General features: G+C 71.7%; 400 protein-coding genes, 3 tRNA genes, 5 pseudogenes and 2 riboswitches (2 of these 410 only partly in view). Of the genes and pseudogenes, 216 read left to right on the top strand and 192 right to left on the bottom strand.

Annotated features, from left to right (window positions below; genetic code table 11):
• The 3 genes from CPH93_RS11975 to CPH93_RS11965 all read right to left on the bottom strand — a co-directional run.
• On the bottom strand, positions 1-414 hold the 5' portion of the coding sequence (locus CPH93_RS11975; RefSeq protein WP_093489107.1) for a PadR family transcriptional regulator. It extends 111 nt beyond the left edge of the window; 414 of the gene's 525 nt are visible here — the first part of the coding sequence; the start codon lies at positions 412-414; its stop codon lies off the left edge, out of view.
• 136 nt (positions 415-550) lie between these two features.
• Positions 551-814 (bottom strand): hypothetical protein, encoded by a 264-nt coding sequence (locus tag CPH93_RS11970; protein ID WP_096212802.1) that lies wholly within the window; start codon positions 812-814, stop codon positions 551-553.
• A gap of 73 nt (positions 815-887) precedes the next feature.
• Entirely contained in the window at positions 888-1,859 is a 972-nt protein-coding gene (locus CPH93_RS11965) for an SPFH domain-containing protein (RefSeq protein ID WP_096212800.1), read from the bottom strand.
• Between the two features lie 309 nt (positions 1,860-2,168).
• Between CPH93_RS11965 and CPH93_RS11960 the strand changes: the two genes are divergently transcribed.
• Positions 2,169-4,454, top strand: a complete 2,286-nt coding sequence (locus tag CPH93_RS11960; protein WP_096212798.1) for a transglycosylase domain-containing protein — start codon at positions 2,169-2,171, stop codon at positions 4,452-4,454.
• Between the two features lie 52 nt (positions 4,455-4,506).
• Here the strand turns inward: CPH93_RS11960 and CPH93_RS11955 are convergent, their stop codons facing one another.
• A complete protein-coding gene (locus tag CPH93_RS11955; RefSeq protein WP_096212796.1) occupies positions 4,507-5,616 on the bottom strand; it encodes an FAD-dependent monooxygenase in 1,110 nt (369 codons plus the stop codon).
• Between the two features lie 187 nt (positions 5,617-5,803).
• On the opposite strand from CPH93_RS11955, the gene CPH93_RS11950 reads away from it, so the two are divergent.
• Entirely contained in the window at positions 5,804-6,787 is a 984-nt protein-coding gene (locus tag CPH93_RS11950) for a GntR family transcriptional regulator (RefSeq protein WP_093484921.1), read from the top strand.
• Between the two features lie 58 nt (positions 6,788-6,845).
• Here the strand turns inward: CPH93_RS11950 and CPH93_RS11945 are convergent, their stop codons facing one another.
• From CPH93_RS11945 to CPH93_RS11895, 10 genes and pseudogenes are all read right to left on the bottom strand, one after another.
• Positions 6,846-8,306: a catalase gene (locus CPH93_RS11945; RefSeq protein WP_093484922.1), complete on the bottom strand. Its 1,461-nt coding sequence runs from the start codon at positions 8,304-8,306 to the stop codon at positions 6,846-6,848.
• A 184-nt stretch (positions 8,307-8,490) separates the two neighbouring features.
• Entirely contained in the window at positions 8,491-10,614 is a 2,124-nt protein-coding gene (locus tag CPH93_RS11940; RefSeq protein ID WP_231977414.1) for a SpoIIE family protein phosphatase, read from the bottom strand.
• A 534-nt stretch (positions 10,615-11,148) separates the two neighbouring features.
• The gene (locus tag CPH93_RS11935) at positions 11,149-11,832 is read right to left on the bottom strand and encodes a class I SAM-dependent DNA methyltransferase (RefSeq protein WP_093484924.1); all 684 of its coding nucleotides are present in this window, start codon (positions 11,830-11,832) and stop codon (positions 11,149-11,151) included.
• A gap of 211 nt (positions 11,833-12,043) precedes the next feature.
• Positions 12,044-12,787 (bottom strand): cytidylyl-2-hydroxypropylphosphonate hydrolase, encoded by a 744-nt coding sequence (gene fomD, locus CPH93_RS11930; protein WP_173909786.1) that lies wholly within the window; start codon positions 12,785-12,787, stop codon positions 12,044-12,046.
• Between the two features lie 79 nt (positions 12,788-12,866).
• Positions 12,867-14,288, bottom strand: a complete 1,422-nt coding sequence (locus CPH93_RS11925; protein WP_093484926.1) for a class II fumarate hydratase — start codon at positions 14,286-14,288, stop codon at positions 12,867-12,869.
• Between the two features lie 138 nt (positions 14,289-14,426).
• On the bottom strand, positions 14,427-14,612 hold the full coding sequence (locus tag CPH93_RS11920; RefSeq protein WP_096212793.1) for a hypothetical protein: 186 nt from the start codon (positions 14,610-14,612) through the stop codon (positions 14,427-14,429).
• A 341-nt stretch (positions 14,613-14,953) separates the two neighbouring features.
• Positions 14,954-15,805: a helix-turn-helix domain-containing protein gene (locus CPH93_RS11910; protein WP_173909785.1), complete on the bottom strand. Its 852-nt coding sequence runs from the start codon at positions 15,803-15,805 to the stop codon at positions 14,954-14,956.
• Complete coding sequence (locus tag CPH93_RS11905) at positions 15,781-16,299, bottom strand: DUF6879 family protein (RefSeq protein WP_093484930.1); 519 nt, start codon at positions 16,297-16,299, stop codon at positions 15,781-15,783. The genes CPH93_RS11910 and CPH93_RS11905 overlap by 25 nt, the downstream gene beginning before the upstream one ends.
• A pseudogene (locus tag CPH93_RS36715) lies at positions 16,289-16,485 on the bottom strand (hypothetical protein). The gene CPH93_RS11905 and the pseudogene CPH93_RS36715 overlap by 11 nt, the downstream one beginning before the upstream one ends.
• A gap of 198 nt (positions 16,486-16,683) precedes the next feature.
• Positions 16,684-18,357 carry a fumarate hydratase gene (locus CPH93_RS11895; protein ID WP_093484932.1) on the bottom strand — a complete coding sequence of 558 codons (1,674 nt, stop codon included), beginning with the start codon at positions 18,355-18,357 and terminating at the stop codon, positions 16,684-16,686.
• 167 nt (positions 18,358-18,524) lie between these two features.
• Between CPH93_RS11895 and CPH93_RS11890 the strand changes: the two genes are divergently transcribed.
• Together CPH93_RS11890 and CPH93_RS11885 are read left to right on the top strand one after the other, a co-directional pair.
• Entirely contained in the window at positions 18,525-19,388 is an 864-nt protein-coding gene (locus CPH93_RS11890) for a DUF1707 domain-containing protein (RefSeq protein ID WP_231977280.1), read from the top strand.
• A 240-nt stretch (positions 19,389-19,628) separates the two neighbouring features.
• Positions 19,629-19,988, top strand: coding sequence for a WhiB family transcriptional regulator (locus CPH93_RS11885; RefSeq protein WP_040898418.1), 360 nt, complete (start codon positions 19,629-19,631; stop codon positions 19,986-19,988).
• A 120-nt stretch (positions 19,989-20,108) separates the two neighbouring features.
• On the opposite strand, the gene glpX is transcribed toward CPH93_RS11885, so the two are convergent.
• Complete coding sequence (glpX, locus tag CPH93_RS11880) at positions 20,109-21,140, bottom strand: class II fructose-bisphosphatase (protein ID WP_093484934.1); 1,032 nt, start codon at positions 21,138-21,140, stop codon at positions 20,109-20,111.
• 240 nt (positions 21,141-21,380) lie between these two features.
• Between glpX and CPH93_RS11875 the strand changes: the two genes are divergently transcribed.
• A complete protein-coding gene (locus tag CPH93_RS11875) occupies positions 21,381-21,917 on the top strand; it encodes a DUF4245 domain-containing protein (protein WP_096212788.1) in 537 nt (178 codons plus the stop codon).
• A gap of 96 nt (positions 21,918-22,013) precedes the next feature.
• Here the strand turns inward: CPH93_RS11875 and CPH93_RS11870 are convergent, their stop codons facing one another.
• The 4 genes from CPH93_RS11870 to CPH93_RS11855 all read right to left on the bottom strand — a co-directional run bounded on the left by CPH93_RS11870 (position 22,014) and on the right by CPH93_RS11855 (position 26,107).
• Positions 22,014-22,607, bottom strand: coding sequence for a malonic semialdehyde reductase (locus CPH93_RS11870; RefSeq protein ID WP_093484936.1), 594 nt, complete (start codon positions 22,605-22,607; stop codon positions 22,014-22,016).
• Between the two features lie 335 nt (positions 22,608-22,942).
• The gene (locus CPH93_RS11865) at positions 22,943-23,245 is read right to left on the bottom strand and encodes an exodeoxyribonuclease VII small subunit (protein WP_096212786.1); all 303 of its coding nucleotides are present in this window, start codon (positions 23,243-23,245) and stop codon (positions 22,943-22,945) included.
• Between the two features lie 38 nt (positions 23,246-23,283).
• Positions 23,284-24,519: an exodeoxyribonuclease VII large subunit gene (gene xseA, locus CPH93_RS11860; RefSeq protein WP_173909784.1), complete on the bottom strand. Its 1,236-nt coding sequence runs from the start codon at positions 24,517-24,519 to the stop codon at positions 23,284-23,286.
• Between the two features lie 127 nt (positions 24,520-24,646).
• Positions 24,647-26,107, bottom strand: a complete 1,461-nt coding sequence (locus tag CPH93_RS11855) for an APC family permease (protein ID WP_096212784.1) — start codon at positions 26,105-26,107, stop codon at positions 24,647-24,649.
• An 83-nt stretch (positions 26,108-26,190) separates the two neighbouring features.
• Between CPH93_RS11855 and CPH93_RS11850 the strand changes: the two genes are divergently transcribed.
• Positions 26,191-27,222 carry a 4-hydroxy-3-methylbut-2-enyl diphosphate reductase gene (locus CPH93_RS11850; protein WP_093484939.1) on the top strand — a complete coding sequence of 344 codons (1,032 nt, stop codon included), beginning with the start codon at positions 26,191-26,193 and terminating at the stop codon, positions 27,220-27,222.
• An 85-nt stretch (positions 27,223-27,307) separates the two neighbouring features.
• The gene (gene ppgK, locus CPH93_RS11845; RefSeq protein WP_096212782.1) at positions 27,308-28,201 is read left to right on the top strand and encodes a polyphosphate--glucose phosphotransferase; all 894 of its coding nucleotides are present in this window, start codon (positions 27,308-27,310) and stop codon (positions 28,199-28,201) included.
• Positions 28,202-28,262: 61 nt separating this feature from the next.
• Here ppgK and CPH93_RS37415 read toward each other — a convergent pair.
• A pseudogene (locus tag CPH93_RS37415) lies at positions 28,263-28,763 on the bottom strand (DUF6542 domain-containing protein); the annotation flags it as partial.
• Positions 28,764-29,125: 362 nt separating this feature from the next.
• On the opposite strand from CPH93_RS37415, the gene ychF reads away from it, so the two are divergent.
• Positions 29,126-30,214: a redox-regulated ATPase YchF gene (gene ychF / locus CPH93_RS11830; protein WP_093484941.1), complete on the top strand. Its 1,089-nt coding sequence runs from the start codon at positions 29,126-29,128 to the stop codon at positions 30,212-30,214.
• A gap of 291 nt (positions 30,215-30,505) precedes the next feature.
• On the opposite strand, the gene CPH93_RS11825 is transcribed toward ychF, so the two are convergent.
• The 4 genes from CPH93_RS11825 to CPH93_RS11810 all read right to left on the bottom strand — a co-directional run bounded on the left by CPH93_RS11825 (position 30,506) and on the right by CPH93_RS11810 (position 33,549).
• On the bottom strand, positions 30,506-31,084 hold the full coding sequence (locus CPH93_RS11825) for an HAD domain-containing protein (protein ID WP_096212779.1): 579 nt from the start codon (positions 31,082-31,084) through the stop codon (positions 30,506-30,508).
• A 34-nt stretch (positions 31,085-31,118) separates the two neighbouring features.
• Positions 31,119-31,811, bottom strand: coding sequence for a class I SAM-dependent methyltransferase (locus CPH93_RS11820; protein WP_096212778.1), 693 nt, complete (start codon positions 31,809-31,811; stop codon positions 31,119-31,121).
• A 1-nt stretch (position 31,812) separates the two neighbouring features.
• The gene (locus CPH93_RS11815) at positions 31,813-32,724 is read right to left on the bottom strand and encodes a phosphotransferase family protein (protein ID WP_096212768.1); all 912 of its coding nucleotides are present in this window, start codon (positions 32,722-32,724) and stop codon (positions 31,813-31,815) included.
• Positions 32,725-32,799: 75 nt separating this feature from the next.
• Positions 32,800-33,549, bottom strand: a complete 750-nt coding sequence (locus CPH93_RS11810; protein ID WP_096212766.1) for a hypothetical protein — start codon at positions 33,547-33,549, stop codon at positions 32,800-32,802.
• 223 nt (positions 33,550-33,772) lie between these two features.
• On the opposite strand from CPH93_RS11810, the gene CPH93_RS11805 reads away from it, so the two are divergent.
• Positions 33,773-35,128 carry a transcriptional regulator gene (locus CPH93_RS11805; RefSeq protein ID WP_096215397.1) on the top strand — a complete coding sequence of 452 codons (1,356 nt, stop codon included), beginning with the start codon at positions 33,773-33,775 and terminating at the stop codon, positions 35,126-35,128.
• A gap of 1 nt (position 35,129) precedes the next feature.
• Entirely contained in the window at positions 35,130-35,660 is a 531-nt protein-coding gene (locus CPH93_RS11800) for an NUDIX domain-containing protein (RefSeq protein ID WP_096212765.1), read from the top strand.
• A 149-nt stretch (positions 35,661-35,809) separates the two neighbouring features.
• Here CPH93_RS11800 and CPH93_RS11795 read toward each other — a convergent pair whose 3' ends face one another.
• The 4 genes from CPH93_RS11795 to CPH93_RS11780 all read right to left on the bottom strand — a co-directional run bounded on the left by CPH93_RS11795 (position 35,810) and on the right by CPH93_RS11780 (position 40,241).
• Complete coding sequence (locus tag CPH93_RS11795) at positions 35,810-36,520, bottom strand: PaeR7I family type II restriction endonuclease (RefSeq protein WP_096212763.1); 711 nt, start codon at positions 36,518-36,520, stop codon at positions 35,810-35,812.
• Complete coding sequence (locus CPH93_RS11790) at positions 36,517-38,196, bottom strand: Eco57I restriction-modification methylase domain-containing protein (protein WP_096212761.1); 1,680 nt, start codon at positions 38,194-38,196, stop codon at positions 36,517-36,519. Before CPH93_RS11790 ends, CPH93_RS11795 begins: the two co-directional genes overlap by 4 nt.
• A 266-nt stretch (positions 38,197-38,462) precedes the next feature.
• Positions 38,463-38,624 (bottom strand): CPCC family cysteine-rich protein, encoded by a 162-nt coding sequence (locus CPH93_RS11785; protein ID WP_096212759.1) that lies wholly within the window; start codon positions 38,622-38,624, stop codon positions 38,463-38,465.
• A 468-nt stretch (positions 38,625-39,092) separates the two neighbouring features.
• Complete coding sequence (locus CPH93_RS11780) at positions 39,093-40,241, bottom strand: Dyp-type peroxidase (RefSeq protein ID WP_096215396.1); 1,149 nt, start codon at positions 40,239-40,241, stop codon at positions 39,093-39,095.
• Positions 40,242-40,493: 252 nt separating this feature from the next.
• Between CPH93_RS11780 and CPH93_RS11775 the strand changes: the two genes are divergently transcribed.
• The gene (locus CPH93_RS11775; protein ID WP_096212758.1) at positions 40,494-41,705 is read left to right on the top strand and encodes a right-handed parallel beta-helix repeat-containing protein; all 1,212 of its coding nucleotides are present in this window, start codon (positions 40,494-40,496) and stop codon (positions 41,703-41,705) included.
• A 7-nt stretch (positions 41,706-41,712) separates the two neighbouring features.
• Here the strand turns inward: CPH93_RS11775 and CPH93_RS11770 are convergent, their stop codons facing one another.
• The 3 genes from CPH93_RS11770 to CPH93_RS11755 form a co-directional block, all read right to left on the bottom strand.
• Complete coding sequence (locus CPH93_RS11770; RefSeq protein ID WP_096212757.1) at positions 41,713-42,393, bottom strand: hypothetical protein; 681 nt, start codon at positions 42,391-42,393, stop codon at positions 41,713-41,715.
• 302 nt (positions 42,394-42,695) lie between these two features.
• A complete protein-coding gene (locus CPH93_RS11760; protein ID WP_096215395.1) occupies positions 42,696-45,158 on the bottom strand; it encodes an SdrD B-like domain-containing protein in 2,463 nt (820 codons plus the stop codon).
• A gap of 644 nt (positions 45,159-45,802) precedes the next feature.
• Entirely contained in the window at positions 45,803-47,032 is a 1,230-nt protein-coding gene (locus CPH93_RS11755) for an MFS transporter (protein ID WP_096212756.1), read from the bottom strand.
• 267 nt (positions 47,033-47,299) lie between these two features.
• On the opposite strand from CPH93_RS11755, the gene CPH93_RS11750 reads away from it, so the two are divergent.
• Positions 47,300-47,989 (top strand): FadR/GntR family transcriptional regulator, encoded by a 690-nt coding sequence (locus CPH93_RS11750; RefSeq protein WP_096212755.1) that lies wholly within the window; start codon positions 47,300-47,302, stop codon positions 47,987-47,989.
• A 51-nt stretch (positions 47,990-48,040) separates the two neighbouring features.
• Here the strand turns inward: CPH93_RS11750 and glpK are convergent, their stop codons facing one another.
• Entirely contained in the window at positions 48,041-49,555 is a 1,515-nt protein-coding gene (gene glpK / locus CPH93_RS11745) for a glycerol kinase GlpK (RefSeq protein ID WP_096212754.1), read from the bottom strand.
• A gap of 39 nt (positions 49,556-49,594) precedes the next feature.
• Positions 49,595-50,362 carry an IclR family transcriptional regulator gene (locus CPH93_RS11740; RefSeq protein ID WP_093485002.1) on the bottom strand — a complete coding sequence of 256 codons (768 nt, stop codon included), beginning with the start codon at positions 50,360-50,362 and terminating at the stop codon, positions 49,595-49,597.
• Between the two features lie 177 nt (positions 50,363-50,539).
• Between CPH93_RS11740 and CPH93_RS11735 the strand changes: the two genes are divergently transcribed.
• A complete protein-coding gene (locus CPH93_RS11735) occupies positions 50,540-50,965 on the top strand; it encodes an ATP-binding protein (RefSeq protein WP_096212752.1) in 426 nt (141 codons plus the stop codon).
• Between the two features lie 67 nt (positions 50,966-51,032).
• Here CPH93_RS11735 and CPH93_RS11730 read toward each other — a convergent pair whose 3' ends face one another.
• The 3 genes from CPH93_RS11730 to CPH93_RS11720 form a co-directional block, all read right to left on the bottom strand.
• A complete protein-coding gene (locus CPH93_RS11730; RefSeq protein WP_093485004.1) occupies positions 51,033-51,614 on the bottom strand; it encodes a Uma2 family endonuclease in 582 nt (193 codons plus the stop codon).
• A gap of 195 nt (positions 51,615-51,809) precedes the next feature.
• A complete protein-coding gene (locus CPH93_RS11725; RefSeq protein WP_173909783.1) occupies positions 51,810-52,544 on the bottom strand; it encodes a carbonic anhydrase in 735 nt (244 codons plus the stop codon).
• 450 nt (positions 52,545-52,994) lie between these two features.
• Positions 52,995-53,741: a PIG-L deacetylase family protein gene (locus CPH93_RS11720; RefSeq protein WP_093485006.1), complete on the bottom strand. Its 747-nt coding sequence runs from the start codon at positions 53,739-53,741 to the stop codon at positions 52,995-52,997.
• Positions 53,742-54,074: 333 nt separating this feature from the next.
• On the opposite strand from CPH93_RS11720, the gene CPH93_RS11715 reads away from it, so the two are divergent.
• From CPH93_RS11715 to CPH93_RS11690, 6 genes are all read left to right on the top strand, one after another.
• Positions 54,075-54,827 carry a GntR family transcriptional regulator gene (locus tag CPH93_RS11715; RefSeq protein ID WP_006603337.1) on the top strand — a complete coding sequence of 251 codons (753 nt, stop codon included), beginning with the start codon at positions 54,075-54,077 and terminating at the stop codon, positions 54,825-54,827.
• Positions 54,828-55,037: 210 nt separating this feature from the next.
• Entirely contained in the window at positions 55,038-56,786 is a 1,749-nt protein-coding gene (locus CPH93_RS11710) for an APC family permease (protein ID WP_231977278.1), read from the top strand.
• A 235-nt stretch (positions 56,787-57,021) separates the two neighbouring features.
• Positions 57,022-57,201 (top strand): SPOR domain-containing protein, encoded by a 180-nt coding sequence (locus CPH93_RS11705; protein WP_006603335.1) that lies wholly within the window; start codon positions 57,022-57,024, stop codon positions 57,199-57,201.
• A gap of 51 nt (positions 57,202-57,252) precedes the next feature.
• Positions 57,253-57,693 carry a (deoxy)nucleoside triphosphate pyrophosphohydrolase gene (locus CPH93_RS11700; protein WP_197708749.1) on the top strand — a complete coding sequence of 147 codons (441 nt, stop codon included), beginning with the start codon at positions 57,253-57,255 and terminating at the stop codon, positions 57,691-57,693.
• Positions 57,694-58,007: 314 nt separating this feature from the next.
• Positions 58,008-58,469: an ATP-binding protein gene (locus CPH93_RS11695; protein WP_093485007.1), complete on the top strand. Its 462-nt coding sequence runs from the start codon at positions 58,008-58,010 to the stop codon at positions 58,467-58,469.
• A gap of 279 nt (positions 58,470-58,748) precedes the next feature.
• A complete protein-coding gene (locus CPH93_RS11690) occupies positions 58,749-61,313 on the top strand; it encodes a SpoIIE family protein phosphatase (RefSeq protein ID WP_093489140.1) in 2,565 nt (854 codons plus the stop codon).
• A 48-nt stretch (positions 61,314-61,361) separates the two neighbouring features.
• Here CPH93_RS11690 and CPH93_RS11685 read toward each other — a convergent pair whose 3' ends face one another.
• The 4 genes from CPH93_RS11685 to CPH93_RS11670 form a co-directional block, all read right to left on the bottom strand.
• Positions 61,362-62,159, bottom strand: coding sequence for a succinate dehydrogenase/fumarate reductase iron-sulfur subunit (locus tag CPH93_RS11685; protein ID WP_096212750.1), 798 nt, complete (start codon positions 62,157-62,159; stop codon positions 61,362-61,364).
• Positions 62,156-64,099, bottom strand: a complete 1,944-nt coding sequence (locus CPH93_RS11680; protein WP_093485009.1) for a fumarate reductase/succinate dehydrogenase flavoprotein subunit — start codon at positions 64,097-64,099, stop codon at positions 62,156-62,158. The genes CPH93_RS11685 and CPH93_RS11680 overlap by 4 nt, the downstream gene beginning before the upstream one ends.
• A gap of 73 nt (positions 64,100-64,172) precedes the next feature.
• On the bottom strand, positions 64,173-65,000 hold the full coding sequence (locus CPH93_RS11675) for a hypothetical protein (protein ID WP_093485010.1): 828 nt from the start codon (positions 64,998-65,000) through the stop codon (positions 64,173-64,175).
• A gap of 114 nt (positions 65,001-65,114) precedes the next feature.
• On the bottom strand, positions 65,115-65,414 hold the full coding sequence (locus CPH93_RS11670) for a hypothetical protein (RefSeq protein ID WP_096212749.1): 300 nt from the start codon (positions 65,412-65,414) through the stop codon (positions 65,115-65,117).
• A 407-nt stretch (positions 65,415-65,821) separates the two neighbouring features.
• Between CPH93_RS11670 and CPH93_RS11665 the strand changes: the two genes are divergently transcribed.
• From CPH93_RS11665 to CPH93_RS11630, 8 genes are all read left to right on the top strand, one after another.
• The gene (locus tag CPH93_RS11665) at positions 65,822-68,257 is read left to right on the top strand and encodes an ABC transporter family substrate-binding protein (protein ID WP_096212748.1); all 2,436 of its coding nucleotides are present in this window, start codon (positions 65,822-65,824) and stop codon (positions 68,255-68,257) included.
• A gap of 187 nt (positions 68,258-68,444) precedes the next feature.
• Entirely contained in the window at positions 68,445-70,349 is a 1,905-nt protein-coding gene (gene typA / locus CPH93_RS11660; protein WP_096212746.1) for a translational GTPase TypA, read from the top strand.
• 133 nt (positions 70,350-70,482) lie between these two features.
• Positions 70,483-70,815, top strand: coding sequence for an antibiotic biosynthesis monooxygenase family protein (locus CPH93_RS11655; protein ID WP_093485014.1), 333 nt, complete (start codon positions 70,483-70,485; stop codon positions 70,813-70,815).
• 181 nt (positions 70,816-70,996) lie between these two features.
• Positions 70,997-72,613: a peptide ABC transporter substrate-binding protein gene (locus CPH93_RS11650; RefSeq protein WP_093485015.1), complete on the top strand. Its 1,617-nt coding sequence runs from the start codon at positions 70,997-70,999 to the stop codon at positions 72,611-72,613.
• A 27-nt stretch (positions 72,614-72,640) separates the two neighbouring features.
• On the top strand, positions 72,641-73,564 hold the full coding sequence (locus CPH93_RS11645) for an ABC transporter permease (RefSeq protein ID WP_006603323.1): 924 nt from the start codon (positions 72,641-72,643) through the stop codon (positions 73,562-73,564).
• Positions 73,557-74,549, top strand: a complete 993-nt coding sequence (locus CPH93_RS11640) for an ABC transporter permease (protein ID WP_006603322.1) — start codon at positions 73,557-73,559, stop codon at positions 74,547-74,549. The genes CPH93_RS11645 and CPH93_RS11640 overlap by 8 nt, the downstream gene beginning before the upstream one ends.
• 11 nt (positions 74,550-74,560) lie before the next feature.
• Positions 74,561-75,601: an ABC transporter ATP-binding protein gene (locus CPH93_RS11635; RefSeq protein WP_231977276.1), complete on the top strand. Its 1,041-nt coding sequence runs from the start codon at positions 74,561-74,563 to the stop codon at positions 75,599-75,601.
• Positions 75,588-76,679: an ABC transporter ATP-binding protein gene (locus tag CPH93_RS11630; RefSeq protein WP_096212744.1), complete on the top strand. Its 1,092-nt coding sequence runs from the start codon at positions 75,588-75,590 to the stop codon at positions 76,677-76,679. Before CPH93_RS11635 ends, CPH93_RS11630 begins: the two co-directional genes overlap by 14 nt.
• Positions 76,680-76,756: 77 nt before the next feature.
• Here CPH93_RS11630 and CPH93_RS11625 read toward each other — a convergent pair whose 3' ends face one another.
• The 5 genes from CPH93_RS11625 to CPH93_RS11605 all read right to left on the bottom strand — a co-directional run bounded on the left by CPH93_RS11625 (position 76,757) and on the right by CPH93_RS11605 (position 83,032).
• Entirely contained in the window at positions 76,757-77,905 is a 1,149-nt protein-coding gene (locus CPH93_RS11625; protein ID WP_096212742.1) for an ABC transporter ATP-binding protein, read from the bottom strand.
• A gap of 12 nt (positions 77,906-77,917) precedes the next feature.
• Positions 77,918-78,979, bottom strand: coding sequence for an ABC transporter ATP-binding protein (locus CPH93_RS11620; RefSeq protein WP_096212741.1), 1,062 nt, complete (start codon positions 78,977-78,979; stop codon positions 77,918-77,920).
• Positions 78,980-78,990: 11 nt separating this feature from the next.
• Positions 78,991-79,962, bottom strand: coding sequence for an ABC transporter permease (locus CPH93_RS11615; protein WP_096212739.1), 972 nt, complete (start codon positions 79,960-79,962; stop codon positions 78,991-78,993).
• A 131-nt stretch (positions 79,963-80,093) separates the two neighbouring features.
• Positions 80,094-81,893, bottom strand: a complete 1,800-nt coding sequence (locus tag CPH93_RS11610) for an ABC transporter substrate-binding protein (protein ID WP_096212737.1) — start codon at positions 81,891-81,893, stop codon at positions 80,094-80,096.
• Positions 81,894-81,997: 104 nt separating this feature from the next.
• On the bottom strand, positions 81,998-83,032 hold the full coding sequence (locus CPH93_RS11605) for an ABC transporter permease (RefSeq protein ID WP_096212735.1): 1,035 nt from the start codon (positions 83,030-83,032) through the stop codon (positions 81,998-82,000).
• A 486-nt stretch (positions 83,033-83,518) separates the two neighbouring features.
• On the opposite strand from CPH93_RS11605, the gene CPH93_RS11600 reads away from it, so the two are divergent.
• Complete coding sequence (locus CPH93_RS11600; protein WP_231977274.1) at positions 83,519-84,646, top strand: hypothetical protein; 1,128 nt, start codon at positions 83,519-83,521, stop codon at positions 84,644-84,646.
• 45 nt (positions 84,647-84,691) lie between these two features.
• On the opposite strand, the gene CPH93_RS11595 is transcribed toward CPH93_RS11600, so the two are convergent.
• A complete protein-coding gene (locus CPH93_RS11595; protein ID WP_096212733.1) occupies positions 84,692-86,878 on the bottom strand; it encodes a prolyl oligopeptidase family serine peptidase in 2,187 nt (728 codons plus the stop codon).
• Between the two features lie 224 nt (positions 86,879-87,102).
• Between CPH93_RS11595 and CPH93_RS11590 the strand changes: the two genes are divergently transcribed.
• From CPH93_RS11590 to CPH93_RS11550, 9 genes are all read left to right on the top strand, one after another.
• A complete protein-coding gene (locus tag CPH93_RS11590; protein ID WP_006603310.1) occupies positions 87,103-87,297 on the top strand; it encodes a hypothetical protein in 195 nt (64 codons plus the stop codon).
• Positions 87,298-87,407: 110 nt separating this feature from the next.
• On the top strand, positions 87,408-88,382 hold the full coding sequence (gene mshB, locus CPH93_RS11585) for an N-acetyl-1-D-myo-inositol-2-amino-2-deoxy-alpha-D-glucopyranoside deacetylase (RefSeq protein WP_096212732.1): 975 nt from the start codon (positions 87,408-87,410) through the stop codon (positions 88,380-88,382).
• On the top strand, positions 88,379-88,933 hold the full coding sequence (locus CPH93_RS11580) for a DUF6113 family protein (RefSeq protein ID WP_096212731.1): 555 nt from the start codon (positions 88,379-88,381) through the stop codon (positions 88,931-88,933). The genes mshB and CPH93_RS11580 overlap by 4 nt, the downstream gene beginning before the upstream one ends.
• Before the next feature lie 216 nt (positions 88,934-89,149).
• Positions 89,150-91,318 carry a hypothetical protein gene (locus CPH93_RS11575; protein WP_173909782.1) on the top strand — a complete coding sequence of 723 codons (2,169 nt, stop codon included), beginning with the start codon at positions 89,150-89,152 and terminating at the stop codon, positions 91,316-91,318.
• A gap of 163 nt (positions 91,319-91,481) precedes the next feature.
• The gene (locus CPH93_RS11570; RefSeq protein WP_096212728.1) at positions 91,482-92,453 is read left to right on the top strand and encodes an ABC transporter ATP-binding protein; all 972 of its coding nucleotides are present in this window, start codon (positions 91,482-91,484) and stop codon (positions 92,451-92,453) included.
• Positions 92,450-93,187 (top strand): ABC transporter permease, encoded by a 738-nt coding sequence (locus tag CPH93_RS11565; protein ID WP_093485027.1) that lies wholly within the window; start codon positions 92,450-92,452, stop codon positions 93,185-93,187. Before CPH93_RS11570 ends, CPH93_RS11565 begins: the two co-directional genes overlap by 4 nt.
• Before the next feature lie 11 nt (positions 93,188-93,198).
• The gene (locus CPH93_RS11560; protein WP_231977273.1) at positions 93,199-94,521 is read left to right on the top strand and encodes a sensor histidine kinase; all 1,323 of its coding nucleotides are present in this window, start codon (positions 93,199-93,201) and stop codon (positions 94,519-94,521) included.
• Between the two features lie 10 nt (positions 94,522-94,531).
• Positions 94,532-95,137: a response regulator transcription factor gene (locus tag CPH93_RS11555; protein ID WP_093485028.1), complete on the top strand. Its 606-nt coding sequence runs from the start codon at positions 94,532-94,534 to the stop codon at positions 95,135-95,137.
• Positions 95,138-95,442: 305 nt separating this feature from the next.
• Positions 95,443-96,573, top strand: coding sequence for a PP2C family protein-serine/threonine phosphatase (locus CPH93_RS11550; protein ID WP_096212727.1), 1,131 nt, complete (start codon positions 95,443-95,445; stop codon positions 96,571-96,573).
• On the opposite strand, the gene CPH93_RS11545 is transcribed toward CPH93_RS11550, so the two are convergent.
• Both CPH93_RS11545 and CPH93_RS11540 read right to left on the bottom strand, forming a co-directional pair.
• Entirely contained in the window at positions 96,540-97,451 is a 912-nt protein-coding gene (locus CPH93_RS11545; protein ID WP_093485030.1) for a transglutaminase-like domain-containing protein, read from the bottom strand. The two genes, CPH93_RS11550 and CPH93_RS11545, sit on opposite strands and share 34 nt — an antisense overlap.
• Positions 97,452-97,465: 14 nt before the next feature.
• Positions 97,466-98,494, bottom strand: a complete 1,029-nt coding sequence (locus CPH93_RS11540; protein ID WP_096212725.1) for a GNAT family N-acetyltransferase — start codon at positions 98,492-98,494, stop codon at positions 97,466-97,468.
• 140 nt (positions 98,495-98,634) lie between these two features.
• On the opposite strand from CPH93_RS11540, the gene fdxA reads away from it, so the two are divergent.
• Together fdxA and dapC are read left to right on the top strand one after the other, a co-directional pair.
• A complete protein-coding gene (gene fdxA / locus CPH93_RS11535) occupies positions 98,635-98,955 on the top strand; it encodes a ferredoxin (RefSeq protein WP_006603298.1) in 321 nt (106 codons plus the stop codon).
• Positions 98,956-99,102: 147 nt separating this feature from the next.
• Positions 99,103-100,236, top strand: coding sequence for a succinyldiaminopimelate transaminase (gene dapC / locus CPH93_RS11530; RefSeq protein ID WP_096212723.1), 1,134 nt, complete (start codon positions 99,103-99,105; stop codon positions 100,234-100,236).
• An 84-nt stretch (positions 100,237-100,320) separates the two neighbouring features.
• On the opposite strand, the gene CPH93_RS11525 is transcribed toward dapC, so the two are convergent.
• Positions 100,321-100,785 (bottom strand): ATP-binding protein, encoded by a 465-nt coding sequence (locus CPH93_RS11525; protein WP_231977271.1) that lies wholly within the window; start codon positions 100,783-100,785, stop codon positions 100,321-100,323.
• A 302-nt stretch (positions 100,786-101,087) separates the two neighbouring features.
• On the bottom strand, positions 101,088-102,014 hold the full coding sequence (locus tag CPH93_RS11520; protein ID WP_093485034.1) for a heavy metal transporter: 927 nt from the start codon (positions 102,012-102,014) through the stop codon (positions 101,088-101,090).
• Between the two features lie 40 nt (positions 102,015-102,054).
• Here CPH93_RS11520 and dapE point away from each other — a divergent pair, with 40 nt between their 5' ends.
• Together dapE and CPH93_RS11510 are read left to right on the top strand one after the other, a co-directional pair.
• On the top strand, positions 102,055-103,146 hold the full coding sequence (dapE, locus tag CPH93_RS11515) for a succinyl-diaminopimelate desuccinylase (RefSeq protein ID WP_093485035.1): 1,092 nt from the start codon (positions 102,055-102,057) through the stop codon (positions 103,144-103,146).
• A 112-nt stretch (positions 103,147-103,258) separates the two neighbouring features.
• Positions 103,259-104,008, top strand: coding sequence for a TIGR00730 family Rossman fold protein (locus CPH93_RS11510; protein ID WP_006603293.1), 750 nt, complete (start codon positions 103,259-103,261; stop codon positions 104,006-104,008).
• A 254-nt stretch (positions 104,009-104,262) separates the two neighbouring features.
• Here CPH93_RS11510 and folP read toward each other — a convergent pair whose 3' ends face one another.
• The gene (folP, locus tag CPH93_RS11505; RefSeq protein ID WP_093485037.1) at positions 104,263-105,162 is read right to left on the bottom strand and encodes a dihydropteroate synthase; all 900 of its coding nucleotides are present in this window, start codon (positions 105,160-105,162) and stop codon (positions 104,263-104,265) included.
• Positions 105,163-105,254: 92 nt separating this feature from the next.
• On the opposite strand from folP, the gene CPH93_RS11500 reads away from it, so the two are divergent.
• Both CPH93_RS11500 and CPH93_RS11495 read left to right on the top strand, forming a co-directional pair.
• A complete protein-coding gene (locus tag CPH93_RS11500) occupies positions 105,255-105,695 on the top strand; it encodes a DivIVA domain-containing protein (protein WP_096212722.1) in 441 nt (146 codons plus the stop codon).
• The gene (locus CPH93_RS11495) at positions 105,692-106,297 is read left to right on the top strand and encodes a DNA-3-methyladenine glycosylase I (RefSeq protein WP_093485039.1); all 606 of its coding nucleotides are present in this window, start codon (positions 105,692-105,694) and stop codon (positions 106,295-106,297) included. Before CPH93_RS11500 ends, CPH93_RS11495 begins: the two co-directional genes overlap by 4 nt.
• Before the next feature lie 150 nt (positions 106,298-106,447).
• Here CPH93_RS11495 and CPH93_RS11490 read toward each other — a convergent pair whose 3' ends face one another.
• Positions 106,448-107,248 (bottom strand): enoyl-CoA hydratase/isomerase family protein, encoded by an 801-nt coding sequence (locus CPH93_RS11490; protein ID WP_096212720.1) that lies wholly within the window; start codon positions 107,246-107,248, stop codon positions 106,448-106,450.
• 323 nt (positions 107,249-107,571) lie between these two features.
• Between CPH93_RS11490 and CPH93_RS11485 the strand changes: the two genes are divergently transcribed.
• Positions 107,572-107,739 (top strand): DUF3117 domain-containing protein, encoded by a 168-nt coding sequence (locus tag CPH93_RS11485; RefSeq protein ID WP_006603288.1) that lies wholly within the window; start codon positions 107,572-107,574, stop codon positions 107,737-107,739.
• Between the two features lie 136 nt (positions 107,740-107,875).
• On the opposite strand, the gene CPH93_RS11480 is transcribed toward CPH93_RS11485, so the two are convergent.
• Positions 107,876-108,505 carry an O-methyltransferase gene (locus tag CPH93_RS11480; protein ID WP_093485041.1) on the bottom strand — a complete coding sequence of 210 codons (630 nt, stop codon included), beginning with the start codon at positions 108,503-108,505 and terminating at the stop codon, positions 107,876-107,878.
• A 340-nt stretch (positions 108,506-108,845) separates the two neighbouring features.
• On the opposite strand from CPH93_RS11480, the gene sigE reads away from it, so the two are divergent.
• The 5 genes from sigE (at position 108,846) to CPH93_RS11455 (ending at position 113,945) form a co-directional block, all read left to right on the top strand.
• On the top strand, positions 108,846-109,535 hold the full coding sequence (gene sigE / locus CPH93_RS11475) for an RNA polymerase sigma factor SigE (RefSeq protein WP_006603286.1): 690 nt from the start codon (positions 108,846-108,848) through the stop codon (positions 109,533-109,535).
• Positions 109,532-110,473: an anti-sigma factor family protein gene (locus CPH93_RS11470; protein WP_096212719.1), complete on the top strand. Its 942-nt coding sequence runs from the start codon at positions 109,532-109,534 to the stop codon at positions 110,471-110,473. The genes sigE and CPH93_RS11470 overlap by 4 nt, the downstream gene beginning before the upstream one ends.
• Positions 110,474-110,596: 123 nt before the next feature.
• On the top strand, positions 110,597-112,582 hold the full coding sequence (locus tag CPH93_RS11465; RefSeq protein WP_096212717.1) for a trypsin-like peptidase domain-containing protein: 1,986 nt from the start codon (positions 110,597-110,599) through the stop codon (positions 112,580-112,582).
• Positions 112,583-112,697: 115 nt separating this feature from the next.
• On the top strand, positions 112,698-113,183 hold the full coding sequence (locus tag CPH93_RS11460) for a sec-independent translocase (RefSeq protein WP_093485044.1): 486 nt from the start codon (positions 112,698-112,700) through the stop codon (positions 113,181-113,183).
• A gap of 117 nt (positions 113,184-113,300) precedes the next feature.
• Positions 113,301-113,945: a hypothetical protein gene (locus CPH93_RS11455; RefSeq protein WP_096212716.1), complete on the top strand. Its 645-nt coding sequence runs from the start codon at positions 113,301-113,303 to the stop codon at positions 113,943-113,945.
• A gap of 101 nt (positions 113,946-114,046) precedes the next feature.
• Here the strand turns inward: CPH93_RS11455 and CPH93_RS11450 are convergent, their stop codons facing one another.
• The 3 genes from CPH93_RS11450 to CPH93_RS11440 are packed head-to-tail and all read right to left on the bottom strand — an operon-like array spanning position 114,047 to position 117,128.
• On the bottom strand, positions 114,047-115,207 hold the full coding sequence (locus CPH93_RS11450; protein ID WP_096212714.1) for an Mrp/NBP35 family ATP-binding protein: 1,161 nt from the start codon (positions 115,205-115,207) through the stop codon (positions 114,047-114,049).
• A gap of 42 nt (positions 115,208-115,249) precedes the next feature.
• Positions 115,250-115,831: a DUF1003 domain-containing protein gene (locus CPH93_RS11445; RefSeq protein ID WP_093485047.1), complete on the bottom strand. Its 582-nt coding sequence runs from the start codon at positions 115,829-115,831 to the stop codon at positions 115,250-115,252.
• Complete coding sequence (locus CPH93_RS11440) at positions 115,821-117,128, bottom strand: magnesium transporter MgtE N-terminal domain-containing protein (RefSeq protein ID WP_096212713.1); 1,308 nt, start codon at positions 117,126-117,128, stop codon at positions 115,821-115,823. The genes CPH93_RS11445 and CPH93_RS11440 overlap by 11 nt, the downstream gene beginning before the upstream one ends.
• Before the next feature lie 195 nt (positions 117,129-117,323).
• On the opposite strand from CPH93_RS11440, the gene CPH93_RS11435 reads away from it, so the two are divergent.
• On the top strand, positions 117,324-118,094 hold the full coding sequence (locus CPH93_RS11435) for a hypothetical protein (RefSeq protein ID WP_096212711.1): 771 nt from the start codon (positions 117,324-117,326) through the stop codon (positions 118,092-118,094).
• A gap of 18 nt (positions 118,095-118,112) precedes the next feature.
• Here the strand turns inward: CPH93_RS11435 and CPH93_RS11430 are convergent, their stop codons facing one another.
• Positions 118,113-118,652, bottom strand: coding sequence for a hypothetical protein (locus tag CPH93_RS11430; protein ID WP_096212710.1), 540 nt, complete (start codon positions 118,650-118,652; stop codon positions 118,113-118,115).
• Between the two features lie 69 nt (positions 118,653-118,721).
• Complete coding sequence (locus tag CPH93_RS11425) at positions 118,722-119,834, bottom strand: magnesium and cobalt transport protein CorA (RefSeq protein WP_093485051.1); 1,113 nt, start codon at positions 119,832-119,834, stop codon at positions 118,722-118,724.
• Between the two features lie 502 nt (positions 119,835-120,336).
• Between CPH93_RS11425 and CPH93_RS11420 the strand changes: the two genes are divergently transcribed.
• Complete coding sequence (locus CPH93_RS11420) at positions 120,337-120,921, top strand: suppressor of fused domain protein (RefSeq protein WP_006603274.1); 585 nt, start codon at positions 120,337-120,339, stop codon at positions 120,919-120,921.
• 122 nt (positions 120,922-121,043) lie between these two features.
• On the opposite strand, the gene CPH93_RS11415 is transcribed toward CPH93_RS11420, so the two are convergent.
• Complete coding sequence (locus CPH93_RS11415; protein WP_096215393.1) at positions 121,044-122,297, bottom strand: MFS transporter; 1,254 nt, start codon at positions 122,295-122,297, stop codon at positions 121,044-121,046.
• 257 nt (positions 122,298-122,554) lie between these two features.
• Between CPH93_RS11415 and CPH93_RS11410 the strand changes: the two genes are divergently transcribed.
• The 3 genes from CPH93_RS11410 to CPH93_RS11400 all read left to right on the top strand — a co-directional run bounded on the left by CPH93_RS11410 (position 122,555) and on the right by CPH93_RS11400 (position 124,990).
• Positions 122,555-123,193, top strand: coding sequence for a DUF6758 family protein (locus tag CPH93_RS11410; protein WP_006603273.1), 639 nt, complete (start codon positions 122,555-122,557; stop codon positions 123,191-123,193).
• 148 nt (positions 123,194-123,341) lie between these two features.
• Positions 123,342-124,196 (top strand): PHP domain-containing protein, encoded by an 855-nt coding sequence (locus CPH93_RS11405; RefSeq protein ID WP_096212709.1) that lies wholly within the window; start codon positions 123,342-123,344, stop codon positions 124,194-124,196.
• Between the two features lie 188 nt (positions 124,197-124,384).
• On the top strand, positions 124,385-124,990 hold the full coding sequence (locus tag CPH93_RS11400) for a MarC family protein (protein WP_040900059.1): 606 nt from the start codon (positions 124,385-124,387) through the stop codon (positions 124,988-124,990).
• 135 nt (positions 124,991-125,125) lie between these two features.
• Here CPH93_RS11400 and CPH93_RS36140 read toward each other — a convergent pair whose 3' ends face one another.
• Complete coding sequence (locus tag CPH93_RS36140; protein WP_093485054.1) at positions 125,126-125,278, bottom strand: hypothetical protein; 153 nt, start codon at positions 125,276-125,278, stop codon at positions 125,126-125,128.
• A 205-nt stretch (positions 125,279-125,483) separates the two neighbouring features.
• Between CPH93_RS36140 and CPH93_RS11390 the strand changes: the two genes are divergently transcribed.
• Positions 125,484-126,410 carry an NYN domain-containing protein gene (locus tag CPH93_RS11390; RefSeq protein ID WP_006603269.1) on the top strand — a complete coding sequence of 309 codons (927 nt, stop codon included), beginning with the start codon at positions 125,484-125,486 and terminating at the stop codon, positions 126,408-126,410.
• 31 nt (positions 126,411-126,441) lie between these two features.
• Here the strand turns inward: CPH93_RS11390 and CPH93_RS11385 are convergent, their stop codons facing one another.
• From CPH93_RS11385 to CPH93_RS11375, 3 genes are all read right to left on the bottom strand, one after another.
• A complete protein-coding gene (locus CPH93_RS11385; protein ID WP_096212708.1) occupies positions 126,442-126,924 on the bottom strand; it encodes an SRPBCC family protein in 483 nt (160 codons plus the stop codon).
• A gap of 139 nt (positions 126,925-127,063) precedes the next feature.
• Entirely contained in the window at positions 127,064-127,930 is an 867-nt protein-coding gene (locus CPH93_RS11380; protein ID WP_093485056.1) for an alpha/beta fold hydrolase, read from the bottom strand.
• Positions 127,931-128,049: 119 nt separating this feature from the next.
• Complete coding sequence (locus CPH93_RS11375) at positions 128,050-130,548, bottom strand: DEAD/DEAH box helicase (RefSeq protein WP_443031438.1); 2,499 nt, start codon at positions 130,546-130,548, stop codon at positions 128,050-128,052.
• A 165-nt stretch (positions 130,549-130,713) separates the two neighbouring features.
• Between CPH93_RS11375 and CPH93_RS11370 the strand changes: the two genes are divergently transcribed.
• Positions 130,714-131,451 (top strand): ferritin-like fold-containing protein, encoded by a 738-nt coding sequence (locus CPH93_RS11370; RefSeq protein ID WP_040898389.1) that lies wholly within the window; start codon positions 130,714-130,716, stop codon positions 131,449-131,451.
• Between the two features lie 24 nt (positions 131,452-131,475).
• Here CPH93_RS11370 and CPH93_RS11365 read toward each other — a convergent pair whose 3' ends face one another.
• The 4 genes from CPH93_RS11365 to CPH93_RS11350 form a co-directional block, all read right to left on the bottom strand.
• A complete protein-coding gene (locus CPH93_RS11365; RefSeq protein ID WP_093485058.1) occupies positions 131,476-131,766 on the bottom strand; it encodes a hypothetical protein in 291 nt (96 codons plus the stop codon).
• Between the two features lie 294 nt (positions 131,767-132,060).
• Positions 132,061-132,288 carry a DUF3107 domain-containing protein gene (locus CPH93_RS11360; RefSeq protein ID WP_006603262.1) on the bottom strand — a complete coding sequence of 76 codons (228 nt, stop codon included), beginning with the start codon at positions 132,286-132,288 and terminating at the stop codon, positions 132,061-132,063.
• Between the two features lie 117 nt (positions 132,289-132,405).
• Entirely contained in the window at positions 132,406-133,047 is a 642-nt protein-coding gene (locus CPH93_RS11355; RefSeq protein WP_093485059.1) for a TetR/AcrR family transcriptional regulator, read from the bottom strand.
• 148 nt (positions 133,048-133,195) lie between these two features.
• On the bottom strand, positions 133,196-133,414 hold the full coding sequence (locus CPH93_RS11350; RefSeq protein ID WP_093485060.1) for a hypothetical protein: 219 nt from the start codon (positions 133,412-133,414) through the stop codon (positions 133,196-133,198).
• 169 nt (positions 133,415-133,583) lie between these two features.
• On the opposite strand from CPH93_RS11350, the gene CPH93_RS11345 reads away from it, so the two are divergent.
• From CPH93_RS11345 to moeZ, 8 genes are all read left to right on the top strand, one after another.
• Entirely contained in the window at positions 133,584-134,618 is a 1,035-nt protein-coding gene (locus CPH93_RS11345; protein WP_096212706.1) for an alpha/beta fold hydrolase, read from the top strand.
• A gap of 155 nt (positions 134,619-134,773) precedes the next feature.
• Entirely contained in the window at positions 134,774-136,057 is a 1,284-nt protein-coding gene (locus CPH93_RS11340; protein ID WP_096212704.1) for a DUF3152 domain-containing protein, read from the top strand.
• A 243-nt stretch (positions 136,058-136,300) separates the two neighbouring features.
• On the top strand, positions 136,301-138,211 hold the full coding sequence (locus CPH93_RS11335) for a DUF3492 domain-containing protein (RefSeq protein ID WP_096212702.1): 1,911 nt from the start codon (positions 136,301-136,303) through the stop codon (positions 138,209-138,211).
• A complete protein-coding gene (locus CPH93_RS11330) occupies positions 138,205-138,444 on the top strand; it encodes a hypothetical protein (RefSeq protein WP_093485064.1) in 240 nt (79 codons plus the stop codon). The genes CPH93_RS11335 and CPH93_RS11330 overlap by 7 nt, the downstream gene beginning before the upstream one ends.
• The gene (locus CPH93_RS11325; protein ID WP_096212701.1) at positions 138,441-139,640 is read left to right on the top strand and encodes a hypothetical protein; all 1,200 of its coding nucleotides are present in this window, start codon (positions 138,441-138,443) and stop codon (positions 139,638-139,640) included. The genes CPH93_RS11330 and CPH93_RS11325 overlap by 4 nt, the downstream gene beginning before the upstream one ends.
• Before the next feature lie 253 nt (positions 139,641-139,893).
• Positions 139,894-140,850: an NAD-dependent epimerase/dehydratase family protein gene (locus CPH93_RS11320; protein ID WP_006603254.1), complete on the top strand. Its 957-nt coding sequence runs from the start codon at positions 139,894-139,896 to the stop codon at positions 140,848-140,850.
• On the top strand, positions 140,838-141,656 hold the full coding sequence (locus tag CPH93_RS11315) for a spherulation-specific family 4 protein (protein ID WP_096212699.1): 819 nt from the start codon (positions 140,838-140,840) through the stop codon (positions 141,654-141,656). Before CPH93_RS11320 ends, CPH93_RS11315 begins: the two co-directional genes overlap by 13 nt.
• Positions 141,657-141,753: 97 nt before the next feature.
• Complete coding sequence (moeZ, locus tag CPH93_RS11310; RefSeq protein ID WP_006603252.1) at positions 141,754-142,932, top strand: adenylyltransferase/sulfurtransferase MoeZ; 1,179 nt, start codon at positions 141,754-141,756, stop codon at positions 142,930-142,932.
• 124 nt (positions 142,933-143,056) lie between these two features.
• Here the strand turns inward: moeZ and CPH93_RS11305 are convergent, their stop codons facing one another.
• Positions 143,057-146,083 (bottom strand): lysylphosphatidylglycerol synthase transmembrane domain-containing protein, encoded by a 3,027-nt coding sequence (locus tag CPH93_RS11305; protein ID WP_096212697.1) that lies wholly within the window; start codon positions 146,081-146,083, stop codon positions 143,057-143,059.
• A gap of 188 nt (positions 146,084-146,271) precedes the next feature.
• Here CPH93_RS11305 and CPH93_RS11300 point away from each other — a divergent pair, with 188 nt between their 5' ends.
• The 5 genes from CPH93_RS11300 (at position 146,272) to nudC (ending at position 157,116) form a co-directional block, all read left to right on the top strand.
• On the top strand, positions 146,272-146,676 hold the full coding sequence (locus CPH93_RS11300) for an MGMT family protein (protein WP_096212696.1): 405 nt from the start codon (positions 146,272-146,274) through the stop codon (positions 146,674-146,676).
• Positions 146,677-146,882: 206 nt separating this feature from the next.
• Positions 146,883-150,407, top strand: coding sequence for an ATP-dependent helicase (locus CPH93_RS11295; protein WP_096212695.1), 3,525 nt, complete (start codon positions 146,883-146,885; stop codon positions 150,405-150,407).
• A gap of 686 nt (positions 150,408-151,093) precedes the next feature.
• Positions 151,094-154,693 carry an ATP-dependent DNA helicase gene (locus tag CPH93_RS11290; protein ID WP_096212693.1) on the top strand — a complete coding sequence of 1,200 codons (3,600 nt, stop codon included), beginning with the start codon at positions 151,094-151,096 and terminating at the stop codon, positions 154,691-154,693.
• A gap of 10 nt (positions 154,694-154,703) precedes the next feature.
• On the top strand, positions 154,704-156,104 hold the full coding sequence (locus CPH93_RS11285) for a dipeptidase (RefSeq protein WP_096212691.1): 1,401 nt from the start codon (positions 154,704-154,706) through the stop codon (positions 156,102-156,104).
• A 76-nt stretch (positions 156,105-156,180) separates the two neighbouring features.
• Entirely contained in the window at positions 156,181-157,116 is a 936-nt protein-coding gene (nudC, locus tag CPH93_RS11280) for an NAD(+) diphosphatase (RefSeq protein ID WP_096212689.1), read from the top strand.
• Positions 157,117-157,301: 185 nt separating this feature from the next.
• Here nudC and CPH93_RS11275 read toward each other — a convergent pair whose 3' ends face one another.
• Complete coding sequence (locus CPH93_RS11275) at positions 157,302-157,544, bottom strand: mycoredoxin (RefSeq protein WP_093485073.1); 243 nt, start codon at positions 157,542-157,544, stop codon at positions 157,302-157,304.
• A 657-nt stretch (positions 157,545-158,201) separates the two neighbouring features.
• On the opposite strand from CPH93_RS11275, the gene CPH93_RS11270 reads away from it, so the two are divergent.
• The 5 genes from CPH93_RS11270 (at position 158,202) to CPH93_RS11250 (ending at position 161,992) form a co-directional block, all read left to right on the top strand.
• Positions 158,202-160,430: an ATP-dependent DNA helicase UvrD2 gene (locus CPH93_RS11270; protein ID WP_331716987.1), complete on the top strand. Its 2,229-nt coding sequence runs from the start codon at positions 158,202-158,204 to the stop codon at positions 160,428-160,430.
• A 144-nt stretch (positions 160,431-160,574) separates the two neighbouring features.
• Positions 160,575-160,898, top strand: a complete 324-nt coding sequence (locus tag CPH93_RS11265) for a hypothetical protein (RefSeq protein ID WP_096212687.1) — start codon at positions 160,575-160,577, stop codon at positions 160,896-160,898.
• A 118-nt stretch (positions 160,899-161,016) separates the two neighbouring features.
• The gene (locus tag CPH93_RS11260) at positions 161,017-161,370 is read left to right on the top strand and encodes a WhiB family transcriptional regulator (RefSeq protein ID WP_006603241.1); all 354 of its coding nucleotides are present in this window, start codon (positions 161,017-161,019) and stop codon (positions 161,368-161,370) included.
• Positions 161,367-161,684 (top strand): hypothetical protein, encoded by a 318-nt coding sequence (locus tag CPH93_RS11255; protein ID WP_093485075.1) that lies wholly within the window; start codon positions 161,367-161,369, stop codon positions 161,682-161,684. The genes CPH93_RS11260 and CPH93_RS11255 overlap by 4 nt, the downstream gene beginning before the upstream one ends.
• Positions 161,685-161,794: 110 nt before the next feature.
• The gene (locus tag CPH93_RS11250) at positions 161,795-161,992 is read left to right on the top strand and encodes a hypothetical protein (protein WP_006603239.1); all 198 of its coding nucleotides are present in this window, start codon (positions 161,795-161,797) and stop codon (positions 161,990-161,992) included.
• 129 nt (positions 161,993-162,121) lie between these two features.
• Here the strand turns inward: CPH93_RS11250 and CPH93_RS11245 are convergent, their stop codons facing one another.
• Complete coding sequence (locus CPH93_RS11245) at positions 162,122-163,594, bottom strand: ABC1 kinase family protein (protein WP_096212686.1); 1,473 nt, start codon at positions 163,592-163,594, stop codon at positions 162,122-162,124.
• A 56-nt stretch (positions 163,595-163,650) separates the two neighbouring features.
• Positions 163,651-164,778 carry a ThiF family adenylyltransferase gene (locus CPH93_RS11240; protein WP_096212684.1) on the bottom strand — a complete coding sequence of 376 codons (1,128 nt, stop codon included), beginning with the start codon at positions 164,776-164,778 and terminating at the stop codon, positions 163,651-163,653.
• A gap of 178 nt (positions 164,779-164,956) precedes the next feature.
• On the opposite strand from CPH93_RS11240, the gene CPH93_RS11235 reads away from it, so the two are divergent.
• The 4 genes from CPH93_RS11235 to CPH93_RS11220 all read left to right on the top strand — a co-directional run bounded on the left by CPH93_RS11235 (position 164,957) and on the right by CPH93_RS11220 (position 168,865).
• Entirely contained in the window at positions 164,957-165,583 is a 627-nt protein-coding gene (locus CPH93_RS11235; RefSeq protein ID WP_173909780.1) for a M48 metallopeptidase family protein, read from the top strand.
• 112 nt (positions 165,584-165,695) lie between these two features.
• Entirely contained in the window at positions 165,696-167,387 is a 1,692-nt protein-coding gene (locus CPH93_RS11230; RefSeq protein WP_096212683.1) for a TerD family protein, read from the top strand.
• 15 nt (positions 167,388-167,402) lie between these two features.
• Complete coding sequence (locus CPH93_RS11225; protein WP_006603234.1) at positions 167,403-168,086, top strand: AIM24 family protein; 684 nt, start codon at positions 167,403-167,405, stop codon at positions 168,084-168,086.
• A gap of 20 nt (positions 168,087-168,106) precedes the next feature.
• Positions 168,107-168,865 carry an AIM24 family protein gene (locus tag CPH93_RS11220; protein WP_093485080.1) on the top strand — a complete coding sequence of 253 codons (759 nt, stop codon included), beginning with the start codon at positions 168,107-168,109 and terminating at the stop codon, positions 168,863-168,865.
• A gap of 76 nt (positions 168,866-168,941) precedes the next feature.
• Here CPH93_RS11220 and CPH93_RS11215 read toward each other — a convergent pair whose 3' ends face one another.
• Together CPH93_RS11215 and CPH93_RS11210 are read right to left on the bottom strand one after the other, a co-directional pair.
• On the bottom strand, positions 168,942-169,472 hold the full coding sequence (locus tag CPH93_RS11215) for an NUDIX hydrolase (RefSeq protein WP_096212682.1): 531 nt from the start codon (positions 169,470-169,472) through the stop codon (positions 168,942-168,944).
• A complete protein-coding gene (locus CPH93_RS11210) occupies positions 169,469-170,932 on the bottom strand; it encodes a zinc-dependent metalloprotease (RefSeq protein ID WP_096212680.1) in 1,464 nt (487 codons plus the stop codon). Before CPH93_RS11210 ends, CPH93_RS11215 begins: the two co-directional genes overlap by 4 nt.
• Before the next feature lie 192 nt (positions 170,933-171,124).
• Between CPH93_RS11210 and CPH93_RS11205 the strand changes: the two genes are divergently transcribed.
• The 4 genes from CPH93_RS11205 (at position 171,125) to CPH93_RS11190 (ending at position 174,514) form a co-directional block, all read left to right on the top strand.
• Positions 171,125-172,276, top strand: coding sequence for an SDR family oxidoreductase (locus CPH93_RS11205; protein ID WP_006603230.1), 1,152 nt, complete (start codon positions 171,125-171,127; stop codon positions 172,274-172,276).
• A 104-nt stretch (positions 172,277-172,380) separates the two neighbouring features.
• Positions 172,381-172,860: a molybdenum cofactor biosynthesis protein MoaE gene (locus CPH93_RS11200; protein WP_096212678.1), complete on the top strand. Its 480-nt coding sequence runs from the start codon at positions 172,381-172,383 to the stop codon at positions 172,858-172,860.
• A gap of 249 nt (positions 172,861-173,109) precedes the next feature.
• Complete coding sequence (locus CPH93_RS11195) at positions 173,110-173,292, top strand: hypothetical protein (protein ID WP_006603228.1); 183 nt, start codon at positions 173,110-173,112, stop codon at positions 173,290-173,292.
• Between the two features lie 121 nt (positions 173,293-173,413).
• Entirely contained in the window at positions 173,414-174,514 is a 1,101-nt protein-coding gene (locus CPH93_RS11190) for a YlbL family protein (protein ID WP_093485084.1), read from the top strand.
• 42 nt (positions 174,515-174,556) lie between these two features.
• On the opposite strand, the gene CPH93_RS11185 is transcribed toward CPH93_RS11190, so the two are convergent.
• Positions 174,557-175,111 carry a PPA1309 family protein gene (locus CPH93_RS11185; protein ID WP_093485085.1) on the bottom strand — a complete coding sequence of 185 codons (555 nt, stop codon included), beginning with the start codon at positions 175,109-175,111 and terminating at the stop codon, positions 174,557-174,559.
• Between the two features lie 214 nt (positions 175,112-175,325).
• Between CPH93_RS11185 and CPH93_RS11180 the strand changes: the two genes are divergently transcribed.
• From CPH93_RS11180 to CPH93_RS11165, 4 genes are all read left to right on the top strand, one after another.
• A complete protein-coding gene (locus CPH93_RS11180) occupies positions 175,326-178,133 on the top strand; it encodes a UPF0182 family protein (RefSeq protein ID WP_096212677.1) in 2,808 nt (935 codons plus the stop codon).
• 108 nt (positions 178,134-178,241) lie between these two features.
• Positions 178,242-178,315, top strand: a tRNA-Met gene (locus CPH93_RS11175).
• A gap of 208 nt (positions 178,316-178,523) precedes the next feature.
• Positions 178,524-180,374 carry a tetratricopeptide repeat protein gene (locus tag CPH93_RS11170; protein WP_173909778.1) on the top strand — a complete coding sequence of 617 codons (1,851 nt, stop codon included), beginning with the start codon at positions 178,524-178,526 and terminating at the stop codon, positions 180,372-180,374.
• A gap of 165 nt (positions 180,375-180,539) precedes the next feature.
• Positions 180,540-180,613 (top strand) — tRNA-Met (locus tag CPH93_RS11165).
• A 196-nt stretch (positions 180,614-180,809) separates the two neighbouring features.
• Here the strand turns inward: CPH93_RS11165 and CPH93_RS11160 are convergent.
• Positions 180,810-181,229, bottom strand: coding sequence for a Fur family transcriptional regulator (locus CPH93_RS11160; protein WP_093485087.1), 420 nt, complete (start codon positions 181,227-181,229; stop codon positions 180,810-180,812).
• A gap of 161 nt (positions 181,230-181,390) precedes the next feature.
• Between CPH93_RS11160 and CPH93_RS11155 the strand changes: the two genes are divergently transcribed.
• Positions 181,391-182,854 (top strand): catalase, encoded by a 1,464-nt coding sequence (locus tag CPH93_RS11155; protein ID WP_093485088.1) that lies wholly within the window; start codon positions 181,391-181,393, stop codon positions 182,852-182,854.
• Between the two features lie 153 nt (positions 182,855-183,007).
• On the opposite strand, the gene CPH93_RS11150 is transcribed toward CPH93_RS11155, so the two are convergent.
• Positions 183,008-183,409 carry a CBS domain-containing protein gene (locus tag CPH93_RS11150; protein ID WP_006603221.1) on the bottom strand — a complete coding sequence of 134 codons (402 nt, stop codon included), beginning with the start codon at positions 183,407-183,409 and terminating at the stop codon, positions 183,008-183,010.
• Positions 183,410-183,560: 151 nt separating this feature from the next.
• The gene (gene hisN / locus CPH93_RS11145) at positions 183,561-184,364 is read right to left on the bottom strand and encodes a histidinol-phosphatase (RefSeq protein WP_093485089.1); all 804 of its coding nucleotides are present in this window, start codon (positions 184,362-184,364) and stop codon (positions 183,561-183,563) included.
• A 174-nt stretch (positions 184,365-184,538) separates the two neighbouring features.
• Here hisN and CPH93_RS11140 point away from each other — a divergent pair, with 174 nt between their 5' ends.
• Positions 184,539-185,273, top strand: coding sequence for a TetR/AcrR family transcriptional regulator (locus CPH93_RS11140; protein ID WP_096212675.1), 735 nt, complete (start codon positions 184,539-184,541; stop codon positions 185,271-185,273).
• A 36-nt stretch (positions 185,274-185,309) separates the two neighbouring features.
• On the opposite strand, the gene CPH93_RS11135 is transcribed toward CPH93_RS11140, so the two are convergent.
• The 4 genes from CPH93_RS11135 to CPH93_RS11120 form a co-directional block, all read right to left on the bottom strand.
• Entirely contained in the window at positions 185,310-185,633 is a 324-nt protein-coding gene (locus tag CPH93_RS11135) for a DMT family transporter (RefSeq protein ID WP_093485091.1), read from the bottom strand.
• 157 nt (positions 185,634-185,790) lie between these two features.
• Entirely contained in the window at positions 185,791-186,798 is a 1,008-nt protein-coding gene (gene rsgA, locus CPH93_RS11130; RefSeq protein WP_096212674.1) for a ribosome small subunit-dependent GTPase A, read from the bottom strand.
• Between the two features lie 14 nt (positions 186,799-186,812).
• Complete coding sequence (gene aroA / locus CPH93_RS11125) at positions 186,813-188,177, bottom strand: 3-phosphoshikimate 1-carboxyvinyltransferase (protein WP_093485093.1); 1,365 nt, start codon at positions 188,175-188,177, stop codon at positions 186,813-186,815.
• Positions 188,178-188,332: 155 nt separating this feature from the next.
• Positions 188,333-189,046: a M50 family metallopeptidase gene (locus tag CPH93_RS11120; protein WP_096212672.1), complete on the bottom strand. Its 714-nt coding sequence runs from the start codon at positions 189,044-189,046 to the stop codon at positions 188,333-188,335.
• A gap of 35 nt (positions 189,047-189,081) precedes the next feature.
• On the opposite strand from CPH93_RS11120, the gene CPH93_RS11115 reads away from it, so the two are divergent.
• Both CPH93_RS11115 and CPH93_RS11110 read left to right on the top strand, forming a co-directional pair.
• Positions 189,082-189,915, top strand: coding sequence for an SOS response-associated peptidase (locus CPH93_RS11115; protein ID WP_173909777.1), 834 nt, complete (start codon positions 189,082-189,084; stop codon positions 189,913-189,915).
• 148 nt (positions 189,916-190,063) lie between these two features.
• Positions 190,064-190,696 carry an alpha/beta hydrolase family protein gene (locus tag CPH93_RS11110; protein WP_093485095.1) on the top strand — a complete coding sequence of 211 codons (633 nt, stop codon included), beginning with the start codon at positions 190,064-190,066 and terminating at the stop codon, positions 190,694-190,696.
• Between the two features lie 51 nt (positions 190,697-190,747).
• Here the strand turns inward: CPH93_RS11110 and CPH93_RS11105 are convergent, their stop codons facing one another.
• Entirely contained in the window at positions 190,748-191,338 is a 591-nt protein-coding gene (locus CPH93_RS11105) for a helix-turn-helix domain-containing protein (protein WP_093485096.1), read from the bottom strand.
• 352 nt (positions 191,339-191,690) lie between these two features.
• Between CPH93_RS11105 and CPH93_RS11100 the strand changes: the two genes are divergently transcribed.
• The 6 genes from CPH93_RS11100 (at position 191,691) to def (ending at position 197,984) form a co-directional block, all read left to right on the top strand.
• A complete protein-coding gene (locus CPH93_RS11100) occupies positions 191,691-192,386 on the top strand; it encodes a sigma-70 family RNA polymerase sigma factor (protein WP_006603211.1) in 696 nt (231 codons plus the stop codon).
• Positions 192,383-192,790 carry a mycothiol system anti-sigma-R factor gene (gene rsrA, locus CPH93_RS11095; protein ID WP_093485097.1) on the top strand — a complete coding sequence of 136 codons (408 nt, stop codon included), beginning with the start codon at positions 192,383-192,385 and terminating at the stop codon, positions 192,788-192,790. The genes CPH93_RS11100 and rsrA overlap by 4 nt, the downstream gene beginning before the upstream one ends.
• Before the next feature lie 186 nt (positions 192,791-192,976).
• Positions 192,977-194,488: an HD-GYP domain-containing protein gene (locus tag CPH93_RS11090; RefSeq protein WP_096215391.1), complete on the top strand. Its 1,512-nt coding sequence runs from the start codon at positions 192,977-192,979 to the stop codon at positions 194,486-194,488.
• Positions 194,485-195,846 (top strand): HD-GYP domain-containing protein, encoded by a 1,362-nt coding sequence (locus CPH93_RS11085; protein ID WP_173909776.1) that lies wholly within the window; start codon positions 194,485-194,487, stop codon positions 195,844-195,846. Before CPH93_RS11090 ends, CPH93_RS11085 begins: the two co-directional genes overlap by 4 nt.
• 426 nt (positions 195,847-196,272) lie before the next feature.
• Entirely contained in the window at positions 196,273-197,271 is a 999-nt protein-coding gene (locus CPH93_RS11080; protein ID WP_096212670.1) for a tetratricopeptide repeat protein, read from the top strand.
• 68 nt (positions 197,272-197,339) lie between these two features.
• Positions 197,340-197,984, top strand: coding sequence for a peptide deformylase (def, locus tag CPH93_RS11075; RefSeq protein ID WP_093485099.1), 645 nt, complete (start codon positions 197,340-197,342; stop codon positions 197,982-197,984).
• A 59-nt stretch (positions 197,985-198,043) separates the two neighbouring features.
• Here def and CPH93_RS11070 read toward each other — a convergent pair whose 3' ends face one another.
• The 3 genes from CPH93_RS11070 to CPH93_RS11060 all read right to left on the bottom strand — a co-directional run bounded on the left by CPH93_RS11070 (position 198,044) and on the right by CPH93_RS11060 (position 203,622).
• A complete protein-coding gene (locus CPH93_RS11070; RefSeq protein ID WP_173909775.1) occupies positions 198,044-200,050 on the bottom strand; it encodes a transglycosylase domain-containing protein in 2,007 nt (668 codons plus the stop codon).
• Between the two features lie 99 nt (positions 200,051-200,149).
• Positions 200,150-201,205 (bottom strand): ribonucleotide-diphosphate reductase subunit beta, encoded by a 1,056-nt coding sequence (locus tag CPH93_RS11065; RefSeq protein WP_093485101.1) that lies wholly within the window; start codon positions 201,203-201,205, stop codon positions 200,150-200,152.
• Positions 201,205-203,622 carry a ribonucleoside-diphosphate reductase subunit alpha gene (locus tag CPH93_RS11060; protein ID WP_173909774.1) on the bottom strand — a complete coding sequence of 806 codons (2,418 nt, stop codon included), beginning with the start codon at positions 203,620-203,622 and terminating at the stop codon, positions 201,205-201,207. Before CPH93_RS11060 ends, CPH93_RS11065 begins: the two co-directional genes overlap by 1 nt.
• 160 nt (positions 203,623-203,782) lie before the next feature.
• Positions 203,783-203,930, bottom strand: a riboswitch (cobalamin riboswitch).
• Positions 203,931-204,060: 130 nt separating this feature from the next.
• Here CPH93_RS11060 and CPH93_RS11055 point away from each other — a divergent pair.
• Complete coding sequence (locus tag CPH93_RS11055; protein WP_093485102.1) at positions 204,061-204,648, top strand: Uma2 family endonuclease; 588 nt, start codon at positions 204,061-204,063, stop codon at positions 204,646-204,648.
• A gap of 79 nt (positions 204,649-204,727) precedes the next feature.
• Here CPH93_RS11055 and mctP read toward each other — a convergent pair whose 3' ends face one another.
• The 3 genes from mctP to CPH93_RS11040 all read right to left on the bottom strand — a co-directional run bounded on the left by mctP (position 204,728) and on the right by CPH93_RS11040 (position 207,642).
• Positions 204,728-206,416 carry a monocarboxylate uptake permease MctP gene (mctP, locus tag CPH93_RS11050; protein WP_096212669.1) on the bottom strand — a complete coding sequence of 563 codons (1,689 nt, stop codon included), beginning with the start codon at positions 206,414-206,416 and terminating at the stop codon, positions 204,728-204,730.
• A complete protein-coding gene (locus CPH93_RS11045; RefSeq protein WP_040898368.1) occupies positions 206,413-206,673 on the bottom strand; it encodes a DUF3311 domain-containing protein in 261 nt (86 codons plus the stop codon). The genes mctP and CPH93_RS11045 overlap by 4 nt, the downstream gene beginning before the upstream one ends.
• A 213-nt stretch (positions 206,674-206,886) precedes the next feature.
• A complete protein-coding gene (locus CPH93_RS11040; protein ID WP_006603199.1) occupies positions 206,887-207,642 on the bottom strand; it encodes a GntR family transcriptional regulator in 756 nt (251 codons plus the stop codon).
• A 265-nt stretch (positions 207,643-207,907) separates the two neighbouring features.
• On the opposite strand from CPH93_RS11040, the pseudogene CPH93_RS37585 reads away from it, so the two are divergent.
• A pseudogene (locus CPH93_RS37585) lies at positions 207,908-208,132 on the top strand (hypothetical protein); the annotation flags it as partial.
• Between the two features lie 8 nt (positions 208,133-208,140).
• A complete protein-coding gene (locus CPH93_RS11030; protein ID WP_096212667.1) occupies positions 208,141-209,694 on the top strand; it encodes a glycoside hydrolase family 3 protein in 1,554 nt (517 codons plus the stop codon).
• A gap of 27 nt (positions 209,695-209,721) precedes the next feature.
• Here the strand turns inward: CPH93_RS11030 and nagB are convergent, their stop codons facing one another.
• Both nagB and CPH93_RS11020 read right to left on the bottom strand, forming a co-directional pair.
• Positions 209,722-210,504 carry a glucosamine-6-phosphate deaminase gene (gene nagB, locus CPH93_RS11025; protein WP_093485106.1) on the bottom strand — a complete coding sequence of 261 codons (783 nt, stop codon included), beginning with the start codon at positions 210,502-210,504 and terminating at the stop codon, positions 209,722-209,724.
• Positions 210,505-210,671: 167 nt separating this feature from the next.
• Positions 210,672-211,445 (bottom strand): SDR family oxidoreductase, encoded by a 774-nt coding sequence (locus tag CPH93_RS11020; RefSeq protein ID WP_096212665.1) that lies wholly within the window; start codon positions 211,443-211,445, stop codon positions 210,672-210,674.
• 119 nt (positions 211,446-211,564) lie between these two features.
• Between CPH93_RS11020 and CPH93_RS11015 the strand changes: the two genes are divergently transcribed.
• Together CPH93_RS11015 and CPH93_RS11010 are read left to right on the top strand one after the other, a co-directional pair.
• Positions 211,565-212,236, top strand: a complete 672-nt coding sequence (locus tag CPH93_RS11015) for a TetR/AcrR family transcriptional regulator (RefSeq protein WP_096212664.1) — start codon at positions 211,565-211,567, stop codon at positions 212,234-212,236.
• Positions 212,237-212,593: 357 nt separating this feature from the next.
• Positions 212,594-214,066, top strand: coding sequence for a sensor histidine kinase (locus CPH93_RS11010; RefSeq protein WP_093485109.1), 1,473 nt, complete (start codon positions 212,594-212,596; stop codon positions 214,064-214,066).
• A gap of 176 nt (positions 214,067-214,242) precedes the next feature.
• Here CPH93_RS11010 and CPH93_RS11005 read toward each other — a convergent pair whose 3' ends face one another.
• Positions 214,243-214,500, bottom strand: coding sequence for a WhiB family transcriptional regulator (locus tag CPH93_RS11005; protein WP_003983230.1), 258 nt, complete (start codon positions 214,498-214,500; stop codon positions 214,243-214,245).
• A 320-nt stretch (positions 214,501-214,820) separates the two neighbouring features.
• Positions 214,821-215,804, bottom strand: coding sequence for a diacylglycerol/lipid kinase family protein (locus CPH93_RS11000; RefSeq protein ID WP_093485110.1), 984 nt, complete (start codon positions 215,802-215,804; stop codon positions 214,821-214,823).
• A 96-nt stretch (positions 215,805-215,900) separates the two neighbouring features.
• On the opposite strand from CPH93_RS11000, the gene CPH93_RS10995 reads away from it, so the two are divergent.
• Entirely contained in the window at positions 215,901-216,362 is a 462-nt protein-coding gene (locus CPH93_RS10995; protein WP_096215389.1) for a hypothetical protein, read from the top strand.
• Positions 216,363-216,453: 91 nt separating this feature from the next.
• On the opposite strand, the gene CPH93_RS10990 is transcribed toward CPH93_RS10995, so the two are convergent.
• The 4 genes from CPH93_RS10990 to CPH93_RS10975 form a co-directional block, all read right to left on the bottom strand.
• Entirely contained in the window at positions 216,454-217,422 is a 969-nt protein-coding gene (locus CPH93_RS10990) for an RNA polymerase sigma factor SigF (RefSeq protein WP_006603192.1), read from the bottom strand.
• Between the two features lie 43 nt (positions 217,423-217,465).
• Positions 217,466-217,879, bottom strand: a complete 414-nt coding sequence (locus CPH93_RS10985; protein WP_006603191.1) for an anti-sigma regulatory factor — start codon at positions 217,877-217,879, stop codon at positions 217,466-217,468.
• A 290-nt stretch (positions 217,880-218,169) separates the two neighbouring features.
• Positions 218,170-218,658 carry a GNAT family N-acetyltransferase gene (locus CPH93_RS10980; protein WP_096212663.1) on the bottom strand — a complete coding sequence of 163 codons (489 nt, stop codon included), beginning with the start codon at positions 218,656-218,658 and terminating at the stop codon, positions 218,170-218,172.
• Between the two features lie 32 nt (positions 218,659-218,690).
• Positions 218,691-218,951 carry a UBP-type zinc finger domain-containing protein gene (locus CPH93_RS10975; protein ID WP_093485112.1) on the bottom strand — a complete coding sequence of 87 codons (261 nt, stop codon included), beginning with the start codon at positions 218,949-218,951 and terminating at the stop codon, positions 218,691-218,693.
• A gap of 64 nt (positions 218,952-219,015) precedes the next feature.
• Here CPH93_RS10975 and CPH93_RS10970 point away from each other — a divergent pair, with 64 nt between their 5' ends.
• The gene (locus CPH93_RS10970) at positions 219,016-220,617 is read left to right on the top strand and encodes a Na+/H+ antiporter (protein ID WP_096212661.1); all 1,602 of its coding nucleotides are present in this window, start codon (positions 219,016-219,018) and stop codon (positions 220,615-220,617) included.
• A gap of 63 nt (positions 220,618-220,680) precedes the next feature.
• On the opposite strand, the gene CPH93_RS10965 is transcribed toward CPH93_RS10970, so the two are convergent.
• From CPH93_RS10965 to CPH93_RS10955, 3 genes are all read right to left on the bottom strand, one after another.
• A complete protein-coding gene (locus CPH93_RS10965; protein ID WP_093485114.1) occupies positions 220,681-221,613 on the bottom strand; it encodes a 1-aminocyclopropane-1-carboxylate deaminase/D-cysteine desulfhydrase in 933 nt (310 codons plus the stop codon).
• 46 nt (positions 221,614-221,659) lie between these two features.
• Positions 221,660-222,250, bottom strand: coding sequence for an N-acetylmuramoyl-L-alanine amidase (locus CPH93_RS10960; protein WP_096212659.1), 591 nt, complete (start codon positions 222,248-222,250; stop codon positions 221,660-221,662).
• Between the two features lie 166 nt (positions 222,251-222,416).
• Positions 222,417-222,650: a hypothetical protein gene (locus CPH93_RS10955; RefSeq protein ID WP_006603185.1), complete on the bottom strand. Its 234-nt coding sequence runs from the start codon at positions 222,648-222,650 to the stop codon at positions 222,417-222,419.
• A 309-nt stretch (positions 222,651-222,959) separates the two neighbouring features.
• Here CPH93_RS10955 and CPH93_RS10950 point away from each other — a divergent pair, with 309 nt between their 5' ends.
• A complete protein-coding gene (locus CPH93_RS10950) occupies positions 222,960-223,886 on the top strand; it encodes a glutaminase (protein WP_006603184.1) in 927 nt (308 codons plus the stop codon).
• Positions 223,887-223,966: 80 nt separating this feature from the next.
• A complete protein-coding gene (locus CPH93_RS10945; protein WP_093485118.1) occupies positions 223,967-224,200 on the top strand; it encodes a hypothetical protein in 234 nt (77 codons plus the stop codon).
• Positions 224,201-224,236: 36 nt separating this feature from the next.
• Here CPH93_RS10945 and CPH93_RS10940 read toward each other — a convergent pair whose 3' ends face one another.
• Together CPH93_RS10940 and CPH93_RS10935 are read right to left on the bottom strand one after the other, a co-directional pair.
• Positions 224,237-225,175, bottom strand: coding sequence for a beta-ketoacyl-ACP synthase III (locus CPH93_RS10940; protein ID WP_093485119.1), 939 nt, complete (start codon positions 225,173-225,175; stop codon positions 224,237-224,239).
• Positions 225,176-225,464: 289 nt separating this feature from the next.
• Positions 225,465-227,771: a heavy metal translocating P-type ATPase gene (locus tag CPH93_RS10935; protein ID WP_096212658.1), complete on the bottom strand. Its 2,307-nt coding sequence runs from the start codon at positions 227,769-227,771 to the stop codon at positions 225,465-225,467.
• A gap of 396 nt (positions 227,772-228,167) precedes the next feature.
• Between CPH93_RS10935 and CPH93_RS10930 the strand changes: the two genes are divergently transcribed.
• The 4 genes from CPH93_RS10930 to crcB all read left to right on the top strand — a co-directional run bounded on the left by CPH93_RS10930 (position 228,168) and on the right by crcB (position 230,730).
• On the top strand, positions 228,168-229,253 hold the full coding sequence (locus tag CPH93_RS10930; RefSeq protein ID WP_093485121.1) for a magnesium and cobalt transport protein CorA: 1,086 nt from the start codon (positions 228,168-228,170) through the stop codon (positions 229,251-229,253).
• A gap of 285 nt (positions 229,254-229,538) precedes the next feature.
• Positions 229,539-229,976 carry a fluoride efflux transporter FluC gene (locus CPH93_RS10925; RefSeq protein ID WP_096212656.1) on the top strand — a complete coding sequence of 146 codons (438 nt, stop codon included), beginning with the start codon at positions 229,539-229,541 and terminating at the stop codon, positions 229,974-229,976.
• Positions 229,973-230,359 carry a DUF190 domain-containing protein gene (locus CPH93_RS10920; RefSeq protein WP_093485123.1) on the top strand — a complete coding sequence of 129 codons (387 nt, stop codon included), beginning with the start codon at positions 229,973-229,975 and terminating at the stop codon, positions 230,357-230,359. The genes CPH93_RS10925 and CPH93_RS10920 overlap by 4 nt, the downstream gene beginning before the upstream one ends.
• Positions 230,356-230,730 carry a fluoride efflux transporter CrcB gene (gene crcB, locus CPH93_RS10915; RefSeq protein WP_006603176.1) on the top strand — a complete coding sequence of 125 codons (375 nt, stop codon included), beginning with the start codon at positions 230,356-230,358 and terminating at the stop codon, positions 230,728-230,730. The genes CPH93_RS10920 and crcB overlap by 4 nt, the downstream gene beginning before the upstream one ends.
• A gap of 218 nt (positions 230,731-230,948) precedes the next feature.
• Here the strand turns inward: crcB and snpA are convergent, their stop codons facing one another.
• Entirely contained in the window at positions 230,949-231,617 is a 669-nt protein-coding gene (gene snpA / locus CPH93_RS10910; protein ID WP_096212655.1) for a snapalysin, read from the bottom strand.
• A 218-nt stretch (positions 231,618-231,835) separates the two neighbouring features.
• Between snpA and CPH93_RS10905 the strand changes: the two genes are divergently transcribed.
• Complete coding sequence (locus CPH93_RS10905) at positions 231,836-232,795, top strand: LysR family transcriptional regulator (protein WP_040898360.1); 960 nt, start codon at positions 231,836-231,838, stop codon at positions 232,793-232,795.
• A gap of 56 nt (positions 232,796-232,851) precedes the next feature.
• Here CPH93_RS10905 and CPH93_RS10900 read toward each other — a convergent pair whose 3' ends face one another.
• A complete protein-coding gene (locus CPH93_RS10900) occupies positions 232,852-233,541 on the bottom strand; it encodes a hypothetical protein (protein WP_093489160.1) in 690 nt (229 codons plus the stop codon).
• Positions 233,542-233,677: 136 nt separating this feature from the next.
• Positions 233,678-234,985, bottom strand: coding sequence for an RNA polymerase sigma factor (locus CPH93_RS10895; protein WP_197708748.1), 1,308 nt, complete (start codon positions 234,983-234,985; stop codon positions 233,678-233,680).
• A gap of 265 nt (positions 234,986-235,250) precedes the next feature.
• On the opposite strand from CPH93_RS10895, the gene CPH93_RS10890 reads away from it, so the two are divergent.
• Positions 235,251-236,591 (top strand): cation:proton antiporter, encoded by a 1,341-nt coding sequence (locus CPH93_RS10890; RefSeq protein ID WP_231977266.1) that lies wholly within the window; start codon positions 235,251-235,253, stop codon positions 236,589-236,591.
• A 176-nt stretch (positions 236,592-236,767) separates the two neighbouring features.
• Here CPH93_RS10890 and sodN read toward each other — a convergent pair whose 3' ends face one another.
• Positions 236,768-237,163: a superoxide dismutase, Ni gene (gene sodN, locus CPH93_RS10885; protein ID WP_006603170.1), complete on the bottom strand. Its 396-nt coding sequence runs from the start codon at positions 237,161-237,163 to the stop codon at positions 236,768-236,770.
• 207 nt (positions 237,164-237,370) lie between these two features.
• On the opposite strand from sodN, the gene sodX reads away from it, so the two are divergent.
• On the top strand, positions 237,371-237,841 hold the full coding sequence (gene sodX / locus CPH93_RS10880; protein WP_093485127.1) for a nickel-type superoxide dismutase maturation protease: 471 nt from the start codon (positions 237,371-237,373) through the stop codon (positions 237,839-237,841).
• Here sodX and CPH93_RS10875 read toward each other — a convergent pair.
• Positions 237,745-238,377 (bottom strand): CGNR zinc finger domain-containing protein, encoded by a 633-nt coding sequence (locus CPH93_RS10875; RefSeq protein WP_093485128.1) that lies wholly within the window; start codon positions 238,375-238,377, stop codon positions 237,745-237,747. The two genes, sodX and CPH93_RS10875, sit on opposite strands and share 97 nt — an antisense overlap.
• Positions 238,378-238,483: 106 nt before the next feature.
• Between CPH93_RS10875 and CPH93_RS10870 the strand changes: the two genes are divergently transcribed.
• On the top strand, positions 238,484-239,245 hold the full coding sequence (locus CPH93_RS10870) for a class I SAM-dependent methyltransferase (RefSeq protein WP_093485129.1): 762 nt from the start codon (positions 238,484-238,486) through the stop codon (positions 239,243-239,245).
• A 93-nt stretch (positions 239,246-239,338) separates the two neighbouring features.
• Here the strand turns inward: CPH93_RS10870 and CPH93_RS10865 are convergent, their stop codons facing one another.
• From CPH93_RS10865 to CPH93_RS10855, 3 genes are all read right to left on the bottom strand, one after another.
• A complete protein-coding gene (locus tag CPH93_RS10865; protein ID WP_006603166.1) occupies positions 239,339-240,091 on the bottom strand; it encodes an amino acid ABC transporter ATP-binding protein in 753 nt (250 codons plus the stop codon).
• 47 nt (positions 240,092-240,138) lie between these two features.
• Positions 240,139-241,083 carry an amino acid ABC transporter permease gene (locus CPH93_RS10860; protein WP_093485130.1) on the bottom strand — a complete coding sequence of 315 codons (945 nt, stop codon included), beginning with the start codon at positions 241,081-241,083 and terminating at the stop codon, positions 240,139-240,141.
• A gap of 62 nt (positions 241,084-241,145) precedes the next feature.
• Positions 241,146-242,120, bottom strand: coding sequence for an ABC transporter substrate-binding protein (locus CPH93_RS10855; protein ID WP_096212654.1), 975 nt, complete (start codon positions 242,118-242,120; stop codon positions 241,146-241,148).
• Positions 242,121-242,666: 546 nt separating this feature from the next.
• On the opposite strand from CPH93_RS10855, the gene CPH93_RS10850 reads away from it, so the two are divergent.
• The 5 genes from CPH93_RS10850 (at position 242,667) to CPH93_RS10830 (ending at position 246,755) form a co-directional block, all read left to right on the top strand.
• A complete protein-coding gene (locus tag CPH93_RS10850) occupies positions 242,667-243,890 on the top strand; it encodes an NAD(P)-dependent malic enzyme (protein ID WP_093485132.1) in 1,224 nt (407 codons plus the stop codon).
• Positions 243,891-244,041: 151 nt separating this feature from the next.
• On the top strand, positions 244,042-245,004 hold the full coding sequence (locus CPH93_RS10845; RefSeq protein WP_096212653.1) for a zinc-binding dehydrogenase: 963 nt from the start codon (positions 244,042-244,044) through the stop codon (positions 245,002-245,004).
• 32 nt (positions 245,005-245,036) lie between these two features.
• Positions 245,037-245,705 carry a HutD/Ves family protein gene (locus CPH93_RS10840; protein ID WP_096212652.1) on the top strand — a complete coding sequence of 223 codons (669 nt, stop codon included), beginning with the start codon at positions 245,037-245,039 and terminating at the stop codon, positions 245,703-245,705.
• A 277-nt stretch (positions 245,706-245,982) separates the two neighbouring features.
• Positions 245,983-246,192: a helix-turn-helix domain-containing protein gene (locus CPH93_RS10835; protein WP_093485135.1), complete on the top strand. Its 210-nt coding sequence runs from the start codon at positions 245,983-245,985 to the stop codon at positions 246,190-246,192.
• The gene (locus tag CPH93_RS10830; RefSeq protein ID WP_096212651.1) at positions 246,192-246,755 is read left to right on the top strand and encodes a Clp protease N-terminal domain-containing protein; all 564 of its coding nucleotides are present in this window, start codon (positions 246,192-246,194) and stop codon (positions 246,753-246,755) included. Before CPH93_RS10835 ends, CPH93_RS10830 begins: the two co-directional genes overlap by 1 nt.
• An 88-nt stretch (positions 246,756-246,843) precedes the next feature.
• Here the strand turns inward: CPH93_RS10830 and CPH93_RS10825 are convergent, their stop codons facing one another.
• Entirely contained in the window at positions 246,844-247,725 is an 882-nt protein-coding gene (locus CPH93_RS10825; RefSeq protein WP_006603158.1) for an SCO6745 family protein, read from the bottom strand.
• Between the two features lie 359 nt (positions 247,726-248,084).
• Between CPH93_RS10825 and CPH93_RS10820 the strand changes: the two genes are divergently transcribed.
• Positions 248,085-249,248, top strand: coding sequence for a serine hydrolase domain-containing protein (locus tag CPH93_RS10820; protein WP_096212650.1), 1,164 nt, complete (start codon positions 248,085-248,087; stop codon positions 249,246-249,248).
• 32 nt (positions 249,249-249,280) lie between these two features.
• On the opposite strand, the gene CPH93_RS10815 is transcribed toward CPH93_RS10820, so the two are convergent.
• From CPH93_RS10815 to CPH93_RS10805, 3 genes are all read right to left on the bottom strand, one after another.
• Positions 249,281-250,432, bottom strand: coding sequence for a PadR family transcriptional regulator (locus CPH93_RS10815; RefSeq protein WP_093485137.1), 1,152 nt, complete (start codon positions 250,430-250,432; stop codon positions 249,281-249,283).
• A gap of 2 nt (positions 250,433-250,434) precedes the next feature.
• Positions 250,435-251,364 carry a DUF4097 family beta strand repeat-containing protein gene (locus CPH93_RS10810; protein ID WP_093485138.1) on the bottom strand — a complete coding sequence of 310 codons (930 nt, stop codon included), beginning with the start codon at positions 251,362-251,364 and terminating at the stop codon, positions 250,435-250,437.
• A 139-nt stretch (positions 251,365-251,503) separates the two neighbouring features.
• On the bottom strand, positions 251,504-251,683 hold the full coding sequence (locus CPH93_RS10805) for a DUF6104 family protein (RefSeq protein WP_006603154.1): 180 nt from the start codon (positions 251,681-251,683) through the stop codon (positions 251,504-251,506).
• Between the two features lie 153 nt (positions 251,684-251,836).
• Between CPH93_RS10805 and CPH93_RS10800 the strand changes: the two genes are divergently transcribed.
• From CPH93_RS10800 to CPH93_RS10765, 8 genes are all read left to right on the top strand, one after another.
• Positions 251,837-252,238 (top strand): CU044_2847 family protein, encoded by a 402-nt coding sequence (locus tag CPH93_RS10800; protein WP_096212648.1) that lies wholly within the window; start codon positions 251,837-251,839, stop codon positions 252,236-252,238.
• Positions 252,238-254,457 carry a VMAP-C domain-containing protein gene (locus CPH93_RS10795; RefSeq protein ID WP_096212647.1) on the top strand — a complete coding sequence of 740 codons (2,220 nt, stop codon included), beginning with the start codon at positions 252,238-252,240 and terminating at the stop codon, positions 254,455-254,457. Before CPH93_RS10800 ends, CPH93_RS10795 begins: the two co-directional genes overlap by 1 nt.
• 336 nt (positions 254,458-254,793) lie before the next feature.
• Positions 254,794-255,849: an AAA family ATPase gene (locus CPH93_RS10790; protein WP_006603151.1), complete on the top strand. Its 1,056-nt coding sequence runs from the start codon at positions 254,794-254,796 to the stop codon at positions 255,847-255,849.
• Positions 255,850-255,854: 5 nt separating this feature from the next.
• Entirely contained in the window at positions 255,855-259,295 is a 3,441-nt protein-coding gene (locus CPH93_RS10785) for an SAV_2336 N-terminal domain-related protein (protein WP_096212646.1), read from the top strand.
• A 107-nt stretch (positions 259,296-259,402) separates the two neighbouring features.
• On the top strand, positions 259,403-259,621 hold the full coding sequence (locus CPH93_RS10780; RefSeq protein ID WP_096212645.1) for a YxD-tail cyclophane-containing RiPP peptide: 219 nt from the start codon (positions 259,403-259,405) through the stop codon (positions 259,619-259,621).
• A 165-nt stretch (positions 259,622-259,786) separates the two neighbouring features.
• Complete coding sequence (locus tag CPH93_RS10775) at positions 259,787-260,962, top strand: FxsB family cyclophane-forming radical SAM/SPASM peptide maturase (RefSeq protein ID WP_173909773.1); 1,176 nt, start codon at positions 259,787-259,789, stop codon at positions 260,960-260,962.
• Positions 260,963-261,074: 112 nt separating this feature from the next.
• Positions 261,075-264,104 (top strand): FxSxx-COOH system tetratricopeptide repeat protein, encoded by a 3,030-nt coding sequence (gene fxsT, locus CPH93_RS10770; RefSeq protein WP_173909772.1) that lies wholly within the window; start codon positions 261,075-261,077, stop codon positions 264,102-264,104.
• Between the two features lie 60 nt (positions 264,105-264,164).
• Entirely contained in the window at positions 264,165-264,677 is a 513-nt protein-coding gene (locus CPH93_RS10765; RefSeq protein ID WP_231977265.1) for a hypothetical protein, read from the top strand.
• Positions 264,678-264,794: 117 nt separating this feature from the next.
• On the opposite strand, the gene CPH93_RS10760 is transcribed toward CPH93_RS10765, so the two are convergent.
• From CPH93_RS10760 to CPH93_RS10745, 4 genes are all read right to left on the bottom strand, one after another.
• Complete coding sequence (locus tag CPH93_RS10760; RefSeq protein ID WP_159032254.1) at positions 264,795-268,607, bottom strand: multifunctional oxoglutarate decarboxylase/oxoglutarate dehydrogenase thiamine pyrophosphate-binding subunit/dihydrolipoyllysine-residue succinyltransferase subunit; 3,813 nt, start codon at positions 268,605-268,607, stop codon at positions 264,795-264,797.
• Between the two features lie 237 nt (positions 268,608-268,844).
• Positions 268,845-269,969, bottom strand: coding sequence for a sensor histidine kinase (locus CPH93_RS10755; protein WP_093485145.1), 1,125 nt, complete (start codon positions 269,967-269,969; stop codon positions 268,845-268,847).
• Positions 269,966-270,706: a response regulator transcription factor gene (locus CPH93_RS10750; RefSeq protein WP_006603143.1), complete on the bottom strand. Its 741-nt coding sequence runs from the start codon at positions 270,704-270,706 to the stop codon at positions 269,966-269,968. Before CPH93_RS10750 ends, CPH93_RS10755 begins: the two co-directional genes overlap by 4 nt.
• Positions 270,707-270,781: 75 nt before the next feature.
• On the bottom strand, positions 270,782-271,546 hold the full coding sequence (locus CPH93_RS10745; protein WP_096215385.1) for a spermidine synthase: 765 nt from the start codon (positions 271,544-271,546) through the stop codon (positions 270,782-270,784).
• A 270-nt stretch (positions 271,547-271,816) separates the two neighbouring features.
• On the opposite strand from CPH93_RS10745, the gene CPH93_RS10740 reads away from it, so the two are divergent.
• A complete protein-coding gene (locus tag CPH93_RS10740) occupies positions 271,817-272,707 on the top strand; it encodes a rhomboid-like protein (protein WP_093485146.1) in 891 nt (296 codons plus the stop codon).
• Positions 272,708-272,869: 162 nt separating this feature from the next.
• On the opposite strand, the gene CPH93_RS10735 is transcribed toward CPH93_RS10740, so the two are convergent.
• Together CPH93_RS10735 and CPH93_RS10730 are read right to left on the bottom strand one after the other, a co-directional pair.
• Positions 272,870-273,472 (bottom strand): hypothetical protein, encoded by a 603-nt coding sequence (locus CPH93_RS10735; protein ID WP_162501009.1) that lies wholly within the window; start codon positions 273,470-273,472, stop codon positions 272,870-272,872.
• Positions 273,473-273,557: 85 nt separating this feature from the next.
• Positions 273,558-274,054, bottom strand: a pseudogene (locus CPH93_RS10730) (YfbM family protein).
• Positions 274,055-274,859: 805 nt separating this feature from the next.
• Here CPH93_RS10730 and CPH93_RS37580 point away from each other — a divergent pair.
• From CPH93_RS37580 to lon, 3 genes and pseudogenes are all read left to right on the top strand, one after another.
• Positions 274,860-274,976, top strand: a pseudogene (locus CPH93_RS37580) (pentapeptide repeat-containing protein); the annotation flags it as partial.
• The gene (locus CPH93_RS37575; protein ID WP_443031460.1) at positions 274,965-275,162 is read left to right on the top strand and encodes a pentapeptide repeat-containing protein; all 198 of its coding nucleotides are present in this window, start codon (positions 274,965-274,967) and stop codon (positions 275,160-275,162) included. The pseudogene CPH93_RS37580 and the gene CPH93_RS37575, both read left to right, overlap by 12 nt.
• 89 nt (positions 275,163-275,251) lie before the next feature.
• The gene (lon, locus tag CPH93_RS10720; RefSeq protein ID WP_096212644.1) at positions 275,252-277,711 is read left to right on the top strand and encodes an endopeptidase La; all 2,460 of its coding nucleotides are present in this window, start codon (positions 275,252-275,254) and stop codon (positions 277,709-277,711) included.
• 60 nt (positions 277,712-277,771) lie between these two features.
• On the opposite strand, the gene CPH93_RS10715 is transcribed toward lon, so the two are convergent.
• Positions 277,772-278,632, bottom strand: a complete 861-nt coding sequence (locus CPH93_RS10715) for a lysozyme (protein WP_096212642.1) — start codon at positions 278,630-278,632, stop codon at positions 277,772-277,774.
• Positions 278,633-278,932: 300 nt separating this feature from the next.
• On the opposite strand from CPH93_RS10715, the gene CPH93_RS10710 reads away from it, so the two are divergent.
• A complete protein-coding gene (locus CPH93_RS10710) occupies positions 278,933-279,484 on the top strand; it encodes a MarR family winged helix-turn-helix transcriptional regulator (RefSeq protein ID WP_096212641.1) in 552 nt (183 codons plus the stop codon).
• A gap of 103 nt (positions 279,485-279,587) precedes the next feature.
• Here CPH93_RS10710 and CPH93_RS10705 read toward each other — a convergent pair whose 3' ends face one another.
• Positions 279,588-280,433 carry a protein phosphatase 2C domain-containing protein gene (locus tag CPH93_RS10705; protein ID WP_096212640.1) on the bottom strand — a complete coding sequence of 282 codons (846 nt, stop codon included), beginning with the start codon at positions 280,431-280,433 and terminating at the stop codon, positions 279,588-279,590.
• A gap of 574 nt (positions 280,434-281,007) precedes the next feature.
• Here CPH93_RS10705 and CPH93_RS10700 point away from each other — a divergent pair.
• From CPH93_RS10700 to CPH93_RS10680, 5 genes are all read left to right on the top strand, one after another.
• Positions 281,008-283,995 (top strand): sensor histidine kinase, encoded by a 2,988-nt coding sequence (locus CPH93_RS10700; RefSeq protein WP_231977264.1) that lies wholly within the window; start codon positions 281,008-281,010, stop codon positions 283,993-283,995.
• Entirely contained in the window at positions 283,992-284,486 is a 495-nt protein-coding gene (locus CPH93_RS10695) for a roadblock/LC7 domain-containing protein (RefSeq protein WP_093485152.1), read from the top strand. The genes CPH93_RS10700 and CPH93_RS10695 overlap by 4 nt, the downstream gene beginning before the upstream one ends.
• Positions 284,483-284,881, top strand: coding sequence for a DUF742 domain-containing protein (locus CPH93_RS10690; RefSeq protein WP_040898351.1), 399 nt, complete (start codon positions 284,483-284,485; stop codon positions 284,879-284,881). The genes CPH93_RS10695 and CPH93_RS10690 overlap by 4 nt, the downstream gene beginning before the upstream one ends.
• Before the next feature lie 37 nt (positions 284,882-284,918).
• Complete coding sequence (locus CPH93_RS10685) at positions 284,919-285,533, top strand: GTP-binding protein (protein WP_093485153.1); 615 nt, start codon at positions 284,919-284,921, stop codon at positions 285,531-285,533.
• An 89-nt stretch (positions 285,534-285,622) separates the two neighbouring features.
• Positions 285,623-286,876 carry a styrene monooxygenase/indole monooxygenase family protein gene (locus CPH93_RS10680; RefSeq protein ID WP_006603129.1) on the top strand — a complete coding sequence of 418 codons (1,254 nt, stop codon included), beginning with the start codon at positions 285,623-285,625 and terminating at the stop codon, positions 286,874-286,876.
• Positions 286,877-286,994: 118 nt separating this feature from the next.
• On the opposite strand, the gene CPH93_RS10675 is transcribed toward CPH93_RS10680, so the two are convergent.
• The 3 genes from CPH93_RS10675 to CPH93_RS10665 all read right to left on the bottom strand — a co-directional run bounded on the left by CPH93_RS10675 (position 286,995) and on the right by CPH93_RS10665 (position 289,058).
• Positions 286,995-287,261, bottom strand: coding sequence for a hypothetical protein (locus CPH93_RS10675; protein ID WP_093485155.1), 267 nt, complete (start codon positions 287,259-287,261; stop codon positions 286,995-286,997).
• A gap of 36 nt (positions 287,262-287,297) precedes the next feature.
• Positions 287,298-288,038: a TetR/AcrR family transcriptional regulator gene (locus CPH93_RS10670; RefSeq protein ID WP_051006962.1), complete on the bottom strand. Its 741-nt coding sequence runs from the start codon at positions 288,036-288,038 to the stop codon at positions 287,298-287,300.
• 72 nt (positions 288,039-288,110) lie between these two features.
• A complete protein-coding gene (locus CPH93_RS10665) occupies positions 288,111-289,058 on the bottom strand; it encodes an AurF N-oxygenase family protein (protein ID WP_096212639.1) in 948 nt (315 codons plus the stop codon).
• A gap of 166 nt (positions 289,059-289,224) precedes the next feature.
• Here CPH93_RS10665 and CPH93_RS10660 point away from each other — a divergent pair, with 166 nt between their 5' ends.
• On the top strand, positions 289,225-290,334 hold the full coding sequence (locus CPH93_RS10660) for a ferritin-like domain-containing protein (protein WP_093485157.1): 1,110 nt from the start codon (positions 289,225-289,227) through the stop codon (positions 290,332-290,334).
• Between the two features lie 89 nt (positions 290,335-290,423).
• On the opposite strand, the gene CPH93_RS10655 is transcribed toward CPH93_RS10660, so the two are convergent.
• The gene (locus CPH93_RS10655; RefSeq protein WP_096212638.1) at positions 290,424-291,101 is read right to left on the bottom strand and encodes a type III effector protein; all 678 of its coding nucleotides are present in this window, start codon (positions 291,099-291,101) and stop codon (positions 290,424-290,426) included.
• Between the two features lie 126 nt (positions 291,102-291,227).
• On the opposite strand from CPH93_RS10655, the gene CPH93_RS10650 reads away from it, so the two are divergent.
• The 3 genes from CPH93_RS10650 to CPH93_RS10640 all read left to right on the top strand — a co-directional run bounded on the left by CPH93_RS10650 (position 291,228) and on the right by CPH93_RS10640 (position 292,666).
• Positions 291,228-291,659 carry an Hsp20/alpha crystallin family protein gene (locus CPH93_RS10650; RefSeq protein WP_096212637.1) on the top strand — a complete coding sequence of 144 codons (432 nt, stop codon included), beginning with the start codon at positions 291,228-291,230 and terminating at the stop codon, positions 291,657-291,659.
• A gap of 93 nt (positions 291,660-291,752) precedes the next feature.
• Positions 291,753-292,148, top strand: coding sequence for a DUF2267 domain-containing protein (locus CPH93_RS10645; RefSeq protein ID WP_093485160.1), 396 nt, complete (start codon positions 291,753-291,755; stop codon positions 292,146-292,148).
• Between the two features lie 83 nt (positions 292,149-292,231).
• Positions 292,232-292,666, top strand: coding sequence for a DUF2267 domain-containing protein (locus tag CPH93_RS10640; protein ID WP_093485161.1), 435 nt, complete (start codon positions 292,232-292,234; stop codon positions 292,664-292,666).
• Positions 292,667-292,778: 112 nt separating this feature from the next.
• Here the strand turns inward: CPH93_RS10640 and CPH93_RS10635 are convergent, their stop codons facing one another.
• The 5 genes from CPH93_RS10635 to CPH93_RS10615 all read right to left on the bottom strand — a co-directional run bounded on the left by CPH93_RS10635 (position 292,779) and on the right by CPH93_RS10615 (position 298,147).
• A complete protein-coding gene (locus CPH93_RS10635) occupies positions 292,779-293,561 on the bottom strand; it encodes an ABC transporter ATP-binding protein (protein ID WP_093485162.1) in 783 nt (260 codons plus the stop codon).
• 360 nt (positions 293,562-293,921) lie between these two features.
• Complete coding sequence (locus tag CPH93_RS10630; RefSeq protein WP_231977263.1) at positions 293,922-294,407, bottom strand: HD domain-containing protein; 486 nt, start codon at positions 294,405-294,407, stop codon at positions 293,922-293,924.
• 137 nt (positions 294,408-294,544) lie between these two features.
• Entirely contained in the window at positions 294,545-295,999 is a 1,455-nt protein-coding gene (locus tag CPH93_RS10625; RefSeq protein ID WP_096212635.1) for a penicillin-binding transpeptidase domain-containing protein, read from the bottom strand.
• Complete coding sequence (locus CPH93_RS10620) at positions 295,996-297,642, bottom strand: FtsW/RodA/SpoVE family cell cycle protein (protein WP_443031437.1); 1,647 nt, start codon at positions 297,640-297,642, stop codon at positions 295,996-295,998. The genes CPH93_RS10625 and CPH93_RS10620 overlap by 4 nt, the downstream gene beginning before the upstream one ends.
• Before the next feature lie 148 nt (positions 297,643-297,790).
• The gene (locus tag CPH93_RS10615) at positions 297,791-298,147 is read right to left on the bottom strand and encodes a hypothetical protein (protein ID WP_096212633.1); all 357 of its coding nucleotides are present in this window, start codon (positions 298,145-298,147) and stop codon (positions 297,791-297,793) included.
• A 1,000-nt stretch (positions 298,148-299,147) separates the two neighbouring features.
• Here CPH93_RS10615 and CPH93_RS10610 point away from each other — a divergent pair.
• The 8 genes from CPH93_RS10610 to CPH93_RS10575 all read left to right on the top strand — a co-directional run bounded on the left by CPH93_RS10610 (position 299,148) and on the right by CPH93_RS10575 (position 307,584).
• Positions 299,148-300,434 (top strand): cytochrome P450, encoded by a 1,287-nt coding sequence (locus tag CPH93_RS10610; RefSeq protein WP_093485169.1) that lies wholly within the window; start codon positions 299,148-299,150, stop codon positions 300,432-300,434.
• 484 nt (positions 300,435-300,918) lie between these two features.
• A complete protein-coding gene (locus tag CPH93_RS10605) occupies positions 300,919-301,218 on the top strand; it encodes a Dabb family protein (protein WP_096212632.1) in 300 nt (99 codons plus the stop codon).
• Between the two features lie 46 nt (positions 301,219-301,264).
• Positions 301,265-302,290, top strand: a complete 1,026-nt coding sequence (locus CPH93_RS10600) for a DMT family transporter (RefSeq protein WP_197708747.1) — start codon at positions 301,265-301,267, stop codon at positions 302,288-302,290.
• 103 nt (positions 302,291-302,393) lie between these two features.
• Positions 302,394-302,816 carry a DUF2000 domain-containing protein gene (locus CPH93_RS10595; RefSeq protein ID WP_093485171.1) on the top strand — a complete coding sequence of 141 codons (423 nt, stop codon included), beginning with the start codon at positions 302,394-302,396 and terminating at the stop codon, positions 302,814-302,816.
• Positions 302,817-303,262: 446 nt separating this feature from the next.
• Positions 303,263-304,687: a phenylacetate--CoA ligase family protein gene (locus tag CPH93_RS10590; RefSeq protein ID WP_093485172.1), complete on the top strand. Its 1,425-nt coding sequence runs from the start codon at positions 303,263-303,265 to the stop codon at positions 304,685-304,687.
• The gene (locus tag CPH93_RS10585) at positions 304,684-305,802 is read left to right on the top strand and encodes an aminotransferase class IV (protein ID WP_096212631.1); all 1,119 of its coding nucleotides are present in this window, start codon (positions 304,684-304,686) and stop codon (positions 305,800-305,802) included. The genes CPH93_RS10590 and CPH93_RS10585 overlap by 4 nt, the downstream gene beginning before the upstream one ends.
• Positions 305,803-305,878: 76 nt before the next feature.
• The gene (locus CPH93_RS10580) at positions 305,879-306,574 is read left to right on the top strand and encodes a hypothetical protein (RefSeq protein ID WP_231977262.1); all 696 of its coding nucleotides are present in this window, start codon (positions 305,879-305,881) and stop codon (positions 306,572-306,574) included.
• Positions 306,575-306,579: 5 nt separating this feature from the next.
• Complete coding sequence (locus tag CPH93_RS10575) at positions 306,580-307,584, top strand: ornithine cyclodeaminase family protein (protein WP_096212630.1); 1,005 nt, start codon at positions 306,580-306,582, stop codon at positions 307,582-307,584.
• A 518-nt stretch (positions 307,585-308,102) separates the two neighbouring features.
• Here CPH93_RS10575 and CPH93_RS10570 read toward each other — a convergent pair.
• Positions 308,103-308,174: transfer RNA gene (locus CPH93_RS10570), tRNA-Arg, on the bottom strand.
• A gap of 231 nt (positions 308,175-308,405) precedes the next feature.
• Between CPH93_RS10570 and CPH93_RS10565 the strand changes: the two genes are divergently transcribed.
• The 25 genes from CPH93_RS10565 (at position 308,406) to CPH93_RS10445 (ending at position 335,148) form a co-directional block, all read left to right on the top strand.
• Positions 308,406-308,918, top strand: a complete 513-nt coding sequence (locus CPH93_RS10565) for a response regulator (protein ID WP_040900021.1) — start codon at positions 308,406-308,408, stop codon at positions 308,916-308,918.
• 123 nt (positions 308,919-309,041) lie between these two features.
• The gene (nrtL, locus tag CPH93_RS10560; protein WP_096212629.1) at positions 309,042-310,157 is read left to right on the top strand and encodes an ArgS-related anticodon-binding protein NrtL; all 1,116 of its coding nucleotides are present in this window, start codon (positions 309,042-309,044) and stop codon (positions 310,155-310,157) included.
• Positions 310,158-310,182: 25 nt separating this feature from the next.
• Positions 310,183-311,574: a diaminopimelate decarboxylase gene (lysA, locus tag CPH93_RS10555; protein WP_093485176.1), complete on the top strand. Its 1,392-nt coding sequence runs from the start codon at positions 310,183-310,185 to the stop codon at positions 311,572-311,574.
• A gap of 138 nt (positions 311,575-311,712) precedes the next feature.
• A complete protein-coding gene (locus CPH93_RS10550; protein WP_040898338.1) occupies positions 311,713-313,005 on the top strand; it encodes a homoserine dehydrogenase in 1,293 nt (430 codons plus the stop codon).
• An 8-nt stretch (positions 313,006-313,013) separates the two neighbouring features.
• Positions 313,014-314,099, top strand: a complete 1,086-nt coding sequence (thrC, locus tag CPH93_RS10545) for a threonine synthase (RefSeq protein WP_093485177.1) — start codon at positions 313,014-313,016, stop codon at positions 314,097-314,099.
• A 340-nt stretch (positions 314,100-314,439) separates the two neighbouring features.
• On the top strand, positions 314,440-315,357 hold the full coding sequence (gene thrB / locus CPH93_RS10540) for a homoserine kinase (protein WP_093485178.1): 918 nt from the start codon (positions 314,440-314,442) through the stop codon (positions 315,355-315,357).
• A gap of 386 nt (positions 315,358-315,743) precedes the next feature.
• A complete protein-coding gene (rho, locus tag CPH93_RS10535; protein WP_096212628.1) occupies positions 315,744-317,792 on the top strand; it encodes a transcription termination factor Rho in 2,049 nt (682 codons plus the stop codon).
• 400 nt (positions 317,793-318,192) lie between these two features.
• Complete coding sequence (locus tag CPH93_RS10530; protein ID WP_096212627.1) at positions 318,193-319,317, top strand: LCP family protein; 1,125 nt, start codon at positions 318,193-318,195, stop codon at positions 319,315-319,317.
• A gap of 175 nt (positions 319,318-319,492) precedes the next feature.
• Positions 319,493-319,714 (top strand): 50S ribosomal protein L31, encoded by a 222-nt coding sequence (gene rpmE, locus CPH93_RS10525; protein WP_006603102.1) that lies wholly within the window; start codon positions 319,493-319,495, stop codon positions 319,712-319,714.
• A 111-nt stretch (positions 319,715-319,825) separates the two neighbouring features.
• On the top strand, positions 319,826-320,905 hold the full coding sequence (gene prfA / locus CPH93_RS10520) for a peptide chain release factor 1 (protein WP_006603101.1): 1,080 nt from the start codon (positions 319,826-319,828) through the stop codon (positions 320,903-320,905).
• 95 nt (positions 320,906-321,000) lie between these two features.
• Positions 321,001-321,846, top strand: coding sequence for a peptide chain release factor N(5)-glutamine methyltransferase (gene prmC, locus CPH93_RS10515; protein WP_093485181.1), 846 nt, complete (start codon positions 321,001-321,003; stop codon positions 321,844-321,846).
• Between the two features lie 202 nt (positions 321,847-322,048).
• Positions 322,049-322,696: an L-threonylcarbamoyladenylate synthase gene (locus CPH93_RS10510; RefSeq protein ID WP_093485182.1), complete on the top strand. Its 648-nt coding sequence runs from the start codon at positions 322,049-322,051 to the stop codon at positions 322,694-322,696.
• Positions 322,693-323,367 (top strand): arsenate reductase/protein-tyrosine-phosphatase family protein, encoded by a 675-nt coding sequence (locus CPH93_RS10505; RefSeq protein WP_371126833.1) that lies wholly within the window; start codon positions 322,693-322,695, stop codon positions 323,365-323,367. The genes CPH93_RS10510 and CPH93_RS10505 overlap by 4 nt, the downstream gene beginning before the upstream one ends.
• 106 nt (positions 323,368-323,473) lie before the next feature.
• Positions 323,474-324,853 (top strand): serine hydroxymethyltransferase, encoded by a 1,380-nt coding sequence (glyA, locus tag CPH93_RS10500; protein WP_093485183.1) that lies wholly within the window; start codon positions 323,474-323,476, stop codon positions 324,851-324,853.
• Positions 324,854-324,952: 99 nt separating this feature from the next.
• Positions 324,953-326,302, top strand: coding sequence for an MraY family glycosyltransferase (locus CPH93_RS10495; protein ID WP_173909770.1), 1,350 nt, complete (start codon positions 324,953-324,955; stop codon positions 326,300-326,302).
• Between the two features lie 289 nt (positions 326,303-326,591).
• Positions 326,592-327,029, top strand: coding sequence for a hypothetical protein (locus CPH93_RS10490; RefSeq protein WP_093485184.1), 438 nt, complete (start codon positions 326,592-326,594; stop codon positions 327,027-327,029).
• A 279-nt stretch (positions 327,030-327,308) separates the two neighbouring features.
• A complete protein-coding gene (gene atpB / locus CPH93_RS10485) occupies positions 327,309-328,106 on the top strand; it encodes a F0F1 ATP synthase subunit A (RefSeq protein WP_093485185.1) in 798 nt (265 codons plus the stop codon).
• Between the two features lie 75 nt (positions 328,107-328,181).
• The gene (atpE, locus tag CPH93_RS10480; protein ID WP_173909769.1) at positions 328,182-328,451 is read left to right on the top strand and encodes an ATP synthase F0 subunit C; all 270 of its coding nucleotides are present in this window, start codon (positions 328,182-328,184) and stop codon (positions 328,449-328,451) included.
• A 41-nt stretch (positions 328,452-328,492) separates the two neighbouring features.
• Positions 328,493-329,056, top strand: a complete 564-nt coding sequence (locus CPH93_RS10475; protein WP_006603092.1) for a F0F1 ATP synthase subunit B — start codon at positions 328,493-328,495, stop codon at positions 329,054-329,056.
• Complete coding sequence (locus tag CPH93_RS10470; RefSeq protein WP_093485187.1) at positions 329,053-329,868, top strand: F0F1 ATP synthase subunit delta; 816 nt, start codon at positions 329,053-329,055, stop codon at positions 329,866-329,868. The genes CPH93_RS10475 and CPH93_RS10470 overlap by 4 nt, the downstream gene beginning before the upstream one ends.
• A gap of 214 nt (positions 329,869-330,082) precedes the next feature.
• Positions 330,083-331,675, top strand: a complete 1,593-nt coding sequence (gene atpA / locus CPH93_RS10465; protein ID WP_093485188.1) for a F0F1 ATP synthase subunit alpha — start codon at positions 330,083-330,085, stop codon at positions 331,673-331,675.
• A gap of 20 nt (positions 331,676-331,695) precedes the next feature.
• Positions 331,696-332,616 (top strand): F0F1 ATP synthase subunit gamma, encoded by a 921-nt coding sequence (locus CPH93_RS10460; RefSeq protein WP_093485189.1) that lies wholly within the window; start codon positions 331,696-331,698, stop codon positions 332,614-332,616.
• A gap of 5 nt (positions 332,617-332,621) precedes the next feature.
• Positions 332,622-334,064 (top strand): F0F1 ATP synthase subunit beta, encoded by a 1,443-nt coding sequence (gene atpD / locus CPH93_RS10455; protein ID WP_093485190.1) that lies wholly within the window; start codon positions 332,622-332,624, stop codon positions 334,062-334,064.
• A gap of 108 nt (positions 334,065-334,172) precedes the next feature.
• Positions 334,173-334,556: a F0F1 ATP synthase subunit epsilon gene (locus CPH93_RS10450; RefSeq protein WP_006603087.1), complete on the top strand. Its 384-nt coding sequence runs from the start codon at positions 334,173-334,175 to the stop codon at positions 334,554-334,556.
• A gap of 145 nt (positions 334,557-334,701) precedes the next feature.
• The gene (locus CPH93_RS10445; RefSeq protein WP_093485191.1) at positions 334,702-335,148 is read left to right on the top strand and encodes a DUF2550 domain-containing protein; all 447 of its coding nucleotides are present in this window, start codon (positions 334,702-334,704) and stop codon (positions 335,146-335,148) included.
• A gap of 130 nt (positions 335,149-335,278) precedes the next feature.
• Here the strand turns inward: CPH93_RS10445 and CPH93_RS10440 are convergent, their stop codons facing one another.
• Both CPH93_RS10440 and CPH93_RS10435 read right to left on the bottom strand, forming a co-directional pair.
• Positions 335,279-335,971 (bottom strand): response regulator, encoded by a 693-nt coding sequence (locus CPH93_RS10440; RefSeq protein ID WP_173909768.1) that lies wholly within the window; start codon positions 335,969-335,971, stop codon positions 335,279-335,281.
• Positions 335,968-337,200: a sensor histidine kinase gene (locus CPH93_RS10435; protein ID WP_096212626.1), complete on the bottom strand. Its 1,233-nt coding sequence runs from the start codon at positions 337,198-337,200 to the stop codon at positions 335,968-335,970. Before CPH93_RS10435 ends, CPH93_RS10440 begins: the two co-directional genes overlap by 4 nt.
• A gap of 173 nt (positions 337,201-337,373) precedes the next feature.
• Between CPH93_RS10435 and CPH93_RS10430 the strand changes: the two genes are divergently transcribed.
• Positions 337,374-337,961, top strand: a complete 588-nt coding sequence (locus tag CPH93_RS10430) for a hypothetical protein (RefSeq protein ID WP_093485193.1) — start codon at positions 337,374-337,376, stop codon at positions 337,959-337,961.
• 46 nt (positions 337,962-338,007) lie between these two features.
• Here CPH93_RS10430 and CPH93_RS10425 read toward each other — a convergent pair whose 3' ends face one another.
• Genes CPH93_RS10425 through CPH93_RS10415 form a run of 3 tightly spaced genes read right to left on the bottom strand, consistent with a single transcriptional unit; the run spans position 338,008 to position 340,134 of the window.
• Positions 338,008-338,580, bottom strand: a complete 573-nt coding sequence (locus tag CPH93_RS10425) for a cob(I)yrinic acid a,c-diamide adenosyltransferase (RefSeq protein ID WP_042148781.1) — start codon at positions 338,578-338,580, stop codon at positions 338,008-338,010.
• A 10-nt stretch (positions 338,581-338,590) separates the two neighbouring features.
• Positions 338,591-339,346, bottom strand: a complete 756-nt coding sequence (locus CPH93_RS10420) for an ABC transporter permease (RefSeq protein ID WP_096212625.1) — start codon at positions 339,344-339,346, stop codon at positions 338,591-338,593.
• An 8-nt stretch (positions 339,347-339,354) separates the two neighbouring features.
• Positions 339,355-340,134 (bottom strand): ABC transporter ATP-binding protein, encoded by a 780-nt coding sequence (locus CPH93_RS10415; RefSeq protein ID WP_096212624.1) that lies wholly within the window; start codon positions 340,132-340,134, stop codon positions 339,355-339,357.
• Between the two features lie 80 nt (positions 340,135-340,214).
• Here CPH93_RS10415 and CPH93_RS10410 point away from each other — a divergent pair, with 80 nt between their 5' ends.
• The 4 genes from CPH93_RS10410 to CPH93_RS10395 all read left to right on the top strand — a co-directional run bounded on the left by CPH93_RS10410 (position 340,215) and on the right by CPH93_RS10395 (position 345,326).
• Positions 340,215-340,856, top strand: coding sequence for a TetR/AcrR family transcriptional regulator (locus CPH93_RS10410; RefSeq protein ID WP_093485195.1), 642 nt, complete (start codon positions 340,215-340,217; stop codon positions 340,854-340,856).
• 212 nt (positions 340,857-341,068) lie between these two features.
• The gene (locus tag CPH93_RS10405; protein WP_096212623.1) at positions 341,069-341,917 is read left to right on the top strand and encodes a 3-hydroxyacyl-CoA dehydrogenase family protein; all 849 of its coding nucleotides are present in this window, start codon (positions 341,069-341,071) and stop codon (positions 341,915-341,917) included.
• 146 nt (positions 341,918-342,063) lie between these two features.
• On the top strand, positions 342,064-342,387 hold the full coding sequence (locus CPH93_RS10400) for an STAS domain-containing protein (RefSeq protein WP_093485197.1): 324 nt from the start codon (positions 342,064-342,066) through the stop codon (positions 342,385-342,387).
• A gap of 377 nt (positions 342,388-342,764) precedes the next feature.
• Positions 342,765-345,326: an ATP-binding protein gene (locus tag CPH93_RS10395; protein WP_096212622.1), complete on the top strand. Its 2,562-nt coding sequence runs from the start codon at positions 342,765-342,767 to the stop codon at positions 345,324-345,326.
• A 116-nt stretch (positions 345,327-345,442) separates the two neighbouring features.
• Here the strand turns inward: CPH93_RS10395 and nucS are convergent, their stop codons facing one another.
• Positions 345,443-346,105: an endonuclease NucS gene (nucS, locus tag CPH93_RS10390; RefSeq protein WP_006603075.1), complete on the bottom strand. Its 663-nt coding sequence runs from the start codon at positions 346,103-346,105 to the stop codon at positions 345,443-345,445.
• Between the two features lie 249 nt (positions 346,106-346,354).
• Here nucS and CPH93_RS10385 point away from each other — a divergent pair, with 249 nt between their 5' ends.
• On the top strand, positions 346,355-346,747 hold the full coding sequence (locus CPH93_RS10385) for an SCO5389 family protein (RefSeq protein WP_006603074.1): 393 nt from the start codon (positions 346,355-346,357) through the stop codon (positions 346,745-346,747).
• Positions 346,748-346,904: 157 nt separating this feature from the next.
• On the opposite strand, the gene CPH93_RS10380 is transcribed toward CPH93_RS10385, so the two are convergent.
• Entirely contained in the window at positions 346,905-347,954 is a 1,050-nt protein-coding gene (locus CPH93_RS10380) for an LLM class flavin-dependent oxidoreductase (protein WP_093485199.1), read from the bottom strand.
• Between the two features lie 186 nt (positions 347,955-348,140).
• Here CPH93_RS10380 and CPH93_RS10375 point away from each other — a divergent pair, with 186 nt between their 5' ends.
• Positions 348,141-348,458 (top strand): hypothetical protein, encoded by a 318-nt coding sequence (locus CPH93_RS10375; protein WP_006603072.1) that lies wholly within the window; start codon positions 348,141-348,143, stop codon positions 348,456-348,458.
• A gap of 23 nt (positions 348,459-348,481) precedes the next feature.
• On the opposite strand, the gene CPH93_RS36135 is transcribed toward CPH93_RS10375, so the two are convergent.
• The 7 genes from CPH93_RS36135 to mce form a co-directional block, all read right to left on the bottom strand.
• Positions 348,482-349,828, bottom strand: coding sequence for an ABC transporter permease subunit (locus CPH93_RS36135; RefSeq protein ID WP_173909767.1), 1,347 nt, complete (start codon positions 349,826-349,828; stop codon positions 348,482-348,484).
• Positions 349,825-351,132, bottom strand: coding sequence for an ABC transporter ATP-binding protein (locus tag CPH93_RS10365; RefSeq protein WP_096212621.1), 1,308 nt, complete (start codon positions 351,130-351,132; stop codon positions 349,825-349,827). Before CPH93_RS10365 ends, CPH93_RS36135 begins: the two co-directional genes overlap by 4 nt.
• A gap of 150 nt (positions 351,133-351,282) precedes the next feature.
• Entirely contained in the window at positions 351,283-352,056 is a 774-nt protein-coding gene (locus tag CPH93_RS10360) for an ABC transporter permease (RefSeq protein WP_093485202.1), read from the bottom strand.
• Positions 352,057-352,059: 3 nt separating this feature from the next.
• The gene (locus CPH93_RS10355) at positions 352,060-353,097 is read right to left on the bottom strand and encodes an ABC transporter ATP-binding protein (RefSeq protein ID WP_093485203.1); all 1,038 of its coding nucleotides are present in this window, start codon (positions 353,095-353,097) and stop codon (positions 352,060-352,062) included.
• 172 nt (positions 353,098-353,269) lie between these two features.
• Positions 353,270-354,208: a cellulose-binding protein gene (locus CPH93_RS10350; protein ID WP_093485204.1), complete on the bottom strand. Its 939-nt coding sequence runs from the start codon at positions 354,206-354,208 to the stop codon at positions 353,270-353,272.
• A 113-nt stretch (positions 354,209-354,321) separates the two neighbouring features.
• Entirely contained in the window at positions 354,322-358,572 is a 4,251-nt protein-coding gene (scy, locus tag CPH93_RS10345; RefSeq protein ID WP_096212620.1) for a polarized growth protein Scy, read from the bottom strand.
• Between the two features lie 208 nt (positions 358,573-358,780).
• Positions 358,781-359,221, bottom strand: coding sequence for a methylmalonyl-CoA epimerase (gene mce, locus CPH93_RS10340; RefSeq protein WP_006603065.1), 441 nt, complete (start codon positions 359,219-359,221; stop codon positions 358,781-358,783).
• Positions 359,222-359,394: 173 nt separating this feature from the next.
• Between mce and CPH93_RS10335 the strand changes: the two genes are divergently transcribed.
• Complete coding sequence (locus CPH93_RS10335; protein ID WP_096215379.1) at positions 359,395-360,570, top strand: acetyl-CoA C-acetyltransferase; 1,176 nt, start codon at positions 359,395-359,397, stop codon at positions 360,568-360,570.
• A 74-nt stretch (positions 360,571-360,644) separates the two neighbouring features.
• Positions 360,645-361,604, top strand: a complete 960-nt coding sequence (gene meaB / locus CPH93_RS10330) for a methylmalonyl Co-A mutase-associated GTPase MeaB (protein WP_006603063.1) — start codon at positions 360,645-360,647, stop codon at positions 361,602-361,604.
• A gap of 476 nt (positions 361,605-362,080) precedes the next feature.
• Here the strand turns inward: meaB and CPH93_RS10325 are convergent, their stop codons facing one another.
• On the bottom strand, positions 362,081-362,767 hold the full coding sequence (locus CPH93_RS10325) for a PepSY domain-containing protein (protein WP_096212619.1): 687 nt from the start codon (positions 362,765-362,767) through the stop codon (positions 362,081-362,083).
• A gap of 111 nt (positions 362,768-362,878) precedes the next feature.
• On the opposite strand from CPH93_RS10325, the gene CPH93_RS10320 reads away from it, so the two are divergent.
• Together CPH93_RS10320 and CPH93_RS10315 are read left to right on the top strand one after the other, a co-directional pair.
• Entirely contained in the window at positions 362,879-363,592 is a 714-nt protein-coding gene (locus CPH93_RS10320; protein WP_093485208.1) for a response regulator transcription factor, read from the top strand.
• Positions 363,585-364,997 carry a sensor histidine kinase gene (locus tag CPH93_RS10315; RefSeq protein ID WP_443031436.1) on the top strand — a complete coding sequence of 471 codons (1,413 nt, stop codon included), beginning with the start codon at positions 363,585-363,587 and terminating at the stop codon, positions 364,995-364,997. The genes CPH93_RS10320 and CPH93_RS10315 overlap by 8 nt, the downstream gene beginning before the upstream one ends.
• 52 nt (positions 364,998-365,049) lie before the next feature.
• Here the strand turns inward: CPH93_RS10315 and CPH93_RS10310 are convergent, their stop codons facing one another.
• The 4 genes from CPH93_RS10310 to CPH93_RS10295 all read right to left on the bottom strand — a co-directional run bounded on the left by CPH93_RS10310 (position 365,050) and on the right by CPH93_RS10295 (position 367,736).
• A complete protein-coding gene (locus CPH93_RS10310; RefSeq protein WP_006603059.1) occupies positions 365,050-365,526 on the bottom strand; it encodes a MarR family winged helix-turn-helix transcriptional regulator in 477 nt (158 codons plus the stop codon).
• 118 nt (positions 365,527-365,644) lie between these two features.
• Positions 365,645-366,418, bottom strand: a complete 774-nt coding sequence (locus CPH93_RS10305; protein WP_096212618.1) for an AIM24 family protein — start codon at positions 366,416-366,418, stop codon at positions 365,645-365,647.
• A complete protein-coding gene (locus CPH93_RS10300) occupies positions 366,415-367,098 on the bottom strand; it encodes an AIM24 family protein (RefSeq protein ID WP_093485210.1) in 684 nt (227 codons plus the stop codon). Before CPH93_RS10300 ends, CPH93_RS10305 begins: the two co-directional genes overlap by 4 nt.
• Complete coding sequence (locus CPH93_RS10295) at positions 367,098-367,736, bottom strand: AIM24 family protein (RefSeq protein WP_093485211.1); 639 nt, start codon at positions 367,734-367,736, stop codon at positions 367,098-367,100. Before CPH93_RS10295 ends, CPH93_RS10300 begins: the two co-directional genes overlap by 1 nt.
• Positions 367,737-367,945: 209 nt before the next feature.
• On the opposite strand from CPH93_RS10295, the gene CPH93_RS10290 reads away from it, so the two are divergent.
• Positions 367,946-368,296: a DUF3817 domain-containing protein gene (locus CPH93_RS10290; RefSeq protein ID WP_093485212.1), complete on the top strand. Its 351-nt coding sequence runs from the start codon at positions 367,946-367,948 to the stop codon at positions 368,294-368,296.
• On the top strand, positions 368,293-368,592 hold the full coding sequence (locus tag CPH93_RS10285; protein ID WP_093485213.1) for an MTH1187 family thiamine-binding protein: 300 nt from the start codon (positions 368,293-368,295) through the stop codon (positions 368,590-368,592). Before CPH93_RS10290 ends, CPH93_RS10285 begins: the two co-directional genes overlap by 4 nt.
• A 21-nt stretch (positions 368,593-368,613) precedes the next feature.
• Here CPH93_RS10285 and CPH93_RS10280 read toward each other — a convergent pair whose 3' ends face one another.
• Positions 368,614-369,600 (bottom strand): ArsR/SmtB family transcription factor, encoded by a 987-nt coding sequence (locus tag CPH93_RS10280; RefSeq protein ID WP_096212617.1) that lies wholly within the window; start codon positions 369,598-369,600, stop codon positions 368,614-368,616.
• A gap of 86 nt (positions 369,601-369,686) precedes the next feature.
• Here CPH93_RS10280 and CPH93_RS10275 point away from each other — a divergent pair, with 86 nt between their 5' ends.
• The 4 genes from CPH93_RS10275 to CPH93_RS10260 all read left to right on the top strand — a co-directional run bounded on the left by CPH93_RS10275 (position 369,687) and on the right by CPH93_RS10260 (position 373,930).
• A complete protein-coding gene (locus CPH93_RS10275; protein ID WP_096212616.1) occupies positions 369,687-371,075 on the top strand; it encodes an MFS transporter in 1,389 nt (462 codons plus the stop codon).
• A gap of 43 nt (positions 371,076-371,118) precedes the next feature.
• On the top strand, positions 371,119-371,628 hold the full coding sequence (locus CPH93_RS10270) for a MarR family winged helix-turn-helix transcriptional regulator (protein WP_093485216.1): 510 nt from the start codon (positions 371,119-371,121) through the stop codon (positions 371,626-371,628).
• Between the two features lie 63 nt (positions 371,629-371,691).
• The gene (locus tag CPH93_RS10265; RefSeq protein WP_093485217.1) at positions 371,692-372,024 is read left to right on the top strand and encodes a DUF3817 domain-containing protein; all 333 of its coding nucleotides are present in this window, start codon (positions 371,692-371,694) and stop codon (positions 372,022-372,024) included.
• A gap of 205 nt (positions 372,025-372,229) precedes the next feature.
• On the top strand, positions 372,230-373,930 hold the full coding sequence (locus CPH93_RS10260) for an acyl-CoA mutase large subunit family protein (RefSeq protein WP_096212615.1): 1,701 nt from the start codon (positions 372,230-372,232) through the stop codon (positions 373,928-373,930).
• Positions 373,931-374,065: 135 nt separating this feature from the next.
• Here CPH93_RS10260 and CPH93_RS10255 read toward each other — a convergent pair whose 3' ends face one another.
• Entirely contained in the window at positions 374,066-374,668 is a 603-nt protein-coding gene (locus tag CPH93_RS10255) for a hypothetical protein (RefSeq protein WP_096212614.1), read from the bottom strand.
• 219 nt (positions 374,669-374,887) lie between these two features.
• On the opposite strand from CPH93_RS10255, the gene CPH93_RS10250 reads away from it, so the two are divergent.
• From CPH93_RS10250 to CPH93_RS10240, 3 genes are all read left to right on the top strand, one after another.
• Positions 374,888-375,226: a hypothetical protein gene (locus CPH93_RS10250; RefSeq protein WP_096212613.1), complete on the top strand. Its 339-nt coding sequence runs from the start codon at positions 374,888-374,890 to the stop codon at positions 375,224-375,226.
• 90 nt (positions 375,227-375,316) lie between these two features.
• Positions 375,317-376,525, top strand: coding sequence for a WXG100 family type VII secretion target (locus CPH93_RS35730; RefSeq protein ID WP_159394988.1), 1,209 nt, complete (start codon positions 375,317-375,319; stop codon positions 376,523-376,525).
• A gap of 35 nt (positions 376,526-376,560) precedes the next feature.
• A complete protein-coding gene (locus CPH93_RS10240) occupies positions 376,561-376,926 on the top strand; it encodes a hypothetical protein (RefSeq protein WP_096212611.1) in 366 nt (121 codons plus the stop codon).
• Between the two features lie 11 nt (positions 376,927-376,937).
• Here the strand turns inward: CPH93_RS10240 and CPH93_RS10235 are convergent, their stop codons facing one another.
• A complete protein-coding gene (locus CPH93_RS10235; protein WP_096212610.1) occupies positions 376,938-378,341 on the bottom strand; it encodes a sensor histidine kinase in 1,404 nt (467 codons plus the stop codon).
• A complete protein-coding gene (locus tag CPH93_RS10230) occupies positions 378,338-379,060 on the bottom strand; it encodes a response regulator transcription factor (RefSeq protein ID WP_096212609.1) in 723 nt (240 codons plus the stop codon). Before CPH93_RS10230 ends, CPH93_RS10235 begins: the two co-directional genes overlap by 4 nt.
• Positions 379,061-379,117: 57 nt before the next feature.
• Between CPH93_RS10230 and CPH93_RS10225 the strand changes: the two genes are divergently transcribed.
• Together CPH93_RS10225 and CPH93_RS10220 are read left to right on the top strand one after the other, a co-directional pair.
• Complete coding sequence (locus tag CPH93_RS10225) at positions 379,118-380,287, top strand: UDP-N-acetylglucosamine--N-acetylmuramyl-(pentapeptide) pyrophosphoryl-undecaprenol N-acetylglucosamine transferase (protein ID WP_093485224.1); 1,170 nt, start codon at positions 379,118-379,120, stop codon at positions 380,285-380,287.
• A complete protein-coding gene (locus CPH93_RS10220; RefSeq protein ID WP_096212608.1) occupies positions 380,284-381,291 on the top strand; it encodes an SDR family NAD(P)-dependent oxidoreductase in 1,008 nt (335 codons plus the stop codon). Before CPH93_RS10225 ends, CPH93_RS10220 begins: the two co-directional genes overlap by 4 nt.
• A 67-nt stretch (positions 381,292-381,358) precedes the next feature.
• Here the strand turns inward: CPH93_RS10220 and CPH93_RS10215 are convergent, their stop codons facing one another.
• Positions 381,359-382,012: a TetR/AcrR family transcriptional regulator gene (locus CPH93_RS10215; protein WP_231977261.1), complete on the bottom strand. Its 654-nt coding sequence runs from the start codon at positions 382,010-382,012 to the stop codon at positions 381,359-381,361.
• 358 nt (positions 382,013-382,370) lie between these two features.
• On the opposite strand from CPH93_RS10215, the gene CPH93_RS10210 reads away from it, so the two are divergent.
• The 4 genes from CPH93_RS10210 (at position 382,371) to CPH93_RS10190 (ending at position 386,559) form a co-directional block, all read left to right on the top strand.
• Complete coding sequence (locus CPH93_RS10210; RefSeq protein WP_096212607.1) at positions 382,371-383,342, top strand: tetratricopeptide repeat protein; 972 nt, start codon at positions 382,371-382,373, stop codon at positions 383,340-383,342.
• 611 nt (positions 383,343-383,953) lie between these two features.
• A complete protein-coding gene (locus CPH93_RS10200) occupies positions 383,954-384,571 on the top strand; it encodes a DUF6230 family protein (RefSeq protein ID WP_093485228.1) in 618 nt (205 codons plus the stop codon).
• Between the two features lie 130 nt (positions 384,572-384,701).
• The gene (locus CPH93_RS10195; RefSeq protein WP_093485229.1) at positions 384,702-385,265 is read left to right on the top strand and encodes a DUF6114 domain-containing protein; all 564 of its coding nucleotides are present in this window, start codon (positions 384,702-384,704) and stop codon (positions 385,263-385,265) included.
• A 70-nt stretch (positions 385,266-385,335) separates the two neighbouring features.
• Positions 385,336-386,559, top strand: a complete 1,224-nt coding sequence (locus CPH93_RS10190) for a hypothetical protein (RefSeq protein ID WP_096212606.1) — start codon at positions 385,336-385,338, stop codon at positions 386,557-386,559.
• A 103-nt stretch (positions 386,560-386,662) separates the two neighbouring features.
• On the opposite strand, the gene pyk is transcribed toward CPH93_RS10190, so the two are convergent.
• The 3 genes from pyk to pta all read right to left on the bottom strand — a co-directional run bounded on the left by pyk (position 386,663) and on the right by pta (position 391,509).
• The gene (gene pyk, locus CPH93_RS10185) at positions 386,663-388,090 is read right to left on the bottom strand and encodes a pyruvate kinase (RefSeq protein ID WP_006603035.1); all 1,428 of its coding nucleotides are present in this window, start codon (positions 388,088-388,090) and stop codon (positions 386,663-386,665) included.
• Positions 388,091-388,151: 61 nt separating this feature from the next.
• A complete protein-coding gene (locus tag CPH93_RS10180; protein ID WP_096212605.1) occupies positions 388,152-389,363 on the bottom strand; it encodes an acetate kinase in 1,212 nt (403 codons plus the stop codon).
• A gap of 49 nt (positions 389,364-389,412) precedes the next feature.
• Positions 389,413-391,509: a phosphate acetyltransferase gene (gene pta, locus CPH93_RS10175; protein WP_096212604.1), complete on the bottom strand. Its 2,097-nt coding sequence runs from the start codon at positions 391,507-391,509 to the stop codon at positions 389,413-389,415.
• A 234-nt stretch (positions 391,510-391,743) separates the two neighbouring features.
• Here pta and CPH93_RS10170 point away from each other — a divergent pair, with 234 nt between their 5' ends.
• Entirely contained in the window at positions 391,744-392,769 is a 1,026-nt protein-coding gene (locus CPH93_RS10170; RefSeq protein WP_096212603.1) for an ATP-dependent 6-phosphofructokinase, read from the top strand.
• Positions 392,770-392,855: 86 nt separating this feature from the next.
• Here the strand turns inward: CPH93_RS10170 and CPH93_RS10165 are convergent, their stop codons facing one another.
• From CPH93_RS10165 to CPH93_RS10130, 8 genes are all read right to left on the bottom strand, one after another.
• Positions 392,856-395,420, bottom strand: coding sequence for an ABC transporter permease (locus tag CPH93_RS10165; RefSeq protein ID WP_096212602.1), 2,565 nt, complete (start codon positions 395,418-395,420; stop codon positions 392,856-392,858).
• 67 nt (positions 395,421-395,487) lie between these two features.
• Positions 395,488-396,285, bottom strand: coding sequence for an ABC transporter ATP-binding protein (locus CPH93_RS10160; RefSeq protein ID WP_093485236.1), 798 nt, complete (start codon positions 396,283-396,285; stop codon positions 395,488-395,490).
• Positions 396,286-396,509: 224 nt separating this feature from the next.
• Positions 396,510-397,220 (bottom strand): helix-turn-helix domain-containing protein, encoded by a 711-nt coding sequence (locus CPH93_RS10155; RefSeq protein ID WP_096212601.1) that lies wholly within the window; start codon positions 397,218-397,220, stop codon positions 396,510-396,512.
• Between the two features lie 149 nt (positions 397,221-397,369).
• Positions 397,370-398,233: a carbohydrate ABC transporter permease gene (locus tag CPH93_RS10150; RefSeq protein WP_096212600.1), complete on the bottom strand. Its 864-nt coding sequence runs from the start codon at positions 398,231-398,233 to the stop codon at positions 397,370-397,372.
• A 3-nt stretch (positions 398,234-398,236) separates the two neighbouring features.
• Entirely contained in the window at positions 398,237-399,169 is a 933-nt protein-coding gene (locus CPH93_RS10145) for a carbohydrate ABC transporter permease (protein WP_173909765.1), read from the bottom strand.
• Positions 399,166-400,530: an extracellular solute-binding protein gene (locus tag CPH93_RS10140; RefSeq protein ID WP_096212599.1), complete on the bottom strand. Its 1,365-nt coding sequence runs from the start codon at positions 400,528-400,530 to the stop codon at positions 399,166-399,168. Before CPH93_RS10140 ends, CPH93_RS10145 begins: the two co-directional genes overlap by 4 nt.
• Before the next feature lie 63 nt (positions 400,531-400,593).
• Positions 400,594-401,274 (bottom strand): response regulator, encoded by a 681-nt coding sequence (locus tag CPH93_RS10135; protein ID WP_096212598.1) that lies wholly within the window; start codon positions 401,272-401,274, stop codon positions 400,594-400,596.
• Positions 401,275-401,311: 37 nt separating this feature from the next.
• A complete protein-coding gene (locus CPH93_RS10130; RefSeq protein ID WP_173909764.1) occupies positions 401,312-402,961 on the bottom strand; it encodes a sensor histidine kinase in 1,650 nt (549 codons plus the stop codon).
• A 166-nt stretch (positions 402,962-403,127) separates the two neighbouring features.
• Here CPH93_RS10130 and CPH93_RS10125 point away from each other — a divergent pair, with 166 nt between their 5' ends.
• On the top strand, positions 403,128-404,534 hold the full coding sequence (locus CPH93_RS10125; RefSeq protein WP_096212596.1) for a cation:dicarboxylate symporter family transporter: 1,407 nt from the start codon (positions 403,128-403,130) through the stop codon (positions 404,532-404,534).
• Between the two features lie 320 nt (positions 404,535-404,854).
• On the opposite strand, the gene glgB is transcribed toward CPH93_RS10125, so the two are convergent.
• The 15 genes from glgB to glgX form a co-directional block, all read right to left on the bottom strand.
• A complete protein-coding gene (glgB, locus tag CPH93_RS10120) occupies positions 404,855-407,356 on the bottom strand; it encodes a 1,4-alpha-glucan branching enzyme (RefSeq protein ID WP_231977260.1) in 2,502 nt (833 codons plus the stop codon).
• A gap of 99 nt (positions 407,357-407,455) precedes the next feature.
• Complete coding sequence (locus tag CPH93_RS10115) at positions 407,456-408,964, bottom strand: maltokinase N-terminal cap-like domain-containing protein (RefSeq protein WP_096212595.1); 1,509 nt, start codon at positions 408,962-408,964, stop codon at positions 407,456-407,458.
• 330 nt (positions 408,965-409,294) lie between these two features.
• The gene (gene treS / locus CPH93_RS10110) at positions 409,295-411,013 is read right to left on the bottom strand and encodes a maltose alpha-D-glucosyltransferase (protein ID WP_093485244.1); all 1,719 of its coding nucleotides are present in this window, start codon (positions 411,011-411,013) and stop codon (positions 409,295-409,297) included.
• Positions 411,010-413,013, bottom strand: coding sequence for an alpha-1,4-glucan--maltose-1-phosphate maltosyltransferase (locus tag CPH93_RS10105; RefSeq protein WP_096212594.1), 2,004 nt, complete (start codon positions 413,011-413,013; stop codon positions 411,010-411,012). The genes treS and CPH93_RS10105 overlap by 4 nt, the downstream gene beginning before the upstream one ends.
• Positions 413,014-413,808: 795 nt before the next feature.
• Positions 413,809-415,437, bottom strand: coding sequence for a M4 family metallopeptidase (locus CPH93_RS10100; protein WP_096212593.1), 1,629 nt, complete (start codon positions 415,435-415,437; stop codon positions 413,809-413,811).
• A gap of 286 nt (positions 415,438-415,723) precedes the next feature.
• Positions 415,724-418,003, bottom strand: coding sequence for a M4 family metallopeptidase (locus CPH93_RS10095; protein WP_096212592.1), 2,280 nt, complete (start codon positions 418,001-418,003; stop codon positions 415,724-415,726).
• Positions 418,004-418,393: 390 nt separating this feature from the next.
• On the bottom strand, positions 418,394-420,295 hold the full coding sequence (locus tag CPH93_RS10090; protein WP_096212591.1) for an ABC transporter ATP-binding protein: 1,902 nt from the start codon (positions 420,293-420,295) through the stop codon (positions 418,394-418,396).
• Positions 420,292-422,085: an ABC transporter transmembrane domain-containing protein gene (locus tag CPH93_RS10085; protein WP_096212590.1), complete on the bottom strand. Its 1,794-nt coding sequence runs from the start codon at positions 422,083-422,085 to the stop codon at positions 420,292-420,294. Before CPH93_RS10085 ends, CPH93_RS10090 begins: the two co-directional genes overlap by 4 nt.
• 257 nt (positions 422,086-422,342) lie before the next feature.
• Entirely contained in the window at positions 422,343-422,873 is a 531-nt protein-coding gene (locus CPH93_RS10080; protein WP_096212589.1) for a DinB family protein, read from the bottom strand.
• Positions 422,874-423,713: 840 nt separating this feature from the next.
• Positions 423,714-424,718 (bottom strand): hypothetical protein, encoded by a 1,005-nt coding sequence (locus tag CPH93_RS10070; RefSeq protein ID WP_159394987.1) that lies wholly within the window; start codon positions 424,716-424,718, stop codon positions 423,714-423,716.
• 95 nt (positions 424,719-424,813) lie between these two features.
• The gene (locus CPH93_RS10065) at positions 424,814-425,404 is read right to left on the bottom strand and encodes a hypothetical protein (RefSeq protein ID WP_096212587.1); all 591 of its coding nucleotides are present in this window, start codon (positions 425,402-425,404) and stop codon (positions 424,814-424,816) included.
• Positions 425,405-425,763: 359 nt separating this feature from the next.
• Positions 425,764-426,216 carry a TnsA-like heteromeric transposase endonuclease subunit gene (locus tag CPH93_RS10060; RefSeq protein ID WP_231977259.1) on the bottom strand — a complete coding sequence of 151 codons (453 nt, stop codon included), beginning with the start codon at positions 426,214-426,216 and terminating at the stop codon, positions 425,764-425,766.
• A 332-nt stretch (positions 426,217-426,548) separates the two neighbouring features.
• Positions 426,549-428,558, bottom strand: coding sequence for an ABC transporter ATP-binding protein (locus CPH93_RS10055; protein ID WP_096212586.1), 2,010 nt, complete (start codon positions 428,556-428,558; stop codon positions 426,549-426,551).
• The gene (locus tag CPH93_RS10050) at positions 428,555-430,492 is read right to left on the bottom strand and encodes an ABC transporter ATP-binding protein (RefSeq protein ID WP_096212585.1); all 1,938 of its coding nucleotides are present in this window, start codon (positions 430,490-430,492) and stop codon (positions 428,555-428,557) included. The genes CPH93_RS10055 and CPH93_RS10050 overlap by 4 nt, the downstream gene beginning before the upstream one ends.
• Positions 430,493-430,646: 154 nt before the next feature.
• Positions 430,647-432,905, bottom strand: a complete 2,259-nt coding sequence (glgX, locus tag CPH93_RS10045) for a glycogen debranching protein GlgX (RefSeq protein WP_096212584.1) — start codon at positions 432,903-432,905, stop codon at positions 430,647-430,649.
• 242 nt (positions 432,906-433,147) lie between these two features.
• Here glgX and CPH93_RS10040 point away from each other — a divergent pair, with 242 nt between their 5' ends.
• The 7 genes from CPH93_RS10040 (at position 433,148) to CPH93_RS10010 (ending at position 439,883) form a co-directional block, all read left to right on the top strand.
• Positions 433,148-434,452: a L,D-transpeptidase gene (locus tag CPH93_RS10040; RefSeq protein ID WP_231977258.1), complete on the top strand. Its 1,305-nt coding sequence runs from the start codon at positions 433,148-433,150 to the stop codon at positions 434,450-434,452.
• A 177-nt stretch (positions 434,453-434,629) separates the two neighbouring features.
• The gene (locus CPH93_RS10035; protein WP_371126835.1) at positions 434,630-435,868 is read left to right on the top strand and encodes a L,D-transpeptidase; all 1,239 of its coding nucleotides are present in this window, start codon (positions 434,630-434,632) and stop codon (positions 435,866-435,868) included.
• An 81-nt stretch (positions 435,869-435,949) separates the two neighbouring features.
• A complete protein-coding gene (locus CPH93_RS10030) occupies positions 435,950-436,717 on the top strand; it encodes an enoyl-CoA hydratase/isomerase family protein (RefSeq protein ID WP_096212582.1) in 768 nt (255 codons plus the stop codon).
• A gap of 274 nt (positions 436,718-436,991) precedes the next feature.
• On the top strand, positions 436,992-437,519 hold the full coding sequence (locus tag CPH93_RS10025) for an ATP-binding protein (RefSeq protein ID WP_096212581.1): 528 nt from the start codon (positions 436,992-436,994) through the stop codon (positions 437,517-437,519).
• 113 nt (positions 437,520-437,632) lie between these two features.
• Positions 437,633-438,172, top strand: coding sequence for a hypothetical protein (locus tag CPH93_RS10020; protein WP_096212580.1), 540 nt, complete (start codon positions 437,633-437,635; stop codon positions 438,170-438,172).
• A gap of 56 nt (positions 438,173-438,228) precedes the next feature.
• Complete coding sequence (locus tag CPH93_RS10015) at positions 438,229-439,005, top strand: DsbA family protein (RefSeq protein ID WP_096212579.1); 777 nt, start codon at positions 438,229-438,231, stop codon at positions 439,003-439,005.
• Positions 439,002-439,883 carry a cytochrome c biogenesis CcdA family protein gene (locus CPH93_RS10010; RefSeq protein ID WP_096212578.1) on the top strand — a complete coding sequence of 294 codons (882 nt, stop codon included), beginning with the start codon at positions 439,002-439,004 and terminating at the stop codon, positions 439,881-439,883. Before CPH93_RS10015 ends, CPH93_RS10010 begins: the two co-directional genes overlap by 4 nt.
• Before the next feature lie 166 nt (positions 439,884-440,049).
• Here CPH93_RS10010 and dgt read toward each other — a convergent pair whose 3' ends face one another.
• The 5 genes from dgt to CPH93_RS09980 form a co-directional block, all read right to left on the bottom strand.
• Positions 440,050-441,375, bottom strand: coding sequence for a dGTP triphosphohydrolase (gene dgt / locus CPH93_RS10005; RefSeq protein ID WP_231977257.1), 1,326 nt, complete (start codon positions 441,373-441,375; stop codon positions 440,050-440,052).
• A 49-nt stretch (positions 441,376-441,424) separates the two neighbouring features.
• Positions 441,425-441,778, bottom strand: a complete 354-nt coding sequence (locus CPH93_RS10000) for a hypothetical protein (protein ID WP_093485265.1) — start codon at positions 441,776-441,778, stop codon at positions 441,425-441,427.
• A gap of 410 nt (positions 441,779-442,188) precedes the next feature.
• Positions 442,189-443,019: an ammonia-dependent NAD(+) synthetase gene (gene nadE / locus CPH93_RS09990; protein WP_096212575.1), complete on the bottom strand. Its 831-nt coding sequence runs from the start codon at positions 443,017-443,019 to the stop codon at positions 442,189-442,191.
• A gap of 164 nt (positions 443,020-443,183) precedes the next feature.
• On the bottom strand, positions 443,184-443,738 hold the full coding sequence (locus tag CPH93_RS09985; RefSeq protein ID WP_096212574.1) for a GH25 family lysozyme: 555 nt from the start codon (positions 443,736-443,738) through the stop codon (positions 443,184-443,186).
• Between the two features lie 381 nt (positions 443,739-444,119).
• Positions 444,120-445,340, bottom strand: a complete 1,221-nt coding sequence (locus CPH93_RS09980; protein ID WP_093485268.1) for a glycosyltransferase family 4 protein — start codon at positions 445,338-445,340, stop codon at positions 444,120-444,122.
• Between the two features lie 234 nt (positions 445,341-445,574).
• Here CPH93_RS09980 and CPH93_RS09975 point away from each other — a divergent pair, with 234 nt between their 5' ends.
• Together CPH93_RS09975 and CPH93_RS09970 are read left to right on the top strand one after the other, a co-directional pair.
• Positions 445,575-446,330: a response regulator transcription factor gene (locus CPH93_RS09975; protein WP_173909763.1), complete on the top strand. Its 756-nt coding sequence runs from the start codon at positions 445,575-445,577 to the stop codon at positions 446,328-446,330.
• 1 nt (position 446,331) lies between these two features.
• Positions 446,332-447,870, top strand: coding sequence for a HAMP domain-containing sensor histidine kinase (locus CPH93_RS09970; protein WP_096212573.1), 1,539 nt, complete (start codon positions 446,332-446,334; stop codon positions 447,868-447,870).
• A gap of 43 nt (positions 447,871-447,913) precedes the next feature.
• Here the strand turns inward: CPH93_RS09970 and CPH93_RS09965 are convergent, their stop codons facing one another.
• Together CPH93_RS09965 and CPH93_RS09960 are read right to left on the bottom strand one after the other, a co-directional pair.
• Entirely contained in the window at positions 447,914-448,879 is a 966-nt protein-coding gene (locus CPH93_RS09965; protein WP_096212572.1) for a M56 family metallopeptidase, read from the bottom strand.
• Positions 448,876-449,301, bottom strand: a complete 426-nt coding sequence (locus CPH93_RS09960; RefSeq protein WP_096212571.1) for a BlaI/MecI/CopY family transcriptional regulator — start codon at positions 449,299-449,301, stop codon at positions 448,876-448,878. The genes CPH93_RS09965 and CPH93_RS09960 overlap by 4 nt, the downstream gene beginning before the upstream one ends.
• 262 nt (positions 449,302-449,563) lie before the next feature.
• On the opposite strand from CPH93_RS09960, the gene CPH93_RS09955 reads away from it, so the two are divergent.
• From CPH93_RS09955 to CPH93_RS09945, 3 genes are all read left to right on the top strand, one after another.
• Positions 449,564-450,169, top strand: a complete 606-nt coding sequence (locus CPH93_RS09955) for a phosphatase PAP2 family protein (RefSeq protein ID WP_096212570.1) — start codon at positions 449,564-449,566, stop codon at positions 450,167-450,169.
• The gene (locus CPH93_RS09950) at positions 450,166-450,888 is read left to right on the top strand and encodes a phosphatase PAP2 family protein (RefSeq protein WP_096212569.1); all 723 of its coding nucleotides are present in this window, start codon (positions 450,166-450,168) and stop codon (positions 450,886-450,888) included. The genes CPH93_RS09955 and CPH93_RS09950 overlap by 4 nt, the downstream gene beginning before the upstream one ends.
• Before the next feature lie 151 nt (positions 450,889-451,039).
• Positions 451,040-451,339, top strand: a complete 300-nt coding sequence (locus CPH93_RS09945; protein ID WP_093485274.1) for a hypothetical protein — start codon at positions 451,040-451,042, stop codon at positions 451,337-451,339.
• 130 nt (positions 451,340-451,469) lie between these two features.
• Here CPH93_RS09945 and CPH93_RS09940 read toward each other — a convergent pair whose 3' ends face one another.
• The 4 genes from CPH93_RS09940 to gcvT form a co-directional block, all read right to left on the bottom strand.
• A complete protein-coding gene (locus tag CPH93_RS09940) occupies positions 451,470-452,855 on the bottom strand; it encodes an L-serine ammonia-lyase (RefSeq protein ID WP_096212568.1) in 1,386 nt (461 codons plus the stop codon).
• A 455-nt stretch (positions 452,856-453,310) separates the two neighbouring features.
• Entirely contained in the window at positions 453,311-454,570 is a 1,260-nt protein-coding gene (glyA, locus tag CPH93_RS09935; RefSeq protein WP_096212567.1) for a serine hydroxymethyltransferase, read from the bottom strand.
• Positions 454,571-454,662: 92 nt separating this feature from the next.
• Positions 454,663-455,040, bottom strand: coding sequence for a glycine cleavage system protein GcvH (gcvH, locus tag CPH93_RS09930; protein WP_006602987.1), 378 nt, complete (start codon positions 455,038-455,040; stop codon positions 454,663-454,665).
• 128 nt (positions 455,041-455,168) lie between these two features.
• Entirely contained in the window at positions 455,169-456,296 is a 1,128-nt protein-coding gene (gcvT, locus tag CPH93_RS09925; protein WP_093485276.1) for a glycine cleavage system aminomethyltransferase GcvT, read from the bottom strand.
• A 151-nt stretch (positions 456,297-456,447) separates the two neighbouring features.
• Positions 456,448-456,543: riboswitch (glycine riboswitch) on the bottom strand.
• A 260-nt stretch (positions 456,544-456,803) separates the two neighbouring features.
• Between gcvT and CPH93_RS09920 the strand changes: the two genes are divergently transcribed.
• Positions 456,804-457,502, top strand: coding sequence for an AAA family ATPase (locus CPH93_RS09920; protein WP_231977256.1), 699 nt, complete (start codon positions 456,804-456,806; stop codon positions 457,500-457,502).
• 102 nt (positions 457,503-457,604) lie between these two features.
• On the top strand, positions 457,605-457,950 hold the beginning of the coding sequence (locus CPH93_RS09915) for an enhanced serine sensitivity protein SseB (protein ID WP_096212566.1). It continues 452 nt past the right edge of the window; the window shows 346 of its 798 coding nt (coding positions 1-346); it begins with the start codon at positions 457,605-457,607; its stop codon lies beyond the right edge, outside the window.

Here is a 457,950-nt window from a genome sequence, read left to right as displayed (position 1 = left end):
GAGGTCGCCGGTGCGCTTGCGCTCGGTCAGTCCGCGCATCAGCCGCAGATGCTCGGCGCGCTGGGAGTCCAGGAGTTCGCCGGCGTCGCGCCCGGTCATCAGCGCCAGGACGACCTTGGTGTAGAGCGTCGACTGGAGGTAGGGCTCCGGCTTCTCGGGGCGGGCCAGCCACTGGGCGACATCGGTGATCCCGGCGTCCGTGATCGCATACCGCTTGCGCTCCGGGCCCGCGCCGGCCTCCACCGCGTCCACCTCGACCAGGCCGTTCTTCAGCAGCCGCGACATCGTGGAGTAGACCTGCCCGTAGTGGAGCGGACGGTCCTGGCCGAAGTGCGCGTCGAAGGCCCGCTTGAGGTCGTAGCCATGGCGGGGGCCGGACTCCAGGAGACCCAGCAGCGTATGACCAATTGACATGCCGACCACCATACTCGGCGGTGTATCGCTGGTGTATACGTGCGTTGTATAGGGGTCGGCCGGGCCCGCAGCGCCGACCGCGGCCGCCGGCGCTCGCGCGGCCGCTCCGGCCTCATCACCGGCGGACCGACGGCGCTCAGTCCCCCGGCTCCTTGGGCGGACGCCCCCGCCGCGGGATCGCCCCCGCCCCCCGGGGCAGCCGCCCCGCGTCCGACAGCGCCTTGCGCAGCAGGAACTCGATCTGCGCATTGGCGCTGCGCAGTTCGTCGCCGGCCCACCGCGTCAGCGCGTCATGGATCAGCGGGTCCAGCCGCAGCAGCACCTGCTTGCGCTGCTGCGGCCTCGCGCGGGGAGCCGGCTCGCTCCCGGCGCCGGACTCCTCGGGGGTGGGGGTGGTCATGCACCAGCCTCGTTTCGCTCGGCCTCGCATCCGCTCGGCGGGCACCTCTCCATGGTGCGCTCGCCGAACCGGCTCACTGGTACAGGGAGCCCGTGTTCAGGACCGGCTGGGCGGCCCGGTCGCCGCACAGCACCACCATCAGATTGCTCACCATGGCCGCCTTCCGCTCCTCGTCCAGCTCCACGATGCCCTGCTGGCTGATCCGGTCCAGCGCCTGCTCGACCATGCCCACCGCACCCTCGACGATCTGCTGGCGGGCCGCGACCACCGCACCGGCCTGCTGCCGCTGGAGCATCGCGGAGGCGATCTCGGGGGCGTAGGCGAGGTGGCTGAAGCGGGCCTCGATGATCCGCACGCCGGCGGCCTGGACCCGGGCGGTCAGTTCGAGGGCGAGCTTCTCGGTGATCTCCTCGGCGTTGCCGCGCAGGGAGAGGGCGTCCTCGTCGTGCGCGTCATAGGGGTACTCGATCGCGATGTGCCGCACGGCCGACTCGGCCTGGGTGGCGACGAACTCCAGGAAGTCGTCGACCTCGAAGAGCGCCTGGGCGGTGTCCTCGACGTGCCAGACGACGATCGACGCCAGCTCGATCGGGTTGCCGTAGGCGTCGTTGACCTTCAGGACCGCGGTCTCGTGGTTGCGCACCCGGGTGGAGATCGCCCGGGCGGTGGTCAGCGGGTTGACCCAGCGCAGTCCGTCGGTGCGGATGGTGCCCGCGTACCGCCCGAAGAGCTGGATGACCCGGGCCTCGCCGGGCGCGACCATCTTCACGCCGGTCATGCAGAAGAGCGAGCCGAGCAGCAGCAGGACGCCGGCGATGACCGTCGGCGCGGCGGCGTTGTCGTGGCCGCCGGAGCCGAGGATCCCGCCGACGCAGATCACGGCGATGCCCAGCGCGACCCCGAGCACGGTCAGCAGCAGGGCGACCCCGCCCGGGATGCTGTGCGCCGTGACCTCGCGGACCTGCGGGCGGGGCATCTCGGGAGCGTCGACGGCGAGCTCGCCGTCGGGGCCGGCGGTCTGGCCGACCGCGGTGTGATCGGACATGAGAATCCCCGTTTCTCCAGGTGCGGTACGTGATGTCTGCCGCAATAGGCGATGTCGCCGTTCTAGCAAAGTGATAGCACTTTAGCGCGTGGGCAGCCTGGGCGTCCAGGGGTCGTACGAGGCCAGATCGAGGGCAAGACCCCAGGTGAGAGAGCGACGACGCAGAACACCCACCCCGAGGTTCCGTCCTTCCGGGTGCTGTTTGTCACGTCTGGAAAAGCCTAGATCGATGAGTATTTGTTGAGAGATGCGGTGTTAGCTTCAACAGCTGAATTAGCTGGGGGCGGAACGACTGGAGTTGCTGAAGCGATGGGCCGAGCGGAAGCGAGACGGGCGCGACAGGGGAGCGCCCGCCGGGCCAAACGTACGGAGAAGAAGTCCGGCATACGCCGCCTCTTCACCTGGAAGAAGATCCTCGGAGCGTTTCTCGGGGTGTGCCTGCTGGGCATCCTCGGCTTCGTCGGGCTGTACCTGTACGTGGACGTGCCGACCGACGGCAATGCGGACGCCAAGCTCCAGAGCAACGTCTACAAGTACTCTGACGGCAAGGTGCTGGCCCGCGTCGGCCGCCTCAACCGTGAGAACGTCGCGCTCAACCGCATACCCAAGGACGTCCAGCGCACCTTCGTCGCCGCCGAGAACAAGACGTTCTACCAGGACTCCGGCGTCGACCTGAAGGGCACCCTGCGCGGCATCTTCAACACGCTGCGCGGGCAGGGCAAGCAGGGTGGCTCGACGATCACCCAGCAGTACGTCAAGAACTACTACCTGAGCCAGGAGCAGACGGTCAGCCGTAAGCTCCAGGAGATCGTCATCTCGCTCAAGGTGGACAACAAGCTGGGCAAGGACAAGATCCTCGCCGGCTACATCAACACCAGCTACTACGGCCGCGGCGCCTACGGCATCCAGGCCGCCGCCCAGGCGTACTTCCGCAAGGACGTCGAGAAGCTCACCGTCTCGGAAGGCGCCTACCTCGCCTCGCTGCTCCAGGCGCCGAACCAGTACGACTGGACCCTGGCGAGCCCGGCCGGCAGGAAGCGGGTCCAGGAGCGCTGGGCGTACACCCTGAACAACATGGTCGAGATGCACTGGCTCTCGCCGCAGGAGCGCGCCAAGCAGAAGTTCGAGATACCCAAGGACCCCAAGCCGCTGCCCGGTCTGACGGGTCAGTCCAGCTACCTCGTGACCGAGGCCAAGAAGGAACTCTTCGCCCAGGGCGTCGACGAGAAGCAGTTCGAGGCCGGCGGCTGGACGGTCACCCTCGGCATCGACCGCAAGAAGCAGAAGGACCTGGAGAAGGCCGTCCAGCGCAAGCTCACCGACGACCTCGACCCCAAGACCCGCAAGGTCGACGCGGACGCCCAGCTCGGCGCCACCTCGGTGGACCCCAAGTCCGGCCACATCGTGGCGATGTACGGCGGCGCGGGCTACCCGAAGCACTACACGAACAACGCCACGCGCGCCGACTACCAGCCGGCGTCGACGTTCAAGCCGCTGATCCTCGCCTCCGCGATGGAGAACAACGCGACCACCACGAACGGCGTGCCGATCACCCCCAACACGGTCTATGACGGCCACAACCGCCGTCCGGTCGTCGGCGGCGACATCCCCTTCGCCCCGCCCAACGAGGACGAGGCGCAGTACGGCAACATCTCCGTCCAGACGGCGACCAACAACTCCGTCAACGCCGTCTTCGCGCAGATGGGCGCCGACGTCGGGCTGGACAAGGTCAAGCAGACCGCGGTCAGCCTGGGCATGGACGGCTCCCGGATGGACGTCAAGCCGGCCATGACGCTGGGCACCATGGGCGCCAGCCCGCTCCAGATGGCCGGTGCCTACGCCACCCTCGACAACCACGGCAAGAAGGTCACCCCGACGCTGGTCACCGAGGCCACGCACAGCGTCAACGGTGCCGAGGTCAAGCTCCCGCTCAAGGACCCGGTCGGCGACCAGGTCCTCTCGCGGAAGACCGCCGACACCCTCACCTCCGTGCTGACGGGCGTGGTCAACGACGGCACCGCCTCCCAGGCCGTGAAGAACACCGCCTACAGCGCGGCCGGCAAGACCGGTACCTCCGACGACAACAAGTCGGCCTGGTTCGTGGGCTACACGCCCAAGCTGGTCACCGCGGTCGGCATGTTCGGCGAGTCGCCCAAGGGCGGCGCTCAGGTCACCCTCAAGGGCACCGGAGGCGGCGGCCGGGTCAACGGCGGCGGCTACCCGGCCCGGGTGTGGGCGGACTACACCGAGGCCGCCCTGAACGGCAGCCCGGGCCCGGAATTCGACCTGGACACGAACCTCGGCGCCGCGGTGCCCCCGACGCCCACGCCGACGCCGAGCGAGACCCCGTCGACCAGCCCGTCGCCGAGCGAGAAGCCGAGCAAGTCGCCCTCGCCCACCCCGTCGAAGCCGAGCACCCCGCCGAGCACCCCGCCGAGCGGACGTCCCTCGGACCCGTCCACCCCGACCGGCGGCACCAGTTCGGATCCGCCGAACGGCGGGACGCAGGGCGGTGACACCGGCGGCGACACCACGGGCGGCACCACCGCCGGCCCGGGCGGCAACAAGGTCAACAGCATGCCCGGCTTCAACTAGCGGGCAAGCAGAACGAAGCGAAGGGGCGTCCGGATCACCGGGCGCCCCTTCGTCAACCGTCGAGGCGAACGGCGTTCTTGGCCCGCTCGATCGACTCCTCGGCGGCCCCCTGGCCCGGATTCTCGGTGGCGAGCGCCTGGTTGAGCCCGACGAACGGGCGCAGCCGCTCCTCGTAGCGGCGCAGCGCGGTGCGGTGGTCGCCCGCGGCCCTGCCGAGCTCGTCGGCCAGGACGTAGGCGCCCACCAGGGCCAGGCTGGTGCCCTGCCCGGACAGCGGGGACGGGCAGTGGCCCGCATCGCCGACGAGCCCCACCCGGCCGTCCGACCAGCGGTCCAGGTGTATCTGGGCCATCGCGTCGAAGTAGAAGTCGGGCGCCTGCCACATCGCCTTCAGCAGCCGCGGGGTATCGCCGCCCAGCGCGGACATCCGCTCGGCGAGCACCGTCTTCTGCGCCTCGGTGTCGCGGTGGTCGAGCGCGAAGGGCTCCGAGGTGAAGCCGAGGGTGACCCGCAACTCGGTGTTGTGGCGCACCGGGTAGACGCAGTAACTGGCGCCGCCGCCCTGCAGCCAGACCTGCCAGTCGTCCAGGCCCAGGAAGTTCTCGGTGCTGAAGACGGCCACATATCCGCCCAGCGGGCGGAAGAACGGGCCCTCGGCCCCGAAGGTCAGCCGCCGCACCGTCGAGCGCAGCCCGTCCGCCCCCACCACCAGGTCGAACGTCCGGCTCCGGCTGCGCTCGAAGCTGACGCGGACGCCGTGCGGCTCCTGGACCAGGGCGGTGACGGAGTCGTCGAAGAGGTACTCCACGCCGTCGCGGGCCCGCCCGTACAGCAGCTGGGCGAGGTCCTCGCGCAGCAGCTCGATGTCGCCGCTGTCGAGCCGGCCGCCGCTGAGCGTCATCTCGGTGCTGCGCCAGAGTTCGTTGCCGTCGCCGTCGAGCATCGACATCCCGCGCATCCGGGTGCGCGCCTCCCGGGCCGGGGCCAGCAGGTCCATCCGGTCGAGGACGTCGAGCGCCACCCCGCGGACGTCGATCGCCTGGCCGCCGGGGCGCACACCGGGGGCCCGCTCGACGACGGTCGGTGCGAAGCCGCGGCGGCGCAGCCAGTGGGCGAGGGTGAGCCCGGCGACGCTCGCGCCGGAGATGAGTACGGTCTTCACGACAGCCCCTTCGTACGGTGTACACGCGTGGTGTGGAGCTCTGAATGTACGCCGTACACGCAGGATCGCCAAGCGCTTTCCGTGGGATTTCTTCGCAGCTCAGAGCGGTCTGCACTAGCACAGAAGGGCGCCACGGCAGGGTCTTCGCTGGTAGCCTCTGTCCTAGTACAGGTCAAAGGAGAGCGCCGTGACTGACCCCTCCCTCCCGCCGTATCTGCGCATCGTCGCCGAGCTGCGGCGCCGGATCACCGACGGCGAACTCGCCCCCGGCGACCGGATCCCCTCGACGCGTCAGCTCGCCAAGGAGTGGAACGTCGCCCTGGCCACCGCCACGAAGGCGCTGACCGCCCTGCGCCAGGAGGGGTTGGTGCAGCCCCGGGCCCGCGTGGGGACCGTGGTGGCGGCCCCGCACCGCAGCGCCGCCGGGGCCCGGCAGCCCCGCCCGGCCCCCGCCGCGGAGCGCGAGCTGACCCGGGAACGCATCGTGCGCACCGCCATCGGCATCGCCGACGCGGAAGGGCTGTCCGCGCTGTCCATGCGGGCGGTCGCGGCGCGGCTGGGCGCCGCCACCATGTCGCCCTACCGCTATGTGACCGGCAAGGACGACCTGGTCCTGCTGATGGCCGACGCCGTGTTCGCGGAGGCCGCCCTCCCGTCCGAGGTCCCCGGCCACTGGCGGGCCCGCCTGGAGGCAGGGGCCCGGGCGCTCTGGGCCGTCCACCGCGCACACCCCTGGCTGGCCCAGCTCGGCCCGCTCACCCGACCGCTGATGCTGCCCCACCTGATGGCCTACTCCGAATGGATGCTGAGCGCCCTCGACGGCCATGGCCTCGCCCCGGCGGCCATGCTCAACCAGAACGTGCTCCTCTACAGCCATGTGCAGGGCCTCGCCGCCCAGCTGGAACGGGAGGCCCAGGCCGAGAGCGCCACCGGCCTCTCCTCGGACCAGTGGCTGGACGCCCAGGCACCCACGCTCGCGGCGCTCACCGGCTCCCGGGACTATCCGACGTTCACCCGCGTCATCGAGGCGCTCGGGGAGGGCGGCTACGACCTGCACCTGGACGAGCTGTTCGAGATCGGGCTGACCTCGCTGCTCGACGGCCTGGCCGTGCTCATCGACGCACACCGCGCGGAGGCGGCCGGGCCTCCCGCCCCGCCCCGGACACGATGAGGCGCCCGGAGCCCCCACGCTCCGGGCGCCTGCCCGCCCTCCAGGGTGGTGCGGTGCCTCAGCCGCCGTTGAACTTCTTGACGATCCGGTCGCCGAGGTTCTTGTCGACGTTGCGCCAGTACTGGAACGCGCGCTCCAGCACCGGCTTGGTGACGTCCTCGGCGAGGTGCCCGGCGATGTTGTTCACCAGCCGGTCGCGGGCCGCGTCGTCGAGGACCTGGCGGACCATCGTCCCGGGCTGGATGAAGTCGTCGTCGTCGCGCCGCGGCCGGGTGGCCTCGCGCACCATCTCGCCGGCCGTCTGCCAGCCCGCCGGGTCCCCGTAGTGCTCGGTGTCCGCCGCCGGCCCGCCGTAGGAGTTGGGCGCGTACGGCCGGGCCACCCGGGCCGGGTCGAACCGCATCGGGCCGTCCTTGGCGTACGAGTGGACGGGGACGTGCGGCCGGTTGGGCGGCAGCTGCAGATAGTTCGGGCCGATGCGGTACCGGTGGGTGTCCGGGTAGGAGAACAGCCGGCCCAGCAGCATCTTGTCGGGGGACGGGCCGATGCCCGGCACCATGTTGGACGGCTCGAAGGCCGCCTGCTCGATGTGGATGAAGTAATCTTCCGGGTTCTTGTTGAGCGTCATCCGCCCGACCTCGATCAGCGGGTAGTCGCCGTGCGGCCACACCTTGGTCAGGTCGAACGGGTTGAAGCGGTAGTCCGGCGCGTCGTCGAACGGCATCACCTGGACATACAGCGTCCACGACGGTGCGTCGCCGGTGTCGATGGCGCGGTAGAGGTCGCGGCGGTGGAAGTCGGCGTCCTCGCCGGCGATCCGGTCCGCGTCCTCCTGGGTGAGGAAGTCGATGCCCTGGTCCGTCTTGAAGTGGTACTTGATCCAGAACTTCTCGCCGCCGGCATTGATCCACATATAGGTGTGGGAGCCGTAGCCGTTCATGTGGCGGTAGGTCTTGGGGATACCGCGGTCGCCCATCAGCCAGGTGACCTGGTGGGCCGACTCCGGCGACAGCGTCCAGAAGTCCCACTGCATGTCGTGGTCGCGCAGACCGCTGCCGGGCTGGCGCTTCTGGGAGCGGATGAAGTCCTGGAACTTGATCGTGTCACGGACGAAGAAGACCGGGGTGTTGTTGCCGACCAGGTCGTAGTTGCCGTACTCGGTGTAGAACTTCAGGGCGAAGCCACGGGGGTCGCGCCAGGTGTCGGGGGAGCCCTGCTCGCCCGCGACGGTCGAGAAGCGGGCCAGCATCTCGGTCGTCTTGCCCGGCTGGAAGAGATCCGCCTTGGTGAACTGGCTGACGTCGTTGGTGACCTGGAAGGAGCCGTACGCGCCGCTGCCCTTGGCGTGTACCACCCGCTCGGGGACCCGTTCGCGGTTGAACTGGGCCATCTTCTCGATCAGGTAGTGGTCCTGCAGCAGGATGGGGCCGTCCGGACCCACGGTCAGCGAATGCTCGTCGCTCTCGACCGGAATGCCGGCGTTGTTCGTCGTGTGCGGGACGTGGTGCGTGCTGGTCATGGAGGAGTGCCTCCTGGTTCGACGAGTGGGAGTAGAGGGTCGGTCAGTCCCGTATTGGGTCAGTCAGCCCCTTACGTCCACCCAAGCAGTCAACTCCCCGGACGGCATGTCGGCAAGAGTTGGACCCCGTCCGGTCTCAGACGGGGTCCAACATGTGGGATGCGGGCCGGGCGCCCGCGCGGCGTCAGCGCCGCTGCACCCCCGGCGGCATGCTCAGCTCGAACCAGACGACCTTTCCCATGCTCAGACGCGTCGCACCCCAGCGCCGCGCCATCCGGTTGACGAGGTAGAGGCCCCGCCCGCCCTCGTCCGACGGCCGGGCCTGGCGCAGCCGCGGCAGCTGCGGGACGTCGTCTCCGACCTCGCAGCGCAGTACGTCCGTTCGCAGCAACCGCAGCGTGATCGGCCGCTCCGCATACCGCACCGCATTGGTCACCACCTCGCTGACCAGCAGCTCCAGCTGGTCGGTCAGCTCGTCCAGGCCCCAGCGCGCCAGCGCCCGCCGGGCCAGCCGACGGGCCTGCCCGGCCGTCTGTGCCTTGGGGTCCAAATACCAGTACGCGACATCGCTCGGCGCGATCCCGTCGAACCGGGCTGCCAGCAGCGCGATGTCGTCATCGCGGTCGCCGGGGCCCAGCATGTCCAGCACCTCGTCGCACATCGGCTCCAGCGGCGGCGGATTGGGACCCGTCAGCCGGGCCGTCTCCGCCAGCCGCTCCCGCAGCTGCTCGATACCGGTCCACACGTCCCGGATCCGCGACTCGACCAGACCGTCCGTATAGAGGACGAGCGTGGCGCCCGCCGGGGCGTCCAGCTCCACCGCCTCGAAGTCCACCCCGCCGACGCCGATCGGCGCACCCGACGGCACCCGCAGCACCTCGGCGCGCCCGCCGCGGTGCAGCATCACCGGCGGCGGATGGCCCGCGTTGGCGATGGTGATCCGGTGCGCGACCGGGTCGTAGACCGCGTACATGCAGGTCGCCATCCGGTCCGTGCCCAGCCGCTGGGCCTGCTCGTCGAGGTGGTGCAGCACCTCCTGCGGCGGCAGATCCAGCCCCGCCAGGGTCTGCGCGGTGGTCCGCAGCTGGCCCATGATCGCCGCCGAGGTCATCGAGTGCCCCATGACGTCGCCGACCACCAGCGCCACCCGGCTGCCCGGCAGCGGGATCGCGTCGTACCAGTCACCGCCCACCCGGGCCGTCTCGGCGGCCGGCAGATAGCGGCTGGCCAGCCGGACGCCGGTCGGCTGCGGCAGCGAATCCGGCAGCATCGTGCGCTGGAGCGCGTCGGCGATGTAGGCCTCCCGGCCGTAGAGCACCGCCTTGTCCACGCCCAGCGCGGTGTGCGTCGCCAGCTGCGCCGCCACCAGCAGATCGTCCGGCTCGAACGCCGGGCGGTCCGGGCGGCGCAGGAACACCGCCGCACCGATCACCCGGCGGCGGCCGCGCAGCGGCGCCAGGATCACCCGGTGCCCGCCGGGCAGCCGCGGATCCGGACCCAGCAGCTCCGGCAGCGCCGTCCGCGCCGCCTGCGCCTCGCCGAACAGCGGCCGGACGCCCCGCAGCACCTCGGCCAGCGGCCCGCCGGGCTGCACCTCGGCCAGCTCCGCCGCACTGCCGCCCATCGCCGGGCCCAGATCGGGCTGGGCCGGCAGCATCGGCAGCCGGCCGCCGTTGGTGTCCGGCTCCTCCGGAATCCGGTCGGTACGGCGCAGCCGCAGCACCACCGGGCCGGTCGGGCGCTCGTCGCCGACCGGCAGCGGATCCCGCAGATAGACGAGGATCGCGTCGGCGAACGTCGGGACGGTCGCCCGGCACAGGCCGAGCACGATCTCGTCGAGATCTATGCCACGGGCGATCCGCCGGGTCGCCGCCCCGATGAACCGCAGCCGGTCCCCACCCGCCTGCCGGGCCGCCGCCACGTCACCGCTCTCGCCCGGATGCGCCGAGCGGGCCGGCGGCGGTCCCGCCGGTGCGGGCACCTGGGCCCCGGCCGTGTCCCCGGCCGCGGCCCGCGACACCTCGGCGTGCGAAGCATCCGGGACCGCGGAGCGCCCCTCGTGCGGCGGCGACTGCTCCGGCACCGTCCCGCCCGGCTCGCCGCCGCGCGGCCACGACCGCCCGCCGCCGCCCTCCCGCGGCCGCCCGATGCGCTCGCCGCCGTGCCGCGGATGCGGCTCGTGCTGCGGCTCCTCGCCCGGCCCGGGCGCCTCGGCGCGGCCCGTCGCGCCCTGCGCCACCCGCTGCCCGGCGCGGGTCGCCTTCCGGCCCCCGTCCGCCGCGCCGCCCGGCCGTCCGCTCGCCGCCATGGGCCCCTCCCCGTACGCGTCGCCATACGCCTCCCCGTACCGGATCGAGGCGTCCGGTGCGACGGCGTGGCCGTCGCGGTGTCCGGTGGTGTGCTCGCCGGCACGCCCGCCGGTGTGGCCGGCGGCGCCGTCCGCGTCCGCCGACGGGTCCCGCCGTGCCGCGCCGTGGTCCGCGGCCGGTTCGTCGTCGAAGCGGCCGCCCGGCGCGCCCGCCGACGCCGTGACGGCGGCACCGGCGAGGCCTATGTCGTCACCGCCGCGCACCGCGAACCCGCTGCCGGGCACCGGGGCGAACCCCGGCGCGGCCGGCTGCTGCAGGGCGCTGCGCGGGTCGGGGACCGCGCCGAGCGGCGCCGCCTGGGCCTGCCCGCGGGCAGGGGACAGCGAGGGCGCGGCGGCCGGGGCCGACTGCCGTGATTCGTGGGAGGTGGGATGCTCCGTCACGCGTGGGATTCCATCCGTCCGGGGCTGTGCGCCAAACGCGCCGCGGTGCGGGCGTGCCGCTGGTGCGGCCGGCGCCCGACGCGCTGCGTCTCAGGCACGTCGCAGGTGCAGAAAGAGCTGGATCTCGGGTGGTACGTCCGTACTCGCCGGGGCGTATGCGTAGGCGTCTTCCCCGACGACGTCGAAACCCGCGTCGTGCACGACCCGGCGCAGGTCGTCCCGCAGGTAACCCGATACCCGGATCGAGTTGCCCAGGAACGGAATCGTGAAGTCGTCCACATCCGCCTCGACCATCGACAGGGCCAGCAGCCCCTCGGGACGTAGCAGATCATGCAGCAGGCCCAGTGCGTAAGGGATTTCCGCACGGGGCAGCATCAGAAGCGAGAAATAAGCGGCGATACCGTCGAAAGAGCCGGGGCCGCCGAGCCGGCCGCCGCGCAGATCGGCGATGTCCAGCCGGTGGAATTCGGCGTCCGGGACGTGCTCCCGGGCCAGGGTGACCATCGAGGGAGAGAGATCGATACCCACCACGCGGTGCCCGGCCGCCGAGAGCTGACGGGCGGTCGGCAGACCCGTACCGCACCCCAGGTCCAGGACGCGCGAGCCGGCCGGCAGCGCCTCGGACAGCCAGGCGCCCGAGGCGAGCTGACCCTCCTTGTGCGGGAAGGCGTCGTCGTACCGGTCGCCGATCGCGTCGAACGCCTCGGCCTGGCCGGCCCGGTCCAGTGCTAACCGGTTCAGACCCTCGTATCCGTCGTAGCTAGTCGCGCTCACGACCTCGCCCCTCCTGCGACCGCGGTCAAGTTCGTTTTCCAGTTCTGGAGTTGCGCCTGTGCAGTCTTGCGGAGGACGATCCTACGTTTGAAGGCCGGGGGCGCAGCAAGGGGGCTCGGCCCCGCTCCGCGCCCCGCGAGGAACAGCTTTGCCCATAGGCGCACCTTTCCACGGTTCGCCCCCTTCACTCCCGTCGATTCACTTCGCGCCCTTACGACCGCAAACGATCCGGCGCGCGGTCCCAGTCCTGCGGGAGCCGGGGAATCCGCCAGGACGGATCGGGCCGCCAGTCCTCCCAGCCGTCGGCGAACGGCCCCCGCCAGGCCGTGATCTGCGCGATTGCGGCCCGGCCCGCCGATCTGACCTCGGCGGCCCGGGCATCCGTCATCAGCCCGTCCCGCTGCGCCTGCGCGAACTCGTCCTCGTCCCGCCACTCCCAGTGCCGGTCCGGATAGACACAGATGTCGAGGAAGTGGTCCTCGGAGTCCATGCCGCCCGACCAACGGCGGCGCGGCTCCTCCAGATTGACGTACCAGTTCTTGAACTGCCAGCCGCGCTCCCAGAACAGCCACACCGACCAGGGGTCGCCGGGCCGGGCCAGCTTCAGCACTCCGGTGCCGAACCACTGGTCGCGGGCGGTCCGGCGCGGCTTGGTGTAGCGGGTGGACAGCGGCTCGCGGTGCACCGGAGTGCCGTCGGCGAGCACCGGCTTGATGCACGCGGTACCGGGCGCCATCCACACCGCCAGCAGTTCCTCGGTGTTCTGAACGACGGTCATCGGACGGCAGATGTGGAACCGCCCGGCGTCGGCGTTGTCGCGATAACGCCACAGGATGTGGTCCCCGGGCGCCCAGCGCTGCCCGCCCGGGGTGTCATCCGTAGCCCGCCGCGCCCGGGGCGTCCCGCATCCGCCGGCCGTCCCGCCCTTCGTCGTGTCCACCGTGTCCGCTGTCATGCGCAGATCTTAGAGGCGCCGCATGACGCGCGCCGTGACATGAGCCGCACCATGCGTGACGGACGGGTAACGTCTGCCGCTACGGCTGTGCCGGGCGGGTCATCCGCAGCACGTCCAGCGCCTCGTCCAGCTGCTCCTCGCTCAGCAGCCCCCGCTCGACATACCCGCCCTCCAGGACGACCTGACGGATGGTCTTCCGCTCGGCCAGGGACCGCTTGGCGACCTTGGCGGCCTCCTCGTAGCCCAGGTACCTGTTGAGCGGGGTGACGACCGACGGCGACGACTCGGCGTATTCCCGGGCCCGTTCGGCGTGCGCGGTGATGCCGTCGATGGTCCGGTCCGCGAGCAGCCGCGCCACATTGGCGAGCAGCCGGATCGATTCGAGCACATTCTTCGCGATCACCGGCAGCATCACGTTCAGTTCGAAATTGCCGGCCGCCCCCGCCGCCGCCACCGTCGCGTCATTGCCGGTGACCTGCGCTGCGACCATCAGCACCGCTTCCGGGATCACCGGGTTGACCTTCCCCGGCATGATCGACGAGCCCGGCTGGAGATCCGGCAGCGCGATCTCCGCGAGCCCGGTCCGCGGCCCGGACGCCATCCACCGCAGATCGTTGGCGATCTTCGTCAGCCCGACGCCGATGGTCCGCAGCTGCCCGCTGGTCTCCACGATCCCGTCGCGCGCCCCCTGCGCCTCGAAGTGGTTGCGCGCTTCGGTCAGCGGCAGCCCGGTCACCCGCGCCACCTCGGCGATCACCGCCGCCGGGAAGCCGGGCGGGGTGTTGATCCCGGTGCCCACCGCCGTACCGCCCAGCGGCAGTTCCGCCAGCCGCGGCAACGAGGCCCGCAGCCGCTCGACGCCGTACCGCACCTGCGCGGCATAACCGCCGAACTCCTGCCCCAGCGTCACCGGCGTGGCATCCATCAGATGCGTCCGCCCCGACTTCACGACCTCCGCGAACTCCTCCGCCTTACGCTCCAGCGCCTCCGCCAGATGCTCCAGCGCCGGAATCAGCTCATTGAGCACCGCCGACGCCGCAGCGATGTGAATGGACGACGGAAAGACATCATTCGACGACTGACTGGCATTGACGTGGTCGTTCGGATGCACCTCCCGGCCCAGCCGCTCGCTCGCCAGCGTCGCGATGACCTCGTTGGCGTTCATGTTCGACGACGTCCCGGACCCGGTCTGGAACACATCGACGGGGAAGTGGTCGTCCCACTGCCCCTCGGCGACGGCCGCCGCGGCCTCCTGGACGGCCGCCGCGATGTCCTTGTCCAGTACGCCCAGCTCGCCGTTGACCATGGCGGCCGCGCCCTTGATCCGGGCCAGCGCCTCGATGTGCGCCCGCTCCAGCCGCTGCCCGGAAAGCGGGAAGTTCTCCACCGCCCGCTGCGTCTGCGCCCGCCACTTGGCGTGCGCCGGGACCCGCACCTCACCCATCGAGTCGTGCTCGGTCCGGAAGCCGTCGGAGTCGCCGCATGCGCTGTTGTCACTCATACCTATGTCAGTGCCCGGGAACGGCGATCTGTTCCCGGGCACCGCCGGATGTCACCTGGCTGCGGGGTGGGCGTCCTTCGGCCCCCGCGATGAACGCACGGCCAGGCCGATTCAGTCAGCCGCAGGGGCTGTCAGAGTTCACTTGTCGTCGCCGCCCTCCGGGGCCGGGTCGCGTGGCGCCTCCGGGGGCATCGGCCCTCCGTCGTGCTTTCCTCCGTCGTCCTCGGCGGTCACCAGGTCGCGGGGGCGCCGGAAGGGCACTCCGCGCCATCCTTCGGCGTCGGGCGTGCGTGTCCCGTACGTATCGACTGCTGCCACGCTCATCTGCCAACCTCCTCTTTTGTGAGGGCCATGCCGCCGCATCCACCCATCAATTCCCCGCGTGCCAGCGGGATTTCCGGTCCGTCGCCCTCCGGTGGGGGTGCGCCGCCAGCTCCACGTTGCAATCTGACGCCGAGGAAAGGTCGCCCCTGGCTTGTGCCTCTGCGCGCTGCTTTGCCAGTGCGGCACAGACGTCGCATCCCGTGGCCGGTTCGGGGGCGTCGGGAGGATGCGACCGGCGAACTGGCCGTGCCGGCGTCGTCCTTGCGTCGCTCATTCGTGGTTGCCTCCCCGGTTGAATTGCTGCCGCGGAAAGCAATGGTGCTCGGGCGAGTGGGTTTCGCCTAGTCGGTTTCCTGTTCGCGCAAGAAGTCGTCCCGGATGCGCGTCAGCACGGCCCGCATGTCTTCGCCGGACACCGCCGTGGAGGCGAATCCCTCGAACTTGCGCACGTACGTGGAAACGTCCCTCGGGTCCGTGACGACAACTTCCGCGTGAATCGTTTCGACCGTGACGGTCCTGTCGTCCCGGATCACGAAGGCATGGTTGGCTATGTCCCGTTGCCGCGCTGACAGCGGAACGACACGAATGTCGATATGGGACAGTCGTGAAAGGGAGACCAGCCGGTCTATTTGTTCCGCCATCCTGGCGGCTGACACGATTCGCCACCGCATTACAGGCTCAGTGATGACGAAGTGAAATTCCTTGGCCGCATCGTAGAGAGATTGTTGGCGTTCCATTCGGGCGCTGATCGTTTTGGTCAGAACGTCGGTGCCGAGGTCGTGCCGAGAAAGAATGGCCCTCATGTATTCGGGTGTCTGCAGCAGGCCGGGAATCAAAGCCGGCTGGAAGAGTCGCAGTGACTTCATGTGCGCTTCCAGTGACCTTGTCTGCTGCTGTGCCTTGTCCACCCCCATCCGGCGAATGAGGCGCCATGCCGTGGCCTCGGTCGCTGATGCCCGGACCGCCCCCAGATACTCTGCCTTGACCTCGTCGGAAACACCGATGGCGGTCAGGATGCGCTCAACGTCCGCGACGGACGGCGCGACCTTCGCAGTTTCGATCTTGCTCAGCTTGCTGGCAGACATGACGGCGCTGCGGGCGACGGTTTTGGCCTCCTTCCCGGATGCCTGCCGAAGCGCCCGCAGCGCGGCGCCCAGCTCTCCTTTGTTCACTCGCCGTGCTTCGCCCACCATTCCGGGAACGGCACCGCGTGAGCCATGGCCGTATCCCGGTACGTGCGGAATTCTGCTGCCCGTTCATCGGGAAGCACGTCCGCCCCGAGGAACGATCCATCCTCCGCGTAATTCATGACCGCCGGCGTCGAGTCGTCGAACCACCAGAAATCGGGAACCCCTTCCAGGGGGTTCGGCTGTCCGGTGATGTCGAGAATGAAGAACTCTTCACCACCCGTCGCGTTCTTTTGGTAGCCCCAGCCCAGCTCGAACCGAAGATAGGGAGTAAGGGGGCGAGTGAGGACGTGAACGCGATAGACACGCTTCCCTCTGCTCGTGTGTGAACGGAGTTCCGACACCCAGGCTTCGTTGTACCCGGCCGGCTGCAGCTGGCCGGCCAGGAACGCCTGAAAGGCTTCCGTGTTTCCCGACCTGCTGTAGTCGTCCAGGGTCTCCAGCCGGAACGCCTCGCGCTGGAAAGCGTCGAACAGTTCACCGAGACTCTTAGGCGCCACGAAGACCCTTTCGGATGAGGTCGAGCACCAGCTCTTCCGGTACTTCCACGACGGTTTCGTGTGCGGGAATGGTCAGCCCGTGGTCGGCGGGGGCTTCCCCTGTACCAGCAGAGTGCCCCTGTCGGTGGCGTAGATGGTCGGGCAATCCTTGAGGTCGCAGGTACTCACAAGCTTGGTCACCTTCATGGGGTTCCCTTCCGGGCCTGCTTCGTCGCGTCGTGGTTGATGCTCGCGAGCAACGCACCTGAGACGCAAGGGATTCGAGTTTCCAATACAGGAAAGCAGGCCCGGCTCGGGCAGGGTGTCGCCCGGTGGAGTCCCGGGAGGCAGCAACAGAGCCCCTGACGAAACGCCAGGGGCTCTGCGTGGGGTCCTGCCAGCAGGTCAGCTCCCCGACCGCACCGGAATGCTCGTGAACGTCGGGGCCGGCGCCGGGTCCTGGAAGAAGTCGTTGCCCTTGTCGTCGACGACGATGAAGGCCGGGAAGTCCTCGACCTCGATCTTCCAGACGGCTTCCATGCCGAGTTCCTCGTACTCCAGGACCTCGACCTTCTTGATGCAGTCCTGGGCGAGGCGGGCGGCCGGGCCGCCGATGGAGCCGAGGTAGAAGCCGCCGTGGGCGTGGCAGGCGTCGGTGACCTGCTGGGAGCGGTTGCCCTTGGCCAGCATCACCTTGGAGCCGCCGGCCGCCTGGAACTGCTCGACGTAGGCGTCCATCCGGCCGGCCGTGGTCGGGCCGAAGGAGCCGGAGGCGTAGCCCTCGGGGGTCTTGGCGGGGCCGGCGTAGTAGACGGGGTGGTTCTTGAGGTACTCCGGCATCTCCTCGCCGGCGTCCAGGCGTTCCTTGATCTTCGCGTGGGCGATGTCGCGGGCGACGACCAGGGTGCCGGTGAGCGAGAGGCGGGTCTTGACCGGGTGCTTGGTCAGCTCGGCGAGGACGTCGTCCATCGGGCGGTTGAGGTCGATGGCGACCGCGTCGAGGTCGGGGCCCGCGCCCTCGGTCAGCTCCTCGTCCGTCGTCTCCGGGAGGAAGCGCGCCGGGTCGGTCTCCAGCTGCTCCAGGAAGACGCCCTCGGCGGTGATCTTCGCGACGGCCTGGCGGTCCGCGGAGCAGGACACCGCGATGGCGACCGGGCAGGACGCGCCGTGGCGGGGGAGGCGGACGACGCGGACGTCGTGGCAAAAGTACTTGCCGCCGAACTGCGCCCCGATGCCGATCTTCTGCGTCAGCTCGAAGACCTTGTCCTCCAGCTCCTTGTCGCGGAAGCCGTGGCCGGTGGGCGAGCCCTCGGCGGGCAGCTCGTCGAGGTAGTGCGCGGAGGCGTACTTGGCGGTCTTGAGCGCGTACTCGGCGCTGGTGCCGCCCACGACGATGGCGAGGTGGTACGGCGGGCAGGCCGCGGTGCCCAGCGAACGGATCTTCTGCTCCAGGAACTTCATCATGGAGGCCTCGTTGAGGACCGCCTTGGTCTCCTGGAAGAGGAAGGACTTGTTGGCGCTGCCGCCGCCCTTGGCCATGAAGAGGAACTTGTAGGCGCCGCCGTCGGTCGCGTACAGCTCGATCTGCGCCGGGAGGTTGGAGCCGGTGTTCTTCTCGTCCCACATCGTCAGCGGGGCCATCTGCGAGTACCGCAGGTTCAGCTGCGTGTAGGCGTCGTAGATGCCGCGGGAGAGGGCCGCCTCGTCGCCGCCCCCGGTCAGCACGTTCTGGCCGCGCTTGCCCATGACGATCGCGGTGCCGGTGTCCTGGCACATGGGCAGCACGCCCGCGGCGGCGATGTTGGCGTTCTTGAGGAGGTCGAGCGCGACGAAGCGGTCGTTGGCGCTGGCCTCGGGGTCGTCCAGGATCTTGCGGAGCTGGGCGAGGTGGGCCGGGCGCAGATAGTGCGAAATGTCGTGCATCGCCTCGGCGGCCAGCTTGCGCAGCGCCTCCGGCTCGACCTTGAGGAACGTCCGGCCGTCGGCCTCGAAGGTGCTGACGCCCTCCGAGGTGACGAGGCGGTACGGGGTGGTGTCCTCACCTACGGGGAGAAGGTCGGTGTAGGCGAATTCCGGCATCGAAGGTCATTCCTTACTCGGAGAGGTCCGGCTGGCATCTACGGCAGCGCCTGAACAGCGTAGAACCCCGGCGGCCCGGCACGGCTGTGAGGTAAGGCTCAGTCGGCGCGAACCTCACTCCGGCTTTTCCCTAGTCGCGATCTATCGCGTTTCGGTACGCTGGCGTGGTGGATGCAGACAACGGGGGACGACCGGGCCCTGACACCCCGCCCGGACCGCTACAGAAGCAGGACCCGCGGCAGGACGGGCAGCCGGTGAAGCTGACCAAGACGGCACCCGCCGCGGTGGCCGAGGGCGACATCCGCGCGTCCGACGCGGACCGCGACCGGGTCGCCGAGATCCTCCGCGAGGCCCTCGCGGAGGGCCGGCTGGACCCGGAGGAGCACGCCGAGCGGATCGACACGGTCTACCGCGCCAAGACCATGGGCGAACTGGAGCCCGTCCTGCGGGATCTGCCCGCGGCGCGCGGCAGCCGTCCGCAGCCGGACCCCGGCGGTGAGGCCTACGGGCCCGGCGCCCCGGTCCCGGACCAGAATCTCGTCGCGATCTTCAGCGCCTCGGTCCGCAAGGGCCGTTGGCGGGCTCCCGCGCGGATCAACGCCTTCGCGCTCTTCGGGGCCATCGAAATCGATCTGACCGAGGCGGTCTTCGCGCAGCAGCAGGTCCAGATCAATGCCACGTCGATCTTCGGCAGTGTGGAGATCCGGGTCCCGGAGAACATCACCCTGCGCAGCAACGGCTCCGGCGTGCTGGGCAGCTTTGAGGTCGAGTCCAACGACGCGGAGGACGCCAACGCCCCGCAGGTCCTGGTCAACGGCTATGCCGTACTGGGCAGCGTGGAGGCCCGGCCCAAGCGGGGCGCCTGGATACGCGACCTGCGCGACCGGCTGCGCGACGGGCGCCGCGAGCTGCGGCACCAGCTGCGCGAGGAGCACCGCGAGCGGCATGAGCAACTGCGTCAGGAGGCGTGGGAAGGACACCTCCGGCTGCGCGCCGAACGCCGCGAACGCCGGGACCGCTTCCGCAAGTGACGCGGCGTGGGCCGGGGGCGGACACCGTTCCCCGGGCCCGGGGGCAACTCGGCGCCGCGGAAAGGCCGTCAGCGGCGGTTTTCTTGTTGTCGCACGATCGCCACGGTGTGCATAAGCGTGCGCACAGCGGGTAGGGCTGGTGCATCGTCTCTCGTGCGGCTGCGGGGTGCGAAAAAAGGCCGTGCGCAGCGAGACGGGCAAGGGTGATTCTCTCGCCGAAGCCGTCGTCAGGAGTAGACCGTGCTGCTACCGCACCAGACCCTGCAGGATGCCGCTGTCGTTCCGCCCCCGCAAGTGCCTGATCGTGACGAAGCCGGTCCCTGGCATTCGGAGGCGGTGTGCCGCCGGGATGAGGCCGGGTTGTTCTTCGCGCCGTCGAAGGAGCCGACCGCCGCGCGGCTGGCCAGGGAGGAGGCCGCGAAGCGGGTGTGCGCCCGCTGTCCGGTGATGGTCGAGTGCCGGGAGCATGCGCTGCTCCAGCCCGAGCCGTACGGCGTCTGGGGCGGGCTGACCGCGGCCGAGCGCCGGGTCGTGCTGACCCGGCGGCGGCGCCGGGAGTCCGAACTCCAGCGTGCGGCCCATTTGCCCGCGGCAGGCTGACCACCGCGACATCGGCTTCGGCTCGTCAGACACCACAGGGCGTATGGGCCACTTCGCCCCCGCCGGAGACTCTCCGGCGGGGGCGAAGTGTGTGGTCGCCGGCAGGGGCGCCGGGCGCCGTCAGCTGGGGCGCTCGAAGTCCACCGAGCTGTACGCACGCAGCTTGGACAGCCGGTGCTGGGAGTCGATCTGGCGGATCGTGCCGGACTTGGAACGCATCACCAGGGACTGGGTATAGGCGTTCTCGGCGCGGTAGCGCACGCCGCGCAGCAGTTCGCCGTCGGTGATGCCGGTGGCGACGAAGAAGACGTTGTCACCGCGGACCAGGTCATCGATCTCCAGCACCTTGTCCAGGTCGTGCCCGGCCGCCAGCGCGCGCTCGCGCTCCTCGTCGTCCTTGGGCCACAGCTTGCCCTGGAAGGAGCCGCCCAGACACTTCAGCGCACAGGCCGCGATGATGCCCTCGGGCGTACCGCCGATGCCCAGCAGCAGGTCGACGCCGGTGCCCTCGCGGGCCGCCATGATCGCGCCGGCGACGTCGCCGTCGGCGATGAACTTGATCCGGGCCCCGGCCTCCCGGACCTCCTTGACCAGGCCCTCGTGGCGGGGCCGGTCCAGGATGACCACGGTGACGTCCTCGACCGCGGACTTCTTCGCCTTGGCGATCCGCTTGATGTTCACCGACACCGGCGCCGTGATGTCGACGAAGTCGGCGGCCTCCGGGCCCGTGGCGAGCTTGTCCATGTAGAAGACCGCGGACGGGTCGAACATCGAGCCGCGCTCGGCCACCGCCATTACGGACACGGCGTTCGCCATGCCCTTGGCGGTCAGCGTCGTACCGTCCACCGGGTCCACGGCCACGTCGCACTCCGGGCCGGTCCCGTCTCCCACCCGCTCGCCGTTGTAGAGCATCGGGGCGTTGTCCTTCTCGCCCTCCCCGATGACCACGACGCCGTTCATCGACACGGTGTGGATCAGGGCGCGCATGGCCTTCACCGCCGCGCCGTCCGCGCCGTTCTTGTCACCTCGCCCCACCCAGCGGCCCGATGCCATGGCACCGGCCTCGGTGACCCGGACGAGTTCCAGGGCGAGGTTGCGGTCCGGGGCCTCGGGGCTGACCTCGAGTTGGGACGGGAGATGATGCTCGGTCATCGAGCGACCTTTCTGTACGGCGACGGCCGTGAAGGACGAGGGTGGCTGTGCGGGGTGCGGGGGCACGGGGCTTCCCCCAGAGGCTCACAGTATCTTCCGGCCGCCAAAATGAGCAGTGGGCCCTACGCATGAGCGGCCGCCGCAGGGCCGGGATCCAGGGCGTTTGCGCAGGTGGCGGGCTTTGCCGGGGGGTGTGTCGGAGTCGTCGCGGGGATGGGGGACGATAGGGGCGTGGCAGGTATGCGAGGCAGGCAGACGGTGCGGGACATGGTCCTGTCACTGGCGGTGATCGGCATTCTCGTCGGGGTGATCTACGTCTTCATCCCGCACGACGAGAGCGCCGACGCGGAGAAGGCAGCGGTCAAGACGGTCGACTACCGCGTCGAGCTGATCACGGCCCGGCGGGCGGCGCCGTACCCGGTCGCCGCACCCCAGGGACTGCCCAAGACCTGGCGCGCCACCTCCGTCTCCTACCGGGCGAGCGAGGACGGCAAGGGCGGCGCCTGGCATCTGGGCATGCTCGACCCGGAGCGGCAGTACGCGTCCATCGAGCAGAGCGACGCGGCGCCGCGCCAGTTCATCAAGGACGTCACGCTCGGCGCGACCAAGGTCGAGGGCAAGCAGGCCGTCGGCAGCAAGAAGTGGGACCGCTACCAGGGGGACAAGTACCGGGCGCTGGTCCGCCAGGAGCCCGGCGTGACCACGGTCGTCACGGGCACCGCGCCGTACGGGCGGCTCGCCGATCTGGCCGCGGCGCTGGTTGCGAAGAAGACCTGAGGTCCCGCGCCGGTAACGCCGGACGGGCAATGTCACGACGAGGCCGCCGCACCCTGGCTGGGTGCGGCGGCCTCGTCGTGTGCGGTCGCGGGGGACTCAGACGGCGGTGACGGCCTCGTCGAAGGTGAGCCGCGGGCCGCGCGGGGAGAAGGCGTCGGTGCCCGGCTTGCCGATGTTGATCACGAGGAACGACTTCTGCTTGCCGTCGCCGAAGAACTCCTTGTCGACGCCGGTGAAGTCGAAGCCGGTCATCGGGCCGGCGGCCAGACCGGCGGCGCGGACGCCGACGATGAAGTAACCGGCCTGGAGGGTGGCGTTCTGGGTGCCGGCGGTCTCGCGGGCCGCGGCCTGGGAGAAGAACGCGTCCTTGATGCCCGGGGCGTGCGGGAAGAGCTGCGGCAGCTTCTCGTGGAACTCCAGGTCCACGGAGAGGATCGCGGTCAGCGGCGCGCTGAGGGTCTTCGGGCCGTTGGCGCCCATGGCGTGCGTGACCAGGCGCTGACGGGCCTCCTGCGAACGGACCAGGGTTATCCGCAGCGGCGACTGGTTGAAGGCGGTCGGGCCGAACTTCACCAGGTCATAGATGGCCTGGACCTGCTCGTCCGTCACCGGCTCGTCCGTGAACGTGTTGGCGGTCTGGGCCTCCCGGAAGAGAAGGTCCTGCGCGGCGGCGTCAAGGGCGAGAGACATATGGGCACCTCGTGGTCAGCTGGGGCAAGGATCGGTGGCACACAGCAGACCGTGTGGTTGCTGCAGCCACTTCAGGGTTCTACCGGAATGAGATCACTATAGGCCAGGTAGATTAAGTTTCAACTAAAAGTGGGTGCTTGTGTGCCGGTTCACATGGGTGGGGGATGGTTGGTTGCCGGGTCGGCCGGGCCAGGGGGCCGTGCAGCCGTGGCCGGGTGGCTGAGCGAGGGCGGTGCGCGTGTGCGATCGCGTACGTCCGCGTGCATTCCACGTGCGTTCGCGTGGCCGTACGGCGGGGGGACTGCTCCCCAGGTGCAGGTGTCGCCGGGCCCCGGCTAGGCGCGCTCCGTCTCCGTCTCCGGCTCCTCCGACGACTCCGCCAGCGCCGCGTCCAGACGTGCCCGGGCGCCGTCCAGCCAGCGGCGGCAGACCTTCGCCAGCGCCTCGCCGCGCTCCCACAGCGCGAGCGACTCCTCCAGCGTCGTGCCGCCCGCCTCCAGGCTGCGGACGACCTCGATCAGTTCGTCCCGCGCCTGCTCGTAACCGAGCGTGGAGTCCAGCGGCTCCACTCCGCTCTCCGCTCCGGCCGCCGCGCCCTGCTCCGCGTCCGCCGCGCCGTCCGTCTTCGCCTTCGCCATGTGTCCCACCCTAAGAGTCCGTAAGAGCCGTCTTCGTCCTATGCGGGGGGTGCGACGGTGCCCGGGGGGCCGTCCACCCGCACCCGGAATTCGCCCTCGGCCACCCTGGCCCGCAGTTCCTCGTCCGCGCCGACCTCGGCGGGGCTGCGCACGGCCGTCCCGTCCGGCTTCTGCAGCACCGCATAGCCGCGCTCCAGCGTCGCCTTCGGGGAGAGCGCGACCACCCGCGCCAGGGTGTGCGTCAGCTCCGAGTCGGCGCGGTCCAGCAGATGCCCCAGGGTCCGCCGGCCGCGCTCCAGCAGCGCCGTGACCTGCTCCTCGCGGTCCTCGACCATCCGCTGCGGCCGCTGTATGCACGGCCGCTGCAGCGCGGCGTGCAGCCCCCGCTCCTCGCGCTGGACGAAGCCGTCGATCGCGCGCCACGCCCGCTCCCGCAGCTGCCCGATCCGGGCCAGCTCCTCGCCCACGTCCGGCACGACCTTCTTCGCCGCGTCCGTCGGTGTCGAGGCGCGCAGATCGGCGACCAGGTCGAGCAGCGGGGTGTCCGGCTCATGACCGATCGCCGAGACGACCGGGGTCACGGCCGCGCCCACCGCGCGGATGAGCTGCTCGTCGGAGAACGGCAGCAGATCCTCCACGCTGCCGCCGCCGCGCGCCACGATGATCACGTCCACCTCGGGCAGTGCGTCCAGCTCCTGAACCGCGCCGATCACCTGGGGGACCGCATGGACCCCCTGCACGGGCACATTGCGCACCGCGAAGCGGACGGCCGGCCAGCGGTGCCGGGCGTTCTCCAGGACGTCCCGCTCCGCGGCGCTCGCCCGGCCGCAGACCAGCCCGATCAGCTGCGGAAGGAACGGCAGCGGCTTCTTGCGGTCCGCCGCGAACAGCCCCTCCGCCGCCAGCGACTTCTTCAACTGCTCCAGCCGGGCGAGGAGTTCACCGACCCCGACCGGTTTGATCTCGGCGGCCCGCAGCGAGAGCTGGCCACGCGGGGCGTACCACTCCGGTTTGGCGTGCACCACCACCCGGGCGCCCTCGCTCACCACATCGGCGACCTTGTCGAAGACCTGGCGGTAGCACGTCACGCTCACCGAGATGTCGTACGAGGGGTCGCGCAGCGTCAGGAAGACCACGCCCGCGCCGGGCCGCCGGGAGAGCTGGGTGATCTGCCCCTCGACCCACACCGCGCCGAGCCGGTCGATCCAACCGCCGATGAGCCGGGACACCTCGCCGACCGGGATCGGCGTTTCCGGGGACGTAGAAACAGCCATACGAGCGAGAGTAGCGGCGGCCACTGACAGTGGCGGCGCCCGCGCGAGGCGTGGCCGGGCACGGAGCCGGCCGGCGGCCGCGTCATCGGGCCCGGCGGCAGCGCTGCGCACACCAGCCCGGCCACGCTCAGCCCTGATCCGCCCCGCCCCCCGCCCGCCCACGGCGCTGCACCGCCAGCACCACCAGCCCCACCACCAGCCAGCACCCGCCCACGACCTGCGCGGTCGCGGACGCCTTGGCGAGCACCGCGATCACCACCGCCAGGCCCAGCGACGGCACCACCACATGCCGCAGCACGCCCGGCACCCCGGCCCGTTCGCGGGCCCGGAACCGGAACCAGCTGATCACCGACGCGTGCAGCAGCGCGAACGCGGACAGCGCCCCCACGCTCACGACCGACGACAGCTCGGCGAGCCCGTCGTCCCGGCGTGCCGCCCCCACCGCCGCCACCAGCGTCACCAGGGCCGCACCCAGCAGCGCCCGGCGCGGCACCCCGCTGCCCGTGGCCACCTTCGCCATCGCCCCCGGCAGCCGCCGGTCCCGGGCCATCGCGAACAGCAGCCGGCCGGCCGCCGCCTGCCCCGCCAGCGCCGCGAACGCCGCACCGATCGCCTTGCTCACCGCCACCAGGTTGTGCAGCCCGGTGCCCAGCGCCGCATCGACCGTCGCGTAGAACGCATTGCCCTGCTCCGCCGGCCGGGCCGCCAGCTCCGCCGCGCTCATCGGCATCAGCAGCGCGGCCAGATACGTCTGCGCGGCGAACAGCACCCCGGCCACCACCAGACACGTGAGCACCGCCCGCGCCACCCGTTGTGGCCCGTCGCGCCCCCGGCCGCCCTCCTTTCCCGCCGACGGGCCCGCCGCCTCCTCCGCGAACGACGCGATCGCATCGAAGCCCAGATACGACAGCACCGCCACCGACACCGCGGACAGCACCGCAGCGGGCGCGAAGCCGCCCGCACCGGTCAGCGGCTCCGCCCAGCCCCGCCGCGCCCCGTGCGCCAGCAGCTCGACGAGGGCCGACGCCACGAACACCCCGAGCACCACGATCTCCATCGCCAGCACCGCGAAGCCGACCCGGGCCGCGGTCCGTACGCCCCACAGATTCAGCAGCGTCGTCACGACCACCGCCAGCGCCGTCCACACCCACGGGTGCACGGACGGCACCAGCGCATGCAACGCGATCCCGGAGAACAGGTACGCCACCGCCGGGACCAGTAGATAGTCCAGCAGCGCCAGCCACCCGGCGAGGAACCCGGCGCCCTCGCTCAGCCCCGCCCGGGCGTACGCATAGACCGACCCGGCCTGCGGGACGACCCGCACCATCTGGGCGTAGGAGTACGCGGTGCACGCCATCGCGGCGGTCGCGACGGCATAGACGGCGGTGACCGCGCCGTGCGAGGTGGCCTGCAGGGTGCCGAAGATCCCGACCGGCGCCATCGGGGCGATGAACAGCAGCCCGTAGACGATCAGATCCCGGAACGACAGCGTCCGCCGCAGTGCCCCCGGCGCGCCGTCGCACCCGCCGGCTTCTCGCGCGTCATGGCCCGCGGCCTCGCCCGCCCCGCCACCGTCCGTGCCCGGCATCGCGCCTCCTCGCTGCGTCCGCCCTCAGTCTGCGGCCACGGCGCGATCTTCCGGGGCGGTGGCACGCCTTTACGATGGGACGCATGACTTCCTCGCCCAGCCCGACGCCCGCCGCCAACCCGGGCGAAGACGCAGCGCGCCGCAGCGACGGCCGCAAGGTCCTGCTCGCCGCCCCCCGTGGCTACTGTGCGGGCGTGGACCGCGCCGTGATCGCCGTGGAGAAGGCCCTGGAGCAGTACGGCGCCCCCGTTTACGTACGCCACGAGATCGTGCACAACAAGTACGTCGTCAAGACCCTCGAAAAGAAGGGTGCGATCTTCGTCGAGGAGACCGAAGAGGTACCCGAGGGCAACATCGTCATCTTCTCCGCACACGGCGTGGCACCCGTCGTCCACGAAGAGGCCAAGCGCGGCAAGCTCGCCTCCATCGACGCCACCTGCCCGCTCGTCACCAAGGTCCACAAGGAAGCCGTCCGCTACGCCAAGGAGGACTACGACATCCTCCTGATCGGCCACGAAGGCCACGAAGAGGTCATCGGCACGAGCGGTGAGGCCCCCGAGCACATCACCCTCGTCGACGGCCCCGAGGACGTCGCCAACGTCGAGGTCCGCGACCCGGACCGGGTCGTCTGGCTCTCCCAGACCACCCTCTCGGTCGACGAGACCATGGAGACCGTGGACGCCCTCAAGGGCCGTTACCCCAACCTCCTCTCGCCGCCCAGCGACGACATCTGCTACGCCACCCAGAACCGGCAGACCGCGGTGAAGCAGATGGGCGCCGAGGCCGATCTCGTCATCGTCGTCGGCTCCAAGAACTCCTCGAACTCCGTGCGCCTGGTCGAGGTGGCACTGGGCGCGGGCGCCCGCGCCGCCCATCTGGTCGACTACGCCGAGGAGATCGACGAGGCCTGGCTGGAGGGCGTCGGCACGGTCGGGGTCACCTCCGGTGCCTCCGTCCCCGAGATCCTCGTCCACGGCGTCCTGGACTGGCTCGCCCAGCGCGGTTACGAGGACGTCTCGACCATCACCGCCGCCGAGGAGTCCATCGCCTTCTCGCTGCCCAAGGAGCTGCGCCGCGACCTGCGCGCCGAGGCGAAGGCCGCCACCGAGGACTGACCCCGCCCGTCCCCGCCGCGCTTCCGGGACCGGGTATCCGCCCATCCCGGGGGCGCGCCGCCCCGCTGACGCCTAGCCTTTTCCCATGAAGGTCTTCGGTGTGGACATCGGCGGATCGGGCATCAAAGGTGCCCCGGTGGATCTGGAGCGCGGCGATCTCGCCGACGAGCGCTACAAGGTACTGACCCCGCATCCGGCCACCCCGGATGCGGTCGCGGACGGCGTCAAACAGGTCGTGGACCACTTCGAGTGGTCGGGGCCGGTCGGCGCGACCTTCCCCGGCGTGGTCACCGAGGGGACGACCCGTACCGCGGCAAATGTCGACAAGGCCTGGATCGGCACCGACGCCGGCACGCTGCTGACCAGCAGGCTGGGCGGCGAGGCCGGCGGCAGCCCGGTCACCCTGCTCAATGACGCGGACGCCGCCGGCCTGGCCGAAATGCGCTACGGCGCGGGCCGCGGCCGGGCCGGCACCGTCATCGTGCTCACCCTCGGCACCGGCATCGGCAGCGCCGTCTTCACCGACGGCCGCCTCGTCCCCAACACCGAGCTCGGCCATCTGGAGCTGCACGGCCACGACGCCGAGAAGCGCGCCTCCACCAAGGCCAAGGAGGACGAGGCGCTGAGCTGGCAGCACTGGGCGCACCGGGTCCAGAAGTACCTCGCCCATGTGGAGATGCTCTTCTCGCCCGAGCTGTTCGTGATCGGCGGCGGGGTGAGCCGCAAGGCGGAGAAGTTCCTGCCGCTGATCGAGGGCATCAGGGCCGAGATCGTGCCGGCTCAGCTTCAGAACAACGCGGGGATTGTGGGGGCCGCGATGGCTGCGCACGCCGTTCGGGCTGGCGAGCCACCTGCCGCGGACGGTTCCCGGGCCGCGGGCGCCCCCGGTCCGCAGGCCGCGCCGTCGGCCGGCCCGGCTGCCCGGGCGGTGCGCTCTGCGGTCGATTCGCCGGTCGGCCGGCCCGACGACGGGCGATGATCAGCACCCGGCGGACCAGTGCGAGCAGCGCGCAGATCAGCGTGCCCGCATAGAGCCAGCCCGCGCTCAGCGCCAGGACGGTGAACAGGCCCATCAGCAGGCCGTCGAACCCGTCCCCGCCGCGCTGGATCGGCAGCGCGCCGAGCGTGAACGCGATCGGCAGCGTGACGGGCGCACAGACCAGGTCGTACGGCCTGACCCACACCGCCGCGGCGACGGCCACCAGCAGGTAGCAGACGCCGTACGCGCTCGGCGCGCCGCCCAGCAGCAACTGGTCCAGGAAGGCGAACACCAGCAGCGCCAGCGTTGCCAGGAGCCAGCAGCCGAGGCCGGTGAGCCGGGCCGCCGGCACCCGGCGCGGCCGGCCCGGCGGCGGGGCGGGCAGCCGCTGCGGCCGCGCCCGGTAGACGGTCGAGGATTCGGGCGGTAACGGGGCGGGGGCCGCGGCGACGGCCGCCCGGGTGGGTGCCCGCGCGGCCCCGGCCGGTGCGGGACCACGCGCCGCGGCATGGACGGCCGCCGGCGCGGAGGCGGGCACGGACGTGAACCCGGAGGCCCGCATCGCGGAGAGAAAGGCGTCGTCGGGGTCGGGTGCCACGGCCTCCGCGGGGCGCGGGAGCCGGGCGTCGGGGCCCGCGGGCGGGTAGGCGGACCGCGGCGGACTGTCCTGGTGCGTGCGCGCTTCGTGTTGCTCCACCCGGCCACGGTAGGCCGCTAAGTGGGATTAACCGGTTACGGGACACGCGCTTTGGCCGAGCTTGGGCCGAGTTCGCTCCCCGTGGGGGCACAGCGGGGGCGCGGCCGGTCCCGGTGGCGGCGGCGCGCCGTCGCCCGCCCCGTAGACTGGTGGATCGGCCGTCCAGGGTTCCGTCCCGGAGCGGCTGCCCACCCCACCACCTCCCCTTCGGAAGTCGAGTCGCCACCGTGTCGCTCACGATCGGAATCGTCGGTCTGCCGAATGTCGGCAAGTCGACCATGTTCAACGCCCTGACCAAGAACGACGTGCTGGCGGCCAACTACCCGTTCGCCACCATCGAGCCGAACGTCGGTGTCGTCGGCGTACCCGACCCGCGCCTGGCCACGCTGGCCGAGATCTTCTCCTCCCAGAAGATCCTCCCGGCCACGGTCGACTTCGTCGACATCGCGGGCATCGTCCGCGGCGCCTCCGAGGGCGAGGGCCTGGGCAACAAGTTCCTCGCGAACATCCGCGAGTCCGACGCGATCTGCCAGGTCATCCGCGCCTTCAAGGACGAGAACGTCGTGCACGTCGACGGCAAGGTCTCGCCCAAGGACGACATCGAGACGATCAACACCGAGCTGATCCTCGCCGACCTCCAGACGATCGAGAAGGTCCTGCCGCGCCTCCAGAAGGAGTCGCGCATCAAGAAGGACGTGGCGGCGAAGGTCAAGGCGGTCGAGGCGGCCAAGGAGATCCTGGAGAAGGGCGACACCCTCTTCTCCGCGGGCATCGCCCAGGGCTCCGGCAAGGAGGAGCTCCTCCACGACCTCCACCTCCTCACCACCAAGCCCTTCCTCTACGTCTTCAACGTCGACGAGGACGAGCTGACCGACGAGGACTTCAAGAACGAGCAGCGCGCCCTGGTCGCCCCCGCCGAGGCGATCTTCCTCAACGCCAAGCTGGAGGCCGACCTCGCCGAGCTCGACGAGGACGAGGCCCTGGAGCTCCTGCAGTCCGTCGGCCAGGACGAGCCCGGCCTCGCCACCCTCGCCCACGTCGGCTTCAACACCCTCGGCCTGCAGACCTACCTGACGGCCGGCCCCAAGGAAACCCGCGCCTGGACCATCAAGAAGGGCGCCACCGCCCCCGAGGCTGCCGGTGTCATCCACACCGACTTCCAAAAGGGCTTCATCAAGGCCGAGGTCATCTCCTTCGCCGACCTCGTGGAAACCGGCTCGGTGACCGAGGCCCGCGCGGCCGGCAAGGCCCGCATGGAGGGCAAGGAGTATGTGATGCAGGACGGGGATGTGGTGGAGTTCCGGTTCAACGTCTGAGACGTCCGGCGAATGGCCGTCTGACCTGCGGCGGAGCGGGTGGGGCGGCCTTTGCTGTCCGCGCAGAGTCCGCAGCGCGCTGGATGAGTCCGGCACGCGGGGGAGCGGCTACGCCGCTTCGTCGCCCTGTGACTGGGCATCGGCGGACTGGTCCGCGTACGCCCGACGCACCACCAGCGGCGCCTCGTCCGCGGCTGCCACGTTGCACCCTCCGGCCACGTCACCAATGGCCATGAGGCCCGAAGAACGCGGTCGGCACCGCTGACCCGGCCAGATACCCCCAGGTTCGCGTCAGGCTGCTTCGGTTTGGTTCGGAGAAGCGTGTGCAGCAGTCCCCGCAGTGAGCAGCCGCCCTGCCCACTTCCGGGCCTCGGCCAGGTGCTCTGCTTGGAGCCCGGTACGGGGGTCAGGTTGGATCAGGAGGGTCGCCGCGCCGCGGGCCGTGCGCTCTGCGGCCCAGGTGTGGTCGAGGCCGGTGAAGTCGTCGTCGATCCAGACAGCGGGGGCATCGTCCAGCCAGGCGTCGACGTGGTCGCGTTTCCACAGGTAGCCGTTGGGGTGGCTGGTGGTGATCTGCGGATGCGGCAGGTCGACGTGCGGCAGAGGCGGGAGGTCGAGAAGCGGTCCGATCAGGGTGGTGGCGTCCTGGCGCCAGCTGGTGCACCAGACGGGGGTGACCAGGCCGATACGGATCACGTCCATGAGCATGGGGCCGTGGGCGGGGTCGAGCCAGACGGTGACCGGGTTGTCGGCGCTCCAGCCAGTAGGAACGAGGTCGTGGCGGGCGTGGGTGGCCGGGGTCGAGCCGTCTGCGTCGGGGAAGGGGATGAGGACGCCGTCGATATCGAGGAGCAGGTAGGGCGGGCGCATGGGTTCCTCCAGGGGAAGCCGGGGCGAATGGCTGTCAGAGCCTGCGAGCGCGGATCAGCAAGGTGGTGGGCCAGTGGCCCATGCGGGGGTCGTGGAACTCCTGGGACGCGGTGAGCCAGAAGCCCGCCCGGCTGAGGTGCTTATCCCAGTAGTCGGTGGCGAACTCCCAGCGAGCGATGGGGAGCCGGGTTCGGTCAGGGAGGGTGAGGTGGTCGCGGCGGGGCCGGTCGTCGGCGGCGGGGCTTCGGCCGCCGCGTTGCGGGTGGGGGACGGAGAAGGCGAGTACCCGGCCGGGCTTGAGGCGCTGGGCGATGGCCGGGAGAAGGAGTTCGGGGGCGACGAGCCCGACGGCGCCGAAGACGGAGTAGATCGCGTCGAATTGCTCGTCGGAGGCGTGCAGGTAGTGCAGGGCATGGCCGGCGACGAAGGTGAGGTTGTTCAGCCGTCCGTAGTGGGAGCGGGCGCGGCGCACCTGGAGGCCGACCAAGTCGACGCCGGTGACGTGGGCGCCGTGGCGGGTGGCGAGGTGGGCAGCGTTGTGACCGGGACCGCAGCCGAGTTCGAGGAGTCGCTTGCCGTGCAGGTCGGGGCCGAGGGGCTCGGCGCCGGGCCCCTGTCCGGGTCTCGTGGTCCACTCCATCCGGGCGGGTACGGCGAGGGGTTCGGCGAGTCCGGCGGCGGTGCGCTGAAGGGCGTGGGCGTGCCACGGGGAAGCCTGGGCGAGCACGTCAGATCTCAAAGAGGTGGAGGACGTCGCTGAGGTGGCGGCGGACGGCCTTGATGTAGGCGGGGTCGGTTGTCGGGTCGTCGATCCAGCGGATGGCCTGCTCCATGAACCACTCGACGGCCCACATGCGATGCCAGCCCAGGGCCCAGTTCTCGGCGGTGAGCCCGCCGCGCGGGGTGAGGGCGTCGGGGGTGCCGCCGGCGCTGACGTACTGCTCCAGGAAGACGCGTAGGCGCACGGGGTGCGGGGGCTCGATGGTGCCGTGCCAGCTGGCGAGGTCGAGCAGGCCGGGGCCGGTGAAGGCGCGGGCGAAGTCGAGCAGTCGCCACCCGTGCTTGCCGATGTGGAGGCTGGTGGGGTGGAACTCGGAGTGCACCCAGCCGAAGGGCTCCATTGTTGCTCCGGCCGAGCGGGCCTCGGCGGCCTGGGCGATCCGGTCGAGCGTGTCCTCGACGTCGTCGGCGTCCTGCCACCGGTTGGCCTTTCGTAGCCGTCCGAGGTGCTCCAGGGCCCGGACCGGCAGCGTGCGCAGCCGCTCCTGGTCCAGGACGGGCAAGGGAGGAGCCGTACGGGTGCCGTGCAGGACCACGGCTGCGGCGACGCCGTCCAGGTCGTCGGCCTCGCGGACGGACGGCCCGAGGTCCTCCATGAGCATGCCGAGCCAGCCGTCCAGAACGGCGGAGGTGTGGACCTGGGGGACGGGTACCCCGAGAGTGCGGGCCAGGCGGAGGGCCTGATCCTCGCTGTCGAACGGCTTCTTGGCGTACTTGAAGACGGCCGTGGAGCCGTCGGGGAAGGCCACACGCTCGACTCCGGACATGGACCACACACGCACCTCCTCCCGTACAGCGGTGGCCTGACCGGTCACGGTGAGCAGGTTGTCGAGGAGTTCGGCGCTGGGGTTCGGGCTCATTGGGGGCTCCGGTCGGTTGGAGGCATCCGGGGCGGGCAAGGGGGCTGGCCCGCCCCGGAGCCTGCTCGTGTGGGGCTATGCGGCGGGGTTCACGCCGTGGGCGTAGACTTGCTCGATCCAGCCCGCCTTGAACGCGGCGAGGTCGTCACGGAAGTTCGCCATCGAGGCGCCGTAGGGAGCGACGACACCACCGGTCTGGTCCGGCACGGACTGGCAGCCGTGCACGAGCCGGCCACCGAGCGCGGCGTGAGCCTTGATGGACTCGATCCGGCGGTGCTCGTTGAACCAGCCGCCGTGGTAGACCTCGTCGAGCATCCCGCCCATTTCGTCGTCCAGGTCGAAGACGACGGAGGTGGCGGCGGGGAAGAACCAGCACGGGCCGACGTTGGAGATGTGCCCGTCCAGCTCGACCTTGTTGAGCGCCATGAGCGTGGCCGCCTCGCGGAGCATCCGCAGGTGGTCGGCCGTGATCTGCGGGAGTCCGAGGCCGGCGAGGTGCTCGTCGCGGAAGAGGTAGGCGTACACCTCGTACGCGGTGGCCAGAACACAGGCGGCGTCAGAGGTGGACTCGCCGTGGTTCTTGATGAAGTCGAGTGCCAGTTGCTCGACCGTGCTCTCGGTCGTCTCGTCCACTTCCAGGAGCTGGGACTTGACCAGCTCCCAGTCGGCGACGAGCCACGTGTTCGACTCGAAGCGGAAGAAGTACTCGGCCGGGTCGATCGTGATGCGTCGGCCGTCGACCTGGATGCCGGGCAGGCGGCTCCAGCGCGGGTCGAACGCCTCGGGCAGCTCGACCGTGATGGCCTTGGTGTCGATGGTGGGCACCGTGTCTCCGTCTCTGATCGTCCGGGACGGGCACAGGAATGCCCGAACCCGGTGTGGGCGTACGGAACTTCGGGGAGCCGCCCGGACCAAGGGGGAGCCCTGGATCACGGTCGCGCCGTTCCGGGCGGCTGCTGATAAGTGAACCGGTGGTCACGCTCAGTGGGTACGGTGGAAGGCAGTTGAAGCGGTATACGCGGTTTACAGCTCCGGAGTGGAGGCGATCGTGGCGGCGCAGAGAGCCCCCAACTTCCGTCTGCGCGACGGCATCGACGCGGTCGACTGCACCTACGAGGCCCTCGCCAGAGATGTGCGGCGCATCGCCGCCGAGAACGGCGAAATCCTCCAGACCAACAAGTCGGCCATCTCGCACTGGGTGAACGACACCCGTTCTCCTTCGGGCCGGGTAGGCCAATACCTTGCCGAAGCACTGTCCCGCCGAGCCGGACGCACGATCACCCGGACCGAGATCGGCCTCCAGACCAGCGGGGCCGAAGAGCCGGCGGAATCGGACCCCGTCCACGCTGTCACCGACCTGGGCCGGGCCGACGTCGAGCGCCGACGTTTCCTCACCATCGCGGCCTTCACCACCGCTGGCGTAGCCATGCCGCTCGGCTACGACCACGAGGCCGCCGCCCGCATGCTCCGTGCCCGCACCGGCACGTCCGTGGTCGGCGCGGAGGACGTAGACGTCGTACGCCAGATCACCGCGGCCTTCAGTGCCGCCGACGAGCGCCTCGGCGGCGGGCACGGCCTGACCACCGTCACCGCGTACCTCGCCGACACCGCCGCCCCGATGCTCCGCGGACGCTTCCCCTCGGAGCCGTTACGCCGCGCCGCCTTCGGCGCCGTCGCCGAACTCGCCTACCTCGCCGGGTGGAAGCACCACGACCTGGGCCACGAAGGCGCGGCCCAGCGCTACTACCAAGTCGGCTACCAGCTCGCCTGCGAAGCCGACCCCCACGGTCACGCGGCCTGGATGATGCGCGCCCTGGCCCACCAGGCCCTGAGCCTCAAGCTGCCCCACCACTGCGTCGACCTCGTCGAAGGCGCCCTGCGACGCGGCCTCGGCCACATCGACGGCCAGACCGAGGCCCTCCTCCACATCACTCACGCCCGCGCATACGCCGCGACTGACGAGAACCCGTCGGCCGCACGTGCTCTCCTGGCCGCCGAAGATGCCCTCCTACGGGACGACGGCTCCCAGCCCAGCTACTCCCGTGTCAGCGGTCCCGCCGCCGGCACCGTGGCCAGCCACACCGCCCGCACCCTGACCGACCTCGCCGACCACATCGGCACCGAACAGCAGCACCGCGACGCCCTCACCCGCTGGGACCCGGACCATTACAAGCGCGTCCACGCCCTCACCCACGCCGACCTCGGCGACAGCCTCGCCGCCCAGGCCCGAGCTGACGAAGCGGTTGCCGCCTGGGCGCAAGCCTTGGTCCTCATGGAGGGTATGACCTCCGACCGCACCCGCAAAGCGATCATCTCGATCCGCTCCACCCTCGCGGTCTATCAGCGCCGCCGCGTCCCCGGCGCCGCTGATCTCGCCCGCCGCGCCCGCGAGGCCCTCGCCTAACATGCCCAACAACCCGCCCGACGAAGGGAACACCGTGGCCCAGCAGACCAACGACCAGCCGAAGACCCTGAAGCCGGCGCTCGAATCGATGACCCTGCTGGTCGCCGCCGTCATCGTCCACGACACGGCCACCAACCGCGTTGTCCTCCTCCAGCGCAGTGAGAACGCCAAGTTCGCCCAGGGCATGTGGGACCTCCCTGTCGGCAAGAGCGAACCGGGCGAGCCGATCACCGAGACGGCCGTACGCGAGCTCTACGAGGAGACCGGCCTCACGGTGAAGGCCGAGTCCCTCACGGTCGCCCACATCATCCACGGAGCCTGGGGCGTCGAGGCGCCCAACGGCTTCCTTACGGTGGTCTTCGCCGCCCACGAATGGAGCGGCGAACCGGAGAACCGCGAACCGCGCAAGCACTCCCAGGTCCGCTGGGTCGATGCCGACCTCATCCCCGACGCCTTTGTCGACACAACTGCCAGTGCTCTCCACCACTATCTGAGCGGCAGTTCGCAAGTGTCGCTTGATGGGTGGCGTTAGCTTCCAATCCCTGCTGAGCCTCCACCGCTCGCGGGGGTTCTGCGCTTTTAGTCGCACGAGGGTGTCGCTGCACTGGAGCCGTCACGGGACCAGCCCACCCCGTAGTCGGACCGAAGCTTCACGCTTCCTAGACCAGCAGACAGCCGTGATTACGCGAGCCCCTTGATGTACTCGACACGGCCCGCGATGGCGGCCGTCAGGTTCTTCGTCGACACTTCGTCCAACGGCTCCGAATGGATGCCCTGCCCCTTCTTGGTCGAGATCAGGCACGCGGCGTCGTAGAGCCGCTCCTTCACGAGCCTGTCAAAAAGGATTGTGTAACGGTCGGTGTACGAGGTGTCGTGGAAACGCTGATCCACCGGGTAGATGGGGGTGCCCCGGTCGTTCACGGGCCCCGTCGAGTCTTTTGCTCGCTCCAGCACCATGACGAACCCGAGCCATGGCCGGACACGGCCGAGGTGGCCGGCCTCGTACGCACGCCACAGGTCCACGGCGTTGCCTATGGCCTCTTCTGTCCGGTTGTTGAAGTTGTTGCCGAACGAGCCGGACTGGGACTTGCACTCGATGGCCGCGACGAGCGAGTCACCGAAAGTGACGACGATATCCCAGTTCTTCGCGCGTCGGTACCAGCCGGGCAGCGTGAGCAGACCGGTGGAGCGGACCTCCGCACCGAGCTGCTTGAGCGGTTCGAACTGGGCGGCGACTAGCTCCTGGAGCGGATCGAGGTGCTTGCCGCCGGTGGTGGACCCGCGTGTGCCGGCGTCAATCTTCCCGGACTCGATCTGCTTCTGGGTCTGGAGGTCGCGCCCGCTCCAGAAGGCACGGACCGCGGCATCGTAGTCGTCAAAGGTCGGAGTCATGCCACGACACCCTGCCGCAACGGAGCGGAGGAGAGATCGTATTTGGTCAGATCGATCCCGTAGGCATCCGCGGCAGCGGCCGTGGCCGCGTCGACGTCCCTCTCGGCGAAGGCAGTGCGAAGCCGTCGCGCCACGTCCTCGGCGATCGCGTCGGGAGCAGGGACGCGGATCTTCTTGAGGTACTGCGCTTGGAAGCGCAGCGTGCCGCCTCTCATGCGGACGCAGTACGCCTCGATGAACGCCTGCGCCACCCGGGACAACAACAATCCACCGAGCACCTCCATGTCCCAGGCGTCGGAGACGACGTAGTAGAGGTTGTGGTGCGGGTAGTACCCTCCGGGTTCGAGGACGGGGTGAATGTGCGCCTTCATGTCCTGCAGCAGTAGCTTCGGCCTGTCGATCAGGTCGGAATGGACCTTGTCGATGGTGCGGTGCCAGCGATCGGGGGTCTTCTTCGCGACGAAGCGCCTCTTCACGTTCGGGTGCTGAGCCAGGTGCGCTGACAAGCGAGGGTAGTCGTCGAGGTTGACCAAAGATCCGTCCGCAGCCCACGGGTTCACCAGGTAGTTCCCCTGCCAGAGGAACCTGCCCGTCGCCAGGTCGCGCTGCATGGCCAGCGGCAGCAGCCGGTCGGCCTCAATCGCGTTCGCATCCTTGGTGACGTATGCATGGTCGGCACCGGTGGCGATTCCGATGGACACCTTCGTGCCGGTGTCAGGATCGTGCAGCGGGCCGAACCGGTCGGTGAGGTGCTCGATGAGAGCCAGCCGCGCAGGGGACCCGGTTGGCCACAGCTCGCCGCCGGGGAACCAGTGCGGGAGCCGGTGCGCCTGCACCCCGGCATCGGTGAATTCGGTCAGCGTGTCGTCGGTCGACCACTTCGCCAGCGCTTGGGCTGCAGTCTCCCCGAACTCTGCGGAGGTGTCGGCGACGACGGCAGAGCCTTGGGGACGGTTGGCCAGCACGGTGATTGCCGGGTATGCAGAGACTTCGGACTCGAAGGCGTCGACGTCGTGCATGCTCCACACGTGCTCAACGGCGTAGCGCTTGGCGACCAGGCCGCGCAGCTCCGCCCCGTACTGGTTCCGCATCCAGCGATCGGCGCAGATGAAACCGACCCGTCCGCCCTGCTTGAGCATCGCCAGGCTGCGCTCGATGAAGCCGACGTAGATGTCGCCGCGCCCCTTCATGGAGGACCAAGTGGAGCGATAAGCCGCGGCGGTGTCCTCGTCGAGGTCGTCGTAGCGGATGTACGGAGGGTTACCGATCGCGACATCGACGGGCCGTTCTTCCACGCTGGCCAGCAGGAAGTCGGCCTGTCGAACCCACATGCTCGCAATCGTTCCGGCTTGCGAGGCCGACACGCCAGCAGAAGTGAGGAGCTCACAACAGTGCTGCCGCGCGGTGTCCACATGCTCCTGCTGAAGGTCGTACGCGCGAACGGCGTCACTGAGCGTGGCGAGGTCACGACCGTGCTTCTGTGCCGAGGCGATCAACCGCTCGACCGCTGGCCTGAGGAAAGCACCGGACCCGCACGACGGCTCAAGGAGATGCAGCGCGCCAAGATCGCGGTCGCTTGTGTATCCGGTGAGATCAAGCAGCGCATCAACGACCCAACGGCGAGTGAATACCTCTCCGTAGTTGGTTGTCACAGGCGAGGGTTCGGTCAAGGTCACTCCCTCACTCTACGGGCCCGCCCATAGCGCCCTGGCCGTTGAGGTTGCCGGCGTCACGGCACTGCCGGCTCTTGCGGAACCATGACGACCGCGCGCTGTGGCGGCGTCCTCCAAGGCCGCCCGACGAGCCGAATGACAGCACTCCGGCGATCATGGTGGTCGCGGGGGTTCGGCCGAATCTACCCGTCGAACAGAGGCGTCATATGGCCAGCGCCACAACGAGAGGCACGACGAGACCCGCACCGAGCGAGAGCATCTTGTGGTGGTCACTGTCTGTCGTGCTGGTCGCAGGCCACGGTGTACTGGTAGCTGCGTTGGGCCTCGATTAGGGAAACCTTGTTCGCGCCGCCGGTGATGGTCGCCCAGCGGAACTGGACCCCGTCGTCCTCCCAGAAGCAGACGGGGCAGATCTCGTACGAGCCGGGCATCGCGCGATCTCGTACGAGCCGGGCATCGCGCCCAGCAAGCGGTGCCCGCAGCACGGGCAGGAGGAGGAGTCGCTCACCCGTGCAGTTTCGTTGCAGGCTCCGCCGGGGTGCCATGGGTTTCTCTGCCTCCGGCGTAGCCGGGCAGTCCGCAGCCAGTCCGCAGGACACCCATAAACCGCCGTCGGGAGCCAACGCGCCAACCAGGAAATCCCAAGTCAGAGCCCTGGACGAAGCTCCGCCGCAGGTCAGGGACAGCCCGCAGACGTTCCGGTTCAACGTCTGACCAGTGACTTGGCAGCACGTCGCTGATCTGGCAAATATGCAGGTCAACAGAGGTCCATCTCTTCGGAGGTGGGCCCCTTTCCCGTGCCCGTGCTGCCCTTGACTGAACGGGCCGTGGGCTCGGCCGGCTTGCCGCAGCCGGCAGCGGACCAGGTGGGAGAGGCCGGTAATCCGGCTTCGACCTGTTCAGCGGAACATCCTGGCGCCCAGCGGGTGCTGCTGGTCGAAGCCGGGGAGGATGAGGAAGGTTGCGCTGGCGGTGGTGGTGGTGAAGCGCAGCAGTGCGTCGGAAGCGTCCATACGGGCAAGGGTGTGGGTGAAGGTGCGCAGGTCGTTCTGGAAGCTGATGAAGAGCAGGCCGAGGGGCTCGTCGGTGCTGTAGGAGCGGCGGAGCATGTGGCCGACGCCGACCACGGTGGGGTTGGCCCGGCGGACGTGGGCGTCGGCCGGGATGAGGTAGCGCCCGTCCGGTGTTTTGGCGCCGAGGTCCGGGTCCCAGGCTGCGGTCCCGCCGGAGAGGGGCGCGCCGGTGGCTCTGCGCCGGCCGAAGACCGCCTCCTGGTCGGCGACGGAGAGTGCGGCGAACCGCGGCAGGTCGAGTTCCATGCGCCGTACTACGGCGATCGTGCCGCCGGCGACGGGAGCCGGGCCGGCCAGCCACAGATGGCGTCGGTGTTCGGCCGCCGTGTGCGGGCCCACGATGCCGTCGATGAAACCGAGCAGGTTCCGTGGCGCGGAGATGTCCTTGTCCACGGGGATGTTCGGACCGCGGCGTCCGGACTGCCGCCAGCGTTCACGTATCCGGTGGCCGGCCTGCTCCAGAAGCGCGGCGGCGACGACCGGTAACAGCAAGGGGTCGCTGGCGCAGATCTGTATCAACAGGTCCCCGCCGCGTGCCTGCGGGGCGATCTGCTCGCGGGAGAACCGGGGGAGGTCTGCCGCGCCGGGCAGGGAGGGATCGGCCCTGCGCACCAGCGGTGGGCCCACCCCGATCGTCACGGTGAGATCGCCCGGCGGCAGGCCCAGCAGTCGTGGATCGGTCCCCGCGGTGAGAGTGTGAACGGCTCGGCCGAGTTCGGCCAGCAGCGGGCCGACGGCCACGGCGTCGCCGAGGTCGGCCACCACCGCCAGGAGGTTCGGCTGGGCCGGTTGCGGGAGCGTGATGCCTGCCTGATGGCGGCCGGTTGGCGAGACCTGTGGAGTCGACGCGGGGGAACGGTGCCGGCTCGGCTTCGGTGCAGGCGATTCGCATCCGGTGGTGAGCCCGGTGGCCGCCACGGCCCCGGTGGCTCCGATGAACGCGCGGCGGGATGGACGGGAGTCAGCTCGGCTCACGGTGTGGAGAATGCCATAGCTCTTCCGTCGGCGGGCGAGTTCGTCGAATGCCAAATCCGTTCTGGCGAAGGTGAGTTGGTTCGCCTCCGTGCAGGCATGACCTCATGCCAGGATGCGGCCATGCCTCGTCTCCGTCGTCGCGTGATGGTCGCGTTACTGAGCACACTGACATGCGTACTGGTGGGCTGCGGGCCCGGCGAGGACGGGTCGAGCCACGGCCGGCGACCACCCGGGGCGCACGTGACGATCAGAGTGCCGGCGGATGCCCCGACGATCTCGGATGCGGTGTCGCTCGCTCACCCTGGTGACCTGGTGTTGGTCGCATCGGGCGGGTACCACGAGTCGGTGAAGGTCTCCACGCCTCGGGTCACTCTTCGTGGCGAGTCCCGGGACAAGGTCGTCATCGACGGGCGGTTGCAGCAACCGAACGGCATCGTCGTGTCCGCGCCCGGGGTGGCGGTGGAGAACCTGACCGTGCAGAACAACACGCAGAACGGGGTCCTGGTCACCGGTTCGGCGAAAGCGGCCGCCGGGCTACCGGGGCGTTCGGGGGGCTACGACACCGGCCAAGAGCCTGTCACCTTCCTGAAGTCGTTCCTGGTCTCCCACGTGACCGCGACCCGCAACGGTCTGTACGGCATCTACGCGTTCTCCGCGCAGAACGGGGTCATCGAGCATTCGTATACCTCGGGCGGGGCCGACTCGGGGATCTACGTCGGGCAGTGCAAGCCCTGCCACATCGTGGTGCGGGACAACATCGCCGAACTCAACGCGATCGGTTACGAAGGCACCAACGCCAGTGGCGACATGTACGTGGTCGGCAACCGCCTGGTCGGCAACCGGGTCGGTCTGACCACCAACTCCGACCACCAGGAGAAGCTGCTCCCGCAGCAGGGCGCCGTCATCGCGGGCAATCTGATCGCCGCCAACCAGCAGAAGGCCACCCCGGAGCAGGCCGACGGCGGGTGGGGCACCGGCATCGGCATCGACGGCGGCAGCGACAACCGGTTCCTTCGCAACCGCGTCGCCGACAACCGCAACGCCGGGCTGGTGATCAGCGCAACCGCCGACCTACCTCCGGTCGGCAACCAGATCGTGGACAACACGTTCACCGGCAACGGCGTCGACGTCGGCTGGACGTTCCCCACCGCCACGCGCGGACGGGGCAACTGCCTGCGTGGCAACGCTCTGCGGACCACGGTGCCCGCCCGGCTCGCGACAACCGTGTCCTGCCCGCTTCCGGCCCGGTCGCCCTCGCCGGCCGGCAGCTGGGCGATGCCGACGGCGCCCGGTGGCATCCCGTTCACCGAGGTCGCGGCGCCGGGGCCACAGCCGCAGTTCCCCCACGCCACCACTACGGGCGCCACCGCTGTCCCGGCCGTTCCGGCCCTGCCGAAGACGGCAGGCATCCCGCTGCCGTCAGCGTCCCTGCTCGCCGCGAACGCGCGGGTGCAGACGTCCTGAACAGCGGCTACCGGGCCGGGGTGACTCCGGGTACCGGCTTGACCGGAACGTACTTCTGGGTGTCGAAATCGATGACCACCGGCTGCGACTCGGAACCCACACTGAGGCGGACCCGGTACATGGTGGCGTCCGAGCCGACCCAGTAGCGCACGTTGCCCGCCGTACCGGGGTGGTCGCGGGAGGACGGCCCGGTCATGACCTCCACCCGATGTCCGTCCACCTCGTCCCGTCCCCACCAGGCGGCGCCGTTCTGCGGCAGCAGTTCGGCGTTGTCCGGCCGGTCGATGCCGAGCCTGAGCGCGATGGCCAGCGAACTGTCCAGCGCGCTGCCGGACGACTGCAGCGGACGGCTGTACCAGGCCGAGCGGGGCGGCGACGCGGGTGTGTGAGCCGGGGCGTTCCTCATGGGGTGAACGAACACCGCGGTGGCGCTCCACTCGATCAGCCCGTCGCTGGAGGTGTCGCGCCCGGTGCCGTGCACCACGCCGTAACCGAGCTTGCCTTGGTAGTCGACGGACCCGGTGACGATCAGCCCACCGGCGGCGCCCGGCACAGTGATCCTCACCGCGCGGCCGTGCGCCTCGTAGTTGCGGAACCGTGTGAGCGCCAGCCGGTTCGCCTCCTCCGACGTCAGTGCGCGCGGACCGCTGGAACCGGAACCGCCGCCGGCGACCAGGAACGCGGCCACCGCGACGGCCGCTGTGCCGATGACGGCTGCCGCCCGGCGTGGCCGCAGCCATCGGCGCCGGCCGGCCGCACGGCCCGGTGGAGCTTGCCGGTTTCTCCCGCTCCGCACGCGGCGCGACGCTGACATTCTTCCGATTCACCCTCTCGACCACCACACTGCTCGGCCGCCGTGCGGTCGCGGCGACACTCGGCAGTCCGGTGACGGACGACGCCAGGGCCGGCCCTCGTGGACCGGCCGGGACGTGATCTGCCCGACCGCGCCCTCCGGGCCGCGGGCAGGCAGATCACTGTTGTGCGGTTCGATCAGTGTTTCCGGGCGCGACGCTTCCGGCTCATGAACGTGATGACCAGGCCCGCACCCACCAGCAGGCCGACCAGGGCGATCATCTCCGGCAGTCCGGACGTGCCGGTGTGCGCCAGTGAACCCGTGCTCCCACCGGCCGGCGCCGGGTTGGCAGGCGGCGCGGGTGGTGACGGCGGCCTGGCGTCCGGCGGCGTAGCGGCCGGCGGTGAGGTCGGGCTCGGCGTCGGGCTCGGGCTCCCCGTCGGCGTCGGGCTCGTGCTCGCCGTCGGGGTCGCCGTCGGTGTCGGGGTCGGCGTTGCCTTGGGGATGTACACCCCGGCGTCGATCGTGTGATCGACCCCGCCCGGCTTGGCCGGCGCCGTGACAGGCGCGTAGCCGTTGCACAACTGCCCGGTGTCCGGCGGGGTCACATTGGAGTCATGCGCACGGGTGGCACCGGCGCGCGGGAGCGTGAACCGCAGCTCGCTCGCCGGGGGTTGGTCGGGCACCTTGCCGGTGTCCGCGGTACACACGTCGAACTGCACCGTGTACTTCGCACCCGGCGTGAGCTCGTACGCGGCGCCGACACCACCGAAGTAGTACTCGCCGGCGGCATCGGTCCTGGTCGTGGCGACCTGCTTGCCGCCCGCGTCCAGCAGGTTGACCGTGGCTCCCGGCAGCAGCACGTCCGCCGGGTCCTGGATCCCGTTGTGGTCGCCGTCGAACCACACGAGGTTACCGATCTGGACCGGCGCGTTCGCCGCGGCGTACGCGATGTCACCGAGCCCGCCGGCCTTGCCGAACCCGCCTTGGACCCCGCTGACGAACTGGAACCCGTTGGCGGTCGGGTTGTTGCCCGGGCCCTGACCGGTCGTGATGTCGTGGTACCCGGTCCCTGAGGTTGCGACGTTGACGACCGGGTCGAACTCCGTACTGACGACCCACTGCTGCTGCGGGATATAGGCCACCGACCCCAGCGCGGTCTCCTGGTGCGCGTTGGCGAAAAAGTCGCCCGGGAAGTATTCGACGACATCGGCGGCCTGGCCGCCACTGTTCGCGGGGGTGGCGTGGTGGGGGCAGCTCCCCGTGCCTTCCCACTGGTATTCACCGGTGGGAGTGGCGCACACCATGGTGATGTCACCACCGGACATTCCGCTTTCCGCCGTGCCGTTCCCCGGCCGGGGGTCCAGCCCTCCCCAACTGAGCACGTCCATGAACCGGTCGCGGAAACCCAGGATCATCGAGCCGTCGCGGGCGAAGGCGAGGGAGGCCAACTCCGGCTGCGGATCGATGAATACGCCGCCCGACTTCCGGTCGTCCCACGTGTCCAGGCTGGTGTTCCACGGGTTCCAGTGGGTGGCCTTGTCGCCGGAACCGAAGACGCTGCCGCGCTTGTCGGTGAGCGAGTGGGTCAGCACCGTGCTGAACCGCTTGCCGTCGTAGGTGTAGACGACGGCTTTCAGGTCCGCGCGCTGCTGCGTGCTCTCCGCGTTGCACACGCCGCCGACGTACAGCGTGTTGTTGTGGGTGGCGAGCCCGAACGGCCGCCAGTCGCCGGGGCTCGCGCACCCCGGGTCCGGGATCCGCACCGTCGCCTCGGGCGCCGAAGCCGTGGCCCCTGTCGCGTCGAAGCTCACCAGGCTGCGGGTCAGCAGGTTCACCGCGTACAGCGTGGAGCCGTCCTCCGACAGAGTCAGGCCACCGATGCTCTCCTTGCCCGGTGCGTCGGTGAACCCGGGATCCTTGATCACGTTGGCGGTGTCGTGCGGCGTCACCGCAGCGCCCGGCACCTGCGCGAACAGCTCCGGCGCACCCGAGCCGCTGACCGGCACCGTATAGATCGCGCCCTCGCCCTTCGGCCCGTACGGGGCGTACCGCCGGGCGAACGCGCTCTGGAACAGCCGGCTCCGGTGTTTGTCGTACGCCAACCCGAATGTCGTGCCCACCTGGGCCTGCGTGGCCAGCGTGGTCGGGCACGACACATCGGCAGGACATGTGCCGCGGACCTTCGTCCCGAACGCCACCAATGCGCGGGTGTCGGTTCCGTTGGCGCCATTGTGGACCGGCACGAAATACCGCGAGTCCGGGAGCGTGTAGTCGGCCGGATCCCACACCCCCGTCACCACCGAGGCGTTCTTTCCGTCCGACACCTCCACGAACGACGTGAAGCTGTCGAAGTGGTTCTCCGCCGTCGACGCGGGCGCCGCCCGCAGATAGCCGTTGTACGGTGCCGGGACGCTGACGTCGACGCGGTATCGGCCGCCGCTCAGCACGGTCGACCCCGACACCACGACCTTTCCCGTGGCATCCGTGACGCCGGTGACTTCGTGCCCGGCGGGGTCGGAGATCTCCACCTTCATGCCCCGCTGTGGGACGTCCATCGTCGCGTTGAGCACGCCGGTGCCGAAGAAATCGCGCAGCACCTCAACCGTCAGCGTGCCGTCGGCGGTCGAAGCGGCGGCCGGTCCGGCCGTCACTCCCACGGCACCGCCTGCCAGCAATAGAACGGATAACCCCACGCGCGCCAGCGGCTCCACGAGCCACCAGCCCGACCGGCGAGATCCTCTGCCGACTCGGTTCATGGCATCACACTCCACACTTCTCTTGTCCGGAAAACGAAGCACCCGCTTCTCGCTGCACGTCAACTTCGTGGCCCCGGACGCAAACGCCGGCGCGAGCGCCACGAAAAAGAAAAAGGCCCACGCTGTTGCGTGGACCTCTTTGTGGTGATCGCTTGAGGATATTCCGGGCGAGCGGTAAGCATCGCAGGCCAGGAAAAACGAACGCACGTTCAGAGTCTCGGGCAAGCCGACCTTGGGCTGTGTGTTCTTGCAACTCCATCACGATGCCCTCGCCCCCCACCGCCGACCGCCATCGCGAGCAGCGCGCGATATTCTATCCGCAGAATTCTCGCCGTCACCCCCAGAACCCTGAAATCCATCGGGATCCGCGATAGTCCCCAAGTGCCCGGAGAATGGTTTCCGGAAGAATGTGCGACAGCGACATGATGGCTGGATCCGGTGCCGTTGGGTGTGGCTTCGTTTACTTACAGCCTGCGTACTGGGGGGAATTTCTGACGTAGGAGCTGTCGAGGTACGGGCCCCGTGGGCCCGGACATTGCCATGCCCTACCGCGCCTCGTGCGGATGCGCCGCTTCGACCAGCGCCGGCGAGGGCGCGTCAGGCACCTTCCGGGTGCGGTCGGGAAGCCGGATGGCCATGACGACAGGAACGACGAAGACCGCGAGCAGCGCGTAGAAGACGGCGGGCAGGCCGCTCGTATCGGCGAGTCCGCCGAAGGCGGGGGAGCACAGGCCGCCCGCTGCCATCGCCAGTCCCAGGGACAACCCGCTGGCCGTACCGGGACGATTCGGCAAGTAGTCCTGAGCAAGGGTGACTTGGGCGGCGAACGGCAGGAACATCGCCATGCCGAACACCGCCGCACTCAGTACCAGGACCGGGAACGCCGGGGCCCACGCGATGCCGAACAGGGCCGGAAGCGCCACGAGGTAGCCGACCCGCACCGAGGTCATCCGGCCGTACCGGTCACCCACCCAGCCGCCCAGCAACGTACCGACCGCCCCGGCCGCGGTGTACGTGCTGAGAACGGCGGCGCCCGCCGCAGTGGACTGGTCCAGATCGCGCTGCGCGTGCAGCGACACCATCGACGTCACCGTGACGTACGGAATGGACCATCCGACGATGACGGCCACAAGGCGGGCGAAGGACCGCCAGTCATCCGCCCGTTCGGTAGCGCCCGTCCCGGCCTTGGTCGATACGCCGGTGACCAACGGGGCCGCCGCCGTGTGCCCCCGCGACCGCATCCAGGGCCCCTTGAGGAACCACAGGATGGCCATGACCAGGGCAGGGATCGCCAGCAGATAGCTTCCGGCGAACCCCGCCGCTCCGATGACGAGGGTGACCAGCGTCGGAGCGAGGGCGCCGCCGAGCGTTCCGCCGACCGAGAAGACGCTCATCGCCTTCTGCGAGGATCCGCCGGCGGCACGGGCCTGACTGGTCGCCGGCGGGTGGAAGGCCGCGATGCCGACCCCTGCCAGCGCGACGCACCACCAGGTGACCACGTAGTTCACGGACAGCCCGGCCGCCATCACGCCTAAGGCCGCGGTACCGAACCCGGTCGGCACCAGCCAGGACCGTGGCCTGCGGTCGGCGAGCGCACCGAACAGGGGCTGGAACAGGCTGGATATGCCGCTCGCCGCGAACGCCAGCCCGGAGACCGCCGCGTAGCTGTAGTGCCGCTGGGACATCAGGAACGGCAGCATCGCGGGGATCGCGCCCTGGTAGAGGTCGTTGACCATGTGCGTACCGGCCAGAAAGCCGAGTTGACCCTTTTTCATGCTGAAACGTCTGCCTCTTTCTCCGCGGTGTGGCCCAGGACCTCAACTACTCAGGTCCTCAGAGGAGTTTCACCCTAGCGACGACCAAGGGGCAAGCGAAATCCTTACGTGGCCAGCGGGTTGGGCATCGGCCGGAACCAGCAGGGGGGTGCGCCGGCTTCCGGTGGAGCGTCCCCAACTTCCTTGAAGGGGACCTGCCGCAGTGTGCTGCCGAGTACACTCAGCACGCCCCAAAAAACATCAGACGACCTGAGAGGTGACAGCGGGATGCCGCTCGGTGCCCTCCGCCCCAGCCCCCTGGTCGAACAGGCCACCCAGCAGCTACGCGAGCAGATCACCGAGGGGCAGTGGCCGGTCGGGACCAAGCTCCCCGCCGAAACCGCCCTGGCCAAGACGCTCGGCGTGGGCCGCTCCACCGTGCGCGAAGCCTTGCGTGCCCTGGCCGGTGCCGGCCTGCTGCAGGCGCGCCAGGGTGCCGGGGTCTTCGTGATCGCCACCGAGCCCGCGGAGGACTGGACCACGCGGCTGCGCCGCGCCGCCGTCACCGATATCTACGAGGTGCGCATGCTGATCGAGGTGCAAGCCGCGCGCCTGGCCGCACTGCGCCGCACCAAGGTTGATCTCACCGCCATGCGGACGGCTCTGGACGGCCGCCGCGCCGCGGCCGCCAGCGATGACGCGGCCTTCGTCGACGCGGACATCGCCCTGCATGCGGCAGTCGTCGGCGCCGCCCACAACCCGGTTCTCGCCGACCTCTTCGTCGAATTCACCCCGGCGCTGCGGAAGGGGCTGATCGATATGCTCGACATCCTCGGTCTGCGGACGCACGAGCCCAATCACGCGGACGAAGCCCATGAGGCCCTGGTACGGGCCATCGAGCGCGGTGACGCCGATACCGCCAGCAGCATCCTTCAGACCGAGCTGGAACAGACCCTCGCACGCCTTCACCGCCTCTGAATCACGACGGCGGCCCGCGGGCTCCGTCTGCGCCGACACGTACCTGACGCCTCAGCTTGGGTCCGGTGGCCGGATCCAGCCCAGCGAACGTTCGACCGCCCGCTTCCAGTTCTCGTACTCCGACTGCCGCCGCTCGGGGTCCATGTCCGGCAGCCACTGGGCGGCCCGGTGCCAGTTGCGGCGCAGGACCTCCAGGTCGGGCCAGTAGCCGGCGGCGAGGCCGGCGGCGTAGGCGGCGCCCAGGGAGACCGTCTCGACGGCCATGGGGCGCACCACGGGCACATCGAGCACGTCGGCCAGGAACTGCATGAGCAGGTTGTCGGACGTCATGCCGCCGTCCACCTTGAGCACCTTCAGGGCGAGCGAGGAGTCGGCGTTCATGGCGTCGACCACCTCCCGGGTCTGCCAGCCGGTGGCCTCCAGTACGGCGCGGGCCAGGTGCTCCTTGGTGATGTACGAGGTGAGGCCGACGATGACCCCGCGGGCGTCGCTGCGCCAATGCGGTGCGTACAGGCCGGAGAACGCCGGGACGATGTAGCAGCCGCCGTTGTCCTCGACGGCGCGCGCGAGCGTCTCGATCTCGGGGGCGGTGCTGATCAGCCCCAGCCGGTCGCGGAACCACTGGACCAGCGCGCCGGTGACGGCGATCGGGCCTTCGAGCGCGTAGACCGCGGGCTGGTCCGCGATCTTGTAGGCGACGGTGGTGAGCAGTCCGTGCCGGGACCGTACGAGCTCGGTGCCGGTGTTGAGCAGCAGGAAACTGCCGGTTCCGTAGGTGCACTTCGCCTCGCCGCGGGCGAAGCAGGTCTGTCCGAACAGCGCCGCCTGCTGGTCACCGAGTGCCGCGGTGATACGGACGCCCGGCAGGACGGAACGGGCGGTTCCGTAGGTCTCGGCCGAGGAGTGGATCTCCGGGAGCATCGGGCGGGGGACCCCGAAGAAGTCCAGCAGCTCCTCGTCCCAGTCGAGGGTGCCGATGTTCATGAGCATGGTGCGGCTGGCGTTGGTCACGTCGGTGAGGTGCCGGCCGCCGGCCGGCCCGCCGGTGAGGTTCCAGATCAGCCAGCTCTCCATCGTGCCGAACAGCACCTCGCCGTCCTCGGCGCGCTGCCGCAGCCCGTCGACATGGTCGAACAGCCAGCGGATCCGGGGGGCGGAGAAGTACGTGGAGGGGGACAGGCCGCAGCGCCGGACGAAGAACTCGTCCCCGGGCCGGCTGCCGAGCTCCTCGACCAGCGGCGCCGTACGGGTGTCCTGCCAGACGATCGCCCTGCCCACCGGGGTGCCCGTACGCCGGTCCCACAGCACGGTCGTCTCGCGCTGGTTGGCGATCCCGATGGCGGCGACCTCCTCGGGGCGGATGTCGGCATCGGAGAGCGCGTGCGGCACCACGCGCTGCAGGGTGTGCCAGATCTCGACGGCGTCGTGCTCGACCCACCCGGGCCGGGGGAAGTGCTGCTGGTGCTCCCGCTGGGCGACCGACACCAGCCGCCCCTGGTGGTCGAACAGGATGCATCGGGTGGAGGTGGTGCCCTGATCGATGGACATCACATACCGCTCAACCATGATCAGCCTTCCGTTGCGGGTGCACGAGGGCGGCGGGGCTCACCAACGGGCGGCTCCCAGATCCCGGGAGATCGCCCGGGCGGCGTGGCGGACCTGGGTGACCAGGGCCGGCTGCGGGACCCCTTTGGCGTCGCAGATCCGCTCGACTGTGCCGGAGGCGCCGATGGCGCCCACCACGAGGCCGCCGTGGCCCCGGATCGGCGCGGCGACGCCGGCCTCGCCCGTGATCATCTCTTGTACTTCGACGGCCCACCCGAGCTCTCGGACCTCGGTGAGCGCCCGGGCCAGGCGCTCCGGAGTGATCAGGGTGTGCCGGGTGTACGCCTCCAGCCCGGCCTCCACGGCCGGCTCCAGGGGCACGCTCCCGAAGGCCAGCAGCACCTTGCCGAGCGAGGAGGCGTGCAGCGGCAGCAGTGCGCCCACGTCCAGGGTCTGGAGGGTGTCGTCGGGGCGGAAGACGTGGTGGACGATGAGCACCTTGCCCTCCAGGGGGGCGCCCAGGCGGACCGCCTCCCCACTGCGGGCGGCGAGGGCGTCGGCCCAGTTGATGGAGCGCGACCGCAGCTCGTTCACGTCGAGGTAGCTGGTGCCCAGGTGCAGCAGCGCGGCCCCGAGCTGGTACTTCCCGGTCGCCGGGTCCTGCTCGACGAAGTCGATGTTCTGCAGGGTGCGCAGAATGCCGTGGGTGGTGCCCTTCGCCAGTCCGAGCGACCCGGCCACCTCACCCAGCCCGAGCCGACGGGGCCCGCTGGCGAGCAGACGCAGAATCGCCGCCGCCCGTTCGATCGACTGGACCGGGCCGGCCATGCGGCAATTTTAGTCCCGCCGTGGTCCCGCGGTCGGCATCAGCGGGAAGAGATGGCCCTCCACAGCAGGCGTTCGGTAATGCCGACCGCTGTTCATTGACCGCCCCCATCGTCCGCCATAGCGTCCTTCTCAAGCCCGGCCCCCAGCCGACTGGGGGCCTGCCTCCGAGGAGGAGACATGACGGCACAGCTTGACGCGGTGGTTCGGGAGGCGGCCGAACATGTCTGTCCGCTGCCCCACATCCCCGAGGCCGTCTCGGTCGTACGCCGGCGGATGCGTACGGTCCTGGCCGACTGGAACCTGGCCCCGGACCTCGCCGAGGACGCGCTCCTCGTGATCTCGGAGCTGATCACCAACGCGGTCGTCCACGCCCTGCCGCCGGCAGCGCTGCGACTGTCCCGGGCCGGGACCGACGGACGCCACACCCTGCGCGTCGAGGTCACCGACGCGGGCCCTGCGGCGCACGGGCGGCCGGCCGTCGAGCCCTGCGAGGCGGACGAGCACGGCCGCGGCATCGGCATCGTCACCGCCCTGTCGGCCGAGTGCGGCACGCAGGTCCACGCGGGCGGGACCACACGGTGGGCGGAACTCCTCGCGGTGTGAACCGGTAAGCCTTCACCGGGTGCGGCCCGCCCCTTCTGCGTGCGCGTGCTGACCTGGATCCGTGGTGTCACCCGGCCCGGCCCGGCGCGAGCTTGTCCAGGTCAAGGCTGATCTCGAAGGGCAGGGACCGCTTGAGCGTGTGGCGAAAGATTCCGGCCGGCGCGTAGGTGCCGGTCGGCCCGTCGAGCTCGTAGACGTGCACGGCGGGGACGGTGCCCTCGTCCTCGATGCACCAGTAGTGCCGGATGCCGGCCTCGGCGTACTTGCGCAGCTTGACGGTCCGGTCGCGGTGGGCGGACTCCGGCGAGACGACCTCGACGACGAGCTGGACGTCCTCCGGGGCGAACCAGGTGCGGTCGGCGTCGTACGGGGCGGTGGTCACAAGCAGGTCCGGCTCTGGGCGATTGCGGGCGTCGAGGCGGATGGTCATCTCCCGCTCGACTTCAACGCCGTCGGGGGCCTGAGCCATGAGCGCCACTGTGAGAGCAGTGACGAGGCGGCCGTGCCACGACCGTTGCGGGGACATCATGAAGACGAGGGCTCCGTCGATGAGCTCGGTGTGGCGAGGCGCCTCGGGGAGGCGGTCCAGGTCCTCCGCGAACCAGCCTTCCGCGCGCGGCGGGCGCATCCAGTCGGGCAGTGCGGTCATGTCATCACGGTAGCGGCCCTGGCTCAGGCTGAAGAGCCAACATTCTCGGCCGGAGGATTTTCGGCACCATGCCGCGCCGTGACCAGGCACCCCTCTGGCACCCGGCCATGAGCGACTCGTCGGTCCAGATCGTCACGGTGATCGTCTCTGTATTCCCGTGCGGGCTTCCACCGCTCCGGGCGTCCACTCCGACGGTCAGGAAGGCGCACCGGCAAGGACCTGCACTTTGCCGGTGTCGAGCGAGTAGTAGGCGCCGACCACGGCAAGGGCGCCCTTTTTCACCAGGGGGGCCAGGTCCTGGTTGGAGCGCAGGTTGGCCGCGGTCAGCGTGACCTGGGCGCGGGCCATGGTGTCGACCGGGTCGGCACCGCCTTCCCGCCTTGCCTGCTCGTACGCCGGCCGCAGGGCCCTGGCGATCGCCTCCAGGTTGCCGGGCAGCGGTTTGCCGTCCCGGAAGGACTTGTACGCCGCCTCGACGGCGCCGCAACGCTGATGCCCGAGGACCACGATGAGCGGAGTGCCACTCGTCATGGGCCCGTACTCCACGGAACCCGTGACCACCGGGCCGACCGCCTCCCCGCCCGTGCGCATCACGTAGAGGTCACCCAGGCCGGTGTCGAAGAGGAGTTCCGGCGGCACCCGGGAGTCGATGCAGGAGAGGACCGCCCCGAAGGGCTTCTGCTTCCCGGCCACGAACTGGCGCCGGTTCGGATCCCGGTCGGGGTGTTGAAGGTCTCCGCTCACCCAGCGCGCATTGCCGTCCATCAGTCTCGCGAAGGCCGCGGCGGGCGTGGTCGGCCGCGCTGTCGGTGAAGCGCTGGGCGCCAACGGGGCGGCGCTCGTCGAGGAGCACCCCGCGAGCGCGGCCGTGGCGATCGCGAGTCCACCGGCGAGCAGAGTTCTGCGATCCGGTTGTCCCGTTCTGTCCATCTGCTGTTCCCCTCAGTCCGCTGGGACACGTCCCTACGACGTGACCAGGGCGATTGTTCAGCGCAGTGCGGAAGCCCTGCGGCAGGCGCAAGCGGGCGTGGGCTGCTTTGCCACCGACGGCCCACAGAAACCGGCGCGGGCGGGTCCGAGCGTGCCGTCGCGGCCTCGGGCCTCCCGTGGGTCCGGCCCCCGCACGCAGGCCGGAGCCCGGGCTCGGCGTCCGTCCGCACAGGAAGCGGGGGCCACGCCTCCCGTCTGAGCGACGGGGGAGCAGCCAACAGGGGCCGGCGGAACCGGGGTTCATCCAGTCTGCATGGCACGGGAGTTGGGGATTCCTGGTGAGCTGATGGCGGCCGGGGTGCGGCGGGATCCGGAGGAGCTGGCATCGGCGCAGCTGTGCCCGGGGGCGCGCCCTGGCCGGAGAGCGTCGCGGCCCCGGGGCGGTCCGCCTCAGCGGGGGAAGACCTCGAAGAGCGTGGCGGGGTGGCCCCGGTAGCGTTCGCCGCCGTTGCGCAGCATCTGCTCGATGAAGGTGCGGGCGTAGGTGTGCGGATCCTGCTCGGGGCCGCGCAGGCCCTTGATGTACGTGGCGTGCGCCGCCAGGGAGGCGACCGCACGGTCGATGCCGGGGCCGACATCGGCGGCGTGCGTGGGGTGCGGGGAGCCCGCCACGGCCACCCAGCGGACGCCGTTCCAGGGCGCCAGGCCCTTCGCGCCGGTGAGGTCGCGGAAGATCCAGCGGTTGCCGGCGTCGCCCGCCGCGTCGAGGACCGCCCGGCCGACCACCCGGTGGTCCGGGGAATTCCAGTGGCCGCCGCCCCAGGTGTCGTGGTGATTGAGGGTGATCAGGAGCTCGGGGCGGTGGCGCCGGATGGCCGCGGACAGGTCGCGGCGCAGCGTCCGGCCGGGCTCGATGACGCCGTCGTGGTGGTGGTCGAGGAATTCGACGGTGTGGACGCCGACGAGCGCGGCGCCGGCCCGCTGCTCCTTCACGCGGACCGCGGCGCACTCGGCCGGTGCCAGCCCGTCGATACCGGCCTCGCCGCGGGTGACCAGGAGGTAGCTGACCTCGCGCCCCGCGGCGGTCCATTCGGCGATCGCGGCCGCGGCACCGTATTCGAGGTCGTCGGGGTGGGCGACGACGGCGAGCGCACGCTGCCAGTCCTTGGGCATCGGGGAGAGGTGTTCGGCGGGCATCGGGTCCCTTCCTTCCCGTCCTGGTGGCGCGTCCGGCCCGCGTGCGGTGTGCCGTGCTCCGTATGCCGTGTCGCGGGTGGTCTCCGGTCGCGGTCCCGTGTGCGGGTGGCCCCGCTTCGATCGTGACACGCCTGGGAGGCGGCCACCGGGTGGGTGGGGAGAAGGGGAGGGGTGGCGCGGGGTGGGGGTGCCGGGGTCTGTGGCCCCCGATCTCAGGTTTTACACGGGCTGAGCTGGGATTCATTACATCAGGCGAATATCTGGCCCAAGCTTGCGGTCGGCAACGCGCGGTTGCCACGCTGTTGCTGACTGTCAAGCTGTTGGGAGGGGCATGTGCCTTTCGGTGAGCAGCCCGCGTACCTCCGCGTGGCCGGCGACCTGCGCCAGAAAATCGTCGACGGCCTACTGCCGCCGCACACCCGCCTCCCTTCCCAGGCGCGCATCCGCGAGGAGTACGGCGTCTCGGACACCGTCGCGCTGGAGGCCCGGAAGGTCCTGATGGCCGAGGGGCTGGTCGAGGGCCGCTCGGGGTCGGGCACCTATGTGCGCGAGCAGCCCGTGCCGCGCCGTATCGCCCGCGTCGGCTTCCACTCCTCGGGCGGCTGCACGCCGTTCCGGCAGGAGCAGACGGACGAACGGGTACGGGGCACCTGGGAGTCCAGCAGTGAGCAGGAGGCGGCCGGTCCGGCGGTCGCGGGCCGGCTGCGGATCGCGCAGGGGGCCAAGGTGATGCGGACGCGCTATGTCTTCCGGGCCGAGGGGGAGCCGGCGATGCTCTCGACGTCCTGGGAGCCCTTGGAGGTGACCGGGCGGACGCCGGTGATGCTGCCGGAGGAGGGGCCGCTGGCGGGGCGCGGAGTGGTCGAGCGGATGGCAGCCATCGACGTGGTGGTGGACAACGTCGTCGAGGAGGTTGGGGCCCGGCCCGCGCTGGCGGAGGAGGCCATGACGCTGGGCGGGGTGCCGGGGCACGCGGTGCTGGTCGTGTCGCGGACGTACTTCGCGGGCGGCCGGCCGGTGGAGACGGCCGATGTCGTGACCCTCGCCGACCGGCACCGGGTCACCTACCACCTGCCAGTGAAGTAGCCGCAGAGCCCTCCTGAATCGGGCCCGGTTCGCCCTGCGCGCGTGCGCGAGACGCCCTCTGCCCGGCTCTGGTTCTCGGACAGGGGTCCGCTTTGTGCCGGTTCGTGGGCAAAATTTGGCCGAAACCTTGTGTTGGATAACTCACAGAGCCTCAACTGAGCGGCTGTTTTGGGCAGCTGTGGGAATCCGCTGTCTCGATTCGCTCTTACGATGGCGAAGTTTGTGCACGGCACGGGGGAAGACCAGGAGACCAAGCACGTGAGCACGACGAAGACACCGAGCGCGGAGCAGGGCTCGCACTCGAATTACCGTCGGTCCCTCGGGACCATTGCCCTGACCGCCACTGGTCTCGGGTCCATCATCGGCTCCGGCTGGCTCTTCGGAGCCGAGCGGGCCGCCGCCATCGCCGGCCCGGCCGCGATCGTCGCCTGGATCATCGGCGCGCTCGTTGCGCTCACCATCGCGCTCACCTACAGCGAGCTGGGCGCGATGTTCCCGAAGGCCGGCGGCATGGTCCGCTACGGCCAGTACTCCCACGGCTCGCTCGCCGGCTACCTCGCGGCCTGGGCGAACTGGATCGCGATCGTCTCGGTCATCCCGGGAGAGGCCACCGCCTCGGTCCAGTACATGAGTTCCTGGGACTTCGCCTGGACGCATGCGCTCTACGACGGCACGGAGCTGACCGGCACCGGTGTCGGGCTGGCCAGCATCCTGCTGATCTTCTACTTCTTCCTCAACTGGTTCGCGATCTCGCTGTTCGCGAAGACCAACACCGCGATCACGGTCTTCAAGGTCGTCGTCCCGGCGCTGACCGCGAGCGCGCTGATGCTGGCGCACTTCGACACCGGCAACATCGTCCACCACGGCGGCTTCACGCCCAACGGCTGGAGCTCGGTCTTCACCGCCGTCGCCGTCTCCGGCATCGTCTGGGCCTACAACGGCTTCCAGTCCCCGCTGAACCTCGCCGGTGAGGCCCGTAACCCCGGCAAGTCGCTGCCGAAGGCCGTCGTCTGGTCGATCCTGATCGCGCTGGTCATCTATGTCGCGCTGCAGGTCGCGTTCCTGATGGCGGTGCCCGGGGACAAGCTGTCCGCCGGCGGCGGCTGGGCCTCGCTCGGCTTCAACTCGCCGCTCGCCGACCTCGCGGTGGCCTGGGGCCTGAACTGGCTGGCGCTGCTGCTGTACGCGGACGCCTTTGTCTCGCCGTCCGGTACCGGCATGATCTACGCGGCCACCACCTCGCGCATGATCCACGGTGTGCAGGAGAACGGTCATCTGCCCGGCGTCTTCGGCAAGGTGGACAAGAAGACCGGTGTGCCGCGCCCGGCGCTGCTGCTCAACCTCGTGATCGCGTTCCTGTTCCTCGCGGTCTTCCGCGGCTGGGGCTCGCTCGCCGAGATCGTCTCGGTCGCCACGGTCATCTCGTACATCACCGGGCCGGTCGCGGTGATGTCGCTGCGCCGCATCTCGCCGGACCTCAAGCGCCCGGTCAAGCTGCGGGCCATGCCGCTGGTCGCACCGATCGCCATGATCTTCGGCTCGCTGGTGCTGTACTGGGGCCGCTGGCCGCTGACCGGCAAGGTCATCCTGATCATGGCCGTCGGACTGCCGGTCTGGGCCTGGTACGAGATCGGCAAGCCGCTGACCCAGGGCCGCAAGCCGTGGGCCGAGCTGCGCCCGCACCTCAAGGCCGGTGCCTGGATGGTGGCGTATCTGCTGGTCATGGCCGCGGTGTCGTATCTGGGCGGCAAGGACTTCGGCGGCAAGGGCTATCTGCCGGAGGGCTGGGACATCCTCCTGGTCGCCGTGATCGGTCTCGCCTTCTACTACTGGGGCGTGCGCAGCTCCTGGCGCAACCCGTCGCTGGTCTCGGTCGAGGCCGAGCTCCTCGCCGAGGAGGAGGCCGCGGCGGCCAAGGCCGCCGAGACCGAAGGCGCCAAGGACTCCGTCAGGGTCTGAGCCCGCCCGCGCCGTCGCATTCCGCCCGCCCGAGCGCATCGGGCCCCACCGGCCACTCGCAGGCCGTCTCCGGTACGCCGGAGGCCCGCGGGTGGCCGGTTCGGTATCTCTTTGTGTAAATCCATATCCGGTGAGTGAAGGTCGGGCGTAGGCTCGGGCATATGCGGATTGCGATTTCGGCATCAGCGGACCAGGGGCGCGTAAGGGCGCGTCACGCGGCGGATGGAGGGGCGCAATGACCGAGGGTGGAGCCGTGCTCCCCTGGCTCGTCATCCGCCAGGACGAAGGCGGCAACCGCTATCGCGTGGGCCGATATGCCACCCGAGCGGAGGCGGAGCGGGTGGCCGACCGGCTCGGAACCCGCGGTCACCAGCAGCTTTACGTGGTCGAGAAGGCCGACCGGGCGGTGACCTGAGGGGCCGCGGGCGGCAAGCGGGACGAGGGCGGGGGACGTAGGCTGCCGCGCATGACGACCGTGCGCGTAGTGGTGGGCGGAGCGGTGTGCGAGCGCGGGCGGCTGCTGGCTGCACGGCGCAGCGCACCGCCCGCGCTGGCCGGCCGCTGGGAGCTGCCCGGCGGCAAGGTGGAGGACGACGAGACCCCCGAGCGGGCGCTGGAGCGCGAGCTGCGCGAGGAGCTGGGGGTCGAGGCGGCGGCCCTGGACCGGATCCCGGGCGAATGGGTGCTGCGACCGGGCTACGTCCTCCAGGTGTGGACGGCCCGGCTGGTGTCCGGCGTGCCGCAGCCCCTGCAGGACCATGACGAGCTGCGCTGGCTGCGGCCCGGTGAGGAGAGCCAGGTCGACTGGCTGGACCAGGACCGCCCGGCGGTCGCCGAGGTGATGCGCAGACTGGCGGCGAAGAACGGGGTGCCGCCGGCGGCCGGTGCCTCGCCGGCACGGCCGTAGCGGCCCCGTCGCAGCCTGCCGGGGGGGCACAGCAGCCCGGCTCCGGCCGCCCGGTCGCAGCCCTTCTCCGGGCCCCAGCCGCCCGCCTCCGGGCCGCCCGGCCCGCGCCGCGCGCATCCCTCGCGCCCCGCTCGCCCCGGCTGCTCCCGCGCACGTCGCCGCCCCGCCTGGCCGTCCGGCCGTACCGCGCGCCGATATGTTTCATTTGTGCCACAGTGCACCCCCGCATGCGGTACTTCGCGTTGGATACCGGGTATGTCCTGAATGACCCCTTCAATGCGTGTGAGGTGAGGGGGGAGTCATCGGGCTGGGATGTGATCGGCGTGAGCGACAGCGCAGCGGCAGGAGTCCCGGAGCCGGTCTCCGGCAACGCCCGCAGGCGCCCCAAGGCCACCGGTTCCCCCTCTGCCGAATGGAGTTTCCCCGCCGACCCCGGTGCCGTGCGCACCGCCCGCACCGTGGTCCGCCGGGTGCTGGACGACTGGGGTTTGAACGGCGCCGCCGACATGGCCGTACTACTCGTGAGCGAGCTCGTCACCAACTCCCTGCGCCACGCGAGCGGGCCGATCGGGGTCCGCATGGTGCTGCTGAGTACCGGCGGGCTGCTCGTCGAGGTCTCCGATCCGCTGCCCGACCCGCCGCGGGAGCGTGATGCCGCGCCCGACGACGAGGGGGGTCGCGGACTGCAGCTGGTCGCGTGCAGTTCGCGGCGCTGGGGGACCCGGCGTGGAAAGAGTGGCAAGACTGTGTGGTTCGAGCTGTCGGTGGCTGGTTAGGAGACAGATGAAGTCCTGATCGTTGCCATTTCATCGACATTCTGTCGATGGCCTGCGATCGAGACTGTGCTGTGATCGTGAAGACCGTGTTCCGGATTGCCGAGGTGCTGGATACTCAGGCTGGTCCGGTCCGGGCACGATGAGCTGGAGGGGACGGGGCTCGTGAGCGAGATGTCATCTGGCGGGGCAGAACCCGCACAGGGCGATGGTCAGGGTGGTGCGGACTGCCCCGGGGACCCAGGCGGCCGCCCTCGGGCGGGCGAGCTGGTGGGCCCGCCCGTGTGGCAGAGCAGCCGGCCCGGATCGATCTATGACTACATCCGCGTGGCCTCCTTCTCGCTCGGCCCCGACGGCCGGATCGACCAGTGGAGCGAGCGGGCCGCGCAGATGCTCGGCATCCCCGCCCGCTACGCCCTCGGCAAGGACCCCGTCGAGGCGTTCGTACCAGGCGAGTTGCGCGACACCGGCCGCCGCAAGGTGTCCGAGATACTCGACGGCCGGGAGTGGACCGGCCTGGTGCCCTACCGCAGGGAAGAGGGCGGCGCGACCGACGGGCTCGCCGAGATCTATGTGATGCCCTCGCGCAACGAGGAGGGTGAGCGCGCCGCGGTCTGTCTCGTCGTCGACGTCCGGGCGCTGCGCGGCATCGAGACCGATCTCGCCGCCTCGCAGGCCGTTTTCGGTCAATCTCCCATGGGATTCACCCTGTTCGGCACGGACCTGAAGCTGCTGCGGGTCAACGAACGGTTCGCCACGGTCTTCGGCGGGCCGGCGAGCAAGTACCGCGGCTGCGGGCCGCACGACTTCCTGCCGCGCAGCGAGGCCGAGCGGATGACCGCCGCACTGCGCCGCGTACTGGACACCGGCGAGCCGGTCGCCGAGATGCAACTGGTCGGCCTGGGAACCGGCGAGGGCGAGCGGCGCCGCTGGTCGGTCTCGCTCTACCGGCTGCACGGCGCCAGCGGCCGGCCGATCGGCGTCGCGGCGCTGGCCGCCGATGTGACCGGCCGGCGCCGGGCCGAGCGCGAGGCCGCCAACGCCCGCCGCAACCTCGCCCTGCTCAACGAAGCCGGCGCCCGGATAGGCAACTCCCTGGATCTGGAGACCACCGCCCGCACCCTGCTGGACGTGGCCGTACCGCAGTTCTGCGATCTGGCCTCGGTGGACCTCTACCAGGGACTGCTCGCCGGCGACGAGGCCCCGCCCGGCATGAGCGACGGCAGCGCGGAGCTGCGCCGGGTCGCCTTCGCCAGCGCCGTCTCGGACGTTCGGCTCGCCACCGCCCCCGCCGCCCCCGGCGACGCATCGGACCCGGTCGCGGTCGGCGCCGTCCACCGCTACCCCTTCAACTCCCCCTGCGCGGGCGCCCTGCGGACCGGCCACGCGCAGATCATCCCCGGCCGGGAGAGCGATGACGGGGGGCCGGAGTTCGGCGCGGTGGTGCAGTCCACCCTCGCCGTCCCGATGGTCGCCCGGGACACCGTCGTCGGACTGGTGCAGTTCTCCCGTACGAAGGGCAGCGAGCCGTTCGGTGAGCGCGACACGGCGCTGGCCGTGGAGCTGGCCGCGCGCGCCGCCGTCTGTATCGACAACGCCCGCCTCTACCGCCGCGAGCACGAACGCGCGCTGATATTGCAGCGCAGCCTGCTGCCGCCCGGTGACCCCGAGGCGGCCGGTCTGGACATCGCCTGCCGCTATCTGCCCGGCACCACCGCCACCGAGGTCGGCGGCGACTGGTTCGACGTCATCGAACTCCCGGGCCACCGGACCGCGTTGGTGGTCGGCGACGTGATGGGCCGCGGACTGCGCGCCGCGGTCGCCATGGGGGAGTTGCGCACCGCCGTGCGGACGCTGGCGCTGCTGGACCTGGAGCCCGCCGAGGTGCTCTCCGCGCTGGACGAGATCGCCCGCGGGCTCGGCGGCAGCGGCGACGACCGGCCCACCGCGCGGTCCGTCCGCGGCCGGTCCGGGTCCCCGGAGGGCCCCGAGCAGAAGCGCTCGGCCCGTACCGCCGATCTCTCCGAGGTCTACCTCGCCACCTGCGTCTACGCCGTCTACGACCCGATCACCCGGCGCTGTACGTTCGCCAACGCCGGACATCTGCCGCCGGTGCTGGTCGAGGACGGCGAGGACGCGCTGCTGCTCGACGTACCGCCGGGGATGCCGCTCGGCGTCGGCGGCGAGCCCTTCGAGGAGATCGAGGTCGACCTGCCGGACGGTGCGCTGCTGGCGCTCTACACCGACGGCCTGGTGGAGTCCCGCGACCATCCGCTGGACGAGGGGCTGCAGGCGTTCCGCAGGGCCCTCTCGGACGCCGACCGGCCGCTGGAGGACGCCTGCGACCACGTGCTGAGCGCCATGAACACTTCGCACGGCGAGGACGACATCGCCCTGCTGATGGCGCGGGTGCAGGGGCTGCCCAAGGACGCGGTGGGCGACTGGAGCCTGGCGCCGGAGGCGCGTTCGGTGGCCCGCGCCCGGGAGCTGGCCCGCGACCAGCTCACCGACTGGGGCCTGCAGGGCCTGGTCGACACCACCGAGCTGCTGGTCAGCGAGCTGGTGACCAATGCGCTGCGGCACGGTCACGGCGAGATCCGGCTGCGGCTGCTGCTGGACCGCACGCTGGTCTGCGAGGTGTGGGACGCCGATCTCGCCCAGCCGCGCCGGCGCCGCGCCCGGGACACCGACGAGGGCGGCCGCGGGCTGCAGCTGGTCGGGCTGCTCAGCGAGGGCTGGGGCAGCCGCCGTACCCCGCGCGGCAAGACCGTGTGGTTCGAACTCGCCCTGCCGGACGGGGAGTCGCCGGCGGTGGACCCGACCGAAGCGCTGCTGAGCCTGTTCTGAGGAGACGGGCGGGACCGGGGGCGGCGCCCGGGGTCCCGCCCCGCCCGGTCATTCGCCGCGGCGCCGGATCTTGTTGCCGAGCCACACCAGCGGGTCGTACTTGCGGTCCGCGGCGCGCTCCTTGAGCGGGATCAGCGCATTGTCGGTGATCTTGATGTGCTCGGGGCAGACCTCGGTGCAGCACTTGGTGATGTTGCAGTAGCCCAGCCCGTGCTCGTCCTGCGCGGTGGCCTTGCGGTCGATACCGGAGTCCGGCGCCGCGTCCAGCGGATGCATGTCGAGCTCGGCGATCCGCATCAGGAAACGCGGACCGGCGAAGGCGGCCTTGTTCTCCTCGTGGTCGCGCACCACATGACAGGTGTCCTGGCACAGGAAGCACTCGATGCACTTGCGGAACTCCTGGGACCGCCCCACGTCCTCCTGCTGCATGCGGTACTCGCCGGGGGCCAGCTCCGCGGGCGGCACGAACGCCGGGATCTCCCGGGCCTTGGTGTAGTTGAACGACACATCGGTGACCAGATCGCGGACGACCGGGAAGGCGCGCATCGGCGTGATCGTGATCGTCTCCGTACGGTCGAAGACCGACATCCGGGTCATGCACATCAGCCGCGGCCGCCCGTTGATCTCCGCGCTGCACGAACCGCACTTGCCCGCCTTGCAGTTCCAGCGCACCGCGAGATCGGGGGCCTGGGTCGCCTGGAGGCGGTGGACGATGTCGAGCACCACCTCGCCCTCGTGCACCTCGACCGTGTAGTCCGCCAGGTCGCCGGCGTGCTCATCGCCCCGCCACACCCGGAAGTGCGCCTGGTAGACGCCGGACCGCTGCTCTTCCTGCTCCACGCTCACCGGCTCAGCTCCTCGTCCGTCAGATACTTCGCCAGCTCGTCCTTCTCGAACAGTTCCAGCAGATCGCGGCGGATCGGCGGGGTCTCGCGGCGGGAGAGCCGGATCTGGCCCAGCGCCGGGTCGGCCGTCCGGGCCTCGCCCTGGGGATGGGCGACCTCGCAGACCAGATTGATGTTGCGCCAGCCGCGGTCCATCGCCGGATGGTCGTCGCGGGTGTGCCCGCCGCGGCTCTCCTCGCGCTCCAGTGCCGCCCGCGCCACACACTCGCTGACCAGCAGCATGTTCCGCAGATCGAGGGAGAGATGCCAGCCCGGGTTGTACTGCCGGTGCCCCTCGACGCCCGCGCGCCGGGCCCGCACCCGCAGCTCGGCCAGCCGCTTGAGCGCCTCGAACATCTCGCTCTCCTTGCGGATGATGCCGACCAGGTCGTTCATCGCCTGCTGGAGCTCCTGGTGCAGGGTGTACGGGTTCTCCGCCGGGCCCGCCTCGTGGCCGGCCTCCTGCCCGGCGTCCTCGGCGCTGAAGGGGCGCAGCGCCTCCGCCTCCGCCGCGTCGATCTGCACCGGGTCGACCGCCGGCCGCCGGTCGAGCGATGCCGCGTACTCGGCCGCGTGCAGCCCCGCCCTGCGGCCGAAGACCAGCAGGTCGGACAGCGAGTTGCCGCCGAGGCGGTTGGAGCCGTGCATGCCGCCGGCCACCTCACCGGCCGCGAACAGCCCGGGTACGCCGGTCGCCGCCGCGGTGTCCGGGTCGACCTCCACCCCGCCCATCACGTAGTGGCAGGTCGGGCCGACCTCCATCGGCTCGGCGGTGATGTCCACATCCGCCAGCTCCTTGAACTGGTGGTGCATCGAGGGCAGCCGGCGGGTGATCACCTCGGCCGGCATCCGGGTCGAGACATCCAGATAGACGCCGCCGTGCGGGGAGCCGCGGCCCGCCTTGACCTCGGCGTTGATGGCGCGGGCGACCTCGTCGCGGGGGAGGAGTTCGGGCGGGCGCCGGTGGCGTTCCGGATCCTCGTACCAGCCGTCGCCCTCCTCCTCGGTCTCCGCGTACTTCTCCTTGAAGACGTCCGGGATGTAGTCGAACATGAAGCGCTTGCCGTCGCTGTTGCGCAGCACCCCGCCGTCGCCGCGGACGGACTCGGTGACGAGGATCCCCTTGACGGACGGCGGCCAGACCATGCCGGTGGGATGGAACTGCACGAACTCCATGTTGATCAGCGGCGCCCCGGCCAGCAGCGCCAGCGCATGGCCGTCACCGGTGTACTCCCAGGAGTTCGAGGTCACCTTGAAGGACTTGCCGATGCCGCCGGTGGCCAGCACCACCGCCGGGGCCTCCAGCACGAAGAAGCGGCCGGACTCCCGCTCGTAACAGAACGCGCCGGAGACCCGGTCCCCGTCCTTGAGCACGCGGGTGACCGTGCACTCCTGGAAGACCTTCAGCCGGGCGTCGTACGCGCCCAGCTCCCGCTCGTCCTCCTGCTGGAGCGCGACGATCTTCTGCTGGAGGGTGCGGATCAGCTCCAGGCCCGTACGGTCGCCGACATGCGCCAGGCGCGGGTACTCGTGGCCGCCGAAGTTCCGCTGGGAGATCCGGCCGTCCGCGGTGCGGTCGAAGAGCGCGCCCCAGGTCTCCAGCTCCCACACCCGGTCCGGGGCCTCACGGGCGTGCAGTTCGGCCATCCGCCAGTGGTTGAGGAACTTGCCGCCGCGCATGGTGTCCCGGAAGTGGACCTGCCAGTTGTCGTGCTCGTTGGCATTTCCCATGCTGGCCGCGATGCCGCCCTCGGCCATCACCGTATGGGCCTTGCCGAACAGGGACTTGCAGATCACGGCCGTGCGCATACCGGCCTCGCGGGCCTCGATGGCGGCGCGCAGTCCGGCGCCGCCCGCGCCCACCACGACCACGTCCCATGCCTGCCGGTCCACATGCGCCATCAGAAGGCACACCTTTCCTTAGAGAACTGTCGTAGGAGTTGCTTGTCGTAGGGGAGGGGGAGAGGGGCTGTCGTCAGAAGAAGCGCGGGTCGGGGAAGGCGCCGCTGGCCAGCAGGAAGACGTAGAAGTCCGCGACGGCGACGCTGACCAGCGAGGACCACGCCAGCAGCATGTGCCGCTCGTTGAGCTTGCCGACCCAGCCCCACAGCCGGTAGCGCACCGGGTGCTTGGAGAAGTGCTTCAGCCGGCCGCCGACGATGTGCCGGCAGGAGTGGCAGGAGACGGTGTACGCCCAGATCAGCACGATGTTGGCGAGGAAGATCAGGGTGCCCAGGCCCATGTGGCCCCAGGCGTAGTGCTCGTCGCGGAAGGTCAGCGCCGTGTCGTAGGTCAGTACGCCGGCGACCAGCACCGCGAAGTAGAAGAAGTAGCGGTGGATGTTCTGCAGGATCAGCGGGAAGCGGGTCTCACCGGTGTACTTCTTGTGCGGCTCGGCGACCGCGCAGGCCGGCGGCGAGGCCCAGAAGCCGCGGTAGTAGGCCTTGCGGTAGTAGTAGCAGGTCAGCCGGAAGCCCAGCGGAAAGATCAGGATGAGCAGCGCGGGGGACAGGCCCCACCAGCTGCCGAAGATCTCCCAGTTGGGGCCGCCGCGCATGGTGTGGCAGTTCTCCGCCAGACACGGCGAGTAGAACGGCGAGACATAGGGCGCGTGGTAGTAGTCGGCGTTCGCGAACGCCCGCCAGGTCGAGTAGACGATGAACGCGAGCAGCCCGGCGGCGGTGCAGGCCGGGGCCAGCCACCAGCGGTCGGTGCGCAGATGGCGGGCGGGGATCGCGGCGCGCGAGGTGGTGTGCACGCCGGTTGTGCCGGTGTGCGAGGAGGGTTCGGTGCCAGTGGCCAACGTCGGTCTCCGTGACGGGCGCTCCGGCCGGAAGGCTTCCACCGGGGCGGCAACGGGGTAGGGGCTGAGTGGGGCGAAGCCACCCCCTAGGGGGCCTCCACCAGGGGTTTCCCCCTAGGGCGCGTGGCCGTTCCTGGAGCCGAGGCCCTCGTCCTGGGCGTCGGTCCACAGCGCGGAGTTGTAGGGGGCGTCGGAGATCGACACCATTTCCTGGGTGGCCGCACCCGGACGCGGGGGCCGGCCGGCCGCCGCGCTCTGCTTGAGCAGGCCGAGGCTCTCGCGCAGATGGTCCGTGTCGCTGCGGACCCGGCGGATGTCCAGGCTCTTGCCGAGTTGCGCCTCCAGCTTCCCCACCGTCCGGGCGAGGTCGTCCAGGCTGCGTTCAACCGCCGTCAGATCATCCTTAAGGGACATATGACGTGCCCTCACTTCTGAAGGTGTGGTGGGCGATCTCATGCGCCCGAGAGTGTCGCGCGTCACAGTAGGCGTTGGGAAGGGGGTGAGCGGGATTACGACTCGAACCGGTGCGTTTCGGCAACCGCGCGCCGCGGCACCCCTCGAACGCCGACACGAAACCGGGCGCGCCGCGGGCTGCTGCGGTCCGCCCTGCGGTGGTCCCGTGACCCCGTCGGGGCCCGGGATGTTGGGCCGGGCGGGTGGCCTTGCGGCGGCGGCCGACGTGTCGGGCGGCCGGGCCGGGTGCGGTCGCTTTCAGTAGGGGGGCCATAGATGTGATGAGCCGCAAACTCGGCCGAACGTGGTGCGCCGGTCAGGCCCAGGCGGTGCTCGGCGCGGCGCGGGCGAGCCCGGAGGTAACCGTCATGACCGACCACGACCACCCCTCAGGCCGCCGCGCGGCGGGCCGCAGACGCCGCTGTGCCGCGTTCATCGCGGCGGGGGCGCTGCTCCCGCTGCCGGCCCTGTCCGGATGCAGCAGCGATGAACGGGAGGCGTCGGTCTCGGCGTCCCAGGACATCGCCCCGGCGCCGCGCGGCGAGCTGAAGAACGGCGGCACCCTGCGCTGGGCCGTCGATGCGATGCCCGGCACGCTCAACGCCTTCCAGTCCGACGCCGACGCGACCACCGCGCGGATCACCGGCGCGGTGCTGCCCAGCATGTTCACCCTCGACGGGAACGGCCGGCCGCAGCGCAACGCCGACTATCTCGACGCCGCGGACGTCACCGCCCGCGACCCCAAGCAGATCGTCACGTACAAGATCAACCCCAAGGCGCGGTGGAGCGACGGATCGGCGCTCACCGCCGCCGACTTCATCGCCCAGTGGAATGCGCTGCGCGGCAAGAACAACGCGTTCTGGACCGCCCGCAACGCCGGCTACGACCGGATCGGCAAGGTCGAACAGGGCGCGGGCGCCCACGAGGTGAAGGTGACCTTCGCCCGGCCCTATGCCGACTGGCGGTCCCTGTTCACCCCGCTCTATCCCAGGAGCGTGATGGGCAGCCCCGACGCCTTCAACGAGGACGCACGCGAGCAACTCAAGGTCGGTGCGGGCCCGTTCCTCGTCCGGAAGCGGGACACCGAGGAGGGGCGGGTCGTCCTCGTCCGCAACCCGAAGTGGTGGGGTGACCGCGCCAAGCTCAAGCAGATCGTGCTGGAGTCGCTGCCCGGCGACAAGCGGGCCGCGGCGCTGGCCGACGGGAGCATCGACGTCGCCGCGGTCGACCAGCTCGCCGCGAAGCGGGTCGCCTCCGCCCGGCGCCCGGCCGGCTCCGCCGCGTCCAGGAAGCCCGGCGACGGCAACGCGGGCCCGCAGGGCGACGGAGCCAAGGCCGACGCCAAGGCCGTCGCCGCGGAGAACGCCGTGCTGCGCGGCTACACCATCCGCAAGGCGCTGGAGCCCGCCTACACCCAGCTCGCCCTCAACGGCGCGAGCGGGCCGCTGGCGGACGACCGGGTGCGTCGGGCGGTGGCCCGCGCCCTCGACCGGCAGGCGCTCGCGGACACCGTCCTCAAGCCGCTCGATCTCCCCTCCCGGGCGCTCGGCAACCATCTGCTGATGGCCGGGCAGGGCGGCTACGAGGACCACAGCGACGCCCTCGGCGGCCAGGACACCGGGGCGGCCCAGGCGCTGCTCGCGGATGCCGGCTGGAAGAGCGACGGCAGCGACCGGCAGCAGGCCGGCCAGAACGCGGGCGCACCGGCGCCCGGCGCGGGCCGCGCCGCCTACGGATACCGCGACGGCGACGACCCGTCGGACGACCGCTACGACGGCGGCCCGTACGGGGACGAGTCCGCGGAGGACGGGTCCGAGGGCCGGGGCGGATACGACGAGGGCGCCGACGACCGCAACCCGGCACGCTCCGGCCGCGGCCACGCCGGCGCGTCCGGCGGACACGGCGCGGGCGCCCGGCCGGCCGCCGCCGAGGCCCCGCTGTCCTTCACCGGCGCGGTCGGCTCGGAGGTCCAGCAGGCCGCCCTGCTGCGGCAGAGCGCCGCGTTCTACAAGCAGGCGGCCGCCGGCGAGAAGGACGAGGCGCACGGCGACACCTCCTCCGCGGCGTACGCCAAGTACAAGCGGTACAAGAAGCGCGCCGCACGGGCGCTGAGCGCCGCCGAGCGGATCGAGACCGGCCAGGCCCCGCATCTGCCGGGCTCCGGCGGCCACCCCGGCTCCGGCGGCCACCCCGGCGCCCGGCACGTCGCCGCCGAGCGTTCCGCGGCCGCCGCGCCGCAGCCGGCCGGTGACCGGGCGGGCCACATCGCCGTCGTCAAGAAGAACGGCAAGCCGCTGACCTTGCGCTTCGTGGTCCCCGACGGCGCGGGCTCGGTGCAGCTGCGCACCGTCGGGCGGCGGATCTCCGAGATGCTCGGCAAGATCGGCATCCAGACCTCCGTCCAGCGGGTCTCCGACGCCAGCTACTTCCAGGACCACATCGCCTCCGGCGACTACGACCTGGCGCTGTACTCCTGGCCCGGCACCGCCTACCCGGCGACCGACGCCCGCCCGATTTACGCCAAGCCGCAGCCCGCGCCCGACGGCTCGCTGACCGTCGAGCAGAACTACACCCGGGTCGGCACCGACCACATCGACCAGCTCTTCGACCAGGCCGCCTCCGAGCTGGACGAGGGCGCCGCACGCACCCTGGTGGCGCAGGCCGACGCCCGGATCTGGGCCGCCGCCGGGTCGATTCCGCTCTACCAGCGGCCCGAGCTGGTGGCCACGAAGAAGACGCTCGCCAACGTCGGCGCCTTCGGCTTCGCCACACCCCGCTTCCAGGACATCGGCTACACGAAGTAAGGGCCTCCCCAGCGCCCCTCAAAGGGAAGGAAATTGCAGGTCAGAGGGTGTATGGACGGGCTGCGGCGGCTGCTGCCGCCGCAGCCACGTACCATGGGGTGAGGCCGTGGCGTGCTGAGATGCCCGGCGGGCGCGCGTACCGGATGGACGCGTCGCCATCCACGATTCCGGGAGAAGCGCCGCCAGTATGCCCACCCGTCACGACATTCGTAACGTAGCCATCGTCGCCCACGTCGACCACGGAAAGACCACTCTCGTCGACGGCATGCTCAAGCAGGCCGGTTCCTTCGCCGAGCACGCCGCCGAGAAGCTCGACGACCGGATGATGGACTCCAACGACCTGGAGCGTGAGAAGGGCATCACGATCCTCGCCAAGAACACGGCGGTGAAGTATCACCCCAAGGACGGCGGGGACCCGATCACGATCAACATCATCGACACCCCCGGCCACGCCGACTTCGGTGGCGAGGTCGAGCGCGGTCTGTCGATGGTCGACGCGGTCGTCCTGCTGGTCGACGCCTCCGAGGGTCCGCTGCCGCAGACCCGCTTCGTGCTCCGCAAGGCCCTCGCGGCCCGGATGCCGGTCATCCTGTGCATCAACAAGACCGACCGCCCCGACTCCCGGATCGACGAGGTCGTCAACGAGACCTACGACCTGTTCCTGGACCTGGACGCGGACGAGGACCAGATCGAGTTCCCGATCGTCTACGCCTGTGCCCGTGACGGCGTCGCCTCGCTGACCAAGCCGGAGGACGGCACCGTCCCGTCCGACTCCACCAACCTGGAGCCGTTCTTCAGCACGCTGCTGGAGCACGTCCCGGCCCCCGAGTACGAGGAGGGCGGCCCGCTGCAGGCGCACGTCACCAACCTCGACGCGGACAACTTCCTCGGCCGTATCGCGCTGCTCCGCGTCGAGCAGGGCGAGCTGGCCAAGGGCCAGTCCGTCGCCTGGATCAAGCGGGACGGCAGCATCGCCAACGTCCGCATCACCGAGCTGATGATGACCGAGGCGCTCACCCGCAAGCCCGCCGAGAAGGCCGGGCCGGGCGACATCTGCGCGGTCGCGGGTATCCCCGACATCATGATCGGCGAGACCCTCGCCGACCCGGAGAACCCGATCGCGCTGCCGCTGATCACGGTCGACGAGCCGGCGATCTCCATGACCATCGGCACCAACACCTCCCCGCTGGTCGGCCGCGGCGGCACCGGCAAGGGCGCGGACGCCAAGGCCGCGGTCAAGGACCGCAAGGTCACCGCCCGCCAGGTCAAGGACCGCCTGGAGCGCGAGCTGATCGGTAACGTCTCGCTGCGCGTCCTGGAGACCGAGCGCCCCGACGCCTGGGAGGTGCAGGGCCGTGGTGAGCTGGCGCTGGCCATCCTGGTCGAGCAGATGCGCCGTGAGGGCTTCGAGATGACCATCGGCAAGCCGCAGGTGGTCACCAAGCAGGTCGACGGCAAGACGTACGAGCCCGTCGAGCGCATGACCATCGACGTGCCCGAGGAGCACATGGGCGCCGTCACGCAGCTGATGGGCGTCCGCAAGGGCCGGATGGACAACATGTCCAACCACGGCTCCGGCTGGGTCCGCATGGAGTTCGTCGTCCCGTCCCGCGGCCTGATCGGCTTCCGTACGGAGTTCCTGACCAACACCCGCGGCACCGGTATCGCGCACTCGATCCACGAGGGCCACGAGCCGTGGTTCGGCACGCTCACCACCCGTAACAACGGCTCCCTGGTCGCCGACCGCGCCGGTGCCGTCACCGCCTTCGCGATGACGAACCTCCAGGAGCGCGGCGTGCTCTTCACCGAGCCCGGCACCGAGGTGTACGAGGGCATGATCGTCGGTGAGAACTCCCGCGCCGACGACATGGACGTGAACATCACCAAGGAGAAGAAGCTCACCAACATGCGCTCCTCCTCGGCCGACTCGTTCGAGGCGATCGTGCCGCCGCGCAAGCTGTCGCTGGAGCAGTCCCTGGAGTTCTGCCGCGACGACGAGTGCGTCGAGGTGACCCCGGAGTCCGTGCGCATCCGCAAGGTCGTCCTGGACCAGAAGGAGCGCGGCCGCACGGCTTCCCGCGCGAAGCGCTGAAGGACCGCGCCAAGCGGTAACGGCTGCCGCCGGTATCCCTGGCCCGATGCGATGGGGCGCCCCTCTGTGTGAGGGGCGCCCTTCGTCGTCGGTGGCCGGCCGCGTTGTCAGTGGTCGGCGGCAGACTGTCGGTATGGCAGTGACAACGAAGATCGAAGCCGGGCGCCCGGTCGCGACGCTGATCAATGTGTTCACCGTGGTGCCGGAGCGGCAGGCGGAGCTGGTGGCATTGCTGAGCCGGGCCACCGAGGAGACGATGAAGGACCGGCCGGGATTCGTCTCGGCGAACATCCACGCGAGCGCGGACGGCGAACGGGTCGTCAATTATGCGCAGTGGGAGAGCGAGGAGCACTTCCGGGCGATGCTGGCCGATCCGGCCGCGCGGGAGCACATGACGCGGGCCGCCGAGCTCGCGGAGCATTTCGATCCGCGGATGTACGCGGTGGAGTCCATACATCACGCGTAGGGGTGGCGGCCCGGGCCGCTGCGCCGCGCGGCGGCCCGGGCCCGTCCCCGTTCCGTCCCCGATCGGGCATCCGGGGGTTTTCTCAGGTTTCCGGAGCAGTGGCGGTCGCCGTCGAAGTGCGCTACGTCCCGCTTTGCGATCTTATGTGGGCTGGGCAGGAGTCCGGACCTGAGGAGGCATCATGCGGGGAGCCACCCTCGCGAAGTGGGCCCTCTGTGCCGCCGCCACCGGTCTGACGGCCACGGCGTGCGGGGGCGGCGGCGGGGCGAGCGCCGGGGTGGTCAGTGCCTCCTGGGGAGATCCGCAGAATCCGCTGGAGCCGGCGAACACCAATGAGGTCCAGGGCGGCAAGGTCCTGGAGATGCTCTTCCGCGGCCTCAAGCGGTACAACCCGAAAACGGGCGCCGCGGAGAATGTGATCGCGGACCGGATCGAGACCACGGATTCCCAGCATTTCACCGTCACCCTGAAGGACGGCTGGACCTTCAGCAATGGCGAAAAGGTCACCGCCCATTCCTTCGTGGACGCCTGGAATTACGGGGCGCTGCTGACCAACAAGCAGAAGAACGCGCCGTTCTTCCAGTACATCGACGGCTTCGCGAAGGTGCACCCCGATTCCGGAACCCCCACGGCCAAGACGCTGTCGGGGCTGGCGGTGAAGGACGCGCGGACCTTTACCGTCACGCTCAACCAGAAGTTTTCCAGCTGGCCGGACACCCTGGGGTACACGGCCTTCATGCCGCTGCCGCAGGCCTTCTACCAGGACCATGCCGGATGGCTGCGAAAGCCGGTAGGCAACGGGCCGTACCGCGTGGACTCCTATGAGAAGGGGTCCGTGCTGCGGATGCGGAAATGGGGGAAGTACCCGGGGTCGGACCCGGCGCAGAATGCCGGCATCGATCTGCGGGTCTACACCGACAACAACACCGCCTACACCGATCTGCAGGCCGGCAACCTCGATCTCGTCGACGATGTGCCGGCCGCACAGCTCAAGAGCGTGCGAGCGGACCTCGGCAACCGGTACATCAATCAGCCGGCCGGGATCATCCAGACCCTCACCTTCCCCATGTACGACAAGGCGTGGGGCGGGCCGGGAAAGGACAAGGTCCGGCGCGGTCTGTCGATGGCGATCGACCGGAACCAGATCACCCGGGAGATCTTCCGGCGGACACGGACCCCCGCCACGGACTGGACCTCGCCGGTGCTGGGCGCGGACGGCGGCTACAAGGCGGGGCTCTGCGGCGAGGCCTGTGTGTTCAACCCGGCCCGGGCGCGGCAGCTGATCAAGGAAGGCGGCGGACTCCCCGGCGGCCGGATGACGCTGGCGTACAACGCCGACACCGGCTCTCACAAGGACTGGATCGACGCCCTCTGCAACAGCATCAACACCTCGCTGGGCAGCGACAACGCCTGCACCGGGGCGCCGGTCGGGACCTTCGGCGACTTCCGGAACAAGATCGCGGCCAAGCGGATGAGCGGCCCCTTCCGGGCCGGCTGGCAGATGGACTACCCCCTGATCCAGAACTTCCTCCAGCCGCTCTACTACACCAACGGCTCGGCGAACGACGGGAAGTTCAGCAACCACGGCTTCGACGCGCTGGTGAACAAGGCCAATGCGCAGACCGACACCGGCCGGGCCGTCGCCACATTCCAGGACGCGGAGAAGGTCCTCGCCGCGCAGATGCCGTCCATTCCGCTGTGGTACCAGAACGGCAGCGGCGGCTATTCGGAACGCATCAGCAATGTCTCGCTGAATCCGTTCAGCGTGCCCGTCTACAACGAGATCAAGGTCAACTGACCGTGGTGTGAGGGAGGTTGACGCTTCGTGGGACGGTATGTGATCCGGCGGCTGCTCCAGATGATCCCGGTGTTCATCGGCAGCACATTCCTGATCTTCTTCATGGTCTACGCACTGGGCGACCCGGTGGCCGCGATGTTCGGCGAGCGCGCGCCCGACCCCGCCACCGCCGCCCAGATCCGCCGCGAGCTCTACCTCGATGCGCCGCTGTGGAAGCAGTATCTGCACTACATGGGGCAGATCTTCCAGGGGAACTTCGGTACCGCGTTCAACGGACAGTCCGTCACCGAGCTGATGGCCTCCGCCTTCCCCGTCACCCTGCGGCTCACGGTGGTCGCCATCGTGATCGAGATGGCGGTGGGCATCGTGCTGGGGGTGTTCAGCGGGCTGCGGCGCGGCCGGGGCATCGACACCTCGGTGCTGGTCCTCACCCTCGTCGTGGTGTCCATCCCGACCTTCGTCAGCGGCTATCTGCTCCAGTTCCTGTTCGGAGTCCAGTGGGGCTGGGCCGCGCCGTCGGTCTCCCCGGACGTACCGCTGAACGAACTCCTGCTGCCCGGGCTGGTGCTGGCGCTGGTCTCGCTCGCCTATGTGACCCGGCTGACCCGGACCTCGATCGCGGAGAACGTCCGCGCCGACTACGTCCGTACGGCCCTCGCCAAGGGCCTGCCCCGCCACCGGGTCATCACCCGCCATCTGCTGCGCAATTCGCTGATCCCGGTCGTCACCTTCATCGGCACCGACATCGGCGCCCTGATGGGCGGCGCGATCGTCACCGAGCGCATCTTCAACATCCACGGCGTCGGATACCAGCTCTACCAGGGCATCCTGCGGCAGAACTCACCGACCGTGGTGGGCTTCGTGACGATCCTGGTGCTGGTCTTCCTCCTCGCGAACCTGCTCGTCGACCTGCTGTACGCCGTCCTCGACCCGAGGATCCGCTATGCCTGAGCCCACTGTCCCCAAGGAAGCCATCGGCCACGGCGACGGCGGCTCCGCCGCGCTGGCCATCGGCGAGGCGGAGTCGCTGGAGCGGCGGCCCGGTGCGGCCCCGCCGGGCGCCGGTCCGCCCGGCGGGGTGCCCGCCGGCAAGCCCCGCAGCCTGTGGAGCGACGCCTGGCACGATCTGTGCCGCAACCCCGTCTTCGTGCTCTCCGCGCTGGTCATCCTCTTCCTGGTGCTCATCGCGATCTGGCCGCAGCTGATCGCCACCGGCAACCCCTACCGCGCGGACCTCGCCAAGGCACAGCAGGGCTCCCAGCCCGGCCACCCCTTCGGCTTCGACACCCAGGGCCGGGACGTCTACACCCGGGTGGTCTACGGGGCCCGCGCCTCCATCACCGTCGGGGTCTGCGCCACGACCGGCGCCGCGCTGCTCGGCAGCCTGCTGGGCGGGCTGGCCGGCTTCTTCGGCGGCTGGTGGGACACCCTGCTCTCCCGTGTCGCCGATATCTTCTTCGGCATCCCGGTGATCCTGGGCGGTCTGGTCTTCCTCTCCATGATCACCAGCACCACGGTCTGGCCGGTGGTCGGCTTCATCGTGCTGCTCGGCTGGCCGCAGGTCTCCCGGATCGCCCGCGGCTCGGTGGTCACCGCCAAGCACAACGACTACGTCCAGGCCGCACGGGCGCTGGGCGCCGGCAACGGGCGGATGCTGCTGCGGCACATCGCACCGAACGCCGTCGCGCCGGTCATCGTCGTCGCCACCATCGCACTCGGCACGTTCATCGCGCTGGAGGCGACGCTCTCCTACCTGGGCGCGGGGCTGAAGCCGCCCACCATCTCCTGGGGCATCGACATCTCCACCGCCTCCCCGTACATCCGCAGCGCGCCGCACATGCTGCTGTGGCCGGCCGGCGCGCTGAGCATCACGGTGCTGGCGTTCATCATGCTCGGCGACGCGGTGCGCGACGCCCTCGACCCCAAGTTGCGCTGAGGAGCGGGACGATGACGAACCAGGAAGCCGCCCCGGGGCCCGCGGGCGCCACGGCGGCCGTCGCCGCACCGCCGCTGCTCGACGTCCGCGATCTGCGGGTCGAGTTCCGTACCCGCGACGGGGTGGCGAAGGCCGTCAACGGCGTCAGCTTCCGCGTGGCGCGGGGGCAGACGCTGGCGGTGCTCGGGGAGTCCGGCTCGGGCAAGTCCGTCACCGCCCAGGCCGTGATGGGCATCCTCGACTCCCCGCCGGGGTTCGTCACCGGCGGCGAGATCGTCTTCCAGGGGCGCGATCTGCTGTCCCTGCGCCCGGAGGAGCGGCGCCGGGTCCGCGGCGCGAAGATGGCGATGATCTTCCAGGACGCGCTGTCCGCCCTGAACCCGGTCCTCAGCGTCGGGGCCCAGCTGGGGGAGATGTTCCAGGTCCATGAGGGGATGTCCCGTAAGGAGGCGCGTGGCCGGGCCGTGGAGCTGATGGAGCGCGTCGGGATCCCCGCGGCCAGGGAGCGGGTGGGCGACTATCCGCACCAGTTCTCCGGGGGGATGCGCCAGCGCATCATGATCGCGATGGCGCTGGCCCTGGGCCCGGACCTGATCATCGCGGACGAGCCGACCACGGCGCTGGACGTCACCGTCCAGGCGCAGGTGATGGACCTGCTCGCGGAGCTCCAGCGGGAGCTGACCATGGGGCTGATTCTGATCACCCATGACCTGGGGGTGGTCGCGGACGTCGCCGACACCATCGCGGTGATGTACGCGGGCCGGATCGTCGAGACCGCGCCCGTCCACCAGCTCTACAAGGCGCCCGCGCACCCCTACACCCGCGGGCTGCTGGACTCCATCCCGCGGCTGGACCAGAAGGGCCGGCGGCTCTACGCGATCAAGGGCATGCCGCCCAACCTGACGGCCATTCCGCCCGGTTGCCCCTTCCACCCGCGCTGCCCGCTGGCCCAGGACATCTGCCGTACCGACCCACCGCCGCTGTACGAGGCCGGGCCCGGCCGGGCCAGCGCCTGCCACTTCTGGAAGGAGACCCTCGATGGCGCACGGTGACACCGGCGCCCCGGCTCCCGGCGCCGCGGCCCGCCCCCCGACGGCCGGCCCCCCGGAACCGGTCCTGGAGGTCCGCGATCTGGTCAAGCACTTCCCGCTCACCCGGGGCGTGCTGGTCAAGAAGCAGGTCGGCGCGGTCCAGGCCGTCGACGGGGTCTCCTTCGACCTGCACCGGGGCGAAACCCTCGGCATCGTCGGCGAATCGGGCTGCGGGAAGTCCACGGTCGCCAGGCTGCTGGTCGGCCTCGAACGGCCGACGGCGGGTCAGATCCGTTACCGGGGCGAGGACATCAACACCCTCTCCGGCCGCGCGCTGAAGGCAGTACGGCGCAACATCCAGATGGTGTTCCAGGACCCCTACACCTCCCTGAACCCCCGGATGACCGTCGGCGACATCATCGGGGAGCCGTACGAGATCCACCCCGAGGTGGCCCCTAAGGGAGCGCGCCGCCGGAAGGTCCAGGAACTCCTGGAGGTGGTCGGGCTCGACCCCGAGTACGTCAACCGCTATCCGCACCAGTTCTCCGGCGGCCAGCGCCAGCGCATCGGGATCGCCCGCGGGCTGGCACTGCGCCCGGAGATCATCGTCGCCGATGAGCCGGTCTCCGCGCTGGACGTCTCCGTCCAGTCCCAAGTGGTCAATCTGCTGGAGCAGTTGCAGGACGAGTTCGACCTGTCGTACGTCTTCATCGCCCACGATCTGTCGGTCGTGCGGCACATCTCCGACCGCATCGCGGTGATGTACCTGGGGCGGCTCGCCGAGCTCGGCACCGACGAGCAGATCTACGAGCACCCGACCCACCCGTACACCCAGGCCCTGCTGTCCGCCGTGCCCGTCCCCGACCCGGACGCCCGCACCCACCGGGACCGTATCCTGCTGGCCGGCGACGTCCCCTCGCCCGCCGCCCCGCCCTCCGGCTGCCGCTTCCGCACCCGCTGCTGGAAGGCGCAGGAGCTGTGCGCCGAGGTCGTCCCGCCGCTGGAGGTCCCGGCGGAGTTCCGGGAGACGCCGGGCCCGGCGCGGCACGCGTCGGCGTGTCATTTCGCGGAGGAGCGCACGGTGGTGCCGAGCGAGTAGCCGCGAGCCGCCCGGGCCCACGCGCAACGGAGCCCGCCTCCCCCAGGGGAAGCGGGCTCCGGCGGGGGACGGCCCGGTCAGCCGGTCGTGCCGGTCTCGTCGGCGGAGCCGGCCGGGGCCGCGTCCTCGATCGCGGCCAGTGCCGGGTCGAGGATGATGTCCTCGTCCCGGGCCGCGGTCGTGGGCTCCTCGGGGAAGTGGCAGGCCGTCAGGTGGCCGCCGGCGTTGCCGGTGATCTGGACCAGCGGCGGCTCCTCGGTCGCGCACTTGTCCTGCGCCTTCCAGCAGCGCGTACGGAACCGGCAGCCGGAGGGCGGATTGACGGGGGAGGGGACGTCACCGGCGAGGCGGATGCGCTCGCGGTCCTCCTCCTCGTTCTCCACCAGCTTGGCCTCCGGCACCGCCGAGAGCAGCGCATGGGTGTACGGGTGGCGCGGCCGGTTGTAGATCTCGTCGCGCGAGCCGACCTCGACGATCTTGCCGAGGTACATCACCGCGACCCGCTCGCTGAAGTGCCGCACGATCGCCAGGTCGTGGGCGATGAACAGGAACGCGATGCCCAGCTCGCGCTGGAGCTTCTGGAGCAGGTTGACGACCTGCGCCTGGATGGAGACGTCGAGCGCGGAGACCGGCTCGTCGGCGACGATCAGCTTCGGCTCCAGGGCGAGCGCCCGGGCCACCCCGATGCGCTGGCGCTGACCGCCGGAGAACTCGTGCGGGAAGCGGTTGTAGTGCTCCGGGTTGAGACCCACGGTCTCCAGGAGCTCCCGGATCCGCTTCTCCCGGCCGCCGGCCGGATTGATCCCGTTGATCTCCATCGGGCCGCCGATGATGGTGCCCACCGTCTGCCGCGGGTTCAGCGAGGCATACGGGTCCTGGAAGATCATCTGGATCTCGGAGCGGACCGGCGCCAGTTCCTTGCGGTTGGCGCGCGTGATGTCCTGGCCCGCGTACGTGATCTTGCCGGAGGTCGGCTCCATCAGCCGGGTGAGCAGCCGTCCGGTGGTGGACTTGCCGCAGCCCGACTCGCCGACCAGGCCGAAGCTCTCGCCCGCGTGCACGGTCAGGTCGACGCCGTCGACCGCCTGCACCGCGCCGACCTTCCGCTTGAACGGAAAGCCGCCGTAGATGGGGAAGTGCTTGGTCAGGCCCTCGGCGGTGAGCAGCGGCTCGCCCGGCGTGGGCGCGGCGTCGCGCGGCGCCGGGAGGGTGACGTGGTCTGTCATGGTGGTCGCTCCCTAGCCCAGCCGGGGCTTGATCTGCTCGGTGAAGAGGGTCTGCTTCTGCTCGGCGCTCAGATGGCACGCGGCCGCGCGCCCCGCCTCCAGCAGCGGCCGCTCGTCGGTGCAACGCGCCCCGCCGACCTCGGCCGTGAAGCCGCAGCGGGGGTGGAAGGCGCAGCCCGAGGGCGGGTTGAGCAGGCTCGGCGGGGAACCCGGGATCGGGTGCAGCGCCTCGCTGACGTCCGAGGAGAGTCGCGGCATCGAGCTGAGCAGGCCCCAGGTGTAAGGGTGGCGGGGCTGGGTGAGGATCTCCTTGACGGAGCCCCGCTCCACGGCCCGGCCCGCGTACATCACCAGCAGCTTGTCCGCCGTGTTGGCGACCACGCCGAGGTCATGGGTGATCAGGATGATCGCGGAGCCGAACTCCTGCTGGAGGTCCTTGAGCAGGTCGAGGATCTGCGCCTGGACGGTGACGTCCAGGGCGGTGGTGGGCTCGTCGGCGATCAAGAGCTGGGGGTTGCAGACCAGCGCCATGGCGATCATCGCGCGCTGGCGCATACCGCCGGAGAACTGGTGCGGATAGTCGTCCACCCGCAGGCTGGGCTGCGGGATGCCGACCTTGGTCAGCATCTCGATGGCCCGCTGCCGGCCCTCGCGCTTGCTGGCGCCGGTGTGCTTCATGAACGGCTCGGCGATCTGCCGGCCGACCGTGTAGTACGGCGACAGCGCGGTCAGCGCGTCCTGGAAGATCATCGCCATCTTGTTGCCGCGGAGCTTTTCCAGGCTCTTCTCCCGGGCCCCGGTCAGCTCGTCCCCGTCCAGGACGATTTCGCCGCCGATCTCGGTGGCCTTCGGGTTGTGCAGCCCCAGGATCGCGAGGTTGGTCACCGACTTGCCGGAGCCCGATTCACCGACGATGCCGAGCGTTTCGCCGCGTTCCAGATCGAAGGAGAGACCGTCGACCGCCTTGACGATGCCGTCCTCGGTGGAGAACCGCACATGCAGATCACGGACGGACAGGAAGGGGTCGGACCCGGCCGGCACCTCGGTGCCTTCGGTCTTGGTGAGTGTGGTCACTTCAGGCTCTCCTAGGACAGGCGCACGCGCGGGTCGATGAAGGCGTACGTCGCATCCACGATGATGTTGAACACCAGGATCAGGGCGGCGCTGAAGATCAGCACGCCCATGACCATGGGCAGATCGAGGGTGGTGACGGAGTCGATCGCCAGGCGGCCGATGCCCGCCAGCTGGAAGGTGAACTCGGTGATCATCGCGCCGCCGAACAGCGAGCTCAGGTCCATGCCGAGGATGGTCACGATGGGGATCAGCGACCCGCGCCAGGCGTAGCGCAGGAAGACGTACGAGCTGGCCATGCCCTTGGCCTTGGCCGTCCGGACGTGTTCCTCCTGCAGCTGCTCGATCATCGTCGAGCGGGACATACGGGTGTACTGCGCGGTGAAGATCGTCGACATCACGAGCCAGGGGAGCAGCAGCCCCATGAACCAGCCCGCGGGGTCGGAGGTGAAGTCCACGTACTTGGGGGACTCCAGGATGCCGCTGTAGACGAACAGACCGAGCGCGATCGGACCGAGGATGTAGATCTGCGCCGAGCTCAGCACCATCGAGACCGAGGTGAGCGCCTTGTCCAGGAACGAGCCGCGCTTGTAGGCGGCGATCAGGCCGGTGCCCAGGCCCACGGTCAGGAACACCGCGGCGCCGCCGATGGCCAGCGAGGCGGTGGTGGGCAGCCGGTCCATCATCGTCGACCAGACGTCCTGCTTGGTCGCGAAGGAGTAGCCGAAGCACGGGGCGCTGCAGTGGCCGATGGAGTAGTCGCGGCCGGCGAAGATGCCGACGATGAAGTCCCAGAACTGGGTCGTCAGGGGCTTGTCGAGGCCGAGGTTCTGGTGGATCAGCGCGATGTTGTCCGCGGTGCAGTTCTTGCCGCAGGACATCGCGGCCGGGTCACCGGCACCGAAGAAGACGAAGAAGGTGAAGGCACTGAGCAGAACAAGGATGACAACAGCGCCGAACGTCCGGCGAAGTAGGAATTGAAGCATGGCAGTTCGCTGCTCTCAGGACGGCGGCGGCAGTGGGTGTGAGGGGTGGCTGGGAAGGCCCCGGAGGGCGCGCGTTCCGCCGTGTGCGCGCTCTCCGGAGTGCCTTCGTCAGACGAGGCGGTGCGCGCTCGTCACTTCTTCAGGAACAGCGTGTTCGGGTCGACGTAGCTGACGTCCAGGTTGTAGCGGGCGCCGCCGATGTTCGAGCCGTACAGCTGGAGCACCTTGGTGTAGAAGACCGGCGCGGCCGGGTTGACCTTCTCCACGATGTACTGGTGCAGCTTCTGCCACTCGGCGGTGGCCTTCGCGACGTCCGTGATCTTCGTGATGCGGGCGATCTCGGAGTTCACGTGCTTGTCGTTGATGTGCGAGTAGTTCGACGCGCCGTCCTGGATGGTGGTGCCGTCGTAGGACGGCGGGATGACGGTCGAGGCGTCCGGCCAGTCCTGGCCCCAGCCGGTCATGTAGATGTCGAAGCCGTTCTTGACCTTGCCCATCTGCTCGTACCAGGAGGCGGCGTCGACCTCCTTCTTCTGCACGTTGAAGCCGGCCTTGGTCAGCGCGTCCTCGATGACGACGGCTTCCTTCTGGCGCGCCTCGGTGTTGGAGTAGGCGTAGACGAGCTTCATGCCCGACTTGCCGGCTTCCTTGAGGAGCTTCTTGGCCTTCTCCGGCTCACCGTTGGGGTGCGAGAGCTTGCCGTAGGGGTCGTAGCCCTTCTTGTAGCCCGCGACGGTCGGGGCGAGCAGACCGCCCGCGATCTCGCCGCCGTAGCTGCCGCCGTTGACCCGGACGATCTGCTGGTTCGGCAGGGCGTAGGTGATCGCGTCGCGGATCTTCTTGTCCTTGAGGCGGTCCATGTTGAAGTTCATCTGCCAGACGTAGGGCTGGTAGCCCTGGACCAGGCGCTTGCTGGCGCTGGCGTTGTCCAGCACGTTCTTGGTCAGCGTGGGGTCGACCGAGTTGGTGAAGCTGATCGCGTTCTTGGCCTCACCCTGGTCGGCCATCAGGCGCTTGGTGGAGTCCGAGGCCTGGTGGTTGAAGGTGATGTTGTACCCGTCCGGGTACTGGTGGCGCATCGGGTCCGTCTTCGGGTCCCAGTTCTTGTTCCGGACCAGCTGCATGGCCTTGCCGGACTTGAACGAGGCGATCTTGTACGGACCGGAGCACACCGGGGCGACGTCGTAGGCGTCCTTGGTGTCCTTCGCGCTGTCCGGGACCGCGCTGTAGCCGGGCATCGTCAGCGCGTACGGCAGCTGCGAGTTCGGCTGCTTGAAGTGGAAGATGATGGTCTTCGCGTCCGGGGTGTCCAGCACGTTCTTGGGCAGGTGGTCGCCCTTGTACGGACCGTCCGGCAGCGCCTTGCGGTACGCGGTGCCGGCGCCGGACAGCCAGGTCTGCACATAGGTCGGGCCGTCGGTGATGAACTTGGAGTACAGCCGCTCGATGCTGTGGCGGATGTCCTTCGAGGTGATCGGCGTGCCGTCCTCGAACTTGATGCCGTCCTTGAGCGTGTACTTCCAGGTCTTGCCGCCGTCGGACATCTGGCCGGCGTCGGTGGCGAGGTCGCCCACGACCTTGGCGTTGCCCTTGTCGTCCTGCTTGAAGCTGGTCAGGCCGCGGAAGATCAGCTGCGACAGCGCCTTCATGTCGCTGACGTACATCTGGCCCGGGTCCAGGTGGTTGTAGCTGTCACGCTGGTAGACCCGGATGGTGCCGCCGGAGTGGGCGCCCTTGACGGCGACCGCGGGGCCGACGGAGTCGGCGGCGGTGCCCATCGGGATCGCCTTCGCCTGGGCCGCGGCGTCCTTGTCGGTCTGCGACTTGTCCTGGTTGGAGCCGCTGCCGCCGCTGCAACCGGTGAGCGCGAGCGATCCGGCCGCGAGGGCCACTATCGCCGCGCGTGCTCTGCGCGTAGAAAGTGCGTTCATGGGATTCCAAGCACCTGCCTGTCAGTTGGTGACGAGATGTGCTGTCTGACGCATCCCGGGCAGACCCGGCAGGGGTGACAGCAAGCCCCCCTTCAAGTGGACGATCAGCGCCCGGACTTGGGATCGAAGGCGTCGCGTACCGAGTCTCCGAGGAGGTTGAAGCAGAGCACGAAGATCAGCATGGCCACGGCGGGGAAGAGCAAGAAGGTGGGGTCGTTCTCGTAGTACCGGGCGCCCGCCTGGAACAGCCGGCCCCAGTCGGGGGTCGGCTCCACGATGCCGACACCGAGGAAGGACAGGCCCGCCTCGGAGGTCACGAAGAGGGGAAGCATGTAGGTGCTCTGCACCAGGACCGGGGTGACGACGTTCGGCAGCAGTTCCTTGCGGATGATCCGCCAGGGCGAGGCGCCGGTGATCTTGGCCGCCTCGACGAACTCCCGCTCGCGCAGGGACAGCACCTGACCGCGCAGCAGTCGCGCCAGACCCATCCAGCCGAGGAACCACTGCACGATGACCAGGGCGCAGACCCGCACGTACGTGGGTGTCTCGTCGCCCGGCGGCACGAAGAGGGCCACGACGACCGGCATGAACGCCACGAACGTCAGCTGGCTGGGGAACGCCAGCAGGAAGTCGATCACCCGGCTGAGGAAGTAGTCCGTCCGGCCGCCGACGTACCCGGCCGTCACGCCGATGAGGATGCCGGTGACCACGGTCAGCAGGGTCACCGCGACGGAGATGCCGAGCGACATCCGCATCCCGTAGATCAACTGCATGAACACATCGCGGCCCAGGGACGGTTCGACGCCGAACCAGTGCTCGGGCGAGATGCCGCCGTTGGCGCCCGCGGGGTAGCCGAACTCGTCGAGGAGGTTGGGGTCGTTGTTCCCGTAGAGCGTGTACGGGTCCTTGCCGTACAGCGAACCGATCACCGGGGCCAGCGCCGCAATGACGAAGAAGGCCAGCACGACGATCGCGCAGACGACGCCCGTGCGGTCGCGCTTGAAGCGCATCCACATCAATTGGCCGGGGGATCGGCCGACGAGCTCACCGCCCTTGCTCTTCTTTTCCTTCTTCAGACCCTGGGGCCCAAGTCCTGGGGTGTCGGACTCTGAAGCCGCGGTCTGGGATGGACTAGTCATCGCGAAGTGCCCCCGCGCCGAGTTCTCTTGGAACGTGAAGCGGCGCCGATTCGCACCGCTGGATGAGCGGACTTTCGCAAGTTATTTACGGCGGAGTCAAGGGGATCGGGTGCGCTCATGCGCAGGTCGTCTGCTTCTTGAGCGAAGATTGCGCATATCGACGCCCGGGCGTGCTTGACAAGTGGGCGGGATATGCGTCATGAGCGGACATATCGCACCAAACCGCTTTAACAAGCTGGCAACTTCCCTGTCGCAACTCCGATATACGGACGCGCCATGATGAACAACGTACGGCCGTGCGGGTGCCGTAGACCGGCCGGGACGCCAGGTGGGCGACCCGGCCGGTCGTCGTATGACGTTTTCGTCCGTTGCTCCATTCGGGTCAGTTGTCCCGGCGCCGAGACTGCAGTAGACCTGCGGTAGGCGCCGCCGGGACGGTGGCGTTGTGAACGAACCGAGGACAACGACGTGGACAGGGGGCAGGCCGTGTCCACAGTGCGGGACGGCGTTCTCACCCGCGGTGCGCGCGGAGCCGGTGCCCTGATCTGCCTGCTGCTCGCGCTGCTCAGCGCGGGCTGGATCATCCGGGACCTGGCCGTCGCCGAGCACAGCGCGGATGTGTGGTGGGCCTGGCTGGGCGAGACCCGCAGGCCGCGGGAGTTCACCGCCTGGGCCACCTCGGCGCTCGACCCGCTGCTGGTGCTCGGCGCGCTCGCCGCCGCGGTGGCCCAGAGGCGTACCGCCGTCACCTCGTCCGTCGCCGCGGGCGCCCTGCTGTCCCTGGCGGCCGCCGTCGCGCTGCTGCGGATCCCGCTGGTGTGGGTGCTGGGCGCGGACTGGCTCCAGGGGCTGGACGGCGGTCTCACCGGGTGGGCACGGCTGACCGTCCTCGCTCAACTCGCCCTGGCGGCCGCACTGCTCGTGGTGGTCGCGGCGGGCCGACGGCGGTCGCCCGGAAGGCCGGGCCGGCACACGGCGGGGGCTGCGCACGGGGCGGCGGGGGCGATGGCCCCGGTGTACGGCGTGGTCCGAGCGGTGCCCTCCGCAGTGGGGCCCGGGCGCCCCGGCAGCCCGTACCGGGGGGCGGCCGGCACCGCCGCCGTCCTCCTGGGCGCCGCCGGCATCGTCCTCGCCGGCTGGGAGATCCACTGGCGGCAGCAGCTCGGCTGGTACCTCTACCGCAAGGGGCTGCTGGGCGACGCCTCCGTCTTTCGGGCCCTGTTGCAGCCCCCGGTGCACTGGCAGGGGGCGGCGCTCGCCGTCCTGGCCCTGGGGGCCGCGGCCGCCGCACTGCGCCGTGCGGCCCTGAGCCGGCCCGCCGCCCTGACGGCCGCGGCGCTGCTGCTGGCGCACGGGGCCGTGGCGCTCGTCCATACCGCCCGTGCCGGGGCGTTCGGACGCCTGGCCGCGCTGTCCGTCCGCTCCCAACTGGAGGCGGGCACCGCCGTGTTCGTGGCGGCCGCCGCGCTCGTCGTGCTGCTCGCGGCGGCCCGGCCCGGCCTGCCGGACACCTCCCGGGACGTCGACGCCGTACGGGCCTACGGCTCGGCCCCCGGTGAGGCGCGGCCGCCGCACGCCCCGCCGCCGCCGTCCAGGCTCCCGCCCGGCTGGTGAGACCGCGTCCCGCCGGACCCTGGAGCCCGGCGGGGCCGTACCGCGTCAGGCGTACATCCCCAACGACCGCTTGAGGAAGTCGACTTGGAGCAGCAGCAGGTTTTCGGCCACCTGCTCCTGCGAGGCCATGTGGGTCACCCCGGTCAGCGGCAGCATCTCGTGCGGCCGGCCCGCGGCCAGCAGCGCCGCGGACAGCCGCAGCGCATGCGCCACGACCACGTTGTCGTCCGCGAGGCCGTGCACCAGCAGCAGCGGGCGGTGCGGCTCCACCGCTCCGGACAACCCCTCGTCCGTGACCAGCGAGTTCGCGGCGTAGACGGCCGGCTCCTCGTCCGGGTGCCCCAGATACCGCTCCTGGTAGTGGGTGTCGTACAGCCGCAGGTCGGACACCGGTGCACCCACCACCGCCGCATGGAAGACATCCGGGCGGCGCAGCGCCGCCAGCCCCGCGAGGTAGCCGCCGAAGGACCAGCCGCGGATCGCCACCCGCGTCAGGTCGAGGGGAAAGGATTCGGCCAGCGCGTGCAGGGCGTGGATCTGGTCGTCCAGGGCGACGTCGGCGACGTCGCGGAACATCGCCTTCTCCCAGGCGGGGGAGCGGCCCGGGGTGCCCCGGCCGTCCGCGACGATCACCGCGAAACCCTGGTCGGCGAACCACTGCGAGGTCAGATGGGCATGGTGCGCGGCGACCACCCGCTGGCCGTGCGGACCGCCGTACGGGTCCATCAGCACCGGCAGCGGACCATCGCCTTCCGTATATCCGGCGGGCAGCAGCACCGCGCACGGAATCTCCCGCTCCCCGGCACGGACCAGGCGGGGACGGGCGGTCAGCACCGGCTCCTCGGCGCACGAGCCGATCGTGGCAAGGGTCTTCTCCCCGCCGTCCGGATCCAGCCGCACCACCTCCACCCGGGTGCCGGGCCACTCCAGCGACGTCTGGGACAGCACGGTCAGCGCACCGCCGCGCACCGCGGAGGACACCGTCGGATACGGCCGCTCGCCCACCCGCTCCCAGCCGCCCTGGTCACCGCTGCCGCGGAACCAGGCGCGATAGACCCCGATGTCGTGCATGTCGGTGCCGCTCGCGGAGAAGAGGACGTCGTCCTCGCCGATGTCCAGGACGGCCCGGACGTGCAGCGGTGCCCCGGTCAGCGGGCGGGCGCCGACGAACAGCTTGCGGGCGCCGCCCTCGTCCGCGATCCGCACCAGCCGGCCGTCCGGGGTCCAGGCCGGCACCCCGGGGAACGGCTCGACCCATGCCTCGTCCTCGTCGTCGTGCACCGTCCGGGTCGCGCCGGTCGTGGTGTCGACGGTCAGATAGCGCTGGTCGCGCTGGTCGCGGGCCTGGACGAGCAGCAGCGGCGGCCCGGCCGCGGACCAGTGGACGCGCGCGAGATAGGGGTAGCGCTCGGTGTCCCAGACGACGTCCGTGCGCGAGCCGTCCAGCCCGAAGAGCGTCAGGGTGACCTCGGCGTTGCGGGTGCCCGCCGCCGGGTACGCGATCCGGACGGGCTCCTGGTCCGGATGGGCGGGGTCGGAGATCCACCAGCGCTGCACCGGCGCTTCGTCGACCCGCGCGGCCAGCACGGCGTCGCTGTCCGGGGACCACCAGAAGCCCCGGTAGCGGCCCATCTCCTCGGCCGCGATGAACTCCGCGAGCCCCCAGGTCACCTCGGGCCCGTCGGGCTCCGCCAGCACCCGGTCGGCCGGCCCGGCGGCGGGGTCGGCGTCGCCCGCGTCCGAGGTCGTGGCGCCGTCCACCGCGACCACCCGCAGCCGGCCCTCCGCCACGAAGGCCACCTGGCGGCCGTCCGGCGACGGGCGGGGGTCCACCACCGGCCCCTGAACCGGGAGTTCACGGGTGGTGCCGGCCCGCAGCTCGGAGACGAACAGCCGGCCGGAAAGGGAGAAAGCGGCCAATTCCACCGCGGAATCCGTGGCGTAGCCGACGATGCCCGCCGAGCTCTCCCGGCTGCGCTCGCGGCGGGCCCGCTCCTGCGGCGGAAGCTGCTCCTCCGCGCCGGCCAGGAGGGCCTCGGGATCGGCGGCGGTGAACTCCCGTCCCTGCGCCAGGTCGAGCACCCACAGATGCTGCCGGCGATCGGTGCCCGAGGGGGAGCGGAGGAAGGCGACGCGGGCACCGTCGGGGGAGAGCGCATAGCTGCGCGGTGCACCCAGAGTGAAGCGCTGCGTACGGGCGTATTGCCGCGGGAACGAAGGCTGTCCGGTCATGGTGCCGAGCCTACGGGCTCACCGCGGTCGCATTCGTGAAGATCATGTGCGCCCCCGCTCTGCTTCCGTGCTCCGACTTATGCGCTAGCGCGGAAAGTTATGATCCCTTGCGCGTAGTGGGTACGGGGTAAAGAGCCCTTGGCATACCCGGGTGTGCGGGTCGTGGAGTCGGTCCGGACACCCTCAACTCTGTCCGGACCATGAGTACTTGGAGGTGAGCCGCCGTGGCACTCTCGATTTCGGCGGTGGTGCTGCTGGCGATCATCGTCTTCTTGCTTGTCAAGAAGTCTGGACTGAAGGCCCCGCATGCCCTTGTCTGCATGCTGCTGGGCTTCTATCTGGCCAGCTCGTCCATCGCCCCGACGATCAAGCAGCTGACGACGAACGTCGCCGGCATGCTCGGCAACATCAAGTTCTGACGCGTTCCGGTCCCGGCCCGTCCGTCCGGCGTCCGCCCTCGGGCGGGGCGCACGGGCGGCGGCCGGGCTCGCCTGCGGGCGGCGGACCGGGCGGCTCGTAGGCTGTCGGCATGACCGACCGGCCCGCTTCCCTCACGCCACCGTCCGCCACGGGACCCGTCCCGTCGCGCCGGCTGCTGCTCGTGCATGCCCACCCCGACGACGAGTCGATCAACAATGGCGTGACCATGGCCAGGTACGCGGCCGAGGGCGCCCAGGTCACCCTGGTGACCTGTACGCGCGGCGAGGAGGGCGAGGTCATCCCGCCCGAACTCGCCCACCTCGCGCCGGACCGCGACGACACCCTCGGTCCGTACCGCGTCGGCGAGCTGGCCGCCGCGATGGCGGCCCTGGGCGTCACGGACCACCGCTTCCTCGGCGGGCCGGGCCGCTACCGCGACTCCGGCATGATGGGCGCCCCGCAGAACGAGCGGCCCGACTGTTTCTGGCAGGCCCCGCTCGACGAGGCGGCCGCCGAACTGGTCGCCGTGATCCGTGAGGTCCGGCCGCAGGTCATGGTCACCTACGACCCGCATGGCGGATACGGCCACCCCGACCACATCCAGGCGCACCGGGTGGCGATGCGCGGCGCCGAGCTCGCCGCGGCCGCGGATTTCCGGCCCGAGCTGGGCGGCTCCCATGCGATCGGGAAGATTTACTGGAACTGCAACCCCCGCTCCGCGGTCGAGGAGGGCTTCGCGCGGCTGCGCGCGGCCGGTCACACCTTCCCCGGCATCGCCTCCGCCGACGACGTGCCCGGAGTGGTGCCGGATGCCGAGGTCACGGCGTCCGTCACCGGCGGCCGCGCCGCCGCGGACGCCAAGACGGCGGCGATGCGCGCGCACTACACCCAGATCGCGGTCGACGGACCGTTCTTCGCGCTCTCCAACGACCTGGGCCAGCCGCTGTTCGCCACCGAGCACTATCGGCTGGTGCACGGCGTTCCGGGCGCGGCGGACGGCGCACGCGAGGACGATCTCTTCGCCGGCATCGGTGGCAGGGTGGGGACGCAGGAGAGCACCCGGATCGAGGAGGCGGCGGAATGAGCACGTCCAAGGGCGGCGGAGCCGCCGACAAGGGGAAGGGCGGAGCCACCGGCAGTGGGAAGGGCCGAGCTGCCGACAAGGAGAACGGCGCAGCGGGCGCCGGCAAGGGGCAGCGGTCCAGGGCGGGCTCGGGCGCGTCCGCGGTCGGGCCGCCGGTGGTGGACGCCGGCGTCCCTCCGCTCACCGGGGGCAGGGCCGGCACCTATGTGCTGCTGCTGGTCGCCGGTGTACTGGTCGCGTTCGCCGGGACGCTGGTGCAAGCGGCCTGGTTCCCCGGCGGGTTGCTGCTGGCGCTCGCCGGCGTCGGCGGGCTCTTCTACGGGGGCGGCAGGGCGACCGGCACCCCCGCGGGCGTGCTGGTACCCGGCGCGGCCTGGCTGGTGACCGTGTTCGTCCTGCTCGGCGATGTCCGGCCGGAAGGTGACTTTCTTTTCGGCGCCGGGCTCGGCTCGTACATCTTCCTCCTCGGCGGGATCCTGGTCGCTGTGATCTGTGCCACCGCCGCCCAGATGCGTGTGGCGGGCGTCCGGTACGGCCGAGTTGGCGGATGACGTGGTGGATACCGGGACGGATGCCACGCGGGTCGGGGTGAACGGACCGGGTCCCGGGGGTTCGCCCATGGCGGCGGTGTTCGTACGCTCCCCGGGTGCCCGCCCGCGGCGGACAGTATGGTGGTGCGCGCCGTCGCGCCGCCCTGGGGGCACCTCCCGGTCTGTGGGCCGGGAAACATCTCTGACGAGCGGCGGAGCCAACCGGGAGAACCTGCTTTGAGTCGTGAATCTGACAGTTCGTCCTCCGGCCCCCAGGGCCGTGGCGGAGCCGCGTACCCGTCAGGGACGCCGCCGTACGGCTCGCCCAGGGGAGATGCCGACGAGGCGCCGGCGCCCGGTGCCGCGGCGCGGCCGGAGGAGCCCAAAACCGAGACCACGCTGACGACGCGGATCAAGATCAACATTCCGGGGTCGCGCCCCATCCCGCCGGTCGTCGTGCGCAAGCCCGTCGGTGAGGAGTCCGGCATGAACGCATCGGCTGGATCCGGCGGTTCCGCCGGCTCCCGGGGAACGCCCCGCCCAGGCGGCGAGCGGAACGCGGAGCGTACGGCGAACACGCCGCGGCCCGAGGCTCCGGCGGAGGAGGCCCCCGCGGCCGGCCGCCCCGAGAAGACCAGCGACTGGTTCGCGCCGCGCAAGCCGCAGGCCGGCGCCGGCGGTGCGTCCTCCACGACCGGCTCGCACCCGGCGCCGCCCGCCCCGGGCGGTGCGACCCCGCCGCGCGGCACCTCGGGCGCCACGCCGCAGCAGCGCCCCGACCTGCCGTACTTCTCCGACAGCCCGGCCCCGCAGGACGGCCCGGCCCCGCAGGAGGGCGTGTCGCCGTACGACAGCGGTGCCCGTCCCGGCGGCGGTGCCCGTCCCGGCGGTTCGCCGTTCGACGGCGGCCCGGCCGGTGCCCCGTCGCCGTTCGACGGTGCGGTCGGCGGCCCCTCGCCGTTCGACGCCCCCGCGGGGCCCGCCCGCGACCACAGCCCGTTCGACTCCCCGGCGGCCGGCCCCAGCGGACCGACGACCGGGCCGGCGCGCGGCAGTTCCGCGCTCAACCTCCCGCCCGGCTTCAGTGACGCCGGCACCGGCGCCACGCCCCGGATCGACGACACCGCCGAGCTCACCCCGCAGCCGCCGGCGCCGCTCGCCGGGCCGGGCAGCGGCCTCGGCGCCGGCGGCGGGATCTCGGGCGGGCTGCCCGGCGGCCCCCAGGGCTCCGCGCCCGGCGGCCCGAAGGGCAGGCGCGGGAAGAGCGGCCCGCAGGGCGGACCGGCCGGGGGCCACAGCCGGGTGTCCGGCGACACGCTGGTCAGCGGCATCCCGAAGACCCCCGGCGCGGACGGCCCGTCGTCCCCGTCGCCGTTCCCGGCCGGCCCGGCCGGCGAGGGCGAGGGCGCCGCCCCCAAGCCGCGGCCCAAGATCCCCGAGCCGATCAACCCGCCCAAAAAGGGCCGTAACAAGCTCGTTCTCCTGGGTGTGGCCGTCGTGGTCCTGGCCGGCGTCGCCTACGGCGCGGGGCTGCTGCTCGACCACGCCGACGTGCCCAACGGCACCACCGCGCTCGGTGTGGACATCGGCGGCTCCAGCAAGGAAGACGCCGTCAAGAAGCTGGAGGCGGAGCTCAAGGGCCGCCGCAGCGAGCCCCTCAAGCTCACCGTCGACGGCAAGTCCGAGACCCTCCAGCCCGCCAAGGCGGGCCTGGACATCGACCCGCAGGCCACCGTCCGCAAGGCGGCCGGCCGGGACTACAACCCCGTCTCCGTCATCGGCTCGCTGTTCGGCGTGAGCCGCACGGCCGAGCCGGCGGTGCTCGTCGACGACGAGAAGCTGCAGATCGCGCTGGAGAACGCCGCCGGACCCGGAGGCGCCACCGCGGACGGCGGGATCACCTTCGAGAACGGCAAGGCGGTGCCGCACTACGGGAGACCGCACAAGGCCATCGACGTGCAGGCGTCCAAGAAGAAGGTCGCCGACGCCTACCGCCGGCGCGCCACGACCGGCTCCGACGCCCCGGTGGTGCTGGCCGCCAGCACCCAGCAGCCGCAGGTCAGCAAGGCCGCGGTGGACAAGGCGTTGAAGCAGTTCGCCGAGCCCGCGATGTCCGGCCTGGTGACGGTCCGTACGGACGCGGCGCACACGGTCTCCTTCAGCCCGCAGAAGTCCATCCCGAAGTTCCTGTCCTTCAAGATCGTCAACGGCGCGCTGGTGCCGTACTACGACCGTCCGGCGCTCAAGGCGCTCTACGGCGACACCTTCAACGGCGTGCTGGTGACCAAGGGAGACGGCTCCAAGCACCCCGTCAGCGTCGAGGAAGTGGCGAGCGCGGTCGGCAGGGCACTGCTCGGCACCACCCCGTCCGAGCGGATCCAGACCATCGCCACCAACGGCAACTGACCGCCACGCGGCGGCGGATCCGCAGGCAGGAGGCCCCCCAGGGCGCATTCCCGGCGCACACCGGGAACGTCCCCTAGGGGGCCTTCCCCATGACAGATGTCATGGCACAGTGCGGACACTCGACACTGCCGCACACGGTGCCCCCTCGCGGATGCTGAGGGACATGACGACCACAGCGACCACCCCAGCCGGTACCGCCCAGGAGGCGGCCCGGGCCCCCGTGGTCAGCTTCCGGCAGGTCAGCAAGGCTTACGGCGCGGTGCGCGCGGTGGCCGACCTCGATCTGGAGCTGTACCCGGGCGAGACCGTCGCCCTCCTCGGCCCCAACGGCGCGGGCAAGTCCTCCACCCTTGATCTGCTCCTCGGGCTGCGCACCGCCGACGCCGGCCGCGTGACGCTGTTCGGTACGACCCCGCAGCGCGCCATCGAGCAGGGCAGGGTCGGCGCGATGCTGCAGAGCGGCGGCCTGATGGAAGGCGTCAAGGTCAGGGAGTTGGTCAAGCTCGCCTGCGATCTGCATCCGCGCGGCCATCCGCTCGACGAGGTTCTGACCGCGGCCGGCCTCACCGACATCGCCGACCGCACGGTCGACAAGCTCTCCGGCGGCCAGGAACAGCGGGTCCGCTTCGCGATGGCCACCGCCGGCGCGGGCGACCTGATCGTGCTGGACGAGCCGACCACCGGTATGGACGTCTCCGCCCGCCAGACCTTCTGGGGCGCGATGCGCCAACAGGCCGACCAGGGCCGGACGGTCCTCTTCGCGACCCACTACCTCGAAGAGGCCGACGCGATCGCCGACCGGGTCATCGTGCTGCACCGCGGCCGGGTGCTGGCCGACGGCACCGCCGCCGAGATCAAGGCCCGGGCCGGCGCCCGCCGGATCGCCTTCGACCTCGACGGGCCGATCGACCGCGAAGCGCTGCTCGGCCTGCCGTCCCTGACATCCCTGGAGATCTCGGGCCGTACGGTCCGCATCCAGTCCCAGGACGCCGACGCCACCGTCCACGCCCTCTACGGCCTCGGCTGCTACCCGCACCACCTCGAAGTCTCCGGCCTCGGCCTGGAGCAGGCCTTCCTCGCCCTCACCACGGCGTCCGACGCGAGCTCTGCCACCGCCGAGGAGGCGGCCCGATGACCACCCTGATCAAGCTGGAAATCATCCGCGCCCTGCGCAACAAGAAGTTCATGTTCTTCTCGGTGATCTATCCGCCGGCGCTGTACCTGATCATCGCGGGCGGCGCGGACAGCAAGCCGATCCCCGGTATGCAGCTGAACATGGGGCTGTACTTCATGGTCTCCATGGCAGCATTCGGTGCCATGACCGCCGTCCTGCTGGGCAACAGCGAGCGCATCGCCAAGGAGCGCGAGAACGGCTGGGTGCGCCAACTGCGGCTGACCGCGCTGCCCGGACGTGGCTATGTCGCCGCGAAGATAGCCGCCGCCGCGACCGTCAGCCTGCCCTCGATCCTGCTGGTCCTGCTGGTCGGCGCGGTGGTCAAGGGCGTACGGCTGGAGGCCTGGCAGTGGCTCGCCATCGCGGCCGGCACCTGGCTCGGCAGTTTCGTCTTCGCCGCCCTGGGCGTGGCCATCGGCTATCTGGCCACCGGCGACGCGGTGCGCCCGATCGCGATGCTGTGCTACTTCGGCCTGGCGTTCCTCGGTGGCCTGTGGATGCCGCTGACGTTCCTGCCGCAGTGGGCGCAGAATGTCGCCGAGTGGCTCCCGACGCATGCGTACGCGGCGCTCGGCACCGCCGTCGAGGCTGGCGGCGCACCGCATGGGAAGGACATCGCCCTCCTGGCCGGTTACCTGCTGGTCTTCGCCGGCGGCGCGGCCTGGCTGTACCGCAAGGACACCAGAAAGGCGTGAGAGGCGGGGAGATGACGAGTGAGCCCGGGGTCGAGAACCCCATGATGATGGGGCAGGCGGCCCGCACCCGCCGCCAGGCGCTCGGCAAGACGGCCTGGATCGCCGTCTGGCTGCTGTATCTCGCCGGCCCGGTGGGCCGGATGCTGGAGCCCGGCATCTCCCTGGCCGAGCGGATCTGGGGCAGCCTGGGGCTCACGCTCTTCGTTCTCGCCTACTTCCTGCTGATCTTCCGTCATCTGTGGCGCAAGACCACCCCCCTGCCGATGTACGGCCTGCTGGCCGTCATGCTGGCGCTGTCCGTCACCCTGTCCTGGATCCTGGACGCCTCCTGGCTGGTGCTGTTCATCTTCACCAGCGTCGGCTCGGCGGTGGTGCTGCCCTGGCAGCAGTCCCGGTGGTCCATTCCGCTGATCACCGCGGTCCTGCTCACCATCGGGGCGAGCTATCCGCAGATCCACGGCTATTACCTCTTCTCCTACGGCCTGCCCGCGCTGGGCAGCGGCTTCATGATGGTCGGGGTGCAGTATCTGATCCGGACGACCACGGAGCTGCGCGCCGCCCGCCAGGAGGTCGCCCGCCTGGCCGCCAACGACGAGCGGCTGCGGCTCGCCCGCGATCTGCACGACCTCCTCGGCCACTCCCTCTCCCTGATAACGCTCAAGAGCGAGCTGGCCGGCCGGATGTTGCCCGACCGGCCCGAGGACGCCGCCCGGCAGGTCGCCGACATAGAGCAGGTCAGCAGACAGGCGCTGGTCGACGTGCGGGAGGCGGTCACCGGCTACCGCAGGCCCCGGCTCGCCGTGGAGCTGGCCGGCGCCCGGGCCGCGCTGCGCACCGCGGGGATCACGGTCACCGCCGACCCGGCGCTGGAGGGCGAATACCGCGGGCTCGCCGCCGATGAGGAGGGCGTGCTGGCCTGGGCGCTGCGCGAGGCCGTCACCAACGTCCTGCGGCACAGCGGGGCGCACCGCTGCGAACTGCTGCTCTCCGAGGAGTGGGAGGCCGATGAGCGCCGCTTTCTGTGTCTGACGGTGCTCGACGACGGCGCGGGCCCGCCCCGCGCCCAGCACGACGGCAACGGCCTCAGCGGTCTGCGCGAACGCCTCGGGCCGGTCGGCGGCCGGCTGGAGACCGGACCCGCCCCGCGCGGGCGCGGCTTCGCCCTGCGCGCCTATGTCCCGCTGGGCGCCGCCGCCCCGCCGGGCGCCCCGGCCCCCGCCCTGGACAGCTCTCCCGAGTCGGGCACCGGCCGGGCCCCGGACGGGCCGGTGGAGCACGGCCCTCCGTTTCCCGTCGCGTATCCGGCGCCGCGGCACCCCACCCGTACGGCTTAGGCTGGCCCGCATGATCAGAGTGCTGCTGGCGGAGGACCAGTCGATGGTCCGCGAGGCGCTGGCCGCGCTGTTGTCGCTGGAGGCCGATCTCGACGTCGTCGCCCAGGCGGCCCGCGGGGACGAGGTGGTCCCGGCCGCACGGGACCACGCCGTGGACGTAGCGCTGCTGGACATCGAGATGCCCGGCCTCAGCGGACTGGACGCCGCCGCCGCGCTGCGCGACGCGCTGCCCGGCGTCAAGATCGTCATTCTGACCACCTTCGGCCGCCCCGGCTATCTGCGCCGCGCCATGGAGGCCGGCGCCGACGCCTTCCTCGTCAAGGACGCCCCGGCGGCCCGGCTCGCCGACGCGGTGCGGTGCGTTCTGCGCGGTGAGCGGGTCATCGACCCGGTGCTGGCGGCGGCCGCGCTCGCCGACGGCGCCAGCCCGCTGACCGAGCGGGAGCGGGAGGTCCTGGGGGCCGCCGCCGACGGCTCCACCAACGCCGAGATCGCCCACGCCCTCCATCTCTCCCAGGGCACGGTCCGCAACTACCTCTCCCTCGCCATCCAGAAGACCGCCGCCCGCAACCGCGCCGAGGCGGTCCGCACGGCCCGCGACAAGGGCTGGCTCTAGGGTGTGTCGTTTGGATCATGGCGGGCTCGCGGGGTCTGGCACGCACTCCCCCACGCCTGAACGGCGCGGGGGGACCCCCATCGCCCCGCGTCGACTCCCTCCTCCGCCTTGCGATCGCGCTCGGCATCCGGTGGCTCTTGTGGAGCCGAGACGGAGAGAGCGCAGCGAACGAAGTGCACCAGACCCCGCTCCCTGATCCGCCCTGATCCAAACGACACACCCTAGGCGTGGTGCCCCGTCGGATCCCGGAGGACCGGCGCCGCCGTCCCGGTGCGCTGCCGGGCGGCATATCGCAGGCTTGAAGGGTGAAGGCTGACGACCGAGGCACGGACAGCGGCCGCTGGACGCCGGTGTTCCTGATCATCGTGATCGTCGTCGTCGCCGTGCTGGATGCGACGACCGGCCCGGAGCTGCACATCTCGGCCTTCGTGGGCTTCGTCCCGCTGTACGCCGCGCTGCGGTGTTCGTTCCGCCGGACGCTGGTGGTCTCCGCCGTCTTCGTCGTGTGCCTGACCTATGTCGACATCTTCACCGTGCCCGACTGGATTCCGGCCACCCGGGTGGTGGGCGTCTTCGGCTCCTTCCTGGTGGCCGCGTTCTCCCTGGTGCTGTGCCGCATCCGGCTCCAGCGCGAGGCGCTGCACGCCCGGACGTCCCTGGTGGCCGACACGGTGCAGCGGGCGGTGCTGCGCGAGCTGCCGCTGCGGGCAGGCCCGGCCGAGGTGTACGGCTTCTATGTCTCCGCCCAGGAGGGGGCCCGGGTCGGCGGCGACATCTACGAGGCCATCGACACCCCGCACGGGCTGCGGCTGATGATCGGCGACGTCCAGGGCAAGGGCATGCCGGCCATCGGCGCGGGCATCGACGTGCTGGCGTCGTTCCGCGAGGCCGCGCAGTACCAGGACTCACTGGAGTCGGTGGCCGGGCGGATGGAGCAGGCGCTGGCCCGCTACAACGCCCGCTCGGCCGAGCCGGGCACCGAAGGGCGCTTCGTCACCGCGCTGCTGATGGAGGTGCGCAGCATGCCCGGCCGGTCGCAGGGCCACGTGCTGTCCTGCGGCCACATCCCGTACTACCTGGTGCGCGACGGCCAGGTCCACGAGCGCCGCGACGGTGAGGGCGGCCTGCCCCTCGGCCTGGGCGCGCTCAGCGCGGAGCCCCTGCACAGCGTGCGGATCCACCCCGCGCCCGACGACTGGATCGTGCTGTGCACGGACGGGGTGACCGAGGCGCGCTGCACGGACGGCGAGTTCTACCCGCTGGCCGAGCGGCTGGCCGGGTGGACGCATCTGGAGCCGGCCGAACTGGCCCGTACGCTCCGCGCCGACCTGGAAACCTTCACCGACGGCGACCTCAAGGACGATGCCACGGTGCTGGTCGTCCGCCGCACCCCCGCCGCCGCTCAGTTGAGCATGGCGCGCGCCGCCGCGGCCTGACGCCGGATCGCCTTCGCCCCGGCGGGCTCGACCGGCTCCACCACCCGCGCGTACTCCTCCAGCTCGGCCGCGCCCGCGAGGAAGGCACCGCGCTCGACGAGCAGTTGGGCCCGCTCCAGGCGCAGCCGCGCCGGATGGCTCGGCAGCAGCAGCGACAGCTCCAGCGCCCACAGCTGCACCGCGCTGTGCTCGGGCCGCGCCCGTGCCCAGGCCCGGATGTTGTTGAGCACCCGCAGCACGATCTCCAGGGGGTCGGCGGGCGCCGTCATCCGCCGGCTCAGCCGCTCGCCGGTCGCGCCCGCGACCAGCAGCTCGGTGTCCTCCTCGGTCAGCAGCCGGCCGCCGCCGAACGGATCGGCCAGCACATGCGCGCCCAGGGGGTCGCCGAAGCCGACGACGAAATGGCCGGGCAGCGCCACCCCGTACACGGGGGCGCCGGCCCGCCGGGCGACCTCCATCCACACCACCGACAGCAGGATCGGCAGGCCGCGGCGCCGCCGCAGCACCTCGTGCAGCAGCGAGGACTCCAGCCGCCGGTAGTCGGCGGGCGAGCCACCGAAGCCGTACCGGGTGCCGAGCAGTTCGGCGAGGTGACGGGCCCAGGCGGCGGGACCGCTGTCGGAGGGGGTGCGCGCGGCGCTGTCGGGCGGGGCGGTGGCCGGGCGGCGGTCGGGCGCGTACGGGAGCAGTCCGGCCAGCCGGTCCAGTTCGATCTGCGCCGCGTCGAGGCCCGCCTCGTCCAGCGCGGGATCGGCCTCGGCGCAGATCAGCAGGCACAGCAGCGCCAGATCGGGCCGCTCGGCGCGCGCGGCCTCGGCGAACTGCTGACGGCGTGCCGCGCGGGCGTCGTCCGCTTCGTGCCCGGGTTCCTGAGGCATGGGGGGCACACCCTTCAGCGCCGGGCGTCCGGCAGGGGCCGCCGGTAGTGATAGCCGTGGTGGTCGGTGAAGCCGAGCCGGTCGTAGAACCCGAGGGCGTCGTTGTTGTCCGCCTCGACCTGCAGATACGCCGCCGAGGCGCCCTCCGCGAGGGCCCGTTCGGCGAGCGCCGCCATCACCAGGGTGGCCAGCCCCTGCCGCCGCGCGTCCGGGGCCACCTCGACCGCCGCGAACCCCGCCCAGCGCCCGTCGACCGCCAGCCGTCCGATCGCCGCGGTCCGGCCGTCCGCGCCGTGCACCGTCGCGCACCACACCGAGGGCCCGCCGGTCAGCACCTTCCAGGCGTCCTCGCCGACCTCCTGGCCCCCGCCGCCCCCGCCGGTCCGGTTGTACAGGGCCAGCCAGTCCGCGTCCGGCTCCCGGGACAGCGCGACCCGTGAGGTGTCCGCCCCGGTGTCGGCGAGTGGCGCCAGCGCCGCGATCCGGACCGTGGTGTGTGCCTCGTCGGCCCAGCCGCGCTCCGCCAGCCGCGCGGCCAGCTCGGCGTCGGTGTCCGCCCGGCCGGTGGCGACCGCGATCACCGGCGGCAGCCCCCGGGCGCCGTACCACCGGCCGATGTGCTCCAGCGCCGCCTCCAGCGGGAGGCCGGGGTCGCCGAGGGGCAGTACGGAATTGGCGCGGCGGGTGAAGCCCCCCGAAGCACGCAGCGTCCACTGGCCGAGACGCTCCGTCTCGACGGCGGGCCAGCCGCGGGCCGCGACCTCCTGGAGCTCCCGGGGGGTGGCCGCCGGGACCTTCCGGCGGGCCGGGGCGGCGGGCACCACCTTGGCCGCCACCAGCGAGGACTCCTCGACCCGGACGCACTCGCCGGTGCGCCGTGTGATGCTCAGCACACCTTCGTCCCAGGATGTGAGAATGCCGACCGCGTCCGTGAACGCCTCCGGCCCCTCCCCGCCCCCGGTCAGGCGCCGGACGGATACCCTTTTGCCCACGTCAGCGCGGGTGATGCGAACCTCCCCGCGGCCACCGGCCAGGAATTCCATCGCTCAAACCGCCCCTCTTGTTCGTCTCGCGCCCGGGAACGGAGATACTAGATGGCGGGCATCGACGACGCCGCGCTCCCGCGCGCCCAGCGGCGGTACTGCCAATCGGTCCGCCGGCCCTACCGAGGAGGAACGACAGCGTGACCTACGTCATCGCGCAGCCTTGTGTCGACGTCAAGGACAAGGCGTGCATCGAGGAGTGCCCGGTCGACTGCATCTACGAGGGCCAGCGGTCCTTGTACATCCACCCGGACGAATGCGTCGACTGTGGCGCCTGTGAGCCGGTGTGCCCGGTCGAGGCGATCTTCTACGAGGACGACACTCCCGAGGAGTGGAAGGACTACTACAAGGCGAATGTGGAGTTCTTCGACGAGCTCGGCTCGCCCGGTGGCGCCAGCAAGCTCGGCCTGATCGAGCGTGACCACTCCTTCATCGCGGCGCTGCCGCCGCAGAACCAGTAACGACCCCAGGGCCAAGGGGGAGCCACCGCTCCCTCTTGCTTCCCGGGTCTCGCGGTCGCACGGCGCCGCTCGGTCCCGTACGGCCCGTTCCGTACGGGACCGACGCATGTCTGCCGCGGCCCCCGCACCATCCAGAAAGAGAGCACCGTGGGCGCAGCCTCCTCTTCCCAGTCCGTCTCCCCCCGCGCGTCGCTCCGCGACCGCCTGCCCGTGTTCCCCTGGGACCGGCTGGAGCCGTACAAGGCCACCGCTGCCGCGCACGCCGACGGCATCGTCGACCTGTCCGTCGGCACCCCGGTCGACCCGGTCCCCGCTGTCGTGCAGCAGGCGCTGACCGCGGCGGCCGACAGCCCGGGCTACCCGACGGTGTGGGGCACGGCCGCGCTGCGGGACGCCCTCACCGGCTGGGCCGCCGACCGCCTCGGCGCCCGGGGCCTGGACCACACCCATGTGCTGCCGGTCGTCGGCTCCAAGGAGCTGGTGGCCTGGCTGCCGACCCAGCTGGGCCTGGGCCCCGGCGACAAGGTCGGCTACCCGCGCCTGGCCTACCCGACGTACGAGGTCGGCGCCCGCCTGGCCGGCGCCGAGCCGGTCGTCTACGACGACCCCTGGGACCTGGACCCCAGCGGCCTCAAGCTGCTCTGGCTGAACTCGCCGTCCAACCCCACCGGCCGGGTGCTCGGCGCCGACGAGCTGCGCCGCACCGTCGCCTGGGCGCGCGAGCACGGTGTGCTGGTCTTCAGCGACGAGTGCTACCTCGAACTGGGCTGGGAGGCCGACCCGGTCTCCGTGCTGCACCCGGACGTCTGCGGCGGCTCACACGAGGGCCTGGTCGCCGTGCACTCGCTGTCCAAGCGCTCCAACCTCGCCGGCTACCGCTCCGCCTTCCTCGTCGGCGACCCCGCGGTCCTCGGCGACCTGCTGCAGCTCCGCAAGCACGGCGGCATGATGATCGCGGCCCCGGTCCAGGCCGCCACCGTCGCCGCGCTGGGCGACACCGCCCATGTCGCCGAGCAGCGCGAGCGCTACGCCCGCCGCCGGGCCGCGCTGCGTGGGGCCTTCGAGGCCGCGGGCTTCCGCATCGAGCACAGCGAGGCCTCGCTCTACCTCTGGGCGACCCGCGACGAGCCCTGCTGGGACACCGTCGCCGCGCTCGCCGAACACGGCATCCTCGTCGCCCCCGGCGAGTTCTACGGCACCGCGGGGGAGCGCTTCGTACGGATCGCCTTCACCGCGACCGACGAGCGGGTGGACGCCGCGGTGCGCCGCCTGTCGAAGTGAGCCGTCGCCGCGCATGACCACGCGCAGGGGCCCGGGGAGCGTCAACTCCCCGGGCCCCTGCGCGTCGCGCGGGCGGGCGGCCGGTCAGCGGCCGCCGAGCGGCAGACCGCCGAGCAGGCCCTGGGCGGGAGCGAGCAGGCCGTGGGACGAGCCGACCAGAGCCTTGGCCGCGTCGAGCGGCAGCGAGCTGGTGGAGATGCCGTGCTTGGCGACCGGGCGGACCAGGGACTCGGCCTTGTCCGCGGCGCCCTGGGTGAGCGGCATGGCCTTCTTCACGGCCGGGCCGGCGGTCTCGACGAGCGCCGGGGCGAGCTTCGTCGCTGCTTTGCTGCCGGCCGCGTTGAGCAGGCCGACGCCGTCGTGTGCGGTGCGGTCGAGGGTGGCGCTGGTGTTCTTGGAGTCCAGGGGCGCCGTCAGTCCGCCCAGGTCGGGTGTCTTGGCGGGCAGTTCCACGGCGCTCGCGGAACCGGCCGCAGCGACCACGGGAGCGGCACCCGCTGCAACGAGCAGGGCGGCTCGGGCGATCCGACGCGTAACGGGGAGGGACATGGTGCTCCTTTTACGGAGAAGGACTCGGACTTCTGACAGATGTGCCATGTCCGCCGGGCGGACGCACTGACTACCGCTTCAGAACCCCGAAGGTTGCGGTGAACTAAGGTAAAGAGTTGGTAACGCGTCACATAATCGGCCCTGGCTAAAGACGGGCAATATGTGCGCAGCCGCGGGTGTCGCGGAAACGTCACGGCCCTTTACGCACAAGACAATTGACGGAACCCGGGAAAGGTGCGTCCTCAACTGCCGCCACAGGAAAGGGAATTGCTGTGGGTGCCCCTTTCGGGGGACCCGGCAAACTATTGCGCGGTGACGATACGAACGTCGTGTGCGGTCGCCGGGGAAGCGGCCTGCTTCGGCTGCCAGCCCTTCCCGGAATCGGCCGCGCGCCACGTCCGGCCGGCGTAAGAGATCTGTTCGATGCGCAGCTCGGCGGAGTGCGCCATGGCCCACGTCGCCAGCTCCCAGCCGCGCCGCGGGGCCTCGCCCGCCGCCGGACCGGACTGCCGTACCGGTATCGTCACCCCGCGCCCGCCGCCCGTCGCATGGCCGGCGGAAGCGCCCGCCCCCGGGAGCACCTGCGGGCCGAACTCCCGCACCAGCTTCTCCCGCACCTTTGCGGCGCCGCCCGCCTGCGCATTCACCGGTCCGCTCTCGGTGCAGGTCATCGCGTCCTGATAGCGGCCCGTGAGGGCCCCGGTCAGCCGCGCGGCATTCGCCTCGTGCTTGGCGTACGCCTGCGGAAAACCGCTGCGCTGCACCTTCTGGGCGGCGACGGTCAGCGGCAGCCGGGAGTACCCGGGCACCTTCGCCAGATGCCGGTAGAACTCCCCGGCCGAATACACCGGGTCCATGATCTGCTGCACGGTTCCCCAGTCCTGCGAGGGCCGTTGCTGGAAGAGCCCGACCGAATCCCGGTCACCGAAGTCGATGTTGCGCAGCCCCGACTCCTGCATCGCGGTCGCCAGCGCGATGGTCACCGCCCGCTCCGGCAGCCCGCGCGAGGACGCCACGGCCGAGATCGTCGCGGCGTTCGCGGCCTGCTCCGGGGAGAGCTCGTACTCCTTGGAGCCGTCCTCGGCCCGCACCGTGCAGTGCGGCGCCCCCGGGCCACCGGTGACGTACTGCACGACGAGATAGCCGGCCAGTCCGAGGAGTACGGCGACGGCCGCGACGGTACGCCACAAGCGGGCACGGGAGACGGAGGATGAGGGCTGGGCGGACACGGGCCCACCGTACTGGAGTGCTCCGGATAGGGTCGGATCCATGGAGCACTCCGGACACCACCCCGCCCTCGACCTGTCGCTCGACGCCGCCGCGCTCACCGCGCAGCTGGTGGATTTCCCCTCCGAGAGCGGAAACGAGAAGGACCTGGCCGACGCCGTCGAGCACGCCCTGCGCGCGCTGCCGCACCTGACCGTCGACCGGTACGGCAACAACATCGTGGCCCGTACCCACCTCGGCCGCGACGAGCGGGTGGTGCTCGCCGGACACCTCGACACCGTGCCGATCGCCGGCAACGTCCCCTCCCGGCTCGACGAGCACGGCGTCCTGTGGGGCTGCGGCACCAGCGACATGAAGTCCGGCGTCGCCGTCCAGCTGCGGACGGCCGCCACGGTCCCGGAGCCCAACCGCGACCTGACCTTCGTCTTCTACGACAACGAAGAGGTCGCCGCCCACCTCAACGGCCTCGGCCATGTCGCCGACGCCCACCCCGACTGGCTCGCCGGTGACTTCGCCGTCCTCCTGGAGTCCTCCGACGGCGAGGTGGAGGGCGGCTGCCAGGGCACCCTGCGGGTCCTGCTGCGCACCACCGGTGAGCGCGCCCACTCCGCCCGCGGCTGGATGGGCGCCAACGCGATTCACGCCGCCGCCCCGATCCTGGCCAAGCTCGCCGCGTACGAGCCGCGCCGCCCGGTCATCGACGGCCTCGAATACCGCGAGGGCCTCAACGCCGTCCGCATCGAGGGCGGGGTCGCCAACAACGTCATTCCGGACGCCTGCACGGTCACCGTCAACTTCCGCTACGCCCCGGACCGCACTCCCGACGAGGCGGTGGCCCATGTGCGGGAGGTCTTCGCGGACTGCCCGGTGGACGAGTTCGTCATCGACGACCACTCCCCGGGCGCGCTGCCCGGTTTGTCCCACCCGGCGGCCAAGGCGTTCATGGAGGCCGTCGGCGGCAGTGCGCGGCCCAAGTTCGGCTGGACCGACGTGTCCCGTTTCAGCGCGCTGGGCGTCCCCGCCGTCAACTACGGCCCCGGCAACCCGCTGCTCGCGCACAAGAGGGACGAGCGGGTCGCCATCGAGCGCATCCTGCACTGTGAGGAGCGGCTGCGCGCCTGGCTGACCGCCTGACCTCGCCCGGCCCGGCCGCCGACGGTTCTCCTCCGCACCGAATTCCCCTGCTCTTCACGTCGGCGGATCTAGGCTGAAACGGCACACGTACTGCCAGCGGAGGGAGCACGACATGGCCAGTCCCGAGGGAGCACCGGTCCCCGAGGAGCAGCGGCTGGGCCCCGTACTGCGCCGCCAGGACCAGGTGCAGGCCGGCACCACCGACCAGCGGCTGCTGGACTCCGAAGGCCCTTCCGAGTGGGTGCACACCGACCCCTGGCGCGTGATGCGCATCCAGTCGGAGTTCGTCGAGGGCTTCGGCGCGCTGGCCGAGCTGGGCCCGGCCGTCAGCGTCTTCGGCTCGGCCCGCACCCCGCGGGACGCCAAGGAGTACGACGCCGGCGTACGGCTGGGGCGGGCCCTGGTGGAGGCCGGGTTCGCGGTGATCACCGGGGGCGGCCCCGGCGCCATGGAGGCCGCCAACAAGGGCGCCAACGAGGCCGGTGGCACCTCCGTCGGGCTGGGCATCGAGCTGCCCTTCGAGCAGGGCATGAACGACTATGTGAACCTCGGCGTCGACTTCCGGTACTTCTTCGTGCGCAAAACGTGTTTCGTGAAGTACGCCCGCGGGTTCGTGGTGCTCCCCGGAGGGCTCGGCACCCTCGACGAGCTCTTCGAGGCGCTCACCCTCGTCCAGACCCGTAAGGTCACCCGCTTCCCGATCGTGCTGTTCGGCACGGCGTACTGGAGCGGGCTGGTCGACTGGCTGCGCGACACCCTCATCGCCGAGGGCAAGGCGTCGATGCACGATCTGGAGCTCTTCCACCTCAGCGACGACGTGGACGAGGCGGTCGCGCTGGTGACCAAGGAGGTCGGGATCTAGTAATCGGGCCGCACGGGGTGCCGCCGTCTACTGGTGACGCCTGGGGATGCCGCTGCCCACTGGTGACGCCTGGGAATGCCGCCGTCCACTGGTGACGCCCGGGATGCCGCCGCCGACTGGCGACGCCGGGAATGCCGCCGTCCCCCAGCGTGTTATGGCCCCGCAGGGGGCGCAGGCATCCCCTACGGCATCTGTTCGCACGAGCCCTAAGGGGCGCCGCCCTCAAGAGGCGCCGTCCTCAAGGGGCGCCAACGTCAGGCCAGGCCCCGGCGGGCGACCGCCGGGGGCCGGTGGCCGGCGATCGAAGCCACCATGTCCAGCACCTGGCGGGTCTCGGCGACCTCGTGGACGCGGTAGACCTGAGCGCCCAGCCAGGCGGAGACGGCGGTGGTCGCCAGGGTGCCGAGCACCCGCTCCTTGACCGGCCGGTCGAGCGTCTCGCCGACGAAGTCCTTGTTGGACAGCGACACCAGCACCGGCAAGGGGGTGTCCCCCGCGCGAGCGAAGCCGAGAGCCCGGGGAACGGCCGTGGCCATTTCGCCCAGCCGCCGGGTCGCCTCCAGGCTGTGCCGGGTGTTCTTGCCGAAGTCGTGCCCCGGATCGATCAGGATCGCGTCCCGCCGGACGCCCAACTCCACGGCCCGCTCGGCCAGTCCGAGCGTCACCCGCAGGATGTCGGCCATCACGTCGTCGTACGTCACCCGGTGCGGGCGGGTACGCGGCTCGACGCCGCCCGCGTGGGTGCAGACCAGGCCGACGTCATAGCGCGCCGCGACCTCGGCGAGCCGCGGGTCGACGCCGCCCCAGGCATCGTTGAGCAGATCCGCGCCGGCCTCGCAGACCGCCTCGCCGACCTCGTGCCGCCAGGTGTCGACGCTGATCACCACATCGGGGAAGCGCTTGCGGACCTCGGCCACGAACCCGACCGTGCGGCGGGCCTCCTCCTCGGCGGTGACCTCCTCGCCGGGACCGGCCTTGACGCCGCCGATGTCGATGATCGCGGCGCCGTCGGCCACGGCCTGCTCCACGCGGGCCAGCGCGGGCTCGTCACGGAACGTGGCGCCCTGATCGTAGAACGAGTCCGGCGTCCGGTTGACGATCGCCATGATCACCGGCTCGTGCGCCCCGAACTCGCGATTCCCCAGCCGCAGCATTCCCGCACTCCCTCTCCGTGGTCCGGGAGCGACCCTAACTGTCACACCCGCATGGCACGATCAGTGCAGGCACATAGTCCGGGGAGTTGGTCGTGTTCTGGTTCTTGCTGATCGCGATGGTCGTGGTGGTGGCCGCGGTCACGCTCGTGGTCGTCGGCGGTGGTGACGGCGGCGGGCTGCGGGATTCCGAGCCGGACCGGCTGCATGACCCGCTGCCGGGGGACCGCCCGCTGGGTCGCGCCGATGTGGAGGCCGTCCGGCTTCCGGTGACCGTCCGTGGTTACCGCATGAACGACGTCGACGACGTCCTGGACCGCCTCGGCGCCGAGCTGGCCGAGCGCGACGCCCGGATCGCCGAGCTGGAGGCGGCGCTCGCCGGAGCGCACGCCTCCGCGATGGGCGGCCCGGGGCTCATACAGGACGGCCCGCCCGTGCTGGGGCCGGTGCAGGAGCGGGGAGAGGGCTCCGACGGCCGGACGTCCGCGGACGGGCCCGACGCCCCCGCGTCCCCGGAAGGCGAGGACCGGGCATGAGTGGGGTGGTGCGCGAACCGGACGGCATTCCGCGCTGCCCGTGGGGCATGGAGTCGCCGCAGATGGCCGACTACCGCGCCTACCACGACACCGAATGGGGCCTGCCGGTCCATGGGGACGACGCCCTCTTCGAGCGGATGAGCCTGGAGGCGTTCCAGTCCGGGCTCTCGTGGATCACGATCCTGCGGCGCCGCCCCGGCTTCCGCGCCGCGTTCGCCGGCTTCCGCATCCCGGAGGTCGCGCGGTTCACGGACGCGGACGCCGAGCGGCTGCTCGCCGACCCCGGCATCATCCGCAACCGCGCCAAGATCGCCGCGACGATAGGCAACGCCAAGATCGCCGCCGGGCTGGCCCCCGGTGAACTCGACGACCTGATCTGGTCCTACGCCCCCGACCGGACCGGCCGGCCGGTGCCGCGCACCGTCGACGAGGTGCTGCCGGTGACCCCGGAGTCGACGGCGCTCGCCAAGGACCTCAAGAAGCGCGGCTTCCGCTTCGTCGGCCCGACCACCGCGTACGCGATGATGCAGGCGTGCGGCCTGGTCAACGACCATCTTGCGGAGTGCCATGTCCGCCGGGCTGTGGACGCGGCGGCCGGCTGACCCGGGCCGGGCGGGCGGCACCGGGCGGGCAGCGGGAGCCGGGACGGCCGGCGGTGGCCGCTCACGGGGCAGCCCGGAGGTGGCCGGTCACCCAGCAGTCGGGCGGCGGCCGATCACCCGGCAGCCCAGCGCCGGCCGTCAGCGCCGGACTCAGCGCCCCAGGAAGACCGGCTTCTCCTTCTTCACGAAGGCCTCGACCGCGATCTGATGGTCCTCCGACGCCCCGGCGCGGCCCTGCAGCTCGTCCTCCTTGCCGAGCGTCTCGGCGAGCGAGTGCCCCGCCCCGTAGGCCAGCGATTCCTTGATCGCCGCATAGGCGGCGGTCGGGCCCTGGGCCAGCCGGCGGGCGACGGCCGCGGCCTGGTCGGCCAGCTCCCCGGCCGGCACCACCTTGGTCGCGATGCCCAGGTCGTACGCCTCCTGGGCGCTGATGTTGCGGGGGAAGAGCAGCAGATCGGCGGCTCGGCCATGCCCGATCAGCCGGGGCAGCGTCCAGGACATCCCGGAGTCGGCGGTCAGCGCGACGCCCGCGAAGGAGGTGTTGAAGGACGCGGAGTCGGCGACCACGCGGTAGTCGGCCGCCATCGCAAAGCCCGCACCGGCGCCCGCGGCGACCCCGTTCACGCCTGCGACCACGGGCTTGGGCATCCCGGCCAGCGCCGTCACGATCGGGTTGTAGTGCTCACGCACGGTGTTCATGGTGGCGCCGGAACCGGTGGCCCGGTCCTCGGCCAGCAGGCCGATGTGCTCCTTGAGGTCCTGCCCGACGCAGAAGGCGCGCCCGGTGGCGGTCAGCAGAACGGCCCGTACGGCCGGATCGGTGGCGGCCTCCTTCAGGGTGTCCCGCAGCAGGACCTTCGCCTCGATGTTCAGCGCGTTCATCGCGTCGGGGCGGTTGAGCGTGATCGTCGCCAGCCCGTCGGTCACGTCGTAGAGCACGGTGTCGGCCATAGTGGGAGTCCCCTCCGTCGCGGCTCGGACTGCTCGGCAGCGGCAGTCAGCGCTCAGGATGCCGGAGATCATCGGGCCCCGGCATGTGACGTACGTCAAAGATTGCGGGCGCGTCGGAGGACGGCGGTCGGCGGAGTATTGCAGCCCCCTCCCCGAATTGAGGGGGTTTGCGGGAGCACCTTGCCGAAGGGAAGCTGCCCGATGTTGGTCATCGGGTCGTTCGATGCGGGATAATGGCCTGGAAGCAATGTGTTCGATGCCGGTGACACGTGCCTATTCGGGCCGTCGGCTGAGATGAGCTGGTTTCAGGAAGGGGAACGAGCATGGCGGCCATGAAGCCGCGGACGGGCGACGGCCCGCTCGAGGTGACCAAGGAGGGGCGGGGCATCGTCATGCGCGTTCCGCTCGAAGGCGGCGGGCGGCTCGTCGTCGAGCTGACCCCCGACGAAGCCAAGGCCCTGGGTGAGGCCCTGGACAAGGTCACCGTCTGACAAGGGCGGCGCAACCGGCGGTTTCCCGGGGCTGACCCCGGTATCCCCAGCCGAATTACCCCGGCCCCGGCATGCGGCGCGCACATCCTGCGCGCCGCATGCCGGGGCCGTTTCGTACCCGGCGCGCCGGGGCGGGTCAGCTGCGTTTGACCGCGCAGAGCAGTCCGTCGCCGACCGGCAGCAGGGCCGGTACCAGTGCCGTGCTCTCCCGTACGGCCCGCAGCAGCTCCCGCAGCCGCAGCACCTCCGCGGGCTGCACCGCCGAGTCGACCGTACGGCCGTCCGCGAAGACGCCCTCGAAGCAGACCAGGCCGCCGGGGCGCAGCAGACGCAACGATTCAGCGAGGTACTCCAAGCACTCCATCAGGTCGCCGTCGCAGAAGACCAAGTCGTAGCCGCCGTCCGCGAGGCGGGGCAGGACGTCCAGGGCGCGGCCGGGGATGAAGCGGGCGCGGTTGCCGGCGAAGCCCGCGGCGCGGAACGCCTGCTTGGCGAACGCCTGCCGCTCGGGTTCGAGGTCCACGGTGGTCAGCACCCCGTCGGGCCGCATGCCGTGCAGGAGATGGACGCCCGACACGCCCGTGCCGGTGCCGATCTCGGCGACGGCCTTGGCGTCCGCGGCGGCGGCGAGCAGGCGCAGGGCCGCGCCGGTGCCGTTGGTCACCGTACGGATGCCGGCCTCCTGCGCACGGTCACGTGCCCAGCTCAGGGCGGCCTCGGCGTTGTCGTCGATGGTCCCGGCGCCGTACGCCTCGGCGAATGCCAAGCTCGTCTGCCGGTTGCCGGTAATGGCCCTCTCCTGTCCCCGTAGTTGACGCAACCGTGACTGTATCCGCTGGACGCGGGAACTCGCAGATGGGACCGGGCGTTGAGGAGGGGTGGAAGGGTGACGGGGGGACGCACCGGTGAAGACCGCGCGAGACACGCAGCAAGACCAGAAGCAGGACCAAATGCAGGTCAAAACTGCTTATCCGGAGCTAACGGGCGAGGTGGATATGGTAGGGGCTCTACTGGACACCACCAGAGCCACCAGGGGAGGTGCGGCTGCGACGGGTGACCGTCGAGTGCTGAGGCGCTTGAAAAGGTCGTTCGCCGAGCCGAAATCCGTGACCAACACCGCTGACCGTTTCCTCCCCCACTCTCGACTTCGCTCGAGTGGGGGGACCGCCGACTCCGCAACGACCGCGACCTTTGCCGCAGACGCGGATGCCCAGGCGTGGACTCCGCCCAGCTGGGAGGAGATCGTCAGCACCCACAGCGCACGGGTCTACCGCCTCGCCTACCGCCTCACCGGCAATCAGCACGACGCCGAGGACCTCACCCAGGAAGTGTTCGTCCGCGTCTTCCGCTCCCTGTCGACGTACACCCCCGGCACGTTCGAGGGCTGGCTGCACCGCATCACGACCAACCTCTTCCTGGACATGGTCCGGCGCCGTCAGCGTATCCGCTTCGATGCGCTCGGTGACGACGCCGCGGAGCGCCTCCCCAGCCGGGAGCCCTCCCCGCAGCAGCACTTCAACGACACCCACTTCGACGCCGATGTGCAGCATGCGCTGGACACCCTCGCGCCCGAGTTCCGGGCCGCCGTGGTGCTGTGCGACATCGAGGGGCTGTCGTACGAGGAGATCGCCGCGACGCTCGGCGTCAAGCTCGGTACGGTCCGCAGCCGGATCCACCGTGGCCGCTCGCATCTGCGCAAGTCCCTCAAGCACCGCGCCCCGGCCACCCGCGCCGAAGAGCGCGAGCAGCGGCGGTCGCTGGCCGTGGTGCCCACGGGGGAGGTCGGAATCGCGTGAGCGGCAGCGGCGGTCCGTCCCCCGCCGAGGCGCACCTCGGCGACCGCCTCGCGGCCCTGGTCGACGGCGAGTTGGGGCATGACGCGCGCGAGCGGGTGCTCGCGCATCTTGCGACCTGCGGCAAGTGCAAGGCGGAGGCCGACGCTCAGCGTCGGCTGAAGACTGTCTTCGCCCAGACCGCGCCTCCCGGCCCGTCCGAGGGCCTGCTGGCGCGCCTGCAGCAGTTGCCCGGCGGTGACCCGGACGGTCCCGGCAGCCGGCTCGGCAACGGCAGCTTCGGACGGGGCGACTTCGCCCGGGACAGCGGCGCGTTCTCCTATGTCGCCTCCCCGGGCCACGGCCATGCCCTGGCCGGCATCGCCCCCCAGCCCCGTGCCCGCGGCATCCGTGTCCACGAGGCCGAACGGCCCGGTCAGCGGCGCCGGTTCGCCTTCGCGGCGGCCGGTGCGGTCTCCCTCGCGGCCATTGCGCTGGGCGGCGCCCTCCCGCTGGAGGCGGCCGCCGATCTGCCCGGCGGACGCGCCGACGGCAGCGGCAGCACCGTCACCCCGCTCAGCGTCAGCCCCGCGGCCGACAGCGATGTGCTGTTCCGCGGTGACCCCTTCCCCGCCGGCCCTTCCCGGGTGGACGGCCGGCCGTCGTCCGGCGGTCCGACCCTGGCCCCGGCCCCCAGCGCCATGACCCTGTACGGCCCCGGTGCGGCGCCCCCCACCCCGTCGTACTCCGCGCCGGCCGGCGGATTCGGGCTGTCGCCGCTGATAGCCGCGACCGGTCCGGTCACGGCGTACGACTTCCCGCCCCTGACGCCGGCCACCGGCGGACCTCCCGTGCGGAAGAACCCGCCCCCGCTCTCACCCCTGGAGCCCATGCGCCCGCTGAGCGGCCCCGCCGCCACGGCCGGCCCGCCCGTACATGGCTCAACCCCCGCCCAGCGTTGACCGTCCCCTGCGCAGCCCCGCGCGGAACTGGTTGAATCCCTCTGGGCGGCGCACCCCTGAGCGGGCGTATGCCGCGAGGTGGTGGTGGCCCGCGCAGGACCGCGGGCGAATTCTGGGGAGAGCATGGACGACGGTAAGGCCGCCGGGCCGAAGCTGAAGTGGTGGAGCCGCCCGGGAGGCACCGCGCGCACGGAACCCTCGGCCGAGGCCGGTCCGGCGGCGGGGGCACCGGCCGAGGCGTCCGGCACATCCGAGGCGCAGGGCACGGAGGACTGGCTCATGCGTCCGCCGGAGCCGCGCAACGGCATGGCGGAGCGTGAAGTTCCGGAGCCGTCCGAGGGTGAGGTTTCAGCCGAAAGGGCCACGGAAAACGCCGAGTTGGCCACGGTTCCGGGCGGCACGGGCGCGGACGCCACGGCTCAGGACGCCACCGGGGCCCGCGGAGACGGGACGGCCGGTGCGCGCCGGGAGCCGTCGACCGTGACGCTCGGCAAGGTGGCCGAGGGAGCGCGGGACGGGGCGACGGCCGGTCCGCGGCCGGCGGACCCGGACGGTACGACGACGACCGCGGCGACGGCTCCGGCCTCCGCCGAGGCCTCGCCCCTCGCGTCGGTGACGGCCGGCGGCCCGGCCGCGGCGCCACGGCGGCAGCGGCCGCTGCACGACGAGGACCCCTACGGCACCCCTCCCTACGGCGGCCCCGGCCCGTGGGCGCCCGCGCCGCCCGTACAGCGGCCGGTGGCGACACCCGCACACGGCACCGCGGTCCCGCCGGCCACCGGGCCGCACGACACCGCCCCCCAGCCGTCCGCCCCCCAGCCGAACGCCCCGCACCCCGCCTCCCTGGACCCCGCCGGACCGCAGCCGCTCTCGGCCGCGCCCGGCGACCCCGCAGCGCCCCCGGCCGCGGGCCACCCCGCCGCACCGCACGGCGCCTGGCAGCAGTACGACCCCTGGAGCGCGCCGCTGCAGGGCGGACCCGTCGCCCCGCCGCCTGCCCGCCGCCGAGGGCCGGTGGTCGCCGCCGCGGTGGCGCTCGCGCTGCTCGCGGGCGGCATCGGCGGCGGCGTCGGCGCCTACGTCGAGCGCTACGGCGGGATCAACGACATCCGGCTGCCGCAGGCCGGCGGGGACGAGGGCGGCCGCAAGCCCGACAGCGTCGCCGGGATCGCGCAGGCCGCGCTGCCCGGCGTGGTCACGATCCATGTCCGGGGCAGCGCCGAACAGGGCACCGGCACCGGCTTCGTCCTCGACCACCAGGGGCACATCCTCACCAACAACCACGTCGTCGAACCGGCCGCCACCGGCGGCGAGATCTCGGTGACCTTCAGCGGCGGCCAGACGGCCAAGGCCCGGGTCGTCGGCCGGGACGGCGGCTACGACCTCGCGGTCGTCCAGGTGGAGGGCGTGACGGGGCTGCGGCCGCTGCCCCTCGGCAACTCCGACGCGGTGCGGGTCGGCGACCCCGTGGTGGCGATCGGCGCCCCGTTCGACCTCGCCAACACCGTCACCTCCGGGATCATCAGCGCCAAGCAGCGCCCGATCACCGCGGGCGGCCAGAAGGGCGACGGCAGCGATGTGTCGTACGTGGACGCGCTGCAGACCGACGCCCCCATCAACCCGGGCAACTCCGGCGGCCCGCTGGTCGACACCAGGGCGCGGGTGATCGGCATCAACAGCGCCATCCGCGCGGCCGACAGCGGCGGCGGCCTGGAAGGCGGAGCCCAGGGCGGCAGCATAGGGCTGGGCTTCGCCATACCGATCAACCAGGCCAAGCGGGTGGCCGAGGAGCTGATCAACACCGGGAAGGCGACCCACCCGGTGATCGGCGTGACGCTGGAGATGGAGTACGCCGGTGACGGGGCGCGGGTCAGCGAGCACAGCAAGGACGGCAAGCAGCCGGTCGCCCCGGGCGGCCCCGGTGCCAAGGCCGGGATCAAGGCCGGCGATGTGATCACCGAGGTGGACGGCGCCCCCGTGCACAGCGGCCAGGAGCTGATCGTCAAGATCCGCAGCCACCGGCCGGGCGACACCCTCGCGCTGACCCTCCAAAGGGGCGGCAAGGAACGGTCCGTTCGGCTCAGTCTGGGTTCTTCCAGCACCGGCTGATCGTTTGCATGGTGTTGGTGCGGGCGACTCCCGTCTGACGTACGGGGCCAGGTACGGTGAGAGGCGGCCTGGCCCAAAGGCCTACGAAGGCCGCGGATACCCAAGGAGCTGCACGGTGTTCTTCGACATAGGACCCCTCGAGCTGGTCGCGCTCGTGATCCTTGCCGTGCTCATCTTCGGTCCGGACAAGCTCCCCAAGGTCATCCAGGACGTCATGACCTTCATCCGCAAAGTGCGGGCGTTCTCCGACAGCGCCAAGGAGGACATCCGCAGCGAGCTGGGGCCGGAGTTCAAGGACTTCGAGTTCGAGGACCTCAAGCCCAAGAACTTCGTACGCAAGCACGTCCTGGAGAAGGACGAGTACGGCCTCAAGGACCTTCAGGAGATCCGTAACGGCTTCGACCTGAAGAAGGAGATGGCAGAGGTCACCGACGCCGTCAACGGCCACGACGGCGCGTCGTCCGCCACGCCCTCGAACGGCTCAGGTCCGAGCCTGTCCAAGGGGTCCCCGGCCGCCTCCGCCGGCACCCCTGACCTGCGAAAGAAGCCTCAGGAGCCGGAGCCCGGCGAGCGTCCGCCGTTCGACGCGGACGCCACCTGACCACATGATATGACCGGCTGTGTTGACGCCTATGGCTATGCTCCGGTTGTCCGGGGTTCGGTCGCCTGAGGGGGGCGGGCCGCCCACGACGCAGGGCAACTAGGAGGCTTCGCGCAGATGGAGACGACGAGTCCGTCAGCGACACACGAGGCGGCCGCCGAAGCCGGCCGGAAGGTCGACGGCTATCTGCTGGCCGCATTCCCGTGGTACGGCCTCGACGAGGCGTTCACCGGTCCGCGCTGGCTGATGCGGGTCGGGGCGGCCGCCGACGGCACCGTCGAGCACGGCGCCACGGGGCACGGCGAGGAGCCGACCATCAAGGTGGAGCCGCCGCAGGACGAGCGGTTCGCGGTGGTGGTGACGGTCGCCAGCCGCCCCGTACGGCGCAGCGGCGACGGCACCGGCGTACTGGAGGCGACCTCGGTCTCGACGGCCGCCTGGCTCGCGGGCTCCGGGCTGCTCGCCCAGACCTGGCCGACCCAGATGGACCGGTCGCTGCGCCAGGACTGGCTGGACCAGCAGACGATGCTCGCCTGGGAGCTGGCCGACGACCTCGGCGGCGGGAGCTGGAGCGAGCTGATGCTGCCGGTGGACGGCGTGCCCACCTCGTTCGCCTATCGCGAGTCCGAGTACGGCTGGGTGCTGGCGGGTTCGGCGAACGAGGGCCCCGAGGGGGTGCACATCGGCGCCTACGGGCGCGGGATGAGCGCCTACGGGCTGGGTTTCTCGGTGATCAAGGACCTCACCACGTACGCGGACTGAACGGAAACGAGCACGAAGGGGCGGACCCGTACGGGCCCGCCCCTTCGTCGTGCTCGGGAGCCGGCGTGGACGGTCGCCCGTCCCGCAGCGGCCCGCGGCCGTCAGAACTTGTTGCGCGGAGTGATCCCCAGCGACATGCCGGACAGGCCCCGCTGCCGGCCGCCCAGCTTGCCGGCGATCGACCGGATCGCCGACCCGGCGGGGGAGTCGGGGTCGGTCAGCACGACCGGCTTGCCCTCGTCGCCGCCCTCGCGCAGCCGGACGTCGATCGGGATGGCGCCGAGCACCGGCACCTGCGTGCCGGTCGTCCTCGTCAGGCCCTCGGCGACCCGCTCGCCGCCGCCGGTGCCGAAGACATCGACCATCTCGTCGCAGTGCGGGCAGGGCAGCCCGGACATGTTCTCCACGACGCCGACGATCTTCTGGTGGGTCTGCACGGCGATCGAACCGGCCCGCTCGGCGACCTCGGCGGCGGCCTGCTGCGGGGTGGTGACCACCAGGATCTCGGCGTTCGGCACCAGCTGCGCCACCGAAATGGCGATGTCGCCGGTGCCCGGGGGCAGGTCCAGGAGGAGGACGTCCAGGTCGCCCCAGTAGACGTCGGCGAGGAACTGCTGGAGGGCGCGGTGCAGCATCGGGCCGCGCCAGACGACCGGGGCGTTGCCCGGGGTGAACATGCCGATCGAGATGACCTTCACGCCGTTCGCCGACGGCGGCATGATCATGTTCTCGACCTGGGTGGGCTTGCCGTCGGCGCCCAGCATCCGCGGCACGGAGTGGCCGTAGATGTCGGCGTCCACGACACCGACCTTCAGCCCGTCGGCCGCCATCGCCGCGGCGAGGTTGACCGTCACCGACGACTTGCCGACGCCGCCCTTGCCGGAGGCGACCGCGTACACCCGGGTCAGCGAACCGGGCTGGGCGAACGGGACCTCGCGCTCGGCGGTGCCGCCGCGCAGCGACGACGCCAGCTCCTTGCGCTGCTCGTCGCTCATCACGTCCAGCTCGACGGCGACGGAGGTGACGCCCTCGACCCGCTCGACGGCCTCGCTCACCGTGCGGGTGATCGTCTCGCGCATCGGGCAGCCGGAGACGGTGAGGTAGACCACGACCGCCACCGCGCCGTCGGCCGCGATGTCCACCGATTTGACCATCCCCAGCTCGGTGATGGGGCGGTGGATCTCGGGGTCGTTCACCGTCGCGAGCGCTTCGCGGATCGCGTCCTCGCTCGGGGTGGCGCCTGGGGGCGTGTCGGTAGCCATGACCCGATGGTACGGCTCATGAGGGGGCCTCCGGTAAGGCCGTCAGCGGTCGCGTTCATCACTCTGTGCGCCGGCCGGCTGCCGCTGTTCCAGATCCCGTTGCAGGTCCTGGAGCTCGGAGCGCAGCCAGTCGCGGGTGGCGACCTCGCCCAGGCCGAGCCGCAGCGCCGCGATCTCCCGTGTCAGGTACTCGGTGTCGGCGATGGAGCGCTCGTTCTGCTTGCGGTCCTGCTCGTGGGTGACCCGGTCGCGGTCGTCCTGGCGGTTCTGGGCCAGCAGGATCAGCGGCGCCGCGTACGAGGCCTGCAGCGACAGCGCCAGGGTCAGGAAGATGAACGGGTACCGGTCGAAGCGCAGCGGGCCGGGCACGGTGGTGTTCCAGATGACCCACAGGATGATGGTGAAGGTCATCCAGACGATGAAGCGGCCGGTCCCCAGGAAGCGGGCGATCTTCTCCGAGAGCCGTCCGAACGCCTCCGGGTCGTACTCCGGCAGGAACGTACGGCGTGGGGCGCGCGGCTGGTCGAGACGCACCCGGGGCCGGTCGGTGGCGCCCCGGCGCAGCGCCGAGGCGCCGTTCGCGCGCGACCGTTCCCTGCCGCCGTCCCGCTCCTCAGCGCCCATTCGCGGCCTTCCCCAGGCTCCCGCCGCCGGTCAGACCGGCCGCCGCGGGGCCGTGCAGCCCGTCCTCGCGCCAGTCGTCCGGCAGCAGATGGTCCAGCACGTCGTCGACGGTGACCGCGCCCAGCAGGGCCCCGCTCTCGTCCACGACCGGTGCGGCGACCATGTTGTACGCGGCCAGATAGCTGGTCACCTCCGGCAGCGGGGTGTCCGGCGGCAGGGCCGGCAGATCGGTGTCGGCGATCGAGCTGACGAGGGTGAACGGCGGGTCGCGCAGCAGCCGTTGGAAGTGCACCAGCCCCAGGTACTTGCCGGTGGGGGTCTCGTCGGGCGGCCGGCAGACGTAGACCTGGGCGGCCAGCGCGGGGGACAGGTCCGGGTCGCGCACCCGGGCCAGCGCGTCCGCGACGGTCGCGTCCGGGCGCAGCACGATCGGGTCGGTGGTCATCAGCCCGCCCGCGGTCCGCTCCTCGTACGCCATCAGCCGCCGCACGTCCGCGGCCTCCTCCGGCCGCATCAGCGCCAGCAGCCGCTCCTTCTCCTCCTCCGGCAGCTCGGAGAGCAGGTCGGCGGCGTCGTCGGGGTCCATCGCCTCCAGGACGTCGGCGGCCCGCTCGTCCTTCAGCTTGCCGAGGATCTCGACCTGGTCGTCCTCCGGCAGCTCCTCCAGGACGTCGGCGAGCCGGTCGTCGTCGAGCGCGGCGGCGACCTCGGCCCGCCGCTTGGGGGAGAGGTGGTGCAGTACGCCCGCCAGGTCGGCCGGGCGCAGCTGCTCGAAGGTGGCCAGCAGGCTCTCCGCGCCCTGTCCGTGCTCCTCCAGCGAGAACCCGGTCACCGCCGACCACTCCACGGTCAGCGCCTCCCCCTTGCGGCGCAGCGCCCGGCCCTTGCCCTTGCGGACGAAGACCTTCTCGATCTCCCAGTCGCGCCGTGCGGGCAGCTGGGTGATGCCGACGTCCAGGACGGTGACCTCCTCGCCGGTCTCCACCAGCCGTACCCGCCGGTCGAGCAGCTCGCCCAGGACCAGCGTCTCGGACGTGCGCTGCTCGAAGCGCCGCATGTTGACCACGCCGGTGATCACGATCTGGCCGGAGTCCACACCGCTCACCCGGGTCATCGGCACGAAGATCCGGCGTCGGCTGATCACCTCGACGACCACGCCGAGCAGCCGCGGCGGGCGCTGGCCGACCCGGAGCAGCGCGACGAGGTCCCGCAGCCGGCCGACCTGGTCGCCGTTGGGGTCGAAGACGGGGGTGCCGGCGAGATGGGAGACGAAGACCCGGGGAGTCACGACTGCCATGCCGAGCGCCGCCCTTTCTCCCGTTAGGTCCGGAATACGGCATCAATCCGGGTTCAGGCTAACGCGCCCCGGTCGGCGCCGCCCCGGGGGAAGAGGCCGTAGGGTGACCGCCCCGCACCCGCCGACGACCCTGCGTGTCCCAGGTACGCTGCCGTACTGCTGTCGAGATCACCCGCATCAGGAGGCAGAGCCGACGTGAGCGCAATCCCCCCGGGCGCCGGCCCCCGTTCCCCCTCCGGAACCCGTCGTACGGGACGGGCGGCGCTGGTGGCGGCGGTCTGCGCGGCACTGGCCGCGGCGCTGACGGGCTGCGGCGGCGGCGAGGACCCGGACGCGGGCACCAACGGCCTGGGAAAGCTGCCCCCCACGAAGATCGAATCCAAGGCGCGGGCCGCGGCCCGGCGCGCCGGGACGGTGCACCTCTCCGGCAACGTCGTCAGCCAGGGCCGCACCTACAAGCTCGACATGAGCCTGGCCAAGGACGGCGCCAAGGGGGCGCTGACCACGAAGGCGGCGGCCTTCCAGCTGCTGCGGGTCGGCGATGCGCTCTACCTGAAGGCCGACGCGTCCTTCTGGGCCGGTGAGAAGGGCGGCGCCTCGGGCGGGGCGGCGAGCAAGCTCGACGGCAAGTACGTCAAGGTGCCCGCCGCGGACCCGGTCTACAAGCGCTTCAGCGGCTTCACCGACAAGGACACGCTGCTCGCCGGTCTGCTCGGGCTGCACGGCAAGCTGACGGCCGGTGACCGCAGCGACGTCGACGGGGTCCGCACCATCCGGCTGGCTGCCTCAGGCGGTGCGGGCGGCACCCTGGACGTCTCGCTGGACGGGACCCCCTACCCGCTGCGGCTGCAGCGCGCGGGCGGGGCGGGCGTGCTCCGGCTCGACGACTGGGGCAAGCGCGTGGACCTGAAGGCCCCGGCCGGTGGCCAGGTCGTGGACTACGGCAGCAAGATCGGCAAGGGCTGAGGGGGCGGGCGCCGGGCGTCAGCCCTTGCGTCCCCGCCGCAGCAGCTTCGGCAGCGCGGCCGGGACGGGCCGCCGGGTGATCGCGGGCGTGGCCCGCGGCGGCACGGCGTGCGAGTCCTCGGGCATTCGACCGGGGCGCTGCCCGGCCTCGCCGGTCGGCTCCAGGCGCAGCACCCGGCACTCCCGGGCCCAGCGCTCGGTGAGGGTGTCCGCGTCCGGAGCGTTGAGCCGCTTGCCCTTGAGCTCGTCGACCGCGGCCCGCCAGGCCTCGCTCTCCGGCGCCGGCTCGACGACCCGGGCCTGCCAGACGATCAGCCGGCCGCCCTTGTCCTTGCTGCGGACGGTCACCGTCGCCGTACCGCCGTCGGTGAGCCCGAGGCCGGCCAGCGGCTGTTCGCCGGGCCCGTCCCCGACGATGCAGGCGGCGCCGTCGAGCCACAGATGCCACAGCGCCCGGGCCGGGCCCGCGCTTCCCCGCACCCAGATGAGGCCGGACTTCTTCGTGGCCTCTTCGATGAGCGCCCGATCCTGCAGGGCCTGCGACACGGTCTCCGTCATACGAGCCAGCCTAATGGCCCCGTCCGGGGCGGCCCGGAGCCGCCCGGACGCTGAGATCCGCGGACCGGGTCACAGCCACCCGTTGCGCTTGAACCCGCGGCGGATGCCGAAACAGATGGCGACCGTCGCCAGCAGCACGGCCGGGTAGCCGAACTTCCAGTGCAGCTCGGGCATGTAGTCGAAGTTCATGCCGTAGATCCCGGCGATCATCGTCGGGACGGCGAAGATCGCCGCCCATGCCGTGATCTTGCGCATGTCCTCGTTCTGCGCGACGGCCGCCTGCGCGAGATTGGCCTGCAGGATGGAGTTGAGCAGATCGTCGAAGGACAGCACCTGCTCGTTGACCCGCGCCAGGTGGTCGGCGACGTCCCGGAAGTACTTCTGGATGTCGGAGTCGACCAGCCGCATCGGCCGCTCGCTCAGCAGCTGCATCGGCCGCAGCAGCGGCGACACCGCGCGCTTGAACTCCAGTACCTCACGCTTGAGTTGGTAGATCCGCCCGGCGTCGCCGCCCTTGGGGGAGCCTTTGCCGTTGGTGCCCGAGCTGAAGACGTCGATCTCCACCTCGTCGATGTCGTCCTGGACCGCGCCGGCCACCGCCATGTAGCCGTCGACGACCTGGTCGGCGATCGCGTGCAGCACCGCGGACGGCCCCTTGGCCAGCAGCTCCGGGTCGTCCTGCAGCCGGTGCCGCAGCGCGCGCAGCGAGCCCTGGCCGCCGTGCCGCACGGTCACGATGAAGTCCCGCCCGGTGAAGCACATCACCTCGCCGGTCTCCACGACCTCGCTGGTCGCGGTCAGCTCGGCGTGCTCGACGTAGTGCACCGTCTTGAAGACCGTGAACAGGGTCTCGTCGTAGCGCTCCAGCTTGGGCCGCTGGTGCGCGTGCACGGCGTCCTCGACGGCGAGCGGGTGCAGCCCGAACTCCTGGGCGATACCGGCGAATTCGGCCTCGGTCGGCTCGTGCAGCCCGATCCAGGCGAAGCCGCCCTCGGACCGTACCGACGCCATCGCCTCGGCAGGGGAGACGTGCTCACTCACCCGGCGGCCCTCGCGGTACACGCCGCAGTCCACGATGGCGCTGTTGGCGCAGTTCGTCGGGGACGCGGCGTAGGGGTACGGGGAGTCACCGCGGCGCCGGGCGGGGCGGACGGCGGCACGCAGGTCACGGATCATCGACATGGCAGGCTCCTTCACGGGCCGGCCGTCAGCTGCGGGCGCGGGGCGCAGCGCTGCCCGGAACGTGGACGTACGAGGCGTCATCGGCCGTACGTCCGCAAAGCGGGCGGCGCTCCGTGCGGGGGTACTGACGGCAGTTCGCAGAAAACACGGAACAAAGAGTCGAAGGCGCTCTTCCGTCATCTACTTCCGGCGCAAAGGTGCTTCCCTGGTTTCGCCGCTGGACGGCGGGGTACGGAAGCTCTCGGATCAGGAGATTCGCTGCGCGAGGGGGATGACAGGAGAACTATCGGTACTGCACGGTCGACTCGGATCCACCGCAGCCCCACCTCCTCCGGCCGGTCCCCGCTGGGGGACGACGTCATTCCCTGACCAGACGGCAAGGCTATCAGCCGCCTGCCGCTCCGCCGCGCCGCTTTGCCTGTTCCATACGAAGAACGGGGCGCCGCGGAGCACCTCGTGGACGGGCGACGGCGAGGCGGACGACCGGCCCTATGCTCACGGCATGTCTGACGTTCTTGAGCTGGTCGAAGCCCGGTTGCGGACAACTCTGGGCGAGCCGGACGCGCGCGCCGCCGTCACGTTTCTCGGGACCGACCGTATCGAGGTCCTCCGCTTCGTGGACAACGGGGTGGTGCGTTACGCCACGCTCGGGATGTCCGCGCAGCCGATGGCCGACCCCACGGCCGTCCTGGCCGATCCCCTGCGCGGGCCGCGCGCCGAACTCCTGCTGTCCGTGCGCGGCGGCCGTGCGGACACCGACAAGGTGCTCCGGCCGCTCGCCGTGCTCGCCGCGTCGCCGCAGGTGGAGGGGGTGATCGTGGCTCCCGGCGCCTCGCTCGACGTGGGGGAGCCGCTGTGGCCGGGCGCGGCCTTCAGCTCGGTGCTGGTCGCCTCGTCCGGCGGTCTCGTCGAGGATCTCGCGCTCGACGAGCCGATGGAGCCGGTCCGCTTCCTGCCGCTGCTGCCGATGACGCCCAACGAGGCCGCCTGGAAGCGGGTACACGGCGCCGAGGCCCTGGAGAAGCGCTGGTTGGAGCACGGCACGGATCTGCGGGACCCGCTGCGGGCCGGGGTGCCGCTCGACTGAACTCGCGCGCGACGGTGCGCCCCGTCCGCCCTCGGGAGGGCCGGACGGGGCGTCAGTTTCCTTGGCGGACGGGGGCGGCGGCCCGGCCGCCCCGGGCGCGGAGTGCGGCGGCCCGGTCCGGGTCAGCCGGCGAGGACCGTGACGCCGTCCTCCGTGGCGGGCTCCGGCTCCGCCCCCTCGGTGGTCAGCGTCCGCCGCCGGACGGCGACGATCCCGGCGCCGGTCACCGCCGCGGCGGCCGCGAGAACGAACGGGATGTGGACGTCGGTCCACTCCTCGATCCTGGGCGCGAGGAACGGCGCGGCCGCCGCCGCGAACCACCGCACGAAGTTGTAGCCGGCGCTCGCCACCGGGCGCGGTGCCGGCGAGACGCCCAGCGCCAGCTCCGTGAAGACGGTGTTGTTCAGGCCGATGAAGGCGCCGGAGGCCACCGTGCAGACGACGGCGGTGGTGTGGTCGCCGTAGCCCAGCACCAGCAGGTCGGCGGCGAGCAGCAGCAGCGAGCCGCCCAGCACCTTCAGCGAGCCGAAGCGGTGCTGCAGGCGGGGCGCCACGAGCACCGAGAACACCGCGAGCAGCACACCCCAGGCGAAGAAGACACCGCCCGAGGCGTACGGCGACATGTTCAGCACGAACGGGGTGAAGGCCAGCACCGTGAAGAACGCGTAGTTGTAGAAGAACGCGGCGGCGGCGGTCGAGGCCAGACCGCGGTGGCCGAGCGCCCGGACCGGGTCGAGGAGCGAGGTCTTCGCGGCCGGCCTCGGCTGCTCCTGGAGGAAGGCCGTGATGGCGAGGAAGCCGACGGCCATCAGGGCCGCGGTGCCGAAGAACGGGTAACGCCACTTCATGTCGCCGAGGACCGCGCCGAGCAGCGGCCCGCAGGCCATGCCGAGCCCCAGCGCGGACTCGTACAGCAGGATCGCCGCCGCGCTGCCGCCGGCCGAGGCGCCCACGATGACCGCCAGCGACGTGGAGACGAACAGGGCGTTGCCCAGGCCCCAGCCGGCCCGGAAGCCGACCAGTTCGCCGACCGACCCCGACATGCCGGAGAGCGCCGCGAAGACCACCACCAGCGCCAGCCCGGCGAGCAGCGTCCTGCGGCCGCCGATCCGGCTGGAGACGAAGCCGGTGAGCAGCATCGCGACGGCGGTGATCAGGAAGTAGGAGGTGAAGAGCAGGGAGACCTGGCTGTGGGTGGCGTGCAGGCCCCGGGCGATCGAGGGGAGGATCGGGTCGACGAGGCCGATGCCCATGAAGGCCACGACCGAGGCGCCCGCCGTGGCCCATACGGCCTTCGGCTGGTGCAGGACGGAGCTGCCGCCCTGCCCGGACGGCTCGTCCGCGCCGTGGTGGCCGCCGCTCTTCGTGCCGCGCATGCTGCGGTGCCCCTTCCTGTCCTGTTCCGGTTGCCGGTTGCGGTCCGGGGCGCGCATACGACGCGCCGCCGAGATCGTTGACGTTTACACACGATAAGTTAGACGAGCTAAAGAATGCAATGGACATCTACTCTTTCCGTGGGCCCGGGGTGCGCCGGCGGAAGCGGCCAAATGCGGGGCGCGGTAAGTGATTCGGGGCACACCGGCCGGGTGATCGTCCTTGACGCGGCGGCGGACCCGGAGGACCGTGGATCCCTATGAGGGGCGAACCCAGTTGCCCGAAGTGTGGAGGCCGGGTAAGGGCGCCCGGTCTCTTCTCCGACACCTGGCAGTGCGCGAAGCACGGCGCCGTGCATCCGCTCCAGCCGGTCGTCCCGCCGAGCGTCGAGGCGCTCGGTGTCGTCGTGCACCGCGCCCAGGTGCCCGTCTGGATGCCCTGGCCGCTGCCGGTCGGCTGGCTGTTCACCGGTGTGGCCTGCGCCGGCGACGAGCGCAGCGGCGGCCGCGCCACCGCGGTGGCCTGCTCGGGCCCCGGACCGCTCGGCGGCCCCGGTGAACTCCTGCTGATCGCCGAGGAGCTGGGCGTCGGACTCGGCGCGCGCTATGCCGGGATCGACGGCCCCGACCCCGGCCCCCACATGTGCGTGGACACCTCCCCGCACGGCAAGGTGCTCGCCGCCGGCCGCCCGACCCCGCTGTGGCACGTCGATCACGCACCCCCGGACCGCGCGGTCTTCGCGGGCGAGGCGCGCGGGCTGTGGCTCTGGGCGATCGCCTGGCCCGAGCAGGCGGGGCTGATGCTGTACGACGAGCTGGTGCTGACGGATCTGCGCGAGGCCGGTGCCGAGGTGGATCTGCTGCCGTGCGGGGCGCTCTCCCCGCGGATCCTGGGCTGACGGCGGCCTCCCGCGGGGCCGCCGCCCGCACCGTCGGGCGCCGTCCGGCCGCCCGGTATCCTTCTGGGGTCCCCTTACGGTGTACCTGTACCCGATGTCCCCCGGGTCCCGTCCCGTGTCCGTCCCGCAGCAGTCTGGAGTCCGCGTCGTGCGCATCGATCTGCACACCCACTCCACGGCGTCCGACGGCACGGACACCCCCGCCGAGCTGGTGCGTCATGCCGCGGCCGCCGGTCTGGACGTCGTCGCGCTGACCGACCACGACACCGTCGGCGGGCATGCCGAGGCGCGTGCCGCGCTGCCCGCGGAGCTGACGCTGGTCACCGGCGCCGAACTCTCCTGCCGGATCGACGGGGTGAGCCTCCATCTGCTCGCCTACCTCTTCGACCCCGAGGAGCCGGAGCTCGCCCGGGAGCGGGAGCTGGTGCGCGACGACCGGGTGCCGCGGGCCCAGGGCATGGTCGCCAAGCTGCGCGACCTCGGGGTGCCAATCACCTGGGAGCAGGTCGCCCGGATCGCCGGCGACGGCGCCGTGGGGCGGCCGCACCTCGCCACCGCGCTCGTCGAGCTGGGGGTCGTCCCCTCCGTATCGGACGCCTTCACCTCCGAGTGGCTCGCCAATGACGGCCGGGCGTACGTGGACAAGCACGAGCTCGACCCGTTCGATGCGATCCGGCTGGTCAAGGCCGCGGGCGGGGTCACCGTCTTCGCGCACCCGCTGGCCGTCAAGCGCGGCAGCTGCGTGCCCGAGAGCGTGATAGCCGAACTCGCCGCGTCCGGGCTCGACGGCATCGAGGCCGACCACATGGACCACGACGCGCCGACCCGCGCCCGGCTGCACGGCATGGCCGCCGACCTCGGCCTGCTGGCCACCGGCTCCAGCGACTACCACGGCAGCCGTAAGACCTGCCGCCTCGGCGAATACACCACCGACCCCGAGGTCTACGGCGAGATCGTGCGCCGCGCGACCGGCGCCTTCCCCGTCCCCGGCACCGGCGGCTGAGCCCACCGCGGCCGACCGGCGCCCCGATTCCCGAGCCCCCGACTGCACCGGCCGGCAGCGGCCGAACGGTGCGCCCGGCGCCCCGCCTCCCGTCCTCCCCTCTGCTTTCCCTGTCCTCCTCACGGATCCGCGTGCTGCGCCCTGCCCGTGAGTGCTCGTTCCGTACCACCTCTCGCAAGGCCTTCACCGTGTTCGACGTCGCCGTCTTCAGTACCCTGTTCGTCACCCTCTTCGTGATCATGGATCCGCCGGGGATCACCCCGATCTTCCTGGCGCTGACCTCCGGCCGCCCGGCCAAGGTGCAGCGCCGTATGGCCTGGCAGGCGGCCTCCGTCGCCTTCGGTGTCATCGCCGTCTTCGCCCTTTTCGGCCGGCAGATCCTGGGCCGGCTGCACATCTCCACGCCCGCGCTGATGATCGCGGGCGGGCTGCTGCTCCTGCTGGTCGCGCTGGATCTGCTGACCGGGAAGTCGGAGGAGCCGACCCAGACCAAGGACGTCAATGTGGCGCTGGTGCCGCTGGGCATGCCGCTGCTGGCCGGACCCGGCGCGATCGTGTCGGTGATCCTGGCCGTGCAGCATGCGCACGGCGCCGCCGCCCAGGTCTCCGTCTGGGCGGCGATCGCGGCCATCCATGTGGTGCTCTACCTGGTGATGCGGTTCTCACTGGTGATCATCCGGGTGATCAAGGACGGCGGAGTGGTCCTGGTGACGCGGCTGGCGGGCATGATGCTCTCCGCGCTCGCCGTGCAGCAGATCATCAACGGCGTGCTGCAGGTGATCCAGTCGGCCTGACGCCCCGGCCCCCGGGCTGCCCCGGACAGCACAGCGCCCCCGTACAGACTTGTCGTACGGGGGCGCTGCACTGTCCGACCGCGGCCGGTCGGGCCGCGGTCGGCGGATCCGCCGCATCGGGCGGCGGGGCAGGTGTCAGCGGGCGGCGGTGTCGGCCGGGCGGATGTAGATGCGCTGGCCGGTGGCGGCGGCCTGCTGCACGATCCGGTTGACGGAGGCGGCGTCCACGACGGTGCTGTCCACGGCGGTGCCGTCGACATCGTCCAGGCGCATGATCTCGAAGCGCATAGGGGCTTCTCCCTTCGTCTGATCCTCCTGTGGAGAACTCTTGAGTACGGGGGCTGCGCGGCGTCGCTGCCGTGTGCTCCCGCTACGTATAACGACCTGCCCAGTGCAATCATTCCCTACGCTAAAGAAAAGTTTCGACCGTCTAAATATGGCCAGGGGGATGCGGTTGTGTCCGGAGAGTGAGCGCCCGGAGAATGGGACCCGTATGAACGACGTCCAGCCCACGGGCCCCACCGACCTCGCCACGCTCGCCGCCGGGATCGAGCGCACCAACGAGCTGCTCACCCGGGTGCTCGCCGAGGTCGCCACGACTCCGTCCACCCATGCCGCCTTCGTGGACGCGGGCTACGTCTACGCCGCGGCGGGGCGGCTGGTCGCCGGCACGGAGGACCGCAAGGCCTTCGACCTGGACGCCGAGGGCATGATCGAGGCGTTCATCGACAAGGCCCGGATGATCTTCCCGGACAGCCGGCTGCTGCGCGTCTACTGGTACGACGGCGCCCGCCGCCGCATCCACACCCAGGAACAGCAGCGGATCGCCGAGCTGCCCGATGTGAAGGTCAGGCTCGGCAACCTCAACGCCAACAACCAGCAGAAGGGCGTCGACTCGCTGATCCGTTCCGACCTGGAGTCGCTGGCCCGGCACCGCGCGATCACCGATGCGGTGCTCATCGGCGGCGACGAGGACCTGGTCTCCGCGGTGGAGGCGGCGCAGGGCTACGGCGCCCGGGTGCATCTGTGGGGCATCGAGGCCTCCGGCGGCCGCAATCAGGCCGAACCGCTGCTGTGGGAGGTCGACAGCGCCCGCACCTTCGACCTGGAATTCTGCAAGCCGTACGTCACCCGCCGGGTCGGCGCCGAGTACTGCGCCCCGACGGCCGGCGAGGGGCCCGCGCCCCAGCGCGAGGAGGTCCGCTTCGTCGGCGCCCAGGTCGCCGCACAGTGGCTGGCGGAGCGTGGCCGGGAGTGGGTCGCCGAGCTGCTGCCCGGCCATCCGTATCTGCCCGGCGCGGTCGACCAGGAGCTGCTGACCGCCGCGGAGGGCCTGCTGCGGCACTCCCTGCGCAGCCATGCCGATCTGCGGCGGGTGCTGCGCGACGGCTTCTGGGAACACGTCCAGGGTCAGTACTGACCCGGCCTGCGGGACCCCGGGCCGTCCCGGATCAGGCCCGCGCGAGCAGCTCCCGGAGGCGGTCGAAGAAGCCCGCCCAGCCGGCCTCCGCCTGCCGGTACTGCTCGGCGCTGAGATGGCCGCCGAGCTGCCGGAAGGCCATCTCCGTACGGCCCCCGAGATCGGTCAGGGTGACCCGGACGAGCTCGCCCTCGGCGCCCTCCGGCGTGGCCGTGTCGTTGACGGTGAACTCCAGCCGCTCCGGGGCGGCGACCTCGCGGTAGACACCGGAGAACGGCAGCTCGGTGCCGTCCGGGGTGCGCATCACCAGGCTCCAGACGCCGCCCGGCCGGGCGTCCATCGTCATCCGGTCGAGCGGCACCGCCAGCTCCCCGCCGAACCAGTAAGCGAAGTGCTCGGGCCTCGTCCACGCCTCGAAGACCAGCTCGCGGCGGGCGTCGAAGGTCCGGGTGAGCGCGATGCCGTGCGGACCGCCCTCGTCATCGGCCGGGGGAGTCGCCGGGTTCTCGGTCATGGTCGGGCCCTTCCTGTGCAGCCGGGGCGGCCTGTGCGGCCGGTGGCGGCCGGGCGCCGGTGCCGGCCCGCCTGCTTCGATGCTCGCCGAACCGCCCGGCGCTGTCCTGGTGACGCCGTCCGCCCGGCCCACCGGGCGCTCAGCCCACCCCGCTCCAGAACCCGGCGAGCGCCTCGGCCGTCTTCTCCGGCCGTTCGGCGTTGGGGGAGTGCTCGGCGCCCTCGATGACGGTGCGCCGGGCGGACAGCCGCGCGGCCATCTCGTCCATCGACGGCACCGGCCAGGCGTAGTCGACGGCCCCGGAGACGACATGGGTGGCCAGCCCGGTACGCGCCAGCTCCGCCACCCGGTCGGGCTCCTCCAGCATCTGACGGCCGGTCGCGATCAGCTGCTCGGGGACGGTGTTCAGCCAACGGCGGTGCAGGAACGCGCCGATCTCCGGGGGCGTCGCCGCGTCCGCCGCCTCCGGGGGGTCCAGTTCGCGCATCGCCCGCCAGACGCTCTCCATGTCGAGCCTGCCGAGCGCGTCGATCAGCATCCGCACCCGCGCCTGCTGGCCCGCCGCGATGGCGGCGGGCCCGGAGCTGAGCACGGTGAGCGAACGGAACGGGGACGCGTCCAGCAGCACCGCGGCCCGGGTGAGCAACCCGCCCAGCGAGTGCCCCAGCAGATGCACCGGCCCGCTGTCCGGCTCCCGCAGGGCCGCCGCCTGCGCCAGCACGTCGAGGGCCAACTCCCTTTGTGCGTAAGCCTGTTCCTCACGCGGGCCGGGAGACTCGTGCTGGCCGCGGCCGTCCACCGCGACCGTCCGGAACCCGGCCGCCGCCAGCGGCGCCAGCAGGGCGATGAAGTCCTCCTTGCTGCCGGTGAATCCGGGCACCAGCAGGGCCGTCCCGATCGGCGCGGCATCGGGCCGGGCGTCCTGCACGGCGAAGGAGCCGCGCGCGGTGTCGAGTCGGTACGCACGGGCGCACGGGGGCAGCGTGAGGGTGGGCGGCCTGCTCATGACCCGAGGTTATCCGGGCCGGACGGCAAAACCGGGCCGGGACGCCGAACGACCCGGCACCCGCGGGCGGCGGGGCCGGGTCGTTCGGACCGTGCGTGCCGGCGTCAGCCGGCCGGGCGTCAGCCCTCGGGCGTCACCTCGGCGACGGCGGCCTTGGCCCGGGTGCGGCGGCGCACCGGCTTGGCCTCGGCGGCGTCGGCGGTGTCCACCACGGCCTCGGCGGCCTTGGCGGCGGCGCTCTTACGGGTCCGCTTCGGCTTGGCCGGGGCGTCCTCGGCGGCGGGCGCCTCCACCGTGGCCTTGGCGGCGGCGGTCTTCCGCGTACGCCGGGGCTTGGCGGGTGCGGCCTCGGCGGTGTCCACCGCTTCCGCAGCCGGCTTGGCGGCGGCGCTCTTACGCGTCCGCTTCGGCTTGGCCGGTGCCTCGACGATGCCCTCGGCGGTGTCCACCGCGGCCTCGGCGGCCTTGGCGGCGGCGCTCTTGCGGGTCCGCTTCGGCTTGGCCGGAGCGGCCTCCACCACGGCCTGTGCAGCCTCGGTCACGGTCTCCGTCACCGCTGCCGGCGCGGTCGCCGCGGCGGCCTTGGTGGCGCCCCGGGTCCGGCGGCGCGGCGCGGCCGGCGCCTCGGCCGGCTCGGTCACCGCGGCGGCGGGGGCGTCCGCCGACGCGCCCTCGGCGGTGTCGACCGCGCGCGCGGCGGCCTCGCCGGCCTCCGGCCGCGCGGCACGGGTACGGCGTCGGCGCGGCTTGGCGGGGGCCTCGGTCACCTCGGCGGCCGGTGCGGGCGCGGCGGCCTCGGCGACCGTCTCCGCGGCGGCCGGAGCGGGCACCGCGGCGGACTGGCCGCCACGGGTACGGCGGCGCCGGCGCGGCTGCCGCGGCTCGGCGGCCTCCGTACTCCCGGTGCCCTCCGCGGCGTCCAGCGAGCCGGTCGCCTGCGCCTCGGAGGCGGCGGCGCCGTCCGGCGCAGCACCGCCACGGGTGCGGCGGCGCTGCCGCGGCGTACGGGTGCGCGCGGGGCGCTCCTCCTCGACGGCACGGCGGGGCCCGCGGCCGCGGCCGCCGGTCTCGCCCAGGTCCTCGACCTCTTCGGCGGCCAGCCCCGCGCGGGTGCGCTCGGCGCGCGGCAGCACGCCCTTGGTGCCCGCGGGGATGCGCAGCTGCTCGTAGAGGTGCGGCGAGGTGGAGTAGGTCTCCTCCGGCTCGTCGAACGCCAGGTCCAGCGCCTTGTTGATCAGCTTCCAGCGCGGGATGTCGTCCCAGTCGACGAGGGTGACCGCGGTGCCCTTGGCGCCCGCGCGGCCCGTACGGCCGATGCGGTGCAGGTAGGTCTTCTCGTCCTCGGGCGACTGGTAGTTGATGACGTGCGTCACACCCTCGACGTCGATGCCGCGGGCCGCGACGTCGGTGCAGACCAGGACGTCGACCTTGCCGTTGCGGAAGGCGCGCAGCGCCTGCTCACGGGCGCCCTGGCCGAGGTCGCCGTGGACCGCGCCGGAGGCGAAGCCGCGGCGCGAGAGCTGGTCGGCGATGTCGGCGGCGGTCCGCTTCGTACGGCAGAACACCATCGCCAGGCCCCGGCCCTCGGCCTGCAGGATGCGGGCGACCATCTCCGGCTTGTCCATGGAGTGGGCCCGGAAGACGTGCTGGGTGGTGTTGGCGACGGTCTGGCCCTCGTCGTCCGGCGCGGTGGCGCGGATGTGCGTGGGCTGCGACATGTAGCGGCGGGCCAGCGAGATGACCTGGCCGGGCATGGTCGCGGAGAACAGCATCGTCTGGCGCTTGGCCGGCAGCAGCTGGATGATCTTCTCGACGTCGGGCAGGAAGCCCAGGTCGAGCATCTCGTCGGCCTCGTCCAGGACCAGGCTCTTGACCTGGGAGAGGTTCAGCTTGCGCTGGCCCGCGAGGTCGAGCAGCCGGCCGGGCGTGCCGACGACGACGTCGACGCCCTTCTTCAGCGCCTCGACCTGCGGCTCATAGGCACGGCCGCCGTAGATGGCCAGCACCCGGACATTGCGCACCTTGCCGGCGGTGAGCAGATCGTTGGTGACCTGCTGGCACAGCTCGCGGGTGGGCACGACCACCAGGGCCTGCGGCGCCTCGGTCAGCTGCTCGGGACGGGCCCGGCCCGCCTCGACGTCGACGGGGACCGTGACGCGCTCCAGCAGCGGCAGGCCGAAGCCCAGCGTCTTGCCGGTGCCGGTCTTGGCCTGGCCGATGACGTCGTTGCCGGAGAGGGCGACGGGGAGCGTCAGCTCCTGGATGGGAAAGGGGGAAATGATGCCGACGGCTTCGAGGGCCTCGGCCGTCTCGGGAAAAATCCCGAGGTCTCGGAATGTAGACAGAATCTTGCCTCTTCTGTGAGACGCGGCGTGAGGCGGCGAAGGGGGTCGTACCGCACCGTCGTACGGGTTCGTACGGGGCCGGCCTGATACAGCCGGTGGGGCGGGACCACTGCCAACGCTCAGGCACTCCTGCCGCGAGCGGTGTCCCCCCTGCGGTGCGTATGTCTCGTACGCGTTGCAGCAGAGGGCGGTCGGTTTGGAGCCGATCGGGCCACCGACCGGGCATCCGCTTCGTGGAACGACCCACCGATACTCGGCAGGTCCGCATACCACTGTACCCCGGATATGGCGCGTCCATCCGAAGGCTTGTATGAGTGAGGAATACATCACGGCCGGGTGCGGCCCCCGGGAGCCGGTTCCGGCCGTCGTTCGTACGGGGGAACGGCAGTGGCTGACCAGGCCCTTCCCCGAACCGCCGAGCGGGCTATTGTGCCGGTCATGGGAACGCCTGACAACGCCGCCGCTGACGCGCAAGAACACACCGGGATCGCCGCCCAGGACTGGGCCCAGGCATCCGTCGAGCCGCAGTACCGGGCCGCCGTGATCGACCTGCTCGGCGCGCTCGCCTATGGCGAGCTGTCCGCCTTCGAGCGCCTGGCGGAGGACGCGAAGCTCGCGCCGACGATGGACGACAAGGCCGAACTGGCCAAGATGGCCTCGGCAGAGTTCCACCACTTCGAGCGGCTGCGGGAGCGGCTCGCGCAGATCGAGGCGGAGCCGAACGAGGCGATGGAGCCGTTCGCCGCCGCCCTGGACGAGTTCCACCGCCAGACCGCACCGTCCGACTGGCTGGAAGGCCTGGTCAAGGCCTATGTCGGCGACTCGATCGCCAGTGACTTCTACCGCGAGGTCGCGGCCCGGCTGGACTCCGACACCCGTGGTCTGGTGCTGGCCGTACTGGACGACACCGGGCATGCCTCGTTCGCCGTGGAGAAGGTGCGCGCGGCCATCGAGGCCGAGCCGCGGGTCGGCGGGCGCCTCGCGCTGTGGGCGCGCCGGCTGATGGGCGAGGCGCTCTCGCAGGCGCAGCGGGTGGTCGCGGACCGCGATGCGCTCTCGACGATGCTGGTGGGCGGCGTGGCCGACGGCTTCGACCTGGCCGAGGTCGGCCGGATGTTCTCGCGGATCACCGAGGCGCACACCAAGCGGATGGCGGCGCTGGGGCTCGCGGCCTGACGTACGAGGCGGTGCCGGGCGGTTTCAGGCCGTCCGGTGCCCCTTCAACGCCGCGGCCGGTCGCCGAAGACGGCGGTGCGGCGGGCGTGCCACGACCGACAGCAGGGCCGCACCGACGGCGCACGCGGCGATCATCACCTGGACGGGATGGCCGGGGCCGAGGATCGAGCGGGTCAGCAGCGCGCCGAGCAGCGCCGCGACCGGGCCGGTGGCCAGCGTGAGGGTGCGCGCGGGGAAGCGGTCCGGCAGCCAGTGGGTGGCGGACAGGGCGATGGCGAAGCCGATGAGCACGGCGCCGAGCGCTTCCCAGATCATGCTGTTCCCTCCCGCGCGGATGATTCCGACCAGATGAACACCTCGGTCGTTGCGGTGGTACCCAAGGCGCACCGGCAGCAACCCTCCCCGCACGGGTCCCCTGCCCGATCAGCGCAGCGGTACCGACTCGAACGGCCTGATCTGCGGGAATGCGGCAGGCCGGGGCCCGAGGACCGGACCGGAAAGGCGGCGCGCAGGGGCCCGGGCCGGAACAGAAAGAGGGGCGGCGGCCCGGAGAGAAGTCTCCGGGCCGCCGCCCCTGTGCCTTCGGCTGCCGCCTCGGGCGCGTGCTGCTCAGAGCGTGCCGAAACCGACCTTGCGGGCGGTCGGCTCGCCGAGCTCCACATAGGCCAGCCGGTCCGACGGGACCAGCACCTTGCGACCGTGGTCGTCCACCAGGGTCAGCAGCTGAGACGTGCCGCTCAGCGCCTCGGACACCGCGCTCTCCACCTCTTCGGCAGTCTGCCCGCTCTCCAGAATGATCTCGCGGGGCGCGTGCTGCACGCCGATCTTGACCTCCACGGCTTTTGTCCCTCCGACGGTCACTTGGGTGCGCGGCCATCCGCGCCGTACGCAGCACACATTAGCCCGGTACGGCGAGGCGCAGGGCGCCATGCACCACGCCCGCAGCGAACAGGGTCAGTGCGCCTCGCTGTCTTGCAGCGGGAAGCCGGCGATGCCCTTCCAGGCGAGCGAGGTCAGCAGCTGCACCGCGGTGTCCCGCGGCACCTTGCTCTCCGAGGACAGCCAGTAGCGCGCCACGACCTGGGAGACCCCGCCCATGCCGATGGCGAGCAGCATCGACTCGTCCTGCGACAGGCCGGTGTCCTCGGCGATCACCGCGCTTATGGCCTCGGCGCACTCCAGGGACACCTTGTCCACCCGCTCGCGGACCGCCGGCTCATTGGTCAGGTCCGACTCGAAGACCAGCCGGAAGGCGCCGCCCGGGTCCTCCACGTACGCGAAGTAGGCGTCCATCGTCGCCGCGACCCGCAGCTTGTTGTCGGTCGTCGACGCCAGCGCGGCCCGCACGGAGTGCAGCAGCGCCTCGCAGTGCTGGTCGAGCAGGGCGAGGTAGAGGTCGAGCTTGCCCGGAAAGTGCTGGTAGAGGACGGGCTTGCTGACGCCCGCCCGCTCGGCGATGTCATCCATCGCGGCCGCGTGGTAGCCCTGCGCGACAAAAACTTCCTGGGCGGCGCCCAGAAGCTGGTTGCGCCGGGCTCGACGTGGCAGGCGTGTGCCCCGCGGGCGCGCCGCCTCGGTCTGCTCGATGGCGCTCACGCTGCCTCCCAGAGATTGGTTCGTACGCGGTCCGTACAAGGTGGTGCACCGCGCCCGCCATCGTACTTTTGGGTAACCCGGCTGTGCGCGGTCCAGGTCGGTTTTTTCTCTCCGACCCCCTCACCAGAAGCCGACATAACGCCCCAGGTCATCGGTATTCGTCTTCGTTGGTCTCCACGACACGGGCCTGTTCGACGAGATCCGCCTCGTTCGCCTCGTCGGGGTCGAGGGCGGTCAGCGGTTCGTCGCGCTGGGGTGCGAGGTCGGTGTACTGCTCGGCGGCGTCCGCTTCCGGAGCTTCGACGTCGATGTCGGTGGCGTCGCTCTCGTCCACGAAGGTCTCCGGATCTGTCGGGTCGACGCGCATGGTGGCTCCCTTTCCGTGTGCTCGTTTCGTCGGCTGGTGCCTGGCATGAAAGCAGGGGCCGGGGCGGCTGCCCTCGCCTACGAGCGTAGGAGAGTGGCCGCGGCAGCGCGATGCGGTGTGTGACGGCGGACACACGATCGGGGGCGTGATCGTCTCGTAACATCGACCCATGTCTTCGACCGAGTCGCCGGACACCGCGACCGCCGCCCTACCGGTGCCGCCGGCCGGCCCCGGCCGGCGCGGAGGGGCGGAGACGGTGCGCACCGCGACCCTGCCGGGACTGACCCTGACCGTACGGGCGCCGGCCGGACCTCCCGCCGGGCCCGACGGTGCCGCGCAGGAAGCGGCGGGCGACGGCGCCGCAGGTGAGCGCGAGCCCGCCCTCTACGTCCACGGCCTCGGCGGGTCCTCGCAGAACTGGTCGGATCTGATGCCGCTGCTCGCCGACCGGCTGGACGGCGAGGCGATCGACCTGCCCGGCTTCGGGCAGTCACCGCCCCCGGACGACGGCAATTACTCCGTATCGGCGCAGGCCCGCGCGGTCATCCGCTACCTCGACGCGGCCGGGCGCGGCCCCGTCCATCTCCTCGGCAACTCCATGGGCGGCGCCGCGGCGACCCGGGTGGCGGCGGTGCGCCCCGATCTCGTCCGCACCCTGACGCTGGTCTCCCCGGCGCTGCCGGAGCTGCGGCCGCAGCTGACGGCGGTGCCCACGGCCATGCTCGCCGTCCCCGGCATCGCCCGGCTCTTCGGCCGGCTCACCCATGACTGGACGCCCGAGCGCCGCACCCGCGAGGTGCTGGCGCTGTGCTACGGCGACCCCGGCCGGGTCAGCCCGGAAGGGTTCAACTCCGCGGCCGACGAATATGCGCGGCGTCTCGAACTCCCTTATTTCTGGGAGGTGATGGAGCGCTCGGCCCGCGGTCTGGTGAACGCCTACACGCTCGGCGGGCAGCATAATTTGTGGCGTCAGGCAGAGCGCGTACTCGCCCCGACGCTTCTCGTCTACGGTGGACGCGACCGCCTGGTCTCCTTCCGGATGGCGCGGCGGGCGGCCGCGGCGTTCCGCGGTTCGCGACTGCTGACGCTCCCGGAGGCAGGGCATGTGGCGATGATGGAGTACCCCGAGGCAGTGGCGCGGGCCGTCCGCGAACTGCTCGACAGTGAAGTGACCGATGTGACCGCTGATGCCGGCAGGAGCTGACACGCCCCGTGGGACGCCATAGCCGCCGAAGCCGGCCCGAGACCGCTGCGGAGAGTTCACCGACGGCCGGCCCGCCCGGCAACAGCCCCTCAGGGGGCGGTTCTTCCGGCCCCGGAAACGGGCGCCGCAGACGCGAGTCGCTCCAGGGCGACCCGGTGCGCGGCGGCCATCCCGAACAGCACGAGCCGGGCGGCGGCTGGGGCGCGCTCCCCGTCGGCCCGGCGGCGCCCGGGCAGGGCGCGCCGAGGATTCCCCGGCCGCGTACGGAGCAGCCCGGCGGACCGCCGCTCGCCGCACCGGGCAGCGGCCCGGGGCCGCGGCGCGACTATGTGGAGGCCTTCGACCGCCGGCCGTTCCCGGGCCCGGCGGTTGCCGTGGACCCGGACGACGATGTGTTCCGGGCCGGTGCGCCCCGCCCGGCGGGACCGGGGGCCGGTGGCCACGGGCCCGGCCCGGACGGCATGCCCGCCGGCGGCCGCTTCACCGGGCGGTCGGTGGTCTTCGACCGGGGCGCCGCCGACGAGTTGGACGAGGAGGACGCGCCCGGCGCGGACGGCTCCGGCCCGTACGGTCCCCAGGACGGTGAACCGGGCGACGCCGCCGACCCGGGCGAGTCCCGGCGCGGCGTCGGCAAGGGCGGCAAGGGCCGGACGTTCACCGGTGCGGCGGCCGCGGCGGTGACCACCGTGCTCGCCGTGGTCATCGCCGGGCAGGTCGCCCACCAGCGCGAGGACGGCGCCGACCCGCAGCCGCGCAGCGGGCCCGACCGCGGAGACGACACCGGCGACGCGGCCTCCCGGTCCCATGCCCGCGCCACCCAGGACGCCAAGGCCGCCAGTTACGACGAGCAGATGGCGAAGGTCTTCCCGTTGGACGCGCGGCTGACGGCCGACGGCCGGTTCACTCCGGTCCCCGGCGCCGCCAAGGCCCCCGGGCACGGCAAGCTGCTGCGCTATCGCGTGGACATCGAGGAGGGGCTGCCGCTGGACGGCAAGCTCTTCGCCGAAGCGGTGCACACGACCCTGAACGACGGCCGGAGCTGGTCGCACGGCGGGAAGATGACCTTCGAGCGGGTCTCCTCCGGCCCCGCCGACTTCGTGATCACGCTGGCGAGCCCGGGGACCACCTCGGCATGGTGCGCCAAGTCCGGTCTCGACACCCGCGAGGAGAACGTCTCCTGCGACTCGGCGGCGACCGACCGGGTCATGATCAATGCGTACCGGTGGGCGCAGGGCTCCAAGACCTACGGCCACGACAAGATGCTGGCCTACCGTCAGATGCTCATCAACCACGAGGTCGGCCACCGCCTCGGGCACAACCACGAGGCCTGCCCCCGGCAGGGCGCACCGGCCCCGGTGATGATGCAGCAGACCAAGTTCCTGACGACGGACGGGGTGACCTGCCGCCCCAACCCCTGGCCGTTCCCCGCCCAGCGGTGACCGGATCCGACGCACGGGGGCCGGACCGCCTGAGCGGGGCCGCGGGATCAGGTGAGTCCCCGGGCCTCACATAGCGCGTCGAAACGCCCTTAGGGGCGGAAAGTTACGTGCTTTCACCCCTTCCGGTGGCGCGATGGACAACCGTCCATCGCGCCACCGGCCGTCTGCATAGCTTCTTCCTGCAGGTGGCGGCCGTGCCGCTGGGACACCGGGACGCCGATATGGGAGGACGGGGGTGCGCTCGTGCGAATTGGACTGCTCACCGAGGGTGGTTATCCGTATGCGCCCGGCGAGGCGCACACATGGTGCGAGCGGCTCGTGCGCGGGCTCACCGGCCATGACTTCGAGGTCTACGCCCTGTACCCCGACGCCCGCCAGGAGACGCAGCGCCTCGGTGAACTCCCCGGCCACGTACGGCTGGTGCGCAGTGCACCCCTGTGGGGTGACTTCCCCGCCGGACACCGCCGGGCCGCCGAGCGGCGCCGGGGCCGCGGACCCGGACGCCGTGAACGGCGGCGCTTCGCCGCGCACTTCGGCGACCTGGTGGCGGGCTTCGCCACCACGCCCCCGGGCGGCGAGCCGGCCGCGGCCGCACCGGCCGGCGCGGACGATGCCCCCGCCCCACCCGTGACCAGCAAGGCGGACCGTTTCGCCACCGGCCTCTACGGACTCGCCGAACTCGCCCGGGAGCACGGCGGGCTGCCCGCCCTGCTGCGCTCCGAGGACGCCGTCCGCATCCTGGAGGCCGCATGCCACGGCGCCCGCGCCCTGCCCGCCGCGCACGGCGCCCAGGTCAGGGATCTGCTGGCGGTCACCGCCCGGCTCGAACTCGCGCTGCGGCCGCTGTCCCTGGACTGGTACGGCGACCGGCGGAATCCCGGGCTCGGCGGGGTGGACCTGTGCCATGCCACCTCCGCCGGCGCGGCCGCCCTCCCCGGACTGCTGGCCGGGCACTTCTTCGGCACTCCGCTGCTGGTCACCGAGTACGGCGTAGGGCTGCGCGAGCACTATCTCGCGGGCGCCGCCTCGCCGCTGAGCGCACCGGTGCGCGCGCTGCTCGCCGCCTTCCAGGGCGCCCTGGCCGCCGAGGCCTACGCCCGCGCCGCACTGATCACCCCCGGCAACACCCACGCCCGGCGCTGGCAGGAGCGCTGCGGCGCCGACCGCGCCCGGCTGCGCACGGTCTATCCCGGCATGGACGCCGGGCCGTTCGGCGCGGTCGCGGACGCCGCGGCCGACGACTCCAAGACGCTGGTGTGGGTCGGTGCCGTCGAGCCCGCCAAGGACCTCGTCGGGCTGCTGCACGCGTTCGCCGGGATCCGCCGGACCGAGCCGCGGGCCACCCTGCGGATCATCGGCGGGGCCGGCCGCGACCCCGAGGCGCCCGGATATCTCGCGCACTGCCGGGCGCTGGCCGAACAGCTCTTCCCCGACGAGGCGGCCGACGCCCGCACCGTCGGCGAGAACCCGGTCAGCTTCGAGGAGATCGGCAGCCCCGAGGTGCCGACCCTGCAGGACGCCTATGCCTCCGGTGCGGTGGTGGTGGCCTCCAGTGTCGTCGAGGGCTTTCCGCGCTCCCTGGTGGAAGCGATGTTCTGCGGCCGCGCCACGGTGTCGACGGATGCCGGCGCGGTGTGCGAGGTCATCGGCGGCACCGGTCTGGTGGTCCCGCCGCGCAACCCCCGGGCCCTCGCCGAGGCCTGTGCCGCGCTGCTCGGTGACCCGGACCGCCGGGCCAGGCTGGGCGCCGCGGCCCGGGCCCGGGCGCTGGAACTGTTCACCGTCGAGCAGAACGTCGCGGCATTTCGTGGCATCTATCTGGAGCTCATCTCGCACGCCCCGGCCCGCCCGGCCGCCGGGCGCACCCGGGACGTACACGGCATTCCGCGGCCCTTCGCCCGCCCCGCCGAGTCCCATGTCCCGGGCCGCTGGGCGGTGACCGGCGCCGCCACCCGCCCGGCCGCGGCGGCCGGCCGCACGCCGAGCTGGGCGGTGTCCGAGGACGAGCCGGGGCCCGCCGCCATGGCGGCGCCCGCCGCCGGATGCGCCGGGGCCGGGGGCGCGGCCGGCGCCCGAGGAACGAGACAGCCGGTGAGACGGGACGCCCCGGCGACCGGACAGCCCCGGCCGACGCAAGGGAGAGGGCAATGGTGACGGGTGTGCTCGATGTGATCTGCGCGATGGGCGTGGTGGGAGTGGCCCTGGTGACCGGCATGGCGGACGTGGCGCACGGCGGCAGCCGGCGCGGCGCCCGTCCCGGCAGCCCGGCGGCCGTCCGGCACTCCTCCCCGGACCGCCGCGGCCGCCCGGTCAGCCGGCACCCCGCGCCCCACCGCCCCGGCCACGGCGGCTGCGCGCAGCTCCCGGAACGGGGGGACGGGGCATGAGCACCCCCGAGGGCGCCGCCACCGGCGCCGTCGCGGCGGCCAGGGACCAGCCCGCCGACCGGGCCGCACCGCCGCCGCGCCGTGGCCCCGCCGACCCCGTCCGGTCCCTGATGCACCGTCATCAGGAGCTGTGCGCCCGCGCCGTCGACGCCCTGGAGATCGCCGCCGGCCTGGAGGCGCACGGCGTCACCGACCGCACGGCCGCCCGCTTCCGGCACCGTGACGTCTTCTCCCTGGCCGAGGAGCTCTACGCCCGGGTACCGCGCGCCGACCGGGACACCGCCGCCGCAGACCGGCCCCCGCCCGCCCCCGCCCGGCGCTCCCGCGGCGTCCGAGCCGCGCTCCAGCTGCTGCCCGGCGCCGTCTGCACCGCGACCGTCGCCGCCCTCGCCTCCGTCGGCACCGCACCTCCCGCCGTGCGCGGTGCCGTCGGCGCCGCGGGCGCACTGCTCCTCACGCTCGCCGTCCGGCTCGCCGTACGCTCCGGACCGCTGCGGCGGCGCCACCACGGCCGCGGACCGCGCGCCACCGGCCTGTGGATCTGCTGGACGGCCGGGTACGCGGTCTACGGCGACTGGCTGCTGGCGCAGCTGCTGACCGGCGGCCCCGATCTGCCGCACGCCGCTCCCCGGGCCGCCGTCGGCACCGCCGTGGCCCTGGCCTTCGCCCTCGCCCCCGCGGCCGGCTGCGCCCACTGGTTCGCGGTGCGCGCCCGGCGGGTGCTGGCCGCCAGCCGCGGCCTCGAAGAACTCGCCGCCCGGGTACGGCCGTTGCTGCCGGCCGCCACCCTGCTCTTCCTGGCCGCCCTGGTGGGCCTGCTCCTCGGCGCGGACGCGGCCTTCGGCGGCGACGGGAGGACGGCACCGGCCGCGGCGGCCGCCCTGGGCGTGCTGCTCTTCCTCGCCCGGCTGCTGACCGTGCACGGCTTCCCCGAGGCGGCCGCGACGGGCCTGGCCGCGGCCGCCGCCGTGGAGTACCTCGCGCTGACCCTGGTGCTGATCGCCCGGCTCCCCGGCCTGCACCCGTTCGACGCCCCGGTCGAGGCGCTGACCGGGGCAGCGGGACCGGCCGCGGTGCCCGCGGTGGCCTGCACGGCCGCCGCCCTGGGGCTGCTCGGCTACGGCCTGCGGGCGCTCACCGGGGCCTGCGCGCACTCGCCCGCCCCCTTCGGACCGGCGGAGGGACACCGGCCGTGACCCACCGGACGACCACCGGCCCCCGGCTCCCCGCACCCCCACACGGACACCCCCACCACGCGTCACCCCCGGAGCGGCACCCCGAAACGGCCGCCCCGGCCCCTTCGCCGCGGACCTCACCCCCCATGTGGCCCCCGTCCTCGGGGCGGGCCCCGGCTCCGCGGCCGACGACGTACTTCCCTCGATCCGCCTTAGGAGCACGACAGATGAACGTCCAGCCGACCACACGCCATGCGGACCGGGAGAGTGCACGATGAGGGTGCTGCTCATCGGCGCCAACGGCTACCTGGGCCGCTATGTCGCCGACCGCCTGCTCGCCGATCCCGCCGTCCAGCTCACCGCCCTGGGGCGCGGCGACGACGCCGATGTCCGCTTCGACCTGGCCACCGGAAGCCCTGGCGCGCTCACCCGCTTCCTCGACGCGGTCCACCCGGGCGTCGTCGTCAACTGCGCGGGCGCCACCCGCGGCGGCGCCCGCGAGCTGACCCGGCACAACACCGTCGCGGTCGCCACCATCTGCGAATCGCTGCGCCGCAGCAGCTGCGGCGCCCGGCTCGTCCACCTGGGCTGCGGGTCCGAGTACGGGCCCTCCCAGCCCGGCTCCTCCACGGCCGAGGACGCGGTGCCCCGCCCCGGCGGCCCGTACGGCGTCAGCAAACTCGCCGCCACCGAACTCGTCCTGGGCTCCGGACTGGACGCGGTCGTGCTGCGGATCTTCTCGCCGGTCGGCCCGGGCACCCCGGCGGGCTCGCCGCTCGGCCGGCTCGCCGAGGCGATGCGCCGCGCCATGCAGTCCGGCGACAGCGAGCTCAAGCTCGGCGGGCTCGGTGTGCAGCGGGACTTCGTCGACGTCCGCGACGTCGCCCGGGCGGTGCACGCCGCCTCGCTGTCCGCCGCGCAGGGCGTCGTCAACATCGGGACCGGCCGCGCCGTCCGGCTGCGCGAGGCCGCGTCCGTCCTCGCCCGGGTCGCCGGCTTCGGCGGTGCGCTGCACGAGATCGACTCCCCGCCCGCCCGGCTCGTCATCCCCGGCCCGTCCCCCGAGCACCCGGTCGGCTCGCCGCCCGCCACCTACCCGTATCCGGACGGCTGCGGCACCTGGCAGCAGGCCGATGTGCGCACCGCCCGCGACCGGCTCGGCTGGCGCCCCCGGATCGGGCTGGAGGAGTCCCTCGCGGACATCTGGATGGAGGCCGCATGTCGCATCTGACCACCTCCGCCGGCGGCACCCGCGCCCCGACCGGCGCCGCCGGGGCCGGCATCGGTGTACCGGGCTTCGCCCATCCGCTGCTGGCCCCCACGGAGTGGGCCGAACTGCTGCGCTGCGCCGGCGGTTTCCTGCCGCGGCACGCGGGCAGCGGCTACCGGGCGCCGGTGGGGCCGGGCGCGGTGCAGTGGGCGGTGCTCAATGTGTCCAACGGGCCCGGCGCCCGCCCCGACCCGCACTGCCTGCCGGCCGCGGCCCGGGTGCGCGAGACGGGCGTACGGATACTCGGCCACCTCGACCTGGGGCTCGGGACGCGCCCCTCCGGGGAGCTGCTCACCGATGCCCGCCGCTATCTGGAGTGGTACCGGGCCGACGGCTTCTGGCTGGACCGCTGCCCCACCGACCGGACCCAGCTGCCCGCGACCCGGCGCCTGGCCACCACCCTGCGTGCCCTGTGCGGCGGCGGCCACCTCGTCTTCGGGCACGGCAGCCACCCCTATCCCGGCTATGCGGAGTCCGCCGACCAGCTCGTCACCTTCGCCGGCTGCTGGGACGACTACCGCTGGTCCCAGGTGGCCGAGTGGACCGCCGACCACCCTCCGGAGCGGTTCTGTCACCTCGTGCACGGCGTACCCCGCAGCCATCTCGACGAGGCGCTGCGGATCGCCCGCTGGCAGGGCGCGGGCACCGTGTACCTCACCGACCGCCGGGCCGCCGGGGCGGCGGGTACCGCCGGAGACGCCTGGGCGTCACTGCCCGGTTACTGGGACGATTTCGTCTCGCGCATCGGAACAGGTGTCTCGGAATGAAGAAGGGCGTGGCAGTGTTACGGGGAGAGCAAGCTCCCCCACTCTCGGCTCCGCCCGTGCGGGGGGAACCCCATCAAGACCGACCAACGGAGTTCCCGTGTCGCTGCCACCCCTGGTCGAGCCCGCTTCCGAGCTCACCGTCGATGAGGTCCGCAGGTACTCCCGCCACCTGATCATCCCCGATGTCGGGATGGACGGGCAGAAGCGGCTGAAGAACGCCAAGGTGCTGTGCGTCGGCGCCGGTGGCCTGGGCTCGCCCGCACTGATGTATCTGGCCGCGGCCGGCGTCGGCACGCTCGGCATCGTGGAGTTCGACGAGGTCGACGAGTCGAACCTGCAGCGCCAGATCATCCACAGCCAGGCGGACATCGGCCGTTCCAAGGCGGCCTCCGCCAAGGACACGGTGCTGGGCATCAACCCGTACGTCACCGTCAACCTGCACGAAGAGCGCCTGGACTCCACGAACGTCATGGAGCTGTTCGCGCAGTACGACCTGATCGTGGACGGCACCGACAACTTCGCCACCCGCTATCTGGTCAACGACGCCTGTGTGCTGCTGAACAAGCCGTACGTCTGGGGTTCGATCTACCGCTTCGACGGTCAGGCGTCAGTGTTCTGGAGCGAGCACGGCCCCTGCTACCGCTGCCTGTACCCGGAGCCCCCGCCGCCCGGCATGGTGCCCTCCTGCGCCGAGGGCGGCGTCCTGGGTGTGCTGTGCGCCTCCATCGGCTCCATCCAGGTCAACGAGGCCATCAAGCTGCTCGCCGGTATCGGTGACCCGCTCGTCGGCCGGCTGATGATCTACGACGCGCTGGAGATGACCTACCGTCAGGTCAAGGTCCGCAAGGACCCGGACTGCGCCGTCTGCGGCGAGAACCCGACCGTCACCGAGCTCATCGACTACGAGGCGTTCTGCGGCGTGGTCTCCGAGGAGGCCCAGGAGGCGGCCGCCGGCTCGACGATCACTCCCCGGCAGCTCAAGGAGTGGATCGACGGCGACGAGAAGATCGAGATCATCGACGTCCGCGAGCCGAACGAGTTCGAGATCGTCTCGATCCCCGGCGCCCGGCTGGTCCCGAAGAACGAGTTCCTGATGGGCACCGCCCTCCAGGACCTCCCGCAGGACCGGAAGATCGTCCTGCACTGCAAGACGGGCGTCCGCTCGGCGGAGGTCCTGGCCGTGCTGAAGTCCGCGGGCTTCGCCGACGCCGTGCACGTCGGCGGCGGCGTCATCGGCTGGGTCAACACGGTCGAGCCGGAGAAGCCGGTCTACTGACCGCCCCGTACCCCACGCAAAGGCGCCGGTCCGTCGAGTACGGACCGGCGCCTTCGTGCGCTGCGGCGGGGGTGAACCGGCCGGGGCGGGGGACGACCCGGCCGGCGCCGTGGCCGGTCCCCGCTCAGATCTCGCCCTTGCGCGTCAGATAGTTGAACGCCAGCCAGCCCGGCAGCACCGGCAGCCAGAAGACCAACAGCCGGAACAGCAGCACCGCCGGGAACGCGATGTCGGCGGCGAGCCCGGCCACGGTCAGCCCGGCGATCAGCGCGCCCTCGACGGCGCCCACGCCGCCCGGGGTGGGCGCGGCCGAGCCCAGCGCGTTACCGGCGAGGAAGGCGACCGCGATACTCGCGTAGGTGATCTTGTCGCCGCCGCCGAAGGCCCGGATCGAGGCGTCCAGACACATCACGTTCGCCGCCGTCAGCAGCAGCATCCCGCCGATGCCGGTGACCAGCTTCCGGGGCCGCTGCAGGATGTCCAGCATCCGCGGCACCACGCCCGCGAACAGCGACCGCACCCGCCGGGAGACGAACTTGCGCAGCGCCGGCACCGCCGTGACGACCAGGACCAGCACGGCCACGGTCAGCAGCCCGGCGATGACCGTACGGGACGGCGAGATCGACGGGGTCTGCTCCTGGGTGCCGGTCAGATAGCCGAAGATCAGCAGCAGCAGGATGTGGCTGCCCAGACCGAACAGCTGGGACGCGCCGACGCTCGCCACCGCCAGCCCGGGCCGGACCCCGGCGCGCTGCAGGAAGCGGGTGTTGAGCGCCACCCCGCCGATCGCCGCGGGCGCCACCAGCTTCACGAAGTTGCCCGCGATCTGCGCAATGACCGTCCGGACGAACGAGACCCGCTCCGTGACGAACCCCAGCAGGCTCATCGTCGCCGCGATGTACGTCAGCGCCGAGAAGAACATGGCGACCAGCACCCATTCCCACCCGGCCTTGCTGACCACGTCGCCCAGGTTGAAGTGGGTGAGCTGGGACAGCAGCAGATACACCGCGAAGGCACCGGCGATCCAGCTGATCAGAATGCGCGGGCTGAGCCGCTCCAGCTTGGCGGGCTGGATCACCGCCGTCGGACGGACCAGCAGCACCTGCCGCCGGATCTGCGCGAGCAGGTCCTCCTCACGGGCCTCCTCCGAGGCCTCGTCCAGGGCGCGCTTCTCGGCGTTCTTCTCCGCGTGCCGCTCGGCCCGCAGCGTCTTGCGGTCCTTGGTGCCCTCCGCCTCGCGCGCCTCCCGCGCCTCCTTGGCGGCCTGCGACGCCGCCAGCACCGCATCGCGCTCCCGCTGGGAGCGCTCGCGGGCCAGCTGCCGCAGCGTGGCCCGGGTGGTGCGGCTGAGCGCGATCGGCTGCAGCAGCGGCAGGCTGTCGGCGACCGCGTCCGGGCCGAGCACCTCGACGGCCGCGGCGACCGCCCGCTCGGCACCGACCCGCAGCCCGCAGGTGGCCAGCAGCTGGGCGATGTCCATCCGCAGGACGAGGTCCCCGGCCGCGATCTCGCCGCCGCGCAGCTCGGTCAGCACGATATTGCCGGAACGATCCACCAGCAGCGCGTCACCGACCAGCCGCCGGTGTGCGATCCGCCGCGACTGCAGCGCCTCGACCTGCCGCCAGGCGCTGTGCATCAGCGTGTCGGTGATCTCCTCGTCGGCCAGTGAGTCGAAGCTGCGGCCGGCGATGTGCTCGTAGACCAGCATCACCGCGTCCGGGCCGAGCTCCGAGGTGGCGATCAGCTTCGGGGCGTTGGCGCCGGCCGCGATGGCCGCGTACGCCAGCAGCGCCTCCTGCTCCAGCGCCTGGCGCAGTGACTGCAGACTGCGGCGCTGATTGATGCCGCGCAGCGACAGCCGGCGCCACACCCGGTAGAAGAAGCCCTGCGCCTGCTGCTCGCGGTCGACGACGGTGACATCGATCGGCGGGCCGTCCTCCAGGGTCACCAGATAGCGGCGGCCGCGGTCGGTGTGCTCGGGCTGGTCCGCGCCGGCGTCCTCCGCCCGCAGTGCGGAGACCGGGTGGAAGCCGACCCGGCGCAGCCCCGCAAGGAGGTTCTGGCCGGTGGGGCGGACATTGGGGGAGCCGACGGCGTAGAGGGTGCCGTAGGCGACGGTCCAGCCGATCAGTACGGTCGTGATGATCGCGAACGGTGTGGTGTACCGCCCGACCAGCACCGCGAACGCGTCCAGCAGCAGCACGCACCACATCGCGACCCGCCAGCGGGGCCGCCGGTACATGCCCACCGCCGTCATATAGGCGATCACGGGCGCCAGATAGCTGTGCACCGGAGCGGACAGCGACCCGTTGTCCAGGGTCTGGGTCAGCGCGTCCCGGATGGAGTCGGGGGCGGACTCGGCCACCCACAGGTCGGTGGCCAGCGACACCCCGTGGGCGAGGACGGCGGCGAGCACCCCGTCCGCGATCCGCAGCCCGTCCCGCTTGATCAGCCGCTCGACGGCGAACGCCACCGGCACGATCAGCACCGCGACGCTGGACGTCAGCCCCGCCAGGTTGATCAGCAGCGGGGGCGCCGCCTTGGCGCCGGTGCCGATGTCGTTCTCCAGGCCCTGGGTGGTGCCGTGCGCGAACGTGGCGAGCGCGAGGACGAGCGCGATCCCGGCCATGCCGAGCAGCAGCCGCAGCAGGTCGGAGGGCCGGTGTACCCGGGCGGGCAGCAGCGGCTCGTCGCCGGAAACCCGGTCGACGTGGAATTCCCCGTGCTCGTCCGCGGTCAGGTCGGAACGGTGCGCGCCCGTACGGGCCCTGCCCCGGGCCCCACCGGACGCCGGCTTCTCGCCGCGGTCCTGCCCGGACCGGCCGTCCTTGCCCTGCTCGGACTGCTTGTCGTCCCGCTCCTCCTGGTGCCGCTCGGTTGGCTCGGGCTCCTCGGGTCCTTGTGGCCTCTCGGACGCCCCTGGTCGTTCGGCCTTCTCGATCGTGCTCGCCTTTTCGGTAGCGGAAGCCGTGGCCGGCCTCCGTTGGTGCTTCCCCTGTGGTGTCGCCTGCTTCCGCTCCGGCAGCCCGGTCGCTGCGGCCGGTCCGTGCGCGGTGCCGGCGGCGTCGACGGACCGCGCCTCAGGGGCGCCCGCCTCCCGTGGAGGCGCCGCGCCCTGCTGCTCGGCCGTCTCTTCTTGATCTCGTATCACCAGTCACCGTCCGGAAGATGGTGGCACGACCGACCGGTGGAGGAGGGCATCAGGGTGCATTTCGGGGGAGCGGGAAGCGGAACATCCGCCGCCGAGCGGGGCCGGCGGCGCCGCCCCGCAGACCTGCACGGTGGTGCACCACCGTGTGCCCGATCCCATTGTCGGTGCCGTGCGGCAGGATGGACCGAATGAGTGGGACCGGAGATTCGACGGCGGGTGAGCTCCCCGCATACGCGGAACGGGTCCTCGCCGTCGCCGAGCTGATCCCGGCGGGCCGGGTGATGACGTACGGGGACGTCGCCGAGTGGCTCGACGAGGGCGGACCGCGGCAGGTCGGCAGGGTGATGTCGCTCTACGGCGGCGCGGTGCCCTGGTGGCGGGTGGTCCGCGCGGACGGCCTGCTGCTGCCCGGCAGCGAGCTGCGCGCGCTCGCCCACTACCGCGACGAGGGCACGCCGCTGCGCACCACCCCGACGGGGGACACCCCCGCAGGGGGCACCCGGGGCGCCTCGATGACGCGCGGGCACATACCGCGGCTCGACATGCGGCGCGCCCGCTGGGACGGGCGCCAGGAGGGCGACGGGGAGCCGTAGCGTCGGCGACCCGCTCCCCGGCGCACCGGGAGGCCGCTGCCGGGCCCGCCGGACACCTGGCGTAGCGTCGGGCAGCGCCGTCCCGCCGACGGACCCGCCGCGCGCCGCACCGCCCGGCCGGCAGCCCGACCCGCTCCGCGCACCGCGCGGCGGCCCGCACGCCCTCTCCTCCACGACCAGCACCCTCCTCAGGACCGGCGATCCACGTGAGTTCCTCCTTCTCGGCCGCCCCGCCCACGCAGCCCCACCGGGCGGCGCGGCGGGACGCCGCCGGCGCGTACCGCCTGGTGCGTACCGCGCCGGAACGGGTGGATCCTCCTGCCTTGGACGCAGCCCAGCGCGCCGTGGTTGACCACCGGCACGGGCCGCTGCTGGTGCTCGCCGGGCCGGGCACCGGCAAGACCACGACGCTGGTGGAGTCGGTGGTCCGCCGGGTGCGCGCCGGCGACGACCCGGAACGGATCCTCGTCCTCACCTTCAGCCGCAAGGCGGCCGTCGAACTCCGCGACCGGCTCGCGGCCCGGCTGTCCGGGCCGGACGCACCGCCCGCCGGGCCCGCGGTCCCCGGCGGCGGCCCGCGCCGGCCGGGCATTCCCCAGGCGACGACCTTCCACTCCTTCTGCTACGCGCTGGTCCGCGCCCACCAGGACGCCGAGCTGTTCGCCGACCCACTGCGGCTGCTGTCCGGACCCGAGCAGGACCTCGTGGTCCGTGAACTCCTCGAAGGACAGGCGGAGCTGGCCGGTGCGGGCCGCGGCCGGGTGCGCTGGCCGGACGAGCTGCGGGCCTGCCTGACCACCCGCGGCTTCGCCGACGAGGTCCGCGCGGTGCTCGCCCGCAGCCGCGAACTGGGCCTGGGCCCCGACGCCCTCGGCGCCTTCGCCGCCCGCACCGGCCGCCCCGACTGGAGCGCCGCGGCCGGCTTCCTCGCCGAATACCTCGACGTCCTGGACGCCCAGGGCGTACTGGACTACGCCGAGCTGGTGCACCGCGCGGTGCTGCTCGCCGAACACACCGACACCGCGGCGCAGCTCGCCGCCGCCTATGACGCGGTCTACGTCGACGAGTACCAGGACACCGACGCCGCCCAGGTACGGCTGCTGCGCGCACTCGCCGGCAACCACACCGCGTCGGCCGCACCGGGCTCCCCGGGACGCACGCTCGTCGCCTTCGGCGACCCCGACCAGTCGATCTACGCCTTCCGGGGCGCCGACGTCAACGGCATCCTCGACTTCCCCGAGACGTTCCGGCGCGGCGACGGCACCCCCGCCCCGGTCGCCGTCCTCGGCACCTCCCGGCGCTCCGGCGCCGCCCTGCTCGCCGCCACCCGGCTGCTCACCCGCCGGATGCCGCTGACCCGCCTGCCCGCCGCGAAGGTACGCGCCCACCGCGAGCCGGTGCCCGTACGGGACGGCGGCCGCGTCGAGGCGTACACGTACCCGACGTCCGGCGCCGAACTCGACAACATCGCCGACATCCTGCGCCGCGCCCACCTGGAGGACGGGGTGCCCTGGCGCGAGATGGCCGTCCTGGTCCGCGCCGGCGGGCGCTCGCTGCCCGCCGTGCGCCGCGCGCTCACCTCGGCCGGCGTCCCCCTCGACATAGACGGCGACGATCTGCCGCTGCGGCACGAACCCGCCGTCGCCCCCCTGCTGACGGCGCTGCGGGCGGCGGCCCGGGCCGCCCTGCGCCACGACCCCGCCGCCACCCCTGACGCCCCGTCCGATGAGGCCGCCCCGGAGGACGCCCGACCCGGGCAGGCCACCCTGGACGACATCGGACCCGGGCAGGTCACCCCGGACGACGCCGGTCCCGGGCAGGCCGCCCCGGACGACGCCGCCGGCGCCCCCGGGTGGCTCGACGCCGAAACCGCCACGGACCTGCTGACCTCCCCGCTGGGCGGCATGGACTCCGCCGACCTGCGCCGGCTGGGCCGCGCCCTGCGCGAGGAGGAACGCAGCGCCGGGCAGCCGCTGCCCCGCCCCTCCGACGAACTGATCGCCCGGGCACTGGCCGAACCCCAGCGCCTGGTCGCCCACGACCCCGGCTACGCCCGCGGCGCCCAGCGGCTCGGCCTGCTGCTGCGCAAGGCCCGCGCCCTCCTCGCCGGCGGCGGCACCGCCGAACAGGCCCTGTGGGAGCTGTGGGACGGCACCCCCTGGCCGCAGCGCCTGGAACGCGCCGCCCACCGCGGCGGCGCCGCCGGCCGCAACGCCGACCGCGACCTCGACGCCGTAGTGGCCCTCTTCGAGACCGCCGCCCGCGCCGAGGAGCGCACCGGCGGCCGCGGCGCCCTCAACTTCCTGGAGGAACTCGACGCCCAGGACATCGCCGCCGACACCCTCACCCGCCGCGCCGTGCGCCCCGACGCCGTACGGCTGATGACCGCCCACCGCGCCAAGGGCCTGGAATGGCGGCTCGTCGTCGTCGCCGGCGTCCAGGAGGGTCTCTGGCCCGACCTGCGCCGCCGCGGCTCGCTCCTGGAGGCCGACCGGATCGGCCGCGACGGCCTGGCCGAGCCGCTCCCGGCGGGCGCGCTGCTCGCCGAGGAACGCCGGCTGTTCTACGTGGCCGCCACCCGCGCCCGCGAACGGCTGGTCGTCACCGCCGTGAAGGCCGCGGCCGACGACGGCGACCAGCCGTCCCGTTTCCTGACCGAGCTGGGCGTCACCCCCCAGGACGTCACCGGCCGCCCGCGCCGCCCCCTCTCGGTGGCCGCCCTCGTCGCCGAACTGCGCGCCACCACCGTCGACCCGGCCGCCACCCCCGCGCTGCGCGAGGCCGCCGCCCAGCGGCTCGCGCAGCTGGCCGCCCTCCGCGACGACGACCACCACCCCCTGGTGCCGGCCGCCCACCCCGACACCTGGTGGGGCCTGCACGAACCCACCCACAGCAGCATCCCGCTGCGCGACCGCGACCGCCCCGTGGTCCTCTCCGGCAGTGCCCTCGACCAGCTCGCGCACACCTGCTCCCTCCAGTGGTTCCTGGGCCGCGAGGTCAAGGCGGACACCCCCGCCACCGCCGCCCAGGGCTTCGGCAACGTGGTGCACGTCCTCGCCGACGAGGTCGCCTCCGGCCGCACCCCCGCCGATCTGGCCGTCCTGATGGAGCGGCTGGACTCCGTATGGGACGCCCTCGCCTTCGACGCCCCCTGGAAGTCACGCCAGGAAAAGGACACCGCGCGCGCCGCACTGGAGCGCTTTCTGCGCTGGCACGTCATGGAACGCGAGACCCGCGGCCGGGACACCGTCGCCACCGAGCACGGCTTCGACCTCACCCTCCGGGCCGGCAGCTACGAGGTCCGGATCCGCGGCAGCATGGACCACGTCTCCCGCGACGCTCAGGGGCGGGCGTACGTCGTCGACTTCAAGACCGGCAAACAGAAACCGACCGGACCCGAGGTCGCCCGCCACCCCCAGCTCGCCGTCTACCAGCTCGCGGTGCGCGAGGGCGCCCTCGACGACGCCTTCGACGGCCAGACCCCTGACCCGGGCGGCGCGGAACTGGTGCATCTGCGCCTGGGCGCCCCCCAGAAGGAAGGCGGCGACGCGCTGCCCGCCGTACAGGCGCAACAGCCGCTGGAGGGGGAGTGGGTCGGCGAACTGCTCGCCACCGCCGCGGGCCGCGTCCTGGAGGAGCGGTTCACCCCCACCACCGGCACCCACTGCACCCACTGCACCTTCCGGGCGTCGTGCAGCGCACAGCCGGAGGGGCGGCACGTGGTGGAGTGACCTCCCACGTTGTCGGCTTTCCCGCCGCGGTGGCTTCTCGCCGTTGCGCTTTGCGGCGCCCCCGCACGTGGTCGGCTGACCCGCCGCGGGGGTGTTTCGCCGTTGCGCCTGGCGGCGGGCGTGGTTTGTCGGGTGCGGTGCCGCTCCTCCGGACTTCGTCCTGCGGCGCGGCCCCTCCCGTGAGTGGGTGGGAACAGGCCGGTGGGGGCGGGCCCCGGCCCTCGTCTGCGCGCGGTCGACGGATGAGGCCCGCCCCCACCGGCCTCTTCCCACCCCCAACGGGAGGGGCCGGACCGCAGGACGGAGTCCGGAGGGCCGGTCCCGCAGCCGAACAGCCAGCGCAGCGGCAACCAGCCCGCCGCAGGCGAGCCCCTACGGCGGGGAAGCCGACAACGTGCGGGGGCGCCGCAAAGCGCAACGGCGAGACGCCCCGCGGCGGGCCGGCCGACAACGTGCGGGGGGGCGCCGCAAAGCGCAACGGCGAGACGCCCCGCGGCGGGCCGGCCGACAACGTGCGGGGCGCCGCAAAGCGCAACGGCGAACAACACCCACGGCGGGAAAGCCGACAACGTGCGGGGGCGCCGCAAAGCGCAACGGCGAGACCACACCACGGCGGGCAAGCCGACAACGTGGGAAGAAAGCACAGCGCAGCGGACTGTCAGTGCGGGCGGCTACCGTTCTCAACCGTGGCCCCGCGTATCACCGACCCGGCGCAGCTCAAAGAGCTGCTCGGCATCCCGTTCACACCGGAGCAGACGGAGTGCATCACCGCCCCGCCCGCCCCGCAGGTCATCGTGGCCGGAGCCGGCTCCGGCAAGACCACGGTCATGGCCGCACGCGTGGTGTGGCTGGTCGGCACCGGCCAGGTCGCCCCCGAGCAGGTCCTCGGGCTGACCTTCACCAACAAGGCGGCCGGCGAGCTCGCCGAGCGCGTCCGGGCCGCCCTCCTCGCCGCCGGCGTCACCGACCCGGACGCCCTCCCGCTCGACGACAGCAGCGCCGCCGGCGACCAGCCCCCCGGAGAGCCGCGGATCTCCACCTACCACGCCTTCGCCGGCCAACTCCTCAAGGACCACGGCCTGCGCATCGGCCTGGAACCCAGCGCCCGCCTCCTCGCCGACGCCACCCGCTTCCAGCTCGCCGCCCGCACCCTGCGCGCCGCCCCCGGCCCCTACCCGTCCCTCACCACCTCCCTGCCCTCCCTCGTGGAGGACCTCCTCGCCCTCGACGCCGAACTCTCCGAGCACCTCGTCGACCCCGCCGCGCTCCGCACGTACGACACCGAGCTGCTCGCCGCCCTCGACGGCGTGAAACTCAGCAACGCCGACCTGCGCAAAGCCCCCGAAACCGCCCGCGGCCGCCTGGAACTGCTCGACCTCGTCACCGCCTACCGGGACGAAAAACGCCGCCGCGACCTCCTCGACTTCGGCGACCAGATCGCCCGCTCCGCCACCCTCGCCACCACCCGCCCCGAGGTCGGCCGCCTCCTGCGCGACGAATTCCGCGTCGTCCTCCTCGACGAATACCAGGACACCTCCGTCGCCCAGCGCCTGCTGCTCTCCGGCCTCTTCGGCGGCGGCACCGGGCATGCCGTCACCGCCGTCGGCGACCCCTGCCAGGCCATCTACGGCTGGCGCGGCGCCTCCGTGGCCAACCTCGACGACTTCCCCGCCCACTTCCCCTTCGCCGACGGCACCCCCGCCCGCCGCGCGGCCCTCAGCGAGAACCGCCGCAGCGGCGGCCGCCTCCTCGACCTCGCCAACGGCCTCGCCGCCCCCCTCCGCGAGCGGCACGAAGGCGTCGAAGCCCTGCGGCCCGCCCCCGGCGCCGAGCGCGACGGCCTCGTCCGCTGCGCCCTGCTGCCCACCCACGCCGAAGAGCTCAGCTGGCTCGCCGACTCCCTCGCCCACCTCGTCCGCACCGGCACACCGCCCGGCGAGATCGCCGTCCTCTGCCGCACCGCCGCCGACTTCGCCCACCTCCAGGGCGAACTCGTCGCCCGGGACGTCCCCGTCGAGGTCGTCGGCCTCTCCGGACTCCTGCACCTGCCCGAGATCGCCGACCTCGTCGCCGTCTGCGAGGTGCTCCAGGACCCCACCGCCAACGCCGCCCTGGTCCGCCTGCTGATCGGCCCGCGCTGGCGGATCGGCCCCCGCGACCTCGCGCTCCTGGGCCGCCGCGCCCGCACCCTCGTCCACCACCAGACCCCCTCCGACGACCCCGCCCACCGCCTCGCCGAGGCCGTCGAAGGCGTCGACCCCGCCGAGACCATCTCGCTCGCCGACGCCCTCGACACCTTCCTGGCGGCCGACGGCCCCGACGACGGCCTCCCCTTCTCCGCCGAGGCCCGGGTCCGGTTCGCGCACCTCGCCACCGAACTCCGCGACCTGCGCCGCTCCCTCGGCGACCCCCTCATGGACGTCCTCCACCGGGTCCTGGCCACCACCGGCCTGGAGGTCGAGCTGTCCGCCTCCCCGCACGCCCTCGCCGCCCGCCGCCGCGAAACCCTCGGCACCTTCCTCGACATCGCGGCCGGCTTCGCCGCCAAACAGGGCGGCGAATCCCTCGACGGCGACGCCACCCTCCTCGCCTTCCTCGGCTTCCTGCGCACCGCCGTCCAGTACGAGAAGGGCCTGGACAGCTCCCTGCCCGGCGGCGACAACACCGTCAAGGTGCTGACCGCCCACAAGTCCAAGGGCCTGGAATGGGACGTCGTCGCCGTACCCGGCCTGGTCACCAAGCAGTTCCCCAGCGAACAGGCCCGCGAGTCCTGGACCAGCCGGGCCAAGGTCCTCCCGCACGCCCTGCGCGGTGACGCCGCGACCCTCCCCGTTGTCACGGAGTGGACCGCCCGCGGCCTGAAGGACTTCAAGGAGGCGATGAAGCACCACCAGGAAACCGAGGAACTCCGCCTCGGCTACGTGACCTTCACCCGCCCCCGCTCCCTGCTGCTCGGCTCCGGCCACTGGTGGGGCCCCCACCAGAAGCGGCCGCGCGGCCCGTCCGCCTTCCTGGAGGCGCTGCGCGCGCACTGCGAAGCCGGACACGGCGAGATCGAGCACTGGGCCGAGGCACCCGAGGACGGCGCGGAGAACCCCGCCCTCGCCGAAGCCGCCACCGAACAGGCCTGGCCACTGCCCCTCGACCCCACGGCCACCGCCCGCCGTCGGGCGGCCGCCGCCACGGTCCGCGGTCACTTGGCACGTAGGACGGGCGAGGCGGCGTCCGCCGCCGCGCCGGCCGTACTGTCCGCCCATGATCCCGAGTGGCCGCCGCCCCCGGGTGACGACGACTCCTGGGGCACGGGCCCGTACGTCCTCGCCGACACCGAGCCATTCGACGTCCCGGAAGGTGACCTCTACGACGTCCCCGAAGCCGGACCGTTCGACCTCTCCGAAGCCGACCCGTTCGACGACCACGCCCCGCCGCACGACCTCCCCGAAGCCGCCCCCGCCCCGCCCCGCCCCCCTATCGGCGCCCAGCGCTCCACGGAGCCCGACCTCACCGCCGACCCGGACGGCGACGCCCCCCACCCCGGCGACAGCGCGCCGCACACCCTCCTCCCCGAGGAGCGCCGCACCGTCGGATCCTGGGACCGCGATCTGGAGGCGCTCGCCGCCGAGCTCCGCCGCTCCCGCGCCACCGTCCGCGAGGTCCCGCTGCCCTCCGCGCTCAGCGCCACCCAACTGCTCCGCCTCGCCGCCGACCCGGACGGCTTCGCCCGCGAACTCGCCCGCCCCATGCCGCGCCCGCCCCAGCCCGGCGCCCGCCGCGGCACCCGCTTCCACGCCTGGGTCGAATCCCGCTTCGAAGAGCTGACGCTGCCCCTGCTCGGCCCCGACGAGCTCCCGGGCGCCGAGCCCGGCGAGGACGACCGGATCGCCGACGAACACGACCTCGAAACCCTCAAGGAGGCCTTCGCCCGCACCCCCTACGCCCACCGCACCCCCTTCCGCGTCGAGGCGCCCTTCCAGCTGACGCTCGCCGGACGGGTGATCCGCGGCCGGATCGACGCCGTCTACAAGGAGCACGGCCCGCACGGCGACCGCTTCGAGATCGTCGACTGGAAAACCGGCCGCACCCACACCGCCGACCCCCTCCAGCTGGCCGTCTACCGCCTCGCCTGGGCCGAGCGGTACGGCCTGGAGCCCTCCGCCGTCGACGCCGCCTTCCTCTACGTCCGCAGCGGCGAGGTGGTCAGACCCGCCCGGCTGCCCGGCCGGGCCGGACTCGAACGCATCCTGCTCGGCGAGACCGCCGACGGACATCCCCCGGAAGGCCGATAGGCTCGGCCATATGAGCACCACCACGGACAGCGCCGTCCGCGCGTACCTCGCCACCCACCGCGAAGCCTTCCTCGACGACCTCGCCGCATGGCTGCGCATCCCCTCCGTGTCCGCCGACCCGGAGCGCGCCGGCGACGTCCGCCGCAGCGCCGACTGGCTCGCCGCGAAGCTCACCGACACCGGCTTCACCACCAGCGAGGTCTGGGAGACCGGCGGTTTGCCCGCGGTCTTCGCCGAATGGCCCTCCGGGGACCCGTCCGCGCCCACGGTGCTCGTCTACGGCCACCACGACGTCCAGCCCGCGGCCCGCGAGGACGGCTGGCACACCGACCCCTTCGCGCCGCAGACCATCGACGGCAAGCTCTACGCCCGCGGCGCCGCCGACGACAAGGGGCAGGTGTTCTTCCACACCCTGGGCGTCCGCGCGCACCTCGCCGCCACCGGCCGCACCGCCCCCGCCGTCAACCTCAAGCTGCTCATCGAGGGCGAGGAGGAGTCCGGCTCACCGAACTTCCCGGCCCTGATCGAGAAGCACGCCGACCGCCTCGCCTGCGACGCGGTGATCGTCTCCGACACCGGCATGTGGTCCAGGGACACCCCCACCGTGTGCACCGGCATGCGCGGCCTGACGGACTGCCAGATCGATCTCTACGGTCCCGACCAGGACATCCACTCCGGCTCGTTCGGCGGCGCGGTCCCCAACCCCGCCACCGAGGCCGCCCGGCTGGCCGCCGCTCTGCACGACACCGACCGCCGCGTCGCCGTCCCCGGCTTCTACGACGGCGTGATCGAGCTCACCGACCGCGAGCGGGAACTCTTCGCCGAACTGCCCTTCGACGAGGAGGAGTGGCTGCGCACCGCGCACTCCCACGCCCCCCTCGGCGAGGCCGGCAGCACGACCCTGGAGCGCATCTGGGCCCGCCCCACCGCCGAGGTCAACGGCATCGGCGGCGGCTACCAGGGCCCCGGCGGCAAGACCATCGTCCCCGCCACCGCCCAGCTGAAGCTCTCCTTCCGGCTGGTCGCCGGCCAGGACGCGGCCGCCGTCCAGCAGTCCGTCCGCGACTGGGTCGCCGCGCAGCTCCCGGCCGGCATCCGCCACGAGATCACCTTCTGGGGCGCCACCCGCCCCTGCCTCACCCCGCTCGACCACCCCGCCCTCCAGTCCGTCGTACGCGCCATGGGACGAGCCTTCGGCCAGCAGATCCGCTACACCCGCGAGGGCGGTTCCGGGCCGGCGGCCGACCTCCAGGACGTCCTCGGCGTCCCGGTGCTCTTCCTCGGCATCTCCGTCCCCTCCGACGGCTGGCATGCCCCGAACGAAAAGGTCGAGCTCGACCTGCTGATGAAGGGCGTCGAGACCGCCGCCCACCTGTGGGGCGACCTGGCGGAGACCTGGCGCCCGGCTTGACCGGACGCCTGCCGCCGTACCGTTCCGCGCCCACACGCAGCAATCACCCACGCCACAGGGGGAGTTGGAAACAGCAGTGACCACCTGGACCGACCACACCGCCGACCGGCCGCTCACGTTCAGCGCGCCGAGCGGGATCGACCGCTCGGCCCATCACCGTCTCGACGAGGCCTGGCTGGCGGCGGCCTGGAGCCACCCGACGACGCGCGTCTTCGTGGTGTCCGGCGGCCAGGCGCTGATCGACGACACCCCCGACGGCCGCACCGAACTGATCACGACGCCGTCCTTCGAGGCGCCCCTGACCGAGGCGCACCGCTACTACCTCGGCACCGACGACGACGGCGTCAGCTACTTCGCCCTCCAGAAGGACTCGCTGCCCGGCCGCATGGACCAGTCCGCGCGCCCGGCGGGTCTGCGTGAGGCCGGCCTGCTGCTGTCGCCCCGCGACGCCGGCCTCCTCGTCCACGCCGTGGCCCTCGAAAACTGGCAGCGCCTGCACCGCTTCTGCTCCCGCTGCGGCGAACGCACCGTCATCGCCGCCGCGGGCCACATCCGCCGCTGCCCGGCCTGCGGCGCCGAGCACTACCCGCGCACCGACCCGGCCGTGATCATGCTCGTCACCGACGAGGAGGACCGCGCACTCCTGGGCCGCCAGGTGCACTGGCCCGAGGGCCGCTTCTCCACGCTCGCGGGCTTCGTCGAGCCGGGCGAGTCCATCGAGCACTCGGTGGCCCGCGAGGTCTTCGAGGAGGCCGGCGTGGTCGTCGGCGACGTCGAATACATCGCCAGCCAGCCCTGGCCCTTCCCCTCCAGCCTGATGCTGGGCTTCATGGCGCGCGCCACCTCGTCCGAGATCCAGGTCGACGGCGAGGAGATCGAAGAGGCCCGCTGGTTCTCCCGCGATGACCTGCGCGCCGCCTTCGAATCCGGCGAGGTCCTCCCGCCGTACGGCATCTCCATCGCCGCCCGCCTCATCGAGCTCTGGTACGGCAAGCCGCTGCCCAAGCCGTGAGGAGCCTGCGGGGCGGGTACGGGGCTCGGCAGGCGTGACGTCTGCGGAGACGCACAGAGCCGCCGACCGGATCCCACAGGGATTCCGGCCGGCGGCCCCGGAAGACTGCCCATAGTCGAGGCGAAGCGGTCAGGGTGTCTTACGCGACGGTGAGGCGTCGTGTCGGCCTCTCAGGCGCTGACCGTTCAGACGCCGACCTTCTGCTTGACCTGCGCCAGGGACGGGTTGGTCAGCGTCGAGCCATCGGGGAACAGCACGGTCGGGACCGTCTGGTTGCCGCCGTTCGCCTTCTCCACGAACGTCGCGGACTCCGGGTCGTGCTCGATGTTGATCTCTGTGTACGCAATACCCTCGCGGTCCATCTGGCTCTTCAGCCGACGGCAGTAACCGCACCAGGTCGTGCTGTACATCGTCACAGTGCCCGCCATGTGCCCCGCGCTCCTTCGCTTCGATAAGTCTTGATCCACATACCACTCGCCGATGTGTTCGACGCGGCCAAGCACCACAACGTACATCGGCCACGGACCATTCCCGGCCGGTCGAACCGACCGCCTCGACGGCCGGGGCTGGGGTGGCGGGGGCCATGGTCGGAGGGGGCGGCGTGGCGGCGGAGGGGAGGGGCTTGGTCGGGCGGCCCGCCCTGCCCTGCCCCGGCCCTGCCCCGTCCTGCTCGGGTCCTGGCCCTGCCCCTGCTTGCCCAGCCCCGGCTCTGCCTTGTGCAGGCCCGGTCACGCCCGCTCCCGGCTGTGCCCGGCCCTGCCCCGTCCAGCCCGGCCACGCCCGAACCGAACCCGCGCGCGATCCTTGGGGGGCCACCCCCACCCCCTCCCCACACCCCCCTCCGACCGAAGCAGCCGGCCCCCCAAGCCACCCCCGCCACGGCCCCAGCCCCCGACAGCCCAGCCAGCCCAGGCCGCCCCACACTCCAGCCACCCCGCGCCCCGTCTCCCTCCGCTGACCCCAGCAAAGCACCCACCGCCGCCGCATGTCGGCGGTTGTCCACACCGGAGGCGGGAAGTACGACCGGGCCCGGCGGCTGTGGACAGGTTTCCCGGGCGCCTCTGCGGACCTGGCAGCATGGCGGGGTGACAGCAGCAACGGACTCCTCTCTTTTCCCGCAGGTGCCGGACTCGGCCGACGCGGTGCTCGAAGGGCTCGACCCCGAGCAGCGCGAGGTCGCGACGGCTCTGCACGGTCCGGTGTGTGTGCTGGCCGGTGCCGGCACGGGCAAGACCCGCGCGATCACCCACCGGATCGCGTACGGCGTGCGCGCCGGGATCCTGCAGCCCGCGAGTGTGCTCGCCGTCACGTTCACGGCCCGGGCGGCGGGGGAGATGCGCGGCCGGCTGCGGCAGCTCGGTGCCGGCGGGGTCCAGGCCAGGACGTTTCACTCCGCGGCCCTGCGGCAGTTGCAGTTCTTCTGGCCGAAGGCCGTCGGCGGTGAGGTCCCGCGGCTGCTGGAGCGCAAGATCCAGGTGGTCGCCGAGGCCGCCGCCCGCTGCCGCATCCGGCTGGACCGCAATGAGCTGCGAGACGTCACCGCCGAGATCGAATGGTCCAAGGTCACCCAGACCGTGCCGGCCGACTATCCGGCCGCGGTCGTCAAGGCCGGCCGTGAGGCCCCTCGTGACCCGGCGGAGATCGGGCAGATCTACGGCACGTACGAACAGCTCAAGCGCGACCGGGGCAGCATCGACTTCGAGGATGTGCTGCTGCTCACGGTGGGCGTGTTGCAGGACCGGCACGACATCGCCGAGCAGGTCCGCGCGCAGTATCAGCACTTCGTCGTGGACGAGTACCAGGACGTCAGCCCGCTCCAGCAGCGGCTGCTGGAGCTGTGGCTGGGGGACCGCGAGAATCTCTGCGTGGTCGGCGACGCCAGCCAGACGATCTACAGCTTCACCGGCGCCACCCCCGACCACCTCCTCAACTTCCGTACCCGCCATCCGCAGGCGACGGTCGTCAAGCTCGTCCGCGACTACCGTTCCAGCCCCCAGGTCGTGCACCTCGCCAATGGTCTGCTCTCCCAGGCCAAGGGCCGCGCCGCCGAGCACCGCCTGGAGCTGATCTCGCAGCGCGAGGCCGGCCCCGAGCCGGTGTACACGGAGTACGCCGACGAGCCCGCCGAGGCCGAGGGCACCGCCCGCCGGATCCGCGACCTGATCGCCTCCGGCGTACCGGCCAGCGAGATCGCCGTGCTCTTCCGCGTCAATGCCCAGTCCGAGGTCTACGAGCAGGCGCTGGCCGATGTCGGTGTGCCGTATCAGCTGCGGGGCGCGGAGCGGTTCTTCGAGCGGCCGGAGGTGCGCGAGGCGGGCGTCAAGCTGCGGGGCGCCGCCCGCTTCGGCGGCAACGACGCGCTGCTCGACGACGCTGTGGACCTGCCGTCCGAGGTGCGGGCGGTGCTCAGCGACATGGGCTGGAGCAGCCGGCCGCCGGCCGGCTCGGGCGCGGTGCGGGACCGCTGGGAGTCGCTTGCGGCTCTGGTACGGCTCGCCGAGGACTTCGCCCGGGCGCGGCCCGCGGCCACTCTCGCCGATCTCGTCGCCGAATTGGACGAGCGGGCCAACGCCCAGCACGCCCCGACGGTGGAGGGGGTGACGCTGGCGTCCCTGCACGCGGCCAAGGGCCTGGAGTGGGATGCCGTCTTCCTGGTCGGTCTGACCGAGGGCATGATGCCGATCACCTACGCCAGGACGGATGAGCAGATAGAGGAGGAGCGCCGGCTGCTGTATGTCGGCGTCACCCGCGCCCGGTTGCATCTGGGCCTGTCCTGGTCGCTGGCGCGCTCTCCCGGGGGGCGTGCCTCCCGCCGCGCCAGCCGGTTCCTCAACGGCCTGCGGCCCGGTTCGGGGGCGGTACCCGGCCGTCGCACCCCGGGCGCGGTCTCCGGGGGCATCGAGCGGGGCGACGGGGTGGCGGCGGTGGCCCGGCGTCCCCGGCACCACAGCCCGGCGCGCTGCCGGGTCTGCAACAGGACGCTGACGGACGCCGGCGAGATGAAGCTGATGCGGTGTGAGGACTGTCCCTCGGAGCTCGACGAGGCGCTCTACGAGCGGCTGTGCGGGTGGCGGACCGAGCAGGCCGCGCGTCTCCGGCAGCCCGCCTACTGCATCTTCACCGACAAGACGCTGATGGCGATTGCGGAGGCCGTTCCGGGAACCGAATCGGAGCTGGCGGCCATCTCAGGAGTGGGGCGGCGCAAGTTCGACCGCTACGGCAGCGACGTGCTGGCAATCTGTGCCGGCGAGGAGCTCGTGGGAGCCTCGGGAGAGGCGTCCGAAGGACCCGCGGAAAACTCGTCGGAAAAATAGTTTGCGCGTGCGGAGCGCAGCCCCATAGCCTTCGGAAGCAACGGAGACAACGGTTTCTTCCGAGATCCGCTCGATCCGTGTTGTACTTGAACGCCCTGGAACGGGATTCCCGGTCCACCGAGACGCCGAGAGGAGGCGAGCCCAGTGATCAGCTTCATTGAGACCAACAAAATGACCGATCTCTCGGTCGTCGCCGCCTGCCCGCTCGGCTCCTCGCTCCTTGGCACCGGTCTGTCCGGCTTCGGCCGCCTGTCCGGTACCGAGGTCGCGCGCCCCGAGTCCCTCGCTGTGCTGACGCGCAGTGAGCGCACCGCGCGACCGACCGAGGCACCTGCGGTAGCAGCAGCGGCGGCACCGGCGAATGCCTTTGCCTACGCGGCGGCCAACGGTGCCGAATCCCGGCAGCAGTACCAGACGCATGAAATGTGGGCCCACCGCGGGCTCGAACCCTGGAGAGATCCAGCCTGATCGGCGCGATCAGGTCGGCACCTTCCAGGGCCGCGGAACCCACACCGGGATCCGCGGCCCTTTTGTTTGCCCAAGCGCCCGCCACCAGCCGGGCCGAACAGACGAGGAACACACCACCGTGCAACTCCAGACGCACACCCCGTCCGTAGCGACCGACCTGATCCCTCCGCCCGACCCTCAGGAGAACTCCTTGCTTCCCCTCACCGAGCTCGACGACGAGATCGACCGCCTCGGCGCCGCTGTTCCGTGCCGTACCTACGACCCGGAGGTCTTCTTCGCGGAGTCCCCGGCCGACGTCGAGTACGCCAAGACCCTGTGCCAGACCTGTCCCGTCCGTGAGGCCTGCCTCGCCGGCGCCAAGGACCGGCGTGAGCCGTGGGGCGTCTGGGGTGGCGAGCTCTTCGTCCAGGGCGTCGTCGTGCCGCGGAAGCGGCCGCGTGGCCGTCCGCGCAAGAACCCGGTTTCGGCATGAACGCCCTCGGCACAGGAACGATCGACCATCCCCTCACTCGGGATCCCCAGAAGCAGGACCTCACGATGAACCCCTCTCTCACCGACACCCCCGTCCCCGTGAACGTCGACGCGATCGAGTCGCGTCAGAACAGGAACCACGCCATGCAACTCATCCCAGAAGCTCTGGCGCGTGCGCATATGCACGAACGCCTGCGGGAGGCCGAATCAGAACGCAGGGCCCATCGGCTCGCCGCCGCGCGGCGTATGCAGCGGCGCGCCGAGCGCGCGTCGCTCCGTGCCCGCCGAGCGCTGGCCATGGCCGTGATGCAGTAAGGCCGTAAGGCGCTGCACTGATACCGCCATCCACGGGGTCCGTCCGACAGGGCGGGCCCCGTGGTGCGTGGGATCCCGTGTGCCGTGGAGGACGGGGATATCGTCGGACGGTGGACCAGAGGACGCATGAACAGGCGGGGTTGGCGGACGGGAACACGGTGTGTGCCGGCTGCGGCGCGGTCGCCGAGGGCACCCCGCCGACCTGGACGCTCTCCGTCGAGAACGGTGAGCGCCGCTACTACTGCGACACCTGCGCGCGGAAGAACCTCCGCGCCATCGAGGGGCGCCTGGATTCGAGCTGGTGGTGAGGCCGGGCGTCATCACCGGGGCGGTGGGGCCGGAGTAGGCAGACCTCGGGGCCGCCCGGCCGCTCCCGCAGCCGGGCGGGCCCGTCGCCTCCCGCATGCCGGAGCGGGCGGCCGCCCCGGCATGCGGGCTCAGGCCGTGGTCTCTTCGACGGCCTCCTTGCCGAGGTCCGCGCCGATGTCCGTGCCGGCCTCCGCGCCGATGTCTGTGCCGGCCTCCGCGCCGAGGACGGTGCCGGTCTCGGTGATGTCCGGGCCGGGCGGCTCTTCCTCGGGTACGAAGCCGGGCAGCCAGGCCTCGAGTTCGTCGCGCAGCCGTACCGCCGCCCCCAGCTGGCACAGCACCCCGATCGTGCTCAGGGTGACCCGGTGGATCAACAGGTAGGCGGGCGGCAGATTGAGCTGCTTGCCCAACTGATGGGCGGGGGAGCGCGGATCGCCCACCCGGGCTGCCTGATGGCGCATCCAGCTCCGGGTGAAGGTGAACTCTTCGGCCAGCGCCGGCTCGATGATCGGCAGCAGATACTCCAGCACCGCGTCCGGGTCCAGCTCGATGGACTCCCTGACGAAGCCCTCCTCGCACAGCAGCTGGTAGACGGCGTCCGCCTCGCCGTCGAGCGTCATCCGCAGCGAGGTGCCGATCGTCGGCGGCAGCCCGTCGGGCAGCCGGTCCACGGTGCCGAAGTCCAGCACCCCCAGCCGCCACTCCTCGACCGGGCTGTCCGGGCCGTCGGCCAGCAGCCGGAAGTTGCCCGGGTGCGGATCGGCGTGCAGCAGGCCCGTACGGGCGGGGCCGGAGAAGAGGAAGCGGGCCAGCAGCTGACCGGCCCGGTCCCGCTGTTCGTCCGTGCCGTCCGTGATGACCTCGGACAGCGGCAGCCCGTCCATCCACTCCGTCACCAGCACCTGGTCGCACTGGTGGACCACGGACGGCACCACCACGTCCGGGTCGTCGGCGAACTCCTCGGCGTGTGCCTGCTGGGCCTGAGCCTCCAGGGAGTAGTCCAGCTCCTCCGAGACCCGGTCGCGCAGTTCGGCGATCAGCGGTTTGACGTCCATGCCCGGGATGAGCGGGCCCAGCAGCCGGGCGAACCGGCTCAGCTGCGTCAGATCCGACAGCAGTGCCTGGCCCGCGCCCGGATACTGCACCTTGACGGCCACCTCGCGGCCGTCGTGCCACACCGCCCGGTGCACCTGCCCGATGGAGGCAGCCGCCGCCGGCTTGTCCTCGAACTCCTCGAACAGCTCCCGCCACTCCTCGCCGAGCTGCTCGGCCAGCACCGCATGCACGGCGCTCGTCGGCATCGGCGGCGCCGCCTCCTGAAGCTTGGTCAGGGCGGCGCGGTAGGGGCCGGCGATCTCCTCGGGCAGCGCCGATTCGAAGACGGACAGCGCCTGCCCGAATTTCATCGCCCCGCCCTTCAGCTCCCCGAGCACCTTGAAGAGCTGTTCGGCCGTGCGCTGTTGAAGCTCACGGCCGACGATCTCGGCGGATCTGCCGCCGATCCGCTTGCCCAGGCCCCAGGTGGCACGGCCGGCGAACCCCAGTGGCAGCGCGGCCAGCTTGGCGGTACGGGTGACCGCCTTGCGGGGAAGATCAGACATGCGCCCCTCCAACTCACACTGTCCCCCAACCGGGGTTACTCCGTCATTGTGGCGTGTCACGGCCGAGGATCCGAGGCGCCTGCCGCACACAGTGCAGCGGCAGCACCGCAGGCGCACTCCGGATGCGGCGCGATCGGCACCGTGCGCACCTCGGCACACGGTGCGGCCAGCTCCCACCGCGCCCCTGTGCACGGCGGCAGTTCACCGTCGAGGAACGTCAGCGCCTGGACGGCGGCGACGCCCGCGACCGTCGTTGCCAACGCGGCATCACAGGCCGGCACCGCGGGTGAACCGCGTCCCGACCGCCACTGCGCAAGCAGCCGCGGCCAGGCCGGCTCGGCGTCCGTGCGGCGCAGCTCGTCGCAGCGCGCACAGGCCGAACCACCGGGCAGCACCAGCGGACCCACCACTCCCGTGCCCTCGATCACCCCCGCGTAAAGATGCGGGATTCCGGCTGTCAGCAGCGGCTCGGACAGCACGGGGTCGGGTGCGTACGCGCCGAGGCCGTCGCGCGAGGCGAGCACCACCAGGGACAGCCCCGGCTCACCGGACTCGCTGACCGGGACCCGCGGGCGCGGCGCACGGCTCCACGGGGACGACTGGCGGACCAGCCGTTGCGCGGCGGCGGCCCGCCGCTCACCGATCCGCTCGGCCGGCAGCCCGCCGGGCAGGACGTCCTCCGGCTGGACCGTCCCGCCGTCGAGCACCTCCACCCGGCCGACCCCCGAGGCCGACAGCAGCGCCGCGATCGCGGCACCGACCCGGCCCGCCCCCTTGACCCTGGCCCGGACCGCCCTGCGCGCTCCCATCCGGCCCAGGGCGCCCGCGGGCTCCGGATGCCGCACCGAGAGGGCGGCCAGGTCGGGCCGCAGCTGGGCGAAGGCAGCCTGGTCCGCGCGTACGGCCTCGGCCGCCGGGCCGCCCGCAGTGGGTGCCTCCAGCAGCCCGGCCGCACCGAGGCGTTCCACCACGCCCCGTACGTGCTCGGGCGGGAGGTCCAGTAACGCGGCCTCCTCGGTCAGTTGCTGCATGGTGCGGGTGCCGTCGATCAGCGACAGGAAGCTGCCGGTCGCGGTGTCGACCGGGCCGACCACCTTCGCATGGGCCGGAGCCACGCCGAACCGCACCGTTTCCCTGTCCCGCCAGCCGCGCCGCAGCGCGGGCTTGAGCATCGGATGTGTCATATCCGCCCCCGTTCTCCGTCGTCCGGCCCCCAGCATGCGCCGTGCGGCGGATCGGCGCGGAAGTTATCCACAGGCGGTGGGCAGCAGTCGTACAAGCCGTGCACGCCATGGAGTGGTTCGGCGGCGAACCGACCGCGGGGCGGGACTTCCCGCAACGGCAGCGGGTAACGTCGGGCGCGTGCCCGCCGACCCTTCCGCTCACGGCTCAGGGGAGACACCTCTGCGCCGCGCCGCCGACACCTCGCGCCGGACTGCCCCGAGTCCCACGGTCCATGCAGCGGGCACCAGCGCCGTCGAGGTGCGCCGCAGCTCACGACGGCGCAGAACGGTCTCCGCATACCGCGAGGGCGACCGCACGGTCGTCCTGATTCCGGCCCGTATGTCCGAGGCCGAGGAGCGGCGCTGGGTCACCGTCATGCTGGACAAGCTCGCCGCCCAGGAGAGCAAGCGGATGCTGGGCGACGGCGAGCTGGCCGCGCGCGCCGGACGGCTGTCCGCCCAGTATCTGGACGGCCGCGCCCGCCCGGCGTCGGTGCGCTGGGTGACCAATCAGAACACCCGCTGGGGCTCGTGCACGCCGGCAGAGGGCAGCATCCGTCTTTCGCACCGCCTCCAGGGCATGCCGGAGTACGTCATCGACTACGTCCTGCTGCACGAGCTCGCCCATCTGCTCGTCCCCGGTCACGGGCCCCGTTTCTGGAGTCTGCTGGACTCCTACCCCCGTACGGAACGCGCCCGCGGCTACCTCGAAGGGGTGGTCGCGGCCGACCGGCTGCCCCATCTGCCCGCCGCCCGCGGCGAATGAGCCCGCGGCGCGACCCCATCCGCCGCGCCCCGGCATCGCCCGTTGTCGGCGCCAGCGGATAGCCTGGCCGCGCAGATGAACTCACAGCGGGAGCGGGGGACGGGCGTTACGTATGGCCAGGGAATTCCAGCGCGGCCACAAGGCCAAAATCGGTGATCTCACGGCGGGAACGGATCTGTACGTCGGCGTGCAGATCGCCGGGCCCGGCCTGACCTTCGACATCAGCTGCTTCGGTCTGGACGCCGATGAGCGGCTCTCCGACGACCGGTACTTCATCTTCTTCAACCAGCCGAAGTCGCCCGAGGAGTCGATCCAGCTGCTCGGCGCGCAGGCCGGCGACAGCGAGTCCTTCCGGGTCACCCTCGACAAGATCCCGCCGCACATCCAGAAGCTCTCCTTCACCGCCGCACTCGACGGCGCGGGCCAGGTCTCCCAGATCGGCCCCGGCTACCTCCGGATCGTGGCCGGCGGCGAAGAGGTCGCCCGCTACTCCTTCACCGGCAGCGAGTTCAGCACCGAACGTGCCGTCATGCTCGGCGACTTCTACCTCAAGGACGTCTGGCGGTTCGCCGCCGTCGGCCAGGGCTTCGACGGCGGCCTGGAGGCGCTGCTGAAGAACTTCGGCGGCGAGGTCGCCGAGGAGGAGGGCGCCGCGCCCGAACCGCCCGTGGCGGCACAGGGCGCGCCCGGCTTCGCGCCCCCGTCCGGTCCGGCCGCCCCCGCGCCGTCCTTCGGGGTGCCCGCCGCGGAGCCCGTACCGCAGCAGCCCGCGCCCGGTGCCACGGCGCCCCCGGCAGCCCCGCAGCCGGCGCCCGCGCAGCCCACCGCCCCGCAGGTGCACAGCGCGCCCACCCTCGCCGCGCCCCTGGCCCCGCCCGGTGTGCCCGGACCGCCCGGTCAGCAGCCGCCCGCCCCGTACGGCCAGCCGGCGCCCGGTCAGGCCCCTTACGGCCAGCCGCAGACGGCCCCCGGCGGCTTCCCCGGCCAGCAGGCCCCGCAGGCGCCGCCCTACGGGCAGCCGGCCCCGCCGCCCGGTGGATACGGCGCCCCGCAGGGCCAGCCCGCCCCGTACGGGCAGCCGGCGCCGCCACCCGGCGCCCCGTATCCCGGCGCCCAGGCCCCGGCCGTCCCCCAGGGCGGCGGCCCCGGCCTCGGCGTCGTCCTGGACAAGTACAAGGAAGCACCCACCGGTCAGCGCTGGACCCCGCAGAACAGCAAGCTGATCCGTGTCGACCTCGGCGTCGACGGCCAGCCGGTGCTCGCCCGCCAGGGCAGCATGGTGCTCTACCAGGGCAAGGTCGACTTCGGCTACAAGGGCGCCGGCTTCCGCGGCCGCATCGTCGGCAACGCCACCGGCCAGGAAATGCAGCTGATGCGCTGCACCGGCCAGGGCCAGGTGTTCTTCGCGGAGAACAGCGCCCATGTGCACCCCATCGAGCTGCAGGGCGACGCGATCTGTGTGTCCGCCGAGAGCGTCCTCGCCTTCGACGAGTCGCTGCAGCACGAGGTCCGCCGTATCGAGGGCCACGGCATCCCCGGTGGCGCCCTGTTCACCATGCAGTTCCACGGGACCGGCACCCTCGTCGTCAAGACCCAGGGCACCCCGGTCGTGCTGCCGGTCACCCCGACCACCTTCGCCGACGCCAACGCCATCGTGGCCTGGTCGGCCGGCTCGCAGGTGATCATTTCCAGCCAGGTCAGCCTGCGCCGGCACGCCTTCCCGGGCCACTCCGGCGAGACCGTGAACCTCCAGTTCCGGGGCGCACCCGGCAACTTCATCGTCGTCCAGCCCTACGAGGTCTGAGGGAGCCCGTACGTCATGAACCAGCAGCAGCTGTCGGGCTACGTCCCGACCCCGCCCGCCGCCCGCATGGAGAACCACGGCAGCGCCATGGTGAAGATCGCCATGCAGAGCGGCCAGGACGTCTTCGCCCGGACCGGCTCCATGGTCGCCTACGAAGGCTTCGTCCAGTACGAGCCGAACCCGCCCGCCGTCCGCCAGATGGCCTCCCAGTGGCTCACCGGCGAAGGCGCACCCCTGATGAAGTGCACCGGCGACGGCGTGCTCTACCTCGCCGACTACGGCGCCGATGTCGTCTGCATCCACCTCAACGATGACGCGCTCTCCGTCAACGGCACCAATCTCCTCGCCTTCGACGCGCAGCTCCAGTGGGGCGTGCAGCGCGTCAAGGGCATGGCGAAGTTCGCCGGCCAGGGGCTCTTCAACGTCGGGATCTCCGGCACCGGCTGGGTCGCCCTGACCTCCCGGGGCACCCCCATCGTCGTCGACTGCGGCCGTGGCGAGGACGAGACCTACGTGGACCCCGACGCCCTGGTCGCCTGGTCGACCCATCTGAAGATGAAGGGCAAGCGCAGCTTCAAGGCGTCCTCGATGATCGGACGGGGCAGCGGTGAGGCGTACCAACTGGGCTTCTCCGGCCAGGGGTTCGTCGTCGTCCAGCCCAGCGAGGACAGCACCGACCGGCTCCGGGCCCGGGGCTGAGGGGGAGGACCGAACACGCCATGCAGAGTCCGCTTTTCGCCTTCACCGAGGCACAGACCCAGGACCGCTACGCCCTGCAGAACAGCCAGTTGCTGCGGGTCGCCCTCCAGGGCCACGAAGACGTCCTCGCCCGGAAGGGCGCGATGGTCGCCTATCAGGGGCTGCTCGAATTCGACGGCAACTACCAGACGCCCGGCCAGCACCGGGCCCGCGCCTACTCCGGTGAGGGCCTCGATCTGATGCGCGTCTCCGGGCAGGGCACGGTCTATCTGGCCAACCTCGCCCAGTACGTCCATGTCGTCGACGTCGATCACGACGGCCTCACCGTCGACAGCAGCTACGTCCTGGCACTGGACTCCGGCCTCCACTGGGACGTCGTCTCGGTCGACAGCCAGTACGGCATCTCCGGGACCGGGAAATACCAGCTCAACATCTCCGGGCAGGGCAAGGTCGCCCTGATGACCTCCGGCCAGCCGCTGATGCTGCAGGTCACGCCCGACAAGTACGTCAACGCCGACGCCGACGCGGTGGTCGCCTGGTCCGCCTCGCTGCGCGTCCAGATGCAGGCGCAGACGCACTCCTCCGGGGTGTGGCGGCGGCGCGGCAACACCGGCGAGGGCTGGGAACTCAGCTTCCTCGGCCAAGGCTACGCACTGGTCCAGCCCAGCGAGCTGCTGCCGCCGCAGAACGCCGTCATCGGCTCCGGGATGGCCGCCCAGTTCGGCATGGGCCAGCAGGGCGCCCGGGGACACAACCAGGGCAACATCTTCACCAACTGAGCCCCGCCGACGCCCTGCGAGGACAGCTGCGGCGCCCGCCCCGGGAAGGGACGGGCGCCGCAGGCGCAGCCGCTGTCTAAAGCAGTGCGCGGGTACCGTCCACCAGCTGCGCCACCGACGCATCGGCGACGCCGGGCACCTCGTCGTACGCGAACCACCGCAGGTCCAGCGACTCGTCGCTGATCGCCGCCACCGCGCCCTCGGGTGCCAGCGCGGCGTACTGCACGTCCAAATGCACCGCGCAGGGCGTGTGATGACGGTCCAGGCGCACCGGGCCGCCGGGCAGCAGCGTCAGCCCCTGCGCGATCCCGGACTCCTCCCGCGCCTCCCGCAGCGCCGCCTCGGCGAGCGAGGCGTCCTCGGGCTCGCAGTGGCCGCCCATCTGCAGCCACATCTTCAGCTTGCGGTGCAGGGTGAGCAGCACCCGGCCGCCGACCGGGTCGATCACCAGCGCGCTGGCCGTGAGGTGCCCTTCCTTGCAGGGCTTCCACATGCCGTCCTCATGGGCGGCAAGATGATCCAGATACGTCAGGCGCAGCTTTTCCTGCGCGGGGGACGGCGCGGGCCACCCGGTGAGCACCCGCGCCGCATCGGCATGCAGACTCACCTGTCGCCGTCGCCCTTTCCCTCGCCGGGGGCCTCGTCCGGACCCTCGCCTTCCGGGGGCTGCGTGCCTGCATCCGGCTTGCCGCCGCTCGCGGCCTCGCCGAGCATCTTGTCGAGCTCGGAGAAGTCCGGCTGCTCGTGGTGCACGAACCCGTCCGGGTCGTCCAGATCGGCCGCCGTCGGCAGCATGTCCGGGTGCTCCCACAGGCCGTCGCGGCCCTCCAGGCCCCGGGCGTCCGTCAGCGACGCCCACAGCCGCGAGGCGTCCCGCAGCCGCCGCGGACGCAGCTGGAGGCCGATCAGCGTCGAGAACGTCTGCTCGGCGGGGCCACCGCTCGCCCGGCGCCGGCGCAGCGTCTCGCGGAGCTTGTCCGACGAGGGCAGATGCGGCTTGGCGGCGGCGTGCACCACCGCGTCCACCCAGCCCTCGACGAGCGCCAGCGCGGTCTCCAGCCGGGCCAGCGCCGCCTTCTGCTCCGGGGTGTCCTCGGGCTGGAACATGCCCTGCTGAAGGGCGTTCTGCAGCTCCTCGGGGTGCTGCGGATCGATCTGGCCGACCACGTCCTCCAGCTTGGTCGTGTCGACCTTGATGCCGCGTGCATAGCCCTCGACGGCACCGAACAGATGCGAGCGCAGCCACGGCACATGGGCGAAGAGCCGCTGGTGGGCGGCCTCGCGCAGGGCCAGATACAGCCGCACCTCCTCCTCGGGCACACCCAGTCCCGCGCCGAACGACGCGATGTTGCCGGGCAGCAGGGCGGCCTTGCCGGCCGGGCCCAGCGGCAGTCCGATGTCCGTCGAACCGACGACCTCACTGGCCAGCACGCCCAGCGCCTGCCCGATCTGGGTGCCGAACATCGCGCCGCCCATGGAGCGCATCATCCCGAGCAGCGGGCCCGCCATGGCCTGCATCTCCCCGGGGAGCACATCGCCCATCGCCGCCCCGACGCGCTCGGCGAGCGGATTGACCAGGTCCTTCCACACCGGCAGGGTCTCCTCGACCCACTCGGCGCGGCTCCAGGCCACTACGGAGGCGGACCCCGACGGCAGCGACGTCACGCCGTCCAGCCACAGATCCGCCAGCCGTACGGCCTCCTCGACCGCACTGCGCTCACCCGGCGACAGGCTCGCATCCTTGCTGCCGTCCTCGGCGCCCTGCGCGACGGTCTGCCGCGCGATGTCCTTGGCCATGTCCCAGTTCACCGGGCCGCCCTCGTAGGAGAGCATCTGCCCGAGCTTCTGGAAGGCGGCTCCCAGGTCGCCAGGGTTCATTTCGCCGCCGGGGCCGCCCATGCCGCCGAAGAGCGCCGCGAACGGATTGTCCGCGCCGCCGCTCCCGCCGCCGAACCCGAAGGGGTCCGCGGGGCCCTGGCTACCTCCCTGGCCGCCCTTCTTCTTGCCGTTGTCGCCGTCCTCCGGCTCCTCCGGCGGAAGGCCGAATCCAAATGGGGTGTCACTCACGGGGTTCCTCGGCTCGTAGGGCCGCCGACCAGGTGGCCGACGGCGGGCTGCCCACATCACCTCCAGCGTAGACACCCGGACCGCTTCGGGGCTCGGTGCTTCGCTGTCCCGGTGGCTGCGGCAGGATGGACGCCACCTGGTGCGCACGCGTCACCACGCGTTCGCACTGAAGACAACCGCTGGAGACGCCCGGTGAGTTCCCCAGATCCGACCGTTCGCGCAGCGCGAAACGCTGCGGCCCAGACCGAGAAGGCAGACGACCCCGCAGGCGGCGGCGCAGGCCGGCCGCTGCGCCGGCCCGTCATCGCCGTCACCGGAGCCGCCTCCGGAGTCGGTGCGCTGCTCACCCGCGCCCTGGTCGACTCCGACGAGGTCAAGGAGGTGGTGGCCATCGACGAGCGGCGCGGTGACGTCGCCGAGGCGCACTGGCACGTCCTGGACGTCCGGGACCCGGCCATCGCCGACAAGCTCCGCGGCGCGGACGTCGTCGTCCACCTGGCGCTCGACCTCGACCTGGAGACCGACGCCGCGGCCCGCACCGCCTACAACGTGCGCGGCACCCAGACCGTGCTCACCGCCGCCGCGGCCGCCGGTGTCCACCGCGTGGTGCTGTGCACCTCCGCGATGGTCTACGGGGCGCTGCCCGACAACGACGTCCCCCTGGCCGAGGACGCCGAACTGCGCGCCACTGCGGACGCCACCGGCGTGGGCGACCTGCTGGAGATCGAGCACCTGGCGCACCGCGCCCCCCGCGCACACCCGGGCCTGAACGTCACCGTCCTGCGCCCCGCCGTCCTGGTGGGCGGCACGGACACCGCGCTGACCCGTTACTTCGAATCCCCCCGCCTCCTGGTCGTGGCCGGATCCCGCCCCGCCTGGCAGTTCTGCCACGTGGAGGACCTGGTCAGCGCCCTGGAGCACGCGGCGCTGGAGAAGGTCGACGGCGAGCTGGCGGTCGGCTGCGACGGCTGGCTGGAGCAGGAGGAGGTCGAGGAACTCTCCGGCATCCGCCGCATGGAGCTGCCGTCCTCGGTGGCCCTGGGCGCAGCGGCCCGGCTGCACCGCATCGGCCTGACCCCCTCGCCCGCGGGGGACCTCGCGTACACGATGTACCCGTGGGTGGTCAGCGGCAGCCGGCTGCACGACGCCGGCTGGCGGCCCCGGTGGACGAACGAGGAGGTGCTCGCCGAGCTCCTGGAGGAGGTCGCCGGACGGCACACCGTCGCCGGCCGCCGCCTGGGCCGCAAGGACGCCACCGCCGCCGGGGCCGCCGGCGCCACCGTCGCCCTCCTGGGCACCGCGGCGCTGGTGCGGCGCGCCCGCAAGGCCCGCCGCCGTATCTGAACGCGGACCGGGCCGCCGGGCTGGAGGAGTCTCCATACGGCGGCCCGGACCACGGGCGGAACGGCCATTCCCGCCGAGCCCCCCGGGTACGGCACGATGGGAGCATGTCTGGCACGTCCTCTGCTTCGTCCCCCGGCCGCGACCACCCCGGTGAGCGGGCCGCCGCGGACCCGATCCGGCTCCTGGCGATCCGCGACACCCCCCTGTCCGTGGACGAGGTGTTCACGGCCGTGGGTGACGCGGCAGCCGGCGGCACCGCCCTGTTCGTCGGCACGGTTCGTTCGCACGACAGCGGCGCCGACGTCGAGGGCCTGGGCTACTCCGCGCACCCGAGCGCCGAGGCGGAGATGCGCCGGATCGCCGAGAAGGTGATCGCCGACTTCCCCGTCCGGGCGCTGGCCGCCGTCCACCGGGTGGGCGATCTGCGCATCGGTGATCTGGCCGTGGTCGTCGCCGTGTCCTGCCCGCACCGGGGCGAGGCCTTCGAGGCCTGCCGCAAGCTGATCGACGATCTCAAGCACGAGGTGCCGATCTGGAAGCACCAGACGTTCGCGGACGGCACGGAGGAATGGGTGGGGGCCTGAGACGCCTCCGGAAGCGCAGCGAAATTCCTGGGCGAACCGGTGCGTAACGAGTCGCTCCCGGGGCAGACCTCACTGCAGACGGGCGGGCGGTGATCGCGCCGGCGCGAGGCAGCCGACCTGCGCACACGGGGCGAACCGGTGCGTCGTGTTCCAGTTGCGTAACCCGCCCCCTGGCGTGAGCGTTGACCCTGCAGATGGTTAATCTGCTTATTCGTCGATCTCGTCGAACAAGGGGTTGGGAGGTCGTTGATGGGTGCACTCCTGTGGCTGCTGATTCCGGTCGGTGCCGGGCTGATCGCCGCGGTGTGGAGCAGCTGGGCCCTGCGGAACCGCAAGACCGGTGACGTGGCCGAGCTCGCGGGCTATGCCCGGTTCCGTGACGCCATGGAGAAAGAGCACTCCGTCCCCGATCCCGCCTCGGATCCGGCCTGAGATCTGCCGTACGCACGCACCGGAAGGTGCCCTGGGCTGACGGCCCTGCGGGGGCAGTTGCCCGGCCTCGTACGGACGGCCCCGCGGGCCGGTTGTCATACCCGTCCCGTACTGTCGTTCCATGCCACGCCGCACCGCGACGCTGCTCGCCTCGACCCTGATGCTGATCGCGCTGCTCTGCGCGGGAGTACTGATCCCCGTGCCGTACTCCGAGATGTCGCCGGGGCCCACGGTCAACACCCTCGGTGATCACGATGGCGAGCCGGTGCTGCAGATCTCCGGGCGGAAGACGTATCCGGCGACCGGTCATCTCAACATGACCACGGTCCGGGTCACCGGCCCCGACTACACCATGAACCTCTTCGAGGCGGTGTACGGCTGGCTCGACCACGACAACGCCGTGGTGCCGCACAAGACGCTCTACCCCGAGGGTCAGACGCCCGAGCAGGCCGACCAGGAGAACGCCGAGGAGTTCACCCAGTCCCAGGAGAGCGCCAAGGTCGCCGCGCTCGACCAGCTGCACATCCCGGTCGCCTCGCAGACCGTCGTCGGATCCGTCCTCAAGGACAAGCCGGCCGACGGGCGGCTGCACGCGGGCGATGTGATCAAGGCGGTGGACGGCACGGCGGTCAAGCAGGTCGGCGATGTCGCCAAGCTCGTCACCCGGCACAAGCCGGGCCAGCCGGTGGTCTTCACGATCATCCCCGCCAAGCAGGCCGCCGCGGCGGAGAAGCAGGGCAAGAAGCCCGGCACCGCGGGCCAGAAGCAGATCACGATCACCACGCAGAAGGCGGACAACGGCCGTGCCGTCGTGGGCATCCAGGCCGGGGTGGATCACATCTTCCCGTTCCCCATCGACGTCAAGCTGGCCGATGTCGGCGGCCCGAGCGCCGGGCTGATGTTCGCCCTCGGCATCGTCGACAAGCTCACGCCCGGGGACATGACGGGCGGCAAGTTCGTGGCCGGTACGGGCACCATCGACGACAAGGGCAAGGTCGGCCCGATCGGCGGCATTTCGATGAAGACGGTCGGTGCGCGCGACAAGGGCGCGGAGTTCTTCCTGACGCCCAAGGACAACTGCGCCACCGCCGCCAAGGACACCCCGCGCGGGCTGCGGCTGGTGAAGGTCGACACCATAGGTGACGCCGTCAAGGCGCTGGAGAAGATACGCAAGGGCGACGTCGCCGGCCTGCCGAGCTGCAGCCCGGCGGGCGCGTCCTAGAAGGCGGGCCGCGGGCCGGACGCTGACGCCCGGCCCGGGCGGTCAGCCCTCGAAGGTGGCGGCCAGCGCCTCCGCGAGGCCCGGTACCAGCGCCGAGCCGGTGAGCACCTCGGACGCGGAGTCCTTCTCGCGCAGGCGCAGTGCCGATTCGCGGCGGCCGTCGCGCAGCACGGCCACCGTCATCCGGACCTCCTGGCGGTCCGGGTGCTCGGCGACCCAGGTGGCGAGCTGGGCCTCGTCCATGCCCGCGGGCTCGGAGTCCTCGGCGGACGGCGGCAGCATCAGCCGCTCCACGGTCAGGGCGCAGCCGCTGACGGCATCCGGCCAGGCAATGGTGGCCAGGAACTCGTCCAGCGGGACGCCCGCCGGGATCTCGTCCTGCTCCACGGGGGTCAGGGACGCGGTGGTGGAGTCGTCGATGCCGAGCTGCGCGGCGAGCGAGGGCTCCTGCGCGCGCAGCTTGGCGGTGTCGACGAGGGCGAACAGTCGGGCCGGCTGATCCCAGCCGAGCCCGGCGCTGTACTCGTCGATTTCGAGCACCGCGCGGGTCAGGGGGTCGGCGGCGAGGGGGGTGCCGTCAACGGGGAGGTTGGTCATGCTGCACATCGTGCCTTGTATCCCCCCGAAATCGGGAACCGGGTAAAGCCTTCGTAAGTTGCATCAGTGGGTCCTACTATCGCCGGGCCTGCTCCACACGACAGCGAACTTCGAGGTGCGCACCTTGGCTTTCCAGATGCCGGACCGCGGCGGAGGCCCGACAGGGCCACGGATCAGAGTCGGCCGACCATCGCGGCGGATCCGGACCCTGCTCATGACATTGGGTGTGCTGGCCGTACTGGCCATGCTCTTCGTGATGTTTGCGGGGTTTTGGACGGATTGGCTCTGGTATCGGTCGGTCAAGTACTCCTCGGTCTTCACCACCACCCTGTGGACCAAGATCGGACTGTTCTTCGCCTTCGGCGTCGTGATGGCCTCGTCCGTCGGCGTCAACATCTGGCTGGCGCACCGGCTGCGGCCGCCGCTGAGCGCGATGTCCATGGAGCAGCAGAGCCTGGACCGCTACCGGATGGGCATCGCGCCGTTCAAGAAGTGGGCGCTGATCGCGATCACCGCGGTGATCGGCCTGATCGCCGGCGCCTCGGCCTCCGGTGAGTGGCGTACGTGGCTCCAGTGGGTCAACGGCGTGCCGTTCGGCAAGACGGACCCGCAGTTCGGCAAGGACATCTCCTTCTGGACCTTCGATCTGCCCTGGTACCGCTTCCTGTTGAGCTTCGGCTTCGCCTGTGCGGTGCTGTGCCTGGTCGCCGCGGCGCTGACGCACTACCTCTACGGCGGACTGCGGCTGACCAGCCCCGGCTCGCGGGCGACGGCGGCGGCGACCGGTCATCTGTCGGTGCTGCTGGGCATCTTCGTCTCGCTCAAGGCGATCGCGTACTGGCTCGACCGCTACGGCCTCGCGGTCAAGTCCAGCGGCCTGAAGTCGGCCGACAACTGGACCGGTCTGCGCTACGTCGACGCCAACGCCTACCTCCCGGCGAAGACCATCCTGTTCTTCATCGCGGCGATCTGCGCGGTGCTGTTCTTCGCGACGCTGTGGCGGCGCACCTGGCAGCTGCCGGTGATCGGCTTCGGGCTGATGGTGCTCTCGGCGATCCTGATCGGCGGGCTCTACCCGGCGATCGTGCAGAAGTTCCAGGTCCAGCCGAACGAGCAGGCCAAGGAAGCGCCGTACATCAAGCAGAACATCAAGGCGACCCGGGACGCGTACGACATCCAGGGCTCCGAGGTCACCCCGTACAAGGGCAACTACAAGCCCGCCGACAAGGCGGACAGCCAGCGGCTGCGCGACGACGCCGACACCACCGCCAGCCTGCGGCTGCTCGACCCGAACGTGGTCTCGCCGGCCTTCCAGCAACAGCAGCAGGTGCGCGGGTACTACCAGTTCCCCTCCACCCTCGACGTCGACCGCTACAAGGACAAGGGCGGTGCCGAGCAGGACACCGTCATCGGTCTGCGTGAGCTGAACATCGCCGGTATCCCCGAGCGCAACTGGATCAACGACCACTTCAAGTACACCCACGGCTACGGCGCGGTCGCCGCCAAGGGGACCGAGGCCGCCGACGGCGGCGGTCCGAAGTACACCGAGTCGGATCTGCCCGCCAAGGGCCAGCTCGGCTCGTACCAGCAGCGGGTCTACTACGGCGAGAAGACCTCGCAGTACTCCATCGTCGGTGGTCCGCAGAAGGAGCTGGACTACTCCGACGACAGCGGCGAGAAGAGCTACAGCTACCGGGGCAACAGCGGCGTCAGCCTCGCCAACCCGGTCAACCGCGCCGCCTATGCGGTGGCGTTCGGCGAGCCACAGATCCTCTACTCCGGCGCGATCGGTAAGGGCTCGCGGATCCTGTACAACCGCACGCCCAAGGAGCGCGTCGAGTCCGTCGCCCCCTGGCTGACCATCGACGGCGACGCCTATCCGGCGGTCATCGACGGCCGGATCAAGTGGATCGTGGACGCCTACACCACCAGCAACGGCTATCCGTACGCCTCGCGCACCACGCTCGGGGACAGCACGGCCGATTCGCTCACCGACGGCCAGCGGGCGGTGGTGGCCCAGCAGAACCAGGTCAACTACATCCGCAACTCCGTCAAGGCGACGGTGGATGCCTACGACGGCTCGGTCAAGCTCTACCAGTGGGACGAGAAGGACCCCGTCCTCAAGACGTGGATGAAGTCCTTCCCCGGCACGGTCGAGAAGAAGAGCGCCATCAGCCCGTCGCTGCGGGAGCATCTGCGCTACCCGCAGGACCTCTTCAAGGTGCAGCGCCAGCTGCTGACCACCTACCACGTCACGGACCCCGGCACGTTCTACACCGGGTCCGAGCGCTGGCAGATTCCGAACGACCCGACGACCAAGTCGGGCAACGCCGTTCCGCCGTACTACCTGAGCATGAAGATGCCGGACCAGAAGAACCGGGCCTTCTCGCTGACGACGAGCTTCACGCCCAACAAGCGGGACAACCTCGGTGCGTTCATGGCCGTCGACGCCAATGCGACGAGTCCGGACTACGGCAAGATCAGACTGCTGAAACTGCCCTCGCAGACACCGGTGCCCGGACCACAGCTGGTGCAGTCGAAGTTCAACTCCGATCCGAACATCGCCAATGAGCTCAACATCCTCAAGAAGCTCGGCGACTCGGAGATCGAGTACGGCAATCTGCTGACCGTGCCACTGGACGGCGGACTGCTGTACGTCGAACCGGTCTATCTGCGCGGCGCCAACACCAACTACCCGCTCCTGAAGAAGGTGTTGGTCAGCTACGGCGACAACAAGCCCGTCCTGGAGGACTCCCTCAAGGACGCGCTGGACGTGGTCTTCGGCAAGAAGGCGCCCAGTACGGGCACCGAGAAGCCGCCGGGCGGCGGCGACACCGGCCAGCAGCCGTCCGGCCAGACGGTGCAGCAGGCCCTGTCCGACGCCCAGAAGGCCTACGAAGAGGGCGAGAAGGCGCGCACCGCGGGCGACTGGGCCGGTTACGGCGAGGCCCAGAAGAAGCTCAAGGCCGCGCTGGACCGGGCGGCGAAGGCTTCCGAGAAGGGCGGCAAGCCGGGCGGCTGAGCCGGCCGGCACGATGTTTGGGCCCTGCGCCGCCGGTTCGCACCGGCGGCGCAGGGCCGCGTCGGTCCAGGGGCCCGCCGGTGCCGTGATACCTTGTGGACACAACGACGCGGGGTGGAGCAGCTCGGTAGCTCGCTGGGCTCATAACCCAGAGGTCGCAGGTTCAAATCCTGTCCCCGCTACTGAATGACCAAGGCCCGGATCCCTCAGGGATCCGGGCCTTCGTCATGTGTTCCGGCCGATATCGGTCAAGGCCGGGTCGTACGGCCGATGTGGGGAAGGTGTGTGCTTGAGTTTGGCAAGTCGTCGTGTCGGGAAGTCGACAAACCGCTGAAGTGACCTCACTTGCTGCGGTATACCAGGTGTACGCGGGTAACAGGTGATGCGACGATGGGTCTTATGGGGGACAAGGCAAGGTTGTTGGAGACAGACCGGTTTGTGCATGCGCCCGACGACGGGCGCGAATCCGAGCTGCAGATGGACGCGATGGAGGCGGCGGAGGCCGCCGAGGCGTCCGATGCCGTGACCGAGTCCGGCCACCGCCGGGCCGCCGAGGCGGGCGACACCGCCGCGATGAGCGCCCTGGGCGCGATGCTGCTGCGCCGCGGTGACCTCGATGGCGCCGAGCCGCATCTGCGCTCCGCGGCCGCCGCAGGTGACCGCGCCGCGGCCAACAACCTGGGCGTCCTGCTCCATCAGCGGGGCTACGGGGACGACGCGGGCGGCTGGTGGCGGATCGCCGCCGTCGCCGGCTCCGCCGCTGCCGCGCACGCGCTCGGGCGCCACTACCGCGAGCGCGGCGACGAGCCGGCCGCCGAGTACTGGCTGCGCCAGTCCGCCGAGTCCGGCCACTGCCTGGGCGCCTACGCGCTGGCCGATCTCCTGGAGCACCGCGGCGACATCGGTGCCGGGCGCTGGTTCCGTACGGCCGCCGAGCGCGGCCACCGCGAGGCCGCGTACCGCCTCGCCCGGCTCATCGAGGACGACGGCGACGCGGATCACCGCGCGACGCCCGCGTACGGCGAGCTGAGCCGGCAGGAGGAGGCCGAGCAGTGGTACCGCCAGGCCGCCGCGCGCGGCCACCGGAGGGCCGCACTGCAGCTGGGCGCGCTGCTGGAGGAGCGCGGGGACGTCCAGGAGGCGGGTCGCTGGTATCTGTCCGCCGCCAAGGACGGCGAGGCCCGCGCCGCCTGTGCACTGGGCTTCCTGCTGCGCGATGCCGGGGACGAGGAGAGCGCCGCGGAGTGGTGGCGGCGCGCCGCCCAGGAGGGCGACGGCAACGCCGCCAATGCGCTGGGCGCCCTGCACGCCGACCGCGGCGAGCTGCAGACCGCCGAGCGCTGGTACCGCGCCGCACTGGACGCCGGGGACGTCAACGGCGCCTACAACATCGGGCTGCTGTGCGCCGCGCAGGGCCGGGACGGGCGCGGTGAGCAGTGGTACCGCCGCGCCGCCTACGCCGGGCACCGGGAGGCCGCCAATGCGCTGGCCATCCTGCTGCTCCAGCGCGGCGACGCCTCGGGTGCCGAGCCGTGGTTCTCCAAGGCGGCCGAGGCGGGCAGCGTGGATGCCGCCTTCAACCTCGGCATCCTCCATGCCGGCCGCGGTGCCGAGCGTACGGCGCACGCCTGGTACGAGCGGGCGGCCGCGGCCGGGCACACCGATGCGGCGCTGCAGGTCGCCATCGTGCAGCTGCGGGACGGCGAACTGCAGGACGCGGAGCGGAATCTGCGCTGTGCGGCCGGCGGCGGCAGCGCCGAGGCGGCCTTCCGGCTCGCGGACCTCCTCGACCGGCAGGCGTCGGCCGCCGGTGAGGGGCTCACGGACGGCGAGCGGCCGGCGGACGACGAGAGCCTGCAGTGGTACGAGCGGGCCGCGGGCCAGGGGCACCGCCGTGCCCAGGTCCGTATGGGCATGTTCGCCGCGGCGCGCGGGGACGTGGTCGAGGCCGCGGACTGGTACCGCGCGGCGGCCGAGGCGGGCAGCCGGAACGGTGCCTTCAACCTCGGGCTGCTGCTGGCCCGCGAGGGCAGCCTGCCCGAGGCCGCCCTGTGGTGGCAGCGCGCCGCCGAGGGCGGGCACGGCCGGGCGGCCCTCCGGCTGGCGCTGCTCGCCGCCCGGCGCGGGGCGCTCGCGGAGGCGCAGAACTGGTGCGCCCGCGCCGTCGAGCTGGGGCCGCCCGAGGTGGCCGAGCGCGCGGCCCGGCTGCGGACGGCCCTCCAGGAGGAGCTCAGCGCCTAGCGCGGGTCCGTTTGCCGGATCGCCCCGGGGCGATCCGGCCAGGAGACGCCTGGCGGGCGCGCTGGCCGACGGAGCCCAGGGCCCGGTCCATGGGACCGGGCCCTGGGCCGTGCGGAAGGAATTTGCGCTGGTCGTCGGGCCGGGGTTAAAGTAAGGGCACAACGACGCGGGGTGGAGCAGCTCGGTAGCTCGCTGGGCTCATAACCCAGAGGTCGCAGGTTCAAATCCTGTCCCCGCTACTGAAGACGAAGGCCCGGATTCCTTGGAATCCGGGCCTTCGTCGTGTCGCGGTGCCCCGACGAGGCGACACCCCGTCAGATGCAGTCGGCCGGCGGGCAGGCCCGGCACGCGAAGGAGCCCGCGGCCGGGTGGGCGCGGGCTCGGCAAGGCGTATGGCTGCGGGGCCGGTCCGGAGAGGGTCGGCACCCTGTGGGATCAGGACGGTGCGCTGCAGTGGGGGCAGATGCCCCGGTAGGTGACGGTGACCTCGGAGACCTGGAAGCCGTAGCGCTCCGGCTCGGGCAGGGCGGAGAGCGGGTCGCCCTGGAGGTGGACATCGCGGATCGTGCCGCACTGCGAGCAGACGAGGTGCTGGTGGTCGTGGTGCGCGTTGGGGTCGTAGCGCTTGGCCCGGCCGTCGGTGCTCACCTCGATCACCTCGCCGAGTGAGACCAGCTCACCCAGGGTGTTGTAGACCGTGGCGCGGGAGATCTCGGGGAGCCGGTCGGAGGCCAGCGCGTGCACCTCGTCGGCGGTGTAGTGGACGTGGTCCCCGTCCAGGACCTCGGCGACGACGCGTCGCTGCGCGGTCAGCCGCCAGCCGCGTCCCCGGAGCCGTTCCAGCAGGTCACTCATGCCATTCACCTATCAGTCAGATACAGCCAGGGTAGCAGTGGTAGGTCCATGACCGGATCGAGTACTGCTTTCGCATTCTTCTTGACTTAGACATTGTCCAATGTAGGATCGGGACCGGCGCAAGCCAAGGGCAGGCGTAGAAGACTTTTCAGGAGGCGCACGTGTCGGTAGAGAGCACCACTGGACCGCTGACCACGGAGTCCGGGGCTCCGGTCGGGGACAACCAGAACAGTGAGACGGCCGGCGTCGGCGGTCCCGGCCTGATCCAGGACCAGCTCCTGATCGAGAAGCTCGCGCACTTCAATCGCGAGCGCATTCCGGAGCGCATCGTGCACGCGCGGGGCGCCGGCGCCTACGGCACGTTCACCGTGACCGCGGACGTGACCAAGTACACCCGCGCCAAGTTCCTCTCCGAGGTCGGCAAGCAGACCGAGACCTTCCTGCGCTTCTCCACGGTCGCGGGCAACCTCGGCTCGGCCGACGCGGTGCGTGACCCGCGCGGCTTCGCGTTGAAGTTCTACACCGAAGAGGGCAACTACGACCTCGTCGGCAACAACACCCCGGTGTTCTTCATCAAGGACGCCATCAAGTTCCCCGACTTCATCCACACCCAGAAGCGCGATCCGTACACCGGCTCGCAGGAGGCGGACAACGTCTGGGACTTCTGGGGTCTGTCGCCCGAGTCCACCCACCAGGTCACCTGGCTGTTCGGCGACCGCGGCATCCCCGCCTCGTACCGCCACATGAACGGCTACGGCTCGCACACCTTCCAGTGGAACAACGAGGCCGGCGAGGTCTTCTGGGTCAAGTACCACTTCAAGACCGACCAGGGCATCAAGAACCTCACCACGGCCGAGGCCGCCGAGACCTCCGGTCTCGACCCCGACAGCCACCAGCGGGATCTGCGGGAGTCCATCGAGCGCGGCGACTTCCCGACGTGGACCGTGCAGGTGCAGATCATGCCCGCGGACGAGGCAGCCACCTACCGCTTCAACCCGTTCGACCTGACCAAGGTCTGGCCGCACGAGGACTACCCGCCGATCGAGATAGGCAAGCTGGAGCTCAACCGCAATCCGGAGAACATCTTCGCCGAGGTCGAGCAGTCGATCTTCTCCCCGCACCACTTCGTGCCGGGCATCGGCCCGTCCCCCGACAAGATGCTCCAGGGGCGCCTGTTCGCGTACGGCGACGCCCACCGCTACCGCGTCGGCATCAACGCCGACCACCTCCCGGTGAACCGCCCGCACGCGACCGAGGCACGCAGCCACGGCCGGGACGGCGCGCTCTACGACGGCCGCCACGCGGGCCGGAAGAACTACGAACCCAACAGCTTCGGCGGCCCGGTCGAGACCGGCCGTCCGCTGTGGCAGCCGGCCACCGTGACCGGCCCCACGGGCGAGCAGGCGGCGCCCTCGCACGCCGAGGACAACGACTTCGTCCAGGCCGGTGACCTCTACCGCCTGATGTCGGAGGACGAGAAGGGGCGCCTGATCGACAACCTGGCGGGCTTCATCTCGCAGGTCTCCCGCGACGACATCGCACAGCGGGCGATCGAGAACTTCCGCAAGGCGGACGCGGACTACGGCAAGCGGCTGGAAGCCGCGGTCCAGGCCCTGCGCGGCTGAACAGCCTTTTGCGGCTAATCCGCCGCCGCTCTCGCGGAGGTGGTGGTGCGCCGTGGGGCTTGCTCAACTGTCGCTTGCCGTAAGACGCGAAGAGGCCGGATGCCATGGGGCTCCGGCCTCTTCGTGTGCCCGGCCGAGGGGACGCGCGGCCCTTCAGGCGGGCACGGCGCGGGCCCGCTCCGTAGTGGTCGACCAGCAGCGGATGATGTCGCGTACGGACACCACGCCCACCGGTTCCTGGTCGTTGAGGACGATCAGATGGCGGAAGCCGCCGCGCACCATGGCCTCCGCGGCGTCCTCCAGGGTCCAGTCCGGAGCGGCGAAGACCACGTCGGGGGTGGTGTGGGTCTGGGCGGTCTCCCGGTCGGGATTCTCGCCTGCGCCGAGCGAGTTGAGGATGTCGCGTTCGGTGAGGATGCCGATGCCACAGGTGTCGCTGTCGAGGACCACGGCCGCGCCGAGGCGGCGGGCGGCCATCAGCTGCGCCGCCTGGCGGAGGGTGTGAGCGGGCCCGATGGTGAGGAGCACCGTGCTCATGGCGTCTTTGACGTGCATGGGCATGGAGTGGAGCCACCTCCTTGGTGAATGTGCCTTGCGAAGGGATTCACAAGTTCACAAAGTGGGGGATTCTCATGTTCACATGCCTCCGGTGATGCAACAAGGGGTAAGTGGTGGACGGTTGTCCGAATGCGTGCAGTTGTGCAGGTCAGCGTGCGGAGTCGCCGAGATAACTCAGCAGATCCTCGTGCAGCAGGCCGTTGGAGGCCGCCGCGTTGCCGCTGTGCGGGCCCGGCTTGCCGTCCAGGCCGGAGAACTGCCCGCCCGCCTCGTTGACGACCACCGCACAGGCCGCCATGTCCCACAGCGACAGCTCCGGCTCCGCGCAGATGTCCACCGAGCCCTCGGCGATCATCATGTACGGCCAGAAGTCCCCATAGCCGCGGGTGCGCCAGCAGTCCCGGCTCAGATCGAGGAAGCCGGGCAGCTTGCCGCGCTCCTCCCAGCCGGTCAGTGAGGAGTACGCGAACGACGCGTCCTGGATGCGGCCGACCTTCGAGACCTGCAGCCGGGTCGCGGAGGTGAGGCTGCGGCCCGTGAAGGCGCCCAGGCCCTCGGCGGCCCACCAGCGGCGGTTGAGCGCCGGTGCGGAGACGATGCCGACCACCGGGCGGTCACCGCCCTCACCGCGCTCCATCAGTGCGATCAGCGTGGCCCAGACCGGCACCCCGCGGACGTAGTTCTTGGTGCCGTCGATCGGGTCGATGATCCAGCGGCGCGGCCCCGTGCCCTCGCTGCCGAACTCCTCGCCGAGCACCGCGTCCCGTGGCCGGGCCCGCTGGAGCTGGCCGCGGATCAGCTCCTCGGCGGCCTTGTCCGCCTCGCTCACCGGTGTCATGTCCGGTTTGGTCTCGACCTTGAGGTCGAGGGCCTTGAAGCGCTCCATGGTGGCGGCGTCCGCGGCGTCCGCGAGAACATGGCCGAGGCGAAGATCATCGTGATAGTCGGGCATGTGCGAACAGTATCCATTGGTATACGCCGGAGCCACACGGCCATGCGCCGCCGGGCGTGTGACACCACCGACCCCGCCGGCAGGTACCGGATGTGACGACCCTTGACAGCGTCTGGTGCCCCGTCAATTCTGTGCGCACACCGGCCGACCGGGCCGGCGGCCGGGGAGGGACGGATGCCCGCAGCGCGTGAATCCTTGCTGGATGCCGCCTACACGGCGCTGACGGAGCGGCCCTGGACGGCCGTGCGGATGGTCGAGGTCGCGGCCGCCGCCGGGGTCTCCCGGCAGACGCTGTACAACGAGTTCGGCAGCAAGGAGGGGCTGGCCCGCGCCCTGGTCCGCCGGGAGACCGACCACTACCTCGCGGGTGTGGCGCGGGCGCTGTCCCGTGGCGCCCCGGCGGCCGGGGCGCGGGGCGACGCGGCGGCCCCGATAGTGGCCGCGGCCGCCTGGACGGTGCGTACCGCCCGCGCCAACCCCCTGGTCAGGGCCGCCCTGACCGGCTGCTGGGGAGACCGGCTGCCGCCCGCCCCGACGGGGCCCGCCGGCCCCGCGCCGGCCGGGGCGCCCCGGCCCGGCGTGCCCGCGCAGCGTGCCGCGCCGCCCGGTGAGGGGCCGCTGCCGGGGCCCGCCGAACTCGTCGGCCGGTTCTGCGATCAGGCGGTCGCGGCCCTGCGGCCCGACTGGCCCGAGGAGGAGTTGCCCGCCCTGGGCACCGCCTGCGAGACCGCGGCGCGGCTGACCCTGTCCTGGGTGCTCGCGCCGCCGGCTCCGGGGGCGGCGCCCGTACCGGGACGCGTACCGCCGCAGCGCTCGCGCCGGGAGCCGGACACGGAGGCGGTGTCCCGGCTCGTACGGAGCGCCTTCGCCCGGATGACGGCCGGTACGCAGCCGGCCGACCGGAGCTGACGAGACGTCAGGGACATGGCGGGCGGATGGCCCGGCTCAGTGCGCAGAGCCCGACAGCTGCAGCCCGACCACGCCGATGATGACCATGCTGATGGAGACGATCTTCAGGGTGGAGACCAGATCGCCGAGGAAGACCATGCCGTAGATCGCCGTACCGGCCGCACCGATACCGGTCCACACCGCATACGCCGGGCCGACGTCGAGCTTGCGCAGCGCCAGCGTCAGCAGGCCGAAGCTGCCGAGGGCGAAGGCCGCGAAGGCGATGGTGGGGAAGAGGCGGGTGAAGCCGTGCGAGAGCTTGAGACAGACGGCGAAGCCGGTCTCCAGGATCCCCGCCACCACGACCAGCAGCCACGCCATGTCCGCATGCCTCCGTCAGCTAGCCAGGTGAGCGACGACGGGACGTCAGAAGCACTCGCTCAGGCCCCGTCCGGGCGATCGGGGCCCGCGTGACCACTACGCCGACCTTGGTGTGATTATGCCTTTACCGTGCGCGAGCGGTGGCAAACGTCGGCGGTCAGTCGCCCTCGCGTCGTTCGCGGGTGGCCAGCAGGCGCCGCAGTGAGTAGAGGCGGGCCGGGTCGGCGTGGCCGTCGGTGACCCACTCGTCCAGCGCACAGTCCGGTTCGTCGTGGCTGCAGGCGCGCGGGCAGCCGGCGGTGCCCGGCTCCAGGTCGGGGAAGGCGTGGATGACCCGGGACGGATCCACGTGGTGCAGCCCGAAGGACCGCACGCCCGGGGTGTCGATGACCCAGCCCGAGCCGCCGGGGAGCGGCAGCGCCAGTGCGGAGGTGGTGGTGTGCCGGCCGCGGCCGGTGACCGCGTTGACGTGTCCGGTGGCCCGGCGGCGCTCCGGGACCAGGGCGTTGACCAGGGTGGTCTTGCCCACGCCGGAGTGCCCGACGAACGCCGTCATCCGGCCCGCCAGGGTGGCCCGGACCCGCTCGGCGGCGCTGCCGTCGGCGAGTTCGTCGCGGTTGGTGACGATGTAGGGGACACCGAGGTCGCCGTAGGACTCCAACAGGGCGTCGGCGGACGCCAGATCGGACTTGGTCAGCACCAGCAGCGGGTCGAGGCCCGCGTCGAAGGCGGCGACCAGACAGCGGTCGATGAGCCGGGGGCGCGGCTCGGGGTCGGCGAGCGCGGTGACGATGGCGAGCTGGTCGGCGTTGGCGACCACGACCCGCTCGAACGGGTCGTCGTCGTCGGCCGTACGGCGCAGTGTCGAGGAGCGCGGCTCGACCCGGACGATCCGGGCGAGGGTGTCCTTGGCGCCGGTCAGATCGCCGACGACGGCGACCCGGTCGCCGACCACCGCGCTTTTGCGGCCCAGTTCGCGGGCCTTCATCGCGGTGACCGTACGGCCGTCGATGAGGCAGGTCAGCCGGCCGCGGTCGACGGTGAGGACCAGGCCCTCGCCGGCGTCCGCGTGCTTGGGACGGATGTTGGTACGGGGACGGTTGCCCTTGGGGTTGGGCCGGACGCGGATGTCGTCCTCGTCGGGGTTCTTGCCGTAGCGGCGCATGGCGGCGTCAGCCCTCACGCTCTCCGGGCGGGGACGGCCGCCGGATCGAGCATGTCCGTCCACATCGCGGGGAAGTCCGGCAGGGTCTTGGCGGTGGTGGCGACGTTCTCCACCTCCACGCCCTCGACGGCCAGGCCGATGACGGCCGCGGCGGTGGCCAGCCGGTGGTCCTCGTAGGTGTGGAAGATCCCGCCGTGCAGGGGGCGCGGCCGGATGTGCAGACCGTCCGCGGTCTCGGTGACATCGCCGCCGAGTTCGTTGAGCTCCTTGGTGAGCGCGGCCAGCCGGTCGGTCTCGTGCAGCCGCAGATGGGCCACCCCGCGCAGCGTGGAGGGGGAGTCGGCCAGCGCGGCGACCGCGGCGATGCCCGGCGTCAGCTCGCCGACCTCGCTCAGGTCGACGTCGATGCCGTGGATGCGGCCGCTGCCGGTGAAGGTCAGGCCCTGCTCGGTCAGCTCGCAGGAACCGCCCATGGTGGTGAAGATCTCGCGCAGCGCGTCACCGGGCTGCGTGGTGTGCGCCGGCCAGTCCGGGATGGTGACCCGGCCGCCGGTGACCAGCGCGGCGGCCAGGAACGGCTGGGCGTTGGACAGATCCGGCTCGACGACCAGATCGCGGCCGAGCAGGGCGCCGGGGGTGACCCGCCAGACGTTCGGCTCGCCGCCCGCCTCCGGGGTGTCCACCTGGGCGCCGACGCTGCGCAGCATGTCGACGGTCATCCGGATGTGCGGCATCGAGGGCAGCGCCGCGCCCACGTGCCGGACCTCGACGCCCTGGTTGAAGCGCGGCGCGGACAGCAGCAGGGCGCTGACGAACTGGGAGGAGGAGGACGCGTCGATCTCGACCGGGCCGCCCTCCAGGGCGCCGCCGCCGAAGACCGTCATCGGCAGCGCGCCGCGGTTGTCGTCGTCGATCCGGGCGCCCAGGGTGCGCAGCGCCTCGATCACGCCGCCGAGCGGGCGCTCGTAGGAGCGCGGATCGCCGTCGAAACGGATCGGGCCGTCGGCGAGCGCGGCGACCGGGGGGAGGAAGCGCATGACCGTGCCGGCGTTGCCGACGTCGACGGTGGCCGGGCCGTGCAGCCCCGCGGGGATCACCCGCCAGGCCTCACCGCCGCCGGGGCCGCCCGCGGAGTCGGCGGAGCTCGACGACGCCGTCTCCTCGATGCCGACGCCCAGGGTGCGCAGCGCCTCGGCCATCAGGAGGGTGTCCCGGGAGCGCAGCGGCCGGCGCAGCCAGCCGGGCTCGGAGGAGAGGGCGGCCAGCACCAGGCCGCGGTTGGTGACCGATTTGGAGCCGGGAACGGTGACGGTTGCATCGACCGCCCCGGATGCGAGGGGGGCGGGCCACAGGGCGGGATGTGCGGGGCTCTCGGTCATGCCTTTACTTTAATGGCTGGACAGGGGTGCCGATCTTGATCAAAAGCGGCGCAACCCCTGCGAAACGTGGCACTGGTAATGCGGCTGTCCGCCGCGGCGGGCGGGGCCGGCCGGAACGCCCGCCACGGGCAGGCCGCAACCGGCGGCCGTCGGCGTCACAGGCCCAGCAGCCAGCGCCCGCCCCCGATCAGGGAGCACAGCGTCACCACATGGAAGAGGCCGAGCCAGACGGCGGCCGGTACGTGGGTCAGGCGCGCCAGTTGGTCCGGGTCGGAGTCCGCGGCGCCGCCCCGGCGCCGCTTGCCCATCAGCTCGAACGGCGGCCGCACCCCGCCCAGCAGCAGGAACCACACCACCACGTACCCGAACGCCGCCTGCACCTCGGGCGTCGTCAGCCAGGAGACCAGCACGAACGCGGCACCGGCCAGGACGACGGTGAGCACGCCGTACGCGTTACGGATCATGACCAGCATCGCCAGCAGCAGCACGGTGGCGCCCCACAGCAGCGCGGTGATGTGCCCCGCGGCGAGCAGCGCGGCGCCCGCCAGGCCCAGCAGGGAGGGTGCGATGTAGCCGGCCGCGGCGGTGAGCACCATGCCCAGGCCGGTGGGCTTGCCGCGCGAGACGGTCAGACCCGAGGTGTCCGAGTGCAGCCGGATGCCGTCCAGGCGGCGGCCGGTCAGCAGCGCGATCAGGCCGTGCCCGCCCTCGTGCGCGATGGTGACGGCGTTCCGCGCCAGCCGCCAGGCGGTGTGCGGGACGACGGCGCCCAGCGCGAGCACCGCGGTGATGATCACCAGCCAGATCGAGGGGGCGGGCTGCGTCCCGAAGACCCGGCTCCATATGTCGGTGAGGTGGTCGGTGTCCATGTCTCCCCTTCGTGTGGCATGGCAGTGTGGCATGCATGTGCGGTAGGTATGCAGCGAGTCGTCGCCCCGAGGACCTGGTGGGAATCTTCGGCGTCCAGCAGTGGGAGCCGACCGAGACGCTGGCGCCCAGCTGGAACGTGGCGCCGACGGACCCGGTGCACGCGGTGCTGGAGCGTCCCCTCAAGGGGCCGGCGGCGGAGGCCTTTCCGCCGGGCAGCCCGGTGCGCCAGCTGCGGACGCTGAAGTGGGGCCTGGTCCCGTCGTGGTCGAAATCACCTGAGGGTGCCGCGAAGATGATCAATGCACGGGCCGAGACGGTGCACGAGAAGCCGTCCTTCCGGCAGGCCTTCGCGGCCCGCCGCTGTCTGCTCCCCGGTGACGGCTATTTCGAGTGGGTCACCGCCCCCGCGGAGCGGCAGCTGGAGGAGCAGGGCAGGAAGAAGCGGCCCCGCAAGCAGCCGTACTTCGTGACCCCGGCGGACGGCTCGGTGATGGCGCTGGCCGGCCTGTACGAGTTCTGGCGGGACACGACCCTGCCCGGCGACCACCCACTGGCCTGGTGGGTGACCTGCACGGTCGTCACCACCGAGGCCGAGACCACGCCGCTGGCCGGGGCGAGCGGCGGCGAGGGGCCGCAGGCGCTGGCCGACATCCACCCCCGGATGCCGCTGGTGCTGACCCCGGACCGCTGGGACGCCTGGCTCGACCCGGCCCGTACCGACCCCGACGCGGTGCGCGAGCTGCTGGTGCCGCCGCCGGCCGGGCTGATGCGCGCCTATCCGGTCCCGACCGAGGTCAGCAACGTCCGCAACAACGGGCCCGAGCTGGTCACCGAGCTCGACGGCCCGGAGGTGGGCACGCTGTTCTGAGGCGCCGACGGGCGTGCTGCGGTGCCCTTCCGGCCGGGGCGCGGGCAGGATGGGCGTACGGGCGGCCGCGGCGAGGAGTCATCAGAAGGTGCGCGCCGTGCGCAGGCGAGGCCGAGTGAAGCGAGGGTGCGGCATGAACACAGGGGCGATGGAGACCGAGACGGTCGCGACGCCGGCGGGCGACGCCCGGATCACCTGGTACCGCGAGGCGAAGCCGGCCCGGGCCGTGGTGGCCGTGAGCCACGGTGCCGGCGGCGGCATCGAGGTACGTGACCTGCGGGCCCTGGCGGCCGCACTGCCGGCCCGCGGCTACACCGTGGCGCTGGTCGAGCAGCCGTGGCGGGTGGCGGGCAAGAAGGTGGCGCCCGCGCCGAAGACCCTCGATGCCGCGTGGACCGCGCTGTGGCCGGCGCTGGAGAAGCCCGGGCTGCCGGTGGTCGCCGGCGGCCGCAGCGCCGGTGCCCGGGTGGCCTGCCGTACGGCGCGGGAACTGGGCGCCCAGGCTGTTCTGGCGCTGAGCTTCCCGCTGCATCCTCCGGGCCGCCCGGAGAAGTCGCGGGCGGAGGAGCTGACCGGTGCCGGGGTGCCGACGCTGGTCGTCCAGGGCGGCCGGGACCCGTTCGGACGGCCGGAGGAGTTCCCGCCGGGGACGGAGCTCACCGAGATCGCCCACGGGGACCACGGCTTCGCGGTCCCGAAGAAGGCGGGCGTCGGCGAGGCGGAATCCATGGGACGGCTCACGGACGCGGTGGCCTCCTGGCTGGACGGCATGTTCGGCTGATGCCGCCGCGCCCGTTCGCGCAGGTCAGTGGCTGCCCCGCCGCCGCTCAGATCAGTCGCCGCCCCGCCCGCGCGGACGGGCGCGGACGTGCATCCGCTCCCCCTGGCTGCCGAACAGGCTCAGCAGCTCGACCGGTGCGTCGCCCGCGGGTCCGAACCAGTGCGGCAGCCGGGTGTCGAACTCCGCCGCCTCCCCGGCCCGCAGCTCCACATCGCGGTCCGCGAGCAGCAGCCGCAGCCGCCCGGACAGCACGTACAGCCACTCGTACCCCTCGTGGGTCCGCTGCTCGGGCGGGCCGGCGGCCGGGTCCATGACCAGCTTGAACGCCTGCAGTCCGCCCGGCTGGCGGGTCAGCGGGACCGCGGTCAGGTGGGCGCGCCGCAGCGGTGCCGCGCGCACCCGGGGGTCACCCACCTCCGGCGCCCCCACCAGCTCGTCCAGCGGCACCTGATGGGCCTGCGCCAGGGGCAGCAGCAGTTCGAGGGTGGCCTTGCGGCCGCCGGACTCCAGCCGCGACAGGGTGCTCACCGAGATGCCGGTCGCCTTGGACAGCGCGGTCAGCGTCACCCCGCGCTCCTGGCGCAGCCGCCGCAGCCGGGGGCCCACGTCCGCCAGCACCTTCGCGTATGCGTGATCGGTCACCCCTCCATTGCCGAAGCGGCAAGCGGGTTTGTCAAGCCCTGGCCGTGGGGCGACGGTGTCCGTACGGGGGCCGGGCCCGGGCAGGCGGCGGGAAATCCGAGCCGGCGGACCGGGAATGACCTGGCGGGTGCGGCTGTTGTGCCACACGTAGTGCCCGAGTACGTCCGGCGAAGCATGAGGAATGGGAGTCCGCCGCATGGGAATCGCTTGCCCCGCCCGCCCGGCCGCCGATCTGTCGTGGTCGCAGATGCAGGTGACGCAGCCCGCCCTGGCCGGAGCGGCGGCCGCACCGGATCGTCGTCTATTCTCCGAATCGGGTGGGTCCGCATCCGGGGCCACGACGCTGGAGGAGGTGGGTCCGGTCACCGGTACCGACGCAGGGACCGACGGCACGGCTGAGGAGAGGGCTCAGGAGAGCGCCGCCGAGCGCAATGCGCGCTTCGAGCGGGATGCGCTGACCTTCCTGGACCAGATGTACTCCGCCGCGCTGCGCATGACCCGCAACCCGGCCGACGCCGAGGACCTCGTGCAGGAGATGTACGCCAAGGCGTACGCGTCCTTCCACCAGTTCCGTGAGGGCACCAACCTCAAGGCCTGGCTGTACCGCATCCTCACGAACACCTTCATCAACTCCTACCGCAAGAAGCAGCGCGAGCCCCAGCGCAGCGCGGCGGAGGAGATCGAGGACTGGCAGCTGGCGCGCGCCGAGTCGCACATGTCGACGGGGCTGCGCTCCGCCGAGTCGCAGGCGCTGGACCACCTCCCCGACTCCGATGTGAAGGCCGCCCTCCAGGCCATCCCCGAGGAGTTCCGGATCGCGGTCTACCTCGCGGATGTCGAGGGCTTTGCCTACAAGGAGATCGCGGACATCATGGGGACACCCATCGGCACGGTGATGTCCCGGCTGCACCGCGGCCGGCGCCAACTGCGCGGCATGCTGGAGGATTACGCCCGTGAGCGCGGGCTGGTCCCGGCCGGCGCGGGGGCTGCGGACCCGCAGGCCGCGCGGACGACGGAGTCGCACGACCGGAAAGGCTCGGGATCATGAGCTGCGGAGAGCCGCACGAGAAGGACTGCTCAGAGGTCCTTGACCACCTCTACGAGTATCTCGACCGGGAGATGCCCGAGGGGGAGTGCGCAGATTTCCAGGTGCATCTCGACGAGTGCTCGCCGTGCCTGGAGAAGTACGGCCTGGAGCAGGCCGTCAAGAAGCTCGTCAAGCGCTGCTGCGGCCATGACGACGTCCCCAGCGACCTGCGGTCCAAGGTGATGGGCCGGATCGACCTCATCCGGGCCGGGGAGACCGTGCCCGAGGTGAGCGTGCTCGAACAGGCCAAGAAGGAACAGGCGCAGCGCGAGCAGGCGGACGCCGAGGCGAGCGGCTCCGGGCCGGCCGGTCCGTCCGACGCCGGTCCGTCCGATGCACGGACCAAGACCGCGCGGACCGAATAACGCGGCACATCACCCTAAGGGGTGAGGGGCGGGCCGATTCGTCCCGCCCGATTCCCCGATGCCCCTTCCCCGGCCTCCCGGCCCGTCTATTCTCACCGACCCGAGCGCCCCTCCGAGGCGGCGCAAAGGGACCTTCCCGGCTCCTTGGGAGCGCGCGGGAGAGCGGTGGGCGACGAGGAGGGCGCGATGCGGGGACTTCCGGCGGCCGCGCGAGGGTATATCGGCGGCACCGCACTGGCCGCGGCACTGTGTGCCGCCCCCGCGATACGGCTCGGCGCCGGCGCCCCCTGGAGCAGCACCCTGGCCCTGGCCCTGCTGTACGCCGGATGTGAACAGGTGCGCCGCTGCCCGCTGGTGGGCGGCCGGGCGCCGTCCGGTACGGGTCCCGCCGAGGGGCCCGCGGGCTTTCCCGCCGGCTGGGCCAGTCCCGTCCTGCTCGCCGGCGTCTGTCTGCTGCCGCCGCCGCTGGCCGCGATAACGGCCGTCCCCGGGGCGCTGACCGGACCGGCCGAGGCCCGCTTGACCGGCGCCCGCAGGCTCTGGCACGCCGCCGAGCTCGCGCCGGCGTGCTGGGCGGCCGCGCAGGTCTTCCGGCTCACCGGCGGCCACCATCCGTGGTCCGCCCCGCAGTTCCCCGTTCTGCTGCTGCCGGCCGCGGCCGCCGCGGCGACCTTCTGCGCGGTGCTGGCGACGCTCGACGGCGGGGTGCTGATCGTCGCCGAGCGGCACCCCGTACGCACCGCCTGGCGCGGGCTGTTGACCCGCTCGCTGGGGCCGCATCTGGTGCACGGGCTGGCCGGGCTGATGATGGCGGTGCTGTGGCGCAGCTCGTACGGGCCGCCGGCGGCGCTGCTGGTGCTGCTGCCGATGTGCCTGTCCTGCTGGGTCTTCGCCCAGTACCACCGCGAACGCGCCGCCCATCAGGCCACCATCCGCGCCCTCGTCCAGGCCGTCGACATCAAGGACCGCTACACCCGCGGACACAGCGAACGGGTCGGGCGCGCGTCGGTGATGATCGCCCGGGAGCTGGGCATGGCGGAGGACCGGGTGGAGGTGCTGCGGTTCGCCGGCATCCTGCACGACGTCGGCAAACTCGGCGTCCCCACCCGGCTGTTGCGCAAGGACGGCCCGCTGACGCCGCAGGAGCGCCGGGTCATCGAGCTGCATCCCGAGTACGGACACGAGATCGTCCGCGGCATCGGCTTCCTGGGGGAGGCCCGGGCGGCGATCCTGCACCACCACGAGCGGCTGGACGGCCGCGGCTACCCCTACGGCCTGAGGGGCCATCACATTCCGGAGTACGCCCGGGTGGTGGCGGTCGCCGACGCCTTCGACGCGATGACCTCGACCCGCTCCTACCGGCGGGCCCGGCCGGTCCCCGCGGCCGTCGAGGAGCTGCGCAAGTGCGCCGGGGCGCAGTTCGACCCGCGGATGGTCCGGGCCCTGGCGGCCTCGCTCGACCGCTACGGCTGGCACCCGGACCTGGTCACGGCGGCGGACGCGGAGCCGGCTGTGGTGGTGGACGGGGGCGTGCCGCGACGGGATGGGGAGCCGGTAGGCGGCGTCGTGCAGCGGCGGGACGGGGAGCCGGACGGCGGCGTCGTGCCGCGGGAGGGGGAATCGGCCCGCGGCCCGGAGCGTACGGCGGTGCCGCCCGGGCTGCGGCCCGAAGGGGCCGGACGGGACGGCACCCGGTGAGCGGCGCCCGGGGCGACCCCCGGCGCCCGTGGCCCGCCGCGCGCCGGACCGTGGACGCCCGTGCCGCCGGTGGCCCGCGCGCCGGGGCGCCGGCCTGCGGCGCGCGCGCCGTCGTCGCCGCGGTCTACGCCCCGGCCGCCGCGCTGGCGGGCTGGTCGCTCGGCCGGACGCTGTGGGAGGGCCTGCAGCAGCCGGGGATCGCGCTGGCCTTCGGGGTGCTGATCGCGGTGGGGGAGCTGGTGGGCCGGGGCCCCGCTCCGGCGGCCGGGCCCGGGCGGATGCCGGGGGAGCGGGAGGGCGCCCCGCTCGGTGCGGCCGGGGCCCTGGCCTACGCCCTGCTCGGCGCGGCCGGCGGCCGGCCCACCACCCATGGCGTCCCGCAGATCGTGGCCGTGGTCCTGGCGGCCGGCCTGGTCGGGCTCGTCCCGCAGCTTGCCCGCGGCCAGGGCCCGGCGCTGGACCATCTCGCCCGCCGGGTACTGACCATCGGTTTCGCCGCCACCTGCTTCCAGCCCCTCTACAACACCGGGACGCTGGACACCTGGGTGGCCTCCGGGCCGGTCTACCCCCTCTTCATGACCGCCCTGATGGCGCTGACCGCGCTGTGCGACGCGGTGCTGGCGGCCGCGCTCGCCCGGGCCCGCACCGGCTGGCCGTACGGGCCGCTGCTGCGCGACGAGTTGCGGGCGCTGCCCGGCATCGGCTCGGCGATCTGTGCCACCGGCGTCGTGATCGCGCTGGCCACCGCGGTCGCCGGGCTGTGGGCGCTGCCCGTCTTCTGTCTGCCGCTGCTGCTGACCCAGTTCGCCTTCCGCCGCTTCGCCGCGGTCCGCGCCACCTACCGCCAGACCATCGCCTCGCTGGCCCGCTGCACCGAGATCGCCGGCTACACCCCGCACGGCCACGCCCGCCGGGTGGCCGCGCTCAGCCGCGCCGTGGGCCGCGAACTGGGGCTGACCGAGCCGGACTTGGACGTACTGGAATACGCCGCCCTGATGCACGACATCGGTCAGCTCTCGCTGCTGGACCCGGTGCCGGACGGGGCGACCGCGCCGCTGCCGCCCGACCAGCAGCGCCGGATCGCGCTGCTGGGCGGTGCCGTTGTCCGGCAGACCGGGGCCCCCGCGGAGGTTGCGATGATCGTCGAGCGGCAGGCCGATCCGTACCGGGACCAGCCGGTCACGGCGCGTATCGTCCGCACCGTCAATGCCTACGACGACCTGTCGGGCGGCTCCGCGGGCCCGGGCGGCCCGCTGCGCGCCCTGGAGCGCCTGCGGCTGGCCACCGCCCAGGACCACGAACCACGGGTCGTCGAGGCGCTGGCCCGGGTCCTGTCGTGCGGCGGCCGCGCGGTGTGAGATGGCCGACTGTGGCGCACGGCGCGGGGACGGGCGGCGCCCGCTCTGCGGCCGGTGGAGCGCCGACCTGCTGCGTTGCGCGCGGTAGTCCCGGCGGGCCGGATACCGCCCGCGGACGGTCTCCTGCGGGCCCCGGAGCCGCCCCGCCGCCCCGCCCCCGCCGTTGGGCCCGCGCCGTGCGCCCGAGGTGCGGGAACCCATGGGTAATGAGCGCCCGCCGAGATGGGCATGGTTGGATGCGAAGGAAGCCCCTTCCAGGGGGATTCAGGGGGTCGGGGAAGGGCAAGGAGCCGCAGGGGAGCGGCAAACCGGGCTGAGCCCGGCGGCAATCTGTGGCAGGTTGTCGAGTAGGCCCCTCGGAAGGCCCCGGGCGCCGCCCGGGGAGACCTCCTCGGCGGCATCAAGAGCAACCAGCAGGCGGGAATCGTGAGGATCTTCGGCAAGGTACGGCACCGGCCCTCCGCCTCGTGGCGTCAGGCGACCGACCGCGCTTTCACGCTGATCGGCGACGGCCGTTACGAGGACGCGGGGGCGCTGCTGACCCGTGCCGCGGACATGGAGCCGTGGCTTTCGGAGTCCTGGTTCAACCTCGCCCTGCTGCACAAGTTCCGGCACGACTGGGAGCAGGCCCGGGCGGCCGGTCTGCGTGCGGTGGCGCTGCTGGACCGGGAGGCGGGGGCGCCCGACTGGTGGAACGTCGGCATCGCCGCCACCGCCCTGCAGGACTGGCCGCTGGCCCGCCGTGCCTGGCAGGCGTACGGCCTGAAGGTCCCCTGTGAGGGCTCCCCGTCCGGTGAACCGCTCGGTATGGCGCTGGGCAGCGCCGCCGTCCGGCTCTCCCCGGAGGGCGAGGCGGAGGTCGTCTGGGGCCGCCGGCTGGACCCCGCGCGGATCGAGGTGCTGTCGATCCCGCTGCCGTCCTCCGGGCGGCGCTGGGGCGAGGTGGTGCTGCACGACGGCGTCCCGCACGGCGAGCGGACCATCGTCAGTGCCGACGGTGCCACCCGGGCCTATCCGGTCTTCGACGAGATCGAGCTGTGGGCGCCCTCCCCGGTCCCCACGTGGGTGGTGCTCCTGGAGGCCGCCTCGGAGGCCGACCGGGACGCCCTGGAGCGGCTGGCGGCCGACGCGGGCTTCGCCGCCGAGGACTGGTCGTCGTCGGTGCGGCTGCTGTGCCGTACGTGCTCGGAGAGCCGGATGCCCAGCGACGAGGGCGACGGCGAGCATCTGGACCCGCACGACCACAGCGAGCCCGGCCACCCCGGGCCGCTCGGGCACCGCACCGCGGGCTCGGGCTCGCTGTGGGTACCGGAGCGCGAATGCGGCATCGCGGCGCCGTCCGCCCTGGTGCGCGGCCTGCTGGACGGCTGGGTCGCGGACAGCCCGGACACCCGGGAATGGCGGGATCTTGAAGAGGTCTGCTGAGCGCCCGTCGGCGTCCCCGTAGGCTGTAGGGCGACTAACCAGGGTTTTCAGGAAGGCGTACGGCGGAGATGGCCCAGCAGCCTGTGTTTGATCAAGAGGGTGACCAGCGCGTGGACGAGGCGTTCATCGACGACGTCACCGACGCCGGGGAGCGGGAGGAAGCCCACCGTGAGCGGGGCACCTCGCGGCCGATCACGGTTGTCGGCAACCCGGTGCTCCACAAGGAGTGCAAGAACGTCACGGCGTTCGACGAGGAGCTCGCCCAGCTCATCGACGACATGTTCGCCAGCCAGCGCACCGCCGAGGGCGTGGGCCTGGCCGCGAACCAGATCGGTGTGGACCTGAAGGTCTTCGTCTACGACTGCCTGGACGACGAGGGCGTCCGGCACGTCGGTGCGGTCTGCAACCCCGTCCTGGAGGAGCTGCCGGCCGAGCGCCGCATCCTGGACGACTCCAACGAGGGCTGTCTGTCCGTGCCCGGCGCCTACGCCGAGCTGGCCCGTCCCGATTACGCCGTGGTCCGCGGCCAGAACGCCAAGGGCGAGCCGATCGCGATCCAGGGCACCGGCTACTTCGCACGCTGTCTGCAGCACGAGACCGACCACCTCTACGGCTACCTCTACATCGACCGGCTGAGCAAGCGGGAGCGCAAGGACGCGCTCAAGCAGATGGCCGAGCGGGAGCCGCGCTACCCCGTCGTCGCCAACGACTGATAACGACTGATGACGCAGGCGCGCGGGCGCCCGGCCGGTGGGCCGGGCGCCCGTCGTCGTCACGGTGCCTGCTGGTAGGCGCTCCAGATCTTGGGCGGGATGGTCGTCCCCAGCCCGGTCGCCGCGCCGCCGACGTCCTGCATCGGCAGCAGCTCGGGGGCGCCCGGCTTGTTGCGGAACATGGTGACGGCGGTGGTCGGCTCATTGCCGTCACTGTTGCCGTCGCCGTCGCCGGGCGGCCGGCCGGGACGGAAACCGCCCCCGCTGCCTGGTCCGGCGCCCGGTCCCGTACCGAGGTCCGGCACACCGGGCGGCGGGCTGCCGATGAACCACGCCGACTTCATCCGGTCGCCCGGCTCGGTGAGACCGGCCGCGACCGGCTGCTGCGCCGCCGTGCCGCCCTGTGCTTTCAGGGCCTGCCGGCCGCGTTCCTCCAGGGCGCCGGACACCTGCTGGGCGACGCCGGCGTCGAGGACCTGGTGCGACTCGGGGCGGCGCAGCCCGGGTACCGGGCGGCCGTCGTGGGTGAGCGCGGAGACCGCGTACGGGTCGGTGTGCAGCCCGCCGTTGGCGAAGGTGGTGTAGGCGCTCGCCATCCGGACCGCGCTGGGGGCCGAGGTGCCCAGCGGGAAGGTCTGTTCCAGGCGCGCCAGGCTCTCCTTGCGCAGCCCCGAGGCCACCGCCAGATCCCGGATCCGCTCCAGCCCCATCTGCTGTCCGGCCTGCACGAACGGCGGGTTCTTGCCCTTCAGCAGAGCCCAGCGCAGAACCAGCGGCCGGGTCTTGTCGGCCGCCGCGCGGGACGGATCGGCGTCCGGTGCCGCGGTCGGCGTGCCGTCCCACGCGGCGGACGGCTCGTCGACCTGCTGCTGGAGCGCGGCCGCCAGCACGAACGGCTTGAAGGCGGACCCGACCGGGACCGCCGTGGTGTCCGCGTTGTTGCTGAAGTGCTTGGTGGCGTCCGCACCGCCGTAGAGCGCGACGATGGCGCCGTCCTTGGGACGTACCGAGGCCGCGCCGAATTCCACGAACTTGTCGGCCGTGCGCCGTTTCGGATCGATGGTGTCGCGGCGCACGTCGGTGACGGCCTTTTCCAGGCGGCGGGTGCGCTTTTTGTCGAACGTGGTGTGGATGCGGTATCCGCCGCGTGCCAGGTCCTTGTCGGTCAGGCCGGTGTCGGCCTTGATGAACTTATTGGCGACATCGACGAGATAGCCGGTCTGGCCGGCCTGGCTCGTGGGTTTCGACAGTGCGCGGGGCTCGGGGAAGGTGCGGTATTTGGCCCGCTCCTGTGCACTCATCTTCCCGGTGTCGACCTGCCGGTCGAGTATCCACTTCCAGCGGGCCACCGCGCGCGCGTGATTGGCCTTGCTCAGCCCCGGGTCGTACTGCTCGGAGCCCTTCAGCAGGGCCGCCAGCAGCGCGCCCTGACTGGGGTTCAGCTTCGCGGCGTCGATGCCGTAATACGCATGGGCGGCCGCCTGGATTCCGTACGAACCGCGGCCGAACCAGCTGGTGTTCAGATAGCCGCGCAGTATTTCCCGCTTCGACTTCTGGTTGCTCACCTTCAGCGCGATGACGAATTCCTTCACCTTGCGGGTGACCGTCTGGTCCTGCGAGAGATAGGTGTTCTTCACGAACTGCTGGGTGATGGTGGAACCGCCCTGGGTGTCCCCGCCCGACACCATGGTGACCAGGGCCCGGCCGATGCCCTGGAGTGAGACTCCGGGGTCACTGTAGAAGGTGGCGTTCTCCGCCGAAATCACGGAATTCTCGACGGAGTCGGGCACCTTGTCGAGGGTGACGTTCTGCCGGTTGACGGCACCCACGCTCACCATCTGGCTGCCGTCCGCCCAGTAATAGACGGTTGCCTCCTGGCCGGCGAGCGCATTCTCACTCGGTATGTCGACCTTTGCGTACACGACTGCTAACAGTCCCGCCAGGCCGGCCACGCCGAGCGCGACGGCGCTCAGCCACTGTCTCCATGACGGCAGCCAACGGCGCAGACCTTCCCGTCCCTGACGCGGATAGTCGATGAACCGACGACGCCCCTTCGTGCCCTTCATGCCCGCATAGATGTGGTGGCCACCGGTTCCGGTTGCCGAGGTAACAGAACGCTCACAAACAGCGGGTGACCGGGGCGAAGGGGCGTCGCGGTACGTCTTCTAGAAATCGTCGTCGAAGGAGACCGAGCCCTCGACCGCGACCTGGTAGGCGGAGGCCCGGCGCTCGAAGAAGTTGGTCAGCTCCTGGACGTTCTGCAACTCCATGAAGGAGAACGGGTTCTCCGATCCGTAGACCGGCGCGAAGCCCAGCCGCTGCAGCCGCTGGTCGGCGACGCACTGGAGGTACTCGCGCATCGACGCGGTGTTCATGCCCGGCAGGCCGTCACCGCACAGGTCGCGCCCGAACTGCAGCTCGGCCTCGACGGCCTCCTTGAGCATCTCGGTGACCTGCTGCTCCAGCTTGTCGTCGAACAGGTCCGGCTCCTCCTGGCGGACGGTGTCCACCACCGAGAACGCGAACTCCATGTGCATGGACTCGTCGCGGAAGACCCAGTTGGTGCCGGTGGCCAGCCCGTGCAGCAGACCGCGCGAGCGGAACCAGTACACGTATGCAAAGGCGCCGTAGAAGAACAGCCCCTCGATGCAGGCCGCGAAGCAGATCAGATTCAGCAGGAAGCGGCGCCGGTCGGCCCGGGACTCCAGCCGGTCGATGCTCTCGACCGAGTCCATCCACTTGAAGCAGAATTCGGCCTTCTCCCGGATGGACGGGATGTTCTCCACCGCGGCGAAGGCGGCGGCGCGGTCGTCCGGGTCGGGGAGGTAGGTGTCCAGCAGCGTCAGATAGAACTGGACGTGCACCGCCTCCTCGAAGAGCTGACGGCTCAGGTACAGCCGTGCCTCGGGGGAGTTGATGTGCTTGTAGAGCGTCAGCACCAGGTTGTTGGCGACGATCGAGTCACCGGTCGCGAAGAACGCCACCAGCCGTCCGATCATGTGCTGCTCGCCCGGCGAGAGCTTGGCGAGATCGGCGACGTCGGAGTGGAGGTCGACCTCCTCCACGGTCCAGGTGTTCTTGATGGCGTCCCGGTAGCGGTCGTAGAACTCCGGGTACCGCATGGGCCGCAGGGTCAGCTCGAAGCCCGGGTCCAGGAGGTTCTTCTCGCCGGTGGTGGCGGTGTGCGCTGCCGCGGCGTTGGTTTCAGGTGCGGTGGTCATTATTGGCAGGCCTCGCAGGACTCGGGGTTTTCCAGGGAGCAGGCGACCGCCTCGGGGTCGGTGGCCTGCTGCGGGACGGGGGCGCTCGCGGCGGCGGTGCCGCGCGCGGACTGGGCGATCCGGGTCGCCGGCCGGGAGCGCAGGTAGTACGTCGTCTTGATGCCGCGCTTCCACGCGTAGGCGTACATCGAGCTGAGCTTGCCGATGGTCGGCGACGCCATGAAGAGGTTCAGCGACTGGCTCTGGTCCAGGTACGGCGTACGGGCCGCGGCCATGTCGACCAGGGCGCGCTGCGGGATCTCCCAGGCGGTGCGGTACAGCGCCCGGATCTCCTCGGGGATCCATGCGACGTCCTGCACCGAGCCGTTGGCCTCGCGCAGCGCGTCGCGGGTCCGGGCGTCCCACAGGCCCAGCGCCTTGAGCTCCTCGATCAGATAGGCGTTGACCTGGAGGAACTCCCCGGACAGCGTCTCGCGCTTGAAGAGGTTGGAGACCTGCGGCTCGATGCACTCGTACACGCCCGCGATGGAGGCGATGGTCGCGGTCGGCGCGATCGCCAGCAGCAGGGAGTTGCGCATGCCGGTCAGGGCGATCCGGCTGCGCAGCGCCGCCCAGCGGTCGGCCCAGCGCGGCTCGGCGTTCGGGTAGTGGTCGGGGTGCAGCACTCCGCGGGCGGTGCGGGTCGCGGACCAGGCCGGGTGCGGGCCGTGCCGCTCGGCGAGGTCGGCGGACGCCTCGTACGCGGCGAGCATGATCCGCTCGGAGATCCGGGTGGACAGCTCCTGCGCCTCGGGCGAGTCGAAGGGCAGCCGCAGCCGGAAGAAGACGTCCTGCAGGCCCATCAGGCCCAGGCCCACCGGCCGCCAGCGGGAGTTGGAGGCCCCGGCCTGCTCGGTCGGGTAGAAGTTGATGTCCACGACGCGGTCGAGGAAGGTGACGGCGGTGCGGACGGTCGCGTCCAGCCGCTCCCAGTCCATCTCACCGTTGTCGCCGAGGTGGGCGGCGAGGTTGACCGACCCCAGGTTGCAGACCGCGGTCTCCCCGTCGTTCGTCACCTCCAGGATCTCCGTGCACAGGTTGGAGGAGTGCACGACCTGGCCGGGCTCGGCGGTCTGGTTGGCGGTGCGGTTGGCGGCGTCCTTGAACGTCATCCAGCCGTTGCCGGTCTGCGCCAGGGTGCGCATCATCCGGGAGTACAGCACCCGCGCCGGGATCTGCTTGACCGCGCGGCCCTCGGCCTCGGCCCGGCGGTAGGCGGCGTCGAACTGCTCGCCCCACAGGTCCACCAGCTCCGGGGCGTCCGCGGGGGAGAACAGCGACCAGTCGGCGTCCGCCTCGACCCGGCGCATGAACTCGTCCGGGATCCAGTGCGCGATGTTCAGGTTGTGGGTACGGCGGGCCTCCTCACCGGTGTTGTCGCGCAGCTCCAGGAACTCCTCGATGTCCGCGTGCCAGGTCTCCAGGTAGACACAGGCGGCGCCCTTGCGCCGGCCGCCCTGGTTCACGGCCGCGACCGAGGCGTCCAGCGTGCGCAGGAACGGCACGATGCCGTTGGAGTGCCCGTTGGTGCCGCGGATCAGCGAACCGCGGGCGCGGATGCGGGAGTACGACAGCCCGATGCCGCCGGCGTGCTTGGACAGCCGCGCGACCTGGTGGTAGCGGTCGTAGATCGAGTCCAGCTCGTCCAGCGGGGAGTCCAGCAGATAGCAGGACGACATCTGCGGGTGGCGGGTGCCGGAGTTGAAGAGGGTGGGGGAGGAGGGCAGGTAGGACAGCGAGCTGGTGAGGCGGTAGAGCTCGGCGACGTCGTCCAGCGCGCGCTCGCTGTGGTCCTCCGCGAGGCCGCAGGCCACCCGCAGCAGGAAGTGCTGGGGCGTCTCGATGACCTGACGGGTGGTGGGGTGGCGCAGCAGATAGCGCGAGTGCAGGGTGCGCAGCCCGAAGTAGCCGAAGCGGTCGTCGGCGCCGTCGGCCAGGGCCCGCTCGACCAGCGCGTCCAGGCGGGCCGCGTGGGCCCGCACGAACTCCGCGGTCTCGTCGGCGATCAGGCCCTCGCGGTGACCGGTCGCGACCGAGGCGGAGAACGAGACGGCGCCCTGGCCGGCGGCCTCCTCGGCGACGGCGAGGGTGAGCAGCCGCGCGGCGAGCTTGGAGTACTGCGGCTCGTCACCGATCAGGCCGGCCGCGGCATCGGTGGCCAGCGACCGCAGTTCGGCCTCATCGGAGCCCGCGTGCCGGCCGCGCAGGGCGGCGGCGGCCACCTTGCCGGGGTCGGTCGCGGTCAGGTCCTCGGTCAGTTCGGTCAGGGTGCGCAGCAGGGCGACGCCCGGGCCGTCCTCGGCACCAGCGGCAGGCGTGGCCACCGCAGGCGGCACGACCTCGGCGTCTGACGCGGGCTCCGTTGGCGCGATGGTCACGTGATGCTCTCCCTCACTCGGCGGGGGCCGGGAGGGCGGGCACGACGGGCGCACGCGGGCATGCGGCACCCCGACACGGTCAGGAGTGCGCGGGCTCACCACGCGGCGTCCACCGGCCCAGCCCTCGGGGCCCGGACGTATCGACGTCCACACCCATGGCGGTGCGGTCGTACCGTCGGCAGGTCTTCGGACTCCGGGCGTGCGTCGGGGCCGATGTTCGGCCGGGGAAGCGCGCCTTGACACCGTTGCGGGACAGTTCCGGATTCGCACCGGATTCCCCTGCGGCGACAGCGAGGACGAGCATACATGTGGTGGTGGCCCCTCAAGTGCACCCCCACATCTAGTGTGTCGTGAGTGATCACACAGTGTCTGTCAGTGGCCTCGGCTATCGTCGGTTCCACGTTCTCGGCGCTGCTGGGGCAAGAAGGAGGGGGCTCCTTGACCGCGCTCGCCGACCAGCCGCACATCATGGAGACCGAGCATTTCGAAGAGGCGGCCCGGATATTCGCCCGCCTGGAGCGGGGCGCGCGGCTGGAGTTCATCGACGGGAAGATCAGGAGCAAGGCCGTACCGGACCGGGACCACGGTCGCATCATGGAGTGGCTGACGCGTATCTGTGTTCAGGCGCGCCCCGAGCTGCGGCTCCATCCGGACCAGGGACTCAAGGTGCAGGCACACCGTGGCGGCCGCGCCCGTCCTGATGCCGAACTCGTCCCCAGTGGCGCCTTCGCGGGCCAGGGGGCATGGGCCGCTCCTGACCCGGTGCTCATGGTCGTCGAGGTGACCTCCCATGACTCGGACACCGATCAGCGTGATCGGGTGGAGAAACCTCGTGTGTACGCGGAGACCGGCATCCCGCTCTATCTGTTGGTCGACCGGGAAGCCTGTCAGGTTTCGGTCCACAGCGAGCCCGATGGCGGGCGCTACGAGGTCATGCACACCGTCTCGTACGGCAAGTCGCTCCACCTCCCCGCCCCCGTCGGCATCACCCTGGAAACCGAGCAGCTGAAGGACTGGGTGAACTGACCCCGCACACGGCAACGGGCCGCCGCGCCCCCCGAAGGGAACGCGACGGCCCGATGTCGGAAGCCGGTCGGCCGGTGGCTCAGTGCCCCGCCGGCGCCCCCGCCGTCGCCGGCGGCAGCTCGACGACGACGCCCTTGTCGCCCGCGTCCGCCGTGTAGTCCGCGGGGCTGGTCTCGTCGGTGCCCTCGGGTGCGTTGACGGCCTTCAGGACGACGGTCAGCACGACCGACACCACGACGTTCAGGACGAAGGCGGTCAGACCGATGTAGCCGATCTCACCGATGCCGGGGATCTCCTTGCTGGAGCCGCCGAAGTGCGCCTGGGTCGGGCTGGCCACGCCGTACGCCGCGAGCGTGCCGTAGAGCATGCCGACCGCCCAGCCGGCCAGCAGCGCCCAGCGGTGGAACCAGCGGGTGAACAGGCCGCCGACCAGCGACGGCATGGTCTGCAGGATCCAGATCCCGCCCAGCAGCTGGAAGTTGATGGCGACGGTCTTGTCCATGGTGAGCACGAAGACCAGCGCGCCGACCTTCACCAGCAGCGAGACGAGCTTGGCGACCTTGTGCTCCTGCGCGGGCGTGGCGTCCGGCTTGAGGAAGTCCTTGTAGACGTTGCGGGTGAAGAGGTTGGCCGCGGCGATCGACATGATGGCCGCGGGCACCAGCGCGCCGATGCCGATCGCGGCGAACGCGACGCCGGTGAACCAGCTCGGGAACATGTCCTCGAAGAGCTGCGGGATGGCCAGCTGGGGGTTGCCCTGGATGTCCGTGCCGGCCTTGATCGCCATGAAGCCCAGCAGCGCCAGCAGCCCCAGCATCAGGGAGTAGAGCGGCAGGATGGTGGTGTTGCGGCGGATCACATTGCGGCTGCGCGAGGACAGCGTCGCGGTGATCGAGTGCGGGTACATGAAGAGCGCCAGGGCCGAGCCGAGCGCCAAGGTGGCATACGCCCATTGGGCGTTGGGCCCGCTGGTCAGCTCGCCGCGTGGCTTGCCGGGGACGGGTCCGGGCTGGGACAGCGCCTTGCCGGCCGAGTGGAAGATCGCGTCGAAGCCGCCCAGCTTGATCGGGATGTAGATGATCGCCACGGCGATGACGAGATAGATCAGCCCGTCCTTGACGAACGCGATCAGCGCGGGCGCCCGCAGCCCCGAGGAGTAGGTGTACGCGGCCAGCACGGCGAACGCGATCAGCAGCGGCAGGTCCTTGACGAACCAGTTGGTGTGTTCGCCGCCGCCGATGCCCAGCACGTCCAGGACGGCCTGGATACCGACCAGTTGCAGCGCGATGTACGGCATCGTGGCGAGGATGCCGGTGAGCGCCACGGCCAGCGACAGGCCCTTGGAGCCGAAGCGGCCGCGCACGAAGTCGGAGGTGGTGACGTAGCCGTGCTTGTGCGAGACCGACCACAGGCGCGGGAGGAAGGTGAAGATGAGCGGGTAGACCAGGATCGTGTACGGCACGGCGAAGAAGCCGGCCGCCCCCGCCGCGTAGATCGCCGCCGGAACGGCCACGAAGGTGTACGCGGTGTAGAGGTCGCCGCCGAGCAGGAACCACGTCACCCAGGTGCCGAAGCTGCGGCCGCCCAGGCCCCATTCGTCGAGGTTGGCGGACTCCTCGGCCTTGCGCCAGCGGGCGGCCAGGAATCCCATGACCGTCACGGCGAGGAAGAAGAAGATGAAGACGGCGAGCGCCACGCCGTTGACGCCCTTGGTCGCGGAGGCGGCCAGCACGGCGGAGGTCTCCGGTGCGGTCGTGGTCAGGCTCATTCCGACCCACCGCCCTTGCGCGCCCGCTGCTCACGCTGCACGAGCTTGTACGCGATCATGGTGAGCACGGTCGAGATCAGCACCCATGCCATCTGGTACCAGTAGAAGAACGGGATCCCGATGAGCGTCGGCTCGATCCTGGCGTACGAGCTCACCCAGAGCATGGCGACGAACGGAGCGATCAGGCAGATCCCGGCGATCACCCGCGTGGGCGTGACCACCTGTCTGCGATCCGGCGATACAGCTGGCTGTGTCATGACCGTTGCTCCGTCCCCTGGGGCTCCTGCGTAATCGGCTGGAAATCTATGGCAGGGGCGTGGCGCGCGTCACTACCCGTCCGCATATCGGTATCAAGACTCCACCTTGCGGCAGGTCCGCAGGGGTGGCGGTGGCAGGGCGGGGCCGGATCCGGACAGCCGTGGCCGCGGCCCGGGGGGCCGGGCGGAAGAAGCCCGGCCCGGGCCGGCGGATCAGTCCGCGGGGCGGCGCAGCCTGGCGACGAACTTGTAGCGGTCGCCGCGGTAGACCGAACGCACCCACTCCACCGGCTGCCCCTGCGCGTCGAGGGAGTGGCGGGAGAGCATCAGCATCGGCAGCCCGACGTCCGTGCCCAGTAGCCCGGCCTCGCGCGGGGTGGCCAGGGAGGTCTCGATGGTCTCCTCGGCCTCGGCCAGCCGGACGTCGTAGACCTCGGCCAGCGCGGTGTAGAGGGAGGTGTACTTGACGAGGTTGCGGCGCAGTGCGGGGAAGCGTTTCGCCGACAGATGGGTGATCTCGATGGCCATCGGCTCACCGCTGGCCAGCCGCAGCCGTTCGATGCGCAGCACCCGGCCGCCGGTGGCGATGTCCAGCAGCCCGGCGAGCCGGTCGTCGGCGGTGACATAGCCGATGTCCAGCAGCTGGGAGGTCGGCTCCAGGCCCTGGGCCCGCATGTCCTCCGTATAGGAGGTCAGTTGCAGCGCCTGGGAGACCTTGGGCTTGGCGACGAAGGTGCCCTTGCCCTGGATGCGCTCCAGCCGGCCCTCGACGACCAGTTCTTGCAGGGCCTGACGCACCGTGGTGCGCGAGGTGTCGAACTCCGCGGCGAGGGTGCGCTCGGGCGGGACCGGGGTGCCGGGCGGCAGGGTCTCGGTGATCTCCAGCAAGTGCCGCTTGAGCCGGTAGTACTTGGGCACCCGCGCGGTCCGTGCGCCGCTCTCGGCAGTGCTGCCCCCGTCCGTCTCCATGACCCGCCTCTCCGACTCCTGTCGTGCTGCCGTCACCGGCTCCTCCGTACGTAGCGGCTCACATCGTGGCACGGGAGCCTTCCCCGTGCGCTGTTGCAGGTCCCGGCCCGCCGGATGTCGGTCAGGTAACGGACCTGGCAGCGACTCTTATACACCCCTTGACACCCCAAAAGGTCTAGGCCAAGCTGCGGGCGCTGGTCTAAACCATTAAAGACCACACCCGGCCTTGGGGGGAGAGCGCAATGACGCGTGGGCTCATAGCGGCGACGCCTGCTTGCTCGACGGCCTGCGGACACTCACCCTCTTCTCCATGCTGATGGTGCCGCCCTTCGCCCTGCCGACCCTCCGCGGCCGTACCGCCGCGGTGCCCCGGGAACGGGGCGCCACGATGGCCGCCACGTCGCTCTTCGCCCTTCCCCTCCTGGCCCTCCTCCTGTTCCTGCAACGCACGGCGGTCGGCGGTCTCACCTCCGGCGCAGTGAAGGGATGACGCAGCCCATGACCCCGCTCGTACGGTCGGAACCCTCCACCGACACCCTCACCCGCGACGCACTCACCGTCCTCCAGCCGGGCTTCACCGGCACCACCGCCCCCGACTGGCTGCTGCGCCGGATCGGCGAGGGCCTGACCTCGGTCGGCCTCTTCGGCCGCAATGTCGAGAGCCCCGCGCAACTCGCCGAGCTCACCGCCCGGTTGCGCGCCGCCCGCGAGGACCTCCTCATCGCCGTCGACGAGGAGGGCGGCGACGTCACCCGTCTCGAAGTGCGCGGCGGTTCCTCCTTCCCCGGCAACCATGCGCTCGGCGCCGTCGACGACACCGCCCTGACCCGCGACGTCGCCCGGGAACTCGGCCGGCGGCTGGCCGAGTGCGGCATCACCCTCAACTGGGCGCCCTGCGCCGACGTCAACTCCGACCCCGACAACCCGGTCATCGGCGTCCGCTCCTTCGGCGACGATCCGCAGCTGGTCGCCCGGCACACCGCCGCCTATGTCGAGGGGCTGCAGTCCGCCGGCGTCGCCGCCTGCACCAAGCACTTCCCCGGCCACGGGGACACCGCCGTCGACTCCCACCACGACCTGCCGCGGATCACCGCCGACCTGACCACCCTCCAGGAACGCGAACTGGTGCCGTTCCGCGCCGCCGTCGCCGCCGGCACCCGCGCCGTGATGAGCGCACACATCCTGCTGCCCGCCCTGGACGCGGACCGTCCCGCCACGCTCAGCCCGGCCGCGCTGGGCGGTCTGCTGCGCGCCCCCGTCGACCGCGGCGGTCTCGGCTTCGACGGGCTGATCATCACCGACGGGATGGAGATGCGGGCCATCTCCGCCGCGTACGGCCTCGAACGGGGCAGCGTGCTGGCCGTCGCGGCCGGTGCGGACGCCCTGTGTGTGGGCGGCGGACTGGCGGACGAGGACATCGTGCTGCGGCTGCGTGATGCCCTGGTGCGGGCGGTGCGCGCGGGCGAACTGCCCGAAGCGCGGCTCGCGGACGCCGCGGCACGGGTACGTGCCCTGGCGCGCTGGACCCGGCGCACGGGTGCCGGGGAGGAGATCGCGCCCGCCCCCGGGATCGGCCTCACCGCGGCCCGGCGCGCCCTGCGCCGCACCGCCGACGGCCCGTTCACCCCCCTGACCGCGCCCGCCTGTGTCGCGGCCTTCACCCCGCTGGCCAACATCGCCGTCGGGGACGAGACCCCCTGGGGCGTAGCCGCCGAACTGACCCGGCTGCTCCCCGGCACCGGAACGCTCACCTGCACTGCGGAGTCCGCGGCCACGGCCGGCACCCCCGCGCTGGTCGACGGCCTGCTGAAGGCGGCCGCCGGGCGCCGTCTGGTCGCCGTGGTCCGCGACGTCCACCGCCACCCCTGGATGGCCGAGGCACTCGACGCCCTCCTCGCCGCCCGCCCCGACACCGCGGTCGTCGACATGGGCGTCCCGCAGTCCCCGCCACGGGGCGCGCTGCATATCGCCACCCACGGCGCCGCCCGGGTCTGCGGCCGGGCCGCCGCCGAGGTCCTCACCGGGCGGCGCGGCCCGGAGGACGGGGACTGAGCACCCCGCCCGGGAACTCCGGGACCGTCAGATGCCCTGCCAGTGCGGCTTCGCGGCGTAGGTGGCGCGGAAATAGTCGGCGAGCTTCAGCCGCGCGGCGGCGGCCTCGTCCACGACGACCGTCGCATGCGGGTGGAGCTGCAGCGCCGAGGCCGGGACCAGCGCGGCGACCGGCCCCTCGACGGCCCGGGCCACGGCGTCGGCCTTGCCCTCACCGGTGGCGAGCAGCACCAGATGGCGGGCCTCCAGGATGGTGCCGATGCCCTGGGTGATGACGTGGTGCGGCACCTCGTCGAGGCTGTCGAAGAACCGGGCGTTGTCCTTGCGGGTCTGCTGGGTCAGCGTCTTGATCCGGGTACGCGAAGCGAGCGACGAGCAGGGTTCGTTGAAGCCGATGTGCCCGTCGGTGCCGATGCCCAGCAGCTGAAGATCCACCCCGCCGGCCTCGTGCAGCGCACGGTCGTACGCCTCGCAGGCCCCCTGGACGTCCTCGGCTGCGCCATCGGGCCCCATGAACGAGTCCGCGCCGAGGCCGAGCGGCTCGACCACCTCACGCAGGACCACCGAACGGTAGGACTCGGGATGCCCGGCCGGCAGGCCCACATATTCGTCGAGCTGACAGATGCGCGCCCGTGAGGCATCCACCGACCCGGCCCGGACCCGTGCCGCCAGTGCCTGGTAAATGGGCAGCGGGGTGGAGCCGGTGGCCACACCGAGCAGCGCGTCGGGCTTACGGCGCAACAGGGCCGCGAGGGCCTCCGCGATCAGCTCGCCGCCCGCCATGGCGTCCGGAACGATGACAACTTCCACGCTTGGCCTGCCGTTCTGGAGAGTGGTCTCATGCGGTCATGTGGTATAGACCAATCTAGCAGAGGGCGGGCCACCGGGCCCGGTGGCGCTCCCGAACGGCGGGGCGCGCATGGCCGACGGTTCGGTGGCTGAGGGGCCACCACGCCCGGCGGGTGGGCGACGCGCCGTCAGAGCAGTGCGCCTCCCGTCGCATCGATCCACTGGCCTGTCACCCAGCGGCTGTCCTCCGAGGCCAGGAAGGCCACGATGTCGCCGATGTCCGTGGAGTCCGCGATCCGGCTCAGTGGGGATATCTCCCGGACCCTCTGCTGTGCTTCGGAATGGGCCTCGCCCCGCAGCCACCCGGCGTTCATGTCCGTGTCCACCGCACCGGGGGCCACCGCGTTGACCGTGATCCCGCGCCGGCCGAGGTCCTTGGCGAGAGTCGAGGTGAAGACGTCGATCGCCCCCTTGGTCATGGCGTAGGCGATCAACTCGGGCTTGGCTGCGCCACGCGTCAGTCCCGTCGAGGTGTTGATGATCCGCCCGCCGTCCCGCAGCCGGGGCAACCCCTGCTGGACGATGAAGAACGGCGCCTTGGTGTTGACCGCGAAGAGACGGTCGAAATCCTCCACCGTCACCTCGCCGATCGACTTGAGCGTCCCGTCGACCGCCTTGTTGATACCGGCGTTGTTGACCAGGATGTCCAGCCCCTCGGACTGCTCGTCGAACGCGGCCCACAGCGCTTCGGCGTCTCCCGGCGCCCCCAGCTCGGCCCGGACCGCGAAGGCCTGACCGCCCGCGGCCTCGATCGTCGAGACCGTCTCCTTGGCCGCGGTCTCGTCACGCCCGTAATGCACACCGACCCGCGCGCCATCCCTCCCCAGTCGCTCCGAGATCGCCCGGCCGATCCCCCTGCCGCCGCCTGTCACCAGTGCCGTCTTGCCGCTGAGTGCGCTCATGGCAGCGCCCCTCCCTGATCTGTATGTACGCATGTCCCCGCACCGAGCCGCTTTCTGTATCGCTCGCTACAAAAAAACCGTAGCATGCGTTCCGTACCGACCGCTATAGAATTCTTGCCATGGCGACCAAGGAGACGAAGCAGCGTGGCCGGCCCCGGTCCTTCGACCGGGAGACGGCCCTGGAGCAGGCGGTCCGGTCCTTCTGGGAGCAGGGCTACGAGGCCACGTCCATCTCCGACCTCACCCGCGCCATGGGTATCAGCGCCCCCAGCCTCTACGCCGCCTTCGGCGACAAGCGGGCACTGTTCGGCGAGGTCGTGGCCGAGTACGGGCGGCTCTACGGGGGCTTCCTCTCCCGCGCCGTGGCCGAGGAGCCCACCGCCCGCCGCGGTGTCGAACGCGCGCTGCGCGAGGCCGCGGCCGAATACACCCTGCCCGGCCGCCCGCGCGGCTGCCTGGTCATCAGCGCCGCCCTGAACATCTCGCCCGCGTCCGCCGAAGTCGCCGATTCCCTGCGGGAGATGCGGTTGTCGAACGTCCGGGAGATCGGGAGCGCCATCCGGGCGGACATCGCCGCCGGCGAACTGCCCGCCGATACGGACGCCGACGCGCTGGCCGCTTACGTGGGCGCGGTCGTCCAGGGCATGTCCCAGCAGGCGCGGGACGGCGCGGAGCGGACGAGCCTGGAGGCGATCGCCGAACTGGCGATGAAGGCCTGGCCGCAGCATTCGACTGAGCCGGAGCCTGAGCCCGAGCCGGAGATCGGAACGGCCGCACGGTCTGCCGCGTAATACCCGGCGGCCGCACACCCCGCCCGTCATACCCCCGGAAACACCCGCGGGCCGCGGCGCCGGGACAGGACCCTCAACCTGTCCGGCACCGCAGCCCGGAGCTGACATCGGCCGGTCCCGCCCTACGGGCGGAAGGCGCCCCCGTGTGCGGTGGGGGCACGGTCCCGTCCTGGGACCGGTCGATCGGAGGCCTCGGCGCAGTCAGGGCAGAGAGCGCCAGCGGCCTCGTTCCGTTCTCCTGTGCGGGGAGAACGGAGGTCTTGGCCCGCATTCTGGAGTAGACCATTCTCGCTTGTCCATGCCCATGCAGACACAACGCATACAGGGTACGCCGGTAGGCTCCAAGACGTGCCCTCCATGAACGATCTCGTACGCCAGCACACCGCTCTGAGCGACACCGACCTCGAGTGGCTGCATCTGCTGGTCTCGGAGTGGCAGCTGCTCTCCGACCTCTCCTTCGCCGATCTGGTGCTGTGGGTGCCCACCCTCGACGGCACCCGCTACGTCTCGGTCGCCCAGATGCGGCCCAATACGGGCCCCACCTCCTATCAGGACGACATGGTCGGCCATCTCGTTCCCCGCGGCCGGCGCCCGATGCTGGATTCCGCCCTGGACGAGGGCCGCATCGTGCGCGAGGGCGACCCGGAGTGGCGCGAGGAGGTGCCGGTACGCGTCGAGTCCATCCCGGTACGCCGTGAGGGCCGGGTGCTCGGGGTGATCGCCCGCAACACCAATCTGCTGACCGTACGCACCCCCAGCCGGCTGGAGCTCACCTACCTTCAGAGCGCCTCCGACCTCGCCCAGATGATCGCCGCCGGCACCTTCCCCTTCCCCGGCCAGCAGGTCGACATGGATGCCTCGCCGCGCGCCGGCGACGGACTGATCCGGCTCGACGCGGACGGTGTCGTCCAGTACGCCAGCCCCAACGCCCTCTCCGCCTACCACCGGCTCGGTCTCGCCGCCGACCTGGTGGGCCACCACCTGGGCCGGGCCACCGCCGAACTCGCCCCCGCCCGCGGCCCGGTGGACGAGGCACTGGTCCGGCTCGCCAGCGGCTGGGCCCCCAGGGAATTCGAGGTCGAGGGAAATGAGGGCGTCATTCAATTGCGCGCCATTCCGCTCAAACCGAAGGGGACACACATCGGTTCTCTGGTCCTGTTGCGTGATGTGACCGAACTGCGACGCCGCGAGCGGGAGCTGATCACCAAGGACGCCACCATCCGGGAAATCCATCACCGGGTGAAGAACAATTTGCAGACGGTGGCCGCGCTGCTGCGGCTGCAGTCCCGCCGGATGGATTCCGCCCAGGGCCGCGACGCCCTCAACGAGGCCGTCCGCAGGGTCGGTTCGATCGCGATCGTGCACGAGACGCTGTCCCAGACCCTCGATGAGCGGGTCGAGTTCGACGAGATCGCCGACCGGGTGCTGGCCATGGTGGCGGAGATCTCCCCGGGCAAGGTGACCACCCGCCGCACCGGACGCTTCGGCATCCTGGACGCCGAGGTGGCCACCCCGCTGTCGATGGTGCTCACCGAGGTCCTGCAGAACGCCCTGGAGCACGCCTTCGGCCCGGCGGAGCACGGCACGGTCGAGGTCAGCGCGGTGCGCGGCGGCAGCCGTACAGAACCGCGGCTGCTGGTCACCGTCCAGGACGACGGCCGCGGCCTGCCCGAGAACTTCGATCCGCAGCGCGCCGGAAACCTGGGGCTGCAGATCGTACGGACCCTGGTGGAGGGGGAGTTGGGCGGCACGTTCGACATGGTGCCGGCCCCCGAGCGCGGCACGCAGGTCCTCCTCGACGTCCCCGTGCGGGCCGACAAGCAGCACTGAGACCTGGGCCACCGCCCCCGCCGCCGGTCCGCACCTGCCCCCGGACAGCAGCAAGCCCCGGACCCATCTGGTCCGGGGCTCAAAGCTCTTCAGATGCGCTTACACCGGGCTGATCAGCTCCGGAGGTGCATCGGGGGTACTGCGCGCTGCGGCTCGGGGGCCACGGGGCGGCTGGCTCAGGCGCTGGCGTTGCGCGCCCGGTTGCGAGCTGCACGGCGCTTCATCGCGCGGCGCTCGTCCTCGCTCAGACCTCCCCAGACGCCGGAGTCCTGGCCGGACTCGAGCGCCCACTGCAGGCACTGCTCCATGACGGGGCAGCGGCGGCAGACGGCCTTGGCTTCCTCGATCTGCAGGAGCGCAGGACCGGTGTTGCCGATGGGGAAGAAGAGCTCGGGGTCTTCCTCGCGGCAAACGGCGCGGTGACGCCAGTCCATGGCTGCTCCATCTCCTCGTGTGACGGGATCGTTGCTTGTGAATGTGAACGCTTTCACGAATCCCTCCACAAGGGAAGGGCCGAACCCCAGTCGTGAACTGGTGCGGTCCTGTGGAATGAGGAGGAGGATTCGGGCTCTCAAGGGGGCCGGTGAAGCGGCCGTCCCGATCGCCAGGAAGAGACTCGCAAACCTCGGCTGCGGATACAACCCCTTCCGGAAACTTTTTTTTGAATCCTTGGTGTCGCCTAGCTCACAGCCGTCATTCCAGGGGGTGGAAACCAGTCTAAACGTTCGAGTGAAAGGACTTTGGGCTCTACTGCTCACACAATCACACGCAGTGCACGACGAACGCCTGTGAACGTCACACTCGTACGCAGTCCCAGGTGGTCGCCGTCCATCTGAAAGGGCAGCGGAACCTGCGAATGCAAGGTGAAGTTCGTGAGGTCGTGATGTGAGAGTGCGTGCTTGCCGTGGGGCCCGCGCTCGGGTGTTGACGTCAGTAGTTGGGTGGCGTACCGGGCCACCGCGGCCGGTGAAAGCTTGCTCAGTGCGAACACATCCAGGGCCGTGTCGAACGAGGCGTCCGGGGACGGGTAGATCGGCCGATTGCCCAGGTAGGACCACGGAGCGGTGTTGCAGATTATGGCCAGCGCGAGGTTCTCGACGATCTCCGCGGCACCCTCGGTCCCGCCCGGGCGTTCGAGGGTGATCACGCCCCGCCGGCGGTTCGCCTCGCCCAGGAACTGCCGTACGACCTGTCGCACGTACAGGGCGTGGGTCGAACGCTTGCCGCGTTCGCGCTGCTGCTCGACCCGGCCGACGACACCGGCGTCGAAACCGAAGCCCGCGCAGAAGGTGAACCAGCGATCCGGTACGCCCTCGTCGTCGGTGCCGGGTGTGCCCGCGGCGAGGCCCAGGCCGATCGTGCGCTCGCTGCCGTCGCGCAGCGCGTCCAGCAGGGCGCCCGTCGCCTCCACCACGTCATTGGGCAGCCCGAGCGCGCGGGCGAAGACATTGGTGGAGCCGCCGGGGACGACGGCCAGCCGCGGATGTGACTCCGGATCGGGGCCGTTCGCCAGCAGACCGTTGACGACCTCGTTGACCGTGCCGTCGCCGCCGAGCGCCACGACCAGTTCGGTCTCCCCGCCCTCGGTGGCCTGCCGGGCGAGATCACGCGCATGCCCGCGGTACTGCGTTTCGGCGACCTCCAGCTTGAGGTCGCTGGCGAGCGCGTGGGTGAGGACGTCACGGGTGCGGGCACTGGTGGTGGTTGCTGCGGGATTGACCACGAGGAGTGCGCGCATATGGAGCAGCGTACCTACCTGCTGGTACCGGTCTCACGCCCCGTCCGCCCCCGGGGCGTCCCCGGCGGCGGTCAACACCGGCGCTACCCTGCTGGGGTGAGCAGCCAGCAGAAGCAGTCCGCGTCCCGAGCCGCCGACGCCCCCGCCGTCCACGAGCCGGCCGGCCCGCGGCCCGCCCGGCTGAGCGCCGCCGCGGCGCTCACCGCGGTCGAAGGGCTCGCGCTGGCCTCGCTCGGTGCGTACATGCTGATCATGGGGCTCACCGGTGTGCCGGACAGTGCGCAGCAGGCGGAGATGGGCGGGCTGACCGTCCTCGCACTCGCGGTGCTGCCGCTGGTGGCCGCGCGGGGGCTGTGGCTGCGCCGCCGCTGGAGCCGGGGCCCATCGCTGATCACCCAGATCGTGGCGCTGCCGGTGGCCTGGACGCTGGTGAACGGCGGCGGGGCGCTGATCGCGGCCGGCGCCGGACTGGCCGTGGCCGCGCTGGTGGTGCTCGTCCTGCTGGTCAATCCGACGGCCACCGAGGCCCTGGGCATCGGGCCGCGGGAGGCTCCCTGACCGGCGCCGGGAACGGAACGGACGAAGGGGCGGGATCCGGTGGATCCCGCCCCTTTCGCTTGTCTTCCGGTGCCGTGCGCGCCCGGTCCGGTCACTCCTCGACGAGCAGCTTGTCGCGCAGCTGGGCGAGGGTGCGGGCCAGGAGCCGGGAGACGTGCATCTGGGAGATGCCGACCTCCTGGGCGATCTGCGACTGGGTCATGTTGCCGAAGAACCGCAGCAGCAGGATCTTCTTCTCCCGCGGCGGGAGGTCCTCCAGCAGCGGCTTGAGGGACTCGCGGTACTCCACGCCCTCCAGCGCCTCGTCCTCGGCGCCGAGGGTGTCGGCGACCGCGGGGGACTCGTCGTCCGTGTCCGGGACGTCCAGGGACAGCGTGCTGTACGCGTTGGCGGACTCCAGGCCCTCCAGCACCTCCTCCTCGGAGATCGCCAGATGCTCGGCCAGTTCATGGACGGTGGGGGCCCGGCCGTGCCGCTGGGAGAGCTCGGCGGTCGCGGTGGTCAGCGACAGCCGCAGCTCCTGGAGGCGGCGCGGGACGCGGACCGCCCAGCCCTTGTCGCGGAAGTGCCGCTTGATCTCGCCGACGACGGTGGGGGTGGCGTAGGTGGAGAACTCCACGCCGCGGTCCGGGTCGAAGCGGTCCACGGACTTGATCAGACCGATGGTGGCGACCTGGGTCAGATCGTCCAGCGGCTCACCGCGGTTGCGGAAGCGCCGGGCCAGATGCTCGACGAGCGGGAGGTGCATCCGCACGAGAGCATTGCGCAGCTCCGCGCGCTCCGGGGAGCCGTCCGGCAGTCCGCGCAGTTCGTAGAACATCGCCCGGGCGCCGCTGCGGTCGTGCGGCTCCTGGGAATGCTGGTGATCCTGCAGCTGGTGTTCGGGGGCCGGCGCATCGTGCTGATGCTCCTGCTGCCCCGGCTGCTCGCTCTGCTCCATGTGGTCCGCCCGCTCTGCCTGCTCCGCCGCATTCAACCGGCCGCCGTGGTGGGACACGCCCACCGGATGCGGCCGGGCCTGCTGCCCGGGGATGGTCGTACCGGTCGTACCGGCCGCCATCCGCCCGCCGCGTTCGAGATCTTTCACGGGGCCCCCTGTTCGGTCATGACGGTCCGGGACCGGCGCCGCGCTCCTTGTACAGACTGATGGTGACCGTCTGGTCCTCGGCGACGGTGGAATCGACCTTGCCGGCCAGTGCGGAGAGCACCGTCCAGGCGAAGGTGTCGCGCTCCGGGGCGCGGCCGTCGGTCGTCGGGGCCGACACCGTGACCTGAAGTGCGTCGTCGATCAGGCGGAAGACGCAGCTCAGCACGCTGCCGGGGACGGCCTGTTGCAGCAGGATCGCGCAGGCCTCGTCGACCGCGATGCGCAGATCCTCGATCTCGTCGAGGGTGAAGTCCAAGCGGGCTGCGAGCCCGGCCGTGGCCGTACGCAGCACGGACAGGTAGGCACCCGCAGCGGGCAGACGGACTTCCACGAAGTCCTGAGTCCCGGGCTCGCCTGCGATCTGGGACACCCTCACCTCCAAGGTGGCACAAGCTGGTTGAGCTGGAAATGCGCGATATTCGCGTTGTTCGGGATATGCGCCGGCCTTTTTCTCCCTTCGTGAAAGGAGAACGATCAGGCGCGATGCATGGTTCGGCTGTGACGCTATCGCGATCTGCGGGCCGATGTCGCCCGGAAGGAGGACGACTGCCGTCCGGAGGGCGATCCGGCCCCAGGTCACCCGGCGCCACCGCTGTTACTGATTGTAAATCCACGGGTACGGAAAGTGGCTAGGGGTGTGCACCGTCAAATCGATGCCGATTACGCTCCGTTGACACGTGAGGTGGCGGCAAGGTTGTGCAGTGCCTCCCCAGTGAGCCGGAAGACCGTCCATTCGTCCATGGGCCGGGCGCCGATCGACCGGTAAAAACCGATGGACGGTTCATTCCAATCCAGGACCGACCACTCGAAACGCGCGTAACCGCGGGCCACGCAGATCTCCGCGAGGGCCGCGAGCAGCGCCTTGCCATGACCGTCGCCGCGCGCCTCGGGGCGGACGTACAGGTCCTCCAGATAGACACCGTGCGTGCCCGTCCACGTCGAGAAGTTCCGGAACCACAGGGCAAAGCCGACCGGGGTCCCACCGGCCTCCGCGATCAGCGCGAAGGCGGCCGGCTGCGGGCCGAAGAGGGCCTCCTTCAGCTGCGGCTCGGTGGCCTGTGCGGCCTCGGGCTCGCGCTCGTACGCGGCCAGCTCGCCGATCATGGCCAGGATGGCGGGGACGTCGTCGGGGCTCGCTGCGCGGATCATCTCTGAAGGCTAAACGGACGCCGTCCGGCTCTTCACACCAGCTGCTGATCGACGAAGCACCAGCGCCAGGAGTCGCCCGGTTCGAAGGTCCGCATCACGGGATGGCCGGTCTCCTCGAAGTGCCCGGAGGCATGCCGGAACGGCGAGGAATCGCAGCACCCGACATGGCCGCAGACCAGGCAGAGCCGCAGCTGTACGGGGTGGCTGCCGACGGCCAGGCACTCCAGGCAGGTGGCGCTCAGCGGGGCCGGTTCGGCGCGCGGCAGTCCGGGAACATGCGGGCACTCGCTCATGATGGCCAGGTTAGATCGCCGGGACGGCCGGCGGAGGATGCCGGGACGGGACGGGACGGGACCGATGGCTGTCATGCCGCTGTTGTTGCTGGTCGCGGGGAGCGCGGCGGTCGCCGGGCTGGCGCGCCGTACGCCGGTCCCCGCCCCGCTGCTGCTGGTCGCCGCGGGGCTCGCGGCCTCCGCCGTCCCGGGTCTGCCGGACTACACCCTCGATCCGCACATCGTGCTGCCGCTGGTGCTGCCCCCCTTGCTGCACACCGCGGCGCTGGACAGCTCGTATCTGGATCTGCGGGCCAATCTGCGGCCGGTGGCGCTGCTGTCGGTCGGCTATGTCCTGTTCGCCACGCTCGTGGTCGGCTGTGCGGCCCATCTCGTCATCCCGGATCTTCCGCTGACCGCAGCGCTCGTCCTGGGCGCTGTGGTCGCGCCGCCGGACGCGGTCGCGGCCACCGCCATCGCCCGCAGGCTCGGGCTGCCGCACCGGATCACCACGATTCTGCAGGGCGAATCCCTGGTCAACGACGCCACCGCGATCACCGCGTACAAGGTCGCGCTGGCCGCGGCCCTCGGCGCGGCCGCCACCTGGGGAGAGGGGCTCCGGGCGTTCGCCGTCGCGTCACTGGGCGGCATCGGCATCGGCGTCGTCTTGATGGTTCCGCTGCACTGGCTGCGGGTCCGGCTGCGCGAATCGGCGCTGCTGGAGAACACCCTCTCGCTGCTCATCCCGTTCGTCGCCTACGCGGCGGCCGAGCAGGTCGGGGCCTCCGGGGTGCTGGCCGTCGTCGTGGTCGGCCTCTATCTGGGCCACCGCTCCTGGCAGGTCGACTTCGAGACCCGGCTCCAGGAGGAGGCGGTGTGGAAGATGGTCTCCTTCATCCTGGAGTCGGCCGTCTTCGCGCTGATCGGGCTGCAGCTGCCGGTGGTGCTGCGCGGCCTGGGACGGTTCAGCGGGCCGCAGGCCCTGGGGTACGCGGTGGTGCTGTTCCTGGTCGTCGTTCTGGCGCGGTTCGTGTGGGTCTTTCCGGCCACCTATCTGCCGCGTGCCCTGTCGGCCCGGATCCGCGCCCGCGAACCGGGCACGAACTGGACCGCGCCGGTCATCGTCGGCTGGGCCGGGATGCGCGGGGTGGTGTCGCTGGCCATCGCGTTCTCCATCCCGGCGGCCGGGCACGGCACCGGGGCCTTCCCGGCCCGCAACCTCGTGCTCTTCCTGACCTTCACCACCGTCATCGCCACCCTGGTCATCCAGGGGCTGACGCTGCCGCCGCTGATCCGCGCGCTGAAGCTGCCCGGCCGGGACGTCCAGGCCGAGACGCTGGCCGAGGCACAGGCGCAGAACGAGGCCTCGCGGGCCGCCGAGGAACGTCTGCAGGAGCTGCTCCAGGACGATCGCAACGCCCTGCCGGGACCGCTCACCGACCGGCTCCGCACGATCATGGAACGGCGCCGCAACTCGGTGTGGGAGCGGCTCGGCGCGGTCAACGAGGTGACCGGGGAGTCCGCCGACGAGACCTACCGGCGGCTGGCCCGGGAGATGATCGACACCGAACGACAGGTGTTCGTCCGGCTGCGGGACGCCCGGCGGATCGACGACGAGATGCTGCGGACGCTGCTGCGCAGGCTGGACCTGGAGGAGGCGACGGCTTACCGGGAGGTGGCGTCTTAGGGGAGGGGTGGGGCTCCGGGCCCGGAGGCTTCGCTGTCCCGCCGTCCCGCAGAGGCTCCCTGCTCACGGCCTGCCGGTGATCACGGCCGCCACCGCGCTACCGGGGGCGAAGGCGCCCTCCCCGGCCAGCGTCGTCAGCCCGTACAGCAGCTTGGCGACGTAGCTCCGCTCCAGCGGCAGCCCGTGCCGGTCCTCGAAGGCGTCCGCGAACGCGTCCAGTTCCGGGGTGCGGCGGGCATAGCCACCGCAGTGGAAGCGGTCGTCCAGCCGCCAGTCGCCGCGCGGCCCGCCGAACGCGGCGGTCTGCAGCTCCCCGACCGCCCGCCCCAGGAAGTGCGGGCGGCCGCCCTTGAGTACGGGGAAGCCCAGGGCGCGCTGCCGCGGGCCCAGCCCGGCGGCGAGCCCGGCCAGGGTGCCGCCGGTACCGCAGGCCACCGCGACCGTGTCCGCCACCCCGCGCAGCTCCCGGCCCAGCTCCGTACAGCCTTGGGCGGCAAGGGAGTTGCTGCCGCCCTCCGGTATGAGGCGGAAGGCGCCGAAGCGGTCGTGCAGGGCGGCGCGGACGTCCGGGTCGGCGGCGCGGCGGTAGCGGGCCCGGTCGAGGAAGTGCAGCCGCATCCCGTCGGCGGCGCAGCGGGCCAGCGACGGATTGAGCGGCCGCCCGGCCAGCTCGTCGCCACGGACCACGCCGATGGTGCGGAAGCCCAGCAGCCGGCCCGCCGCGGCCGTCGCCCGCAGATGGTTGGAGTACGCGCCGCCGAAGGTCAGCAGCGTGCGGTCGCCGGCCGCGGCGGCGGCCCGCAGATTCGGCTCCAGTTTGCGCCACTTGTTGCCCGGCAGATCCGGGTGGATCAGATCGTCCCGCTTGAGCAGCAGCCGTACCCCGCGGCGGGCGAACGGACCGTCCGTGAGCTCCAGGACGGGCGAGGGCAGACGCGGGCGCAGGCTGTGCGGGTCCGGCTGCGGGCCGGGGGCGGTGCGGGTCACCCGGCCCATTGTCCCGGGTGGCGCCGCGGCGGGCCCGGCGCGTACCGCCGCGCGCTCATTTCAGCCGGTCGCCGATCCGCTCGCGCAGCCAGTCCATCGTGTAGCCGCGCGGATCGACCTTGCCCGGCTGCCACTCCAGATGCCCGATCACCGAGCGTTCGGTCCAGCCGTGCGCCCGGCACAGTGCCGCCGCGGCCTTCTCCAGCGCCGCCAGCTGCGCCGGCGGCCAGGGGTCCTTGCCGTCGCCGAGGTTCTCGCACTCGAAGCCGTAGAAGTGGGGATTGCCGTCGGTGTCGGCCTCGTTGTCCGGTGGCAGTCGCTTCTCGGCGATCACCGCGCGCAGGACGTCGCCGTCGCCGAGGCCCGCGTGATTGGCGCGGCCGCAGCCGACCAGATGCACCGTGCCGTCCTTGGTGATCACGCCATGGCACAGCGGCCCCGGCAGATCCGGGCGGCCGTCGTAGCAGAGCTGGACGGTGCTGTCAGCACCGGAGGTGCCGGTGTGGTGCACCATCACGCCGTGCACCGGGCCCCAGGGCCCCTTGCTGTTGCGGTTGTGCGTCTCCCAGCCGGCGACCTCGGCGATTCGCAGCCCCTCGGCCGTGAGCGCGTGGCGGAACCGGCGGGCGGACAGTGGTACGGACATGGCCCACTCCGATGCGGACGCGGCGGCCGCCGACCGCGCACCGCCTCATGTCTCGCTTGTACGGGACCGGGCCGGGCCGCGGGAGGGGAACGGGGAAAAGCGGGCCGGGCGTTCGGGGGATGAGCGAGCGATTTCGGCCTCGCGCGCGGCGGGACCGGGCGCGGCGCTATCCGTGCAGGAAGGCGTCCCCGTGGGCGTTGACGTGCGCTTCGAGGGCGTTGAGCGCGTCCTGGGTCGCCTCGGGGGAGCCGCTGCCCCGCCGCTCGGCGAAGTACGCGGCGCCCAGCTTCTTCAGCAGGTCGTTGCCGGCCCGCTGTTGCTGTACCTCGTCGACCTTCTGCTTGCCGGCCTCCAGGCCCTGCCGGGCCTGCTCCTTGGCGCGGTCGAGAAACCCTGTCATGTGCCACCTCCGTGAGGTCCGTGTCGTAAGGGATCAACGGCGCGGACCGCCGTGGGGTTCCCGTGCCAGGCTGGGCGACGCGGGCCGAGCGCGCGAGACGGGTGGGCCACCCGGCGTAGCCGGCGGGTACGGGGAGTGGGTGTCCCGGCCGCCCGGCGCGATGAGGTGAACCCGCCCTGCACCGCCCCCGGTCCGGCGGTGCTGCTCGACGGCGGTACGGCTGCCGGGCCCAAGACCCCGGCCCTGGGGTGGAGTCACTGGTGGGGGCTCCCCTGGGGGCGCCGCGCACGCCGGGTTAGCGTGTGCGTCATGGACTACCAGGCCGTTCTCGAAGAGGTAGCGGCCTACGCCCGGCCGCTGGTGCGACAGGGGCGCGTCGCCGACTACATACCGGCGCTCGAACGGGTCTCCGCGGACCGTTTCGGGATCGCGGTGGCCGACATCCACGGTGCGGTGCACGGCGTCGGCGACTGGGAGGTCCCGTTCTCCGTCCAGTCCATCTCCAAGGCCTTCTCGCTGGCGCTGGTGATGGCGCAGAGCCCCGGCAGCCAGGGTGAGGACGGCATTTGGAAGCGGGTGGGCCGCGAGCCGTCGGGCACGCCGTTCAACTCGCTGGTCCAGCTGGAGGCGGAGAACGGCATCCCGCGCAACCCCTTCATCAACGCGGGCGCGCTGGTGGTCACCGACCGGCTGCAGACCCTGACCGGTGACGCCAGCACCTCGATGCTGCACTTCCTGCGCGAGGAGAGCGGCAATCCGGACCTCGCCTTCGACCAGGCGGTGGCCGACTCCGAGGCCGAGCACGGTGACCGTAACGCCGCGCTGGCCCACTTCATGGCGTCCTTCGGCAACCTGGAGAACCCGGTCCCCAGCGTCATCGAGCACTACTTCTGGCAGTGCTCGATCGAGATGAGCTGCCGGGACCTGGCCGTGGCCGGCGGCTTCCTGGCCCGTCACGGGCTGCGCGCCGACGGCAGCCGGCTGCTGGAGGCCCGCGAGGCCAAGCGGATCAACGCGGTGATGCTCACCTGCGGGACGTACGACGCCGCCGGGGAGTTCGCCTACCGTGTCGGGCTGCCCGCGAAGAGCGGGGTCGGCGGCGGCATCATCGCCGTGATCCCCGGCCGTTGCACGCTGTGCGTGTGGAGCCCCGGCCTCGACGCCCGGGGCAACTCCGTCGCGGGCGCCGCGGCCCTGGACCACTTCACGACGCTGACCGGCTGGTCGGTGTTCTGAGCGGGCCCGGGGGAGCGGCCGCGGCTGCCGTTGTGGCCCCCGGTCCGCTGGCGCATCGTGGGCGTAGGAGGTGCAGCGCCATGGAGCACGAGATGCGCGCCGAGTACGAGGAAGGCGTGCTGCCGCACGCGGACACGCCGGTGAAGATCTGGCACATGGTGCGGCTGGACGGCACCACCGCGATGTGCGGACGGGAGCTGGCCCCGGCGGCCGCCACCCAATCGGCCGAGGTCTGGGGCACGCGCCAGGGGGAGCCGTTCTGCCACACCTGCGGCGCGCTGTACCTGCGCGAGCACCCGGGGGACATCGCCTAGGGGCTGTCGTTTGGATCAGGCCCGGCCCGGTGCGCCTCAGGGGCAGCGGATGACCTGGCCCGCGTACGAGAGGTTGCCGCCGAAGGCGAACAGCAGCACCGGGTCGCCGGCCGCGATCTCGCGCCGTTCGACCAGCTTGGACAGTGCGAGCGGGACGGAGGCCGCGGAGGTGTTCCCGGAGTCGACGACGTCCTTGGCGACCACCGCGTTGACCGCGCCGAGCCGCTCCGCGACCGGCTCGATGATCCGCAGGTTGGCCTGGTGCAGCACCACTCCGGCGAGGTCGGCGGGCGTGATCCCGGAGCGTTCGCACACCTGGCGGGCGATGGCCGGCAGCTGGGTGGTCGCCCAGCGGTAGACGGTCTGGCCCTCCTGGGAGAACCGGGCCGGCTCGCCCTCGATGCGGACCGCACCGCCCATCTGCGGCACCGAGCCCCACAGCACCGGCCCGATCTCCGGCTCCGGCGAGGCGCTGACGACGGCGGCCCCCGCCCCGTCACCGACCAGCACACAGGTCGTACGGTCGGTCCAGTCGACGACGTCGGTGAACTTCTCCGCGCCGATGACCAGCGCATGCGTCGCCGAACCGGCCCGGATGGCGTGGTCGGCGGTGGCCAGCGCATGGGTGAAGCCGGAGCAGACGACGTTGAGGTCCATGGTGGCCGGGGCGCTGAGCCCGAGCCGGGCGGCGACCCGGGCCGCGGCGTTGGGGCTGCGGTCGGCGGCCGTGCAGGTGGCGACCAGCACCAGGTCGATGTCCTGCGGGGCCAGTCCGCTGGCGGCCAGGGCCTTGGCCGCGGCGGCGGCCGCCATCGCGTCCACGGTCTCGTCCGGGGCGGCGACATGGCGGGTGCGGATACCGACCCGGCTGCGGATCCAGGCGTCGTCGGTGTCGACGATCTTGGCCAGGTCGTCGTTGGTGAGTACGCCGGAGGGCTGGTAATGGCCGAGGGCCAGGATGCGTGACCCGGTCATGAAATCCCCTGTACGTCGTGGGCGGTATGTCACCAGTCTCACCCGTCACTCCCGGCCGGTGGCTGCGTGAACTGCCAATCTTCCGTCGTCAGAACTGGAGACAGTTGTCAGAACCGGGGCTGTGGCCCGCCGCGCCGGACCCGTGGGCGCCCCGTACGGTGCGGGGCGCCCAGGGGCGGCGACGCGGGATCGCGCAGGGGCAGCAGCCCGGCCGATCCAACGGCAGGGCGGGGGCCCGTGGGGGGTATTGCTCCGCTCGCGGGCGCGTCCTGCGGCCGGCGCCCCCCGGCTATCGGGCGAGCGCCCGGAAGCGGCGCAGGCGCAGGCTGTTGCCGACGACGAAGACCGACGAGCAGGCCATCGCGGCCCCGGCGATCATCGGGTTGAGCAGTCCGGCCGCGGCCAGTGGCAGCGCCGCCACGTTGTAGCCGAACGCCCAGAACAGATTGGTCCGGATGGTGCCGAGGGTGGCACGGGCCAGCCGGATGGCGTCCGCCGCGGCTCGCAGGTCGCCCCGGACGAGGGTGAGGTCACCGGCCTCGATGGCGGCGTCGGTGCCGGTGCCCATGGCCAGTCCCAGGTCGGCGGTGGCCAGCGCGGCCGCGTCATTGACGCCGTCGCCGACCATGGCGACCGAGCGGCCCTCGGCCTGCAGCCGCTCCACCACCGCCACCTTGTCCTCGGGCAGCACCTCGGCGATCACCTCGTCGATCCCGACCTCGGCCGCGACGGACGCCGCGACGGCCTGGTTGTCGCCGGTCAGCAGCACCGGGGTCAGCCCCAGCGCGCGCAGCCGGCGCACCGCCTCGGCGCTGGTGGGCTTCACCGCGTCGGACACCACCAGCACCGCGCGCGCCGCGCCGTCCCAGCCGACGGCCACCGCGGTACGGCCCCGGGCCTCGGCCGCGGCCCGGGCCTCCGCCAGCTCAGGCGGCAGGGGCTGCTCCCGTTGCTCCAGCAGCTGTGCGCGGCCCACCACGACGGCGTGGCCCTCGACCACTCCGGTCACGCCCAGGCCCGGGACGTTCGTGAACTCCGCGGGGGTGGGCAGGGTGCCGGTGCGGGACGCGGCCTGCGCGGCGACGGCGCGGGCGACGGGGTGCTCGGAGGCGTGCTCCAGCGCACCGGCCAGCCGCAGCACCTCCGCCTCCGACGCGCCCTCGGCGAGATGGATCCCGGTCAGCGTCATCACGCCGGTGGTGACCGTGCCGGTCTTGTCCAGGACGACGGTGTCCACCCGCCGCGTCGACTCCAGCACCTCGGGCCCCTTGAGCAGGATGCCGAGCTGGGCGCCGCGGCCCGTACCGGCCATCAGCGCGGTGGGGGTGGCCAGCCCCAGGGCGCACGGGCAGGCGATGATCAGGACCGCGACGGCCGCGGTGAAGGCGGCCGCGGCGCCCGCGCCGGCGGTGAGCCAGTAGCCGAGGGTGCCCAGGGCGAGCACGATCACGACCGGGACGAAGACCGCGGAGATCCGGTCGGCCAGCCGCTGCGCCGCGGCCTTCCCGTTCTGCGCCTCCTCGACCAGCCGTCCCATCCGGGCGAGCTGGGTGTCGGCGCCGACCCGGGTGGCCTCGACGACCAGCCGGCCGCCCGCGTTGACGGTGGCGCCGGTGACGGTGTCGCCGGGGGAGACCTCGACGGGTACGGACTCGCCGGTGAGCATCGAGGCGTCCACGGCGGAGGCGCCCTCCAGCACCGTGCCGTCGGTGGCGATCTTCTCCCCGGGCCGGACGGTGAAGCGGTCGCCGACGCGCAGTGCCGCGGTCGGGACGCGGACCTCCCGGCCGTCCCGCACCACCGTGACGTCCTTGGCGCCCAGCTCCAGCAGCGCCCGCAGCGCCGCCCCCGCCTTCCGCTTCGAGCGGGCCTCGGCGTAGCGGCCGGCCAGGATGAAGGTGGTGACCCCGGCCGCGGCCTCCAGGTAGAGGGCGCTGCCGCCGTCGGTGCGGGCGAGGGTGAGCTCGAAGGGGTGGGTCATCCCCGGCATGCCGGCGCTGCCGAAGAACAGCGCGTACAGCGACCAGCCCATGGCGGCGAGGGTGCCCATCGAGATGAGGGTGTCCATCGTGGCGGCGCCGTGCCGCAGATTCGTCCAGGCCGCCCGGTGGAAGGGCCAGGCGCCGTACGCCACCACCGGCGCGGCCAGGGTCAGCGACAGCCACTGCCAGTAGGTGAACTGCAGCGGCGGCACCATCGCCATCAGCACCACCGGGAGGGAGAGCGCGAGCGAGATCAGCAGCCGTTGGCGGAGCGGGGCGAGCGGGTCGGCGGCATGGCCGTCTGCGGCCCGGTCGTCGGCGCCGTTCGCACCGTCCTCGGCGCCGTCGGGGAGCTGTGCAGCGGCCGGGGCGGTGGCCGGCGGCCGGGGGAGCGCGGCGGTGTAGCCGGTCTTCTCCACGGTGGCGATCAGGTCCGCGGTCTCGACGCCGCTGCCCTGCGCGAGGGTCACCTTTGCCCGCTCGGTGGCGTAGTTGACGGTGGCGGTGACGCCTTCCATCCGGTTGAGCTTCTTTTCGATGCGGGCGGCGCACGATGCGCAGGTCATCCCGCCGATCTGCAACTCGACGCCGTGCTCTCCGATCGCGGTGGTCATTGAGTGCTCCTCGGTGTGCTGCGGGTGCCTGTTCCCAGGAGAACCTTATACCCCCTCGGGGTATTCCCGACCGTGTGATGGCTCACCCCCGGTGGTCTCGTGGCCGGTGAGGGCCGGGGTACATACCGTCGGCTACCCGGATCGGCGGCCGGGTCGTCGCGGGCGGTTCCCGGCGCGGCCCGGCCGTGGGCCGTCTCCGTCGGTCCGGCGTGGACGCTCGCGCCTGTGAAAGCCCGGCGGGATCCGCGGAGTTGGCCGCCGGCCGGGCCACCCGGGCCGGCGCGCGGCCCGGATCCCGATGCGCCACCGCGCGTTTCCCTACCGCCACGCCGCGTGAAAAGCCGCCCTCCGCCGTACCGCTCCCGGGCCGCTGCGGGCCATACTGGCCCGGTGTCGATGATCAGCAACCTCCGTAAGGCCGTCCGGCTGCCGCAGCCGCGTACCAGGGGAGTCGACCTCAGTCACCCGGCGCGCTCGCCGCTCGGCACCGCCGTGGTGAACTGCGCGGTGTACGTGGACGGCGTACGGCAGGACGGCGACCACCCGGCCGATGTGGCGATCCGGCGGGTCCGCGACTCGGGCAAGGGATTTGTCTGGATCGGGCTGCATGAGCCGTCCGAGACGGAATTCGCCGGAATTGTCGAGCTGTTCGGGCTGCACCCGCTCGCCGTCGAGGACGCGGTCTACGCCCACCAGCGGCCCAAGCTGGAGCACTACGACGGCTCGCTGTTCACCGTCTTCAAGACCGTCCGCTATGTCGAGCACGACCGGCTCACCGACACCAGCGAAGTCGTGGAGACCGGCGAGATCATGGTCTTCACCGGCACCGACTTCGTGATCACCGTACGGCACGGCGGGCACGGCTCGCTCGGTCCGCTGCGGGAGCAACTGGAGTCCGTGCCGGAGCAGTTGGCGCTCGGCCCGTCCGCCGTGCTGCATGCCGTCGCCGACCTCGTCGTGGACGACTACCTCGATGTCACGGCCGACGTCCAGGACGACATCGACGACGTCGAGAGCGAGGTCTTCTCGGTCCGCGGCAGCGGCGGCGCCGGCCGGATCTACCAGCTCAAGCGCGAACTGCTGGAGCTCCGGCGCGCGGTGGCCCCCCTGGACGGGCCGATGCAGGCGCTGGCGACGCGCCCCATGCGGGAGGTCGACTCCCGGATCACGACGTACTTCCGGGACGTCGCCGACCACCTCGACCGGGTCACCGAGCAGATCACCGCCTTCGACGAACTGCTCAACTCCATACTTCAGGCCCATCTCGCCCAGGTCACCGTCGCCCAGAACGAGGACATGCGCCGGATCAGCGCCTGGGTCGCCATCCTGGCCGTACCGACGATGGTCTGTGGCGTGTACGGCATGAATTTCGACCATATGCCGGAAAAGCACTGGACGTTCGGCTATCCGCTGGTGATGGTGCTGATCGTGGCCGCCTGTTGGGTGATCCACCGCGGCTTCAAGCGGAACGGCTGGCTGTAGCCGCCGCCGTGGGTGAGCGCGGGTAAGAACCGACGAGAGCGCGGCCGAGGGGACGACGCCCCTGGCCGGCGTCCACGACATGTACTCGGTCTCGATCACCGCCGGGGAGCCCGGCGGGGAGATCGGGGTCCGGGAAGCTACCGAACTGCCGGCCCGGAACCTCGGCCGGCCGCACCCCGCACGGGACGGTCCTGGCGGTCTGACCCGCCCGGCCGGGGGCGTCCCTGTGTGGCCGGTGCACAGGGGCAGAGGTAGCCTGAGGTCGCCGATGATCTCGGGAGAACCATGGACGAGCGACGCCGCGGGGCGGCGCCCTGGCAGGGCCAGTGGCCGGTGATCGGCGTGGTGGCTGGGGGCGGCGCGATCGGCGCCACGGCCCGGTACGGCGCCGCGCTCCTCTGGCCCACCGCCGGCGGCACCTTCCCCTGGACGACCCTGACCGTCAATGCCGTCGGCTGTGCACTGATGGGCGTCCTGATGGTGGTGATCACCGAGGTCCGCTCGGCCCACCGGCTGGTGCGTCCCTTCCTCGGCACCGGCATCCTCGGCGGCTTCACCACCTTCTCCACCTACGCCGTCGACATCCAGCGGCTGGTCGAGGCCCGCCGGCCGGCCGTGGCCATGGCGTATCTCGCGGGCACCCTGCTCCTCGCGCTGGCGGCCGTCTGGGCCGCGGTGGCGGGCACGCGCGCACTTCTCGAACTGAGGCGGCGGACGGCATGACACACGGCACGGCACTTCCCGGCGGCGCCCCCGCGCTACGGCTCACGGTCTTCGTCGGCGAACAGGAGGCCTGGCACCACAAGCCGCTGTACGCGGAGCTGGTGCACCGCGCCCGCCGGGCCGGACTGGCCGGCGCCAGTGTCTTCCGCGGCATCGAGGGCTTCGGCGCCACCTCCCTCATCCACACCCAGCGGCTGCTGTCGATGAGCGAGGACCTGCCGGTCGCGGTCGTCGTCGTGGACGCCGAGGAGCGGATCCGGGCCTTCCTGCCGGAGCTGGACGAACTCCTCGCGGGCGGCGGCCTGGTGACGCTCGACCCCTGCGAGGCGCTCACCTACCCCCGCCCGGACCGCCCGGCAGCGGACGAGGGCGGGCGCGGGTGAACTGGCTGCTCGTGGTGGTCGGTGCGATGGTCGGCGCGCCGCTGCGGTTCCTGACCGACCGCGCCGTGCAGTCCCGGCACGACACGGTCTTCCCCTGGGGGACGTTCACCGTCAATGTCGTCGGCTCGCTGATCCTCGGGGTGCTGACCGGCGCGGCCGCCGCCGGCGCCGCCTCCTCGCACCTCCAACTGCTGCTGGGCACCGGCCTGTGCGGGGCGCTGACCACGTACTCGACGTTCTCCTACGAGACCCTGCGACTGGCGGCGGACGGGGCGCGGGGCTATGCCGCGGCCAATGTCGTGGCGAGCGTGCTGGCCGGGCTCGCGGCCGCGTTCGCCGGTGCGGCCGCCGCGCAGGCGCTGTGGGGCTGACCGGCGCGGTCGCGGACAGACGAAAACGGTGGGGCTCGAAGTGAGCCCCACCGCACGGGCGGCGCAGAGATGCGAGGGCTGGTGGGGATACGAGCGCCGTCCGCCAGGTACCGGTACTCGTCAGCCCCAGGCCGTACGCGGAGCCGGCTGCCGTCAGCCGGGCCGGGACCGCTGGGCCACCGCCGAACTTCGTTGTTTCCGGAGCGCCTCCGAGGGGGTCAGGAGGCCTTGCCGAGGCGGATGCCCGCCAGGCCGTTGGCCCAGAGCTGGTCCACCTTGGCGCGTTCGTTCGCGTCCGGCTGGGCGTTCTGGCACGAGGTGCCGGGACCGCCGCCGGACATCAGCTCGCTGCACGGACCCTCGTAGTGGTCCGGCAGGCCCAGCACATGGCCGGTCTCGTGCGCGGCCACGCGGGTGGAGTTGTACTCCTGGTTCTGCTTGTGGTCCAGGAAGACATAGCCCTTGCCGTGGCCGTCGGTGCTGGCGTACGACCCGCGCGGGTCGTCGCCTTCCTTGTACTGGAAGTCGCCGCCGCTGCCTTCCTGCAGCTTCACGTTGTGCACCGCGCTGTTCCAGATCGAGGTGCTCTCGGCTATCTGGCTCTTGTACGTCGGCGCCGCACCGGCGTCGTAGGTGACGGTGACCGTCGCCGCGCCCGGGTGGGCCTTCATCTTGGCCCGTGCGGACTTGATCACTGCTTCGAAGAAGGCCTTGGTGTCGGCCTTCTCGGCCGCCGAACCCTGGTAGGCGGCGATCGAAGCGGGGGTGCTGTGGTGGGAGTTGGCGGGGGAGGAGGGGGTGGTTGCCGAAACCGGCGCCGCGGCTGCGAACGCGGCGGCGAGGCCCAGACCGAGCGCTGCCGACAGCGCTGTCTTGGGAGATCTCATGTGGGGGGCTCCTTAAGCTCCGAGGGCCGTACGGTCGCCGTGTGGGGCGGCGACCGGGGCCCTGCGGATTTCTTGGTGCCGTTGAGTCTGGACTCAGTTCACCCGCATGACGGAGATGCCAGGTGGCGATAGCGCAGGCCAATACCCCGGAAAAAAAGGGAGTTGAGGCAGGTTTGAGAGTCTGGTGTGACGTATGCCGACCTCGTTATGCTCCGGACGTGGAGCTAGAGGTCAGGCATCTTCGCGCATTGTGCGCCATCGCCGACACCGGCAGCGTACGCAAGGCGGCGCGGCAGCTCGGCATGACCCAGCCCTCCCTGACCACCCAGCTCCACCGCATCGAGAAGGCCCTCGGTGGCCAGCTGTTCTTCCGGGAACCGACCGGCAGCCGGCCCACCCCGCTGGGGCATGCGGTGCTGTGCCGGGCCCGGCCGATCGTGGCCGAAATGCGGGCACTTATCGACGAAATCGCCTCGGCCTCCCATCACGAACGGGGCGCACGGCTGCACATCGGCAGCACCAACAGCCCCGCCGTCGCGGGCTGGCTGCGGCGGCTGCGGGTGCGGCTGCCGGAGACGGACACCACGATAAGAGCCGATGTGTCCGCCAATGCCCTGCTCCACATGGTGGCGACGGGACAGCTCGACGCCGCCTTCGTCCACGAGGTCGAGGGCGCGCCGCTGCGGGTCCCCGACGGTCTGGTCGAGCATGAACTCGTCGCCAGGGAACCGCAGTTCATCGCCCTGGCGGACAGCCACCCGGCGGCCGCCCGGGCCGTCGTGCGGGTGGCGGACCTCGCCGACGACCAGTGGATGGTCGACCCGACCGTGGACGGCGAATGGGCGGGCCTGCGCCGTATTTGGGCCGCGGCCGGCATCACCCCGCGGGTCGTGCACGGCGACTACCTCACCGCGGTCGACCTCGTCACGGCCGGCGAGGTGGTCACCCCCTGCCAGCCGACCGCCCGTTCCCGGCACGGCATGGCGATCCGCCCCCTGTACGGCGACCCGCTGGCCGTCCGCCTCTTCATGGCCTGCCGCCAGGACGCCGCCCCGGCCGCCTCCGCGGACGACCTGTTCGCCGATCTGACCGCCTCGTACATGGAGATCGCCTGGGCGAGTGAGGCGTACCGGGCGTGGCTGGTGCGCCATGACGGGCTGTTGTCGGTGGGGATGTAGCGCGTAGGGCCTGTCTGGTGGATCAGGGTCGGAAGGGCCGGGCGCTGCCCAACGGCTCATTTCCGGCTTGACTCCACGTATTCCGTGGTCCGCTCGTCCATGGCCTGTTCCCGCTTGTCCCACGAGTAGACCCGGCGGATGTCGTAGCCGTTGTCGGCCGGCTCCTGCACGATCACGTCACGGCCCGACAATTTCACCCACCGGGGCCGCTCGGCCTGGTCGAGGATCACGGTGACCCGGCCGTCCTTGACAGTGAAAGCCCACAGGAACAGGAAGTACGGCCCCGAGGCGATGCCGAGCAGCAGCTCGTCCTTGCCGTCGCCGTTCAGGTCCCGGTACTGCGGAGACTGGACCGGGCACGATTTCTCCCCGATGGCCTTGCAGTTCTTGATCTTCTGGTCCGTGCCCTCTTCGTCGAGGGGGCTGGTCATCGTGGTGAGCCGGGCCTTGGCGATGGCGAGCGCCGAGACCTGGTGGATGTCGCCGGACGGCACCCGCGGCACCCCGCGCACCGGTGACGGCACGCCGTCGGTGAGCTTCGCATTGGGCTCGGCGAGCGGCGGCGGGGGCGTTTTGGGGGCCCACATCTGCTGGGGGGCCGAAGCGGCCGGCGTGTGGCCGGCGCTCTTGGCCTCACCGGCCCCGGTGCAGCCGGACACCAGGAAGAGGGCCGACGCCACGGTGAGGGCGAGCACCGGCAGCGCGGCCCGGGTGCGCCCCTCGGGGGCCGGCGGAGTGCGAGACATCGACAGGTCATTTCCAGTCACGGTGGCGGGCGGGTCCACCTCGCACATGATGCTGTCTGTTCCGCTTTGCGGCAATCCGCCCGTGCGGCGCGGGCGCCGTCGGGGAAGAGGCAGCTCCCGTACGGCGCGGCGGATCTCAGCTCCCGGGCGGGCGGCCACGGCCCGTGCCGCCCTCCTCCTGCTCCGCCGCCCGCTCCTCCAGGAGGGCCCGTTCCCGGGCGTTGCGGGTCAGCGCGGCGGCCCGCAGAAACTCCTGCCGGGCCTCCGCCGCGCGCCCCAGCCGGGCGAGCAGATCGCCGCGCACGCTCGGCAGGAGGTGGTAGCCCGCGAGCGCCGGTTCCGCCGCCAGCCCGTCCGCCACCGCCAGGCCCTGGGCGGCACCGAACGCCATGCCCACCGCCACCGCCCGGTTCAGCTCCACGACCGGGGACGGCGCGACCTGCCCCAGCGCCTCGTACAGCACCGCGATCCGCGGCCAGTCCGTCTCCCGGGCGGTGCGCGCCCGGGCGTGGCAGGCGGCGATCGCGGCCTGCAGGGCGTACGGGCCGAGGGTGCCGCCCAGCTCCTCGGCGCGGGCGAGCGCGGCCAGCCCGCGCCGGATCAGCAGCCGGTCCCAGCGCGACCGGTTCTGCTCCAGCAGCAGCACCGGCTCGCCCGTCGGCCCGATACGGGCGGCCGACCGCGAGGCCTGGATCTCCATCAGCGCCACCAGCCCGTGCGCCTCCGGCTCCTTCGGCAGCAGCCCGGCCACCATCCGTCCCAGCCGCAGCGCGTCCTCGCACAGCGCCGGCCGCATCCAGTCGTCCCCGGCCGTCGCCGCGTACCCCTCGTTGAAGACCAGATAGACGACCTCCAGCACCGACGAGAGCCGCTCGCCCCACTCCGCCCTGGCCGGCACCTCGAACGGCACCCTCGCGTCGGCGAGCCGCTTCTTCGCCCGGACGATCCGCTGCTGCACGGTCGCCTCGGACGTCAGGAACGCGCGGGCGATCTCGTCCGTCCGCAGCCCGCCGACCAGCCGCAGGGTCAGCGCCACCCGCCCCGGGGTGGACAGCACCGGATGGCAGGAGAGGAACACCAGCCGCAGCAGATCGTCCTCGATCCCTCCGCTGTCCTCGACCCGTGCGAAGTCCGCCTCCGGCCGGCCGGGACCGCTCTCCGCGTCCCGCCCGAGCAGCTCGACCTTGCGGGCCAGCCGCTCCTGTCTGCGCAGCAGATCGATCGCACGGTTCCTGGCGGTCGCCATCAGCCAGGCGCCCGGATTGTCCGGGACGCCGGTCTCCGGCCACCGCTCCAGCGCGGCCACCATGGCGTCCTGGGCCAGCTCCTCGGCGAGCCCCACGTCGCGCACGATCCGGGTGAGCCCGGCGATCAGCCGCGCCGACTCGATCCGGAACACCGCCTCGACCGCGCGCCGCGCGTCGCCTGTTGCCGTCACCGCCACATCAGAGCACCCGGGCCCCGCCGCGGCAATCCGGCACCGCACAACGGGGCGCGGTCCGGCTCGGGACCGGGCCCACCAAGTCGGCGAGCCGGGGGCCGTGGCGGCTGCGCCGTGGTGGCCGTCGCGGCCGGGGTCCTTCGCGGCCGGAGCGCGGTACGCGCCGCCCGGCACCGGCCGGCCGCCGGCTGACCGGCGCCCGGCCCTTCCGCCAGCAGCGTGAAAGGCGGCGCCCCGGCCTGCCGCGCGCCGCCCGGAGCCGGGTGCGATGCCCGAGAGTGGGGGCCCGAAGGCCGACGAGGCCGAGCCCTGGAGAGCCCCCGTGGACGGCACCCTTTCCCTGGTCCTGCTCCTGCTGTTCCTGTGGTGCCTGTGCTCACGGCGGATGGAGCGCTTCGAACTCACTGCTCCGGCCGCGTTCGTGCTGCTGGGTCTGCTGCTGGGCGAGGGCACCGGGACCCTCCACCTCGCGCTGCCGCACGAAACGGTCAAGGCGCTGGCCGAGATCACCCTCGTGTGGGTGCTCTTCACCGACGCCGCACGGCTCTCCTTCCGCGCCCTGCGCCCCGAACTCGGCCTCTACGTAAGGCTGCTGGGCATCGGACTCCCGCTGTGCGTGGGCCTGGGCACGCTGCTGGCGTCCGCCCTCCTGCCCGGCGTCTCGGGCTGGGCCGCCCTGTACGTCGGGGCCGCGCTCGCGCCGACGGACGCCGCGCTCGGCGCCACGATGATGGTCAACCCGGAGGTACCGGTGAAGATCCGCCGGGTCATCAACGTGGAGAGCGGCCTCAACGACGGCATCGTCACCCCGCTCGTGGTGCTCGCCCTGGCCGGGATGGCATCGGCCGGGGGGACCGCCGGACCGGACGCCACCGGTCATGCCGTGGTGGAGCTCGCCGTCGGTGCGGCGTACGGCGCGGTGGTCGGCCTGGCCGCCGGCCGGCTGCTGAGAACCACACTCCGCAACGGCTGGGCCGCCGAGGACTTCGCCGGCGCGGGCGTCCTGGCGCTGTCCCTGCTCGGCTACACCTCCGCCCTCGCCCTCGGCGGCAACGGCTTCGTCGCCGCCTTCGTCGCCGGGCTGGCGTTCGGCACGATGCACGGTGCGCCGCAGCGGGTGCTGGGGTACGTCGAGCAGTCCGCGGCCCTGCTGTCCGTGCTGGTGTGGCTGGTCTTCGGCACCCTCCTGCTGCCGGAGATGGCCGCCGACTTCACCTGGCAGGCCGTGCTCTACGCCGTCCTGAGCCTGACGGTGATCCGCATGGTGCCGGTGGCGCTGTGCCTGGCCGGCAGCGGCCTGGACGCCCGAACGGTGCTGTTCGTCGGCTGGTTCGGGCCCCGCGGCCTGGCCTCGGTCATCTTCGGCCTGCTCGCGGCCGAGGAGCTCGACCCGGCCGGAGCCCACCCGGTACTCCCGGTGCTCGCCTGCACGGTCCTGCTCAGCGTCCTCGCCCACGGCCTCACCTCCGCCCCGCTGGCCCGGCGCTACGGGCGGGCGGTCAACGACACCGGCCCCGCCGCCGCCCCGGCGGACGAACTGCCCGTGCGGGGCATGGCGGGCGGCGCTCTGCACCGGGTCCGGCGACGGGGCGGCCCCAGCCGGCCGTGAACGCCACCGGCGGGACGTGGCACCCCTGCCGGAAAAACGGGACGTGGCACCCCTGCCGGAAAAAGAAGACCGCACCCGCTCCGTCAGGGACGCCGAGTTCGGCGGCCCGCGGACCGGGTGCGGACAGGTGACCGTGGCGACCCGCGCCAGTGCAGGTCAGATCGCCCGGGCCGAGGTCAGGCCTTCTTGGTCTCCCAGAAGATCCGGTCGATCTCGGCGATGAGCTCCAGCGCCTTCTCGCCCGTCTTCGGGTCGTTGGAACCCTTGGCGGTGCTGAGGGCCTTCAGGGTGTCGTTCACCAGCTGGTGCAGCTGCGGGTACTTCTCGAAGTGCGGGGGCTTGAAGTAGTCGCTCCACAGCACCGAGACGTGGTGCTTGGCCAGCTCGGCGCGCTGTTCCTTGATCAGGACGGCGCGGGTGCGGAAGTCCGCATCCTCGTTGGCCTGGTACTTCTCCTGGACGGCCTTGACCGACTCGGCCTCGATGCGGGCCTGGGCCGGGTCGTAGACGCCGCAGGGCAGGTCGCAGTGGGCGCTGACCTTCACCTTGGGGGCGAACAGGCGCGAAAGCATGTTCAGTCCTTCCTCGTGATCGTCTTCTCGGGTGCGAGATTACTCGGTGGGGGAAGGCTTTTCTCGGGCGGCCCGGGGGTCTTAGGGCAAAAGTCCGGTGTCAGGCTGGGACTGTTGGAGGATGGGCCGGTGAGCGAAGCGAGATGGGGGTGCCCCCGGACGGAGTCTGGGGGAGGGTCGGACCGGGGCTGGACCGGGAGGTACGGGATGCCGGAGCAGGTGCACGAGCGCGGGCCCGGGCAGGGCGAGGGCGCGGAAGCGGGGCAGGGGCGGGGCGGGCCGCTGCGGGCGTTCGGGCTGGCCGAGGTGTACAACCCGTCGATGGTGCCGACGCTGCAGCCCGGTGACCAGCTGGTGGTGCAGTACGGGGCGGCGGTGCGGCCCGGCGCCGTGGTGGTGCTGCGGCATCCGTTCCGGCAGGATCTGCTGATCGTCAAGCGGGCCGTTCAGCGGCGGGACGGCGGCTGGTGGGTCCAGGGGGACAATCCGTTCGTCGAGAACGACAGCCGGGAATTCGGGGTGGTTCCGGACGAACTGGTCATCGCCCGCGCCTGGGTGCGGGTGCGCCCGCCGCGCGGGGTTCAGCGGTCGGTCGCCGGGGTGCTGTCCTGGGTGGTCTCGGCGGTGCGGCCGGTACGCGCCGAGCGCTCGCTCTCCAGCCGCTTGCGGGCCCGGTAGGCGGCGACGTTGGCGCGGGTGGCGCAGCGGTCGGAGCAGTAGCGCCGGGAGCGGTTGGTGGAGGTGTCCAGGTAGACGTTCCGGCAGGGGCGCGCCTGGCAGATGCCGAGGCGGTCCACGCCCAGGTCGGTGAGGTGGAAGGCCAGGCCCATACAGGCGGTGGCGGTGTAGCCGGCGGTGGCGTTGGCCGCGTGGTCGGCGATGTGCATGTGCCAGTCGGGGCGCCCTCCCCCATCGTCGCGGTGCTCATGCCCGGAGATCTGCGGACTGACCGGGAACTCCATCATCAGGGCGTTGAGGAGGTCCACGGCCAGCACCTCGTCGCCGGCGTCGGCGGCCTCGAAGACCGCGCGCAGCCGGGCGCGGACCGTCCGCAGGCGCGTGACGTCGCTGTCGGTCGCGCGCCGGGCGGCCTGCTGGGCGGGGCCGAAGAGGTCCCGTACCGCCTCGACCGAGGTGAGGCTGTCGGTGCCGCGCTCGGGCTGCTCGGTGTTGACCAGTCGCACCGCATAGTCCGAGTAATAGGCCAGTTCCACTTGTAGTCCTTACGGGCGGGAGCTAAGGTACGGAGTGCTGGATGAGGTAATGGGCGATATAGCTACAAGGGTATTACACCCGGACGTACACCCTGAAGGGGAAGCGATGACCGAGACCGTCGTCGGCGCCGACTGGCAGGCGTGGCAGAACAGTTGGGACCGCCAGCAGGAGTGGTACCTCCCCGACCGCGAGGAGCGGTTCCGGGTGATGCTGGACATGGTCGAGGCGCTGGTGGGTCCCGCTCCCCGGGTCCTGGACCTCGCATGCGGCACGGGCAGTATCTCCGACCGGCTGCTGAAGCGGTTCCCCGGGGCCGAGAGTGTGGGCGTCGATCTGGATCCCGCGCTGCTGGCCATCGCGGAAGGGTACTTCGCCGGCGAGCGCCGGGTCCGCTTCGTGCGGGCAGATCTCAAGGACCCCGCGTGGACGGCGAAGCTGCCGCACGCCTCGTACGACGCGGTGCTCACCGCCACCGCCCTGCACTGGCTGCACAGCGGCGAACTGCGCGGGCTGTACGGGCAGCTCGGCGGCCTGGTGCGGGACGGCGGGGTCTTCCTGAACGCCGACCGGATGCCCGACGAGGCCACCCCGCGGATCAACGCCGCCGACCGCGCCCTCCGGCATGCGCGGCGGGACGAGGCGAAGGCGGCCGGCGCGCTCGACTGGGCCGAGTGGTGGCAACTGGCCGCCGCCGACCCGCGGCTGGCCGCGCCGACCGCCGAGCGCTTCGAGATCTTCGGCGAGCACGCGGACGGGGAGACGCCGTCGGCGGCATGGCATGCCCAGGTGCTGCGCGAGTCCGGCTTCGAGGAGGCCCGGACGGTGTGGTCCTCGCCGACGGACGCGATGGTGCTGGGCCTGAAGTAGGCCCGGCGGCGCGGGTGCCATCGGGCGGCGCGTCCGCACCGCGGTGGCGCCCCGTGCGGACGCCACCGCACAGGGCACCCCCTCGCCGGGCCGCTACAGCACCTTCGACAGGAACGACTTCGTCCGCTCGTGCTGGGGGTTGCCCAGCACCTCGCGCGGATGGCCGGATTCGACGACCACGCCGTCGTCCATGAAGACCAGCGAGTCACCGACCTCGCGGGCGAAGCCCATCTCATGGGTCACGACGATCATCGTCATGCCGTCCGCGGCCAGGTCCTTCATGACGTCCAGGACGTCACCGACCAGCTCCGGGTCGAGCGCCGAGGTCGGCTCGTCGAAGAGCATCAGCTTCGGCTCCATCGCCAGCGCCCGGGCGATGGCGACGCGCTGCTGCTGGCCGCCGGAGAGCTGCGAGGGGTAGTTCGCGGCCTTGTCGGCGAGGCCGACGCGGTCCAGCAGCTTGGTCGCGCGCTCCCGGGCGGCGGCCCTGGACTCGCCCTTGACCTGGATCGGCGCCTCCATGATGTTCTCCACCGCGGTCATGTGCGGGAAGAGGTTGAAGCGCTGGAAGACCATGCCGATGTCGCGGCGCCGGGCGGCGACCTCCTTGTCGCGCAGCTCGTAGAGCTTGCCGTTGTGCTCGCGGTAGCCCACCAGTTCGCCGTCGACGGACAGCCGGCCGGCGTTGACCTTCTCCAGGTGGTTGATGCAGCGCAGGAACGTCGACTTGCCGGAACCGGAGGGGCCGATCAGGCAGAAGACCTCCCGAGGAGCCACCTCCAGGTCGATGCCCTTGAGGATGTGCGCCGTGCCGAAGGACTTGTGGACGCCCTCGGCCTTGACCATCGGGCCGCCGCTGGTGCCCGCGGCCTTGCTCGTCGTCATCTTGCTGGTCATGCCGCACCTCCGGCGGAGCGGTTGAGGCCGCCGGCCAGCTTCGCCTTGACGCGCTGGAGCGGGGTGGGCGGAAGCTGGCGGCTGGAGCCGCGGGCGTAGTAGCGCTCCAGGTAGTACTGGCCGATGCTCAGCACCGTGGTGGCGATCAGGTACCAGGCGGCGGCGAGGATCAGCATCTCCACCACGACGCCCGAGTCCCGGCCGACGTTCTGGGCGGCCTGCAGCAGGTCGTAGTACTGGACGGCGATGACCAGCGAGGAGGTCTTCAGCATGTTGATGACCTCGTTGCCGGTCGGCGGCACGATCACCCGCATCGCCTGCGGCACGATGATCCGGCGCAGTGTCTTGGCGTGGCTCATGCCCAGCGCGTGCGCCGCCTCGGTCTGGCCCTCGTCGACCGCGTTCAGACCGGCCCGGCAGATCTCCGCCATGTACGCGGCCTCGTTGAGCCCGAGGCCCAGCAGCGCACACAGGAACGGGGTCATGAAGTCCGACCACTCGTCCTTGTAGATCGGCATGATGTCGATGTACTGGAAGACCAGGCCCAGGTTGAACCAGAGGAACAGCTGGACATAGACCGGTGTTCCGCGGAAGAACCAGACGTAGAACCAGGCGACCGTCGAGGTCACCGGGTTCTTGGACTGGCGCATCACGGCCAGGATCACCCCGAGGACGATGCCGATGATCATCGACAGCACGGTGATCAGCAGGGTGTTGCGCAGGCCCTTGAGGATGTCCGCATTGAACATGTACTGGGGGATGGCGTCCCAGTTGACGTTCCCGGAGGCGAAGGCCCGGCCGAGCAGGGCGACCAGTCCGAGGACGACGACCGCCGCCACCCAGCGCCCGTAATGGCGGACCGGGATGGCCTTGATGGGCTCGGGCTGGGGCGGCGGAGCGTCCGCCGGCGGCTGGGCCGACTTGTCGACGTCAACTGACACGGGTGTTGCCTTTCAGCATTCGGCGGGAGGTGCGCGGAGCGGACGGGCGAGCTGACGGCGGCTCAGGAGCCACCGTTGATCTGCACGTCCTTGACCGCGGCATCCTTGACGTCCCACTTGTCCAGAACCTTGGCGTACGAGCCGTTCTTGATCGCGAGTTCCATCGCGGCCTTGAGCGCGTCACGCAGCTGCTGCTTGCCCTTGGGGACCGCGATGCCGTACGGGGCCGCCTTGAGCGGCGCCCCGCCGACCATCTGGAAATCCTTGCCGTGGCCGGAGACCTTCACCGCGTACGCCGCGACCGGGTAGTCGCTGGAGACGGCGTCCACACCGCCGGTACGCAGTCGGGTCTGGGCCTCGGAGTCGTTGTCGAACGCCTCGATGGAGATGGCCTGCTCGCCGTTCTTCTCACAGGCCTTCGACTTGTCCTTGGCCAGGTCGTCCGAGACCGTGCCGCGCTGCACCGCGATCTTCTTGCCGCACAGCGTCTCCCAGCCGTCGATGCCCTGGGTCTTGCCCTTGCGCGTGTAGAGCGAGACGCCGACGTTGAGGTAGTCGATGAAGTCGACGCCCTGGCCGATCTTCTTGCCGGTGTTGCTGTCGATGCCCTCCTGGCGCTCCTTGGTGTCCGTCATCGCCGACATCGCGATGTCGTAGCGCTTGGACTTCAGGCCGCCCATGAGGGTGTCGAAGGTGGCGTTGTTGAAGTTGAGCTTGATGCCCAGCTCCTTGCTCATCGCCTCCGCGAGGTCCGGGTCGATGCCCATGACCGCGCCGTTGGAGCGGAACTCCACCGGCTTGTACGTGATGTCCGAGCCGACCTGGAGCAGCGCCTTCTCCTGCACGTCCTTCGGCAGCTTCTTGAACAGCGGCGCATGCACATTGCGGTTCTTCTTCGCCTCACGCTTGGCGATGGCCGCATCCGTCTGGTCTCCGCAGGCGCTGAGCAGCAGCAGCGAGGCCGCGACCGCGGCCGCCGTGGCCACGGCTGTACGAGACCTGCCGAGGCCCGGGCGACGGGTGGTGCGTGCGGTCATGCTGATCCTCCTGCGGATGGAGAAGCCGACGTGACAAAGGCCGGGGTACACACCCTGGAGCGCCGTGACCTCGGTTGGTGACGGGAATCCTGCCACCCGGACTCCGGTATTCGGACCATCACACAGGTCAAAATCGGATAACGGACGGCTCGGCGGGTTGACGGCCGTGCGGCGCAAGGGGGGTGGGCCGCCGGCGGGATGTGAAGGATGTCCCGCTCGCTCCGGCCGTCTCGGGGTGCGGACCGCGAAGGTCGGCACTCTTGAGTTGTTTGTGCGCTTCACGCTTTTTGCACACTTCAAGGTTATTGTCTGGTATCTGAAGCCGAGAGTAATGAATCCAACTCGTCGGGGCCCGCGCCCGTCGGGTAGAAAGGTTCGTTACACCCCTCATCCGGGGCTCAGGGCGCGTGTGCGGCGCGCCCGGCGTCCGATCCTCCCCCCGCGCGGCGGCCATCTGCCGTGCAGGGTCCGGACGCGGTGCCCGCCCACCCCTCAACCAGGGAGTGGCCACCCTCAGCAGATTCACGATTAAAAGGGGTAAGACAAGTGGCAGCGGAGATCGTCAATCCTCGCAGCGACAGCACTACAGGCGCGGGCGCGGGCAGTGCGCCCGACGACGCCTTCGATCCGGCCTTCGCGCTCCATCGCGGCGGCAAAATGGCCATCCAGGCGACCGTGCCCGTCCGCAACAAGGACGACCTGTCCCTCGCGTACACACCGGGCGTCGCCAAGGTGTGCAGCGCCATCGCCGAGCAGCCCGAACTCGTCGACGACTACACCTGGAAGTCCAACGTCGTCGCCGTCGTCACGGACGGCACCGCGGTGCTGGGCCTGGGCGACATCGGCCCGGAGGCGTCCCTCCCGGTGATGGAGGGCAAGGCCATCCTCTTCAAGCAGTTCGGCGGCGTCGACGCGGTGCCGATCGCGCTCGGCACCACGGACACCGACGAGATCATCGAGACCGTCGTCCGGATGGCGCCGTCCTTCGGCGGCATCAACCTGGAGGACATCTCGGCGCCGCGCTGCTTCGAGATCGAGCGCCGGCTCCAGGAGCGGCTGGACATCCCGGTCTTCCACGACGACCAGCACGGCACCGCCGTGGTCACGCTGGCCGCGCTGCGCAACGCCGCCAAGCTCACCGACCGGGCGCTCGGCCAGCTGCGTGCGGTCATCTCGGGCGCCGGTGCGGCCGGTGTCGCGATCGCCAAGATCCTCATCGAGGCGGGCATCGGCGATGTCGCGGTGTGCGACCGCAAGGGCATCGTCTCCGCGGACCGTACCGACCTCACGGACGTCAAGCGCGAGGTCGCCGGCTTCACCAACAAGCGCGGGCTGACCGGCTCGCTGGAGGATGCGCTGGACGGCGCCGATGTCTTCATCGGGGTCTCGGGCGGCACGGTGGCGGAGGAGGCGGTGGCGAAGATGGCGAAGGAGTCGATGATCTTCGCGATGGCCAACCCCACCCCGGAGATCCACCCGGACATCGCGCACCGGTACGCGGCCGTGGTCGCCACCGGACGCAGCGACTACCCGAACCAGATCAACAATGTGCTGGCCTTCCCGGGCATCTTCGCCGGCGCCATGCAGGTGCGGGCCTCGCGCATCACGGAGGGCATGAAGCTCGCCGCCGCCGAGGCGCTGGCCGCCGTCGTCGCCGATGAGCTCAGCGCCGACCGGGTCATCCCCTCGCCGTTCGACGAGCGGGTCGCCCCGGCCGTCACCGCCGCGGTCGCGGCCGCCGCCCGCGCCGAGGGCGTGGCGCGCCGCTGACGCCCCGGCAGACTCCGCCCACGGGCCGGGCCCGCACCTGTGAGGGTGCGGGCCCGGCCCGTCGTCGTGGCCGTGTGCGCTTGTGGCGGCGCGGTGCGTGTCACACCCGTACGCGGTACCGCAGCGCCCCTCCGCGGCCTACGTTGGGATCATGTTTGCTGCCTATGCCGCCCGCATCGACCGTGACCAGCCGCTGAACGGCCTCGAATTGGGGGAGCGCCCGGCCCCCGACGTACGCCCCGGCTGGACGACCGTCAACGTCAAGGCCGCCTCCCTCAACCACCACGACCTGTGGTCGCTGCGCGGGGTGGGCATCACCGAGGACGCAATGCCGATGATCCTCGGCTGTGACGCCGCCGGTATCGACGCGGACGGCAACGAGGTCGTGCTGCACTCCGTCATCGGCCAGACCGGCCACGGCGTCGGCCCGAAGGAGAAGCCCTCCATCCTCACCGAGCGCTACCAGGGCACCTTCGCCGAGCGGGTCACCGTGCCCGTGTGGAACGTGCTCCCCAAGCCGAAGGAGCTGTCCTTCGAGGAGGCCGCCTGTCTGCCGACCGCCTGGCTGACCGCGTACCGGATGCTGTTCACCAACGCGGGCGTACGGCCCGGGGACAGCGTGCTGGTGCAGGGCGCAGGCGGCGGGGTGGCGACCGCCGCCATCGTGCTGGGCGCCGCCGCGGGGCTGCGGGTCTTCGCCACCAGCCGGGACGAGGCCAAGCGCAAGCGGGCGCTGGAGCTGGGCGCCGAGGCGGTGTTCGCGAGCGGGGAGCGGCTGCCGCAGCGGGTGGACGCGGTGATCGAGACGGTCGGCGCCGCCACCTGGTCGCACTCGGTCAAGTCGCTCAAGCCCGGCGGTTCTCTGGTGATTTCGGGCGCCACCAGTGGCTTCACCCCCAAGAGCGGCGAGCTCAACCGGATCTTCTTCCTGGAGCTGAAGATCGTCGGCTCCACGATGGGCAGCAAGGACGAGCTGGCGTCGCTGCTGAGCTTCTGCGCCGCCAAGGGCATCCGCCCGGTCATCGACTCCACGCTGCCGCTGGACCGGGCTCGCGAGGGGTTCACGAAGATGGCGGAGGGCGAACTGTTCGGCAAGGTCGTGTTGACGGTCTGACCTGCGGACGGGCGCTTGAAGGGGCCGGAGACATGCGGATTCTGCGGGCGGCGGGGCGGGCCGCCGCGCCGTGGAGCAACGGCGGCGGGGTGACCCGCGAGATCGCGGTCCATCCGCCGGGCGCCGGCTGGGACGGCTTCGCCTGGCGGGTCAGCCTGGCGGACGTCACCCGCGACGGGCCGTACTCGCCGCTGCCCGGGGTCCGGCGGATCCTCACCGTCGTCGACGGCGCCGGGCTGGAGCTGACGGTGGACGGCACCCCACGGCTGCTGCCGGGCCGCTACCGCCCGTTCGCTTTCCCCGGAGGCGCCACGACCGCCTCCCGGCTGTTGGACGGGCCGGTCGTCAACCTCAATGTGATGCTCCGGGAGGGGCGGGCGGAGGGGGCGGTGGAGATGGTGGGTGGGGGCTGGTCGCTGGAGCTGGAGGGTCGGGCGGTGGGCGGCCCGGATCTTGTGGGTGGCCCGGATGCCGCGGGCGGGCTGATTGTGGTGGCGCTGGAGGGGCCGACCCGGCTTACGGTGCGCGGGAAGTCTGGAGTGCGCGGGGAGTCTGGAGTGCCCGGGGCGTCCGGGGAGTCCGAAGTGCGGTTGGAGCGGTTCGACGCGGTGTTGTGGACGGGGTCGGAGGCGTTGCCCGACGGACTGCGGACGGACCGCACCGTGGCGGTCGTCCGGCTGTCCGGCCGCCCGCTCGGCTGACGCTTCCTCATCGACGGGTGCCTCTCGGCCCCCCTTCCTCGCTGCCGGGGGCCCGCCCGTCAGCCCTTCCTTGCCGCCGGGTGCCCCTCGGTCGGCTCAGCCTCATCGCCGGGTGCCCCTCGACCGGCCCCTCCCTCGCTGCCGGGCCCTTCGGTCGCCCCCTCGGCGCTTCCTTCCCGCCGGGCGCCCGCCGTCCCCGCCCGCAATCGCCTACCCGACTCGGAATCCGTGTCAATGAAGGTTGACGCAGCCCCTCGCGTCAACCTAAATTGACATCATGAGCGAAGCAACGGATCTCGCCGAGCGGGCGGGTGACCGCGACCCCAGGGTCGGACTCCGTGCCGTGGCCGCGCTCCGCCGGCTGCTGGAACAGCTCGAAGCCGTACAGGTGCGCAGCGCCCGGGCGAAGGGCTGGTCGTGGCAGGAGATCGCGGCGGAGCTGGGGGTCAGCAGGCAGGCGGTCCACAAGAAGCACGGGAGGCGCTGATGTTCGAGAAGTTCACGGCCGAGGCGCGCGCAGTGGTGAGCTGTGCCGCTGAGCAGGCGGACCGTACGGGCAGCGACACGATCGGCGAGCCGGAGCTGCTGCTCGCCCTGCTGGACCGGACGGATTCACCGGCCGCCGGGGCGCTCGCCGCCCTCGGCCTCCATGAGCGGCGGCAATCGGTGGCGGACGGCCTGGCGGCGGCGCGCCGGCGTGGCGGGGTCTCGGCGGCCGATGTAGCGGCACTGGCCGGGCTCGGCATCGATGTCGACGCGATCGTGGCGAGCGTGGAGCAGGAACACGGGGTGGGCGCGCTGGCCGCCGGCCGGTCGCCCGGGCGGCGCCGGCGGGTGCGTCGTCGGTTCACCGCGGAGGCGAAGTCCGTCCTGGAGCGCGCCCTGCGGATGGTGGCCGGGCGCGGCGACCGGTCCATCGGCGACGAGCATCTGCTGCTCGCGCTGACCACCGGGCGCGGACCGGCGGCGGCGGTGCTCGCCGACCACGGGGTGACCCACGAGGCGGTGGTGCGAGTGCTGGAGGAGAGCCGTGGCAGAAAAGCGAGTTGAGGGGCCGGAGCGGGCCGTGCGCCGGGCCGCCCCGGGCGGTGCGGAGGCGCTCCGGTGCGCGGCACCAGCACCCCACCGCCGCACCCGGTTACGGGTAAGCGACCTTGACCGTGCCGATGCCCAGCGTGCTGTGCCGCGGCAGATATCCGGCCTCGAAGACCGCGCCGAGGACGGGGTTGAGCAGCTGCGCCAGCCTTTCGGCGCGGGAGTGGCCCAGTGCGCGCCACGGGCCGGCCGCCAGCCGGTCCGTGGTCCGCTCGATCGCCTCGCGCTCCGTGCGGGCGCGCTCGGTCGCGGTGCCGTCCGGAGCGATCCAGCCGCGGGCGGCGAGGCGGTGGCGGGCGTCGCTCCACTCGTGGGCGCTCCAGCCGCGCCCCACGAAGTCGGCGGCCGGCGCGGCACCTATCGCGGCGAACGACACCAGGGCCTCACACGGATCGAGTCCGCAGGTCAGCAGGGCTGCCAGATGGCCGTCGCCGCGGTGCTCGCGGAGTACCGTCGCGGCCTGCCAGAGCGTCAGGTGCGGGGCGTCCGGCCAGGGCAGATCGCGGTTGGCGGCGGCGAGCGGGCGGGCGGCGGTGCCGGCGTTCTCGGCGGCCTGGCGGGCGAGCCGGGCCGCCTCGGCGAGCTGCGCGGCGCTCAGCCGGCCGCCGATCAGGGCGGTCAGCGCACGGTCCATGGCCAGCAGCCGCGCATCCAGCACCTTGGCCGGGTCCGCGACCGTCCAGATCTGCGGGAGGTACCGGGCGATCATCCGCGGGCTGAACGTGTAGTACGTCGCGGCCACCAGCTCCGGCCCGGCCGCGCCCAGCGGAGCCGTACGCCAGGCGAAATAGCTGGGCCAGCGGGACGCGACATCATGGCCGAGGTCGGCGGCGACCTGGCGGGCCTCGGGGGCGAAGTAGAGCGTGGCGTGCAGTGGCTCCAGCAGGTGCCACATCCGGCGGGCGACCGAAAGGTATTCCGACATCGCTTTACCTCATGGCCTTCACGATGCGTGCGCAGACAGGGAGTGGGGCGGTGGTGGTCCGGAACACGGCCCGCCGGTCCGCGGAGTCGGGCAGCTGGGACCCCTGGAGCCCGGTGCCGGACGAAAAGCCGTGCGAAGTAGTGGTTTCCCCGATTACGCCGCGTGAATCCAGACCGCCGATGGCAACTGTGGGTAACAGGACCCGTGTTGGGGCCTCTTCGGATCCGGCCGCCGCCGTCGGGTGGCCGGTCGTCTCCGTACTGGATATTCGATCGAGGAGCGGCGGCCGTCTCCGTATCGTGACCCCGCCGACGGCCCATGGGGGGCCGCCGGTCCCGATGCGAGGAAGTGAGCAGCAGATGCCGTACCACGGAACGGCCGACGAGGGCTTCGGAGCCGTCGCGGACGCATTCGCCCGGAACTTCGCCGAGGGCGGGGAACTCGGCGCCGCCGTCACCGTGTTCGTGGGCGGGCGCAAGGTCGTCGACCTGTGGGGCGGGAGTGCCGACGACCGGACCGGCCGGGCGTGGGACGCGCGTACCGTCCTTCCCGTCATGTCCCTCGCCAAGGCCGTCATCAGCATCTGCGTCCTTCTGCTGGCCGAGCAGGGCCGGCTGGACCTCGATGCTCCGGTGGCCGACTGCTGGCCGGAGTTCGCCCGGCACGGCAAGGAGGGCATCACCCCGCGGATGGTGCTGGCCCACACGGCCGGCGTCCCGCTCGTCGAACGGAAGCTGTCGTTCGAGGAGTTGACCGCCTGGACCCCGGTGATCCGGGCGCTGGAGGAGCAGCCGCCGCTCTGGGAGCCCGGTACGGCGTACGAGTACCACGCCCATGCCTTCGGCTTCCTCCTCGGCGAGGTGATCCGCCGGCTGACCGGTCTGACGCCGGGCGGCTACTTCCGCCGGGCCGTCGCCGACGAGCTGGGCCTGCGCACCTGGATCGGCCTGCCGCAGGAGGAACTGCCACATCTGGCCCGCCTCGTCGAGGCCGAGGGGCGGCCGCCGCTGCCGAGCTCCGACCTGCTGGCCATGCGGGCGCTGACGATGAACGGCGTACTGCCCTTCCCCGGGCTCGACCATCCGCACGGCTACAACGCCCCCGCCCTGCTGACCGCCGAATTCCCCGGTGCGGGCGCGGTCTCGTCGGCGCGCGGTCTGGCCGCCCTGTACGCCGCAGTCGCCACCGGGGTGGACGGCGGGCCGCGGCTGCTCGGCGCGGACACCGTCACGGATGCGGTCCGGCAGCAGTCGGGCGGCCCCTCGTGGTCGGGGCTGCCGGACCTCGGCGCACGCTGGGGGACCGGCGTCATCCTCGATTCGCCGTTCCGCCGGCTGCTCGGCCCGCGCTCGTTCGCCCACAGCGGGGCGGGCGGTCAATTCGGCTTCGGCGACGACGAGTTCGGCGTCGGCTTCGCCTATACCGCCAACCGGATGGGCGGCAGCGGGGACCAGCGGTGCGAACGGCTCATCGCGGGACTGCGGACGTGTATTGGGGCGCCGGAGCCTCGGCCATTGGGTTGAGCGGGCGTGCCGGGCCCGGCCGCCCCGCCGGCTCAGGCGTCCGGATCCGTCCCGGACGCATACCGCTTCGGCTGGCTCAGCAGCGCACCGATATGGGCGGCGGTTGCCGACAGCCGGCGGCGGGACTCCTTCAACTGCTCGGCGTTGACGCCGTGATCGCGGGCCGCATCCCGCAGATCGTCGCGGAAGCGGTCCAGCAGCCGGTCGAAGTCGCGGGCCGGGTCGTCACCGGCCGGCTCCGTCGCCCACTCCGGGGCCGGCGGGGCCTCGGCCGCCGCGTCCTCCCCGGGGTCCGGCTTGCCGAGATCGACGCGCTCGACCGTCACCCGGGTCCCGTGGTCCGCGCCGCCCCGGCCGGCGCCGTTCCGTCCGGCCTCCTCCTGGCCCGCGCCGGACTGGCCGGTGAAGCGCCCGACCTCGCGGGTCACCTCGGACAGCGCCTCGCGCACCGCCCCGGACCAGTCGCCGGTCCGCACCGCCCCCTGGGCCTGTTCCTGTACGCGCTTGAGGACCCGCTGGACCTCCTCGCGCGCGAATGCCTGGGCGTCCCGGGCCTGCTTACGGGCCCGCTGGGCGTCCTGCCTGGCCCGCCGGCTCTCCTCCTTGGCCCGCCGGGCCTGTTCCTTCCACTCGTCCTTGGCGCGCCGGAACTCCTCCTTCGCCTGCCGCCAGGAGTCCTTGTCGCCGAACATGCCGTCGAGGTAGTCGCCGGCATCCGAAAACGGCTGCCCGGCGCCGTCCTCCTCGGCGTCCGGCCGCCCGCCGGTCCGCCCGGCCTTCCCGCGCTCCGCGTCCTTGCGGGCCTGCTGGGCGGCCTCCTGTATTTCCCGGCGCAGATCCCGGGCCGAACCGCTCACGTCCTCCCGGATGTCGGAGGCGAGGGCGGCGACCGACTCCCGGATCTCCAGCTCCAGATCTGCCAACTCGCCTCCTCTGTCGGCGAGTTCGGCCCGTCCGGCGTCGGTGATCGAGTAGACCTTGCGGCCGCCCTCGGTCGCGTGCGTCACCAGGCCCTCGGCCTCCAGCTTGGCCAGCCGGGGGTAGACCGTGCCGGCGGATGGGGCGTAGAGGCCCTGGAAGCGCTCCTCCAGGAGGCGGATGATCTCGTAGCCATGCCGTGGTGCCTCGTCCAGCAGCTTGAGGAGGTAGAGGCGCAGACGGCCGTGGGCGAAGACAGGGGGCATGGTCAGCGCACCTTCTTCCCGGTGGTGGTGGCGGAGGAGTCCTCGTGCGGGCCGCTGTCGTGGCCGCCGTCGGTATCGTCCCGCCCGTGGTCCTCGTCCGCAGGGGCGGGGCGGCGCAGCAGGGCCAGGCCGCCGGAGATGGTGGTGGCCTTGAGGGTGCCGGTGCCCGCGCCCAGTGAGCCGGTGATCCGCTTGGTGCCCCACTGGCCGCTCACCCGCAGGTCGTCGAAGGCGTTGGCGACCGTGCCGGACGTGGTGTTGGCCTCCACCCGGGCGTCGGCCGGGTCGGGCAGCCGGATGGCGACCTCCCCGGAGACCGTCGTCAGCGCGATGTCGGCACCCTTGCCGGGAGCGAGATCGAGAACCATGTCGCCGCTGACGGAGTCCGCGTGCACCCCGCCGCCCGCACCGTCGATGACGGTCAGATTCCCCGAGACGGAGTGGAACCGCAGATCGCCGGTGAGCGACTGCACCTCGACGTTGCCCGAGACCGTTTCGGCCAGCACCGTGCCGGTCAGGCCGACGAGCGTGCTGTCGCCGGAGACGCCGCGTACGTCCGCACGTCCCGTGATGCCCGAGACCACCGCGCCGGCGCGGATCACGCCGACCTCGACGCGGGTGCCGGCCGGCACCGTCACCGAGACGACCGCACTGCGGTTCCAGGCCCTGCGGTCGAGGAACTTCAAAAAACCCCGCCAGGGGAGGTCCTCGTACGCGACCGACAGGACGCCGTCGCGGCACGAGACGGTCAGCGGCGGGCCGTCCAGCTCGCTGATCTCCACCCGCGCGGGGCCGCCGTCCGAGGTGCCGACGACGTTGACCGTGCCGCCGTACACCCGGACGGTGAGCGCCTCGACGGGGTCGGCGATCTCCAGCGTGCGTGGTGCGGTCACCTGCGTCGGATTCTGCAACCACTCGGTCCCGGCTGACATCACTGGCCTCCCCTGTGAGCATTGCAACGCAACATATCGCGTCCTCGCTAGACACGATATATCGCGGATCGCGGAAGTCAAGCGGTCCGCCGTGCGCTGTGGATGAGGGTGGGTGATCGCTACGCGCCCCCAGCCGCCGCTACTCGTCCTCGTCGTCGTCCAGCCGGGCCAGCCAGGTGGCCAGCCGCTCCACCGGGACCTCGAAGTCCGGGTTCAGGTCCACGAACGTCCGCAGCTGGTCGGCCACCCAGGCGAGGGTGACCTCCTCCTCGCCGCGCCGGCTCTCCAGCTCCTCGATGCCACGGTCAGTGAAATACACGCGCTCTCCACCAGGGGTCATGGGTCATTCCCAGCCAGGATAGGCAGGCTCACGGACCTCTCGCGCCACAGACGCCTGCGGGCTAGCCTGATCACCTGTCAACGGTCCCGCGGCAATGGGGGAATTGCCGCCTACGGGGAGCAGGAGGCCGTGATGCACGATCGCGCGCAGCGCATCGAGCTGCCCGACGGCACGGAGGTCTGGGCCCGGGTCTCCCGGCTCGACGCCCCCGGACTCGACGCGCCGGACGGCGTGGACACCGGGGACGGGGAATTCGAGGACGTCGGTGTCTGGGATGCGCTCGGCGCCCGGGTCGAGGGGCTCGGCGAGGTGATCGGCGGGGTCGCCGCCAGCGTCCGCCAGGCCACCGGCCGGGTCGCGCCGCACGAGACCAGTGTGACCTTCGGCGTGGAGCTGTCGGCCAAGCCGGGCAAGGCCGTCGCCCTGCTCGCGGACGGCGGGGCGAAGTCGAACCTCTCCATCACGCTCACCTGGCGTCGCGAGGACCAGTGGCATACGGCCGACCGCCGGGAGCCGGACGATTCGAGCCGCTGATGGCCACCTCCCAGGGCCGGACCGCCGGCAGCGGTGACCGCGCCCGCTACGCACAGCTCCTCGACCACGCCGGGCGCACCACCGTCGGACTGCGCGCCGCACCGGGCGCCCCCGGCGCCCGGATGTGGGGCAGCGGCGTACTCATCGCCCCGGGGTGGGTGCTGACCTGCGCCCATGTGCTGGCGGCGAGCGACGGACGGCGCCGTGAGACGGGGCCGGACGGGGTCTTCGGGGTCGCGTTCGGCGGCCGGGTGGTGCCCGCGCGGCAGGCGTACGACCTGAGTCGGCCCGCCCCGGAGGCCGGGCCCGGCGCCGCCCGCGCCGACCTCGCCCTGGTCCGGCTGCTCGACCCGGAGAGCCGGCACCCCTGCGCCTGGCTCAGCGATCAGCCGGCGACGCTCCTGGAGGACGCCTACATCTTCCGCGGCCATGACTCCGGTGGCCATGACGGTGGCCATGACCGGTCGGGATCGGCCGCGGGCGGAGCCGGGGGCGGCGGGTCGGGGGACGCCTGTACGGGCGGGGGCGCGGACGCGGGCCGCCCCCGCAGCCGCGCCCCCGGTGACGTCCACGGCGACCGTGCTGCCGCCCCCGCCGCCCCGGTGGACACCTTCATCGCGGTCCGCTTCGGTGCCCGTGACGCCCGGGGCCTGCAGTTCGGCAGCGATGTCCGGGTGACGCCCGGCGCCTCCGGCGGGCCGCTGATCGACTGTGACCGCGGTGAGGTGGTCGGCATCGTCAAGGGCCGCCACCAGCAGGACCACGTCGGGCTCGCGGTGCCGGTCACCGCACTGCGCGGACTGGGGCCGGAACACCTGGTGGCGGGCGCCGAGGGGCTCGGGCCCGACCCGTACCACGCGCTGATGAGCCTGCACGACCGCTGGCACTGGGCCGGTCAGGAGCTGGGCCGGGCCACCGGACCCACCTGGTTCGACGCCCAGCACGCGATCATGGCGGGCCGCGGCCGCCTGTGGGGCGTCCAGGAGCGGCTGCAGGCGCTGGACCTGCTCGCCCGTCTGCCCGCGCCGCGCGACCCGCTGATCGTGGAGGCCGCCGTAGGTGAGGTGCTGGACCGCGGCGAGCGGCCCGCGGCCTGGTCGCTGCGTACCTGGCGGGACGGGCACGGCGCGCTCTACCAGGGCAGCGACCCGTACACCGAGCTGCGCACCTTTGTGCACTATCTGCGGATCGTGGCGCAGCTGACCGCCGACGAGGTCCGCGACCAGCCGGGCGAAGCGGCCGCCGCGGTACGCGAGCAGGCGGTCCGCCTCGCGGAGTTCGTCCAGGCCAAGGCGGTGGTGCTGCAGCCGCAGGACCGGCGCAGGATAGGGCCGGTGCGCCGCCGGCCGCGCTCCGTCCTCGTCGAGTTCGAGCCGCTGTTCTACGACGAGGGCGGAGCGGAGCTCTTCAACTGGTCGGTCAGCGAAGGCTATGGCCAAGGGCAGTGGCTGCGGGTGGACGTCCAGGAGTCGGCCGGCGGGGTGCCCTTCGAACAGGCACGGGAACAGGTGCTGCGGCAGCTCGGCGGCCGACTGCTGCGGGCCGACGGCGCCGCCGGACCGGGCGCCCGCGTACGCCTGGAGGTCGCCGTCCCCGAAGGGCACTGGCACACCGCCGCCGGCCAGTGGGAGGTCGCCGCCTCGACCCGGCGCACCGCCCGGCTGCGGCCGGTGGGCCCCGGCCGCGCGGTGATCCTGCGTGACCAGGGGCGGCGCGAACAGGTCGACCCGGCCTGGCTGCGCCGCTGGCAGGGCCTGCGCACCGCCTCTGAACTACAGGCGCTGCGGGTCCGGCCGGGCGAGGGCGCCGGCGCGCGGACCGGCCCCTGCGCGGAGTCGGTCTGGCGGCTGCTGGAGACGGCCGGCGAGGGCGCGCTGCCCGCGCTGTGCCACACGGTCGCCGACGGGTTCGGGCGGGACGCGGTGGGCGTCGCCCTGGACACCGGCTTCCCGGCCGGGCTGTGGCCGGCCCGCGGGCACGGCGAGGAGCAGGCCTGCGACGCCGGCTGCGAGGAGTTCCACCGCGGGGTGCGGGAGTTGCTCCAGGGATCGGGCGGGGTGGTCCGGCTCCCCGAACTGGTGCGGCAGCTGCGGGCGAAGGCCGCCGAGGCCGCGGAGGAGGGCACGCACTGGGCCCGCGATCTGGTCCTTCTCTACGACGACCCGGAGGATCCGATTCCGCCGCTGTTCCCGGACCGGCCCCAGCTGTCGCCGCGATGAGCGGCGCCGGAGCCGCCCCCGGGCGGGCACGGGCGCCGCGTACGCCCCCCGTGCGCCCGGTGCCCAGGGCGGCCGCATCCGCCCCTCGTGCCGCAAGTGGTGCCCCGGACAGGGCACTTGAGCGCCGCGGACGAGTGCGCCGGAGACCGGAAACCGCCCCGTGTGCTTCCGTAGGGGTGGGTACTGTCATAGCGTCGTGGAAGACTTGTTCGTGATGACGTGATGGCGTGATGCGGGTGGCGACGCGGGGGAGGCGGAGCGGATGCCGACGTCTCCGGCGATGCGCCGTGACCCACGCTCCTGACCGATGCCTGGCCGGCGACGAGGAGTTCCGACGTGAGCGACTGGCTCATCTACCGTGGCGCGGGGGCACCGCACGACGGAATTGAGCATCTTCCGCCGCCGCCGCCCTGGCGCGATTTCGACGGCGGCCCCCTCGTGGCGCCGCCCGCCGCCCTCGACCCGTCCTCCGAGCGCCGGCTCGGTGTGCAGCGCCGCGAGGCCAGCCACCACCGCCCCGGCGAGACGGAGCGCGAGCTGGTCAACGCCGCCCTCTATCTGCGCCGCCCGCTGCTGGTGACCGGCGCACCGGGCAGCGGCAAGAGCACCCTGGCGCATTCCGTCGCCTATGAACTCGGCCTGGGCCGGGTGCTCGGCTGGCCCGTCGTCAGCCGCAGCACGCTGCGCGACGGCCTGTACGACTACGACGCCATCGGCCGCCTCCAGGACCTCCAGATCGCCCGCGCCACCCCGGCCGCCGCGGAGAGCGGGACGCCGGCCGGCGCCGACCCCGCCGACGAGCCGGGCGGCGGTATCGGCCGCTACATCCGCCTCGGCCCGCTGGGCACGGCCCTGCTGCCGTCCGCCCGGCCCCGGGTGCTGCTCGTCGACGAGCTCGACAAGAGCGACATCGATCTGCCCAATGACCTCCTCAATGTGCTGGAGGAAGGGGAGTTCCGGATTCCGGAGCTGGAGCGGCTGTCCGGATCCGCCCCCGAGGTGGAGGTGCTCAGCGACGACGGCGCGCAGGTGACGGTGCGCGACGGCCGGGTGCGCTGCCGCGCCTTCCCCTTCATCGTCCTCACCAGCAACGGCGAACGCGACTTCCCGGCGCCCCTGTTGCGCCGCTGCATCCACCTCCACATCCCGGTCCCCGACAAGGAGCGGCTCGCCGCCATGGTGCGGGCGCATTTCGGCGAGGGCGCCGACGGGCGCTACGAAGCGGTGATCGACCGCTTCCTGGACCGCGAGCCCGGCGACGTCCGCGCCGTCGACCAGCTCTTCAACGCCATCCACCTCACCCAGAAGGCCGGCTGGACGGACGAGGACGAGGAGGAGACCCGACGGCGTCTGACGGCGGAGCTGATGCGGCCTCTTGATCGGACGAGGTGAGTGCGGTGCCCCGCGGGGAGCCCGGCCCAGGCCCCCTCGACGAACTCGTCGCCCGGCTGACGGCGGCGGGGATGCCGGCCGACGCCCGCGGGATGGCCGATGCCCTCTGGCTCGCCCAGTGGATCACCCCGCAGGAGCGGGCCGGTGGCGCCGAGGACACCGGGCCCCCGGCCGCGGACCCGGCGCACCGTACGGATCCGGCCACTTTCCGGGTGGGGCCGGCCGTCTCCCCGGGTTCCCCGCACACCGACGGGACACCGCCGGCCGGCCGCGAGGAAGGCCCCGGGGACGATTCCCGGGACGGCACCGACGGCGGCCCCGTGGAGGGAGAGCCGTCCCCCTCCACGCTCCGGGACAGCGCCCGGCGGCGGGTCGCGGAGCTGCTGCCCGCCCTGGACGAGCGGGCCGCCGACCGGGACCCGCGGCGGCTCGGCGAGATCGCGGTCCCCATCGCCTCCGCGTTCCCCGGACTGCTGCCGTTGCAGCGGGCCCTGCGCCCCATCCAGCGTTACCGCCCGCCGGTCGCCCCGGTCCGCCGCAAGCTGGACGAGCCGGCCACCGCCGAACTCTCCGCCCACGCCGAAATGATCATCCCGGTGCTGCGCGGGGTGCACCGCAGGGCGGCCGCCCTGCGGCTGTTGATGGACGGCTCGTCCTCGATGGCCGTCTGGGAGCAGATGCTGCACGACCTGCGCCAGGTCTGCGAGCGCGTGGGCGCCTTCCGCGACGTCACGGTGCACTACCTCCATCCGCACGGCCCGGACGTCGGGGTCGCGGCGGCCCCCGGTCCCGGCCGCCCGCTGCGCCCCGCCGACCAGTTGCACGACCCGACCGGCCACCACCTCACCCTCGTCGTCAGCGACTGCGCGGGCCCCCTCTGGCGGGACGGCCGGATGCAGCGGCTGCTCTACCGCTGGGCCGCCGACGCCCCGCTCGCCGTCGTCCAGCCGCTGCCGCAGCGGATGTGGGCGCGCACGCTGCTGCCCGCCGTCGCCGGCACCCTCATCCGGCGCCAGGGCCCCTACCAGGCCCTGGACTTCCGCCCGGCCCGGCGCCGCCGCCGGCCCGCCGGGGCCCCCGGCGCCGCCGCCGAAGCGCCCCGCGAACGCGCCATCCCGGTCCTCTCCGCCACCCCCTCCGCCCTCGGCTCCTGGGCCCGGCTCGCCGCCGCCGACGCCGGTCTCGCACTGCGCGGCGCGGCCTGTGCCGTACGGGCCGACCACGGCGCCGGGTTCCCGTCCGGCCCGGCGCCCGCGCCCGGGCGCGCCGCACCGGCCCGTATGGTCCGCGAGTTCGACCAGCAGGCCTCTCCCGCCGCCCGGCTGCTCGCCGTCCATCTCTCGGCCGTCCCGCTCGCGCTCCCCGTCATCCAGCTGGTGCAGCGGGCGATGCTGCCGCAGACCGGCCCGGCCGAACTGGCCGAGGTGCTGCTCAGCGGCCTGGTCACGCAACTCCCGCCGCAGGAGGGGCAGGCGGGCGAGCAGGCCGGGGTGAGCGGCCCGTGGTACGACTTCGCGCCCGGGGTGCGCGACGAATTACTCGGCCGGCTCAGCGCGGGCGAGGCCGCCCTGGTCCTCAAACACTGCTCGCTCTACATCGAGCGCACCTTCGGCCGCAGTGCCCGCAACTTCCCGGCCGTCGCGGTCGCCATGCTCTCCGGCAGCGGCCGCGAGCCCGAGACCGGCCGGCGCGCGGTGCCCGAACCCTTCGCCCGGGTCTCCGAGCGCGTGCTGCGCCGCTTCGAACCGGCGCTGCGCCCGCCCGCCCCCAGCCCGTACGTCTCCGACGGCCCCGCCGCGGAAGGCGCCGCCCTCCTGGAGCGCTACGAACAGGACGGCACCGTCCGGGACCTGATCGAGGCCGTCCGGCTGCTGCGCGCCGCCGCCGCACGCCTGCCCGAGGCCGGTACGGACCTCGCGCGCGCCCTGCTGCACGCCTGGGCGACCTGGGGCCAGCCGGACGCCCTGGAGGAGGCGGAGCGGGCGGTGCGCGCCGCGGAACGGGCCACGGCGGGCGAGCCGGCCGCCGGCGACCAGGAGGACGTCACCGCCGGCCGGGAGGCCGAGCGCACCCGTGCGCTGATCGTGCTGGGCCGGGTCGGCCATGCCCGCGCCCAGGAGCGCCGGGCCGAGGGCACACCGGACGAGGAGCGGATCGCGCTGGCCGACGCCGCCCGCCGGCTGCACACCGCCTGCGGGCTGATGAGCCTGCTCGACCCCCGCGTCCTGGAGAGCATGGTGCTGCGCACCGAGGTGCTGCGCCGGCTGGCCGCGCTGCCCGCACCGGCCCCCGACGTAGCGGCCGCCGCGGCCGGTGTGGCGGTTGACCCGGTGGCCGTGCCCGACCCCGACCCGCTCGACGAGGCGGAGTGCTCCCTGACCACCCTCCTCGACCAGTGGCCCAGCGGCGAGGAGGTGCCCGGCGAGGTCTACGCCGCCCGCGGCGGGGTGCTGCTCGACCAGGCCCGCCGGGCCGCAGGCCACCCCGCGGACCCCCGCGCCGCCGAGGCGCTCGCCGTCCGCGCCGCCGACGACCTCGACACCGCCGTCGTCCTGCTGCGCCGCCGCGGCAGCGCCGCCGACCGGCTGGTGTGCCGGACGCTGCTCGATCTGGCGGCGGCCCGCCAGCTGAACGGCGGCGCGGGGCTGCCGTCCGTCCTGCCGATCCTCGAACGCGCCCGGGCGATGGCCCGTGCCCTCGACGACCGGGCCCTGGAGGCGGACAGCCTGCGCCGTACCGCCGCCGCCCAGCGCGCGGTGCACACCCGTACCGGCGCCCTGCCCGCCCTGGACGCCGCCATCGCCGCGCTGGCCGGCGCGCTCCGGCTGGCCACGCCCGATTCGCCCGAGCACAGTGCGCTGCTCGCCGAGCGCGGTGCGGCGCTGCTGCTGCGCGCCCGGCAGGAGCCGGCCGACGGGCCGGGCAAGCGGCTGGCCAACGAGGCGGTGCACGTGCTGCGCGAGGCGCTCGGCCGGGTCGCGCCGCAGGACCCGGACCTGGGCAACCACCGGCTGCTGTTCGGCCGCGCCCTGCGGCTGCGCTACGAACGCCAGCCCTCGCTCGCCGATCTGCACGAGGCCGACTGGATCCTGGAGCTGGCCGCCCGCGGCGCCGACGTCCCCGCCGCGGTGTCGGCCGAGGCCTGGCTCGAAGTGGGCGACGTCCAGCTGCTGCTGGACCGCCGCTTCGACTCCCGGGAGCGCCATGACCGCGCCGCCGCCTGTTACCGCCGGGCCGCCGCGGCCGCCCGGCGCGCCGGCAGCGCCCTGCTGGCCGCCCGCGCCCACCACCGCCGCGGCGAGGTCCTGGAGGTCACCGCGGGGTCCCGTTCCGCGCTGCACGCCTACCGGGAGAGCTGGGAGCAGTGGCAGCGCGCCGGCGAGGACACCGGCCCGGAGGCCCAGCGCACCCGCGCCCGTATGCGTGCCCTCGAATCCGCCGCCTGACCGCACCCGGCGGCCCCTCAGGACTGCCTGACCGTCCCTCACCGCAGGTGTTTCTGCGGACGGGAGTCCGGGAACACCCCCGTCCAGCCGGCCCAGAGGAGAGCAGCGTGGCGACTATCCCCCGCACCGAACCGGTGGTGGCGGCCCCGCCGGGGCCGTCGGCCGAGCGGCTGCCGGACTTCGCCGGGGTTGACGTGGGCGTTCTCGCGGCGCGGACGGAGCATCCGGTGCTGGGCGAGGTGGCGACGCTGCTGCTGCGCAACTGGCCGTCGGCGGAGGACGCCGTGGCGTACTACGAGGACGGCCCGGAAATAGCCTTGCATTGACGATCAGGGACGGTTGTTTTTGGGCAAACGTGCAAGGGAACCGGCCAGTTGCCGGGGCACTCGGTTCTTCGATCGGGGGCGGAGCCATGTATCAGACGACGGGCGGGAGTTGAGCGGGCCGACCGTCGACGAGGGGATGATGCGACGAGGGCAGGGGGCGACGCCGTGGCGGGGGAGACGACCGGCCGGACCGCCGTGGTGCCCTTCCGACAGTTCGTCCTGAAGGTCCACAGCCGCTGCAACCTCGCCTGCACCTACTGCTACATCTACGCCGGCCCCGACCGCAGCTGGCGTACCCGCCCGAGGACCGTCCCGGCAGCGACCGTCCGGCAGACCGCCCGGCGCATCGCCGAACACGCCCGCACCCACCGGCTGCGTGCCGTCCGGATCGATCTGCACGGCGGGGAGCCGCTGCTCACCGGCCCCGGCCCGCTGCTGGACCAGGCCGCCGCCGTCCGCGCCGCGCTGCCCGCCGGCTGCACCGCCGACTTCGGCGTCCAGACCAACGGGACGCTGCTGACCGCGGACATCATCGACACCTTCGGCGCCACCGGCTTCCGGCTCGGCCTCAGCGTCGACGGCGGCACCCCCGGCCTCAACCGCCGCCGGGTCGACCACGCGGGACGGCCCTCCTGGCCCGCGGTCTCCCGCGCCGCGGGCCTGCTCCACGACCGGCCCGGGGTCTTCGCCGGGATCCTGTGCACCATCGACATCACCGCCGACCCCGCCGAGGTCTACGGCTCGCTGCGCGCCCTGGGCCCCCCGATGCTCGACTTCCTCCTCCCGCACGCCAACTGGTCCAGCCCACCGCCCGTCACCACCGGCAGGGGCAGCCGCACCCCCTACGGCGACTGGCTGTGCACCGTCTTCGACCTGTGGTGGGACGGCGGCCCCGGGCCCCGGGTACGGGTCTTCACCGAGATCCTCGGCCTGCTCCTGGGCCGCCCCAGCTCCAGCGAGGCGGTCGGCCTCTCCCCGGTCGTCGCCGTGATCGTGGACACCGACGGTGCCATCGAACAGGTCGACTCGCTCAAATCCGCCTACGAGGGCGCCGCGGCCACCGGCCTCGACGTCTTCCACCACACCTTCGACCAGGCCCTGGCCCACCCCGGCATGGCCGCCCGCCGCACCGGCCGGGACGGCCTGGGCGACCGGTGCCGCGGCTGCGCCCTGGTGGAGGTGTGCGGCGGCGGCAACTACGCACACCGCTACCGCGCCGACGGCACCGGGTTCCGCAACCCCTCCGTCTACTGCGCCGACCTGGAACGCCTGATCCGGCACATCGCGGCCCGCCTCAAGGCCGAGGTCGCGCCCAACTGGCGGTACCCCCACACGACCTGACGCACTGTCGCCACCTGGAGGGACACTTGGGCTATCGTGCCAAAAAGCCAGGGCGTGCCTGAGGAAACAGCCTGCGCACGCGCGCACCATCGCATCCCAGGGAGACGGTCGCATGGTCGATCAGGCCACTTCTTCTGGTTCTTCTGGTTCCTCTGATCCGGCCCGTTCCACCCCGCACATCACCATCAGCTACGCCGGCTTCACCCGGCCCTGGGCCGCGTGGATCTCCCATCAGCTGGAGCAGCAGGGCCACGGCACCACCATGCTGCGCTGGGACCCGCAGGCGGACACCGCGCTGGCCCAGGAGCTGTCCGGCCTGCTGGAGGCCGAGGGCCGGCTGCTGATCGTGCTGGACGACTGGTACTTCCGGCTGGGCCCCAAGACACCGGAGGAGTGGACGGCCGCGCTGCGGGAAGTGGTGCCCCCGCACGCCGACCGGTTCGCCGCGGTGAGCGTGGCCACCCAGAGCCTGCCCGCCACGGCGTCCCTGCTGCGCCCCGCCGACCTGCGCGACCTGGACGCGCGCGAGGCCCACCGCCGGGTGCTGACGCGGCTCGGCATCGCGACGCCGCACCGTCCGGTGGACGAGGACGGGCCCGGCGCGCCCCGCTTCCCGAACGACCCGCCCGAGGTGTGGAACATCCCGCGCCGCAACAACCGCTTCACCGGCCGCGACGGCGTGCTGGAAGAGCTGCACGGCAAGCTGGCCGGCTCCCAGACCGGCTCGGGCCCGCCGCTGGAGACCCGGCTCGCGCTCTACGGCACCTCAGGCGTCGGCAAGAGCCAGATCGCCGCCGAGTACGCCCACCGCTTCGGCAACGACTACGACGTGGTGTGGTGGATCAGCGCCACCAACCGCGGCGCCGCCCGCGAGCAGCTCGCCGAACTCGCCACCCGCCTCGGGCTCCCCGTCGGCCGGGAGCTGGGCGACCGCATCCGCGCCGTCCACGAAGCGCTCCGCATCGGCCGCCCCTACCGCCGCTGGCTGCTGATCTTCGACAGCGCCGACGACATGGAGCAGATCGAGGACCTGGTCCCCGACGGCCGGGGACACGTCCTGATCACCACCCTGACCCGTGACTGGTCGGGCTCCGGCAGCGCCCAGGAGACCGAGGTGCTGCCCTTCGACCGCGTCGAGAGCGTCGCCTACGCCCGGCGGCGGGCACCGCGGCTGACCCCGATGGAAGCCGATCTGCTCTCCGACGCCGTCCAGGACCTGCCGCTGCTGCTCGCCCAGACCGCCGCCTGGCTCGACGCGAACCCGATGTCCCCCAAGGAGTACATCGAGCTGATCCGCCGCGGTGAGCCCAGCCTCGTCGGCATCCGGATCTCCTCCGACTACCCCATGGCCTTCCAGACCAGCTGGGCCATAACCCTCAACACGCTGCGCGAGCGCAGCCCCGCGGCGGTCGAACTCCTCAAGCTCTTCGCGTTCTTCGCCCCGGACACCATCCCCGTCCCGATGCTCGCCCAGGCCCGCCGCGGCGATCTGCCCGAGCACCTCGCCGATCTGGCCGCCGAGCCGATCAGCTGGAACACCGCACTGCGCCGGCTGACCGAGTCCACCGCCGTACGCCTCGACTACCAGGTCTCCGAGGACGCCGACCCGGCCGTGGAGACCGCGCTGATGCACCGGCTCTACCACCGGTTCCTGCGCAGCGACATGTCCGAGGACGAGCGCGACCAGATGTCGGCGACGGCCTGCCGGGTGCTGGTCACCGCCGACCCGCAGAACCCCGCCGACACCCGCTACTGGGAGCGCTACGCCGAGCTGATCCCGCATCTGGAACCGGCCGGCGTCCTCGACAGCCCCGAACCGGCCGTCCAGCAGCTGCTGCTCAACTGCGTCGAATATCTGCGGGTCCGCGGCGAATACCGGATGGGCCTGCGGCTGTGCGAACAGTTCATGTCCCGCTGGCGCACCCGGCTGGCCGCCACCCAGCGCACCATGCTCGTCCTGACCCACCAGCACGCCAACATGCTGCGCAGGCTCGGCCGCTACCGCGAGGCCGAGGCCGTCGGCAGCGCCGTCGTCGACCAGCTCGCCACCGAGCGCAGCCCCTCCGACGCCGATCTGCTGCGGGCCCAGGACGGTCTGGCCGGGACGCTGATGGCGCTCGGCTCCTACGAGCAGGCCTACGACCTCTTCGACGCCGTCTGGCGGGCCTACACCGACCTCCTCGGCCCGGAGGCCCCCCGCACCCTCTCCTCGCGGCACAACCTCGGCAATGTCCTCACACTGCTCGGCCGGTACGAAGAAGCCCTGGTCACCCACCGCGAGGTGCTGGCCTTCCGGGAGCGCGAACTGCGCCAACGACACCATCTGACGCTCAACGCGGGTACCGCGCACGCCCGCACCCTGCGGCTGCTCGGCCGCTACCGCGACGCCACCTCCGCCCAGGAGCTCAACGCCCGGCTGCATCTGCAGGTGATGGGCCCGCACACCCCGCAGACGCTGCGCGCCGAGCACAACCTCGCGCTGTGTCTGCGCCGCTCCGGCGAGACCACCCGCGCCGCCGCCCTGCTGGCCGACCTCGTCGAGCGCTCCCGCCGGGTGCAGGGGCCGCGCCACCCCGAGACGCTGATGGTGCGCGCGGACCACGCCACCTTCCTGCGCGAGCACGGCGATCTGGGGCACGCCCGGGACCTCGCCGAGGAGGTCGCCGAGCGCTATCGCGCGCTGGCCGGCGAGCGGCACCCCTACACGGTCGGCACCCTGGGCAATGTCGGGCTGGTCCGCGGCGAGTTCGGGGACCAGGCGGAGGCGCTGGACCTCGCGGAGGCCGCCCTCGGCGGGATGACCGAGGCGATGGGCCCCGACCACCCCTGGACGCTGGGCTGTGCGCTGAACGCCGGTGCCGCCCGCAGCCGGGTGGACGACGAGGAGGGCGCGGTGGAGCTGGGCCGGGCCACCCTGCAGCGCGCCAAGGCGACGCTGGGGGAGTCCCATCCGCTGACGCTGTCCGCGAAGACGGCGCTGGCCGAGGACCTGCGGGCGCTCCGCCGCGGCCCGGAGGCGGCCAAGCTGGAACAGGAGGCCATCGGGCAGCTCGCCGAGACGCTGGGCGCCGAGCACCCGCACACCCTCTCCGCCCGGCGCCGCCGCCGCCCGTACTGGGACTTCGAACCGCAGCCCGTCTGAGTACGTGGGGGCAGGACGGCCACGAAGGAGCCGCCGCAGGCGAGTTGGTTGGATGGCGGCATGGATACGAATCGGCGCCAGGGGGCGCACCGCATCACTCCGGCCACTGTTGTGGGCAGCCTCGTGGGCGCCTCTGCGTGGGCGGCGGCAGGGAAGGGCCTGCGCCTGCTGCCGGCCTCGGTCGGGAGGCTGGCGGTGGGGATCAGGCAGTCACGGGGGGCGTATGCGGCACAGGGGGGATGCGGGATCGCACTGGGGCTGTTCGGCTGGGCGGTGGCGTTGTTAGCGGCCCAGGGACTGTTCAACGGACTGCTGTATCCCCTGGTCGACGCGCACGATTACCAGCATTCCTGGGGCGGGCCCACGCTGGTGGGTGCCTGGGTGGTGCACGCCGCGGTCGCGGTGCCCGTCGCCGTGGCGGCGCTGGGAGTGCTGCGCGGCATGGTCGCCGTCGACCGGGCCAATGAGCAGACGCTGTCCGGGCGACGGCGCCGCTGGTGGCCGCTGCCGCTGTCGGCGCTGGTGGCGGTCGGTCTGGCGCTGTTCTTCACCGCCTGGCTGCACCAGGTGTAGGGACCGGCGACCAGGGCCGGCTGATCGTGCCGGCATCCGCGCACGCGGAAGGGCCCGCCCCCTAGGGGGACGGGCCCTTCCGCTGTCCTGCACCGGTCACCCCGGCGGCCCGGCGCCTCAGGCGTCGAAGGCCTCCGCGACCAGCTGTGCCTGCTCCGCCTGGTGGCGCTTGGCGGAGCCGACGGCCGGCGACGAGGAGTGCGGCCGGGAGATCCGGCGCAGCCGCTCGCCGTGCGGCACATCGGCGCCGACGGCCAGGTCGAGGTGGTCGATCAGGTTGAGGCCGAGGAACGGCCATGCACCCTGGTTCGCCGGCTCTTCCTGGGTCCACAGGTACTTCGCGGCGTTCGGGAACTTGGCGATCTCCGCCTGGAGCTCCTTGCCGGGAAGCGGGTAGAGCCGCTCGATCCGCACGATCGCCGTGTCGGTCGCGCCGCGCTTCTCCCGCTCGGCCTCCAGGTCGTAGTAGACCTTGCCGGAGCAGAAGATGACCTTGCGGACGTCCTCGGGCTTGACCGTGGCGTCGCCGATGACGGGGCGGAAGCCGCCCGTCATGAACTCTTCCGTCTTCGACGCCGCGGCCTTCAGACGCAGCATCGACTTCGGGGTGAAGACGACCAGCGGCTTGTGGTGCGGGTTGTGGACCTGCCAGCGCAGCAGGTGGAAGTAGTTCGACGGCAGGGTCGGCATCGCGACCGTCATGTTGTTCTGCGCGCACAGCTGGAGGAAGCGCTCGATCCGGGCCGAGGAGTGGTCCGGGCCCTGGCCCTCGTAGCCGTGCGGGAGCAGCAGGGTCACACCGGAGGTCTGGCCCCACTTCTGCTCCGCCGAGGAGATGAACTCGTCGACGACCGTCTGGGCGCCGTTGACGAAGTCACCGAACTGCGCCTCCCACATGACCAGCGCCTCCGGGCGGGCCAGGGAGTAGCCGTACTCGAAGCCCATCGCCGCGTACTCGCTCAGCAGCGAGTCGTAGACGTTGAAGCGGGCCTGGTCCTCGGAGAGGTAGAGCAGCGGGGTGTAGTCCTCGCCGGTCTCCCGGTCGATCAGCACCGCGTGGCGCTGGCCGAAGGTGCCGCGGCGGGAGTCCTGGCCGGCGAGCCGGACCGGGGTGCCCTCCATCAGCAGCGAGCCGATGGCGAGGGTCTCGCCCATGCCCCAGTCGATGGTGTTGTCCTCGATCTGGGCGGCGCGGCGCTGCAGCTGGGGCAGCAGACGCGGGTGGACGGTGACCCGCTCGGGGATGTTGACCTGGGACTCGGCGATCCGCTTGACGACCTCCTGGGAGATCGCGGTGTCGACGTAGACCGGGAACTCCGCCTTGGGCTGCGGCACCTCGGGGGCGGCCGGCGTCGTCGTGGCGTCGCGGACCTCGGTGAAGACCTTCTCCAGCTGGCCCTGGAAGTCCTGCAGCGCCTGCTCGGCCTCTTCGAGGGTGATGTCGCCGCGACCGATGAGGGACTCGGTGTAGAGCTTGCGCACCGAGCGCTTCTTGTCGATCAGGTCGTACATCAGCGGCTGGGTGAAGGCCGGGTTGTCCGACTCGTTGTGACCGCGGCGGCGGTAGCAGATGAGGTCGATGACCACGTCCTTGTTGAACGCCTGGCGGAACTCGAAGGCCAGACGGGCCACACGGACGACGGCCTCGGGGTCGTCACCGTTGACGTGGAAGATCGGCGCCTCGATCATGCGGGCCACGTCGGTGGCGTACATGGAGGAGCGGGCCGACTCCGGGGCGGCGGTGAAGCCGACCTGGTTGTTGATGACGATGTGCACCGTGCCGCCGGTGCGGTAACCGCGCAGCTGCGACATGTTCAGCGTCTCGGCGACCACACCCTGGCCGGCGAACGCCGCGTCACCGTGCAGCTGGATCGGCAGGACGGTGAAGTCCGTGCCGCCCTTGTTGATGATGTCCTGCTTGGCGCGCGAGACACCCTCGACGACCGGGTCGACGGCCTCCAGGTGGGAGGGGTTGGCGGTCAGCGAGACCTTGATCTGCTCGCCGTCCAGGCCGGTGAAGGTGCCCTCGGCGCCCAGGTGGTACTTCACGTCGCCGGAGCCGTGCATCGACTTCGGGTCGAGGTTGCCCTCGAACTCGCGGAAGATCTGCGCGTAGGACTTGCCGACGATGTTGGCGAGGACGTTGAGGCGGCCGCGGTGGGCCATCCCGATGACGCACTCGTCCAGCCGCGACTCGGCCGCGGAGTCGATGACCGCGTCCAGCAGCGGGATGACGGACTCGCCGCCCTCCAGCGAGAAGCGCTTCTGGCCGACGTACTTGGTCTGCAGGAACGTCTCGAACGCCTCGGCGGAGTTCAGCCGGCGCAGGATGCGCAGCTGCTCCTCGCGCTCGGGCGACTTGTGCGAACGCTCGACCCGGTCCTGGATCCACTGACGCTGCTTGGGGTCCTGGATGTGCATGAACTCGATGCCGGTGGTGCGGCAGTACGAGTCGCGCAGCACGCCCAGGATGTCGCGCAGCTTCATCATGGACTTGCCGGAGAAGCCGCCGACCGCGAACTCGCGCTCCAGGTCCCACAGGGTGAGGCCGTGCTCGGTGATGTCGAGGTCGGGGTGCTTGCGCTGGTGGTACTCCAGCGGGTCGGTGTCGGCCATGACGTGGCCGCGGACCCGGTAGGAGTGGATCAGCTCGAAGACCCGGGCGGCCTTGGTGACGTCGTCGTCGTGCGAGGCGTCGATGTCCTTGAGCCAGCGGACCGGCTCGTAGGGGATCCGCAGCGACTTGAAGATGTCGTCGAAGAAGTCGTTCTCGCCGAGCAGCAGCTGGTTCATGATCCGCAGGAACTCGCCGGAGGCGGCGCCCTGGATCACGCGGTGATCATAGGTGCTGGTCAGCGTCATGACCTTGGAGACACCGAGCTTGTTCAGGGCGTCCTGGGAGGTGCCCTGGAACTCCGCGGGGTAGTCCATCGAGCCGACGCCCATGATCATGGACTGGCCGGGCATCAGCCGCGGCACGGAGTGGACCGTGCCGATGCCGCCCGGGTTCGTCAGCGACGCGGTGACCCCGGTGAAGTCGTCCATCGTCAGCTTGTTGTCGCGGGCCCGGCGGACGATGTCCTCGTAGGCCTGCCAGAACTCGAAGAAGGTCAGCGTCTCGGCCTTCTTGATGGCGGCGACGACGAGCTGGCGCTCACCGTTCGGCTTCACCAGGTCGATGGCCAGACCGAGGTTGACGTGCTCGGGCTTGACCAGCGTCGGCTTGCCGTCCTTCAGCGCGAAGGAGTAGTTCATCGACGGCATGGCCTTGAGGGCCTGCACCATCGCGTACCCGATGAGGTGGGTGAAGGAGACCTTCCCGCCCCGGGCGCGCTTGAGGTGGTTGTTGATCACGATGCGGTTGTCGAAGAGCAGCTTCACCGGGATCGCGCGGACGGACGTGGCCGTCGGCAGCTCCAGGGAGGCGTTCATGTTCTTCGCAACGGCGGCCGAGGGGCCGCGCAGCGTGACGAACTCGGGACCGCCCGTGGCCTCGGCGGCGGGCGCGGCCGCCGGCTTCGCGGCGGCCTTGGCCGGCGCGCTCTTGGCCGGGGCCGGCTGGGCGGGCGCCGGAGCGCTCGCGGCCGGCTTCGCCGGGGCGGCCGGAGCCGGGGCCGGCACGGCGTCGGCCGTTCCGGTGCCGGACGGCTTCGGCGCGGCGGCGGGGGGCGCTGCCGGGGACGACTGCGCCGGGGCGGCCGCAGCGGGGGCAGCGCCCTCCGCAGGCTGGCTCGGCGCCGTGGTGGCGCCCGGCTTGTAGTCGGCGAAGAAGTCCCACCAGGCTCGGTCTACCGAGTTCGGGTCCTGGAGGTACTGCTGGTAGATCTCGTCGACGAGCCACTCATTGGGACCGAACGCGGCGGCAGGGTTCTTTCCCTGCCCCTCGTGGTCGGTCGAGATGCTCGAGCTGTTGGGGGACTGTAGCGACACGGCGGCAACCGCCCTCTTCCGCTTCCTAAGGTGGTGGACAGCGGGAATAAAGGCTACGCCTGTTGTGACCCCTGATGCAGGCTGGGAGGGGTACTCGTCGCGTACGTCACATTCCCGGAGGGGTTTCGGGGCAGGACTTGGCGGGAAACACACCAAGTTTGCCTGTGCCCGGGTAGGCGGCATCGCCGTGACGCCCACGGACGAGTGCTTCCACCACCGACCCTACGTCAGCGGACGTCAGCTTCGAGCTGACTCCAGCCCCGGAAGGGTGACCCGGATCCGGCAACCGCGGGGTGATTCCGCCACGCCGATGCGTCCGCCGTGCAGGTCCACCGCCCAGCGCGCGATGGCCAGGCCCAGGCCCGTTCCGCCGTCGGAGCCGGGGCCCGAGGGGGCCGGGCCGCCGCGGTTGAAGCGCTCGAAGACCCGGTAGCGCTCCGACTCGGGGATGCCGGGCCCCTCGTCCTGCACCTCCAGCACCAGGCTCTGAGGCCCCTCGCCGCGCCGCGCATGCACCGTGACCCGGCCGTGCCGGGGGCTGTGCTTGATCGCGTTGTCGATGAGATTGGCGACGACCTGGTGCAGCCGCTCGGCGTCCGCGTGCGCGGTCAGCTCCGGAGGCGAGACGTCGAGGTGGAGATGGACGTCCGTACGGGTGTGGGTGCCCGAGCCGGCCAGCCCGGAGAGCGTGGAGGCGCCGCGGCTCATATTGGCCTCCTTGAGCACCCCGGACAGATACGGCCAGACCTCGAAGCGCCGGGCGTGCAGCGGCACCACGCCGTTGTCCAGCCGGGACAGGTCGAGGAGGTGCTCGACCAGGCGGCCCAGCCGCTCGGTCTGCTTCAGCGCCGTCCGCATCGTCTCCGGGTCCGGCTCGCAGACCCCGTCGACGACGTTCTCCAGTACGGCGCGCAGCGCGGCGATGGGGGTGCGCAGCTCGTGCGAGACATTGGCCACCAATTCCTTGCGGTGGGTGTCCACCGCCTCCAGGTCGGCCGCCATCCGGTTGAAGGCGTCGGCCAGGGCGCCGAACTCGTCGCGGCGCTCGGAGCGGACCCGGCGGCGGTAGTTACCGTGCGCCATCGAGCGGGTGACGTCCGTCATCTCGTCGAGCGGCGCGGTGAGGCTGTTGGCCACGAACTGGGTGATCAGCAGCGACGCGATGACCGAGAAGATGGTGATGACCCGGATCTCGGTCGCGGAGTGCATCGCGACGAACACCAGCAGTGTGGTGATGATCACTGAGACGCTGACCAGCGCCCCGAGCGCCGCCTTGACGGAGCGGTACGGGTCGAGCGGGCGCAGCCCCTCCCAGATCCGCTGCCACAGCCGGCGCAGGGGCGTTCGCCACCACCGCGTCATGCGGCCGGGGTCTCCAGGGCGTAGCCGACGCCGTGGACCGTACGGATCCGCTCGGCGCCGATCTTGCGGCGCAGCGCCTTGATGTGGCTGTCGACCGTGCGGGTGCCGGAGGCGTCCGCCCAGTCCCACACCTCGGCCAGCAGCTGCTCACGGGAGAGCACCGCGCGCGGGGTGTTCGCCAGGCAGACCAGCAGATCGAACTCGGTGGGCGTCAGATGGACGTCCGCGCCGCGCACCCGGACCCGGCGCTGGGCGTGATCGATCTCCAGCTCGCCCAGCCGCAGGATGCCGCTGCGCGGGGTGTGCGCGGCCAGCGCGGCGCGCTCGACCCGGCGCAGCAGGACGTGCACCCGGGCGGCCAGCTCCCGCATCGAGAACGGCTTGGTCATGTAGTCGTCGGCGCCCACACCGAGGCCGACCAGCATGTCGGTCTCGTCGTCCCGGGCGGTGAGCATCATCACCGGCACCGGGCGCTGGGCCTGGACCCGGCGGCACACCTCCAGGCCGTCGAAGCCCGGCAGCATCACGTCGAGGACCAGCAGATCGGGCTGCCAGGCCTCCGCGGTCTCCACCGCGGCCGGGCCGTCGGTGGCCGTCTGCACCTGGAAGCCCTCGGCGCGCAGCCGCGCCGCGATGGCCTCGACGATCGTCGGGTCGTCCTCCACGACCAGTACCCGGCGCTGGGCACCCGGCGTGGCGGCGGTGGCGCCGCCCTGCGTTGTCTGAGTCTGGTCCATCGGCCCGCCCCTGCATTGCCCCTGCGTGGTCGCGTCTTGCTGGGCAGCAGCGTACGGGCATGGTGTGACTGTCGGCTACGCGCCCTTCCGCGCAAGATGGACCACGTCGGGGACGCCTCGGACAACGGGGATCTCTTCCGTATGTACCCCGCTGAATCCGGCATTTCGCAGGGCTTCCTCGAAGGCCGGCGAGGGCTGCGCGGACCAGACGGCGAGCACGCCGCCGGCCGTCAGACGGTCGCGGCAGGCGGCGAGCCCGGCGGGGGAGTAGAGGCTGTTGTTGTCCTCGGTGACGGTCCAGTCGGGACCGTTGTCGATGTCCAAACACAGGGCGTCATAGGTGTCTTGGCCCGCTTCCGTGCGCAGATGGGCTACCAGGTCGGTGTGCAGGATCTCGCTGCGCGGATCGGCCAGCGCGTCCGCCGAGACGGCCGCCAGCGGGCCCGTGCGGTGCCAGTCGATCACTGCCTCCTCGCGCTCGACCACGACGATCCGGCCCCAGCGCGGCTGCTGCGCCGCGCGCGCCAGGGAGAAGCCGACGCCGAGGCCGCCGATCAGCACGGAGGGCCGGGGGCGGCCGGCCGGCAGGGCGGCCAGCGCGGCGTCGATCAGCAGCCGCTCGGAGCGGCCGTCGGAGGTGTCCATCAGGAAGCAGCCGTTGGCGATGATCTCGTAGATCACGGGTTCAACGGGGTCCGCAGGGCCGCCCGTTCCCGCGGCTGCGGGGGCCGCGCTCCGTTGCCGCAGCACCACTTCTCCGTAGGGGCCCTCGCGGCGGTCGAGCGTGCACGGGGCATCGAGGTGGCCGGCCGGGGTCTGCGCAGGAGTAACGGGAGCCATGGCGCCCATGGTGGCCAATACGGGCCGCACCGGTCCAACGCTCCGGGAGGAAGTCCGACGCCATCGGAGCGGACGTGGCGGATTGGGTGACGGTTGCCTCATGTGAGGGATATCACTCACACAGGTTCTTCATGGGTTGAGCATGCAGGCTGGTCCGGAACGTTGATCAGGGCAGAGCGATCACGACCGAGGGACACGGGCGTGGCTCACCGGAAGCGCCATGAACGGAAGGGGCCTCGGACCGTGAGCTGGCTTGGAACCGCCGACAGAATGCGGACCGGACGCGCGCCGTCCGGCGCACAGGGACGCAGGCCGGCCCCTGGCGCCGGGCCGGACGGGCAGCCGGGTCTGCTGCCGGGAATACCCCGGCAGCGCGGCGGCCAGGAGGTCGCGGCTCATGACGTCCCGGTCCAGGAGGCCCCGGCCGGTCAGGACGGGGCGTCGGCGGGCGCCCCGCCGGCCGGCGCCCGCGTGCGGTCCTGGCGGCTGCTGCCCTGGCGGTTGCTGCCCACTCCCGTCGGCACCCCCTTCACCTTCGGGTACGCCCTGCTGCTCGTGGCCACCTCGCTGTTCGCCGAGTACGGCGACCCGGGGCTGGTCTCCGAGCTGCTGCAAGGCTCCAGCACGGACGTCGTCCATCTCGCGCAGTCCCCGCTGATGGTGCTGGTCGCCAGCGCCCTGTGGATCGCCGGCGGGATGACCTCCGCCTATGCCATCGGGTTCCTCTTTGTCCTGACGGCGCTGGAGCGGCGGCTGGGCGCTCTGCGCACCGCCGCCGTCTTCTTCGGCGGCCATGCGCTGGCCACCCTCGCCACCGAACTGCCCGTCGCCTTCTCCGTCGCCGCCGGCCGGCTGCCCGAGTCCTCCTTGCACCGTCTCGACTACGGCATCAGCTTCGGCGTGATGACCTGCATCGGAGCCCTGGCGGGCCTGCTGCCGGCCTGGTTGCGCTGGCCGCTGCTGGCCGGCGTCGGCTATCTGGCCGTGACGGATCTGCTCGCCTACGCCGATCCGTTGACCGACTGGGGCCACCTGCTCTCGCTCACCCTGGGCGTGGCCGCCTGGCCGCTGCTGCGCCGCTGGCGCACCCACCGCACCCGCCCCGCGCCGCTCCTCGGCGACCTGGGCCGCCCGGCGATGCAGGGCGCAGGGACGTCCTGAGGGTCTCTGGGCTGCCTGTCCGGATTTCCTGAGCGTTGGGGGTCGCGGTTTTACGGCCGTATGGACGCGTGCCGGGGCCGCCGCCTTACGACCGCATGGACGTCTTGAGCGTCCCGGGGTCGCGGTTTTACGGCCGTATGGACGCGCCCCGGAGCCGCCGCCTCACGACCGTACGGACGTCCCGAGCTTCCCGCGGTCGCGGTCGCGTGCCTGTGGCCGTACCGCGGACCGGTACGTATGGGTGATGGCGTAGGCGCAGCCGCCCAGCAGGGCCACGCCCGACAGCACGCCGCTGACGAACGGCACCCACACCACGGCGGAGGTCGCCGCCATGCCCAGCCCGGCCATGCCGAGCGCGGTCAGGGCGGCGCCGGGGACGGCGATGCTGCGCCGCTTCCAGACCGCCGCCAGCGCGAGGAAATGCAGGCCGACGATCAGCGCGATCCAGGCCACGCCGGTCTCCTGGGGGGCGCCGCCCTCCCGCAGCGCGACATTCCCGCCGATCAGCAGCGCCACCTCGGCTCCCACGACGAACGCGAACTTCCCCCGGAACCAGTCCGACCGGGGCGCCTCGGGGCCCTCCGCCGCGGACTGCCCGCGGCGCCCGGCCCGCCGGGCGAGCGCCAGCAGCCCGGCGAAGGTGAGCACCGCGAGCACCCGCAGGGCGTTGCCGAGCACCGGGTTCAGCGGGGCGTGCGCATTGGCGACCACGAAGACCGTTCCGAAGAATGCGCCGATGAAAACTCCGGACATCCGCTGCAACATGCCGCGAAGGTAGCAGTCATGACGGGGCGTGAGGGATGACGCGGCGGCGGCGTTCCCCGCCCTCCCGCCGGACCGGGCGGCGCCGCTATCCGAGCCACATGAGCACCGCGTCCCCCTGCTCCGCCGCCGCGCACAGGAACGGCCGCAACTGCTCGTAGTACTCGCGCACATAGTCCAGCGGCTCACCCCGCTCCCAGACGATCGCCGGATAGACCTCCGCCGCGGCGAGGTCCGCCGGGCCGACACCCGCCGTCAGCTCGTCACCGGATATCTCCGCCAGCGCCGCGGCGGCCTTCTGCACCTGCTCGGGGGTGAGGTAGCGGGGCGGACCGTAGCCCCAGTCGTCGGCGCCCGGGACGGGCTCCTCGCCATGGACGATGTCCACCGGGAAGGCCGCCCGGCGCAGCAGGAATCCAGGGCGTCCCAGGCCTTGTCGATGTCGAGGCAGCGCGTCGGCACGGGCTGCGGACCCGCGTCGGCCTCCGCCTCCCGCCGCGCGCTGACCAGCGTCAGCGCCCACTCGGGATCGCCGAGGACGCGGTCGAGTTCGGCAGGTGTGACACGTGCGTACTCCCCAATCATGCTCATGGTCCGAGGCTAGGGGCGGCCACTGACAACGCCCGGTGCCCGGCGTGGTGTTGCCGGGCCGCAGCGTACGAAACCGGCCGGGCGCGGCGCCTGGGAGAATGGCCGCCCCTCCCGAGCGCGGCCCTGCGCGGCGCTCGCCGGCCGCAGGAGTGCACGCACCTTGTCCCCTCACCGCAAGCAGTCGACCTCCCGTACGCAATCGACACCCCGCAAGCAGTCGACCTCCCGTACGCAGTCGATACCCCTCACACAGTCGACTCCGGACACCGTCGACCCCGACCTGCGGTCCGACTGCGGCAGCTGCTTCGGGCTGTGCTGCGTCGCGCTGCCGTTCGCGGCCTCGGCGGACTTCGCGATCGACAAGGACGCCGGCCGGCCCTGCCCCAACCTCCGGACGGACTTCCGCTGCGGGGTCCACTCCCAGCTGCGCCAGCGCGGCTTCACCGGCTGCACCGTCTTCGACTGCTTCGGTGCCGGGCAGAAGGTCTCCCAGGTCACCTTCGGCGGACAGGACTGGCGGAGCGCCCCGGGGACTGCCCGGCAGATGTTCGATGTCTTCCCCGTCATGCGGCAGTTGCACGAGCTCCTGTGGTACCTGACCGAGGCGCTGGCCCTGCCGGCCGCCCGCCCGGTCCACGCCGGGCTGCGGGCCGCACTGGAGAAGACCCAAGCCTTGACCCGCGGCACCGCCCAGGAACTCCTGGCGCTCGATGTGCCGGCCCACCGGGGCGAGGTCAACGCCCTGCTGCTGCGCACCAGCGAACTGGTCCGGGAGGGGGTCCCGGGCCGTAAGAAGCAGCGGCGGGGCGCCGACCTCATGGGAGCCCGCCTCAAGGGGGCCGGCCTCCGGGGCGCCAACCTCCGCGGGGCCTGCCTGATCGCCGCCGACCTCACGGGAGCCGATCTGCGCACGGCGGACCTGATCGGCGCCGATCTGCGGGACGCCGACCTCGCCGGCGCCGACCTCACGGGCGCCCTCTTCCTCACCCAGGCACAGCTCAACGCGGCCAAGGGCGATGCCGCCACCACCCTCCCGCCGTCCCTGACCCGCCCCGCCCACTGGCAGGCGCGGCCTGCCGCCCCGGCGGGCCCCCGCCCCTGATCGCTCACAGCGAACGCGTACGGGGGAACATCTCCGGGCCCTGTGGCATTGAGTGAGAAAAGCTCAACTTGCTTGCCGAAGGGGAGATCATGGCTTCGACGTCCACCTCGCTCACTCTGCCCGTGCTGCCCCTCGATGACGAGGTCGTGCTCCCCGGCATGGTGGTGCCCCTGGACCTGTCCGACGCGGACGTCCGCGCCGCGGTGGAGGCCGCGCAGGCCGCCGCCTCCTCGGGCAACAAGCCGCGGGTGCTGCTTGTGCCCCGCGTCGACGGGACGTACCCGGGCATCGGCACCCTCGGGCGGATCGAGCAGGTCGGCCGGCTGTCCGACGGCGACCCCGGGGCGCTGATCCGGGGCCTGGGCCGGGTGCGGATCGGCTCCGGCACGACCGGACCCGGTGCCGCGCTCTGGGTGGAGGGCACGGCCGTCGAGGAGACGGTCCCCGATCCTCTGCCCGGTGCGGTGAGCGAACTCGTCACGGAATACAAGGCGCTGGCCACCAGCTGGCTGCGCAAGCGCGGTGCCTGGCAGGTCGTCGACCGTGTCCAGCAGATCGAGGACGTGCCGACGCTGGCCGACAACTCCGGCTACTCGCCGTTCCTGACCACCGAACAGAAGGTCCGGCTGCTGGAGACCACCGACCCGGTCGCGCGGCTGAAGTTCGCCACCGAGGCGCTGCGCGAGCACCTCGCCGAGCAGGACGTCGCCGAGTCCATCGCCAAGGACGTCCAGGAGGGCGTCGACAAGCAGCAGCGGGAGTTCCTGCTGCGGCGGCAGCTGGAGGCGGTCCGCAAGGAGCTCGCCGAGCTGAACGGCGACCCGGAGGACGAGGGTGACGACTACCGCGCCCGTGTGGAGGCCGCCGACCTGCCAGAGGAGGTCCGCAAGGCCGCCCTCAAGGAGGTCGACAAGCTGGAGCGGTCCAGCGACCAGAGCCCCGAGGGCTCCTGGATCCGCACCTGGCTGGACACCGTCCTGGAGCTGCCCTGGAACGAACGGACCGAGGACGCCTACGACATCGCCGGCGCCAAGGAGGTCCTGGACGCGGACCACTCGGGCCTGGAGGACGTCAAGGAGCGCATCACCGAATATCTGGCCGTCCGCAAGCGCCGGGCCGAGCGCGGTCTCGGGCTGATCGGCGGTCCATCAGGAGGGGCATCGCGCAGCGATTCGGGCAAGGGCGGTGGTGGGCGACGGGCGGGCGGCGCCGTGCTGGCGCTCGTCGGGCCGCCCGGTGTCGGCAAGACCTCGCTCGGTGAGTCCGTCGCGCGCGCCATGGGCCGGAAGTTCGTCCGGGTCGCGCTCGGCGGAGTCCGGGACGAGGCGGAGATCCGCGGCCACCGGCGGACGTACGTCGGCGCACTGCCCGGCCGCATCGTCCGGGCCGTCAAGGAGGCCGGTTCCATGAACCCGGTCGTCCTCCTCGACGAGATCGACAAGGTGGGCTCCGACTTCCGGGGCGACCCGGCCGCCGCCCTCCTGGAGGTCCTGGACCCGGCGCAGAACCACACCTTCCGCGACCACTACCTGGAGGTCGAACTCGACCTCAGCGATGTGGTCTTCCTGGCCACCGCCAACGTCCTCGAAGCCATCCCCGAGCCGCTGCTCGACCGGATGGAGCTGGTCCGCCTGGACGGCTACACCGAGGACGAGAAGGTGGTCATCGCCCGGGACCACCTGCTGCCGCGCCAGCTGGAGCGGGCCGGTCTGGAGTCCGGCGAGGTGACCCTGGAGGACGACGCGCTGCGCAAGCTCGCGGGCGAGTACACCCGCGAGGCGGGCGTACGGAATCTGGAGCGCGCCGTCGCCAGGCTGCTGCGCAAGGTCGCCGTCCAGCACGAACTGGGTGAGCAGAAGCTGCCGTTCACCGTCGGCGTGGACCAGCTGCGCCCGCTGATCGGGCGGCCGCACCACACCCCCGAGTCGGCACAGGACCCGTCCGAGCGGCGCACCGCGGTGCCCGGAGTGGTCACCGGCCTCGCGGTCACCGGCGCCGGCGGCGACGTGCTCTATGTGGAGGCCTCGCTCGCCGATCCGGAGACCGGTGCGTCCGGGCTCCAGCTGACCGGCCAGCTCGGCGACGTCATGAAGGAGTCCGCGCACATCGCGCTGTCGTTCCTGCGCTCCCACGGTGCGGAACTGGAGCTCCCGGTCGCCGATCTGAAGGAGCGCGGCGTGCATCTGCACGTACCGGCGGGCGCCGTGCCCAAGGACGGCCCGAGCGCGGGCGTGACGATGACGACGGCCCTGGCCTCGCTGCTGTCGGGCCGCCAGGTCCGGCCGGACGTGGCGATGACCGGTGAGGTCTCGCTGACCGGGCGGGTGCTGCCGGTCGGCGGCGTCAAGCAGAAGCTGCTGGCGGCGCACCGCGCCGGGATCACCACCGTCATCATCCCCCGGCGCAACGAACCGGATCTGGACGACGTACCGGCCGAGATCCTCGACGCCCTGGAGGTGCATCCGGTCGCGGACGTCCGTCAGGTGCTGGAGCTGGCGCTGACCCCGGCATCGAACGGCGCCGCACCGGAGGTCCCGGTCGCGGCCTGAGACGAGGGCGGCCCGTGCTTCCGCGACGGGAGCACGGGCCGGCCCGTAGGGGGAAAGTCCTCAGCCGTTGGCGAGGGCCTTGAGGCGGTCCAGCGAGCCGTTGAAGCGGTTGTGGTCACCGACCGTCGGGCCGGAGGAGGTGTACTGCCAGATGGTGTGGAAGCCCCAGCCGGCCGGGAGCTCGCCGACCGAGGAGCCGTAGCGCGGGATCCACAGCGGATTGACGGCGCCGAAGGCCGTGGAGTTGCCGGTGCACTGCTTCCACCAGCCGGTGGAGGTGTAGAGGACGGCGTCGCGTCCGGTGCGCGCCTTGTACGTCGCGAACCAGTCCTTCATCCAGTTGACCATCCCGGCCGGACTCAGCCCGTAACAGGTGGACCCGTAGGGGTTGTACTCCATGTCGAGCGCGCCGGGCAGCGTCCTGCCGTCCTTGGACCAGCCGCCGCCGTGGCCGGCGAAGTAGGTGGCCTGGGCGGCGCCGCTGGAGGTGTCCGGGGTGGCGAAGTGGTACGCGCCGCGGATCATCCCGATGGTGTAGGAGCCGTTGTACTGCTGCGCGAAGGACGGATTGGTGTAGCTGGTGGACTCCGTCGCCTTGACATAGGCGAAGCGGACGCCGCTGTTCCAGAGTGTCGACCAGGAGACGCTGCCGTTGTGGCTGCTGACGTCGACCCCTTCGACGGACGCCATGAGCGAGGCCGCGGGCGGTACGCCGCCGGCCGCGGTGCCCTCGTGCCGGGCGATCTGGGAACCGGCCCAGTCCTGGCCGGGGTGGCGGGGTTCGGGTGCGCGCCGTACGCCCGCGGCGCCGGCGGTGCCGGAGAGGCCGAGCAGGAGGGAGAGGAGGGAGAGCAGGACCCCGGCCACGAGCGCCAGGGAGCGTGCGGGTCGGTGGGGGGAGCCGGATCTGAGCACGGACATACGTGCCTCCGAAGATCTCGGTGGACTGAGGGGGGAAGAGCCGACGGCATGGACCGGGTGCGGACACGGAGGTGCGGACACAGAGAGGCGGACACGGAGATACGTGTCCAGGACGCGCGGTGGACCCGCTGACGTCCGGGGCCGAGGGGGTACGGCCATACCGGAAATGACGATACGCGCGTAGACCACGTGCCAAAAGAGGGTCCGCGGGCTGCCGTTGGTCTAATCCTGCGAAATACTGGCCGAGCTGCGGCTTCAGCCGTCGAGGGCAGAAACTTTCAGGTGAGGGAAAGCGGGAGAATGGGCGCTGACGTGCACAACACCGGAGCCGACGGGGCGACGGCGAATGGCGAACCGATTGGCGTGGATCATGTATTTCTCGCCCTGGAACGCGAATTGGCGGTATTTCTCCGCCGGGCCCGTGCCTCTTCCGGCGAACTGGCACGAGAGGTGCATCCCGACCTGGAACCCGCCGCGTACGGCCTGCTCTTCCGGCTGGCCGACGCCGGTGCCCAGCGCGCCACCGACCTCGCCGGCTTCTTCGGCGTCGGCAAGGCGACCATGAGCCGCCAGCTGCACGCCCTGGAGAAGCTCGGGCTGGTCGCCCGCGAGCCGGACCCGGCCGACGGCCGTGCGGTCCTGGTGCGCCTCACCGACGAGGGCCACGCGCGCTTCACCCGTGTCCGCACCGGCCGCCGCGCCCGCTACGCCCGCCGCCTGGCCTCCTGGGACCGCGGCGAGGTCGCCGAACTGGCCCGCCTGCTGCACCGGCTGAACGCCGAGCAGGAGGGCGAACAGGAGGGCGAACAGGACACCGACCAGGACACCGACCAGGACGGCGACGAGGCATAGCCGCAGGCTGCCGCCCCGACACCGGCGCCCGGCCCCGCTGCCCGCCGCCGTCGAGGCGGCGCGCCGTGGCGCGGGCGGAAAACCCCCGCCCGCCGGCGATTTGTCACGGCGCCACAAAAATCACTGCCGCGTCATCGCGCGCCTTGCCGCGCGGATGTGCCGCGCACGAGGGGTCCGCCGCCTCCGCCGCCCGGACCCGGTCGATCAGGGCCTGGGGGCCCTGACCGGCCACCAGGGCCACGCAGTCGGCCCAGGAGCCCTCTCGGAAGACCTCGACCCAGCGGCTCGCGCCGTCGCTGAGGGCGGTCAGCGAGCGGAGCGCGGACCGCGGGGTGCTGCCGGTCACCGCGCGGGCCGCCACCGACGGGTCGGCGGCCGCGGTGAAGAAGCCGCCCTCCGCATTGCGCAGCGCCTCGACCGCGCGGCCGTACTCCCGGCCCGCGGCGGCCCGTTCCGCCGAGCCGCGCGGCAGCGCCCGTACGACGGCCCGCAGGTCCCGGACCGCGGGCGGCAGTTCGTCCAGCCGGGGGTCGAGCACCGGCAGCACCGAGCCGTCCGTCCGCTCCAGGAGGAGTACCGAATCGGACAGGACGAGGTGTTCGACGGTGTCCTCGGACCAGCGCGCGGCGACCAGGGTTGCCTGCGGAGTGCGTGCGTGAGAAAGGTCACAGGTCGTCCGGTGCATGTCGGCCGTCCGGGAGATGGCCGCGGCGAGCGCATCAGGCAGCGTCATATCCCGGTGTGAAACCGACAGTTCGAGCATTGCGCCGCCCAGCCGCGCGGTGAACCACGGCACCGTGTGAAGACAGCCGTAGTCCTCCTCGGGGGGCGTCACGCCGTCCAGCAGCACCAGGACTCCGCCCTGGCCGGAGGCAGGAAGGGCTACCGATGTGTAGTCCTCATTTGGGCGTTGGGGGTCGCCCGGCTCGGTGGCGAGTGCAATGTGCATGGCCGCAAGTCTGCCGGAGGCCCTCGCTCCGCCCCGGCCGTCGGGCACGGGTGGCCGCGCAGGTGTACGTGCGGGGGCGGTTGTGCAGGGATGGTGTGGACGGGGCCCGGCGGCATGCGGGCGCGCATCCTGCCAGGACCCGGACGCATCTCCAAACCCGTCCGGGGGTTGCCAGGGGTTGCGGCCGAAAACGTTCGCGTGCGGAAGTTGATGGCCAAACTCCGATTGATGTTCACTCGTTCAGGTGGCCGGGCATGTGTTGCCGAGCCACTGCGCGGCGCCGGTGGAATGGTCGTTGCCCGGATCATGGGGTGGGCCAGGACGCTCGTCGCGACGCGCAGAGCCGGGCTGTTTCCCCTCGCGGACGTGTGCGTTGCTGCGGTTTTCGCGCAGATCCGCCCCGCGAGCGGAGAGCGAGCCGGGTCCGCGACGCCACAGGGCGTGAGCAGGCGAGACAGGAATGCGAGCAGCGGTGCGGAAGATGCGGCTTCGGGGCGGCGCAGGGAAGCCGGGATCACCGGCCGGTTCGATCGCGGGACCGGGCGCGGACTCGGCTCCTGGTAAGGGACAGGGCATGGCCGGTGACGGTGGCTCGGGGCGCCGTCCTGCGCGGGTGCGCAACCGGCTCGTCGGGGCGGTGGCCGTCGTGGCCGTCGCGGTCCTCGGCGCCGGTGCCCCCGGCCTGACGGCGACGGCCGACGACGCCACCAGCAGTCAGCAACTGGTCGATCTGGCGGAGCTGAACGTCCGCGCCATCGCCCTGGCACACTCCCTGGCCGACGAACGCGACGGGATGACCGCCTACGCCGCCGTGCGCGGCAGCCGTACCGCCAAAACCGGCGGCGCACGGCCCGGCGCCGGGAGCGAGGCGGCCACGGTCTCCCGGGCCCAGCGCGCCCGGGTGGACCAGCAGATCGGCGAGTTGCGCACCGAGGCCCAGGACGCCTCGGGTGACACCGCCGTCTACGCCTCCGCCGCCAAGCTGCTGGCCACCCTCCCGCACATCCGCCAAAAGGCGCTGTCCGGGCCCGAATCGGCCGATCGGATCTACGGCGCCTACACCCAGGCCCTCCAGGCGCTCGGCGCGATCAGCGACGACATCGCCCGCGGACTGCCCGCCCGCGCGGACGCCGCCGACGCCGACCTGCGCGCGCTGCCCGCGCTGGGCCGCGCCACCGAAGAGGCCGCCGGCACCCGCGCCCTGCTGCTCGCCGGGCTCACCGCGGGCGGCAGCCAGCCCCGGCTGACCACCCTCGCCCAGGTCGCCCACACCCGTGAACAGGGCGCCTTGGGCGACTTCGAGCAGGCCGCGAGCCAGCGCGCCCGCGACCGCTACGACAGCACCGTCAACGGCGCCGACGTCGCCACCGCGGAGCGCTATCTGACCCGGCTGACCGACCAGCCCCGGCTGGACGCGGCCGATCTGCGGCTCAGCCGCTCGCGGGTGCAAGCCGCCCTCACCACCCGTATCGGACTGATGCGGGGCGTCGAATCGGCCATGGCCACCACCGATGTCCAGCGGCTCGGCACGCTGCGCGACGACGCGGTGTCGGAGCTGGAGCTGCGCATCGGTCTGGAGGCGCTGTGCCTGCTGCTGGCCGTCGGCGCCGGCGTCTGGGCGGCCCGCTCGCTGACCCAGCCGCTCGCCGCGCTGCGGCTCGGCGCCAAACGGCTGGCCGCCGACCCCGCACACGAGGAGCCCCTCAGCTACAAGGGCCGCAACGACGAATTCGCCGCCGCCGTGGGGTCCGTCAATGCGCTGCACGCCCAGGTCGGCGAGCTGGCGCGGCGCACCGCCGAACTGGAGGGCGAGCGCAAGCGGCTGATCGGTGGCCGGCAGCGGCTGGTCGCCGAGCGCGAGGTGCTCCAGGAGCAGGGCGAGACGCTCAAGGAGGAGATCGCCGATCTCACCGAGCGGCTGGCGGCCCTGCACAACGGGGTGCACGGCCGGTTCGTCAACCTCTCGCTGCGCACCCTGGGCCTCGTGGAGCGCCAGCTCGGCGTCATCGAGTCGCTGGAGGAGAGCGAGCAGGACCCCGAGCGGCTGGAAACCCTCTTCAAGCTGGACCACTTCGCCGCGCAGATGCGCCGCAACAGCGAGAACCTCCTCGTCCTGGCGGGCGCGGAGCAGCACAGCACCAACCACCAGGGGCCGGTGCCGCTGCTGGACGTGCTGCGCGCCGCGATCAGCGAGATCGAGCGCTACGAGCGGGTGGTCATCCAGTCGCTGCCGCCGCACTCCCAGGTCGCCGGGTTCGCCGCGGACGACCTCAGCCACCTGATCGCCGAACTTCTGGAGAACGCCACCGCGTTCTCCCCGCCGAAGGCCCATGTCGAGCTGTCCGGCTGGCTGCTGGAGAGCGGCGAGGTCATGCTCTCGGTCCAGGACGAGGGCATCGGGATGACCTCGGAGCGGATGGCCGAGCTCAACGAGCGGCTCTGCGACGTCGAGGCCGCCTCGTCCTCCGAGACCATCGACGAGGCGCTGGGCCTGGGGCTGTACGTCGTGGTGCGGCTGGCCGCCCGGCACGGTGTCCGGGTCCAGCTGCGGGACGCCAAGCACGGCGGCGTCACCGCCGTCATCGTGCTGCCCGGCTCGATCCTGCCCACCCGCCCGGCGCCGTCGGGCCCCCCGGTGGCCGCGTCCCCGGACCTGGCGCACTCCCCGGGCCTGCCGGGCTCGGTCGCCGAGGCGAACTCCAACGCCCTGCCGGCCCGGGCGGCGCGCACGGAACCGGCGGCGCTGCACGGCACGCCGGACGCCGCGGCCCCGGCCGGCAACGAGGGCACACCGGCCGCGGACACCGAGCGCCCCGACGGGCACCCGGCCGCTCCGGAACCCCGCCGCGACGCCACCCCGGCTCCGGCGCCGGCACCCGAAGCCGACCCGTTCGTCGCCGCCGCGGAGCGGGCGATCGACGCCGCCGGGATCGGCGCGGACGGACCGGCACCCGACGGGCAGCCGTCCGGCCCGACCACGTACTCCCCGTCCGAACCGAGCCCGTACGGCCCGCAGTCGCCCGGACCGTACGCCGCCACCACCCACGGCACCGGTGACCACTTCCGGGCCGAGGACGAGGGGCGCCCGGACCAGGCGCCCGCCGCCCCGGCCCCCGGTCCCGAGGCCGAGCCCGCGTCCGACCCGTACGCCATCGGGCCGGACCAGCACACCCGGCCCGGCACGGACGCGGCACCCACTGACGCGGTACCCACCGACGCCGCGGCGCCCGCCGGGGCGCCGGCGGCCGGCGAACCGGCCGGCCCAGAGACCGCCGCCGCCCCGGACACCGGGAAGCGGCGGACGGCCACCGGGCTGCCCAAGCGCAGCCCCAAGGTGGTGGCGCAGCAGCAGGCGCCCGTCGCCCCGCGCAAGAGCGGTGCGGCAAACGCCGAGGCGCTGCGGCGCCGGCTCGGCGGATTCCAGGCGGGGGCGCGAGTCGGCCGACGCGACGTCGAGGCCGAGATCGCGGAACGTACAACGGAGCAGACCATCCCACAGACGGACACCGACGGAGCGGGGGCCCCGGGAGAGAGCCACGTTGTCGAGGAGGCACGCGATTGAATGCGCAAGCGCCCACTGCTTACGGACAAGGCCTGAGCAGCCAGGCACGCAATCTGCACTGGCTGCTGACCAATCTCGTCGAGGAGGTGCCGGGCATCCGCTCGGTCGCGGTGGTCTCCTCCGACGGCCTGCTGCTGCTGTCCTCCGACCCCGACCGCAGCCAGGACGAGGCCCGGCCGGGCGAGCGCGCCGGGCCGCGGGGCTCCAGCGCGGATCTGGCCACCATCGTCTCCGGGCTCGGCAGTCTGACCAACGGTGCCGCGAAGCTGATGGACGGCGGGGCGGTCAAGCAGACGATGATCACGATGGACGAGGGCAGCCTGTTCGTCATGTCGATCAGCGACGGTTCGCTGCTCGGCGTGCATGCCACCCCGGACTGCGACATGAACGTCATCGCCTACCACATGGCGCTGTTCGTCGGCCGGGCCGGACATGTCCTCACCCCCGAACTCCGCAGTGAATTGCGCAAGTCGATGGAGAGCGCCCAGTGAGTACCCCCAAACTCCCCGTCCGCGGCGGGGACCGGAAACCCTCGCGCGTACGGCCGTATTCGCTCACCGGCGGCCGGACGCGATTTGGCCATGTGCTGCTCGTGGAGACGTTCGTGGCCGCCCTGGAGGCGCCCGAGGAGCGGCGCGAGCTCACCTCCGGGGGCTGGGGCGACCGGGTGATGCCCGAGATGCGGGCGATCGTCGAGCTGTGCCGCCGGATGCGCTCGGTTGCGGAGATCTCCGCGCTCCTCAAGATGCCGCTGGGCGTGGTCCGGGTACTGCTCAGCGACCTCGCCGACCAGGGAAAGATTCGCGTCTACGGCACCGGGCACGGCTCCGGCCGGCCCGACCGCGCGCTGCTCGAAAGGGTGCTGAGTGGACTTCACAGGCTCTGACACGATATCGGCCGGGACGACGGCGACCGCCGGATCCGTGGGTCAGGGCGACCCGGCGGCCGCGGCCGACGCGGGGCTGCAGAGCTGGCAGACGGACCGTTCGCAGGCGCCGATCGCCACCAAGATCGTGGTGGCGGGCGGCTTCGGCGTCGGCAAGACCACGTTCGTCGGATCGGTCTCGGAGATCACCCCGCTCCAGACCGAGGCGGTGATGACCCAGGCCAGCGAGGACACCGACGATCTGACCGCCACCCCGGAGAAGACCACGACCACGGTCGCGATGGACTTCGGGCGGATCACCCTCGACCAGGAGCTGGTGCTGTACCTGTTCGGCACGCCCGGACAGCAGCGCTTCTGGTTCATGTGGGACGACCTGGTGCGCGGTGCGATCGGTGCGATCGTGATGGCCGACACCCGCCGTCTTGAGGACTGTTTCCCGGCGCTGGACTACTTCGAGAGCTGCGGACTGCCCTATGTCGTCGCGGTCAACCACTTCGAGGGCACCGACACCTACGACGTGGAGGACGTCCGCGATGCGCTGACCGTGCCCGCGCACGTGCCCGTGGTGATCATGGATGCGCGCCGGCGGACCACCGTGATCCAGGCACTGCTGGCACTGGTCGGCCACGCCCTGGAGACCGCACCCGAGTAACGGTCTCCGGAGCAGCCCGTTCCCCCCGGGCACCCTGCCACCCCCCACTTCACCCCCGAACAACCGCAGTAGCAGAGAAGAGTGCCGCCATGCGGAAAATACTCGTCATCGGAGCCGGCCAGTCCGGTCTCCAGCTGGCCCTCGGCCTCCAGTCGAAGGGCTATGAGGTCACCCTCATGTCCAACCGCACCGCCGATGAGATCCGCGCGGGCCGGGTGATGTCGACCCAGTGCATGTTCCACACCGCGCTCCAGCATGAGCGGGATCTGCAGATCAACTTCTGGGAGAGCCAGGCCCCGCGCATCGAGGGCCTCGGCGTCTCGGTCGCCGCCCCGGGCAGCCACGAGGCGCCCGAGGGCTCGCAGCGCGCCATCGACTGGGTCGGCCGGCTCGACGGCTACGCCCAGTCCGTCGACCAGCGCGTGAAGATGGCCGGCTGGATGGAGACCTTCGCGCAGCGCGGCGGCCAGCTCGTCATCCACGGCGCGGCCGTCTCCGACCTGGACTTCTTCGCCGGCCGCTACGACCTGACGCTGGTCTCGGCCGGCAAGGGCGAGCTGGTGTCCATGTTCGGCCGGAACCCCGCGCGTTCCCCGTACGACGCCCCGCAGCGTGCGCTCGCCGTCTCCTACGTGCACGGCGTCGGCCCGCGCCCCGAGCACCCCGAGTTCGAGGCGGTCCGCTGCAACCTGGTGCCCGGCGTCGGCGAGCTGTTCGTCATGCCGACGCTCACCACGTCCGGCCGCGCCGACATCCTCTTCTGGGAGGGCATACCCGGTGGCCCGCTGGACGCCTTCCAGGGCGTCACGGACCCCCAGGAGCACCTCGACCTCACGCTCGACCTGATGAAGACGTTCCTCCCCTGGGAGTACGCCCGCGCCACCAAGGCCGAACTGACCGACGCCAACGGCACCCTGGCCGGCCGCTACGCCCCCACCGTGCGCAACCCCATCGGCCGGCTGCCCTCCGGCGGCCTGGTCCTCGGTGTCGCGGACGTCGTGGTCGCCAACGACCCGATCACCGGCCAGGGCTCGAACTCGGCCGCCAAGTGCGCCGCGTCCTACCTGTCCGCCATCGTGGAGCGCGGCGAGCGGCCGTTCGACGAGGAGTGGATGCAGTCCGCCTTCGACCGCTACTGGAACACCGCCCAGCACGTCACCAAGTGGACCAACGCGATGCTGGGCCCGCCGCCGGAGCACGTCCTGAACCTCATCGGCGCGGCCGGCCAGCTCCAGCCCGCCGCCGACCGCTTCGCCAACGGCTTCGACGACCCGTCCGACTTCGAGAACTTCTTCTACGAGCCGGAGAAGACGAACGCCTACCTGGCGTCGCTGACGAGCTGATCTCCCTGCGGCGGTGCGCCCCCGGTGCTGCGGGGTGCACCGCCGTATGCCGTCGTGCCTTCCGGGGCCGTCGGCGCGGCACGCGGCCCGTCACGGCGGGGCCCTGACGGGCGCCCGATCAGCGCCGCTTCCGCCAGGGCCACTTGGGCCCGTCCCCGGAGGTCTTCCCCTCCGGGTCGTACTCGTAGCGCCACCCGTGCGGCAGCCCCAGGCGGCCCACCCGCCCCGGCACGCGCCGGTAGACGTGCCGCACCGGCGGGCCCCCGCCGGCGTCCGGTACCGGGACCTCGTACGTCTTCGGCGGCTGTCCGGTCATGCCGACCAGTACGGGCAGTACCCGGCCGTCCAGCGGCCCGCCGACGAACGGGGTGTTCTCGCTTCGCACGCCGTCAGTCTCCCACCACGGCGGCGGGGCGGCAGCTCACAGCAGGTGCGTGGCGTCGCTCACCACGGGCAGCATGCGGCGGGCCAGCCCGCCGGCCGGGCCGTCGGCGGCCTCCAGCTTCAGCGCCGCGCGGGTCACCTTGGCGGTCTGCGGGTCCCTGGCCGCGGTGGCGGTCAGCAGGGCGATGAAGTGGTCGACCAGCCAGTCCCGCAGCTCGTCGAGGGCCGGCTGCTTGTCCTCGTCGAGCCAGATGAGGGAGGCGCCCTCGACGGCGGTGATCCACATGCGTACGGTCATCCGCAGCCGCAGGCCCGGCTCGGGCTCGCCCAGATGCCGCAGGATCTGGTCGGCGGCGGCCCGCCGCACCTCGTCCACGATCGCGGAGGTCCGGGCGGTCTCCACGACGCTGCCGCCCTGGAGCAGCGCGCTGAAGCCCGCGTCGTGTTCGTCGACGAACGCCAGATAGCGGTCCAGCGCGCGCGAGAGCCGCTGGGTGAGCGGGCCGCTCTCCGGCTCGGCGAAGCAGCGCTCCAGCATGTCGGCGGCGCTGCGCAGCGCCGCCTCGTACAACTGCTGCTTGCCGCCGGGGAAGTAGCGGTAGACGAGCGGGCGCGAGACCTCCGCCGCGGTCGCCACGTCGTCCAGCGAGACGTCCTCGGGCGCGCGCTGGGCGAACAGGCCCAGCGCGGCGGTGAGGAGTTGGCTGCGGCGTTGCTCGACGCTCAGCCTGCGATAGGCGGGTCGGGGTACTGCTGGGGCGGTGCCGCTGCCGTTCATGAACAGCAGCGTATCCGGCCCGGATTCCGCCTCGTACAGGCGCTCGGTTACTGGACGGTTCATAAGGATCCTTCAGGCCAGCAGCCCTGAGCGGCGCCACAACCTGCGGCCCGGGCCGCGCAGTACGCCGATCTCGTCCAGGAAGTCGGTCAGCCGCTTGGCGCCGGACTGCATCACCTCGCGGCGGTGGCCGCTGGCCTTGACCTGGGCGAGGGCCTCGCGCCGGTCCAGACCGACATGGGGGTAGACGTCCGGGTTGACGAAGGCGAGGGAGAAGACGCGCGCCGCCTCGCCGGAGCTGATACGGGTCAACTCCCGCTCCCAGCGCGGCGCGGTGACCATCTGGCGGCGCAGCTCCTCGCGGGCGTAGCGCACATGCCGGGCCTCCTCGACGACATGGATGCGGGTCACCCCGCGCACGATCGTCTGCACCCGCTCGTCCGGGAAGGTCAGCCGCTGCATCCAGTCCAGGATCTCCTCGCCGAGCAGGGTGCAGGCGAACGAACCCGGGGTGGTGGAGACCGTCTTGAGGACGCGGGCGAGGTTGTGGTGGACCCGGGAGACCGGGTACGCCGGGACGCCGCCCTTGTGGATCATGCGGGCGAACATCTTGGAGTGCCGGCACTCATCGGCGATCTCGGTGAGCGCGTAACGGACATGGGCGCTGGTCACCGGCTTGTCGTAGATGTGCCGGACGAGCAGCTGCATCAGGATGATCTCGAACCAGATGCCCAGCGAGGCGAGCGAGGCGGCCTCGTGGCGGGAGAGGTCCTGCTGCTGCTCCAGGGACATCTTCCGCCACAGCGGGGTGCCGTAGAGCGAGACCAGCTCCGGCGGCCAGAACCACTTGCCCTCTTCGAGGGGCGCGTCCCAGTCGAGTTCGGTGTCGGGGTCGAAGGAGTGCCGGGCGGAGGAGTCGAGCAGCCGCTCGGCGACCTGTTCCCGGTCCTTGAGCAGACCGAGGGCGTCCCGCAGGACTTCGGTGTCCGTCACGGTCATGTCGGTGGGCGCGCTCGTCATGGGTGGCTACCTCGCTCCTGGGTTACCCGCGTTCACTTCTTATGAGACTGCTTGTCAGCAAGCTCGTCAATCCCCTGTGCACGACTTATTGACCCGTCGGTAAGAAACGTGTGAGCCTGCCAACGACCGCCCGTGACAAGGCGTTTGGCGAGCCGAGGAGGCATCCGTGTCGACCCGAGATCTCTACGTGCAGGGCCCAGGCGACCCCGTGTGGAAGGTGCCCGCCTCCGGTGCGGCCCGCTTCAGCTGGGACTACGACGACGGACGGGACCGGCTGCTCGCGCTCTACCAGAAGGGCAAGGACAAGCAGTGGGACGCCACGCTGCGGATCGACTGGGACCTGGAGGTCGACCCCCAGGACCCGCTCGGCACCCCGGACGAGTCCATGTCCCTGTACGGCACCAAGTACTGGGACAAGATGACCGAGAAGGACCGCGGTGATCTGCGCCGGCACTACACCTCCTGGCAGTTCAGCCAGTTTCTGCACGGTGAGCAGGGCGCGATGGTGTGCGCGGCCCGGATCGTCGAATCCGTCCCGGATCTCGACGCGAAGTTCTACTCCGCCACCCAGACCATGGACGAGGCGCGGCACGCCGAGATCTACAGCCGCTTCCTCCAGGAGAAGATCGGGATGCTCTACCCGATCAACGACAATCTCCAGTCGCTGCTTTCCGACACCCTGGGGGATTCCCGCTGGGACATGCCGTACCTCGGCATGCAGGTGCTGATAGAGGGCCTGGCGCTGGCCGCCTTCGGCATGATCCGGGATACCACCACCAAGCCGCTGCCGAAGCAGATCCTCGCCTATGTCATGCAGGACGAGGCGCGGCACGTCGCCTTCGGGCGCATGGCGCTGCGCGATTACTACCAGCAGCTGACCGACGCCGAACTGCGCGAACGCGAGGAATTCGTCATCGAGGGCTGCTACTTGATGCGCGACCGGCTGCGTGGCCTGGAGGTCCTGGAGAACTTCGGCATTCCGCCCAAGGAGGCCGCCGAATTCACCGAGAACTCCGAATTCCTGCACCTCTTCCGGAAGCTGCTGTTCAGCCGGATCGTGCCCTGCGTCAAGGACATCGGACTGTGGGGCGAACGCCTGCAGCGCGCCTATGTGGACATGGGCGTCTTCGAGATGGGCGACTCCAACCTCGATCTGCTGATGGCCGAGGACGAGGAACTCGCCGAGAAGCTGGACGCGGAGCGCTTCGCGGCCGAGGAGCAGGCCCGTACGGCGGAGGTCGCGGCGGCCATCGCGGAGGGCGCGGCGGACGACTGACCGCCCGCGTCACCCGGCGGGGGGCGCCCCTGGGCGCCGCCGCCCGCGGTACCGGCGGGGGACCGCCCCCGAGCGTCGCCGCCCGCGGTTCAGGTGCCCTGGCGCCGGTGGTTGCCGTGGCCGCGGAGCCGGGCGGTGTGGCCGGTGAAGACGTCGATACGGGCGGCGAGGTCGGGGTGGCCCGGCTGCAGATGGGGGCGGGCGGCTGTCAGGGGGGCGATGAGGCCGACCGGATCGTCCTTGCCGAGCGCCTCGTCGAGAAGGTCCAGGGGGCCCCGGGAGGCGGCGGGGAGATCGGTGAGGGCGGTGATCTGGCCGGCGAGGCGGCGCAGGTCGGCCGCGTTGTCCCGGGCCCAGGCGACGACGGTGCGCTCGGCGGCGCGGCGGTTCCGGGTGGCCTGCACGCGCTGCTCACCGGTGCTTCCGGCGGGGCCGGGGCGCTGGCGCAGATAGCGGCGTTCGGCGGCCTGGCGGCTGGCGACGCCGAGCGGGTGGGCGAGGTCGGCCCAGCTGGCGCCCGCCTGCCGGGCCGTTTCGATCAGACCCGTCTCCCAGCCGTCGAGCTGTTCGCGGACCTCGCGCAGCAGCAGGAGGGAGGCCAGCGCCTGTCCGGGACCCTCGTCGGAGCCCGGCGGTTCCTCGGTGTCGGCATTCTGGGCCGTGCGGACGGCCTGGTTGATGGCCTCCAATGCCGCCGCGGCGGCGAGAAAGGAGGCCGGGGCCGGGCTGCCGGTCCGCGGGGGTGCGCTCTTGTCGGCCGGGGGCATGGGACCTCCTCGGTCCGTCATCCATTCGATGACGTTTCGCTTGTCATCCATTGGACGACATGCTACAACAGAGAACAGGTGAAGCGCATTGGCAGTCACTGCCCGATCCTCTGGAGGTGTTTCGCGATGTTGATGCGCACCGATCCCTTCCGCGAGCTCGACCGGCTCACCCAGCAGCTGCTCGGTTCCGGCACCTGGTCGCGGCCGTCCGCGATGCCGATGGATGCCTACCGCGAAGGCGACGAGTACGTCGTGGCGTTCGATCTGCCCGGGGTCACCCCGGAGGCGATCGACATCGATGTCGAACGCAACATGCTGACGGTCAAGGCCGAGCGCCGGCCCGTGGCGAAGGCCGACGATGTGCAGCTGGAGCTGTCCGAACGCCCCCTGGGTGCCTTCTCCCGCCAGATCGTCCTGGCCGACACCCTCGACACCGAGCACATCAAGGCCGACTACGACGCCGGTGTGCTGACCCTGCGCATCCCGATCGCCGAGCGCGCCAAGCCCCGCAAGATCAGCATCGGCGGCGAATCCGCCCCCCGGCAGATCCGCGGGTGAGCGAGGCCGCCGGCCCGTCGCGGCGGTGGAGGACGGGACCCCTCCCCTTCGGTGCCCGTCCTCCGCCCCCGAAGAGAAAGGGGGTGGCCCGAGGTGGTCCTGCGAGGCGAAGCGTTCCTGGAGCGGGTCCAGGAACGCGGCGAATACGGGACCCGGCAGGAAGCGGAACGCGCGGCCCGCGTGGTCCTGGCCCTGCTCGGGGCACATCTGGTCGGTGAGGTGCGGACCGAACTGGCCGCGCGCCTCCCGGAGACCTACGCCCTGATCCTGCTCAACCCGCTGGAGGCCGCCGAGCCGCTCTCCCCCGAGCGGTTCGTCCGCGCCACCGCGGCCTGGATCGACGGCGCCACCGAGGAGACGGCGACCTGGGACATCGGAGCCGTGCTCAGCGTGGCCGCCGATGCCGCGGGCGACGAGCTCATGAACGAGATCCTGCTCCAGCTCCCCGCCGGCTACGACCTCCTCTTCGGCCGCCCCAAGGCCATCTGACATCCCGCCCCACCGGTGCCCGGCGTCTGCCGGGCACCGGCCGACCCATGACACCTGAGACGAGAAAGGCGACCGCCGCAACAATGGATGCGCAGCAGGAAACGGCCCGGCCCGTGCCGGCCATGACGTTCCCTCAGATGCTGGAGAGGATCCGGTACGAAGGTGCCTACCCGACCCGCGAACGGGCCGCGGAAGCCGCCCAACTGGTGCTGGCCGGCCTGGGCCGTCAGCTGACCGGCGAGGAACGCGTCGAACTGGCTGCCCGGCTGCCCGTCGAGGCCGCCCTCCTCTTCACCGCGCAGATCCCCGCCACCGAACTCCTCACCGGCTGGGGCTTCGTCAAGGACCTCGCCACCCGCACCGGCGCGAGCCCGGCCACCGTCCGCTGGGACGCCGGCGCCGTGCTCGCCGCGGTCGCCGACCTGGCGGGCGAGGGACTGCTCACCCGCATCCTCCGGCAACTCCCCGCCGGCTACGCCCTCCTGTTCGGCCGCGCCGAACTCACCCGGGCCGCCTGAGGCCGCCTGCCCGACGCTGCGTACGCCGAGTTCCCGATGTCGTACCCCGCCCTGCCGCACGGCGGACGACGAGCCCCGGGGCAGGCACCGGCCCCCGCCCCGGATCAGGGGCTCAGCGCTTTCCCGACCGCGCCAGCCAGCGCCCCTCGTGCCGCGACACCTCGATCGGGCGGCCGAAGCAGGCCGTCATCCGCGCGCCGGTCAGCACCTCGTCCACCGGGCCGCGCGCCTGCACCCGGCCGTCGCGCAGCAGCAGGGCGTGGCCGACGGCCGGGGACAGCTCCTCCAGATGGTGGGTGACGGTCACCGTCGACAGCTCCGGCCGCCCCGCGGCCAGTCGGTGCAGCGCATCGATCAGGTCCTCGCGGGAGGGCAGGTCGAGCGCGTTGAACGGCTCGTCGAGCAGCAGCAGCCGGGGATCGGCCATCAGCGCGCGGGCGATCAGGATCCGGGCCCGCTGGCCGCCCGAGCACACCCCGTACGGCCGGTCCGCCAGCTCCTTGCAGTCCAGCTCGGCGAGCAGCTCATGGGCGCGCTCACGGGTGGCGTCGTCGTACTTCCGCCACAGCGGCTGCACGGTGCCGGTCGCGCCGGTCAGGACGACGGTGTGGCCGGTCGCGTCCTGCGGGACCTTCTGTGCGCCCGAGACCAGGCCGATGACGGCGCGCAGTTCGCGCACGTCCACCGAGCCGAGCCGGTGGCCGAGCACCTCGACGGTGCCGACGGTGGGGAACATCAGCGCCCCGATGAGCCGCAGCACGGTGGTCTTGCCGGCACCGTTCGCGCCGAGCAGCGCCCAGTGCTCACCGGTCCGTACGGTCCAGTCGACGGCGTCGAGGATGACCTGCCCGGTGGTGTGGCGGCGGACGCCGACGCCCTCCAGGGCGGCGATCACGCGGGCGGCTTCGGGGGGCGGAGGCGGTGCGGTCCCCGCGGACGGCGGCGCGGGCTCCGGGGGCTGCGAAGGCTGCGGAGAGGTCATCGCCGCAGACTAGCTGCGTATGACACCTTTCTGTGCGGGCGTCCGATGTGTGGACCCCGGGAATTGGGGTGCCGTCCCCCCCACCCCCGAACCCACCCCCCGCCCCCTCCCCCGAAGGGGGAGGAGGGGGAGGGGGCGGGGGAGAGCTTTGGAGGCCGGACGGCGCAGCGGCCGGCACCCGGGGACGCCGCGCGGGCACCGTGGGCGTGGCGCCGAAGGGATGCCGCGCGGGCACCGCAGGCGCGGTGCCGAACGGCGCGGTCCCGGTGGCGGTTACGGCCCGGTCAGCCCCAACAGGGCCCGCACCCGTGCGTACTTCTCCGTCAGTCGCTGCCGGGTCGGCGCGTCCAGTACGGCCAGCCGCTCCGGGTCGGCGTTGTGCGCGAGATCCGACTCCTTGATCAGCAACGCCCCGGGGGTGGCCAGGATGCGCGCGGTGTACTCCTCGACCGGTTCGTCCGCCCGCTTGGTGACCGCCAGGATCATCGCCTTCGTCGCCACGTTCAGCGCCGCGCCGGCCAGCCACTCGCGGCTCAGCGCCCCGTCCTCGATGGCATCGTGCAGCCAGGCCGCGGCGATCTGCTCCTCGCTGCCGCCCCGCTCCCGTACGCCCGCCGCGACCGCGGACAGATGCTCGGCATAGGGGCGGCCGGCCTTGTCGGTCTGCCCCGAGTGCACCCGCCGGGCCAGTGCCTCCACCTCGGCCAGGGACAACAGCGGGGGAGGAGCGGGTTCCATGGGCGGGATCGCATCAGCCATACGGCCATTGTGACGCGGCCGCCGGGGCCGGGGCAGGGGGGCTCCGGCGGCCGGGGCCCTGGCACCGCCGGGGCGCGCACCGGCGGCTGGGCCGCGCACCGACGGTCGGGCCGCAACGCCCGCCCCGCCCGCGGACCTCACCCCATCGCCGCCGCCATCACCGCCTGGGCGATCGGCGCCGCGCTCCCGCCGCCGCTGATGTCCGCGCGATCGGCGGCCGCGTCCTCGACCACCACGGCCACCGCGACGGCCGGCTCGTAACTGTCCTTCGCCCGCGCCCAGGAGATGAACCAGGCATACGGCATGCCCGCGTTGTGCACCCCGTGCTGCGCGGTGCCCGTCTTGCCGCCGACCGTGGCGCCCTTGACGGCGGCGCTGCGGCCGCTGCCGTGCGCGACGACGTCGACCATCATCTCCTGGAGCTGCTGGGCTGTGACCGGTCCGATCGCCTGGCGGGCAGGGAGGTGCGGCCCGTCCTCGACCAGGACGCCCCGGGCGTCGGTCACCTTGTCGACGAGGTACGGCGGCGCCAGCCGGCCCCCGTTGGCGACCACCGCCGAGACCATCGCCATCTGGAGCGGCGTGGCGGCGGTGTTGTACTGCCCGATGGCCGACAGCGCGACCTGCGCGGGATCCATCCGGGTGTCGAAGGTGCTCGGTGCGACGGGCGAGGGGATGCGCAGCCGGCGGTCGTTGAAGCCGAACCTCCCGGCGGTGGCGGCCATGCCGCGCAGCCCGATCTCGGCGCCCAGCCGCGCGAAGACGGTGTTGCACGAGGCCCGGAAGGCGTCCTTGAGCGGGGCGTCCGCACACCCCTTCGCGGCGTTCCCGAGCCGGGTGGCGGTGCCGGGCAGGGGATAGGGGTCGGGGGAGTCCGTCGGGGCGTCGATATCGGTGACCTTGCCGCTTTCCAGCGCGGCCGCCGCGGTGACGACCTTGAAGGTGGAGCCGGGCGGATAGGTCTCCCCCAGGGCCCGGTTGAGCATCGGCCGCCGCTCGGCGCCGTTCAGCCGGCGCCAGGCCGCGCTGACCGCGGTGCCGTTGCCGGACAGCTCACCCGGGTCGTACGACGGCGTGCTGACCAGCGCCAGCACCCTTCCGGTGCGCGGCTCGATCGCGGCCACCGCGCCCTTCTTGTCCCCCAGGCCGTCGAACGCGGCGCGCTGCATCCGGGGGTTGATGGTGGTGTGGACGCTGCCGCCCGGCCGGTGGGAGCCGGTGAGACGGTCCCACCAGGGGAAGGTGGCGAGCCGGTCGTCGGCGCCGGAGAGCACGCCGTCCTCGGCGCTTTCCAGCAGCGAGGTCCCGTAGATCTGCGAGGAGTAGCCGGTGACCGGCGCATACAGCGGCCCCTCGGTGTAGCTGCGCTCGTAGCGCAGCCGCCCGCCGCTGTCCCGGGACCCGGTCACCGGCCGGCCCGCGACGAGCAGGGCTCCGCGCGGCTGTTCGTAACGGGCGATCGAGGTGCGGCGGTTGGCCGGGCTGGTGCCGTAGCGCTCCGTCTCGAAGATCTGCACCCGGGCCGCGTTGACCAGCACCGCGACGAGGAGCAGAAAGGAGAAGGCGGCGGTATGGCGGATGCAGCGGATCAACGGCCGGCCTCCGGGGAGGAGGCCTCGTCGGCCGGGGCCGGCGACGGGGCCGAGGGCGGCCGGCTCCGGGACGGCGAACCGGTCGGCTTCAGGAAGCCCGCCACCCAGCTCCCCGTCCCGAACAAGGTGTCCCGCCCGGCGAGGCACCCCGCCCCGCTCCTGCCGTCCCGCGCCGCCTCGTTGACCGTTTCGCCGGCCGGCCGGTGGTCCGCCGCGTGCGCCGGGGGTCCGGTCACCGCGCCCCCGACATCGGCCGCCGCACTCCCCGCCTTGCTGCCGCTCTCGCCCCCCTCCGCCCGTGGCGTCCGTGCCCGATTGCTGATCCGCAGCAGCAGCGCGACGATGATCCAGTTGGTGACGACGGAGGACCCGCCCTGCGCGAGGAACGGCATCGCCATCCCCGTCAGCGGAATCAGCCCCATCACCCCGCCCGCGATGACGAAGACCTGGAGGGCGGGCAGCGCCGCGAGGCCCACGGCCAGCAGGCTGCCGAACGGGTCCCGCAGCCCGAGCGCGGCCCGGTAGCCGCGGGCCACCAGCAGCGCGTACAGCAGAAACAGCGCGGTCAGCCCAGCCAGCCCGAGTTCCTCGCCGAACGTCGCCAGAATGAAGTCGGACTTCATGGCGAAGCCGATCAGGTACGAATGCCCCTGGCCGAGGCCGGTGCCGAACATCCCGCCGGCCGCGAACGCGAACAGCGACTGGGCGAGCTGACCGGGCCCCTGCCCCGCCGCGATCCCGGCGAACGGGTGCTGCCAGTCCTCGACCCGGCTGTGCACATGCGGCTCCAGCGTGCCGACGGCGGCCGCCCCGATCCCCGCCAGGAGCAGCCCGACCGCGATCCAGCCGGTCCGCCCGGTGGCCACGTACAGCAGGACGACGAAGATCCCGAAGAACAGCAGCGAGGTCCCCAGATCGCGTTCGAGGACCAGTACGGCCACACTGACCAGCCAGATCGCCACGACCGGCCCGAGCACCCGGCCGGCGGGCAGCCGCAGCCGCCCCATACTGCGCCCGGTGCGCGCCAGCACGCCGCGGTTGGCCGCAAGATAGGCCGCGAAGAAGACGGTGATCAGCACCTTGGCGAACTCACCCGGCTGAATGGAGAATCCGGCGAGCCGGATCCAGATCTTCGCCCCGTTGACGGCGGGGAAGAGGATCGGCGCCGCCATGAGCAGCAGCGCGAGCCCCGCACACCGCGCGGCGTACCGCTGCAGCGTCCGGTGGTCGTGCAGCAGCACCACCACCCCGATGAAGAGCAGGAAACCGACCGTCGACCACACCAGCTGGGTGGGCGCGGCGTGGTTCCCCGGGGTGTCCAGATCGAGCCGGAAGATCAGCACCAGTCCGATCCCGTTCAGCAGCACCGCGGTGGGCAGCAGCAGCGGATCGGCGTACGGGGCGCGGAAGCGGACGGCGAGATGCGCGAGCAGCGCGAGCCCGCCGAGCCCCGCGCCGTAGCGGACCGCACCGCCCGGCAGGGCGTGCCACCGGGTGAGCCCCACGACGACGTACCCGCAGACGCTGATGAGAACGGCGCCTACCAGGAGGGCCAGTTCGATGCCCCGTCGCTTGGGCAGTAGCGGCAACGGTGGGGGAGTGTCCAACGGGCGCGCGGCGGCCGCCCTTGCCATTGCCGTCATGCCTGGCAACGTAGCAAGCGGAGACTGTTATTTCCGTTATGTCGGATGCGACGTCCGGGGCATACGGGCGTGTACGGGCCACGTACGCCCCGGATGCGGACCCGGGGCTACCTCAGGGGCACCCCTCGGGGTGCCCCCGCCCGGCCCCTCAACACCAGCGGGGGTCCTCCCCGTCATGCACGATGTGACGCACGGAGGACCAGGCATACGAGGCATCGCTGAGCCTGTACCAGACCGGGTTTCCCTCGACCTCCTGCCCGTTGAGCCGGCAGGCGATCGCCACCACCGCCCCGTAGCGCTTCGATCCGACCGCGCGGTAGTCGTAGCTCGGCCCGGTGCGCAGCACCACACCCCTTTTGGCGACGACGCGGCCCTCGTACGGGGCGAGATCGTCCTCGTCGTCGGCCGCCTGCGCCGGGCCGGCCACGACGGCCCCGCTCAGCGCACCGGACAGCACGCAATGGGCGAACACACCGATCTTGCCGGTCTTCGACTTCGGAAACATGCGCTTCCTCCTGCGAAGGGGAGAGCCTCAGGGGAGTCCCTGCGGGGTGGATCGTGTGGTGTCACCGGGCGTCACTGGACGGACGGGCGGGGCCTGTGCCCCGCCGGCACGGTGCTTCTCGCACCCTTCCCCGGCTGCGAGTGCGGCTTCTGCCTGCCGCGCGCCACGCTCCGGCGACGCGCCCTGCCGACTTCTCTCGCTCTCCTTCACGCTAGAGAGGCCCCGGAGGGTCCGCAACCCATCACGGTGGGTAATGGGCGGGGTGGGGCGTCGGGGTACCCCCGCCGGGTCGGCCGTGCGCTCCCGGCGCCGCGAGGTGACCCCCAACCGGCCCTTGCCGGGGTGCTGTTGAGCTGCTCGTACGCGGCGCCCCGGCCCCGTGGGTGGACCCGCAACCGGTTACCGCCCTGAACGGCCACGCACCCCCAGGCCGGAGAAACTTCCGCCGCCCAGGAGGGTCTGCTCCACCACATATAGGGGATCTTTCACACTCGGCACGTCGAGGAGTTCACCCGGGCCGCATCCCACCCCCGGATGCCGATGGCCGGCCGAACGTCCGGCAAGGCGCGCGCCGCGCAGGCGCCACCGTCGAGCACGACCACGCCTGCCGCAACGGCAAGTGGCGCACAGGGAAGGGCGGGGTGAGGTGTGCAGAGGCGTGGGAGCGGCGGGGCCGCGGCCGTGCCTAAGGGAAGAATCAGGGGCACCCCAGGGGTCGCTCAGGGCCGTTCCGGGTTGTTCCGCGAACGCGCCCAATGGCACTTTGTAAACTCGTCCAGACCGAATAGAAGAAGAAGGCCGAGGCCGAGCTCGTCACGCTGATGCGGACGACCGAAGACTCCGGTCGATGGCATGGACCTGAGCCATGACCACCGTGAGCGAGGGGCTATGGCGTACGTCACACCCGTGCACGCCGAGCGGCGGTTCCGTGCTCTCCCGGCCGCCGTGGGCCGCGGAGCGCGGGTGACCGAGCCCCTCGACGAAAGGCAGTATTAGCGTCATGACGACTCTCCGTTCCCGGATCATCGCCTGGGCCGGCCGTATGTATCTGGCGAGAACGCGCAGGAAAGGATTCGACCTGTCTCGAATGTCTTTCTTGCCCGAGTCCGTCCTGATGCCATTGCGGCGCGATGGCCTCAACCCGGTGGGCGATTTGGCGGCCGTCCGGGAGAAGGAGTCCATCAGCCGGCTTCCCGTACCCATAGCTGCCAACGTCTGGCTGGTCACCGGCTATGACGAGGTCAAGGCGGTGCTGGGGAAGGCCGGTGCCTTCAGTTCGGACTTCACCAACCTCGTCGGCAAGGCCGGCGCGGGCGCCGAACAGAACCCCGGCGGACTCGGATTCGCCGACCCGCCCGTGCACACCCGCCTCCGCCGCCTTCTGACGCCCGAATTCACCATGCGCCGCCTCAGCCGGCTCACCCCCCGCATCCACGAGATTGTCGAAGAGCAGCTCGACGCCATGGAAAAGGCGGGCAAGGACGGTGACCCGGTCGACATCGTCCAACTTTTCGCCCTCCCTATCCCCTCCCTCGTCATTTGCGAACTCCTCGGCGTCCCCTATGAAGACCGCGCCGACTTCGAACGCCTCAGTGCCGCACGCTTCGATCTTTTCAGTGGCGCAAACGCCTCTTTCGGTGCCATATCGGAATCGCTTTCCTATTTCCGGGACATCGTCAAGAAGCAGCGTGAAAACCCGGGTGACGGTCTGCTCGGGATGATCGTGAAGGAACACGGCGATTCGGTCAGCGACGAAGAGTTGGCGGGCCTTGCCGACGGCGTCCTGACCGGCGGCTTCGAAACCACCGCCAGCATGCTGGCGCTCGGCGCCCTGGTCCTCCTCCAGGACCCCAAGCACTTCGCGGCCCTGCACGACGGCGACGACGTCGTCGACCGCTATGTCGAGGAACTGCTCCGCTACCTGACCGTCGTACAGGTCGCCTTCCCGCGCTTCGCCCGCGAGGACCTGGAAATCGGTGGTGTCCAGATCACCGCCGGAGATGTGGTGCTGTGCTCCCTGAGCGGTGCGGACCGGGACGGCAAACTGGGCCCGGACATGGAACAGTTCGACCCTTCCCGCAACGTCCCCTCCCACCTCGCCTTCGGCTACGGCATCCACCGCTGCGTGGGCGCCGAACTGGCCCGCATGGAACTCCGCGCCGCCTACCCGGCCCTGGTACGCCGCTTCCCCCGCATGCGCCTCGCCGCCAACCCGGAGGACCTGGAATTCCGCAAGCTCTCGATCGTGTACGGCATCGAGTCACTGCCGGTCCGCCTGGACAGCTGACCGCAACAAAAGCCCCGCTTCCCCCTCCGACCGGGCATACGGCCAATGGGCCGGGTGCCCGGTCGTTGCGTTGGCCCGGTGCCGGCGAGGGATCTCACCGCGGCGCCGGACGGAGCCCCGGACGGCGGACCGCCGGGGACAAGCCGCGTGGCATGCGCGCGTGCTGCGAGGCAGTGGCCGCGCGCGGCACCAAATTCCCTTGCAGGCAAGTATTTTGATGCACCATCACAGTCCGCGGTCCTGGCGTGACGCACCGGCTCCGGGCTCAGCCGCAACGCCCGGTGCAACAACTCCTCTGCATTCCAGGCGTGTTGGGCTTGCGTTACCGGCGGTTAGTCGCCATTCGCGCCAGGACATGCCGGACCATTGGGGCTCTATCAGGAGCCCGCGTCTCAGATGTTGGGCGCACGTTGACGCCGCTCCCTCCTGCAGACTTCCATGATCGCTATACGGCAAACCGCACCTGAAAACGCCGTGAGGGGAAATGCTTCGTCACGTCGTATTATTCAAATTCAATCCCGGGGTGGACTGGGGCGACCCGCGTGCGCAACGAGCCGAGGCGGCCACCAGGAACCATCCGCAGCACATACCGGAAATCCTGTCGTGGGAGTGCGGGAGAAACACTACCGACCGGCCGGTCGCCTATGACTTCGCGCTCTCCGGAACCTTTTCCGACGCGGACGCTGTAAGCAGTTATCTCGGGCATCCCGACCACGTCAGCGGGGTCGACCTCTGGCGTGCCATTGCCACCTGGGTGGTCGTCGACTACGAGGTCGCCCCATGAGCGCACGGAACCGAGAGTTATTGCACCGCCCGGCACAGGAGGCACCATGCCGGACGGAATGAACAGCCAGCGTCCCCCCTGGGGTTCGATCCTTGCCATTCTCGGCGCGGCATTGATCTGGAGCACCTCCTTCGCTGTCACCAAAGTGCTGCTCGGTCAGCTGCCGCCCCTGACGATCGGCGCGATCAGATTCACCGCCGCTGCGCTCATCCTGTGTGTGCTCGTCCGCCTGCAGAGCGGCTGGCGGCCGCCGCCGCGCCGCACCGTGGTGAAGATGCTGTGCGCGGGCCTGCTCGGCATCACCGCGTACTTCGGGCTGGAGAACGTCGGGGTCGATTTCGCCACCGCGGCCGATGCCGCAGTGATCGTGGCCGCCTTTCCCGTCATCACATTGATCACCGAGATTCTGCTGGGTCAGGGACGAGTCACCGTCAGCCGGGTCGCGGGAATGCTGCTGGCCATGGCGGGCGTATGGCTGATCGTGCGGCAGAGCGCCGAATCCAGCGCCCCGCACCGCCTGCTCGGCGATGTCATCCTGTTGGTGGCCGGCGTGGCCTGGGCCGCGTACAACATCGCGGCCAGCCGGTCCGGCAAGGGCCACAGCCCCATGACGAACACGTACTACCAGACCATCGCCGGCGCCTTCGGCTTCCTGGTCCTGTGCCCCCTGGAATGGCGGTCCTGGCGGATGCCCGATGTGGCAGGGCTGGGCATGCTCGCCTTCCTGGCCGTCATGTGCTCGGTCGTGGCGTTCTTCCTCTACAACCACGGCCTGCGCAGAGTCCCGTCCAGCACCGCGGTCAACCTGCTCAACCTCGTCCCGGTGTTCGGGCTGATCTCCGCTGCCGCCATCAGCCGCGAACCGGTCGGGTGGATCGAGATCGTGGGCTGCGCCGTGGTCATCGCGGCCGTCGTCCTGGGAGCGGGGTACGGGCTACCCGTCCGCAGAGGGAGAAGCCGCACAGTCGCCGCGTCCACCACCCCGTCCCCTGCGGTCGTCACGGAACCCGCCGCCACGTCCGCCCCCCGCTCCGCCCGTGAGTCCGCCCACGGGGAGAACGCCGAGGCATAGCCCTCCCCAGAGGGCTTCCTCACCGCACCCGGGGCACGACGCCCGGGTGTGCGACCCCGCTGCACCCTATGTTCCACCGAACGCGAGAAAAGCAAGGAACAGCATGAAACGTGATCTCACTTCCAGCAAGTGCGTCATTGTCGTCAACGGTGAGCTGCCGACCGGCCTGATTCTCAACGCCGCCTCGGTCGCCTCGCTCACGCTGGGGCAGCAGGTACCGGAATTGATCGGGACCGATGTCAAGGACGCCGACGGTGAGGTGCATCTGGGCATCACCTTTATTCCGGTGCCGATTCTCAAGTCCACCGCCGAGGACATCGCGCGGATCCGCCGCGAGGCCGCGGCCGACCCGGAAGCGGTCGTCGTGGGATTCAGCGACCTGGCCCAGTCCTGTCGGACTTACGACGAATACGGCGAGCGCATGGCGACGACCCCGTCCGGTGAACTCACCTACGCCTCTGTGGGAATCTTCGGCGCCAAGAAGCTGGTCAACCGGCTCACCGGAAGCCTTCCCCTGATGCGCTGACCTTCCCTGTGGCGCGCACTGCGCCACGCGGCCCTGATAGGGCCTCTTCCCGACGCGCGCCCCCGAGACGCATTTCCTGACGTCTCCGCGAACGCCCCACCGGATCCGGCTGCCGCCATGTGCCGGCTGCCCCGTGCCGGCCGGACAACGTGCCGGACGGCGTCCCCACGCATTTCCCTCACCCGGACAACGGCGCCCGGGACTTCCCGTGGAAAGCGGGAGGGCAGCAGGCGAACCGGGAATGGCGGGACAAGTGTCTCCGCCGTCCCGGACGTCTGCCCCGCATTCCTCTCCCAGGAACGACTCCTTTCTGCCGAGTGCGGTTCACATTCCGCCCCGAGTCCTCAGCGGCATTCCTTCCCCCTCCCTACCTCTCCGTTCTCCCCTTCCCAAGGCGGCACGGCCGCGCCGCGTCGCACGAGCATGCCCTCACAGGAGTACCTGTCGTGTTCACCATTTTCGACGACGAGACCGATGCGTTCGCCCGTCGGACCCTCTCCGACCACCGCCGTTTCGACGCGGGCGAATGGACCCCCGAGGAACTGCGCACCCACCAGTTGGAACAGCTCCGCGCGACCCTGCGCTACGTCACCAAGAACTCGCCCTTCTACGCCGGTCACTTGTCCGGCCTGGACGAGTCCTCCCTCGCGGATCTCTCGTGGGAGTCCGTCACCGACCTGCCGTTCACCACCAAGGACGACCTGCGCACCCAGCTGCACGCCATGCTGTCGCAGCCGCTCGACCGGGCCTGGGTGTTCTACGAGACCACCGGCACCACGGGCCGCTCCACCCCCTGCCCCCGGGACAACACCGACAGCATCGTCAACAACACGGCGCTGACGGTCTGCTACGACCATGTCTTCCGGGCCCACGGCAGCGGCCACATGGTGGGAGTCATGGGCCCCAACGAGCTCCACTCGACCGGCGACACCTTCGGGGACGTCAGCCGCAACCTCGGACACGCCCATGCCAAGATGTGGCCCCACTCGCCGGTGGTCGGCTTCGGCCGAGCCCTGGAGGTGCTGCGCGAGATCCAGGTCACCGCGGTCTTCTGCGCCCCCAACGTTGCTCTGTCGCTGGCCAAGCAGGCGACCGCCGCCGGCCTCGACCCCCGCCGCGATTTCGGCATCCGCTTCTTCATGCTCACCGGCGAACTGGCCACCCCCGGCCTGCTCGACATGATCGGCCGGGCATGGGGAGCGACGGCCTACAACTGCCTGTACGCCTCGCAGGAGGCCTCCATCCTCGGGGCCGTGCACGGCGACGGACGCCTCCGGACGGTACCGCTGAACGTCCTGTACGAGGTCATCGATCCCGTCACCACCGAACCGGCAATCGCGGACGCGCACGGACGCCGCCAGGGCGAACTGGTCATCACCCACCTCTACCAGGGCAGCAAGCCACTGGTCCGCTACCGGACCGGCGACCTGGTCGCCCTGGAACCGGCCTCCGGGGCCGGCTACCCCTCGGAGTTCCTGCTGCCGCTGGGCCGCGTCCGCGATGTGATCGACCTCAACGGACAGCGGGTCACCGCCTACGACCTGGAGGACTCCTTGCTGCCGCGCGCCGAGGGCGTCCTGGACTACCAACTGGTGATCGACCGGGCCGCCGACGGCACCGACACCCTCGCCATCCAGCTCCACACGGCCGGCGGCGTCACCCTCACCGAGGACCGGACCGAGGCGCTGAAGCGGTTGGCGCAGGAACGCTGGGGGTGCCCCTTCACCGTCTCCTACGGGGAGCTGGGTGGCATCACGACCACCGGCGCCATGGTGAGCTGGAAGGCGGCCCGGGTCCACGACCGCCGCTCCTCGCTGGACTCCGAGCGGCAGATCGCCCTCGGTATGGCCGGCGGGAGGTCGGGCCGGTGACCACGTCGTCCCCCACCTCATCGACCGGCACCCACACGACATCGCCGGAGTCACCCGCCACCGCGCCCGTCCCGCCGAAGACCCCCTGGATCTTCCACCAGGGAGAGTTCATCCGCGCCGGCGACCTGTACATGGGCCCCGGCCTCCAGGGCCTGCACTACGGCACCGGTGTCTTCGAGGGCATCCGTTCCTACGCCCTGCCCGGCCCCGGCCCCGACGCCCCGTCCGTCCCTCCTTCCGACGGCGCGGAATCGTCCGGCCCGGCCGGTGGCGACGAGCCGGCCGCCTCCGGCCCGTACCTCTTCCAGGCCGCGGAGCACTACGCGCGGCTGCACCGTTCGTGCCGCCTCATGCGCCTGGACCTCCCCCACTCCGTACCGGAACTCGTAGAGATCACCGCCGAGTTGCTGCGCCGCAACGGGCTGAACGGCCACGCCTACATCAGGCCCGTCGTGCACAAGCTTGCGCTGCAGCCCGGCACGCCGTTCGGAGTGCGGCTGAGCGGTGTCTCGACGGCGCTGACCATCATGGCGATGCCGATGGGCGCCTACGTCTCCCGCGACGGGATCACCTGCGGGGTGTCCTCATGGCGGCGGATTCCGGACAGCTCGCTCCCGGTGAACGCCAAAGTGACCGGCGGCTACGCCAACAACGCACTGGCCGTGGACGAGGCTTCGGCGGCGGGGTACGACGACGCCATCATGCTGAACCAGCGTGGAGAGGTGGCCGAGGCGAGCACCGCGAACCTCTTCGTGGTCCGCGACGGCCAGATCGCCACCCCGCACCTGGGCTCCGACATCCTCCCCGGCCTCACCCGCGCCGTCGTCATCGACCTGCTGGCATCCGAGGGCGGTCTGCGGACCGCCGAACGCACTGTGCTGCGCTCCGAACTGCACATGGCGGACGAAGTGTTCCTCACCGGCACGGGGTGCCAGGTCGTGCCGGTCGTCACCATCGACGGCCGCCCGGTCGGCGACGGCCTCCCCGGCCCGACGACACGGCTGGTCCAGGAACTCCACCACCGAGCGGTGTCGGGGCAGCTGCCGGCCTACCGCCACCTCAACCACCCGGTCACCTTCCCCATCGCCCGGCCGGCCACCGACACGCGCCCGTGACCGGCGGAGCCCCACGCCCACCGCGCTTTCCGATGCCTTCATCCGCACCTTTCACCTCACCGTTCCAGGGGGATCCATGTCTTCAACGATTGCCGAAGCACCTCATGGCATTACCGACACCGCTCTCTCCCGGCTCGCCCGCTCCGGCTCCCTGACCATCGCGTCCCTGGGCCCGGCGGGCACCAGCAGCGAACAGGCCTCGCGGTACCTGGCGGGCCATCTGCTCTCCTACGGCCATGAATCCGCGCAGGTGCGGCTGTGCGGCCGGTATGAAGAGGCCGGTGACCTGCTGTCCTCGGGCAAGGCCGATCTCGCGGTGGTCGCCAACGCGTATTCGCACATCGACCGCTTCTATATGAACCCGCAGTTCCGGCTGGCGGCCGTCTTTGTCAAGGACACCCCGTTCTACGGCATAGCCCGCGCCGCACGGGCACACGACGCCGCACCCGAACCCGTTGACAGCGCGCCCGGGGAGGCGCCGGTACGGATCGCCACCCACCCCGCCCCGCGCTTCCTGGTGGAGGAACTGCTGCCCGACTCCTACGAGGTGAGCGAGCTGGTACTCGTGGACTCCACCAGTGCCGCGGCGGCCGCGGTGGCGTCCGGGGAGGTCCCGCTCGCGCTGACCACCGCGCCCGCGGCCCGGCTGCACGGCTTGGAATTCGTCTCGCCGACCCGCCCGATCCGGATGGTCTGGTCCGCCTTCACCCGCGCCGACCTGCTGACCGGCCCGGCCGTGACCACCGCCCGGCCCGCCGGCCGCGGGTGGTGAGCCCGATGCGCAGCGAAGCGCCGGAGCTGCTGTCCGAACAGCAGGTCCGGGAGCATCTCCCGCCGGCGACCGCGGTCTCCGCCATGCGGGAAGTCATGACCGCCGTCTCGGCGGGCGAGGTCGTCCAGCCCGTACGGACCGTACTGCGCTCGGCCCCCGCCCCGGGAGCCGCGACAGGCGCACCGGTTGCCCTCTTCGGCTCCATGCCCGCGCAGGTTCCGGTCGCCGGGCAGCGCTGGTTCGGCATCAAGTCCGTCGTGGTGAACAAGGAGAACCCGCGACGCGGTCTGCCGTCGCACGTGGGTACGGTCACGGTGTTCGCCCCCGATACCGGGCTGCCCCTGGCCGTCCTTCCCGCAAGCGTCATCACCGAACTGCGCACGGCCGCGGTCTCCGCCGTCGCCACCGACGCCCTGGCCGCCCCCGACGCCCGCGTCCTCGCCGTTCTCGGCGCGGGTGACCAGGCCTACGCGCACCTGGCGCCGCAGCTGGCGGTCCGGCCATTCGAACGGATCACGGTGTGGAACCGCACCCCCGAGAAGGCCGCCGCGCTCGCCCGCTGGGCCCGGACCACGTTCGGAGTGGAGGCCATCCCGTGCGCCTCGCTCCATGAAGCGACCCGTGGGGCGCAGGTCATCTGCACCACCACCGCTTCCTCCGCCCCCTTCCTGGAACGGGACGCGGTGGACCCCGGCGCCCACATCAACGCGGTGGGCGCCTGCCAGCCGGGGGCCCGCGAGCTGGCGTCCGACCTGGTCGCCGCCGCTGCCGTCTTCCTGGACGAGCGCGCGGCGGCCATGGCCGAATCGTCCGAACTGCTCGAACCGGGCAAGGAGGGCCTGCTCGATCCCGCACACCATCCCCGCGGCGAGCTCGGTGCCGTGCTGGGAGGCACGGCGACCGGGCGCACCGGCGGCGACGAGATCACCGCGTACCTGTCGCTGGGCCTTGCCGCACAGGACGTAGCAGCAGCGGTGGCCGTCGTACGGAGCGTGCTGGCCGACAGGTAGCCCTCACCCGGGCCCCGTCCCGGCCCGTTCCGCATCCGGTGCGCCGTCCCTCCCGTACAAGGTGGGGCGGCGCACCGGACGCGCCGGTCCCGGATTCCCCGGTGTGGACCGTCCTTTTTCGGCGACCGCATTGGCTACCGACTTGATCTCGCCCCTGGAACCTGGCCGCCGTACGCCACAGCCGCAGTGCCCGAACACTGCTGACGAACTACTGGGTGCTGGCGGGCAGTTGTAGGCAGCCAACGGAGAGGTGGCGCGGCCAAAGGTGAAGGCGCGGGGGAAGCGTCCGGGTTGGTTTCAGGACCATGCACCCACGCGGCACGGTAGAAGTCGCCGATGTCGATGACCGGGGACTGGAAAGCCGCCAGGCTCCGACCCGCGACGATCATCGCCTGGCGGATCCCCGGCAGGGGAGTGACCCGAAGTCGACCCTTGCGGTGGCTTCGTTGCAAACAAAAAAAGGACCCTCCCGCAGTGTCTCCACTGAACAGAGGGTCCTTCAGGCACCTGGTACAAGGTGCCCCCGGCAGGATTCGAACCTGCGCACACGGCTCCGGAGGCCGTTGCTCTATCCCCTGAGCTACGGGGGCGTTGTCGCCGGTTTGTGCGGCGACGGGTAGAACCCTACCAGCTCTGATGGGGTGTTCATGAACAGCTTTCGCGGGAGGTCGGGGAGGGGGTGGGGGAGGTGCCGGCCGGTCCCTAGCGCATGGGTAGCGGGTGGCGGTGGAGGTCGGGGAAAGGTCCCTCACACGGGGGCGGAAGTGGGGAAAACCGGGACGCAGTCGCAGGTGGGGCCCTAGTCTCATGGTGTGCCTGGCTTGTCCGGTCGGATCCTTGTTGTCGATGACAACAAGGTGATCCGGCAGTTGATCAGGGTCAATCTCGAGCTGGAGGGCTTCGAGGTCGTGACCGCGGCTGATGGTGCCGAGTGTCTGGATGTCGTGCACCACGTGAGACCTGATGTCGTGACCCTTGATGTCGTGATGCCGCGGCTCAACGGTCTGCACACCGCGGCGCGCTTGCGTTCCGATCCGCGGACGTGGGACATCCCGATCGCCATCGTCAGTGCCTGCACCCAAGGCGAGGTGGACAACGGGGAGTCGGTGGGGGTGGACGCGTTCCTTGCGAAACCGTTCGAGCCGGCCGAGCTGGTGCGGACCGTGGGGAAGCTGGTACGCGAGGGCCGGCAACGGCAGCGTGGGCCCGAGGGCGGGGCCGAGGACGAGGACGGGGAAAGCGACGGGGGCGGGGGAGCGACGGAGCGCGGTGCTTCGTCCGGTGGGGTCGCGACGTCCGGTGGGGTGGGTGTGGTGGATGCGGGTGGGGAGTAGGGGACGGAATCGGGGTGATCGTCCCGGGTCGTTCCGCGGATCGTTGTGTGGATCGATACGCAGAGTGTCCACAGGGCGAAACCGGGTCGCATGGGTACCCGGGGTCTCCCATACGCTTGTCCTGTGACCCCCGCTGAGCTCTCCCGTACCGTCCTGCGCTCCGTGCGTGGTGCGGTGGAGGAGCAGGAGCTCTCCGTGCCCGTGCCGGCGCGGATTGTGGTGCGGCCGGCGCCGCGGCCCGGGTGTGGGGACTACGCCTCCAATGTCGCGCTGCAGCTCGCCAAGCCGGCGGGCCGGCCGGCCCGCGAGGTGGCCGAGATTCTGCGGAAGCGGCTGGCCGGGAGCCCCGGGATCGCCCGGGTCGAGATCGCCGGACCGGGGTTCTTGAATTTCACGCTGGGAGACGAGGCGCAGGTCGCCCTGGTGCGGGAAGTGCTGGCGCAGGGGAGCGGATACGGCGACCGGAGCGACCGGACCAACCTGGGTGCCCGGAGCGCCCGGAGTCCCCTGACCACAGAAGCTGGTTCGGCCGACGGTTCCGCTGCCAGTGCCAGTGCCAGTGCCCGTGAGGTGGTCGTGGCCGAGGCGTTGGCGCGGATCGAGGTGGCGGCCGGAGCGCCGGACCGCAGTTGCGCGTCCCCCGTCCCCCACCCGCCCGAGCTCGTCGCCCTTCTCGCCCGTCTGGGCTCCGATGAAGCGCGCTGGGTGCTGTTGCGGCCGGCCGCGCATGATCCGGTGCGGGTGCCGGAGCGGCCCGTGCAGCGGGAGAGCAATCCGCGGTTCCGGGTGCAGTACGCGCACGCCCGGACCCGGGCGCTGCTGCGGAACGCGGGTGAGCTGGGGTTTTCGGGGGAGCCGGGGGATGTGGGGCTTCCGGTGGCCGAGGGCGCCTCGGGGATCCCGGACGAGGCGGCGCGACGGTCCGGGTCCGGTGAGCCCGCCGGAACGCAGGCCGCCCCCGCCGGCCGGACGCTTCAGGGGCTGCTCACTCTTCTCGCCACCTACCCCTCGGCCATCGAGGCCGCCGCGCGGCTGCGGGCGCCGGACCGGGTGGTGCGGCATCTGGAGGCGACCGCGGATGCGTTCTTCCGCTGGCACGACGACTTTCCGCCACTGCCCGTCGGGGAGCAGAAACCCTTGGCCGTGCACCGTGCCCGGCTGGCGCTTGCCGAAGCCGCAGGGACGGTGCTCGCCAACGGCCTGCGTCTGCTCGGCATCTCCGCTCCCGAATACCTCTGAACCATTTTGAGGGGATCTCTCCGTTATGAGTCGTTCCGCGCATCCTGCAGGGCCCCGGCACGCCGATGTGTTGCCCGAGGGGCACTACGCCGGGCCGCCCGCCGATCTCAACACGCTTGACCCGCGGGTCTGGTCTCGTACGGTCCAGCGCAATGCCGACGGTGTGGTCACCGTCGGCGGGCTGGACGTCACCGCGCTCGCCGAGGAGTTCGGTACGCCGGCGTACTTCCTCGACGAGGACGACTTCCGGGCGCGCTGCCGGGCCTGGAAGGACGCCTTCGGGCCGGGGGCCGATGTGTTCTACGCCGGGAAGGCCTTCCTGTCGCGGGCCGTCGTGCGCTGGCTGCACGAGGAGGGGCTGAACCTCGACGTCTGCTCCGGCGGCGAGCTGGCCACGGCGCTGGCTGCGGGCATGCCGGCCGAGCGGATCGCGCTGCACGGCAACAACAAGAGCACCGAGGAGATCACCCGCGCCGTGGAGGCGGGGGTCGGGCGGATCGTGCTCGACTCGTTCCAGGAGATCGTGCGGGTCGCGCACATCGCGGAGCGGCTGGGCAAGCGCCAGCGGGTGCAGATCCGGGTCACGGTCGGTGTCGAGGCGCATACGCACGAATTCATCGCGACCGCGCACGAGGACCAGAAGTTCGGCATCGCGCTGGCGGGCGGCCAGGCGGCCGAGGCCGTGCGGCGCGCGCTCAAGCTGGACGGCCTGGAACTCATCGGAATTCACAGCCATATCGGGTCGCAGATCTTCGACATGGCCGGATTTGAAGTGTCCGCCCGCCGTGTCGTGCAATTGCTGACCGACGTGCGCGACGAGCACGGCATCGAGCTGCCCGAGATCGATCTGGGCGGTGGCCTCGGCATTGCGTACACCTCGGACGACGACCCGCGCGAGCCGCACGAGATCGCGGCGGCGCTGGGCGACATCGTGGGCCGCGAGTGCGCGGCGGCGGGGCTGGCGGTGCCGCGGCTGTCGGTCGAGCCCGGGCGGGCGATCGTCGGGCCGACGGCGTTCACGCTGTACGAGGTCGGCACGGTCAAGGAGCTGGAGGGGCTGCGGACGTATGTGTCCGTGGACGGCGGGATGTCGGACAACATCCGCACCGCGCTGTACGACGCGGAGTACAGCGTGGCCCTGGTCTCGCGGACCTCGGACGCCGAGCCGATGCTGTCGCGGGTGGTCGGCAAGCACTGCGAGAGCGGGGACATCGTCGTACGCGACGCCTTCCTGCCGGCCGATGTGGCGCCCGGGGACCTGCTCGCGGTACCGGCCACCGGCGCGTACTGCCGTTCCATGGCGAGCAACTACAACCACTCGCTGCGGCCGCCGGTCGTAGCTGTCAGGAACGGTGCGGCCAGGGTGATCGTCCGGCGGGAGACGGAGGAAGATCTCCTGCGGTTGGACGTCGGCTAGGGCCGGATCGCCGGGCCCCGACCCGGGATGAAATAAATGTCTCGGCATCTGGACGACGGACGGAAACCGCCGTCCGGTGCGTGAGACTGGTGCATGAAGCAAGCTGAAATTCGCTGATCGATGAGAAGCAGAGGTCGAATGATGCGTACGCGTCCGCTGAAGGTGGCGCTCCTGGGCTGTGGTGTTGTCGGCTCAGAGGTGACGCGCATCATGACGACGCACGCCGACGATCTCGCTGCCCGCATCGGTGCTCCCGTGGAGCTCGCCGGGATCGCCGTCCGCCGCCCCGACAAGGTGCGCGAGGGCGTCCCGGCCGAGCTGATCACCACCGATGCGACCGCGCTGGTCAAACGCGGCGACATTGATGTCGTGATCGAGGTGATCGGCGGTATCGAGCCGGCCCGCACGCTGATCACCACCGCGTTCGAGCACGGCGCGAGCGTGGTCTCCGCCAACAAGGCGCTGGTCGCGGCGGACGGCGCGGCGCTGCACGCGGCCGCCGAGGCCAAGGGCGCGGATCTGTACTACGAGGCCGCCGTCGCCGGTGCGATCCCGCTGGTGCGGCCGCTGCGCGAGTCGCTGGCCGGCGACAAGGTCAACCGGGTGCTCGGCATCGTCAACGGCACGACCAATTTCATTCTCGACAAGATGGATTCGACCGGCGCGGGCTACAGCGAGGCGCTGGACGAGGCGACCGCACTGGGTTACGCGGAGGCCGACCCGACCGCCGACGTCGAGGGCTTCGACGCCGCCGCCAAGGCCGCGATCCTGGCCGGTATCGCCTTCCACACCCGGGTGACCATCGACGACGTGCACCGCGAGGGCCTCACGGAGGTCACCGCCGCCGACATCGCCTCCGCCAAGCGGATGGGGTGCACGGTCAAGCTGCTGGCGATCTGCGAGCGGGCCGCGGACGGCGCGTCCGTCACCGCACGGGTGCACCCCGCGATGATCCCGCTGACGCATCCGCTCGCCTCCGTCCGTGAGGCGTACAACGCGGTCTTCATCGAGGCCGACGCCGCCGGTCAGCTGATGTTCTACGGGCCCGGCGCGGGCGGTTCGCCGACCGCCTCCGCGGTCCTCGGCGACCTCGTGGCGGTCTGCCGCAACAAGCTCTCCGGCACCACCGGGCCCGGCGAGTCCGCCTACACACGGCTGCCGGTCAGCCCCATGGGCGCGGTCATCACGCGGTACCACATCAGTCTCGACGTGGCCGACAAGCCCGGTGTTCTCGCGCAGGTCGCGACCATCTTCGCCGAACACGGCGTATCGATCGATACGGTCCGTCAGCAGGGCAAGGACGGCGAGGCATCGCTCGTCATCGTCACCCACCGGGCGGCGGATGCGGCCCTGTCGTCGACCGTCGTGGCACTGCGCGAGCTCGACACCGTCCGCGGTGTCGCCAGCATCATGCGGGTCGAAGGGGAGTAGAGGAACCCATGTCAGCCAATTCCACCGTGACCACGACGAGTCGTCAGTGGCGCGGAATCATCGAGGAATACCGCGACCGGCTCCCGGTCAGCGACACGACCGAGGTCGTCACCCTCCGGGAGGGCGGCACCCCCCTCGTACCGGCCCAGGTCCTCTCCGAGCGCACCGGGTGTGAGGTGCACCTCAAGGTCGAGGGCGCCAACCCCACCGGCTCCTTCAAGGACCGCGGCATGACGATGGCGATCACCCGCGCCAAGGAGGAGGGCGCCAAGGCGGTCATCTGCGCCTCCACCGGCAACACCTCCGCCTCGGCCGCCGCCTACGCGGTCCGCGCGGGCATGGTCTGTGCGGTGCTCGTCCCGCAGGGCAAGATCGCGCTCGGCAAGATGGGCCAGGCCCTGGTGCACGGCGCGAAGATCCTCCAGGTCGACGGAAATTTCGACGACTGCCTGACGCTGGCCCGGCGGCTGTCCGACAACTACCCCGTCGCACTTGTGAACTCCGTCAATCCGGTACGTATCGAGGGCCAGAAGACCGCGGCCTTCGAAATCGTCGACATGCTCGACGATGCGCCGGACATCCACGTGCTGCCCGTCGGCAACGCCGGCAACATCACCGCGTACTGGCGGGGCTACCAGGAGTACGCGGCCGACGGCATCGCCTCCCGCACCCCGCGCATGTGGGGCTTCCAGGCCTCCGGCAGCGCCCCGATCGTGCGCGGCGAGGTCGTGAAGGACCCGACGACCATCGCCACCGCGATCCGCATCGGAAACCCCGCCTCGTGGGCGAACGCCGAGCGGGCGCGGGACGAGTCCGGCGGCTTCATCGACGACGTGACCGACCGTCAAATCCTGTCCGCCTACCGCCTGTTGGCCGCGCAGGAGGGCGTCTTCGTGGAGCCCGCCTCGGCCGCGTCGGTGGCCGGTCTGCTCAAGGCCGCCGAGGAGGGCAAGGTCGACCCCGGCCAGCGCATCGTCTGCACGGTCACCGGCAACGGCCTCAAGGACCCGGACTGGGCGGTGGCCGGTGCGCCGCAGCCGGTCACGGTCCCGGTCGACGCGGACGCCGCCGCCGAGCGCCTCGGCCTCGTCTAGGACCCCGCCGTACGCGTGGACCTGCGCGTACGGCACCCGGTGGCGGGGCGCGATGAGCGTCCCGCCACCTCCCGCACAGCAAATTGTGCAAAGGCTGCAAAGTCCAGGGAAAGCGGCGCTGGGGCACGGCGCAGCGCGCGACACGCATCGTGCGCCTCCTGTGCGCCCTATGTCGCGACAGAACCTTCCTTCGATAGGCTGGCAGCAACTCCCCTCCCCACGGCATGACGCAGTGGTGTGCAGGGCAGGTCAGAACGGTCCCCATGAGCCGGCCGGGCGCCTCGGTGCCGCGGCGCTCCGGGGCAGTACCGCAGCATCAATCAAGGAGAGTCATCGAGCGATGGCCGGTCCCGCGTTCCGCGCCGCCGCCGTCCGGGTGCGCACCCCCGCTACCAGCGCCAATCTCGGTCCCGGCTTCGATGCCCTGGGTCTTTCCCTGGGCCTGTACGACGATGTCGTGGTGCGCGTCGCCGACTCCGGGCTGCACATCGACATCGCAGGTGAGGGCGCCGACACCCTGCCCCGCGACGAGAGCCATCTGCTCGTCCGGTCGATGCGCACCGCCTTCGACCTGCTCGGCGGACAGCCGCGCGGCCTGGAAATCGTCTGCGCCAACCGCATCCCGCACGGCCGCGGCCTGGGGTCCTCCTCGGCCGCCATCTGCGCCGGCATCGTCGCCGCGCGCGCGGTGACGATAGGCGGCGAGCAAAAGCTCGACGACACCGCACTGCTGGAGCTGGCCACCGAGATCGAGGGGCATCCCGACAACGTCGCCGCCTGTCTGCTGGGCGGTTTCACGCTCGCCTGGATGGACTCCGGCACCGCCCGCGCGATCCGGATGGATCCCGCCGATTCCATCGTTCCGGTGGTCTTCGTGCCCGGAAAGCCGGTGCTCACCGAGACCGCCCGCGGACTGCTGCCGCGCACCGTCCCGCATGTGGACGCCGCGGCCAACGCCGGCCGCGCCGCACTGCTCGTCGAGGCCCTGACCAGGCGCCCCGAGCTGCTGCTCGCCGCGACCGAGGACCGACTCCACCAGGAATACCGCGCTCCCGCGATGCCGGAGAGCGTGGCCCTGGTGAACCGGCTGCGCGCGGACGGCGTCCCCGCAGTCGTGTCCGGTGCGGGCCCGACGGTGCTCGCGCTGGTCGAGGACGCGGCGGCCGACAAGGTCGCGGCACTGGCGGGCGAGGGGTGGGCGGCGAACCGCCTGGCCCTCGACGCGGCGGGCGCCTGCGTACTGCCGCTCGCCGGGTGAGCACGCAGGTGGCCGACGATTGCCGGTCTTGGAGAGGGGGAATGTTTGTTGGATCCGGTAGTGTTAACCTCAAGTCAGTACTCGACGCCTGAGTGGCGCGGTGCTTCGTGTCCCCCATCGGGACCACTTTCTTCCGGGAGCCTCCCAATCTGCTGGGCGCAATTGTCAAAGTCGGCAATTGCCTGAGCGGAAGTGAGCACGCTCCGGAATCGGCGTGGTGAATGGCCACTCTGCATCTCCTCACGCCGGCGCCATGAACTGATCTCTCCGCCATTTCCGGCGGGACCACCGCCCCGGCCCGGTCCACCAGACCAAGGACCCAGCCGGACAGCACAACCGGTCGCCGAGCCAGACAGGCCGACGCCCGCTCCAGGGAAGGACCCTTCGTGAGCGACACCACCGATCTGATGGGCGCGCGTACCGATGGCAGTGCCACCGCGCCCGCCACGGACGCTCCCGCCGCGCCTGCAACCACGCGGCGCCGCCGTTCCGGCACCGGCCTTGACGGCATGGTCCTGGCAGAGCTGCAGCAGGTCGCCTCCGGCCTCGGTATCAAGGGCACCGCGCGGATGCGCAAGAGCCAGCTGATCGAGGTCATCAAGGAGAAGCAGGCCGCGGGCTCGGGCTCCGGCGCCAAGGCCGACGCGCCCGCCGACGCCGAGACCAAGCCCAAGCGCCGTACGACCTCCAAGGCCCGTACCGGCGAGGACGGCGTGGAGCAGGCCGCCGGCAAGGCAGCCAAGTCCGACAAGGGCGACAAGGCCGCCGACAAGGCCGGGGCCCAGCAGCAGATCGACATCCCCGGCCAGCCCGTCAGCGACGAGCAGCCGGCCGGCGAGCGCCGCCGGCGCCGCGCCACCGCCGCCGCGGGCAGCCCCGAGGCCGCTTCCGGCGACCTCAAGACCGACACCAAGGTCGAGGCGAAGACCGAGGTCAAGACCGAGGCCAGGGCCGACACCGCGGTCTCCCCCCAGGAGACCGGCGAGGGCCGCCCCGGCAAGAGCGGCGAGCGCCAGGAGCGCGGGGACCGCCAGGACCGCGGCCAGAAGGGCGACCGCGGGGACCGCGGCCAGCGCCAGCGCGACCGCGGCGACCGCCGCAAGGGCGACGCCGGCGACGGCGGTCAGGGCGGTCAGGGCGGTCAGGGCGGCCAGCGCCAGCGCGACCGCCGCAATGACGACGACGACGACTTCGAGGGCGGCCGCCGGGGCCGTCGCGGGCGCTACCGCGACCGCCGGGGCCGTCGCGGCGGCCGCGAGGACTTCGGCAACGAGCCGCAGGTCTCCGAGGACGACGTGCTGATCCCCGTCGCGGGCATCCTCGACATCCTCGACAACTACGCCTTCATCCGGACCTCCGGCTACCTGCCGGGCCCGAACGACGTGTACGTCTCGCTCGCCCAGGTCCGCAAGAACGGCCTGCGCAAGGGTGACCACGTCACCGGCGCGGTCCGCCAGCCCAAGGACGGCGAGCGGCGCGAGAAGTTCAACGCGCTGGTCCGCCTCGACACGGTCAACAGCGTGGCGCCCGAACAGGGCCGCGGGCGGCCGGAGTTCGGGAAGCTGACGCCCCTGTACCCGCAGGAGCGGCTGCGCCTGGAGGGTGAGTCGGGCGGGCTGACGACCCGGATCATCGATCTGGTCACCCCGATCGGAAAGGGCCAGCGTGGTCTGATCGTGGCCCCGCCGAAGACCGGCAAGACCATGATCATGCAGGCGATCGCCAACTCGATCACCCGCAACAACCCCGAGTGCCACCTGATGGTCGTCCTCGTCGACGAGCGTCCCGAAGAGGTCACCGACATGCAGCGGTCGGTCAAGGGCGAGGTCATCTCCTCGACCTTCGACCGCCCGGCCGAGGACCACACCACCGTCGCCGAGCTGGCCATCGAGCGCGCCAAGCGCCTGGTCGAGCTGGGCCACGACGTGGTCGTCCTGCTGGACTCGATCACCCGTCTGGGACGTGCGTACAACCTCGCCGCCCCGGCTTCCGGCCGCATCCTGTCCGGTGGTGTCGACTCGACCGCGCTCTACCCGCCGAAGCGCTTCTTCGGCGCCGCGCGCAACATCGAGGACGGCGGTTCGCTGACCATCCTGGCCACCGCGCTGGTCGAGACCGGCTCGCGGATGGACGAGGTGATCTTCGAGGAGTTCAAGGGCACCGGCAACCTGGAGCTCAAGCTCGACCGCAAGCTCTCGGACAAGCGCATCTTCCCTGCGGTGGACGTGGACGCGTCCAGCACCCGTAAGGAAGAGATCCTCATGGGCAGCGACGAGCTGGCCATCGTGTGGAAGCTGCGCCGGGTGCTGCACGCCCTGGACCAGCAGCAGGCCATCGAACTGCTGCTGGACAAGATGAAGCAGACGAAGTCCAACGCGGAGTTCCTGCTGCAGATCCAGAAGACGACGCCGACCACGGGCAACGGCAACGACTGACGCCCGAGGGCGCGTCCGGCGCCGTCCCCGAAGCCCCTCTCACCGCTCCAGGTGAGGGGGGCTTCGTGCTGCCCGCTCGGTACGGACCGGGCCGCCGGCGGCGCTGTGACCGGCCCCGCGTCCCGGCGGGGCCGGCAGATGCCGCGCTTGAGACGTTCCGCACAGATCCACTGCAACCCACCCGGTTTCGGCCATGGCGGAAAACGGGACGAAAGCCCAGGTGAGCGGGACGAAGGTCCCGAGCGGGCGGTTCGGCCCGCGGCGGCTTTCTAAGAAAGCGCTCATGACTCGCTGTGCAACCCTTCCCCTCAACCTCCCGTCTGACAGGGCGACCCGGGCATGACAGCACGCTGTCCGGTGGCGGCGGGGCGCAGCCGAGCGAACGAGGACTGAGGAGCAGATGGCGGACAGCAACGGGACCGCGAACACGGCCGAAAGCCGTGCCCGCGGCATACGCGCCACGGGCCGGCGGCGCAAAGGGCCCACCCGGCGCCGCCGGATGATGACCATCACCCTGTGCACGCTGGTCAGCGTCGTACTGCTCGGTGGTGCCGGTCTCGGCTACGTCTACTTCAAGCTCAACGGCAATCTGAAGGGCGTCGACATCAACTCCGCCCTCGGGCACGACCGGCCGAAGAACGTCGACAACGGCTCGATGGACATCCTCGTGATGGGCTCCGACTCCCGGGCCGGCAAGAACGGTGAGTACGGCAAGGACGAGGGCGGCGCGCGGTCCGACACGGCGATGATCGTGCACGTCTACAAGGGCCGCAAGAAGGCCAGCGTGGTCAGCATCCCGCGCGACACCCTGGTCAAGCGCCCGGACTGCACCACCAACGGCAAAGACATCCCCGGGCAGCAGCGGGCGATGTTCAACACCGCGTTCGAGGTCGGCGGCCCGGCCTGTGCCGTGAAGACCGTCGAGTCGATCAGCGGGACCCGGATGGACCACTTCATCGAGGTCGACTTCACCGGCTTCAAGAAGCTCATCGACGCGCTGGGCGGCGTGGACGTCACCACCAAGAAGTCGATCGACGACAACAGCAGCCATCTGCATCTGCCGGCCGGCAAGCACACCCTCAACGGCGAGCAGTCGCTCGCCCTGGTCCGCACCCGGCACGGCGTCCCCGGCGGCGACGGCAGCGACCTGGGCCGTATCCAGCTCCAGCAGACGTTCCTCAAGGCCCTGATGAACCAGGTCAAGAACGTCGGGGTGCTCACCAACCCCACCAAGCTCTACGACATCGCCGACACGGCCACCAAGGCCATCACCACCGACACCGACCTCAATTCGGTCAGCGAACTGACCGGGCTGGCCAAGAGCCTGGGCAACATCGGGTCGGACAACATCAACATGGTCACGCTGCCGGTCACGTACGACAAGACCAACCCCGACCGGGTGGTGCCGCTGGAGAAGCAGAGCCAGCTGGTCTGGGACGCGCTGCGGCAGGACCAGGAGATCCCCAAGTCCGCGACCAAGGGCTCGGCCGGTGACCAGGGCGGCACGGACCGCTACGTGAAGTAGCCGGACGCCGCGGTCGAGGGGAGCCACCGGCCCCTCGGAGCGGCCCGGGAATAGCCGCGGCTCCACCCCGGTTTTGGGAGATACGGCTAGTCCTGGCAGACTGGACCGTCGGCCCCGGTTCACGTGACGCAACCCGCGACACGACCCGGTGCACTCCCGAACCTAGGAGAATCCCTTGAAGCGCGACATCCACCCGGAGTACGTCGAGACCCAGGTCAGCTGCACCTGTGGCGCGTCCTTCACCACCCGTAGCACGGTCGCCGGCGGCAACATCCGCGCCGACATCTGCTCCGAGTGCCACCCGTTCTACACGGGCAAGCAGAAGATCATGGACACGGGCGGCCGCGTGGCCCGCTTCGAGGCCCGCTTCGGCAAGGGCGCCGCTGCCAAGAAGTAGCGACCCTCAAGGCGCCGGTCTCCGGTCGCCCCTGCTCAGGGGTGACCGGACCGGCGTCTTTGTTTGCGTCGTCCAGGCCCCCGGTAGTCCCAGCCAGCAGAGGAACCCACGATGTTCGAGGCGGTCGAAGAACTGATCGGCGAGCACGCCGATCTCGAGAAGCGGCTGGCCGACCCCGCGGTCCACGCCGACCAGCGCGAGGCCATGCGGCTCAACAAGCGCTACGCCGAGCTGACCCCGATCATCGCGACGTACCGCGGCTGGAAGCAGACCGGTGACGACATCGAGACCGCGCGCGAACTCAGCCAGGACGACCCGGAGTTCGCCGACGAGGTCAAGGTGCTCGACGCCCAGCGCGAGCAGCTGACCGAAAAGCTGCGGCTGCTGCTGGTCCCGCGCGACCCCAGCGACGACAAGGACGTCATCCTCGAGGTCAAGGCCGGCGAGGGCGGCGAGGAGTCCGCGCTGTTCGCCGGCGATCTGCTGCGGATGTATCTGCGCTACGCCGAGCGGGTCGGCTGGAAGACCGAGATCCTGGACGCGAACGAGTCCGACCTCGGCGGCTACAAGGACGTCCAGGTCGCCGTGAAGACCAAGGGCGGCGGCGGTGCCACCGAGCCGGGACAGGGCGTCTGGGCGCGGCTGAAGTACGAGGGCGGGGTGCACCGCGTGCAGCGGGTGCCCGCCACCGAATCGCAGGGCCGCATCCACACCTCCGCGGCCGGTGTGCTGGTCACGCCCGAGGCCGAGGAGGTCGAGGTCGAGATCGTGGCCAACGACCTGCGGATCGACGTCTACCGCTCCTCCGGGCCCGGCGGCCAGTCCGTCAACACCACCGACTCCGCGGTCCGCATCACGCACCTGCCCACCGGCATCGTCGTCTCCTGCCAGAACGAGAAGAGCCAGCTCCAGAACAAGGAGCAGGCGATGCGCATCCTGCGTTCCCGGCTGCTGGCCGCCGCCCAGGAGGAGGCCGAGCGCGAGGCCTCCGACGCCCGGCGCAGCCAGGTCCGTACGGTCGACCGCTCCGAGCGCATCCGTACGTACAACTTCCCGGAAAACCGCATCTCGGACCACCGCGTCGGCTTCAAGGCGTACAACTTGGACCAGGTGCTCGACGGCGAGCTCGACCCGGTCATCCAGGCCTGTGTCGACGCCGACTCGGCCGCCAAGCTCGCCGCCGCCCAGTAAGCCCGCGCGAGCCGGTACGTACCGGCCGCAGGACCGCACCCCCGGCCGGCCGCGGACCGCACAATGAAGACGCAGCGCACTAGGAGGAAGGCCCCGTGAACCTTCTGCTCGCCGAGGTGGCCCAGGCCACCCAGCGGCTGGCCGACGCCGGTGTGCCCTCGCCGCGCTTCGACGCCGAGGAACTCGCCGCGTTCGTGCACGGCGTCAAACGGGGTGAACTGCACCACGTCAAGGACGCGGACTTCGACGCCCGCTACTGGGAGGCCGTCGCCCGCCGCGAGGCCCGTGAGCCGCTCCAGCACATCACCGGCCGGGCGTTCTTCCGCTACCTCGAACTCGCCGTCGGGCCAGGGGTGTTCGTGCCCCGCCCGGAGACCGAGTCGGTGGTCGGCTGGGCGATAGACGCCGTGCGCGCCATGGACGTCGTCGAGCCGCTGATCGTCGATCTGTGCACCGGCTCGGGGGCCATCGCGCTGGCTCTGGCGCAGGAGGTCCCGCGCTCGCGGGTGCACGCCGTGGAGCTGTCCGAGCAGGCGCTGGACTACGCCCGCAAGAACGTCGAGGGGTCCCGCGTCGTTCTCCATCACGGCGACGCGCTGACCGCGCTTCCCGAACTGGACGGGCAGGTCGACCTGGTCGTCTCCAACCCGCCGTACATCCCGCTGACCGAGTGGGAGTACGTCGCACCCGAGGCCCGTGACCACGACCCCGAGCTCGCGCTGTTCTCGGGCCAGGACGGCCTGGACACCATCCGCGGCATCGAGCGGACCGCACACCGCCTGCTGCGGCCCGGCGGCGTGGTCGTCATCGAGCACGCCGACACCCAGGGCGGACAGGTTCCGTGGATCTTCACCGAGGAGAAGGGGTGGGCGGACGCGGCCGACCACCCCGATCTCAACAACCGCCCGCGTTTTGCGACCGCCCGAAGGGCGATGCCGTGAACCGGGCACCGGACCATGACGCCCCGTTGCGCACGAGGAGGTCCCGTAGTGACTCCGCCCCGAGGGGCTTTTCGCTTGACCACCCGAGGGGTCTCACGACGGACAAGCCCTGCCCGCCGCCTTACGGCGTGGAACAGAGCGTAACGGTGCGGTTTCTCTCCGCACTATCGTATTCGACGAACCGCAGCGCGAAGGAGACGTAATGGCACGGCGATACGACTGCAGCGACGCGACCGACCGCACCACCGGTCTGCGCGAGGCCGCCTCGGCCGTCCGCCGCGGTGAGCTGGTCGTGCTGCCGACCGACACCGTCTACGGCATCGGCGCGGACGCCTTCAGCGCCGAGGCCGTCGGCGACCTGCTGGAGGCCAAGGGCCGCGGCCGCGGGATGCCCTCCCCGGTCCTGGTCGGGTCCCCCAACACCCTGCACGGCCTGGTCACCGACTTCTCCGAGCAGGCCTGGGAGCTGGTCGACGCCTTCTGGCCCGGCGCGCTCACCCTCGTCGCCAAGCATCAGCCCTCGCTGACCTGGGACCTGGGCGAGACCCGTGGCACGGTCGCGGTGCGGATGCCGCTGCACCCCGTCGCGATCGAGCTGCTGACCGAGTTCGGCCCGATGGCCGTCTCCAGCGCCAACCTCACCGGCCACCCCTCCCCGCAGGACTGCGACGCCGCACAGGAGATGCTGGGCGACTCGGTCTCCGTCTACCTCGACGGCGGCCCGACCCCGGCCGCGGTGCCGTCCTCGATCGTCGATGTCACCGGCAAGGTCCCGGTGCTGCTGCGCGAGGGCGCGATCAGTGCGGAAGAGCTGCGCAAGGTGGTACCAGAGCTAGAGGTGGCCAATTGATGGCGCCCCTCGGGCGTGGCATAGCGGGACCAGGCGACGGCTCTCTCCCCTCTGCATCCGTTTTCCGGATTCTCCACGTCAGCACCGGCAACGTCTGCCGCTCACCGATCACCGAGCGGCTGCACCGCCATGCCCTGGAACTGCGGCTCGGCGCGGCCCGCAGCGGCGGGCTGCTGGTGGAGAGCGCCGGCACCTGGGGGCATGAAGGCGCCCCGATGGAGACCCACGCCGCGACCGTGCTCACCGACTACGGCGCCGATCCGGCCGGCTTCCTCGGCCGCGAGCTGCTCGACGAGCACGTCATCCGCGCCGACCTGGTGCTCACCGCCACCCGCGACCACCGCGCCCAGGTCATCTCCATGGGCCACTCCGCGGGGCTGCGCACCTTCACCCTCAAGGAATTCAACCGGCTGGTGCGGGCCATAGACCCCGCCACCCTGCCCGAGCCCGATCCGGACCTGCCGGACGGCGGGCTGGTCGAGCGCGCCCGTGCGCTGGTCGGCGCCGCCGCGGCGCTGCGCGGCTGGCTGCTGGCGCCCAACCCGGAGTCCGACGAGGTCTACGACCCCTACGGCGCCCCCATCACCTTCTTCCGCTCCATCGGCGACGAGATCAACCAGGCCCTCGACCCGGTCGTCACCGCCCTCACGGGAGTCCCTGCACGGGCCTGACGGCCCCCGGGCGCGGCCGTGGACCCTGTCGGCCCGCACACCGCGCCCGATCGCCCTGCCGCGCCTACATTGGGACTACGTCCCCGTACGAGGCCCGGAGCAAGCGATGCCTGCCACCACCGCGTCACCCCGCAGCGAGACCCCGGCCGCCGCTTCCCGGACCGCCGGGCAGGCGGGCGCCGCCCCGTCGGAGTCCCTCCAGGACCGCGCCCGGGCCGCCGCCCGGGACGACGTCACCCGGCCGGCCGGCTCCCCGGACTTCGCCGCCCTGCTGCGCCAGGACCCCGAGATCGCCGGCGTGCTGCTCGGCGAGAGCGCCCGGCAGAGCGACGGACTGCAGCTGATCGCCGCGGAGAACTTCACCTCACCGGCCGTCCTCGCCGCCCTCGGCTCCCCTCTGGGCAACAAGTACGCCGAGGGCTATCCGGGCGCCCGGCACCACGGCGGCTGCGAGATCGTCGACCTCGCCGAGCGGATCGCGGTGGAGCGCGCCAAGGCCCTCTTCGGCGCCGAACACGCCAACGTCCAGGCCCACTCCGGGTCTTCGGCCGTTCTGGCCGCCTACGCCGCTCTGCTGCGCCCCGGTGACACCGTCCTGGCCATGGCGCTCCCGCATGGCGGACACCTCACCCACGGCTCGCCCGCCAACTTCTCCGGCCGCTGGTTCGACTTCGCCGGCTACGGCGTCGACGAGGAGACCGAGCTCCTCGACTACGACGCGATCCGCGACCTGGCCCGCGCCCGCCGGCCCAAGGCCATCGTCTGCGGCTCGATCTCCTATCCGCGGCACATCGACTACGCCGCCTTCCGGGACATCGCCGACGAGACCGGCGCCTATCTGATCGCCGACGTCGCCCATCCGCTCGGCCTGATCGCCGGGGGAGCGGCGCCCAGCCCCGTGCCGTACGCCCATGTGGTGTGCGCAACCACACACAAGGTGCTGCGCGGGCCGCGCGGCGGGCTGATCCTGTGCGGGGCGAAGCTGGCCGAACGCATCGACCGTGCGGTGTTCCCGTTCAGCCAGGGGGGCGCGCAGATGAACGCCGTCGCCGCCAAGGCCGTCGCCTTCGCGGAGGCCGCCACGCCCGCCTTCGGCGCGTACGCCCACCAGGTCACCGCCAATGCCCGCGCGCTCGCCGAGGCGCTGGCCGGGCACGGTCTGACGATCACCACCGGCGGCACCGACACCCATCTGATCACCGCGGATACCGCCCCGCTGGGCCTGGACGCGCGCACCGCCCGGGGCCGGCTGGCCGCCGCCGGGATCGTCCTGGACACCTGCGCCCTGCCGTGCGCCGAGGAGACGGCGGACCGCCGGACCGGCATCCGGCTGGGCACCGCGGCGGTGACCACCCAGGGGATGGGCGAGGCGGAGATGGCGCAGGTCGCCGGGCTGATCGTGGCGGCGCTGGAGGAGGATCCCGCGGCCCGCTCCGGGACTGTCGCTTTGGTCCACGCCTTTCCGCCATATCCCGATCAAGGGTGACGGCCGGAACCGTTCGCCGGTGGTCTGCGTCTTCCCCTGTATTCACGGCCAGGGGGCGGACACGCATAGGGTGTGGGGCTGTGATGGCCAGCTATACCGATGGGGCAGCCCGTGCGTGAATACCTGCTGACGCTGTGCGTCACGGCCGCGGTGACCTACCTGCTGACGGGGCCGGTGCGGAAGTTCGCGATCGCGGCCGGTGCGATGCCGGAGATCCGCGCGCGTGATGTGCACCGTGAGCCGACCCCGCGGCTCGGTGGAATCGCCATGTTCGGCGGCCTGTGCGCCGGTCTGCTGGTGGCCTCGCATCTGACCAACCTCAAGAGCGTCTTCGAGACCAACGAGCCCCGGGCGCTGCTGTCGGGCGCCGCGCTGATCTGGATCCTCGGCGTCCTGGACGACAAGTGGGGCGTGGACGCGCTGGTCAAGCTCGGCGGCCAGATGATCGCCGCCGGCGTGATGGTCCTGCAGGGCCTGACGATCCTGTGGATCCCGATCCCCGGTGTCGGCACGGTCTCGCTGACGCCGATGCAGGGCACGCTGCTGACCGTCGCGCTGGTCGTCATCACCATCAACGCGGTGAACTTCGTGGACGGCCTGGACGGCCTGGCCTCCGGCATGGTGTGCATCGCGGCCGCGGCGTTCTTCATGTACGCCTACCGGATGTGGTTCGGCTACGGCATCGAGGCGGCCGCGCCCGCAACCCTGTTCTCGGTCGTTCTGATGGGCATGTGCCTGGGCTTTCTGCCGCACAACATGCACCCGGCGCGGATCTTCATGGGGGACTCCGGCTCGATGCTGATCGGCCTGGTGATGGCCGCCGGCGCGGTCTCGGTGACCGGCCAGGTCGACCCGGATCTGCTCAACTTGAAGGCCGGCGGTCTGCGGGAGGCGACCCATGCGATGGTGCCGGTCTACATTCCGCTGCTGCTGCCGCTGACGGTCATCGCGGTGCCGGTCGCCGACCTGCTCCTGGCGATCGTGCGGCGTACGTGGCAGGGCCAGTCGCCGTTCGCCGCCGACCGCGGCCATCTGCACCACCGCCTGCTGGAGATCGGGCACTCGCACAGCCGGGCCGTGCTGATCATGTACTTCTGGTCGGCGCTGATCGCCTTCGGTGCGGTCGCCTACTCCGCGAACAACGCCAGCATGTGGATCGTGCTGGGCATCGTGCTGCTGAGCGCGGTGGGCCTGGTGCTCCTCCTGCTGCCGCGCTTCACCCCGCGCGCGCCGCGCTGGGCGGAGCGCATCGTGCCGCCGCGCTACCGCCGGCTCGCCCGCGCCGTGGTGGACCCGGCCGGGGCGGCCGCGGAGGCGGCGGCCTCCGCGGCGGCGGAGGAGGGGGCGGAGGGGGAGCGGGAACCGATCCCGGCGGGCATCAACGGTGCCACCGCGATCGGGGACCGGTCACGCTTCGTGGACCGCCACAGGGCGGGCAGTCACCACTGATCCCGGGGTCTGATCGCTCGAACGGGCATCAGAAATCGGGGCGGTTGACCCCATACCAGACAAAATTCGATCCGTCAGTGCACTAACGCGCAGGTTCACGCTCAGGTGTGACAGGGTCCACACGAACCAGGTAAAGACCTCATCAAATAGTTTGTGATACCGTTCACGAAACCCGGCGACAGAGCCGGAGGGCCTTAGTGCGACGGTCCTCGGGCCTCAGGTTCCGCCTCAGGCCGGGTCTACGCTCGTCCCTGACGACACAACCCCCACCTTTTGCCGGAGCGCCGCTATGCAGTCGAATGACGCCCGACTACTCCTTCACGCCCTTGTGCCCACGCTCGCCATCGGCGCCATCGCCGTTGGCGTGAGCGCTGCGGTCGCAGGCGCGACAGGAGCGCTCGGCGCCGTCGTCGGCACGCTGTTGGTGATGCTCGTCATGGGGGCAGGTCTGGTGGTCCTGCAGAAGACCGCGAAGAGCCTTCCGCAGTTGTTCCAGATGATGGGGCTGTTGCTCTACACGACGCAGATTCTGTTCGTGCTGGTGTTCCTGATCGCCTTCAAGGACACAACGCTCTTCGACACCAAGGCATTTGCGTTCACCTTGCTCGGCACCACCCTCGTATGGATCGCGGCACAGACCCACGGTCATATGAAGGCGAAGACTCTGTACGTGGAACCCGACTCCGCCGGGACGAAGAAGGCGGAGACGGCGGGGTCGCCGACGTGACACGTAGGGCCGAGATAAATGCCCTCATGCGGGCCTGCTATCGTCCGGTGCCAACTGCGGCACAGATGGCGCAGGCGGCTGAGCTCCCGAGTTCCACTCGAAGGAACGGGCAGTTCTCGCGGCCAATGCCTGTGATGTGGCCGGGCCCAGTGCCTGCCAGCCGCCCCCTAATCCGTAAGACCAGTCCAGTGCCGCTCCGTGGCTCAACGCCGCGCCGACACAACGAGGTTGCCGTACCCATGCGCCACGCTGAAGGAGCCCGCGGTGAGTGCTGAAACGATGCTCGCCTTCGACACGGAGTGCCACCTCTTCATTCCGGGGTGTGGCTTCGAGGCCCCGGGCCTTCATTCGTTCGTATTCGAACCCCTCTTCACCATCGGTGGCTACGAGTTCAACAAGCCGATGCTGCTGGCGTTCCTCAGCACGGTCGTGGTGGTGGGGTTCTTCTGGGCCGCATTCGGCCGGGCCAAGGTCGTGCCCGGAAAGCTGCAGATGATCGGCGAGGCGGGCTACGACTTCGTGCGCCGCGGGCTCGTCTATGACGCGCTGGGGAAAAAGGAGGGCGACAAATACGTCCCCTTCATGGTCTCGCTGTTCTTCTTCGTGTGGATCATGAACCTCTGGTCCATCATCCCGGTGATGGCCTTCCCGGTGACGTCGGTCATCGCGTTCCCGGTGGGCATGGCCCTGATCGTCTACATCCTCTGGATGTACCTGACGTTCAAGAAGCAGGGCTTCGTCGGGGGCCTGAAGAACCTCAGCGGCTATGACAAGTCGCTCGGCTGGGTGCTGCCGCTGATCATGGTGCTCGAGCTGCTCCAGCACCTGATCATCCGCCCGTTCACGCACGCGGTCCGGCTCTTCGCGAACATGTTCGCGGGGCACCTGCTGATCCTGCTGTTCACCATCGCCAGCTGGTACATGCTGAACGGCATCGGCATCGTCTACGCGGGTGCGTCCTTCGTGATGACCCTCGTGATGACCGCCTTCGAGCTCTTCATCCAGGCCGTCCAGGCGTATGTCTTCGTCCTCCTGGCCTGCAACTACGTCCAGGGCGCGCTCGCCGAGCACCACTGAGCACCCCTCTCCCAGCCCAACAGCTGTCCGGTGGCCAACCCCCACCGGTCCGTGAAATGAGAAGGAAGTAACGGCATGTCCGCTGCTCTCGAAATGGCCAACCACCTCGCCGCCTCCGGTGACACCGCGAAGTCCGCCCTCGTCGGCAACATCGCCTCGGTCGGTTACGGTCTGGCCGCGATCGGCCCCGGCGTCGGCGTCGGCATCATCTTCGGTAACGGCACCCAGGCCCTGGCCCGTCAGCCCGAGGCTGCCGGCCTGATCCGCACCAACCAGATCATGGGTTTCGCCTTCTGTGAGGCGCTCGCCCTCATCGGCATCGTCATGGGCTTCGTCTACAAGTAAACGAAGCGCATCGACTATCCATTTAGACGGAAGGCACTGATGTGAACGCCCTGAACCTGGCGGCGGAGGTTCCTGAGAACCCCCTGGTCCCGCCGATTCCAGAGCTGGTCATCGGCCTGGTCGCCTTCTTCATCGTCTTCGGCTTCCTTGCGAAGAAGCTCCTCCCGAACATCAACAAGGTTCTGGACGAGCGCCGGAAGCAGATCGAAGGCCGCATTGAGGAGGCCGAGGCGACGCAGGCCGAGGCTCAGCAGGTGCTCGCGGACTACCGGGCCCAGCTGGCCGACGCCCGTCACGAGGCCGCGCGTCTGCGCCAGGAGGCGCAGGAGCAGGGCGCGACGCTCATCGCTGAGATGCGCGCCGAGGGCCAGCGGCAGCGTGAGGAGATCATCGCTGCCGGTCACGCCCAGATCGAGGCTGACCGCAAGCAGGCTGCGCTGTCGCTGCGCCAGGACGTGGGCAAGCTCGCCACCGAACTGGCCGGCAAGCTCGTCGGCGAGTCCCTGGAGGACGTCGCCCGGCAGAGCCGGACCATCGACCGCTTCCTCGACGAGGTCGAGGCCAAGGCGGCGTCGGACGCGACGAAGGCTGAGGCCGGCCGATGAACGGAGCGAGCCGCGAGGCACTCGCCTCCGCACGCGAGGGATTCAACGCGCTGACGGACGACAGCTCCGTCGACGCGGCGAAGCTCGCCGAGGAGCTTGCTGCCGTCACCGCTCTGCTCGACCGCGAGGTGTCGCTGCGTCGGGTCCTGACCGACCCGGCGCAGGCCGCTGAGGCCCGCGCCGAGCTGGCCGGACGGCTGCTCGGCAGCCAGGTCGGCGGTCCGGCCGTCGACCTGGTGACCGGCATGGTCCGCTCCCGCTGGTCGCGCTCGCGTGACCTGACGGACGCGCTCGAGGAGCTGGCCTACAGCGCCGACCTCGTCGCCGCGCAGCGGGCCGGCCAGCTCGACGACGTCGAGGACGAGCTCTTCCGGTTCGCCCGGATCGTCAGCTCGAACCCCGAGCTGCGCCGGGCACTCACCGACCGGAACGCGACGGTCGCGGCCAAGACGGAGCTGCTGCATTCGCTGCTGGGCGGCCGGGCGAACCCGGTCACCGAGCGCGTGGTGATCCGTCTTGTCGCACAGCCGCGGGGCCGTAGCCTGGAAGCGGGGCTCGATGCCCTCTCCAAGCTGGCGGCGACCCGCCGTGACCGGATGGTCGCGGTGGTCACCTCCGCGGTGCCCCTCAGCGAAGGGCAGCGGCAGCGCCTGGGCGCTTCCCTGGCGCAGCTGTACGGACGGCAGATCCACCTGAACCTCGACGTGGACCCCGAGGTCCTCGGCGGAGTCCAGGTCCGGATCGGCGACGAGGTCATCAACGGGACCATCGCGGACCGCCTCGACGAGGCGACCCGGCGGATGGCCGGCTGACCCAGCCACCAACTCAAGAGCTGCACAACCGGCGGCCAGGCGCCGGACCAGCCGGCCGGACCGAGAGGTCCGGCTGCGGTCCGGAAGAGGCCCCGGGGACCAGCACAAGCATGACGGCGGCCCGAGTTGGGCCGTAAGCGGAAACCCCCTGGGGGACAGCCCCCCAGACACCCGCAAGTAACTTCGGGCCCAACAAGGAGAGCAGGGAACCCAGATGGCGGAGCTCACGATCCGGCCGGAGGAGATCCGGGACGCGCTGGAGAACTTCGTCCAGGCGTACAAGCCGGACGCGGCCTCGCGCGAGGAGGTCGGCACGGTCAGTGATGCCGGAGACGGCATCGCGCATGTCGAGGGCCTTCCCTCGGCGATGGCGAACGAACTGCTGAAGTTCGAGGACGGCACCCTCGGTCTTGCGCTGAACCTGGAAGAGCGCGAGATCGGTGCGGTCATCCTCGGCGAGTTCAGCGGCATCGAGCAGGGCCAGTCGGTGCAGCGCACCGGTGAGGTGCTCTCGGTCGCCGTGGGCGAGGGCTACCTCGGCCGCGTCGTCGACCCGCTGGGCAACCCGATCGACGGCCTCGGCGAGATCGAGTCCGAGGGCCGCCGCGCCCTGGAGCTGCAGGCTCCGGGCGTCATGGTCCGTAAGTCGGTCCACGAGCCGATGGAGACCGGCTACAAGGCCGTCGACTCGATGGTGCCGATCGGCCGTGGCCAGCGTCAGCTGATCATCGGCGACCGCCAGACCGGCAAGACCGCCCTGGCCGTCGACACGATCATCAACCAGCGCGACAACTGGCGCTCGGGCGACCCGAAGAAGCAGGTCCGCTGCATCTACGTCGCCATCGGCCAGAAGGGCTCCACCGTCGCGTCCGTGCGCGGCGCGCTGGAGGAGGCCGGCGCCCTGGAGTACACCACCATCGTCGCCGCCCCGGCGTCCGACCCGGCGGGCTTCAAGTACCTGGCGCCCTACACCGGCTCGGCCATCGGCCAGCACTGGATGTACCAGGGCAAGCACGTCCTGATCATCTTCGATGACCTGTCCAAGCAGGCCGACGCCTACCGCGCCGTGTCCCTGCTCCTGCGCCGTCCGCCGGGCCGTGAGGCCTACCCGGGCGACGTCTTCTACCTGCACTCGCGTCTGCTGGAGCGCTGCGCCAAGCTCTCCGACGACATGGGCGCCGGCTCGATGACCGGTCTGCCGATCGTCGAGACCAAGGCGAACGACGTGTCGGCGTTCATTCCGACCAACGTCATCTCCATCACCGACGGCCAGTGCTTCCTGGAGTCGGACCTGTTCAACGCCAACCAGCGTCCGGCGCTGAACGTCGGTATCTCCGTCTCCCGCGTCGGTGGATCCGCCCAGCACAAGGCCATGCGCCAGGTGTCCGGCCGGCTCCGTGTGGACCTCGCCCAGTACCGCGAGCTGGAGGCGTTCGCCGCCTTCGGTTCCGACCTGGACGCGGCCTCCAAGGCGCAGCTGGAGCGCGGTAAGCGCATGACCGAGCTGCTCAAGCAGGCCCAGTACAACCCTTACCCCACCGAGGACCAGGTCGTTTCCATCTGGGCCGGCACCAACGGCAAGATGGATGACGTACCGGTCGAGGACATCCGCCGCTTCGAGCGGGAGCTCCTCGACTACCTCCACCGGGAGAAGAAGGACCTGCTGACCAGCATCCGCGAGGGCGCCAAGATGTCCGACGACACCATCGGTGCGATCGCCGAGGCCGTCGACGGCTTCAAGCAGCAGTTCGAGACCTCGGACGGCAAGCTGCTCGGCGAGGACGCCCCGGCCGGCACCAGCAAGTGACGACGGAAGGGACCTGATCCATGGGAGCCAAGCTCCGGGTCTACAAGCGTCGCATCCGCTCCGTCACCGCGACCAAGAAGATCACCAGGGCGATGGAGATGATCGCCGCCTCGCGCGTCGTCAAGGCGCAGCGCAAGGTGGCGGCATCGACGCCGTACGCGAGTGAACTGACCCGCGCGGTGACAGCGGTTGCCACGGGCTCGAACACCCAGCACCCGCTGACCACCGAGGCGGAGAACCCGACCCGCGCCGCGCTGCTGCTCGTCACGAGCGACCGCGGCCTGGCCGGCGGCTACTCCGCCAACGTGATCAAGGCCGCGGAGCAGCTCACCGAGCGGCTCAAGGCCGAGGGCAAGGAGGTCGACGCCTACATCGTCGGCCGCAAGGGTGTGTCGTACTACAGCTTCCGCGAGCGCAAGATCGTGGAGTCGTGGACCGGCTTCACCGACAGCCCGGCGTACGGGGACGCGAAGGCGATCGCCGCACCGCTGATCGAGGCCGTCCAGAAGGACACCGCCGAGGGCGGCGTGGACGAACTCCACATCGTCTACACCGAGTTCGTCTCGATGATGACGCAGACGGCGCTCGACGACCGGCTGCTGCCGCTCAGCCTGGACAAGGCCGTGGCGGAGTCCGAGGAGTCGGTCAAGGGCGAGATCCTTCCGCTCTTCGACTTCGAGCCGTCGGCCGAGGACGTCCTGGACGCCCTGCTGCCGCGGTACGTCGAGTCGCGGATCTACAACGCGCTTCTGCAGGCCGCCGCCTCCAAGCACGCCGCCACGCGACGTGCGATGAAGTCGGCGACCGACAACGCAGAAGAGCTCATCAAGTCGCTCTCGCGGCTTGCCAATGAGGCCCGCCAGGCCGAAATCACCCAGGAAATCAGCGAGATCGTCGGTGGCGCGAGCGCACTGGCCGACGCGACCGCGGGGAGTGACTGACAACTATGACCACCACTGTTGAGACGGCCACGGCGACGGGCCGCGTCGCGCGGGTCATCGGCCCGGTCGTCGACGTGGAGTTCCCCGTCGACGCGATGCCGGAGATCTACAACGCGCTGACCGTCGAGGTCTCCGACCCGGCCGACGCCGGCAAGAAGAAGACCCTGACCCTCGAGGTTGCCCAGCACCTGGGCGAGGGCCTGGTCCGCGCGATTTCGATGCAGCCCACCGATGGCCTGGTCCGCCAGGCCTCGGTGACCAACACGGGCAACGGCATCACCGTCCCCGTCGGTGACGTCACCAAGGGCAAGGTGTTCAACACCCTCGGTGAGATCCTCAACAAGCCGGAGACGGCTTCCGAGGTCACCGAGCGCTGGCCCATCCACCGCAAGGCCCCGAACTTCGACCAGCTCGAGTCCAAGACCGAGATGTTCGAGACCGGCATCAAGGTCATCGACCTGCTGACCCCGTACGTCAAGGGCGGCAAGATCGGTCTGTTCGGTGGTGCCGGTGTCGGCAAGACCGTTCTGATCCAGGAAATGATCTACCGCGTGGCCAACAACCACGACGGTGTGTCGGTGTTCGCCGGTGTCGGCGAGCGCACCCGTGAGGGCAATGACCTCATCGAGGAAATGACGGACTCCGGCGTCATCGACAAGACCGCGCTGGTCTTCGGTCAGATGGACGAGCCGCCGGGCACCCGTCTGCGCGTCGCCCTGGCCGGTCTGACCATGGCGGAGTACTTCCGCGATGTGCAGAAGCAGGACGTGCTGTTCTTCATCGACAACATCTTCCGGTACACCCAGGCGGGTTCCGAGGTGTCGACCCTGCTCGGCCGGATGCCCTCCGCGGTGGGTTACCAGCCGAACCTGGCCGACGAGATGGGCCTCCTCCAGGAGCGCATCACCTCGACCCGGGGTCACTCGATCACCTCGATGCAGGCGATCTACGTGCCCGCGGACGACCTGACCGACCCGGCGCCGGCGACCACCTTCGCCCACCTGGACGCGACCACCGTTCTGTCGCGTCCGATCTCGGAGAAGGGCATCTACCCGGCGGTGGACCCGCTGGACTCGACGTCCCGGATCCTGGACCCCCGCTACATCTCGCAGGACCACTACGACTGCGCCTCGCGCGTCAAGACGATCCTGCAGAAGTACAAGGACCTCCAGGACATCATCTCGATTCTGGGTATGGACGAGCTCGGCGAGGAGGACCGGCTCACGGTCTACCGCGCCCGGCGTATCGAGCGGTTCCTGTCGCAGAACACCCACGTGGCCAAGCAGTTCACCGGTGTGGACGGCTCGGACGTGCCGCTGGACGAGTCGATCGCGGCCTTCAACGCGATCGCCGACGGCGAGTTCGACCACTACCCGGAGCAGGCCTTCTTCATGTGCGGTGGCCTTGAGGACCTCAAGAACAACGCCAAGGAGCTGGGCGTCTCCTGACCCCGGTACCGGCCCCGGGGGCGGCCCTGGCCGCCCTCGGTGTGTACGACCACTAGTATTTGACCCAACACCTGCCACACCAGGCAGGTGGAGACCCGAGGAGCCATCGTGGCTGAGCTGCACGTCGAGTTGGTCGCCGCGGACCGCAAGGTCTGGTCGGGCAAGGCCAGCCTGGTCGTCGCGCGCACCTCGTCGGGCGACATCGGCGTCATGCCCGGACATCAGCCGCTGCTGGGCGTGCTGCAGTCGGGCCCGGTGACGATTCGTACGACCGGCGAGAGCGGGGACGGCACCGTCGTCGCCGCGGTGCACGGCGGCTTCATCTCGTTCGCCGACAACAAGCTGTCTCTGCTCGCGGAGATCGCGGAACTGTCGGACGAGATCGATGTCCAGCGCGCGGAGCGGGCCCTGGAGCGAGCGAAGTCGGCGGCCGACGCGGTCGCCGAGCGCCGCGCCGATGTCCGGCTGCGTGCGGTGACGGGCGTTCACTGAGCCCCGGCACCGACGAGATCGATCCTCAGCCGCGGGCTGCCCGGAACACTCCGGAGCGGCCCGCGGCTGAGGCAATGCAGGTGCGTTTCCCTACCGCCGGACTCCGTCCGGGGGTACCCCCACCGAGGCGAGGAGGTCGGTCGAGATGGTCCTCGCTCTGCTTGTGAGCGGCGCGGTCGTGGTGGTCCTGGTGCTGCTGGGGCTGTTCGTCTTCGGACTGCGGCGGCGGCTCATCCAGCGGTCCGGCGGCACCTTCGACTGCAGCCTGCGCTGGAACGTGCCGGAGAACGAGTCCGGCGGCAAGGGCTGGATCTACGGTGTGGCGCGCTACAACGGCGACCGGATCGAGTGGTTCCGGGTGTTCTCGTACGCGCCCCGGCCACGCCGTCTGCTGGAGCGCTCCGCCATCGAGGTCCTGGAGCGCCGTACCCCGCAGGGCGAGGAGGAGCTGGCGCTGCTCTCCGACTCGATCGTGCTGGCCTGCCGGCACCGCGGCACCCGCCTGGAACTGGCGATGAGCGAGGACGCACTCACCGGCTTCCTCGCCTGGCTGGAGGCGGCGCCGCCGGGGCAGCGGGTGAATGTGGCCTGAGGGGGAATATCCTCTGCGCGCGCCGCGTTGAGGGCCCCGAAGGGGGCGCCGGTACCCCTTACGGGATCTGTTCGGCCACCCCCTACGGCCCATCCCCCTTGCGGCCCTCGCCCCCCGTACGCCCCACCCCCTAAGGCCCCTCCACTCCCAACTCCCGTGCCAGTACGGCCGCTTGTACCCGGCTGCGCAGCTCCAGCTTCGCCAGCAGCCGACTGACATGCGTCTTCACGGTGGCCTCCGCCATCACCAGCCGCAGCGCGATATCGGCGTTCGACAGCCCGCGCCCCAGGCATCCCAGCACCTCCCGCTCGCGTGGCGTCAGCGCGTCCAGGACCCCCGGATCGGGCGCCGCCCCGTCCCGCGCCGGCCGCGCCGCCGTACGGGTGCCGGCGAACTCCGCGAGCAGCCGCCGGGTCACCGCCGGCGCGATCAGCCCCTCGCCGGCGGCCACGGTGCGCACCGCGGTCAGCAGCGTGGCCGCATCGCTGTCCTTGAGCAGAAAGCCCGCGGCCCCCGCCCGCAGCGCACCGAAGACGTATTCGTCCAGGTCGAAGGTGGTCAGCACCAGGACGTCCGCCAGTTGCTCGGTGACGATCTGCCGGGTGGCGGAGACTCCGTCGAGCCGCGGCATCTGGATGTCCATGAGGACCAGCGCGGGGCGCAGCGCGCGGGCGAGCCGGACCGCCTCCTCGCCGTCCGCGGCCTCCCCGACGACCTCGATGTCGGGGGCCGACCGCAGGATGAGGACCAGCCCGGCCCGGACGGCGGACTGGTCCTCGGCGACCAGGACCCGGATGGGCGCTGCCGCGCTGCCGGTCGTCACAGTGCTTCCTCCTCGGCGGGCAGTGCTGCCCGTACCAGCCAGACCCTGCCGTCCGGCCCCTCTGCCGGTCCCGCCCGGAACTCCCCTCCCAGCAGGGCGGTCCGCTCGCGCATCCCGATCAGACCGGTGCCGGAGCCGGGCGCCCGGGGGCGTGGCCGGGCGGCGAACGGGCTGCGGACGGCGACGGTGAGCGCCCCGTCGGGCTCCCGGGCGAGGCGTATCCGTACCTCGCCGGGGGCGGCGTGCTTGAGCGCGTTGGTCAGTGACTCCTGGACGATGCGGTACGCGGCCAGCTCGGCCGGGGCGGCGGGCTCCGGCGCGGCCCCGGCACCGTCCGGGACGCGGGCGTCGTCCAGCACGAAGGTCAGTCCGCTGCCCGCGCCGCTGGTACGGGCCTGGTCGAGCAGCGCGTCCAGGCCGTCGAGGGTGGGGGTCGCGGCGGGCGCGCCGTCCGCCCCGGTGGCCCCCGGGTCCCGCAACAGCCCGATGAGGCGGCGCATTTCGGCCAGACCTTGCACGCTGTTCTCGCGGATCACCCCGAGCGCCTCGCGGGTCGCCGACGGGTCGTCGATGGACTGGGCGGCGGTGGAGTGGATCGCGATGGCGGACAGATGGTTGGCGACCATGTCGTGCAGTTCGCGCGCCATCCGGGCCCGTTCGCGGGCCACCGCCTGCGCCCGGTCCCGCTCGGCCAGCAGCGCGATCCGCTCGGCCCGCAGCCGGGCGGCCTCCGCGGCCTCGCGGTGTTCCCGGAGCATCAGGCCGGTCGAGGCCGGGGCGATGGTGATCAGTGCGAGGCCGATGACGGCCAGGACGACCTGCGGGTTGTGCCACAGCGCGGTCAGTACGGCGGCCCCCAGGACCGTCACCACGACGGAGTGCAGCGGGATCCGGCGGGCCGCCCCCGCCGAGCCGTAGAGCACCGCCGCATAGACCACGTCCGTGAACATCACGACGGTGGCGACCAGGGTGCCGGAGCAGATGTCCAGCGCCAGGGCCGGCACCGCGACGGCCAGCGCCACCGGCGGCGCCGTACGGCGGATCAGCTCCGCCAGCGCCATCGCGGTGAGCGCGACCAGGGTCAGCGAGGGCGGCAGCCCCAGCAGCGAGGGCCCGCCGTGCAGCCCCAGCGCCCACAGCAGCAGCCCGCAGAGCAGCCCGCCGCCCGCGATGAGCACATCGTCGCGGTGCGGTCGGCCGGCGGCGGTGACGACGGATCGGGCAAGCACCCCTCCATCCAACACGGCGCCACGGCCGACTGCCTCCACGTCAGGGACACCCGTTGGGGAGGCGGGCTACATCGAAAGATGCAGTCCCGGATCGTCGCCTACGACGACGTACCGGGCGGCGGCCGCTGGAAGGCTCGGGGTGTGCGGCTCAAGGGCCGGGAGAGGAGACAGCCGTGGTCGTCACGCTGATCATTGCCTGTGAGGTCGGCTTCTGGGTACTGCTGGCGGCCGGTCTGTCGCTGCGCTACCTGGCAGGGATGCGGCGCACCGGAGCGGCGGTGCTGCTGCTGGAGCCGCTGCTGGAGCTGGTGTTGTTGACCGTCACCGCGATCGACCTGAAAAACGGGGCGACGGCGGACTGGAAACACGGGCTCGCCGCCGTCTACATCGGCTACACCGTCGCCTACGGCCACTACACGATCAAATGGGTCGACGGGCACGTCGCGCACCGCTTCGGGGGCGGTCCGCGGCCGGTGAAGCCGCCCCGCTACGGCCTGGCCCGCGCCCGGCACGAGGGCAAGCTGTGGCTGCGTACGGTGCTGATGGCCGTCGTCGCCTCCACGCTGCTGCAGTGCGCGATCTGGTACGTCGGCGACGGCGACATCGGCTCCCTGCGCAGCTGGCAGGCCGTCACGCTGCGCACCGTCATCCTCCACGGCGTGATCGCGCTGACCTATCTCCTCTGGCCGAAGAAGGACCCGGGCCGGGATGCCGCTGCCGACGGCGAAGCGGCCGGGCCGCGGCAGAAGACGCTGCGTTAGGGCCTGATCCGCCGGACGGCCCTGGCGCCCGGCCGCGGCCGGCCGGTCAGCGCTCCCCGCCCGGCACCCACAGCACGTCCCCGACCTCCTTGTTGGCCGTGCGGGCCAGGATGAACAGGAGGTCGGAGAGGCGGTTGAGGTAGGTGGCGGTCAGCGGGTTCATGGTCTCGCCGTGCTCCTCGAACGCCGCCCAGGTCGCCCGCTCGGCCCGGCGGACGACCGTGCACGCCTGGTGCAGCAGCGCGGCACCGGCCGTACCGCCGGGGAGGATGAAGCTGCGCAGCTTCTCCAGCTCCGCCAGGAACCGGTCGCAGTCGGCCTCCAGCTTGTCGATGTAGCTCTGCTCGACGCGCAGCGGCGGGAACTCGGGGTTCTCCACCACCGGCGTCGAGAGGTCCGCGCCGACGTCGAAGAGATCGTTCTGCACCCGCAGCAGCACCGCGGCGACGTCCTCGGGGAGCGAGCCGAGCGCCAGGGCCACGCCGATGGCCGCATTGGCCTCATTGGCGTCCGCGTACGCCGCGATCCGCGAATCGGTCTTGGCGGTACGGCTCATGTCGCCCAGGGCCGTGGTGCCCTTGTCGCCGGTGCGGGTGTAGATGCGCGTCAGATTCACCATACGGGCGAGCCTACGCCGCGGACCTGCGGAAGGCCCGGGTGCACAGGGTCATCGACACCGCGACGAGCGCGAGCGCCGCCAGGACGCCGTGGAGCATGGCCGCGGAGGCGTAGGAGCCGACGAACGCCGCCCGCACCGCGTCCACGAGATAGCGGAACGGCATGAAGTGCGACAGCACGTCGAGCCACTTCGGCCCCAGCGTCATCGGCAGCATCAGTCCGGACAGCAGCATCGAGGGCATGGTCAGGGAGTTGATGACCGGCCCGAACTCCTGGGGCGTGGACACCTTCAGCGCCAGCGCGTACGACAGCGAGGCCAGCGCCACGGTCAGCACCGCGACGAACGCGAAGCCGATGAGGATGCCGGGCAGCGGCGCCCGCAGCCCCATGACCAGGGCCGCCAGCACCAGCAGCACCGCCTGGAAGACGAACAGCGCGGCATCCCGCAGCACCCGCCCCAGCAGCAGCGCCAGCCGGCTCACCGGCGTCACCCGCATCCGTTCCACGACCCCGTACTGCTTTTCGAGGATGATGCCGAAACCGCAGAACGAGGCGCCGAACAGGCCGAGTTGGAGCAGCAGCCCGGGCACCAGCACCTGCCAGGAGCTGCCGGGGGCGGACAGCGGCAGGTCGGTCAGCAGCGGGCCGAAGAAGAGCAGATACAGCAGCGGCATCAGCACGCCGAAGAGCATCTGGAGCCGGGACCGCACCGTCTGGCGGGCGTACCGCCCGAAGATCAGCGCGGTGTCGGAGAGAAACGAGGACACAAGGGCTCCTAGACGGCGACGGGGGTCTGGTCACCGGCGGCGCTGCGCCCGGTGACGGCGAGGAAGGCGTCCTGGAGGGACGCGGCGGCCGAGCCCGCATGGGCGCGCTTGAGGGCGTCCGGGGTGCCCTCGGCGACCACCACGCCCTGGTCGACGATCACCAGCCGGTCGGCCAGCGCGTCGGCTTCGTCGAGGTAGTGGGTGGTCAGGAAGACCGTGGTGCCGTGTTCCGTCCGGATCCGGCGGACCAGGTCCCACAGGTCGGCCCGGCTGCCCGGGTCGAGCCCGGTGGTCGGCTCGTCGAGGAACAGCACCTGGGGCCGGTGGGTGAGGCCCATCGCGAGGTCCAGCCGCCGCCGCTGCCCGCCGGAGAGCGTCGCGGTCTTGCGGTCGAGCAGCCCGGTCAGGCCCAGGTCGACGGCCAACTCCTCGGCGCGGGAGGCGGCTTCGGCCTTGCCGAGGCGGTAGAGGCGGGCCTGCGTGACCAGCTCCTCGCGTACCGAGACGTTCGGGTCGACGCCGCCGGACTGGGCGACGTATCCGGAGGCGCGGCGGACGCCCGCCGGGTCGCGGACGAGGTCGCAGCCGGCCACGGTCGCGCTGCCGCCGGTGGGCGTCAGCAGGGTGGTGAGCATGCGCAGGGTGGTGGTCTTGCCGGCGCCGTTGGGGCCGAGGAAGCCGAGGATCTCGCCGCGTTCGGCGGTGAGGTCGATGCCGCGTACGGCCTCTACGGGGCCGCGCGGGGTGGTGAAGGTCCGGGCGAGGCCGGACGCGCTGAGGACTGCCATGCCCACAGAAAAACAGAGAGACTTAAAAATTGCAATGCCCCCAAAATTTCATTGAGCCCAGCGAAAGGTAGGGTGGGGGCATGGCAGAGGGGCTCAGGGAGCGGAAGAAGCGGCAGACCCGCCAGTACATCTCCGACGTGGCCACCGGCCTCTTCCTGGAGCGCGGCTTCGACGCGGTGACCATCGCGGAGATCGCCGGGGCCGCGGAGGTCTCCGTCAACACCGTCTACAACTACTTCCCGGCCAAGGAAGACCTCTTCTTCGACCGCAGCAAGGGGGTCGCGGACCGGCTCTCGCGCTTCGTACGGGGCCGGGCGGCGGGGGAGTCCGCGGCCGTGGCCGTCCTGCGCGAACTGCGCGAGGAGGTCGAGGCGGTCTCCCCGCGGGTCGGACTGATGGAGGGGTACGAGCGGTTCATGCGCGTGGTGCACGACGCGCCCACCCTCAAGGCCCGCCTCTGGTACCTCCAGCAGGAGGTGCACGACAACCTGGAGGTCACGCTCCGGGAGGAGACCGGCGCACCGGCCGGCGACCCGCTGCCGGGCCTGATGGCGGGCCAGATCAACTGGGTGCACCAGAGTCTGATGCACTGGATCGCCCAGGCGATGCTCGCCGGCCGCAAGCCCGCGGAGGCCTCCCGGGAGGCGCTGGTCCTCCTCGACGAGATGGCGGACCTGCTGGGCGAAAAGGTGCTCAACTACGCCGTACGGACAGCCGACTGACGACGGGCTGTCCGGATCGTTCCCCCCTGGGGCGTACTCGTCGGTGTGATGTCCGTCATGGATAATCGGCGCCGCGGCCCGAAGGGCCTCGTTACGGGGCGGTGGTCGGGTGACGGGCGGGCGTGACGCGCATCTCTTACCCTCCAAAGGATCGCTCACGAGCGCTAACGTCACCCACGACCGTCAAATGCACAGGGTGTGAGGGGACAGCAGTGGCAAAGAAGCTCGCCGTCATCGGCGCCGGACTCATGGGGTCCGGTATCGCGCAGGTCTCCGCCCAGGCGGGCTGGGACGTGGTCCTCCGCGACGTGACGGACGAGGCGCTGGCCCGGGGCAAGGGCGGCATCGAGGCCTCGTACGAGAAGTTCGTCGCCAAGGGCAAACTCGCGGCATCCGACGCCGAACAGGCGCTGGCCCGCATCACCACCACGACCGACATGGAAGTCGCCGCCGAGGCCGACATCGTCGTCGAGGCCGTCTTCGAGCGGATCGACGTCAAGCGCGAGATCTTCCAGACGCTGGACAAGCTCGTCAAGGACGAGGCGGTGCTGGCCTCCAACACGTCCGCCATCCCGATCACCAAGATCGCGGCGGCGACCTCCCGCCCCGAACGGGTCGTCGGCACGCACTTCTTCTCGCCGGTGCCGATGATGCAGCTGTGCGAGCTGGTGCGCGGCTACAAGACCAGCGACGAAACCCTCGCCACCGCCCGGCAGTTCGCCGAGTCGGTCGGCAAGACCTGTGTCGTCGTCAACCGCGATGTGGCCGGCTTCGTCACCACCCGCCTGATCTCGGCGCTGGTCGTCGAGGCCGCCAAGCTCTACGAATCCGGCGTGGCCAGCGCCGAGGACATCGACACCGCCTGCAAGTTGGGCTTCGGCCACGCGATGGGGCCGCTCGCCACCGCCGACCTGACGGGCATCGACATCCTGCTGCACGCCACCGACAACATCTACACCGAGTCCCAGGACGAGAAGTTCGCACCGCCGGAGATCATGCGCCGGATGGTCGATGCGGGCGATATCGGACGCAAGAGTGGGCAGGGCTTCTACGAGCACTGATGCCCCGTCAGGCCCATCGGCCCCGATGGGCTCACCCCGCGGGGTGAATTCGGGTATCGGTTCGCTTACAGGCGGCAACTTCGCCGCATGAGAGGCAGTCAGTTCTGTAGACGTCCAGGCACCACCCATGACACCGGGGAGCGCATATGCACATCAGGGGCGACCACGCCGAGCTGGTCGTCGGGGGCCGCCTCGACGTCCGCAGCGCGGCGGACGCCCGAACGGCCCTGCATGCCGCCGTCGACTCCGGTCGGGGCGATCTCGTGCTGGACCTGACCGAGCTGGATTCCTGGGATGCCACCGGCCTCGGTGTGATCATGGGCGCGCACCGCCGTGCGGGCCGGGTCAACCGCAGGCTGGTGCTGCGCGGAGTACCGGCCCAGATGCAGCGCCTGCTGGTCGCCACCCGGCTGCACCGCATCCTCGCGATCGAGGGCGGCATCGAAGCGGAAACGCTTCCGCGGGTATGAGGCACGGGCGGTACGCCGCCCGGAGGCCCGCGCACGGAGTCGGGTCGGGGACCGGGCGATCAGAAACGCACGGCACAGCGCGACGAAGCATGCCGAGCCGAACGAGAGAAATGTCGTAAACAGCACGACACCGGCCAATCCCGGAAGTTCCGGTCAGGAGTGGCCCCCGGCGATGCGCCGGGCCACGCTCCAGGTCTAAGGTTCGGTTCCCGCCCGTATGTCATCATCCGCGGCGGGAACCGGACCGGACGCGAGGGCCACGCACAAGCTGCCGGAGCCGGAGGAGCGCGGACGGCACGAAGCGCAGCCGGCACGACGCCCGGCCTCCTGGATGCCCGGCGAGGCGGCGCGGAACGAAGCATCTGGGAGCTTGCACGATGGACCCGAACACTCACCGGGGACCCGAGGAGCACGGCGAGCAGGACGGCCCTGCCGAGCCGCCGGCCCCCGCGTTCGGCGGGCCGCAGGGCGGCTCCCGGGGGACCGCCCGCGTCGTACGGCTCGTCTCGGGTGCCTACCTCGTCACCGTCAACCCCGTCGACGGCAGCGAAATAGAACCCTGCCCGCCCGGCGAGGTCCCCGCCGCCCCCGGCAAGCTCGACCAGGAGGAACGCGCCGCGGCCGCCCGCGCGGCGGCGCCCCCGCTGCCCCCGGGCCCACCCGTGTCCGCCGGGCAGCAGGCCGTCCTCGAAGAGCGCACCGAGGACACCGAGCGCCTGGTCCGGCTGCTCTCCCGGGGCCGCTCGGTACGCGTCACCGGGCCCTCCGGTTCGGGCCGCACCCGGCTGCTGGACGCCGTCGCCGACGCCTGCGCCGACCTCGCCCCGGACGGGGTGATCCGGCTGTCCGGCTACCACCGCAACACCACCGACCTGCTGTACGCGCTGTTCGCCGCCGTCCACCGGGCCCCGCAGCACCGCCCCGACCGGACCGAGATGCTGCGCATGGTCGGCGGGATCGGCGGGATCGTCGTCCTGGACGACCTGGAGTTCGGCGGCGCCGCGCTCGACGAGCTGCTCGCCGCCACCCCCGAATGCGCCTTCCTGCTCGCCGCCACCCCCGACGTCGCGGCCCCCAGCGCCGGCTCGCACGTCGAAGAGGTCTTCCTCGGCGGCCTCGGCCGCGGCGCCTGCGTACGGATGCTGGAGCGCGCCGTGGACCGGCCGCTCACCGACGACGAGGAGGCCTGGGCCGCGGACCTCTGGTTCGAGTCCGAGGGGCTGCCGCTGCGGTTCGTGCAGGCGGCCGCCCTGCTGCGGCAGCGCGACCGGATGCTCGCCGGGCCGGGGGCCCTCGACGACGGTTACGGGCTCTTCCCCGCGGAGGCGGACACCGACGAGCCGGCCGCCGGGGCGGGCGAGCACCCCGAGGTGCCGCTGCCGTCCCTCGGCGAGGCCGCCGCCCCCGCCCCGCTGTTGGCTTCCCGGCTCAGCGAAGCCGCCCGGGAGACGCTGCGGATCGCCGTCGCGCTCGGCGGCGAGCTGCCGCACCAGGCGCATCTGCCGGCCCTCACCGAGGACACCCGCGCCGACGCCGCCCTCGGCGAGCTGCTGGCCTGCGGCCTGATCACCCCGGTCGCCGGGCACTACCGGCTCGCCGCCACCGTCCAGGACCAGCTGGCCGCGGACGGCTACGCGGAGGGCGCCGCCGCCCGGGCCCACACCGTCGCCCAGCACTACGCCTGGTGGGCCGGTCACCCCTCGGTCACCCCCGAACGGGCCGCCGCGGAGTCCGATGTGGCGCTGGCCGCGATGGGCGTGCTGACCGGCAGCCGGGAGGGCGGGCACACCAGCGCGGCCGTGCTGCTCGCCCGTACGGCCGCCCCGGCGTTCGCCGCGGCGCTGCACTGGAGCGCCTGGGAGCGCAGCCTGCGGCACGGCCAGGAGGCCGCGCGGCTGGCCGGCGAGGTCGCCGAAGAGGCCTACTTCCACCATGAGCTGGGCGTGCTGGCGCTGTGCACCGGCAACCTCGACAAGGCGCGCGCCGAGCTGGAGGCCTCCATCGGGCTGCGCGGTGTGCTCTCCGACCGCAATGGCGCGGTGGCCGGACGCCGCGCGCTGGCGCTGGTCACCGACAGCTCCCGGGCCGCTGCCGCCGCGGCGGCCACCACCACCCTGCCGCAGGCACCCGGCGCGGCCGCAGCCCGGAAGGCGAAGAGCCCGGCCGCCACACCGGCCGCCGGCGTCCCGGCCGCGAAGCCGCGGACGCCACGGGCCGAGGAGACCGCGGCGACGATCGTCGCCCGCAGTTCTTCCTCGGCGGCCGCCGCCACGACGGCCGTGACCGTGAGCGGCACGGCCGGCGGCAAGCGGCTGTTCGGCACGGCCCGCCGCAACGTCGTGGCCGCCGGCGCCGGCGCCCTGCTGGCCGCCGTCCTCGGCACCGTCGTCACGCTCGGCATGCCGTCCGGTGACGCGCACCACGACGACAAGGTCAGCACCGAACAAAGCACGGACGACGGCGCCGCCACCGACACCCCGGAGGAAGACCCCGCGACCGGCACCGGCCGGTCGCCGGCCCAGCAGGCCGGCACGACCCGGCCCGGCACCCCGGGCACCCCCGGTCACCAGGCGTCCCCGTCCCCCTCGGCCTCCGGCCCCGCCACCAGCGGTTCGCCCAGCGGCACCGGCCCGACGGACCCGACGACCGGCCCCACCGAACCGACCGGGCGGCCCACCACCCCCACCGGCCGGCCGACCCGCACCACCCAGCCGCCGACCGACGACCCGTCCGATCCCACGCCGACGGACAAGCCGACCAGCACCACGTCCAGTCCGACCCCCACCCAGGACCCCACGGACAAGCCGTCGACGCAGAGCCCCTCGCAGTCCGTGGCCGCCCCCTCGGACAGCGGCTCCACCGGGGGCAGTTCGTCCGGCGGCACACCGTCGGACGGCGGCGCCTCCTCCGCCGGCACGGCGAGCTCCTCGACGGGCTGAGGCCCCGCACCACCACAGCGCAACGGCCCGGTACGTGACCGGGCCGTTGCGCTGCGCCGTCCCCGGGGGCGGCACCCGGGGATCATGGCCGAAGAAGTCCCCAGGGGCCGACGGGGTCAGAACAGCCGGAGCTTGTCGTCCTCGATGCCGCGCAGCGCGTCGTAGTCCAGGACGACACAGTCGATACCGCGGTCGGTGGCCAGCACCCGCGCCTGCGGCTTGATCTCCTGAGCGGCGAAGACGCCCTTCACCGGGGCCAGATGCGGGTCACGGTTGAGGAGTTCGAGATAGCGGGTGAGCTGCTCGACGCCGTCGATCTCACCCCGCCGCTTGATCTCGACGGCGACGGTCCGGTGATCGGCATCCCGGCACAAGATATCCACCGGGCCGATGGCAGTGGGGTATTCACGCCGAATCAGGGAGTATCCCTCGCCGAGGGTTTCGATCCGGTCCGCGAGCAGCTCCTGGAGGTGGGCCTCCACCCCGTCCTTGATGAGCCCCGGGTCGACGCCGAGTTCGTGCGAGGAGTCGTGCATGACCTCCTCCAGGGTGATGATGAGCTTCTCGCCGCCCTTGTTCTCCACCGTCCACACGTCCCCGTCGGCCTCCTTGAGGGTGCACGGCGGCGACATCCAGTTGAGGGGTTTGTAGGCCCGGTCGTCCGCGTGAACGGAGACGGAGCCGTCGGCCTTCACGAGGATGAGGCGGGGGGCCGAGGGGAGATGGGCGGTGAGCCGGCCCGCGTAGTCCACGGAGCAGCGGGCGATGACGAGACGCATGGGGCGAAACGCTACTCGACCGGAGGCCCCGCACGCGATTCGCCCTGGATCACGGGGCCTTTACGGGGGAAATCCCCGCACCCCCGGCGCTCGCCAATGGCCGGTTGTATGTGCAATCTCCTGGTGCGGGCACCTTGCGCGGCATACCGTTGAAGCGGGGGGTCGTGAGGCGAACACGCTGTGTCGCGAAACCCCTTGTCCCGTCCCTAGGCCCTGTCCGTCCCGGCGGGGCCGCGAGAGGAGAACCTCATGTCGCTCGACGTCTCACCGGCCCTCCTCGAACAGGCCGAGCGAGGCGAGGTCGACGAAGCCGCATTTGTCGACTGCGTCCGGACCTCCCTGCCCTATGCATGGGGGATGATCAGCTCTCTGGTGGCCCAGCTGAAGGTGGACGGCGGAGAGTTCGCCGACAATCAGACGCCTCCGCCGGACGAGCAGGCGCGCGGTCAGTTGCTGCGCGCACTGGCGAGTGACGCCATTCGTGGTTCGCTGGAGCGGCACTTCGGTGTGCGGCTCGCCTTTCAGAACTGCCACCGGGTCGCGGTCTTCCCGCTCGACCCGGCGGTGGACGACCGCCTGGCCCGATTCACCTCCATACGGGGCCAGCTGTTGAATCAGTCGCCGCAACTCCGCGACTGCTGAACGCCGTTGCTGCCGCTGCGCACAGGATTGTGAGACGCACCGTGCCGGTGCGCCAGCGGCAGCACTCTCCCAGGACGGGGACACCTCCGGGCACGGTGCGCGGCTCCACCGCGCGCGGGCACCGTCGCCCGCGCACGGCAGCGCCGCACCGGGCCGGTCACCCCAGCTGCGGCAGCACCTCCGCGCCCAGCCGGCGCACGTTCTCCTCCGTCGCCGCGAGGTCACCGGATCCCTCGACGAGCAGGGCGAAGCGGCTGATGCCCGTACGCTCCGAGGTCGCCGCCAGCCGGTCCGCGCACAGCTGGGGTGTGCCGACGGGATGCAGCCCGCACAGCAGCTCCGTATAGGCCAGCGGATCACGCATCGCGCGATAGCGGCCGTCGACGGTCACATGCGCGCCCAGGCCCTGCCGCAGCCAGCCGGGCATCGCCTTGGTCAGGGACTCCCTCGCCGCCTCCCGGCCGTCGGCGACCTGCACCACGCCCGCCGAGACATGCGCGGCGGCGGCCACCTCGTCGCCGTCCCGGCCGGCCTCCCGGGCGGCCGACCGCCACAGCGCGACCATCTCCGCCTTCTCCTCGTCTCCGCAGTGCATACCCAGCAGCATCGGCAGCCCGCGCTCGGCGGCGGTCCGCACCGACGCGGCGGAGGTGCAGGCCACCACCACCGGCGGGCCCGTGGGCCCGGCACACGGATCGTCCGGATCGGTCAGCGCCTGATCCGGCCGCGGCACCACCGCCACCTCCCGGAACGCATAGCGCTCGCCCTGCGCGCCGACCCGCGGCTCCCGCAGCCAGCGCATCAGCAGATCGAGGGATTCCGGGAAGCCGTGGTCGTACGCGGCGAGCCCGGAGCCGAACACCTCCAGATCCACCCAGGGGCCGCCCCGGCCGACGCCGAGCGTGAACCGGCCGCCGGCGGTGAGATGCAGCAGCGCCGCCTGCTCGCCGAGCGTCACCGGATGCTGGGTCGGCAGCACGCTCACCGCCGTCCCGACCCCGATCCGGCGGGTGCGCCCCAGCAGCAGCGCCGCCAGCGTCACCGCGCTCGGACAGACGCCGTACGGTACGAAGTGGTGTTCCGCCAGCCAGACATCGTCGAGCCCGGCCTCCTCCGCGACCTCCGCGGAGCGCACCGCGCGGTGCAGTGCTTCCCCCTGTCCCTGGCCGGGGAATTGAGCGGCCAGGATGAAAGCCCCAACGCGCATCGCTCTTCTGCCTCCTCGCAGCCGACGCGACTCCCCCCACCGGCAACAACGGGAGACACGTGCCAAGGGCACGGCCTGACGGGAAATTTCCCGATGATCGCAGAAACCTGCCGAGCGGAGTCCACCCCTGACCGAGCCGCGTACGCTGGTGACATCCCGTGACCCCGTGACCCTCCGAGGTGCTCTGTGTCCCCGCGTCGAAACCGCCTGCCCGGCGGCGCGAAGCCCATCGACCGCACGGGCGGTGACCGCTACGGCCTGGAACGTACCGAGGAGTGGCGCGGCGAGACCTGGGTCGTCCGGCAGGTGGGGGGCGGCGGTGCGGCCAAGCACTACCGCTGCCCCGGCTGCGACCAGGAGATCCCGCCCGGGGTGCCGCATGTCGTCGCCTGGCAGCAGCACGGCGACGTCGACGACCGCCGGCACTGGCACAAGGCGTGCTGGAACGCACGGGACCGCCGGAGCGCGCGGCTCCAGCGGTCCCGGAATGCGCCCAGATACTGAGCGGTTGAGAAGGGTGCGCGGCGTCAGACGTCGCGCTGTGCGACGGCTGCGTAGGCGCCGCCCAGCACCACCGCGGTCACGCCGGCAAGGATCCACAGCGGCGTCCAGCCGGTCGGACCCGTGGGCAGGAACGGGATGTCGTAGAGCGTCGCCAGGGCGCTCGGCACCGAGTACTCGATCAGCGTCCGCTGGATGTCCTTGACGCTGTCACCCTGCAGGAACAGCGCCAGCAACATCGGCAGCAGCACCACGCCCATCATCGAGCTGATGGCGCCCGCGGAGTGCCGCAGCAGGGCGCCGACGGCCAGCGCCAGCAGGCCGAGCAGCGCGACATACAGACCGGCACCGAGGGTGGCGCGCAACCACTGGTCGGTGGTCGGCGCGGGGCCGTTGAGCATGGCGGTGTCGAGCAGCGCGACCAGCGTGGTCGCGACCGTTGTGAGCACCAGCGCGAGGGTGAAGAAGACGACGGCCTTCGCGGTCAGCACCCGGACGCGGCTGGGGCAGGCGGTCAGCGTCGTACGGATCATGCCGGTGCCGTACTCGGACGAGATCGACAGCACGCCCAGGGTGATCACGCACAGGCTGCCGAGCAGCACGCCGACGAAGCCGACGCCGAGCAGCGGGTCCATCTCGCGTTCCGAGCCCGCCGCGAGGCTGGCCAGCAGACCGATGCCGACGGTCAGGACGACCATCACGCCCAGCGTCCAGATCGTCGAGCGCAGCGAGCGGATCTTCGTCCACTCGGAGGCCAGCGCATGGCCGAGGTGGGTGGGGCGCACGGGGATGGGGGAGACGTAGCCGCCCGCTCCGGCCCAGGCCTGCTGGGGGTGGGCCTGCTGCGGGGCGGGGGGCTGCTGGGCCTGCGGGTGGTGCTGCTGGTGCTGCGGCGGGGCCGGGGCCTGCGGCTGCGCCGGGGGCTGGCCCTGCTGCTGGAGCATCATCGTGCCCGCGTCCCTGCCCGGTCCGTGTGCCGCGAGCGGCTGCGGCTCGGCGGGCTGCTGGGGCTGGAGCATCATCGTGCCGGCTTCCCTGGCCGGCGCGGGCTGTCCGGGCGCCTGTTGGGCCTGGAGCGTCATGGTGCCCGGCTCCTTGGCGAGCGACGGCTGGGCGGGGGGCTGCTGGGCCTGCAGCATCATCGTGCCCGCTTCCCCGGCGGGCGGGGGCTGCTGACCGGGCTGCTGCTGCGGCGGCTGCTGTCCGGGCTGCGCCGGTGCGGCGGGCGGCGCCTGGGGCGGCCGGCCCTGCGGCGGGTGCGGCGCGGCGGGCGGCACCGGCGGCGCGGCCGGCAGCGGCTGCTGCTGCGCGCCGGTGTCGTCGGGTCCGCGCTCAGGCTGCGGCTGGGGCTGCGGCTGCTGAGGGCTGGTCATCGGGCGTCCTCGTGGTGCGGCGTGGGCTGGTCGGCGGGGGCGGCGGGCGGTGCGGCCGGGGTCGCAGGCGGCATCGGCGCGGCGGGCTGGTGCCCGTACGGGTGAGGCGCGCCGTACGACTCGGGTGCCCCGTACGGGTGACCCTGAGCCGGCCCGGGCGGCGGATGGCCCGGCCCCGGAACGGCACCGGGCGCCTGCTGGGCGTACGGATTCGGCTGTCCCTGGCCGGGGACGCCCGCCGGGACCTGGCCCGGCATGCCCGCCGGGACCTGGCCCGGGCCACCGGGCTGACCGGCCGGGTAGCCGGGGCCACCCGCATACCCCTGCGGCGGGGGACCCTGCGGGGCGAACCCGGCGGGGGCCTCCTGCAGCCCGGCCCGTGCGTCGGCCGTCGAGCGGTAGTCCACGGCGCCCTGCGTCATCCGCATGTACGCCTCCTCCAGGGACGCCTGGTGCGGCGACAGCTCCCACAGCCGGACCTCGGCCGCATGCGCGAGATCGCTGATGCGGGGGAGCGGCAGCCCGGTCACCCGCAGGGCGCCGTCCGGCTCGGGGGTGATCTGCCCGCCCGCTTCACCGAGCGCGGCGGTCAGCTTCTCGCGCTGCTCCGGCTCGGTGTCCGGGGTACGCACCCGGGCGAAATCGGCGGAGTTGGCCGAGATGAACTCCTTGACCGACATGTTCGCCAGCAGCTGGCCACGGCCGATCACGATCAAGTGCTCGGCGGTCAGCGCCATTTCGCTCATCAGATGCGAGGAGACGAAGACCGTACGGCCCTCGGACGCGAGCTGCTTCATCAGGTTGCGCACCCACAGGATGCCCTCGGGGTCGAGGCCGTTGACCGGCTCGTCGAAGAGGAGCACCTGCGGATCGCCGAGCAGCGCCGCGGCGATGCCCAGCCGCTGGCCCATTCCGAGCGAGAAGCCGTTGGAGCGCCGCCCTGCGACCTCCTGCAGACCGACCACGCCGAGCACCTCGTCGACCCGGCGGGCCGGGATGCCCGACAGCTGGGCGAGCGAGAGCAGATGCTGGCGCGCGCTGCGCCCGCCGTGCACGGCCTTGGCATCGAGCAGCGCGCCCACCTGGCGCGGGGCGTTGGGGAGCTGGCGGTAGGGCCGCCCGGCGATGGTCGCGTGCCCCGAGGTCGGTGCGTCCAGGCCCAGAATCATGCGCATCGTGGTCGACTTGCCGGAGCCGTTGGGCCCCAGGAAGCCGGTCACCGTGCCCGGCCGTACCTGGAACGACAGGTTGTACACGGCCGTCTTGGCGCCGTAGCGCTTCGTCAGGCCGACTGCCTCGATCATTCTCCGCCCCTCGCGAGATGCCTCGGGGCAGAGGCGCCCTCGTACCCCCGTGAGGGTTAGGAGGCTATCCGTACATTGACGGTTCCCGTCAATCGGGACGGGGCTCGCGGCCTCCGGTGGAGAGACGGCGGGCCGTTTCGCGGCCGGGTGTCACGCGTCCCGCCGCTTCAGCAGGACATAGCCGCCGAGCAGCGCCACCACCGTCCAGGCGATCATGATGCCGAGACCGCCCCACGGCCCGTACGGCACATCGTTGTTGGCGGGCGTGACCACCTGCATGATCTTCGAGCCCGCCTGGTCCGGCAGATAGCGGCCGACCTTCCGGGTCGCCGAGACGTTGCCGAGGATGTTCGAGATCAGGAAGAAGAACGGCATCAGGATGCCCAGCGACAGCATCGGACTGCGCAGCATCACGGCCACCGCCATCGAGAACAGCGCGATCAGCGTCATATAGAGCCCGCCGCCGAACACCGCGCGCAGCACCCCGGGATCGCCGAGGTGCGCCCGCAGATCACCCAGCATCGCCTGCCCCGCGAAGAAGGCCACGAAGCTGGTCGCCAGGCCGACGACGAAGACCAGCGCGGTGGCCACCAGCAGCTTGCCGAACAGAAAGGTGCCGCGCTGCGGAACGGCCGCCAGCGAGGCCCGGATCATGCCGGTGCTGTACTCGTTCGAGACCACCAGCACCCCGAAAACGATCATCGCGAGCTGGCCCAGCCCCATCCCGGAGAAGCTGATGTTGGTGGCGTCGAACGACAGCCGCTCCCTGGCCGGCATGGACCGGAAGTCGTGATTGGTCAGGATGCAGATCAGCATGCCCAGCGCGATGGTGAGCACCGCGGCGATGCCGAGCGTCCACACCGTGGACCGCACCGACCTGATCTTGGTCCACTCCGACCGAATGACCTGCCCGAGCGCCGCCATCCGTCAGCTCCTCTTCTTCTGCCAGTCGGCACCCCAGCCGGTCGGCTGCGGCTCGCCGGGGCGTGCCCCGGCCGGCTGCGGGGCTCCCGGGGTCCGGCCACCCGGCGGGGAGCCCGCCTGGGCCGGCACCGGCTCGCCGTCGCGTGCGTGATACTCCACCGAATCCGCCGTCAGCTGCATGAACGCCTCTTCCAGGGACGCCTGCTGGGGGCTCAGCTCGTGCAGCACCAGCTGATGCGCCGCGGCCAGCTCGCCCAGCCGGTCGGCGGGCACCCCGTCGACCTCCAGCGAGCCGTTGCCGGCCACCACCGCGTCGATGCCCTCGGAGTGCAGCAGATCCAGCAGCTTCTCCCGCTCCGGGGACCGCATCCGGACGTACGACCGCGAGTTCTGCTGGATGAACTCCCTCATCGAGGTGTCGGCCATCAGCCGCCCCTGGCCGATCACGATCAGATGCTCGGCGGTCAGCGCCATCTCACTCATCAGATGCGAGGAGACGAACACGGTCCGGCCCTGGGCCGCGAGGTTCTTCATCAGATTGCGGATCCAGTGGATGCCCTCGGGGTCGAGGCCGTTGACCGGCTCGTCGAAGAGGAGGACCTGTGGATCGCCGAGCAGCGCCGCGGCGATGCCCAGCCGCTGGCTCATCCCGAGCGAGAACCCCTTCGCCCGCTTCTTGGCGACCGCGCTCAGCCCCACGGTGTCCAGCACCTCGAAGACCCGGCTGCGCGGAATGCCGTTGCTCTGCGCCAGACACAGCAGATGGTTGGCGGCGCTGCGGCCACCGTGCACCGACTTCGCCTCCAGCAGCGCCCCGATGTACGTCAGCGGATCCTGCAGCTGCCGGTAGTGCTTGCCGTCGATCCGGACCGTCCCCGCCGTCGGGTTGTCCAGGTCGAGCATCATCCGCATGGTGGTCGACTTGCCCGCGCCGTTCGGGCCGAGGAAGCCGGTGACGATGCCGGGCCGCACCGTCAGGGTGAGATCGTCCACGGCGACCTTGTCGCCGTAATGCTTGGTCAGCCCCTCGAGCTCGATCATGTACGGCACGCTAGGCGGGCCCCGGAGCCCCTGCCACCGGAGCGGGGCCGCCCGGCTGACCCCCGGTACGCACCACGCCCCCGGGCCGCCACACGGGCGGTACGGGGGCGTGGGACGCAGCGGGCGAAACCTGCCTGGGGGCACCACCCAGCGTGAGCTGGGGGACGGTCAGTCAGCGGGTCTGCTGGGCGGGGACGCCGCGGGTGACGGTCTCCTCGTCGCCGGGGGCACCGGCCGCGGCCACCGCCGCACCGGTCAGCGTCGCGAGCATCTCGCGGACGTTGGTCAGCTGCGCATTGATCGAGTCGCGGCGGTTGGTCAGCGCCGCCAGCTCGCGCTCGGATTCGCTGCGGATCCGGTCCGCCTTGGCGTTGGCGTCCGCCACGATGTCCTCGGCCTGGCGCTGCGCGGTCTCCACCGTCTGGCGGGCCCGGCGCTCCGCGTCCGTGCGCAGCTTCTCGGCCTCCAGGCGGAGCTGCTCGGCGCGGTGCTCGATCTCCGCGAGCCGCTTCTCGGCCTTGGCCTGACGCGAGGCCAGGTCGCGCTCGGACTGCTCACGGCGCTTGGCGAGGTTGGTCTCGAAGTCCGCGGCGGCCTGGGCGGCCTTGGCGCGGGTCTCCTCGAAGAGGGAGTCCGCCTCCTCGCGCTTGGACTGCGCGTCCTTCTGCGCCTCGGCGCGCAGCGTGGACGCCTCGCCCTTGGCCTTCTCGACGATCCGGGCGCCCTCGTCCTCCGCCTTCGACTTGCGCTCGGCGGCGAACGCCTCCGCGTCGTTACGGACCTGCTGGGCGGCCGACTCGGCCAGCTCACGGTGCTGCTCGGCGGCCCGACGGGCCTCCTCGCGCAGATCCTTCGCCTCTTCCTCGGCGAGGCGGAGGATCTTCTCCACGCGCGCACCCAGGCCCGCGTAGGACGGTTCGGCGTCATTGACCTGCGCCTGGGCGTTCTGCGTTTCGAGGTGCAGCTCCTCGATCCGCTTTTCCAGCGACGTGATGCGGGCCAGCGCGCTGTCGCGGTCCGCGACGAGCTTCGTAATGCGGTCATCCACCTGACCGCGGTCGTACCCACGCCGCACGAGCTCGAAGCCGAAGGGGGAGGAAGTGTCGCTCATGGGGTTCCTGTCGAAGAGACCGGTGAGGTGATAAGGAGAATCCTAGGGGTCACAACGGCGTGTCATCGAGTCATTGCCCGTTTGATCTGGAGAATGACCCCTCATTTGAGTGGCTACCCTTCAGACTGCTTGCCACTCGAACGAGTTGCCCCCGCTCCGGCGGCTGCCTTCACACCACCGCCCTTTCCGTCCCCGTTTCCGCCGGGCGTCTCGAACGATTCCAGGGCCTCCAGGACATCCTGGACGCGGGAGATTTCGGCGTTGATGTCCTCGCGCCGGCGCACCAGGACCTCCAGCTCCCGCTTGCCCTCGTCGACGATCCGGGTGGCCTCGGCCTCGGCCTCGCGGCGCATCCGCTCCGCGTCGCGCACCGCCTCGGCCTTCTTGTTCTCGGCCTCCTTGATCAGGCCCTCGGCCTTCTTCACCGCCGAGATCCGGACCTTGCTCGCCTCGCTGTTGGCGTCCGCGACCATCCGGTCGGCCTTCTCCTCGGCCTCCACCTGCTGGGCGGTGGCCTGCGCGATGAGCTTGTCGACCCGCTCGCCGGCGTTCTTCATCGTCTCCGCCGACTCCCGGCGGGCCCGCTCGTGCAGCTCCTCGACCTCGGACTCGATCCGCTGGCGCAGCTCCTCGGCGCGCTCGCGGATGCCGGTGGCGTCCCGGCGGGCCTCCTCCAGCAGGGTGTTCGCGTCCGTACGCGCCTTCTCGACCAGCTCGTTGCCGTCGGAGGTCGCCTCCGCGACGAGCCGCTCGGCCTCCGTGCGGGCCGCCCCGACCATCGTGTCGGCCTGCTCCTCGGCGGCGGTGGCCGCCTTGAGCGCCTCCTCCTGGGCCCTGGCGACGAGCTGGTCCGCCTGCTCGGCGGCGTCCCCGCGGCGCTGGGCAGCGTCCTTGCGCGCCTCGTCCAGCAGCCGGTCCGCCGCCTCCTGGGCGTCGGTCCGGGTGCGCTCGGCCGCCGCTTCGGCGTCCTCCTTGAGCTTCGCGGACTCGTTGCGGGTGCGGTTGGCGTGCTCCTGCGCGGCGGTGACCGTCTCGGCCGCCTCCGCCCGCAGCCGGTCCGCCTCCGCGGTGGCCGTCGCGACCATCCGGTCCGCCAGCTCCCGGGCATCGGCCCGGGTACGGTCCGCGTCCCGCTCGGCGTCCGCGGTCGTCTCCGCCGCGTCGGTACGCAGCCGCTCCGCCTCGGTCGCGGCCTCCGACATCAGCTGGTCGGCCTGTTCCGCGGCGTCCGAACGCGTCTTGTTGGCCGCCTCGCGCGCCTGGTCGCCGGTGCGCTCCGCGTCCAGCCGGGCGCTCTCCAGCACCTCGGCCGCCTCGGTGCGCAGCCGCTCCGCGGTCTGCGTCGCCTCCGACACCAGCGCCTGCGCCTGCTGCTCGCCCTCCGCGCGCATCGCGTCGGCGGCCGCCCGGGCCTCCTGGACGATGCGGTCGGCGTCGTCCTGCGCCGAAGACGTCAGCTCGGTGGCTTCGGTGACGATCCGTTCGGCCTCGGTACGGGCCTCGGTGATCAGGCGGTCGGCCTGCTCCGCGGCCTCCGAACGCATCCGGTTCGCGTCGTCGCGCGCCTCCGCACGGGCCCGCGCCGCGTCCTGCTCGCCCGACGCCAGCGCGTCCGAGGCGTCCGTGCGCAGCTGCTGTGCCTTCGCGGTGGCGTCCGCGACCAGCTTCTCGGCCTGTGCGCTCGCCTCCGACAGCAGCCGGTCGGCCTGCTCGGCGGCCTCGGTGCGGGCCGTGTTGGCGTCCCGGCGGGCCTCGTCGAGGACCCCGGCCGCCTCGGCGCGCAGCCCCTCGGCCTCCTCGATGGCCTCGGAAACCGCCCGCTCCGCCAGGGACTTCGCGTCGTCCCGGGCCTCCTGGGCCTCTTGGCGTACGCGTACGGCCTCCTCCGAGGCGCGCTCGCGCTCCTCGTAGGCCTCCTTGCGGAGCCGGTCCGCCTCGTCCTGCGCCTCGGCCTTCGTCCGCTCCGCGGCGTGCTCGGCCGCCGAACGCAGCCCGGCGATCTCCTCACCGGCCTGCTCGTGCAGCCCCGCGACCGAGTCCCGCACCTGCTGCGCGGTCTGTTCGGCCGCCGCCATCAGCTCGACGGCCCGCCGGTCGGCGTCCTCGACCAGCCGCTCGGCCTCCTCCTGCGCCTCGCCGACCCGGGTACGGGCCGCCGCCAGCAGCTCCTCGCTCTGCTCGCGCGCCGCGGTGCGCTCCTGGTGGGCCTCCTCGCGGGCCTCGCCCAGCAGCTGCTCGGCCTCCCGGCGCCGCCGCGCGGCCTCCTCCTGGGCCGCGGCCAGCGCCTGCGCCGCCTCGGTACCCGTGCGCTCCGCGGCCGTCGCCGCCTCCGCACGCACCCGGTCCGCGGTCTCCTGCGCCTCCGCCTTCAGCCGCTCCGCCTCGGCCGTCGCCTCGCTGCGCAGCCCGGCCGCCGCCGACTCGGCCTCGGCACGCGCCGCCGTCGCATCCGCAGCGGCCTCCGCGCGCAGCCGTTCGGCCTCCTCCTCGGCCTGCTGCTCCAGCGTCCGGCGCCGCTCCGCCGACTCCGACTTGAGGCGGGCCGCCTCCTCCTGGGTCTCCCGGCGCAGCGCCTCCGCTTCCGCGCGGGCGTCGCGCAGCCGCTGCTCGGCGGCGGCGACCTTCTCCTCCGCCTCGGTGCGCAGCCGGTCCAGCTCGGCCTGCGCCTCGGCGCGCCGGTCCTGGGCGGCCTGCTCGGCCTCGGCCCGCAGCCGTGCGGCGGACTCCTCCGCCTCGGTGGTGACCATCTCCGCGGCCTGGGCGCCCTCGGTGAGCAGCTCCTCGGCCTCCGAGCGGGCCCGCTCCAGGGCCTCCTCGGCCTGCCGGCGCAGCGCCGTGGCCCGTTCGATGGCCTCCGTCCGCACCCGCTCGCTCTCCGCGACGGCGGCCGAACGGGTCTCCTCGGCATCGTTCTTGGCCTTGCCCAGCAGTTCCTCGGCGGACCCGGCCGCCTCCTCGATCTGCTGGACCGCCTCCCGGCGGGCCTCGCTGCGGATCCGCTCGCCCTCGGCGACCGCGTCCGCCCGCAGCTGCTCGGCCTCCCCGCGCAGCCGCCGCGCCTCCTCCTGGAGTTCGACGGTCTTGGCGCGGTACTCCTTGGTGTCGTCCTTCGCCGCGCCCTTGAGCTGCGCGACGGTGTCATGCGCCTCTTCCCGCAGCCGGTCCGCCTCGGACTCGGCCTCCTTGCGCAGCCGTTCGGCCTCCTCCGCCGCCGCCTTGGTGGTGGCCTTGGCGTCCTCCGACGCCTTGGTCAGCACCTCCTCGGCGGTGCGCGCGGCCTTCGCCAGCTGTGCCGCGGAGTCCTCGGCCGCCTGCGACCGGGCGCTGTCCTGCGCCTCGGCGATCAGCCGTTCGGCCTCCGTGCGGGCATCGGTCCGCAGCTGCTCGGCCTCGGCCTTGAGCGCCTCGGCCTCCTTGGTGGCCTCCCCGACCAGCCGGGCGATCTCCGCCTTGGCCGTACGGGTGCGCTGCTCGTTGTCCGACTCGACGGCCGACAGCCGCTTGGAGGCGGCCTGCTGCGCCTCCTCGACCAGCTTCTCCGCCTCGGCACGCGCCTCGCGCAGCGCCGTGTCGGCCTCCTGGATGCGGGCCTCGGCGGTGCGGGTCAGCTCCGCGGCCTGCCGGCGCGCCTCCTCCGATTCGCTGCCGACGCTGGTGCGCAGCTGCTCGGCCTGGTCGGTGGCCTCCTGGGCCTGGTTGGAGGCGGCGTTCAGCAGCCGCTCGGCGTCCGTACGCGCCCGGCGCAGGATGGATTCCGCTTCGGCGCGGGCCTGCTCCGCCTCGGAGCCGAGCCGCTCACGGGCGCGTTCGGCCAGCCGCTGGGCCTCGGCCCGCGCGGCCGCCAGCGCCTGCTCGGCCTCCGCCCGGGACTCCTCCATCAGCCGGCGGGCCTGCGACTCCGTACGGGCGCGCAGCTGTTCGGCCCAGGCGACGTTCTCGTTGACGTGCGATTCGACGGTCTGCCGGCGCTCGTTGAGCTCCTCGTCGAGCCGCTGGCGGCGGGTGACCGCCTCGGCGTGCAGCTCGGCCTCCAGCCGGGACTGCCGCTCGGCCTGCTCCTGCAGCAGCCGCTGGGTCTGTGCCCGTGCCTCGCGCAGCTCGCGCTCGGCGTCCGTACGCAGTTGGTCCGCCTGGATCTGCGCATTGCGCAGCAGCTGCTCGGCCTGATGACTGACGTTGTCGTAGGCAGGACGGGTCGCGAGGTTGCGGCGCGCCTCATGGAGCTTGGCGCGCAGCACCTCGACCTGATAGCCGAGGTCGTCGGCGTGCTGGACGGCCTTGTCCCGCTCGCTCTTCAGCCGCTCCATCTCGGCCTCGAACTGCGAGAGGTGGTCGTCAGCCTCGTAGCGGTCGTTGCCCCGCACTGCGCGGTCCCATCCGTCCCCTGGTCATGGTGGCGGCCGTCTCCGGATTCTGCAGCGCTCGTCCCGTACACGTCACGTCGTACGGACTTGCGCCCCTCGGAGCTGACCCTTCCGAAGAAATGGTGTCAGATCATCGGCAGGGTATGGACCGAGCCCCACTCCCTTACCCCGGCCGAAGCTGCACTCTACCGGCCGGGGAAGGCAAAGGTCAGTGCTCTTCCGCCGCAGGGGGCGCCGCGGTGACAAGTTCGGTCAGCACGCCGTGGCAGTCCTTGGGGTGCAGGAAGGTGATCCGCGACCCCATCGAACCCGTCCTGGGCTCGTCGTACAGGACCCGTACGCCCTTGCCGCGGATGGCCTCGGAGTCGCCGTCCACGTCCGCGGTGCCGAAGGCGATGTGATGGACGCCCTCGCCGTTCTTGGCAAGCCACTTGCCGACCGCGGAGTCCTCGCGGGTGGGCTCCAGAAGCTGGAGATACGAGGCACCGCCGTCCGAGGTTTCATTGATCTTGAGCATGGCTTCCCGGACTCCCTGCTCCTCGTTGACCTCGGAGTGGAACACCTCGAAGCCGTACGTGGCACGGTAGAACTCGACAGTCTTGTCGAGGTCGAAACAGGCGATCCCGATGTGGTCGATTCGCGTCAGCATGGCTCCAGTGCACCCCTCGCATGGCTGGTTACGCAACGTGCGCGCGATCACACCTGCTTCCCGGTGACCTGGCGCGTACTGCTCAGTACATTGACGAGAACCCTCGTTAACTTCCCTGCAAAGGAAGGCCGCACCGCATGTCTGCATCGAACGGCACCAACGGCAGCACCTCAGTGATCGTGGCGGGAGCGCGCACCCCCATGGGCCGGCTCCTGGGATCCCTGCGGACCTTCTCCGGCGCGGATCTGGGCGGCGTCGCCATCAAGGCGGCACTGGACCGGGCGGGCATCGGCGGCGATCAAGTGCAGTACGTGATCATGGGCCAGGTCCTCCAGGCCGGGGCAGGGCAGATCCCGGCGCGTCAGGCGGCCGTCAAGGCCGGCATCCCGATGAACGTCCCCGCCCTGACCATCAACAAGGTCTGCCTCTCCGGCCTCGACGCCATCGCGCTTGCCGACCAGCTCATCCGCGCCGGTGAGTTCGACGTCGTCGTCGCCGGCGGCCAGGAGTCCATGAGCAACGCCCCGCACCTGCTCCCGAAGTCCCGCGAGGGCTACAAGTACGGCGCCGTCGAGATGCTCGACGCGATGGCGCACGACGGCCTCACGGACGCCTTCGAGAACATCGCCATGGGCGAGTCGACCGAGAAGCACAACACCCGTTTGGGCATCGCCCGACCGGAGCAGGACGAGGTCGCCGCGCGCTCCCACCAGCGGGCCGCCGCCGCCCAGAAGAACGGGCTCTTCGAGGCCGAGATCACCCCCGTGGAGATCCCGCAGCGCAAGGGCGAGCCGGTCGTCTTCAGCAAGGACGAGGGCATCCGCGGCGAGACCACCGCCGAGTCGCTCGGCAAGCTGCGCCCGGCCTTCGCCAAGGACGGCACGATCACCGCCGGCAGCTCCTCGCAGATCTCCGACGGTGCTGCCGCGGTCGTCGTCATGAGCAAGGCCAAGGCCCAGGAGCTCGGCCTGGAATGGGTCGCGGAGATCGGCGCCCACGGCAATGTCGCCGGCCCCGACAACTCGCTCCAGTCCCAGCCCTCCAACGCCATCAACCACGCGCTGAAGAAGGACGGCCTGGCCGTCGAGGATCTTGATCTGATCGAGATCAACGAGGCGTTCGCGGCCGTCGCCGTGCAGTCGGTGAAGGACCTCGGAGTGTCGCCGGAAAAGGTGAATGTCAACGGCGGCGCGATTGCGCTGGGTCACCCGATCGGGATGTCCGGCGCCCGCATCGTGCTGCATCTGGCGCTGGAGCTGCGCCGGCGGGGCGGTGGCGTGGGTGCCGCCGCGCTCTGCGGTGGCGGTGGCCAGGGCGACGCTCTGATCATCCGCGTTCCGGGTAAGTAACCGACGAGCTCGTACGCCCCGGCGCGTACGAGCGGCCGATTCGCGTACGAGCGAGCCGAAGGAGCCGAGCGGCGATGGTGGACGTCCCCCAGCTGGTGGAACAGGCACGGCAGGGCCGGCCCAGGGCCGTGGCCCGGCTGATCTCCCTCGTGGAGGGGGCGTCGCCGGAGCTGCGCGAGGTGATGGCTGCCCTGGCGCCGCTCACCGGCAACGCGTATGTGGTCGGGCTGACCGGCTCGCCCGGCGTGGGGAAGTCCACCACCACCTCCGCGCTGGTGTCGGCCTATCGCAAGACCGGCAAGCGGGTCGGGGTGCTCGCCGTCGATCCGTCCTCGCCGTTCTCCGGGGGCGCGCTGCTCGGCGACCGGGTACGGATGAGCGAGCACGCGTCCGATCCCGGCGTCTACATCCGCTCGATGGCCACCCGTGGCCATCTCGGCGGGCTCGCCTGGGCCGCGCCGCAGGCGATCCGGGTGCTGGACGCGGCGGGGTGTGACGTGGTCCTCGTCGAGACGGTCGGCGTCGGGCAGTCCGAGGTGGAGATCGCCTCGCAGGCCGATACGAGCGTGGTGCTGCTCGCGCCCGGCATGGGCGACGGGATCCAGGCGGCCAAGGCCGGGATCCTGGAGATCGGTGACGTCTACGTGGTCAACAAGGCGGACCGGGACGGGGCCGATGCCACCGCCCGTGAGCTCAACCACATGCTGGGGCTGGGGGAGTCCCGGGCGCCCGGGGACTGGCGGCCGCCGATCGTCAAGACCGTTGCGGCGCGGGGGGAGGGCGTGGACGAGGTCGTCGAGGCGCTGGAGAAGCATCGGGCCTGGATGGAGGAGCGGGGGGTGCTGGCCGAGCGGCGCCGGGCGCGGGCGGCGCATGAGGTCGAGACGATCGCCGTTACGGCTCTGCGGGAGCGGATCGGGGATCTGCGGGGGGACCGGCGGCTGGATGCGTTGGCCGAGCGGATCGTTTCCGGGGAGATGGATCCGTATCGGGCGGCGGATTCGTTGGTGGATGGGTTGACGAATGGGGATTGAGCCGGGTGGCGCGGCTGGGGGCGTGGGTTGCCGTTGCGGCTGATGTGTTGCCGTCTGGCCGGTGGGGGCTGGGGCTTGGGCGGCGTGGGTTGCCGTTGCGGGTGTGCGTCCGGAGCGGTGGGGGCTGGTCTTTTGCGGGGTTCGTGAGTGCCGCTGGGGCCGGAGGGGACGCACCGGGGACCGTCCTCGGCGCGGGCGCATCTGGTCCGTGGGAATGATTGCACCGTTGTTCGCTCCGGGTCCTGCGGGCGGCCCCCGGTACATCCCCTCCGGCCTTCGTGCGTGCCCGGCTGCGGGCCGGTGGCACTGGCCGTTACCGCCCACATGCCGTGTGCGTCCGGCCAGTTGCCTGTCATGAGGCGGACGCGGTCGTGTCCGTAAGGGTGACCGGACAGCGCCGGAATTGTGGCGGCCAAAACGCCACGGCCCCCGTCCACCATGAGGGGGGCGGGAGCCGTGCCGAGTGGGGGCGTGGGTCAGTCGTCCGAGTCGTCGTTGTCGTCGTTGTCCTGCGACGGCGCTGCGCTCAGCTTGCCCGACTGCGGGTCGACCAGGAACGTGTGCTGCTTGCCGTCCTTGGTGACCGTTTCGACCTCCCAGGCGGCCTTGGCACCGTGGTCGTCGTCCAGTTCGACGGAGGTCACCGTGCCGTGGGGGGCCGCGGTACGGGCGGCGTCCGCTGCGGTGGTGCGGGCGTTCTTGAGGGCGGCGCGCTGCTGGGCGCGGTCGTCGTCGTCCCCGCGGTCGAGGTGCTGGTTCAGGACCCGGGCGGTGCCGGCGTCGAGGGTGAGTTCGTGCTGCTTGCCGTCCTTGCCGAGTACCTCCGCGTCCCAGACCAGGCCGGGGCGGTCCGCGTCCAGGTCGAGGGCGGTCACGGTGCCGGGGACGGCCTTGCGGGCAGCCGCCGCGGCGTCCGGTGCGGTCACCTTGGCGGCCTTCGCCTCGCGGAGGTCCCCCTGGCCGTCGGCGTCGTCCGCCATGGGGATGCTCGACCGGCCGTCCTGTACCTGGGCGGTGGACGCCTGCGTGTGGCGGGCGGTCTGCTGTGCCGAGGACTGGGCGCTGCCGGAGGCGCTGGCGCTGTTGGCCGCGACGGCGGTCACCGTGCCGCCCGCGACGAGGGCGGCTGCGGCGGCGGTGGCGATGATGAGGTGGCGCTTCATGTCGTTTCTTCCCTTGCGATCGACTGTGCCCACACCGTGACGGATCGAAGCTGAAGGGGAGCTGAAGCAGCCTGAAGGGGGCTTCAGGTTCCGGATGGCAGGGTGGGGCGCATGCACTCGCCCGTATCGCGCCACGCCCATCCCGGCGCCGCACGCCGCCCGTTCCGGCTCCTGATCGTCGAGGACGAGAAGCGGCTGGCGCTGTCGCTGGCCAAGGGCCTGATGGCCGAGGGATACGCGGTCGACGTGGTGCACGACGGTCTGGAGGGGCTGCAACGGGCGGGCGAGGGCGGCTACGACCTGCTCGTGCTCGACATCATGCTCCCGGGGATGAACGGCTACCGGGTGTGCGGGGCGCTGCGTGCCGCCGGGCACGAGATGCCGGTGCTGATGCTGACCGCCAAGGACGGCGAGTACGACGAGGCCGAGGGACTGGACACCGGCGCCGACGACTATCTGACCAAGCCGTTCTCGTACGTGGTGCTGGTGGCGCGGGTGAAGGCGCTGCTGCGCCGGCGCGGCCGGACCGCGGAGCCGGTGTTGCGGGTGGGGTCGCTCGCCGTCGACCAGGGGGCGCGGCGGGTCGAGCGGGACGGCGCCGACGTGGTGCTGACGGCGAAGGAGTTCGCCGTGCTGGAGCAGTTGGCGCTGCGGGCGGGCGAGGTGGTCTCCAAGGCGGAGATTCTGGAGCATGTCTGGGACTTCGCCTACGAAGGCGATGTCAACATCATCGAGGTGTATGTGAGTGCGTTGCGGCGCAAGCTCGGCGCCGGCCACATCGTGACGGTGCGCGGCGCGGGATACCGGCTGGTGGCCGATGGGTAGGGCGCTGGGCTCCGTACGGGCCAGGGCGGCGGCGGGTGCGACCGTGGTGGTGGCCCTGGCGCTGGTCGCCGCGGGGACGGCCGTACTGCTGGTGCTGCGGAGCCATCTGCAGAACCAGGCGGGGCTGCAGGCCGAGGTCAAGGCGCGGGAGGTGGCCGGCCAGATCGCGACGGGGACGCCGTACGACAAGCTGGACCTGCCGGACGGTGAGGACCGTCCCGTGGTGGTCACCGGCGGCGACGGGCGGGTGCTGGCCGTCGGTGAGGACGTGCGGGCCGTGGACGGGAAGTCCGTGGGGAAGGGGGCGGGGGGCTCCGGGGCGGGACGGTCGGCGGATGACGAGGACGGCGAGGACGACGGAGCGCGGCTCAAGCCCGGTGAGATCGATGACGACGTCGATTTCCGGGACGGGAACGCCGATGTCGACGGGAAGGTGGCCGGCTACCGGTTCGCGGCGGTCGAGGCCAAGGACAGCCGTGGGGCGGAGGTGACGGTGCGGGCGGGGTCGGCGCTGGCGCCGGAGGAGGATGCCGTCGCGTCGGTGCGCGACGCGATGCTGATCGGGCTGCCGCTGCTGCTCGTGGTGGTGGCGGGGGTGACCTGGCTGGTGACGCGGCGGGCGCTGCGGCCGGTGGAGGGGATCCGTGGGGAGATGGCCGCGATCACGGCGAGTACGGATCTGAGCCGGCGGGTGCCGGTGCCGTCGTCGCGGGACGAGATCGGGCGGCTGGCGCGTACCACCAACGAGACGCTGGCGGCGCTGGAGCTGTCCGTGGAGCGGCAGCGGCGGTTCGTCGCCGATGCCTCGCACGAGCTGCGCAGCCCGATCGCGAGTCTGCGCACCCAGCTCGAAGTGGCGGTGGCGCATCCGGAATTGCTGGATGTGCCGGGTGCGGTGGTGGACACCGTGCGGCTGCAGCGGCTGGCGGCGGATCTGCTGCTGCTGGCCCGGCTGGATGCGGGGGAGCGGCCGGCGGACACCCGGGTCGATCTCGCGGCGATGGTGCGCGAGGAGACCTCGCAGCGGGTCGCGGACCGGGTGCCGGTGCAGATCGGGGAGCTGGCGGGCGGGGAAGTGGCCGGGTCGCGCAGTCAGTTGGCGCGGGTGCTGGGGAATCTGCTGGACAATGCGCAGCGGCATGCCGCCGGGGTCGTACGGGTGGCCGTGGCGCGTGAGGGGGAGGACGTGGCGCTGCGGGTCGAGGACGACGGGCCCGGGGTGCCGGAGGGCGAGCGGGAGCGGATCTTCGAGCGGTTCGTGCGGCTCGACGACGCGCGGGCCCGGGACGACGGCGGGGCGGGGCTGGGGCTGGCCATCGCGCGGGATGTCGCGGTGCGGCACGGCGGCTCGTTGGCCGTGCGCACGGAGTCGGTGTTCGAGCTGCGGCTGCCGGTGGCCGGCTGAGCCCGGCCGGCCGGCCGGGCCCCGGCCCGCTCAGGGGGCCGAGGCCGACCGGTCAGACGCCGCCGCGCTCCGTGCGGAGGTGTTCGGCCACGGGAGTGAGCGAGGCGCGCAGCGCCTGGAGGTCCTCGGCCGAGAACAGGTCGATGAAGTGCTTGCGGACCGATGCGACATGGTGCGGGGCGACCCGGCGCATGGTGTCCCAGCCTTCCTCGGTGAGCACGGCGTACAGGCCACGGCGGTCCGACTCGCAGCTCTCGCGGCGCACCAGTCCGGCGTTCTCCATCCGGGTGATCTGGTGGGAGAGACGGCTCTTGGACTGCAGGGTGCTGGCGGCCAGGTCGCTCATCCGGAGCCGGCGGTCCTCGGCCTCGGACAGGTTGACCAGGATCTCGTAGTCGTTGTTCGTCAGGCCGAACGGTTGCAGATCGCGCTCGAGTTGGTGCATCAGCAGTCTGCTGACGTCCAGATGAGTGCGCCAGGCACGCTGCTCCTGGTCGGTCAGCCAGGGGGTGTCGCTGTCGGTCGTCATGGAGGAATTCTACCCGTAAATGTTGAATACTGAATTAAATGGGTGGGGGTGGCGACTTCGGCCGGCGGGGGGCCGGATGTTGGTCAGACGTTCGAGGTCACCGTCCGCAGAGTACCGCTCACAGCCCGAAGCGGCGCTGGAGGCTCCCGAGGTTGCCGGGCAACTGGGGCAGTTGTGAGCCACTTTGCGGGACGTGTCCGCCCCCGCCCGGAACGCCCGCTTCGGTGGGTACTGCCCCGGTTGCCAACTCCGGCATCAGCTGCTCCGTCGACTGCAACAGGACCGTGCCGGCGCCGACGAACTCGAATTGGTGCTCCTCGCCGGACGCCCCGCCGATGCCGGTGTGCGCCCGCAGCCCGCCCAGGAATCCCCGCAGGTACTGATGGTCGTAGTGGTGGCACGGGGACGGGCAGTCCGCCCAGCCGACGAGCGCCTGCGGGTCCACCCGGATCGGTGGCTCCATGAAGACCACCGGGCCGTTGGACGCGGCCACGAACTTGCCCGTACCGATGAGGGTGAGAAAGCCCGGGATGATGGACTGCTTCAGCGACAGAGATGGCTGAAATGCGAGCAGGTTGCCCGAGCGAATCGTCAGATTGCCGTCCTCCAGATCGAAGGAATTCACATCGAAGGCACGGTCCGCGAGCAGCATTTTTCCGCGGCCCTCGGCGACGACCCAGTCCGCGGCGTGCAGTGGCGAATGGAAACTGCCGGCGATCAGGCGGTCCAGACGGCCGTGTCCGATGCCGTGGAAGTCGATCTGCCCGTAGTAGGCGATCATCTTCCCCTTCTGCAGGAACCACTGGCCGTTCAGGTCGACGCTGAAGGTGTAGGCGTTGACGTTGTCGTCGGCGGGGAGGGAGGAGACGTCGTGGATGACGGGACCGGTCACAGCTTTTCCTCCGACGCCTGGACGTAGACGGTGCCCTGGCCCGACAGCTCCAGCTGGAAGGCCTCGCCCGAGCCGCGGCCGACCATGTCGCGCCAGCCGAGCGCCGTGGACAGTTTGTTGCGGACGTCGCCGCGGTGGGCGACATAGGCCTGGGGGTCGACGTGGACCGGGCGCTGGGGCGTGATCGGCAGTTCGATGACGCCGCCGTGCGCCATCACCGCGACCGAGCCGACGCCCTTGAGGGTCGTGGTGAACAGGCCCTGGCCGGTGACCTGGCCGCGCACCATGCCCATCACCCCGCCCTGGGAGCCCATGAACATCGTGCCCTGGTGCAGCGAGCCGTCGAAGGCCAGCAGCCGGTCGGCCTCGACGTAGAGCGTCTCGCCGGTCAGGTCGATGACGTGCACGTGATGGCCGCCGTGGCCGAACATGACCGTCGCGATGGGGGCACCTCCCTGGCCATTAAGGCCTTGGGGGACCTCGACGGTCATCAGGGGCGTGGCCTCGCCGGCGATCCGGCGGCCGATCATGGAGCCGACACCGCCCTGGCCGCCTTGGATGTTCGGGGTGAAGGAGACCTCGCCGCGGTAGGCGAGCATCGCGCCGCGCTGGCTGAAGAGCCGCTGGCCCGGGCCGATCCGGGCCTCCACCATGCGGGAGTTGAGCGCCGTGAACGGCATCAGATCTCACCGCCCACGGTGTTGCGCTCGCTGGGCTGGACGTAGACCAGGCCCTCGCCCTCGAAGCGGATCTGGAAGGCCTCGCCGGAGCCCTCCCCGAGGAAGGTGCGGAAGTTCACCCCGGACTGGAAGTGCTGGCGCAGGTCGCCGGTGTGGGCCACATACGCGCCCGGGTCGACCTGGAGGGGGGACTGCTTGGTGACCCGCAGCACCACCGCGGGCCCGTCGGAGATGATCGCCGCCTGGCCGCTGCCCTCGACGGTGGTGGTGAACAGGCCGTGGCCCTGGGAGGCGCCGCGCAGGCCGGTGAAGGTGGTGCCCGTACGCAGCGCGGCGTCCGTGCACAGCAGGTTGTCGGCCTCGACGTACAGCTTCTCGCCCTGCAGCCGGACGAGGTTGATCTCGCTGGCGCGGTCCGCGAAGTAGCAGGTGCCGTGGCCCTTCACCTCCATCACGGCCATCTGCTCACCCGTGAGCCGCCGGGTGACCATGCCGCGCAGGCCCTCGCCGCCGCCGGACATCTTCTTGAACGACATCTGGCCGTCGTACGCGACCATCACACCGTTTTTCGCCTTGACGGCGTCGCCCGTCATGTCGACGGCGAGCACCTTGCTCCCCTGGAGCCGAAACTGAGCCACGCATCAGACGGTAGTCGGCGCCGGCCGCCCGCGGCAGGCCCCGTGACCCTGACTTCGCCCTGATCTCCGGGCGGTGCGCGTCGGGGGCGCCGCCGGCCGCCAACCCCCGGCGCAGTGATCGCCGGGGCGGCTGTAACAATGGGGCGAAGCTTGTGAACTCTTGCACAAGCAGTTTGCTCCTCGCCCGCCGCCACCCGAACGAGGTTCCCGTGGACATCAAGACCGCTGCCGCCCTGCACCGACTGCGCCTGGCCTCCGTCCCGGAGGCGCTCTCCTTCCCGGCGCTGCTGATCTTCGGCACCGGCTTCCGCCTGGCCTTCGACTACGACTCCCTGGTGATGCCGCTCGGTCTGATCCACGGACTGCTCTTCATCACCTATGTGGTGCTGCTGCTGGACGTGTGGAACCGCACGAAGTGGTCCTTCAAGCGCGTCGCCTTCTTCTTCGTGCTGGCGATCGTGCCGTTCGGCGGCCTCTACGGGGACCGGGTCCTCAAGCGTGAAGAGGAGGCCGGCGTGATCGCCGCCCGCGCCCGCAAGGAAGGTGTGCTGAACGCATGATCGTCGCCTTCTCCGTGAGCCCGCTGGGCGTCGGCGAGGACGTCGGTGAGTACGTCGCCGACGCGGTCCGGGTCGTCCGCGAGTCGGGTCTGCCGCACCGTACGGACGCGATGTTCACCTCCATCGAGGGCGAATGGGACGAGGTCATGGACGTCGTCAAGCGCGCGGTCGCGGCCGTCGAGGCCCGCTCCGCGCGGGTCTCGCTGGTGCTCAAGGCCGATATCCGGCCCGGTGTCACGGACGGACTGACGTCGAAGGTGGAGACCGTGGAGCGGTATCTCGCCGACGGCTCCTGACCGGGCGGCCCGCCCCGCGCCTCAGCCGCCCGCCGCCAGCGTGATCCCCAACGGCGTGCGCTCGTAGTGCACCTGGTGTCCGTGCCGGCGCGAGGTCAGCAGCCCGGCGTCGCGCAGCACGGACAGATGCCCCGAGACGGAGGACGCCGCCAGGCCCAGGCGGTGGGCCAGGTCCGTCGTGGTCGAGGGCGTGTCGAGGGCGGCCAGTACGGCGGCGCGGTTCGCCCCCAGCAGCCGCGCGAGCGCCGGGCCGGTCTCCGGCTCGGTCCACAGCCCGCCGATGCCGCGCGCCGGATAGATGACGGTGGGCTGCCACGGCGGGTCGAACCCGCTGACCACGTCCGGCCAGACGAAGACGCTGGGCAGCAGCAGGACCCCACGGCCGTCCAGATCCTGTATCTGGACGAAGTCGGTACGGGTGCGGACGGTGAGGGTGTCGCCCGACCAGGACAGCCGCGGATGCAGATCGGCGAACAGCCGCTGCAGCCCGCCGCCCGCCAACTGCCGTGACCGGTAGGCGATCTCGGCCTCCAGCAGCGCCCGCAGCCGGGGCCAGTCCGGGGCGAGCAGCGCCCGCCAGGCCCGTTCGGTGACCTCGGCCAGCTCACGGACCGCCCGTGCCGGGTCCGCCAGCGCCGCCCGGCCGCGCGCCGAGTGCGCGGCCTCCGGCCGGCCCGCCAGCGACTTGGCCATCTCGGCGCGGGCCAGGGCCGGATCGGTGGCACGCAGCCGGGCCAGCTCCTCGTCGAAGCCGGCCATCGGGGTGTCCGGTGGACGGCCCAGGAAGTCGGGGGTGTAGCCCGGGGGCGACGACGGCATGAAGAGCCACAACGGTGCCAGGTCCAGGCCGGCCAGGGTCCGGCGCATCCGGCGCAGCCACGGGGCGTGATAGCCGTGCCGGTCGGTGCGGCGCAGGGTGCGTACGGCCTCATGGGTCTCACACAGCGGCGAGACGGCGAACCGGACGCGGAGAAGGTCGTCGGCGCCGAAGTGGAGGTTCACCGGCATGGCTGGGCTCGCTCCCCTCCCGGACCCAGGATTCGGCTGGAGCCGAAAGAGTACGGGGCGCGGGCGGCCTCCGGCAGGCTGCGGCCATGCCGTCGCCCTCCGGGCCCGCGCCGTCGGGCCGTACCCCCGCCTGCCCTGACGGCGCCCGTGCCGCGGGCGGCGCTCCGCGCGCCGACGAGGCCCGCCCGGCCGGGTACCGCGCCGTCTTCGCCGTCCATGAATTCCGGTACGTCTTCGCCGCGCATCTGCTGTCCTCGCTCGGCGTGGTCGTCTGCGAGCTCGCGCTGTCCGTACTGGTCTTCCGGATCACCGCGTCGCCACTGCTCAGCGCGCTGACCTTTGCGCTGGGGCTGCTGCCGTACGCGGTCGGCGGGACGCTGCTGTCGGCGGTCGCCGACCGGTGCCCGGCCCGGCGGGTGCTGGTCGCCTGCGATCTGCTGTGTGCCCTCGCGGCGGCCGGGATGGTGCTGCCGGGCACGCCGGTCGCGGTCCTGCTGGCGCTGCGCTGTGTGCTCGCCGCCATCGCCCCGGTCTTCGCCGGTACCCGGGCCGCGACGCTGGGTGAGACCCTCGGCGAGGGGGACCTCTTCGTACTGGGGCGCTCGGTGATCCGCCTGGTGAACCAGGGCGCCCAGCTCGCCGGGTTCGCGGCGGGCGGGCTGCTGCTCGCCGCGGTGACCCCGCGGGCGGTGCTCGCGCTCACCGCGGGCACGTTCCTCGCCTCGGCCTTGCTGCTGCGGCTGGGGACCCGGGCCCGGCCGGCCCGCCGCAAGGTGCGGGGCGCCGGGCGCGGTGCGCTGCTGGGGGCCTCACTGGGCGGTGTCCGGCGGCTGCTGGCCGACCGCCGGGTGCGGGCGCTGCTGCTGCTGACATGGCTGCCGCCGGCCTTCGTCGTCGTCCCGGAGGCGCTGCTGGTGCCCTACTCCGGCCTGCTGGGGGTGGGACCGGCCGGGACGGGCCTGCTGCTGTGCAGCATGCCCATCGGTGCGGTGGTCGCGGAGAGCCTGGTGGGCGCGTTCCTCGGGCCGCGGGCCCGGGCCCGGCTGACCTTCCCCATGGGCGTCTTCGCCGTCCTGCCCTCCCTCGGGTTCGCCGCGCGGCCCTCGCTCGGCTGGGCGGTGCTGCTGCTGGTGCTGACCGGCACCGGGATCTCGTACAACTTCGGCGTCGACCGCTGGTTCGTCGCCGCGGTCCCCGAGGAGCTGCTGGGCCAGGCGATGACGGTGATGCACGCGGGGCGGATGACCGTGATGGGGCTCGCGATGGGGCTGGCCGGGGTGGCCGCGCAGTGGGCGCCCCTGCGGGTCGTGATGCCGGCCGCGGGAGTCGTGGGGGCGGTCTGCGTACTGGCGGTGATCTGCGAAGTCCGGCGTACGGCGCCGGGGCCGGACCGGGCGCCCGCCGGGCCGGTGCGCGGAAGGGCCGGGCCGGTGGTGCGTGGAGGGGCCGGGCCGGCGGCCGGGACCGAAAAATGAGACGCGCCTGACCACCATATGGCCGCCCGGTAGGGTCGGACGCGTGCCGAAGCCGCTCAGCCTTGCCTTCGATCCCATCGCGCGCGCCGACGAACTGTGGCGGCAGCGATGGGGTGCCGTGCCGTCGATGGCCGCCATCACCTCGATCATGCGCGCCCATCAGATCCTGCTGTCCGAGGTGGACGCGGTGGTCAAGCCGTACGGGCTGACCTTCGCCCGGTACGAGGCGCTGGTGCTGCTGACCTTCTCCAAGGCCGGTGAGCTGCCGATGTCCAAGATCGGTGAGCGGCTCATGGTGCATCCGACCTCGGTGACCAACACCGTCGACCGCCTGGTCAAGTCCGGCCTCGTCGCCAAGCGGCCCAACCCGAACGACGGACGGGGCACGCTCGCCACCATCACCGAAAAGGGCCGTGAGGTGTGTGACGCGGCGACCCGCGATCTGATGGCGATGGACTTCGGGCTCGGGACGTACGACGACGAGGAGTGCGCGGAGATCTTCGCGCTGCTGCGGCCGCTGCGGGTGGCGGCGGCCGACTTCAAGGACGAGTGACCCGCCTTCCGTTTCGCAGGGGGCGGCGAAGATCGCCCCGGAACCGGTGGTTACGCTCGGGGCATGAAGCGAAGCGTCCTGACCCGCTACCGGGCGATGGCCTACGCCACCGCCGTGATGCTGCTCGTGCTCTGCACCTGCATGGTGTTCAAGTACGGCTTCGGGATGGGGAAGGACCTCACCCTGGTCGTCTCCCAGATCCACGGCGTGCTCTACATCGTCTACCTGATCTTCGCCTTCGACCTGGGCTCCAAGGCCAAGTGGAAGTTCGGCAAGCTGCTGTGGGTGCTGATCGCCGGCACGATCCCCACCGCCGCGTTCTTCGTCGAGCGCCAGGTGGTCCGCGAGATCGAGCCGCTGCTCGCCGCTGAGACGCCGGAGCCGGTGAAGGCCTGACGGCGGGCTTGCCCCTTCTGGCGTCGGCCCGCCCCTGCTGACCGTGGGCCCCTTCTGACGCGCCTGTCCCCCGAGGACGGGCGCGTTTTCCGTATCCCGTATTCCCTGCGCCTCCAGTTACGGAAAGTGACGGAAGTGACGCATGCGGCGACTTGACCCCCGCTCCCGTCGACAAGTACTAGGACGTCCTAGTAAATTCGAAGGTATGGACGCTGACGCGATCGATGAGGGCCGCCGCCGCTGGCAGGCTCGGTACGACTCCGCCCGTAAGCGGGACGCGGACTTCACCACGCTCTCCGGCGATCCCGTCGAGCCGGCGTACGGGCCCCGGCCGGGCGATGCGGTCGAGGGGTTCGAGCGGATCGGCTGGCCGGGTGAGTACCCCTTCACGCGGGGGCTGTACGCGACCGGCTACCGCGGGCGGACCTGGACGATCCGCCAGTTCGCCGGCTTCGGCAACGCCGAGCAGACCAACGAGCGCTACAAGATGATCCTCAAGGCCGGTGGTGGCGGCCTCTCCGTGGCCTTCGACATGCCGACCCTGATGGGGCGGGACTCCGACGACCCGCGGTCGCTCGGCGAGGTCGGCCACTGCGGCGTCGCCATCGACTCCGCCGCCGACATGGAGGTCCTCTTCAAGGACATCCCGCTCGGTGACGTCACGACCTCGATGACGATCTCCGGACCGGCCGTCCCGGTCTTCTGCATGTACCTCGTCGCCGCCGAGCGGCAGGGCGTCGACCCGGCCGTCCTCAACGGCACGCTCCAGACGGACATCTTCAAGGAGTACATCGCGCAGAAGGAGTGGCTCTTCCAGCCCGAGCCGCATCTGCGGCTGATCGGCGACCTGATGGAGCACTGTGCGCACGGCATTCCCGCGTACAAGCCGCTCTCGGTCTCCGGCTACCACATCCGCGAGGCGGGCGCGACGGCCGCGCAGGAGCTGGCGTACACGCTGGCCGACGGCTTCGGCTATGTGGAGCTGGGCCTCTCCCGCGGCCTGGACGTCAACACCTTCGCCCCCGGCCTGTCCTTCTTCTTCGACGCGCACCTCGACTTCTTCGAGGAGATCGCCAAGTTCCGGGCGGCGCGCCGGATCTGGGCCCGCTGGATGCGCGACGTGTACGGCGCGACGAGCGAGAAGGCGCAGTGGCTGCGCTTCCACACCCAGACCGCCGGCGTCTCGCTGACCGCCCAGCAGCCGTACAACAACGTCGTACGCACCGCCGTCGAGGCCCTGGCGGCCGTGCTCGGCGGCACCAACTCGCTGCACACCAACGCCCTGGACGAGACCCTGGCGCTGCCCAGCGAGCAGGCCGCGGAGATCGCGCTGCGCACCCAGCAGGTGCTGATGGAGGAGACCGGCGTCGCCAATGTCGCCGATCCGCTGGGCGGTTCGTGGTTCATCGAGTCGCTGACCGACCGGATCGAGGCGGACGCCGAGAAGATCTTCGAGCAGATCAAGGAGCGCGGCCGGCGGGCGGTCCCGACCGGCGAGCACCCGATCGGCCCGATGACCTCCGGCATCCTGCGCGGCATCGAGGACGGCTGGTTCACCGGCGAGATCGCCGAATCCGCCTTCCGGTATCAGCAGGCGCTGGAGAAGGACGAGAAGAAGGTCGTCGGCGTCAACTGCCACGAGGGTTCGGTCACCGGCGATCTGGAGATCCTCCGGGTCAGCCATGAGGTCGAGCGCGAGCAGGTACGGGTGCTCGCCTCCCGCAAGGCGGCGCGCGACGACGCCCGGGTGCAGGCCGCACTGAAGACGATGCTGGACGCCGCCCGCGACGGCGGCAACATGATCGAGCCGATGCTCGCGGCCGTACGGGCCGAGGCGACGCTCGGCGAGATCTGCGGCGCGCTGCGCGACGAGTGGGGCGTCTACACCGAGCCGGCCGGTTTCTGAGGTCTGAGCACTGAACTCTGGTTCGTGGGGCGGGGCCGTCGCGCCGACGGCCCCGCCCTCCCCGCGTCTCAGCTGCCGGAAGTGAGGGCGTAGCCGCGGACCGGGGGCCTGGCTGGCGGGAGGAGCGGCGCCGGCTCAGCCGGACAGGGTGGACGCGAGCACGGGACTGAGGGCCATGCCGACGAGGGCCACTGCCGCGATGGTGATCACGACCGGGCGGGTCGCCGTGCCCTTGGTCGTACGCCAGGTTTCCTTCAGGGTCATGCCGTTCTTGTCGAAGCGTGTGATGAACCAGAAGAGCACAAAGGCGTCAACGAGAAGCGCCGCGAAGCCGATGAGGAACTGCTTCGTGGCCTCGCGGGGGCTGTTCAGCAAGACGGAAGCGCCGGTCCGCTGAGTCGAAAATTGATTCCCCTTGGGGTACGCCTTTTCCAGATCGCTCATAAAGGAATTGTCGTCGATCGCGATCTTGTTGTCGGTCGGGCGGAATATCCCGGTGCAGGTGTAGCTGTGTGAGGTTGAACCGCTGACGTGACCCTTCTTGCCGGAAGTGCTGTGATGGGTGACGAGATGGCACTCCCTGACCGTGAATGTTCCATGCGTGCCCACGACGCCCGTCTGGGTCAGCCCCAGCCAAAGGAAGAGGCAACTCGCCGCCACCAGCATCACGATGGAGAGGAGGTGGAGGAACCGGCCCCACAGTCTCTTCACTTCGGCTACGCGTCCAGACTGGGACATGGCGGATATTTCCTTTTCTCTTCGCTTCGGGGAGTCGGGGAAACCGCTGTTGGGGTTTCCGTCGCGGAACGGGTGACGCGCCGAATATGGAGATGATCTTCACGTCCCTCCCACTTGGCGGCCGCGGCCATCAGATACCGTACGCCATTGGACTTAGCAATCCTTGCGAGATCCGTACGCATTCTTGTCAACTCGCGTGAACGCAGATCAGGGGGACCCGTGGCAGGCGCCGGGTACGACGTGGATCCAGCCGTCCTCAAGGCGCAGGGCGGTGCCTTCAAGGACATTGGTTCCGATTTCAGCGGTGCTGCCAAGAAGTTGGCGGCCACGCTCAAAGAGGCCGAGGACTGGGGCGACGACGATCTCATCAAGTACTTTATGGACGTCTACTCGCCGGTGAGTGCCGGTCTCGTCGAGTCGATGCCCACCCTCGGTGAAGGTCTCTCCGCGATCGGGGAAAAGCTGGAGGCGACGGGCGAGCATTACGCCACCACCGAGCGGGATCAGCACGATCACCTTGCCAAGTACGCGGCGAGCCGCCCCAAATTCGCGAATTGACGCCGATTCAACTCGGTACACCCCCCACATACACCCCATAGACCAACGAAAATACGCTTCCCGGGGGAGTGAGTCATAGTGGCCACCATCATGCTTCCAGTCGAGGTCGACTGGGTCCTCGATCTACTGGGCTTCCAATGGCCCAATATCGACGAGGACAAGATGCGCGACGCGGCCGAGGCCTGGAGTAACTTCGCCGCCTCCGTTCGTTCGGCCCAGCAGCAGGGCGACGGCGCTGCCAGCACGGTGCGCGGCGCCAACACCGGAGACGCGATCGAGGCGTTCGACAACAAGTGGAGGAAGTTCTCCGGCGACGGCTTCCTCGATGAGTCCGCCGAGGCCGCCGAAGCGCTCGCCATCGTGCTCCAAATTGTGGCCACGATCATCATGGTGATGAAGCTCGCGGTGATTGCCCAACTCATCGCGCTGGCCTTTGAGTTCGCGGCGGCCCAGGCTGCCGCGCCGGTCACGCTCGGGGCCTCCGAGGCCGGGGCGGCCGCCGCCACGGCGACGACCAGGGTCATGGTCCGCCAGATCATCAGCAAGGCGAAGACCCAGATCCTCCAGGCCATCAAGGACGCCCTCGCCAAGAAGGTGAAGCGGTCGGGCAAGGAGATGGTGGCCGACCTCGCCAAGGAAATGGGCATCGACGTCGGCAAGAAGCTCGTCGGGAACCTCGCTACGCAGGGGATCAAGAGCCACTTCGGGGCGCAGAAGGGCTTCAGCTTCAGAGCTGCGGGTGAGGCCGTGACCAAGCCCTTTGTCGACAAGGGGACAGAGGTCGTCGACGCCTACCACGGTATGGGCGAGGTCAAGGACGGTCTCGGAAAGATGGCGCACGGCGATGTCCTCGAGGGCGCCAAGCAGGCCTACGAGGGGGAGCAGAAGGCCGCCAAGGTAGCCAAGACCGTCCGCGGCATCACCCACAAGGACGCTGAGCCGACCGCCTCGGGTGACGGTACGTCGTCGGAAGGCGGCGACGGCGGCTCGTCCGAGGGCGGCTCCGGCTCCTCGTCGTCCTCCTCCTCGTCCGAGGGTGGCTCCGGCAGCTCGTCCGAGGGCGGGTCGCAAGGCTCGTCCAGCAGCGGCTCCGGCGGCTCCTCCGAGGGCGGCTCCAGCGGATCCTCCGAAGGCGGCTCCGGCGGCTCGTCCTCCTCCGGCAGCGGCTCCGACGGCTCGAACCCGTCGTCCGCCGCGTCCGCGGGCGGAGCTGCCAGGTCCCGCGCCGAGAGCAACACCAACACCGACAACGACGGCGGCCAGGACGAGGCCGCACGCGTCCGCAACGCATTCGGCTGACGCAGACCCGTACCGTCCGACAGGAGCCCTTCCCCATGACCGGCAACAACGCCTTCACCCACCCCGGCGACCGCGAATACCCCATCGAGGAGAGGGACCTCGCCGAGGAGCAGAACGAGCACCTCACCTCCGCTCTGCGCGCCGTGCGCGACAACCCCAATGCTCCCTCCGAACTCCAGGACATCGCCCGCAAGATGCTCGGTGGCCGGGTCGAGCTGAAGGACGTGCTGGACGACCCGTCCGGCTACCGGGCGCTGACCGACGGCATCTCCGGGATGCGGGAGAGCTGGCGGTCGATGTCGCCGCAGGACCGGCAGGCGGTCCGGGCGAAGGTCGAGGAGAAGGCAGCGGAAGCGGAGGCCGAGGGGGTCGGCGCCACGTACCGGCCTCGTGAAGTGTGAGGGCGTCCCCGTTACGCCACTCCGGCCGACATGCGCAGCCGGAAGAGGGCACCGCCGCCCGGGGCCTGTTCCGCCGTGAGGTCGGCGCCGTGGGCGCGGGCGATCTGCCGGGCCATGGCCAGGCCCAGGCCCGAGCCGGGCAGGGCGCGGGCGGCCTTCGCGCGGTAGAAGCGGTCGAAGACGTGGGGGAGGTCCTCGGGCGCGATGCCGGGGCCGTGGTCGCGGACGGTCAGCTGCAACTCGCCTTCGTGCAGGGTGAGTTCGGTGTCCACCGGGCCGCCCGGCGGGGAGAACTTGGCGGCGTTGTCGAGGAGGTTGGACAGCAGCCGGGAGAGGCGGGCCGGGACTCCGGGGACCGCGCGGTCCGCCGCGGCCGGGGCGATGGCGGTGGTGAAGGTGATCTCCGGCCAGTGCTCGCCGGCGGTGGTCACCGCGTGCTCCAGGAGGGCGGCCGGGCGGACCTGTTCGACCAGCGGCCGGGGTTCCTCGTCGCGGGCGAGTTCGATCAGGTCGTTGACGAGCGTGGTGACCTCGCGCAGCTGGCGGCCCAGCGCGGCCGAGGCGCGGTCGCGCTGAGCATCCGTCAGGCGGTCGGCGCGGGCGAGGAGTTCGGCGTTGGTGCGGAGCGCCGTCAGCGGGGTGCGCAGCTCGTGGGAGGCGTCGGCGACCAGCCGGCGCTGGGAGGTGACCGACTGCTCCAGTTCGTCGAGCATGGTGTTGAAGCTGGTGGCCAGCCGGGTGACCTCGTCCTCCCGGGCGGGTGGTCCCGCGGGCAGTTCGATGCGGTGGCGGGCGTCGCGGGTGGCGGCGATCCGCTCCGCGGTGGCGGTGAGCCGGGCGACCGGGGCCAGGCCCGTACGGGAGACCCAGTAGCCGAGCGCGGCGGCCAGCAGCACCCCGCCGGCGCCGACCACGGACAGTGCCCAGGCGGCCTGCTCCACGCTCCGGTCGACGGAGTCGGAGCGCAGCGCGACCTGCACCGCCTCGTCCTTGTCCGCCAGGCGCGTGGTGTACATCCGGACCGGCTGTCCGGCCACCGACGTCTTTCCGGAAAACGCCGGGTGCCGGCCGGCGGCGACCTGCCGGGTGGCGTCGGTGACGGGCAGCACATACGGCTTGCGCGGGTCCTTGGCGGGGTCGGACGGCACGATCTGGAAACAGGTGGAGGCCGGGTACTGGCAGAGGGTGTCGCCCGGCGTCGGGCCCCAGTCGTGCCGCTGCCGGCTGAGCTCGGCGGCCGTCTGGGCCAGGTTCCGGTCGAGCTGGCGGGTCATCTGGATGTCGATGAGGACGAACGCCGCCGCACAGACGCCGACCGCCACCAGTGCCACCGCGGCGGAGGCCGCCAGCGCCAGCCGGGTGCGCAGCGGGCGCCGGCGCCGCCAGCGGGCCCCCAGCCCGCGGGTGCCGGTCATGCGCCCTCCGCGTGGCCGAGGCGGTAGCCGATGCCGTGCACGGTGTGGACGAGCCGCGGCTCGCCGCCGGCCTCCAGCTTGCGTCGCAGGTAACCGATGTAGACGGCCAGGGAGTTGGAGTCCGGGCCGAAGTCGCGGCCCCAGACGCGCTCCAGGATGACCTCCCGGGGCAGCACCTGCCCCGGGTGCTGCACCAGCAGTTCCAGCAGGGCCCATTCGGTGCGGCTGAACTCCAGGGGGCGGTCGCCCCGGTGGCCGGTGCGGGTCAGCGGGTCGAGCACCAGGTCGTCGAAGGTGAGGCGGGAGTCCTCGACGGCCGTGGTGGAGGCGCGGCGCAGCAGCGCGCGGACCCGGGCGACCAGCTCGTCCAGCGCGAACGGTTTGACGAGGTAGTCGTCGGCGCCGGCGTCGAGGCCGTCGACCCGTTCGCTGACCGAGTCCAGCGCGGTCAGTACGAGGATGGGCGTGCGGTCGTCCAGGGCGCGCAGCCGGCGGCAGACGGCCAGTCCGTCCAGGACGGGCATCATGACGTCCAGGACGAGGGCGTCCGGCTGCCAGGAGGCGACCTCCGAGAGGGCGGCCAGTCCGTCGGCGGCGCCGCGTACGTCGTAGTCCTCCACGGCGAGGCCGTCCTCCACGGCGGCGCGCACCTCCGGTTCGTCATCGACGACGAGGATCTTGGCGGCGGGAGTGTTTCCGGGCGTGGGCGGCATGGACATAGGCTGCCAAACACCTCTCTTAGAAGCTTCTTAGGGCGTATCGCGAGCGTGGCGGCCATGCGCACACCACTCTCTGTCGTGATCGGTGCGGGCGGCACCGGCGGCCACATCTATCCCGGTCTCGCTCTCGCCGACGCACTGCGCCGGGCCGTGCCCGACGCGGTGATCTCCTTCGTCGGGACCGAGCGCGGCCTGGAGACGCGGTTGATCCCCCAGGCCGGATACCGGCTGCACACCGTCGACATGATCCCCTTCGATCCCTCGCTCGGCGCCCGACGCTATCTGCTGCCGGCCGCGCTGCTGCGCTCGGGCGCCCAGTGCCGGGCGATTCTCAAGGAACAAAAGGCCCAGGTCGCGGTGGGTATGGGCGGCTATCCGAGTGCCCCGGTGATCGTCGGGGCGCGGATGGCCGGGCTGCCGAGCCTGATCCACGAGTCCAACGCGGTGCCCGGCCGGGCCAACAAGTTCGCCGCCCGGCTCACCCCGCACCTCGCCCTCGCCTTCGACCGCAGCCGGGAGCATCTGGCGGGCGGCGAGCGGGCCGAGACGGTGGGGATGCCGCTGGTGGGGCCGCTGGCCGAGCTGGACCGTACGGCGTTGCGCCCCGCGGCCCGCCGGGCGCTCGGCGTCCCGGACGGGGCCCGGCTGCTGCTGGTCAACGGCGGCAGCCTGGGGGCGGCCCGGCTGACGGAGGCGGCCATCGGACTGGCCGGCCGCTACCGGGGGCGCCGGGACCTGCGGCTGCTGATCAAGACCGGGCCCGCGGCCCTGGAGGAGACCTCGGCCCGGCTGGCGGAGAACGGCGGATCGGCGGTTGCCGAGGCCGTGCCGTATCTGGACCGGATGGATCTGGCGTACGCCGCGGCCGATCTCGTGGTGTGCCGGGCCGGTTCGGCGACCGTCGCCGAGCTGGCCACGATCGGGATGCCGGCCGTCCTCGTGCCGTACCCGCATGCGCCGGGCGACCACCAGACGCACAACGCGCGGGTGCTCTCCGACGCCGGGGCGGCGCTGCTGCTGCCCGACGGGGAGGCCTCCGACGCGCGGCTGGACGCCCTGGTCACCCCGCTGCTCGACGACCCCGCCCGGCTCGCCGCGATGGGCCAGGCCGCCGACCCCGGCACCCATGCCCGGGCCGCCGACCTGCTCGCCGCCAAGGCGCTGGCACTGGCCGGCCACCCGGCCGCCTCCCTGCACTCGACCACCCCTTTGAAGGAGTCCGCATGAGCAACCACACCGCACAGCAGTGGGCCGGCCGCAAGGTCCTGGTCACCGGGGCCGAGGGATTCATCGGCTCGGCCCTCGTCGATCTGCTGGTGGACGCCGGCGCCGAGGTACGCGCCTTCGTCCACTACAAGCCGTACGCCGAAAAGGGAAATCTGGCGCGCTATCTTGCGCCGGGCTCCCCGGTCGAGATGATCGCGGGGGACGTCCGGGACGCGGGCCGGGTGATGGACGCCGTCGCGGGCTGCGACACCGTCTTCCATCTCGCCGCGCTCATCGGGATCCCGTACAGCTACGACTCGCCGGGCGCGTACGTGCAGACGAACGTGGTGGGCACGGAGAACGTCGCGGAGGCCTGCCGGCGGTACGAGGTGCGCCGGATGGTGCACACGTCCACGAGCGAGGTCTACGGGACCGCGCTGACCGCGCCGATCGGTGAGGACCACCCGCTGCAGCCGCAGTCGCCGTACTCCGCCTCGAAGATCGGCGCGGACATGATGGCGCTGTCGCACCGGCACGCGTTCGGGCTGCCGGTGACCGTGGTGCGGCCGTTCAACACCTACGGCCCCCGGCAGTCCGCACGGGCCGTGATCCCCACGATCCTGGCCCAACTCCACGCGGGCGCCCGGCAGATCAAGCTCGGCTCGCTCACCCCGACCCGCGACTTCACCTACGTCACGGACACCGCCGCCGGGTTCCTGGCGCTGGCCGACTGCGACCGGGCGCTGGGCGAGGTCGTCAACCTCGGCACCGGGCGGGAGATCTCCATCGGGGCGCTCGCCGAGGCGCTGATAGCGGCCTCGGGCCGGGACGCCGAGGTGGTGGTGGACGCCGAGCGGCTGCGGCCCGCCGGCAGCGAGGTCGAGCGGCTGCTGTCCGACAACTCCCGGGCGCGCGAATGGGCTTCGTGGCGGCCGGAGGTGTCCTTGGAGCAGGGCCTGAAGTGGACCTCGGAGTGGGTGGCGGAGAACGTGCACCTGTTCGCGGCGGACCGCTACCAGGTCTGACCGCTCCCAGGCCTGACCGCCGCCGCACAGCCGGGCCCGGTGTTCCGTGGACACCGGGGCCCGGGCGTCAGCTCCGGCCGTCGGGACCGGCCAGTCCGGTCAGTCCGGTCAGGAAGAGGGCGGTGAAGTCGCGGCCCCACTCGGCGTCCACCGGTTCGCCACTGACCAGGGTGCGGTGCACGATCGCCCCGGCGATCACATCGAAGATCAGGTCCATGGCGCGGGCGGCGGCCCGGGCGCCGTCCTCGCCGGTGGTGTCCGGGGGCAGTTCGCCGCGGGTCTGGGCGCGGGAGCGGCCGAGCGAGACCAGCCGTTTCTGACGGTCGACGATCGCCGAGCGGATCCGTTCGCGCAGCGCCTCGTCGGTGGTGGACTCGGCGACCACGGCCATCAGCGCCGTCTTGGTCTCCGGCCGCGCGAGCAGCGCGCCGAACTGCAGCACCACGCCCTCGATGTCGGAGCGCAGACAGCCCCGGTCGGGGAGTTCGAGCTCGTCGAAGAGGACCGCCACGGCGTCCACGACGAGCTCGTTCTTGTTGGCCCAGCGGCGGTAGAGCGTCGTCTTGGCGACCCCGGCGCGGGCCGCCACCTCGCTCATGGTGAGCCGCCCCCAGCCCACATCGACCAGCGCGGCGCGGGTCGCGCTGAGGATCGCGTGGTCGGTCGCGGCGCTGCGCGGGCGGCCCGTGCGGCCTTTGCGGGGGCTGGCGGAGTCGTGCATGCGGGCGACCATACCGGGCAGTACGGGCCCGGGCGCCGTCCGCCGTGAGGGAGATCACTTCACTCAGGGCTGAAACCGGTTGTGGGGCGGAGGCGACGGCGAGTTACGCTACGGGTCGTAGCGTAAGAGTGATAGCCACTGGCCGTGGGTGGGGACCCATGGCCGCAACCGGTCCTCCTCGGGACCGAAACGGGCAGCGATCCAGGACGTACGCCGGCATCCGGCGGGGCGTACGGAGCGGATGCGGTGCTCTGCGGAAGGTCCGGCGGCGATACCGGACCGGGGATTCCGCGTCGCCGACCGCATCGCTTTCCGGATCGCTTTTCGGAACGGACCGCCCAGGGGGGAGGATGGACCCATGCAGCCACGCAATATGTCCATGAGTGGAGTCGTCGACCTCGCCGCGCTGAAGGCGGCCGGGGAAGCGAAGCAGAAGGCGGAACAGGCACGTGCCGAGGCCGCCCGTACGGGCCAGGCGCCCGCGAGCGGTGCCCGCCTGGTGTTCGACGTCGACGAGGCCGGGTTCCAGCAGGACGTCCTGCAGCGTTCCACCGAGGTCCCGGTCGTCATCGACTTCTGGGCCGAGTGGTGCGAGCCGTGCAAGCAGCTGGGTCCGCTGCTGGAGCGCCTCGCGGGGGAGTACGCCGGCAAGTTCGTGCTGGCCAAGATCGACGTCGACGCCAACCAGATGCTGTTCCAGCAGTTCGGGGTGCAGGGCATCCCGGCGGTCTTCGCCGTCGTGGCGGGCCAGCCGATCCCGCTGTTCCAGGGCGCGGCCCCGGAGGCGCAGATCCGCCAGGTGCTCGACCAGCTGGTGCAGGCCGCCGAGCAGCAGTTCGGCATCGTGGGGGCGCCCGTCGAGCCGCAGGCCGCGGACGAGCAGGAGCAGGTCGCGCCCCCGGCGCCGGCCGGTCCCTACGACGCCCTGCTGGAGGCCGCGAACCAGGCGCTCGACTCCGGTGATCTGGGCGGCGCCATCCAGGCCTACAAGAACGTCCTGTCCGACGACCCCGCCAACCCGGAGGCCAAGCTCGGTCTGGCGCAGGCCGAACTCCTGCGCCGGGTCCAGGATCTGGACCCGCAGGCCGTGCGCAAGGAGGCCGCGGAGAACCCGGCCGATGTGCCGGCGCAGATCCGTGCCGCGGACCTCGATCTGGTCGGCGGCCATGTCGAGGACGCCTTCGGCCGGCTGGTCGACGCGGTGAAGCGGAATGCGGGCGACGACCGGGAGGCCGCACGGCTGCGGCTGCTGGAGCTGTTCGAGGTCATCGGTGCCGAGGATCCGCGGGTGACGGCGGCGCGTACGGCACTGGCCCGAGTGCTGTTCTGACCCGCTGTCCGCTGACTCGCCCGCTTGTGACCAGTACGCCCTCCGCGAGTTGACCAACCAAACGACGCAGCGGCCACGTTTTACCAAAACTTGGTAAACGTGGCCGCTGTTACTTGGAGTAAGTATCAATCGCCCTCTTGCGGTGATCTGTCCGCAATTGACTCTTGTCCCCTTGCGGTGAGCAACCACAGCGTGTGTCCAGTTGATCTCGGTCCGTCGTGGCGTGTTTATCGGGTCGTTACCCGCAAGTAACGAGCCCCTTGTGCACCGGCCGTGAATGGACCACGATCGGCCACGCTCGGTCCATTCCCGCAGCCCGGCATCCGGTTGGTGCCGCGGGGTACTTGGGTCCCCACCGAGTGGTCGGCGGCAGTGGCGCCGGCCGTGGACAGGGGGGTCTCTGCCCCACCCGGCAGGGCCTGTCCAGGAGGTTGCGCGAGAGCGTGGCCAGTGGTTGTCGCTCGGGGGTGATCGCCGGTATTCGGAACACGATGTGCCTCCGAGAACAGGCGCTCTCCTTCCCGAGGACGTAGCACTTCTCCCATCCCAGGTACCGCCCCTCAACGGAGGCGGCCGGTACCGGAGATGTACGTCCGAGAAGGAGGAAAGTCATGGAGTCCCTGGCTCGTGGCGGGACCAGATGGAAGCGGTTCGCCGTCGTCATGGTGCCGAGCGTCGCGGCGACTGCCGCGATCGGCGTCGCCCTCTCGCAGGGTGCGCTCGCGGCATCGTTCAGCGTGTCCGGACAGCAGTTCAAGGTCGCGACAGACCGGCTGGACGGCACCGGATTTGTTCAGTATGGAGCCATTGACGCCCAGAAGGGCGGCAAGCAGGTCCCGGTAGCGGTCTCGGGGTTCTCGAACGCCAAGATCAGGAACCTGTGCCAGTCGGTGGTCGTTCCGGTCCCGGTCTTCGGCGATGTGTCGATGAAGCTGTCGGCCGGTGGCGGTGACACGCCCGTCGAGGCGAAGAACCTCTACATCGACCTCGACCAGCTGTCCGCGGACGCGACCTTCAACAACATCGACATCGGTGTTGCTGCGGGTTCGACGACCAAGGGCCCGGGGATGCACAAGGGCGACAAGGCCGACCCCGGCTCCTTCGCCCAGCAGGCCGAATCGGCCACGCTGACCCACGTCAAGCAGCAGGCCTGGGCCACGACGGCCGGCACGTTCAAGCTCAGCGGCCTGAAGATGAGCGTCGCCAAGGGCAAGAGCGAGTGCTACTGACGCACTGAGCGTACGGGCGCGGGGGAGCTGTACGGCGGATGCCGTTCCCCGTGCCCGTACGCCGGGTAGTGCCAAGTAGAACACTCCAGCACAGAACCACCGATTTGCCAGTCCCGAGGAGCTGTACGACATGAGCGCCGAAACGCGACCACGGCTGATCGAGACCATCGGCCGCAAGCGGCTTTCGTTCCGGGAGTGGCGCGGACACCGCCCGTTCTGGGGCGGAATGCTGACCCTGCTGGCCGGCCTCCCGATCATGTACATCCCTTACGCGAATCTCACGATCGGTTCCCTGACCGTCCGCATGGCGACCACCGCCGGCGCCGGCTCGCTGATCATCGGCGTACTGCTGGTCGTGCTCGGTCTCACCATGTGGTTTCAGCCGGCTTCCCGCGTCTTTGCGGGTGTGGCGGCGATTCTGCTCTCCCTGGTCTCCCTGGTCGTCTCGAACTTCGGCGCCTTTCTGATCGGCTTCCTTCTGGGGCTGATCGGCGGTGCGCTGGGTGTCTCCTGGGCGCCGGGCAAGGCCGCTCGAAGCGAGGACGACGACGATCCGGCCGCCAGGACGGTTGCCGGACCCGTGGTCGCCACGCACCCCGCGCCGGCCGCCGGTCCCGGGTTGGGCAAGGGGCTGGACGACCTGTCAGGAACCAGCCCGACCAACGGAACGAACGGGAGGCACTGTGCCGGGTGACGAGCTGCACGAGGAGCGCGCAGCTGCCGGGGCGAGAGGCGGGCCGCGACACGCGGCCCCCAGGAAGCCCTTGCTGACGCGGCTCCACGTGCCCGCGGGCAAGGCGATAGCCATCGCCGCCATGCCGTCCGCGGTGCTCATGGGCATGGGGCTGACGCCCCAGATGGCAATAGCAAAGCCGGCGCCCAAGAGCCCCTTCAAGGACGGCCCTTGCGTCACCGCACCGGACAAGGCCGGCCAGAAGGATGCCAAGGCCAAGGACGGTGCGAAGGACGACACGGGCACGAAGGGCGGCACCAAGCCGTCCGACAAGCCCAGCGCCGAGCCGTCCGCCTCGCCCTCGACGTCGGCCGGCAAGGACGCGGAGAGCAAGCCCGCGCCCGAGCCGTCCGCCTCCAAGGAGAGCAGCGAGCCCTCGGGCTCGGCGACCCCGTCGCCCTCGCCCTCCGAGGACAAGAAGGACGACGGCGGTGTGCTGGGCGGCATCGGCGACGCGCTCGGCGGTCTGCTGGGCGGCGACAAGTCCGACGCCTCCGCCTCGCCGAGCCCCTCGACGTCCGCGTCGGCCACGCCGAGCCCCTCGCCGTCGGCCTCCAAGGACGCCGCGGCCGGCGACTCGGGGTCCGCCGTGGACAAGGCCACCAAGCCGGTCACGGACACGGTCGACGGCCTCAAGGACGGCGCCGGCAAGGCCGGTGACAGCCTCAAGAACGGCTCGAAGACGGTCAACGACACCGTCCACGGCGCCGTGGGTGCGGCGGACAACGCCCTGCCCGGCGGCGGCCTCGACGGCAAGGACTCCAGCGGCAAGAAGTCCTTCCCCTGCGTCGTCGAGAACAAGCAGAAGGGCAAGGACGAGCAGACCCCCGTCACCCTGCCCGACGACCCCTGGCACCTGGAGTCCAGCGCGCTCACCCTGCGCGGTCTGAACTACGAAGGCGTCGTCAACGTCCAGACGCAGAACGGCCACACCAAGCAGGCCCTGAAGTTCACCGCCGACAGCGTCGACATCGGTGATCTGCATCAGACCGTCGACGACAAGGCGTCCGGCAAGAAGTACCACGTTCAGGCGTCCCAGGGGTCCACGTCCACGATCCGCGGCGGCAAGGTGACCATGTACACCGAGCGGCTGCAGGGCAACCTCTTCGGGTTGATCCCGATCGTCTTCGACCCCGAGCACCCGCCGCCGCTCAACGTCCCGTTCGCGTACTTCACCAAGGTGAAGATCGATCAGGCGGGCCAGTTCGGCGGCAACCTCCACGTCCCGGGTCTGCACCAGTTCATGACCGGCTGAGGAACGCCCCGGGCCACCCCGACCCGTTCGGGAGCCGCAGAAAACGGCGGTGGGCCGCCCCCTTCCCCCAGGGGGCGGCCCACCGCCGTTTCGCGTGCCGGGCTCAGGCCTGCTGGCCGCCGAGGTGGTGCACCCGGACCATGTTGGTGGTGCCGGGAACGCCGGGGGGCGAACCGGCGGTGATCAGCATGGTGTCGCCCTTGCTGTAGAGCTGGAGCTTGAGCAGCTCGGCGTCCACCAGGTCGACCATCGCGTCGGTGTTGTCGACGTGCTGCACGACGAAGCTGTCGACGCCCCAGCTCAGCGTGAGCTGGTTGCGGGTGGTGGCGTCCGTGGTGAAGGCCAGGATCGGCTGGGCGGCGCGGTAGCGGGAGAGCCGGCGGGCGGTGTCACCGGACTTGGTGAAGGCCACCAGCGCCTTGCCGTCCAGGAAGTCGGCCATCTCGCAGGCCGCGCGGGCCACCGCACCGCCCTGCGTCCGCGGCTTCTTGCCGGGCACCAGCGGCTGCAGGCCCTTGGAGAGCAGCTCCTCCTCGGCCGCCTCGACGATCTTCGACATCGTCTTGACGGTCTCGATGGGGTACTGGCCGACCGAGGACTCCGCGGAGAGCATCACCGCGTCGGCGCCGTCGAGGATGGCGTTGGCGACGTCGGAGGCCTCGGCGCGGGTCGGCCGGGAGTTGGTGATCATCGACTCCATCATCTGGGTCGCCACGATCACCGGCTTGGCGTTGCGGCGGCACAGCTCGATCAGCCGCTTCTGCACCATCGGGACCTTCTCCAGCGGGTACTCCACCGCCAGGTCACCACGGGCGACCATGACGGCGTCGAACGCCATCACGACCTCCTCCATGTTGGCCACCGCCTGTGGCTTCTCCACCTTGGCGATGACCGGGACCCGGCGGCCCACCTCGTCCATGACGCGGTGCACGTCCTGGACGTCCTTGGCGTCCCGGACGAAGGACAGCGCGACCATGTCGCAGCCCATGTTCAGGGCGAACTTCAGGTCCTCGATGTCCTTCTGGGACAGCGCGGGGACGTTCACCGCGGCACCGGGGAGGTTGATGCCCTTGTGGTCGGAGATGACCCCGCCCTCGATGACGATGGTCCGCACCCGCGGGCCGTCGACCTCGATGACCTGGAGCGCGACATTGCCGTCGTTGATCAGGATCGGGTCGCCCTTGGACACATCGCCGGGCAGGCCCTTGTAGGTCGTGCCGCAGATGGTCTTGTCGCCGGGGACGTCCTCGGTGGTGATGACGAACTCGTCCCCGCGCACCAGCTCCACGGGGCCGTCGGCGAAGGTTTCCAGGCGGATCTTGGGGCCCTGGAGGTCGGCCAGCACGCCGACCGCGCGGCCGGTCTCCTCGCAGGCCTTTCGGAGGCGGTGATACCGCTCCTCGTGCTCCGGCTGGGTCCCGTGGCTCATATTGAAACGGGCCACGTTCATGCCGGCCTCGATCAGCGTCTTCAGCTTCTCGTAGGAGTCGACGGCGGGGCCCAGGGTGCAGACGATTTTGGAACGGCGCATGGGCGGAATCCTATCGGTTTGTTTAGGAGCGGAATTTATCGGTCGGCCGAAACACCGAGTCCTAGGCGCTGACCAGGGCGTATGTCTGCTGGGCGATCTCCAGTTCCTCATCGGTGGGCACCACGGCGACCGCGACCCGGGAGCCCTCGGGCGAGATCAGCCGGGGCTCGTCGGACCGTACGGCATTGCGGTCCGCGTCCACCGCCATGCCCATATCCGCCAGACCGGCGATCGCGGCCTCGCGCACCGGGGCGGCGTTCTCGCCGACGCCCGCGGTGAAGGCCACCGCGTCGACCCGGCCGAGCACCGCGGTGTAGGCGCCGAGGTACTTCTTCAGCCGGTGGATGTAGATGTCGAAGGCGAGCTTCGCCTGGGCGTCGCCCTCGTCGATCCGGCGGCGGATCTCGCGCATGTCGTTGTCGCCGCACAGCCCGATCAGCCCGCTCTTCTTGTTGAGCAGCTCGTCGACCTCGTCCTCCGACATCCCGGCCACCCGCTTGAGGTGGAAGGTCACCGCCGGGTCGATGTCACCGGAGCGGGTGCCCATGACCAGGCCCTCCAGCGGGGTCAGGCCCATGGAGGTGTCCACGCAGCGGCCGCCGGCCACCGCCGAGGCGGAGGCGCCGTTGCCCAGGTGCAGCACGATGACATTGACCTCGGAGGGGCCCTTGCCCAGCAGCGCCGCGGTCTTGCGGGAGACGTAGGCGTGCGAGGTGCCGTGGAAGCCGTAGCGGCGGATGCGGTGGGCGTCGGCGGTCGCCACGTCGATGGCGTAACGGGCCGCGTACTCCGGCATCGTGGTGTGGAAGGCGGTGTCGAAGACCGCGACCTGCGGCAGGTCGGGGCGCAGCGCCCGGGCGGTCCGGATGCCGGTGATGTTGGCCGGGTTGTGCAGCGGCGCGACCGGCACCAGCCGCTCGATCTCCGTCAGCACCGCGTCGTCGATCACGGTCGGTGCGGTGAACTTCAGCCCGCCGTGCACCACCCGGTGCCCGATCGCGGCCAGCTGCGGGGAGTCGAGGCCGAGCCCGTCGGCGGCCAGCTCCGCGGCGACGGCCTTCAGCGCGGCGTCGTGGTCGGCCATCGCGCCCTCGGTCTCGCGCTTCGCGCCGCCGGTGGCCAGCGGGGTGTGCACCAGGCGCGAGGTCTCCTCGCCGATCCGCTCGACGAGGCCGACGGCGAGCCGGGAGGCGTCGTGCATGTCGAGCAGCTGGTACTTCAGCGACGAGGAGCCGGAGTTGAGGACGAGTACGCGGGTGGCGGTGGCAGTCATGGAGCGCTCTCCGAGAGGGGGAGGGGGGTCGGGCGGAGGGGGACCGCGGTCAGGCGGCGGGGCCGGCGCCGGGCCGCTCGCCCTGCGCCTGGATGGCGGTGATCGCCACGGTGTTGACGATGTCCTGCACCAGAGCGCCGCGCGAGAGGTCGTTGACCGGCTTGCGCAGACCCTGCAGGACCGGGCCGACGGCGACCGCACCGGCCGAGCGCTGCACGGCCTTGTAGGTGTTGTTGCCGGTGTTGAGGTCCGGGAAGATCAGCACGGTGGCCTTGCCGGCGACATCGGACTCGGGCAGCTTGGTCTGCGCGACCGCCGCGTCCACCGCCGCGTCGTACTGGATCGGGCCCTCGACCAGCAGATCGGGGCGCAGCGCGCGGACGAGCTCGGTGGCCTTGCGGACCTTGTCGACGTCGGCGCCGGAGCCGGAGGTGCCGGTGGAGTACGACAGCATCGCGATCCGCGGCTCGACGCCGAACTGGGCGGCGGTGGTGGCCGACTGGATCGCGATGTCCGCCAGCTGCTCGGCGTCCGGGTCCGGGTTGACCGCGCAGTCGCCGTACACCAGCACCCGGTCGGCCAGGCACATGAAGAAGACCGAGGAGACGATCTGGGCGTTCGGCCTGGTCTTGATGATCTCGAAGGCGGGGCGGATGGTGGCGGCGGTGGAGTGCACCGCACCGGAGACCATGCCGTCGGCCAGGCCCTCCTGGACCATCAGCGTGCCGAAGTAGGAGACGTCCGCGACCACGTCGTAGGCCAGCTCGACGCTGACGCCCTTGTGGGCGCGCAGCGCGGCGTAGCGCTCGGCGAACCGCTCGCGCAGCGCGGAGGTCTGCGGATCGATGATCTGGGCGTCCGCCAGGTCGATGGCCAGGTCGGCGGCGCGCTTGCGGATCGCCTCCTCGTCGCCCAGCAGCGTCAGCTCGCAGACGTCGCGGCGCAGGAGCACATCGGCGGCGCGCAGCACCCGCTCCTCGCTGCCCTCGGGGAGCACGACCCGGCGGCGGCCGGAGCGGGAGCGCTCGATCAGCTCGTGCTCGAACATCATCGGTGTCACCCGGCCGGAGCGGGCGACGGAGATCCGGTTCGTCAGCTCCACGGTGTCCACATGCCGCTCGAAGAGGCCGAGCGCGGTCTCCGCCTTGCGCGGCGAGGCGGCGTTCAGCTTGCCCTCGATCGCGAACAGCTCGCCGGCGGTCGGGAAGGAGCCGCCGGGTACGGAGACGACCGGGGTGCCGGGGGCGAGCCGGCCCGCCAGCGCCATGATGTCCGGGCCGGGCCGCTCGTCGAGGGTGAGCAGCACACCGGCGATCGGCGGGGCACCGGCGCTGTGCGCCGCGAGCGAGCCGATGACCAGGTCCGCCCGGTCCCCGGGGGTCACCACGAGGCAGCCGGGCGTGAGCGCCTTGAGGAAGGTCGGCAGCATGGCGCCGCCGAAGACGAAGTCCCGGGCGTCCCTGGCGAGCCCCGAGTCGTCGCCGAGCAGCACCTCGGCGCCGAGGGTGTGCACGATCTGGCTGACGGTCGGTGCGGAGAGCGAGCCGTCCTCGGGGAGGGCGTAGCAGGGCACCGGCAGGCGGGCGGCGAGCCGCTCGACGACGGCCGCGCGGTGCTCGGGCGCCACCCGGTTGACGACCATGGCCACGACGTCGCAACCCAGCGAGTGGTAGGCGCGGTAGGCGTTGTGGGCCTCGGCGCGCACCGACTCGGCCTCCTGGCCCTGACCGCCGACGACGGCCAGTACGGCGGCACCGAATTCGTTGGCCAGGCGCGCATTGAGGTTCAGCTCGTCGGGGAGGCTGGTGGCCGCGTAGTCCGAGCCGAGGACCAGGACGTACTCGTAGTCCCTGGCCACGGCGTGGAAGCGGTCGACGAGCCGGGAGACCAGCTCGTCGGTGCCGCGCTCGGCCTGGAGGGCGGCGGCCTCCTCGTAACCGATGCCGTGGACGGTGTCGGCGGGCTGGGTGAGCCGGTAGCGCGCCCGCAGCAGGTCGAAGAGCCGGTCCGGCCCGTCGTCATGGACCAGCGGACGGAAGACGCCCACCCGGTCGACATGGCGGGTCAGGAGCTCCATGACTCCCAGCTCGATGACCTGGCGGCCGTCGCCGCGGTCGATCCCGGTCACGTACACGCTGCGCGTCACGCGTGCTCTCCGATCCTTTTCCGTTGCTCGCAAGGCAAAAATTGGCCGTTATGGTGGGCATGCCCCTCTTGACAATACCTGCGTGTGTGGCTAGGCCGCTCTCCCAGTTTCCCTTGTGCAGTCCGTGCAGGAACAGTAGGGGTGAGGGCCGGTGGGCGGGGAGGGCCGGGCCTCCCGTGAAACAATCGGACCGGCTCACACGGAACCGACAGCGAGCACAGGAGACACAGCACGATGCGTATCGGAGTCCTCACCGCAGGCGGCGACTGCCCCGGCCTGAACGCTGTGATCCGGTCGGTGGTCCACCGCGCCCTCACCGGGCACGGCGACGAGGTCATCGGCTTCGAGGACGGCTTCTCGGGCCTGCTCGACGGCCGCTTCCGCAAGCTCGACCTCGAAGGGGTCAGCGGCATCCTCGCCCGCGGCGGCACCATCCTCGGCTCCTCCCGGCTGGAGCGCGCCCGGCTCCAGCAGGCCTGCGAGGACGCCAAGGACCACTCCAAGGACTACGGCATCGACGTCCTCATCCCGATCGGCGGCGAGGGCACGCTGACCGCCGCCCGGATGCTGTCGGACGCCGGCCTCCCGGTCGTCGGCGTTCCCAAGACCATCGACAACGACATCTCCTCCACCGACCGCACCTTCGGCTTCGACACCGCCGTCGGCGTCGCGACCGAGGCCATCGACCGCCTCAAGACCACCGCGGAGTCGCACCAGCGGGTCATGGTCGTCGAGGTGATGGGCCGGCACGCGGGCTGGATCGCGCTGGAGTCCGGCATGGCCGGCGGCGCCCACGGCATCTGCCTCCCCGAGCGCGGCTTCGAGGTCAACGACCTGGTCACGATGGTCGAGGAGCGCTTCGCCCGGGGCAAGAAGTTCGCCGTGGTCTGTGTCGCCGAGGGGGCGCATCCGGCCCCCGGCAGCATGGACTACAAGAAGGGCGCCATCGACCAGTACGGCCACGAGCGGTTCTCCGGCATCGGCAACGCGCTCGCCCACGAGCTGGAAAAGCGCCTCGGCAAGGAGGCCCGGCCGGTCATTCTCGGCCATGTCCAGCGCGGCGGTACCCCCACCGCCTACGACCGGGTGCTCGCCACCCGCTTCGGCTGGCACGCCGTCGAGGCCGCGCACCGCGGCGACTTCGGCCGGATGACCGCGCTGCGCGGCACCGACATCAAAATGGTCCCGCTGGCCGACGCGGTCACCGAGCTCAAGACGGTGCCCGAGTGGCGGATGGACGAGGCCGAGTCGGTCTTCTGAGCCCGGCGGGCTCCCACACTGCGTACACCAACGGCGGCGCGCCTCCCCCTGGTTGAGGGGAGGCGCGCCGCCGTCGGCACGGGCGGTCACTCCGCGCCGATGGCCTCCAGCATGTTCAGCCGGGCCGCCCGGCGGGCCGGCCACAGCGCCGCCAGCACCCCCACGACCAGCGCGATCAGCAGGAACAGGCCGATCCGGCCCCAGGGCAGCACCATCTCGTAGGTCGGGAACGACGAGCCGACCAGGCTGCCGCCGGCCCAGGCCAGGAAGACCCCCAGCCCGATGCCGAGCACCGCGCCGAACAGCGAGATGACCACCGACTCCAGCCGCACCATCTGCTTGATACCGCTGCGCGCCAGGCCGATCGCCCGCAGCATCCCGATCTCCCGGGTCCGCTCGAACACCGACATCGCCAGGGTGTTGACGACACCGACCACCGCGATGATCACGGCCATGCCGAGCAGCCCGTAGACCATGTTCACGATGGTGTCGATCTGCCCGGCGTTCTCCTTGCGCAGGTCGTCATGGCTCTGGATCTTCAGCAGCGGGCTGTCGCCGAGCGTGTGCCGGATGTCCTTGGCCAGGGCCGGGGAGCCGCCGCCGGCGGCCTTCACCAGCAGCTTGTCGTTCTTGACCTGGGGCAGGTGCGGATCGACCAGGGACACATCGGCCAGGGCGTCGCCGAAGGTCTCGTTGTCCTTGTAGACGGCGGCGACCTTCACCTTGGCCTTCTTCTTGTCGTCGAACTCCAGGGTCGCGGTGTCGCCGGCCTGCCAGCCGCGGCGCTTGGCCTCCTCCTGCGCGACGGCGATCCCGCCGGCCCGTACGGCGTCCAGCGAGCCCTGGGTGAACGTCAGACGGGTGAGCTTGTCGATCTGCGAGAGGTCGGTGCCGGTGACGGAGCCGAAGCCGTCCCCGACCGCATAGCCGGCGCCGCGCAGCGGAGCCATCGCCTCGACGCCCGGGAGGTGCGCCACCTTCTTCGACAGCTCGGGATCCAGACCGGTGAAGGTCGTGGTCTCGATCCGGTAGTCGGCCGCCATCTCGGTGGCCGCCATCTTGTCCATGCCGATCTGCGCCGAGTGCCCGACGACCGTCATCCCGGTGATCAGGGTGAGGCCGATCATCAGCGCCGACGCGGTCGCCGCCGTACGGCGCGGATTGCGCAGCGCGTTCTCCTTGGCCAGCTTGCCGCCGATGCCGAAGAGCCGGGTGGTGACCAGACCGGCCAGCGACACCAGCGGACGGGACAGCAGCGGCGCCAGGATGATCACGCCGATCAGGGTCACCGCCGAGCCGAGCATCGCGGTCGGCAGATCGTCCCCGGACTTGAGGGTGGAGACGTAGAGCATCACCGCGACGCCCAGCCCGGTGATCACCGAGCCGATGACATTGCGGACGACCAGGCTGCGCAGCTTCGGCGGCGCCTCGACGCTGCTCAGCGCCTCCACCGGCGCGATCTTCGCCGCCTTGCGGGACGGCAGCCAGGCGGCCAGTACGGTCACCACGACGCCCACCCCCAGCGCGGAGAGCACCGCGGCCGGGCTGATGACGAGCGGCCCGTCCGGGAAGCCCGCGCCGTTGGCGTCCAGCACCGCCCGCAGCCCCACCGCGATTCCGGTGCCCAGCGCGAAGCCCACGACCGAGGAGATCAGCCCCAGCAGCGCCGCCTCGGCGAGCACCGAGCGGACGACCTGCCGGCGGGAGGCACCGACCGCGCGCAGCAGCGCGATCTCGCGGCTGCGCTGGGAGATCAGCATGGTGAAGGTGTTGGCGATGATGAAGATGCCGACGAACAGCGCGATGCCGGCGAAGGTCAGCAGGGTCTTGCTCAGTGCGCTGTTCGACTCGGCGATCATCCGGGACTGTTCGGCCGCGAGCTCGCTGCCGCTGGTCGCCCGGGCCCGCTTCGCCGGCAGCACCTCGCGCACCTTCGCGGTCAGCGCCTGCTGGTCGGTGCCGGGCGCGGCCGCCACGATCAGCTCGTCGAACTGTCCGGCGTGCAGGAACAGTTTCTGCGCGGTGGCGGTGTCGAACAGCGCCAGGCTGCCGCCCGCGGTCACCTGCGGGTCATCGGTCCGCACCAGGCCGACCAGCTTCTTCTTCAGCACCGGCCCGTCGGTGGCGAACCGTACGGTGTCGCCGAGCGCATAGCCGGCCGCCTTCGCGGTCGTCTCGGCCAGCGCGATCTCGTCCCCGGCGGCCGGGCCGCGGCCCGACACCAGCGGGTAGCGGCTGTCCTTGCCGTCCTTGCCCGGCTGGTAGTTGGTGGCGATGTTCTGCCAGCCGTTGCCGACCGGCTGGTCGTCGGTCCCGGCGAGGGTCGCCTGCCCGGTGACGTTCGCCCGCACGGACCGTACGCCGGGCAGCGCACGGATCTTGTCCGCGAGCTTGTCGTCGAGGGCGGTGGCCCGCTTGCCGTCCTTCCCCGGGCCGACGGACGAGGGGGCCTCGGGGTCCTCGTCGGCGGCCTGGACGGAGACGGCCACGTCCTTGAGGTTCCGGGCGGAGGCGTTCTTGACGGCTTCGCCGACGGTGTCGCTGAAGATGAGGGTGCCGGCGACGAAGGCGACGCCGAGCAGGACCGCGAGCGCGGTCATCATCAATCGGGCTTTGTGCGCAAGGACATTGCGCAGGGCGGTACGCAGCATGGTGGGTCCTGGTCCGGTTGCTGGAGGTGAAGGGGGGCGCCCCAGGGGCGCGAAGGGGGCGCCGGGGTCAGCTCGTACGGCCCTTGGAGTCGAACAGCCGCATCCGGTCCAGGACGGCGTCCGCGGTCGGCTCGTGGAGCTCCTCGACGATCCGGCCGTCCGCGAGGAAGACCACCCGGTCCGCGTACGCGGCGGCGACCGGGTCATGGGTGACCATCACCACCGTCTGGTTCGCCGCCCGCACGGACTCCCGCAGAAAGCCCAGCACTTCGGCGCCGGAGCGGGAGTCGAGGTTGCCGGTCGGCTCGTCCGCGAAGATGATCTCCGGCTGGGCGGCCAGCGCCCGGGCGACCGCGACCCGCTGCTGCTGGCCGCCGGAGAGCTGCGACGGCCGGTGGGCGAGCCGCCCCGAGAGACCGACGGTGTCGATCACCGCGTCGAGCCACTCCCGGTCGGGCTTGCGGCCCGCGATGTCCATCGGCAGCGTGATGTTCTCCAGCGCGCTCAGCGTCGGCAGCAGATTGAACGCCTGGAAGATGAAGCCGACCTTGTCCCGGCGCAGCCGCGTCAGCTGCTTGTCGTTCAGCGACCCCAGCTCGACCTCGCCGATCCGGGCCGAGCCCGAGGAGATCCGGTCCAGTCCGGCCATGCAGTGCATCAGCGTGGACTTGCCGGAGCCGGACGGGCCCATGATCGCCGTGAACCGGGCCCGGCCGAACTCGACGGAGACGGAGTCCAGTGCGACCACGCGGGTCTCCCCCTGGCCGTAGACCTTGCTCAGGTCCGTGGCACAGGCGGCGACGGCGGCGGTGCGGGCGGAGGCGGGGGAACCGGGGAAACCCGGAGAGGTGGCCGCGTGCGACACGGGAACTCCTGGAAAAAGGACGGATGTTTCGACGTCCTCATTCTCGAATGCGCAGGTCAGCCCGGTCTTCACCCGCAGGGACCGAAAGCCGGACCGGCCGGAAGTGCCATCGCCGCCCCCGGCGTCATCCTCTGGACGGACGCCCCTCCGACCTCGGACCGACGGGAAATCCCGGGGATGCCGGGCGAGTTCAGGGGCGCGCGGTGCCCGCCCCTAGGGGTGCCTCAGTGGTGCGCCGCGCCCGCCCGTGCCCAGAATTCCGTCAGGATGCCGTCGAGAAACGCGCGCCCGGCCCGGCCGGACTCCTCGGCGCGCTCCCCGCCGCCCCAATGGAGCGTAGCGGCCATGGTCGCCTGGTAGTCGGCGTGCAGGTCCTGCAGCACCTCCCGGAGCCGCGCCCTGGGCAGCGGCACCACCTTGCCGACCGGCCGGACGTAGGCCTGCCAGCGGGTGGTGGCGGCGCTGGTCAGCAGCTCGGTCAGCAGGGCGTCCCGGCCGGTGAAGCGGATCAGGGCGGGCAGCGGCAGCGCCAGCGCCTCGGCGAGCGCCGCGGCCTGCCGCTCGGTGCCGCGCCAGCGGCCGCCGGCCTCCAGGCGCGCGTACCCGGCCGGGTCCATGCCGATCCGCCGCGCGAGGTCCGCGGCGGCGAGGCCGAGCGCCAGCCGGTATTGGTGCAGGGTGCCCGGCGCGCCCAGCAGCTCGCCCGGCGCACACCACAGGGCACCCGCCAGCGCGGTCAGTTCGGCCTCCGAGGGGGCACGCTCGCCCGCTTCCCAGGCCGTCACGGTCGCGGGCGACAGCGGCATGCCGTAGGCGGCCGCGATGCCGTACGCGACATGGGCGGGGGTCATGCCGAGGGCCTCGCGGAGCCGGCGGGCGGCCTCGGCGTCGAAGGGTGGCCGGCGGGGCTCCCCGGCTTGCGTATGCACCGGCACACGGTAAGTGACGGGGTGCGGGGGCACCTATGGTGCGGATGACCAAGCCGGAAAGTCGTAGGAAGCTACCAGCCGGCCGGTTTCCCGGTCCGGCCAGGGGCGCGGCCGGCCGCCGGGCTCCTCGGCCCTGCACGGCGCCGCCGGGTTCGTCAGCCCTTCACGGCGCCGCCGAGCGCGAAGCCGCTGCCGAGCCGCCGGGAGATCAGGAGGTAGAGCGCGAGGACCGGCGTCGAATACAGGACGGAGAAGGCCGCGAGTTCACCGAAGGCGATCGCGCCGTAATTGCCGAAGAAGGTGAAGATGCTGACCGAGGCCGGGAGTTGTTCGGGGGAGAGCAGCAGCATGAAGGGGACGAAGAAATTGCCCCACATCATGATGAAGGTGTAGATCGCCACGACGCCGAACCCGGGCCCCATCAGCGGCAGGATCACCCGCAGCAGGGTCTGCCGCCAGGAGGCGCCGTCCGTCCACGCCGCCTCCTCCAGGGCCCGCGGCACCCCGTCCATGAAGTTCTTCATCAGCCAGATGGCGAAAGGGAGTTGGGCGGCGGCCAGGAACAGCGCGGTGCCGTATTGGGTGTCGATCAGATTGACCCGCACGAACAGCCCGTAGACCGGGACCATGACCGCCGTGATCGGCAGACAGGTGGAGAACAGAATCGTCAGCAGGTACGGGCGGGCGAAGCGCGCGCGGAAGCGGGAGAGCGGATAGGCGGCGAGCGCCGCACAGACCACCGTGAGCAGCGTGGCCCCGCCGCAGATCAGCAGGCTGTTGAGCATCGGGGTGAAGGTGATCTCGTCGGTCCAGACCGCCGAGAAGTTGTCCAGCGTCGGGGACCTCGGCAGCCGCACCCGCAGCGTCGCCCGCGCGTCCAGCGACGACAGCACCAGCCAGGCCAGGGGCGTCGCGAACGCCACCGCGACGGCCAGGAGTCCGGCGTCGGCGGCCAGCCGGTGGCGGGTCCGCCGGCTCGGAACCCGTCGCAGCGCGTGGGGGCGGCGGGGGCGCGGCACGGCTCAGACCTCCTCGCGCAGCAGGCGCAGATAGACGGCCGAGAACAGCGCCCCCACCACCAGCAACAGCAGCGCCACCGCGGTGCCGTAGCCGATCAGCGACTTCGTGAACGCCTGGTCGTACATGAACACCGGCAGGGTCTGGCTGCGGTTCCCCGGACCGCCCCGTGTCATCACCCAGATCAGCCCGAAGACGGAGAGCGTCTGGAGGGTGTTGAGCATCAGATTGGTGCCGACCGAGCGGCGGATCATCGGCAGCGTGATGTGCCACAGCCGCCGCAGCCCGCCCGCCCCGTCGACCTCGGCGGACTCGCTGACCTCCGTGGGGATCCCGGCGAGCGCCGCGGAGTAGATCAGCATCGAGAAGGCCGTACCGCGCCAGACGTTGGCGAACGACACCGCGAGGATGGGCAGCGTGAACAGCCAGTTCTGGACGGGCAGATGGAGCCAGGCCAGCAGGGCGTTGAGGGTGCCGCGCCGCTCGAAGAAGGTGTAGAGCAAGAAGCCTGCGACGATCTCCGGGAGTACCCAGGCGGTGATCACCAGCGCCCCGGTCAGGGTCCGTACGGGCCGCGAGGCGCGGCGCAGCAGAGCGGCCAGCGCCAGGCCCAGGGTGTTCTGCCCGAGGACCGAGGAGACCACGGTGAACACCAGCGTCAGCACCACGGCGTTGCGGAACGCCGGGTCGCCGAACGCATGCCGGAAGTTGGCCAGGCCGACGAAGGACGCGGACTCCTGGCCGGTCAGCTGGGTGTCGGTGAAGGCGATCCCGACGCAGTAGGCGATGGGGCCGGCGAGGAAGAGCAGCAGCAGGACGGTGGCCGGGACGAGCGGGGCCCAGCGCAGCAGACGGGTGCGTGCCGGGGTGCGGTGCGGGGTCCGCGGGGCGGCTGAGGTTGCGGCGGGCCCGGCGGAAGCGGCGGCGCCGGCGGTCACGGCTTGGCGACGGTCCGGCCGCCCACGATCGACCGCAGCGACGCGTCATAGTCCCGGGCCGCCTTGGCCGGTCCCGCGTCCCCGGCGGTGACCGCCTCCATCGCCTCGCCGATCGCCGCGGCGACCTTGGGGTAGTCGGGCAGCGCGGGCCGGTACCGGCTGATCGGGACCAGACCGGTGAAGAAGCCGATGCCGGGCACGGACTTGCGGTAGCGCGGATCGGCCGCGACGTCCTTGCGCACCGCGATCTGGGCGCCCCGTACGCACCATTCGAGGGCGTTGGGCTGCGACTGGAAGGTCTCGATCAGCTGCCAGGCCAGTTCGGGCTGCCGGGCCTGTCGCGGCACCGACCAGGTCCAGCCGCCGGCCAGGCTGACCTTGCCGGGCGGGGCGCCGTGCTGGGTGGGGAACGGGGTCTGGCCGAGCGTGGCCGACCAGGCGGGCCACGGGTTGCCGCCGCCCGTCTTCTGCCACTGCTGGCCCAGCCACGAGCCGTCGAGGTCGATGGCGAGCTTCTGCTCGGGCAGCAGCTCGGCGGCCACATTGGTCTGGATGTTGGGGCTGAGCGCATCGGACACCTCGGGCCCGAGCTTCTCCTTGTAGACCGTGTCGAGGAAGGCCAGGCTGTCGCGGAAGCCCCGGGTGCCGGTGACCCATTTCTTGCTGCCCGGGTCGTAGAGCTGGTTCTCGCCGGTGCCGTACAGCAGCATCTCGAACCCCTGCATCACGGCGGCCTCGCCCGCGCCCTTGCCGGTGAAGACGTTCAGCGGGATGACACCGGGGACCTTGCGCTTGACCGTCCGGGCCGCGTCCAGCACCTCGTCCCAGGTCCGGGGCCGCCAGTCGGCCGGCAGCCCGGCCTTCTTGAAGATCTTCTTGTTGAACCACAGCCCGCGGGTGTCCGTGCCGTCCGGGACGCCGTACGTGTGGCCGTCCTGCCCCCGGGCCGCGGCCTTCGCGGCCGGCTCGAACTGCCGCCACTCCTTCCAGGTGCTCAGCTGCGCGTCCAGCGGGCGCAACAGCCCCGCGGTGATATCGGAGTTGACCAGGAAGGTGTCCTCGTAGACCAGGTCCGGTGCGGTCCGCGGGGAGCGCATCATCTGCTGGATCTTGGTGTAGTAGTCGTTCTCCGACGCCTGGATCGGGATCAGCCGGACCTTCTTGCCGGGGTGGCGCTTCTCGAACTGCCGGGCCACCAGGCGGACATAGTCGTCCCGGACGGTGACCTTGCTGTTGGTGTCCTTGATGAAGGCGACCTTGACGGTGTTCCGGTCGCCGGCCGGCCCGCTGCCGCAGGCGGTGAGCGTACCGGCGGCCACGACGGCGGCGGCGAGCAGAATCAGCGGGGCGGTGGGGCGCACGGCACGACCTCCAACTGGCCACGAGGGGCTGCCAGCTGAAAGTAAGTCACCGGTCACAGCCGGTCAATGCCCCGACCAGCGATAGCGCAATTCGGGGCGGCCGACCTGGCCGTACTGGGGGGCGCGGGCGGCCCGGCCGCTCACCACGAGATGTTCGAGGTAGCGGCGCGCGGTGATCCGCGAGATGCCCACGTCGGCGGCGGCCTCGGTGGCCGTCAGCCCGCCGCCGGCGGCCCGCAGCACATCGGTCACCGCCCGCAGGGTGGCCGCGGTCAGCCCCTTGGGCAGCGCGGCCGGCTGGGGTGCGCGCAGCGCGGCGAGCGCCCGGTCCACCTCGTCCTGCCCGCTGGCCTCGCCCGTGGTGGCGCGGAACCGGGCATAGCGGGTGAGCCGGTCGCGCAGGGTGGCGAAGGTGAACGGCTTGAGGACGTACTGCACCACGCCGAGCGAGACGCCCTCGCGCACCATCGTCAGATCGCGGGCGGAGGTGACCGCGATGATGTCGGCGGTGTGCCCGGCCGCGCGCAGCGTGCGCACCAGTGCCAGCCCGTGGCCGTCGGGGAGATAGAGGTCGAGCAGCAGCAGATCGACGGCGTGCGCCTCCAGGTGGCGGCGGGCCTCGGCGCCGGAGTGCACGGTGCCGGAGACGGTGAAACCGGGTACCCGCCCGACGTACAGGGCGTGCGCGTCGGCGGCGACCGGGTCGTCCTCGACGACGAGGACCCGGATGTCGGCGGGGGTCACCGGGCACCTCCTTCCGTGGCCCGGCCGGCCGTCGTGTTCATGCCGTCGCCCCCGCCCGCAGCGGCAGCCGTACGGTGAACCGCGCGCCGCCTTCCGGGGCCCGGTCCAGCGTCACGGCACCGCCGTTGCGGCGGACCGCCTGCTGCACCAGGGCCAGGCCCAGGCCGCGGCCCGCCGCGCTCTGCTTGGTGCTCCAGCCCCGCTGGAAGATCTCCTGGGCGGCGTCCGCGGCGACTCCCGGCCCGTTGTCCGCCACCCGCAGCAGCAGTTCGCCGTCGGCCGCGCGCGCGGTGACCGTCACGCGCGGCGGGCCGTCGGCGCCGTGCCCGCGGGGCGGGGCCGCGGCGTCGATGGCGTTGTCGAGGAGGTTGCCCAGCACGGTGACCAGGTCACGGGCCGGCAGAGCGGGCGGCAGCAGCCCGTCGTCGATCCGGCTGTCCGGGGTCAGCGTCAGGTCGACGCCGCGCTCGTTGGCCTGCGCCGCCTTGCCCAGCAGCAGCGCGGCGAGCACCGGCTCGGCGACCGCCCCGACCACCTGATCGGTCAGCGCCTGGGCCAGCTCCAGCTCCGCGGTCGCGAACTCCACGGCCTCCTCGGACCGCCCCAGTTCGATCAGCGAGACCACGGTGTGCAGCCGGTTGGCGGCCTCGTGGGCCTGCGAGCGCAGCGCCTCGGTGAAACCGCGTACCGAGTCCAACTCGCCGGACAGCGCCTGGAGTTCGGTGTGGTCGCGGAGGGTGACCACGCTGCCGCGCCGCTCACCGCCGGAGACCGGCGAGGAGTTGACCACCAGCACCCGCTCGCCGGTCAGCTGCAGCTCGTCGACCCGCGGGCCGGGCGCCAGCAGCGCCTCGGTCAGCGCCGGGGGCAGCCCCAGCTCCGTGACCGGGCGGCCCACCGCGTCGCCGGACAGCCCCAGCAGCTCCTGCCCGCCGTCGTTGATCAGGGCGACCCTGCGCTGCCCGTCGAGCATCAGGAGACCCTCGCGGACGGCGTGCAGCGCGGCCTGGTGGTAGTCGTGCATCCGGCTGAGCTCGCCGGCGTTCATCCCGTGGGTGTGCCGCCGCAGCCGGGCGTTGATCACGTACGTGCCCAGGCCGCCGAGCGCCAGCGCCGCGGCCGCCACCCCGGCCAGCGCCAGGACCTGGTCCCGCAGCTGCGCGCTGATGGTCTTGATGGTGATCCCGGAGCTGACCAGTGCGGTGATCCGGCCGCCGCGCTGCGGGTCGCGGACCGGGGCGACGACGCGTACGGACGGGCCGAGCACCCCCATGTGGGTCTCGGTAAAGATCTCCCCGCGCAGCGCCGGACCGATGTGCCCGAGGTACTTCTTGCCGATCGCGGACGGCTCCGGGTGCGTCCAGCGGGTCCCGTCCGTGGCCATCACCACCACGAAGTCGACGCCCGCATCGCGCCGCAGCCGCTCGCTGTACGGCTGGAGCGCGGCCGTCGGGTGGGTGCTGCGGGCCGCCGCCACGACGGCCGGCGAGTCGGCGACGGCGGTGGCGGCCGCGGTCGCCTGCCGCTGTGCGGTCTCCTCCGCCTGCCGGCCCGCGCTGAGGTACGCGAAGACGGCGCAGCCCATGACGACCACCGCCACCAGCACGACCTGCATCGCGAAGAGCTGGCCGGCGAGGCTGCGGGGACCCCGCAGCCGTCGGGGCGGCCGGGGTCGGGGGAGTCGCATGCGAACAGTGTGCACGGAGACCGCGAAACCGTCTGCACGGTCACTTTCGCGTGAACGAAATGTACGTAAGGGTGACGGGCGCCACAACGGCGTGCATAGTCGCCGGGACTTTGTTGTGTGACAGAGCCGCAGATCAGCGCACAGCCGAAGACCAGAGGAGGCAGCCGTGGCTGCACAGACCCCACCGCGTGGGGGCACCACCGAGGAGACCGCGCCGGCGAAGCGGGACCGGACCCACTTCCTCTACCTCGCCGTGATCGGGGCGGTGCTGCTCGGCATCATCGTGGGCTTCGCCGCCCCCGGTGTCGCCGTCCAGCTCAAGCCGCTGGGCACGGGGTTCGTGAACCTGATCAAGATGATGATTTCGCCGGTCATCTTCTGCACCATCGTGCTGGGCGTCGGCTCGGTCCGTAAGGCCGCCAAGGTCGGCGCGGTCGGCGGGCTGGCGCTCGGCTACTTCCTGGTGATGTCGACCGTCGCGCTGGCCATCGGCCTGGTCGTCGGCAACATCCTGGACCCCGGCTCCGGTCTGCATCTGACCGAGACCGTGCGGCACGCGGGCCACGCCCAGACCTCCGGCGGCGGCGAGTCGCTGCCGGAGTTCCTGCTCGGCATGATCCCCACCACGCTGGTCTCCGCCTTCACCCAGGGTGAGGTGCTCCAGACGCTGCTGGTGGCGCTGCTGGTGGGCTTCGCACTGCAGGCGCTGGGCCCGTCGGGCGAGCCGGTGCTGCGCGGGGTCGGGCACCTCCAGAAGCTGGTCTTCCGGGTGCTGGCCATGATCATGTGGGCGGCACCGGTGGGGGCCTTCGGCGCCATCGCCGCGGTGGTCGGCGAGACCGGCCTGGACGCGCTGAAGTCGCTGGCCGTCATCATGGTCGGCTTCTACGTCACCTGTCTGCTGTTCGTGCTCGTGGTGCTCGGCACGCTGCTCCGGCTCTGCGCCGGGATCAACATCTTCCTGCTGCTGAAGTACCTCGCCCGGGAGTTCCTGCTGATCCTGTCCACCTCCTCCTCGGAGTCGGCGCTGCCCCGGCTGATCGCGAAGATGGAGCACCTGGGCGTCAGCAAGCCGGTGGTCGGCATCACCGTCCCCACCGGCTACAGCTTCAACCTCGACGGCACCGCCATCTACCTGACGATGTCCTCGCTGTTCGTGGCCGAGGCGATGGGCAAGCCGCTGCCGCTCGGCCAGCAGATCTCGCTGCTGGTGTTCATGGTCATCGCCTCGAAGGGAGCGGCGGGTGTCACCGGCGCGGGCCTGGCGACGCTGGCCGGCGGCCTGCAGTCGCACCGCCCGGAACTGGTCGACGGCGTCGGCCTGATCGTCGGCATCGACCGCTTCATGAGCGAGGCGCGCGCCCTGACCAACTTCGCGGGCAACGCGGTGGCCACCGTGCTGATCGGCACCTGGACCAAGGAGATCGACAAGGGCCGGGTGGCGCAGGTGCTGGCCGGAAAGGTGCCGTTCGACGAGAAGTCGCTCGCCGACGAGGCGCCCGCCGGGCCGGGTCCCGCGGACGTCGTCGGGCCGCGCGACGGCGGGGCGGAGAAGGCGTCCGCCCCGGTCTGATCCGGAGCGCAAGGGAGGGGAAGGGGCGGGTGCCGGCTACGGCACCCGCCCCTTCGTCGTGACCGCGCGGGCGGCTGCCGCGCGACCCGCGCCGCACGCCCCTCTCCGACCCCTCTGACCTGTGGTTTTCTCGGCCAGGGTCGATTGTCAGTGCCCCCTGACACCATGTGAATGACAGGGAAGGCGCGGTCGGCCGGAGCCGGCTGCGCGGGGGGGACGAACAAGGAGGAACGGGCTATAGCGACGTCGGGGACGGAGCTGTTCGGCGGGGGTGCCGCAGCCGCGGCAGAAGGGTCCGACCACCATCAGCCGTGAGGTGGTCAGGACGGTCGTAGCCAGAGGCTGGCCAGTGGGGGGAGGACGGTGGAGACGGATGCGGTGCGGCCGTTCCAGGGGGTCGGTTCGGTCGTGAGGGGGCCGGGGTTGGTGACACCGCTGCCGCCGTAGCGCGGGTCGTCGGTGTTGAGGACCTCGCGCCAGGCGGGGACGTGATCGGGGACGCCGAGCCGGTAGGCGTGGCGTACGACGGGGGAGAAGTTGGTGACCGAGATCAGGGGGGAACCGTCGGCGGCGAAGCGCAGGAAGGAGAAGACGTTGTCCTCGCTCGCCTCGCCGTCGATCCAGGAGAAGCCGGCCGGGTCCGTGTCGCGTTCCCACAGCGCGGGTGCGGCGGCGTAATGGCGGTTCAGGTCGCGCACCAGATCGCGGACGCCCCGGTGGTCCGCCTCGGCCTCGTAGGAGGGGTCGAGCAGCCACCAGTCCGGTCCATGGCTCTCCGCCCACTCCGCACCCTGGGCGAACTCCTGCCCCATGAAAAGGAGTTGCTTGCCGGGGTGGGCCCACATGAATCCGAGGTAGGCCCGGTGATTGGCGCGCTGCTGCCACCAGTCACCGGGCATCTTCGACACCAGCGCGCGCTTGCCGTGCACCACCTCGTCATGGGAGATCGGCAGCACATAGTTCTCGGAGTAGGCGTAGATCATGGAGAAGGTCATCTCGCCGTGGTGGTACTTGCGGTGCACCGGCTCCTTGGCGACATAGCCGAGGGAGTCGTGCATCCAGCCCATGTTCCACTTCAGGCCGAAGCCCAGCCCGCCGAAGCCGCCGGGCCCGGCGTGGTGCGTGGCGCGGGTGACGCCGTCCCAGGCCGTGGACTCCTCGGCGATGGTGACGACACCGGGGCAGCGGCGGTAGACCGTCGCATTCATCTCCTGGAGGAAGGCGACCGCATCGAGGTCCTCCCGGCCACCGTGCACGTTCGGTGTCCAGCCGCCGTCCTCGCGCGAGTAGTCGAGATAGAGCATCGAGGCGACGGCATCGACCCGCAGGCCGTCGATGTGGAACTCCTCGCACCAGTACACGGCGTTGGCGACCAGGAAGTTACGGACCTCGGTGCGGCCGTAGTCGAACTCCAGGGTGCCCCAGTCCGGGTGCGCGGCCCGGGCCGGATCCTGGTGCTCGTAGAGCGGCCGCCCGTCGAACTCCGCCAGCGCCCAGTCGTCCCGGGGGAAGTGCGCCGGCACCCAGTCCATCAGGACGCCGATGCCGGCCCGGTGCAGCGCATCGATCAGCTGCCGGAAGTCGTCCGGGGTGCCCATCCGGGCGGTCGGCGCGTAGAACCCGGTCACCTGATAGCCCCAGGAACCGCCGAAGGGATGCTCACAGACCGGCATGAACTCGACGTGGGTGAAGCCCAGGTCCTTCACGTACGCGGGGAGCTGCTCGGCCAGCTGACGGTACGTCAAGCCAGGCCGCCAGGACGGGAGATGCACCTCGTAGACGGAGAACGGCGCCTCGTGCACGGGGCGCTCGCCGCGCCGGGCCATCCAGTCCTCGTCCGTCCAGCGGTGGTGCGAGGCGTCCACGACCGAGGCGGTGGCCGGCGGGCACTCGGTCCGCCGGGCCATCGGGTCGGCGCGCATGGTCTTCGTGCCGTCCGGCCGGGTGATCTCGAACTTGTACAGCTCGCCCGCGCCGATGCCCGGCAGGAAGAGCTCCCAGACGCCCGAGGAGCCCAGCGACCGCATCGGATGGCCGGTGCCGTCCCAGTAGTTGAAGTCGCCGACGACCCGGACGCCCCGGGCATTGGGCGCCCAGAGGGTGAAGCGGGTGCCGGTCACCCCCTGGTGGTCCATGATCCGCGCGCCGAGGGCCTGCCACAGCTCCTCGTGCCGCCCCTCGCCGAACAGATGCAGATCCAGCTCGCCGAGCGCGGGCAGGAAGCGGTAGGGGTCGTGCACGGTCGGCGCGTGGTCGCCGTAGTCGACCAGCAGCTCGTAGTCCGGGACGGTCCGCAGCGGCAGCACCCCCGCGAACAGCCCGTCACCCTCGGGCAGCAGGTCGGCGCGCAGCCCCTTCGCCAGGACGGTGACGCGCTGCGCCCCCGGCCGCAGGACCCGGATCAGCAGCCCGCTGCGTACGGGGTGGGCGCCCAGCAGCCCGTGCGGGTCGTGATGGGCACCGTCCAGCAGCCGGCCGCGGTCCTCGTCGGACAGCGGGGCGGCGGCCCGGACCCCGTGCCCGCCGGCCGCCGGCTGCGCCGGACGGGCCGCACGGAAGGTGCTCGGGAGCCCCTCCGTCCGTCCGGGCGCCGCGGGCGCGCGCGGGGTCAGGGGCAGCCGGGGGACGGGGGCACCGCCGGTGGACGGGCCGCCGGCGGACGGACCGTGGACGCCACCCCCCTGAGTGGACGTCAGGTTCTCGGCGGCCGGCGGCCGGGGCGTCGCCGGATGGCCGGACCGCCCCGCCGCGCTGTCGTCGGTCGCGTCCCGGGCGGGCGCGGTGTGGGGCGGGTGCGGACGGGACGGCGGGCGGGCGGTCACGGGAGGGGCCTCCTCGGGGGCGGGGCATCGGTCGGATCTCGGCGGGTCAGCGGGCGGCGGGTCGTACGGGCAGCGGTGCGGCGGTTCGTCGGCGGCCCCTCACCCCCGGCCGTCGGACCCGGCGGACCGGGCCGCGCCGGACCCGTCCGTCCGCAGTGCCGGCTCCCCGCCTGCGGCCAGCCGCCGGACGGCGGCCATCGGGACGGCCAGCCAGTCGGGCCGGTGCCGGGCCTCGTAAAGCACCTCGTAGACGGCCTTGTCGGTCTCGTAGGCGCGCATCAGTTCGGGCACGGAGCGCGGGTCGAGCCCGCCGGCTTCCGCATAGCCCAGGCAGTAGGCGTCGCGGGTGCGGCGGGCCCACTCCAGCGCCCAGGGGTCGGCGCCGGCCGGTCCGCTGCGCGCGGCGTAGTCGAAGGAGCGCAGCATCGCCGCGACGTCACGCACCGCCGGCTGGAGCCGGCGCCGCTCGGCCAGCGGGCGGGCCGGCTCGCCCTCGAAGTCGATCAGCGACCAGCGCCCCTCGTCGGCGGAGCGCAGGGTCTGGCCCAGATGCAGATCGCCGTGGATGCGCTGGGCGGCCCAGCTGCGGCCGTCCCGGCCGAGCGCGGCCAGCGCGTCGAAGGCGGTACGCAGCCGGGCGCGGTAGGGCTGCAACACGGGCACGGCGCGCGCGGTGGCCGCCAGCCGCTCGTTCATCCGGGCGGCGATCGCTTCGAGCTGCGGGCGGCGCAGCTCGGTGGTCGGCAGCGTCTGCGCGAGTGCGGTGTGCACCTCCGCGGTGGCATGGCCGAGCGCCCGCGCCGAGCCGGTGAAGTCGGCCCGCACCGCCAGCGCGTTGAGCGCCAGCTGCCAGCCGTCCGCCGAACCCGGCAGGAACGGCTGCAGCACGCCCAGCGTGGTCGCCTCGCCGTCCTCCCCGGCGGCCGCCGTCTCACACCACGCGGCGGGCGCCGGCACCCGCGCGCATTTGGCGTCCGCCAGCGCCCGGGGCAGCTCCAGATCCGGGTTGATGCCCGGCTCGATCCGCCGGAAGACCTTCAGGATGAACGAATCGCCGTACACGATCGAGGAGTTGGACTGCTCGACGGCGATCGGCCGGGCCGGCAGCCCGGAGGGGATGACGGCATCCGGCTCGCGGCAGAAGCGCAGTGCGCCGAGCCGGCCCGGCACCCGCAGCCGCTCCAGCAGCACCCCGCACAGCCGGTTGTCGAGCAGCGCGTCGTAGACCGTGCGGCCGCTCAGCGGACCGACGCCGGGGCGGCCGATCACCGCGGGCGCCAGCTGCGGCGGCGGCGCCGGATGCACCCCCAGCAGCAGCTGATAGCAGTCGTCGCCGGCCGGGGTACGGCTCGGCGGGGCGCTCTGCTGGGCGCGGACGAGCAGATGCAGCAGGCCCGGCGCGCTGCCGTCGGTGGTACACGGCAGCAGCTCGGTCGCCGAGAGCAGGGCGAAGCCGGTGACCATCCGTCCCTTGCCGGCGAACCAGCGCTGGCGGGGCACCCATGCGGTGAGCAGGGCGGCCAGCGAGGACAGCAGATCGGGTGCGCCGGCGAGCGGGCGGCGATCAGGGGTGTTGCGGGTGGCACGGGTCGAGGCGGTGTCCGACATGGCGTCGCGTCCTTTCCCCGGGCACACGACATATAGGGCTAAGTGTCCCGGAATGCGGCCTTGACTGTGCGGCGGCGCGGTGGGGGTACCCCCAGACGGAGTCCGGGGGCGCCTTGTGCGAGAGCGTCCGTACGGCAGCGGAATTCGGGCCCGTGCTGCTCCGCTGCGCGGTGTCCCCCTGCCGGGCCGGGGGGACCGACGATGGCCCACCCGGCCCGCGCGATAGTAGGGAGGCTGCCCGAGCGAAAGGTCAAAAAACGCCCGTACGCGCCATGCGGCCGCGTACGGGCGTCGTTCCGGCAACCCGTGCCCGGTCAGGGCGCCGGCTGCCTATCCGGAGTTTCTGCGCAGCCGGAACCAGTAGAACCCGTGGCCCGCGAGGGTCAGCAGATACGGCAGTTCCCCGATGGCCGGGAAGCGGACACCGCCGATGAGTTCCACCGGATGGCGGCCGCTGAACGCCCGCAGGTCCAGCTCCGTGGGCTGGGCGAAGCGCGAGAAGTTGTGCACGCACAGCACCAGGTCGTCGTCCGCGCCGCCGGTGCCCGGTGCCTCCCGCAGAAAGGCCAGGACCGCCGGGTTGGTGGAGGAGAGCTCGGTGTAGCTGCCGAGCCCGAACGCCGGGTTCTGCTTACGGATCTCGATCATCCGGCGGGTCCAGTGCAGCAGCGAGGACGGCGAACTCATCGCGGCCTCGACGTTGGTGACCTGGTAGCCGTAGACGGGATCCATGATGGTCGGCAGGAAGAGCCGGCCGGGGTCGCAGGAGGAGAAGCCGGCATTGCGGTCCGGCGTCCACTGCATCGGGGTGCGCACCGCGTCCCGGTCGCCGAGCCAGATGTTGTCGCCCATCCCGATCTCGTCGCCGTAATAGAGGATCGGCGAGCCGGGCAGCGACAGCAGCAGGGCGGTGAAGAGCTCGATCTGATTGCGGTCGTTGTCGAGCAGCGGGGCCAGCCGGCGGCGGATGCCGATATTGGCGCGCATGCGCGGGTCCTTGGCGTATTCCGCGTACATGTAGTCGCGTTCTTCGTCCGTGACCATTTCGAGGGTCAGCTCGTCGTGGTTGCGCAGGAAGATGCCCCACTGACAGCCGGACGGGATCGCCGGGGTCTTGGCGAGGATTTCCGACACCGGATAGCGCGATTCACGGCGTACCGCCATGAAGATCCGCGGCATGACCGGGAAATGGAAGGCCATATGGCATTCGTCGCCGCCGACGCCGTAATCGCCGAAGTAGTCGACGACGTCCTCCGGCCACTGATTGGCCTCGGCCAGCAGCACCGTGTCCGGATAGTGCGCGTCGATCTCCGCGCGGACCCGCTTGAGGAAAGCGTGCGAGGCGGGCAGATTCTCGCAGTTGGTGCCCTCCTCGGCGTAGAGATAGGGCACCGCGTCCAGCCGGAAGCCGTCGATCCCCAGGTCGAGCCAGAAGCGCAGGGCGGAGATCATCTCCTCCTGGACGGCCGGGTTCTCGTAGTTGAGGTCCGGCTGGTGGGAGAAGAAGCGGTGCCAGTAGTACTGCTTGCGGACCGGGTCGAAGGTCCAGTTGGAGGCCTCGGTGTCGACGAAGATGATGCGGGCGTCCTCGTACTGCTTGTCGTCGTCGGCCCACATGTAATAGTCGCCGTACGGCCCGCCGGGGTCGGTGCGCGACTCCTGGAACCACGGGTGCTGGTCGCTGGTGTGGTTCATCACCATGTCGATGATGACCCGCATGCCGCGGTGGTGGGCGGCGTCCACGAATTCCACGAAGTCGGCCAGATCACCGAATTCGGGGAGCACGGCGGTGTAGTCGGCGACATCGTAACCGCCGTCCCGCAGCGGTGATTTGAAGAAGGGCGGCAGCCAGAGACAGTCCACCCCCAGCCATTGCAGATAATCGAGCTTGGCGGTGATGCCCTTGAGGTCGCCGATGCCGTCGCCATTGCTGTCCTGGAACGAGCGCACCAGGACTTCGTAGAAGACGGCCCGTTTGAACCAGTCGGGATCGCGGTCTTTCGCCGGGGTGTCCTCGAAGGTATCGGGGACGGGCTCATTGACGATCAATTGGGTGACCCTCCGATCGGTGAGGACGGTCGCAGCGACAGCACATGGGCGGGCGCCGGTGAGCTGCCCGGCCCCAGGCGCACATAGTTGTCTCTGCCCCACTGGTAGGTATCGCCGGTGAGCTCATCGCGCACCGGAAAGGACTCGTGCCGGCCGAGGCCGAGTTCCGGCATGTCCAACGACACCGTCGCCTCGTGGGTGTGGTGCGGGTCGAGGTTGACCACCGTGAGCACCGTGTCGGTCCGCTCGCCGTGCCCCTCGCGCTTGGAGTAGGCGAGGACGGCGTCGTTGTCGACCTGGTGGAAGTGCAGATTGCGCAGCTGCTGCAGGGCCGGGTGCCGGCGGCGGATGCGGTTGAGGGTGGTGATCAGCGGGGCGATGGTGTGCCCCGCCCGTGCCGCCGCGTCCCAGTCGCGCGGTCTGAGCTGGTACTTCTCCGAGTCGAGGTACTCCTCGCTGCCCGGCCGTACCGGCGTCGACTCGCAGAGCTCGTACCCGGCATAGACGCCCCAGGTGGGGGAGAGCGTCGCGGCCAGCACGGCGCGGGCCTCGAAGGCGGGGCGGCCGCCCTCCTGGAGGTAGGCGTGCAGGATGTCCGGGGTGTTCACGAAGAAGTTGGGCCGCAGGTAGGAGGCCGACTCACCGGACAGCTCGGTGAGGTACTCGGTCAGCTCCTGCTTGGTGTTGCGCCAGGTGAAGTACGTGTACGACTGGTGGAAGCCGATCTGGGCGAGGGTGTGCAGCATGGCCGGGCGGGTGAACGCCTCGGCGAGGAAGAGCACGTCCGGATCGGTGCGGTTGATGTCGCCGATCACCTTCTCCCAGAAGGCCACCGGCTTGGTGTGCGGGTTGTCCACGCGGAAGATCCGTACGCCCTTGGCCATCCAGAAGCGCAGCACCCGCTCGGTCTCGCGGACCAGCCCGCGGAAGTCGGCGTCGAAGGCGAGCGGGTAGATGTCCTGGTACTTCTTCGGCGGATTCTCGGCGTAGGCGATGGAGCCGTCGGCGCGGTGGTGGAACCACTGGGGGTGCAGGGTGACCCAGGGATGGTCGGGGGAGCACTGCAGCGCGAAGTCCAGGGCCACCTCCATCCGCAGCTCACGGGCGGTGCGCACGAAGTGCTCGAAGTCCTCGAAGGTGCCCAGGTCGGGGTGGAGGGCGTCATGGCCGCCGGCCGCCGAACCGATGGCCCAGGGGGAGCCGACGTCGTCCGGGCCGGCCGACAGCGCGTTGTTGGGGCCCTTGCGGAAGGCGCTGCCGATGGGGTGGACCGGCGGAAGATAGACGACGTCGAAGCCCATGGCGGCGACGGCCGGCAGCCTTTCGGCCGCGGTGCGCAGGGTGCCGCTGACGGCCGTGCCGTCCGGTGCGACGGTGGCGCCCTCGGAGCGCGGGAAGAGCTCGTACCACGAGCCGTACAGGGCCCGCCGGCGCTCGACGACCAGCGGCATCGGGCGCGAGACGGTGAGCAGTTCGCGCAGCGGATGGCGGTCCAGCGCCTCGGTGACCTGGGGGGCGAGGGCGGCGGCGAGCCGGGTGGCGGCGGGCAGGTCGGGGTTGCGCAGCGCGTCCACTGCGGCGAGCACCGCCTCGCGCCCGTCGCTCTTGGGGACCTCCGCGGCCGCCCGCTCATGGAGTTCGGCGCCCTCGGCGAGCATCAGCTCGGTGTCGAGGCCCGCGGGGATCTTGATCGCGGCGTGCCGGCGCCAGGTGGTGACCGGGTCGGACCAGGCCTCGACGGTGAACGACCAGCGGCCCTCGACGGCGGGGGTGACCTCGGCGCTCCAGCGGTCGGTGCCGGGTGACCGCTCCCGCATCGGTGTCCAGGGGCCGCAGCGGCCGGCCGGATTGCGCAGCACCACATTCGCCGCGACCGCGTCCTGCCCTTCGCGGAAGACGGTGGCCGAGACCTCGAAGGTCTCACCCACCACGGCCTTCGCGGGGCGGCGGCCGCAATCGATCTGCGGGCGGATGTCCAGAACAGGAATACGACCGATCATGGGCTCACCTGGGCTTGTGGTGCTTTGCGGGGTTCTGTCCTTTGTATCCGCTTTACGGCAAGGGGAACGGCTGCGGGCATCGGCGCTCCTGTCCGCTTTCACTCGGCTGGCGGATGGCACGGCGGGGCGGGGCTGCTCCACCGGCCGTCTGTGGCCGGCGGTGCCCCGGTGGATCCGGTGTGCAGGTGCGGCGCGGGGTCGCCCCTGCGGGAGGACCTCCGTTCCCGGCGGGCCGTCCCGCAAGGGGCGGCCGGGAAGTCCGCCGGGCTGTGCACCGGTGCCGCACCGCGGATCCGCCGCGCCCCGGCGGACGGGCTTTCGCCCCCGCGCGGGTGCTCACGGCGCTGCGCTGACACGGTCGGCGTTCGCCTCCTCAACTCGGTGTGATCACAGCGGAGTTGCGGTGTAGCGGATGTCCGGTGTCGCGCCGGGGCCCCTCGGCGTCACTTGGCAGCCTCCCCCCAGGAAGTAGTCCGTACAAGGGCGCGTGAGGGGGTGGAATCGGCCATATCGAGGGGCGGGGTGGTGGGGCGGTGAGTCCGTCGCTGTCCGGCCTGAAATGCCTTGGAAGGTAGGGGAGTTGAGGTGGTGGCGGGCATGCCCCAGGGCGCCCGCGCCCCGCTCCTGGGCCGGGCCGGCCGGCGCCGCGTCAGCCCGGAACGGCCCGGCCGACGACGCCGCGCCGCGCTCCTTCGCCCCCGGAAACACGTGAAGGCGGTGCCCGGAAGTCTCCGGACACCGCCCGCTCCAGGGTGAGGTCACCCCGGCACGTTCAGCACGTTCCCGCTCGGTGCGTCACTTGACGGCGACACCGGCCCAGGCGGCCTCGACGCCCTTGACCTCGGGGCTGCCGGCCTTGTACAGGTCGGTGGCCGCCTTGACGGTCGCCTCACGGGCGGCCTTGTAGTCCGTGTTCGAGGTCATGTACTCGGTCAGGGCCTTGAACCAGATCTTCTCGGCCTTGTCCCGGCCGATGCCCTCGACCTTCTTGTTGTCCGCCGTCGGGCTGTCGTACTTGACGCCACCGATCTCCTTCGGGCCGCTGCCCTCGGACAGCAGGTAGAAGAAGTGGTTGGCGACGCCCGAGGAGTAGTGCGGGTCGAGGTCCCCGGTCTTGGAGTCCCAGAAGTCCTTCGACTGACCGTCCTTGGACGGCTTGTCCATGTAGCGCAGCGGCTTGCCGTCACCGTTGATGTTGATCTTCTCGCCGATGAGGTAGTCGCCCGGGTCCTTGTCGTTCTTGGCGTAGAACTCGACCGAGGTGCCGAAGATGTCCGAGGTGCCCTCGTTGAGGCCGCCGGACTCACCGCTGTAGGTGAGGTTGGCGGTGGCGGAGGTGACACCGTGCGACATCTCGTGGGCCGCGACGTCGAGGGCGGTGAGCGGGGCCTTGTCGCCCTCACCGTCGCCGTACGTCATGCAGAAGCAGTCGTCGTCCCAGAAGGCGTTGACGTAGCTCTTGCCGTAGTGCACCCGCGAGGTGGCGCCCTTGCCGTCGCCCTTGATGCCGTTGCGGCCGTGGACCTTCTTGTAGTAGTCCCAGGTCTCGGCCGCACCGTAGTGGGCGTCGACGGCCGCGGTCTGCGGGTCGTCGGCCTTGCCGGTGCCCCACTTGTCGTCGTCGTCCGTGAAGGCCTTGCCCTCACCGGACTCGCTGTTGCCGAGGTTGACGGTCTTGTGACCGCCGCGGTCCTTGTCGGTCAGCGTGAAGCCGCTGCCCTCCTTGGAGGTGCCCAGGTCGACGCTGCCGCTGTACTCGCTCTCGCCCTTGCCGGTACGGATGTCGTCGTACTGGAAGAGCTTCTTGCCGCTGTTGGCGTCGGTGATGACGTGCATGCGGCTGGGCGTGCCGTCCTTCTGGACGCCCTTGACGACGGTGTCGTAGGCGAGGGCGGGCGTGCCGGAGGCGGCCCAGACGACCTTCTTGGGCGCCTGCGCGTCGGCCTTCTTGGCGCTGAGCGACTTCGCGGCCAAGCCCTGGGCCGACTGCGCGGCGGCGGTCGGGGCGATCTTCGCCGTGGTGGAGGCCACCTTGATCGACTTGCCGGTCGACTTGGTGGTGCTCTTGATCGCGCCGCCCTTGGCGGTGTGCACGACCAGGTCGCCGCCCAGCACCGGCAGGCCGGCGTAGGTGCGGTCGTAACGGGTGTGGGTGGTGCCGTCGGCGTCCTTGATGACGTCCTTGACGACCAGCTTCTCCTGCGCGCCCAGGCCGAGTTCCTTGGCCATCTGGACCTTCGCGGCGCCGGCGTCGCGAAGCAGCTCGGTGCGCTGCGAGGCGCTGAGCTTGAGGGGCGAACCGTCCTTGGTGGGGGCCGGGGCGGTGGAGGCTCCTGCGGTGCCGGCGATACCGGCGGCGAGCAGAGCCGCGGCGGCGATGGCGCCACCGGTCACACGGGTCTTGCGAGATATGCGGGGGGTCACGCGTGCTCCTTCAACTTTGCCAAGTGGTGGGGGTGCAAAGCGATGCGGGTGTGACGTGCGTCCGGAAGACTGCCATTCGAACGCGTGCATGTCAGGAGGGTGTTCACAAGTTGGCTGGAAATCGTCCGTAGAGTGGAGTCCGCCGTCCGTATAACGGAGTTGGGCGTCGTCCCCGGTGACCCGGGGGCGACGCCCAATCACTGTGCTCAGCAGGCCTGTTGCGAGGTGGCTCGTTCTGGCGGCCCGCTTATGTCACACCAAGGTGACTCTTTGGTACGGCCGTTGGTCAGAAAGTGAGCTTCCAGCTGTTGATGTGGCCCGAGTCCTCCTCGTAGACGTCCTGCACCCGCAGCTTCCAGGTGCCGCTCGCCTTCTCCGAGGAGGCGTTGACGGTGTACGTCGTCTTCACGTTCGCCGCCGAGTCGAACGCGCTGGCGTTCTTCAGCCGGTAGGCGGTGCCGTCCGGGGCGATCAGGTCGATGACCAGGTCACCGCGGTAGCTGTGGACGATGTCGACCCCGACCTTGAGCGTGCTCGGTGCGTTGCCGGAGCGGCCGACGTTGATCGGCGAGGTGACCGCCGCGCCCGCGTCCGGGATCGCCACGTCGTCGGTGTTCTCGAAGACGCTGCCGCCGCCGGAGGTGTTGACCGTCCAGGTGAAGGCGGCCGTCCCGGTCTTCTTCGCGGCGTCGGTGACCGTGACCGTGACATTGCTGGTGCCGGCCGTGGTCGGCGTACCGGAGATCAGACCGGTGCTCGCGTTGAGCGACAGCCCGGCGGGCAGCCCGGTCGCCGCGTACGACAGCGCGCCCGCGGTGCCGCTGGTCGCCTTGATCTGCAGGCTGGCGGCCTGGCCCACGGTGCTGGTCTGGTTGCCCGGGTTGGTGACGGTGACCCCGCCGCCGTCCGGGACGCGCGAGCCGACGTTGACCGCCGCCCAGGTGTTGGCGACCGTGTTGTACGAGGCGCTGCCCTGGCCGAAGAGGTCCGCCGCCGCCTTGAGGGTGGCGGTACGGGCGTCCGCGTAGTTGGTGTTGGCGCTCATGTACTGGCTGAGTGCCTTGAACCAGACCTTCTCGGCGTTGGCCCGGCCGATGCCCGGGACCGGCAGGTTGTCGAAGGTCGGGCTGTCGTAGTGGACGCCGCCGATGTCCTTCGGTCCGCTGCCCTCGGACAGCAGGTAGAAGAAGTGGTTGGCGACACCGGACGAGTAGTGCACGTCCTTGTTGCCGACGCCGCTCGACCAGTAGTCCGCCGACGCCCCGTCCTTGGACGGCTTGTCCATGTAGCGCAGCGGGGTGCCGTCGCCGTTGATGTCGATCTTCTCGCCGATGAGGTAGTCACCGGGGTCGGCGGAGTTGTTGGCGTAGAACTCCACCGCCGTGCCGAAGATGTCCGAGGTCGCTTCGTTGAGGCCGCCGGACTCGCCGCTGTACTCCAGGCCCGCGGTGTTGGAGGTGACACCGTGCGACATCTCGTGGCCGGCCACGTCGATGGCGGTCAGCGGGGCGGCGTTGCCGCTGCCGTCGCCGTACGTCATGCAGAAGCAGCCGTCGTCCCAGAACGCGTTGACGTAGCTGTTGCCGTAGTGGACGCGGGAGTAGGCGCCGACGCCGTCGCCCTTGATGCCGCTGCGGCCGTGCACGTTCTTGTAGTAGTCCCAGGTCTCCTGGGCGCCGTAGGCCGCGTCGACACCGGCCGTCTGGGCGTTCTGCGGGGTGCCGTCGCCCCAGGTGTCGTCGGCGTCCGTGAAGAGCGAACCGGTCCCGGACGAACCGTGCTTGAGGTCGTACGTCTTGTGGTTGCCGCGGGTCGGGTCGGTCATCGAGAAGTTCGGCGCCGAGCCCGACGTCCCGAGGGTGACCTTGCCGCTGTACTCGCTGTTGCCGATGCCCTGCTCGATCCCCTGGTACTGGAAGAGCTTGGCGCCGGTCGTGGCGTCCGTGATGACGTGCAGCTGGTTGGGCGTGCCGTCGTCCTGCAGCCCGCCGACCACCGTCTCGTACGCGAGCAGCGGCTTGCCGTCGGCGACCCAGATCACCTTGCGCGGCGCCTTGGCGGCCTCGGTCTTCGTCGAGCCGAGCGCCCGGGCCGACGAGACGGCCTTTGCCTCTGCGGTGGCCGGGTGCACCTTCGCGGTGGTGCTCGCGACCCTGAGCTGGGAGCGCACGGCCTTGGTGACGCCCTTGAGCGCGCCGCCCTTGCTCTGGTGCACCACGAGGTCGCCGCCGAGGACGGGCAGTCCGGCGTAGGTGCGCTCGTAGCGGGTGTGCACGGTGCCGTCGACGTCCTTCGAGACGTCCTTGACGACCAGCTTCTCCTTCGCGCCGAGCTTCAGCTCCCGGGCGGTGTGTGCCGTGGTCGCGTTCGCTGCCCTGATCAGCTCCGCACGCTGGGACGGGGACAGCTTGGCCGGCAGTGCGCCGGGCCGGGGTGTGGCATGCGTGGTGCCCGGCCGCGGGGCGGCCGCCGTACCGGTGCCGGCCTGCACGCCGACGGCCAGCATCGCCGTGACGGCGACGAGTGCGCCGGTCGCAACGGCGCGTCCATGGGGGGTGCGTCTCACACTGACTCCTTCTGCGGTGGCCGCGACGTGACGGGGCGGCCGAGGGGGACCGGGCGGCCCATCGGCCGTCCGGGCAGAGCGAGGCAGAACTCTTGGAGCGTGTGGGGGGAGACGTACGGGTGATACGTGGCGTTACCGGTGGTGCGTGGCGTACCGGTGGAGCGGGTGGTGCTGAGGGAAACGCTGCCGCAGCGGCTGGTGCTGTGGGGGTCCGAGCGGCGGTTGCGGGGAAGAGTCCCACCTCATGTGGCTTGTTGTCAGGCTCCGTTCAACTAATTGGCCGGAAACCGTCCGTTGCCCGAAATCCGTGTCCGGAAGGCGGACGGTCCGTGATCGGCGGATACGCCCCTCCCGTGCTCCCGGGGGCGCCGGAACGGCTCGAACCGCAGCTCAAGGCCGTCCGGATCCGGACCCGGGACGAGCGGCCCCCGGGGCGTCCTGCCCAGCGGGGCCCCGGCCGTGCCAGGAGTGCCACAGCGCGGCATAGGCGCCGTCTGCCGCCACCAGCTCGTCGTGGGTGCCGAGTTCGGTCAGCCTGCCGCCCTCCATGACGGCCACCCGGTCCGCGTCGTGGGCGGTGTGCAGCCGGTGTGCGATGGCGATGACCGTACGGCCCTGGAGGACGGCGGCCAGCGCGCGCTCGGTGTGCCGGGCCGTGCGCGGGTCGAGCAGCGCCGTCGCCTCGTCCAGGATCAGGGTGTGCGGATCCGCCAGCACCACCCGGGCCAGGGCCAGTTGCTGCGACTGCGAACCGTCGAGGCGGTGCCCGCCGGCGCCCAGCTCGGTGTCCAGACCGTCCGGCAGCTCCCTGGCCCACTCGGCCCCCACGGCGGCCAGCGCGGCGTGCAGCGCGGTGTCCTCGGCCGAGGGCGCGGCGAGCCGCAGATTGTCCCGGACGGTGCCCAGGAACACATGGTGCTCCTGGGTGACCAGGACGATCTGCCGGCGCAGCACCTCCGGATCCAGCGCCGCGACCGGCGCCCGGCCGACCGTCACCGACCCGCTGCGCGGGGCGTCGATCCCCGCCAGCAGCCGCCCGAGGGTGGACTTGCCGGCTCCGGACGGGCCGACCAGGGCCAGCCGTTCGCCGGGGCGGACGGTCAGGTCGACGCCGTGCAGCACGTCGTCGTGCCCGTGGTCGTAGGCGTAGTGGACCGCCGTGACGTCGATCCGGTCGTCGGCGGGCACGGCGGGCGCCGCAGCGGACTCCGGGGAGGGATGGGGGAGGAGGGCCGCGGCGGCGGTCCCTGGGGACTGCGGGGCCTGGCCCAGGCCCTCGACGCGGGCGAACGCGGCGCCGCTGCTCTGCAGTTGCTCCAGCCAGAACAGGATCGTCTCCAGCGGCGCCGACACCTGCCGCAGATACAGCGCCGCCGAGACGACCATGCCCAGGCTGATGTAGGTCACGCCCGCGGAGCCCTGCCCGTGCAGCACCCCGCCGGCCAGCAGCACCGCGACCACCGGGACGACGTACGAGACATCGACCGCGGGCAGCAGCACGCTGCGCAGGAACAGCGTGCGGGTACGGGTGGCGCGGCACCGTTCGATGGCCGCCTCGCTCGCCGCCCGCCGGCGCTCCTGGAGGCCCAGGGCCTCGACGGTCCGGGCGCCCGCGGCGGTGGCCGCCAGCAGCTCGGCGAGCGCCGAAGTGGCCGCCCCTTCCGCCAGATACGCGCGGTGCGCCCGGCGCAGATACCACCGGACCGCCAGCAGCCCGCTCAGCAGCCCCAGCCCGCACAGCCCGAGCAGCGGGCTGACGACCACCACCGCACCGAGCAGGAAGAGCGCCTGCGCCGCCGCGATGAACACCTCCGGCACCGCGTCCCGCAGCGTCCGGGCGACCGAGGCGACATCCGTCGTGCCGCGGGCGGTCAGATCGCCGCTGCCGGCCCGCTCCACGGTCGCCGCGGGCAGCGCCAGCGTCCGGTCGGCGAACTGCTCGCGCACCCGCGCCACGGTCCGCTCACCGAAGCGGTGGCCGGCATAGCGCGCATACCGCGCGAGCAGCAGCTGGGCCAGCGCACACACCAGGATGACCAGCGCCAGCCGGTCGACCGTGCGCACCCCGGCGCCGTCCCGGACCGCGTCCACGATCCGGCCCAGCAGCCAGGGCCCGGCCAGACCGGCGACGGCGGCCAGCGAGTTCAGGACCAGCATCAGGGCGAACGCCCGCCGGTCGAGCCGGATCAGCCGGAGCGCGGCCCGCCGGGTCGCGGCCGGCTCGGCGACCGGCAGCGCCGCCCCGTCCGGCGGGGCGGGCCGGGAGGGGGGCCTCGTGGACGTCGGTGTCATCGTGCGCTCTCCTTCGCCGCGGGTGCGGTCGCGGTCGCGTGAGCCGGGGCGAGGCCGTCGGCACCCGTCCCCTCCGCCTCGTCCGCATCGCGCGCCACCAGGCGCCGGTAGCCCGGCTGTTCGGCCAGCAGCGCACGATGGCTGCCGACCGCGGCGACCTCCCCGTCGACCAGGAAGCACACCACGTCGGCGCGGTCCAGCAGCAGCGGCGAGGTGCTGGTGACGACGGTCGTCCGGCCCGCGCGGGCGGTGTGCAGCCGGGCCGCGATGCCCGCCTCCGTATGGGCGTCGACCGCCGAGGTCGGTTCGACCGCGAGCAGCACCTCGGGGTCGGCCAGCAGCGCCCGCGCCAGCCGCAGGCGCTGGCGCTGGCCGCCGGAGAGGTTGCGGCCCTGCGCCTCGACCGGTGCGTCCAGCCCGTCCGGCAGCCCCCGGACGATGTCCTCGGCCAGGGCCGTGTGCAGGGCGCGGCCGATCTCCTCGTCGCTGCGGTCCCGCCGGCCGGCGGCCACCTCGCGCAGCGTCCCGGCGAACAGATCCGCCTCGTTGTCCGCGACCAGGATGCTCTCCCGGACCCGGGACAGCGCGATCTCGTCGAGGCGCACCGCGCCCCAGGTCGCCGCCGAGTCCGCGAACCGGCCCAGCCGGTCGACCACCGCCGCCGACTCGGCCGGCCGGGCGGCGGCCAGTACGGTCAGCAGCCCCGGCACCACCTCGACTCCGGAGGCCGGATCCCGCAGCACGGCCGGCGCCTCGGGAACGTCCCGGCCCGCGCCGGCTTCCGGCCGGCCGTCCGCGGTGTCCGGCTCCAGGCGCAGGAACCGTACGACCCGGCGGGCGGCGACCAGCCCCCGGGTGAGGTCGTAGCCGCCCTCGATGAAGAACGACACCGGCACCACCAGCGCCGCCGCATAGCCGTAGACCGCCACCAACTCGCCGACGGTGATCGTCCCTTGGGCCGCCATCCGGGCCGCCGGCCAGACCACCGCGGCCAGGAACAGCGTCGGCAGGCCGACCCCGAGCGCCTGGACCCAGCTCGTCACCGCACCGACCCGGTAGCCCTCGGCGCGCAGCTCCTGCGACGCCTCCCGGTAGCGGGCGGCGAACACCTCCTTGCCGCCCAGGCCGCCCAGCACCCGCAGCCCGCCGACCAGGTCCGTCAGCTGCGCCGCCAGCCCGCTCTGCCGCTCGCGATAGCGCGTCTCGGCCCCCTGCAGCCGCCCCAGCAGCGGCCCCACCAGCACCGCGAGCAGCGGCACGCCCAGCAGCACCACCAGGGCCAGCAGCGGGGAGACGGCCAACAGCAGGACGGCGACGACCGCATACGCCAGCACCCCGCCGACGCCGGGCCCCGTCATCGTCAGCGTCTGGCTGATCACCGCGACATCGCCGATCCCGATCGTGACGACCTCCCCGGCCGTCGTCTTACGGGGCAGCGCCGCGCCCAGCCGCAACGACTGCGCCACGACGGCCCGTACCGTACGGAAGGTGGCGTCCATCCGGATCCTGGTCATCGTGCGGTGCCGCATGACCGCCAGCCAGGCGTTGCCCACCCCGACCGCCAGCAGCACGGCAACCCAGCCCAGCAGCACCGGCATCCGTCCGGGCACCAGCCCGTCGTCGATGGCCCGGGACAGCACGTAGGGCGGCAGCATCAGCCCCACCATCCACAGGCTGCCGTACGTCGCGCCCGCCGCGACCCGCCCCCGCTGACTGTGCACCAGCCACCAGATGTACCGACCTGCACTGCGGTGGTCCGGGCCGGCCGGGCCCCTTGAGCCGTCCGTCATCCCGTCTTCCCCCTGTCGTCCGCGCTCGCGCTGTGACCATCCTCGCCGCGTTCCGCCGGCCGTGCGGGGGATGAGACGCGATGCACACGGGTCGGGCGGAAAACCGCTGGGATGGGGGCAGTTGGGGCGAGAACTGGTCGTCGTGGGGGGGAGGGCCGGCGCCGGCCGGGAGTACCGGGCGCGAGTACCGGCTGGGAGCTCCGGGCGGACCTGCGTGCTGGACGGGGGGCCGGGCGGGGCCGGCTCGCGAGGGCCGCCTATTCGCCGAGGGTGCCGTCCGCCAGTTCGCGGGCGATGTCGAGGTGGCCGAGGTGGCGCGCGTATTCCTGGAGCAGGTGGAAGAGGATCCAGATCAGCGTCGGACGGTCTTCCTCGGCCGGTACGCGGCCGCCGAGGGTGGCTGCCTTGCCGTCCAGGGGTGCCCCGGCGACGATGGCGCGGGACCGGGCGCACTGTTCCTGGAAGAATGCCGTGACCTCTTCGAGGGTCTCACCCGGTTCGAGATGCCACTCGCCGCGACGGATCTTGACGTCGCCCCACGGCTCTTCGATCTGCTCCCCGGCAAAACCCCACTGAAGCCACCGCAGCTCCACGTACGCCAGGTGTTTGAGGAGGGCCAGCGGCATCCAGCCGGAGGGCAGGCGGCTGCTCCGCAGCTCCTCGTCGGAGAGCCCCGCCAGCTTGCGCAGCACGGCGTCCCGATAGAAAGCCAGGTAGCCGGCGAGAAGTTCGGCTGGACTACTGAGAGTCACCGGTGGTTCCGGCGGAGGCTCGACCCTTTGCACCATGGCGAGACGATAGGCAGCAATGGCGCGCCATGTCCAGGCTTGTGAACTCTCGGAATTCGGGCCCCACCAGGCGGGAGACCTGGTGGGGGCGGGTGGGGAGAGGGTGAGGGAGCGGGTGGGGCGAGTGGCGGGCGGCTCATGGTCCTCGGGCCGGGGCACCCTCCGGTTGGTAACGCTCCGGAGTCGGGGCGCACCGTATCCCGGACGGACGGACGGACGGACCGACGGACGGCCTGCCCGGCGCACGGAGCGCCGGCATGACGCCTCACCCCGCGGATCCCGCGGGCGGTGTAGGTTCCTCTTGATCGTTAGCGCTGGCTCCTGCGGGAACGCTGGAATCCGCGCGTGACGCGCAGCGCGCGTGCAGGCTGTTCGTGCGCAATCCGGGTATGACGTCTGCTCCTTCTGTTCACTGTGAATTGTCCTCGGGCATCTCAATGAGTGTGGGAGTGGACGTTGCTCAGCGCTTCGAACGCGTCGGATTTGCGGACCTACGATCGCGCGGGCTGGTTCGCGATCAGAACGGTGCTGCCGACGGGGCGGAAGCCCAGGCATGCGTGTATGCGCGCGACGGCGTCTTCTGCGTAGGCGAGGAAGACAGTGCTCACCCCAGGTCGCGAGCGTGGTTGACCAGGGCCGTGGTGATGGCTGCTGCCGGGCCCCGGCGGCGGGCGGTGGGCAATGCAGGGAAGTCGGCCGTCAGCACGTGGAGTTGCACGCCATCGGACAAGGGTCTTTGAGCAACCGGGTGGTGTGGATCGATAACCATGAGCGGGCGTTCCGCTACTGGCTCAACGTGTGCGCGTACCGCACCCGAACGACCGAAGCCTGACGCGGTCATCAGCCGATGCGGCTCGCGCGACGCCCGGCTCGAGTTTCTGCGATGCGCTGTTCGAGTGCCTCGAACCACGACCGGCCGTCCTCACCGCAGTTGTCGCGGATCTCGTGTTTGAGATCGGAGGTATTGGCATTAAGGGTACGTACCAGGCCCAATCCATGGTCGACCTGTGTCCGTAGCTCGCCATGCGACCGCGCCAGATGCGTTGCGGCGTCTCGCATCTCAGCGCGTGCCACCTTCGACGCGCGGCTCGTCGGCAGCCAGATCTGCGTACCGATCTGCGCTCGCCGCACTACATACGACATCGTCCGCAGCGACGTTTGCGCGGACTGGTACGCCACATGCGCGGTGTCGGCACAGAGATATGACTCGCGGTGGAAGACGCGAAGGGCGTGGAAATCGAGATCGGATCGGGCTGACTGTCGGCGATCCTTCTTTTTGTCCCTCGCCCGTTCGCTGGTGGAGTGAGTCGAACGGTCGGCCGGACCGGCAGCTCGAGCGCGGAGCTTCGCCAGTCGCGCCTGTACCTGCTCGGCCTGTCGGCGTACCCGCTCGTTCTCAGTGCGGACCCGACTCAGTGCCCGCTTCGCTTCCGCGGTTGCGGCGTGGATCTCCTGGACGGAGACGGGCGTCGGCCGACGGTCGAACGCCGAGATCGCGATGAGCGTGGCGGTGCCGAGCACAGCCGCGAGAGTGAACAGTGGTAGCCCGTTCGCGATGACGTGGTCGGTGCGCCCCGCGTCGGTCAACTGGACGAAGACGGCAACGTTGATCACACCGAGCACGATCGCGGCCCGCGCGAGCAGGCCGAGCCAACGTTTCACCGCCGGCACTGACCGGCTGCGAAGCCGGCCTTTCGCAAAGAGGACCAGCCGGACCAGTGCCACGGCCAGCAGCGGCGAGGCGATCGACGCCCACAGCCATTCCCGCAGGTAGGGCGCCAGACCAGGCGCACCACTGAACTCGATGCGGGCCGCGAGCGCCGGTGCCGCCAGGATCATCGTCACTGGAACGCCGAAGAACAGGCCGCCGACAACGAGTAGCGCGATGGTGCAACCAGCGCCGCCGTTACGATTACTGGGCACAGTTCAGTGACCCGCCGTCACCCTCGTCGCCCGCGATCACGGCCTGCAGTGCGCGGCGTTTGCCCGGCGTCATGCCGCCCGGGCCGCCGCCGCGGCGCTGTCGGCTGCTGTGATCCGGCATTGCGTGACGCCGGGGCGAGAGCTGTTGCGCCGGCGCCGTTGAGCAGTTGATCGAGGGCGACCGCGAGGCCGCCTGCCTGTTCCGTGTGATGCTGGACAAGCATGGTGGTGAAGTGTTTGGTCAATTCGACGTATGCGATGCGTTCCTCCGACGCCAGTCCGGGCTTGACGGTTTCACGCTGCATGTTGACCATGCATTCCCGCAGTGATTGCGCGCTGGTGTCAGCTTGGCCGAGTTCCTGTTGCTGCTGTCGTAACATCGCGGAGGATTCCCGACGGCGTTGGTCCAGTAGCGCCAGGGTGATCTCCTTGCTGTCGGCGGCCTGGGTCTTCTCCAGATTGATTCGCCGCATCTCGGTGGCCAGGGCGTAGGATTCGGCGACAAGCCTGGCGGCGGCGCCGAGCGGGTTCAGTGACTCGGCGATCCGCGACACGGCCTCGCCGAAGACGAGGTGACCGTCAGATACCCTGACCAGTCTGTTCGACATATGAGCCGCTTTCCATGTAGGTGTTTTTGGTGAGGAGGCGCGAGCGGACTTCGGATCAACCGCAGGTGTTCGCTGCTTGAGCGGTGGCTGCAGACCGCCGTGAACCGGCCGCGGAACAGGATGCATGGCCGCATGCTCTGATCAGCGGGACGTGCCGGGGGCAAGCCCCTAACGGCACAAGCAATGCCAGCAGATTTACGAGATACAAGCCCCCTGGGTAGAACTAGATCCACAATCCGATGGATCCGCCTGCCGCGATTATGGCAGTACCTGAGTCGGCGTAAAGCAGAAGCGACGACACCGATCAGCACCATCACTCCGCTACGGCAACGAACCAGCGGCACCGACGGACAGGCCCGTCAAGCTAGCTCCTCACCGTGCACCGCCTGTTCCCACGCCTGCTCGACCTCGGCCTCGGGCACCACAGCGGGACGCCGGTAGGCGGCCAGGAAGCGCACGTTCTCCAGCAGCACCCGGTCCGCTCCGGACCAGATCTCGTACTCCCAGCCATGCTGCCGAAACGGCTCACCGGGCCAGGCCGGGGCCTGCACGATCTCCGGGTCCTGCAGCCGGTCCGCCGGCTTGACGTTGACCACCCGCACCGTCTCCGAACGCATGACGAGCAGAAAGTCCGGAACATGGTGCCGCACCCGGTCACGGACCCGAGCCGCCAGCCGACACGGCTGAGCGAAGGTCCCCCGCACCTCAGGTTCAAAATCCGCCAGCAGCGGCCGGTCCAGCTCCAACCGACTCTCATGGACCACGTGCCCGCCCGTCGTCACCGACGGGTATCTCCCCGAGTAATGGGTCATCCCGTGTACCTACCGGACATCCCGCCACGGCATCCACTCCGCGAAGTCCGCCGACCGCACCTGTCGTACCGGCACTTCACGTACCGACGCGCCCTCGTACCGGATCGACGCCGTTGGAACCTTGCGCGTATGACGAGTGGTGCCCGAGCTCCGTATCGTCATGCTCTGGACGGTACGGAGCCCACGCGTGCCCCGACCCGAAAGACCGCAAGAGATCGAAAACGGCGGCCACGGACTGTACTGAATGCGCACCGCGTCCCGGATTTGCGCATTCATTGCGCATCCTTAGCCGACATTGCGCACCGATCCGCGGATCCTAGAAGTCGGTCCCGCTACCCCACACTGTCCCGCCACGCCTGGTGCAGCTGCGCGAACCGGCCGCGGTCCGCTATGAGTTGATCCGGGGGCCCGTCCTCGATGATCCGGCCGTCGGACATGACCAGGACCCGGTCGGCGATCTCGACCGTCGAGAGGCGATGGGCGATCACCAGGGCGGTGCGGCCCCGCAGAACGGTGTCCATGGCGCGTTGCACCGCGCGTTCGCCGGGGATGTCGAGGGAGCTGGTGGCCTCGTCGAGGATCAGGACGGCGGGGTCGGCGAGCAGGGCCCGGGCGAAGCTCACCAGTTGGCGCTGACCGGCGGAAATGCGGCCGCCGCGCTTGCGGACGTCGGTGTCGTAGCCGTCCGGCAGGGCGGTGATGAAGTCATGGGCGCCGATGGCCTTCGCGGCGCGTTCGACCTCCGCGCGGCCGGCGTCCGGGCGGCCCAGGGCGATGTTGTCGGCGACCGTGCCGGAGAACAGGAACGCCTCCTGGGTGACCATGACGACGGCGCGGCGCAGTGTGCCGGTGGGCAGCTCGCGCAGATCGACGCCGTCGAGCAGCACCCGGCCCTCGCTGGGGTCGTAGAAGCGGGCCAGCAGCTTGGCGAGGGTGGACTTGCCGGCGCCGGTGGCACCCACCACGGCGACGGTCTCACCGGCCGCGAGGGTCAGATCGAAGCGCGGCAGCACCTCGCCGCCCGGGCGGTAGGCGAACCCCACCTCGTGGAAGGCGACCTCACGGCCGGGCCGCCCGTCCGCGAGCGGGGGCAGGACGGCGGGGGCGGCCGGTTCCGGGACCGAGGGGCGCTGGGCGAGCAGCCCGGCGATCTTGTGGAGCGAAGCGGCCGCGGATTCATAGGAGTTGAGGAACATCCCGAGCCGGTCGATCGGGTCGTAGAGCCGGCGCAGATAGAGCACCGCGGCGGCCAGCACGCCGAGCGCCAGGCCCCCCGAGGCCACCCGGCAGGCGCCCCACAGCACGATCGCGGCGAGCGCGATATTGGCCACCATCCGGGAGGATACGACATAGCGGGCCATCTCCAGGAGCGTGTTGCCGTTGATCCGCTCGTGGTGGTGGTTCAGCCGGGCGAAGGCGGTGTCGTTGGCGCGCTCGCGGCGGAACGCCTGCACCGGGCGGATGCCGTTGAGGGTCTCGGTGAACTTCACGATGATGCTCGCCATGGCCGAGGACTTGGCGCTGTAGACGCGGTGCGCGCGGTGCCGGAAGGAGCGCAGGAGGAGGGCGAGCGGGACGCCGGAGACCAGGGCGGCGGCGCCCAGTCCCCAGTCCAGCCAGAGCAGGGTGACGCTGATGTAGACCGTCGACAGGACGATCGTGATCAGCTCTTGCAGCCCCTCGTCGAGGAGTTCGCGCAGCGACTCCACGTCCGTGGTGGCCCGGGATATCAGCCGGCCGGACGTATAGCGCTCGTGGAAGTCCAGGCTCAGCGCCTGCGCATGGCGGAAGATCCGGCCGCGGAGGTCGAGCAGCACCTCCTGGCTGATGCGGGCGGCGAGCTGGATGAAGCCGAACTGCAGCGCGCCGGACGCCACCGCGCACACGGCGGCCGCCACCGCCACGGCGACCAGCGGCCCGTGCTCGCCCGCCCGCAGCGCCGGCACCGCGTGGTCGAGCGCATACGCGACCAGCAGCGGCCCGGCCTGTACGGCGACCTGCTGGAGCAGCAGCAGGACGGCCACCGCCGTCACGCGGCGCCGGTGCGGCGCCAGCAGGGAAGCGAGCAGGGAACGCGAGGCGCCCCGGGGAGCGGGGAGCGCGTCGCGGGCGAACGAGTCGGATGTCGGGGGGTCGCTGGGCGCCGGTCCGGATGTTGACGGTCCGGATGGTGCCGGCCTGGATGGTGCCGGCCTGGATGGTGACGGCCCGAATGGTGATGCCTCGGACGGTGCCGGCTCCGGCCGCCGGGGCGGGGCGGCGTGGCCCTCGGAGTGGTCGGACGGCGGACCGTCGCGGCCCTCGGGATCGTCGGACGGCAGACCGGTCGTGGTGGTGGTCATCGGGCGCCCTCTCCCTCTCCCGACATCAATGCGGCGTATTCGGGGTTGTCTCGGAGCAGTTCGTGGTGGGTGCCGACGGCGGCGATCCGGCCGCCGGACAGCAGCGCCACCCGGTCGGCGAGCAGGACCGTGGACGGCCGGTGGGCGACGACCAGGGCGGTGGTGGTCGACAGGACCTGGCGCAGCGCCGCCTCCACCAGCGCCTCGGTGTGCACATCGAGGGCGGAGAGCGGATCGTCGAGGATCAGGAAGCGCGGCCGGCCGACCACGGCACGGGCCAGGGCGAGCCGCTGCCGCTGTCCGCCGGACAGGCTCAGGCCCTGCTCGCCGACCTGGGTCGCGCTGCCCTCCGGGAGGGCGTCCACGAAGCCGTCGGCCTGCGCCACCACCAGCGCCCGCCGCAGCTCGTCCTCCTGGGCGCCCGCGCCGCCCATCAGGACGTTCTCCGCGGCGGTCGCCGAGAAGAGGGTCGGCTCCTCGAAGGCCACCGCGACCATGGCACGGGCCTCGTCCCGGCTGATCGTCGCCAGATCCCGCCCGTCGAGGCTGATCCGGCCCGCGGTGGGGTCGTACAACCGCGGCACCAGCGCCGTCAGCGTGGTCTTTCCGCTGCCCGTCGCCCCGACCAGCGCCATCGTCTCGCCGGGCCGGATGTGCAGGGTGATGTCCCGCAGGAGGGGCGGGGAGTCCGGCGGCGCGTCGGGGTAGCGGAACGCGACGCCGGAGAAGACCAGCCCCTGGGCGGTGCCGGCCCCGGCCGTGGTGCCCGGGGACGTGGCGTCCGAGGCTGCTGTGTACGGGGCTGGCGCATCCGAGGCCGCCGTGTCGGGGGCTGCGGTCTCCCGAGCCGATGCCATCGAGTCCGTGGCCGTCCCGGACCGCGTCTGCACGGCCGCTGTGGTCGCCCCCGCATCCTCCACCGCAGGCTCGTCCAGCACCTCGAAGTACCGGTCGGTGGCCGCCGCCGCCTCGTTGCTCATGGCCAGCAGGAAGCCGATCGAGTCCACCGGCCAGCGCAGCGCCAGCGCCGTCGACAAGAACGCGACGAGCGTGCCCGCGGACAGCTCCCCGTCGGCCACCTGCACCGCCCCGCACACCAGGGCGCCGCCGATCGACAGCTCCGGGAGGGCGGTGATGCAACCCCAGATCCAGGCCAGCAGCCGCGCCTTGCCGAGCTCGGTGGACCGCAGTGCACGGGTCAGCTCCCGGAAGGCACGGGCCTGGCTGCGATGGCGTCCGAAGCCCTTGATGATGCGGATGCCGAGCACCGATTCCTCGACCACCGTCGTCAGATCGCCGACCTGGTCCTGCGCCCGGCGCGCCGCCCGCCCGTACTTCGCCTCGAAGACCGAGCACAGCACCATGAGCGGCAGCACCGGCGCCAGCAGCACCAGCCCCAGCGACCAGCGCTGGACCATGAGGATCACCGCGCCCACCAGAATGGTCACCCCGTTGACCAGCAGGAACATCAGCGGGAAGGCGAAGAACATCCGCAGCAGCTGAAGGTCGGTGGTTCCCCGCGACAGCAACTGGCCCGAAGGCCAGCGGTCGTGGAAGGCCACCGGCAGCCGCTGCAGATGGCGGTAGAGCGTCTCGCGCATCGTCGCCTCGACCCCGGCCAGCGGGCGCGCCACCAGCCAGCGGCGCAGTCCGAACAGCAGCGCCTCCGCCAGCCCGAGGAGCAGCAGGAAGGCGCCGCCGAGCCACGCCCCGGCCGGGTCGCGCGCCGCCACGGGCCCGTCCACCAGCCACTTGAGCACCAGCGGGATGACCAGGCTGATGCACGAGGCGAGCACCGCCACGCACGCGGCCGTGCCCAGGCGCGCCCGCACCGGGCGGATGAACGGCCACAGGCGCAACAGCGAGCGCACTGCGGAGCGTTGGGGTAAGTCGGTCCGGTCGGTCTGGTTCGTCGTCTGCGCGGTATCGGCCATCACTCGCGAGCGTAAGGCGCCCCACTGACAACGCTCATGTGGATTTCGCCCCGCACCGCCCGGGCCCGCTGTTTCGAGCCGCTGCCCGCCGCTGCCCGGCCACCGCCCGCTGCTGTCCGGCCGCCGCCCGCCGAGGCGAGCGCCGGGCAGCGCCTCACCCCGGCACGGCCCGGAACAGCACCACCGACCGCCCGCCCAGGGTGAGCGTGCCGCCCGCCGCGTACGGCGGCTCCGCCGGGCCCGGCTGCTCCTCCCGTGCGGTGTCCACGAGGAGTTCGTAGGCGCGGGCCCAGGGCGGGCCGGGGAGGGTGACCTGGCGGGGCTGGGGCGCGGCGTGCAGGACGGCGAGGAAGCTGTCGTCGACGATGCGGATGCCCCGGTCGTCGCGCTGGGAGATGTCGTTCCCGGAGAGGTACATGCCCAGCGTCGCCCCCGGGGTGTACCAGTCGTGTTCGGTCATCTCCGCGCCGTCCGCGGTGAACCAGGCCAGATCGCGCAGGCCGCCCTGGTGATGCGGCCGGCCGGAGAAGAACGCCCGCCGGCGCAGGACGGGGTGGGCGCGGCGCAGGGCGATGAGCCGGGCGGCGAGGGCGGCCAGCGGGCGCCACTGCGGGTCGTCCAGGAGCGACCAGTCGAGCCAGCTGGTGGGGTTGTCCTGGCAGTAGGCGTTGTTGTTGCCGTGCTGGGTGCGGCCCATCTCGTCGCCGGCCACCAGCATCGGCACGCCCGTCGACAGCAGGAGGGTGGTCAGCAGGTTGCGCAGCTGGCGGTGGCGCAGTGCGGTGACGTCCGGGTCGTCGGTCTCGCCCTCGGCGCCGCAGTTCCAGGAGCGGTTGTCGTGGGTGCCGTCGCGGTTGCCCTCGCCGTTGCCGGCATTGCGCTTGTGCTCGTAGGTGACCAGATCGCGCAGGGTGAAGCCGTCGTGCGCGGTGATGAAGTTGACCGAGGCGTACGGGCGGCGGCCGCCCCAGGCGTAGAGGTCGCTCGACCCGGAGAGCCGGTAGCCCAGATCGCGGACGTCGTGCTGGGCGCCGCGCCAGAAGTCGCGCACGGTGTCGCGGTAGCGGTCGTTCCACTCCGTCCACAACGGCGGGAAGGCGCCGACCTGATAGCCGCCGGATCCCACGTCCCAGGGCTCGGCGATCAGCTTGACCCGGCGCAGTACCGGGTCCTGGGCGATCACGGCGAGGAAGGGGGAGAGCATGTCGACGTCGTGCATGGAACGGGCCAGCGCGGCCGCCAGATCGAAGCGGAATCCGTCCACGCCCATTTCGGTGACCCAGTAGCGCAGGGAATCGGTGATCAGCCGCAGGACATGGGGCTGCACGACGTGCAGGGTGTTGCCGCAGCCGGTGTAGTCGGCGTAGCGTCGCGCGTCGCCGGCCAGCCGGTAGTAGCCGCGGTTGTCGATGCCCCGCAGCGAGAGCGTCGGGCCCAGCTCGCCGGCTTCCGCGGTGTGGTTGTAGACGACGTCGAGGATCACTTCGATGCCGGCGTCGTGCAGCGCCCGCACCATCCGCTTGAACTCGCCGACCTGCTGCCCGCGAGTGCCGGTGGCCGCATATCCGGCGTGGGGCGCGAAGTAGCCGATGGAGTTGTAGCCCCAGTAGTTGCGCAGCCCCCGGCGCACCAGGTGGTCCTCGTGCGCGAACTGGTGGACGGGCAGCAGCTCGACGGCGGTGACCCCGAGCCGGACGAAGTGCTCCAGCGCCGCGGGGTGCGCCAGCCCGGCGTAGGTGCCGCGCAGCCGCTCCGGGATACCGGGGTGGAGCATCGTGAAGCCGCGCACATGCAGCTCGTAGAGCACCGAATCCGGCCAGGGCGTCTTGGGCCGGCGGTCGTCCTGCCACTCGTCGGCGCCGCCCTCGTCCGCGGTGTCCTCGCCGACCACCACGCCCTTGGGGACGTACGGCGCCGAGTCCCGGTCGTCGCGCACGGTGTCGGCGAGCTGCTGCTGCGGCCAGTCGCGGACGTGGCCGTAGAGCTGGGCGGGCAGCGCGGACCCCGGTCCGGCCGGCTCCGTACGGGTGCCGAAGTCGCCGTCCACGGCCCGGGCGTACGGATCCAGCAGCAGCTTCGCCGGGTTCCAGCGGGCGCCGGTCCAGGGGTCCCAGCGGCCGTGGACCCGGTAGCCGTAGCGCTGCCCGGGGCCGACACCGGGCAGGAAGCCGTGCCAGATCTCATGGGTGAGCTCGGTGAGCGGATGGCGCGTCTCGCGCTCCGCGTCGTCGAAAAGACACAGCTCCACGGCCTCGGCGCCGCCCGCCCAGAGGGCGAAGTTGGTGCCGGTGGTGCCGTCGGGGCCGGTGCGGTGGCGGGCCCCGAGGGGGGTGGGGCTGCCGGGGCGGATATCCGCGGGTGGGGCGGCGAGCGGTTCGTCCGCCACCGCCTCCTGCTCGGGTGCGCTCGACACGTGCCGGCCTCCTGCGGCTCATGGCTCGGTCGGGCGGAGTCCCGGCATGGCGGGACCTCCCAGCGTGCGCTGGGGGAGTCCCGGCCGTGCAGGTGTCCCGCCCTCCCCGTTGTTCTTCCCGCAACCGGCCGTTGCCTCACGCGTCGCGCGGCGGGGGCTCATTGTCCGTCCCCGTGCTGTCCGTGACATTCCGTTTCGCGGCATACCTCCCATCTCGCGCCTCATCCGTCACAATCCGGTATATGACCGCCCATCAGCAGGACCGAGCAGGGGACCGAGCGCACCTCCGCGGCAGAGCCCGGGTGCGGGACCGCATGCCGGGCCGGACGCGGAGCCGGGCGGGGGCACGGCCGGCCGGGCGGGTCCGCCTCGCCCTCGCGGCCCTGGCCGGGCTCGCGGGGGCGGCGGCGCTGGCCGGCTGTGCGGACGCGGAGGTGTTCACCGGCGACAAGCCGCGCTCCCGGGAACAGACGATCAGGGTCGTCCCGCACAACGGCGCCCACGGCGTACGGGCCGACGGACGGTTCGAGATCCGGGTGCCGCAGGGGCGGCTGGAGCGGGTCTCGGTCAGCCGGACCGGTGCGGCCGGCCGGCGGCACGTGGCCGGGCGGATCGCGCCGGACGGGCTGACCTGGCGACCGGCGCACGCCCGCCTGCAACTCGGGGCGAAGTACACCGTGGACGCGGTCGCGCTGGACGGCGCGGGCCATCGCGCCGTGCGCCACACCACCTTCACCACCGCCGCCCCCGACCGCCGGCTGATCGGCTACTTCTCACCGCAGAGCAACGCCACGGTCGGCACCGGCATGATCTTCTCGCTGGTCTTCAACCGGCCGGTCACCGACCGCGCGGCCGTCGAACGCGCCGTCACGGTCGGCGCCCGGCCCGCCGTTGAGGTCGCCGCCCACTGGTTCGGCCACCGCAGGCTGGACTTCCGGCCCCGCGCGCGCTGGCGGCCGGGCACCACGATCACGGTGCAGCTGCGGCTGCGCGGGGTGAAGGCCGGACCGGGCTCCTACGGGACCCAGCGCAAGACCGTCCGCTACCGGGTGGGACGGGACCAGGTCAGCACCATCGACGCGGCCCGGCACACGCTGACGGTGCGCCAGGGCGGCCGGGTGGCGGCCGTGCTGCCGGTCACCGCGGGCGACGACGAGAACCCCACCTACAACGGGACGATGGTGATCCTGGAGCGGCAGTCGGTGACGCGGATGAACGGCGGCACCGTCGGCTTCGGCGGCGAGTACGACATCCCGGACGTGCCGCACGCCATGCGTCTGACCCGGTCCGGGACCTTTCTGCACGGCAACTACTGGGCGCCGCCCGAGGTCTTCGGCGGCCTGAACACCAGCCACGGCTGCGTCGGGCTGCGCGACATCAAGGGCGGCGGGCCGCACACCCCGGCCGGCTGGTTCTTCGACCGCTCGATCGTCGGTGACACCGTGGTGGTGCAGCACTCCCCGGAGCGCACGGTCGCGCCGGACAACGGCCTCGGCGGCTGGAACCTGCCGTGGGGTCCGTGGCGGGCCGGATCCGCCCTGCACTGACCCGCGGCCGGCCCGGCGGCGCCCCCGCCCCCGCACCACCCCCGCACTTGGGACTAAACGGTGACGTTCACGGGGAGTTCACTGTCACTGCGGTGTGGTTATCTAACGCCAAGCACGCGGCTGTCCGCAGCCGCGTGCGGGGGACCGCGGGCCGTGCGAGGGGAAGAGGGGCCAGTCGTGAACGTCCAGCCGAATTCGGGGGTGCCGGCTCGCCGGCGTCGGTTGCCGCACAGGGGAGGAGGCCCGCTCGCGCTGCTGCTCGCCGGGGCGCTGCTGCTGACCGCATGCGGTGGCAACGACGGTGACGACGGCAAGGCGGCCGGCAAGGCCGGCGGGGACAAGGACGCCTCGCAGGCGGCCGTGACGATAGCGCCCAAGGACGGCGCGGACGGCGTCGCCACGAGCGGCGCGCTGAAGGTGACCGCCCGCAAGGGCAAGCTCAAGTCCGTCAAGGTCAAGGACGCCAAGGGCAATGAGGTCGACGGGAAGATAGCGGGCAACGGCGCCCTGTGGCAGCCGAGCGGCCATCTGGGCGCCTCGACGGAGTACAAGGTCGATGCCATAGCGGTGGACGGCCAGGGCCGCGAGGCCGCCGAGCACTCCAGCTTCACCACCCTCGTCCCCAAGAACACCTTCATCGGCCAGTACAGCCCCGAGGACGGCCAGCAGGTCGGCGTCGGGATGCCGGTCTCGCTCCACTTCACCCGGGGCATCACCGACCCCAAGGCCGTCGAGGACGCCATCAAGGTCAGCGCGAAGCCGTCGGTCCCGGTCGAGGGCCACTGGTTCGGCAACGACCGGCTCGACTTCCGCCCCGAGAAGTACTGGGCGCCCGGCACCAAGGTCACCCTCAAGCTCGACCTCAACGGCGTCGAGGGCCGCCCCGGCGTCTACGGCACCCAGGCCAAGGAAGTCTCCTTCACCGTCGGGCGCAGCCAGGTGAGCACGGTCGACGCCAAGTCGAAGCAGATGACCGTGGTCCGCGACGGCAAGAAGATCCGGACCATCCCGATCACCTCGGGCGGGCCCGGCACCGAGACCTACAACGGCAAGATGGTCATCAGCGAGAAGCACCTCGTGACGCGGATGAACGGCGACACCGTGGGCTTCGGCGGCGAGTACGACATCAAGGACGTGCCGCACGCGATGCGGCTGAGCAACTCCGGCACCTTCATCCACGGCAACTACTGGTCGGGCCGCGCGACCTTCGGCACCCGCAACGCCAGCCACGGCTGTGTCGGCCTCTTCGACCAGCGCGGCGGCGGTGACAGCTCCACCCCGGCGGCGTGGTTCTTCCGCAACTCCGTCATCGGCGACGTGGTGATCGTCAAGAACTCGCACGACGAAACGATCCAGCCGGACAACGGCTTCAGCGACTGGAACCTCTCCTGGGAGAAGTGGAAGGCCGACCAGTAGGGCGGCCACGGTTGGCGGGCCCGGTGCACTGTGACCGAGTGCACCGGGCCCGACGTCGTTAACGCGTACTAACCTTCCGGCATGACTGTGAATCTCGAGGTGGCCGACGGCGTCGGCACCATCCGCCTGGACCGTCCGCCCATGAACGCCCTGGACATCGCCACCCAGGACCGGCTGCGCGAGCTGGCCGAGGAGGTCACCCGCCGCGACGACGTGCGCGCCGTCGTCGTCTGGGGCGGGGAGAAGGTGTTCGCCGCCGGTGCGGACATCAAGGAGATGCAGGCCATGGACCACGCGGCCATGGTCGTACGGTCCAAGGCCCTGCAGGACGCGTTCACCGCCGTGGCCCGGATCCCCAAGCCGGTGGTCGCCGCGATCACCGGCTATGCCCTCGGCGGCGGCTGTGAGCTGGCGCTCTGCGCCGACTTCCGGATCGCGGCCGACAACGCCAAGCTCGGCCAGCCGGAGATCCTGCTGGGCCTGATCCCGGGGGCCGGCGGCACCCAGCGGCTGGCGCGGCTGGTGGGCCCGTCCAAGGCCAAGGACCTGATCTTCACGGGTCGTCAGGTGAAGGCCGACGAGGCGCTCACCCTCGGTCTGGTCGACCGGGTGGTGCCGGCCGCCGAGGTCTACGAGCAGGCGCACGCCTGGGCCGCGCGGCTGGCGGCCGGCCCGGCGCTGGCGCTGCGGGCCGCGAAGGAGTCCGTCGACGCGGGCCTGGAGACCGACATCGACACCGGACTCACCATCGAACGCACCTGGTTCGCGGGGCTGTTCGCGACCGAGGACCGCGAGATCGGCATGCGCAGCTTCGTCGAGGAAGGTCCCGGCAAGGCCAAGTTCCGCTGAAACAGCTGATGTTGGCGGGAGGGCTGAGGTTTGCCCGGCGGGCGATGCCCCTTGTGGGCGAATGACGGAAAACTTAATTGCGCCTTAAGGCAACCTTGTTGGCGCATCGGGCCGCTCGTTCACACGCCGGATGTCGTCGCAGGTCAGTCGGGGCTGTCAGAACCTTAACTGCCGTTGGCATATGACGCCCCGGGGGTATGGAACCGATGATTCCGGACATGGGATTCCCTCGGTTCCACCCCCGTGGCCGCCGGGCAGCAGCCATGATGGGGGCATGGCGGGCCTCGAAGAAATGGAGCAGCCGCGGCCGCGGAACGATCCGGCGGCCGCACACCGGGGCATGTCCGGGAGGGACGCAGAACCGGTGCCGGCGCCCCGTGGTCCGCTGTCCACCGCACTCGATCCGGCCGGCGAACCGACCCTCGGTGAGGTCCGGCTGCCCTCCCGCCCCCAGTCCGCAGGCATCGCCCGCCGGCTGACCGCCGCCGTACTCCTCAAACAGTGGTCCCTGACGCCCCAGCTCGCCGAGCACGCCGTCCTGCTCGTCTCCGAGCTCGTCGGCAACGCCGTACGCCACACCGGCGCCCGCACCTTCGGACTCCGGATGCTGCGCCGCCGCGGCTGGATCCGCATCGAGGTCCGCGACCCCTCCCGCGGGCTGCCGTGCCTGTTGCCGGTCCAGGAGACGGACCTCAGCGGCCGCGGGCTCTTCCTCGTCGACACCCTCTCCGACCGCTGGGGCGTGGATCTGCTGCCCCGCGGCAAGGCGACCTGGTTCGAGGTGCGGATCGCCGACCGCTGACGCCGGTGGCCGGGGCCGGGACGGGTCCCGGGGTCCGGCCGGTGCGCCGCCCGCGCGAGGACGATCCGTAGGATGGGTCGTTCATGCTCACACCGGGACGGAGAGGACGGGACATGCACGCTGTGCGCCGGTCGGCCGCGCTGACGCTGCTGCTCCTCCTCGCCGTCACCTTCGGGCCGCTGCTGTGCCGGATCGGCGGCGACCAGGCCTGGCTGGCGGGCCGGGCGGCGACGGCCGCGGCGCAGTGGCGGACGGGCCTGGTGGCGGCGCATGCTGCCGACGCGGCCAATACCGACGCGGCCAATACCGACGCGACCCATACCGACGCGGCCCATGCCGGCGCCACGAGCCCGGCGAGCGACGCGGCCACACCGTCGCGGCCGGGCACCGCCCACGGCGGTCCGCAGCTCGACGACCGTGCGCCCCTCGCCGTTGCCGCCGCGCCCAAGCGCTGCTCGAACCGGCATGCGCCGGCGCCCTCCGAGTCCGCCCCGCTGCCCGCCCCGCACCGCGGTGAGCCGCTCGCCCCCGCCACCACCGGCGCGGGGCCGCGGGCCGCGGACCTGCCGGCGCAGCACGCCCGCGCCCGGCCACCGACCGGCAGCGCGCCCGCCGTCGACCACACCTCGCTCCTGCCCGTACTGCGGATTTAGGCCGCTGCCGCGACGCACCCGGCCTGAATTCCCCTCCGTACGTCTGGAGCTTCCGCATGCCCGCATCCGCTTCTCCCGCCCGCAAGCTGGCCGCCCTCGGCGCGGTCCTCGCCCTCGTCGTCGCCGTGATCGCCATCGGCGTCGCCATCGCCAAGTCCACCCAGAGCGGCCACGACACCGAGCCCGGCGCCGCGCCCGCCGCCTCGCCGGAGGCCGAGGAGGACCCCGCCCAGCAGAAGATGTTCGACGACCTCGCCAAGCGGACCAGCCGGCGCGCGGACGGCGACCCGCTGGCCGTCGGCAAGAAGAACGCCCCGGTGGTGCTGGTCGAATACGCCGACTACCAGTGCTCGTTCTGCGGCCGCTTCACCCGCGAGACCCAGCCCGAGCTGATCAAGAAGTATGTCGACGCGGGCACCCTGCGCATCGAATTCCGCAACTTCACCGTCTTCGGCGCAGACTCCGAGCGGGCCGCCCGCGCCTCCTGGGCCGCGGGCCGGCAGGGCAAGTTCTGGCAGCTGCACGACGCGCTGTACGCCAAGACCCGTAAGGGCGCGGCGCTCGCCGAGGACAAGCTCGTCGGACTGGCCCGCAGCAGTGGCGTCGACGACCTCGACAAGTTCCGTGCGGACATGAAGAGCGCGGACGCCGACAAGGCGCTGAAGAAGGATCAGGACGAGGGCTACCAGCTGGGGGTGCAGTCCACCCCGTCGTTCCTGATCAACGGCCGGCCGGTGGCCGGCGCCCAGCCCCTCGCGGTCTTCTCCCAGGCCGTCGAGCAGGCCGCACGGACGGCGAAGCATCAGCCGGCGGCCGAAGGGGGCGGGAAGTGACCGACATCGGCTACCTCGCGGCGTTCCTGGGCGGGGCGCTGGCCCTGCTCAGCCCGTGCAGCGCACTGCTGTTGCCGGCGTTCTTCGCCTACTCCCTGTCGACCCCCGGCCGGCTGGTGGCCCGTACGGGAGTGTTCTATCTGGGGCTGGCCACGACGCTGGTGCCGCTCGGCGCGGCCAGTACGGCGGCCAGCCGGCTGTTCAACGGGCACCGTGAGCTGCTGATCGCCCTCGGCGGCTGGATCGTCATCGCCATGGGCCTCGCCCAGATCCTCGGCCTGGGCTTCGCTTCCCGGCGTGCCCAGGCCGCGGCCGCGCGGATCACCCCCCGGTCCGCGGTCTCCACGTTTCTGCTCGGCTGCGTCTACGGCCTGGCCGGCTTCTGCGCGGGGCCGATCCTCGGGGCGGTGCTGACGGTGACCGCGGTCAGCGGCTCACCGGCGTACGGCGCCTCGATGCTCGCCGTCTACGCGCTGGGCATGGCGCTGCCGCTGTTCGTGCTGGCGTTGTTGTGGGACCGCTGCAAGCTCGGCACCCGGGGCTGGCTGCGCGGCCGGGAATTCCCCCTCGGAAAGCTGCGGCTGCACACCACCTCGCTGCTGTCCGGAGTGTTCTTCATCGGCATCGGCGTGCTGTTCCTGCGCTTCAACGGGACCAGTGCGCTGCCCGGGGTTCTCGACGCGGACGCCGAATTCCGGGCCGAGGAATGGGCGACGCGGATCGGCAACGCCGTACCGGATTACGCCCTGATCGCGGTGGCCGCGCTGGTCGTCGCGGGGGTGCTGGGCCGTATTGCCCTTCGGCCGGAGAGGAAGCCGAAGGACGACGGGGCGAAGCCGCAGGACGGGGCGGAGCAGAGCCGCAGCGGGGCCGAATAGCCGCGGCAGGGGGCCGGGCCGGGTCGTCGTGGGGCGGCACCGGCCGGGCCCCGGGGGCGGGAGGCCAGGCGCATCGGCGCCGGGCCCGGTCCGCGGCTTCGTGCCCCGCGTCCACCGCCCCGTGCCTCTCTTGGATTGCTCCCCGCCGCTCCGGGCTACCCCGGGCTCACAGCCACACGTTGTCGTTGACCGAGCCCAGGCCCGTGCCGGACAGCCGGCGGTGCAGTGCCAGTGCCTGGTCCTCGGTCAGCGAGGCGACATGGTCCGCGGCGGCCCGCAGCCGGTCGCTGTGCAGCGCCAGCTCCTCGGCGCGGTCCGGCGGCAGCAGCTCGGGTGCGTCATGGCTCCAGCGCAGCAGCTCGCTGACCACCCGCCGCTTGCCGTGCTGCTGGGTGGCCAGCGCGGGGCGGTCGATGACGTAGCACCACACCAGCTCCTTCAGCAGCGCGCAGGCGTCCCGCCGCTCGGCCGGGATCACCAGCTGCGCGCCGTAGCGGATCGGCGCCTCGCCGCCCACCTCCAGCTCGATCCCGCGGGTGAAGTACGAGATCAGGTCCGCGGTACGTCGATTGACCGCGACCGCGTCCTCATGGCTGCCGCTGTACGGGGCGGGCACCGCGAGCCGCTTGCCGATGTCCGCCATCATCACCAGCGCCGCCTCCCGGTCGAAGGCCTCGCCCGCGCGCGCCCGCTTGGCCTGCACATAGTCCAGGAAGCGGCGGGTCTCCCGCTCGGTCTCGGCGCCCGCGGCACCGTCCGGCGGGAACAGCGCGGCCAGCGGGATCAGGCCCGTGCGGTAGAAGTCCTCGACGTCATGGCAGGCGTAGGTGACATCGTCCGCCCAGTCCATGACCTGCTCCTCGACCGGTACGGCGGTATCCGTACGGCCGGCCCGCACCCAGGAGAACGCCTCCCGGTCGGCGACATACACCCCCCACTTCACATGGCGCGCCGGATCCTGGTCGACAGGTGCCCGCTCCCAGGGGTACTTCGTGGCGGCGTCCAGGCAGGCGCGGGTCAGGTGCAGCCCGCGATGGCCCGGGTACTTGTGGGCGGCGAGGAAGGTCAGCACCCGCAGGGTCTGCGCATTGCCCTCGAAGCTGTCCAGCACGCCGTCCGCGAAGTGCAGCTCGTCCATCGTGGCGCGCAGCGCCAGCTCACCGGCGTGCCCGAAGGGCGGATGGCCGATGTCGTGGGCCATGCACGCCGCCTCGACCAGCGCCGGATTCGGACCGCCGTACTGGCGCTCCAGCCGCTCCGCCATCCGCCGGCCGAGCTGGGCCACCTTCATCGAGTGCGTCAGCCGGGTGTGGTACGCGCCCAGCTCGGCGCTCGCCACCACCTGGCTCTTGCCGGCCAGCGCCCGCCACTGCGTGGAGTACAGGATCCGGTCGACGTCGTGCTCGAACCCGGACCGCTGCCCGTCGTCGGGCACCCGTCGTTGCAGGGAGTGCTGCTCTAGATCCTCATCGCTGTATCTGGCAGGTCGCATGCGCGGATGGTAGTCCGGCACGCCCGGCCGGGGCCCGCCCGGTGGTGGCTCAGGCGTCCAGCCGGCGTCTCCGGCGCGCAGGAAGACGGGCGTGCGGGCGGGCGTGCAGGGGGTGGGCGTCGGCCCGGCGCCGGCGGTCGTTGCACAGCAGGCACTTGCCGTAGCCCGGCGGCAAGGGGTCTTCCGGATCGCCGTACAGCGGGTCGACCGCGCCGTGCGGATGTATGGCGCAGCCGGTCGGGCCGGTCTCGGCGCCCAGCGAGCTGGCGGCGGTCAGCGCTTGCCGGAGGACGTGGACGAGCTGGTCCGCATCGCGCCGGCTCGGCGCGGACTGCAGGGACGTGGCAAGGTCGGAGGCGGTGGTCAGCGCGGTCTGGAGTTCGCGCAGGTTTGCGTAACCCATGCCCCGGAGCGTAGGCGGCCCCACTGACAGTTGATCTTCCGATCGCACTTCGCGGCTTCCCATGCCCGCATGCATGCCCGCTCCCACCCACGATTTAGCACCGGGATGGTGACGGTCCCCTGGCCAGGGTGTGACGGGTGGGGGTGGGGGAGGGCGTCGGTTGTGCCGGGTGGGCGGGGAGGCATGGTTCGAGGGTTCTGTCCTCGGCCCGTGCCGGAACCTCGGCGGTGCCGTCCCCGGCTCATGCCGGAACCTCGGGGGTGCCGTCCCCCCCCACCCCCGAACCCACCCCCCGCCCCCTCCCCCGAAGGGGGAGAGGGGGAGGGGGCGGGGGAGAGCTTTGGAGGCCGGACGGCGCAGTGGCCGGCGCCCAAACCCCAGCCGTCAGCCCGCCCCGTCGCCGACCGGCCTCACGGCGCGATCGGCAGCCCGCGCTTGTGCTCCGTGAACCGGTACCGCCGGACGATCGCCTGGGCCGCGGTGTCGTCGACCGGCTTGCCCTCCAGGAAGTCGTCGATCTGGTCGTAGCTCACACCGAGCGCGTCCTCGTCCGGCTTGCCCGGGTCGAGGGTCTCCAGGTCGGCCGTCGGCACCTTGTGGACCAGCTCCGCCGGGGCGCCCAGCGCCGCCGAGACGGCGCGTACCCGGCGCTTGGTCAGGCCGGTGAGCGGCACCACATCGGCCGCGCCGTCTCCGAACTTCGTGAAGAAGCCGGAGACCGCCTCGGCCGCGTGGTCGGTGCCCACGACCAGGCCGTCGCGGGCACCGGCGACCGCGTACTGCGCGATCATGCGCTGGCGGGCCTTGATGTTGCCGTGGACGAAGTCCTGGTGGTGGGCGTCGCGGAAGGTGAGCCCGCCGTCCACCACGGCCTGCAGCGCCGCGTCGCTCGCCGGGCGGATGTCGACGGTCAGCTCCCGGTCGGCGCAGATGAACTCCAGCGCCCGCTGGGCGTCCTTCTCGTCCGCCTGGACGCCGTAGGGCAGCCGCATCGCGTAGAACGTCGCCTCGTGCCCGGCGGCGCGGGCCCGCTCCACGGCGAGCTGGCAGAGCCGCCCGGTGGTCGTGGAGTCGACGCCGCCGCTGATCCCCAGGACCAGGGAGCGCAGGCCCGTGGAGGTCAGCCGCTCGGTGAGGAAGGCCACCCGGCGTTCGATCTCCTGCTCCGCGTCGAAGGACGCGGTCACCTGGAGATCCCGGGCGATCTCCTGCTGCAGGGTCTTGGACGCCGGGTCGGTCACGGCTGCTCCTCTGGTTTCTCGGGGTGCGTCGTGCCGTTGTCGTGACGCACGGTTCCTGTGGCACGGGTCCCGTGTGACGCACCGTCCCGTGCGGCGTACGCAGCGTTTCTTTTTCGCGTACGTGCGCTTCCCGGGGGCGCGAATCGGCGTGCCGGTAGGAAACCTTATGCCGGGTGCGCCCACTTCTTGAGGGCGGCCTTGCTCGCGAAGTCCGCGACGTCCTTGTCCAGCGGGGTGTCGGTGTACTGATGGATGCGCCACTTCGCCTTGATCCGCGGATGACCGGCGGAGACGTAGTCGGCGATCCACAGGCCGTCGGCCGCGTACGACGTGGTGTCGTGGTGGAGCCAGAATTCGCGGTTGCAGTAGAGCAGCACGCGGTGGGTGGGGCGCAGCCTCTTCACCTCGGCCAGGAACTTGTCCTTCTCCGCATTGCCGGCATACGTCCCCTCGCCGGTGCGCTCCCAGTCGCAGGCCAAAAGATCACCCTGGACCGACGCGCACTTTTCGACGAAGTATTTCGCCTGGGCGGCGATATTTCCCGGCCACAGGAAGTGGTAGAAACCGACCACGCAGCCCGCCTTACGGGCCTTCGACGCCTGCGCGGACTGGTGCGGATTGATGTAGGAACGGCCTTCGGTGGCCTTGACGAAAACGAAGTCCAACCCCTCGGTGGAATACGAGGTGTTGTAGGAGCTGACATCGACACCGTGCAGCATGAACGGCCTCCTGCCGATCGGACCTGCGGATTCGAAGCGTCAACTGCTCGAAGCGGCAACCGTGTTGCGACGTGGTGTGGTGTTCCTGTGTTTGTGCGCCGTTGTGCCCCTGCGCACTTGCCCCGGTGTTCTGACCCGCTGCCGCCGCCGTGATCCAGAAGGGCTGTGATCCCGAACTCCGCGTTCCCACAATGCGGTGGCGCCGGGATCCAGTGTTTCTGTGTTCCGTGCGATTCAGTTTCGTTCCAGCAGTTTCCAGCAGTTCAGCATGCCGATACCGGAAGGCGCCAGATCGGGTCCGGAAATTCCTTGCACGCGGGCGGATGTGACGGCGCATCCGGTGCGGGTAAGGACCGGTTCTCGCCATACAGGACGGCCGCCTCAGCGGCGCAGGGCCCGGCGCAGCAGCCGTCGGACGCGGCCCCGGGTGCGGCCCACGGCGCGCTGCCAGGCCCGGCCGGTGCGCGTCGACTCCAGCTCCTGGAAGAGGAGTTGATAGCGCTCGGCGATCGGCTTCGGGTCGTAGCGGTGCGAGCTCTCCCGCGCGGCCTCGGCCATCTCGCGGCGGCGCTGTGGGGCCTCGATGAGCTCCAGCAGGGCACCGGCCAGCGCCTGGCCGTCCCCGCGCGGCACCAGCAGCCCGTCCTTGCCGTTGTGGATGATCTCGGCGGGGCCCAGTGGGCAGTCGGTGCTGACGACCGGCACCCCGCAGCGCATCGCCTCGACGATGGTCATGCCGAACGACTCGGCGTCCGAGGCCGAGGCGACGATCGAGGCCTTGGCGAACTCCGCCTCTATCGGCGAGCGCGGCCCGGTCAGCTCCGCCTGCCCGCTCAGCCCGAGGCCGTCGATCAGCCCCTGGAGCTTGGCCCGCTCGGCGCCGCCGCCGTGTATCCGCAGCTGCCAGTCGGGGTGCTTGGCGGCGACCGCCGAGAAGGCCTCGATCAGCAGGTCGAAGCGCTTGCCGCGGACCAGCCGGCCGGCCGCCGAGATCACCTTCGCGGTGCCCTCGGACGGCGGGACGTCCGGCGCGGGCACGATGTTGGGCACTGCCAGGACCCGCACCCCGGGCAGCGGCATCCGCGCCCGGTACACGGCGGCGTCCGCCTCGGTGGTGGTGACCAGCGCGTCCAGCGTCCGGTAGTGGCGGGCGAGTTCGGCGCGGAGCTGCTTGCTGTGGGCGTCGTGTCTCAGATGCTCCTGGGCGATCCGCAGTGCCCGGCGGGGGCCGAAGCGGGCCAGGTAGACGTTGATGCCGGGCCGGGTGCCGATCAGTACGTCCGCGTCCGTGCCGCGCAGGAACTCCGCGGCGCGGACGTCGACCAGCCGGTTGTACTGGTGGTGCCGCTTCTCGGCGAGCGGGAAGTCCTGCGCGGCCTCGCCGAAGAGCGGATCGGCCATGTCCTCGCTGCCGACGCGGGTGTCCACCAGCGGTACCAGCCGCACCCGGGGGTCCGGGGTGAACCGCGGGACCTCGCGGTGCCGGAGCATCGAGACGATCTCGACGTCGTGCCGGTCGGCGAGTGCGGCGGCGAGGTTGAACGTGGTGCGGATGGTGCCGCCGATGGCGTAGGCGTTGTGCAGCAGGAGGGTGATCTTCATGCGGTGTGGTGCTCTCCCCGAGATGCGCCGAGTCGTTCCGACCGGCCGGTACCTCGCGACCTGGTCGTCGCGGCCGACCGTCCGGCACGGGGGCAACCGTGGCGGTAAGGGGTAAGTCAATGGCGTGGCCAGGGTGAGAGCCCGGTAAGAACCACGGGTGAGAGGCGAGTAAGAAACCCGCCATCGGACCGGCCGCCCGCAGCCGCACCCCCGAGCCCTTGGCACACTTGCCGCGTGACCCACTCCGTGCTGCTCGCCGAGGACGACCGCCCCATCCGCACCGCGCTGGAGCGTGCCTTGACCCTGGAGGGATACCAGGTCACCGCCGTCGCCGACGGCATTCAGGCGCTGGCCGCCGCCCACCGCGAACGGCCGGATGTGATCCTGCTGGACGTGATGATGCCGGGGATCGACGGGCTCCAGGTGTGCCAGGTGCTGCGGGCCGAGCAGGACCGCACCCCGATCCTCATGCTCACCGCCCGGGTCGAGACGGCGGACCGGATCGCCGGGCTGGACGCCGGTGCGGACGACTATGTGGTCAAGCCGTTCGAGGTCGAGGAGGTCTTCGCCCGGCTGCGGGCGCTGCTGCGGCGGACGACGCCGGAGCCGGCCGGGACGCCGGGCGCCGCGGGTCCGGGGGCCGGGAGCGACGGGCCGGGGGAGGCGGACGAGGCCCGGCTCGCGGACAGCGGGGTCGTCGAGGCCGCGGATCTGCGGATCGACGGCCCCTCGCGCCGTGCCTGGCGCGGCGAGCGGGAGCTGGAGCTGACCCGGACCGAGTTCGAGCTGCTGGAGCTGCTGGCCCGGAACGCCGGGATCGTCCTGGACCATTCGACGATCTACGACCGGATCTGGGGCTACGACTTCGGGCCCGGCTCGAAGAACCTCGCGGTGTACGTGGGCTATCTGCGGCGCAAGGTCGACGTCCCCGGCAGCCGCCCGCTGATCCACACGGTGCGGGGCGTCGGCTACGTCCTGCGGGAGGACTGAGATGTCCGGGCCCCGCGGCGGAAGAGATCCGGGCGCCCCGGCCGGCCGGGGGCTGCGCGCCCGGCTGCGGGCCCGGCTGCGGTCCTGGCGCAGCGGCGGGCAGGCCGCCTGGCTGCGCACCCGGAAGCCGGCCAGCCTGCGCACCGCCTTCGCGGTGGCCTTCGCCGCCGGTGCCGCGGCGGTGACCGTCCTCGTCGGGTTCCTCAGCTACGACGCGGCGGCCCGGCTGGTGCGGGTGGACGAGAAGTCGGTGTTCTCGGAGGTCGTGGGGGATCTGCGCACCCAGGTCCAGGAGAAGCCGCTGGGGCCCGAGGACTATGCGTCCTCCGACCCCGACCACGACGGGCCGCGCGACGACCTCACCCGGCCCACCCGTACCGATGTGCAGATCCTGGGTTCCGGCGGCCGGATCGTGGAACTGGGCAGCCCGGCCCTGCCGGCCGGTGCCGAGGAACAGCGGATCGCCCGGGACGCCCGCGCCGGCCGGGTTGCGGAGCGGGAGGCGAACGTCGGCGACGAGGTCTACCACGTCGCGACCGTCGCGCTCGGCGGCGGCCGTGGGGCGGTCCAGGTCGCCCAGAAGTTCAGCGAGACCGAGGATCTGCTCTCCGCCCTCCAGCAGCGCACCGCCCTGCTGGCCGCCTCGGTCATCGCGCTGGCCGGGGCGGGCGGCTGGTGGCTGGCGCGCCGGATCACCGGCCGGCTGGTGCGGTTGACCTCGGTCGCCGAGAGCGTGGCGGAGCACGGGCGGCTGGACGTCCCGGTCCCGGTGGCGGGGCGGGACGAGGTCGCCCGGCTCGGGCGGGCCTTCGACGACATGCTCGGCCGGCTGGCCAGCGCCGTCCAGGACCAGCAGCGCCTCGTCCAGGACGCCGGCCATGAGCTGCGCACCCCGCTGACCTCGCTCCGTACGAACATCTCGCTGCTCAAGCGCTTCGACGAGCTGCCGCCGGACGCCCGCGACGAGCTGCTCGCCGACCTGGCGGGCGAGGCCAGGGAGCTGAGCGATCTGGTCAACGAACTGGTGGATCTGGCCGCCGGACAGCGCGACGACGATCCGCTGTCCGAGGTGAGCCTGGCCGAGGTCGCCGAGAAGGCGGCCGCCTCGGCCAGGCGCCGCACCGGTCGCGAGATCACCGTACGGACCGTCCGCCCGGCGGTGGTCGAGGGCCGGTCCGCCGCGCTGCACCGGGCGCTGACGAATCTGCTGGAGAACGCCGCCAAGTTCGACGCGGGCGGGACGGAGCCGATCGAGGTCGTGGTCACCGGCGCCCGTTTCGAAGTCCTCGACCGCGGCCCCGGGATCGCCGAGGCGGACCTCACCCGGGTCTTCGACCGCTTCTACCGGGCCGCGGCCGCCCGCGGTCTGCCCGGCTCCGGCCTCGGCCTCGCCATCGTCCGCGAGATCGCGACCGCCCACGGCGGCCATGCCTTCGCCGCCCGCCGCGAGGGCGGCGGCGCGACCCTGGGATTCACGGTCGGGACGGGCCAGGGGAGCGGCACCCGGGCGCACCCGCGGAACGAGCCGGGGGACTCCTGACGCCGGGCGCCCCGGCTCCTTCCCGGACCACCCCCGGGAGCCCTCAGTGCGCCACCTCTCCCTGGGCCACCTCCACCGTCTCGTGCAGATCGGCCGCGGCGTCCAGGGCGGCGCCCGCCGAGAAGGCGACACAGGCGATCAGGGCCGCGGCGATCAGCCGGCGGCCCGGGAAGCCGGCCCGTATCGGGGGGTGACCGGCCGCCCGCTCCCCGTCCAGCAGGGCGGCGACCCGGCGCGGCACCGGGCCGGCCGTCGCGGCGAGCACACTGCCGGGACGGTGCGGCATCCCGGCCTCCGGGCGGGCGGCCAGCGCCGCGCGTCCGATGGCCCGGGCCGTGACCCGGCGGTCGCCCACCCGGGACGCGGCCGCTTCGTCGGCCCAGCGCTCCAGGGCGTACGCCAGGGGTGCGCGCAGCGAGCGGAGCAGCGGATGGCAGGCCGCGGAGAGCGTGGCCGTGAGCAGGAACAGATGGTGGCGGCCCGCGAGATGGGCGCGCTCATGGGCGAACAGCGCCTCCCGCTCGGCCGGCGGCAGCGCCCGCAGCATCCCGGCGGTGACCACCACCCGGCCCGGCCGGCCCGGCAGGGCGTAGGCCTCGGGCGCGGGGTCGGGGAGGACGCACAGATCGCCGGAGGTGGGGTGGGCGCCGGTGGCCTGCCGGGCGATGCGCAGTTCGGCGCGGTGCCGGCGGGCGTGGTGCCCGACGGCGAGCGTGCAGGCGGTGAGCAGAACGGCGGCGGCAACGGCCACGGGGACGGTCACCGCGCCGTCGCCGCTGCCGCCGAGCAGCGGCAGGGAGAGGTGGCCGAGGGCGGCGACCGGGGGCAGCCGCAGCGCCCCGGCGGCCGCCAGCAGGCCGAGCGCCGCGGTCGTACAGCCGGCGAGGGCGGCCGCACAGCCGGCCAGCAGCCAGGCGGCGGCGCGCGGCGGCAGCGACTCGGCCAGCCGGCGGGCGGCCGGCACCGCGAGCAGCGGCATCAGCAGCGGGATCCATACGGCGACGATCACGGGCCGGCTCCGGGGCCGGGCTGCGGCGAGGCCGACGGCCCCTCGGGGGCGTCCCCCGCCGACTCCAGCAGAGACCGCAGCAACTGCTCGTCCTCGCTGGTCAGCTGGGAGACGAAGCGGGCGAGGGCGGTGCCGCGGTCGTCCTGCTTGTCGAGTTCGCTGCGCATCCGCCGGGCGGTCAGCCCCGCGGAGTCCTGTATCGGCGAATACGTGAAGCCGCGGCCGGCTCTGGAGCGGGACACCGCTCCCTTGTCGTGCAGCCGGCTGAGGATGGTGGTGACGGTGGTGCGCGCGAGGCGGCCGCCGAGCGCGCGCTGCACCTCGGCGGGGCTCAGCGGCTCCCCGGCCGCCCAGAGCGCCGCGAGCACGCTCGCCTCCAGCTCGCCGGCAGGGCGCCGCTGTACAGGTGATGTCTCCGACATGGAACGCCCTTCACCATTTCGTCGTCTATTGTTCCGAGGGCCGTCTACGTGACTGTAGTCGCCAGGTCGGCCGTGGGGCAGGCCCGCACCCATTATGGGAGCGGCCGCTGACAACGCCGCCGCCACTGCATTACCGCAGGTGGCAGGGGTTGCCGCCGCACTGCGGGGCGCGTGGGCCACCGCCCCTGGCCACCACCGCGCCCTCCGCACCACCGCGCCCTCCGCACCACCGCGCCGTACGCACCACCGCCAAGGAGAACCCGTGAACCACCTCGCCTTTGGCGGCGCCTCGATGGACGGCGGCCTCTACACCCGGATCACCGGCCTGGCACAGCACACCCCGCACGGCCTGAACACCCTGATCTCCTACTGGACCGACTACGGCCTCGGCCTCTTCGCCGTCCTGATGCTGATCGCCTGGTGGCGGGCGCGCCACGGTGCCCCCGGCGCGATGGCGGGGGCGCTGGCCACCCCCGTCGTGGTGGTCCTCGCCTATGCCGTCAACGACCTGGTCAAGACGGTCTTCGACGAACAGCGGCCCTGTCGGACGCTGCACACCGTCACCGTCGAGGCCTGTCCCGGCCCCGGCGACTGGTCCTTCCCCAGCAACCACTCCGCCATCGCGGCGGCCGCCGCCGTCGCCCTGCTGCTGGGCGACCGGCAACTGGGCCGGATCGCGGTGCCGGCCGCGCTCCTGATGGCGGCCTCGCGCGTCTGGGTCGGCGCGCACTACCCGCACGACGTCGTCGTCGGCCTGCTCGTCGGCGCCCTCGTCGCCCGGCTGGGCACCCCGCTCGCCCGCCACGCCGGCCCCACCGTCGAGCGGATCCGCGCCACCCGGCTGCGTCCCCTGGTGGCCGCCCGGTGACCGCGTCCGGGCCGCCACCAGGTCCGGAACCGCAGGCCGCACGCCCCGGCCCGCGCCCCGGCACCCGTCCGCTGCTCACCGTCGCCGCGGTCTGCGCGGCGCTCTTCACCGCCGCGGCCGTCACCGTGTCCGTACGCCACGGCGTCCCGCTCGCCCCCGAACGGGCCGCCGTCCACTGGTCCGCCGCCCACCACGGAGAGCCGCTGCGCTCGATCTCCCGGGTGCTGACCGCCACCGGCACCGGCACGGTCCCCTATCTGCTGGCGGTGTTCGCCGGGCTGCTGGCCGGCCGGGACGCGCGCGGCCGGCTGCGCGCGGTGGGCTGCGCCGTCCTCGTCCTCGCCGCCGGCCAGGCGATCCGATACGGCCTCATGGAGTTGCTCGCCCGCCCCCGGCCGCCGGCCCTCGACTGGGCCGGCCCCGCCTCCGGCTACGCCTTCCCCTCCGGCCACGCCACCACCTCGGCACTGGCGGCCGGAATCCTGGCCTGGGGCATTGCCCGGCGCGTCGGCCCCGCGCGCGCCCGCACCTGGTGGGCGGTGCTCGCCGTCTGGGCCGCCGGCGTCGGCCTCACCCGCGTCTACCTGGCCGTCCACTGGCCGGGCGATGTCGTCGGCGGCTGGCTGCTGGCGGCCACCCTGCTCTGTCTCGCGCTGCTCCTGGAGCCGCTCGCCGTGCCCCGTACGCGGCAGGGCAACGCCCACCCCACGAACAGCTGACGATCCGACCAGGTCTTTCCCAAGGCGGGCATGGACACGTCCCGAGCCGAGCAGCACTGTCCTGGGCACCAGGACGGCGGGCGCCTTCCGGCCATCCCGCCACCGGCACCGCCCACGGCACGTACCACCGCACCGCCAGGGGGACACCACGATGAACCAGCCGCTCGACGCCCGGGTGCCGCGCCCGGCCGCCCACGCCTCCGCCGCCTCCCGCGGCCGCTGCCCGGCCGCCGCGTCCAAGGACCCCACCCCGTGCGAGGGGCCGCACGACGCCGCGACCCTCGTCGACCGCCACGGCCGGGAGGTCGCCGGCTGTGTCCACCACTGCGCCCGGGTGCTGCCCGGCCTCGACGGCGCCCGGGTCCACCCCTTCGTCCCCGCGGGCCAGGCCCTGGAGATCTACTCCCGGGCCCGTGAACTCCCGCCGTTCGCCTGGGAGATCGGCCGGTAGCCGGCTTGAACCGTGAGGCCCCGGCCCACGAGGCCCCGGCCCACGAGGCCCCGGCCCATGAGTGAGGGACCGCCGATCCCGCCGGCGGCCCCTCCCCTCCCGGCGCCGATGGCTCAGCGGCGCCGTTCGCTCAGCACTCGATGATGTTCACCGCGAGCCCGCCGCGCGCGGTCTCCTTGTACTTGACGCTCATGTCGGCGCCGGTGTCCTTCATGGTCTTGATGACCTTGTCGAGGGAGACATGGTGGTGGCCGTCGCCGCGCAGGGCCATGCGGGCGGCGGTGACGGCCTTGACGGCGGCCATGCCGTTGCGCTCGATGCACGGGATCTGGACGAGGCCGCCGACGGGGTCGCAGGTCAGGCCGAGGTTGTGCTCCATGCCGATCTCCGCGGCGTTCTCGACCTGGGCGGGGGATCCGCCGAGGACCTCGGCCAGGCCGCCGGCGGCCATCGAGCAGGCGGAGCCGACCTCGCCCTGGCAGCCGACCTCGGCGCCGGAGATCGAGGCGTTCTCCTTGAAGAGCATGCCGATCGCGCCGGCCGCCAGCAGGAAGCGGACGACGCCCTCCTCGTCGGCGCCGGGCACGAAGTTGACGTAGTAGTGCAGGACGGCGGGGATGATGCCGGCCGCGCCGTTGGTGGGGGCGGTCACCACCCGGCCGCCGGCGGCGTTCTCCTCGTTCACCGCCATCGCGTAGAGCGTGGTCCACTCCATCGCGCGGGCGGCGGCGTCGCCCTCGGACCGCAGCTGGCGGGCGGAGTGGGCGGCGCGGCGGCGGACCTTCAGCCCGCCGGGCAGTATGCCCTCGCTGCTCATACCCCGGGTGACACAGGCCTGCATGACCTGCCAGATCTCCAGCAGTCCGGTGCGGATCTCGTCCTCGGTGCGCCAGGCCTTCTCGTTCTGGAGCATCAGGGCGGAGATGGACAGCCCGGTGTCGCGGGAGAGCCGCAGCAGTTCGTCGCCGGTGCGGAAGGGGTGGGTCAGGACGGTGTCGTCGGGCACGATCGGGTTTTCGCCCGCGACGGCGTCCTCGTCGACGACGAAACCGCCGCCCACCGAGTAGTACGTCTTCTCCAGGAGGGGCGCGCCGGTGCCGTCGTAGGCGAAGAGGGTCATGCCGTTGGCGTGGTAGGGCAGGGCGCGGCGGCGGTGCAGGATCAGCTCGGACGATTCGTCGAAGTCGATCTCGTGGGCGCCGCCGATTTCGGCGCCGAGCAGCCGCAGGCGCTTGGTGGTGCGGATGCGCTCCACCTCGTCGTCGGCGGATTCGACGTCGACGGTGCGGGGGGAGTGGCCCTCCAGGCCGAGGAGGACGGCCTTGGGGGTGCCGTGGCCGTGGCCGGTGGCACCGAGGGAGCCGAAGAGTTCGGCGCGGACGCTGACCGTCTGGGCGAGCAGGCCGTCCTTCTTGAGCCGTCCGACGAACATCCGCGCGGCGCGCATGGGGCCGACGGTGTGGGAGCTGGAGGGGCCGATGCCGATGGAGAAGAGGTCGAAGACGGAGATGGCCACGGGGGCGGACTCCCTTGTCTGCTCGTGGTGGACGGTGGAGCAATGGAGCAGGAGGTACGTTTCTGCGCCGATTGTCGAGCGTAACGCGGACCGGAGATGCGGCCGCCGGACGGAATCCGGCGGGCATCCGTCGCGGGGCGTAACAGCCGGTGTCGGGGTGGATACGGAGCCGCGGCGGATGCCGGGCCGGGCCCGGATTCCGGCCGCCGGGGCCCGGTTGCAGACCCGGTCGGGGACGCGGACGCGGGGCTCGGTCAGGTGCCGGGCGAGGGCCGGGCAGCTGGAGCCGGACGCACCGGGGCTCCGCGGAAGAGGAGGAAGAAAGGGGAAAGGGAGGGGCTTGCGGGGCGTGAGCCCAGGGGGAGGGCCCCGGGCGCAGCGCCCTGTGCCCCGTCTCGTCACCCCACCCGGCCCGCCGTCGCCGACGGGCCGGGGAGGTCAACGCATGAGACGCGTCACAGCGACGGGTAGAGCGGGTACTTGTCCGCCAGGGCCGTGACCCGGGCCTTGAGGGCGTCGGCGTCGTAGGCCGGCTTGAGGGCCTCGGCGATGATGTCGGCGACCTCGCGGAAGTCGTCGGTGGTGAAGCCGCGGGTGGCCAGCGCCGGGGTGCCGATGCGCAGGCCCGAGGTCACCATCGGCGGCCGCGGGTCGTTGGGGATCGCGTTGCGGTTGACCGTGATGCCGACCTCGTGGAGACGGTCCTCGGCCTGCTGGCCGTCCAGCTCGCTGTCGCGCAGGTCGACGAGGACGAGGTGGACGTCGGTGCCGCCGGACAGTACGGCGACGCCGTGCTGCTTGACGTCGTCCTGGACCAGGCGCTCGGCGAGGATCCGGGCGCCGTCGAGGGTGCGCTGCTGGCGCTCCTTGAAGTCGTCGGAGGCGGCGACCTTGAAGGAGACGGCCTTGGCGGCGATGACGTGCTCCAGGGGGCCGCCCTGCTGACCGGGGAAGACCGCGGAGTTGATCTTCTTGGCCAGCTCCTGGGTGGAGAGGATGACGCCGCCGCGCGGGCCGCCCAGGGTCTTGTGGGTGGTGGTGGTCACCACATGGGCGTGCGGCACCGGGTTGGGGTGCAGCCCGGCGGCGACCAGGCCGGCGAAGTGCGCCATGTCGACCATGAGGTAGGCACCGACCTCGTCGGCGATCCGGCGGAACGCGGCGAAGTCCAGCTGGCGGGGGTAGGCGGACCAGCCGGCCACGATCAGCTTGGGGCGGTGCTCCTTGGCGAGGCGCTCGACCTCCTCCATGTCGACCAGGTTGGTCTTCTCGTCGACGTGGTAGGGCACGACGTTGTAGAGCTTGCCGCTGAAGTTGATCTTCATGCCGTGGGTCAGGTGCCCGCCGTGGGCGAGGTTGAGACCCAGGATGGTGTCGCCCGGCTTGATGAGGGCGAACATGGCGGCGGCGTTGGCCTGCGCGCCGGAGTGCGGCTGGACGTTGGCGGCCTCGGCGCCGAAGAGGGCCTTGATCCGGTCGATGGCGATCTGCTCGACGACATCGACGTGCTCACAGCCGCCGTAGTAGCGGCGGCCGGGGTAGCCCTCGGCGTACTTGTTGGTGAGGACGGAGCCCTGGGCCTCCATGACGGCGACGGGGGCGAAGTTCTCCGACGCGATCATTTCGAGGGTGGACTGCTGGCGGTGGAGTTCGGCGTCGACGGCGGCGGCGACATCGGGGTCGAGCTCATGGAGGGAGCTGTTCAGAAGCGACATGAGTCTTTCCTGGGGAGTCAGGGGGCGCGATGGGGTCCCCCGGAGTCCGGGGGAGCGTCCACTCGGGCGGTGGCGGACGGGGAGCCGGCGGCTCAGCTCTGGATGAACGCGGCGTACTCGTCGGCCGAGAGCAGCTCGGCCGGCTCACCGCTGGTCTTCACCTTGAACAGCCAACCGCCCTCGAACGGGGCGGAGTTCACCAGCGAGGGGTCGTTGACGACGTCCTCGTTGATCTCGGTGATCTCCCCGTCGACGGGCGAGTAGAGATCGCTGACCGACTTGGTCGACTCCAGCTCGCCGCAGGTCTCACCCGCCGCGACCGTGGTACCGACCTCGGGGAGCTGCACATAGACGACGTCGCCGAGCGCGTTGGCCGCGTGCTCGGTGATGCCGACCGTCGAGACGCCTTCCTCGGCGCCCGACAGCCACTCGTGCTCCTTGCTGTAGCGCAGCTGCTGGGGGTTGCTCATGGCTCGATTCTCCTGTACGCGAGGGTGTGGTCGTGAAGCGGGTCGCCCCTGGCGGAGCCAAGGGGAGGTTCTTGCACAGTGCGACGCGCGGGTGCGCGCCGCGGCCGGCTCCCGGCGGGAGCGGTCCGCTACTTCTGCCGCTTGTAGAAGGGCAGCGCGGTGACCTCGTACGGCTCATGGCTTCCACGGATGTCCACGCAGACACCCTCGGTGCCCGGTGTGGCGTAGGCCGCGTCGACATAGGCGATGGCGATCGGCTTGCCCAGGGTGGGGGAGGGCGCCCCGGAGGTGACCTCGCCGATGACCGTGCCGTCGGCGCTGACGACCGGGTATCCGGCGCGCGGGACGCGGCGGCCCTCGGCGACCAGGCCCACCAGCTTGCGCGGCGGGTTCGTCTCGGCGCGCTCGGCGGCCGCCGCCAGCGCGGCGCGGCCGACGAAGTCACCGTTGTTGGTGGTCTTCTCGAACTTCACGACCCGGCCCAGGCCAGCGTCGAACGGCGTGGTCGCGGTGGTGAGCTCGTGCCCGTACAGCGGCATGCCCGCCTCCAGGCGCAGGGTGTCGCGGCAGGACAGCCCGCAGGGCACCAGCCCGGCGTCCTTGCCGGCCGCGGACAGCGCCTCCCACAGGGCGACCGCGTCCGCCGGCCGGACGAACAGCTCGAAGCCGTCCTCGCCGGTGTAGCCGGTACGGGCGATCAGCGCCTCGACGCCGGCGACCGTGCCGGGCAGGCCCGCGTAGTACTTCAGGCCGTCCAGGTCGGCGTCGGTCAGCGCCTTGAGGATGCCGGGGGACTCCGGTCCCTGCACCGCGAGCAGCGCGTAGGCGTCGCGGTCGTCGCGGATCGCGGCGTCGAAACCGCCGGCCCGCGCGGTCAGCGCGTCCAGCACCACCTGGGCGTTGGAGGCGTTGGCGACCACCATGTACTCCTGGTCGGCCAGGCGGTAGACGATCAGGTCGTCGAGGATGCCGCCCTCGGCCTCACAGATCATGGTGTAGCGGGCGCGGCCGGTCTTCACGCCGCCGATGTTGCCGACCAGCGCGTAGTCGAGGAGATCGGCGGCCTGCGGGCCGGTGACGGTGATCTCGCCCATGTGGGAGAGGTCGAAGAGGCCGGCGCGGGTACGGACGGCGACATGCTCGTCGCGCTCGCTGCTGTAGCGCAGCGGCATGTCCCAGCCGGCGAAGTCGGTCATGGTTGCGCCGAGCGCGCGATGGGTGGCATCCAAGGCTGTACGACGTGGGGCATCAGTCATGGTTCTGGGCTCCCAGGCATGGGTGAGAGGACGTTCTCCCCATCTGTCATCGGAACCTGAGAGGTTCACCGGGATCCTGCGAACGGACCCGGTTTGCACCTTGGGTGGAGCCATCCCGTCAACCGGGCGGTGACTCGCTTTTCAGATCTGCCTCGCCCGTGCGGTATAGGGGCCTGAGAGATTCAAGGGAGTACTTGCTCCTTCGGCGCCCCGCCATGGCGGCCGGGGACTCTCCCGCGCGGGTTCAAGCGGCCGGTATGGAGTTGGCGGTGCACAAGTGAGACGCGGTGTGCACGTGGCGGCCACATCATTGCACGGGATCGCCCGATACAGCAGCCCTGGTGGGCGGCCGGCCCATGACGTGGGCAGATCGGACAACCACCTTGATGGGCATTACCTTTTCTTGACACTCTGCGGGTACGGGACGGACTCGAACCGGAACAGATCCGGACGGGGAGGGTGATCACGGTGCACGGAGAAGCGGCGTACGGTGCCACTTCAGGGGTCGTGTCTGCCGAGGCCGTACGTCCCGGCGCCGTGCCGGGGGCGGCCGCCGCCGTGTCCCGCGGCGGCTGTCCGCGGCGCAGGGTCCTGCGGCCCGGCCGCCGCGCCGGGGTCGTGGATCTGCGGGGCGAGGGGCGGGCGCGCGGCGCGGTCGAGCTGCGGTTCCCGGCCGGCGATCTGGTCGTGGTCTCCGGGCTGCCGGGCAGCGGCAAGAGCACCCTGATGCAGCGCGTGGTGCCGCCGCTGGACCGGCGCGGCGCCCTGGTGCACCGCATCGATTCGCAGGACGTCCGCGAGCGCTGGGAGCGCGGCCGGCTGCGCCGGCTGCCCTACGCCCTCTACCGCCCGCTGGTCCGGGCCGCCCACTATCTGGCACTGCGCCGTGCACTGCGCTCCGGCGACAGCGTGGTGGTGCACGACTGCGGGACCCTCGCGTGGGTGCGCGGCTGGCTCGCCAGGGCGGCGGTGCGCAGCGGCCGCGGGCTGCATCTGGTGCTGCTCGACGTGCCGCCGGAGGTGGCGCTGTCCGGCCAGGAGTCGCGCGGGCGCGGGGTGTCGGGGTACGCCTTCGCGCGACACCGCGGGGCGGTGGGCCGGCTGGTCGGCGCGGCGGAGGCGGCCCGGCTGCCGTACGGGGTCGGCTCGGCGGTCCTTCTCGACCGGCGGGCGGCGAACACCCTGGAGACCATCGGCTTCGACTGAGCGGAACCGACCGCGGCGGGCCCGTGCCCCGCGGGTTTCCCCGTGCGCTTTCTCGTCTAGTGTCGTCGGCCAGAAGGTGCGGTTTGGAACGGGTGGATTGACATGACATTTCCGGAGCAGGGGATACCGCAGCTGGCGTGGCCGGCGAACGAACTCGAAGAGGTCCTGGCCGCCGCGGTCGGACATCCCGGCGCGGGCGGCCGGATCGTCGAGGTCCTGGGCCGCAGCCGGGTGTGGGTGCCGTTGCCCAACGGCGGCGGCCCGCAGAGCGCCGGCCCCGGCGCCCGCGGCCTCGATCTGCCCACCCTTGAGCTCGACGGTGCGCCCTACGTCCCGGTCTACAGCTCCGAGCAGGAATTCCTGCGGGTGGTCGGCTCGCACCTGTCCTTCACCGTCGCCCCGGCACGGGAGTTCGCCCGCGGGCTGCCGCCGCAGGTCGGTATCGCGG

This window comes from Streptomyces sp. 2323.1 (genome assembly GCF_900221035.1).
Lineage (GTDB): Bacteria > Actinomycetota > Actinomycetes > Streptomycetales > Streptomycetaceae > Streptomyces > Streptomyces sioyaensis.
Note: the sequence above shows the minus strand (reverse complement) of the source record. Positions and strands in the feature narration are given on the sequence as shown.

Excerpts from the sequence above, each read along its gene's own strand:
- CPH93_RS11970 (WP_096212802.1), bottom strand. The coding sequence starts at position 814 with ATGACCACCCCCACCCCCGAGGAGTCCGGCGCCGGGAGCGAGCCGGCT.
- CPH93_RS11965 (WP_096212800.1), bottom strand. The coding sequence starts at position 1,859 with ATGTCCGATCACACCGCGGTCGGCCAGACCGCCGGCCCCGACGGCGAG.
- CPH93_RS11960 (WP_096212798.1), top strand. The coding sequence starts at position 2,169 with ATGGGCCGAGCGGAAGCGAGACGGGCGCGACAGGGGAGCGCCCGCCGG.
- CPH93_RS11945 (WP_093484922.1), bottom strand. The coding sequence starts at position 8,306 with ATGACCAGCACGCACCACGTCCCGCACACGACGAACAACGCCGGCATT.
- CPH93_RS11940 (WP_231977414.1), bottom strand. The coding sequence starts at position 10,614 with ATGGCGGCGAGCGGACGGCCGGGCGGCGCGGCGGACGGGGGCCGGAAG.
- fomD (WP_173909786.1), bottom strand. The coding sequence starts at position 12,787 with ATGACAGCGGACACGGTGGACACGACGAAGGGCGGGACGGCCGGCGGA.
- CPH93_RS11925 (WP_093484926.1), bottom strand. The coding sequence starts at position 14,288 with ATGAGTGACAACAGCGCATGCGGCGACTCCGACGGCTTCCGGACCGAG.
- CPH93_RS11920 (WP_096212793.1), bottom strand. The coding sequence starts at position 14,612 with ATGAGCGTGGCAGCAGTCGATACGTACGGGACACGCACGCCCGACGCC.
- CPH93_RS11910 (WP_173909785.1), bottom strand. The coding sequence starts at position 15,805 with ATGGTGGGCGAAGCACGGCGAGTGAACAAAGGAGAGCTGGGCGCCGCG.
- CPH93_RS11895 (WP_093484932.1), bottom strand. The coding sequence starts at position 18,357 with ATGCCGGAATTCGCCTACACCGACCTTCTCCCCGTAGGTGAGGACACC.
- glpX (WP_093484934.1), bottom strand. The coding sequence starts at position 21,140 with ATGACCGAGCATCATCTCCCGTCCCAACTCGAGGTCAGCCCCGAGGCC.
- CPH93_RS11875 (WP_096212788.1), top strand. The coding sequence starts at position 21,381 with ATGCGAGGCAGGCAGACGGTGCGGGACATGGTCCTGTCACTGGCGGTG.
- CPH93_RS11870 (WP_093484936.1), bottom strand. The coding sequence starts at position 22,607 with ATGTCTCTCGCCCTTGACGCCGCCGCGCAGGACCTTCTCTTCCGGGAG.
- CPH93_RS11865 (WP_096212786.1), bottom strand. The coding sequence starts at position 23,245 with ATGGCGAAGGCGAAGACGGACGGCGCGGCGGACGCGGAGCAGGGCGCG.
- xseA (WP_173909784.1), bottom strand. The coding sequence starts at position 24,519 with ATGGCTGTTTCTACGTCCCCGGAAACGCCGATCCCGGTCGGCGAGGTG.
- CPH93_RS11855 (WP_096212784.1), bottom strand. The coding sequence starts at position 26,107 with ATGCCGGGCACGGACGGTGGCGGGGCGGGCGAGGCCGCGGGCCATGAC.
- CPH93_RS11850 (WP_093484939.1), top strand. The coding sequence starts at position 26,191 with ATGACTTCCTCGCCCAGCCCGACGCCCGCCGCCAACCCGGGCGAAGAC.
- ppgK (WP_096212782.1), top strand. The coding sequence starts at position 27,308 with ATGAAGGTCTTCGGTGTGGACATCGGCGGATCGGGCATCAAAGGTGCC.
- CPH93_RS11825 (WP_096212779.1), bottom strand. The coding sequence starts at position 31,084 with ATGCGCCCGCCCTACCTGCTCCTCGATATCGACGGCGTCCTCATCCCC.
- CPH93_RS11815 (WP_096212768.1), bottom strand. The coding sequence starts at position 32,724 with ATGAGCCCGAACCCCAGCGCCGAACTCCTCGACAACCTGCTCACCGTG.
- CPH93_RS11800 (WP_096212765.1), top strand. The coding sequence starts at position 35,130 with ATGCCCAACAACCCGCCCGACGAAGGGAACACCGTGGCCCAGCAGACC.
- CPH93_RS11795 (WP_096212763.1), bottom strand. The coding sequence starts at position 36,520 with ATGACTCCGACCTTTGACGACTACGATGCCGCGGTCCGTGCCTTCTGG.
- CPH93_RS11785 (WP_096212759.1), bottom strand. The coding sequence starts at position 38,624 with ATGCCCGGCTCGTACGAGATCTGCCCCGTCTGCTTCTGGGAGGACGAC.
- CPH93_RS11755 (WP_096212756.1), bottom strand. The coding sequence starts at position 47,032 with ATGAAAAAGGGTCAACTCGGCTTTCTGGCCGGTACGCACATGGTCAAC.
- CPH93_RS11750 (WP_096212755.1), top strand. The coding sequence starts at position 47,300 with ATGCCGCTCGGTGCCCTCCGCCCCAGCCCCCTGGTCGAACAGGCCACC.
- glpK (WP_096212754.1), bottom strand. The coding sequence starts at position 49,555 with ATGGTTGAGCGGTATGTGATGTCCATCGATCAGGGCACCACCTCCACC.
- CPH93_RS11740 (WP_093485002.1), bottom strand. The coding sequence starts at position 50,362 with ATGGCCGGCCCGGTCCAGTCGATCGAACGGGCGGCGGCGATTCTGCGT.
- CPH93_RS11735 (WP_096212752.1), top strand. The coding sequence starts at position 50,540 with ATGACGGCACAGCTTGACGCGGTGGTTCGGGAGGCGGCCGAACATGTC.
- CPH93_RS11730 (WP_093485004.1), bottom strand. The coding sequence starts at position 51,614 with ATGACCGCACTGCCCGACTGGATGCGCCCGCCGCGCGCGGAAGGCTGG.
- CPH93_RS11725 (WP_173909783.1), bottom strand. The coding sequence starts at position 52,544 with ATGGACAGAACGGGACAACCGGATCGCAGAACTCTGCTCGCCGGTGGA.
- CPH93_RS11720 (WP_093485006.1), bottom strand. The coding sequence starts at position 53,741 with ATGCCCGCCGAACACCTCTCCCCGATGCCCAAGGACTGGCAGCGTGCG.
- CPH93_RS11710 (WP_231977278.1), top strand. The coding sequence starts at position 55,038 with ATGGCGAAGTTTGTGCACGGCACGGGGGAAGACCAGGAGACCAAGCAC.
- CPH93_RS11705 (WP_006603335.1), top strand. The coding sequence starts at position 57,022 with ATGACCGAGGGTGGAGCCGTGCTCCCCTGGCTCGTCATCCGCCAGGAC.
- CPH93_RS11700 (WP_197708749.1), top strand. The coding sequence starts at position 57,253 with ATGACGACCGTGCGCGTAGTGGTGGGCGGAGCGGTGTGCGAGCGCGGG.
- CPH93_RS11680 (WP_093485009.1), bottom strand. The coding sequence starts at position 64,099 with ATGGCGCATGTGGACCGGCAGGCATGGGACGTGGTCGTGGTGGGCGCG.
- CPH93_RS11670 (WP_096212749.1), bottom strand. The coding sequence starts at position 65,414 with ATGTCCCTTAAGGATGATCTGACGGCGGTTGAACGCAGCCTGGACGAC.
- CPH93_RS11665 (WP_096212748.1), top strand. The coding sequence starts at position 65,822 with ATGACCGACCACGACCACCCCTCAGGCCGCCGCGCGGCGGGCCGCAGA.
- typA (WP_096212746.1), top strand. The coding sequence starts at position 68,445 with ATGCCCACCCGTCACGACATTCGTAACGTAGCCATCGTCGCCCACGTC.
- CPH93_RS11655 (WP_093485014.1), top strand. The coding sequence starts at position 70,483 with ATGGCAGTGACAACGAAGATCGAAGCCGGGCGCCCGGTCGCGACGCTG.
- CPH93_RS11650 (WP_093485015.1), top strand. The coding sequence starts at position 70,997 with ATGCGGGGAGCCACCCTCGCGAAGTGGGCCCTCTGTGCCGCCGCCACC.
- CPH93_RS11640 (WP_006603322.1), top strand. The coding sequence starts at position 73,557 with ATGCCTGAGCCCACTGTCCCCAAGGAAGCCATCGGCCACGGCGACGGC.
- CPH93_RS11635 (WP_231977276.1), top strand. The coding sequence starts at position 74,561 with ATGACGAACCAGGAAGCCGCCCCGGGGCCCGCGGGCGCCACGGCGGCC.
- CPH93_RS11630 (WP_096212744.1), top strand. The coding sequence starts at position 75,588 with ATGGCGCACGGTGACACCGGCGCCCCGGCTCCCGGCGCCGCGGCCCGC.
- CPH93_RS11625 (WP_096212742.1), bottom strand. The coding sequence starts at position 77,905 with ATGACAGACCACGTCACCCTCCCGGCGCCGCGCGACGCCGCGCCCACG.
- CPH93_RS11615 (WP_096212739.1), bottom strand. The coding sequence starts at position 79,962 with ATGCTTCAATTCCTACTTCGCCGGACGTTCGGCGCTGTTGTCATCCTT.
- CPH93_RS11610 (WP_096212737.1), bottom strand. The coding sequence starts at position 81,893 with ATGAACGCACTTTCTACGCGCAGAGCACGCGCGGCGATAGTGGCCCTC.
- CPH93_RS11605 (WP_096212735.1), bottom strand. The coding sequence starts at position 83,032 with ATGACTAGTCCATCCCAGACCGCGGCTTCAGAGTCCGACACCCCAGGA.
- CPH93_RS11595 (WP_096212733.1), bottom strand. The coding sequence starts at position 86,878 with ATGACCGGACAGCCTTCGTTCCCGCGGCAATACGCCCGTACGCAGCGC.
- mshB (WP_096212732.1), top strand. The coding sequence starts at position 87,408 with ATGACCGACCGGCCCGCTTCCCTCACGCCACCGTCCGCCACGGGACCC.
- CPH93_RS11580 (WP_096212731.1), top strand. The coding sequence starts at position 88,379 with ATGAGCACGTCCAAGGGCGGCGGAGCCGCCGACAAGGGGAAGGGCGGA.
- CPH93_RS11570 (WP_096212728.1), top strand. The coding sequence starts at position 91,482 with ATGACGACCACAGCGACCACCCCAGCCGGTACCGCCCAGGAGGCGGCC.
- CPH93_RS11565 (WP_093485027.1), top strand. The coding sequence starts at position 92,450 with ATGACCACCCTGATCAAGCTGGAAATCATCCGCGCCCTGCGCAACAAG.
- CPH93_RS11560 (WP_231977273.1), top strand. The coding sequence starts at position 93,199 with ATGACGAGTGAGCCCGGGGTCGAGAACCCCATGATGATGGGGCAGGCG.
- CPH93_RS11555 (WP_093485028.1), top strand. The coding sequence starts at position 94,532 with ATGATCAGAGTGCTGCTGGCGGAGGACCAGTCGATGGTCCGCGAGGCG.
- CPH93_RS11545 (WP_093485030.1), bottom strand. The coding sequence starts at position 97,451 with ATGCCTCAGGAACCCGGGCACGAAGCGGACGACGCCCGCGCGGCACGC.
- CPH93_RS11540 (WP_096212725.1), bottom strand. The coding sequence starts at position 98,494 with ATGGAATTCCTGGCCGGTGGCCGCGGGGAGGTTCGCATCACCCGCGCT.
- CPH93_RS11525 (WP_231977271.1), bottom strand. The coding sequence starts at position 100,785 with ATGTCCCTCCCCGTTACGCGTCGGATCGCCCGAGCCGCCCTGCTCGTT.
- dapE (WP_093485035.1), top strand. The coding sequence starts at position 102,055 with ATGGAGCACTCCGGACACCACCCCGCCCTCGACCTGTCGCTCGACGCC.
- CPH93_RS11510 (WP_006603293.1), top strand. The coding sequence starts at position 103,259 with ATGGCCAGTCCCGAGGGAGCACCGGTCCCCGAGGAGCAGCGGCTGGGC.
- folP (WP_093485037.1), bottom strand. The coding sequence starts at position 105,162 with ATGCTGCGGCTGGGGAATCGCGAGTTCGGGGCGCACGAGCCGGTGATC.
- CPH93_RS11495 (WP_093485039.1), top strand. The coding sequence starts at position 105,692 with ATGAGTGGGGTGGTGCGCGAACCGGACGGCATTCCGCGCTGCCCGTGG.
- CPH93_RS11490 (WP_096212720.1), bottom strand. The coding sequence starts at position 107,248 with ATGGCCGACACCGTGCTCTACGACGTGACCGACGGGCTGGCGACGATC.
- CPH93_RS11485 (WP_006603288.1), top strand. The coding sequence starts at position 107,572 with ATGGCGGCCATGAAGCCGCGGACGGGCGACGGCCCGCTCGAGGTGACC.
- CPH93_RS11465 (WP_096212717.1), top strand. The coding sequence starts at position 110,597 with ATGGACGACGGTAAGGCCGCCGGGCCGAAGCTGAAGTGGTGGAGCCGC.
- CPH93_RS11455 (WP_096212716.1), top strand. The coding sequence starts at position 113,301 with ATGGAGACGACGAGTCCGTCAGCGACACACGAGGCGGCCGCCGAAGCC.
- CPH93_RS11450 (WP_096212714.1), bottom strand. The coding sequence starts at position 115,207 with ATGGCTACCGACACGCCCCCAGGCGCCACCCCGAGCGAGGACGCGATC.
- CPH93_RS11445 (WP_093485047.1), bottom strand. The coding sequence starts at position 115,831 with ATGGGCGCTGAGGAGCGGGACGGCGGCAGGGAACGGTCGCGCGCGAAC.
- CPH93_RS11440 (WP_096212713.1), bottom strand. The coding sequence starts at position 117,128 with ATGGCAGTCGTGACTCCCCGGGTCTTCGTCTCCCATCTCGCCGGCACC.
- CPH93_RS11430 (WP_096212710.1), bottom strand. The coding sequence starts at position 118,652 with ATGACGGAGACCGTGTCGCAGGCCCTGCAGGATCGGGCGCTCATCGAA.
- CPH93_RS11425 (WP_093485051.1), bottom strand. The coding sequence starts at position 119,834 with ATGTCGATGATCCGTGACCTGCGTGCCGCCGTCCGCCCCGCCCGGCGC.
- CPH93_RS11420 (WP_006603274.1), top strand. The coding sequence starts at position 120,337 with ATGTCTGACGTTCTTGAGCTGGTCGAAGCCCGGTTGCGGACAACTCTG.
- CPH93_RS11415 (WP_096215393.1), bottom strand. The coding sequence starts at position 122,297 with ATGCGCGGCACGAAGAGCGGCGGCCACCACGGCGCGGACGAGCCGTCC.
- CPH93_RS11410 (WP_006603273.1), top strand. The coding sequence starts at position 122,555 with ATGAGGGGCGAACCCAGTTGCCCGAAGTGTGGAGGCCGGGTAAGGGCG.
- CPH93_RS36140 (WP_093485054.1), bottom strand. The coding sequence starts at position 125,278 with ATGCGCTTCGAGATCATGCGCCTGGACGATGTCGACGGCACCGCCGTG.
- CPH93_RS11390 (WP_006603269.1), top strand. The coding sequence starts at position 125,484 with ATGAACGACGTCCAGCCCACGGGCCCCACCGACCTCGCCACGCTCGCC.
- CPH93_RS11385 (WP_096212708.1), bottom strand. The coding sequence starts at position 126,924 with ATGACCGAGAACCCGGCGACTCCCCCGGCCGATGACGAGGGCGGTCCG.
- CPH93_RS11380 (WP_093485056.1), bottom strand. The coding sequence starts at position 127,930 with ATGAGCAGGCCGCCCACCCTCACGCTGCCCCCGTGCGCCCGTGCGTAC.
- CPH93_RS11370 (WP_040898389.1), top strand. The coding sequence starts at position 130,714 with ATGGGAACGCCTGACAACGCCGCCGCTGACGCGCAAGAACACACCGGG.
- CPH93_RS11365 (WP_093485058.1), bottom strand. The coding sequence starts at position 131,766 with ATGATCTGGGAAGCGCTCGGCGCCGTGCTCATCGGCTTCGCCATCGCC.
- CPH93_RS11350 (WP_093485060.1), bottom strand. The coding sequence starts at position 133,414 with ATGCGCGTCGACCCGACAGATCCGGAGACCTTCGTGGACGAGAGCGAC.
- CPH93_RS11345 (WP_096212706.1), top strand. The coding sequence starts at position 133,584 with ATGTCTTCGACCGAGTCGCCGGACACCGCGACCGCCGCCCTACCGGTG.
- CPH93_RS11330 (WP_093485064.1), top strand. The coding sequence starts at position 138,205 with ATGGTGACGGGTGTGCTCGATGTGATCTGCGCGATGGGCGTGGTGGGA.
- CPH93_RS11325 (WP_096212701.1), top strand. The coding sequence starts at position 138,441 with ATGAGCACCCCCGAGGGCGCCGCCACCGGCGCCGTCGCGGCGGCCAGG.
- CPH93_RS11320 (WP_006603254.1), top strand. The coding sequence starts at position 139,894 with ATGAGGGTGCTGCTCATCGGCGCCAACGGCTACCTGGGCCGCTATGTC.
- CPH93_RS11315 (WP_096212699.1), top strand. The coding sequence starts at position 140,838 with ATGTCGCATCTGACCACCTCCGCCGGCGGCACCCGCGCCCCGACCGGC.
- CPH93_RS11300 (WP_096212696.1), top strand. The coding sequence starts at position 146,272 with ATGAGTGGGACCGGAGATTCGACGGCGGGTGAGCTCCCCGCATACGCG.
- CPH93_RS11285 (WP_096212691.1), top strand. The coding sequence starts at position 154,704 with ATGAGCACCACCACGGACAGCGCCGTCCGCGCGTACCTCGCCACCCAC.
- CPH93_RS11275 (WP_093485073.1), bottom strand. The coding sequence starts at position 157,544 with ATGGCGGGCACTGTGACGATGTACAGCACGACCTGGTGCGGTTACTGC.
- CPH93_RS11255 (WP_093485075.1), top strand. The coding sequence starts at position 161,367 with ATGAACGCCCTCGGCACAGGAACGATCGACCATCCCCTCACTCGGGAT.
- CPH93_RS11245 (WP_096212686.1), bottom strand. The coding sequence starts at position 163,594 with ATGTCTGATCTTCCCCGCAAGGCGGTCACCCGTACCGCCAAGCTGGCC.
- CPH93_RS11240 (WP_096212684.1), bottom strand. The coding sequence starts at position 164,778 with ATGACACATCCGATGCTCAAGCCCGCGCTGCGGCGCGGCTGGCGGGAC.
- CPH93_RS11230 (WP_096212683.1), top strand. The coding sequence starts at position 165,696 with ATGGCCAGGGAATTCCAGCGCGGCCACAAGGCCAAAATCGGTGATCTC.
- CPH93_RS11225 (WP_006603234.1), top strand. The coding sequence starts at position 167,403 with ATGAACCAGCAGCAGCTGTCGGGCTACGTCCCGACCCCGCCCGCCGCC.
- CPH93_RS11220 (WP_093485080.1), top strand. The coding sequence starts at position 168,107 with ATGCAGAGTCCGCTTTTCGCCTTCACCGAGGCACAGACCCAGGACCGC.
- CPH93_RS11200 (WP_096212678.1), top strand. The coding sequence starts at position 172,381 with ATGTCTGGCACGTCCTCTGCTTCGTCCCCCGGCCGCGACCACCCCGGT.
- CPH93_RS11195 (WP_006603228.1), top strand. The coding sequence starts at position 173,110 with ATGGGTGCACTCCTGTGGCTGCTGATTCCGGTCGGTGCCGGGCTGATC.
- CPH93_RS11190 (WP_093485084.1), top strand. The coding sequence starts at position 173,414 with ATGCCACGCCGCACCGCGACGCTGCTCGCCTCGACCCTGATGCTGATC.
- CPH93_RS11185 (WP_093485085.1), bottom strand. The coding sequence starts at position 175,111 with ATGACCAACCTCCCCGTTGACGGCACCCCCCTCGCCGCCGACCCCCTG.
- CPH93_RS11180 (WP_096212677.1), top strand. The coding sequence starts at position 175,326 with ATGACATTGGGTGTGCTGGCCGTACTGGCCATGCTCTTCGTGATGTTT.
- CPH93_RS11170 (WP_173909778.1), top strand. The coding sequence starts at position 178,524 with ATGGGTCTTATGGGGGACAAGGCAAGGTTGTTGGAGACAGACCGGTTT.
- CPH93_RS11160 (WP_093485087.1), bottom strand. The coding sequence starts at position 181,229 with ATGAGTGACCTGCTGGAACGGCTCCGGGGACGCGGCTGGCGGCTGACC.
- CPH93_RS11150 (WP_006603221.1), bottom strand. The coding sequence starts at position 183,409 with ATGCACGTCAAAGACGCCATGAGCACGGTGCTCCTCACCATCGGGCCC.
- hisN (WP_093485089.1), bottom strand. The coding sequence starts at position 184,364 with ATGCCCGACTATCACGATGATCTTCGCCTCGGCCATGTTCTCGCGGAC.
- CPH93_RS11140 (WP_096212675.1), top strand. The coding sequence starts at position 184,539 with ATGCCCGCAGCGCGTGAATCCTTGCTGGATGCCGCCTACACGGCGCTG.
- CPH93_RS11135 (WP_093485091.1), bottom strand. The coding sequence starts at position 185,633 with ATGGCGTGGCTGCTGGTCGTGGTGGCGGGGATCCTGGAGACCGGCTTC.
- rsgA (WP_096212674.1), bottom strand. The coding sequence starts at position 186,798 with ATGCGCCGCTACGGCAAGAACCCCGACGAGGACGACATCCGCGTCCGG.
- aroA (WP_093485093.1), bottom strand. The coding sequence starts at position 188,177 with ATGACCGAGAGCCCCGCACATCCCGCCCTGTGGCCCGCCCCCCTCGCA.
- CPH93_RS11120 (WP_096212672.1), bottom strand. The coding sequence starts at position 189,046 with ATGGACACCGACCACCTCACCGACATATGGAGCCGGGTCTTCGGGACG.
- CPH93_RS11115 (WP_173909777.1), top strand. The coding sequence starts at position 189,082 with ATGTGCGGTAGGTATGCAGCGAGTCGTCGCCCCGAGGACCTGGTGGGA.
- CPH93_RS11110 (WP_093485095.1), top strand. The coding sequence starts at position 190,064 with ATGGAGACCGAGACGGTCGCGACGCCGGCGGGCGACGCCCGGATCACC.
- rsrA (WP_093485097.1), top strand. The coding sequence starts at position 192,383 with ATGAGCTGCGGAGAGCCGCACGAGAAGGACTGCTCAGAGGTCCTTGAC.
- CPH93_RS11090 (WP_096215391.1), top strand. The coding sequence starts at position 192,977 with ATGCGGGGACTTCCGGCGGCCGCGCGAGGGTATATCGGCGGCACCGCA.
- def (WP_093485099.1), top strand. The coding sequence starts at position 197,340 with ATGGCCCAGCAGCCTGTGTTTGATCAAGAGGGTGACCAGCGCGTGGAC.
- CPH93_RS11070 (WP_173909775.1), bottom strand. The coding sequence starts at position 200,050 with ATGAAGGGCACGAAGGGGCGTCGTCGGTTCATCGACTATCCGCGTCAG.
- CPH93_RS11065 (WP_093485101.1), bottom strand. The coding sequence starts at position 201,205 with ATGACCACCGCACCTGAAACCAACGCCGCGGCAGCGCACACCGCCACC.
- mctP (WP_096212669.1), bottom strand. The coding sequence starts at position 206,416 with ATGAGCCTGACCACGACCGCACCGGAGACCTCCGCCGTGCTGGCCGCC.
- CPH93_RS11045 (WP_040898368.1), bottom strand. The coding sequence starts at position 206,673 with ATGACACAGCCAGCTGTATCGCCGGATCGCAGACAGGTGGTCACGCCC.
- CPH93_RS11040 (WP_006603199.1), bottom strand. The coding sequence starts at position 207,642 with ATGGAGACGGACGGGGGCAGCACTGCCGAGAGCGGCGCACGGACCGCG.
- CPH93_RS11030 (WP_096212667.1), top strand. The coding sequence starts at position 208,141 with ATGACCCCGCTCGTACGGTCGGAACCCTCCACCGACACCCTCACCCGC.
- CPH93_RS11020 (WP_096212665.1), bottom strand. The coding sequence starts at position 211,445 with ATGAGCGCACTCAGCGGCAAGACGGCACTGGTGACAGGCGGCGGCAGG.
- CPH93_RS11015 (WP_096212664.1), top strand. The coding sequence starts at position 211,565 with ATGGCGACCAAGGAGACGAAGCAGCGTGGCCGGCCCCGGTCCTTCGAC.
- CPH93_RS11010 (WP_093485109.1), top strand. The coding sequence starts at position 212,594 with ATGAACGATCTCGTACGCCAGCACACCGCTCTGAGCGACACCGACCTC.
- CPH93_RS11005 (WP_003983230.1), bottom strand. The coding sequence starts at position 214,500 with ATGGACTGGCGTCACCGCGCCGTTTGCCGCGAGGAAGACCCCGAGCTC.
- CPH93_RS11000 (WP_093485110.1), bottom strand. The coding sequence starts at position 215,804 with ATGCGCGCACTCCTCGTGGTCAATCCCGCAGCAACCACCACCAGTGCC.
- CPH93_RS10990 (WP_006603192.1), bottom strand. The coding sequence starts at position 217,422 with ATGGCGGCCGGTACGACCGGTACGACCATCCCCGGGCAGCAGGCCCGG.
- CPH93_RS10980 (WP_096212663.1), bottom strand. The coding sequence starts at position 218,658 with ATGATCCGCGCAGCGAGCCCCGACGACGTCCCCGCCATCCTGGCCATG.
- CPH93_RS10975 (WP_093485112.1), bottom strand. The coding sequence starts at position 218,951 with ATGAGCGAGTGCCCGCATGTTCCCGGACTGCCGCGCGCCGAACCGGCC.
- CPH93_RS10970 (WP_096212661.1), top strand. The coding sequence starts at position 219,016 with ATGGCTGTCATGCCGCTGTTGTTGCTGGTCGCGGGGAGCGCGGCGGTC.
- CPH93_RS10965 (WP_093485114.1), bottom strand. The coding sequence starts at position 221,613 with ATGGGCCGGGTGACCCGCACCGCCCCCGGCCCGCAGCCGGACCCGCAC.
- CPH93_RS10960 (WP_096212659.1), bottom strand. The coding sequence starts at position 222,250 with ATGTCCGTACCACTGTCCGCCCGCCGGTTCCGCCACGCGCTCACGGCC.
- CPH93_RS10955 (WP_006603185.1), bottom strand. The coding sequence starts at position 222,650 with ATGACAGGGTTTCTCGACCGCGCCAAGGAGCAGGCCCGGCAGGGCCTG.
- CPH93_RS10950 (WP_006603184.1), top strand. The coding sequence starts at position 222,960 with ATGGACTACCAGGCCGTTCTCGAAGAGGTAGCGGCCTACGCCCGGCCG.
- CPH93_RS10945 (WP_093485118.1), top strand. The coding sequence starts at position 223,967 with ATGGAGCACGAGATGCGCGCCGAGTACGAGGAAGGCGTGCTGCCGCAC.
- CPH93_RS10940 (WP_093485119.1), bottom strand. The coding sequence starts at position 225,175 with ATGACCGGGTCACGCATCCTGGCCCTCGGCCATTACCAGCCCTCCGGC.
- CPH93_RS10935 (WP_096212658.1), bottom strand. The coding sequence starts at position 227,771 with ATGACCACCGCGATCGGAGAGCACGGCGTCGAGTTGCAGATCGGCGGG.
- CPH93_RS10930 (WP_093485121.1), top strand. The coding sequence starts at position 228,168 with ATGATCAGCAACCTCCGTAAGGCCGTCCGGCTGCCGCAGCCGCGTACC.
- CPH93_RS10925 (WP_096212656.1), top strand. The coding sequence starts at position 229,539 with ATGGACGAGCGACGCCGCGGGGCGGCGCCCTGGCAGGGCCAGTGGCCG.
- CPH93_RS10920 (WP_093485123.1), top strand. The coding sequence starts at position 229,973 with ATGACACACGGCACGGCACTTCCCGGCGGCGCCCCCGCGCTACGGCTC.
- snpA (WP_096212655.1), bottom strand. The coding sequence starts at position 231,617 with ATGAGATCTCCCAAGACAGCGCTGTCGGCAGCGCTCGGTCTGGGCCTC.
- CPH93_RS10900 (WP_093489160.1), bottom strand. The coding sequence starts at position 233,541 with ATGTCTCGCACTCCGCCGGCCCCCGAGGGGCGCACCCGGGCCGCGCTG.
- CPH93_RS10890 (WP_231977266.1), top strand. The coding sequence starts at position 235,251 with ATGCCCGAGAGTGGGGGCCCGAAGGCCGACGAGGCCGAGCCCTGGAGA.
- sodN (WP_006603170.1), bottom strand. The coding sequence starts at position 237,163 with ATGCTTTCGCGCCTGTTCGCCCCCAAGGTGAAGGTCAGCGCCCACTGC.
- sodX (WP_093485127.1), top strand. The coding sequence starts at position 237,371 with ATGCCGGAGCAGGTGCACGAGCGCGGGCCCGGGCAGGGCGAGGGCGCG.
- CPH93_RS10870 (WP_093485129.1), top strand. The coding sequence starts at position 238,484 with ATGACCGAGACCGTCGTCGGCGCCGACTGGCAGGCGTGGCAGAACAGT.
- CPH93_RS10865 (WP_006603166.1), bottom strand. The coding sequence starts at position 240,091 with ATGGTCAAGGCCGAGGGCGTCCACAAGTCCTTCGGCACGGCGCACATC.
- CPH93_RS10855 (WP_096212654.1), bottom strand. The coding sequence starts at position 242,120 with ATGACCGCACGCACCACCCGTCGCCCGGGCCTCGGCAGGTCTCGTACA.
- CPH93_RS10845 (WP_096212653.1), top strand. The coding sequence starts at position 244,042 with ATGTTTGCTGCCTATGCCGCCCGCATCGACCGTGACCAGCCGCTGAAC.
- CPH93_RS10840 (WP_096212652.1), top strand. The coding sequence starts at position 245,037 with ATGCGGATTCTGCGGGCGGCGGGGCGGGCCGCCGCGCCGTGGAGCAAC.
- CPH93_RS10835 (WP_093485135.1), top strand. The coding sequence starts at position 245,983 with ATGAGCGAAGCAACGGATCTCGCCGAGCGGGCGGGTGACCGCGACCCC.
- CPH93_RS10830 (WP_096212651.1), top strand. The coding sequence starts at position 246,192 with ATGTTCGAGAAGTTCACGGCCGAGGCGCGCGCAGTGGTGAGCTGTGCC.
- CPH93_RS10825 (WP_006603158.1), bottom strand. The coding sequence starts at position 247,725 with ATGTCGGAATACCTTTCGGTCGCCCGCCGGATGTGGCACCTGCTGGAG.
- CPH93_RS10820 (WP_096212650.1), top strand. The coding sequence starts at position 248,085 with ATGCCGTACCACGGAACGGCCGACGAGGGCTTCGGAGCCGTCGCGGAC.
- CPH93_RS10815 (WP_093485137.1), bottom strand. The coding sequence starts at position 250,432 with ATGCCCCCTGTCTTCGCCCACGGCCGTCTGCGCCTCTACCTCCTCAAG.
- CPH93_RS10810 (WP_093485138.1), bottom strand. The coding sequence starts at position 251,364 with ATGTCAGCCGGGACCGAGTGGTTGCAGAATCCGACGCAGGTGACCGCA.
- CPH93_RS10800 (WP_096212648.1), top strand. The coding sequence starts at position 251,837 with ATGCACGATCGCGCGCAGCGCATCGAGCTGCCCGACGGCACGGAGGTC.
- CPH93_RS10795 (WP_096212647.1), top strand. The coding sequence starts at position 252,238 with ATGGCCACCTCCCAGGGCCGGACCGCCGGCAGCGGTGACCGCGCCCGC.
- fxsT (WP_173909772.1), top strand. The coding sequence starts at position 261,075 with ATGGTCGATCAGGCCACTTCTTCTGGTTCTTCTGGTTCCTCTGATCCG.
- CPH93_RS10765 (WP_231977265.1), top strand. The coding sequence starts at position 264,165 with ATGGATACGAATCGGCGCCAGGGGGCGCACCGCATCACTCCGGCCACT.
- CPH93_RS10755 (WP_093485145.1), bottom strand. The coding sequence starts at position 269,969 with ATGACGCGGTGGTGGCGAACGCCCCTGCGCCGGCTGTGGCAGCGGATC.
- CPH93_RS10750 (WP_006603143.1), bottom strand. The coding sequence starts at position 270,706 with ATGGACCAGACTCAGACAACGCAGGGCGGCGCCACCGCCGCCACGCCG.
- CPH93_RS10745 (WP_096215385.1), bottom strand. The coding sequence starts at position 271,546 with ATGGCTCCCGTTACTCCTGCGCAGACCCCGGCCGGCCACCTCGATGCC.
- CPH93_RS10740 (WP_093485146.1), top strand. The coding sequence starts at position 271,817 with ATGCGGACCGGACGCGCGCCGTCCGGCGCACAGGGACGCAGGCCGGCC.
- CPH93_RS10735 (WP_162501009.1), bottom strand. The coding sequence starts at position 273,472 with ATGTTGCAGCGGATGTCCGGAGTTTTCATCGGCGCATTCTTCGGAACG.
- lon (WP_096212644.1), top strand. The coding sequence starts at position 275,252 with ATGGCTTCGACGTCCACCTCGCTCACTCTGCCCGTGCTGCCCCTCGAT.
- CPH93_RS10715 (WP_096212642.1), bottom strand. The coding sequence starts at position 278,632 with ATGTCCGTGCTCAGATCCGGCTCCCCCCACCGACCCGCACGCTCCCTG.
- CPH93_RS10710 (WP_096212641.1), top strand. The coding sequence starts at position 278,933 with ATGGGCGCTGACGTGCACAACACCGGAGCCGACGGGGCGACGGCGAAT.
- CPH93_RS10705 (WP_096212640.1), bottom strand. The coding sequence starts at position 280,433 with ATGCACATTGCACTCGCCACCGAGCCGGGCGACCCCCAACGCCCAAAT.
- CPH93_RS10700 (WP_231977264.1), top strand. The coding sequence starts at position 281,008 with ATGGCCGGTGACGGTGGCTCGGGGCGCCGTCCTGCGCGGGTGCGCAAC.
- CPH93_RS10680 (WP_006603129.1), top strand. The coding sequence starts at position 285,623 with ATGCGGAAAATACTCGTCATCGGAGCCGGCCAGTCCGGTCTCCAGCTG.
- CPH93_RS10670 (WP_051006962.1), bottom strand. The coding sequence starts at position 288,038 with ATGAACGGCAGCGGCACCGCCCCAGCAGTACCCCGACCCGCCTATCGC.
- CPH93_RS10665 (WP_096212639.1), bottom strand. The coding sequence starts at position 289,058 with ATGACGAGCGCGCCCACCGACATGACCGTGACGGACACCGAAGTCCTG.
- CPH93_RS10655 (WP_096212638.1), bottom strand. The coding sequence starts at position 291,101 with ATGCCCCCGGCCGACAAGAGCGCACCCCCGCGGACCGGCAGCCCGGCC.
- CPH93_RS10650 (WP_096212637.1), top strand. The coding sequence starts at position 291,228 with ATGTTGATGCGCACCGATCCCTTCCGCGAGCTCGACCGGCTCACCCAG.
- CPH93_RS10640 (WP_093485161.1), top strand. The coding sequence starts at position 292,232 with ATGGATGCGCAGCAGGAAACGGCCCGGCCCGTGCCGGCCATGACGTTC.
- CPH93_RS10630 (WP_231977263.1), bottom strand. The coding sequence starts at position 294,407 with ATGGCTGATGCGATCCCGCCCATGGAACCCGCTCCTCCCCCGCTGTTG.
- CPH93_RS10620 (WP_443031437.1), bottom strand. The coding sequence starts at position 297,642 with ATGACGGCAATGGCAAGGGCGGCCGCCGCGCGCCCGTTGGACACTCCC.
- CPH93_RS10615 (WP_096212633.1), bottom strand. The coding sequence starts at position 298,147 with ATGTTTCCGAAGTCGAAGACCGGCAAGATCGGTGTGTTCGCCCATTGC.
- CPH93_RS10610 (WP_093485169.1), top strand. The coding sequence starts at position 299,148 with ATGACGACTCTCCGTTCCCGGATCATCGCCTGGGCCGGCCGTATGTAT.
- CPH93_RS10605 (WP_096212632.1), top strand. The coding sequence starts at position 300,919 with ATGCTTCGTCACGTCGTATTATTCAAATTCAATCCCGGGGTGGACTGG.
- CPH93_RS10600 (WP_197708747.1), top strand. The coding sequence starts at position 301,265 with ATGCCGGACGGAATGAACAGCCAGCGTCCCCCCTGGGGTTCGATCCTT.
- CPH93_RS10595 (WP_093485171.1), top strand. The coding sequence starts at position 302,394 with ATGAAACGTGATCTCACTTCCAGCAAGTGCGTCATTGTCGTCAACGGT.
- CPH93_RS10580 (WP_231977262.1), top strand. The coding sequence starts at position 305,879 with ATGTCTTCAACGATTGCCGAAGCACCTCATGGCATTACCGACACCGCT.
- CPH93_RS10575 (WP_096212630.1), top strand. The coding sequence starts at position 306,580 with ATGCGCAGCGAAGCGCCGGAGCTGCTGTCCGAACAGCAGGTCCGGGAG.
- lysA (WP_093485176.1), top strand. The coding sequence starts at position 310,183 with ATGAGTCGTTCCGCGCATCCTGCAGGGCCCCGGCACGCCGATGTGTTG.
- CPH93_RS10550 (WP_040898338.1), top strand. The coding sequence starts at position 311,713 with ATGATGCGTACGCGTCCGCTGAAGGTGGCGCTCCTGGGCTGTGGTGTT.
- thrC (WP_093485177.1), top strand. The coding sequence starts at position 313,014 with ATGTCAGCCAATTCCACCGTGACCACGACGAGTCGTCAGTGGCGCGGA.
- thrB (WP_093485178.1), top strand. The coding sequence starts at position 314,440 with ATGGCCGGTCCCGCGTTCCGCGCCGCCGCCGTCCGGGTGCGCACCCCC.
- CPH93_RS10530 (WP_096212627.1), top strand. The coding sequence starts at position 318,193 with ATGGCGGACAGCAACGGGACCGCGAACACGGCCGAAAGCCGTGCCCGC.
- prfA (WP_006603101.1), top strand. The coding sequence starts at position 319,826 with ATGTTCGAGGCGGTCGAAGAACTGATCGGCGAGCACGCCGATCTCGAG.
- CPH93_RS10510 (WP_093485182.1), top strand. The coding sequence starts at position 322,049 with ATGGCACGGCGATACGACTGCAGCGACGCGACCGACCGCACCACCGGT.
- glyA (WP_093485183.1), top strand. The coding sequence starts at position 323,474 with ATGCCTGCCACCACCGCGTCACCCCGCAGCGAGACCCCGGCCGCCGCT.
- CPH93_RS10495 (WP_173909770.1), top strand. The coding sequence starts at position 324,953 with ATGGGGCAGCCCGTGCGTGAATACCTGCTGACGCTGTGCGTCACGGCC.
- CPH93_RS10490 (WP_093485184.1), top strand. The coding sequence starts at position 326,592 with ATGCAGTCGAATGACGCCCGACTACTCCTTCACGCCCTTGTGCCCACG.
- atpB (WP_093485185.1), top strand. The coding sequence starts at position 327,309 with ATGCTCGCCTTCGACACGGAGTGCCACCTCTTCATTCCGGGGTGTGGC.
- atpE (WP_173909769.1), top strand. The coding sequence starts at position 328,182 with ATGTCCGCTGCTCTCGAAATGGCCAACCACCTCGCCGCCTCCGGTGAC.
- CPH93_RS10470 (WP_093485187.1), top strand. The coding sequence starts at position 329,053 with ATGAACGGAGCGAGCCGCGAGGCACTCGCCTCCGCACGCGAGGGATTC.
- atpA (WP_093485188.1), top strand. The coding sequence starts at position 330,083 with ATGGCGGAGCTCACGATCCGGCCGGAGGAGATCCGGGACGCGCTGGAG.
- CPH93_RS10460 (WP_093485189.1), top strand. The coding sequence starts at position 331,696 with ATGGGAGCCAAGCTCCGGGTCTACAAGCGTCGCATCCGCTCCGTCACC.
- atpD (WP_093485190.1), top strand. The coding sequence starts at position 332,622 with ATGACCACCACTGTTGAGACGGCCACGGCGACGGGCCGCGTCGCGCGG.
- CPH93_RS10445 (WP_093485191.1), top strand. The coding sequence starts at position 334,702 with ATGGTCCTCGCTCTGCTTGTGAGCGGCGCGGTCGTGGTGGTCCTGGTG.
- CPH93_RS10425 (WP_042148781.1), bottom strand. The coding sequence starts at position 338,580 with ATGGTGAATCTGACGCGCATCTACACCCGCACCGGCGACAAGGGCACC.
- CPH93_RS10415 (WP_096212624.1), bottom strand. The coding sequence starts at position 340,134 with ATGGCAGTCCTCAGCGCGTCCGGCCTCGCCCGGACCTTCACCACCCCG.
- CPH93_RS10410 (WP_093485195.1), top strand. The coding sequence starts at position 340,215 with ATGGCAGAGGGGCTCAGGGAGCGGAAGAAGCGGCAGACCCGCCAGTAC.
- CPH93_RS10400 (WP_093485197.1), top strand. The coding sequence starts at position 342,064 with ATGCACATCAGGGGCGACCACGCCGAGCTGGTCGTCGGGGGCCGCCTC.
- CPH93_RS10395 (WP_096212622.1), top strand. The coding sequence starts at position 342,765 with ATGGACCCGAACACTCACCGGGGACCCGAGGAGCACGGCGAGCAGGAC.
- nucS (WP_006603075.1), bottom strand. The coding sequence starts at position 346,105 with ATGCGTCTCGTCATCGCCCGCTGCTCCGTGGACTACGCGGGCCGGCTC.
- CPH93_RS10385 (WP_006603074.1), top strand. The coding sequence starts at position 346,355 with ATGTCGCTCGACGTCTCACCGGCCCTCCTCGAACAGGCCGAGCGAGGC.
- CPH93_RS10380 (WP_093485199.1), bottom strand. The coding sequence starts at position 347,954 with ATGCGCGTTGGGGCTTTCATCCTGGCCGCTCAATTCCCCGGCCAGGGA.
- CPH93_RS36135 (WP_173909767.1), bottom strand. The coding sequence starts at position 349,828 with ATGACCAGCCCTCAGCAGCCGCAGCCCCAGCCGCAGCCTGAGCGCGGA.
- CPH93_RS10365 (WP_096212621.1), bottom strand. The coding sequence starts at position 351,132 with ATGATCGAGGCAGTCGGCCTGACGAAGCGCTACGGCGCCAAGACGGCC.
- CPH93_RS10360 (WP_093485202.1), bottom strand. The coding sequence starts at position 352,056 with ATGGCGGCGCTCGGGCAGGTCATTCGGTCGGAGTGGACCAAGATCAGG.
- CPH93_RS10355 (WP_093485203.1), bottom strand. The coding sequence starts at position 353,097 with ATGATCGAGCTCGAGGGGCTGACCAAGCATTACGGCGACAAGGTCGCC.
- CPH93_RS10350 (WP_093485204.1), bottom strand. The coding sequence starts at position 354,208 with ATGAGCGACACTTCCTCCCCCTTCGGCTTCGAGCTCGTGCGGCGTGGG.
- mce (WP_006603065.1), bottom strand. The coding sequence starts at position 359,221 with ATGCTGACGCGAATCGACCACATCGGGATCGCCTGTTTCGACCTCGAC.
- meaB (WP_006603063.1), top strand. The coding sequence starts at position 360,645 with ATGGTGGACGTCCCCCAGCTGGTGGAACAGGCACGGCAGGGCCGGCCC.
- CPH93_RS10325 (WP_096212619.1), bottom strand. The coding sequence starts at position 362,767 with ATGAAGCGCCACCTCATCATCGCCACCGCCGCCGCAGCCGCCCTCGTC.
- CPH93_RS10320 (WP_093485208.1), top strand. The coding sequence starts at position 362,879 with ATGCACTCGCCCGTATCGCGCCACGCCCATCCCGGCGCCGCACGCCGC.
- CPH93_RS10315 (WP_443031436.1), top strand. The coding sequence starts at position 363,585 with ATGGGTAGGGCGCTGGGCTCCGTACGGGCCAGGGCGGCGGCGGGTGCG.
- CPH93_RS10310 (WP_006603059.1), bottom strand. The coding sequence starts at position 365,526 with ATGACGACCGACAGCGACACCCCCTGGCTGACCGACCAGGAGCAGCGT.
- CPH93_RS10300 (WP_093485210.1), bottom strand. The coding sequence starts at position 367,098 with ATGCCGTTCACGGCGCTCAACTCCCGCATGGTGGAGGCCCGGATCGGC.
- CPH93_RS10285 (WP_093485213.1), top strand. The coding sequence starts at position 368,293 with ATGATCGTCGCCTTCTCCGTGAGCCCGCTGGGCGTCGGCGAGGACGTC.
- CPH93_RS10280 (WP_096212617.1), bottom strand. The coding sequence starts at position 369,600 with ATGCCGGTGAACCTCCACTTCGGCGCCGACGACCTTCTCCGCGTCCGG.
- CPH93_RS10275 (WP_096212616.1), top strand. The coding sequence starts at position 369,687 with ATGCCGTCGCCCTCCGGGCCCGCGCCGTCGGGCCGTACCCCCGCCTGC.
- CPH93_RS10265 (WP_093485217.1), top strand. The coding sequence starts at position 371,692 with ATGAAGCGAAGCGTCCTGACCCGCTACCGGGCGATGGCCTACGCCACC.
- CPH93_RS10260 (WP_096212615.1), top strand. The coding sequence starts at position 372,230 with ATGGACGCTGACGCGATCGATGAGGGCCGCCGCCGCTGGCAGGCTCGG.
- CPH93_RS10255 (WP_096212614.1), bottom strand. The coding sequence starts at position 374,668 with ATGTCCCAGTCTGGACGCGTAGCCGAAGTGAAGAGACTGTGGGGCCGG.
- CPH93_RS35730 (WP_159394988.1), top strand. The coding sequence starts at position 375,317 with ATGCTTCCAGTCGAGGTCGACTGGGTCCTCGATCTACTGGGCTTCCAA.
- CPH93_RS10240 (WP_096212611.1), top strand. The coding sequence starts at position 376,561 with ATGACCGGCAACAACGCCTTCACCCACCCCGGCGACCGCGAATACCCC.
- CPH93_RS10235 (WP_096212610.1), bottom strand. The coding sequence starts at position 378,341 with ATGACCGGCACCCGCGGGCTGGGGGCCCGCTGGCGGCGCCGGCGCCCG.
- CPH93_RS10230 (WP_096212609.1), bottom strand. The coding sequence starts at position 379,060 with ATGTCCATGCCGCCCACGCCCGGAAACACTCCCGCCGCCAAGATCCTC.
- CPH93_RS10225 (WP_093485224.1), top strand. The coding sequence starts at position 379,118 with ATGCGCACACCACTCTCTGTCGTGATCGGTGCGGGCGGCACCGGCGGC.
- CPH93_RS10220 (WP_096212608.1), top strand. The coding sequence starts at position 380,284 with ATGAGCAACCACACCGCACAGCAGTGGGCCGGCCGCAAGGTCCTGGTC.
- CPH93_RS10215 (WP_231977261.1), bottom strand. The coding sequence starts at position 382,012 with ATGCACGACTCCGCCAGCCCCCGCAAAGGCCGCACGGGCCGCCCGCGC.
- CPH93_RS10210 (WP_096212607.1), top strand. The coding sequence starts at position 382,371 with ATGCAGCCACGCAATATGTCCATGAGTGGAGTCGTCGACCTCGCCGCG.
- CPH93_RS10200 (WP_093485228.1), top strand. The coding sequence starts at position 383,954 with ATGGAGTCCCTGGCTCGTGGCGGGACCAGATGGAAGCGGTTCGCCGTC.
- CPH93_RS10195 (WP_093485229.1), top strand. The coding sequence starts at position 384,702 with ATGAGCGCCGAAACGCGACCACGGCTGATCGAGACCATCGGCCGCAAG.
- pyk (WP_006603035.1), bottom strand. The coding sequence starts at position 388,090 with ATGCGCCGTTCCAAAATCGTCTGCACCCTGGGCCCCGCCGTCGACTCC.
- CPH93_RS10180 (WP_096212605.1), bottom strand. The coding sequence starts at position 389,363 with ATGACTGCCACCGCCACCCGCGTACTCGTCCTCAACTCCGGCTCCTCG.
- CPH93_RS10170 (WP_096212603.1), top strand. The coding sequence starts at position 391,744 with ATGCGTATCGGAGTCCTCACCGCAGGCGGCGACTGCCCCGGCCTGAAC.
- CPH93_RS10165 (WP_096212602.1), bottom strand. The coding sequence starts at position 395,420 with ATGCTGCGTACCGCCCTGCGCAATGTCCTTGCGCACAAAGCCCGATTG.
- CPH93_RS10130 (WP_173909764.1), bottom strand. The coding sequence starts at position 402,961 with ATGCGACTCCCCCGACCCCGGCCGCCCCGACGGCTGCGGGGTCCCCGC.
- CPH93_RS10115 (WP_096212595.1), bottom strand. The coding sequence starts at position 408,964 with ATGTCGGACACCGCCTCGACCCGTGCCACCCGCAACACCCCTGATCGC.
- CPH93_RS10105 (WP_096212594.1), bottom strand. The coding sequence starts at position 413,013 with ATGATCGGTCGTATTCCTGTTCTGGACATCCGCCCGCAGATCGATTGC.
- CPH93_RS10090 (WP_096212591.1), bottom strand. The coding sequence starts at position 420,295 with ATGACACCGACGTCCACGAGGCCCCCCTCCCGGCCCGCCCCGCCGGAC.
- CPH93_RS10085 (WP_096212590.1), bottom strand. The coding sequence starts at position 422,085 with ATGACGGACGGCTCAAGGGGCCCGGCCGGCCCGGACCACCGCAGTGCA.
- CPH93_RS10080 (WP_096212589.1), bottom strand. The coding sequence starts at position 422,873 with ATGGTGCAAAGGGTCGAGCCTCCGCCGGAACCACCGGTGACTCTCAGT.
- CPH93_RS10065 (WP_096212587.1), bottom strand. The coding sequence starts at position 425,404 with ATGTCGAACAGACTGGTCAGGGTATCTGACGGTCACCTCGTCTTCGGC.
- CPH93_RS10060 (WP_231977259.1), bottom strand. The coding sequence starts at position 426,216 with ATGACCCATTACTCGGGGAGATACCCGTCGGTGACGACGGGCGGGCAC.
- CPH93_RS10055 (WP_096212586.1), bottom strand. The coding sequence starts at position 428,558 with ATGACCACCACCACGACCGGTCTGCCGTCCGACGATCCCGAGGGCCGC.
- CPH93_RS10050 (WP_096212585.1), bottom strand. The coding sequence starts at position 430,492 with ATGGCCGATACCGCGCAGACGACGAACCAGACCGACCGGACCGACTTA.
- CPH93_RS10040 (WP_231977258.1), top strand. The coding sequence starts at position 433,148 with ATGACCGCCCATCAGCAGGACCGAGCAGGGGACCGAGCGCACCTCCGC.
- CPH93_RS10030 (WP_096212582.1), top strand. The coding sequence starts at position 435,950 with ATGACTGTGAATCTCGAGGTGGCCGACGGCGTCGGCACCATCCGCCTG.
- CPH93_RS10025 (WP_096212581.1), top strand. The coding sequence starts at position 436,992 with ATGGCGGGCCTCGAAGAAATGGAGCAGCCGCGGCCGCGGAACGATCCG.
- CPH93_RS10020 (WP_096212580.1), top strand. The coding sequence starts at position 437,633 with ATGCACGCTGTGCGCCGGTCGGCCGCGCTGACGCTGCTGCTCCTCCTC.
- CPH93_RS10015 (WP_096212579.1), top strand. The coding sequence starts at position 438,229 with ATGCCCGCATCCGCTTCTCCCGCCCGCAAGCTGGCCGCCCTCGGCGCG.
- dgt (WP_231977257.1), bottom strand. The coding sequence starts at position 441,375 with ATGCGACCTGCCAGATACAGCGATGAGGATCTAGAGCAGCACTCCCTG.
- CPH93_RS10000 (WP_093485265.1), bottom strand. The coding sequence starts at position 441,778 with ATGGGTTACGCAAACCTGCGCGAACTCCAGACCGCGCTGACCACCGCC.
- CPH93_RS09985 (WP_096212574.1), bottom strand. The coding sequence starts at position 443,738 with ATGCTGCACGGTGTCGATGTCAGCTCCTACAACACCTCGTATTCCACC.
- CPH93_RS09980 (WP_093485268.1), bottom strand. The coding sequence starts at position 445,340 with ATGAAGATCACCCTCCTGCTGCACAACGCCTACGCCATCGGCGGCACC.
- CPH93_RS09970 (WP_096212573.1), top strand. The coding sequence starts at position 446,332 with ATGTCCGGGCCCCGCGGCGGAAGAGATCCGGGCGCCCCGGCCGGCCGG.
- CPH93_RS09960 (WP_096212571.1), bottom strand. The coding sequence starts at position 449,301 with ATGTCGGAGACATCACCTGTACAGCGGCGCCCTGCCGGCGAGCTGGAG.
- CPH93_RS09945 (WP_093485274.1), top strand. The coding sequence starts at position 451,040 with ATGAACCAGCCGCTCGACGCCCGGGTGCCGCGCCCGGCCGCCCACGCC.
- glyA (WP_096212567.1), bottom strand. The coding sequence starts at position 454,570 with ATGTCGCTTCTGAACAGCTCCCTCCATGAGCTCGACCCCGATGTCGCC.
- gcvH (WP_006602987.1), bottom strand. The coding sequence starts at position 455,040 with ATGAGCAACCCCCAGCAGCTGCGCTACAGCAAGGAGCACGAGTGGCTG.
- gcvT (WP_093485276.1), bottom strand. The coding sequence starts at position 456,296 with ATGACTGATGCCCCACGTCGTACAGCCTTGGATGCCACCCATCGCGCG.